The organism is Pseudomonas flavescens (genome assembly GCF_013408425.1).
Lineage (GTDB): Bacteria > Pseudomonadota > Gammaproteobacteria > Pseudomonadales > Pseudomonadaceae > Aquipseudomonas > Aquipseudomonas fulva_A.
The window spans coordinates 4,863,166-5,324,538 of the sequence record NZ_JACBYV010000001.1 but is presented as its reverse complement, the minus strand read 5'-3'; the positions used below and the strand labels follow the sequence as shown (position 1 = coordinate 5,324,538).

413 protein-coding genes, 1 pseudogene and 1 riboswitch (2 of these 415 cut by a window edge) are annotated in these 461,373 nt (G+C 63.3%); of the genes and pseudogenes, 220 read left to right on the top strand and 194 right to left on the bottom strand.

The genetic code is table 11. The features are described 5' to 3' along the window. The 9 genes from FHR27_RS23815 to FHR27_RS23770 form a co-directional block, all read left to right on the top strand. Positions 1–1,411, top strand: partial view of a potassium/proton antiporter gene (locus FHR27_RS23815; RefSeq protein WP_042552297.1) — the 3' portion only. 332 nt of this gene lie to the left of the window's left edge; 1,411 of the gene's 1,743 nt are visible here — the last part of the coding sequence; its start codon lies off the left edge, out of view; it ends in the stop codon at positions 1,409–1,411. A 147-nt stretch (positions 1,412–1,558) separates the two neighbouring features. After that, complete coding sequence (gene mscK, locus FHR27_RS23810) at positions 1,559–4,897, top strand: mechanosensitive channel MscK (protein WP_042552337.1); 3,339 nt, start codon at positions 1,559–1,561, stop codon at positions 4,895–4,897. Continuing rightward, complete coding sequence (gene selO, locus FHR27_RS23805) at positions 4,894–6,357, top strand: protein adenylyltransferase SelO (protein ID WP_179539733.1); 1,464 nt, start codon at positions 4,894–4,896, stop codon at positions 6,355–6,357. Before mscK ends, selO begins: the two co-directional genes overlap by 4 nt. 10 nt (positions 6,358–6,367) lie before the next feature. Further along, on the top strand, positions 6,368–6,877 hold the full coding sequence (locus FHR27_RS23800) for a CbrC family protein (RefSeq protein WP_179539732.1): 510 nt from the start codon (positions 6,368–6,370) through the stop codon (positions 6,875–6,877). Between the two features lie 891 nt (positions 6,878–7,768). Then, positions 7,769–8,125, top strand: a complete 357-nt coding sequence (locus FHR27_RS23795; protein WP_179539731.1) for a hypothetical protein — start codon at positions 7,769–7,771, stop codon at positions 8,123–8,125. Between the two features lie 72 nt (positions 8,126–8,197). Further along, positions 8,198–8,587, top strand: a complete 390-nt coding sequence (locus FHR27_RS23790; RefSeq protein ID WP_179539730.1) for a hypothetical protein — start codon at positions 8,198–8,200, stop codon at positions 8,585–8,587. 863 nt (positions 8,588–9,450) lie between these two features. Further along, the gene (locus FHR27_RS23780) at positions 9,451–9,738 is read left to right on the top strand and encodes a barstar family protein (RefSeq protein WP_179539728.1); all 288 of its coding nucleotides are present in this window, start codon (positions 9,451–9,453) and stop codon (positions 9,736–9,738) included. Between the two features lie 76 nt (positions 9,739–9,814). Next, the gene (locus FHR27_RS23775) at positions 9,815–10,279 is read left to right on the top strand and encodes a hypothetical protein (protein WP_179539727.1); all 465 of its coding nucleotides are present in this window, start codon (positions 9,815–9,817) and stop codon (positions 10,277–10,279) included. A 296-nt stretch (positions 10,280–10,575) separates the two neighbouring features. Continuing rightward, a complete protein-coding gene (locus FHR27_RS23770; RefSeq protein ID WP_179539726.1) occupies positions 10,576–11,040 on the top strand; it encodes a hypothetical protein in 465 nt (154 codons plus the stop codon). A gap of 167 nt (positions 11,041–11,207) precedes the next feature. On the opposite strand, the gene FHR27_RS23765 is transcribed toward FHR27_RS23770, so the two are convergent. Continuing rightward, entirely contained in the window at positions 11,208–11,525 is a 318-nt protein-coding gene (locus tag FHR27_RS23765; protein WP_179539725.1) for a CcdB family protein, read from the bottom strand. Beyond that, positions 11,525–11,770 carry a type II toxin-antitoxin system CcdA family antitoxin gene (locus tag FHR27_RS23760; protein WP_042552292.1) on the bottom strand — a complete coding sequence of 82 codons (246 nt, stop codon included), beginning with the start codon at positions 11,768–11,770 and terminating at the stop codon, positions 11,525–11,527. The genes FHR27_RS23765 and FHR27_RS23760 overlap by 1 nt, the downstream gene beginning before the upstream one ends. 179 nt (positions 11,771–11,949) lie before the next feature. Here FHR27_RS23760 and FHR27_RS23755 point away from each other — a divergent pair, with 179 nt between their 5' ends. Next, entirely contained in the window at positions 11,950–14,139 is a 2,190-nt protein-coding gene (locus tag FHR27_RS23755) for an OsmC domain/YcaO domain-containing protein (protein WP_179539724.1), read from the top strand. A 264-nt stretch (positions 14,140–14,403) separates the two neighbouring features. Here the strand turns inward: FHR27_RS23755 and FHR27_RS23750 are convergent, their stop codons facing one another. Further along, entirely contained in the window at positions 14,404–15,867 is a 1,464-nt protein-coding gene (locus FHR27_RS23750; protein ID WP_179539723.1) for an alpha/beta hydrolase, read from the bottom strand. A 222-nt stretch (positions 15,868–16,089) separates the two neighbouring features. Between FHR27_RS23750 and FHR27_RS23745 the strand changes: the two genes are divergently transcribed. Next, positions 16,090–17,067 (top strand): sulfite exporter TauE/SafE family protein, encoded by a 978-nt coding sequence (locus FHR27_RS23745; protein ID WP_042552289.1) that lies wholly within the window; start codon positions 16,090–16,092, stop codon positions 17,065–17,067. Positions 17,068–17,142: 75 nt separating this feature from the next. Beyond that, positions 17,143–17,577 carry a thioredoxin TrxC gene (gene trxC, locus FHR27_RS23740; protein ID WP_179539722.1) on the top strand — a complete coding sequence of 145 codons (435 nt, stop codon included), beginning with the start codon at positions 17,143–17,145 and terminating at the stop codon, positions 17,575–17,577. Between the two features lie 110 nt (positions 17,578–17,687). Here the strand turns inward: trxC and FHR27_RS23735 are convergent, their stop codons facing one another. Next, positions 17,688–18,458 (bottom strand): ParA family protein, encoded by a 771-nt coding sequence (locus tag FHR27_RS23735; RefSeq protein WP_179539721.1) that lies wholly within the window; start codon positions 18,456–18,458, stop codon positions 17,688–17,690. Between the two features lie 291 nt (positions 18,459–18,749). Between FHR27_RS23735 and FHR27_RS23730 the strand changes: the two genes are divergently transcribed. The 23 genes from FHR27_RS23730 to FHR27_RS23620 all read left to right on the top strand — a co-directional run bounded on the left by FHR27_RS23730 (position 18,750) and on the right by FHR27_RS23620 (position 38,457). Further along, positions 18,750–19,463 carry a beta-ketoacyl synthase chain length factor gene (locus tag FHR27_RS23730; protein WP_042552286.1) on the top strand — a complete coding sequence of 238 codons (714 nt, stop codon included), beginning with the start codon at positions 18,750–18,752 and terminating at the stop codon, positions 19,461–19,463. Then, positions 19,436–20,245 (top strand): lysophospholipid acyltransferase family protein, encoded by an 810-nt coding sequence (locus FHR27_RS23725; RefSeq protein WP_179539720.1) that lies wholly within the window; start codon positions 19,436–19,438, stop codon positions 20,243–20,245. Before FHR27_RS23730 ends, FHR27_RS23725 begins: the two co-directional genes overlap by 28 nt. After that, positions 20,226–20,486: a phosphopantetheine-binding protein gene (locus FHR27_RS23720; RefSeq protein WP_042552285.1), complete on the top strand. Its 261-nt coding sequence runs from the start codon at positions 20,226–20,228 to the stop codon at positions 20,484–20,486. Before FHR27_RS23725 ends, FHR27_RS23720 begins: the two co-directional genes overlap by 20 nt. A gap of 11 nt (positions 20,487–20,497) precedes the next feature. Beyond that, the gene (locus FHR27_RS23715) at positions 20,498–20,755 is read left to right on the top strand and encodes an acyl carrier protein (protein WP_042552284.1); all 258 of its coding nucleotides are present in this window, start codon (positions 20,498–20,500) and stop codon (positions 20,753–20,755) included. Next, a complete protein-coding gene (locus tag FHR27_RS23710) occupies positions 20,752–21,297 on the top strand; it encodes a hypothetical protein (protein ID WP_179539719.1) in 546 nt (181 codons plus the stop codon). Before FHR27_RS23715 ends, FHR27_RS23710 begins: the two co-directional genes overlap by 4 nt. Beyond that, positions 21,294–22,952, top strand: coding sequence for an acyl-CoA synthetase family protein (locus FHR27_RS23705; protein ID WP_179539718.1), 1,659 nt, complete (start codon positions 21,294–21,296; stop codon positions 22,950–22,952). Before FHR27_RS23710 ends, FHR27_RS23705 begins: the two co-directional genes overlap by 4 nt. Further along, complete coding sequence (locus tag FHR27_RS23700) at positions 22,949–23,698, top strand: glycosyltransferase family 2 protein (protein ID WP_179539717.1); 750 nt, start codon at positions 22,949–22,951, stop codon at positions 23,696–23,698. Before FHR27_RS23705 ends, FHR27_RS23700 begins: the two co-directional genes overlap by 4 nt. Next, the gene (locus tag FHR27_RS23695; RefSeq protein ID WP_042552280.1) at positions 23,698–24,633 is read left to right on the top strand and encodes an LpxL/LpxP family acyltransferase; all 936 of its coding nucleotides are present in this window, start codon (positions 23,698–23,700) and stop codon (positions 24,631–24,633) included. Before FHR27_RS23700 ends, FHR27_RS23695 begins: the two co-directional genes overlap by 1 nt. After that, the gene (locus FHR27_RS23690; protein WP_042552279.1) at positions 24,614–26,155 is read left to right on the top strand and encodes an HAL/PAL/TAL family ammonia-lyase; all 1,542 of its coding nucleotides are present in this window, start codon (positions 24,614–24,616) and stop codon (positions 26,153–26,155) included. The genes FHR27_RS23695 and FHR27_RS23690 overlap by 20 nt, the downstream gene beginning before the upstream one ends. Positions 26,156–26,244: 89 nt before the next feature. After that, complete coding sequence (locus FHR27_RS23685) at positions 26,245–26,670, top strand: acyl-CoA thioesterase (RefSeq protein WP_179539716.1); 426 nt, start codon at positions 26,245–26,247, stop codon at positions 26,668–26,670. Further along, positions 26,667–27,275: an outer membrane lipoprotein carrier protein LolA gene (locus FHR27_RS23680; protein ID WP_042552277.1), complete on the top strand. Its 609-nt coding sequence runs from the start codon at positions 26,667–26,669 to the stop codon at positions 27,273–27,275. The genes FHR27_RS23685 and FHR27_RS23680 overlap by 4 nt, the downstream gene beginning before the upstream one ends. Beyond that, a complete protein-coding gene (locus tag FHR27_RS23675; RefSeq protein WP_218878526.1) occupies positions 27,265–29,607 on the top strand; it encodes an MMPL family transporter in 2,343 nt (780 codons plus the stop codon). The genes FHR27_RS23680 and FHR27_RS23675 overlap by 11 nt, the downstream gene beginning before the upstream one ends. Further along, positions 29,604–30,752 carry a sodium:proton antiporter gene (locus tag FHR27_RS23670; protein WP_042552275.1) on the top strand — a complete coding sequence of 383 codons (1,149 nt, stop codon included), beginning with the start codon at positions 29,604–29,606 and terminating at the stop codon, positions 30,750–30,752. Before FHR27_RS23675 ends, FHR27_RS23670 begins: the two co-directional genes overlap by 4 nt. Then, a complete protein-coding gene (locus tag FHR27_RS23665) occupies positions 30,739–31,983 on the top strand; it encodes an NAD(P)/FAD-dependent oxidoreductase (protein ID WP_042552274.1) in 1,245 nt (414 codons plus the stop codon). Before FHR27_RS23670 ends, FHR27_RS23665 begins: the two co-directional genes overlap by 14 nt. 10 nt (positions 31,984–31,993) lie before the next feature. Next, positions 31,994–32,722, top strand: a complete 729-nt coding sequence (locus FHR27_RS23660; protein WP_179539715.1) for a class I SAM-dependent methyltransferase — start codon at positions 31,994–31,996, stop codon at positions 32,720–32,722. Continuing rightward, positions 32,719–33,201, top strand: coding sequence for a DUF3261 domain-containing protein (locus FHR27_RS23655; RefSeq protein ID WP_042552272.1), 483 nt, complete (start codon positions 32,719–32,721; stop codon positions 33,199–33,201). The genes FHR27_RS23660 and FHR27_RS23655 overlap by 4 nt, the downstream gene beginning before the upstream one ends. Beyond that, positions 33,198–34,457 (top strand): beta-ketoacyl-[acyl-carrier-protein] synthase family protein, encoded by a 1,260-nt coding sequence (locus FHR27_RS23650; protein ID WP_179539714.1) that lies wholly within the window; start codon positions 33,198–33,200, stop codon positions 34,455–34,457. The genes FHR27_RS23655 and FHR27_RS23650 overlap by 4 nt, the downstream gene beginning before the upstream one ends. Next, the gene (locus FHR27_RS23645) at positions 34,454–34,924 is read left to right on the top strand and encodes an ApeP family dehydratase (RefSeq protein WP_156152650.1); all 471 of its coding nucleotides are present in this window, start codon (positions 34,454–34,456) and stop codon (positions 34,922–34,924) included. The genes FHR27_RS23650 and FHR27_RS23645 overlap by 4 nt, the downstream gene beginning before the upstream one ends. Continuing rightward, positions 34,921–35,649: a 3-oxoacyl-ACP reductase FabG gene (gene fabG, locus FHR27_RS23640; RefSeq protein ID WP_042552270.1), complete on the top strand. Its 729-nt coding sequence runs from the start codon at positions 34,921–34,923 to the stop codon at positions 35,647–35,649. The genes FHR27_RS23645 and fabG overlap by 4 nt, the downstream gene beginning before the upstream one ends. 19 nt (positions 35,650–35,668) lie before the next feature. Beyond that, complete coding sequence (locus FHR27_RS23635; RefSeq protein ID WP_179539713.1) at positions 35,669–36,895, top strand: beta-ketoacyl-ACP synthase; 1,227 nt, start codon at positions 35,669–35,671, stop codon at positions 36,893–36,895. A 37-nt stretch (positions 36,896–36,932) separates the two neighbouring features. After that, positions 36,933–37,334: a hypothetical protein gene (locus tag FHR27_RS23630; RefSeq protein ID WP_179539712.1), complete on the top strand. Its 402-nt coding sequence runs from the start codon at positions 36,933–36,935 to the stop codon at positions 37,332–37,334. 18 nt (positions 37,335–37,352) lie between these two features. Beyond that, positions 37,353–37,793, top strand: coding sequence for a hypothetical protein (locus tag FHR27_RS23625; protein WP_042552267.1), 441 nt, complete (start codon positions 37,353–37,355; stop codon positions 37,791–37,793). A gap of 67 nt (positions 37,794–37,860) precedes the next feature. Continuing rightward, positions 37,861–38,457 (top strand): Sbal_3080 family lipoprotein, encoded by a 597-nt coding sequence (locus FHR27_RS23620; protein WP_179540151.1) that lies wholly within the window; start codon positions 37,861–37,863, stop codon positions 38,455–38,457. Between the two features lie 9 nt (positions 38,458–38,466). Here FHR27_RS23620 and FHR27_RS23615 read toward each other — a convergent pair whose 3' ends face one another. Continuing rightward, entirely contained in the window at positions 38,467–39,021 is a 555-nt protein-coding gene (locus FHR27_RS23615) for a methyltransferase family protein (RefSeq protein ID WP_179539711.1), read from the bottom strand. Between the two features lie 60 nt (positions 39,022–39,081). On the opposite strand from FHR27_RS23615, the gene FHR27_RS23610 reads away from it, so the two are divergent. The 6 genes from FHR27_RS23610 to FHR27_RS23585 are packed head-to-tail and all read left to right on the top strand — an operon-like array spanning position 39,082 to position 43,449. Further along, on the top strand, positions 39,082–39,489 hold the full coding sequence (locus FHR27_RS23610) for a beta-hydroxyacyl-ACP dehydratase (protein WP_179539710.1): 408 nt from the start codon (positions 39,082–39,084) through the stop codon (positions 39,487–39,489). Beyond that, positions 39,482–40,366, top strand: a complete 885-nt coding sequence (locus tag FHR27_RS23605) for an ABC transporter ATP-binding protein (RefSeq protein ID WP_179539709.1) — start codon at positions 39,482–39,484, stop codon at positions 40,364–40,366. The genes FHR27_RS23610 and FHR27_RS23605 overlap by 8 nt, the downstream gene beginning before the upstream one ends. Further along, complete coding sequence (locus tag FHR27_RS23600) at positions 40,363–41,550, top strand: ABC transporter permease (protein WP_179539708.1); 1,188 nt, start codon at positions 40,363–40,365, stop codon at positions 41,548–41,550. The genes FHR27_RS23605 and FHR27_RS23600 overlap by 4 nt, the downstream gene beginning before the upstream one ends. After that, positions 41,532–41,798, top strand: coding sequence for an acyl carrier protein (locus FHR27_RS23595; RefSeq protein WP_042552262.1), 267 nt, complete (start codon positions 41,532–41,534; stop codon positions 41,796–41,798). The genes FHR27_RS23600 and FHR27_RS23595 overlap by 19 nt, the downstream gene beginning before the upstream one ends. After that, positions 41,795–42,901, top strand: a complete 1,107-nt coding sequence (locus tag FHR27_RS23590) for a beta-ketoacyl synthase N-terminal-like domain-containing protein (RefSeq protein ID WP_179539707.1) — start codon at positions 41,795–41,797, stop codon at positions 42,899–42,901. The genes FHR27_RS23595 and FHR27_RS23590 overlap by 4 nt, the downstream gene beginning before the upstream one ends. Further along, positions 42,898–43,449, top strand: coding sequence for a hypothetical protein (locus tag FHR27_RS23585; RefSeq protein WP_179539706.1), 552 nt, complete (start codon positions 42,898–42,900; stop codon positions 43,447–43,449). The genes FHR27_RS23590 and FHR27_RS23585 overlap by 4 nt, the downstream gene beginning before the upstream one ends. 110 nt (positions 43,450–43,559) lie before the next feature. On the opposite strand, the gene FHR27_RS23580 is transcribed toward FHR27_RS23585, so the two are convergent. Genes FHR27_RS23580 through FHR27_RS23565 form a run of 4 tightly spaced genes read right to left on the bottom strand, consistent with a single transcriptional unit; the run spans position 43,560 to position 47,049 of the window. Further along, positions 43,560–44,561 carry a BtrH N-terminal domain-containing protein gene (locus FHR27_RS23580; protein ID WP_179539705.1) on the bottom strand — a complete coding sequence of 334 codons (1,002 nt, stop codon included), beginning with the start codon at positions 44,559–44,561 and terminating at the stop codon, positions 43,560–43,562. Beyond that, positions 44,558–44,965 (bottom strand): hypothetical protein, encoded by a 408-nt coding sequence (locus FHR27_RS23575; RefSeq protein WP_042552258.1) that lies wholly within the window; start codon positions 44,963–44,965, stop codon positions 44,558–44,560. The genes FHR27_RS23580 and FHR27_RS23575 overlap by 4 nt, the downstream gene beginning before the upstream one ends. Next, entirely contained in the window at positions 44,955–46,112 is a 1,158-nt protein-coding gene (locus FHR27_RS23570; RefSeq protein WP_179539704.1) for a beta-ketoacyl-ACP synthase III, read from the bottom strand. Before FHR27_RS23570 ends, FHR27_RS23575 begins: the two co-directional genes overlap by 11 nt. Positions 46,113–46,131: 19 nt before the next feature. After that, positions 46,132–47,049 carry a dialkylrecorsinol condensing enzyme gene (locus tag FHR27_RS23565; RefSeq protein ID WP_179539703.1) on the bottom strand — a complete coding sequence of 306 codons (918 nt, stop codon included), beginning with the start codon at positions 47,047–47,049 and terminating at the stop codon, positions 46,132–46,134. 82 nt (positions 47,050–47,131) lie between these two features. Here FHR27_RS23565 and FHR27_RS23560 point away from each other — a divergent pair, with 82 nt between their 5' ends. Then, complete coding sequence (locus tag FHR27_RS23560) at positions 47,132–47,533, top strand: DUF2141 domain-containing protein (protein WP_264650096.1); 402 nt, start codon at positions 47,132–47,134, stop codon at positions 47,531–47,533. A 6-nt stretch (positions 47,534–47,539) separates the two neighbouring features. On the opposite strand, the gene hemE is transcribed toward FHR27_RS23560, so the two are convergent. Next, on the bottom strand, positions 47,540–48,607 hold the full coding sequence (hemE, locus tag FHR27_RS23555) for a uroporphyrinogen decarboxylase (protein ID WP_179539701.1): 1,068 nt from the start codon (positions 48,605–48,607) through the stop codon (positions 47,540–47,542). A 232-nt stretch (positions 48,608–48,839) separates the two neighbouring features. Between hemE and FHR27_RS23550 the strand changes: the two genes are divergently transcribed. Continuing rightward, positions 48,840–49,820, top strand: a complete 981-nt coding sequence (locus FHR27_RS23550) for an aliphatic sulfonate ABC transporter substrate-binding protein (protein ID WP_179539700.1) — start codon at positions 48,840–48,842, stop codon at positions 49,818–49,820. A gap of 102 nt (positions 49,821–49,922) precedes the next feature. Further along, positions 49,923–51,290, top strand: coding sequence for an LLM class flavin-dependent oxidoreductase (locus tag FHR27_RS23545; RefSeq protein ID WP_179539699.1), 1,368 nt, complete (start codon positions 49,923–49,925; stop codon positions 51,288–51,290). Here the strand turns inward: FHR27_RS23545 and FHR27_RS23540 are convergent. From FHR27_RS23540 to FHR27_RS23490, 11 genes are all read right to left on the bottom strand, one after another. Beyond that, positions 51,283–52,383 (bottom strand): glycerol dehydrogenase, encoded by a 1,101-nt coding sequence (locus FHR27_RS23540; protein ID WP_179539698.1) that lies wholly within the window; start codon positions 52,381–52,383, stop codon positions 51,283–51,285. The genes FHR27_RS23545 and FHR27_RS23540 overlap by 8 nt on opposite strands. A 183-nt stretch (positions 52,384–52,566) precedes the next feature. Continuing rightward, a complete protein-coding gene (locus FHR27_RS23535) occupies positions 52,567–53,985 on the bottom strand; it encodes an FAD-dependent oxidoreductase (RefSeq protein WP_042552251.1) in 1,419 nt (472 codons plus the stop codon). A gap of 103 nt (positions 53,986–54,088) precedes the next feature. After that, positions 54,089–58,537: a glutamate synthase large subunit gene (gene gltB, locus FHR27_RS23530; protein WP_042552250.1), complete on the bottom strand. Its 4,449-nt coding sequence runs from the start codon at positions 58,535–58,537 to the stop codon at positions 54,089–54,091. Between the two features lie 221 nt (positions 58,538–58,758). Next, entirely contained in the window at positions 58,759–60,363 is a 1,605-nt protein-coding gene (locus FHR27_RS23525; protein WP_179539697.1) for an SPOR domain-containing protein, read from the bottom strand. 7 nt (positions 60,364–60,370) lie between these two features. Beyond that, positions 60,371–61,477, bottom strand: a complete 1,107-nt coding sequence (gene aroB / locus FHR27_RS23520; RefSeq protein ID WP_179539696.1) for a 3-dehydroquinate synthase — start codon at positions 61,475–61,477, stop codon at positions 60,371–60,373. Between the two features lie 50 nt (positions 61,478–61,527). Continuing rightward, positions 61,528–62,046, bottom strand: a complete 519-nt coding sequence (aroK, locus tag FHR27_RS23515; protein ID WP_042552343.1) for a shikimate kinase AroK — start codon at positions 62,044–62,046, stop codon at positions 61,528–61,530. Between the two features lie 3 nt (positions 62,047–62,049). Beyond that, complete coding sequence (gene pilQ, locus FHR27_RS23510) at positions 62,050–64,215, bottom strand: type IV pilus secretin PilQ (protein ID WP_042552344.1); 2,166 nt, start codon at positions 64,213–64,215, stop codon at positions 62,050–62,052. A 54-nt stretch (positions 64,216–64,269) separates the two neighbouring features. After that, on the bottom strand, positions 64,270–64,788 hold the full coding sequence (gene pilP, locus FHR27_RS23505; RefSeq protein ID WP_179539695.1) for a type 4a pilus biogenesis lipoprotein PilP: 519 nt from the start codon (positions 64,786–64,788) through the stop codon (positions 64,270–64,272). Continuing rightward, positions 64,785–65,408, bottom strand: a complete 624-nt coding sequence (gene pilO, locus FHR27_RS23500; RefSeq protein ID WP_042552346.1) for a type 4a pilus biogenesis protein PilO — start codon at positions 65,406–65,408, stop codon at positions 64,785–64,787. Before pilO ends, pilP begins: the two co-directional genes overlap by 4 nt. Further along, positions 65,405–65,977: a PilN domain-containing protein gene (locus FHR27_RS23495; RefSeq protein WP_042552347.1), complete on the bottom strand. Its 573-nt coding sequence runs from the start codon at positions 65,975–65,977 to the stop codon at positions 65,405–65,407. The genes pilO and FHR27_RS23495 overlap by 4 nt, the downstream gene beginning before the upstream one ends. Beyond that, positions 65,977–67,041, bottom strand: a complete 1,065-nt coding sequence (locus FHR27_RS23490) for a pilus assembly protein PilM (protein ID WP_042552348.1) — start codon at positions 67,039–67,041, stop codon at positions 65,977–65,979. Before FHR27_RS23490 ends, FHR27_RS23495 begins: the two co-directional genes overlap by 1 nt. A 184-nt stretch (positions 67,042–67,225) precedes the next feature. Here FHR27_RS23490 and FHR27_RS23485 point away from each other — a divergent pair, with 184 nt between their 5' ends. Continuing rightward, positions 67,226–69,661: a penicillin-binding protein 1A gene (locus FHR27_RS23485; RefSeq protein ID WP_373565130.1), complete on the top strand. Its 2,436-nt coding sequence runs from the start codon at positions 67,226–67,228 to the stop codon at positions 69,659–69,661. A gap of 193 nt (positions 69,662–69,854) precedes the next feature. Here FHR27_RS23485 and FHR27_RS23480 read toward each other — a convergent pair whose 3' ends face one another. The 4 genes from FHR27_RS23480 to rpmE all read right to left on the bottom strand — a co-directional run bounded on the left by FHR27_RS23480 (position 69,855) and on the right by rpmE (position 73,698). After that, positions 69,855–71,123, bottom strand: a complete 1,269-nt coding sequence (locus FHR27_RS23480) for a malic enzyme-like NAD(P)-binding protein (RefSeq protein ID WP_042552350.1) — start codon at positions 71,121–71,123, stop codon at positions 69,855–69,857. A gap of 102 nt (positions 71,124–71,225) precedes the next feature. Next, positions 71,226–72,662 (bottom strand): M48 family metalloprotease, encoded by a 1,437-nt coding sequence (locus FHR27_RS23475; protein WP_179540150.1) that lies wholly within the window; start codon positions 72,660–72,662, stop codon positions 71,226–71,228. Then, positions 72,662–73,459 carry a thermonuclease family protein gene (locus FHR27_RS23470; RefSeq protein WP_042552352.1) on the bottom strand — a complete coding sequence of 266 codons (798 nt, stop codon included), beginning with the start codon at positions 73,457–73,459 and terminating at the stop codon, positions 72,662–72,664. Before FHR27_RS23470 ends, FHR27_RS23475 begins: the two co-directional genes overlap by 1 nt. A gap of 26 nt (positions 73,460–73,485) precedes the next feature. Next, positions 73,486–73,698 (bottom strand): 50S ribosomal protein L31, encoded by a 213-nt coding sequence (rpmE, locus tag FHR27_RS23465; protein WP_042552353.1) that lies wholly within the window; start codon positions 73,696–73,698, stop codon positions 73,486–73,488. A 317-nt stretch (positions 73,699–74,015) separates the two neighbouring features. Between rpmE and FHR27_RS23460 the strand changes: the two genes are divergently transcribed. The 6 genes from FHR27_RS23460 to FHR27_RS23435 all read left to right on the top strand — a co-directional run bounded on the left by FHR27_RS23460 (position 74,016) and on the right by FHR27_RS23435 (position 81,387). Beyond that, complete coding sequence (locus FHR27_RS23460) at positions 74,016–76,235, top strand: primosomal protein N' (RefSeq protein WP_179539694.1); 2,220 nt, start codon at positions 74,016–74,018, stop codon at positions 76,233–76,235. Between the two features lie 226 nt (positions 76,236–76,461). Then, entirely contained in the window at positions 76,462–78,225 is a 1,764-nt protein-coding gene (argS, locus tag FHR27_RS23455; RefSeq protein WP_042552355.1) for an arginine--tRNA ligase, read from the top strand. After that, positions 78,226–78,927: an SPOR domain-containing protein gene (locus FHR27_RS23450; RefSeq protein ID WP_042552356.1), complete on the top strand. Its 702-nt coding sequence runs from the start codon at positions 78,226–78,228 to the stop codon at positions 78,925–78,927. A gap of 97 nt (positions 78,928–79,024) precedes the next feature. Further along, positions 79,025–79,561 carry an ATP-dependent protease subunit HslV gene (gene hslV, locus FHR27_RS23445; RefSeq protein ID WP_042552357.1) on the top strand — a complete coding sequence of 179 codons (537 nt, stop codon included), beginning with the start codon at positions 79,025–79,027 and terminating at the stop codon, positions 79,559–79,561. A gap of 24 nt (positions 79,562–79,585) precedes the next feature. Beyond that, positions 79,586–80,926 carry an HslU--HslV peptidase ATPase subunit gene (hslU, locus tag FHR27_RS23440; RefSeq protein WP_042552358.1) on the top strand — a complete coding sequence of 447 codons (1,341 nt, stop codon included), beginning with the start codon at positions 79,586–79,588 and terminating at the stop codon, positions 80,924–80,926. An 89-nt stretch (positions 80,927–81,015) separates the two neighbouring features. Continuing rightward, complete coding sequence (locus FHR27_RS23435; protein ID WP_042552359.1) at positions 81,016–81,387, top strand: gamma-butyrobetaine hydroxylase-like domain-containing protein; 372 nt, start codon at positions 81,016–81,018, stop codon at positions 81,385–81,387. Positions 81,388–81,482: 95 nt separating this feature from the next. Here FHR27_RS23435 and FHR27_RS23430 read toward each other — a convergent pair whose 3' ends face one another. The 9 genes from FHR27_RS23430 to FHR27_RS23390 all read right to left on the bottom strand — a co-directional run bounded on the left by FHR27_RS23430 (position 81,483) and on the right by FHR27_RS23390 (position 90,943). Further along, complete coding sequence (locus FHR27_RS23430) at positions 81,483–82,238, bottom strand: phasin family protein (RefSeq protein ID WP_179539693.1); 756 nt, start codon at positions 82,236–82,238, stop codon at positions 81,483–81,485. A 479-nt stretch (positions 82,239–82,717) separates the two neighbouring features. After that, the gene (locus FHR27_RS26745; RefSeq protein WP_218878523.1) at positions 82,718–83,941 is read right to left on the bottom strand and encodes an AlgP family protein; all 1,224 of its coding nucleotides are present in this window, start codon (positions 83,939–83,941) and stop codon (positions 82,718–82,720) included. A 158-nt stretch (positions 83,942–84,099) separates the two neighbouring features. Continuing rightward, the gene (locus FHR27_RS23420; protein WP_042552363.1) at positions 84,100–84,561 is read right to left on the bottom strand and encodes an Rsd/AlgQ family anti-sigma factor; all 462 of its coding nucleotides are present in this window, start codon (positions 84,559–84,561) and stop codon (positions 84,100–84,102) included. A 326-nt stretch (positions 84,562–84,887) separates the two neighbouring features. Further along, positions 84,888–86,162: a heme biosynthesis HemY N-terminal domain-containing protein gene (locus FHR27_RS23415; protein WP_179539691.1), complete on the bottom strand. Its 1,275-nt coding sequence runs from the start codon at positions 86,160–86,162 to the stop codon at positions 84,888–84,890. Then, on the bottom strand, positions 86,159–87,304 hold the full coding sequence (locus FHR27_RS23410) for a uroporphyrinogen-III C-methyltransferase (protein ID WP_042552365.1): 1,146 nt from the start codon (positions 87,302–87,304) through the stop codon (positions 86,159–86,161). Before FHR27_RS23410 ends, FHR27_RS23415 begins: the two co-directional genes overlap by 4 nt. Before the next feature lie 16 nt (positions 87,305–87,320). Continuing rightward, positions 87,321–88,094, bottom strand: coding sequence for a uroporphyrinogen-III synthase (locus FHR27_RS23405; protein ID WP_179539690.1), 774 nt, complete (start codon positions 88,092–88,094; stop codon positions 87,321–87,323). Next, the gene (gene hemC, locus FHR27_RS23400; protein WP_179539689.1) at positions 88,091–89,029 is read right to left on the bottom strand and encodes a hydroxymethylbilane synthase; all 939 of its coding nucleotides are present in this window, start codon (positions 89,027–89,029) and stop codon (positions 88,091–88,093) included. Before hemC ends, FHR27_RS23405 begins: the two co-directional genes overlap by 4 nt. Before the next feature lie 94 nt (positions 89,030–89,123). Next, complete coding sequence (locus tag FHR27_RS23395; RefSeq protein ID WP_042552368.1) at positions 89,124–89,870, bottom strand: LytR/AlgR family response regulator transcription factor; 747 nt, start codon at positions 89,868–89,870, stop codon at positions 89,124–89,126. After that, a complete protein-coding gene (locus tag FHR27_RS23390) occupies positions 89,867–90,943 on the bottom strand; it encodes a sensor histidine kinase (protein WP_042552369.1) in 1,077 nt (358 codons plus the stop codon). The genes FHR27_RS23395 and FHR27_RS23390 overlap by 4 nt, the downstream gene beginning before the upstream one ends. Positions 90,944–91,160: 217 nt before the next feature. Between FHR27_RS23390 and argH the strand changes: the two genes are divergently transcribed. Genes argH through FHR27_RS23375 form a run of 3 tightly spaced genes read left to right on the top strand, consistent with a single transcriptional unit; the run spans position 91,161 to position 93,625 of the window. Beyond that, positions 91,161–92,555: an argininosuccinate lyase gene (gene argH, locus FHR27_RS23385; protein WP_179539688.1), complete on the top strand. Its 1,395-nt coding sequence runs from the start codon at positions 91,161–91,163 to the stop codon at positions 92,553–92,555. Continuing rightward, positions 92,555–93,118: an AAA family ATPase gene (locus FHR27_RS23380; protein ID WP_179539687.1), complete on the top strand. Its 564-nt coding sequence runs from the start codon at positions 92,555–92,557 to the stop codon at positions 93,116–93,118. Before argH ends, FHR27_RS23380 begins: the two co-directional genes overlap by 1 nt. A 27-nt stretch (positions 93,119–93,145) precedes the next feature. After that, a complete protein-coding gene (locus tag FHR27_RS23375) occupies positions 93,146–93,625 on the top strand; it encodes a GNAT family N-acetyltransferase (RefSeq protein WP_179539686.1) in 480 nt (159 codons plus the stop codon). Here FHR27_RS23375 and FHR27_RS23370 read toward each other — a convergent pair whose 3' ends face one another. Then, on the bottom strand, positions 93,626–94,291 hold the full coding sequence (locus tag FHR27_RS23370; protein ID WP_179539685.1) for a glutathione S-transferase family protein: 666 nt from the start codon (positions 94,289–94,291) through the stop codon (positions 93,626–93,628). It abuts the gene before it with no gap. Positions 94,292–94,439: 148 nt separating this feature from the next. On the opposite strand from FHR27_RS23370, the gene FHR27_RS23365 reads away from it, so the two are divergent. Beyond that, on the top strand, positions 94,440–94,700 hold the full coding sequence (locus FHR27_RS23365) for a DUF4282 domain-containing protein (protein WP_231570111.1): 261 nt from the start codon (positions 94,440–94,442) through the stop codon (positions 94,698–94,700). Positions 94,701–94,741: 41 nt separating this feature from the next. On the opposite strand, the gene FHR27_RS23360 is transcribed toward FHR27_RS23365, so the two are convergent. The 8 genes from FHR27_RS23360 to FHR27_RS23325 all read right to left on the bottom strand — a co-directional run bounded on the left by FHR27_RS23360 (position 94,742) and on the right by FHR27_RS23325 (position 101,519). After that, positions 94,742–95,182, bottom strand: coding sequence for a GlcG/HbpS family heme-binding protein (locus FHR27_RS23360; RefSeq protein WP_179539684.1), 441 nt, complete (start codon positions 95,180–95,182; stop codon positions 94,742–94,744). After that, on the bottom strand, positions 95,179–95,958 hold the full coding sequence (locus tag FHR27_RS23355; RefSeq protein WP_179539683.1) for an SDR family NAD(P)-dependent oxidoreductase: 780 nt from the start codon (positions 95,956–95,958) through the stop codon (positions 95,179–95,181). The genes FHR27_RS23360 and FHR27_RS23355 overlap by 4 nt, the downstream gene beginning before the upstream one ends. Beyond that, entirely contained in the window at positions 95,955–97,493 is a 1,539-nt protein-coding gene (locus tag FHR27_RS23350; RefSeq protein ID WP_218878521.1) for a tripartite tricarboxylate transporter permease, read from the bottom strand. The genes FHR27_RS23355 and FHR27_RS23350 overlap by 4 nt, the downstream gene beginning before the upstream one ends. A gap of 2 nt (positions 97,494–97,495) precedes the next feature. Then, positions 97,496–97,987: a tripartite tricarboxylate transporter TctB family protein gene (locus FHR27_RS23345; RefSeq protein WP_179539682.1), complete on the bottom strand. Its 492-nt coding sequence runs from the start codon at positions 97,985–97,987 to the stop codon at positions 97,496–97,498. A gap of 66 nt (positions 97,988–98,053) precedes the next feature. Continuing rightward, positions 98,054–99,046 (bottom strand): Bug family tripartite tricarboxylate transporter substrate binding protein, encoded by a 993-nt coding sequence (locus FHR27_RS23340; protein WP_179539681.1) that lies wholly within the window; start codon positions 99,044–99,046, stop codon positions 98,054–98,056. A gap of 85 nt (positions 99,047–99,131) precedes the next feature. After that, the gene (locus FHR27_RS23335) at positions 99,132–99,755 is read right to left on the bottom strand and encodes a 2-dehydro-3-deoxy-6-phosphogalactonate aldolase (RefSeq protein ID WP_179539680.1); all 624 of its coding nucleotides are present in this window, start codon (positions 99,753–99,755) and stop codon (positions 99,132–99,134) included. Further along, positions 99,748–100,725, bottom strand: a complete 978-nt coding sequence (locus FHR27_RS23330; RefSeq protein ID WP_179539679.1) for a 2-dehydro-3-deoxygalactonokinase — start codon at positions 100,723–100,725, stop codon at positions 99,748–99,750. The genes FHR27_RS23335 and FHR27_RS23330 overlap by 8 nt, the downstream gene beginning before the upstream one ends. Further along, on the bottom strand, positions 100,722–101,519 hold the full coding sequence (locus FHR27_RS23325; RefSeq protein WP_042552382.1) for an IclR family transcriptional regulator: 798 nt from the start codon (positions 101,517–101,519) through the stop codon (positions 100,722–100,724). Before FHR27_RS23325 ends, FHR27_RS23330 begins: the two co-directional genes overlap by 4 nt. A gap of 166 nt (positions 101,520–101,685) precedes the next feature. On the opposite strand from FHR27_RS23325, the gene FHR27_RS23320 reads away from it, so the two are divergent. The 9 genes from FHR27_RS23320 (at position 101,686) to FHR27_RS23280 (ending at position 115,335) form a co-directional block, all read left to right on the top strand. Beyond that, positions 101,686–101,961 carry a hypothetical protein gene (locus FHR27_RS23320; protein WP_042552518.1) on the top strand — a complete coding sequence of 92 codons (276 nt, stop codon included), beginning with the start codon at positions 101,686–101,688 and terminating at the stop codon, positions 101,959–101,961. 118 nt (positions 101,962–102,079) lie between these two features. Next, on the top strand, positions 102,080–102,838 hold the full coding sequence (locus FHR27_RS23315; RefSeq protein WP_179539678.1) for a substrate-binding periplasmic protein: 759 nt from the start codon (positions 102,080–102,082) through the stop codon (positions 102,836–102,838). Positions 102,839–102,931: 93 nt separating this feature from the next. Further along, positions 102,932–103,180, top strand: a complete 249-nt coding sequence (locus tag FHR27_RS23310; protein WP_042552384.1) for a TIGR02647 family protein — start codon at positions 102,932–102,934, stop codon at positions 103,178–103,180. A 121-nt stretch (positions 103,181–103,301) separates the two neighbouring features. Continuing rightward, on the top strand, positions 103,302–106,142 hold the full coding sequence (locus FHR27_RS23305) for a class I adenylate cyclase (RefSeq protein ID WP_179539677.1): 2,841 nt from the start codon (positions 103,302–103,304) through the stop codon (positions 106,140–106,142). Positions 106,143–106,230: 88 nt separating this feature from the next. After that, complete coding sequence (locus FHR27_RS23300) at positions 106,231–106,743, top strand: sigma-70 family RNA polymerase sigma factor (RefSeq protein WP_179539676.1); 513 nt, start codon at positions 106,231–106,233, stop codon at positions 106,741–106,743. A 90-nt stretch (positions 106,744–106,833) separates the two neighbouring features. Beyond that, positions 106,834–107,817, top strand: coding sequence for a FecR family protein (locus tag FHR27_RS23295; RefSeq protein ID WP_179539675.1), 984 nt, complete (start codon positions 106,834–106,836; stop codon positions 107,815–107,817). Between the two features lie 153 nt (positions 107,818–107,970). Then, positions 107,971–110,847 (top strand): TonB-dependent receptor, encoded by a 2,877-nt coding sequence (locus tag FHR27_RS23290; RefSeq protein WP_257026971.1) that lies wholly within the window; start codon positions 107,971–107,973, stop codon positions 110,845–110,847. A 13-nt stretch (positions 110,848–110,860) separates the two neighbouring features. Continuing rightward, positions 110,861–113,647 (top strand): M16 family metallopeptidase, encoded by a 2,787-nt coding sequence (locus tag FHR27_RS23285; RefSeq protein WP_179539674.1) that lies wholly within the window; start codon positions 110,861–110,863, stop codon positions 113,645–113,647. Next, positions 113,644–115,335: an ABC transporter ATP-binding protein/permease gene (locus FHR27_RS23280; RefSeq protein ID WP_179539673.1), complete on the top strand. Its 1,692-nt coding sequence runs from the start codon at positions 113,644–113,646 to the stop codon at positions 115,333–115,335. Before FHR27_RS23285 ends, FHR27_RS23280 begins: the two co-directional genes overlap by 4 nt. Before the next feature lie 81 nt (positions 115,336–115,416). On the opposite strand, the gene rnk is transcribed toward FHR27_RS23280, so the two are convergent. From rnk to cyaY, 3 genes are all read right to left on the bottom strand, one after another. Further along, complete coding sequence (gene rnk, locus FHR27_RS23275) at positions 115,417–115,824, bottom strand: nucleoside diphosphate kinase regulator (RefSeq protein WP_042552390.1); 408 nt, start codon at positions 115,822–115,824, stop codon at positions 115,417–115,419. 116 nt (positions 115,825–115,940) lie between these two features. Continuing rightward, positions 115,941–116,147 carry a DUF1289 domain-containing protein gene (locus tag FHR27_RS23270; RefSeq protein ID WP_042552391.1) on the bottom strand — a complete coding sequence of 69 codons (207 nt, stop codon included), beginning with the start codon at positions 116,145–116,147 and terminating at the stop codon, positions 115,941–115,943. Beyond that, complete coding sequence (gene cyaY / locus FHR27_RS23265; protein ID WP_042552392.1) at positions 116,137–116,469, bottom strand: iron donor protein CyaY; 333 nt, start codon at positions 116,467–116,469, stop codon at positions 116,137–116,139. The genes FHR27_RS23270 and cyaY overlap by 11 nt, the downstream gene beginning before the upstream one ends. A gap of 182 nt (positions 116,470–116,651) precedes the next feature. Between cyaY and lptM the strand changes: the two genes are divergently transcribed. The 6 genes from lptM (at position 116,652) to FHR27_RS23235 (ending at position 121,222) form a co-directional block, all read left to right on the top strand. Next, complete coding sequence (gene lptM / locus FHR27_RS23260) at positions 116,652–116,777, top strand: LPS translocon maturation chaperone LptM (protein ID WP_082045717.1); 126 nt, start codon at positions 116,652–116,654, stop codon at positions 116,775–116,777. Positions 116,778–116,786: 9 nt separating this feature from the next. After that, positions 116,787–118,034 carry a diaminopimelate decarboxylase gene (gene lysA, locus FHR27_RS23255; protein WP_179539672.1) on the top strand — a complete coding sequence of 416 codons (1,248 nt, stop codon included), beginning with the start codon at positions 116,787–116,789 and terminating at the stop codon, positions 118,032–118,034. A gap of 5 nt (positions 118,035–118,039) precedes the next feature. Further along, complete coding sequence (gene dapF / locus FHR27_RS23250) at positions 118,040–118,870, top strand: diaminopimelate epimerase (protein ID WP_042552394.1); 831 nt, start codon at positions 118,040–118,042, stop codon at positions 118,868–118,870. Further along, positions 118,867–119,562: a DUF484 family protein gene (locus FHR27_RS23245; RefSeq protein ID WP_042552395.1), complete on the top strand. Its 696-nt coding sequence runs from the start codon at positions 118,867–118,869 to the stop codon at positions 119,560–119,562. The genes dapF and FHR27_RS23245 overlap by 4 nt, the downstream gene beginning before the upstream one ends. 62 nt (positions 119,563–119,624) lie before the next feature. Further along, complete coding sequence (gene xerC / locus FHR27_RS23240; protein WP_042552396.1) at positions 119,625–120,530, top strand: tyrosine recombinase XerC; 906 nt, start codon at positions 119,625–119,627, stop codon at positions 120,528–120,530. Continuing rightward, positions 120,527–121,222 (top strand): HAD family hydrolase, encoded by a 696-nt coding sequence (locus tag FHR27_RS23235; RefSeq protein WP_042552397.1) that lies wholly within the window; start codon positions 120,527–120,529, stop codon positions 121,220–121,222. The genes xerC and FHR27_RS23235 overlap by 4 nt, the downstream gene beginning before the upstream one ends. A 150-nt stretch (positions 121,223–121,372) precedes the next feature. Here the strand turns inward: FHR27_RS23235 and sutA are convergent, their stop codons facing one another. The 5 genes from sutA to glnK all read right to left on the bottom strand — a co-directional run bounded on the left by sutA (position 121,373) and on the right by glnK (position 125,390). Further along, positions 121,373–121,693, bottom strand: coding sequence for a transcriptional regulator SutA (gene sutA, locus FHR27_RS23230; RefSeq protein WP_042552398.1), 321 nt, complete (start codon positions 121,691–121,693; stop codon positions 121,373–121,375). A gap of 76 nt (positions 121,694–121,769) precedes the next feature. After that, positions 121,770–122,195: a secondary thiamine-phosphate synthase enzyme YjbQ gene (locus FHR27_RS23225; protein WP_042552399.1), complete on the bottom strand. Its 426-nt coding sequence runs from the start codon at positions 122,193–122,195 to the stop codon at positions 121,770–121,772. 124 nt (positions 122,196–122,319) lie between these two features. Next, on the bottom strand, positions 122,320–123,573 hold the full coding sequence (locus FHR27_RS23220; protein ID WP_042552400.1) for an ammonium transporter: 1,254 nt from the start codon (positions 123,571–123,573) through the stop codon (positions 122,320–122,322). A gap of 119 nt (positions 123,574–123,692) precedes the next feature. After that, entirely contained in the window at positions 123,693–125,009 is a 1,317-nt protein-coding gene (locus FHR27_RS23215) for an ammonium transporter (protein WP_042552401.1), read from the bottom strand. A gap of 42 nt (positions 125,010–125,051) precedes the next feature. Further along, a complete protein-coding gene (gene glnK / locus FHR27_RS23210; protein ID WP_003096476.1) occupies positions 125,052–125,390 on the bottom strand; it encodes a P-II family nitrogen regulator in 339 nt (112 codons plus the stop codon). Between the two features lie 401 nt (positions 125,391–125,791). Between glnK and FHR27_RS23205 the strand changes: the two genes are divergently transcribed. The 3 genes from FHR27_RS23205 (at position 125,792) to FHR27_RS23195 (ending at position 129,782) form a co-directional block, all read left to right on the top strand. Next, on the top strand, positions 125,792–126,067 hold the full coding sequence (locus FHR27_RS23205; RefSeq protein ID WP_042552402.1) for an accessory factor UbiK family protein: 276 nt from the start codon (positions 125,792–125,794) through the stop codon (positions 126,065–126,067). 34 nt (positions 126,068–126,101) lie between these two features. After that, positions 126,102–127,592, top strand: coding sequence for a YifB family Mg chelatase-like AAA ATPase (locus tag FHR27_RS23200; RefSeq protein WP_179539671.1), 1,491 nt, complete (start codon positions 126,102–126,104; stop codon positions 127,590–127,592). Between the two features lie 216 nt (positions 127,593–127,808). Further along, positions 127,809–129,782 (top strand): BCCT family transporter, encoded by a 1,974-nt coding sequence (locus tag FHR27_RS23195; RefSeq protein ID WP_042552404.1) that lies wholly within the window; start codon positions 127,809–127,811, stop codon positions 129,780–129,782. Positions 129,783–130,038: 256 nt separating this feature from the next. Here the strand turns inward: FHR27_RS23195 and FHR27_RS23190 are convergent, their stop codons facing one another. The 7 genes from FHR27_RS23190 to FHR27_RS23160 form a co-directional block, all read right to left on the bottom strand. Beyond that, complete coding sequence (locus FHR27_RS23190; RefSeq protein WP_179539670.1) at positions 130,039–130,914, bottom strand: ABC transporter permease subunit; 876 nt, start codon at positions 130,912–130,914, stop codon at positions 130,039–130,041. Then, a complete protein-coding gene (locus FHR27_RS23185) occupies positions 130,911–131,819 on the bottom strand; it encodes an ABC transporter permease subunit (RefSeq protein WP_444964381.1) in 909 nt (302 codons plus the stop codon). The genes FHR27_RS23190 and FHR27_RS23185 overlap by 4 nt, the downstream gene beginning before the upstream one ends. Next, positions 131,816–132,970, bottom strand: a complete 1,155-nt coding sequence (potA, locus tag FHR27_RS23180; RefSeq protein ID WP_042552407.1) for a polyamine ABC transporter ATP-binding protein — start codon at positions 132,968–132,970, stop codon at positions 131,816–131,818. The genes FHR27_RS23185 and potA overlap by 4 nt, the downstream gene beginning before the upstream one ends. A gap of 54 nt (positions 132,971–133,024) precedes the next feature. After that, the gene (locus FHR27_RS23175) at positions 133,025–134,107 is read right to left on the bottom strand and encodes a polyamine ABC transporter substrate-binding protein (protein WP_156152657.1); all 1,083 of its coding nucleotides are present in this window, start codon (positions 134,105–134,107) and stop codon (positions 133,025–133,027) included. A gap of 172 nt (positions 134,108–134,279) precedes the next feature. Then, positions 134,280–135,380, bottom strand: coding sequence for a polyamine ABC transporter substrate-binding protein (locus FHR27_RS23170; protein WP_179539668.1), 1,101 nt, complete (start codon positions 135,378–135,380; stop codon positions 134,280–134,282). Positions 135,381–135,489: 109 nt separating this feature from the next. Continuing rightward, the gene (locus FHR27_RS23165) at positions 135,490–136,857 is read right to left on the bottom strand and encodes an aspartate aminotransferase family protein (protein ID WP_042552408.1); all 1,368 of its coding nucleotides are present in this window, start codon (positions 136,855–136,857) and stop codon (positions 135,490–135,492) included. A gap of 55 nt (positions 136,858–136,912) precedes the next feature. Then, positions 136,913–138,271 (bottom strand): glutamine synthetase family protein, encoded by a 1,359-nt coding sequence (locus FHR27_RS23160; protein WP_042552409.1) that lies wholly within the window; start codon positions 138,269–138,271, stop codon positions 136,913–136,915. Positions 138,272–139,103: 832 nt separating this feature from the next. Between FHR27_RS23160 and FHR27_RS23155 the strand changes: the two genes are divergently transcribed. From FHR27_RS23155 to aguA, 5 genes are all read left to right on the top strand, one after another. Further along, positions 139,104–140,483, top strand: a complete 1,380-nt coding sequence (locus FHR27_RS23155; protein WP_042552410.1) for a glutamine synthetase family protein — start codon at positions 139,104–139,106, stop codon at positions 140,481–140,483. A 132-nt stretch (positions 140,484–140,615) separates the two neighbouring features. Next, a complete protein-coding gene (locus FHR27_RS23150; RefSeq protein WP_042552411.1) occupies positions 140,616–141,680 on the top strand; it encodes a polyamine ABC transporter substrate-binding protein in 1,065 nt (354 codons plus the stop codon). Next, a complete protein-coding gene (locus tag FHR27_RS23145; protein WP_042552412.1) occupies positions 141,681–142,304 on the top strand; it encodes a TetR/AcrR family transcriptional regulator in 624 nt (207 codons plus the stop codon). It begins immediately after the preceding gene. Positions 142,305–142,598: 294 nt separating this feature from the next. Continuing rightward, positions 142,599–143,477: an N-carbamoylputrescine amidase gene (gene aguB, locus FHR27_RS23140; RefSeq protein ID WP_042552413.1), complete on the top strand. Its 879-nt coding sequence runs from the start codon at positions 142,599–142,601 to the stop codon at positions 143,475–143,477. Positions 143,478–143,521: 44 nt separating this feature from the next. After that, entirely contained in the window at positions 143,522–144,631 is a 1,110-nt protein-coding gene (gene aguA, locus FHR27_RS23135; RefSeq protein WP_179539666.1) for an agmatine deiminase, read from the top strand. 96 nt (positions 144,632–144,727) lie between these two features. Here aguA and FHR27_RS23130 read toward each other — a convergent pair whose 3' ends face one another. The 3 genes from FHR27_RS23130 to desA all read right to left on the bottom strand — a co-directional run bounded on the left by FHR27_RS23130 (position 144,728) and on the right by desA (position 148,839). Next, a complete protein-coding gene (locus FHR27_RS23130; RefSeq protein WP_042552415.1) occupies positions 144,728–146,101 on the bottom strand; it encodes an OprD family porin in 1,374 nt (457 codons plus the stop codon). 431 nt (positions 146,102–146,532) lie between these two features. Beyond that, positions 146,533–147,498 (bottom strand): GGDEF domain-containing protein, encoded by a 966-nt coding sequence (locus FHR27_RS23125; protein WP_042552416.1) that lies wholly within the window; start codon positions 147,496–147,498, stop codon positions 146,533–146,535. 156 nt (positions 147,499–147,654) lie between these two features. Next, positions 147,655–148,839: a delta-9 fatty acid desaturase DesA gene (gene desA / locus FHR27_RS23120; protein ID WP_179540146.1), complete on the bottom strand. Its 1,185-nt coding sequence runs from the start codon at positions 148,837–148,839 to the stop codon at positions 147,655–147,657. Positions 148,840–149,002: 163 nt separating this feature from the next. Here desA and dibA point away from each other — a divergent pair, with 163 nt between their 5' ends. Further along, a complete protein-coding gene (gene dibA, locus FHR27_RS23115; RefSeq protein WP_042552418.1) occupies positions 149,003–151,264 on the top strand; it encodes a phosphodiesterase DibA in 2,262 nt (753 codons plus the stop codon). Between the two features lie 79 nt (positions 151,265–151,343). Here the strand turns inward: dibA and FHR27_RS23110 are convergent, their stop codons facing one another. Continuing rightward, positions 151,344–152,021, bottom strand: a complete 678-nt coding sequence (locus FHR27_RS23110) for a glutathione S-transferase N-terminal domain-containing protein (RefSeq protein WP_179539665.1) — start codon at positions 152,019–152,021, stop codon at positions 151,344–151,346. A gap of 278 nt (positions 152,022–152,299) precedes the next feature. Here FHR27_RS23110 and yccS point away from each other — a divergent pair, with 278 nt between their 5' ends. Together yccS and FHR27_RS23100 are read left to right on the top strand one after the other, a co-directional pair. Further along, positions 152,300–154,483, top strand: a complete 2,184-nt coding sequence (yccS, locus tag FHR27_RS23105) for a YccS family putative transporter (RefSeq protein WP_042552420.1) — start codon at positions 152,300–152,302, stop codon at positions 154,481–154,483. Beyond that, complete coding sequence (locus FHR27_RS23100; RefSeq protein WP_179539664.1) at positions 154,483–154,965, top strand: GreA/GreB family elongation factor; 483 nt, start codon at positions 154,483–154,485, stop codon at positions 154,963–154,965. Before yccS ends, FHR27_RS23100 begins: the two co-directional genes overlap by 1 nt. Positions 154,966–154,980: 15 nt before the next feature. On the opposite strand, the gene FHR27_RS23095 is transcribed toward FHR27_RS23100, so the two are convergent. The 9 genes from FHR27_RS23095 to tkt form a co-directional block, all read right to left on the bottom strand. Further along, positions 154,981–155,487 (bottom strand): M48 metallopeptidase family protein, encoded by a 507-nt coding sequence (locus FHR27_RS23095; RefSeq protein ID WP_042552422.1) that lies wholly within the window; start codon positions 155,485–155,487, stop codon positions 154,981–154,983. A gap of 42 nt (positions 155,488–155,529) precedes the next feature. Next, a complete protein-coding gene (locus FHR27_RS23090; protein ID WP_179540145.1) occupies positions 155,530–156,597 on the bottom strand; it encodes a PQQ-dependent sugar dehydrogenase in 1,068 nt (355 codons plus the stop codon). A 44-nt stretch (positions 156,598–156,641) separates the two neighbouring features. Further along, on the bottom strand, positions 156,642–157,088 hold the full coding sequence (locus FHR27_RS23085) for a hypothetical protein (protein ID WP_042552424.1): 447 nt from the start codon (positions 157,086–157,088) through the stop codon (positions 156,642–156,644). A gap of 333 nt (positions 157,089–157,421) precedes the next feature. Beyond that, on the bottom strand, positions 157,422–158,486 hold the full coding sequence (gene fba / locus FHR27_RS23080) for a class II fructose-bisphosphate aldolase (protein ID WP_042552425.1): 1,065 nt from the start codon (positions 158,484–158,486) through the stop codon (positions 157,422–157,424). A 75-nt stretch (positions 158,487–158,561) separates the two neighbouring features. Continuing rightward, positions 158,562–158,891 (bottom strand): MliC family protein, encoded by a 330-nt coding sequence (locus FHR27_RS23075; RefSeq protein ID WP_042552426.1) that lies wholly within the window; start codon positions 158,889–158,891, stop codon positions 158,562–158,564. 17 nt (positions 158,892–158,908) lie between these two features. Further along, positions 158,909–159,103 carry a hypothetical protein gene (locus FHR27_RS23070; protein ID WP_042552427.1) on the bottom strand — a complete coding sequence of 65 codons (195 nt, stop codon included), beginning with the start codon at positions 159,101–159,103 and terminating at the stop codon, positions 158,909–158,911. A gap of 76 nt (positions 159,104–159,179) precedes the next feature. Then, positions 159,180–160,358 (bottom strand): phosphoglycerate kinase, encoded by a 1,179-nt coding sequence (locus FHR27_RS23065; RefSeq protein WP_042552428.1) that lies wholly within the window; start codon positions 160,356–160,358, stop codon positions 159,180–159,182. Positions 160,359–160,362: 4 nt separating this feature from the next. Then, positions 160,363–161,427 (bottom strand): erythrose-4-phosphate dehydrogenase, encoded by a 1,065-nt coding sequence (epd, locus tag FHR27_RS23060; RefSeq protein WP_179539663.1) that lies wholly within the window; start codon positions 161,425–161,427, stop codon positions 160,363–160,365. Between the two features lie 119 nt (positions 161,428–161,546). Continuing rightward, the gene (gene tkt, locus FHR27_RS23055) at positions 161,547–163,544 is read right to left on the bottom strand and encodes a transketolase (RefSeq protein ID WP_042552430.1); all 1,998 of its coding nucleotides are present in this window, start codon (positions 163,542–163,544) and stop codon (positions 161,547–161,549) included. 256 nt (positions 163,545–163,800) lie between these two features. On the opposite strand from tkt, the gene FHR27_RS23050 reads away from it, so the two are divergent. Then, positions 163,801–164,829, top strand: coding sequence for an ArsR/SmtB family transcription factor (locus FHR27_RS23050; protein ID WP_042552431.1), 1,029 nt, complete (start codon positions 163,801–163,803; stop codon positions 164,827–164,829). Beyond that, positions 164,826–166,016, top strand: a complete 1,191-nt coding sequence (metK, locus tag FHR27_RS23045) for a methionine adenosyltransferase (RefSeq protein ID WP_042552432.1) — start codon at positions 164,826–164,828, stop codon at positions 166,014–166,016. Before FHR27_RS23050 ends, metK begins: the two co-directional genes overlap by 4 nt. Positions 166,017–166,617: 601 nt before the next feature. Here metK and FHR27_RS23040 read toward each other — a convergent pair. Next, the gene (locus FHR27_RS23040) at positions 166,618–166,944 is read right to left on the bottom strand and encodes a hypothetical protein (RefSeq protein ID WP_042552434.1); all 327 of its coding nucleotides are present in this window, start codon (positions 166,942–166,944) and stop codon (positions 166,618–166,620) included. Positions 166,945–167,174: 230 nt separating this feature from the next. Here FHR27_RS23040 and ligB point away from each other — a divergent pair, with 230 nt between their 5' ends. Further along, positions 167,175–168,842 (top strand): NAD-dependent DNA ligase LigB, encoded by a 1,668-nt coding sequence (ligB, locus tag FHR27_RS23035; RefSeq protein ID WP_042552435.1) that lies wholly within the window; start codon positions 167,175–167,177, stop codon positions 168,840–168,842. 46 nt (positions 168,843–168,888) lie between these two features. On the opposite strand, the gene FHR27_RS23030 is transcribed toward ligB, so the two are convergent. After that, positions 168,889–169,278 carry an acyl-CoA thioesterase gene (locus FHR27_RS23030; protein WP_042552436.1) on the bottom strand — a complete coding sequence of 130 codons (390 nt, stop codon included), beginning with the start codon at positions 169,276–169,278 and terminating at the stop codon, positions 168,889–168,891. A 214-nt stretch (positions 169,279–169,492) separates the two neighbouring features. Beyond that, positions 169,493–169,576: riboswitch (S-adenosyl-L-homocysteine riboswitch) on the top strand. Between the two features lie 91 nt (positions 169,577–169,667). Here FHR27_RS23030 and ahcY point away from each other — a divergent pair. From ahcY to FHR27_RS23005, 5 genes are all read left to right on the top strand, one after another. Next, a complete protein-coding gene (gene ahcY / locus FHR27_RS23025) occupies positions 169,668–171,062 on the top strand; it encodes an adenosylhomocysteinase (protein ID WP_179539662.1) in 1,395 nt (464 codons plus the stop codon). A 97-nt stretch (positions 171,063–171,159) separates the two neighbouring features. Beyond that, a complete protein-coding gene (gene metF, locus FHR27_RS23020) occupies positions 171,160–172,002 on the top strand; it encodes a methylenetetrahydrofolate reductase [NAD(P)H] (protein WP_156152655.1) in 843 nt (280 codons plus the stop codon). 314 nt (positions 172,003–172,316) lie between these two features. Then, positions 172,317–173,690: a nucleotide 5'-monophosphate nucleosidase PpnN gene (ppnN, locus tag FHR27_RS23015; protein WP_179539661.1), complete on the top strand. Its 1,374-nt coding sequence runs from the start codon at positions 172,317–172,319 to the stop codon at positions 173,688–173,690. A gap of 177 nt (positions 173,691–173,867) precedes the next feature. Continuing rightward, on the top strand, positions 173,868–174,614 hold the full coding sequence (locus FHR27_RS23010; RefSeq protein ID WP_179539660.1) for a siderophore-interacting protein: 747 nt from the start codon (positions 173,868–173,870) through the stop codon (positions 174,612–174,614). 232 nt (positions 174,615–174,846) lie between these two features. Then, on the top strand, positions 174,847–176,691 hold the full coding sequence (locus FHR27_RS23005) for a DEAD/DEAH box helicase (protein ID WP_042552440.1): 1,845 nt from the start codon (positions 174,847–174,849) through the stop codon (positions 176,689–176,691). Positions 176,692–176,851: 160 nt separating this feature from the next. On the opposite strand, the gene FHR27_RS23000 is transcribed toward FHR27_RS23005, so the two are convergent. After that, a complete protein-coding gene (locus FHR27_RS23000; protein ID WP_042552441.1) occupies positions 176,852–177,430 on the bottom strand; it encodes a YceI family protein in 579 nt (192 codons plus the stop codon). 61 nt (positions 177,431–177,491) lie between these two features. Continuing rightward, positions 177,492–178,037 (bottom strand): cytochrome b, encoded by a 546-nt coding sequence (locus FHR27_RS22995; RefSeq protein WP_042552442.1) that lies wholly within the window; start codon positions 178,035–178,037, stop codon positions 177,492–177,494. 263 nt (positions 178,038–178,300) lie between these two features. On the opposite strand from FHR27_RS22995, the gene FHR27_RS22990 reads away from it, so the two are divergent. Continuing rightward, entirely contained in the window at positions 178,301–179,704 is a 1,404-nt protein-coding gene (locus FHR27_RS22990; protein ID WP_179539659.1) for an adenosylmethionine--8-amino-7-oxononanoate transaminase, read from the top strand. A 44-nt stretch (positions 179,705–179,748) separates the two neighbouring features. Here FHR27_RS22990 and FHR27_RS22985 read toward each other — a convergent pair whose 3' ends face one another. After that, positions 179,749–181,059 (bottom strand): OprD family porin, encoded by a 1,311-nt coding sequence (locus FHR27_RS22985; protein WP_179539658.1) that lies wholly within the window; start codon positions 181,057–181,059, stop codon positions 179,749–179,751. Positions 181,060–181,417: 358 nt separating this feature from the next. Between FHR27_RS22985 and FHR27_RS22980 the strand changes: the two genes are divergently transcribed. After that, positions 181,418–182,137, top strand: coding sequence for a 16S rRNA (uracil(1498)-N(3))-methyltransferase (locus FHR27_RS22980; RefSeq protein ID WP_179539657.1), 720 nt, complete (start codon positions 181,418–181,420; stop codon positions 182,135–182,137). Between the two features lie 180 nt (positions 182,138–182,317). Continuing rightward, positions 182,318–182,842 carry a cytochrome b gene (locus FHR27_RS22975; protein WP_179539656.1) on the top strand — a complete coding sequence of 175 codons (525 nt, stop codon included), beginning with the start codon at positions 182,318–182,320 and terminating at the stop codon, positions 182,840–182,842. Between the two features lie 86 nt (positions 182,843–182,928). On the opposite strand, the gene FHR27_RS22970 is transcribed toward FHR27_RS22975, so the two are convergent. The 8 genes from FHR27_RS22970 to pilG all read right to left on the bottom strand — a co-directional run bounded on the left by FHR27_RS22970 (position 182,929) and on the right by pilG (position 196,494). Beyond that, on the bottom strand, positions 182,929–183,399 hold the full coding sequence (locus tag FHR27_RS22970; RefSeq protein WP_042552447.1) for a chemotaxis protein CheW: 471 nt from the start codon (positions 183,397–183,399) through the stop codon (positions 182,929–182,931). Positions 183,400–183,448: 49 nt separating this feature from the next. Continuing rightward, positions 183,449–184,468: a chemotaxis protein CheB gene (locus tag FHR27_RS22965; RefSeq protein WP_179539655.1), complete on the bottom strand. Its 1,020-nt coding sequence runs from the start codon at positions 184,466–184,468 to the stop codon at positions 183,449–183,451. Further along, positions 184,465–192,027 (bottom strand): Hpt domain-containing protein, encoded by a 7,563-nt coding sequence (locus FHR27_RS22960; protein ID WP_179539654.1) that lies wholly within the window; start codon positions 192,025–192,027, stop codon positions 184,465–184,467. The genes FHR27_RS22965 and FHR27_RS22960 overlap by 4 nt, the downstream gene beginning before the upstream one ends. A 14-nt stretch (positions 192,028–192,041) precedes the next feature. Next, positions 192,042–192,890 carry a CheR family methyltransferase gene (locus FHR27_RS22955; RefSeq protein WP_042552524.1) on the bottom strand — a complete coding sequence of 283 codons (849 nt, stop codon included), beginning with the start codon at positions 192,888–192,890 and terminating at the stop codon, positions 192,042–192,044. A 68-nt stretch (positions 192,891–192,958) separates the two neighbouring features. Next, on the bottom strand, positions 192,959–195,007 hold the full coding sequence (locus FHR27_RS22950) for a methyl-accepting chemotaxis protein (RefSeq protein ID WP_042552449.1): 2,049 nt from the start codon (positions 195,005–195,007) through the stop codon (positions 192,959–192,961). A gap of 85 nt (positions 195,008–195,092) precedes the next feature. Next, positions 195,093–195,629 (bottom strand): chemotaxis protein CheW, encoded by a 537-nt coding sequence (locus FHR27_RS22945; protein WP_042552450.1) that lies wholly within the window; start codon positions 195,627–195,629, stop codon positions 195,093–195,095. A gap of 42 nt (positions 195,630–195,671) precedes the next feature. Then, positions 195,672–196,037, bottom strand: coding sequence for a twitching motility response regulator PilH (pilH, locus tag FHR27_RS22940; RefSeq protein WP_042552451.1), 366 nt, complete (start codon positions 196,035–196,037; stop codon positions 195,672–195,674). Between the two features lie 49 nt (positions 196,038–196,086). Next, positions 196,087–196,494 carry a twitching motility response regulator PilG gene (pilG, locus tag FHR27_RS22935; protein ID WP_042552452.1) on the bottom strand — a complete coding sequence of 136 codons (408 nt, stop codon included), beginning with the start codon at positions 196,492–196,494 and terminating at the stop codon, positions 196,087–196,089. Positions 196,495–196,724: 230 nt separating this feature from the next. Here pilG and gshB point away from each other — a divergent pair, with 230 nt between their 5' ends. The 7 genes from gshB to FHR27_RS22900 all read left to right on the top strand — a co-directional run bounded on the left by gshB (position 196,725) and on the right by FHR27_RS22900 (position 202,691). Then, positions 196,725–197,687: a glutathione synthase gene (gene gshB / locus FHR27_RS22930; protein ID WP_042552453.1), complete on the top strand. Its 963-nt coding sequence runs from the start codon at positions 196,725–196,727 to the stop codon at positions 197,685–197,687. 160 nt (positions 197,688–197,847) lie between these two features. After that, positions 197,848–198,744, top strand: a complete 897-nt coding sequence (locus FHR27_RS22925; RefSeq protein WP_042552454.1) for an energy transducer TonB — start codon at positions 197,848–197,850, stop codon at positions 198,742–198,744. Between the two features lie 112 nt (positions 198,745–198,856). Continuing rightward, positions 198,857–199,426: a YqgE/AlgH family protein gene (locus FHR27_RS22920; RefSeq protein ID WP_042552455.1), complete on the top strand. Its 570-nt coding sequence runs from the start codon at positions 198,857–198,859 to the stop codon at positions 199,424–199,426. Next, a complete protein-coding gene (ruvX, locus tag FHR27_RS22915) occupies positions 199,426–199,869 on the top strand; it encodes a Holliday junction resolvase RuvX (RefSeq protein WP_042552456.1) in 444 nt (147 codons plus the stop codon). The genes FHR27_RS22920 and ruvX overlap by 1 nt, the downstream gene beginning before the upstream one ends. A 28-nt stretch (positions 199,870–199,897) precedes the next feature. Then, positions 199,898–200,419, top strand: a complete 522-nt coding sequence (gene pyrR / locus FHR27_RS22910; protein WP_042552457.1) for a bifunctional pyr operon transcriptional regulator/uracil phosphoribosyltransferase PyrR — start codon at positions 199,898–199,900, stop codon at positions 200,417–200,419. Beyond that, complete coding sequence (locus tag FHR27_RS22905) at positions 200,416–201,420, top strand: aspartate carbamoyltransferase catalytic subunit (RefSeq protein ID WP_042552458.1); 1,005 nt, start codon at positions 200,416–200,418, stop codon at positions 201,418–201,420. Before pyrR ends, FHR27_RS22905 begins: the two co-directional genes overlap by 4 nt. Beyond that, a complete protein-coding gene (locus FHR27_RS22900; protein WP_042552459.1) occupies positions 201,420–202,691 on the top strand; it encodes a dihydroorotase in 1,272 nt (423 codons plus the stop codon). The genes FHR27_RS22905 and FHR27_RS22900 overlap by 1 nt, the downstream gene beginning before the upstream one ends. 60 nt (positions 202,692–202,751) lie before the next feature. On the opposite strand, the gene FHR27_RS22895 is transcribed toward FHR27_RS22900, so the two are convergent. Further along, entirely contained in the window at positions 202,752–203,153 is a 402-nt protein-coding gene (locus FHR27_RS22895) for an NINE protein (protein WP_042552460.1), read from the bottom strand. A 138-nt stretch (positions 203,154–203,291) separates the two neighbouring features. Between FHR27_RS22895 and FHR27_RS22890 the strand changes: the two genes are divergently transcribed. After that, positions 203,292–204,503, top strand: a complete 1,212-nt coding sequence (locus FHR27_RS22890; protein ID WP_042552461.1) for a putative DNA modification/repair radical SAM protein — start codon at positions 203,292–203,294, stop codon at positions 204,501–204,503. Continuing rightward, complete coding sequence (locus FHR27_RS22885; protein ID WP_179539653.1) at positions 204,503–205,447, top strand: TIGR03915 family putative DNA repair protein; 945 nt, start codon at positions 204,503–204,505, stop codon at positions 205,445–205,447. Before FHR27_RS22890 ends, FHR27_RS22885 begins: the two co-directional genes overlap by 1 nt. Here FHR27_RS22885 and FHR27_RS22880 read toward each other — a convergent pair. Together FHR27_RS22880 and FHR27_RS22875 are read right to left on the bottom strand one after the other, a co-directional pair. Further along, entirely contained in the window at positions 205,413–206,558 is a 1,146-nt protein-coding gene (locus FHR27_RS22880) for a PilT/PilU family type 4a pilus ATPase (RefSeq protein ID WP_042552462.1), read from the bottom strand. The genes FHR27_RS22885 and FHR27_RS22880 overlap by 35 nt on opposite strands. 65 nt (positions 206,559–206,623) lie before the next feature. Next, on the bottom strand, positions 206,624–207,658 hold the full coding sequence (locus tag FHR27_RS22875; protein ID WP_042552463.1) for a type IV pilus twitching motility protein PilT: 1,035 nt from the start codon (positions 207,656–207,658) through the stop codon (positions 206,624–206,626). 136 nt (positions 207,659–207,794) lie between these two features. Between FHR27_RS22875 and FHR27_RS22870 the strand changes: the two genes are divergently transcribed. The 11 genes from FHR27_RS22870 to FHR27_RS22820 all read left to right on the top strand — a co-directional run bounded on the left by FHR27_RS22870 (position 207,795) and on the right by FHR27_RS22820 (position 216,861). After that, positions 207,795–208,481, top strand: a complete 687-nt coding sequence (locus FHR27_RS22870) for a YggS family pyridoxal phosphate-dependent enzyme (RefSeq protein ID WP_042552464.1) — start codon at positions 207,795–207,797, stop codon at positions 208,479–208,481. Positions 208,482–208,518: 37 nt separating this feature from the next. Next, positions 208,519–209,337, top strand: coding sequence for a pyrroline-5-carboxylate reductase (proC, locus tag FHR27_RS22865; protein ID WP_042552465.1), 819 nt, complete (start codon positions 208,519–208,521; stop codon positions 209,335–209,337). A gap of 11 nt (positions 209,338–209,348) precedes the next feature. Beyond that, positions 209,349–209,939, top strand: a complete 591-nt coding sequence (locus FHR27_RS22860; protein ID WP_042552466.1) for a YggT family protein — start codon at positions 209,349–209,351, stop codon at positions 209,937–209,939. Positions 209,940–209,945: 6 nt separating this feature from the next. Further along, positions 209,946–210,242, top strand: coding sequence for a DUF167 domain-containing protein (locus FHR27_RS22855; RefSeq protein ID WP_179539652.1), 297 nt, complete (start codon positions 209,946–209,948; stop codon positions 210,240–210,242). Positions 210,243–210,350: 108 nt separating this feature from the next. Further along, on the top strand, positions 210,351–212,333 hold the full coding sequence (locus tag FHR27_RS22850; protein WP_179539651.1) for a dynamin-like GTPase family protein: 1,983 nt from the start codon (positions 210,351–210,353) through the stop codon (positions 212,331–212,333). A gap of 151 nt (positions 212,334–212,484) precedes the next feature. Beyond that, positions 212,485–213,624: a homoserine O-succinyltransferase MetX gene (gene metX, locus FHR27_RS22845; RefSeq protein WP_042552469.1), complete on the top strand. Its 1,140-nt coding sequence runs from the start codon at positions 212,485–212,487 to the stop codon at positions 213,622–213,624. 2 nt (positions 213,625–213,626) lie between these two features. After that, on the top strand, positions 213,627–214,247 hold the full coding sequence (gene metW / locus FHR27_RS22840; RefSeq protein ID WP_042552470.1) for a methionine biosynthesis protein MetW: 621 nt from the start codon (positions 213,627–213,629) through the stop codon (positions 214,245–214,247). A gap of 12 nt (positions 214,248–214,259) precedes the next feature. Beyond that, positions 214,260–214,658, top strand: a complete 399-nt coding sequence (locus FHR27_RS22835) for a DUF4426 domain-containing protein (RefSeq protein ID WP_179539650.1) — start codon at positions 214,260–214,262, stop codon at positions 214,656–214,658. After that, entirely contained in the window at positions 214,655–215,248 is a 594-nt protein-coding gene (gene rdgB / locus FHR27_RS22830) for an RdgB/HAM1 family non-canonical purine NTP pyrophosphatase (protein WP_042552472.1), read from the top strand. The genes FHR27_RS22835 and rdgB overlap by 4 nt, the downstream gene beginning before the upstream one ends. A gap of 59 nt (positions 215,249–215,307) precedes the next feature. After that, positions 215,308–216,456, top strand: coding sequence for a radical SAM family heme chaperone HemW (gene hemW / locus FHR27_RS22825; protein ID WP_264650097.1), 1,149 nt, complete (start codon positions 215,308–215,310; stop codon positions 216,454–216,456). Between the two features lie 81 nt (positions 216,457–216,537). Beyond that, positions 216,538–216,861 carry a DUF3392 domain-containing protein gene (locus FHR27_RS22820; RefSeq protein WP_042552473.1) on the top strand — a complete coding sequence of 108 codons (324 nt, stop codon included), beginning with the start codon at positions 216,538–216,540 and terminating at the stop codon, positions 216,859–216,861. A gap of 7 nt (positions 216,862–216,868) precedes the next feature. Here the strand turns inward: FHR27_RS22820 and FHR27_RS22815 are convergent, their stop codons facing one another. The 3 genes from FHR27_RS22815 to rph form a co-directional block, all read right to left on the bottom strand. Next, positions 216,869–217,873 carry a hypothetical protein gene (locus FHR27_RS22815; protein WP_179539648.1) on the bottom strand — a complete coding sequence of 335 codons (1,005 nt, stop codon included), beginning with the start codon at positions 217,871–217,873 and terminating at the stop codon, positions 216,869–216,871. A 135-nt stretch (positions 217,874–218,008) separates the two neighbouring features. Further along, on the bottom strand, positions 218,009–218,383 hold the full coding sequence (locus FHR27_RS22810; protein WP_042552475.1) for a DUF4870 domain-containing protein: 375 nt from the start codon (positions 218,381–218,383) through the stop codon (positions 218,009–218,011). Positions 218,384–218,409: 26 nt separating this feature from the next. Next, complete coding sequence (gene rph / locus FHR27_RS22805; RefSeq protein WP_042552476.1) at positions 218,410–219,132, bottom strand: ribonuclease PH; 723 nt, start codon at positions 219,130–219,132, stop codon at positions 218,410–218,412. Positions 219,133–219,319: 187 nt separating this feature from the next. On the opposite strand from rph, the gene FHR27_RS22800 reads away from it, so the two are divergent. The 5 genes from FHR27_RS22800 (at position 219,320) to FHR27_RS22780 (ending at position 224,027) form a co-directional block, all read left to right on the top strand. Then, positions 219,320–220,183, top strand: a complete 864-nt coding sequence (locus tag FHR27_RS22800; protein WP_042552477.1) for a YicC/YloC family endoribonuclease — start codon at positions 219,320–219,322, stop codon at positions 220,181–220,183. A 56-nt stretch (positions 220,184–220,239) separates the two neighbouring features. Beyond that, positions 220,240–220,857: a guanylate kinase gene (gmk, locus tag FHR27_RS22795; protein ID WP_042552478.1), complete on the top strand. Its 618-nt coding sequence runs from the start codon at positions 220,240–220,242 to the stop codon at positions 220,855–220,857. Positions 220,858–221,049: 192 nt separating this feature from the next. Next, a complete protein-coding gene (rpoZ, locus tag FHR27_RS22790) occupies positions 221,050–221,313 on the top strand; it encodes a DNA-directed RNA polymerase subunit omega (protein ID WP_042552479.1) in 264 nt (87 codons plus the stop codon). A 60-nt stretch (positions 221,314–221,373) separates the two neighbouring features. After that, a complete protein-coding gene (gene spoT, locus FHR27_RS22785) occupies positions 221,374–223,482 on the top strand; it encodes a bifunctional GTP diphosphokinase/guanosine-3',5'-bis pyrophosphate 3'-pyrophosphohydrolase (RefSeq protein WP_042552480.1) in 2,109 nt (702 codons plus the stop codon). A 164-nt stretch (positions 223,483–223,646) separates the two neighbouring features. Further along, positions 223,647–224,027, top strand: a complete 381-nt coding sequence (locus FHR27_RS22780) for a RidA family protein (RefSeq protein ID WP_042552481.1) — start codon at positions 223,647–223,649, stop codon at positions 224,025–224,027. Between the two features lie 41 nt (positions 224,028–224,068). On the opposite strand, the gene FHR27_RS22775 is transcribed toward FHR27_RS22780, so the two are convergent. Further along, complete coding sequence (locus tag FHR27_RS22775) at positions 224,069–224,926, bottom strand: SDR family oxidoreductase (RefSeq protein WP_179539647.1); 858 nt, start codon at positions 224,924–224,926, stop codon at positions 224,069–224,071. Positions 224,927–225,094: 168 nt separating this feature from the next. Between FHR27_RS22775 and exbB the strand changes: the two genes are divergently transcribed. The 6 genes from exbB (at position 225,095) to FHR27_RS22745 (ending at position 232,055) form a co-directional block, all read left to right on the top strand. Then, entirely contained in the window at positions 225,095–226,234 is a 1,140-nt protein-coding gene (gene exbB / locus FHR27_RS22770; protein WP_042552483.1) for a tonB-system energizer ExbB, read from the top strand. A gap of 4 nt (positions 226,235–226,238) precedes the next feature. After that, entirely contained in the window at positions 226,239–226,667 is a 429-nt protein-coding gene (exbD, locus tag FHR27_RS22765; protein ID WP_042552484.1) for a TonB system transport protein ExbD, read from the top strand. Continuing rightward, positions 226,664–227,410, top strand: a complete 747-nt coding sequence (locus FHR27_RS22760; protein ID WP_179539646.1) for an energy transducer TonB — start codon at positions 226,664–226,666, stop codon at positions 227,408–227,410. Before exbD ends, FHR27_RS22760 begins: the two co-directional genes overlap by 4 nt. Positions 227,411–227,548: 138 nt before the next feature. After that, positions 227,549–228,472, top strand: a complete 924-nt coding sequence (locus tag FHR27_RS22755; protein ID WP_179539645.1) for a hydrogen peroxide-inducible genes activator — start codon at positions 227,549–227,551, stop codon at positions 228,470–228,472. Positions 228,473–228,480: 8 nt separating this feature from the next. Beyond that, a complete protein-coding gene (gene recG / locus FHR27_RS22750) occupies positions 228,481–230,556 on the top strand; it encodes an ATP-dependent DNA helicase RecG (RefSeq protein ID WP_179539644.1) in 2,076 nt (691 codons plus the stop codon). 95 nt (positions 230,557–230,651) lie between these two features. Continuing rightward, the gene (locus FHR27_RS22745) at positions 230,652–232,055 is read left to right on the top strand and encodes an aminoacyl-tRNA deacylase and HDOD domain-containing protein (protein ID WP_042552488.1); all 1,404 of its coding nucleotides are present in this window, start codon (positions 230,652–230,654) and stop codon (positions 232,053–232,055) included. Between the two features lie 52 nt (positions 232,056–232,107). On the opposite strand, the gene FHR27_RS22740 is transcribed toward FHR27_RS22745, so the two are convergent. The 4 genes from FHR27_RS22740 to FHR27_RS22725 all read right to left on the bottom strand — a co-directional run bounded on the left by FHR27_RS22740 (position 232,108) and on the right by FHR27_RS22725 (position 234,510). Next, positions 232,108–232,497 (bottom strand): hypothetical protein, encoded by a 390-nt coding sequence (locus FHR27_RS22740; protein WP_042552489.1) that lies wholly within the window; start codon positions 232,495–232,497, stop codon positions 232,108–232,110. Positions 232,498–232,717: 220 nt separating this feature from the next. Then, positions 232,718–232,990: an HU family DNA-binding protein gene (locus FHR27_RS22735; protein ID WP_042552490.1), complete on the bottom strand. Its 273-nt coding sequence runs from the start codon at positions 232,988–232,990 to the stop codon at positions 232,718–232,720. Between the two features lie 170 nt (positions 232,991–233,160). Then, a complete protein-coding gene (locus FHR27_RS22730; RefSeq protein ID WP_179539643.1) occupies positions 233,161–234,309 on the bottom strand; it encodes an FAD-dependent oxidoreductase in 1,149 nt (382 codons plus the stop codon). A gap of 33 nt (positions 234,310–234,342) precedes the next feature. Continuing rightward, on the bottom strand, positions 234,343–234,510 hold the full coding sequence (locus FHR27_RS22725; RefSeq protein ID WP_042552492.1) for a rubredoxin: 168 nt from the start codon (positions 234,508–234,510) through the stop codon (positions 234,343–234,345). Positions 234,511–234,663: 153 nt separating this feature from the next. Here FHR27_RS22725 and FHR27_RS22720 point away from each other — a divergent pair, with 153 nt between their 5' ends. From FHR27_RS22720 to FHR27_RS22695, 6 genes are all read left to right on the top strand, one after another. Beyond that, positions 234,664–235,203: a chorismate--pyruvate lyase family protein gene (locus FHR27_RS22720; protein ID WP_179539642.1), complete on the top strand. Its 540-nt coding sequence runs from the start codon at positions 234,664–234,666 to the stop codon at positions 235,201–235,203. Between the two features lie 68 nt (positions 235,204–235,271). Then, positions 235,272–236,162, top strand: a complete 891-nt coding sequence (gene ubiA / locus FHR27_RS22715; RefSeq protein WP_042552494.1) for a 4-hydroxybenzoate octaprenyltransferase — start codon at positions 235,272–235,274, stop codon at positions 236,160–236,162. 112 nt (positions 236,163–236,274) lie between these two features. Beyond that, positions 236,275–236,964, top strand: a complete 690-nt coding sequence (phoB, locus tag FHR27_RS22710; protein WP_042552495.1) for a phosphate regulon transcriptional regulator PhoB — start codon at positions 236,275–236,277, stop codon at positions 236,962–236,964. Between the two features lie 52 nt (positions 236,965–237,016). Beyond that, a complete protein-coding gene (gene phoR / locus FHR27_RS22705) occupies positions 237,017–238,324 on the top strand; it encodes a phosphate regulon sensor histidine kinase PhoR (RefSeq protein WP_179539641.1) in 1,308 nt (435 codons plus the stop codon). Between the two features lie 87 nt (positions 238,325–238,411). Continuing rightward, positions 238,412–239,752, top strand: a complete 1,341-nt coding sequence (locus FHR27_RS22700) for a hemolysin family protein (RefSeq protein WP_042552497.1) — start codon at positions 238,412–238,414, stop codon at positions 239,750–239,752. Between the two features lie 236 nt (positions 239,753–239,988). After that, positions 239,989–240,747 (top strand): hypothetical protein, encoded by a 759-nt coding sequence (locus FHR27_RS22695; protein WP_179539640.1) that lies wholly within the window; start codon positions 239,989–239,991, stop codon positions 240,745–240,747. On the opposite strand, the gene FHR27_RS22690 is transcribed toward FHR27_RS22695, so the two are convergent. The 6 genes from FHR27_RS22690 to FHR27_RS22665 form a co-directional block, all read right to left on the bottom strand. After that, positions 240,744–242,375 carry a GMC family oxidoreductase gene (locus FHR27_RS22690; RefSeq protein WP_179539639.1) on the bottom strand — a complete coding sequence of 544 codons (1,632 nt, stop codon included), beginning with the start codon at positions 242,373–242,375 and terminating at the stop codon, positions 240,744–240,746. The genes FHR27_RS22695 and FHR27_RS22690 overlap by 4 nt on opposite strands. Before the next feature lies 1 nt (position 242,376). Then, entirely contained in the window at positions 242,377–243,180 is an 804-nt protein-coding gene (locus tag FHR27_RS22685) for an ABC transporter ATP-binding protein (RefSeq protein WP_373565166.1), read from the bottom strand. A 17-nt stretch (positions 243,181–243,197) separates the two neighbouring features. Beyond that, complete coding sequence (locus FHR27_RS22680) at positions 243,198–244,001, bottom strand: ABC transporter permease (protein ID WP_179539637.1); 804 nt, start codon at positions 243,999–244,001, stop codon at positions 243,198–243,200. A gap of 112 nt (positions 244,002–244,113) precedes the next feature. Next, the gene (locus FHR27_RS22675; RefSeq protein ID WP_179539636.1) at positions 244,114–245,100 is read right to left on the bottom strand and encodes an ABC transporter substrate-binding protein; all 987 of its coding nucleotides are present in this window, start codon (positions 245,098–245,100) and stop codon (positions 244,114–244,116) included. A 136-nt stretch (positions 245,101–245,236) separates the two neighbouring features. Further along, positions 245,237–246,610 carry an aspartate aminotransferase family protein gene (locus tag FHR27_RS22670; RefSeq protein WP_179539635.1) on the bottom strand — a complete coding sequence of 458 codons (1,374 nt, stop codon included), beginning with the start codon at positions 246,608–246,610 and terminating at the stop codon, positions 245,237–245,239. A 41-nt stretch (positions 246,611–246,651) separates the two neighbouring features. After that, positions 246,652–248,142, bottom strand: coding sequence for an aldehyde dehydrogenase (locus tag FHR27_RS22665; RefSeq protein WP_179539634.1), 1,491 nt, complete (start codon positions 248,140–248,142; stop codon positions 246,652–246,654). 502 nt (positions 248,143–248,644) lie between these two features. Between FHR27_RS22665 and FHR27_RS22660 the strand changes: the two genes are divergently transcribed. Further along, a complete protein-coding gene (locus tag FHR27_RS22660; protein ID WP_179539633.1) occupies positions 248,645–249,388 on the top strand; it encodes an endonuclease/exonuclease/phosphatase family protein in 744 nt (247 codons plus the stop codon). 57 nt (positions 249,389–249,445) lie between these two features. Here FHR27_RS22660 and FHR27_RS22655 read toward each other — a convergent pair whose 3' ends face one another. The 17 genes from FHR27_RS22655 to tagH form a co-directional block, all read right to left on the bottom strand. Further along, complete coding sequence (locus FHR27_RS22655) at positions 249,446–250,342, bottom strand: peptidoglycan DD-metalloendopeptidase family protein (protein WP_179539632.1); 897 nt, start codon at positions 250,340–250,342, stop codon at positions 249,446–249,448. A 199-nt stretch (positions 250,343–250,541) separates the two neighbouring features. After that, on the bottom strand, positions 250,542–252,521 hold the full coding sequence (locus FHR27_RS22650) for a GGDEF domain-containing protein (protein ID WP_179539631.1): 1,980 nt from the start codon (positions 252,519–252,521) through the stop codon (positions 250,542–250,544). Between the two features lie 2 nt (positions 252,522–252,523). Then, positions 252,524–253,387: an endonuclease/exonuclease/phosphatase family protein gene (locus FHR27_RS22645; protein ID WP_179539630.1), complete on the bottom strand. Its 864-nt coding sequence runs from the start codon at positions 253,385–253,387 to the stop codon at positions 252,524–252,526. Positions 253,388–253,411: 24 nt separating this feature from the next. Next, the gene (locus FHR27_RS22640; protein WP_179539629.1) at positions 253,412–254,041 is read right to left on the bottom strand and encodes a thiol:disulfide interchange protein DsbA/DsbL; all 630 of its coding nucleotides are present in this window, start codon (positions 254,039–254,041) and stop codon (positions 253,412–253,414) included. A gap of 153 nt (positions 254,042–254,194) precedes the next feature. Next, positions 254,195–254,800: a c-type cytochrome gene (locus FHR27_RS22635; protein ID WP_179539628.1), complete on the bottom strand. Its 606-nt coding sequence runs from the start codon at positions 254,798–254,800 to the stop codon at positions 254,195–254,197. A 488-nt stretch (positions 254,801–255,288) separates the two neighbouring features. Next, the gene (tagQ, locus tag FHR27_RS22630) at positions 255,289–256,167 is read right to left on the bottom strand and encodes a type VI secretion system-associated lipoprotein TagQ (protein ID WP_179539627.1); all 879 of its coding nucleotides are present in this window, start codon (positions 256,165–256,167) and stop codon (positions 255,289–255,291) included. Between the two features lie 160 nt (positions 256,168–256,327). Beyond that, positions 256,328–258,028, bottom strand: a complete 1,701-nt coding sequence (locus tag FHR27_RS22625) for a formylglycine-generating enzyme family protein (RefSeq protein ID WP_179539626.1) — start codon at positions 258,026–258,028, stop codon at positions 256,328–256,330. Next, entirely contained in the window at positions 258,021–259,217 is a 1,197-nt protein-coding gene (locus tag FHR27_RS22620; protein WP_179539625.1) for an FtsX-like permease family protein, read from the bottom strand. Before FHR27_RS22620 ends, FHR27_RS22625 begins: the two co-directional genes overlap by 8 nt. Further along, positions 259,217–259,933 (bottom strand): ABC transporter ATP-binding protein, encoded by a 717-nt coding sequence (locus FHR27_RS22615; RefSeq protein ID WP_179539624.1) that lies wholly within the window; start codon positions 259,931–259,933, stop codon positions 259,217–259,219. The genes FHR27_RS22620 and FHR27_RS22615 overlap by 1 nt, the downstream gene beginning before the upstream one ends. Beyond that, positions 259,933–262,962 carry a serine/threonine-protein kinase gene (locus FHR27_RS22610; protein ID WP_179539623.1) on the bottom strand — a complete coding sequence of 1,010 codons (3,030 nt, stop codon included), beginning with the start codon at positions 262,960–262,962 and terminating at the stop codon, positions 259,933–259,935. Before FHR27_RS22610 ends, FHR27_RS22615 begins: the two co-directional genes overlap by 1 nt. 157 nt (positions 262,963–263,119) lie before the next feature. Beyond that, the gene (locus FHR27_RS22605; RefSeq protein ID WP_179539622.1) at positions 263,120–263,848 is read right to left on the bottom strand and encodes a PP2C family protein-serine/threonine phosphatase; all 729 of its coding nucleotides are present in this window, start codon (positions 263,846–263,848) and stop codon (positions 263,120–263,122) included. After that, on the bottom strand, positions 263,845–264,504 hold the full coding sequence (gene tagF, locus FHR27_RS22600) for a type VI secretion system-associated protein TagF (RefSeq protein ID WP_042552516.1): 660 nt from the start codon (positions 264,502–264,504) through the stop codon (positions 263,845–263,847). Before tagF ends, FHR27_RS22605 begins: the two co-directional genes overlap by 4 nt. After that, entirely contained in the window at positions 264,501–268,019 is a 3,519-nt protein-coding gene (tssM, locus tag FHR27_RS22595) for a type VI secretion system membrane subunit TssM (protein ID WP_179539621.1), read from the bottom strand. Before tssM ends, tagF begins: the two co-directional genes overlap by 4 nt. Next, complete coding sequence (locus tag FHR27_RS22590; RefSeq protein WP_042553507.1) at positions 268,016–269,365, bottom strand: DotU family type VI secretion system protein; 1,350 nt, start codon at positions 269,363–269,365, stop codon at positions 268,016–268,018. Before FHR27_RS22590 ends, tssM begins: the two co-directional genes overlap by 4 nt. Positions 269,366–269,371: 6 nt before the next feature. Next, positions 269,372–270,706, bottom strand: a complete 1,335-nt coding sequence (tssK, locus tag FHR27_RS22585; protein WP_179539620.1) for a type VI secretion system baseplate subunit TssK — start codon at positions 270,704–270,706, stop codon at positions 269,372–269,374. 14 nt (positions 270,707–270,720) lie between these two features. Then, a complete protein-coding gene (tssJ, locus tag FHR27_RS22580) occupies positions 270,721–271,188 on the bottom strand; it encodes a type VI secretion system lipoprotein TssJ (protein ID WP_179539619.1) in 468 nt (155 codons plus the stop codon). 53 nt (positions 271,189–271,241) lie between these two features. Beyond that, entirely contained in the window at positions 271,242–272,792 is a 1,551-nt protein-coding gene (gene tagH / locus FHR27_RS22575) for a type VI secretion system-associated FHA domain protein TagH (RefSeq protein WP_179539618.1), read from the bottom strand. Between the two features lie 352 nt (positions 272,793–273,144). Between tagH and tssA the strand changes: the two genes are divergently transcribed. From tssA to FHR27_RS22470, 21 genes and pseudogenes are all read left to right on the top strand, one after another. Next, on the top strand, positions 273,145–274,182 hold the full coding sequence (tssA, locus tag FHR27_RS22570) for a type VI secretion system protein TssA (RefSeq protein ID WP_179539617.1): 1,038 nt from the start codon (positions 273,145–273,147) through the stop codon (positions 274,180–274,182). Between the two features lie 87 nt (positions 274,183–274,269). Continuing rightward, entirely contained in the window at positions 274,270–274,788 is a 519-nt protein-coding gene (gene tssB, locus FHR27_RS22565; protein WP_042553512.1) for a type VI secretion system contractile sheath small subunit, read from the top strand. Between the two features lie 12 nt (positions 274,789–274,800). After that, positions 274,801–276,294 carry a type VI secretion system contractile sheath large subunit gene (gene tssC / locus FHR27_RS22560; protein ID WP_131179928.1) on the top strand — a complete coding sequence of 498 codons (1,494 nt, stop codon included), beginning with the start codon at positions 274,801–274,803 and terminating at the stop codon, positions 276,292–276,294. Between the two features lie 73 nt (positions 276,295–276,367). After that, positions 276,368–276,856 (top strand): Hcp family type VI secretion system effector, encoded by a 489-nt coding sequence (locus FHR27_RS22555; RefSeq protein ID WP_042553514.1) that lies wholly within the window; start codon positions 276,368–276,370, stop codon positions 276,854–276,856. Positions 276,857–277,026: 170 nt separating this feature from the next. Continuing rightward, positions 277,027–277,827 (top strand): type VI secretion system accessory protein TagJ, encoded by an 801-nt coding sequence (locus FHR27_RS22550; RefSeq protein WP_042553515.1) that lies wholly within the window; start codon positions 277,027–277,029, stop codon positions 277,825–277,827. Continuing rightward, complete coding sequence (tssE, locus tag FHR27_RS22545; protein WP_042553516.1) at positions 277,815–278,330, top strand: type VI secretion system baseplate subunit TssE; 516 nt, start codon at positions 277,815–277,817, stop codon at positions 278,328–278,330. The genes FHR27_RS22550 and tssE overlap by 13 nt, the downstream gene beginning before the upstream one ends. After that, on the top strand, positions 278,327–280,186 hold the full coding sequence (gene tssF / locus FHR27_RS22540) for a type VI secretion system baseplate subunit TssF (protein WP_042553517.1): 1,860 nt from the start codon (positions 278,327–278,329) through the stop codon (positions 280,184–280,186). Before tssE ends, tssF begins: the two co-directional genes overlap by 4 nt. Then, positions 280,150–281,181, top strand: a complete 1,032-nt coding sequence (gene tssG / locus FHR27_RS22535) for a type VI secretion system baseplate subunit TssG (protein WP_042553518.1) — start codon at positions 280,150–280,152, stop codon at positions 281,179–281,181. Before tssF ends, tssG begins: the two co-directional genes overlap by 37 nt. Positions 281,182–281,192: 11 nt before the next feature. Continuing rightward, complete coding sequence (tssH, locus tag FHR27_RS22530) at positions 281,193–283,901, top strand: type VI secretion system ATPase TssH (protein WP_179539616.1); 2,709 nt, start codon at positions 281,193–281,195, stop codon at positions 283,899–283,901. 35 nt (positions 283,902–283,936) lie between these two features. Beyond that, a pseudogene (locus tag FHR27_RS27040) lies at positions 283,937–285,784 on the top strand (type VI secretion system Vgr family protein); the annotation flags it as partial. Positions 285,785–286,751: 967 nt separating this feature from the next. Next, positions 286,752–287,213 carry a hypothetical protein gene (locus FHR27_RS22520; RefSeq protein WP_179539614.1) on the top strand — a complete coding sequence of 154 codons (462 nt, stop codon included), beginning with the start codon at positions 286,752–286,754 and terminating at the stop codon, positions 287,211–287,213. A 21-nt stretch (positions 287,214–287,234) separates the two neighbouring features. After that, positions 287,235–288,341, top strand: a complete 1,107-nt coding sequence (locus FHR27_RS22515) for a DUF2169 family type VI secretion system accessory protein (RefSeq protein ID WP_179539613.1) — start codon at positions 287,235–287,237, stop codon at positions 288,339–288,341. Further along, the gene (locus FHR27_RS22510) at positions 288,338–290,059 is read left to right on the top strand and encodes an HNH endonuclease (protein WP_179539612.1); all 1,722 of its coding nucleotides are present in this window, start codon (positions 288,338–288,340) and stop codon (positions 290,057–290,059) included. The genes FHR27_RS22515 and FHR27_RS22510 overlap by 4 nt, the downstream gene beginning before the upstream one ends. Before the next feature lie 14 nt (positions 290,060–290,073). Beyond that, complete coding sequence (locus FHR27_RS22505; protein WP_179539611.1) at positions 290,074–290,544, top strand: SMI1/KNR4 family protein; 471 nt, start codon at positions 290,074–290,076, stop codon at positions 290,542–290,544. Positions 290,545–290,813: 269 nt separating this feature from the next. Next, positions 290,814–291,569, top strand: a complete 756-nt coding sequence (locus tag FHR27_RS22500) for a PoNi-like cognate immunity protein (protein ID WP_179539610.1) — start codon at positions 290,814–290,816, stop codon at positions 291,567–291,569. Positions 291,570–291,841: 272 nt separating this feature from the next. After that, positions 291,842–292,951: a hypothetical protein gene (locus FHR27_RS22495; RefSeq protein ID WP_179539609.1), complete on the top strand. Its 1,110-nt coding sequence runs from the start codon at positions 291,842–291,844 to the stop codon at positions 292,949–292,951. 9 nt (positions 292,952–292,960) lie between these two features. Then, entirely contained in the window at positions 292,961–293,356 is a 396-nt protein-coding gene (locus tag FHR27_RS22490; RefSeq protein WP_179539608.1) for an SMI1/KNR4 family protein, read from the top strand. 436 nt (positions 293,357–293,792) lie between these two features. After that, positions 293,793–294,128: a DNA/RNA non-specific endonuclease gene (locus tag FHR27_RS22485; protein ID WP_306456127.1), complete on the top strand. Its 336-nt coding sequence runs from the start codon at positions 293,793–293,795 to the stop codon at positions 294,126–294,128. 1 nt (position 294,129) lies between these two features. Continuing rightward, positions 294,130–294,546, top strand: coding sequence for an immunity protein YezG family protein (locus FHR27_RS22480; protein WP_179539606.1), 417 nt, complete (start codon positions 294,130–294,132; stop codon positions 294,544–294,546). Positions 294,547–294,593: 47 nt separating this feature from the next. Further along, on the top strand, positions 294,594–295,202 hold the full coding sequence (locus FHR27_RS22475) for a hypothetical protein (protein WP_179539605.1): 609 nt from the start codon (positions 294,594–294,596) through the stop codon (positions 295,200–295,202). Further along, positions 295,190–295,468, top strand: coding sequence for a DUF7660 family protein (locus tag FHR27_RS22470; protein ID WP_257026970.1), 279 nt, complete (start codon positions 295,190–295,192; stop codon positions 295,466–295,468). The genes FHR27_RS22475 and FHR27_RS22470 overlap by 13 nt, the downstream gene beginning before the upstream one ends. 175 nt (positions 295,469–295,643) lie before the next feature. Here the strand turns inward: FHR27_RS22470 and FHR27_RS22465 are convergent, their stop codons facing one another. The 3 genes from FHR27_RS22465 to FHR27_RS22455 are packed head-to-tail and all read right to left on the bottom strand — an operon-like array spanning position 295,644 to position 300,177. Beyond that, on the bottom strand, positions 295,644–297,059 hold the full coding sequence (locus tag FHR27_RS22465) for an efflux transporter outer membrane subunit (RefSeq protein ID WP_179539604.1): 1,416 nt from the start codon (positions 297,057–297,059) through the stop codon (positions 295,644–295,646). 11 nt (positions 297,060–297,070) lie between these two features. After that, positions 297,071–299,017: a MacB family efflux pump subunit gene (locus tag FHR27_RS22460; RefSeq protein WP_179539603.1), complete on the bottom strand. Its 1,947-nt coding sequence runs from the start codon at positions 299,015–299,017 to the stop codon at positions 297,071–297,073. Next, the gene (locus FHR27_RS22455) at positions 299,011–300,177 is read right to left on the bottom strand and encodes an efflux RND transporter periplasmic adaptor subunit (RefSeq protein ID WP_042553527.1); all 1,167 of its coding nucleotides are present in this window, start codon (positions 300,175–300,177) and stop codon (positions 299,011–299,013) included. The genes FHR27_RS22460 and FHR27_RS22455 overlap by 7 nt, the downstream gene beginning before the upstream one ends. Positions 300,178–300,597: 420 nt before the next feature. Here FHR27_RS22455 and FHR27_RS22450 point away from each other — a divergent pair, with 420 nt between their 5' ends. Then, positions 300,598–301,563, top strand: coding sequence for a hypothetical protein (locus FHR27_RS22450; protein ID WP_179539602.1), 966 nt, complete (start codon positions 300,598–300,600; stop codon positions 301,561–301,563). Positions 301,564–301,627: 64 nt separating this feature from the next. After that, a complete protein-coding gene (locus FHR27_RS22445; protein WP_179539601.1) occupies positions 301,628–302,275 on the top strand; it encodes an HAD family hydrolase in 648 nt (215 codons plus the stop codon). A gap of 3 nt (positions 302,276–302,278) precedes the next feature. Here FHR27_RS22445 and FHR27_RS22440 read toward each other — a convergent pair whose 3' ends face one another. Next, positions 302,279–302,533, bottom strand: coding sequence for a DUF1161 domain-containing protein (locus FHR27_RS22440; RefSeq protein WP_042553530.1), 255 nt, complete (start codon positions 302,531–302,533; stop codon positions 302,279–302,281). A 135-nt stretch (positions 302,534–302,668) separates the two neighbouring features. Next, complete coding sequence (locus FHR27_RS22435; RefSeq protein WP_042553531.1) at positions 302,669–303,745, bottom strand: aminopeptidase; 1,077 nt, start codon at positions 303,743–303,745, stop codon at positions 302,669–302,671. 105 nt (positions 303,746–303,850) lie between these two features. On the opposite strand from FHR27_RS22435, the gene FHR27_RS22430 reads away from it, so the two are divergent. Continuing rightward, complete coding sequence (locus FHR27_RS22430; RefSeq protein WP_042553532.1) at positions 303,851–304,270, top strand: PA0061/PA0062 family lipoprotein; 420 nt, start codon at positions 303,851–303,853, stop codon at positions 304,268–304,270. Positions 304,271–304,332: 62 nt separating this feature from the next. On the opposite strand, the gene FHR27_RS22425 is transcribed toward FHR27_RS22430, so the two are convergent. The 4 genes from FHR27_RS22425 to FHR27_RS22410 form a co-directional block, all read right to left on the bottom strand. Beyond that, a complete protein-coding gene (locus FHR27_RS22425) occupies positions 304,333–304,758 on the bottom strand; it encodes an OsmC family protein (RefSeq protein ID WP_042553533.1) in 426 nt (141 codons plus the stop codon). Between the two features lie 90 nt (positions 304,759–304,848). Next, on the bottom strand, positions 304,849–305,844 hold the full coding sequence (locus FHR27_RS22420; RefSeq protein ID WP_042553534.1) for an LLM class flavin-dependent oxidoreductase: 996 nt from the start codon (positions 305,842–305,844) through the stop codon (positions 304,849–304,851). Positions 305,845–306,004: 160 nt separating this feature from the next. After that, entirely contained in the window at positions 306,005–306,226 is a 222-nt protein-coding gene (locus FHR27_RS22415) for a DUF1161 domain-containing protein (RefSeq protein WP_042553535.1), read from the bottom strand. A gap of 114 nt (positions 306,227–306,340) precedes the next feature. After that, positions 306,341–306,556: a dodecin gene (locus tag FHR27_RS22410; protein ID WP_042553536.1), complete on the bottom strand. Its 216-nt coding sequence runs from the start codon at positions 306,554–306,556 to the stop codon at positions 306,341–306,343. A 276-nt stretch (positions 306,557–306,832) separates the two neighbouring features. On the opposite strand from FHR27_RS22410, the gene FHR27_RS22405 reads away from it, so the two are divergent. From FHR27_RS22405 to FHR27_RS22395, 3 genes are all read left to right on the top strand, one after another. After that, the gene (locus FHR27_RS22405) at positions 306,833–307,348 is read left to right on the top strand and encodes a sigma-70 family RNA polymerase sigma factor (protein ID WP_042553647.1); all 516 of its coding nucleotides are present in this window, start codon (positions 306,833–306,835) and stop codon (positions 307,346–307,348) included. Next, a complete protein-coding gene (locus FHR27_RS22400; protein WP_179539600.1) occupies positions 307,345–308,304 on the top strand; it encodes a FecR domain-containing protein in 960 nt (319 codons plus the stop codon). Before FHR27_RS22405 ends, FHR27_RS22400 begins: the two co-directional genes overlap by 4 nt. Positions 308,305–308,562: 258 nt before the next feature. Continuing rightward, on the top strand, positions 308,563–311,046 hold the full coding sequence (locus FHR27_RS22395) for a TonB-dependent siderophore receptor (RefSeq protein ID WP_179539599.1): 2,484 nt from the start codon (positions 308,563–308,565) through the stop codon (positions 311,044–311,046). 951 nt (positions 311,047–311,997) lie between these two features. Here the strand turns inward: FHR27_RS22395 and tauD are convergent. From tauD to FHR27_RS22360, 7 genes are all read right to left on the bottom strand, one after another. Further along, positions 311,998–312,837, bottom strand: a complete 840-nt coding sequence (gene tauD, locus FHR27_RS22390) for a taurine dioxygenase (RefSeq protein ID WP_179539598.1) — start codon at positions 312,835–312,837, stop codon at positions 311,998–312,000. Positions 312,838–312,868: 31 nt separating this feature from the next. Beyond that, a complete protein-coding gene (gene tauC / locus FHR27_RS22385) occupies positions 312,869–313,684 on the bottom strand; it encodes a taurine ABC transporter permease TauC (protein ID WP_179539597.1) in 816 nt (271 codons plus the stop codon). Continuing rightward, positions 313,674–314,462, bottom strand: a complete 789-nt coding sequence (locus tag FHR27_RS22380) for a taurine ABC transporter ATP-binding protein (RefSeq protein WP_179539596.1) — start codon at positions 314,460–314,462, stop codon at positions 313,674–313,676. The genes tauC and FHR27_RS22380 overlap by 11 nt, the downstream gene beginning before the upstream one ends. A 71-nt stretch (positions 314,463–314,533) precedes the next feature. Continuing rightward, a complete protein-coding gene (tauA, locus tag FHR27_RS22375; protein ID WP_042553542.1) occupies positions 314,534–315,517 on the bottom strand; it encodes a taurine ABC transporter substrate-binding protein in 984 nt (327 codons plus the stop codon). 300 nt (positions 315,518–315,817) lie between these two features. After that, a complete protein-coding gene (locus tag FHR27_RS22370; RefSeq protein WP_179539595.1) occupies positions 315,818–318,277 on the bottom strand; it encodes a TonB-dependent siderophore receptor in 2,460 nt (819 codons plus the stop codon). 115 nt (positions 318,278–318,392) lie between these two features. Continuing rightward, the gene (locus FHR27_RS22365; RefSeq protein ID WP_179539594.1) at positions 318,393–319,331 is read right to left on the bottom strand and encodes a FecR family protein; all 939 of its coding nucleotides are present in this window, start codon (positions 319,329–319,331) and stop codon (positions 318,393–318,395) included. Then, positions 319,328–319,867, bottom strand: a complete 540-nt coding sequence (locus FHR27_RS22360) for an RNA polymerase sigma factor (protein WP_179539593.1) — start codon at positions 319,865–319,867, stop codon at positions 319,328–319,330. Before FHR27_RS22360 ends, FHR27_RS22365 begins: the two co-directional genes overlap by 4 nt. Positions 319,868–320,001: 134 nt before the next feature. On the opposite strand from FHR27_RS22360, the gene FHR27_RS22355 reads away from it, so the two are divergent. After that, positions 320,002–321,378 (top strand): uracil-xanthine permease family protein, encoded by a 1,377-nt coding sequence (locus FHR27_RS22355; RefSeq protein ID WP_179539592.1) that lies wholly within the window; start codon positions 320,002–320,004, stop codon positions 321,376–321,378. Positions 321,379–322,440: 1,062 nt separating this feature from the next. Here the strand turns inward: FHR27_RS22355 and FHR27_RS22350 are convergent. The 3 genes from FHR27_RS22350 to FHR27_RS22340 all read right to left on the bottom strand — a co-directional run bounded on the left by FHR27_RS22350 (position 322,441) and on the right by FHR27_RS22340 (position 326,152). Beyond that, positions 322,441–324,552 (bottom strand): TonB-dependent siderophore receptor, encoded by a 2,112-nt coding sequence (locus FHR27_RS22350; RefSeq protein ID WP_373565165.1) that lies wholly within the window; start codon positions 324,550–324,552, stop codon positions 322,441–322,443. A 353-nt stretch (positions 324,553–324,905) separates the two neighbouring features. Then, positions 324,906–325,550 (bottom strand): YitT family protein, encoded by a 645-nt coding sequence (locus tag FHR27_RS22345; protein ID WP_179539591.1) that lies wholly within the window; start codon positions 325,548–325,550, stop codon positions 324,906–324,908. Between the two features lie 77 nt (positions 325,551–325,627). Then, complete coding sequence (locus tag FHR27_RS22340; RefSeq protein ID WP_042553549.1) at positions 325,628–326,152, bottom strand: dihydrofolate reductase; 525 nt, start codon at positions 326,150–326,152, stop codon at positions 325,628–325,630. Positions 326,153–326,264: 112 nt separating this feature from the next. On the opposite strand from FHR27_RS22340, the gene FHR27_RS22335 reads away from it, so the two are divergent. From FHR27_RS22335 to FHR27_RS22320, 4 genes are all read left to right on the top strand, one after another. After that, positions 326,265–327,371 carry a glycerophosphodiester phosphodiesterase gene (locus FHR27_RS22335; RefSeq protein WP_179539590.1) on the top strand — a complete coding sequence of 369 codons (1,107 nt, stop codon included), beginning with the start codon at positions 326,265–326,267 and terminating at the stop codon, positions 327,369–327,371. 68 nt (positions 327,372–327,439) lie between these two features. Beyond that, positions 327,440–328,816 carry a DUF2868 domain-containing protein gene (locus FHR27_RS22330; protein ID WP_179539589.1) on the top strand — a complete coding sequence of 459 codons (1,377 nt, stop codon included), beginning with the start codon at positions 327,440–327,442 and terminating at the stop codon, positions 328,814–328,816. A 216-nt stretch (positions 328,817–329,032) separates the two neighbouring features. Beyond that, complete coding sequence (locus tag FHR27_RS22325; protein WP_179539588.1) at positions 329,033–330,406, top strand: GTPase/DUF3482 domain-containing protein; 1,374 nt, start codon at positions 329,033–329,035, stop codon at positions 330,404–330,406. A 23-nt stretch (positions 330,407–330,429) separates the two neighbouring features. Continuing rightward, positions 330,430–330,756, top strand: a complete 327-nt coding sequence (locus FHR27_RS22320; RefSeq protein WP_179539587.1) for a cupin domain-containing protein — start codon at positions 330,430–330,432, stop codon at positions 330,754–330,756. A gap of 213 nt (positions 330,757–330,969) precedes the next feature. Here the strand turns inward: FHR27_RS22320 and FHR27_RS22315 are convergent, their stop codons facing one another. After that, entirely contained in the window at positions 330,970–331,851 is an 882-nt protein-coding gene (locus tag FHR27_RS22315) for a DMT family transporter (protein ID WP_042553554.1), read from the bottom strand. A gap of 91 nt (positions 331,852–331,942) precedes the next feature. Here FHR27_RS22315 and FHR27_RS22310 point away from each other — a divergent pair, with 91 nt between their 5' ends. Together FHR27_RS22310 and FHR27_RS22305 are read left to right on the top strand one after the other, a co-directional pair. Then, positions 331,943–332,866 (top strand): LysR family transcriptional regulator, encoded by a 924-nt coding sequence (locus FHR27_RS22310; RefSeq protein WP_179539586.1) that lies wholly within the window; start codon positions 331,943–331,945, stop codon positions 332,864–332,866. Next, positions 332,863–333,192: a hypothetical protein gene (locus FHR27_RS22305; RefSeq protein ID WP_257026968.1), complete on the top strand. Its 330-nt coding sequence runs from the start codon at positions 332,863–332,865 to the stop codon at positions 333,190–333,192. The genes FHR27_RS22310 and FHR27_RS22305 overlap by 4 nt, the downstream gene beginning before the upstream one ends. Positions 333,193–333,408: 216 nt before the next feature. Here FHR27_RS22305 and FHR27_RS22300 read toward each other — a convergent pair whose 3' ends face one another. From FHR27_RS22300 to FHR27_RS22290, 3 genes are read right to left on the bottom strand one after another with little or no spacing between them, the layout of a single operon-like run. Continuing rightward, the gene (locus FHR27_RS22300) at positions 333,409–334,203 is read right to left on the bottom strand and encodes a thymidylate synthase (RefSeq protein ID WP_042553556.1); all 795 of its coding nucleotides are present in this window, start codon (positions 334,201–334,203) and stop codon (positions 333,409–333,411) included. Further along, positions 334,200–335,000 (bottom strand): prolipoprotein diacylglyceryl transferase, encoded by an 801-nt coding sequence (lgt, locus tag FHR27_RS22295; protein ID WP_042553557.1) that lies wholly within the window; start codon positions 334,998–335,000, stop codon positions 334,200–334,202. The genes FHR27_RS22300 and lgt overlap by 4 nt, the downstream gene beginning before the upstream one ends. Positions 335,001–335,009: 9 nt before the next feature. Continuing rightward, entirely contained in the window at positions 335,010–335,792 is a 783-nt protein-coding gene (locus FHR27_RS22290; RefSeq protein ID WP_042553558.1) for a sulfite exporter TauE/SafE family protein, read from the bottom strand. A 120-nt stretch (positions 335,793–335,912) separates the two neighbouring features. On the opposite strand from FHR27_RS22290, the gene FHR27_RS22285 reads away from it, so the two are divergent. Beyond that, positions 335,913–336,290: a hypothetical protein gene (locus FHR27_RS22285; RefSeq protein WP_052493785.1), complete on the top strand. Its 378-nt coding sequence runs from the start codon at positions 335,913–335,915 to the stop codon at positions 336,288–336,290. Further along, positions 336,281–337,036, top strand: a complete 756-nt coding sequence (locus tag FHR27_RS22280) for an NRDE family protein (protein WP_179539585.1) — start codon at positions 336,281–336,283, stop codon at positions 337,034–337,036. The genes FHR27_RS22285 and FHR27_RS22280 overlap by 10 nt, the downstream gene beginning before the upstream one ends. 150 nt (positions 337,037–337,186) lie before the next feature. On the opposite strand, the gene ptsP is transcribed toward FHR27_RS22280, so the two are convergent. Then, positions 337,187–339,466, bottom strand: coding sequence for a phosphoenolpyruvate--protein phosphotransferase (gene ptsP, locus FHR27_RS22275; protein ID WP_179539584.1), 2,280 nt, complete (start codon positions 339,464–339,466; stop codon positions 337,187–337,189). 12 nt (positions 339,467–339,478) lie between these two features. Then, positions 339,479–339,958: an RNA pyrophosphohydrolase gene (locus FHR27_RS22270; protein WP_042553561.1), complete on the bottom strand. Its 480-nt coding sequence runs from the start codon at positions 339,956–339,958 to the stop codon at positions 339,479–339,481. Between the two features lie 176 nt (positions 339,959–340,134). Here FHR27_RS22270 and FHR27_RS22265 point away from each other — a divergent pair, with 176 nt between their 5' ends. Beyond that, positions 340,135–340,788: an HAD family hydrolase gene (locus tag FHR27_RS22265; protein WP_042553562.1), complete on the top strand. Its 654-nt coding sequence runs from the start codon at positions 340,135–340,137 to the stop codon at positions 340,786–340,788. Positions 340,789–340,857: 69 nt separating this feature from the next. Here the strand turns inward: FHR27_RS22265 and FHR27_RS22260 are convergent, their stop codons facing one another. Next, positions 340,858–341,382 carry an SgcJ/EcaC family oxidoreductase gene (locus FHR27_RS22260; RefSeq protein WP_042553563.1) on the bottom strand — a complete coding sequence of 175 codons (525 nt, stop codon included), beginning with the start codon at positions 341,380–341,382 and terminating at the stop codon, positions 340,858–340,860. Between the two features lie 175 nt (positions 341,383–341,557). Between FHR27_RS22260 and FHR27_RS22255 the strand changes: the two genes are divergently transcribed. Genes FHR27_RS22255 through FHR27_RS22240 form a run of 4 tightly spaced genes read left to right on the top strand, consistent with a single transcriptional unit; the run spans position 341,558 to position 346,201 of the window. Then, positions 341,558–342,733 (top strand): sensor histidine kinase, encoded by a 1,176-nt coding sequence (locus FHR27_RS22255; protein WP_042553564.1) that lies wholly within the window; start codon positions 341,558–341,560, stop codon positions 342,731–342,733. Next, positions 342,730–343,410: a response regulator gene (locus FHR27_RS22250; RefSeq protein WP_042553565.1), complete on the top strand. Its 681-nt coding sequence runs from the start codon at positions 342,730–342,732 to the stop codon at positions 343,408–343,410. Before FHR27_RS22255 ends, FHR27_RS22250 begins: the two co-directional genes overlap by 4 nt. Then, positions 343,407–345,731 (top strand): ATP-binding protein, encoded by a 2,325-nt coding sequence (locus FHR27_RS22245; RefSeq protein WP_042553566.1) that lies wholly within the window; start codon positions 343,407–343,409, stop codon positions 345,729–345,731. The genes FHR27_RS22250 and FHR27_RS22245 overlap by 4 nt, the downstream gene beginning before the upstream one ends. Continuing rightward, positions 345,728–346,201, top strand: coding sequence for a response regulator (locus tag FHR27_RS22240; protein ID WP_042553567.1), 474 nt, complete (start codon positions 345,728–345,730; stop codon positions 346,199–346,201). The genes FHR27_RS22245 and FHR27_RS22240 overlap by 4 nt, the downstream gene beginning before the upstream one ends. On the opposite strand, the gene FHR27_RS22235 is transcribed toward FHR27_RS22240, so the two are convergent. Next, positions 346,198–346,638, bottom strand: a complete 441-nt coding sequence (locus FHR27_RS22235) for a DUF2269 family protein (protein WP_042553568.1) — start codon at positions 346,636–346,638, stop codon at positions 346,198–346,200. The genes FHR27_RS22240 and FHR27_RS22235 overlap by 4 nt on opposite strands. A gap of 127 nt (positions 346,639–346,765) precedes the next feature. Continuing rightward, complete coding sequence (ilvA, locus tag FHR27_RS22230; protein ID WP_179540141.1) at positions 346,766–348,280, bottom strand: threonine ammonia-lyase, biosynthetic; 1,515 nt, start codon at positions 348,278–348,280, stop codon at positions 346,766–346,768. Positions 348,281–348,411: 131 nt separating this feature from the next. On the opposite strand from ilvA, the gene rpiA reads away from it, so the two are divergent. Further along, the gene (gene rpiA / locus FHR27_RS22225; protein ID WP_042553569.1) at positions 348,412–349,083 is read left to right on the top strand and encodes a ribose-5-phosphate isomerase RpiA; all 672 of its coding nucleotides are present in this window, start codon (positions 348,412–348,414) and stop codon (positions 349,081–349,083) included. A gap of 35 nt (positions 349,084–349,118) precedes the next feature. Here the strand turns inward: rpiA and FHR27_RS22220 are convergent, their stop codons facing one another. From FHR27_RS22220 to FHR27_RS22200, 5 genes are all read right to left on the bottom strand, one after another. Continuing rightward, positions 349,119–350,033, bottom strand: coding sequence for an SdiA-regulated domain-containing protein (locus FHR27_RS22220; protein ID WP_179539583.1), 915 nt, complete (start codon positions 350,031–350,033; stop codon positions 349,119–349,121). 154 nt (positions 350,034–350,187) lie between these two features. Next, positions 350,188–351,108, bottom strand: coding sequence for an SdiA-regulated domain-containing protein (locus tag FHR27_RS22215; RefSeq protein ID WP_179539582.1), 921 nt, complete (start codon positions 351,106–351,108; stop codon positions 350,188–350,190). A 100-nt stretch (positions 351,109–351,208) separates the two neighbouring features. Further along, a complete protein-coding gene (locus FHR27_RS22210; RefSeq protein ID WP_042553572.1) occupies positions 351,209–351,556 on the bottom strand; it encodes a NirD/YgiW/YdeI family stress tolerance protein in 348 nt (115 codons plus the stop codon). Positions 351,557–351,798: 242 nt separating this feature from the next. Beyond that, positions 351,799–352,464 (bottom strand): fumarylacetoacetate hydrolase family protein, encoded by a 666-nt coding sequence (locus tag FHR27_RS22205; RefSeq protein WP_042553573.1) that lies wholly within the window; start codon positions 352,462–352,464, stop codon positions 351,799–351,801. Between the two features lie 21 nt (positions 352,465–352,485). Continuing rightward, positions 352,486–353,877: an FAD-binding oxidoreductase gene (locus FHR27_RS22200; RefSeq protein ID WP_042553574.1), complete on the bottom strand. Its 1,392-nt coding sequence runs from the start codon at positions 353,875–353,877 to the stop codon at positions 352,486–352,488. 183 nt (positions 353,878–354,060) lie between these two features. Here FHR27_RS22200 and serA point away from each other — a divergent pair, with 183 nt between their 5' ends. Next, complete coding sequence (gene serA, locus FHR27_RS22195) at positions 354,061–355,290, top strand: phosphoglycerate dehydrogenase (RefSeq protein WP_042553575.1); 1,230 nt, start codon at positions 354,061–354,063, stop codon at positions 355,288–355,290. A gap of 58 nt (positions 355,291–355,348) precedes the next feature. Here serA and FHR27_RS22190 read toward each other — a convergent pair whose 3' ends face one another. Continuing rightward, entirely contained in the window at positions 355,349–355,972 is a 624-nt protein-coding gene (locus tag FHR27_RS22190) for a 2OG-Fe(II) oxygenase (protein WP_042553576.1), read from the bottom strand. Positions 355,973–356,054: 82 nt separating this feature from the next. Between FHR27_RS22190 and FHR27_RS22185 the strand changes: the two genes are divergently transcribed. After that, positions 356,055–356,786, top strand: coding sequence for a DUF2059 domain-containing protein (locus FHR27_RS22185; RefSeq protein ID WP_179539581.1), 732 nt, complete (start codon positions 356,055–356,057; stop codon positions 356,784–356,786). A gap of 2 nt (positions 356,787–356,788) precedes the next feature. On the opposite strand, the gene FHR27_RS22180 is transcribed toward FHR27_RS22185, so the two are convergent. Beyond that, on the bottom strand, positions 356,789–357,721 hold the full coding sequence (locus FHR27_RS22180) for an alpha/beta hydrolase (RefSeq protein ID WP_042553652.1): 933 nt from the start codon (positions 357,719–357,721) through the stop codon (positions 356,789–356,791). Between the two features lie 160 nt (positions 357,722–357,881). On the opposite strand from FHR27_RS22180, the gene FHR27_RS22175 reads away from it, so the two are divergent. The 3 genes from FHR27_RS22175 to FHR27_RS22165 all read left to right on the top strand — a co-directional run bounded on the left by FHR27_RS22175 (position 357,882) and on the right by FHR27_RS22165 (position 362,744). Beyond that, positions 357,882–358,457 carry a DUF6436 domain-containing protein gene (locus FHR27_RS22175; protein WP_042553578.1) on the top strand — a complete coding sequence of 192 codons (576 nt, stop codon included), beginning with the start codon at positions 357,882–357,884 and terminating at the stop codon, positions 358,455–358,457. Between the two features lie 84 nt (positions 358,458–358,541). Then, on the top strand, positions 358,542–360,029 hold the full coding sequence (locus FHR27_RS27110) for a methyl-accepting chemotaxis protein (RefSeq protein ID WP_042553579.1): 1,488 nt from the start codon (positions 358,542–358,544) through the stop codon (positions 360,027–360,029). A gap of 336 nt (positions 360,030–360,365) precedes the next feature. After that, the gene (locus tag FHR27_RS22165) at positions 360,366–362,744 is read left to right on the top strand and encodes a penicillin acylase family protein (protein ID WP_179539580.1); all 2,379 of its coding nucleotides are present in this window, start codon (positions 360,366–360,368) and stop codon (positions 362,742–362,744) included. A gap of 77 nt (positions 362,745–362,821) precedes the next feature. Here the strand turns inward: FHR27_RS22165 and rpmG are convergent, their stop codons facing one another. After that, entirely contained in the window at positions 362,822–362,977 is a 156-nt protein-coding gene (gene rpmG, locus FHR27_RS22160; RefSeq protein ID WP_042553581.1) for a 50S ribosomal protein L33, read from the bottom strand. Between the two features lie 9 nt (positions 362,978–362,986). Continuing rightward, positions 362,987–363,223 (bottom strand): 50S ribosomal protein L28, encoded by a 237-nt coding sequence (gene rpmB, locus FHR27_RS22155; protein WP_042553582.1) that lies wholly within the window; start codon positions 363,221–363,223, stop codon positions 362,987–362,989. Between the two features lie 381 nt (positions 363,224–363,604). Between rpmB and FHR27_RS22150 the strand changes: the two genes are divergently transcribed. Together FHR27_RS22150 and FHR27_RS22145 are read left to right on the top strand one after the other, a co-directional pair. Continuing rightward, positions 363,605–365,182: an ABC transporter substrate-binding protein gene (locus tag FHR27_RS22150; protein ID WP_179539579.1), complete on the top strand. Its 1,578-nt coding sequence runs from the start codon at positions 363,605–363,607 to the stop codon at positions 365,180–365,182. A gap of 122 nt (positions 365,183–365,304) precedes the next feature. Then, positions 365,305–366,660: an esterase-like activity of phytase family protein gene (locus FHR27_RS22145; RefSeq protein ID WP_179539578.1), complete on the top strand. Its 1,356-nt coding sequence runs from the start codon at positions 365,305–365,307 to the stop codon at positions 366,658–366,660. A 19-nt stretch (positions 366,661–366,679) separates the two neighbouring features. Here the strand turns inward: FHR27_RS22145 and radC are convergent, their stop codons facing one another. Beyond that, positions 366,680–367,354, bottom strand: a complete 675-nt coding sequence (gene radC, locus FHR27_RS22140; RefSeq protein WP_042553584.1) for a RadC family protein — start codon at positions 367,352–367,354, stop codon at positions 366,680–366,682. 177 nt (positions 367,355–367,531) lie between these two features. On the opposite strand from radC, the gene coaBC reads away from it, so the two are divergent. The 4 genes from coaBC (at position 367,532) to argB (ending at position 372,759) form a co-directional block, all read left to right on the top strand. Then, positions 367,532–368,740 carry a bifunctional phosphopantothenoylcysteine decarboxylase/phosphopantothenate--cysteine ligase CoaBC gene (gene coaBC, locus FHR27_RS22135; RefSeq protein ID WP_042553585.1) on the top strand — a complete coding sequence of 403 codons (1,209 nt, stop codon included), beginning with the start codon at positions 367,532–367,534 and terminating at the stop codon, positions 368,738–368,740. A 31-nt stretch (positions 368,741–368,771) separates the two neighbouring features. Then, on the top strand, positions 368,772–369,227 hold the full coding sequence (gene dut, locus FHR27_RS22130; protein WP_042553586.1) for a dUTP diphosphatase: 456 nt from the start codon (positions 368,772–368,774) through the stop codon (positions 369,225–369,227). Positions 369,228–370,437: 1,210 nt separating this feature from the next. Beyond that, positions 370,438–371,829: a phosphomannomutase/phosphoglucomutase gene (gene algC / locus FHR27_RS26740; RefSeq protein WP_197077010.1), complete on the top strand. Its 1,392-nt coding sequence runs from the start codon at positions 370,438–370,440 to the stop codon at positions 371,827–371,829. A gap of 24 nt (positions 371,830–371,853) precedes the next feature. Beyond that, positions 371,854–372,759, top strand: coding sequence for an acetylglutamate kinase (gene argB, locus FHR27_RS22120; protein ID WP_042553588.1), 906 nt, complete (start codon positions 371,854–371,856; stop codon positions 372,757–372,759). A 65-nt stretch (positions 372,760–372,824) separates the two neighbouring features. Here the strand turns inward: argB and FHR27_RS22115 are convergent, their stop codons facing one another. Continuing rightward, positions 372,825–373,922, bottom strand: a complete 1,098-nt coding sequence (locus FHR27_RS22115; protein WP_042553589.1) for a TRAP transporter substrate-binding protein — start codon at positions 373,920–373,922, stop codon at positions 372,825–372,827. Positions 373,923–374,232: 310 nt separating this feature from the next. On the opposite strand from FHR27_RS22115, the gene FHR27_RS22110 reads away from it, so the two are divergent. The 4 genes from FHR27_RS22110 to yihA all read left to right on the top strand — a co-directional run bounded on the left by FHR27_RS22110 (position 374,233) and on the right by yihA (position 377,908). Then, positions 374,233–374,778: a TRAP transporter small permease subunit gene (locus FHR27_RS22110; RefSeq protein ID WP_042553590.1), complete on the top strand. Its 546-nt coding sequence runs from the start codon at positions 374,233–374,235 to the stop codon at positions 374,776–374,778. Further along, positions 374,771–376,147 carry a TRAP transporter large permease gene (locus FHR27_RS22105; protein WP_042553591.1) on the top strand — a complete coding sequence of 459 codons (1,377 nt, stop codon included), beginning with the start codon at positions 374,771–374,773 and terminating at the stop codon, positions 376,145–376,147. Before FHR27_RS22110 ends, FHR27_RS22105 begins: the two co-directional genes overlap by 8 nt. A gap of 137 nt (positions 376,148–376,284) precedes the next feature. Then, positions 376,285–377,181, top strand: a complete 897-nt coding sequence (locus tag FHR27_RS22100; protein ID WP_179539577.1) for a D-hexose-6-phosphate mutarotase — start codon at positions 376,285–376,287, stop codon at positions 377,179–377,181. Positions 377,182–377,266: 85 nt separating this feature from the next. Further along, positions 377,267–377,908, top strand: a complete 642-nt coding sequence (gene yihA, locus FHR27_RS22095; RefSeq protein ID WP_042553592.1) for a ribosome biogenesis GTP-binding protein YihA/YsxC — start codon at positions 377,267–377,269, stop codon at positions 377,906–377,908. A gap of 569 nt (positions 377,909–378,477) precedes the next feature. Here the strand turns inward: yihA and polA are convergent. After that, positions 378,478–381,306, bottom strand: coding sequence for a DNA polymerase I (polA, locus tag FHR27_RS22090; protein WP_179539576.1), 2,829 nt, complete (start codon positions 381,304–381,306; stop codon positions 378,478–378,480). 75 nt (positions 381,307–381,381) lie between these two features. Here polA and FHR27_RS22085 point away from each other — a divergent pair, with 75 nt between their 5' ends. The 3 genes from FHR27_RS22085 (at position 381,382) to FHR27_RS22075 (ending at position 383,496) form a co-directional block, all read left to right on the top strand. Further along, positions 381,382–381,666 carry a DUF2782 domain-containing protein gene (locus tag FHR27_RS22085; RefSeq protein WP_042553594.1) on the top strand — a complete coding sequence of 95 codons (285 nt, stop codon included), beginning with the start codon at positions 381,382–381,384 and terminating at the stop codon, positions 381,664–381,666. 12 nt (positions 381,667–381,678) lie between these two features. Then, the gene (locus tag FHR27_RS22080; RefSeq protein WP_179539575.1) at positions 381,679–382,629 is read left to right on the top strand and encodes a homoserine kinase; all 951 of its coding nucleotides are present in this window, start codon (positions 381,679–381,681) and stop codon (positions 382,627–382,629) included. 174 nt (positions 382,630–382,803) lie between these two features. After that, positions 382,804–383,496, top strand: coding sequence for a TVP38/TMEM64 family protein (locus tag FHR27_RS22075; RefSeq protein ID WP_179539574.1), 693 nt, complete (start codon positions 382,804–382,806; stop codon positions 383,494–383,496). A 42-nt stretch (positions 383,497–383,538) separates the two neighbouring features. Here FHR27_RS22075 and znuA read toward each other — a convergent pair whose 3' ends face one another. Next, the gene (znuA, locus tag FHR27_RS22070; protein WP_179539573.1) at positions 383,539–384,504 is read right to left on the bottom strand and encodes a zinc ABC transporter substrate-binding protein ZnuA; all 966 of its coding nucleotides are present in this window, start codon (positions 384,502–384,504) and stop codon (positions 383,539–383,541) included. 190 nt (positions 384,505–384,694) lie between these two features. Here znuA and FHR27_RS22065 point away from each other — a divergent pair, with 190 nt between their 5' ends. The 16 genes from FHR27_RS22065 (at position 384,695) to FHR27_RS21990 (ending at position 400,416) form a co-directional block, all read left to right on the top strand. Then, positions 384,695–385,195: a sigma-70 family RNA polymerase sigma factor gene (locus FHR27_RS22065; RefSeq protein ID WP_042553598.1), complete on the top strand. Its 501-nt coding sequence runs from the start codon at positions 384,695–384,697 to the stop codon at positions 385,193–385,195. Next, positions 385,192–386,133 (top strand): FecR family protein, encoded by a 942-nt coding sequence (locus tag FHR27_RS22060; RefSeq protein WP_179539572.1) that lies wholly within the window; start codon positions 385,192–385,194, stop codon positions 386,131–386,133. The genes FHR27_RS22065 and FHR27_RS22060 overlap by 4 nt, the downstream gene beginning before the upstream one ends. Positions 386,134–386,152: 19 nt before the next feature. Then, positions 386,153–388,924, top strand: coding sequence for a TonB-dependent receptor (locus tag FHR27_RS22055; protein ID WP_306456101.1), 2,772 nt, complete (start codon positions 386,153–386,155; stop codon positions 388,922–388,924). Between the two features lie 47 nt (positions 388,925–388,971). After that, on the top strand, positions 388,972–389,616 hold the full coding sequence (locus FHR27_RS22050; protein WP_179539571.1) for a gamma-glutamylcyclotransferase: 645 nt from the start codon (positions 388,972–388,974) through the stop codon (positions 389,614–389,616). Between the two features lie 11 nt (positions 389,617–389,627). Beyond that, positions 389,628–391,211 carry an ABC transporter substrate-binding protein gene (locus FHR27_RS22045; protein ID WP_218878516.1) on the top strand — a complete coding sequence of 528 codons (1,584 nt, stop codon included), beginning with the start codon at positions 389,628–389,630 and terminating at the stop codon, positions 391,209–391,211. Then, positions 391,208–392,215 carry an ABC transporter permease gene (locus FHR27_RS22040; protein WP_197077009.1) on the top strand — a complete coding sequence of 336 codons (1,008 nt, stop codon included), beginning with the start codon at positions 391,208–391,210 and terminating at the stop codon, positions 392,213–392,215. The genes FHR27_RS22045 and FHR27_RS22040 overlap by 4 nt, the downstream gene beginning before the upstream one ends. Then, complete coding sequence (locus FHR27_RS22035) at positions 392,215–393,096, top strand: ABC transporter permease (RefSeq protein WP_179539569.1); 882 nt, start codon at positions 392,215–392,217, stop codon at positions 393,094–393,096. The genes FHR27_RS22040 and FHR27_RS22035 overlap by 1 nt, the downstream gene beginning before the upstream one ends. After that, the gene (locus tag FHR27_RS22030) at positions 393,089–393,946 is read left to right on the top strand and encodes an ABC transporter ATP-binding protein (protein WP_042553604.1); all 858 of its coding nucleotides are present in this window, start codon (positions 393,089–393,091) and stop codon (positions 393,944–393,946) included. Before FHR27_RS22035 ends, FHR27_RS22030 begins: the two co-directional genes overlap by 8 nt. Then, complete coding sequence (locus FHR27_RS22025; protein WP_179539568.1) at positions 393,943–394,677, top strand: ABC transporter ATP-binding protein; 735 nt, start codon at positions 393,943–393,945, stop codon at positions 394,675–394,677. Before FHR27_RS22030 ends, FHR27_RS22025 begins: the two co-directional genes overlap by 4 nt. Positions 394,678–394,766: 89 nt before the next feature. Continuing rightward, entirely contained in the window at positions 394,767–395,267 is a 501-nt protein-coding gene (locus FHR27_RS22020; RefSeq protein ID WP_042553606.1) for a Fur family transcriptional regulator, read from the top strand. Continuing rightward, positions 395,264–396,067 carry a zinc ABC transporter ATP-binding protein ZnuC gene (znuC, locus tag FHR27_RS22015; RefSeq protein ID WP_042553607.1) on the top strand — a complete coding sequence of 268 codons (804 nt, stop codon included), beginning with the start codon at positions 395,264–395,266 and terminating at the stop codon, positions 396,065–396,067. Before FHR27_RS22020 ends, znuC begins: the two co-directional genes overlap by 4 nt. Next, positions 396,060–396,848: a zinc ABC transporter permease subunit ZnuB gene (gene znuB, locus FHR27_RS22010; protein ID WP_179539567.1), complete on the top strand. Its 789-nt coding sequence runs from the start codon at positions 396,060–396,062 to the stop codon at positions 396,846–396,848. Before znuC ends, znuB begins: the two co-directional genes overlap by 8 nt. Positions 396,849–396,922: 74 nt before the next feature. Further along, positions 396,923–397,747 (top strand): hypothetical protein, encoded by an 825-nt coding sequence (locus FHR27_RS22005; protein ID WP_042553609.1) that lies wholly within the window; start codon positions 396,923–396,925, stop codon positions 397,745–397,747. A 161-nt stretch (positions 397,748–397,908) separates the two neighbouring features. Beyond that, on the top strand, positions 397,909–398,913 hold the full coding sequence (locus tag FHR27_RS22000; RefSeq protein WP_042553610.1) for a methionine ABC transporter ATP-binding protein: 1,005 nt from the start codon (positions 397,909–397,911) through the stop codon (positions 398,911–398,913). Continuing rightward, positions 398,913–399,578, top strand: coding sequence for a methionine ABC transporter permease (locus FHR27_RS21995; protein WP_090423656.1), 666 nt, complete (start codon positions 398,913–398,915; stop codon positions 399,576–399,578). The genes FHR27_RS22000 and FHR27_RS21995 overlap by 1 nt, the downstream gene beginning before the upstream one ends. A 61-nt stretch (positions 399,579–399,639) precedes the next feature. Next, complete coding sequence (locus FHR27_RS21990) at positions 399,640–400,416, top strand: MetQ/NlpA family ABC transporter substrate-binding protein (RefSeq protein ID WP_042553612.1); 777 nt, start codon at positions 399,640–399,642, stop codon at positions 400,414–400,416. An 86-nt stretch (positions 400,417–400,502) separates the two neighbouring features. On the opposite strand, the gene FHR27_RS21985 is transcribed toward FHR27_RS21990, so the two are convergent. The 25 genes from FHR27_RS21985 to FHR27_RS21865 all read right to left on the bottom strand — a co-directional run bounded on the left by FHR27_RS21985 (position 400,503) and on the right by FHR27_RS21865 (position 431,224). Beyond that, on the bottom strand, positions 400,503–400,931 hold the full coding sequence (locus FHR27_RS21985; RefSeq protein WP_042553613.1) for a GFA family protein: 429 nt from the start codon (positions 400,929–400,931) through the stop codon (positions 400,503–400,505). 150 nt (positions 400,932–401,081) lie between these two features. Beyond that, entirely contained in the window at positions 401,082–401,495 is a 414-nt protein-coding gene (locus FHR27_RS21980; protein WP_042553614.1) for a YbaN family protein, read from the bottom strand. Beyond that, positions 401,488–402,081, bottom strand: a complete 594-nt coding sequence (locus tag FHR27_RS21975) for a biliverdin-producing heme oxygenase (protein ID WP_042553615.1) — start codon at positions 402,079–402,081, stop codon at positions 401,488–401,490. Before FHR27_RS21975 ends, FHR27_RS21980 begins: the two co-directional genes overlap by 8 nt. Before the next feature lie 111 nt (positions 402,082–402,192). Then, positions 402,193–403,446 carry a TolC family outer membrane protein gene (locus tag FHR27_RS21970; protein ID WP_257027155.1) on the bottom strand — a complete coding sequence of 418 codons (1,254 nt, stop codon included), beginning with the start codon at positions 403,444–403,446 and terminating at the stop codon, positions 402,193–402,195. Between the two features lie 101 nt (positions 403,447–403,547). After that, entirely contained in the window at positions 403,548–404,873 is a 1,326-nt protein-coding gene (locus FHR27_RS21965) for an HlyD family type I secretion periplasmic adaptor subunit (RefSeq protein ID WP_179539564.1), read from the bottom strand. After that, on the bottom strand, positions 404,873–406,633 hold the full coding sequence (locus tag FHR27_RS21960; RefSeq protein ID WP_042553617.1) for a type I secretion system permease/ATPase: 1,761 nt from the start codon (positions 406,631–406,633) through the stop codon (positions 404,873–404,875). Before FHR27_RS21960 ends, FHR27_RS21965 begins: the two co-directional genes overlap by 1 nt. 187 nt (positions 406,634–406,820) lie before the next feature. Further along, a complete protein-coding gene (locus FHR27_RS21955; RefSeq protein ID WP_042553618.1) occupies positions 406,821–407,384 on the bottom strand; it encodes a heme acquisition protein HasA in 564 nt (187 codons plus the stop codon). Positions 407,385–407,498: 114 nt separating this feature from the next. Further along, positions 407,499–410,561: a TonB-dependent receptor gene (locus FHR27_RS21950; RefSeq protein WP_179539563.1), complete on the bottom strand. Its 3,063-nt coding sequence runs from the start codon at positions 410,559–410,561 to the stop codon at positions 407,499–407,501. A gap of 131 nt (positions 410,562–410,692) precedes the next feature. Beyond that, positions 410,693–411,673 carry a FecR family protein gene (locus FHR27_RS21945; protein ID WP_179539562.1) on the bottom strand — a complete coding sequence of 327 codons (981 nt, stop codon included), beginning with the start codon at positions 411,671–411,673 and terminating at the stop codon, positions 410,693–410,695. A 90-nt stretch (positions 411,674–411,763) separates the two neighbouring features. Then, positions 411,764–412,267 carry an RNA polymerase sigma factor gene (locus tag FHR27_RS21940; RefSeq protein WP_042553620.1) on the bottom strand — a complete coding sequence of 168 codons (504 nt, stop codon included), beginning with the start codon at positions 412,265–412,267 and terminating at the stop codon, positions 411,764–411,766. A 377-nt stretch (positions 412,268–412,644) separates the two neighbouring features. Beyond that, positions 412,645–413,277 (bottom strand): SCO family protein, encoded by a 633-nt coding sequence (locus FHR27_RS21935; protein WP_179539561.1) that lies wholly within the window; start codon positions 413,275–413,277, stop codon positions 412,645–412,647. Between the two features lie 275 nt (positions 413,278–413,552). After that, entirely contained in the window at positions 413,553–415,082 is a 1,530-nt protein-coding gene (locus tag FHR27_RS21930) for a SulP family inorganic anion transporter (RefSeq protein ID WP_042553623.1), read from the bottom strand. A 200-nt stretch (positions 415,083–415,282) separates the two neighbouring features. After that, the gene (locus tag FHR27_RS21925) at positions 415,283–416,014 is read right to left on the bottom strand and encodes a carbonic anhydrase (protein WP_042553624.1); all 732 of its coding nucleotides are present in this window, start codon (positions 416,012–416,014) and stop codon (positions 415,283–415,285) included. Positions 416,015–416,405: 391 nt separating this feature from the next. Then, positions 416,406–418,070, bottom strand: coding sequence for a glucose-6-phosphate isomerase (pgi, locus tag FHR27_RS21920; RefSeq protein WP_179539560.1), 1,665 nt, complete (start codon positions 418,068–418,070; stop codon positions 416,406–416,408). Between the two features lie 93 nt (positions 418,071–418,163). After that, positions 418,164–419,129, bottom strand: a complete 966-nt coding sequence (locus FHR27_RS21915; protein WP_179539559.1) for a carbohydrate kinase family protein — start codon at positions 419,127–419,129, stop codon at positions 418,164–418,166. Positions 419,130–419,198: 69 nt separating this feature from the next. Beyond that, positions 419,199–420,683, bottom strand: coding sequence for a xylulokinase (gene xylB / locus FHR27_RS21910; RefSeq protein ID WP_179539558.1), 1,485 nt, complete (start codon positions 420,681–420,683; stop codon positions 419,199–419,201). Between the two features lie 3 nt (positions 420,684–420,686). Next, entirely contained in the window at positions 420,687–422,162 is a 1,476-nt protein-coding gene (locus tag FHR27_RS21905; RefSeq protein WP_042553628.1) for a mannitol dehydrogenase family protein, read from the bottom strand. Positions 422,163–422,179: 17 nt separating this feature from the next. Beyond that, positions 422,180–423,286 (bottom strand): ABC transporter ATP-binding protein, encoded by a 1,107-nt coding sequence (locus tag FHR27_RS21900; RefSeq protein ID WP_179539557.1) that lies wholly within the window; start codon positions 423,284–423,286, stop codon positions 422,180–422,182. A 29-nt stretch (positions 423,287–423,315) separates the two neighbouring features. Further along, positions 423,316–423,489, bottom strand: a complete 174-nt coding sequence (locus FHR27_RS21895; RefSeq protein WP_156152695.1) for a hypothetical protein — start codon at positions 423,487–423,489, stop codon at positions 423,316–423,318. A 10-nt stretch (positions 423,490–423,499) separates the two neighbouring features. Further along, positions 423,500–424,333 (bottom strand): carbohydrate ABC transporter permease, encoded by an 834-nt coding sequence (locus FHR27_RS21890; RefSeq protein WP_042553630.1) that lies wholly within the window; start codon positions 424,331–424,333, stop codon positions 423,500–423,502. Between the two features lie 9 nt (positions 424,334–424,342). After that, positions 424,343–425,269 (bottom strand): carbohydrate ABC transporter permease, encoded by a 927-nt coding sequence (locus FHR27_RS21885; protein WP_042553631.1) that lies wholly within the window; start codon positions 425,267–425,269, stop codon positions 424,343–424,345. Between the two features lie 141 nt (positions 425,270–425,410). After that, positions 425,411–426,721: an ABC transporter substrate-binding protein gene (locus FHR27_RS21880; protein WP_042553632.1), complete on the bottom strand. Its 1,311-nt coding sequence runs from the start codon at positions 426,719–426,721 to the stop codon at positions 425,411–425,413. A 224-nt stretch (positions 426,722–426,945) separates the two neighbouring features. Next, positions 426,946–427,851, bottom strand: a complete 906-nt coding sequence (locus tag FHR27_RS21875; protein WP_042553633.1) for a helix-turn-helix domain-containing protein — start codon at positions 427,849–427,851, stop codon at positions 426,946–426,948. 1,311 nt (positions 427,852–429,162) lie between these two features. Beyond that, positions 429,163–429,888 (bottom strand): carbonic anhydrase, encoded by a 726-nt coding sequence (locus tag FHR27_RS21870; protein WP_042553634.1) that lies wholly within the window; start codon positions 429,886–429,888, stop codon positions 429,163–429,165. 274 nt (positions 429,889–430,162) lie between these two features. After that, positions 430,163–431,224: a PA0069 family radical SAM protein gene (locus tag FHR27_RS21865; protein ID WP_042553635.1), complete on the bottom strand. Its 1,062-nt coding sequence runs from the start codon at positions 431,222–431,224 to the stop codon at positions 430,163–430,165. A 179-nt stretch (positions 431,225–431,403) separates the two neighbouring features. Here FHR27_RS21865 and FHR27_RS21860 point away from each other — a divergent pair, with 179 nt between their 5' ends. The 3 genes from FHR27_RS21860 to FHR27_RS21850 are packed head-to-tail and all read left to right on the top strand — an operon-like array spanning position 431,404 to position 436,648. Beyond that, positions 431,404–432,501, top strand: coding sequence for an efflux RND transporter periplasmic adaptor subunit (locus FHR27_RS21860; protein ID WP_179539556.1), 1,098 nt, complete (start codon positions 431,404–431,406; stop codon positions 432,499–432,501). Then, positions 432,498–433,565: an efflux RND transporter periplasmic adaptor subunit gene (locus FHR27_RS21855; protein ID WP_179539555.1), complete on the top strand. Its 1,068-nt coding sequence runs from the start codon at positions 432,498–432,500 to the stop codon at positions 433,563–433,565. The genes FHR27_RS21860 and FHR27_RS21855 overlap by 4 nt, the downstream gene beginning before the upstream one ends. Then, positions 433,562–436,648, top strand: coding sequence for an efflux RND transporter permease subunit (locus FHR27_RS21850; protein WP_179539554.1), 3,087 nt, complete (start codon positions 433,562–433,564; stop codon positions 436,646–436,648). Before FHR27_RS21855 ends, FHR27_RS21850 begins: the two co-directional genes overlap by 4 nt. Before the next feature lie 190 nt (positions 436,649–436,838). Here FHR27_RS21850 and FHR27_RS21845 read toward each other — a convergent pair whose 3' ends face one another. Both FHR27_RS21845 and FHR27_RS21840 read right to left on the bottom strand, forming a co-directional pair. Beyond that, on the bottom strand, positions 436,839–437,300 hold the full coding sequence (locus FHR27_RS21845) for an REP-associated tyrosine transposase (RefSeq protein ID WP_179540139.1): 462 nt from the start codon (positions 437,298–437,300) through the stop codon (positions 436,839–436,841). A 140-nt stretch (positions 437,301–437,440) separates the two neighbouring features. After that, entirely contained in the window at positions 437,441–439,204 is a 1,764-nt protein-coding gene (locus FHR27_RS21840; protein ID WP_179539553.1) for a sigma-54-dependent Fis family transcriptional regulator, read from the bottom strand. A 267-nt stretch (positions 439,205–439,471) separates the two neighbouring features. On the opposite strand from FHR27_RS21840, the gene FHR27_RS21835 reads away from it, so the two are divergent. From FHR27_RS21835 to FHR27_RS21810, 6 genes are all read left to right on the top strand, one after another. Further along, positions 439,472–440,953 (top strand): benzaldehyde dehydrogenase, encoded by a 1,482-nt coding sequence (locus FHR27_RS21835; RefSeq protein WP_269432929.1) that lies wholly within the window; start codon positions 439,472–439,474, stop codon positions 440,951–440,953. Positions 440,954–440,999: 46 nt separating this feature from the next. Then, complete coding sequence (locus FHR27_RS21830; protein ID WP_179539552.1) at positions 441,000–441,767, top strand: coniferyl-alcohol dehydrogenase; 768 nt, start codon at positions 441,000–441,002, stop codon at positions 441,765–441,767. Between the two features lie 85 nt (positions 441,768–441,852). Beyond that, complete coding sequence (locus tag FHR27_RS21825) at positions 441,853–443,490, top strand: DUF1302 domain-containing protein (RefSeq protein WP_306456099.1); 1,638 nt, start codon at positions 441,853–441,855, stop codon at positions 443,488–443,490. A 24-nt stretch (positions 443,491–443,514) separates the two neighbouring features. Continuing rightward, positions 443,515–444,873, top strand: coding sequence for a DUF1329 domain-containing protein (locus FHR27_RS21820; RefSeq protein WP_042553642.1), 1,359 nt, complete (start codon positions 443,515–443,517; stop codon positions 444,871–444,873). Positions 444,874–444,922: 49 nt separating this feature from the next. Continuing rightward, the gene (locus FHR27_RS21815) at positions 444,923–445,960 is read left to right on the top strand and encodes a WD40/YVTN/BNR-like repeat-containing protein (RefSeq protein WP_179539550.1); all 1,038 of its coding nucleotides are present in this window, start codon (positions 444,923–444,925) and stop codon (positions 445,958–445,960) included. A gap of 35 nt (positions 445,961–445,995) precedes the next feature. After that, positions 445,996–448,398, top strand: a complete 2,403-nt coding sequence (locus FHR27_RS21810) for an efflux RND transporter permease subunit (RefSeq protein WP_179539549.1) — start codon at positions 445,996–445,998, stop codon at positions 448,396–448,398. 174 nt (positions 448,399–448,572) lie between these two features. On the opposite strand, the gene FHR27_RS21805 is transcribed toward FHR27_RS21810, so the two are convergent. Beyond that, positions 448,573–448,980, bottom strand: coding sequence for a DUF2388 domain-containing protein (locus FHR27_RS21805; protein ID WP_179539548.1), 408 nt, complete (start codon positions 448,978–448,980; stop codon positions 448,573–448,575). Next, positions 448,977–449,978: a bile acid:sodium symporter family protein gene (locus tag FHR27_RS21800; protein WP_042553355.1), complete on the bottom strand. Its 1,002-nt coding sequence runs from the start codon at positions 449,976–449,978 to the stop codon at positions 448,977–448,979. The genes FHR27_RS21805 and FHR27_RS21800 overlap by 4 nt, the downstream gene beginning before the upstream one ends. A 98-nt stretch (positions 449,979–450,076) precedes the next feature. Between FHR27_RS21800 and FHR27_RS21795 the strand changes: the two genes are divergently transcribed. Both FHR27_RS21795 and dinD read left to right on the top strand, forming a co-directional pair. Beyond that, positions 450,077–450,868 (top strand): AraC family transcriptional regulator, encoded by a 792-nt coding sequence (locus FHR27_RS21795; protein ID WP_179539547.1) that lies wholly within the window; start codon positions 450,077–450,079, stop codon positions 450,866–450,868. A 70-nt stretch (positions 450,869–450,938) separates the two neighbouring features. After that, on the top strand, positions 450,939–451,781 hold the full coding sequence (gene dinD, locus FHR27_RS21790; RefSeq protein ID WP_179539546.1) for a DNA damage-inducible protein D: 843 nt from the start codon (positions 450,939–450,941) through the stop codon (positions 451,779–451,781). A gap of 27 nt (positions 451,782–451,808) precedes the next feature. Here the strand turns inward: dinD and FHR27_RS21785 are convergent, their stop codons facing one another. From FHR27_RS21785 to FHR27_RS21770, 4 genes are all read right to left on the bottom strand, one after another. Further along, the gene (locus FHR27_RS21785) at positions 451,809–452,588 is read right to left on the bottom strand and encodes a DUF1835 domain-containing protein (RefSeq protein WP_179539545.1); all 780 of its coding nucleotides are present in this window, start codon (positions 452,586–452,588) and stop codon (positions 451,809–451,811) included. Positions 452,589–452,605: 17 nt separating this feature from the next. After that, on the bottom strand, positions 452,606–454,000 hold the full coding sequence (locus FHR27_RS21780; RefSeq protein WP_179539544.1) for a hypothetical protein: 1,395 nt from the start codon (positions 453,998–454,000) through the stop codon (positions 452,606–452,608). Further along, entirely contained in the window at positions 453,997–455,070 is a 1,074-nt protein-coding gene (locus FHR27_RS21775) for a hypothetical protein (protein ID WP_179539543.1), read from the bottom strand. Before FHR27_RS21775 ends, FHR27_RS21780 begins: the two co-directional genes overlap by 4 nt. A gap of 74 nt (positions 455,071–455,144) precedes the next feature. After that, entirely contained in the window at positions 455,145–456,563 is a 1,419-nt protein-coding gene (locus FHR27_RS21770; protein ID WP_179539542.1) for an FAD-binding oxidoreductase, read from the bottom strand. Positions 456,564–457,225: 662 nt separating this feature from the next. Between FHR27_RS21770 and FHR27_RS21765 the strand changes: the two genes are divergently transcribed. The 3 genes from FHR27_RS21765 to FHR27_RS21755 all read left to right on the top strand — a co-directional run bounded on the left by FHR27_RS21765 (position 457,226) and on the right by FHR27_RS21755 (position 460,278). Beyond that, positions 457,226–458,194 carry a tripartite tricarboxylate transporter substrate binding protein gene (locus tag FHR27_RS21765; protein ID WP_042553360.1) on the top strand — a complete coding sequence of 323 codons (969 nt, stop codon included), beginning with the start codon at positions 457,226–457,228 and terminating at the stop codon, positions 458,192–458,194. A gap of 61 nt (positions 458,195–458,255) precedes the next feature. After that, complete coding sequence (locus tag FHR27_RS21760) at positions 458,256–458,741, top strand: tripartite tricarboxylate transporter TctB family protein (RefSeq protein WP_042553361.1); 486 nt, start codon at positions 458,256–458,258, stop codon at positions 458,739–458,741. Positions 458,742–458,751: 10 nt separating this feature from the next. Then, positions 458,752–460,278, top strand: a complete 1,527-nt coding sequence (locus tag FHR27_RS21755) for a tripartite tricarboxylate transporter permease (RefSeq protein ID WP_179539541.1) — start codon at positions 458,752–458,754, stop codon at positions 460,276–460,278. Between the two features lie 65 nt (positions 460,279–460,343). Here FHR27_RS21755 and FHR27_RS21750 read toward each other — a convergent pair whose 3' ends face one another. Continuing rightward, complete coding sequence (locus tag FHR27_RS21750) at positions 460,344–460,628, bottom strand: YheV family putative zinc ribbon protein (protein WP_042553363.1); 285 nt, start codon at positions 460,626–460,628, stop codon at positions 460,344–460,346. Continuing rightward, positions 460,625–461,373, bottom strand: the 3' portion of a protein-coding gene (prlC, locus tag FHR27_RS21745; RefSeq protein ID WP_042553495.1) for an oligopeptidase A. It continues 1,300 nt past the right edge of the window; the window shows 749 of its 2,049 coding nt (coding positions 1,301–2,049); its start codon lies off the right edge, out of view — the gene reads right to left on this strand; the stop codon is at positions 460,625–460,627. Before prlC ends, FHR27_RS21750 begins: the two co-directional genes overlap by 4 nt.

Genomic DNA, 461,373 nt, shown 5'->3' with positions numbered 1-461,373 from the left:
CTGGCTGTTCGACCTGAGCCTGATGCAGGGCCTGCTGATCGGCGCCATCGTCGGCTCCACGGACGCCGCGGCGGTGTTCTCGCTGCTCGGTGGCAAGGGCCTCAACGAGCGGGTCAGCGCGACCCTGGAAATCGAATCCGGCAGCAACGATCCGATGGCGGTGTTCCTCACCGTGACGTTGATCGACATGCTCGCCAAGGGCCAGGGCGAATTCCACCTGAGTTTCCTCGGCCATCTGCTGCAGGAGTTCGGCATCGGTGCGGTGCTCGGCCTGGGCGGCGGCTGGCTGCTGCTGAAAATAATCAATCGCCTGGAGTTGGCCCACGGCCTGTATCCGCTGCTGGTGGTCAGCGGCGGTCTGCTGGTCTTCGCACTGACCAACACCCTGCATGGCAGCGGTTTTCTGGCCGTGTACCTGTGCGGCCTAGTACTGGGCAACCGACCGATTCGTTCTCGCCACGGCATCCTGCACATGCTCGATGGCATGGCCTGGCTGGCACAGATCGGCATGTTCCTGGTGCTCGGGCTGCTGGTCACCCCGCACGATCTGCTGCCCATCGCCCTGCCCGCTCTGGGCCTGGCGCTGTGGATGATTCTCTTCGCGCGGCCACTGTCGGTAATGGTCGGCCTGATTCCGTTCCGTGCCTTCCATAGCAAGGAGAAGGTGTTCATCGCCTGGGTCGGCCTGCGCGGTGCGGTGCCGATCATTCTCGCCGTATTCCCGATGATGGCCGGTTTGCCCAACGCGCAGCTGTATTTCAACCTGGCGTTCTTCATCGTGCTGGTCTCGCTGCTGCTGCAGGGCGCCAGCCTGCCGTGGGTGGCCAAGCTGTTGAAGGTCACGGTGCCGCCGGACCCGGCACCGATTTCCCGTGCGGGCCTGGAAGTGCACCCGACCAGCCAGTGGGAGCTGTTCGTCTACCGCCTGGGCGCCGAGAAGTGGTGCATCGGTGCGCACCTGCGCGACCTTAAGATGCCAGAAGAAACCCGCGTCGCCGCTCTGTTCCGCAACCACCAGTTGCTGCATCCCTCCGGCAGTACCGTGCTGGAAGCCGGCGACATGCTCTGCGTGATCGGCCATGAACACGACCTGCCGGCCCTCGGCAAACTGTTCAGCCAGGCGCCGCAGCGCGGCCTGGACCTGCGCTTCTTCGGTGATTTCGTCCTCGAAGGCGATGCCCAGCTAGGCGCGATCGCGGCACTCTACGGCTTGTCTACCGAGGGCCTGGACAACTCGCTGCAGCTGGGCCGCTTCATCGCCCAGCAAGTCGGTGGCGGCTCGGTGGTCGGCGATCAGGTCGAATGGCAGGGCCTGACCTGGACGGTCGCGGAGATGGACGGGAACAAGATCCGCAAGGTCGGCGTCAGATTCCCCGAAGGCGCCCGCCCGGGACCCGGTCTGTCGTTCTGAAACCGCCAGGATCTCGCCCGCCACAGCCCCGCCAGAACACGACAGGGCCGGCGCGCAGCAGATCGTGAACCGGTTCTGACAGATCGCCGCGCGGGACTCTCCACCAGTCTGTAGACTCAGCAGGACTCCACCCCCGCGATCATGGCCATGCTCTCATTCCGTCGTTTCCTTGCCGTTTCCCTGCTGGGCCTGTGCCTGGCCCAATCGCCCGTCTGGGCCGATGCCAACCCCACCAGCGCCGACGTGCAGCGCAGTCTGGATACCCTCGCCGACCGCAAATTGGTGGAGCCGGAACAGTCGCTGGTGCGCCAGACGCTGGAAAAGACCCTGGCGTCGCTCAATGCCCAGACGGAAAGCCAGCAGAAGCTGGTCGCCCTGGACAAGCAACTGGCGCAAGCGCCCCGCCAGACCCAGGACGCTCACCGTGAACTGGAAAAGCTCAAGGCAACCAAAGTGGTGCCCGTGGCCCAGCGCTACGCTGCCAGCAGCGTAGCCCAGCTGGAGCAGATCCTCAGCCAGCGCAGCGCACAGTTGAGTGACTGGCAGAAGCAGATCAACGATGCCAATACCCTGATCATCACCGCCCAGACACGCCCGGAGCGGGCTCAGGCGGAGATCAGCAGCAACCAGACGCGTACCCAGCAGATCAACACCCTGCTGAAGAATGGTCGCGAGGACGGCAAGCCGCTGACCAGCGAGCGCAGCAATCAGCTCAAGGCCGAACTGGCTCAGCTTGCCGCACAGACCCAATTGCGTCGTCAGGAAATGGCCGGCAACAGTGTGCTGCAGGATCTGGGCAGCGCTCAACGCGACCTCCTCGACGAGCAGATCAAGCGCCTCGACGTCGAACTGCAGGATCTGCAGACGCTGATCAACGAAAAGCGTCGCGACCAGTCCGAACGCACCGTTGCCGAGCAGTCCATGGAGGCCCAGAAGGTGGGCGGCTCCGACACCCTGCTGTCGCGGGAAAGCGCGCTCAACGTGAAACTCTCCGACTACCTGCTGCGTGGCACCGACCGGCTCAACGAGCTGACCCAGCTCAACCTGCGCACCCAGCAACAGCTCGACACCCTGAACCAGACCGATCAGGCCCTCGACGAGCAGATCAGCGTGCTGCAGGGCAGCCTGCTGCTGTCGAAGATTCTCTACAAACAGAAACAGGCGCTGCCCAAACTCAAGCTCGACTCCGGATTGGCCGACGAAATCGCCGATATCCGTCTCTATCAGTTCGAACTCAACCAGCAACGCGAGCAGATTTCCAATCCCGGTGCTTATGTAGACAAACAGCTGGCGACCCAGCCGCCGGAAAGCGTGACACCGGAGCTGCGCGCCTCCCTGCTGGATCTGATCGATACCCGCCGCGTACTGCATGACCGCCTGAACCGCGAACTCAATGCACTGCTCAACGAGTCGATCACCCTGCAGCTCAACCAGAAACAACTGCAGGATACCGCTACGTCGCTGCGCGCCACCCTCGACGAGCAGATGTTCTGGATCCCCAGCAACAACCCGCTCAACCTCGACTGGTTCAAGAACGTCCCCACCCAATTGCAACGGCAGATCGCCGACCTGCCCTGGCTCGACAACCTGAGCCAGCTCGGTGCCGGCCTGATCGAACGGCCGCTGCTGTTCCTGCCGCTGCTGCTGGTGATGGGCCTGCTGCTGTACAAGCGCCGCTACCTGAGCCAGAAACTCACCGATCTGCACAAGGACATCGGTCACTTCAGGCGTGACAGCCAGTTGCATACGCCAGTGGCGATTTTCCTCAACGTGCTACTGGCGTTGCCCGGCACACTGTTCCTGGCGCTGTGCGGCTTCGCCCTGCAGATGGATGCCCGCGGGCTCAACGTCAACCTCGGTTCGGCGTTCCTGGGCATGGCCCAGGCGTGGCTGGTGTTCTACACCGTGTACCGCATTTTCACCCCGGGTGGCGTAGCCGAGCTGCACTTCCACTGGGCGCGCTCCCACGTCGCCTACCTGCACCGGCAGATCCGCTGGCTGGGCGTGGTGGTCATGGCGCTGGTGGCGGTGGTCACCGTGGCCGAACACCAGCCCTCGAGCCTGTCCGATGACGTCATCGGCATCGCCGTGGTGCTGACCTGCTATGGCCTGATGATCTGGCTGCTGCAAAAACTGCTGTTGCGCGGCCCGGCCCGGGAGAACGCCTCGTCCTTCCGCATGTTCATCGGCGTGCTGTTCAGCATGCTGCCGCTGGGCCTGTTCCTGGCGGTGTGCTTCGGCTACTACTACACCGCCCTGAAGCTCAGCGACCGGCTGATCGACACGCTGTACCTGCTGCTCATCTGGCTGATCGTTGAGGCGGTATTCGTTCGCGGCCTGTCCGTCGCCGCCAGACGCCTGGCCTACCAGCGCGCCACGGCCAAGCGTGAAGCACAGACCACCGAGGACAGCGAAGGCACGGAAATCCAGCTGGAGGCACCGACTCTGGACATCGAGCAGGTCAACCAGCAGTCCATGCGACTGATCCGCCTGACCCTGCTCGGCACCTTCATCGCGGCGATGTACTGGGTCTGGGCCGATCTGATCTCGGTGTTCGCCTACCTCGACAACATCACCCTCTACGAATACAACAGCAGCACCGTGGTTGGCAGCGCCGCCTCGTTGATCCCGATCAGTCTGCTCGACGTCCTGTATGCACTGATCATCGCCGCCATCACCATGGCCCTGGGGCGCAACCTGCCTGGCTTGCTGGAAGTGCTGGTGCTGTCGCGTCTGCGCCTCGCCCAGGGCAGCGCCTATGCCACCACCACGCTGCTGTCCTACGTGATTTTCGGTACAGGCATCGTGGTCACCCTGTCGACGCTGGGGGTGAGCTGGAACAAGCTGCAATGGCTGGTCGCTGCGCTGTCGGTGGGGATCGGTTTCGGCATGCAGGAGATCTTCGCCAACTTCATTTCCGGCCTGATCATCCTGTTCGAGCGCCCGGTGCGTATCGGCGACCTGGTGACCATCGGCGGTGTGACCGGCACGGTGAAACGTATCCATATCCGCGCCACGCACATCATCGACAGCGATCGCAAGGAAGTGATCGTGCCGAACAAGACCTTCGTCACCAGCCAGTTGATCAACTGGACGCTGACCGACACGGTGACGCGCATCGTGCTGACCTTCGTGGTCAACCGCGGCGACGATCTGGAAAAGGTGCGCACCCTGCTGCTGCAGGCTGCCCAGGAAAACTCGCGGGTTATGCGCGATCCGGCGCCGACCGCTCAGTTGAGCGTCTATGCACCGGGCGGCCTGACCCACGAGCTGAAGTTCTACGTCAAGGAACTGGGCGACCGTGGCGCCGCCACCGACGAGCTCAACCGGCGCATCGACCAACTCTTCGCCAGCAACAACATCAACCTCTCCGGCACACCGAAGATGGATATCGTGCTCAGCCGCGCCGCTGCGCCCCATGACACCCTCAAGCTCGACGACGAACAGTTGGCGAGCGTCGAGAAGAATGGCGAGGCCAAACCGTGAAAACCCTCGACACCCTGACCTTCGAAAACCGTTTCGCCGGGCTGGGTGACGCCTTTTCCACCCATGTGCTGCCCGAGCCCATCGCCGAGCCACGCCTGGTGGTGGTCAGCGAAAGCGCCATGGCGCTGCTCGACCTCGACCCGCAGGAAGCGCAGCGCGAGGTGTTCGCCGAACTGTTCTCCGGCAACCAGCTGTGGAGCGACGCCGAGCCGCGGGCCATGGTCTACTCCGGCCACCAGTTCGGCGGCTACAGCCCGCGCCTCGGCGATGGCCGCGGCCTGCTGCTGGGCGAAGTACTCAACCACGCGGGCGAGCACTGGGATCTGCACCTCAAGGGTGCCGGCCTGACGCCCTACTCGCGCATGGGCGACGGCCGCGCCGTGCTGCGCAGCTCGATCCGCGAATTCCTCGCCAGCGAAGCCCTGCATGCACTCGGCATCCCCAGCTCGCGTGCGCTGTGCGTCACCGGTTCGAGCACGCCGGTGTGGCGCGAGAAGCAGGAAACCGCGGCCATGCTGGTGCGCCTGGCGCAGAGCCATATTCGCTTTGGCAGCTTCGAGTATTTCTATTACACCCGCCAGCACGACCAGCTCAGGCAACTCGCCGACCACGTGCTGGCCTGCCATTACCCGCAGTGCCTGGAGCAACCGCAGCCCTACGAAGCGCTGCTGCGTACCGTGCTGGAGCGCAACGCCGAGCTGATCGCCCGCTGGCAGGCTTATGGTTTCTGCCATGGCGTGATGAACACCGACAACATGTCGATTCTCGGCATCACCTTCGACTTCGGCCCCTACGCCTTCCTCGACGATTTCGATGCCCAGCACATCTGCAACCACTCCGACGACACTGGCCGCTACAGCTTCAGCAATCAGGTGCCCACCGCCCACTGGAACCTCTCGGCGCTGGCCCAGGCACTGACGCCGTTGGTGGAAGTCGATGCGTTGCGATCGATCCTCGACCTGTTCCTGCCGCTGTACCAGGCCCACTACAACGACCTGATGCGCAAGCGCCTGGGCTTCACCACGGCCGAGGACGGCGACGAAGAACTGATCCAGCGTCTGCTGACACTCATGCAAGCGGGCAAATCCACGGACTATCACCTGTTCTTCCGCCACCTCGGCGAGCAGGCGCCAGCCGATGCACTGCAAGTGGTGCGCAACGACTTCGTCGACCTCCAGGGCTTCGACGCCTGGGGCGCCGACTACCTGGCCCGCAGCAAACGCGAAGGCAGCGATCAGGCCGCTCGCCAGGCGCGCATGCACGCCGTCAACCCGCTCTACGTGCTACGCAACTACCTCGCCCAGGAAGCCATCGCCGCCGCCGAAGCGGGCGACTACGCACCTGTGCGAGAACTGCACGAAGTACTAAGCCGCCCCTTCGAGGAGCAAGCTGGCAAAGAACGCTACGCACAGCGCCCGCCGGATTGGGGCAAGCATCTGGAAATCAGCTGTTCGTCGTGAGGCCGCGCCAATGCTCTTTCCCTACTTTAGAGACCCCGACAACTTCGCCTATCGCCTCGCCGAGGCTGCGCCCTGCTCGCTGTGCAGTACGCCTGGGCTGTGGTTCTCGGCCGGAGGCTTCTACGGCCGCGAGACGATCGACTGCATCTGCGACACCTGCCTGGCTTCCGGCAAACTCAAGGCACTGGGGATCGAAACCAATGACGCCATGGAAGGTTCGCAGGAAGAGATAGACATCATCGTCTACGCCACACCGGCACTACCGACCTGGCAAGACCGTGTCTGGCTACGGATCGAAGGCCGTTTCTGCGTCTTCGAGCGCTTCGCTTCCCGGGAAGACTTCATCGACAAGGCCGAATTCATCGCATCCTTCGGCGACCGCTACCCAGGCTCCGACCTGGACTGGCTCTGGGAAATTCTCCCGGCGAAGCGCCTGACACATCACCGCCAGGGCGGCGACGTGACTGTCTACCTGTTCACCAGCAACGGCACCAAGCACTGCACTTGGGACGCCAACTGACAACTACGTAGGGCGTATTAGTCGAAGTCGTAATCCGCCAGCATGCCTGCACCGTCCCGCAACGCAACGTGCAGCATATCGCTCGGCAAGCACTTGCCGTTTGTCGGGCAACCTCTTATCGTCAAAACCCTCTGCTGGCGGATGCCTGCACGCGTAAATCATTGCCAAAAGGAACTTGCAGTGCACTTCGCCCCACCGCACCAATTTCGCAGCCTGCACAACCGGGCAGAAATACTGCACAGAACACAAGTCGCGCGAATACGCGGGGCACTGCATATCCACGTGTCACGTTATTGTTTTTTATGGAAATTCAGCCTGCATCGCTAATGAAGCAGGGACGTTATGTGGAATTCCGCCATAACGCATTAATGAAGAACTCCATCTAATCACTGTTAGCCGCCAAAGACCTTAAGATCCACAGCCAGAGAGCAATCATGTTTGCGGAGTTAAAAAGCAAGGAACTGCACCTTTACGGCAAGACAGCTGAGCTCAATACAGTCGCTAGATCAATTCATAAAGGCAGGCACGGCGCGTCAGCATCCTTTGATCTTTGCAGCTCAACCTGCTTGTTTTCCACGCTGCACACCAAGTGTCATGGCAAGCTCGCCACCATAGAAATTAAAGAATCGGAGATTTACATAACTTACTCAGAGTCCGTAAAAAACCACCTATACACCTACTTCTCAATGCCATCTGACACACAACCGGGCGCTCTGTTTTCCCTTACTCACTCAAGCCGAGACGATCCACCATTACTGGCAGACAACTCGCTTGAATTAATCATCCATGTTATTTCTAGCGAAACATGAGAGCTCGGCTAACAAATTGTTCAAGTCGCTCGCTCGGGACGGCGTTCCGCCGCCCCTTAACCAAACGTTAGAAGGCGTCAGCATGAAACTCAGGGCAGCAATCAGTGCATCGCCATATGACGCTGATTACGACATGGCATTAATGTACTGTTTTGATAGCGTGCAAAATTATTGTTTTTCCCTTACGCGCGCACCAAATTCAGATGAGATAGAAGTAATGGTTGTCGACCAAGTAAATCACAAAACTGATGACCTTACTCTTCAACTCCATCGCAATCATTTAAAGGCAATTATTAATTTCGCTCTTGCCAAGCTGCTTGATGGGCATGAAGAATACGTTATTGAATTCACTGCGAATGAGCAAGAGCATGAGAACCTTCAGCGTTCGCTCGAAAAAATATTTGAGGGCAAAAAAGGGCTTTCCATATGTACCTTCTAACAACTGGTTCAAGTCGTTCGCTTCGCTCACTGGGACGGGCTAAAGCCCGCTCCTTAACCAAACGTTAGGCTCATGGAAAAAGACTTGCTTCACCTCATAACCAAACGCGATGAAACTCAAATAAGCGATGAACAATGGGCTAGATCAGCAGAGCTTGCCCTAGCTAAGTCCGGGCTTCCCGAAGCTGAGTTCTGCCACGCCTATTCGCATCTCGTTGCCAGAGAGTTTGTTATGGGGGAGCTTTCATATGCCGAGGGTGATTTAGCTATGAACCGGCTATCTACACTATCTCGCGAACCTCTTTCTGGATTTTCATTAAAAATTTACTTGGCTTTTGATGCTGGTGAATACCAGCGCCCAAAAGACGCCACGACTATTATCCCGTGGTTGAATTACACAATACCTCTTATTATCGAGGCTCTAAAGTATCTAGAAAATCCGGCGAGCCATGAGCCTAACTAGTGGTTCAAATCGTTCGCTTCGCTCGCTGGGGCGGGCTAAAGCCCGCCCCTTAACCAAACGTTAGGTCATAATGCAGCCTGTGTTCTTCGCTGATATATATTTACTTCCCGCCGACGTTGGCGGCAGACAGTGGCCGTTAGTCTCGGGCGAGTGGCGCACGGTACTTAGCATCAATAAGGAGCACTGGTCTGCTCGCCTCACCTTTGAGGGGCAGCCTGCACCAGGCGAAACCTTCTATGCGGTTGTGCAACTCTTGCTTCCTGAACAGGCCTTGTCATACTTTGCCGTAGGTGCCGAGTTCACTGTCTGGGAGGGCGGCACCAAGGGTACTGGGCGGGTTGTGTCGCGAGCAACCTAACTAGTGGTTCAAACCGCTCGCTACGCTCACTGGGACGGGCTAAAGCCCGCCCCTTAACCAAACGTTATGCATATGAATGAATACACCACCACAATGACGATGCTTGCACCTGAGCTGTTAATCCTTGCAGCTGGATTCTCTTTGTTTAGCATTGCATCGTTAATATTTTCAATAAGGCAGCGCTCAGCCATTGCCTTGTTATCATTCGTCTTTCTCACGCTCTGCGCCATTGCAAAACTCACAAAATTCTCAATAATTGCGTTCATCCCAATGCAATGCCCTAATGGTCGGTGTAACCCAACAGAATTCAACCAGCAAGTCCTAAATCTCTCGTCATTAATAGAGCCTTATTTGTTCCTAGCAGCAGCTATTTGCACAATCATTTACATCACAAAAACAAAGGCATAAACCGTGTGCAAATGCATAACAATTGGTTCAAACCGTTCGCTTCGCTCACTGGGACGGGCTAAAGCTCGCCCCTTAGCCAAACGTTAGGCAAAAACATATGTCCCGCGTACAGCTAGTAGAGATTGATCTCCGAGCTATCACTAGCGCAGAAGAACTGCACTCGTTGCTGATGGAGTCGCTGAATTTTCCGGGCTGGTATGGTGCTAACTGGGACGCTTTCTGGGACGCCATAACTGGCTTGGTTGAAATGCCCTACACAGTTAGGTTCTTTGGCTGGTCGCAGTTCTCTCAACGCCTACCTCGTGAGGCTGTGCTACTAAAAGAATGCCTTACTGAAATGCAGGGTGAATATCCGCAGCTCGCAAGCGAAGTGGTTTATGCCTAACAAGGCGCTCAAATCGCTCATTTCGTTCGCTGGGACGGCCTGCCGCCGCCCCTTAGCTTAATCGTTAGGCTCTGGAATGGATCACATCAGCGCATTAAAACATCAGGCGGGCTTTGCTAATTCCCCTTGCGCGTGGATAGCAATAAACGGAACCCCCATCGAGAAGTGGTGTGCCGAGACTTTCAATTATCCAGATGCCAATTCTTTGGGGCTGGCTCAAATCTGGCTACTAGACGAAGAAGAAGACAAGCTAGCTTGGTCACGTATAACACCAAGTGAGGATGAGTCCTCGACCGTTGTTCCAATATTAGTGTGTAGTGATGACATGGACTTTGACTGCATCGTCCTAGTGGTTGAACAGCTAATAATTAAAGACACCGTTCAATGGCTTCGCTGGGGTTTTAGCGCATCCAGTGGTCTGGAAGTAGGTATTTCGACAAAATGGCAAAGATCCACCAAGCCTCCTTTATCGACCTTTGACCGTAACGAATTTGAAGACTGCCTGAGTAAATTTAAGCAGATAATGGCTGGCTCGCTGTGAACCGCCTAACAACTGGTTCAAGTCGCTCGCTCCGCTCACTTTGGAGGACGTGGCAAGTCAAATTACAAAACAGCCCGGCTATCTAAAGTTCGGCTATGGTTCATGGGCGCTACCACAAAGCGGACTGGCATGGTTAATCAATAAAGTATAAAAACTGGCTAAAATCGTTCGCTTCGCTCACTGGGACTGACTGAAGCCAATTGATAGGATCATAGCCTTTGATTGCGTATCCAAGAATCAATCACTCTGGCCCTACTGATTATTAACCGCCCAATAAAGCCCCATCAGGAGCCCTTATGCCCTCACACGCCCTCAAACTCTTCGCCGACTACCACCAGTTCTATCTGCAGGATGAAGTGGCCGAGGGTGATCTCTCCCAGTCTTGGGGCACTGAAGCCGTCGAACGGATGCTCGCGGTAGCCGATGGTGTGGTGGGCGTCGGCACGCTGCGCAATATGGAGGTTTCGGTGACGCTCGAATTCCTCGACGCGGAACCAACCGTCGAACCGGCGAGTTTCGATCATATTGCCGAGGCCTCGCTCGTGGTTCGCAGTGGCACGCTGGTGATCGCCGGTTGCACGGACTATTTCCCGGATGCAGCGCGCTTCGCTCTGGCGGCAGGGAACTATAGGGTGCGGCTGTCAATTTCCGGTTTCGACACGCTCTCCGAAGATGGCCTCGATGGAGAGGATCACTACCTTGTGCAGCTGTGGCAGGCGCCGTTGATCGAGCCGGTGGTACTCAAGCAGGGTGAGTTCTAGCTCCATCGTCCAGCAGGTACGAGTGTCCGAACGTGGTAAGACGGAAAATAACTCGTAGATGGATCGGGGCGCGTAGCCTAGCCAAAGGCGTAATCCGTCGTTTACCGCGAACCGTTTTGTCGAATTACGCCTGCGGCTAATACGCCCTACACCTCGGACAAGGTTGCTCAAATACCGGTAATGAGCAGATCAAGCGCCGCGATGATTTCATCACGCTGCGCCGCTAAATCCGCAATCTTGGCACCCAGCTGTTTTTTGGCAATACCGGCCATTTGCGGCGTCATCATCACGTAGTGCTCACCCTCGATTTCAAACCGCGGGGTGAGGGTTCTCAGCATTTTTCCCTGCATGGCGCGGGCTGTATACAGCGGCACGACAACCCGCGTACCGAGCTCCGCGAGCAGGTCGCTCTGTACATTGAGCAGCAAGGGCACGGCGGCCTTGGTGGCAGGATTGGTGTTTTCGTAAACGGCAAACTGCGGCATCAGAAGCTCCGCAATTCGTCACTGAACACGCCATTGGACTCGACATGCTCATTGTATGCAGTGATGGCCTGTCGGTTGTCTGCCAACCATTGCTCACGCTGCTTTTCCTTTAGCGCCTGGGCCAATGCCTTCTCCAGGGTGGCAGAGAGGTTGATGTCGAGAGCCTTGGCCTTGTTGAGCAGATCCTCGTTGACACGAAGGTTGGCGGCTCGTTTCGGAGCGTTCAGATCGTACGAAGACAGCATGAGAATTTCCTCGCCAAGTAATGCGCACAATTTATGCGCATAAAAGATCTTGGTAAAGCGGCTTTCCGACGCATTCAGCCAACAAGCCACCACTCAGCCGCCAACCCGGCCACGCACAAGACTTCCTGGCGAAAACCCGGATAATGCCGGCCATTCGTTTTGCTTGCCGGTGCCGCTCCATGGAAATCAAGGTCAACTTTCTCGACAACCTTCGCCTCGAAGCCAAATTCGATGACTTCACGGTGATCGCCGATCAGCCCATCCGCTACAAGGGCGATGGCTCGGCACCGGGGCCGTTCGACTATTTCCTGGCTTCGTCGGCCTTGTGCGCGGCCTACTTCGTCAAGCTGTACTGCCAGACGCGGGACATTCCCACCGAGAACATTCGCCTGTCGCAGAACAACATCGTCGACCCGGAAAACCGCTACGCGCAGATTTTCAAGATTCAGGTCGAGTTGCCCGCCGATATCTCGGAGAAGGATCGCTTGGGCATCCTGCGTTCCATCGATCGCTGTACGGTGAAGAAGGTGGTGCAGCAGGGCCCCGAATTCATCATCGAGGAAGTCGACAACCTCGACGCCGATGCCCAGGCGCTGTTGATGCCGGTGTCAGATACCACCACCTACATTGCGGGCAAGGATCTGCCGCTCGAGCAGACCATTGCCAACATGTCGGGCATCCTCGCCGACCTGGGGATGAAGATCGAGATCGCCTCCTGGCGCAACATCGTGCCCAACGTCTGGTCGCTGCATATTCGCGACGCGCAGTCGCCGATGTGCTTCACCAACGGCAAGGGCTCGACCAAGGAAAGCGCCCTGGCCTCGGCGCTGGGCGAGTTCATCGAGCGGCTGAACTGCAACTTCTTCTATAACGACCAGTTCTGGGGCGAGGACATCGCCAATGCAGAGTTCGTCCATTACCCCAACGAGCGCTGGTTCAAGCCGGGCCCGAAAGATGCGTTGCCCGAAGATATCCTCGACGCGCATTGCCTGGCGATCTACAACCCGGATGGCGAGCTGCGCGGCTCGCACCTGTACGACACCAACTCGGGCAACACGCTGCGCGGCATCTGCTCGCTGCCCTTCGTGCGCCAGAGCGATGGCGAGACGGTGTATTTCCCGTCCAACCTGATCGAGAACCTGTACCTCTCCAACGGCATGAGCGCCGGCAACACGCTGGCCGAAGCGCAGGTGCAGTGCTTGTCGGAGATTTTCGAGCGGGCGGTGAAACGCGAGATTCTCGAAGGTGAGCTGTGCCTGCCGGACGTGCCGCAGGACGTACTGGCCAAATACCCGGGCATCGTCGCCGGCATCCAGGGCCTGGAAGAGCAAGGCTTCCCGGTGCTGGTCAAGGATGCGTCCCTGGGCGGTGAATTTCCGGTGATGTGCGTCACCCTGATGAACCCGCGTACCGGCGGCGTGTTCGCCTCCTTCGGCGCGCACCCCAGCCTTGAGGTGGCGGTGGAACGCAGCCTCACCGAACTGCTGCAAGGCCGCAGTTTCGAGGGCCTCAACGACCTGCCGCAGCCAACGTTCGACAGCCTGGCGCTGACCGAGCCGAACAACTTCGTCGAACACTTCATCGACTCCAGCGGCGTGGTGTCCTGGCGCTTCTTCGGCGCCAAGGCCGACTTCGAATTCGTCGAATGGGATTTCTCCGGGCAAGGCGCCGACTCCAACGAGCAGGAGGCCGCCACCCTGTTCGGCATCCTCGAAGACCTCGGCAAGGAGGTATACGTAGCGACCTACGATGACCTCGGCGCCAACGCCTGCCGCATCCTGGTGCCGGGTTACTCGGAGATCTATCCGGTCGAAGACCTGATCTGGGACAACACCAACAAGGCGCTGCTGTTCCGCAAGGACATCCTCAACCTGCATGCCCTGAGCGACCGCGAACTCAAGTCGCTGCTGCGCAACCTGAACAACACCGAGGTCGACGACTACACCGATATCAGCACATTGATCGGCATCGAATTCGACGACAACACGGTGTGGGGCCAGCTGACCATTCTCGAGCTGAAGCTGATGATCCACCTGGCGCTGAAGAAATACGACGATGCCAAGGAGCTGGTCGAGGCCTTCCTGCAGTACAACGACAACACGGTCGAGCGCGGGCTGTTCTATCAGGCGGTAAACGCGGTGCTGGAGATCCAGTTGGAGGACGACCTCGAGCTGAGCAACTTCGAACGAAACCTGCGGCGCATGTTCGGTGGCGAGCGCATGGACGCGGCAATCGGCTCGGTGGCCGGCAGCGTGCGCTTCCATGGCCTGACGCCGACCAGCATGACGCTCGAAGGCCTCGACCGGCATCTGCGCCTGATCGACAGCTACAAGAAGCTGCATGCGGCACGCGCCAACGCAGTGGCTTGAGCCAGCTGACAGCGGCCAAAAAACGGTAAAACGCCATCGCTGCAGGAGCGTGGATTTAGGCGCGATGCGATGATGGTCATTTCGCAAGCACGCGCCGTGGCCGCCATTCGCCGGCAAGCCGGCTCCTACATGGTCGGGTGCGTCACCAACTCCGTAGGAGCCCGCTTGCGGGCGATGCGATGATGGTTATTGCGTAACCTTCGCCGAAGGGTCGTCGCCTACAGAGCGCGCCTAGCTCGCGCGCCCCCGCCTGGGCGATGCGAACTACTGCCTGGCCGCCTCGAACCCGGCATGCTCAGCCAGTCGCTGAACCATATAGGAATAGAACGGATTGGACGTCACCCGCTGCAGGGCTTCCATGCTGACCAGCAGCACCCCTCGCTCACCACGCACGGACAACGCGCCGAGGTGCACGCCGTAATCCTCCGGCTCGTCAGGCTGCAAGCCGTACAACGAGTCGCTCGGCGGAAATGGCAGGGCGACGTGGGACAGCGAGAACACTTCACGGGGGAATGCCAGGCCGAGCGGTATCACCTGTTCCTCAGTGGCACCGGCTTCGGTGATACGGGCGGCAGCATCCAGCGTCTGCGACGAGGTATTGCCGATCAGCGTGGTGCGGTAATGACGCGGCGTGGCTGGCAGCAAGTCGGTAGGTGATTTGGCATGAGCACCGAGCAACGGCCCGAAGTCGACGAATCGATTGAGGTCGAACAGCACCAGTTCGCTGCCATTGGCGGGCAGATGAGCGTACAGGGCGTCGACCACCGCGGGCGTGCTGACCGTGTAATCGACCAGCGACTGGAACGTCAGCAGCGGCGGCAGCCCCTGCAAAGCACCGCGCTGGCTCAACGTGGCGATCTGCTCTTGCAGGGCCGAGGTGAACAGGTAGGACTGCCGCGCCGCGTTGAGGGCGAAGGAGTTGTACTTGAACGGGTTGTACTCGGGCAGTACATCCAGCCAGGCGGCCTTGGCGAAAGCCGGGAATATGGCAGGCAGCCCCGCCAGCCCGGCGAAGCGGGCATAACCGGCCACGCCGATCATCGGCGAGATCAGGGTCAATCGATCCGGCCGCGCCAGTTCATCGTTACCGAGGGCATCGAGAGCGTACTTGAGCGCCAGACCACCGCCTGCCGAATAGCCGACCAGATGCAGCGGGTCACCGGCACCGGTCAGCCGCCTGGCCTCGCGAACGGCCAGGCGCGTGGCGGCCAGCCAGTCCTGCCAGGTCACGTCGGTAAGCGCGCCGGGCGTGGTGCCGTGCCCCGGCAGACGCAGGCCGACGACGATGAAACCGGCGTCGCGATACAGCTTGGCGATGTGGCGCAGGCTGTAGGGTGAGTCGGTCAGCCCGTGAAGCATCACGGCGGCGCCTTTCGGCTCGCCATCGGGCTCCAGCACGTAGGATCGGTTCCAGTCCCATTCGAAGCGCGAGGCATTCAGCGGGCTGTCCGCGAAGTAGCGGTTGTCCGGCACGCGCTCGGCATCGTCGAGGCGCTCGTAGACCTTGTCCGGCAGCGAGGCGAACAGTGCCTGTTCGGCCAGCAGGTAATCCTGCCAACTGGCGGAGTCCAGTTCATCGGCATTCAGCTCGTGGGGCACGAAGGTATGCCAGGGGCTCAGATCAGGCTTGCTCTGGGCGTCGTAAATCCGCAGGGCGAAGAAGGTCATGGCAGTCACGGCAACTACCAGCCCGGTCAGGCGCACCCACTTTTTCACCGCTGCCTTCATGCCTCAACCTCTCCCCCGCAAACGATCCATGATAACCCTCGCCGCACGCGAACGCTGGCACGCAGTCTTGGTATAGCCGACTGGCGAGCATTTGCTTATCTATTAAACCGAATAGGCATATAGACCTTTCCAAAGGTTCTTAGACCTGCAGGCAAAAGCCGTTTATCGTCGCGCCGCTTCAACTCGCCTGTTCTACCACCCGCTGTCAGGCCTTTGCACTGCATGAAAATTCGCAATCTCGATCTCAGCAACAGCCCGGTCAACGACGAACACCAGGCACTGGGATTACCCCCCCTGGAAGACCACGTCTCCCACCCGGACAACCACCCGATCCTGCGCGCCGCCATGTGGTTCGCCATCCTCACCCTGGCTGGCCTGCTGCTGTTCCTCGCCTGGCGCCTGTTCTTCGGCAACCACGAAAGCACCGGCCTGGAGATCATCGAAGATGCGCTGACCAGTCGCGCCTTCTGGAGCGCCGTGGCAGTCGGCTTCTTCGCACAGGTCATCGACGGTGCGCTGGGCATGGCCTACGGCATCACTGCCACGACCTTCCTGCTCAGTACCGGCGCCACACCCGCTGCCGCCAGCGCCAGCGTGCACATCGCCGAAGTGTTCACCACCGGGCTGTCGGGGATTTCCCACGCCAAACTGGGCAACGTCAACAAGGCGCTGTTTCTACGCCTGCTGCTGCCGGGCATCATCGGTGCGATTCTCGGTGCGGTGCTGATCACCACCTTCGATGGCGACGTGATGAAGCCCTTCATCTCCGCCTACCTGCTGCTGATGGGCCTGTACATCCTGCACAAGGCCTATCGTCACGTGAGGCTGGTCAGGAAGGAGCCAAAACACGTCGGCAAGCTGGCGCTGTTCGGCGGTTTCGTCGACGCCGCTGGCGGTGGTGGCTGGGGCCCGGTGGTCACCAGCAGCCTGCTCGGCTCGGGCAGCGACCCGCGCACGACCATCGGCTCGGTCAACTTCGCCGAATTCTTCCTGACCATCACCAGTGCAACATCCTTCATCCTCCTGGCGGGTCAGCCGGATACCTGGTTGATGGTCGCCGGCCTGGTGTTCGGCGGCATGTTCGCCGCGCCGCTGGCGGCCCTGCTGTGCAAGACGCTGTCGGCACGTACCCTGCTGACCATCGTCGGCTGTCTGATCACCTGCATCAGTGCCTACAACATCTACGCCAGCCTGACCTGAGCATGAGGTGCGCCTTGCGATGGCAGGGCGCAGTCCATAGTCTGCGGAGACTTGAATGACTTTCCGGAGCCTGTCATGAGCGATTCGCCGATCATCCCCTGCCCCCGTTGCAGTAGCCTGAACCGCATTCCTGCGGCCCGCCTGAGCGAGGCGCCGCGTTGTGGCCACTGCAAGGCCGAGGTGCTTCCGGGTGCGCCGTTCGACCTCAGCCAGGGCAACTTCGCCGCACAACTCAAGGGCGACCTGCCGTTGCTGGTCGACGTATGGGCCTCGTGGTGCGGCCCCTGCCGCAGTTTCGCACCGACTTTCGCGCAGGCGGCCAGCGAACTGCGTACCCGCTGCCGACTGGGAAAGCTGGACAGCGAGGCCAACCCACAGCTCTCCACCCAGCTGGGTATCCGCTCGATTCCCAGTCTGATTCTGTTTCGTGACGGCAAGGAAGTGGCCAGGCAGAGCGGCGCCCTGCCCCTGCCGCAACTGCTCGCCTGGTTGAACACTCAGGGCGTTTGACCATGAGCAGTGCGTACCCTGCCTCAGCCGGGTCTCCCTGCGTGACCTAGAGCAGCATCACCGTCGCCTGTGGTTGAGGGCAGTGATAGCAAAGCCTTGGCCTGACGCGATCAGCGCTGCTGCAACAGGTCGTGCAGCTCGACGTACTGCTGAGTGAGTTTGTGCCGGGGGTCGAGATAGATCAACGGCGTGCAGGCCTGGTGTGATTCACGCATCTTCACCGAGCTCATCAGGTTCACCGGCAGCACCGGCAGCCCTTCGGCGATCAGCTCGTCGAGCAGTTGCTGCGGCAGCGAAGCACGCGGCTGAAACTGGTTGACCACGATGCCCTCCACTTCCAGCGTTTCGTTGTGATCCTCCTTCAGCTCTTCGATCTCGCGCAGCAAGCCAAACAGGGCGTTGCGCGAGAAGGTGTCGCAATCGAAGGGAATCAACACGCGATCGGCGGCAATCAATGCGGAAACCGTATAGAAATTCAGCGCTGGCGGCGTATCCAGATAGATCTGCTCGTAGTCCTCGGAAAGCTCTTCGAGCAATTTGCGCAGCTTGTTGATCTTGTGCTTCTGCTCCAGCTTGGGCTGCAGTTCCGCCAGCTCGGCCGTGGCGGTGATCACATGCAGGTTCTCGAACGGCGTTTCGTAGATATCGACCTTGCTCTTCCTGGAAATCGGCCCGCTGGACAGGGTCTGCTTGAAGAAGTCGGCGATGCCCATGGGGATATCGTCACCGGTCAGCCCGGTCAGGTAGTGGGACGAATTGGCCTGAGCATCCAGATCGACCAGCAACGTCCGATAACCCTGGGAGGCACTCACCGCCGCCAGGTTGCAGGCAATGCTGGATTTGCCCACTCCACCCTTCTGATTGAAAACCACGCGCCGCATCTGCACCTCCATATTGAGCCGGGTCCGCCGGACTTTCAGCGCAAACCGCGTGGTAGCACCGAAACCTCCAAAGCCCCTAGTACATTGATACTAGGCATATGTTCTTGACAGTAGCGAGAAACGCGGTGAAACGCGTCATACATCAGAAAATCGCTACTTAATGTTTGCGGGGCCAAGTTATCACCCGGATAATGGCAGTGCAGCATCGCTCCCATCGACAAGGCTCTTGTCGCACAGGGCAGTCGTACAGACAAGGAATGCCCGGCGGGCCAAGCAGAGTTCCATCTAGAAATGCATTTCAGGATCGATCAATGGCGTGCCTGGGCCCCCGGCCTGGACAGTACGGATGACTGGCTCGCCTGGAGCAAGGCGCCCGAGCACCTGCACGATTCTGGCGAGAGCCCGGATGTCAGCTTTCTGCCGGCCCTGCAACGCCGTCGCTTGAGCCGTTTGGCTCGCATGGTTTTCCAGGTCGCCTGGCCGCTTGCCGAAGGTCACTCGGCCTTGCCACTGGTGTTCGCGTCACGTCATGGCGAAACCCCGCGCAACCTGGCCATTCTCCAGGACCTTGCAGTAGCAGAACCGCTGTCGCCGACACAGTTCAGTCTTTCTGTGCACAACGCGATCATCGGTCAATGGTCGATCCTGCGCGGCGATACCAGCGAGATGACCGCGCTGGCCGGAGAAGGCGATGGCCTGGAAATGGCCATGCTCGAAGCCGCAACGCTGCTCGCCGATGGCGCACCGGCAGTGCTGCTGGTGATCGGAGAAGAGGCCCAGCCGGAACTTTACGCCTCGTTTATTGACGATGTTCCATTCCCCTATGCACTGGCTCTGCTGCTGGTGCCAGGCGAAGACTGGAGTTTGCAACTGCGCACGGGCACCGGCCCACGCGCGCCGTGGCCGCATCCACTGAGCCTGATACAAGGCCTGTGCAACGGCTGCACAACCCTCGAACACACCTGGAAAGAGCGCCAATGGACCTGGTCACACAAAAGCCCGTGAGGCGCTACAGCGCGCCCTACTGGTGGCGACTGATCGCGACGGCGGCGAGCTTTACCCTGTTCGGCATCGGCGGCGTGGTGCTGCGTGTGCTGGTGTTTCCCGTGCTGTCATTGCTGCCGGGCGGTGCCGCGGCTCAGCAGCGTCGCGCCCGCCAGGTGGTGAGCTGGAATTTCCGCACCTTCGTCAAGTTCATGCACCGCAGTGGCGTGCTCACCTATGAAGTCGAGCATGCCGAACGCCTGGGCCGCCCAGGACAGATGATCATCGCCAATCACCCCTCGCTGATCGATGTGGTGGTGACCATCGCCTTCACTCGCAATGCCAACTGCGTGGTGAAGCAAAGCCTGTGGAACAACCCCTGCATGCGTGGGCCGATCCGCTCCGCGGGTTACATCAGCAACAGCGGCAGCATGGACATGCTCGATGAAGCGGCCGGTGTACTGCAGCAAGGCCAGACGCTGGTCATCTTTCCTGAAGGCACGCGCACCACGCCAGGCTGTGCACCGGAGTTCCACCGGGGTGCCGCGGCCATCGCCTTGCGTGGCGCCCGTGTGATTACCCCGGTGGTCATCAGCGTCACACCTACCACCCTGACCAAGGCAGAGCCCTGGTACCGAATTCCAGCGCGGCGCTTCCACATTCACCTGCGCGTGGGTGAGGACATCGATCCGGCCCAGTTCAGCGCGATGGGTGCTGCACCGGTAGCGTCTCGCAAACTCAACGACCATTTGCATCAGCATTTCATAAAGGAGCTCGCAAGAGATGAGCGCTCTACAGCTTGAAATCAAACACCTGATCATCGACTCCCTGGGACTCGAAGACATCACCCCCCAGGACATCGACGACGACCTCACCCTGTTCGGTGAAGGCCTTGGCCTAGACTCGGTCGACGCCCTGGAGCTGGGTCTGGCGATCCAGAAGCGTTTCGGCATCAAGATCGATGCCGAAGCCAAGGACACCCGCACCCACTTCGCCAACGTGGCCAGCCTGGCAGCCTTCGTTGCCAGCCGCCAGGCAGCCTGAGGAAGGACACCATGCAAACCCGTGACGAAATCTTCGCCACCTTGCGCGACGCCCTGGTAGAGCTGTTCGAGCTGAGCCCCGAGCGAATCAGCCTGGATGCCAACCTGTACGAAGACCTGGAAATCGACAGCATCGATGCCGTCGATCTGATCGACCATATCAAGCGCCAGACCGGCAAGAAGATTGCCGCCGAAGCGTTCAAGTCGGTACGTACCGTCGGTGACGTGGTCGAAGCGGTCTACCAGTTGGTCAATGCGGAACCGGCATGAGCCGTCTGCTCGGCCTGCTGGTAGCGTTGGCCAGCGTGGCCTATCCGTTCGCCGTGTATTTCGGCGCGGGCCATCTTTCGCCCGCGGTGTTCGCCGGGCTGCTCGGCGGCCTCTGGCTGGCCCGCCTGCTCGCCAACCCGAATGATCGCAACAGCCGCAGGATGACCGGTGCGGTGCTGGTGTTCTGCCTGTTGCTGGCCTTGGCCGATGAGCCGGCGCTGCTGCGCTGGTACCCGGTACTGGTCAGCGCCCTGTTGCTGGCGCTGTTCGCCGGCAGCCTGAAGATCGGCATGCCGATAGCTGAACGCCTGGCACGCCTGCGCGAGCCCGATTTGCCAGAGGTCGCGGTGCAGTACACCCGCCGGGTGACCGAAGTCTGGGCAGTGTTCCTGCTCGCCAACGGCCTGGTGGTGGTGGCCCTGAACCTGTGGGCACCGCTGTCCTGGTGGACACTCTACACCGGGCTGATTTCTTACCTGCTGATGGGCCTGCTATTCGCCGGCGAATGGCTGGTGCGTCAACGTGTAAGGAGATTCGCATGAACTGGCTGAGCCTTGAAAACCTGCTGCTGGAGGCGGACGCCAGCCGCCAGGTAACCCCGACGCTCGATCACGCGCAGCTGTGCGGGCGAGCTCTGAGCCTGGCGGCACACTGGCAGGCAGCGGGTGTGAAGCGCATCGCCCTGCACCTGGAAGACGCCTCCGAGCTGGCCATTGCCCTGCTCGCCGCCTGGCAGGCCGACATTCACGTCCTGCTGCCTGCCGATGCGCAGCAGCAGACGCGCCAGCGCCTTGGTGCCCAGGCCGACCTTTGGCTGGAGCACCTCGATGACTCGATGGCTGCTGCCCCCCTGGCCGCCCGCCCGCTGGATCGTGAGCGCTGCCACCTGACCCTGTGCACCTCGGGCTCCAGCGGCGAACCCAAACTGATCGACAAGAGCCTTGGCCAGTTGGCCAACGAAGTGCAGGCACTGGAAACACTGTGGGGCGAACGCCTCGGCGATGCCCTGATCATCGGCAGCGTGGCCGCTCAGCACATCTACGGGCTGCTGTTCCGCGTGCTCTGGCCGCTGTGCGCCGGACGGGTATTTCTGCCCAGGGCGCTGCCCTTTCCTGAAGACCTGCAACTGGCCAGCCTGCCTCATCCGGCTTTCGCCTGGATCACCAGCCCAGCGCTGCTCAAGCGCATGGGCGACAACCTGGACTGGCCGGCACTGAGCCGCGTGCGTCAGGTATTTTCTTCCGGCGGCGCATTGCCAGCCGAAGCGGCCGCCTCCGTGCAGCAGCGCCTGGGCCAGTGGCCGACGGAAATCTACGGCAGTTCGGAAACCGGTGGCATCGCCTGGCGTCAGGGCGGAGAGCACTGGCTGCCGTTCGCTGACGTGAAGCTCGAGCTGAACGACGAAGGCGCACTGCGCCTGAGCTCGCCTTATCTGCCTGCCGGGCATTGGGAACAGATGGCCGATGCCGCACAAATCGAGGCTGATGGCCGCTTCATGCTCGGCGCACGTCTGGACCGCATCGTCAAACTGGAAGAAAAACGCATTTCCCTGCCCCTGCTGGAGCAGGCCCTGGCGCTGCATGACTGGGTCAGTGAAGCGCGCCTTGGCGTCTTGCAGCAGGGCCGTGCCTTTCTCGGCGCACTGGTGGCGCTGTCTCCGGAAGGCCTGCACGTGCTGCGTAATCAGGGCCGTCGCCATCTGACCGAGGGCCTGCGCCAGCACCTGGCCGGCCATTGCGAACCCATCGCCCTGCCACGCCGCTGGCGGCTGCTGCCCCATCTGCCGTACAGCAGCCAGGGCAAGCTGGGTCAGGCGCAGGTCAACGACCTGCTGGCCGCCGACCGCCCCACGCGGGTCGCGCCGATCAGCGCACGGGAAGAGCAAGGCGAGTGGCATCTGGAGCTGGACGTGCCCCTGGATCTGGCGCACTTCAGCGGCCACTTTCCGGGCACGCCGGTGCTGCCAGGTGTGGTGCAGATCGACTGGGCGCAACAGTTGGCGCGTACCCTGATCAGCGATCTGCCGCCATTGTTCGGCGGCATGGAAGTGCTCAAGTTCCAGCAACTGGTGCGCCCTGGCGACCGCCTGCAGCTGACCCTGCGTTTCGACGCCGAGCGCAACAAGCTGTACTTCACCTTCCGCAACGGCGAGGCCAACTGCTCCTCCGGCCGCATCCTGCTCAAGGCCGCGCCATGACACCGATTGCTGCCGCTCACCGCCCTTGCGCGCTGATCCCGGTGTACAACCATGAGCATGCGTTGCCCGCAGTGGTCGCAGCCCTGCTCGAAGCCGGGCTGCCTTGCGTGCTGGTCGACGATGCATCCAGCGCCGCTTGCGCGGCAGTAATCGACAAGCTCGCGACTGAAGCCGATACCTACCTGCTGCGTTTGCCCGAGAATCAGGGCAAGGGCGGCGCGGTAATGGCCGGCCTGCGCGAAGCGCAGCGCCTGGGGTTCAGCCATGCCCTGCAAGTGGACGCCGATGGCCAGCACGACCTGCTGGCGGTACAGGCCTTTCTCGACGAATCCCGTGCCCATCCCGAGGCGATCGTCTGTGGCTACCCGCAGTACGACGCCAGCGTGCCCAAGGGCCGCCTCTACGCCCGCTACCTGACCCACGTCTGGGTGTGGATCAACAGCCTGTCGCTGCAGATCCGCGATTCCATGTGCGGCTTTCGCGTCTACCCGCTGGCCGCCAGCGTGGCGCTGATCGACTCGGCGAAACTCGGCAAGCGCATGGATTTCGACTCGGAAATTCTCGTGCGCCTGTCCTGGCGTGGGCAGCCGATGCGCTGGCTGCCGACCCGCGTGCACTATCCCGCGGATGGCATCTCGCATTTCCGCCTGTGGCAGGACAACGTACTGATCTCGAAAATGCACGCGCGGCTGTTCTTCGGCATGCTCTGCCGGGCGCCCATGCTGCTCTACCGGCGGTGGCGCTGATGGACCGCAGCAGACATTGGGCCGGCCAGCGCGAGCGCGGCAGTTTCGCCCTTATGAAATTCACCGCCCTGGCCTCCCGCTACCTGGGCCGCCGTGCACTGAGCCCGCTGCTGTATCTGATCGTCGCTTACTTCTTCCTGTTCGGTGCCAAGGCGCGGCGCAGCGTTCGCCACTATCAGAACAACCTGGCGAGCTGGAGCGCACGCCCTGAGCTGCGCCCGACCCGTCGCTCGGTATTCGCCCAGTTCATGGCCTTCGCCGACAGCCTGCTGGACAAACTGGACGTATGGAGCGGCCGCCTGAATTTCAGCGACATCGAACTGATCGACCCGCACGGGCTGCACGGCCAGATGAGCGGAACACGCGGCCAGCTGCTGGTCGGCGCCCACCTGGGCAACCTCGAAGTGTGCCGTGCCCTGGCCGAGCTGAGCGCCCAGGTGCGCATGAACGTGCTCGTTCACACCCGGCACGCCGAGCAGTTCAATCGCCTGCTCAAGGAAACCGGTGCCAACAACCTGCGGCTGATTCAGGTCAGCGAACTGGACCCGGCGGTGATGATGCGCCTGGCCGATCACCTGGAGCGCGGCGAATGGCTGGCAATCGCCGGCGATCGCGTGCCACTGCACGGCGAGCGTACGGTGAACGTGGACTTTCTCGGCCAGTCGGCGCCCCTGCCCCAGGGCCCCTGGCTGCTCGCCGGGCTGTTGCAGTGCCCGGTCAACCTGATCGACTGCCTGAAGATCGATGGCCGCTACAAGGTCATGCTGCAGCCGTTCACCGAGGCCGTGCAGTGGAAGCGCAGCGAGCGCGAAGCGGTCATCCAGGCCTGGGCACAACGCTACGCCGACCACCTGGCCCAACGCTGCCTGCAAGCCCCGCGGCAGTGGTTCAATTTCTATCCGTTCTGGAACGACCATGACAACCAATCAGCCTGAAACGGTGACCTTCGGCGCTCAGCCGCTGCGTCTTGAACAGATCGTCGGCCTGGCCCAGCGCACTGCGCGCGGCGAGCTGGACAGCAGTGCCGAATGGCGCGATCGCATTGGCCGCGGCGCGCGATTCGTCGACAGCCTGCTGGACCGCGAAGGCATGATCTACGGCATCACCACCGGCTACGGCGACTCCTGCGTGGTGGCGGTACCGCTGCACCAGGTCGAGGCGCTGCCCCGTCATCTGTACACCTTCCACGGTTGCGGCCTGGGCAAGCTGCTCGACGAGCAGGCCACCCGAGCGGTGCTGGCGGCCCGCTTGCAGTCGCTCTGCCAGGGCATGTCCGGGGTTCGCCTGGAGCTGCTGGAGCGTCTGCAGGCGTTCATCGAACACGACGTGCTGCCGCTGATTCCGGAAGAGGGCTCGGTGGGCGCCAGTGGCGACCTGACGCCGCTGTCCTACATCGCTGCGACCCTGTGTGGCGAGCGCGAGGTGATGTATCGCGGCGAACGCCGCAGCGCCGCTGACGTTCACGCCGAACTGGGCTGGACGCCGCTGGTGCTGCGCCCCAAGGAAGCCCTGGCGCTGATGAACGGCACCGCGGTGATGACCGCCCTGGCCTGCCAGGCCTATTCCCGCGCCGATTACCTGCTCAAGCTGGCGACACGCATCACCGCGCTCAACGTGATCGCCCTGCAGGGCAACCCGGAACACTTCGACGAGCGCCTGTTCGCCGCCAAGCCGCACCCGGGCCAGAACCAGGTGGCCGCCTGGATTCGCCAGGACCTGGCCATCGACGCGCCGACCGCCCCGCTGCACCGCCTGCAGGATCGCTACTCGATCCGCTGCGCGCCACACGTGCTTGGCGTGTTGGCCGACAGCCTGGGGCTGCTGCGCCAGTTCATCGAAACCGAGCTGAACAGCGCCAACGACAACCCGCTGATCGACCCCGACGAGGAACGCGTACTGCACGGCGGGCATTTCTACGGCGGGCATATCGCCTTCGCCATGGACAGCCTGAAGAACCTGATCGGCAACCTCGCCGACCTGCTCGACCGTCAGCTCGCCCTGCTGGTCGACACCCGTTACAACCACGGCCTGCCAAGCAACCTGTCCGGTGCCCCGGCAGAGACCGCGATGATCAATCACGGTTTCAAGGCCGTGCAGATCGGTGCCAGCGCATGGACGGCCGAGGCGTTGAAGAACACCCTGCCGGCAAGCGTGTTCTCGCGCTCCACCGAATGCCACAACCAGGACAAGGTGAGCATGGGCACCATCGCCGCCCGTGACGCCCTGCGCAGCCTGGAGCTGGCCGAGCAGGTCGCCGCGGCCACGCTGCTGGCTGCCAATCAGGGTGTCTGGCTGCGCCAGCGCGCCGAAGCCAGCGTTCTGCCGGCCGCCCTCGCGGACATGCGCGGGCAGCTGGGCGAAGACTTCCCGCCGCTGATCGAAGATCGCGCCCTGGAAGGCGAACTGCGCCTGTGCCTGCAGCGTATCCGTGCCCAGCACTGGAGCCTGTATGCGTAATTCGCCTCATGCCGATGCGGGCCATGCCCGCGAATCGCGCGCATGGCGCGCTCCCACATTCTATGTCATGACAGGGGAGCTCATCGCCCATGCGCGCTAAAGGCGTTCTGCAGGCCGAGGTGGAAATCCTCGTGCCGTTCTTCGACGTGGACATGATGGAAATCGTCTGGCACGGCCACTACGTCAAATACTTCGAGCAGGCCCGCTGTGCGCTGCTCGACCGGCTCGACCACGGCTACCCGCAGATGCGCGACAGTGGCTACGCCTGGCCGGTGATCGATCTGCAACTGCGCTATATCCGCGGTGCCCAGTTCGGCCAGCGCATTACCGTGTGCGCCGATCTGGTGGAGTGGGAAAACCGTCTGAAGATCCACTACCTGATCAGCGACACCGCTACCGGCGAGCGCATGACCCGCGGCAGCAGCGTGCAGGTGGCCGTGGAAATAGCCAGCCGCGAGATGCAGCTGGCCTCCCCTCAGGTGTTCATCGATGCCGTACAGCGGGTGATCGCATGAAGTTACCTACGCGCTTCGTTGTGCTGCTCGGCCTGATGCTGACCACGCTGTGCAGCCAGGCAGAGCCCCTGACCCTCGACGAACTCGGCAAGCAGCTCTCCCAGCATGCCGTGGTGCGCGGGCCGTTCATTCAGGAAAAGCATCTGCGTGCCCTGCCCCAGCCCCTGACCAGCACCGGCGAGTTCGTGCTCACCGCCGATGCCAGCCTGCTCTGGAAGCTGCGCAAGCCGCTGCAGCAGGACTACCGTATCGACTCCAAGGGGATCGCCCGACGCACTCCTGACGGCTGGCAGATGCAGCCGGGGCGCGACGTTGCCGCGCAACAGAGCCGCCTTTTTCTCGACGTGCTCAAGGGCGACCACACCGGCCTGGCACGGGATTTCGACCTGCAACTGAGCGGCGACGCCAAGGCCTGGACGCTGACCCTGCTGCCGACGTCGATGCTGCTCAAGCAGGTATTCAGCCGCATCGATATCAGCGGAGGCGATCTGGTCGAGCGCATCGAACTGCACGAAACCCAGGGCGACCGCACATTGATGCGCATGCCCGCCAGCGTGGTGGACGACAGCCTGAGCGAACAGGAGCGCAGTGATCTTGCCCGCTGAACCTGGAAAAGCACTTATCGAACGCCGCCTGCCGCGGCTGTTCGCCGTGCTGCTGCTGGCGCTGCTCGCGCTGACGGCCTGGCAGTGGCGCAGCGGCCCGCCGGTGGCAGCCAGCATGCTCGCCCTGCTGCCCAGTGGCGCAGGCGATGCCCGCCTGCAACAGGCCGAAGCGCGCATGCAGGAGCCCATTCAGCGCGATGTGCTGGTATTGGTCGGCCACCCCGAGCGCGACCGTGCCGTGGACCTCGCGGCGACCCTCGGTCAGCAATGGCGCGATAGCGGTCACTTCGAAAAGGTGCGCTGGACACTCGACAGCGATCTGGATGCGCTCCGCCAGGATCTGCGTGAAAGCCGCCTCAACCTGCTGCCTGCTGCCGACCGTCAGTTACTGACCGAACACCCGCAAGCCTTCATCGAGCAGCGCACTGGGGAGCTGTTCGACCCCTTCGCGTCCTTCAGCCTGCTTGCCCCGGAACAGGACTGGCTCGGCCTCGGCGGGCGTGCTCAACAGGCATTGAATTTCGGCGGCCGCATACAGCCGGATCTGGCCAGCGGCACCTTGTTGGTCAAGGAATCAGGCATGACCTGGGCGGTGCTGAACCTGCACAGCCGCGGCGACGCCTTCGACATGCAGGCGCCACTGGCCATCGCCCAGAGCATCCAGGCAGCGCGTGCCACCACCGAGGCCGCGGGCGGCCAGTTGCTCGCCACCGGTGGTGCCCTGTATGCCGCGGCAGGCCAGAGCAAGGCCATGGGCGAGATGACCCTGATCGGCGGTGCCGCCAGCCTTGGTACCCTGCTACTTCTGCTGCTGGCATTCAGGCGCCCGCGCGTCCTGCTCAGCCTGCTGCCCATCGGCGTCGCCCTGCTGGCTGGCAGCGCCGCCTGCGTGCTCATCTTCGGGCAGATCAATGCCCTGACTCTGGTACTGGGCGCCAGCCTGATCGGTGTCGCGGCCGACTACCCGCTGCATTACCTGAGCAAGAGCTGGGGCCATGTGGAGTGGCGCAGCTGGAGCGCGCTGCGCAGTACCCTGCCAGGCCTGAGTCTGAGCCTGGGCACCAACCTGATCGGCTACCTGGCACTGGCCTTCACGCCGTTCCCGGCCCTCACCCAGATCGCGGCGTTCTCCGCTGCGGGCCTGATCGGGGCCTACCTCTGTTCGGTCTGCCTGCTTCCCGCCTGGCTGGATGGCATGCGACTGCGCCCGGCACCTCGCTTGCTGGCGATTGCCACACGCCTGCTGAGCTGGCATTCCCGCATACAGAGCGGCAACGGCAATTTCTGGCTGCTCGGCGCGTTCCTGCTGTTCTGCGCTGGCGGTATCTGGCAGCTGCACAGCCAGAACGACCTGCGCCAATGGCTGGGCAAGGACCCGGCGCTGTTCGCCCAGTCGCAACGCATCGTCGAACTCACCGGGCAGCAGCCCACCAGCCAGTTCTTCCTGGTGCGCGCCAGCGACGAGGCGCAACTGCTGCAGCGCCAGCAGGCGCTGGGCGCACGCCTGGATACGCTGGTGCAAAACCAACAGTTGCGCAGCTACCTGTCGCTCAACCAACTGGTAGCACCTGACGCACAATTACAGGCGCTGCGCACTGCCCTGACGGAACTGCCGAAACACTGGCAGGCACTGCTCGATCTGGGCGTGCCGGCAAGCGCCTTGCAAGCTGAGCTGCAGCAGTTGCTGGAACAGCCGCAGAGCAGCCTGGATCAGGCCCTCGCCGGCCCGCTGGGCGAACCGTGGCGAACCCTGTGGCTCGGCCGCGACGACAGCGGCGTGGCGGCCATCGTCAGCCTGCAGGGGCAGACCGACAGCACACTGCTGCAAACCGCCGCAGACGGCCTCGACGGCGTACAACTGGTCGACCGCCTGGGCGAGTTGAACAAGCTGTTCGCCGCCACCCAGATCAGCGCCGCCGAACTCAAGCTGATCTCCTGCCTGGCGATCGTGCTGCTGCTGTGCATCCCGTTCGGCATCGGCGGCGCACTGCGGGTGGTCTGCCTGCCGCTGCTGGCCGCCCTCGCAGCGCTGGCCTGCCTGGGTTGGCTGGGCCAGCCACTGACCCTGTTCAGCCTGTTCGGCCTGCTGCTGATCACTGCCATCGGTGTCGATTACGCCATCCTGATGCGCGAAAATATCGGCGGCCCCGCCGTCAGCCTGCTCGGCACCCTGCTTTCGGCGGTGTCCAGCTGGCTGTCGTTCGGCCTGCTGCTGATCAGCCAGACACCCGCCATCGCCAACTTCGGCCTGGCCATCAGCCTGGGGCTGATGTTCTGCTTCATGCTCTCACCCTGGGCCGCAACACGGTCTGACAAGGAGGTCATCGCGTGACCGTGCTTGGTTTCTGGCTGCTGGCCCTGGCGATCTACGCCTTGGTCAGCATCGTTGGCGGTCGTCGCCTGATCCCCATCGTTGGCCAGTTGCTGGTCGCCAGCCTGGCGGTACCCGCGCTGTTGCTCGGCTGGGTCGAGCCGCACCTGCAACTCAGTGCGGCCGACCTGCTCGCGCCCATCTGGATAAACCTGCTCTACGGCCTGTGCTTCGCTCTGCTGCTGGGCTATATCCTCAGCGATGTGATCGACCTGGAGCTGAGCCCGGCATGCCTGAAGATCGCTCTGCCAAGCTTTCTGATTCCCTTGCTGGCCGGCCTGGCCTGTGCGCTATGGGTACTGCCCGGTGACTATGGCTGGCTGAGCGCGGTGGGTATCGGCCTGTTGTTCTCGATCACCGCGATCCCGGTGCTCTACCTGTTCCTGCAGAGCATCGACTATCCGCCCGCAGCGACCAGACGCCTGCTGCACGCGGCGATCCTGATGGACTTCATGTGCTGGAGCCTGTTCGGCCTGGCCCAGGGCAGCAGCCATCCGATCAGCCTGCTGTGGCCTCTGCTGGCTGCCGCCCTGCCACTGCTGCTGCACCTGTTCAAGCTGCGCCACCCGCTGTTCTATAGCCTGCCGTTCTTCGCCCTGATGGTGCTGCTGCACAACCTCAAGCTCAACGCTCTGGTATTCGGCATCGCCTACATGCTGTGCCTCGCCGCGATCCGCGTGCCGTTCCGCCTGCCGCTGCCGGAGCGGCAATGGAAGCTGCTGATCAATGGCCTGGCCGTTCCGCTGATCCTCACTTGCGGCGTCCTGCGCGTGGACTTCCATGGCATTGGCGCCTCGGACTCCTGGCTCGCCGTCGGCGTACTGCTGGTGGCGCCAGTGGCCAGCAAGCTGCTGGGCAGTTGGCTTGGCCTGCATTGGGCCGAGCCCGCTGCCTCGGCGCGGATCAAGTGGCAGGAAAGCCTGCTGCTGAATATCCGCGGGCTGACCGAAATCGTCTTCCTCAACCTGCTCCTGCAATTGCAGCTGATCGATGCCATGGTCTATTTCGGCCTGCTGCTGATGAGCCTGTTCTCCACCCTGCTGCCGGCCCTGCTGGGTCGGCGTGCATACACACGCGAGGCGAAAAGCCGCTATGAAGTCTCCTGAAGTCCAACAGCATCAGATCGTCGTAGTCGGCGCCGGCCCATCCGGGGCCATCGCTGCCGCCATCCTCAAACGCAAGGGCCACGAGGTGCTGATTCTCGAGCGCCAGCGTTTCCCGCGGTTCTCGATCGGTGAAAGCCTGCTGTCGCATTGCCTGGACTTCGTCGAAGAAGCCGGAATGATCGACGCGGTGCGCGCGGCTGGCTTCCAGACCAAGCACGGCGCGGCTTTCGCCTGGGACGATCGCTACACCGACTTCGACTTCCGCGAGACCTTCACGAAAAGCTTCGGCTCGACCTTCCAGGTGCAGCGCGCCACGTTCGACAAGGTGCTCGCCGACGACGCCGAGCGCCAGGGCGTGACCATCCGCTACGAAGAGGAAATCGTCGCCGTGGACTTCAGCGGCGAGCAGCCGCTGCTGTCGGTGCGTCGCCTGACCGATGGCCACGAGTACCAGGTGCGCTGCACCTTCGTGCTCGACGCCAGTGGCTATGGCCGCCTGCTGCCGCGCCTGCTCGACCTCGAGCTACCGTCCAACCTGCCGATGCGCAAGGCGCTGTTCACCCATATCGAAGACCGTATCGATCACCCGGCCTTCGACCGCGAGAAGATCCTCATCACCACCCACCCGACCCTGCGCGACGTGTGGTTCTGGACCATTCCGTTCAGCAACGGTCGCTGCTCCCTCGGCGTGGTCGGCCTGGCCGAGCGCTTCGACGGCTACCCGGAGGACAAGGACGCGGCGCTCAAGCAGTTCGTCGCCGAAACGCCGAGCCTGACCAAGGTGCTGGGCAACGCCGTCTGGGATACCCCGGTTGGCGAGATCAAGGGCTACTCGGCCAATGTCAAAACCCTGCACGGCCCTGGCTTCGCCCTGCTCGGCAATGCCGCCGAGTTCCTCGACCCGGTGTTCTCCTCCGGCGTGACCATCGCCATGCGCTCGGCGAGCATGGCCGCGAATCTGCTGCATCGCCAGTTGAACGGGGAAAGCGTGGATTGGGAACTGGACTTCGCCGTGCCGCTCAAACGCGGCGTCGACACCTTCCGCGTCTACGTGGAAGGCTGGTACGACGGCAGCTTCCAGGACGTGATCTATTACCCCAATGCCTCGCCCGAAATCCGCGCCATGATCAGTTCCATTCTCGCCGGCTATGCCTGGGACGAGCGCAACCCATACGTTGCCGAACCACGCCGTCGCCTGCGGGTTCTCGCCGAACTGTGCGCCAGTGCCTGAGGAGATTGCGATGGATCGCGCCGCATCCAACTATGTAGAGGAAACCGGTTTCGGTTTCTGGTTTCTGCAAAGCCACGTGTGGCAGCACCATGTGCTGCGCGTGGCCATCGACGATCTGCACAGGCTGATCAGCGGCCCGTTGCCGAACACTCCAGTGCTGCTCGACGCCGGCTGTGGCCAGGGCAAATCGTTCGCCCTGCTGCAGCGGGCCTTTCAGCCAGCCCGCATCCTCGGCCTGGATGCCGACCCGCACAGCCTCGACTGCTCGCGCGCCGAAGCGCAGCGCCTGGGCCTGGACGTACAGCTCATCGTCAGTGACTGCGCGGCGATCCAACTGCCCGATGCCAGTGTCGACATCCTCTTCTGTCACCAGACGTTCCACCATCTGGTCGAGCAGGAACAGGCCCTCGCCGAGTTCTGGCGCGTGCTCAAGCCCGGTGGCCTGCTGCTGTTCGCCGAGTCGACCAAGTACTACATCGATACCTGGGTGATTCGCTGGCTGTTCCGCCACCCGATGGAGGTGCAGAAGAGCGCCGACGAATACCTGGGCATGCTGCGTGACCAAGGCTTCGAGTTCAGCGAGCGGAATGTGTCCTACCCCTACCTGTGGTGGAGCCGTTCGCAGGACTTCGGCCTGCTGGAACGCTGGGGCATTCGCCGACCCAAGCCCTTTGGCCAGCGCAACGAAACCCTGGTCAATGCGGCGGTGCGCAAACCATTCGAGCAGACGCCGACATGAACAAGCTGTTGCTGCTCGCCTGCGCGCTGTTGCTGACGGCCTGTGCCGCCCGCACGCCGCTGCCCGACTCATCACCAGCGCTGGTCGCCCCGCTGCCGATTTCGCTGCAGGTGAGCAGCGCCGAGGGCCAGGACTGGCTGCTGGTGATTCAGGCGGAGGGCAGCAGCCTGCGCTGGTCGCTGTTCGACCCGCTCGGCGTGCCGCTGGCCCGACAGTCACTGATCGCCGGCGCCTGGCACAATGACGGCCTGCTGCCGCCCAACGGCGATGCCCGCGAACTGTTCGCCGCCCTGCTGTTCGCCCTCACCCCGGCCGATCAGCTGGCGCACGCCTACGATCTGGCCGACTGGCAGCAGCAAGGCACCGATAGCCGTCGGCTCGCGCCCAACTGGCGCATCCACTACACGGCGCCGCTGGCCATCCGCCTGGATAACGGCAAGCAGCGCTACCAGGTGAGCCCTTTGGAGACACAACCATGATCGCTCGACTCGACGCCCTTGGCGTGGTCTGCGCCCTTGGCCAGGGCAAGCAGGCAGTGGCCGATGCGCTGTTCGCCGGTGACACCAGCGGCATGCGCCGCCAGGCTGGCTGGATACCGGAGCGCAGCGTGACCGTCGGCGCGGTCGACACGCCGTTGCCGGACATGCCCGCTGGCCAGGAACACGCCGCGAGCCGCAACAACAGACTGCTGCTGGCCGCGGCGCTGGAAATCCACGACGAGATCCAGGCCGCCATCGCTCGGCACGGTGCCGGGCGCATCGCCGTGATGCTCGGCACCAGCACCTCGGGCATCGCCGAAGCGGGCGAGCATATCGCTGCCTACGTGAACGACGGCGTGCTGCCTGCCGAGTACCGCTACAGCCACCAGGAAATCGCCGCACCGGCCACCTTCCTCGCCGACTGGCTGGGGCTGAGTGGGCCGGTTTACTGCCAGTCCACCGCCTGCACCTCCAGCGCTCGCGCCCTGCTCAGTGCCCAGCGCCTGCTGCAACTGGGCGTGTGCGATGCCGTGCTGTGCGGCGGTGTCGACAGCCTCTGCAAGCTGACCCTGAACGGTTTCGCCAGCCTGGAGGCGGTATCCGACGAGCGCTGCAACCCGTTCTCGGCCAACCGCCACGGGATCAATATCGGTGAAGCCGCAGCGCTGTTCCTGATGACCCGCGCGCACGACGGCGATCATGCCCCGGGCATTGCCCTGCTCGGCGGCGGCGCCAGCTCCGACGCCCACCATATCTCTGCGCCGCACCCTCAAGGCATCGGTGCCCAGCAAGCCATGAGCAAGGCGCTGAGCGCTGCGGGCCTGGCGGCCGAGCAGATCAGCTATCTGAACTTGCATGGCACCGCCACCACCCATAACGACGCCATGGAGAGCCTGGCGGTGCAGGCGCTGTTTCCCGCCGGCGTGGCCTGTTCGTCGAGCAAATCACTGACCGGTCATACCCTCGGCGCCGCCGGGGCACTGGAGGCTGCCTTCTGCTGGCTGACCCTGAGTGATTACAACACCGCCAATCGCTTGCCGCCTCATGTCTGGGATGGTCAGGCCGATACGCAACTGCCGCGCCTGAACCTGGTCGAAGCGACCACCCCCGTTCCACTGCCAACGGATGGACGCCGTTACCTGATGAGCAATTCGTTCGCCTTTGGCGGCAACAACATTTCCTTGATTTTAGGCTCCGTTGACCCTTCCGCACGACGTGCGCTGAAGCGCCAACAGCCCCTAGGAGACCTGCCGTGAGTGTATGGCCCGTCGCCGAGCTGGTGCCCCACGCTGGCGACATGATTCTGATCGACGAGGTGCTGACATTCGGCGCCGAGCATATAGAGACTCGCCTGGTAGTAAGCCCGGGCGGGCTGTTCAGCCATTCTGATGGCAGCTTGCCCGCGTCGGTCGGCATCGAGCTGATGGCCCAGAGCGTGGCGGCCTTCGCGGGTTGCCATGCACGCCAGGAAGGCCGCCCGGTGGAGCTCGGTTTCCTGCTCGGCACGCGTAATTTCACCTGCAACGTGGATCGTTTCCCGGCCGGCAGTACACTGCACATCACCGCTACCCGCTCGCTGCAGGACGACAACGGCATGTGCGTATTCGAATGCCGCCTGCAAGGCCCGGACATACTCGTCGAGGCCAGGCTGAACGTGTTTCAGCCCCGCGATGTGGCCACCTACATTCAGGAACCCCCCCTTTCTCAGGAGCCGTCCGCATGAGCGAGACCATTCTGGTCACCGGATCGAGCCGCGGTATCGGCCGCGCCATTGCATTGCGCCTCGCCCGCGCCGGTTATGACCTGGTGCTGCACTGCCGCTCGCGCCGCGACGAGGCCGAAGCGGTGCAGGCGCAGATCGAAGCCCTCGGCCAGAGCGCCCGCATCCTGCAGTTCGACGTGGCCGACCGCCTGGCCTGCCGCAACGCCCTGGAGGCAGACGTGGAAGCCCACGGCGCCTATTACGGCGTCGTGTGCAATGCCGGCCTGACCCGCGACGGCGCCTTCCCGGCGCTCAGCGAAGAGGACTGGGATGTGGTGCTGCGCACAAATCTGGACGGTTTCTACAATGTCCTGCATCCGTTGACGATGCCCATGGTGCGCCGCCGCAAAGCTGGGCGTATCGTCTGCATCACCTCGGTTTCCGGGCTGATCGGCAATCGCGGCCAGGTCAATTACAGTGCGTCCAAAGCCGGTATCATCGGGGCAGCCAAGGCCCTGGCTATCGAGTTGGGCAAACGCAAGATCACCGTCAACTGCGTGGCGCCAGGGCTGATCGACACCGAGATTCTCGACGAGCACGTACCGCTCGAGGAAATTCTCAAGATGATCCCGGCGGCACGCATGGGCACTCCGGAAGAAGTGGCCGGCACGGTGAATTTTCTGATGTCCGAAGAGGCGGCTTACATCACCCGCCAGGTAATCGCCGTGAATGGCGGTCTGTGTTGATCAAGAGCGAAGTGGCACGATGAAGCGCGTAGTCGTTACCGGCATGGCCGGCATTACCTCCCTGGGCGATAGCTGGGACAGCATCTCGGCGAACTTCCGCGCCAATCGCAATGGCATTCGTGTCATGCACGAGTGGGACCGTTTCATCGAGATGAACACCCGCCTGGGCGGCCCGGTGGACGATTTCGTCGTACCCGGCCACTGGACCCGCAAACAACTGCGCAGCATGGGCCGCGTGTCGAAGCTGTCCGTCCATGCCGCCGAGCGCGCGCTGGAACACGCCGGGCTGCTTGGCGATGCGCGTATCAAGGACGGCCGTATGGGCGTGGCCTGCGGCTCGTCCACCGGCAGCACCGATGAGGTCAGGGCCTTCGGTAACATGCTGATCAACTCGGTGGCCGACGGCCTCAACGCCAACTCCTACATCCGCATGATGCCGCACACCACGGCGGCCAATATCAGCATCTTCTTCGGCCTCACTGGCCGGCTGATTCCGACCTCCAGCGCCTGCACCAGCGGCAGCCAGGGCATCGGCTATGCCTACGAGGCAATCAAGTTCGGCCGCCTGCCACTGATGCTCGCTGGCGGTGCCGAGGAGCTGTGCCCGACCGAAGCCATGGTTTTCGATGCGCTGTACGCCACCAGCCTGAAGAACGATGCCCCACACACCAGCCCGCGCCCCTATGACAGCGGCCGCGACGGCCTGGTGATCGGAGAAGGCGCCGGCATGCTGGTGCTCGAAGAGCTCGAGCATGCGCTGGCACGCGGTGCCACCATCCACGCCGAGATCGTCGGCTTCGGCTGCAACGCCGATGGCCAGCACGCCACCAAACCCGTGCAGGCCACCATGCGCCGCGCCATGGAACTGGCCCTGGAAGACGCCGCGCTGGCGCCGGATGCCATTGGCTACATCAACGGCCATGGCACCGCCACCGAGCAAGGCGACGTGGCGGAAACCCAGGCCACCAGCGAATTGTTCGGCGCACGCATGCCGATCAGCTCGCAGAAGAGTTACCTCGGCCACACCCTGGGCGCCTGCGGCGCTCTGGAATCCTGGTTCAGCATCGAAATGCTCAACAGCGACAGCTATGTGCATACGCTCAACCTGGACCAGATCGATCCGGCGTGTGGCGAGCTGGATTATCTGCGCGGCGAATTCCGCGAGATGCACAATGAGTACGTGATGAACAACAATTTCGCCTTTGGCGGTGTCAATACGTCGCTGATCTTCCGCCGCTGGCACTGAAAGACCGTAACTTCTTCACTGACAAGGAACATGGATGATGTCTCGTTTCAACCGCATTGCTCTGCTCGCCCTTCTGCTCCTGGGCATCACCGCCTGCACCTCGAAGCCGGTGGTGAACATCGAAAACAGCGCCCCGCCGGCCGCGGTCAAGGGCCAGGACGACATGCGCAGGGCGGTGCTGACGGCGCTGCAGCGCCGTCAATGGACGGTGGAACGCGCAGACCAGGGGCAGATCCTGGCGTCGATCACCCGCCGCAGCCACCAGGCGCAAATCACCATTCCCTATACCGCGTCGACCTACTCGATCCGCTACCGCGACAGTCACAATCTCGGCTACCGCGACGGCAAGATCCACCGTAACTACAACAAGTGGATCCAGAACCTGGATCGCAGCATTCAGCAGGAATTGAGCAGTCCTTCCCTTTACATGCCCCAGTAAACACTCAAGGAGTTACCCATGAACGCAAAAACCTGGACCGCTGCCGCACTTCTCACCGCCGCCCTGCTGCCTGCCGTCAGCCAGGCCCGTGACACCGCCCACTTCCTGGACTTCCAGTCGGTGGTCAACGAAGCCACCCAGGCTGGCCGCCTCGATGGTTCGGTGAAGTTCTACCTGAACAAGACGCCAGCTGGCGCCAAGATCATCAACGCCAACGTCACCACCAGCCAGAAGACCAACGCCTTCAACAAGACCGACGAAGCCGCCTGCAGCTGGGCGCTGCAATCGGCGCTGATCAAGCTGCAGAACTCGGCCAAGGCGGCAGGCGCCAACGCCGTTGTCGACCTGGCCAGCAACTACAAGAACAAGGAATACCGCGACAACAGCAAATACGAATGCCACGCCGGCGCCATCATGGCTGGCGTCGCACTGAAGGCCAAGTACGCTCGCGTCAAGTAAGGCTGCCCGGTTTCAGAAAACCAAGCCGCCTGCGGGCGGCTTTTTCATATCAAGGAAGAGGTTGATCATGCCCAACGCCTTAGCCGCTCTATCGCTGGCTGCACTGGGAATAGCCCTGAGTGCGTGCACCGCAGTGCGTGTGACACCGCTGCAGAGTGCGCCGAGCACGATGTGTATCGAGGAAAACCTCAAGGTCAAAGTCAGCGACTTCGTACCAGTGCTACAGCAAGGCTTCGCTCGCCACGGTATCTCTACCCAGCTGTATTCGCAGATACCCTGGGCTCAATGCCCTTACGTGGTGACCTACACTGCACGACGCTCTTGGGATATGGCGCCTTACCTGTCGAGTGCAGAGCTGACCATCCTCGGCCCGCGGCGCCAGACACTGGCAAAAGCCAACTATCACCTGCGCGGCAAAGGCGGCCTCTCCTTGATGAAATGGCAAGGCACGCAAAGCAAGATGGACCCGGTTATCGATGAGCTACTGAGTGATGCCAAGTTGATTACCGAGCCTGCGCCGAGCGCGTCGGCGAAAACCCCTGCCGCGAGCACCACCAGTCTGGATGAACGACTGCGCGAACTGCAGCAGCAGAACCTTGACTACGAGGCTTACCAGCGAGCTTATCGCCAACTCATGCTTGAGAGTCAGCCAATAACTCACTGAACGCAGGGCTCAGAAAATGAACGGCACGAACATCCGACTGCGCGCCATGTAGTCGCGATAGGCATCGCCGAAGTAGGCCTGGCACTCACGTTCCTCGCACCTGGCGGCGAGCCACAGCGCCACACTCGACAGCAATGCCAGTATCAGCGTCACCGCCGTCGGCTGCTTCCAGGCGATGCCCCAGGCAAGCAGCAGCAGCGAGCAGTACATCGGATGACGGATGTAGCGGAAGATGCCGCTGGTGACCAGTTTCGAGGTGCGTTCGAAGGCGAACAGCTCGTCATCCTGACGCTGCTCATCGGCACGCCCGAAACGGCGCATCTGGTACACGCCGGCGAACAGCACCAGCAGTGAAGCCGTCAGCAGTACCCAGGAAACCCGCTGATGCGTCGCATCGCGGTCCTCGAACCAGAACGGCGCATTGAGCACCAGTGCCACTGCCATCAGTTCCCAGGCGATGAAACGGTAGAACCCATGGCTACGCGGGTTACCCAGCGACCGCCAGGAAATACCCGTCAGAACGATACTCAGCCCCACGAAAACCAGTAATTGCCAGCCCTCCACCACACTCCTCCCTAATCACCCTCTGTTACACTGCCACGCTCGCACGCCCAGACGCTCGCCATGGATCGCACCCAACTGCATACACTGCTGCCGCACCAGGGCAAGGCGCTCTGGCTGGACGCGCTAGTCGAACATGACGCCCGCACCATCCGCGGTCTGAGCGGCTGGCACCACCTCGACAGCCTGGGCAAGAACGCCTCACCCTGCCTGCTGTTCGAAGCCGCTGCTCAACTGTGTGCAGCGCATGGTGCCTTATACGGCAACGACAGCGCCATAAAAATGGCTCTGGTCGGCAAGCTCTCGCAACTGCAGTTGCACCACCACCCCGTGCAGCGCAGCGGCGACCTGCTGGTCGACGCGGCCCAGGAGACCATCAGCCCGTTGGGCGCGCTGTATGGCTTCAGCGTGCACAGCGAGGGCCGCCTGCTGCTCGATGGCAAACTTCTCCTGGTGCTCGTCCGTGCTTGAGCTGAAGAACCTCGGTTATCGCTACCCCGAAGCTCAACAGCCGGCGCTGCAAGGTATCGACCTGCACCTGCAGGCGGGGCAATGCCTGGGGCTGCTCGGCAGCAACGGCGCAGGCAAGACGACCCTGTTGTCACTGCTCAGCGGCGTGCTGCAGCCGCTCGGCGGAGAGATCGTCTGGCAAGGCGAACGGCGCCTTGGCCTGGTGCCCCAGCAACTGGCGTTCTATGCCGGGCTGAAGGTCAGGGAAAACCTCGCATTGTTCGCCGATCTCTACGAGCTGCGCGGTCCGGAGCGTCATCAGCGCCTCGCTCGCTGCATCGCCAGTACGGCTCTGGAAGACAAGCTCGATCGCCGTGCAGAACGGCTTTCTGGCGGTGAGCAGCGACGCCTGAATTTCGCCATCGGCCTGTTGCAACCGGCGGAGCTGTATCTGTTCGACGAAGCCACCGTCGGCGTCGACGCTGCCAGCCGGCAGATGCTCCTCGAAGCCGTCCAGACACTGACCGCCGAGGGCAAGGCGGTGATTTACACCAGTCATTATCTGGACGAAGTGGAGCGAGTAGCGGATCGCATCCTGCTGCTTCACGAAGGTCGCGTGCAGCTGGACATCGACAAGCAGCAGTTGCTCGGCGATCAGCCAGGCCTGTTTCTGGAGTGGCCCGAGCGCCAACCTGATGCCCTGCTACCACTGCTCGACAGCCTGGGCCTGAGTGTCGAACAACGAACCAATGGCGTGCGCATCGCCTCGCTGGACGTGGAGCAATTGCTGACGATTACCCGCTTCATCAGCGAACAGCAACATGCACCGAGCCTGCTGCGCTTTGGCCGCCCGTCACTGGAGCAGCTCTACCTGCGCCTCAATGGAGGCAGGCTATGAGGCTGCGTGCCCTGGTTCGCAAGGAAATCCTTCTGCTGCTGCGTGACCCTCACGCCCTGGCCGTGCTGTTCATCATGCCGACGCTGTTTCTGGTGATCATGGCCGGAGCCATGTCCAGCTACCTGCAGGATCGCCTACCGCCCCTGCAACTGGTGATCGAAACACCGCAGCAGAGCGATTCCAGCCGTTTTTTCCACAGTGCGCTGCAGGCGCAACTGCCTGACAGCCAGTTGCTGGCCAGTGGGCCGCCCGAAATGACGCGTATCAGCCTGGCCGCCGACTTCGACGACAGGCTGCTGGATACCCCCCACCAGGGCCCTACCCTGAGCTTTCCGGCGCAGTTCGACCGTCTCTCGCGCCAACGCTTGCATGGTGCCGTGACCATCGCCCTGGCCCAGACCCGACTGCTCGCCTATCTGCAGGACAGCGGTGCGCTGGATGAGGGCCTCAGCCCCAGCGAACAACTCGAGCTGATCCAGCAACGTACCGAGAGCCAGATCGACGAGCAGGAGCGCCTGGCCAGCGGCGACCTGAGCAACCAGGCCAACGCCACGCAGATGAGCGTCCCGGCATGGCTGATTTTCGGCATGTTCTTCGTGGTGCTGCCAATGGCCGGCAGCTTTCAGCGCGAACAGCAGAGTGGCGCGCTGCTGCGCTTCCGCTGCCTGGGCCTGGGGCTCGGCACCCTGGCACTGAGCAAGATGCTGCCTTACCTGGCCATCAACCTGTTGCAGTTCGTGCTGCTGCTGAGCATCGGCATGCATGGCCTGCCGCTGGTCGGCCTGCCGGCGCTGGAACTCAATGGCAGCCTGGCCGCTTACGCCCTGCTGGCAGCGAGCATCGCACTGGCCACCAGCAGCCTGGGCCTGCTGCTGGCCGCACTGGCACGAAGTAGTGAACAAGCCCTATTGCTTGGCGGCGGGATCAATATCATCCTCGCAGCCATCGGCGGCATCATGGTACCCAAGAGCGTGATGCCGGAGGCCATGCGCCAACTGGCGGAAGTTTCTCCAATGAGCTGGGCGCTAGACGCTTTCCTCACCCTGCTGGTGGGCCACGGCTCACTGAACGACGTAGCCCCCTGGTGCGTGCGCCTGCTGCTGTTCGCAGCGCTGGCCGGTGCCAGTGGCTTGTTCCTGTTCCACAAACGAGTACAGCAAACGCAATGGACCACACATTACTAGAAGAAAAGCTCAAGCAATTGCTGATTCGCGAGTGCGACAAGGAAGACGACATCGACTGGCAGAGCATTGAGGATGACGAGCCGCTGTTCGGTCAGCAGAGCCGCATTCAGATGGACAGCCTGGACGCGCTGCAGGTCTCGCTGGCCCTTCAGCAGCACTACGGGGTGCGTATCGAAGGCGCCAAGGACGGGCGGCGCATCCTCAATAGCATCTCCAGCATCGCGGCCTTCATCAGGCAGAAGCAGTGACGCCCGTCTACCTCCAACGAGGTGCCCTGCACAGTGCGCTTGGCGCAGATCTGCACGCCGCCGGTGAGGCCTTGCAACGCGGCGTACTGCCCGAAGCGGGCAACTTCGTGCTGCATGAACTGCTGCAGCCGCGCGCCCACCTCGGCCTGCCTGCGGGCGAAAGTCGGCATCAGCACGTCGACCGCCTGATCCGCGAGACACTTGGCACAGATGCCGGCCCGTTGGACGATTGCCTGCTGATCGTCGCCAGCACCAGCCTGGATATCGACGAACTGGAAGAGCGTACGAAGCGGCAGGCTGGCTTTCATCACGATCACTCGACCTCTCTCGACCTGATCGCCGAGCAATTGCGCGAGCGCTGGGGCTTCGCCGATGCCTACACCCTCAATACCGCCTGCACCAGCGCCGCCAACGGGCTGCTGTACGGTGCCCGACTGCTCGGTGCGAAGCTTTATCGCCGCGCCCTGGTGCTGGCTTTCGAAACCCCCAGTGCCATAGCGCAGCAAGGCTTCGGCGCATTGGATCTGGTCTCGCCCAGCGGCCGCTATCGCCCCTTCCACCCTCAGCGCGACGGCTTGATTCTCGGCGAGGCTTACGCGGCAACGCTGCTGGGACTGGAGCCAGGCCCGGCACCGCTGGCCAGACTGCTTGGTGGTTTCAGCGCCTGCGACACCAGCAACCTGACCACCACGCGGGAAGACGGCAGCCACATCGACTGGGTAATGCGCGAAGCCCTGCGTAGCGCGGGCAGCAGCGTCGAGCAAATCGGTCTGGTGAAACTCCACGGTACAGCCACCGGCGCCAATGACCGCGCCGAGAGCAACGGCGTGCGCCTGCTGTTCGGCGACGCGCTGCCGCCGCTGTGCGTGCTCAAACCGTGGCTCGGCCATACCCTGGGCGCCTGTGGCCTGGCTGAAACCCTGCTGCTGGTGCAGAACCTCGCGCACCTGCCAGGCTGCGATTACGCCGACGAAGCGCTGCTGCCCCTGGCGGCAGCCCCCCTGGCGATCGCCGATGACAGCCTGCTGCTGGCCAATTTCTTCGGCTTCGGCGGCAACAACGCCAGCCTGGTGCTGCAGCGTGGCACGGGAGAAACACCATGAGCACGGTCATTGCCGCCTGCAGCGTCCGCGGTGACGCCAGCGCTTCCGACAAGGACCTGAAGGCCACTCTGAGTCAGTGGCTGGCCAGCCCGCCTCGACGAATCGATCGGCTGATCCTCCAGGCACTGCTGTGCAGCGCGCCACTCAAGGCGAAGGTACGCCGTGATTGCGGGCTGTATCTGGCCTCTCGTCATCCGGCCAGAGGAACCATGGGCTCGCTGCTCGACGCGGTATGCGTGAATCAGTTGCAGCCCAAGCCCTTCGAATTCGTCAACAGCGTAAGCAACGCAGCGGGCTTTCACGTCGCCGCGCAGCTGGGGCTGGAGGGGCCGAACCTGTTCATCGGCGCAGGCCCGCGTGCCTGGAAACAGCTGCAGGCCCTGGCCGGGCTGGATCTGGCAGACGGCCTGATCAGCCAGGCGTTGCTGGTGGTGATCGATGAAGACGGTGAGTTCGAAGCCCAGGCGGTACTAATCGCCGGCCCGAGCCAGGCAGCAGATTTTGCCGAGCTGACGGCCGGGATCGACGTGCTGCGGTTGCCGCTATAAAACAGTGGCTGCTCACTGTGGGAGCGCGCCATGCGCGCGAAAAATCGCGGGCATGGCCCGCTCCCACACTACTGCGCCGATGACCGCTATCGCCTTTCTGCAGCGCTCGCTTACCCCTTGCGCTTGGCCCAGGCGCCCAGCTCTTTCATCAGCACGCGTTCCTGACTGGCGATGCCGCGCAGCCTATCGGCGATCGGCCTGAAATCCGGTGTTTCGCCCTTGCTGCGGCTGGCCCGCACGCATGCCGAGGCGAACTGGCGCCAGTCATCGCCTACGGCGGTCATGCGTGTCGAGGCTTCCTGCAACGTGGTATCACCGATCCTCTCACCGGCCTCCTGCAAGAAGCTCGCGTACATGAAGCGGAAGCCCGCACCACCGGTACCGATCTCCTCTTGCATGCGCACGATATGGGTGAGGTACAGGCGGTTGTACTTGGCCTGCCCCGGGTCGAGCACCTCGACGCGCTTGGCCAGGTGCTGAATACCGCGAATGCCGATCCACGGCAGCGGCATGCCATCGAGGATGCGTGAGGTCGACAGCACGCTCTTGCGAATCAGCCGCTCCCAATCCTGATCGGGGGATACGTCGTCCAGGTAATACATCAAGCCCTTCGCCGCCAGGGCACCCTTGGCGAAGCGCGCTTTCTGCAAATCCTCGGCAGCACAGCGCACCGGCGCTTCGAAGACTGGATCGCTGAGCAGGTACTCGTTGCCCTCACGACCATAGGCCAGCAGGTTGTGGGCATTGAAGTGAAAGCGCATCTCCGGCGGAAAGTACGGCAACCAGAACACCGAACTCTGCAGCCCGGCCAGGCGACCACTGTCGAGCGCGGCATCCAGAGCGACGCGGCCCTGCTCGGGATTGGCGAAGGTACGGCTGGTCAGGCGCACGCCCAGACGCTTGCTCAGCGTCTTGATCAGGTGGCGGGGCGGCATCCGATAGGCAATCAGCGGCATGCCGCCCAGCTTGACGATCGGCAGGTAGGCGAATGCCAGGCCCGATGCCAGGCCGAACGCCATCGGCTCGCTCATCGGCAGGCCGGCATGGGTCAGCAGACTGGCCATGACGCCGCTTTCGCAGTGGGCGCTCTGACGGTGCTCGAACGCGCTCATGGCAGTTCCTTCTGGTAGCGACGCAATTCGTCGACGGACAGGCCAAAGGCCTCGGCATAGCGAGCCAACAGCGAATCGTTCAGGCGTCGGTAGATCTCGGGTCGAAAATGCCGGCGCACGCGCCACTGCCAGAGCCCGGCGATCTGCGCCAGCGCCGGCTCGTCCATGCGATAGCGATACATCAGGCACTTCAACGGCGACAGCTCACCGCGCTGCCAGGCAGCATGGGCTTCGGCCTCCTGCGCCTCCAGCTCGGCGACAGCCAGCTGGGTGGAGTAGGACTCTGGCTCCCAACCGGCACTTTGTGCCCCTTGGTAATGTCCTTTTTCATCCACGGCATACAGCAACTTGCTGTGTCCGCCGTATGCAGAATCGGGGTCCTGGGGGACTTCATCAAGCTTCATTGCCGACCACCGTAAGGTGCATGAATGCACTGGAGAAACGCCCGCTTTCCGGCACGTAGCACAGCAGTTTCTGACCGCTGCGCAGCTGTCCGCCATTGAACAGTTCTTCGAGGATGATGAAGATCGACGCCGCCCCGGTATTGCCCTTGCGAGTCAGGTTGGTGAACCAGCGACCCATCGGAATCGGCAGGTCGACATTGGCCAGGCCCTCGGCCAAACGGTCGCGAAAGAATTCCGAGGAATAGTGCGGCAGGAACCAGTCGATATCCGCCACGCGCAGTTCACGGCGCGCCATGATGCGCCGCAATGCCTCTTCCACGGTGTACTTGACGATATTCTCGTTGAGCAGTTTGACGTCCTGCTTGATCGCCATCACCGATTTGCGGGCGCGCTCATCGGCGTCGTAGCGGCTCCAGCCACGCAGGCTGCCGTCCTCCATATCGGCACCGGCGTACATGCAAGCTGGCATCTGATCGGCGAACGAGAGAATATCCAGCCAGTCGACACGCAGACTCAACCCGCTGGCGTTGGGATGATTCTGCAGCAGCACGGCGCCAGCACCGTCGGAAAGCATCCAGCGCAGGAAATCCTTCTCGAAGGCGATCTCCGGATGACTCTCCAGCTCCTCGATGCGGCTCTCGTATTCGGCATTGAAGTTGCGCGCCTGCATCAGCGTCGACGCCACTTCGGAGCCGCAGGCCACGGCGTTGCGGCTTTCACCGCTGGCGACGCTCATCCAGGCGTATTTCAGCGCGGTCATACCGCACAGGCAGATACCCGCCGTGGTGGCGACTTCGCAAGGCGGGTTGCCCAGCTCGCCATGCACCATCACCGCATGGCCTGGCATCACCTGGTCGGGCGAAGAGGTGCTGGCGACCAGACAATCCAGACCCTCCAGCGCGAACCCCTCGCCGACCAGGCCACGGATCGCCGCAGCGCTAAGCTGCGCGTTGCTCATGCCTGGCTCGCCGGTGAGCGGGTCGATGACGTAGTGGCGCTGCTGAATGCCGTTACGGCGCAGGACCAGCTTGCGGGCGCGCGACGGCTTGCCGCCGACCATGCCGAGGCGAGCTTCCATCTGCTCGTTGTCGACCGGATCAAAGGGCAGGCTTGCACTGACGCGATTGATGAATACAGGAGATACCACGGGATTACCTCGGACCAGTTTATTCGCCGGACGGGCCGGCGAAGTAGGCCTTTTCACGCTGGATTCGCGCCTTGGACAGCGGGGCCAACAACTTTTTCAACAGGGCACTGATCGGCACCACGGTCAGAATCAGGCAGATCAGGAAAACGATGTAGACCACCAGCCCGGCACCCCGCCGCCTGCTCTGCTGCGGGCCGAGGGCGGCAAGCAGTCGGCTCCACAGCGTGAAACTGCGATTGCCGACCTTCTCGCTGGCGATCAGCTTTTCATCCACCTTGACGGCACCGAGACCGCCCAGCATCGGCTGCTCGATCGGCTGCTGGTCAGCGAGCAGGCGCCGTGCCATGGCATCACCGAAACGGCTGGCGGCGGCCATCTCATTCTCGTCGATACCGGCGCGCGGCACCCAGCTGTAGGGTTTCTGCCGGCCGGTGAACATCCACAGCGGCGTGGCCAGAAAACTCGCTGCCGTGCCGCAGGCGTCGGTCAGCACGGCGTTGTCGACCAGCTTCGCGCCCAGCGCCTGCAGACGGGCCTTGACCTTTTCCTGGGCCATCAACCACATGTTGCGACAACCGATCAGGGTCATCACCGGCGTATCCTTGAGCAGCCGAGCGGCCTCAGGCGACGCGAGGAAACTGGTGAAGGGCAACGAGGGTGACAGGAACCACACCTGGTAGGCGAGAATGATCAGGTCGTAGCGTTTGTCGGGATCGACCGTCAGCGGCAACAAAGGCTGCGGCTTCATCAACACGGTTTCCGGGAATATCCGGAAAAAACCAAGGAAGGGCCACGGGAAGGGAAACGGCTTGGCCGGTTGCAGCGCCAGGAAATCCACCTGAATGCCTTCACTCACCTGCAACGGCGCACAGACCGATTGCACCAGGCGGTTCAATTGGCCAGTCTGTGAGAAGTGAACGACTAGAACCTGACGCATTTAAAGCGAATCCCTGCAAAATGGGCGGATTATGCCACAGAGAATTCTTCAAATCGTAACCAAACGCTGCACGGTCTGCGCAGTGGTTCTCCTGTTCGTCTGTTCGTCGGCGCAGGCGGGAGATCTGCTGATACGCGTGGAGGGCAACGGGAGTGCCGCCAGCCTGTATCTGGCACTAGTGGCTGCCGAGCAGAAAGACTGGGAGCCGATGCTGCGCGAGCTGCAGGGTGAAGGCGAGCAACTGATCGTCAAAGACGTACCGCCCGGGCAATACGCCCTGCAACTGTTTCAGGACAGCAACGGCAACGGGCGTCTCGACCTCAGCCCGCGAGGCATCCCTCTCGAGCCTGTGGGTTTTTCCGGCAATCCGTCACTCCTGAAGGGCAAGCCCACCCCAGGAGGCGCCAGATTCGAGCATGGCGAAGACGACACCCTGGTCGATGTACGCCTGCGCCAACCGCGCGGTGGGCGCCAGGCGCAGTGATGCCGATCAGCGGTGATAGTCGGCAGACAGCTCATGCACCGCTTCGAGGAAGGCCCCTGCATGAACAGGGTCGACTTCCGGGGTAATCCCATGCCCCAGGTTGAAGACGTGACCGCTGCCGGTGCCATAGCTGGCGAGAATGCGCGCGACCTCGGCGCGAATTGCCGCCGGTTTGGCATACAGCACGGTAGGGTCCATATTGCCCTGCAAGGCCACTTGAGAACCGACTCGGCGGCGCGCCTCGCCAATGTCGCAGCTCCAGTCCAGCCCCAGCGCATCGGCGCCAGTGGCTGCCATCGATTCCAGCCACAGCCCGCCATTCTTGGTGAACAGGATCACCGGGATCCTGCGCCCGTCATGCTCACGGATCAGACCGTCGACGATCTTTTGCATGTAAGCCAGGGAGAACGTCTGGTAGGCCGCTGACGACAGGTTGCCACCCCAGGTGTCGAAGATCTGCACCGCCTGGGCACCGGCGAGGATCTGCCCATTGAGGTAGGCGGTGACCGATTGCGCCAGCTTGTCGAGCAGCGCGTGCATGGCCTCGGGCTGGTCGTAAAGCATCGCCTTGATCTTGCGGAAGTCCTTCGACGAGCCGCCCTCGACCATGTAGGTCGCCAGCGTCCACGGGCTGCCGGAAAAGCCGATCAGCGGAACACGGCCGCCTAGCGCCGACTTGATGGTGCGCACTGCATCCATCACATAGCCCAGATCCTTCTGCGGATCAGGGATCGGCAGCGCGTCGACATCGGCAGCGCTGCTGATGACCTTCTTGAAGCGCGGCCCTTCACCCGTCTCGAAGTACAGCCCCTGGCCCATGGCGTGGGGGATGGTGAGGATGTCGGAGAAGAGGATGGCTGCATCGAGCTGTGGGTAACGATCAAGCGGCTGCAGGGTGACTTCGCAGGCGAACTCGGGGTTCATCATGAGGCTCATGAAATCCCCGGCCTTGGCCCGGCTGGCCCGGTACTCCGGCAGATAGCGGCCCGCCTGACGCATCATCCACACCGGGGTGACATCGACGGGTTGCTTGAGCAGAGCACGCAGGAAACGGTCGTTCTTCAGGGCAGTCATGGCACAGGATTCCAGGGACGGCAGACCCGCCATTGTCGCAAAGCGCGACCTAAAAGACACGGCGCAGGTGCTCAGCTGCGGCTTTTGGCCACGCCAAACCTGCTCTTTATATTCCTTGATGAGGTACTGAAAAGAAAACGTTATACCCAAAACGAAGATTACGCGTGCTCGCTAGTTCCGTCCGGTTCTATATTGAGGGCCATCCACATCAGGTTCGATTTCGGAGCTCAGCATGGCCCGTTCTTTCCGCTTCCCCAGCCGTCGCGCCTTTACACTGGGCCTCCTGGCGGCTGCCAGCGCTGTCTTGCTGCCTTGGCAAGCAGCCCACGCCGAGAGCGCCAAGACGCTGCGAATCGGTTACCAGAAGTTCAACAGCGTGAATATTCTCAAGGGAAGCGGCGCACTGGAGAAGGCGCTCGAAACCCGGGGCGTCAAGGTCAGCTGGCACGAGTTCGCCGCCGGCCCGCAATTGCTGGAAGCGCTGAGTACCGGCGCCATCGATCTGGGGCACGCTGCCGATGCGCCCTCGGTATTCGCCCAGGCTGCCGGTAAACCGGTGGTCTATCTGGCAGCAGAGCAACCCTACCCCAAAGGCATCGGCATTCTGGTGCACAATGAGGGCGGCATACAGAACATTGCCGACCTCAAGGGCAAGCGAGTAGCCACCGGCCGAGGCTGGAATGCCCAGTACCTGCTGGCCCTGGCTCTGCAGGAGGCCGGCCTGAGCTATACCGATATCACGGCGGCATACGTCAACAACGCCGCGGACGCCATCGCCGCGCTGCAATCGGGTTCCGTGCAAGCCGTCACGCTGTGGGATCCATTCCTCGCTGCAGCCGAAAAGAAGCTGCCGGTGCGCAACCTGCGCGATGGCCAGGGGCTGACCAACAACCGCACCTTCTACCTGTCCACAGCCGAATTCACCGACCACAACGGCGATCTGGTGAAGACGTTCTTCCAGCAATTGGCGCACGTCAGTGACTGGGCCAACAAGAATCCTCAGCAGGTCGCCGACCTGCTCGCACCGCAATTGGGAATAGCACCGGACGTACTGCTTCTCGCCACCCAGCGCCGCAACTATGCCGCCGAGGCGATCACTCCCGAGATCGTCGCGGAGCAGCAAAAACTGGCAGATACCTTCCTCGGCCTCGGGCTGATCCCCAATCCCCTGCGCGTCGACGAGGCGGTCTACCCGCAGTCCCTGTTGCCCTGAAAGGAGCATGCGCCTGGCCGAGCCGACTAGCCTCCCGCCCAACCGGGTGGGGCGGCCACTTGCCATTGCCCTGTCCGTGTACCCTACAACGGTGGAGCCGTCATGACCTCCCGCACACCGATCCGCTTCAACGCCTTCAGCATGAATGCCGCCAGCCACCAGTCACCCGGCCTGTGGCGCCATCCACTCAATCGCAGCCAGCACCACAACCGTCTGCCTTATTGGCTTGAACTGGCGCATCTGCTCGAGCGGGGGCTGTTCGATGCGCTGTTCATCGCCGATGTACTGGGTGTCTACGATGTCTATCAGGGCAGCCCGGATGCAGCGGTGCGCGGGGGCGTGCAGGTACCGGTCAACGATCCGCTGCTGATCGTGCCTGCCATGGCCGCCGTGACCCGGCACCTGGGTTTCGGCGTGACGTTCTCACTGACCTACGAGCATCCCTATCCCTTCGCCCGGCGCATGTCGACCCTGGATCACCTTACCGATGGCCGGGTTGGCTGGAACATCGTCACCGGCTATCTGGACAGCGCGGCACGCAACCTGGGCCTTGGCAGGCAACTGGGCCATGACCAGCGCTATGAGCTGGCCGAGGAATACCTGCAGGTGCTCTACAAACTCTGGGAGCGCAGTTGGCAAGATGATGCGGTCAACCGCAGCGGGGCCGGAACCTCCTACATCGACCCAAGCAAGGTGCACCCGATCGGCCATCATGGCGAGCACTACCAGGTGCCCGGCATCCACCTTTGCGAACCGTCCCCGCAACGCACACCGGTGCTGTTCCAGGCGGGCGCCTCGCCCCGGGGCCAGGCCTTCGCGGCTCGCCATGCCGAGTGCGTATTCATCAGCGGCCCCACCCAGACCGTCCTGAAGGGCCTGGTAGCGGGCTTGCGCCAAGCCCTGCGGGACGCAGGCAGGCAGCCGGAGGAGCAATTGATCTACGCCCAGGCGCTGATCATCGTCGCGCCGAGCCGCGCCGCTGCCGAGGCGAAGCTGGCCGACTATCGTCGCTACGTGGACGTCGAGGCCGCGCTGGCGCTTCTATCCGGCTGGACAGGCATCGACCTGTCGAACCTGCGCGGCGACCAGGTCATCGAGTACCTGGAAAACGATGCCGGGCGCACAGCCCTGGCGTCCTTCACGCGCAGCGATCCGAACCGCCAATGGACAGTGGCCGAAGCCGCCGAGTTCGTCTGCCTGGGTGGTCGCGGGCCTGTTCTGCTCGGCTCCCCCGGCGAAGTGGCCGATCAGCTGGAGGAATGGCTGGACGCCACCGGCATCGACGGTTTCAACCTGACCTATGCCGTCGCCCATGAAGACCTCAGCGCGGTGGTCGATCTGCTGGTCCCAGAGCTGCAGCGCCGTGGCCGCTACCGCCAGGCCTACGAGGGCGGCAGCCTCAGGCAGCAACTGTTCGGCCAAGGCGACCGCCTAGCCCCTCGCCACGCCGCCCATCGGGCAGCTATCTAGCCGCCTGAAGTCGACGGCAGCCCTCGGCGTCGGCGGTACGCATGGCGGCAAGCACGCTCTGCGCATCTACCGCAAAGGGCTCGTTGTGGATACTTTCACCCGCGGCGCAGGCAAGCTCGGCGGCGCGCAGCAGATCGACATCGCTGACATCGGGCAGACCGATCTCGGCGAGCGTGACCGGCAAGCCGACGGCGAGACAGAAACCATAGACCTCATCGATCAGTCTCGGCTCGCTGTCACGCAGCATCAGCATGCTCAGCACGCCGAAGGTGACCTTCTCGCCATGCCAGTAGGCATGGGTACCCTCGAGGACCGTGAAGCCATTGTGAATCGCGTGAGCTGCGGCGAGGCCGCCACTTTCGAAGCCCAGACCGGAAAGCAGTGTGTTGGCCTCGATGACATGTTCCAGAGCAGGCGTCACCACCTGCTGGCGGCAGGCCTGCAATGCCAGAGGGCCGTACTCCAGCAACGTGTCGTAGCAGAACCGGGCCAGTGCATGAGCCGTACGCGGGCCCTGCCGACCGGTCATGTTCGCGGCGCCGCTGATGCGGCAATCCTCGGCCTCGAACCAGGTGGCCAGAGCGTCCCCCATACCGGAAACCAGAAAGCGCGCCGGTGCCTGGGCGATCACCTGGCTGTCGACCAGCACCAGATCGGGGTTGCGCGGCAGCACCAGATACCGTTTGAAGGCCCCCTCGGCGGTGTAGATCACCGACAGTGCGCTGCAGGGGGCGTCGCTGGAGGCCAGGGTGGGCACCACAGCAACGGGCAGGCGCAGTTCGTAGGCAAGCGCCTTGGCGGTATCCAGTGCCTTGCCGCCGCCCATGCCGAGAATCACCTCGGGCCCGGCCTGCCGAGCCAATGCCACCAGACGGGCGATTTCTTCGTCGCAGCACTCACCGGCAAAACGCACCCGCTGACAATCGAGATGGCCGGCACAGGTGTTTTCCAGCAGATCGCCCAGGTGATCGTCAGCGAAGGGATCGAGCAGCGCCAGTGCCTTGTTGCCGAAGCGCGACAACTCGAAGCCGAGTTGCTCGAGCGCGCCGCGGCCCTGCACGTAACGGGATGGGAAGATGGCAGTGGTCAGCATGGGAACCTCCTGAGAAAACGATGGAGGTACTGTAAAGGCACGATCAACGCGGCGTATTGCCCCAGGTCAGCCAGGAACCGGTTACATCCGCTGTGCGCCGGCACTGCTACGTCGAAAACAGGCTCTAGAGGGCCTAAAACGACGAGGCCGGCGTACGGCCGGCCTCGTCAGCAAGGGTGAGACTCAGACACCGAGGTAGTCGAGAATCCCTTCAGCCGCATTGCGGCCTTCGTAGATGGCGGTCACCACCAGGTCGGAACCCCGCACCATGTCACCACCGGCGAACACCTTCGGGTTGCTGGTCTGGTGTTTGAAGGTCGCCTTCTCCGGCGCGACGACACGGCCCTGGGTATCGATACGGATATCGAAATCATCGAACCAGGGCGCCGGGCTCGGTCGGAAACCGAAGGCGATCAGCACGGCTTCTGCCGGGATGATCTCCTCGGAGCCCGGGATTGGCTCGGGGCTGCGACGGCCACGGGCATCGGGCTCGCCGAGACGGGTCTCGACCACCTTTACGCCTTCGACCTTGTCCTCGCCGACGATGGCGATGGGCTGGCGGTTGAAGAGGAACTTCACGCCCTCTTCCTTGGCATTCTTCACTTCCTTGCGCGAGCCCGGCATGTTCGCTTCGTCACGGCGATAGGCGCAGGTCACGGCCTTGGCGCCCTGGCGAATCGAGGTGCGGTTGCAGTCCATCGCAGTGTCGCCGCCGCCGAGGACCACGACGCGCTTGCCCTTCATGTCGACGAAGTCTTCCGGCGCCTTCTCGAAACCGAGGTTGCGATTGACGTTGGCGATCAGGAAGTCCAGCGCGTCGTGCACGCCCGGCAGGTCCTCGCCCGGGAAGCCGCCCTTCATGTAGGTGTAGGTGCCCATGCCCATGAACACGGCATCGTACTCATCCAGCAACTGCTGCATGGTGATGTCCTTGCCGATCTCGGTGTTCAAACGGAATTCGATACCCATGCCGGTGAAGACTTCGCGGCGATTGCTCAGTACGCTCTTTTCCAGCTTGAACTCGGGAATGCCGAAGGTCAGCAGGCCGCCGATTTCCGGGTTCTTGTCGAACACCACCGGCGTCACGCCATTGCGCACCAGAATGTCCGCACAGCCCAGGCCGGCCGGACCGGCACCGATCACCGCGACACGTTTGCCGGTCGGTTTGACCTTGGACATGTCCGGGCGCCAGCCCATGGCGAAAGCGGTATCGGTGATGTACTTCTCCACCGAGCCGATGGTCACCGCACCGAAGCCGTCGTTGAGGGTGCAGGCACCTTCGCACAGACGATCCTGCGGGCACACGCGGCCGCAGACTTCCGGCAGGGTGTTGGTCTGGTGGCTGAGTTCGGCGGCAGCCAGAATGTTGCCTTCGGAGACCAGCTTCAACCAGTTGGGGATGAAGTTGTGCACCGGGCACTTCCACTCGCAATACGGGTTGCCGCAACCCAGGCAGCGGTGTGCCTGATCACCGGCCTGAGCCGGCTTGAAGGTGTCGTAGATTTCGACGAATTCTTTCTTGCGCTGACGCAGCAGCTTCTTCTTCGGGTCTTTGCGCCCGACTTCGATGAACTGGAAGTCGTTATTCAGACGTTCAGCCATGTCATAAACCTCTTAGCAGCAGCGCCGAGCGACACGCTCGAAGCTGCAAGACAATCACGTTGAGCGGCGAGCCCCGCTGTCAGGGCTCGCCGCTTGAAGCTGCTTATTGCGGGTTGGCGCGGATGCTGGAGAGCAGCGACTTGAGGTTCGCAGCCTTGGGTTTCACCAGCCAGAACTTGCGCAGGTAGTCGTCCAGGTTTTCCAGCAGATTGCGCCCCCACTCGCTCGACGTCTCTTCGACGTACTCGGCCAACACCCGCTCCAGGTGGCTGCGATAAGCCTCCATGGACTCGTTGTTGATCCGTTGAATCTCTACCAGCTCGTGGTTGACCCGGTCGTAGAAGCTGTTGTCCAGGTCCAGCACGTAGGCGAAACCACCGGTCATGCCTGAGCCGAAGTTGTAGCCGGTCTTGCCCAGCACGCAGACGAAACCACCGGTCATGTACTCGCAGCAATGGTCACCCACGCCTTCCACCACGGAATGGGCGCCGGAGTTGCGCACCGCGAAACGCTCACCTGCGGTACCCGCTGCGAACAGCTTGCCACCGGTGGCGCCGTACAGGCAGGTGTTGCCGATGATCGCGCTGTCCTGGGTTTTGAACGGGCTGCCTTTCGGCGGCACGATCACCAGCTTGCCAGCGGTCATGCCCTTGCCGACGTAATCGTTGGCGTCGCCTTCGAGGTAAAGGTTCAGGCCACCGGCGTTCCACACACCGAAGCTCTGCCCGGCCGTGCCCTTGAAACGGAAGGTGATCGGCGCCTTGACCATGCCCTGATTGCCATGCACCCGGGCGATTTCGCCGGAGACGCGGGCACCGATGGAGCGGTCGCAGTTGCAGATGTCCAGTTGGTAGTCGCCGCCACTGGCGCTGTCGATCGCCGACTTGGCCATGGACAGCATCTCTTCGGCCAGCAGCCCCTGGTCGAACGGCGGGTTGCGATCGACTTCGCAGAACTGCGGTTTGTCGGCGGGAATGTGATCGCTACCCAGCAGCGGCGTCAGATCCAGGTGGTTCTGCTTGGCGGTTTCGCCCGGCAGAATCTCCAGCAGATCGGTACGACCGATCAGCTCGCCCAGGCTGCGCACGCCCAGCTTGGCCAGCCACTCGCGGGTTTCCTCGGCGACGAAGGTGAAGAAATTCACCACCATGTCGACGGTGCCGATGAAGTGATCCTTGCGCAGCTTGTCGTTCTGGGTCGCCACGCCTGTGGCGCAGTTGTTCAGGTGACAGATACGCAGGTACTTGCAGCCCAGAGCGACCATTGGCGCGGTACCGAAGCCGAAGCTCTCGGCACCGAGGATGGCAGCCTTGATCACGTCGAGGCCGGTTTTCAGCCCGCCGTCGGTCTGCACCCGTACCTTGCCGCGCAGGTCGTTGCCGCGCAGGGTCTGGTGAGTTTCCGCCAGGCCCAGCTCCCACGGCGCGCCAGCATACTTGATCGACGTCAGCGGCGAAGCGCCGGTGCCGCCGTCATAACCGGAAATGGTGATCAGGTCGGCGTAAGCCTTGGCGACACCGGCGGCGATGGTGCCGACGCCCGCTTCGGATACCAGCTTGACCGATACCAGGGCACTGGGGTTGACCTGCTTGAGGTCATAGATCAGCTGCGCCAGGTCTTCGATCGAATAGATATCGTGGTGCGGCGGCGGCGAAATCAGGGTGACGCCCGGTACCGCGTAACGCAGCTTGGCGATCAGCCCGTTGACCTTGCCACCCGGCAGCTGACCACCTTCGCCAGGCTTGGCACCCTGAGCCACCTTGATCTGCAGCACTTCGGCATTGACCAGGTATTCCGGGGTGACCCCGAAACGGCCGGTGGCGATCTGCTTGATCTTGGAGCTCTTGATGGTGCCGTAACGCGCCGGGTCTTCACCGCCTTCGCCGGAGTTGGAACGTGCGCCCAGGCGGTTCATCGCCTCGGCCAGGGCTTCGTGAGCCTCTGGCGACAGCGCCCCCAGGGAGATACCGGCTGCGTCGAAGCGCTTGAAGATCGACTCCAGCGGTTCGACGTCATCCAGCGCCAGCGGCGTATCGGCCAGCCTGACCTGCAACAGGTCACGCAGCATCGACACCGGGCGGGTATCAACCAGTTTGGTGTATTCCTTGAAGGTCTCGTAACTGCCCTGCTTCACCGCTGCTTGCAGGGTGTTGACCACATCGGGGTTGTAGGCGTGGTACTCGCCGCCGTAGACGAACTTCAACAGGCCACCCTGCTGGATCGCCTTGCGGTTGTTCCAGGCTTCGCCCGCCAGCGCCTTCTGCTCGGCTTCCAGATCGACGAAACGCGCGCCCTTGAGGCGGCTCGGTACGCCACGGAAGCACAGACCGGTGACCTCGTCGGCCAGACCGACCGCCTCGAACAGCTGAGCACCGCGGTAGGAACCGACGGTGGAGATGCCCATCTTCGAGAGGATCTTCAGCAAGCCCTTGGAAATGCCCTTGCGGTAGTACTTGAAGACTTCGTACAGATCACCCAGCACCTCACCGGTACGGATCAGATCACCCAGCACTTCGTAGGCCAGGAACGGGTACACCGCCGAAGCGCCGAAACCGATCAGCACCGCATAGTGGTGCGGGTCACGGGCGGTGGCGGTTTCGACCAGGATGTTGCAATCGCAACGCAGGCCGGTCTCGGTCAGGCGATGGTGCACCGCACCGGTGACCAACGCGGCATGGGCCGGCAACTTGCCCGGCGCGATGTGACGGTCGGTCAGAACCAACAGTACCTTGCCGGAGCGCACGGCTTCTTCGGCCTGGTCGGCCATGTTGCGCACGGCCGCTTCCAGGCCGATCGACTCGTCGTAGTTGAGGTCGATGATCTGCCGCTCGAATCCCGGGCGCTGCAGATTCATCAGGGTGCGCCACTTGGCCGGGGAGATCACCGGCGAGCTGAGGATCACCCGCGACGCATGTTCCGGGGACTCCTCGAAGATGTTGCGCTCGGCACCGAGGCAGATCTCCAGCGACATGACGATGGCTTCACGCAGCGGGTCGATCGGCGGGTTGGTGACCTGCGCGAACTGCTGGCGGAAATAGTCGTACGGTGAACGCACGCGCTGACTCAACACCGCCATCGGCGTGTCATCGCCCATCGAGCCAACCGCTTCCTGGCCCTGCTCGGCGAGCGGACGCAGCACCTGGTCACGCTCCTCGAAGGTGACCTGGAACATCTTCATGTACTGCTTGAGCTGATCCGCTTCGTAGAAGGCCGAACCATGGTCGTTGTCTTCCATGGTCGCCTGGATACGCAGCGCGCTCTTGCGCAGCCACTGCTTGTAGGGGTGGCGGGACTTGAGGCGATTGTCGATGTCGTCGGTGGTCAGCACCTGACCGGTTTCGGTATCGACGGCAAGGATCTGGCCCGGGCCGACACGGCCTTTGGCGACCACGTCTTCGGGCTGGTAATTCCACACGCCGATTTCCGAGGCCAGGGTGATGTAGCCATTGGTGGTGGTCACCCAACGCGCCGGACGCAGGCCGTTGCGGTCGAGCAGGCACACGGCGTGACGACCATCGGTCAGCACTACGCCAGCGGGGCCATCCCAGGGCTCCATGTGCATGGAATTGTATTCGTAGAACGCCCGCAGGTCGGCGTCCATGGTTTCGACGTTCTGCCAGGCTGGCGGAATGATCATGCGCACGCCGCGGAACAGGTCGATGCCGCCGGTGACCATCAGTTCGAGCATGTTGTCCATGCTCGAGGAGTCGGAGCCCACGCGGTTGACCAGCGGGCCGAGCTCTTCGAGGGCAGGAATCTGGCCGTTCTCGAATTTGGTACGGCGTGCCTGCGCCCAGTTGCGGTTACCGGTGATGGTGTTGATCTCGCCATTGTGGGCGAGGAAACGGAACGGCTGAGCCAGCGGCCACTTCGGCAGGGTGTTGGTGGAAAAGCGCTGGTGGAACACGCAGATCGCAGTCTGCAGGCGCTCGTCACCCAGGTCCGGGTAGAACTGCTGCAGGTCGGCCGGCATCATCAGGCCTTTGTAGATGATGGTCTTGTGCGAAAAGCTGCAGATGTAGTGCTCGCTGTCCGCGGCGTTGGCAACCGAGGAGCGGCGACGGGCACAGAACAGTTTGATGGCGAAGTCCTGATCGCTCAGGCCATCGGCACTGATGAACACCTGTTCGATCTGCGGCAGGCGCTCCAGAGCCAGGCGGCCAAGCACGCTGGTATCGATCGGCACCTTGCGCCAGCCGACCAGAGTCAAACCGGCAGCCTGGATTTCGCGATTCATGTTGTCGCGGGCAGCACTGGCCTTGGTCTCGTCCTGATTGAGGAAGACCATGCCTACGGCATATTGCTTGGGCAGTTCGACGCCGAAGGTGTCCTTGGCGACGGCGCGCAGGAACAGATCGGGCTTTTGAATCAGCAAACCACAGCCATCACCCGTCTTGCCGTCGGCGTTGATGCCGCCACGGTGGGTCATGCAGGTCAGTGCTTCTATCGCGGTCTGCAACAGGTGATGGCTGGCCTCACCCTGCATGTGTGCGATCAGGCCGAAGCCGCAGTTATCCTTGAACTCATCAGGATGGTACAGACCTGCTTTCATAGGGAACTCTCACCAGACTGCCTTACTCGGCATTTTTCTTTCTAATTCAACCAATTACTCTGCGCGCAGGTCGATGCGCCCGGCTTTGCGCAGGCAAACGGAGGTCATTGTACATAGCGAGAGAAGCGTCACAAAGAACAATGTGACGAAAAACAGGAATAAAATGTCGCAAAAATGAAAGAGCCCGTTGCAGCGGTTACGCTGCAACGGGCACGCTTCTGTCAGGGCGCCATTTCCTGAGTGACACTGGCGAAGGTTTTCGGCCACGGCTTGCCGGCCTGAACCTTGGCGGGCAGCGTCTTCACGGCAGCCTGGGCGGCGTCGCGGCTGGCAAAACTACCATAAGTGATGACGAAAAGCGGCTTACCCTGGTGCATCTTCTTGAAGTAGCGGTATTGCGCGCCGTTCTGACTCACGAATGAACGCGCACTGGCTTCCGTGCTGGTACCGAGAATCTGCAGGGTGTAATGGCTCTTGGTCTGCGCCGCATACCAGCCACTGCCCTGTGCGGCACCGGCTGTCGCGGGCGCTTGGGCGGCAGGAGCAGGCTTTGTTGCCGGGGCAGGAGCCGGCTTCGGTTGTTCAGCCGGCTTCGGCTGCTGCGCGACCGGTGGCGCTGCCCGAGGAGCCGGGGCGGGAGCGGGCGTGGCCGGCGGCTCAGTTGCCGGCGCCGACTGGGACGCTACCGGCGGCACGGTCACCGGCGTGCTTGTCACGGGCTCTGGCAACTCCACATTTGCCTCACCGTCCGTCTCGCCTGCAGCCTGCGCAAGCGGCTGACGGATCACCGGCTGGGATTGACCAACCAGAGGCAAGGGCAGGGGCTGATTGCTGCCGGCGAATTCGATGGCAGGCCGACCATCAGCGCCCTGCTCGGCACCAGGCTGAGCCGCTTGAGTTTCGGGTTGCTGCTGCGGCTGCTGCGCAGCATCGACAGGCAGTTGCGCCTGGGTTGCCGGAGCATCCGTGGAACCCGAGCGACCCTGCATCAGCAGGGCCGCGACCACACCGATGGCAACCACACCCAGTGCCAACAGATGCTTCCTGGGCAGGTTGAAGGAGAAACCACCCGTCTTCGCCGCGCCACGGCGTGATGCCATGGCATCGACCAGAACATCGCGGGCAACACGATTGATCTCACCCGGCCAGCCACCAGAGCGGTCATGGATCAGTTCGACCTGCTCGTCGGAGAACAACTCGATCCCCTGAGCGGCCCCCTCGAGGCGCAGAGCCAGATACTCGCGCGTCTCATCCTCGGCGTAGGGCTGCAGCTCGATGACGTGAAAAACCTCTTCGGCGCCAGCCAGCGCTTCGAGGCGCGAGATGAGATCGGTATCGGCGAACAGGAAGACGTGGGGACGCCCTTCCGGGCTGCCCTGAGCCAGGACCAGCAAGGCCTCCAGCGCCGCTTCGCTGAGCTCTTCGGCATCATCGATCAGCAGATAGACTTCCTGCCCGGTCAGCGAAAGCTGACCGACCTGAGCCAGCAACGAGGCCCGATCGGTCTGCTGAGTGTTGAGACCTTGCGCGATATGCCGCATCAGCGTCGCAGGGTCGGCAGCGCCCTGAGCGGATACCACGACATTGTGAACGGCCTGCTTGTTGGTGCTGGCGACCAGCGCCTGGCGCAGCAAGGTCTTGCCACTACCCTCCGGCCCCGTCACCACCAGCAGCAGTTGGCTGTAGCGGGCCAGGTGATGCAATTGCCCAAGCACCGGCTTGCGCTGTGCGGGGAAGAACTTGAAGCCCGGCACCCGCGCCGCGAATGGATCATGGGTGAACTGGTAGTGATCGAGAAACGCTTCGTCGGCGTGCAAACTGGTCATTGAATACTCACTGATTGTTAAGCCGGGCCACCAGTGCCGGATAGTCGGCAGCCAGGGTGGCACTCAAGATGTCTCGCGGGTAATCGCTGGTCACTACCGCTTCGCCCAGCGAGCGCAGCAGCACCAGACGCAACTGGCCATCCAGCACCTTCTTGTCGACAGCCATGTGTTCGAGAAAATCCGCAGGGGTCATTGCCTGCGGCGGCACCACGGGCAGGCCGGCGGCGAGAAACAGACGAATGCCACGGTCGCGCTCATCGGCAGTGAGCCAGCCCAGGCGGTGAGACATCTCCAATGCCATCACCGTTCCGGCGGCTACCGCCTCACCGTGCAACCAGACGCCATACCCCATGTGGGTTTCGACGGCATGTCCAAAGGTATGCCCGAGATTGAGCGTGGCGCGCACGCCGGTTTCCCGTTCGTCGGCGCCCACCACACGCGCCTTGGCCGCACAGGAGCGCTCGATGGCCTGGGTCAGTGCAACCTGATCAAGGCCGCGCAACGCTGCCATATTCTCCTCGAGCCAGCCAAGGAAAGGCTCGTCGCAGATCAATCCATACTTGATCACTTCAGCCAGCCCCGCCGACAGCTCGCGGGGCGGCAGTGTATCCAGACTGCGGGTGTCGATCAGTACCGCCTGTGGCTGGTAGAAGGCACCGACCATGTTCTTGCCCAGAGGATGGTTGATCCCGGTCTTGCCACCTACCGAAGAGTCGACCTGGGAAAGCAGCGTAGTCGGGATCTGGATGAAATTCACGCCACGCTGATAGCAGGCCGCCGCGAACCCCGCCATATCACCGATCACTCCACCACCAAGGGCAATGACCGTGGTCCGCCGGTCATGGCGGGCGCCGAGCAAGCCGTCGAAGATGGTCTGCAGCGTTTCCCAGTTCTTGAACGCTTCGCCATCGGGGAGCACGACCGAGGTGACCCGGTACTCAGCGAGCGTCGCTTCCAGCGCAGCCAGGTACAAGGGTGCGACGGTCTCGTTGGTGACGATCGCCACCTGGCGACCGACGATATGCGGCGTCAGCAGATCGGCACGACCGAGCAGGCCGTCACCAATATGAATGGGGTAGCTGCGCTCAGCGAGATCGACATGGAGTGTTTGCATGGAGCCCCCGATTGAAAAGGGCTCTAGGATAACGCAGTTCGGCCCTGTCATTAACGGGGCGCTAGCGCTTCCAGCCGCTCGAGAATTTCCTGAACCACCATACGCGGTGGGCGCTCATCGGTTTCGATGATCACATCGGCGATTTCCCGATACAGCGGATCACGAATGGCGAGCAGATCAGCCAGCACCTGCCCCGGGTTGGGTGCACGCAGCAATGGGCGATTGCGATCGCGCGCAGTGCGATCGATCTGCTGCTCGACGGACGCATGCAGATAGACCACGCGCCCTCCCGCACGCAATGCCTGGCGATTCAACGGCCGCAAGACCGCACCGCCCCCAGTGGCCAACACCAGACCATCGGACTCGCAAAGCGAGCAGATTACCGCCTGCTCGCGCTCACGGAAGCCCTGTTCACCCTCGACATCGAAAATCCAGGGAATGTCTGCACCGGTACGCTGCTCGATCTCCTTGTCGGAGTCCTTGAATGGCAACCGCAACTCTTTGGCAAGCAAGCGCCCGATGGTGCTCTTTCCAGCACCCATCGGGCCGACAAGGATCAGATTACGCACAAATTACCGACTCACGGCCACCGCGGAAGTGTTCATGATGCGCGGAGTGATGAAAACCAGCAACTCGGTCTTGTTGTCGGTGACCGTATCGCGACGGAACAAACGTCCCAGATAAGGCACGTCGCCAAGGAAAGGGACCTTCTCCGTGGACTTGGTCTGGGTATTTTCAAACACCCCACCGATCACGATGGTTTCACCGTCTGCAACCAGAACTTTTGCATTGACCTCGTTCTTGTTGATCGGCGGCACATTGTTGACGGCATTAGCAAAGTCTGGCGCATCCTTGGTGACCTTGACTTCCATGATGATCCGGTTATCCGGCGTGATCTGTGGAGTCACCTCCAAGGACAATGCCGCTTCCTTGAAGGATGTCGAAGTCGCGCCACTGGAGCTGGCTTCCTGGTAAGGAATCTCCTGCCCCTTGAGAATCTTCGCGGTCTCCTTGTCGGAAGTCACGACCTTGGGCTGGGAAACTATTTCGCCATTACCCGAGCTTTCCATCGCGGAAAGCTGCAGATCCAGGACAACGTTATTGCTCAAGAAGCCAATACCAATACCGGAAGTGCTGTTGGCTACGCCCATATCCACGAAAGGTAAGCGCGCCAATCCATCGTCCAGCGAAGTGCTGCCGATAGTATCAGTACCAACGAAAGGAGCTCTGGCACCAGTATCCTCATCAAAAGCCTGAACACCGTCCTTACCGCTTACATCCCATGCACCCCGCCTTGCGCTGCCCCCCCAGCGCACACCCAGCGCCTTGTCATAGTTGACCCTGGCCTCAACGATACGCGCCTCGATCATCACCTGACGAACCGCCACGTCGAGCTGAGCCACGATTCGGCGCAGCTCGTCCAGACGCTCCTGGGTCTGATAAGCGATGATGCTGTTGGTGCGCTCATCGACGGTAATAGAGCCACGATCGTCAGCCGCGCCACCATCGGCACTGGTCACCGACTGGAACAGCTTGGCCATGTCGGCAGCCTTGGCGTAGTTGACCTGAATCAACTCGCGGCGTAGCGGTGCCAACTCGGCAATCTGCTTCTGCGACTCCAGCTCCTGGCGCTCACGGGCGGCGATCTCTTCAGCGGGCGCAACCAGCAGCACGTTACCGATCTGGCGCTTGTCGAGCCCCTTGGTTTTCAGCACCAGATCCAGCGCCTGATCCCAGGGCACGTTCTGCAGGCGCAGGGTGATGTTGCCGGCCACGGTGTCACTGGCGACCAGGTTGAGGTCGGTGAAATCAGCGATCAGCTGCAGCACGGAACGCACGTCGATATCCTGGAAGTTCAGCGACAGCTTCTCGCCGGTATAGGCGAAACGCTCGGCCTGACGCTTATCGGCGTCTTCCTGGGTCAACGGCTTGACGCTCAGAGTCAGCTTGTTTTCGGTCTGATAGGCCAGGTAGTCGAAAGCACCGACGGGCTCGATGACGATGCTCGCATCGTCACCGGCACCACTGGCGCTGACGAACTGCACCGGCGTAGCGAAGTCCTTCACATCCAGGCGGACACGCAAGGCTTCAGGCAACTGGGTGCGGTTGAAATTCAGGATGATCTTGCCGCCGCGCTCCTGGATATCGGGGCTGACCGAGGCGTCGGAGAGGTTGATGACGACGTTGCCTTCACCCTGCTCGCCGCGCTGGAAATCGATATTGCTGATCGCCTTGTTGACTGCACCGAAGACTTTCGGAGTAGCCGGGGCGGCAACCGGTGTAGCGGCCACGGGGGCAGTGCGTGCAGCCGCCGGCGCGCTCGCCGGGGCGGCTGAGGCGCTGGCTGAGGAAGTGGCGACCCCGGTTCCAACCTGAACGAACAGGTTGTTGCCTTCGGTACGGGTATTGTAAGGCGCCAGACTGGACAGGTTGATGATCAACCGTGTGCGATCCTTGGCCTCGACCACGGTAAGGCTGCGCGCATTGCCCATCCCCAGCTCGCGGTTCTTGACGCCCAGCTTGTTGGAAACGCCTGGCAGATCCAGCGCGATACGGGCTGGCTGCTCGATGGTATAACCACGCGGTGCGGTGACCGGCTCGTCGAATGACAGTTTCAGCTCGACGCGGTCACCCGGCAGAGCTACGACATCCAGCGCTTGCAGATTGGCTGCCAGGGCTGCGGGAGAGAGCAGGATCGCCAGCAGCGAAACGCTGAGACGCGAAAGAGAGCTGTTCATGCTTGGGTTCCGTTTGGCAGACCGGTTATTTCTTTTCATGCTTCACCTCGCTCCTCAGGAGCGCTCCTTCAGAGTGAGGGTACGGGGGCGCTCGAGCCAGCCACCATCACCGTCAGGGACGATTTCGACGACGTCGATCTTGGCACTGTCAATGGCCACGATACGGCCTTCATTGCGCCCCAGGTAATCCCCGACCCTGACGCGATGAACACCACCGGCACCGCTGACCAGCGCGAACGAGCCGTTGCCATTGGCCAAGGTGCCGACCATTTCGAAGAGCTCGATATTGAAGCCCTCGAGGAACTGCTTGACCCGGGTTTCGTCCGGCTTGATTTCCTTGTCCCCCTTAGTCCGATTGACCAGGTCGATCTTCACGGGGGGCTGGAACGGGCTGCGCAACGCTGCTGCGCTATAGGTGAAGCTTTCATAGGGCTCAGGCTGCGGAAGCGGCTCGATCTGGCCTTTCGGCCGCGCGCGCACCTCATCCATGTAGGCCTGAAGGTCACTGAAATCACCTCCACCGCAACCACTCAGGCTGAGCAACAGCAGGCTCGACAGGAAGACACGCTTCATGGCTGTGCTCCCTTGTCGTTATAACGATAGGTCTTGGCAAGAATGCTCATCCGCAGCTTCGAGGTGCTCCCCTCTGCCGCAGGAACCAGTTCGAAATCATGCAACGTGACGATGCGTGGCTGGCTGGCGACACCGCTGACGAAGGTCGCCAGGTCATGATAACCACCGACCACCTTGATCTGAATCGGCAGCTCGATATAGAACGGCTGAGTGACTTCCGGCAGCAACTTGATTTCCTCGAACTCCAGACCACTGTCCAGGCCGATGCGGGTAATGTCCTCGAGCAGCCCCGGGACCTCCGTATCGCTTGGCAATTGCTTGAGCAGGGCACCGAACGAGACCTCCGCTTCCTTCATCTGGTCGCGGTAGGCTTCGAGGTTGGCGGCCTGAAACGCCTTGGTCGAGAACTGCTCCTTGAGCGACTCCTCTTCCATGCGCTGCTGATCAAGGCTTGCCTGCAGATCTTTCAGGTGGAAGTTGTAGCCGAGCGCCAGCACCAGTATCACGGCGATGATGCCAGCGATGACCTTGACCGCAGCGGGCCAGGATCCAATGTTGTTGAGGTCGAGATCGTTGAAGTCGACCTTGCGCAGGCTCGCCAGGGAATCGTTGAGGCTCATGGCTTGACCTCCGCTTCTTGCTTGACCGGCTGCGCTTGCTGCACGGTCAACTGAAAGGTATTGGCCTGGTCCACCGCTCCAGCGGTAACCGCCTTGACCTCGGTCAGGTTGGGCGCTGCCAACCAGTCGGAGGCGTCCATGTCACGCATGAGACTGGAAACCCGACTGTTGGATTCGGCCGCACCGACGATCGCAATGGTCTTGTCGGTCATTTTCACCCCGGTGAAATACACGCCATCAGGCAAGGTCCGCACCAGTTGATCGAACACACGACCAATGATCGGGCGATTGCCCTGCAGGTCCTGAATGATCTTCATCCGCTCGAGCAATTGCTGGCGGCGTGTGCGCAGCTCGCTGATCTCGGCGATTCGCGTATCGAGAACAGCGATTTCCTTGCGCACGAAGTCGTTGCGCGCCTGCTGGTTCTCGATTTCGCCGCTGAGATACTGATCACCCAGAAAGACCACGCCTGCAGCTACGACCAAAAGGCCGCCAAGGCTGACCAGAAAACGCTGCTTGCGCTCTTCGCGCAGCTGTTCACGCCAGGGAAGGAGGTTAATGCGCGCCATCAGTCGAAACTCCTCATCGCCAGGCCGCAGGCAATCATCAGTGCCGGCGCATCACTGGCCAGTGCCCCTGCATTGACTTTGCCGCTCAGGGCCATGTCCGCGAACGGGTTGGCGACCAGCGTCTGGGTACCGATCTTCTGCTGAATGAGACGGTCCAGATCAGGGATCGAGGCCGTGCCACCCGCCAGCAGGATGTAATCCACATCGTTGTACTGGCCAGCAGCGAAGAAGAACTGCAGGGAACGGGACACCTGCTGCACGAGCGCGTCCTTGAAGGGCTGCAATACTTCGCTTTCATAGTCGTCGGGCAAGCCACCCTGCTTCTTGGCAAGGCCGGCCTCATCGACGGACAGGCCATAACGGCGCTGGATTTCCTCGGTCAACTGACGACCACCGAACAGTTGCTCACGGGTGTAGATGGTACGCCCGTTGTGCAGCACGCTGAGGGTGGTCATGGTCGCGCCGATATCGACGACGGCCACGGTCAGATCGTCATGCACGCCACCGAGCTGCTCGGAAAGCAACCCATAGGCACGCTCCAGCGCATAGGCCTCGACATCCACCACCTTGGCAGTCAGCCCAGCCAGCGCAAGAGCCGCCTCGCGAACTTCGACGTTTTCCTTGCGACAGGCTGCCAGCAGCACTTCGACCCGCTCGGAATTGCGCGCAGAGATGCCCTGGACCTCGAAATCGATCGCCACCTCTTCCAGCGGGTACGGAATGTACTGGTCAGCTTCGAGCTTGATCTGGTTTTCCAGCTCATCGTCCGAAAGCCCCGCTTCCATCTCGACGGTCTTGGTGATCACCGCAGAGCCGGCCACGGCGACGGAAACCGAACGCACATTGGTCTTGGCCTTGGCCAGAACCCGCGACAACGCCTGACCGACTCCCTCGAGTTCGGCGATGTTCTTTTCGACGACAGCATTGGCGGGGAGCGGCTCGACAGCGTAAGCCTCTACCTTGTAGCGGCTTCCTGAGCGACTCAATTCGAGGAGCTTGACTGAGGTCGAACTTATATCGATCCCCAAAAGCGTATTCGCTTTCTTACTGAAGAGCCCTAGCACGACCGATTTCCTATTCACATCCATAACTTACGGACGATTTATGTTTTTCCACATTAAATAGCAGACTTGACAGAAGCGCAAATGGCTCCCCAGCAAAAAAAACGCTTATAATGTGATCAGTTTTTGCCTTTTCGCTTTGTCTTCCGCTTAACTCATTCTTTTATCTGGAAATCCAAAAATCTTGATGCGTTTGCTGAAGTTTTTCTGTTGGTCCGTTATCGCTGTTTTTTGTGCGCTACTACTCAGCGTCAGCGGTGCCTTCCTCTACCTGAGCCCGACTCTACCCTCTGTCGATGCCCTTCGCAGCATAGAGCTGCAGATCCCGCTTCGCGTCTACAGCAGCGATGGGAAGCTCATCGCAGAATTCGGAGAAATGCGCCGTTCCCCCATCGCCTTCGCCGACATTCCGCCTGACTTCACCAGCGCACTGCTCGCCGCAGAGGACGACAATTTCGCAAACCATTATGGCGTTGATCTTACGAGCCTGATGCGCGCTGCCACGCAATTATTGAAAACCGGTCAAATTCAATCGGGTGGTAGCACCATCACCATGCAGGTGGCGAAGAACTTCTTCCTCACCAGTGAGCGTAGCTTCTCGCGCAAGATCACCGAAATTCTTCTCGCTCTGCAGATCGAGCGCGAATTGAGCAAGAACGAAATCCTCGAGCTCTACGTCAACAAGATCTACCTCGGCCACCGTGCATACGGAATCGAAGCCGCCGCTCAAGTCTATTACGGCAAATCCATCCGAGACTTGAGCCTTTCCCAGCTTGCGACGATAGCCGGTCTTCCCAAGGCACCTTCGGCCTTCAACCCGCTGACCAACCCGACCCGTGCCAAGGAGCGTCGTGACTGGATCCTCGGCCGCATGCACCGCCTGGGCCGCATCGATCAGGCTCGTTACGAGACAGCGCTCGCCGAGCCGGTGGATGCCAGCTATCACGTGCAAACTCCTGAGGTGCCGGCACCTTACGTGGCCGAAATGGCGCGCGCCGAGATGGTCGGTCGTTATGGCAGCGACGCATACACCCAGGGCTTCAACGTCACCACCACGGTGCCCAGCGATCTTCAGCAGATGGCCAACAAGGCGCTGCGTGACGGTTTGATCGACTACGACCAACGCCACGGCTATCGAGGCCCGGAAAGCCGCTTGCCCGGCATGACCCGGGAAACCTGGCAGGCCGAGTTGAGCAAGCAGGGCCTACGCGGTGGGCTGGAGCCAGCCATCGTTACCCAGGTCGAGAAAAGCGGCATTCTGGTACTCACGCGTCGCGGCAGCGAAGAGGCCGTATCCTGGGACAGCATGAAATGGGCTCGCCCCTTCCTCAACACCAACAGCCTGGGACCCAGGCCACAGCAGCCAGCTGACGTGGTACAGATCGGCGACCTGATTCGCGTGCAGCGCCAGGACGACGAAAGCCTGCGCTTCGTGCAACTGCCAAGCGCACAGAGCGCCCTGGTTTCTCTCGACCCGCAGAACGGCGCGATTCGTGCTCTGGTTGGCGGTTTTTCCTTCGAGCAGAGCAACTATAACCGCGCGATTCAGGCCAAACGTCAGCCCGGCTCGAGCTTCAAGCCGTTCATCTACAGTGCCGCACTGGACAACGGCTACACCGCCTCGAGCCTGGTCAACGATGCCCCGATCGTGTTCGTCGACGACTACATGGACCAGGTGTGGCGTCCGAAGAACGACAACAACACCTTCCTTGGCCCGATCCGCCTGCGGGAAGCCTTGTACAAGTCGCGCAATCTGGTATCGATTCGCCTGCTGCAGGCCATGGGTATCGAGCAGACCCTGCGCTATATCGAGCGCTTCGGCTTCAACCGTCAGGACCTGCCACGAAACCTGTCGCTGGCACTCGGTACCGCCAACCTCACCCCGATGGAAATCGCCACCGGCTGGACGACGTTCGCCAATGGCGGGCACAAGGTTCAACCGTACCTGATTCAGCGCATCGACAATCGCCATGGTGATCCGCTGTTCATCGCCAACCCGCCAAGCGTGCCCAATGCCGCACAGCCTGAAGTGCCGCCACCGGTCAACGAAGAAGGCGTGATGAGCGCCGCGCAAGCAAAACCGGAGCAGTTGCCCGAAGCACCGGAGCCGGCACAAGCCGAACGCATTCTTGACGAGCGCACCGCCTACATCATGACCAGCATGCTGCAGGACGTGATCAAGCGCGGTACCGGGCGCCGCGCCATGGCGCTGGGCAGAACCGACCTGGCGGGCAAGACCGGGACCACCAACGAATCCAAGGACAGCTGGTTTTCCGGCTACAACGCCGATTACGTAACCACCGTGTGGGCAGGTTTCGATCAACCGGAAAGCCTGGGGCGCAACGAGTACGGCGGTACCGTGGCCCTACCGATCTGGATGAGCTACATGGGCGCCGCGCTCAAGGACAAGCCCAACCACAGCCCGGCTGAGCCTGATGGCATCCTGACCCTGCGTGTCGATCCGCACAGTGGCCGCGCAGCGGCACCAGGCACACCAGACGCCTATTTCGAGTTGTTCAAGAGCGAAGACTCGCCTCCCCCCATGAACGAACTCGACCCAGGCATGGGCGCGCCAGGCAGCCCACTGCCTGCCGACGAGGCGGCGCCGATCGACCTGTTCTGACGAAACGTCGGCGACTGCAGGTTCACGCTTGCAGCCGCCGCACCCGAGCCGCAGGGCCTTCACTTGCCCTCCCTCTCCTGCTACCGCGCATCAATGGCCAGGCCATGACTTCCCAGGCATAGGTGCCTCGCCCTTAAAACGCAGCCACAAAAAAACCCGCCGAAGCGGGTTTCTCATGTCACCAATCCATCACTCAGCCGTTGAACACGTCGGCGACCGACTGCAGCGGGTAGTGCTTGGGATACGGCAGGGTCGCCACACCGCTTTCGATGGCAGCCTTGGCCACCGCATCGCAGACCACGGTGATCAGACGGGCATCCATCGGCTTCGGAATGATGTACTCGCGACCGAACTCCAGGGAGATGCCGCCGTAGGCGTCGCAGACTTCCTGCGGTACCGGCAGCTTGGCCAGCTCACGCAGAGCGTTGGCGGCAGCGATCTTCATCTCTTCGTTGATGCGGGTGGCACGAACGTCCAGGGCACCACGGAAGATGAACGGGAAACCCAGCACGTTGTTGACCTGGTTCGGGTAGTCGGAGCGACCGGTGGCCATGATCACGTCGTTACGGGTGGCATGCGCCAGCTCCGGCTTGATCTCCGGATCCGGGTTCGAGCAGGCGAACACGATCGGATTCGGCGCCATCAGCTTGAGGCCTTCGGCACTCAGCAGATCCGGGCCGGACAGACCGACGAACACGTCGGCACCGGTCAGCGCATCTTCCAGAGTGCGCTTGGTGGTTTCGGTGGCGAATACCGCCTTGTACTGGTTCAGATCATCACGACCGGCGTGGATCACACCCTTGCGGTCGATCATGAAGATGTTCTCGACCTTGGCACCCATGCTCACCAGCAGCTTCATGCAGGAGATGGCTGCGGCGCCGGCGCCCAGGCAGACGATCTTGGCCTCCGGCAGGGTCTTGCCGGCAATTTCCAGGGCGTTGAGCATGCCGGCCGCGGTCACGATCGCGGTACCGTGCTGGTCATCGTGGAAGACCGGGATGTCGCACTGCTCGATCAGCGCGCGCTCGATCTCGAAGCACTCGGGAGCCTTGATATCTTCCAGATTGATGCCACCGAAGGTGATGGAGATACGCTTGACGGTGTCGATGAACGCCTGCGGGCTCTCGGCATCGACTTCGATGTCGAACACATCGACACCGGCGAAACGCTTGAACAGTACACCCTTGCCTTCCATGACCGGCTTGGAGGCCAACGGGCCGAGGTCGCCCAGACCGAGGATCGCGGTGCCGTCGGAAATGACTGCTACCAGGTTGCCTTTACCGGTGTAGCGGTAGGCGAGCTCCGGATCGCGAGCGATCTCGCGCACCGGCTCGGCGACGCCCGGGCTGTAGGCCAGAGAGAGATCACGGGCAGTGGCGGTAGGCTTGGTGAGTTCGACGCTCAACTTACCTGGACGGGGCTTCTCATGGTATTCGAGAGCGGCAGTTTTCAGATCAGACATAGTGGCATTTCCGCTTTTTGGGGCTATTGACTGGCAGGCGGCCGAGGATACGCAAGTTGCAGGGGCCTGCACAAGACTATGCAGTCAGCCTGCAAACGTGACTCAGCGAACCGTCTTGAACCATTCACCGGGACGGGGCTCGCCCTGTGGATAAAGATTGTTGAGCAGCCGCAGGCTGCCTTCGGCATCACCGGGAAGGCCGCTCTTCGCCGCCAGGGCCTTGACCGTCTGGCCCGCCTTCACGCGCACCAACTGCAGCCTCAACGGCTCGGCCAACGTGCGCTCGGCAGCCTGCAACGGCCGGAAACTCTTGATCGCGGCGATGAACTGGGCATCGTCCTGCGCCTGCACTGCGCGGCCTTTTACCGCACCGACGAACAGGTACGCTTTGCCGCCCTTGAGAATAGCGGCTACCCGACGCGGCGCACTGCCGTCGATCACCCCCATGTGACCCTGCAGGCCAGCCTGCTGCAACGGCACCTCCTCGCGCAGGCGATTGCCGCCGATACGCTGACGCAGCAACGTCGCGGCATCGAGCTTACGGGGGTTGTCCTCGAGAGTCATGGCGACGAAGACCTGCTCGTCAGCCGAGTGACCGATCAGCGTCTGCGGCTGATTGATGATGCTCCAGCCCTGGGGGAAGGTCAGCGCGAAGTCGAGGTCACGATGATAGAAGCGCTCACCGCGCCGGATACCACTTTCGGCCGAATCACCAAAGGGCAGGTTCTGCAGACGCTGGAGAAAAACGTCGCGATTGACCTCCTGCTGCCCGTTCACCAACGCCCGGGCCGGGCCAAGCACCTGCTGCAGGCGCCGATCGTTGTCAGGGTGAGTATCGAACAGGCCGTGGTAGCCACCAGCAGGTTGCTGCTCACCGCGCCTGGCAGCCTGATCACGAGCGAAATCCTCCTGCAGCTTGAGCACCTTGACCACTTCGATCATCGCCTGCGGGTCGTAGCCGCCGCGCGCCAGGTATTGCGCCCCGAGGCCATCGGCCTCCAGCTCCATGTCACGACCATAACCACGCACGAATGCCGTCCCCAGAGCGCCGGTCACATCCGCTGCCGCACCGACTCCGGTACCCATCGCCACCGCCTGACCGAGAATGCCCCAGGCCGTCGACTGGCTTTGCTGGCGTACGCCATGGCGCGCCGTGACATGGCCGACTTCGTGCCCGAGTACCGCCGCCAGCTCCGCCTCGGAGCCCAGGTAAGCCAACAGACCGCGATGGATATAGATGTAGCCGCCCGGCAGCGCGAAGGCATTGATATCCGGGCTGTCGATCACCGTGAACCGGTAGTCCAACTGACCGCGATGGCTGTGCCGCGCCACGCGTTCACCCACACGCTGCACATAGGCCTGCAGCGCCTCGTCGGCGTAACGCGGGTATTGCTGAAGAATCTGCTGATGAGCGTCACGACCAAGGGCGAGCTCCTGAGCCTCGCTCATCATCACGAAATCGTTGCGCCCGGTTGCCGGGTTGACCGCACAACCGGCCAGCACGGCCAATAGCGAGAGCGCGACCAGCAGGCGAATCATCACGGCAATACCTCCAGCATGGCCCCGTGGGTCAGAGGCAGCATCCAGCGTGCCTGGCCGGTCTTCAGCCCACCCTTGCGGGAGCGGTCGATCATCCAGCCACGCGCTTCGATTCGCTTGCCCTGCAATTCACGCAACAGCTTCGGATCGAAGGTATCCAGTACCTGTGGCGCGATACGCAGCACCACTGAATGGCCAAGCTCGACCCAGACCCCGCCCCGGTTGCGCTCGACCCGTTGTACCTGCCCCTCGAGCAGCGCGAAGCCCCCGCTGCGAACGGCCCGCGCCGGCAAGGGGCGCAACTGCGACCAAAGCCCGACCCGGGCACTGCGAGCCTGGCGCTCGGCCTGACGATGACAGGTTACCAGCGCCGCATTGGGCGCGACCGCAACCAGCTGACCTAGACCCTCGGCCAGCATCCGCGCTTCGAGGTTCTTGCCGCCGCGGTCATACAGATGAGCCAGGGTACGCCCGTAGCGATCCTTTTTCTGCTCACCGGCCTTGACGCCCACACGCCCGCCATTGGCCTCCACCAACTGGCTAAGGCGATCACGCGCGGCCTCGGCATATGGCTCCGCGGGCCGCCCCTTGCGCGCCAGCTCCGGGGCATTGATACCGATCAGGCGGACACTGCGACCATCCACCAGCCGCAGGGTATCGCCATCCACCACGCGCTGTACCTTGACCTGGGCCAGCTTGCCGGGAGCCGGGCAGAAGGCATGGGCCGGAAGGCATGCGACAGAAACGAAAAAGGCGCCCACGAGGGACGCCTTCTTCAATAGTGCGAAAACAGCCATCTGGGCTTTCTTCGCTGCTCGGACGCTTACTTGGCGCCGAACACACCGAAACGCTGCTTGAAGCGGTCGATACGGCCGCCAGCGTCCAGCACTTTCTGCTTGCCGGTGTAGAACGGGTGGCACTCGGAGCACACGTCCAGGCTCAGCGGCTTGGCCAGCGTGGAGCGAGTCTTGATGACGTTGCCGCAGCTGCAGGTGGCGTCGATGGCAACGTATTCCGGATGGATATCGGCTTTCATGATTCTTTCCTCGGGTCTTGTGCCGCCACCAGACTGGATGTCGGGTACCGCACGTAGGTTGGCCGCGGATCATACCAGAGCACAGCCACGATGCAAGCCACGGACTCTGCCGGCCGTCGCCAGGCAAGGCGTACTGGCGGGCCGCTGCAAAAACCCTGCACCGCAAATTAGCATGGGCAGCTCCACCCGCCCTTCGGCAGCGCTGCAATGCGTTAACCGCAAGCGCCTTGTCGAGCGTGCGTGACCACGGCGCTGGCAGCGTAGGTGGTTTTTCAAGGGCCTGTTAATATCGCGCCTCGCCTGCCTGGAGCCTCCGCGTGCCCGACGCCATCCTGCGACTTGCCCTCCCCTCGCCGCTGCGCCGCCTGTTCGACTACCTCGCCCCACCGGGTGTGTCGGCCCGCGACCTGCGTCCAGGAGCGCGGCTGCGCGTGCCGTTCGGCCGCCGCGAGATGATCGGCATACTGGTCGAGATCAGCGACCACAGCGACGTACCGGCCAACAAACTGAAGCCGGCCCTGCAACTGCTCGACCTGCAATCGCCCATGCCGCCGGCACTGCTGCGCCTGTGCCAGTGGACGGCGCAGTACTACCAGCACAGTCTGGGCGACACCCTAAGCTGGGCATTGCCGGTGCTATTGCGCCAAGGGGAGCCGGCAGAAGCACGCCAGGAGCGCTTCTGGCTGATCGCCAAGGACGCCCACCTGGATGACCCGCGGCTGGCGCGCGCGCCCCGCCAGCGCGATGCCCTGAAGACCATCGCCCAGCACCCCCACGGGGTTGCCCATCAACTGCTCAGCCAGCTGCAGATCAACCGCGACAGCTTGCAGCTACTGCAGGAAAAAGGCCTGGTGCGCGTCCAGGTTCGCCGCCTGAGCAGCCCGGAGCGACATGCCAACTGGCTGGCTCAGCCGGAACTGCCGCTCAATGCGGAGCAACGCGCGGCAGCCGAGGCGGTACGTGCCGGCTTCGACAGTTTCAATGCGTTTCTGCTTGCCGGCGTCACCGGCAGCGGCAAGACCGAGGTCTACCTGCAACTGATCCGCGAGACACTGGAAGCTGGCAAGCAGGCACTGGTGCTGATTCCGGAAATCAACCTCGGCCCGCAGACCCTGGCGCGCTTCGAGCGTCGCTTCAACGCGCGCATCGCCCTGCTGCACTCGGCAGTTAATGACCGTGAGCGCCTGGACGCCTGGCTGGCCGCCCGCGATGGCGAGGCCGACATCATCATCGGCACACGCTCGGCACTGTTCACGCCGATGAAGCGGCCCGGCCTGATCATCATCGACGAAGAACACGACGCGTCCTACAAACAGCAGGAAGGCCTGCGCTACCACGCACGCGACCTGGCGGTGGTGCGCGCTCACCAGGAAAACGTACCGATCGTGCTCGGCTCGGCCACTCCCTCGCTGGAAAGCCTGCACAACGCCCACAGCGGCCGTTATGCCATGCTGCGCATGAATCAGCGTGCCGGTGGCGCCCAGTCGCCACGCTTCCTGCGCCTGGATATCAAGAGCCGCCCGCTCGACGCCGGCATGTCCCCGCCGCTGCAACAGGCCATCGCCCAGACCCTGGCTGCCGGTCAGCAGGTGCTGGTTTTTCTCAATCGCCGCGGTTTCGCACCAACGCTGCTGTGTCACGAATGTGGCTGGCTGTCGCAATGCCCACGCTGCGACGCGCGCATGACCGTGCACCAGCGCAGCCGTGAACTGCGCTGCCACCATTGCGGCCATGCCGAACGCCAGCCGAGCAATTGCCCGAGCTGCAACAACGTCGACCTGCGCCCGGTCGGTGCAGGCACCGAACGTGCGGAGGAGCGTCTGGAGATCCTGTTCCCCGACGTGCCGGTGCTGCGGGTCGACCGCGACACCACCTCGCGCAAGGAGGCCATGACCACCCTGTTCAACACCGTACAGCGTGGCGAGCCGTGCATCCTGGTCGGCACCCAGATGCTCGCCAAGGGTCACCATTTCCCGCGGGTGACCCTGGTGGCCATCCTCGACGCCGACGGCGGCCTGTTCTCCGCCGACTTCCGTGCCAGCGAACGCATGGCCCAACTGATCGTCCAGGTTGCTGGTCGTGCCGGGCGTGCGGAGGAGCCGGGCAAGGTGATCATCCAGAGCCACCTGGCCGACCACCCGCTGCTGGTGCAACTGACCGAGCAGGGCTACTTCGCCTTCGCCGACCAGGCACTCAGCGAGCGTCGCGCCGCCGGACTGCCGCCGTTCTGCCACCTGGCTCTGCTGCGCGCTGAAGCGCACAAGCCCGGCCAGGCCGAAGGCTTCCTCGACGAAGCCTGCAACGAGGCCGAACAATTGCTGGGCGAGTTGAACCTGACAGGAATCGAGTTGCTCGGCCCAGTGCCAGCACCCATGGAGCGACGCGCTGGCCGCTACCGCGCCCAGTTGCTGCTGCAAGGCAATGCCCGCGCGCCCCTGCACAAGCTGCTCGCCCACTGGCTGCTGGTACTCGAAGGCCTGCCCAGCGGGCGTGCCGTGCGTTGGTCGCTGGATGTGGATCCGATCGACCTGTTCTGAACGGCTGCGCGTTGAGCAAGGCGCAGAGCGAAGCGATGGAGGCGGTGCAGCACGCGCAATGCGCAGATAATCTGCCGCCGAGCTTCCCGTTGCACGCTTCATGCAACAACTGCGGCGCGCTTTTCCTCGTAGCTTGTGGCTTGCAGCTTGCCGCTGCTTTTATAATGCCCAGTTTTCCACCCACGCTTTCGAGCGGCGCCGCCTCACGCGGCCGAATGAGCAGACCATGAAAGACAGTATTCGCCACCTGATCCAGCAAGCCCTTACCCGCCTGACCGCCGAAGGCGTTCTGCCCGAAGGCCTGAGCCCGACGATCCAGGTGGAGAACACCCGCGACAAGACCCACGGCGACTTCGCCAGCAACATCGCCATGATGCTGGCCAAGCCCGCGGCGATGAAGCCCCGCGACCTGGCCCAGAAACTGATCGACGCGCTGCCTGCCGATTCGCAGGTCAGCAAGGTCGAAATCGCCGGCCCGGGCTTCCTCAATTTCTTCCAGAACAGCGACTCGCTGGCGCAGCGCCTGGAAGACGCGCTGGCTGACGATCGTCTCGGCGTACGCAAGGCCGGCCCCGTCGAGCGCGTGGTCGTCGACCTGTCCTCGCCCAACCTGGCCAAGGAAATGCACGTTGGGCACCTGCGTTCGACCATCATTGGCGACGCCGTGGCACGAGTGCTGGAGTTTCTCGGCGATGACGTGATCCGCCAGAACCATGTGGGCGACTGGGGGACCCAGTTCGGCATGCTGCTGGCCTTCATGGAAGAGAATCCTGCCGCTGCAGAAAGCGAGCTGGCTGATCTTGAAGGCTTCTATCGCGCTGCCAAGAGGCGTTTCGACGAATCCACCGAGTTCGCCGAGCGCGCTCGTGCCCTGGTCGTCCAACTGCAAGCCGGCGAGCCGGAGTGCATGCGCCTGTGGCATCGCTTCAACAGCATCTCCCTGAGCCACTGCCAGAAAGCCTACGACCGCCTCAACGTCAAACTGACGCCGGCCGACGTCATGGGCGAAAGCGCCTACAACACGGAGCTGCCAGGGGTGATCGAAGCCCTGCGCGAGAAAGGCCTGCTGACCGAAGACAACGGCGCCCAGTGCGTTTTCCTCGACGACTACAAGAACGCCGAAGGCAACCCGCTGCCGGTGATCGTGCAGAAGGCCGGTGGCGGCTACCTGTACTCGACCACCGACCTGGCCGCCATGCGCTACCGCAGTCAGCAGCTCAAGGCCGACCGCGCCCTGTACTTCGTCGACCAGCGTCAGGCCCTGCACTTCCAGATGGCTTTCGAAGTCGCGCGCCGTGCCGGCTTCGTGCATGAGGGCATGCAACTCGAACACATGGGCTTCGGCACCATGAACGGCGCCGATGGCCGCCCGTTCAAGACTCGCGATGGCGGCACGGTGAAGCTCATCGACCTGCTCGACGAAGCCGAGGTCCGTGCCTACGAGCTGGTCAAGGAGCGCAACGACCAGCGCGCGGCAAAGGGTGAGACGCCGTTCGACGAAGCCGAACTGCGTGAAATTGGCCGTGTCGTGGGCATTGCATCGGTGAAGTACGCTGACCTGTCCAAGCACCGGACCAGCGACTACAGCTTCAACTTCGAGCTGATGCTCAGCTTCGAGGGCAACACCGCGCCCTACCTGCTTTACGCCTACACCCGTGTGGCAAGCATATTCCGCAAACTGGGCAAAGGCGTCGAAGAGCTCGACGGCCGCATCGAACTTCAGGCGCCACAGGAAATCGAACTGGCCGGCAAACTCGCGCAGTTCGGCGAGGTGCTGGGCAGCGTCGCGGACAAGGGCACGCCGCACGTGCTGTGCACCTACCTGTACGACGTTGCCGGGCTGTTCTCCAGTTTCTACGAGCATTGCCCGGTGCTCAGCGCCGAAGACGAGCCCACCCGCCAGAGCCGCCTGCGCCTTGCCGCGCTGACCGGCCGCACACTCAAACAAGGCCTGCAATTGCTCGGCCTGGAAACTCTGGAGCGCATGTAAGTGGCAGCCCGCAAGAAGCCCGCCCCGAAACGCGGCGCCAGCCGTTACAAGGCCCCGAGCAAACGCCCGGTACCGGGCTGGATCTGGCTGGCCTGCGGCCTGGTGGTTGGCGTGTTCGCCATGCTGCTGTTCAACCTGCAGCCGGGCAGCGATGCGATCAAGCGTGAAAAACCGCAGCCGGAGCGCGCCAGCAACACGCCCAAGGCGACGCCGTCGGCGACCAGCCAGGAACCGGGCAAGCCCAAATACGACTTCTACACCCTGCTGCCGGAATCGGAAGTCATCGTGCCGCCGGACGCCGTACCGCCGCCCACCACCCCGACGCCAGAGCAGAAGCCGGTCACTCCCGAAGAAGCGGCGAAGATCGACGCCGCTCGCGCCCAGGCAGCCCTCAACGGCGAAACGCCACCGCCACCGCCCCCCGTGGTCAAACCGGCGGAATCCGCTCAGGCGCCGCTGACCACGCAGTTCTTCCTGCAGGCCGGCTCGTTCCCGAGCAAGGACAAGGCCGAAAGCATGCGGGCGCAGATCATCCTGCTCGGCCAGAACGTGCGTGTAGAGTCCGGCACGGTGGCAGACAAGACCTGGCACCGCGTGCTGGTCGGGCCCTTCGCCAACCGCGAGCAGTTGGCCGGTGCGCAGAAGTCCCTGGCGGCCGGCGGCTTTGGCAATCTGCTGTTGCAACAACGCCAGTTGCGCTGATCACTCTTTAACCCGCTGCCGGTTGAAAAGCCGCGGCGGGCACCCCATCTGAGAGTTTACCAGGGCCATTTTGCCCCGCAGCGTGGAGACTCTCCCCTTGACCACCATCGTTTCAGTCCGCCGCCACGGCAAAGTCGTCATGGGCGGCGACGGCCAGGTTTCCCTCGGCAATACCGTGATGAAAGGCAACGCGAAGAAAGTCCGCCGCCTGTACCACGGTCAGGTCATCGCCGGTTTCGCCGGTGCCACTGCCGATGCCTTCACACTCTTCGAGCGCTTCGAGTCCCAGCTCGAAAGGCATCAGGGCCATCTCGTCCGCGCCGCCGTGGAGCTGGCCAAGGACTGGCGTACCGACCGCTCTCTGAGCCGCCTGGAAGCCATGCTGGCCGTGGCCAACAAGGACGCTTCGCTGATCATCACCGGCAACGGTGACGTAGTCGAACCCGAGCACGGCCTGATCGCCATGGGCTCCGGTGGAGGCTTCGCCCAGGCTGCGGCGCTCGCACTGCTACAGAAAGGCAGCGAAGACCTCGACGCCCGCGAGATCGCCGAAACCGCGCTGAAGATCGCCGGATCCATCTGCGTCTTCACCAATCAGAATCTGACCATCGAGGAGCTGGACTCGGCCATCTAGGCCAGTCCTGATCGGAGCCCGCTCATGTCCATGACACCCCGCGAGATCGTCCACGAACTCAACCGCCACATCATCGGCCAGGACGACGCCAAGCGCGCCGTGGCCATCGCCCTGCGCAATCGCTGGCGGCGCATGCAGTTGCCGGCCGAGCTGCGTGCCGAAGTGACGCCCAAGAACATCCTGATGATCGGCCCGACCGGCGTCGGCAAGACCGAAATCGCCCGGCGCCTGGCCAAACTGGCCAATGCGCCCTTCCTGAAAGTGGAAGCGACCAAGTTCACCGAAGTCGGCTACGTCGGCCGCGATGTCGAATCGATCATCCGCGACCTGGCCGATGCCGCACTGAAGCTGCTGCGCGAACAGGAAATCGTCCGCGTGCGCCACCGCGCCGAAGACGCTGCCGAAGATCGCATTCTCGACGCCCTCCTGCCACCGGCACGTAGCGGTTTCGCCGAGGAAGCTGCATCGGGCAACGATTCCAACACTCGCCAGCTGTTCCGCAAGCGCCTGCGCGAAGGCCAGTTGGACGACAAGGAAATCGAGATCGAAGTGGCCGACAGCCCTGCCGGTATCGAGATCATGACGCCGCCCGGCATGGAAGAAATGACCAGCCAGCTGCAGAACCTGTTCTCCAACATGGGCAAGGGCAAGAAGAAGAGCCGCAAGCTCAAGGTCAAGGACGCCCTCAAGCTGGTACGCGAAGAGGAAGCCGGGCGCCTGGTCAACGAGGAAGAACTCAAGGCCAAGGCCCTGGAGGCCGTCGAGCAGCACGGCATCGTGTTCATCGACGAGATCGACAAGGTGGCCAAGCGCGCCAATGCCGGTGGTGCCGACGTTTCCCGTGAGGGTGTGCAGCGTGATCTGCTGCCGCTGATCGAGGGCTGCACCGTCAACACCAAGCTGGGCATGGTCAAGACCGACCACATCCTGTTCATCGCATCCGGCGCCTTCCACCTCAGCAAGCCGAGCGATCTGGTGCCGGAGCTGCAGGGGCGCCTGCCGATCCGTGTCGAACTCAAGGCGCTGTCGCCGGAAGACTTCGAACGCATCCTCAGCGAGCCCCATGCATCGCTCACCGAGCAGTATGTGGCGCTGCTGCAGACCGAAGGCCTGGGCGTGGAGTTCGCCGAAGACGGCATCAAGCGCTTGGCCGAGATCGCCTGGCAGGTCAACGAGAAGACCGAAAACATCGGCGCCCGTCGCCTGCATACGCTGCTGGAACGCCTGCTGGAGGAGGTATCCTTCAGTGCCGGTGATCTGGCCGGCCAGCAGAATGGCGAGGTCATCCGTATCGACGCGGCCTACGTCAACAGCCACCTCGGCGAGCTGGCTCAGGACGAAGACCTGTCACGCTACATCCTCTAAGAGCAGCTGCAAGCTGCAAGCTGCAAGTCAGAAGCCCCTTCACTCAGGCTCTTCTTGCAGCTTGGAGCCTGCCGCGTGGAGCTTGCGTAATGCTTATCCCCACCTCGATCAAGCTGCACAAGGCTTCCCGCACGCTGGAACTGCAATACGGCAATGATAGCTACAGGCTGCCGGCCGAGTTCCTGCGCGTGCATTCGCCTTCGGCTGAGGTGCAGGGGCACGGCAAACCGATTCTGCAGACGGGCAAGCTGAATGTCGCGCTGATCGGCATCGAGCCTGCCGGTAATTACGCCCTCAAACTGACCTTCGACGACGGCCACGACAGTGGCCTGTTCAGCTGGGACTACCTCCATCAACTGGCGCTGCGCCACGACGAACTCTGGCGTGACTATCTCGCCGAACTCGCCGCAGCGGGCAAATCCCGCGACCCCGATGAGTCGGTCGTGCGCCTGATGCTCTGAGGCGCAGTCATCCGTAACGATCTGGCGCAGCTATTTTCCTGCTGCAACGAAAACGCCCGGCACAAGGCCGGGCGTTGTCGTGACCGCGTACGACCTCAGGACTGATTGCCTGAGGCTGGCGTTGTAGCGGTTGCCGGCGAGGCAGCAGGCGTCGGTGTGCTGACAGGCGCAGGCTTGGCCGCCGCGGGCTTCTTCGCTGCCGGCTTGCGTACCGGCTTGGCAGCAGGTTCAGGCGCAGCTTTCGCAGCGGGCTTGGCAGCAGGTTTGGCGGAACTCTTGCTGGCAGCCGCTGGCTTGGCGGCTACCGTTTTGCCAGCAGGCGCCTTCTTCACCGCGACAGCTTTGCCCGTTGTCGCTTTGGCGGCTGGCTTCACAGGCGCTTTCGCCGCAGGCTTGCTGGACGGCTTCGCAGCAGCAGACTTGGCAGCCGGTTTGGCCGCTGCCTTCGTGGACGAGCCGGTCAATGCCTCCAGTTGCCTGGTCAACAACTCGACCTTGTCGCTGAGCGACTTGACCTCGCTGCGACTCGGCACGCCCAGGCGCGAGATGGCACTGTTGAGACGTTTGTCGAAAGCCTCCTCGAGTTCGCCCCACTTGCCGATTGCCCTGTCCTTGACCTCATCGACACGGGATCTGGCAGGCTTCGTTGCCTCTGCTTGCTCGCCTGCATCGCTCTTGGCGGCCTTCTCGGCTCTCTCGCCATCCTTGACCAGCGTGTCGAACAGCTTGGTGCCGTCCTTGCTGACCTTGGAGTACGCGCCCAAGCCCGCCAACCAGATCTGCCGCGAGTACTTTTCAACCTCGCCGACCCACGAACCGGTCTGTTTCTCGGATTTCTTTTTGACAGCCATCCTGCTCTCCTTATTGGGTAAGCGCGACGTGCTCGAGCAACGCGCTCAGCTCATCCAGCGTAGCAGACAAGGCTGGGGGGCCTGTCGCGCGGGAATGCCGAGCCGGTTGGGGGCGCCTGCCACGCCAGGGTCCAGGGCCCGCTCGATCTTTCGATACTCACGACGACCCTGTTCTTCACGAAGGACACTCTGTTTCTGACTCCATCGGCTGGCCTGTTGACCAACTCGACTCCTTCATTGACCCGATTCTTGGCGCGCTGTTCCGCGGCATGGCCAATCCAGGCCAGTGGCCTGCCGCTTGCGAAACATGGAAGCGACAACAGGGAAACGTTCGCAACCGGCAGGCGCGGCTGAGAGGTGTCGAAAGCAGGGAGGCAAGACAAGGGGTGCGACAGTGAATCGATGCGAGCCGTGCACTCGCGGGAGACAGCCCGCGAACGCTCAGAGAGGGAGCGCTCGCAGGCTTTCAGGCAGCTGAATCAGCTGGCGCTAGGCGGGGTTACACCATTGGCATTGCTCGCTGCCGGCGCTGGAACCGGGCTCTCGCTGGCAGGCTTGCCTGCAGCAGGGGCTGCAGCAGCCGGTTTGTCAGTGACGGCCGGCTTGGGCGCGGGTTTGGCCACTGCCGGTTTCGCCGGTGCTTTGGCAGCCGGTTTGGCAACAGGTGCAGGCTTGGCTGCTGGTGCAGGTTTTGCAACTGGCTTGGCGGCTGGTTTTGCAGCCGGCTTGGCTACAGCAGGTTTTGCAGCGGCTTTAGCAGCCGGCTTGGCAGCAACAGGTTTCGCAGCGGTGCTAGCAACTGGCTTGGCGGCAGCAGGTTTTGCAGCGGCTTTAGCGGCTGGCTTGGCAGCAGCAGGTTTCGCAGCAGCTTTAGCGGCTGGCTTGGCAGCAGCAGGTTTCGCAGCAGCTTTAGCGGCTGGCTTGGCGGCAGCAGGTTTTGCAGCAGCTTTAGCGGCTGGCTTGGCGGCAGCAGGTTTCGCAGCAGCTTTAGCGACTGGCTTGGCAGCAGCAGGTTTCGCAGTAGCTTTAGCGGCTGGCTTGGCGGCAGCAGGTTTCGCAGCAGCTTTAGCGACTGGCTTGGCAGCAGCAGGTTTCGCAGTAGCTTTAGCGGCTGGCTTGGCGGCAGCAGGTTTCGCGGCGGCTTTGGCAGCAGGCTTGGTGGCAGCGGGTTTAGCGACGGCTTTGGCAGCGGCAGGTTTCGCAGCGGCCTTGGCAGCTGGCTTGGCAACAGTTGGCTTAGCGGCGGCTTTGGAAGCCGGCTTGACAGCGGCAACTTTGGCCGGGGTCTTGCTGCGAGTGGCCAGAACCTTGCTGGCAGCTTCACGGACCTTGCCGACGCCCTGGGCCAGCTTCAGGCTTTCCTGAGCATCACGCTTGAGCTGCACGATGTACTGACGGGTTTCGCTCTGACGGGCCTGCAGGCCGTCCAGTACGCCTTCCAGCTCGCTGACAGCGGACTTGGCCTTGGACTGAGCCTTGGCTTTGCCTGCAGCAACGGAGGCCTGCAGTTTGCCGCGAGCCTTGTGCAGTTTTTCCTGTGCAGCACCGCGTTGCTTCTCCAGCTTGGCGAGCACTTTTTCAGCGTCGACCAAAGCTTGCGAGCAGGCACTTTCGAGATGCTCGAGCAAACTTCCGGAAAGCTGTTGAAGCAGGTGCAGCGGAGTGGTGACCGATTTCTTTTTCACGTTTTTCGTGGCCGACATGACGCGCCTCCTGGCGGATGAGATGAAGCCATACTAGACCTGTGAATTTGCGCCCGCTAGAGGTGCTTTGCAAGCACATGCGTACAGCAACCGGAGCGGGCATCCGCACACGGACTCGGAGGAGGCTGAAACGCCGCGAACTCGCGCGGCGTTGAGCGTCATACAGCGGCGGCGGTGGCCTGCTGCTGGTGAGCGGTGTGCAGCACTTCGATCAGACAGTCTTCGAGTTCGAAGCGCTCATGCAGCATCTGCCCGAGGCGTTTGAGTTCGGCACTGACCGCCTCGACATCGCCACAATCACCTTCATCACAGCGATCATTGAACGCCAGTGCGGCTTCGGTGATCACTTCGAGGCGCGGGTAGATCTGCTTGGCCAGCTCGAGACCGCGCTGGTCACCGAATGCTCGGGCCTCTTCGGTAAGCTGCTGGTAGACCTCGAAATGCCCGGCAGAAACGTAGTCGACGAGGATCTCGCAGAAACGCTGCATCACCACCTTGTCGCTGACATCATCGATGGCCGCATAAGCCTTGATCAGTTCAGCGCGCTCCTGCAACCAGCGATCGATCAACAGGTGTACGCCACCCCACCGCTCCTGTGCATTCTGGCAACTCTCGAGCATGGTGATCTCCCTCCCTTATCGGTATTTCCTGTAGGCATCCGGGCAACGACTATCGTTCAGCAAATCGTCGGAGCCCCGAATCGGAAGTTGGCTGATCGCCCTATCGACAGCATTCACCTGCTGCCGCTCTGGTGTGAGCCATGCTCGTGCACCGACAACGACGAAAGCGTCACGCCTGATCCCTGAACGTGCAGCCGAGTCCGGACACTAGCATGATTCGTATTGCAGTCCGAACACTCATTTCGCTCAGGGTATGCCCCCTCACCCAAGGCTTCAAGACGCTTCGTCATAAACGCCGGAGCGGGGCCGGCGCGCGTCTTCACGGTTCAGCTTGCAGGGCGCACGGCCTGTGGCTCGGCGGCAGCGACGGCGGGAACACCGACAGCCTGCCCACTGAGGCGGTGATCGAGCAGGCCGAGGCCTTCCTGAAACAAGCGGTTACTGCGTTCCACTTCACCCAGTTGCGCGAGCAGTCGTGCGAGCTCGGCACAGGTTTCCGGATGCCGCTCCAGAGTCAGGCTACTCTCGAAGTAGTCGCGGGCCTTGCCCCACAGCTGGTTATGCAGGCTCAGGCGGCCAAGGGTGAGCAGCAATCCGGCATCATTGGGGTGCTGCTTCAGCCAGCCTTCGGCGGCTTGCAGTTGGCGGGCCGGATCGCGCCCATGCAGCAGTCCGTAGAGGCGTGCCAGGCGACTGTCGTATTCGCGATTCAGTGCCTTGTTGAGCAACTCCTCGGCACCGGGCTCTCCCCCCAGCACACGCAGACGATCGGCATACACGGCCAGCAGTTCGGGTTCGCCGCGCAGGTTGGGTGACAGCCGTTCCCAGGCCTGGGCCAGAGAGGGCAGCGCGCCTTCATCGGCAGCGTTCAGGTCTATGCCGGTGAGGTATTCGCGCCAGGCACGACGCTCAAGCATCATCAACTCGGCAGGCGCCAGCGCCTTCTCCTTGCGCAACACCGGCAGCAGTTTGAGCAGTGCCTGCCAGTCGCCGCGCATCACGTACAGATCCTGCAATTGGCGTAGCACCTGCGGGTTTCGCGGATGACGTTCCTGCATCACTTGCAGTGTTTCCTGGGCAGTCTCCACTTGCCCACGCGCCAGCTGCAGCTCGGCATGGGTCAGGGCGATGGCCAGTTCGGCATTCGGCTGACGCTCCAGCGCCTCGGCCAGCAGCGCATCACTTTCCTCGTAGTGCTCGAGATTGTTGGCGGCACGGGCAGCCCCCAGGTAGTGAATCAACGGACGCGGCTCATTGCGGGCAATGCGGCTCAGATGCGTCTGGGCCTTGGCCCAGCGGCCCTCGATCAGTTCCTGAAAGCCATGTTCCGAGGCACTGCGCACACGGCGTTCACGGTGCAGGCGTGACCAGGGATTGACCAGCCCAAGCGAGGTCAACAGCGCCCGCACGACCAGGCGCAGCAGCCACAGCGTCAGCCATACCGCCACGATCAGCAGCACGAACGCCCACAGCGTCGACTCGTAGCGGAAGCCCTGGTAGGCAAAAAGCACATAGCCCTTGTGTTCGGAAATGGCCAGGCCAAGCAGCGCCAGACCACCGATCACCACCAGGGCGAGCAGCAGCAGGTAAACGCGCTTCATGGGCGCCCCTCCTCGTTGCCAGTTGCCTCATCGGTGGGGGCGTCCTTGAGACGCTCACGGGCCGATTGCTTGTGCTCGATGTAGGCCTGCACCGCATTGAGGGATTGAGTCAGCTCGGGCACCTCGACTTCGACGGGTTTGTCGACCAGCTCGCCCACCCGCGTGCGCAAGGCGCGGCTGTCGGGATTGTCACGATTGAAGTTGGCGTCCAGTACCTCGCCAGCCTGCTGCAGCGCCTGACGATAGACCTGGGTCTCGCCATGCAGCGCGGCCCATTGCGCCTGCTCGAGCGCAAGACTCAGCGCCAGGCGTACCTGGGTCAGGCTTTGCCCGGCGAGCAGCGGGCGGATGTTCTGATCGGCATTGAAATCGAGACGGAAGTACTGCGACAACGTCTGCAGACCGTGACTCCACCAAGTGCCTGGCTCGCTGTCTGCAGCCAGCTCGCCGAGCACACCACCATCGGCCACGAATTTCGGATTCAGCGAGTTCAGTTGCGATGCCTGCTCGCGGAGAGCGCCCAGTTGCAGGAACAAGCCGGTGCGATCAGGGTTATCGGTCGAACGCAGGGCTTCGAGGCTCCTGGCCAGTTGCTCTCGGGCTGCGAATGCCGCCGGGTCATCCTGATCGCGAAGGATCTCGTCGGCCGCCTGTACCAGCGCTGTCGCGCTGTTGGTGTCCTGCAAAGCGGACAAGCGCAGACTGGCGAGACGCAGCAGATGTTCGGCCTCGGCCAGGCGCCAATCCTGGCGGCTGGCGCCCAGCACGGTTTCCAGGCGCTGATTGAGCAATTGCTGATCGCCCTGCAACTGGGCCACCAGGCGACGGCGCTCTTCGAGCTCCTCGACGGTCGGCAACTGCCCGAAACGGTTGTCCAGGCTATTGGTACGTTGCGACAGCGCCTGGGTCTGGCTGCGAGCTTCTTCGAGCTGCCCCGACTGTTGCTGGGCGTCGGTCTGCAAGGCGCGCAGTTGCCAGACACTCCAGCCACCGACACCAACGCCTATCGCGCCGACCAGCAGGGCCACCGCGGCCAGCGCAGAGCCCCGCGAGGCGGGCCTGGCTTCGCCGGCAGCCGGAGAAGATTCGAGGGCGGGTTGTGCAGGCTGCTCCTGCTCTTTCGGGGTAGTCGCTTCGCTCACGTATCCATCCTTTGCTTCACAAGTCGGGCGAAGCCTGCGCACGCAAGGCCGCCAACAACGCCGCGGTATCAGCACCACGGCAATCCACAACATTCGACGCACCCAATTCACGGGCCATGACGGCGACTCGCGGACTGGGTACGAACACGGGTAGTTGCGCCAGCTGCGGCCAGTCATCCGCCGCCAGCTGGCGCAGATGCATCAGGCCCTGCCCACTGCTGACCGCCACGCCATTCAAGCGTTCCACCTGAAATAGCCGCTGCAGGGTGCCAACAGGATAACCCGGCAACACTCGCCGATAGACCGGCAGGTAATCGACCTCGACGCCCTGAGCCCGCAATTGCTCGGCTAGCAGGGTGCGCCCATCCTCGCCACGAATGATCAATACCCGAGGAAACAGTGCATACTGCAGCGCGGCCCGCAGCTCGGGCAAGGCCAGCAGGGCCTCGCTGTCATCACCATCACCGGGCCAGGTTACCGGTAGCCCGTAGTCGGCGAGAATCTGTCCGGTTCCCGCTCCCACGCTGAACCAGGGCTGATCGGCCAGCGGTTGCGGCCAGTAGCGATCGAGCAGGTCGAGACCGAAGCGGGCAGCCGGCTTGCTCACCACGATGACCGCAGTGTAGCGGTGCAGGTCACAGATGAGCGCACTCTGCTCCGGGGTCTCCGGCAGCGCCTCGATATTCAGCAGCGGCAGACAGGCGCCATGGACGCCCTCACTGGCGAGCGCCTTAGCGAGCGCCTGACATTCCTGCTCAGGGCGCGTCAGCAGCAGACGCCAGCCGCTCACTCGCCAGCAGCCTCGCCGTAAATGGCCTGCAGAATTTCGCCAGCCCCCAGGGCAAGGAGCGCTTCGGCTACCTCGATGCCCAGGCGCTCGGCATCCTCTGCGCCACCGCGCTGCTCGGCACGCAGCAAACTGCTGCCATCCGGCTCGCCGACCAAACCGCGCAGCCACAGTTGCTCGCCTTCAAGAATCGCGTAGCAGGCGATAGGCACCTGGCAGCCGCCATTGAGGCGCTTGTTCATGGCCCGTTCGGCAGTGACTCGCAGCGCGGTCTCGACGTGATTGAGCGGGGCCAGCAGGGCTTGCAGCTCGGCATCACCAACCCGGCATTCGATACCGACCGCACCTTGACCACCAGCAGGCAGGCTGTGCTCGATGGCGATGGAATCGCGAATACGTGCCTCGAAACCCAAGCGAATCAGGCCGGCAGCGGCGAGGATGATGGCGTCGTACTCACCGGCATCCAGCTTGGCCAGGCGGGTGTTGACGTTGCCACGCAGAAACTGGATTTTCAGATCGGGCCGACGCGCCAGCAACTGCGCCTGACGACGCAGGCTCGACGTGCCGACCACGCTGCCCTGGGGCAATGCGTCGAGGCTGTCGAAGTGGTTGGAGACGAAGGCATCGCGCGGGTCTTCGCGCTCGCAGATGCAATACAGCCCGAGGCCCTCGGGAAAGTCCATCGGCACATCCTTCATCGAATGCACGGCGATATCGGCCTGGTCCTCCAGCAGCGCGGTCTCCAGCTCCTTGACGAACAGCCCCTTGCCACCAATCTTCGCGAGCGGTGCATCGAGCAGTTTGTCACCCCGGCTGACCATCGGCACCAGGCTCACCAGCAACCCTGGGTGGGCCTGTTCGAGACGAGCCTTGACGTATTCAGCCTGCCAAAGGGCCAGGGCACTCTTGCGGGTAGCGATGCGAATCTCGCGGGGCATGGGGCAATTCCAGAAAAACGATTGCCACCGATGATAACAGGCTCGCGGGTCGCCAGCCCGAAGCCAGGTGCGACCCGTCGCCCCGGTGCGCGCCCTAGATGTGATTCATCATCTTGCGCACACCCGCCACGTGACGACGACTGACCACCAGCGCATCACCATTGAGCCCTTTCAGATAGAGCTGAAAATGCCCCAGCGGCGTGCGCTGCAAGCGCTCGATGCGCTCACGCGACACCAGCGCATTGCGGTGAATACGCACGAAACGATCGCCGAATTCGTCTTCCAGCGCCTTCAGCGGCTCGTCCAGCAAGACCTCGCCCCCTTCGTGACGCAAGGTCACGTACTTGTGGTCGGCGATGAAGTAGATGACCTGATCCAAGGGGATCAGCTCGATACCCTTGCGAGTACGCGCACTGATGTGACTGCGCGGACCGACGCCGCTTTCTGCGGCAGGGCGGGTCAACGCAGCGAGTTGGACACGGTTCAGGCGCTCGGCCTTTCTCAACGCGTCCTCGAGAAGTTCGGGGCGCACGGGCTTGACCAGATAGCCCACGGCGCTGACCTGGAACGCCTCCACGGCGAACTCGTCATGAGCCGTACAGAAGATCACCGCAGGTGGCGCCTCGCGCTCACACAGGCGGGCAGCGGCCTGCAGGCCGTCGAGGCCGGGCATGCGGATATCGAGCAACACCACGTCGGGCTTGAGACTCTCGACCAGAGCCAGTGCCTCTTCACCGTTGCTCGCAGAGGGCTCGACAACACGATAACCCTCCAGCGCGGCAACCATACGGCTCAAGCGCTCTCGGGCAAGGGGTTCGTCATCGACGATCAAGACATTCATAATGATCTGGCTTCCTGCATGAGTCTTGCGCATGGGTAGCGAAGACGGGTGTAGTGACGGCCATCACGACGCTCCACGCTGAGACTGGCCTGCGGACCGAAAAGTGCCGCAAGACGCGCGTCGATATTGGCCAGCGCCTGTTGGGTTCCGCGCGAAGCCAGAGGCTTGCCGCCGTCCTCGTATGGATTGCTGACGCTGAGATGGAACACACCATCGATGTAATTGGCTGAGATCTGCACCAGTCCCCCTTCGATACGTGGCTGGATACCGTAGATCAATGCATTCTCCAGCAGCGGCTGCAGGGTCAGCTGAGGAATGGGTAAATCAGCGGGGACATCATCCACCTCCCACTGCAACTGTAGTCGCTCGCCGAGCCGGTAGTGCTCGATCGACAGGTATCTCTGCGCCAGCTCCAGTTCCTCACTCCAGCTTACGAGGGTACCGGGCCTGGCCAGGCTAGCCCGGAACAGGTCGGAAAGATCCAGCACGGCCTGTTCCGCCCTGACAGAGTCTGTGACAACCAGGCTTGCGATGCTGTTCAAACTGTTGAACAGGAAATGCGGACGGATCCTCGCCTGCAACGATTCGATGCGGGCGCGCAGTTCGGCCTGCTCCTGACGTCGCCACTGGCTCTGCAGATAGAAATAACGCAGCAGCAACGCCGACATGATCATGCTGATCAGGGCATGGCGCAGGTACAGGTTCACTTCGCCGTCATGGGGCAACGGACCACCGAGGTCGTAATAATCGGCTACCGCCGTGCAGCCGAGCGTCAGGCCGATGACCAGGGCGCAGCAGGCCGCCCCTGCCCACATGGCCTGCAAGCGCGCGAGCAGCGGCCGCAAGCGGCACAGCAGCGCCGATGACAGCAGCACGATCCACTGCACGAACAGCGAAGTCAGCGCCAGGCGGCCCCAGTCGAAACCGGGCAGCATCGGCTCGGCGAGTACCAGCACCAGCACCAGCAGTTCGGCGAGCAGCACGGTGGTGAGCAGCGCCTCGGGCTGACACAGCTCCGGCACGAAGAAATCGTTGGGCCCCGCGGGTTTCGAGATGTTCAGATTCTTATCCATCGGCGCAGTTTCCGCGCGCGCTTCGAAGCGGGCAAGAGAGCCCATCGCAAGCGGGCGAAATAACCCACCGAAATGCCTGCTGGCGGGAGAAAATGTGATCCAGACGACACTCGAGCAGCCCGCTGCGCAGGCCGACGTGTCTGTTATCATCAGCGGACTTTTCCGTCGTGCCGGAAACTTCCGGCCCGTCCGCACCTGCATACAGCCGAGTCAGACCATGAGCAACGAAAAAACCAATCAGTCCTGGGGCGGCCGCTTCAGCGAGCCCGTCGACGCCTTCGTAGCCCGTTTCACCGCCTCGGTGGAATTCGACAAGCGCCTGTATCGCCACGACATCATGGGCTCCATCGCCCACGCCACCATGCTGGCCAAGGCGGGCGTACTGACCGACGCCGAGCGCGACGCGATCATCGAAGGCCTTACCCAGATCCAGGGCGAAATCGAGGCCGGCCAGTTCGACTGGCGCGTCGACCTGGAAGACGTGCACATGAACATCGAGGCGCGCCTGACCGACCGTATCGGCGTGACCGGCAAGAAGCTGCACACCGGCCGTTCGCGCAACGATCAGGTGGCCACCGATATCCGCCTGTGGCTGCGTGACGAGATCGACCTGATCCTCGCTGAAATCACCCGCCTGCAGCAGGGCCTGCTGGAGCAGGCCGAGCGTGAAGCCGAGACCATCATGCCTGGCTTCACCCATTTGCAGACCGCTCAGCCCGTGACTTTCGGCCACCACCTGCTGGCCTGGTTCGAAATGCTCAGCCGCGATCACGAGCGCCTGGTCGATTGCCGCAAGCGCACCAACCGCATGCCCCTGGGCAGCGCCGCACTGGCGGGCACCACCTACCCGATCCAGCGTGAAGTAACCGCCGAACTGCTCGGCTTCGACGCCGTGGGCGGCAACTCGCTGGACGGCGTGTCGGATCGTGACTTCGCCATCGAATTCTGTGCGGCCGCGTCCGTGGCGATGATGCACCTGTCGCGCTTCTCGGAGGAGCTGGTGCTGTGGACCAGTGCCCAGTTCCAGTTCATCGATCTGCCGGATCGCTTCTGTACCGGCTCCTCGATCATGCCGCAGAAGAAGAATCCGGACGTTCCCGAGCTGGTGCGTGGCAAGACCGGCCGCGTATTCGGCGCCCTGACCGGCCTGTTGACCCTGATGAAAGGCCAGCCGCTGGCCTACAACAAGGACAATCAGGAAGACAAGGAACCGCTGTTCGACGCCGCCGACACCTTGCGCGATTCGCTGCGTGCCTTCGCCGACATGATTCCGGCGATCAAGCCCAAGCACGCCATCATGCGCGAAGCGGCCCTGCGTGGTTTCTCCACCGCCACGGATCTCGCCGACTACCTGGTGCGCAAGGGCCTGCCATTCCGCGATTGCCACGAAATCGTCGGCCATGCCGTGAAGTACGGCGTGGACAGCGGCAAGGATCTGGCCGAGATGAGCCTCGAAGAACTGCGCCGTTTCAGCGATCAGATCGAACAGGATGTGTTCGCCGTGCTGACCCTGGAAGGCTCGGTGAACGCCCGTGACCATATCGGCGGTACCGCACCGCGCCAGGTACGCCTGGCTGTGGAGCGCGGCAGAGCCCTGCTCGCTTCGCGCTGATGGAGGCCTGGGTACCCGGCCGACGTATTTCGGTGGTCGGCTGTTCGGGCGCGGGCAAGACCACGCTATCGCGCCGCCTGGCGCAGCGCCTGGGCTACCGTCATGTCGAGCTGGATGGCCTGTTCCACCAGCCCGGCTGGCAGCCGCTGCCCACCGAACAGTTCCAGCACGCCGTAGCCGACGCCCTGCAAGGTGACGGCTGGGTCGTGGAGGGCAACTACTCGGCCGTGCGCCCACAAATTCTGGCACGAGCGGACACGGTGATCTGGCTGGACCTGCCCCGAGCGGCGGTAATGCGCCAGCTGATTCCGCGTACGCTAAGACGCCTGACCCTGCGTCAGCCCCTGTGGAACGGCAATCGTGAGCGCTGGAGCAACCTGTTCAGCCTCAAGCCCGAGCAGTCGATCCTCGCCTGGGCCTGGACACGCCACGCGACCTATCGCCAGCGTTACGGCGAGGAAATGCGCAACGCCCCGGCTCATCGTCGTTACCTGCGCCTGGATTCACGCCAGGCCATCGAACGCTTTCTGAGCAGCGTGCCGGCTGACGTCCCCATTCGATAACCCCATTCACTCTTGCGGAAGCACCAGATGCCACTCAACATTCGCCCCGCGGTACGCGAAGACGCCGCCCTGATCCTGCGTTTCATCACCGACCTGGCCATCTACGAAAAGGCCGAGCATGAAGTGAAGACCGATGTCGCCGGTATCGAAAACAGCCTGTTCGCCGACGGCGGCACCGCCCATGGTCTGATCTGCGAACTGGACGGCGAGCCTATCGGTTACGCCGTGTACTTCTTCAACTATTCGACCTGGCTGGGCAAGCATGGCCTGTACCTGGAAGACCTCTACGTCACCCCGCAGCAACGTGGTGTCGGCGCCGGCAAGGCCCTGCTGCGCCACCTGGCCAAGCTGGCGGTGGCGCGTGGTTGCGGTCGCTTCGAATGGTCGGTACTGGACTGGAATCAGCCGGCCATCGACTTCTACGAGTCCATCGGCGCCAAACCCCAGAACGAGTGGATCGGCTACCGCCTGACCGGAGACGCGCTGACCCGCTTCGCCGCCAGCTGATCAGCCGGCCAGGCGCGCCTTCATGTGCGCCATGAACGGCCCGAACGCCGCCTCTTTGTCAGCCGCTATGCGCTGGACATGAGGGTTCGTGGCGAAACGTTCGAGCAGTGCGCCAGCCTCGGGAAAATCGCCGAGCAGATCAATCTCGAACAGTTTGTGCGCCACCCCAGCCGCCAGGTCGATGCTGTACAGGAAGTAAAGGTCGGCCAGGCTCAGGTGTTCACCGGCCACATAAGGCGCGAACCTGCCCAGGCGCTTGAGCGAGTCGATACCGGCGAGCAATTCCTCGCGACCCTTCTTGAGAATCGCCGGGTCCAGTTGCATACCGAAAAACGCCTGGGCGTAGCAGTATCGCGCTGGCAACTCGATGTACAGCTCGATGTGCCTGGCCAGCTCGCGCACCCTGGCCTGCTCGAACGCACCCCGCGGTAGCAACGCGGTGCCCTGCCCCAGGGTTTCGAGGTACTCCAGAATCGCGGCGGTCTCGCTGATGAAGCCCTCGTCGCATTCCAACACCGGCACCTTGCCGCGCGGACTGATGCTCAGAAAGGCCTCGTCACGGGATGCGTAGGCACGCACCTCTTCGAAGGGCAGCCCCTTCTCCAGCAGCGCGAACTTGACCATGTTGTAGTAATTGCTGACGGCGAAACCGTGGAGCCTGAGCATGGATAGGTATCCTCTGATAGACAGCCGGGACGAGCACGCTAACCTCATTTCAGGCGCTTTACCACGAGCGCTCCAGGCCAACTGGCTGCGACCGCTCTGGCCTGCTACTCTGCCGCCGCCTTGGGCTCGGCGCCCGGGAACCCCTACCATGGACTGGAGTTACACCATGAAGAACCTGTTCTTCTTCGACGCGATGCTCACCCCGAAAATCATCACCTTCGTCTACTGGCTGTTGCTGCTCAGCGTGGCGATCAGTGGCCTGACGATGATGTTCAGCGGTTATGGCAGCTTCCTCGGCGGCCTCGGCACCCTGATCGGCGGCGCCATCGGCGCGCGTATCTGGTGCGAGCTGATGATCGTGCTGTTCAAGATCCACGAGAACCTGCAGAAGATCGCCAACCGCGCCTGATTCCGCTACGCCCGCGCACCTTGCATGCGCGGGCGCTGCTGCTACTCCAGCGCAGCAGCTGCGGCCTGCGCCACCTGCCCGTCCTGGGTCGGGTGCATGCCCGACACGCCGATGGCACCGATGACCTTGCCGTTCTGCACCAGCGGTACCCCACCCTCCAGCAGAATGGCGTTGTGCATCGACAACAGGCGCAGTGCCGCACCACCGGTCGCCAGGGTCTCTTCGAAGCCCTTGGTGGAGCGCTTGAACAGCGCAGCGGTGGAAGCCTTCTTGATCGCTACCTCGACACTGCCCAGGGCCGCTTCATCGAGCTTGTGCAGCAGCACCAGATGCCCCCCGCTGTCGGCCACGGCAATCACCATCGGCCAGCCGTTGGCGAGCGCCTCCCGCTCCGCAGCCGCGGCAACCTGCCGAGCCTGCGCGAGGCAGATGGGCGCGCCATAGCTCAACACCCCTGGGGCGAATGCGATCGGCACATTCATGGCATCGCCTGCCCGCCGTTGACGTCGAGCACCTGACCGGTGATGTAACCACTGCACGCATGGGACGCGAGAAACAGGTACGAGGGCGCCATTTCCTCCGGAGTGCCGAAACGGCCCATGGGAATGGTGGTGCTCACCGCAGCGCGTGCAGCATCATCCTTGTCGGCATGGAAGGCGGTGTCCACGGTGCCCGGCGAGACGATGTTGAAGCGGATATTGGCCGGGGTGAATTCACGCACCCAGTTGCGCTGAATGTTGTGCAGCCAGGCCTTGGCGGCCGCATACAGGCTCGCGCCCGGGCCGCCGCCGCCATGTGCGGCGATCGAGCCGGTGGTGATCACCGCCGCGCTCTGCCCGCTGGCCCTGGCCGAGGCGCGCAGATGCGGGATGGCTTCACGAGTGACCATCAGTGCCGAACGCAGATTGACGTCGGTCATGGCGTCGAAGAAGACGTCATCGATGTTCTCCAAACCTCGTCGCTCCAGCAGTGCGCCAGCGTTGTTGATCAGCACGTCGATACCGCCGAAGCGCTCGACGAACGCCGCGACGGTGGCCACGCAGGCATCGGTCTTGCCGAGATCACCGGCGAAGAAGGCGGCCTGGCCACCGTCGGCCGACAGCTCGCTGAGCAGCGCGTCGAGGTTGTCCGGCGTATTGCGCGCGGTGATGCCGACATGGGCGCCAAGCTTGGCGAAGGCCCGGACGGTGGCCAGGCCGATGCCCAGGGTGGAGCCGGTGATCAGCACGCGCTTGCCGCGCAGGTCATTGAAGGTCATTGGGTACATTCCTCTTTGCGGTGAGCAGGTGATTGCGGAGGGACGCCGGCACGGCGCTTGAGCACGCGCAGCAGCAGCGGCAGCATCCACAGCGACAGGGTGATGATGGCCAGCGTCAGGGAAACCGGGCGTTCGAAGAACACCATCAGGTCGCCCTGGGCGCGCATCATCGAAGTGATGAAGGTTTCCTCGAGCATCGGCCCGAGAACGATGCCGAGAATCATCGGCGCCAGCGGAAAGCCGTTCTCTTCCATCAGAAAGCCGACGATGCCGAAGGCGAGAATGGTGACGATGGCGAACAGGGTGTTTTCCACGGCGAAGGCGCCAACGATGGAGAACGCCAGGATCACCGGCATGAGGATGCTCTGCGGCACCTGCAGCACGCGCTTGAACAGCTTGATGGCGAGAAAGCCGAAGGGGATCAACAGGATGTTGGCGAGCAGGAAGGCCAGGAACACCGCGTTGATCATGTCGGCGTTCTCGGTGAAGATCGTCGGCCCCGGATTCAGCCCCTTCATGAACAGCACGCCGATGACGATGGCGGTAAGCGAGTCGCCAGGAATGCCGAACACCGTCGCCGGGATGAAGCTGCCACCCACCGCCGCGTTGTTGGCGGCGGTAGCCGGAACGATCTTGGCCATGTTGACCTCGTCCGGCGTGGTGCGTTTGGCCGCAGCACGCTTGGACATGGCGTAAGAGATGTACGCGGCCACGTCGGCCCCCGCCCCCGGCAGGATGCCGACCAGTACGCCCACGAACGACCCCTGAGCGACGCCCGCCTTGTATTTGAAGATGTCGCGCAGCGCCTGCAGCAGCATCGGTTTCTGCGCTACCAGCGCGGCCTGCCGGGAATTGCCAGCGCGGCTGTTGCGGGTGCAGAAACGCAGAATCTCCGCCACCGCGAACAGGCCGATGATCACCGGGATGAAGCCCAGGCCGCCGAGCAGGTCGGCATTGCCAAAGGTGAAACGCGCCTCGCCGGACACCGGGTCCAGCCCCACGCTGGCCACCAGCAAACCCAGCAGCAGCGAGACCGCGCCCTTGACCGGTGAGCTGTCGGACACCGCGATGGCGGCGGTCAGCCCCATGCAAGCCAGCCAGAAGTATTCGAACGAGCTGAAGTTGAGGGCGAACTCGGCCAGGAACGGCGCAAACAGAATCAGCGCCAGTACGCCGATGCTGCCGCCGATTGCCGAACTGACCGCGCTCATGCTCAGGGCATATTCGCCCAGGCCACGTTGCGCCAGGCTGTAGCAGGGTTCGGTATAAGCCGCCGAAGCCGGCGTGCCGGGCATGCGCATGTACACCGCGGGCAGGTCGCCGGCGAAGATCGCCATGGCCGCCATGGTGACGATGGCGGAAATCGCCGGCACCGGATCCATGAAGAAGGTCACCGGCACCATCAGCGCCACCGCCATGGTAGCGGTGAGCCCGGGAATGGCGCCGACGAACAGACCATAGATGGCAGCCACCACCATCACCGCCAGGACCTCGAACGTCATCACCATGCCGAAAGCATTGATTATCGCGTCCACGTTCAGCCCCCCAGGTAATCGGTGAGAAAGCCCATGGGCAGTTGCACGCTCATCACCTGCTGAAAGAACAGGTAGAGGAACAGGGTGACCAGCACCGCCGTCACCCACGACAACAGCGGTCGGCCACTGAAGCGCTGGCACAGCACGCCGACCAGCACCACGCCACAGAGCAGGAAGCCGACACGTTCGATGGCAGCGATGAACGCCATCACCAGCAACGGCACCAGCACGATGTTGATCACCCGCTCGCGATCACGCAGCCAGGGGCCGGCCTGCACCAGCCAGAAGCCACCGCCCTGCTGAACCATCGCCAGGCGCACGCCCTTGATCAGCAGGATTACCCCGCAGACCGCCAGCAAGCTGCCGATGATCGACGGGAAAAAACCGGCACCGTATTGGAAGAACGGTGAAACCTTCATCTGCTGACCGTGCAACAGAACACCCAGCCCAAGCAGGGTGAAGAGCACCCCGAGGGCGATGTCGCTGAATTTCATGCTGTGCGCTCCTGATGATCGCCGCTGCACCGCGCCTGCCAAACCGGCAGGCGGGTAGTACGACGATTACGGATTGAGCTTGCCGATCAGCGCCTGGACGTCACGGGTGTGCTGCTCCAGGTACTCACCGAAGGCTTCGGCATTGCGCCACTGCGGACGGAAGCCGCGGGCCTCCATTTCCTTGCGCCATTCGGGGTCGTTGTAGATCTTCTCCAGGGTCGCTTCGAGCCTGACCTTGATGTCGTCCGGCAGGCCGGCAGGTGCCACCAGCGCGCGGAACGAACCCAGCTCCAGATCCAGGCCGGTTTCTTCTTTCAGGGTCGGCACGTCCGGGTAGGCGGCCTGGCGCTCGGAACCGAACACCGCAAGGCTGCGCACCTTGTTGGAACGCAGCAGCGCATCGGCCTCCGGCAGCGAGCACGGCACGAAGTCGACGCCACCGGCAGCCAGATCCTGCATTGCCGCAGCGGCGCCCTGGCCGGGAATCATGCGGATCTTCTGCAGATCGACCTGCCAGGCATCCAGCAACCCGGCCACGGCCATCGGCCAGGAGCCGCCGCAACCGCCGGCACAGGCGATGGTGTACTTGGCGGGGTCGGCTTTCAGCGCGTCGAGCGCCTGGCGCAGGCTGGTGAAGGGAGAGTCGGTATTGACCTGAAAACCGGCCAGGTCGAAGTTGTACTGGCCGATGGGCGTGAAGTCACTGGCCTTGAAGTCGGCCTGGCCCATTTCCTTGTAGTGGGCATAGTTGAACAGGATGCCCAGGGTGTAGCCGTCGGCCTTGGAGGTGATGATCTTCTGGATGCCGACCACGCCACCGCCCTGCCCCAGGTTGATGACGTTGAACTGCTGCCCCAGTTCCTGTTTGAGGTACTTGGACAGGATTCGCGCGGTGCCGTCGGAGCCTCCGCCCGCACCCGCCGGCACGATGATGCTCACCGGGCGGCTCGGCCATTCGGCGGCCAGCGTCGGCATGGCCAGGCCCAGCGCCAGGGTCAGTGCAGCCAGCTTGCAGCCGGCGCGGCTCAGCAGTTTGCCGAGGGTGGAAGACTGTGACATGCGAGGTGCATGGTTAACGAGCATAACGAGCTCTCCTTTTATTATTGTCGAGTACGGCTGTCATGTTGATCGGGTGCGGCGAATCTCAGTGTTGCGTCGCCCTCCAGGCCGCCACGAAGGCCTTGCCGTTTTCGCCCACTTCGGCAGCGCTCATGCCCGGTTTGTACAGCGCCGAACCGAGACCGAAGCCACTGGCACCGGCATCCACGTACGCCGCCATGCCGGCAGGCGTGATACCGCCGACCGGCAGCAGGGCGATATCGCGCGAGAACACCGCGCGCCAGGCCTTGACGATCGCCGGGTTGAACTGCTCGGCGGGAAACAGCTTGAGCACCTGAGCACCGGCCTCCAGCGCGGCGAAACCTTCACTCGGCGTGGCCACCCCGGGCGAACTGAACAGCCCGGCGCGGCGTGTGGCGCGAATCACCTCAGGGTTGCAGTTGGGCGACACGATCAGCCGGCCACCGGCCTGGGCCACTTCCTCGACCTGCCCGGTACTGAGTACGGTGCCGGCGCCGATCAGCGCGCGTTCGCCCAGCTCGGCCGCCAGCAAGCCAATGCTCTGCAAAGGCTGGGGCGAGTTGAGCGGAATCTCGATCAGCCGGAAGCCGGCGTCATACAGCGCCAGGCCGACCGGCACGATTTCCTCGGGCGTGACGCCACGCAGGATGGCGATCAGTGGCAATTGCTGCAGATAGGATTCAGACATGCATAGCACTCCTCGAAACGGCGGTGGGCGTTGCGGTGACAAGCGCGGCGGCGCAGGCCAGGTGCCAGAGCCCTGTGACCCCGGCGTTTTCCAGGGTGCGTACGGCGGTCACGCCAAAGCGCCCAAGGGCCAGGCGATAGCGTTCGCACAGGTGCGCATCGCCGATCAGTACCAGTGGCGGGCAGGCGTGCTCCTCGAGACTGGCGAGCACGCTGCGCAGCTCCTCGCCGATCAACAGCCCGGAGAGGTAATCCAGGCTTTCGCCTGCCGTCAGGCGCTCGGTCAGCAACAGGCTGCGGGTGCTGAACAGGCGTCCGGAAACACCCTCGGCGGCACTCTGCCGGGCGGCGTCGAGGCCCCGGCAAAAGGCCTCGTCGCTACGTTCGATCCCCTGTTCACGGGCAGGGCGACCAAGAATCGAGTGATCACGCAAGACGGCGAACAGCTCGCCGGTCATATGGGTGGTGAAGTGGCTGATCGCGCCGTCGCGCACCGACACCCATTTACTGTGGGTGCCGGGCAACACCAGCAGAGCATGCTCACGCAGCTCCGGCGCCAGTTGCAGAGCACCGAACACTTGGGTTTCTTCACCGCGAATCACGTTGGGTAGTGCGCTGGCATCGAGCACACCCGGCAGCAGATACAAGGGGCCATAGGCGGTATCCACAGCCAGCAGCCCATCTACCAGATTGCTGGAAGTGGCCGGGCACAATGCGTAAGGCACCTCGCGCCACCCCTGTCGGCTGCCGATCATGCCGCATGCCAGCGCAGGCAGCCCCGGCCATTGGCGGCACCAGTCTCCGACCAGCTCTTCATAGGCCCGGGCGAAGTCGCCATCCGGCGTGTGCTGAATACCCCAGGGACGGCTCTGGGCGGCCAGCACCCGGCCGCCTTCACCCAGCAGATAGGCGCGTAGCGATGAGGTGCCCCAGTCGAGGGCGATCAGCGCAGGCGCGAGGCGTTCGCTCATGAGGCACTCCAGCCCAGTTCTCGGGAAATGGCGATGGCACAGGCGATCACGTCCGGGCGCAGCTCGTGCAGGCGCGCTTCCGGCATGTAAGGGATGGCACTGGCGACACTCAACGCGGCAACGATCTGCCCACTGGCATCACGCACGGGGGCGGCGACGCAACGCACACCCAGTTCGTTCTCCTCCAGATCGAAGCTGAAACCGCCCTCGGCATAGCCGCTCATCAGGCCGCGGAAGTCGTCCCAGGGCGTGAATTCCTCGCGCAGCCCAGACTGCCCGGCGCGACGCTGCAGGCCCTGCTGGTAGAGCTCCTGCCACTGCGCCTCGGGCAGGTCGAGCATCAGCGACTTGCCGATGCCGGTCAGCGCCAGCGGCATGCGCAGGCCGATTCGCGAGCGCATTTCCAGGCCGCGACTGCTCGGTAGCTTCTCGATGTACAGCACATCACCGTCGTCGCGCACGCCCAGGTGCACGGTGTCCTGGGTGAGCCGCGCCAGCGCTTCCAGATGGGGCCGTGCAACGTTGGCCAGGGGCATCTGGGCGCGGGCCTTGTAGCCGAGTTCGATGAGTTTGGGACCGAGCTGGTAGCCACCGGCGCTACCGCCAATGCCACGCAGATAGCCGGCCTGCACCAGCGCGGCGATCAGCCGATGGGTGGTGCTGCGTGTACAGCCAATGGTCGCGCCGATGTCGACCAGGCTGCTGGCACCCTGGGCAACGGCGTCGATCACGGCCAGGCCTCTGAACAGCGCCTGGGCACCCGTGGGTGCTTGATTGTTGTTTTTATCGGGCATGGGACTCTCCTGGCGTTGGACTCTAATCCGCTTTTTCGCAATTCTCAATATGCGAAACAAACTCCCATATTATAGGAATTGAATGGCACACAGCGCATTTCGCGTGGCGAGCGCGAACGGGCACTGTCAAACTGAAGGCTCTTTCCAGCCAATGCGGACCTGCACCATGAGCACTGCCGACGAGCACGACGACGACACCTTCACCGAGCATGCGCTGGTTGAGGCCATCGAGAATCAGCTGGAATCCGGCGAGCCGGCGTTCACCCAATCCGTGCTCAACAAGCTGACGCTGGTGGGCTACGCGCGCGAAGAAATCGTACAGATGATGGCCATGGTGCTCGCCCACGAAGTGGATGCCATGCTGCGCGAGGACCGCCCGTTCGATGCCGAAGGTTACGAGCAGGCGCTACGCGCGCTACCGACGCTGCCTGAGGAAAGCTGAGCCTACCCAAGCTGTCCGCCGTCGCGTTCACGGAAACCGAGCAGTGACCAGCGACCATCTTCTCCGCCGCACGGCACACTGCTAAGGTGGCTCGATAGCCCGTGTGGATCTGCTACGGATGCGCCATTCCACCTTCAACCGCTGCTGCCTTGCGCTGCTGCTGATCGCAGCGAGCGGTGTCGCATCGAGCCGGGAAGCGCTGCGCATCGGTGCAGAAGACGACTGGTACCCGTACACCGCCTACCGCGACGGCAAGATTCAGGGCATGTCGGTGGATATCGTCAAGGCAGCCTTCGCGGCAGCCGATACGCCCATCGAGCTGGTTCCCTACCCCTATTCCCGCTGCATGCAAATGGCTCACGACGGCCAACTGGCGGCATGCTTCAACACCTCACCGGACCAGCGCATCGACAGTGATTTCCTGATCCCGCGGGAGCCGCTGTTCAGTGATGACATCCTGCTCTGGGCGCCACGCGAGAGCGCCCCCGATGAACGCCTGGAGCACCTGCGCGGACGCAAGGTCGCGGTGACCATCGGCTACGAGTACGGGCCACGCCTGGATGACGATCCGCAGGTGATTCGCGTGCCGGTGCGCCGTGACCTCAGCGGCTTTCTGATGCTGCAGCATGGCCGGGTCGATTTCGTCGCCGCCTACCGCGGCACCGCCCAGGCGCTGTTTCGCGAGAACCCCGAGCTGCAGGGGCAGTTCGTGGCAGTAGCGACCCTGCACCGCCCCAAGCTGTACTTGAGCGTCTCGCGCCACCAACCCGATGCGACGCGGTTGGTCGAACGCTTCGAACAGGGCATGCGAACCATCCATCGCAATGGACGCTATCGGCAGATTCTCGATCAATGGCAGCACGCCCCGGCAAATTGATGGAGGCTTGACTACACTCAGGCTGCGGGGCGCCAGACACCCCCGAAGCCCACGGCCTGCGCCGTGCACGACAACAACAGGCAGGAGTCACCAATGGCCTTTACCGCCGAACTGGTCGCCGAACTGGAAATCCTTTTGCTGTTCAATCTGGACAATGGTCAGGAGGGATTGAAGATCCACCACCACGATGCCGCCCCCTCCGCCGTCGCCGCTGCCGGGCGCCTGCATGACAAGGGGCTGATCAGCCTCGCCGATGGCGGCTATCTGACCCGCCTGGGCCACGAAGCGGCCGAGCACGCCCATGGCCTGCGGGCCATCCTCACCGTTCCACAACCTGCCTGAGCCCCAGCAACGCCTGCCGCCCTGATGGTGGCAGGCCCCTCTCCCACAGGCTGTCCAGCCAACGATTGCGACAGGGCACTCCACGACTGTAGTCTTGCTCATCACCCGGCCGAGCCCGAGCATGACGCGCCATCTGCCCCTGCGACCCAATATCGACGATGGCATCGACCGCAAGGTGCTCACTCAGCTGCGCGCACGCTTCATGCGCGTCAATCACGGGCGTCAGCTACGCGCCATGCAGGCGCTGTCGACGCGCCAGCAACGGGTACTCACGCTGCTGCCGCTGCTGTTCCACGTCAATCACCCACTGCTGCCCGGCTATGTATCCGCCCAGACACCCGCAGGCCTGAGTGGCTACGAGCCAAGTGCCGAGCTGCTCGCCGAGGCACAGCGCCTGACTCGCTCGTTCGCCTACAAGCCGGCCCGCGGCCCCGCGCCCACGCCGATCCATGGCCTGTTCCTGATGGGCAGCCTGGGCACGGTGGCGCAGGCCGAGCAAAGCGACATGGACCTGTGGGTCTGCCACGCCAGCGATCTGACTGCCGCAGCCCGCGACGAACTGCGCCGCAAGTGCGAGCTGTTGCAAAGCTGGGCGTCTACACAGGGCACCGAAGCGCACTTCTTCCTCATCGACCCGCAGCGCTTTCGAGCCGGAGAACGCGAGGCGCAGCTCACCTCGGACGACTGCGGCACCACCCAGCACTTCCTGCTGCTCGACGAGTTCTACCGAACCGCGATCTGGCTGGGCGGCCGCACGCCGCTATGGTGGCTGGTGCCCGCTGTCGACGAGCACCGCTACGAACAGTTCACCGCGACACTGCTGAGCAAGCGTTTCGTCCGCGAAGAGGATGTCATCGACTTCGGCCACCTGGCCCACGTGCCTTCAGGAGAGTTCATCGGTGCCGGCATGTGGCAACTGTTCAAGGGCATCGAGTCGCCCTACAAGTCGGCTCTCAAGCTCTCTCTGACCGAGGTTTATGCCAGCGAGCACCCGAGGGTCGAATGCCTGTCGCTGCGCTTCAAGCAGTCGGTGTACGACGGTCAGCTGGATCTCGATGAACTCGACCCCTATGTGCTGATCTATCGGCGCCTGGAGGAATACCTTGTGGCACGCGGCGAGCCCGAGCGCCTGGAGCTGATGCGCCGCTGCCTGTATCTGAAGGTCAACAAGAAGGTCAGCAAACCGCCGCGCAACCGCGCCAAGAGCTGGCAGCGCCTGCTGCTCGAACGCCTGACCGCCGAGTGGGGCTGGGGCGAGCGCCAGTTGGTCATGCTCGACAGCCGCAGCCAGTGGAAGGTCCGCCAGGTAAGCGCTGAGCGCCGGGCGCTGGTCAACGAACTCAACTACAGCTATCGCTTCCTGACCCAGTTCGCGCGCAGCCAGACTGACGACGCAGCCCCCGACAACCGCGAACTGGCGGTACTCGGCCGCCGCCTCTACGCAGCGTTCGAGCGCCGTGCCGGCAAGGTCGAATTCATCAACCCCGGCATCGCCCCCGACCTCGGCGAGGACACCCTGACGCTGGTGCACTGCCCCACGCCGAAGGGTGAGCGCTGGGCATTGTTCAATGGCAGCCTCGGGCCTCAGGAATGGCTGGACTTCGCACCCCTGCGGCAAGCCCGCAGCCTGATCGAACTGCTCGCCTGGGCACACCGCAACGGCGTCATCGACAGCGGTACGCACCTGTCACTGCACCCGGGCGATAGCGACCTCAGCGAATTCGAACTCGGCCACCTGCTCGCCAGCCTGAACCAGGCGCTGCCCATGCCGCTGGACAGCATTGCGGAAAGCGCCCTGCTGCGTGCCCGCCAGCCAGCGCAGGTCATGCTGCTGGTCAACGTCGGCATCGATCCGCTCAAGCAGCACAGCCAGATGAACGTGCACATGACCAGCGAACGTACGGACCCTCTGGGTTACTCCGGTGTTCGCGAAAACCTGGTGCTGACCCTCGACCAGATAACCCTGAACAGCTGGAACGAGCTGCTGGTCGACCGCTACGACGGCGCCAACGCCCTGCTCGACTGCCTGACCGATCTGCTCAACGCATTGCCCACCCATGGTGAGCGGCCCAGCGTGCGGGTGCACTGCTTCTGCCGCAATCGCGCGGCAGCCATCGTCGAGCGCGTCGAAGAGCTGGTGCGCGAGCTGATCGCCGGCCTCGTCAGTGATCAGCGTCAACGCTATCTGCTGCAGATCACCCGTCGTTACCACATGCTCGAGTTGGCGCCTGGCGAGGTTCGCCACACCACGCTGGATGACCTGCCCGCCCTGCTCGAACACCTCGCCCAGGACCGCGCCGAGTACAACCCGCTTCGCCTGGACCGCAATGTGCTGGAGGGCGAAGACCTGGCACTGATCCTCAACGCCAGCCGCCCGGCCTGCATTCAGGTGTTCTATCGACTGCAGGAAGGCGAGCCCCAGGCACAGATCACCGTGCTCGACGAACATGGTGCGGTATGGCGGACCCAGGCGCCGTTCCACGACGAAGCCAGCTTGCTGGCGCCCCTGCAGCGGTTTCTGCAGTCGCTGCTGTACCGGCGCAATGCCGCGCTCACCCTGGAGAGCCCACAGGCGCCACTGGAGATCGTCTATCAGCAGTTGCAACCCGCCGCGCCGCTGCGTGCCCAGCGCCTGGAGCTGCGCCCCGCGCCACTGACGCAGGTCAGCCAACCGTTCTACGATGTCCAGGCGATCGTCGAACCGGGTAGCGGCCAGCGCGCCTACATCAGCCTGTACTGCAACCACCGGGAATTCTCCGAGCTCGAATACGGCGACAGCCTGTTCAGCAACGTGGCCCGGCATATTCTCGCCCTACGCAGCGAGGCAGAGCGCTATCCCTGTTACATAACCGACCTGGATCTTTCCGCCCTGCTGGGAGATCGACAACCGTCGGTGGTGCATTACCTGCGTTACAAGGCCAGCCTGGAAGAAGCCTTGAACAATGCCCTGCGTGCCCTCTAGACGATTATTGATAACAATTCTCAACATGAGCTAACATGCGCTTTCGCTGTGGCACGCCTGCTGTGCACGGCTTCCGGCAGTCATCATCGTGTCTCCACCCAGCCAGAAACTCGACCTCTATCTCGCCCACCGCAACGCGCTGGTGGACTATGCCGCCTCTCTCGTCAGTTGCCGTGCCCAGGCCGAAGACGTGGTGCAGGAGGCCTGGCTGCGTTTCAACAGCCGCGGCAGTGCCGAAGCGGCAATCGACCACCCAGTCGGCTACCTCTATCGCATCGTGCGCAACCTGGCCTTCGACCTGAGTCGACGCAGCGTCACCGAGCGCCGCCAGCCGGGTAGCGCAAGCCTGCTGGAAACGCTCTCCGATGACAGCCCCGGCCCCGAACAGCAGGCCAGCAGCATCACCGAACTGCGCATCGTCAACACGGCCCTGACAGAGCTGCCGGAGCGCGTACGCCGGGCCTTCGAAATGCATCGCCTGGAAGGTCACACCTTGCAGCACATCGCGATCACCTTGGGCATCTCCGTCGGCCTGGCCCATCAACTGGTGCATCAGGCGCTGTGCCACTGCGCGGATCGGCTGGAGCAGGCCAATGGATGAGTTCGCCAAATCGCTGGCTGCTACGTGCTTTGCTCAGGGCATTGGACTGTGCGAACCTCTTGCACCTTTTCACCTGACCCCGTCCCGCCCATGACCGGCAATCTCAGACATACCGCACTGGACTGGCTATTGCGCGTCCAGCAGAGCCCGGAGGATACCGGGCTGCGCAGCGACCTGGCGGCCTGGTTGTCGATCGACGACAGCCACGCCGAGGCCTATCGCAAGGCGGAGCGGGTCTGGAGAATCACCGGCATGGCCCAGGCCGCTGCACTCGCGGATGAGCCACAAGCCCCACCGCAACCGACCCTGGCGGCACACACAACGGCCGCCGTGCCACCAGCGCGCCCGCGTCGACGCCGCTGGCCCGGCCTGCTGGCAGGCGCACTGGCCGCCTGCCTGGCAGTGGTCATCGCCCCCGGCGCCTACATTGCCCTGCAGAGCGACTACCGCACCGGCCTTGGCCAACAGCGCACAGTGGAACTCGAAGACGGCAGCCGCATACACCTGGACAGCGAATCGGCGATCTCCGTGGACTACAGCGATGGTCAGCGCGAAGTCTGCCTGCTGGCCGGTCAGGCGTTCTTCGAAGTGGCTCCGGACCAGGCCCGGCCGTTCAGCGTGGATGCCCGACCGCTGCGAATCACCGTGACCGGCACGGCATTCAACGTCGCGCTGCGACAAACCGGGCTGGCCGTAGCGGTACAACATGGCTCGGTGCGTGTAGAGGAAAATGACACCACGCTGGCAGACGCATTGAGCGCGGGTGATCGCCTGCGCTGGCAGCGTGGTAGCCATGAAGTCACACGCGACACGCTTCCCGTCAGCCAGATCGCAGCCTGGCAGAAAGGCCAGTTGGTGGTGCGCGATGCGCGTATCAGCGATGTACTGGAGGAACTGCGTCCCTACCTGCCCGGCAAGGTATCCCTGCGCGATGCGGCACTGGGCGAGCAGCGCATTACCGGCGTCTACGCCCTGGCCGATCCGGACGCGGCCTTGCGTGCGGTCATTCAGCCCTATCAGGGCACGGTCAGCATCTGGACACCGTGGCTGCGGGTGATCAAGCGCCACCCCTGACAGGGCTCGCAAGCCGGGTTTTTCCGATAAATAAAAAATAATTCACGAATTCCTGAAAATTCGTCGGGCCGCTGCGTCATTGCCTCGAACACGAATCGATACAGATTCGCATTAGCTTTTCAATTAGGCCGCTTGGCCAGTTCGGGGAAGACCATGAAAAAGCAGGTGCACCGGCTCAAACATCCCTCTACAGGCGCCCGGAAACTCGGCGCTTCCATCAGCCTGGGGCTGCTGAGCCTGTGCGCCACGCTGCCCATGCACAACGCCCACGCGCAGGAAAACACCGAGCCTGCCAGCGCCTTGCTGCAACGCCAGCACAGCTTCGCCATCGATGCCCAACCCCTGGCCGACGCACTGATCGCCTTCGCCCAGCAGAGCGGCCTGCAGGTGAGCGTCGACCCAAGCCTGGTCGGCCACCTGCGCGGCAATGCGGTACGCGGGCAGATGAGCAGCGAACTGGCACTGTCACGACTGCTCGATGGCAGCAACGTGGGCTGGGAATACGGGCAGCAGGTGGTGACCTTTCATCAGTTGGCGAGCCAGAACAGGGCGTTTGAATTGGCCAACACAGTGGTGCTGGCAACGCCTGAAAATGCCTTTCAAGGCGAGACCGTAATAGACCGCAGGGCGATCGAGAATTTCGCCGGGGCCAATGGTGACCTGACGACGCTGTTGAAAATGCACCCCAGCGTCCGATTCGACACCACCCAGCAGAGCTCCAATACCCCCGGAGAACTGAACCCAGCCGACATCAGCATCAATGGCGCCAAGTTCTACCAAAACAACTTCATGATCGACGGGGTAAGCATCAACAACGATCTCGACCCTGGCGCCAGCAGCGGCTCACGCAGGGATATCAACGGTCTCTACAACTTACCCAGCAATTCATTCGGCATCGCTCTGGACGCCGACCTGCTCGAGGAAGTGAAGGTCTACGATAGCAACGTGTCCGCAGAATTCGGAGGATTCAACGGTGGTGTGGTCGATGCGATCACGCGTCGCCCAACCGAAGACTTCCACGGCAAGGTATCGGTAGGCATGAGCCGTTCGGAATGGACCAATTACCATATAAGCGGCGATGAGGAAGCCTTCAAGTACTCGAGTAACTATGCCAACCAACCAGAATTCAAGAAAATAACCAAGCGTGTCGTACTCGAGGGGCACGTTACCGAGAACTTCGGCCTCATCGGAAACTTCGTACAGAAGACGTCGGAAATACCTCTTTACGCATACAGCGATGGTTTCACGAGTGAGGGCGACAGACGCAAGAAGACCCAGCATCGAGAAATCGACAACTATATGCTCAAGGGCTTCTGGACGCCCAACGAACGATTGGATCTCACGTTCACATTGGTCGATGCGCCCCAGACTGGAGAATATTTCAAGGAAAACCAAAAGAACTCCAATTTCACCATAGAGCAAGGCGGCTACATCGGCGCGCTACAAGGGATCTGGAAAGGCGATAACGCGACATACACCCATAAACTCTCTTACAACTTCTCCCAGACCTCCAGAAATTCCGACAGCAACGTCAACAAGCTGTGGCGATGGTCCGATCAGAAAAACTGGGGCGCATCCACTACCAGCGTAGAAGGAGGAATGGGAAATCTGGAGCAACAGCAGACCGGAGCTAAATATGCCCTGAAAGCAGAATTGCTCCCCACCATGCTGTTCAACACAGAGCACAAACTGATAACTGGCCTGGAGCTCAACTACCAGAAGGCCAGCTATGAACAGATGCAAGATGCATGGACTGCTACCACGCCCAGAAGGGTGACCTTGTCACCGAACAACACTTCAACGTGCCAAACCGTCAGCGGTAGCCTTGACAGTGAATATTGCTCCATTGGCACGGCTCGTGATGGCACACTGGAGCGCCAGTACTTCGGATTCCTCAATTACTACCGCGCAGGGAAGATCGAACTGGAACAAACCAGCCTCGGACTATTCCTTGAAGATGAAATTCGCATTGACCGTCTGACGTTGCGCCCCGGGCTGCGCTTTGATGCAGATGATTATATGGACAAGAAAACCTTGGCCCCGCGTTTCGCGGCAAGCTATGACCTGTTCGGAGATCAAAGCACTGTCTTCAGCGCCGGGCTCAACCGTTATTACGGGCGCAATTTATTTAAATACCGCCTGGCCGATGGCCGTGAATCGCTGCGGGCGCGCCAGACCCGAGCCCGGGTGACCAACGATGTGATTCCCGACTTCGACCCTCTGGTCTCCTACGGAGTGGATGAGAGCTCATTCCGCCAGATCGACATCCCCTATGATGACGAGTGGATGGTTGGCCTCAGTCAAGTATTCAAGGATGTGCTCTTCGAGCTGAAATATGTGAACCGGGAAGGCAAGAATCAGGTTGTACGCAGTCGTGCTAATTACCTGGGCCTCGAAGCCGGTGACAACGTTGGGGAAATCAGCAATTACTACGTTTATACCAATGCCGGTGAAAGCCGGAGCAAAACTGTCACCTTGGCCATAACTCCGCTGCAAGAACTGACACTGGCCGGCACTAGCACCCGAATGCAGGCAGCCTTTGACTGGAACCAGACTTATACCAGCTATCCGGATTACGAAACGGTGTTCAGCGAGGATCGGCTCAATGATGTCGATGTGTATTTCGACGGTAAACTGATCCCTTACAGCGACCTGCCGTCAGGGAACTTCAACCGTCCCTGGACGGCTCGTCTCAATACGATTACTGCCATACCAGCACTGAACCTGACCGTTAGTAACTTCTTCCGCTACCGGGGCCCCTACGAGCAGATTTTCAGCGGCTCTCCTTCGAATATCTTGGTCGATGGCAGCAGTTATGCCAATTACGCGGTGGGCAAGGTCGGCGGCGCACCCACCTGGGATATGCGCGTGAAGTGGCAGACGCCAACCTTCAAGGATCAATCCTTGTACGTCGCCGCAGATATCACGAACGTCACTGACAAGGTGAACAAAATCGTCAGTGAGACAGGCGGCAGCATCAGCTACGAAGTTGGCCGCCAATATTGGCTCGAAGTCGGCTACCAATTCTAAGAAAAGGCGCTCCATGCATCCCGTGAAAACCCTGTTCACGGCACTGGCAGCGTTGCTGCTCGGTGCCTGCACCCATTTGCCTGCAGGGGACACGCCCCTGCAATGGCACCCCGTCGTCACCCGTGGCGAACTGCCCAACGGCCTGCGCTACAACCTGATTCCCATCGATACGCAGAAAGGCCGCCTGGACATGCGCCTGACGGTGCATGCCGGCTCGGTGGACGAGGCCGACGATCAGGTCGGCGTCGCCCATATGCTCGAACACCTGGCGTTCTACAGCCGTGGTGGCGACGCCCTGAATGTACGCCAGCGCCTGCAGAAGGCTGGCTGGCAACAGGGCCGCCACTTCAATGCGGTCACCAACTACGAGCGCACGCAATACCTGCTGAGCCCGCCTGACGGGGCGGCGAGTGTCGAGCTGTCGCTGAAAACGCTGGCCACGATGGCCTTCGCCGGCGACTTCACGGCGGACGATCTGCAGCGCGAACGGCCCATCGTCATCGAAGAATGGCGAGGTGGCCTGGGTGTCGCGCAGCGCATGAACGCCAAACGTGCCGCGGCGCAGCGCACCGGCTCCCGTTATCCGGCGCATCGCACCATCGGCAACCGCAAGGCCATCGAGCAGGCGCAACTGCAGGCACTGCAGGCGTTCCAGCAGCGCTGGTACCTGCCGAACAACATGGTGCTGAATGTCGTCGGTGACGTCGATCCCCAGCAGATGATCGCGCATATCGAGCGCCACTTCGGCCATGCGCAACGGGGCGAACGTCCCCCGCGCGAGCACCTCGAACTGCCGCTGGACGACGAGCTGAAAGTGTTCCGCGTGCAGGACAGCCAGAGCGGCAGCAACCAGGTCGCTCTGCTGATGCGCTTCCAGCAGATGGACATTCGCGAGCAGACGCTTGCGGGCGGCCGTGATCGACTGCTGGATCGCCTGGCACTCACCGCATTGTCACGGCAGTTGCGCCGCCAACCCCTGGACGAAGGCGTAGGCAGCCTGACAGCGGTGAAAACCCAGATTGGCCGCCGTACGGGTGTACTGGCGGTGGCCGCCAGCGTCAAAGGTCAGCGCCACGACCAGGCGCTGCAGACCCTGTTGCGCGAACTCGAGCGGCTGCGCCAGCACCCGTTGCACGACGAGGACGTCAAAGCGGTCAAGGACGAGGTGCGGCAGATCGCTGAGCGCATGCTGGCGAAACCGGCAGCGCGAGACTTCGACGCCTGGGTGCGACAACTCAACGACGCCACCCTGGGCGAGCGGGTGCTGCAAGACCCCGAGGCCATCGCCCGCAACGCCCTGACCAATCTGGACAGCATCGGCAAGCGCGAGCTGCAACAGCGCATCGTCAGTTGGCTCGACAGCCCGGACCGGGTGCTGCAACTCAGCGCCCCAGGCGGCACGCCGCTGAAGCTGCCTGATGTCGCACGCGTCGAGCAGCAGGCGCTGCAGTTCGCCGCTACCCGCCTGGAAGCGCCAAAGCCCCCCGTGGCACAACATGCGCTCAGCATTCCCAGCCTGGAAAGCAGCACGCCGCCCGGTAGCATCGAGACACGCCGCAGCTTCGCAGCCGAGAAGGTCGAACACTGGCAACTGAGCAACGGCGACCGCCTGGTGTGGCTACGTGCCGAGGGCGCGGACGGCAAGGCGCAGTTGCGCGTCGATTCCAGCGCTGGTTTTCTGTACCAGGGCGCGCAGTCCTGGCGCGCGCAGATCGCCAATCAACTGGCCCTGCAGCTACCTCCCCAAGGCTGGAGCGATGAGCAGCTCAATGCCTGGAAACGGCGCGAAGCCGTGCAACTGTCGTTCACTCAAGGGCCGCAGCGCCTGGAGGCGCAGGGCAGTGCCACGGTGGACAAGCTGGGCAGCCTGCTGGCGCTCTATCAGGCGCAGCAGACCCGCAGCGCTCTGGATGAAGAAGCCTACCTCGAGAGCCTCGCCGACCTGCGCGAAGGCCTGCTGCGGCGGCGTGATCACGTGCGCAGCGAGCAAGACGCGACCTGGCGCAGAATCAAGCAGGGCGAGGATGACTGGCAGTCGCCAACGACCAAGGACCTCGACGCACTCAGCCGCGCCGCACTGGAAGTGGAATGGCGCCGCCAGGCCGCGGCTCCAGTGACCTATTACCTGATGGCCAACATGCCGGAGCAGGAACTGGAAGCGCTGGTCGACCGTTATCTGGCAGGCATCCCGCGCGGCGAGCCACTGCTCAGCAAGGCCAACCCACGGCAACCCGGTCAGCGCCAGGCCACCCTGGCCATCGCTCGCGAACCGCGCGCCAGCCTCTATGCGGGCAGCTTCCAGCCCCATCCTTGGAGCCCGGCGGATGCCGCCCGGGTAGCGGCGCTGCGCGAGATCGCCAACGGCCTGCTGAAGCGGCGCCTGCGCGGCGAAGCGGCAGGCGTTTACAGCCTGCAATTCGACAGTGAACTGAGCCCCGAACATCAGCGCATCGACAGCGAGCTGAGATTCAGCAGTGACCCGCAACGCGCCGACGAGCTCTGGCAACTGGCGCGACGGACCTTGTCCAGCCTGCCCGACGCCATCGACGAGAAACACGTCGCCGCCCTGCGCCAGGAGCTGACCCGCCAGGAAGCGTTGCGTCGCGAGGATCCCGGCATCCAGTTGCATCGCCTGATTCTCAGCGAGCGCGCATGGCACGACCCGCGTTACCTGAGCGAACAGCATCGACTGCCTGCGGCACTCGAGCCTGCGGCCCTGAAGCGCCTGGCTCGCCAGCTTTTCCCGAAAGGCAATCAAGTGCGCATGCAGGTGCTTCCCGCGCAGGGCATCGAAACATGAGAACCCTGCATCTTTTCCTCAGGCTTTCCCGCCCATTCTGGGCCAGTCGCGCCGGTTGGCCGGGCTGGTTGCTACTGGCTTCGGTGTTCGCCATGGGCATCGGCATCGTGCAGGTCAACGTCTACATCAACGCGTGGAGCAAGACGTTCTACGACACCCTGGCGACCTTCGACGGCAGTGCGCTGCTCGATCTCATGGGCAGTTATGCACTGGCAATCTGTGCGCTGGTGGTGGTGATCGTCTCGAAGAACTGGTTGACCAAAGCGCTGATCCTGCGCTGGCGCCAGCACCTCAACGATCACATGCTCGAGCACTGGCTGAGTGAGCGTCGCTACTACCGACTGGGGCTGAGCGGCGAGCCGGACCACCCCGATCAGCGGATCGCCGAGGATGTGCATCTGCTGGCGGACAAGACCGTCGGCCTGATCGTATCGTTGTTCATCAACACCATGCAGATCGGCGCCTTCGTCAGCGTCCTCTGGCAGCTCTCGGGTACTCAGACCTTCACCCTCGGCGATTACAGCGTAACCCTCGATGGATACCTGGTCTGGGCCGTGCTCATCTATACCCTGATCGGCACGCTGGTCACTCACTGGCTGGGCCAGCCACTGCACGCTCTCAACTATGAGCGCCAACGCAGCGAGGCGGCCTTTCGTGCGGACCTGTTACGCAAACGCGAGCATGCCGAGCAGATCGCGCTGTACGGCGGCGAACAGGCAGAGCGGCAGAGCCTGGGCCTGCGCTTCGCCGCCATAGCCGATAACTGGCGTGGCCTGATGCGCCGTGAGCTGAAGCTGGGGACATTCACCGTCGGTTACGACCGGGTCAGCAATATCGTGCCCGTGTTCATCGCCCTACCCGCGTTCCTGGCCAAGACCATCACCCTGGGCGGGTTGATGCAGATCCGCACGGCCTTCGGCGCCGTACACGGATCATTGAGCTGGTTCATCTACTCTTATCGCACCCTGATGGAGTGGAGCGCCACGGTCCAGCGCCTGGGCCAGTTCCAGCAGGCCATGGAGCGGCTGGAGCCGGTCGAACTGAGCCAGGGCGAGGCGCTCAACACCTGCGGCCTGGATGTGCTGCGCCCAAATGGCGAAGCGCTGCTGTGCGGCCTGACCCTGCAGGCTCGCCCTGGTGAGTGGCTGCGCCTGGCGGGCGCCAGCGGCCTGGGCAAGACCACCTTGCTGCGCACCCTGATGGGCCTCTGGCCCCATCACCGCGGCAGCTGGCAGTTGCCGGGCGGGCGCAGCCTGCTGCTGCCGCAGAAACCTTACCTGGCCAGCGGTCGTCTGGATCAGTTACTGGCCTACCCGGCAACGCAGATACCCCAGGTTCTGGAACTGATTGGCGCGCTGCAGGACGTTGGGCTCGACCATCTCATCCATGAGCTGGACCGCGAAGCCGAATGGGGCAGAGAGCTTTCCGGTGGTGAGCAACAGCGCCTGGCGCTGGCCCGCGCCCTGCTCTATCGCCCAGACACCCTGTACCTCGACGAAGCCACCAATCAGCTCGACGAACATGCGGCCTGCGGGTTGCTCGCGCGCCTGCGAGAGCGCTTGCCCACCTGCACGCTGATCGGCGTCAGCCACCAGCCCGCGGTGCAGCGCCTGTTCGAACGCAGCATCGACCTGCAGGAATGTGGGACGGCTTGCAAACCGGCGACGCCGGAACTGCTGCCGACTTGATCGGCAGCCCGGGTGTAGCCCCGGGCTGCCAGAAGGCAAGACTCGGCACGGCACGAGCCGAGTCAGATGATACGAGGCGCTTTAACGGGCGTATTCGCCCGCCGCTTCCGGCTGATACTCCACCGCCAGCAAGGCAAGTTTGAGCTGTTTGCCGCCGGGTGCCGGCCAGTCGATATGCTGGCCAACGCTCAGCCCCAGCAATGCAGTGCCAACGGGTGCGAGAATCGACACCTTGCCTTCACCGCCAGCGTCCTGGGGATAGACCAGAGTCAGGTGATAGTCCTTGCCACTGCCTTCCTCGCGGCAATGCACGCGGGAATTCATGGTGACCACGCCTGCCGGCACCTGATCGTGGCCGACCACCTCCGCTCGATCCAGTTCGGCCTGCAAGGCTTCGGCAGTCGGGCCGAAATCTTCGAGGCTGTCGAGCAATTGCTCCAGGCGCTGCAGATCGAGGCGGGTAATGGTGATGGACGGTGTGCTGGCCATGGTGCGGGCATATCTCCTTTGCTGGACGCCAAAAAAGCAAAACCCCATCGAGACGACGGGGTTTTGCACAGGTTGAGCCGACCGTAACACAGCCACCCAAATAAACAAGGGCAGCCTCAGGGCGCCGCCATCAGACGCTCTTCGGCCAGCGCCCGAATGGCCCGACGGCGCCCGTCATCGGCATTGCCCCACTCGAGAATTTCCGCCAGCAGACGCCCGCAACCCAGGCACCTGTCGGCCTCGTTCAGGCAGCAGCGCCGACGACAGGGCGACGCGACAGGCGCCTCGCCCAGCGCCGAATCAGCGGCGGCTTCAGATCTCATCGAACTCGAGACTGGCGCCGGACTGCTCGACCACGATGCGATCGAGCATTTCGCTGAGCAACTCGTCGCTGGTGTCGCAGATCCAGCGCTGGTTGTCTTCGTCGTAGTCGAAATGGAACCCACCGGAACGGGCCGCCAGCCAGAGCTGACGCAGCGCTGGCTGGCGACTGAAGATCAGCTGCGAGCCATTTTCGAAGCGCACCGTCAGTACGCCAGCGGAGTTTTCCAGATCGAGATCCAGATCGCTGTCGTCGAAGATGTCTTCCACCGCCTGCTGCACGGCATCGACCAGGTCGTGGAAACGGGCTTCGGTCAAACTCATTGCACTTACCTCATGAAAGATTCAGCAACATCGTACGCAAAAGAAAGAATCGCCGCGCCCCGTTCGGCGCGCGCCAGTATGCCAGGGCAAAGCCCCGCCGGACGGGAACCCCACTGCATAGGCAACATGCCGGGGGGTCGGTATACTCCGGGGCAATTATGCTTTATTACAAGGATTTGACCATGAAGCGGCTGTTCACTGCCCTCATCGCGCTCGTCGCCGTCACCACCCTGCTCAGTGGCTGTGGCCAGAAAGGCCCACTGTACCTGCCGGATGATACCCAGTCCGCACCTGCGCAAGACAGATAAGGACGGCTCATGAACACCTTCGAATACCGCGACGGCTCGCTGTTCGCGGAGGGTGTGGCGTTGTCCGCCGTTGCCCAGCGCTTCGGCACGCCCACCTATGTCTACTCGCGCGCTCATATCGAGGCGCAGTACCGCGCCTACGCCGACGCGCTCGATGGCCTGCCGCATCTGGTGTGCTTCGCCGTCAAGGCCAACTCGAACCTCGGCGTGCTGAACGTCCTGGCGCGCCTGGGCGCGGGCTTCGATATCGTTTCGCGCGGTGAACTGGAGCGTGTGCTGGCCGCTGGCGGCAACGCCGACAAGATCGTCTTCTCCGGTGTCGGCAAGACCCGCGACGACATGCGCCGCGCCCTGGAAGTGGGCGTGCACTGTTTCAACGTCGAGTCCACCGACGAGCTGGAGCGCCTGCAGCAGGTCGCAGCCGAACTCGGCAAGATCGCGGCGATCTCCCTGCGCGTCAACCCGGACGTGGACGCGGGCACTCACCCGTACATCTCCACCGGTCTGAAAGAAAACAAGTTCGGTATCGCCATCGCCGATGCCGAAGCGGTCTATGCCCGCGCCGCGGCGCTGCCCAACCTGGCCGTGGTCGGCGTCGATTGCCACATCGGCTCGCAACTGACCAGCCTGCCGCCGTTCCTCGATGCGCTCGACCGCCTGCTGGTACTGGTCGACCGCCTTGCCGAACAGGGCATCAACCTTCGTCACATCGACCTCGGTGGCGGCCTCGGCGTGCAGTACCGCGATGAGCAACCGCCACTGGCCGGTGACTACATCCAGGCGGTGCGCCAGCGCATCGAAGGTCGTGATCTGGCACTGGTGTTCGAGCCGGGCCGCTTCATCGTCGCCAATGCCGGCGTGCTGCTGACCCGCGTGGAGTACCTCAAGCATACCGAGCACAAGGATTTCGCCATCGTCGACGCGGCCATGAACGACCTGATCCGCCCGGCCCTGTATCAGGCCTGGATGGACGTGGTGCCGGTGCAGCCGCGTGAAGGCGCCAGCCGCCAGTACGACATCGTCGGACCAATCTGCGAAACCGGTGATTTCCTCGCCAAGGAACGCGATCTGAGCCTGGCCGAAGGCGACCTGCTGGCCGTGCGCTCGGCCGGTGCCTATGGCTTCGTGATGAGCTCCAACTACAACACCCGCGGCCGCGCGGCCGAGGTGATGGTGGACGGCGAGCAGGCCTTCGAGGTGCGTCGGCGAGAAACCCTGGACGAACTCTTCGCGGGCGAAAGCCGCCTGCCGGAGTGATGCCGATGTTATTGCGATTTACCAAGATGCATGGCCTGGGCAACGACTTCATGGTCCTCGACCTGGTCAGCCAGCATGCCCATATCCAGCCCAAGCACGCCAAGCAGTGGGGCGACCGCCACACCGGCGTCGGCTTCGATCAGCTGCTGCTGGTCGAACCGCCGCAGAATCCGGACGTGGATTTCCGTTACCGCATCTTCAATTCCGACGGCAGCGAAGTGGAACAGTGCGGCAACGGTGCGCGCTGTTTCGCTCGCTTCGTGCTCGACAAGCGCCTGACGGTGAAGAAAACCATCCGCGTGGAAACCAAGGGCGGCATCATCGAATTGCAGGTCCGTGCTGACGGCCTGATCACCGTGGACATGGGCGCGCCGCGCCTGGCGCCCGAGCAGATTCCCTTCCAGGCCGACGCTGAAGCCCTGAACTACGCCGTCGAAGTCGAAGGCAGGACTCATGCGCTTGCCGCGGTTTCCATGGGCAACCCCCATGCCGTGCTGCGTGTCGATGATGTGGACAGCGCGCCGGTGCACGAACTGGGAGCGAAACTGGAACACCATCCGCGCTTTCCACAACGAGTGAACGTCGGCTTCCTGCAGGTCGTCGATCGCCAACGCGGTCGCCTGCGTGTCTGGGAGCGCGGTGCCGGGGAAACCCAGGCCTGCGGTACCGGCGCCTGCGCCGCCGCCGTCGCAGCGATCCGCCAGGGCTGGATGGACTCACCCGTCCAGTTGGAACTGCCGGGCGGCAAGCTGACCATCGAGTGGGCAGGCCCTGGCCAGCCGGTTATGATGACCGGCCCCGCCGTGCGCGTGTACGAAGGACAGGTTCGCCTATGACTGACCAGCAGGATTCGCCCAAGCCACTGGACTCGGAAACGGTTGCCGCCTACCTGCGCCTGCACCCCGAGTTCTTCATCGACCACGATGAGCTGATTCCCGAGCTGCGTATTCCTCACCAGCGAGGTGATACGGTTTCGCTGGTCGAACGCCAGGTCAAACTGCTGCGTGAACGCAACATCGAGATGCGCCAACGCCTGTCGCACCTGATGGACGTAGCTCGCGACAACGATCGGCTGTTCGACAAGACGCGCCGCCTGATACTCGACCTGATGGACGCCAGCAGCCTCGAAGAAGTGGTCAGTTGCGTGGAAGACAGCCTGCGCCGTGAGTTCCAGGTGCCCTTCGTGGGGTTGATCCTGTTCAGCGACACACCGCTGCCGGTCGGCCGCAGCGTCAGCAGCGCAGAGGCCCATCAGGCCATCGGTGGCCTGCTGGCTGGTGGCAAGACCATCTGCGGCGTGCTGCGCGAGCACGAGCTGAACTTCCTGTTCGGCGACGCGGGCGCGGACGTCGGCTCGGCAGCCGTTGTCGGCCTTTCCCATCAGGGCCTGCATGGCGTGCTGGCGATCGGCAGTGCCGATTCGCAGCACTACAAGAGCTCTCTGGGCACCCTGTTCCTCGGTTATATCGCCGAAGTCCTGTCGCGGGTGCTGCCACGCTTCTCCGCACCGCTGCGCTCGGTCCGCTGAAAATAGCCACAAGCTTCAAGCGGCAAGAAAGCAGAAGCGGCCTTTCACTTGGAGCTTGATGCTTGACGCTTGCAGCTGACCTGGATGCCTATCTCGAACACCTGCGCAGCGAGCGCCAGGTGTCTGCCCATACTCTGGATGGCTACCGCCGCGACCTCAACAAGCTGCTCGCTTACTGCGAGAAGGAACAGCTTGCCGAGTGGGCGGCTCTGGATACCTCGCGCCTGCGCCGCCAGGTGGCTCGCCTGCACATGGAGGGTCAGTCGGCACGCAGCCTCGCGCGCCTGCTTTCCGCCACCCGCGGCCTGTATCGCTACCTGATCCGCGAGGGCCATTGCCGGCATGACCCGGCCAGCGGACTGACGCCCCCCAAGGGCGAGCGCAGGCTGCCGAAGGTGCTGGATGTGGATCGCGCCACCCAACTGCTGGACGGTGCCCAGGAAGACGATTTCATCGCCCGCCGCGATCACGCCATGCTCGAACTGTTCTACTCCTCGGGGCTGCGTCTGTCGGAGCTGGTCGCACTCGACCTCGACGGCCTCGATCTGCCCGCTGGCCTGGTGCGCGTGGTCGGCAAGGGTAGCAAGGTGCGCGAGCTGCCAGTCGGCAGCAAGGCCCGTGAAGCGCTGGAGCAATGGCTGCCACTGCGCGCACTGGCCAACCCGGCGGATGGTGCGGTATTCATCAGCCGTCAGGGGCGACGCATAGGCGCCCGAGCGGTGCAGCTGCGGGTGCGCCAGGCAGGCATCAGCGAACTGGGCCAACACATTCATCCGCACATGCTGCGTCACTCCTTCGCCAGCCATATGCTCGAATCCTCTCAGGACCTGCGCGCAGTGCAGGAACTGCTGGGCCATGCCGATATCGCGACCACGCAGATCTATACCCACCTGGACTTCCAGCACCTGAGCAAGGTCTACGACAGCGCTCATCCACGGGCCAAACGCCGCAAGGAACAGGACTCATGAGTATCCGCCTGGTCACCTTCGACCTCGATGACACCCTGTGGGACAACCGCCCGGTGATACTGGGCGCCGAGAGTGCCATGCGCGACTGGATCAGCAGCCACGCACCGCGCCTGGCGAGCCAGCCGGTGGATTACCTGGGGCAGACCCGTGGCCGCCTGCTGGAGGCCGAACCCAGCCTGAGATATCGCCTCAGCGAGCTGCGCCGACGCACCTTGCGTCATGCCCTGGAGGGCGTTGGTCATGCCCCCGACGAAGCCCAGCGATTGGCCGAAGGTGCGTTCCAGGCGATGCTCGAGGCGCGTCACGCGATCACCTTCTTTGCCGATACCGTCACCACACTGGAGCGACTGGCCAACCAGTACCATCTGGGCGTGATTACCAACGGCAATGCCGACGTACGCCGATTGGGATTGGCCGACTACTTCAGCTTCATCCTCAGCGCCGAAGAGCTGGGTGTCGGCAAACCCGATCCCAAACCGTTCCAGGAGGCGCTCCGCCGCTCCGGCATCGACGCTGAACAAGCCGTGCACATTGGCGATCATCCCGGCGACGATATCGCCGGGGCACGAGCAGCGGGCTGGCGCGCGGTATGGTTCAACCCGCAAGGCAAGGCCTGGACTGGCGAAGACGAGGCCGACGCGCAGGTCCGCAGCCTCGGCGAGCTGCCGGCGCTGCTGCAACGCTGGGCGTAGCGTTGGTGGGCCGAAGCCCACCCGACAGGCACCCCGCAGGCCGGGCTTCAGCCCACAACATCGTATACCCCACCCCGCACTCTCAATACCCTGAAACGCAAAAGCCCGCCTGATAAAGGCGGGCTTTTGCGTGTGCAACCGGCGTTTGCCTCAGATGGGGCGACTGCCGTATTTGCTGTCTGGCTTCTTGGGCGGATCGGAAACCACATTGGGCTCCACTTCCTGCACCTTGCCACCACGGGACAGGAACTCTTCCATGGCGCGAGCCAGCGCATCGCGTTCCTTCTGCTTGGCTTCGACACTCGGCAGCTCGTCGACTTCGACCGCTTTCTTGGCCTTGCCCTTGGCAGGTACCGCGCTATCGGATTCGCTGTCGTCATCACCGCCGTCGCTATCCGCGGCCGCCAGCTCCTCGCCGTCGTCCTCTTCTGCGCCTTCCAGCTCGTCTTGTTCCAGTTCTTCGTCGCTCATGTTCAGCCTCATGACTTGCGAAAAGCAGGTTAGTTATAGCCCAGTCGTACGACGTTGCCGAACGCCTGGAAAAAATTCAATTTGCCGTACCTTGCAAGGTCGCCAACACTCGGCGCGCACCACCCTGCTCACGGTGCTCGCCCAGGTAAATCCCTTGCCAGGTGCCCAGTGCAAGACGCCCATCACTCACGGGTATCTGCAACTGAACGCCCAACACGCTCGACTTGAAGTGCGCCGGCAGATCATCCGGGCCTTCGTCGCAGTGCTCGTAACCCGCTGCGTCCTCAGGGACGAGACGGCGAAAAAAGCGCTCGAAGTCACGGCGTACTGCCGGGTCCGCATTCTCGTTGACGGTCAGTGACGCCGACGTATGCTGCAGCCACAGGTGTAACAGACCCACCCTGTAGCTCGCCAGTTCCGGTAACGCATCCTGCAATTCATCGGTTACGAGATGGAAGCCCCGTGCCCGCGGACGCAGGGTGATCAGCCGTTGCTGCCACATGTTCGTCGTCCTCTTTTCGACGCGCGCATTCTAGCGCGCCGTAGAAAAAAACAAAGGGCGCCTGAGCGCCCTTTGCGATTGTTCGACCATCATTTTTCGTGATGAGCAGCCCGTCAGCTGTGCATCACTTCTTGTTGGTGAATTCGGGATAGGCTTCCATCCCGCACTCGACCAGGTCGACACCTTCGTATTCCTCTTCTTCGGAGACCCGCAAGCCAACCACCGCCTTGATGATGCCCCAGACGATCAGGCTGGCGATGAAGACCCAGGCGAAGATGCTGGCGATACCCAACAGCTGCGCGCCAAGGCTCGCCTCGCCATTGGTCAGGCACACGGCCAGGGTGCCCCAGATGCCGGCCGCGCCGTGTACGGAGATCGCGCCGACCGGATCGTCGATCCTGATCTTGTCGAAGGCGAGGATCGAGAACACCACCAGCACCCCACCGACACCCCCGATCAGGGTGGCCTGCAGCGCGGTCGGGGTCAGCGGTTCGGCGGTGATCGACACCAGGCCGGCCAGCGCACCGTTGATGGCCATGGTCAGGTCGGCCTTGCCGAACAGGATACGCGCCACGATCAGCGCGGCGATCAGGCCACCGGCAGCGGCCATGTTGGTGTTGACGAACACCTGAGCCACGGCGTTGGCGTCTTCGATGGTGCTCATCTTCAGTTGCGAGCCACCATTGAAGCCGAACCAGCCCATCCACAGGATGAACATGCCCAGGGTAGCCAGCGGCAGGTTGGCGCCCGGGATGGCGTTGATCTGGCCATTGGCGCCGTATTTGCCCTTGCGCGCACCGAGCAGAATCACACCCGCCAGAGCAGCTGCGGCACCCGCCATATGCACGACGCTGGAACCCGCGAAATCCAGGAAACCGGCTGCGTCGAGGAAACCGCCGCCCCATTTCCAGAAGCCCTGGACCGGGTAGATGATCGCGGTCATGACGATGGCGAAGGCGATGAATGACCAAAGCTTCATGCGCTCTGCCACGGCACCGGACACGATGGACATGCAGGTGGCAGCGAACACGATCTGGAAGAAGAAGTCCGAGCGTGCGGCGTAATAGGGGGCGTCTTCGCCACCGGCCAGCACGGACTCGACGCTGTTCTCGTCGCCGATCAGAAAGCCGAAGCTCGGCAGGATGCCGCCTTCAGGGCTGGAGTACATGATGTAGTAGCCGATCAGCAGATACATGATGCAGGCGATGGCGAACAGGGCCACGTTCTTGGCGAGAATCTCGGTGGTGTTCTTGGCACGTACCAGGCCAGCTTCGAGCATGGCGAAGCCAGCGGCCATCCACATCACCAGAGCGCCACAAATCAGGAAGTAGAAGGTATCGAAACCGTACTGCAAAGCAGTCAGTGCTGTGTTGTCCATTTTTTATTCACCTCTGGCCGTTGCGCTTGTTTGTGCGCTGTGCGGTCGAGGCGCCCGGGTTGGCTCCGGGCGCACTCCGTGTGCGTTGGGCCCGCCGCACGCAGCGGGCCCTGTGATGCTTACAGGATGTAGCCACGCTCGTTGTGCTGAGCCAGGTCGAGGCCGACCGACTCTTCTTCTTCAGTGACACGCAGGCCCATCACGACATCGATGACCTTGAGGATCACGAAAGTGACGATGCTGGTGTAGATCACGGTGAAGGCGACGCCTTTGAACTGGATCCACAGCTGCAGGCCGATGTTCTCGACTTCGCCGAAACCGCCCAGGGCAGGTGCTGCGAAGATACCGGTCAGCAGTGCGCCGACGATGCCGCCCACGCCGTGTACGCCGAAGACGTCCAGAGAGTCGTCGTAGCCCAGCTTGCGCTTGAGGCTGGTGGCGCAGAAGAAGCAGATCACGCCGGAAGCCAGACCGATGATCATCGCGCCCATCGGGCCGACGGTGCCGGCAGCAGGGGTGATGGCGACCAGGCCTGCGACCACGCCGGAGGCGATGCCCAGAGCGCTTGGTTTACCGTGGGCGACCCACTCGGCGAACATCCAGCCCAGTGCCGCGGCGGCGGTGGCGATCTGGGTGACCAGCATGGCCATGCCAGCGGTCTGGTCAGCGGCGACAGCGGAGCCGGCGTTGAAGCCGAACCAGCCTACCCACAGCATCGCAGCGCCGATCAGGGTGTAGCCGAGGTTGTGCGGCGCCATGGCCACGCTCGGGAAGCCCTTGCGCTTGCCCAGCACGATGCACGCCACCAGACCGGCGATACCGGCGTTGATGTGCACCACGGTGCCGCCAGCGAAGTCCAGTACGCCCCAGTCCCACATCAGGGCACCGTCGCCGCCCCAGACCATGTGCGCGATGGGCGCATAGACAAGGGTGAACCATACGGTCATGAACACCAGCATCGCCGAGAACTTCATGCGCTCGGCGAAAGCACCGACGATCAGTGCAGGGGTGATGATGGCGAAGGTCATCTGGAAGGTGATGAACACGCTTTCCGGGAACGCGGCAGTCAGCGACTCCTTGGTCAGATTGCCGAGGAACATGTTGCCCAAACCGCCCACGAAGGAGCTGAAGTTGGTCACGCCGGCTTCCATCCCGGTGGTGTCGAACGCCAGGCTGTAGCCGTAGGCGAACCACAGGATGCTCATCAAAGCGGTGATGGCGAAGCACTGCATCATGACCGACAGAACGTTCTTGGAACGCACCATGCCTGCATAGAACAGCGCCAGGCCGGGAATGGTCATGAACAGGACAAGGGCGGTAGCGGTCAGCATCCAGGCTGTATCACCGGAATTCAGCGTCGCTTCCTGCGCCATGGCCATGCCGGGGAAAAACAGGGACGAAAGGGCTCCGAGCCCTGCGACTTTTCGCAGAGTCATGATTTAACTCCTGGGACGATTTGGGGGGGTGGGGGGCGGAGCTTAGATCGCGTCGGTATCGGTTTCGCCGGTACGGATGCGGATCGCCTGTTCCAGGTTTACGACGAAAATCTTGCCGTCACCGATCTTGCCGGTGTTGGCAGCCTTGGTGATTGCTTCGATGACACGGTCCAACTGATCGTCGGCGATGGCCACGTCGATCTTCACCTTTGGCAGGAAATCGACGACGTATTCGGCACCGCGGTACAGCTCGGTATGACCCTTCTGACGACCGAAGCCTTTCACTTCGGTCACGGTGATGCCTTGCACCCCGATTTCCGACAGCGACTCGCGGACGTCGTCCAGCTTGAACGGCTTGATGATGGCAGTGACTAGTTTCATGAAACTCTCTCCCGTGTAAGGTGGACTTGCCCCAGGAATTCTTACCCCGTCGCAAGTCTAAGCTCAGTGTCTGGCTTTTGTATGCATCGGTTGCCAAGACAGGGCTGATCCGATACCACCGACTGCTCCCGGCGAAACATTCCCCGCCCGCACGATACAACCGAACCGCATCGGTGCATGGGTCATGAGCGACTAAGCAGAAAGCTTGCCAATACCAGCAAACCGCCTCATTTCAGGACGTTACGAGCGCGCAGGGGCTCGCAGGAAAATATCTCGACGTGCCGGCGCACCAGAACAGCGCCAAAGCGCACCCTGCAATGCTCGATATTGGTGCGATAGCGTCGACTCGGTCACAAAAATCGCCGTGTTACACTGCGTTCAATCGTTTTCGGAAGGTTCCCATGCTGCCACCCAAAGCTTTGCTCGACGCCCTCAGCACGCAGGCCAGCCGCCTGCTCAGTGGCGACACTCCCCTGCCACGCAGTGAAATCGAAAGCCAGCTCAAGGCACTGCTGCAAAGCACCTTCAGCAAGCTCGATCTGGTCAGCCGCGAAGAATTCGACAGCCAGATGGTCGTGCTGGCCCGCACCCGTGCACGCCTCGAGGCCCTGGAAGCCAAGGTTCTGGAAATGGAGTCGCGCAGCGCCCCCGCGCAGCAGCAAACAGCGGTCGAGTAACCTGCTCGGCCGGCAGACGATCAAGGAGTGATCGATGTCATTGGCCATAGTCCACAGCCGCGCCCAGATCGGCGTAGACGCCCCTGCCGTCACCGTAGAGGCCCATCTGGCCAACGGTTTGCCGTCCCTGGCGCTGGTTGGCTTGCCAGAAACGGCGGTCAAGGAAAGCAAGGATCGCGTGCGCAGCGCCATCCTCAATTGCGCACTGGATTTCCCTCCCAGGCGCATTACCCTGAACCTGGCACCAGCCGATCTCCCCAAGGACGGCGGCCGCTTCGACCTGGCCATCGCCCTGGGCATCCTGGCCGCCAGCGGTCAGTTGCCGCCAGACGCGCTGGCTCCTCTCGAATGCCTTGGTGAACTGGCGCTGTCCGGTACGGTACGCGCCGTGCGAGGGGTCCTGCCTGCCGCCCTGGCGGCTCGGGAAGCGGGGCGCACCCTTGTGGTGCCCAGAGAGAATGCCGAAGAGGCCAGCCTGGCGTCCGGGCTGACGGTACTGGCAGTCGATCATCTCCTGGAACTGGTCGCTCACCTGAACGGCCACACGCCGCTGGCGCCGTATCAGGCGCAGGGCCTGCTGCGCCAGGCCCTGCCCTACCCCGACCTGGCCGAGGTGCAGGGCCAGGTCGCCGCCAAGCGAGCGCTGCTGGTTGCCGCCGCTGGCGGCCACAATCTCCTGCTCAGTGGCCCGCCGGGCACTGGCAAGACGCTGCTGGCCAGCCGCCTTCCCGGCCTGTTGCCCCCCCTGACCGAGGAGGAAGCCCTGCAGGTTGCCGCGATTCGCTCCGTCGCCAGCCACACGCCGCTGCAAAGCTGGCCACAAAGACCGTTCAGACATCCCCATCACAGCGCTTCGGGCCCCGCACTGGTGGGCGGTGGCAGCCGGCCACAGCCCGGCGAGATAACCCTTGCCCATTACGGCGTGCTGTTCCTCGACGAGCTTCCCGAGTTCGATCGGCGCGTCCTCGAAGTGCTGAGGGAACCCCTCGAAAGCGGTCATATCGTCATCGCCCGGGCAAGGGACAAAGTCAGTTTCCCCGCCAGGTTCCAGCTCGTTGCCGCCATGAACCCCTGCCCCTGTGGCTTTCTCGGCGATCCCAGCGGTCGCTGCCGCTGCAGCGCCGAGCAGATCCAGCGCTATCGCGGCAAGCTATCCGGCCCGCTGCTCGACCGTATCGACCTGCACATCACCGTCGCCCGCGAGAGCACCGCGCTGGGCCCCACCCGGGAAAGCGGTGAAACCAGCGCCACAGCCGCAGCCCGTGTCGCCGCGGCGCGAGACATCCAGCTGCGCCGCCAGGGCATCGCCAACGCCTTCCTGGACCTGCCGGGGCTGCGCGAACACTGCCCACTGGCCGACGTCGACCGGCAGTGGCTGGAGCACGCTTGCGAACGCCTCACCTTGTCACTGCGCTCTGCGCACCGAGTGCTCAAGGTGGCGCGCACCCTGGCGGATCTGCAGGCGCAGGAGGGGATCAACCGCCAGCATCTGGCCGAAGCCCTGCAGTACCGAACCAACCTCTGAGGAGCAGGGAAATAAGCTGAACGAAACGGCACGCGGACCTATCGATAGCTGGCACTTTCAAGAACCCGACTATCGGTAATGTACAATGGCGGGTCTTCCGCCTTTGGCGGCCGTCCGATAAACCGAGTCGCTTCTCCATCCGCTCGCCACCCGGCCAAGCTCCAACGGGTGTGCGCATACGTCATGGACTGACTCCGACCAAGGAGAGCTAGCTCAATGGAGGCACCTCTGTCTTCCCGCTCCACCCTCAACCCGCCGGTTTTCTTCGGCTCGACCTTTCTGATCGCCTGCCTGGTGATCTACAGCACCGTGTTCAAGGACAACGCCCAGAGCGTGTTCGGTGCCACCCAGGCCTGGATCATCGAGAATGCCAGCTGGGTCTATATCCTGGCCGTGGCCCTGATCCTGATCTTCGTGGTGTTCCTCGCGGTGAGTCGCTATGGCGACATCAAGCTGGGCCCCGATCACAGCGAACCGGAATACAACAACAGCACCTGGTTCTCCATGCTGTTCTGCGCCGGCATGGGTATCGGCCTGATGTTCTTCGGCGTGGCCGAGCCGGTGATGCACTTCATCGCGCCGCCGGTAGGCGACCCGCAGACCGTCACGGCGGCGAAGGAAGCGATGAAGCTGACCTTCTTCCACTGGGGTCTGCATGCCTGGGCGATCTACGCCATCGTCGCGCTGATCCTGGCCTACTTCGCCTATCGACATAACCTGCCGCTGACCCTGCGCTCGGCGCTCTACCCACTGATCGGCGACCGTATCTACGGCCCCATCGGCCATGCCGTGGACATCTTCGCGGTAATCGGCACGGTACTCGGTGTGGCGACCTCCCTGGGCTACGGCGTGCTGCAGATCAACACCGGCCTGAACCACCTGTACGGCCTGCCGACCACCACCGCGGTACAGATCGGCCTGCTGGTCTTCACCATGGCGCTGGCGACCATTTCCGTGGTCAGCGGCCTGGACAAGGGCATTCGCCGCCTTTCCGAGCTGAACATGATTCTCGCCGTGGGCCTGCTGCTGGTCGTGCTGATCCTGGGCCCGACCGTGTTCATCATGCAGACCTTCGTGCAGAACACCGGCGGCTATCTGTCGGAGATCGTCAGCAAGACCTTCAACCTCTACGCCTATGAGCCGACCGACTGGATCGGTGGTTGGACGCTGTTCTACTGGGGCTGGTGGCTGTCGTGGTCGCCGTTCGTGGGGCTGTTCATCGCGCGGATTTCCCGCGGTCGCACCATCCGCCAGTTCATCAGCGGCGTGCTGGTGGTGCCGGCCGGCTTCACCCTGCTGTGGATGACCGTATTTGGTGATACCGCCATCCACATGATTCTCGTCGATGGCGTCACCGATCTCGCCGAGGCCGTGAACAAGGACAGCTCTCTGGCACTGTTCGCCTTCCTCGAACACTTCCCGATGTCGATGATCCTGTCGCAGATCGCGGTGTTGATGATCGTGGTGTTCTTCGTCACCTCGGCGGATTCCGGCGCCATGGTGGTGGATATGCTCGCCTCGGGCGGGCAAGACCAGACGCCGGTGTGGCAGCGCATCTTCTGGGCAGCGCTGATGGCGGTGGTGGCGGCTTCGCTGCTGCTCGCCGACGGCCTCAAGGCCTTGCAGACCGCGACCATCGCCAGTGCCCTGCCCTTCGTGATCGCGCTGATGGCGTCGATGTGGGGCCTGCTGCGCGCGCTGCAGCTGGATGCGGCCAAGCGCAGCTTGCGCGATCAGGTTTCCCTCAGCTCGCGCAGCAGCACGAGCCCGGGCGGCTGGCAGCGTCGTCTGCGCAGCATGGTCATGCTGCCACGTCGTTCTCATGTGAATCGCTTCATCAGCGAGACCGTCCTGCCCGCCTGCGAGCAGGTTGCAGAGGAGCTGCGCAAACAAGGCCGCGAAGCGACCGTGGAGAGCGGTGAAGATGGCCGCGTGACGCTGTCGGTCAGTCACGGCAGCGAGGCTGACTTCCAGTATCAGGTGCGCCCACGCGCGCTGATCCAGCCAAGCTTCGTGATGCGCGACACCCGCGACGACACCAACGAAGAGCGCAAGTATTTCCGCGCCGAAGTCCACCTGGACGAAGGCGGTCAGGATTACGACGTGATGGGCTGGAACCGCGAAGAAGTGATCGGCGATATCCTCGACCAGTATGAGCGCCACATGCACTTCCTGCATCTGACCCGCTGACGTACCACGCAAGATAAAACGCCCGGGCCAATGCCCGGGCGTTTTCGTTATGGCCTGTTATTCGTATCGGCGAGCGACTCCAGCTGGCGCGCTGATGACAACCATGACGAGTAGGAGCCGGCTTGCCGGCGATGCTCTGGATAAGAGTCTCGCCAGCAGACCGGCTCTTACAGCATCGGCAACGCAACGCCCGCCAGAAAGCACAATGCCCGCCCTGCTGACGCAGTGGCGGGCATTGTCTGTCGAGCAAACGGGCTTAGTGAGCGGGTTTGGCCTCTGGGCGTGCATGAATCGCCGCCTGACTTTCTTCCATGATCTGCTGAATCGCCCGACGGCGACGCTCTTCCGCGCGGTGGGCGAAGAACCACACCAGGAAGGTCGCCAGGGACACCGCCAGCAGGATCAGGCTGGCCACGGCGTTGATCGCCGGGGTAACCCCCAGACGTACCTTGGAGAACACCTCCATTGGCAGTGTGGTGGCACCAGGGCCGGACACGAAGCTGGCCAGCACCAGATCATCCAGGGACAGGGCAAAGGACATCATGCCACCGGCCACCAGCGAAGGCGCGATCATCGGGATGGTGATCAGGAAGAACACTTTCCAGGGTCGCGCACCAAGATCCATGGCGGCCTCTTCGATGGACAGGTCCAGCTCACGCAGACGCGCCGAGACCACCACGGCCACGTAGGCCGAGCAGAAGGTGGTGTGGGCGATCCAGATGGTCATCATGCCGCGTTCCGCCGGCCAGCCGACCAGTTGTGCCATGGCCACGAACAGCAGCAGCAACGACAGACCGGTGATCACCTCGGGCATGACCAGCGGCGCGGTGACCAGGCCGCCAAACAGCGTGCGTCCCTTGAAGCGGTGCACCCGGGTCAGCACGAAGGCCGCCATGGTGCCCAGCGCCACTGCGGCGATCGCCGTGTAGCAGGCGATTTCCAGGGAGCGCCATACCGCGCCCATCAACTGGCGGTCATCGAGGAGGCTGACATACCACTTGGTCGACCAGCCACCCCACACCGTCACCAGCCGCGAGGCGTTGAACGAGTAGATGACCAGGATGAACATCGGCAGATAGATGAACGCGAAACCGACCCAGAGCATGAGCGTGGAGAAGCGGAAGTTCTTCATGCCTTGCCCTCCATTTCCTTGGCCTGGTTCTTGTTGAACAGAATGATCGGAATCAACAGCAGCGCCAGCATCACCACCGCCAGGGCGGAAGCTACCGGCCAGTCGCGGTTGTTGAAGAACTCCTGCCACAACACCTTGCCGATCATCAGCGTTTCCGGGCCGCCAAGCAGCTCGGGAATGACGAACTCGCCCACCACCGGAATGAACACCAGCATGCAGCCGGCGATGATGCCGTTCTTCGACAACGGCACGGTGATCTTCCAGAAGCTGTTGAAGTTGCTCGAGCCGAGATCCGAGGCAGCCTCCAGCAGGCTTTGATCGTGCTTCACCAGGTTGGCGAACAGCGGCAGGATCATGAACGGCAGGTACGAATAGACGATGCCGATATACACCGCGGTGTTGGTGTTGAGGATCTGCAGCGGCGTGTCGATCAGCCCGATGCTCTGCAAGAAGCCATTGAGCAGGCCGTTGTTGCTGAGGATGCCCATCCACGCATAGACGCGGATCAGGATCGCGGTCCAGGTCGGCATCATCACCAGCAGCAGGAGAACCATCTGGGTCTCCTTTTTCGCACGGGCAATGGCGTAGGCCATCGGGTAACCGATCAGCAGGCAGGCCAGGGTGCTGAAAAAGGCGATCTTCAGCGAGCCCAGGTAGGCAGCCACGTACAGCTCATCTTCGCTGAGGAAGATGTAGTTACCCAGGTTGAGCACCACCTGCAGGGTGTTGTCCACCCAGGTGTAGATTTCCGTATAAGGCGGAATCGCCACATCGGCTTCGGCGAAGCTGATCTTCAGCACGATGATGAATGGCAGCAGGAAGAACAGAAACAGCCAGATGAACGGAACGCCGATCACCAGGTGTCGGCCGGTAGGCATACGCTTGGTCAGGCTGCTCATTTTCATGACTGCAGCACCACGCCGCTGTCGTCTTCCCAGAACACCACCACCGGGTCATCCCAGGTCGGTCGTTTGCCGCGACGCTCGGCGTTGGCGATGAAGCACTGCACGATCTGCCCGGAGGTGAGCTTGACGTAGTACACCGAGTGACCGCCCAGGTAGGCGATGTCGTGAACGCTGCCGTGGCTCCAGTTGTAATCCGGGTGCTCGTGGTCGCTGGGCAGTTGCGTGGCCATCAGCAGCTTTTCCGGGCGCATCGCATAGGTGACCTGGGTCTCCTGGGCGCGGGTGCTGATGCCATGGCCGATGTAGATCGGCTTGTCCAACTGCGGACAGTTGATCACCGCATGGTCGGTGTCATCGTGAACGATCTCACCTTCGAACAGGTTGACATTGCCGATGAACTCGCAGACCAGGCGACTGGCCGGCGTCTCGTAGATGTCGATCGGGCTGCCGATCTGCGCGATCCAGCCCAGGTGCATGATGGCGATGCGCTGGGCCATGGTCATGGCCTCTTCCTGGTCGTGGGTCACCATCACGCAGGTCACGCCGACGCGCTCGATGATCTCCACCAGCTCCAGTTGCATCTGCGAACGCAGCTTCTTGTCCAGCGCGCCCATGGGCTCGTCGAGCAGCAGCAGCTTGGGTTTCTTCGCCAGGGAACGGGCCAGGGCCACACGCTGACGCTGGCCACCGGAAAGCTGATGGGGCTTGCGCTTGGCGTACTGGCTCATCTGCACCAGCTTGAGCATCTCCGCCACGCGGGCGTCGATCTCGTCCTTGGGCAGTTTGTCCTGCTTGAGGCCGAAGGCGATGTTGTCGGCCACGCTCATGTGCGGGAACAGCGCGTAGGACTGGAACATCATGTTGATCGGCCGCTCATAGGGCGGAATGTCGGTGATGTCCTGGCCATCGAGGAAAATGCGCCCCTCGGTCGGCCGTTCGAACCCGGCGAGCATGCGCAGCAGGGTCGACTTGCCCGAGCCGGAGCCACCGAGCAGGGCGAAGATCTCCCCCTTGTTGATGGTCAGCGACACATCGTCGACGGCAATGGTCTCGTCGAACTTCTTGGTTACACGCTCGATCTTGACCAGCACCTCTTTCGGTTGCTGGCTCCCTTCGATGACCTTCTTGTAGGTACTGGAAGCAACTGCCATTACCAAACTCCCGCAGCAAAAATGGCGCCCGGCAAAGGCCGGGCGCTAATGGGTTCATCTTCCGGACTTGATCTTCGTCCAGCTTCGCGTCATCAGGCGCTGCGCCGTGGGCGGCAGTTCGGCTGAGATGTACAACTTGTCCAGAACGGCCTGCGGTGGGTACACCGACTCGTCCTGGCGAATGTCCTGATCCATCAGTTCCCCAGCCTTGGTGTTGGGGTTGGCGTAACCGACATAGTCACTGACCCCGGCGATCACTTGTGGATCGAGCAGGTAGTTGATGAAGGCATGGGCCTGCGCGACGTTGCCGGCATCCTTGGGGATGGCGAGCATGTCGAACCACAGGTTGGCGCCCTCCTTGGGAATCGCATAGGCGATTTCGACGCCCTTTCCGGCCTCCGCGGCACGGTCTGCGGCCTGTAAAACATCACCGGAGTAACCGAACGCCACGCAAATGTTGCCGTTGGCCAGATCGCTGATGTATTTCGAGGAGTGGAAGTAGCTCACGTAGGGCCGCACTTCCAGCAGCTTGGCTTCGGCCTTGGCGTAATCATCGCCACTCTGGCTGTTCGGATCGAGGCCCAGGTAATTGAGTACCGAGGGAATCATCTCGTCCGCCGAGTCGAGGAAGGAAACGCCGCAGGTGGCCAGCTTCTTCATGTTCTCCGGTTCGAACAGCACGGCCCAGGAGTCGATTTCATCGACACCCAGCACTTCCTTGACCTTGGCGACGTTGTAGCCAATGCCGTTGGTGCCCCACAGATAAGGCACCGCGTATTGATTGCCCGGGTCGTTGGCTTCGAGCTGCTTGAGCAGCGCCGGGTCGAGGTTGTTCCAGTTCGGCAGCAGCGAACGGTCGAGTTTCTGGAACGCGCCCGCCTTGATCTGCTTGCCGAGAAAATGGTTGGACGGCACGACCACGTCGTAGCCGGTACGGCCGGCGAGCAGTTTGCCTTCCAGGGTTTCGTTGGAGTCGAAGACGTCGTAGACCGGCTTGATACCCGTGGCCTTCTGGAACTCGGCCAGCGTTTCCTCGCCGATGTAATCGCTCCAGTTGTAGATATGCACGGTACCGTCCGCATGTGCCAGGGTTGCCAAGCCAACCGAAAGCGCGGTCGTTGTCAGGATCTTGCCCAGGGGAAAATGCACAGGTCGTCCTCTTGTTTTGGCTCGTCACCAGAACCGGTGACGCATCGCGATTCGAGTGAGCGTCACGGCTGGGCCGCAACGCTCGGCGGGCGGCGATCCGCCCGTTATCCCTGCACGAGCACGTACCGCAGCGCACGAAGGCGCTGCGGTCGCGGCTCGATCAACGACCGGACTTGATCTTCGTCCAGCTGCGGGTCATGGCGCGCTGGGCTGCCGGCGGCAGATCCGGGAAGGCGTAGAGCTTGCCCATGGTTTCCTGGGTCGGGTAGATGCCCGGGTCGTTACGAATGGCTTCATCCACCAGTGGCGTCGCCTTGGCGTTGCCGTTGGGGAACTGCACTTCGTTGGTGATCTCGGCCATGATTTCCGGCTTCAGCAGGAAGTTCAGGAAGGCATAGGCCGACTCGATGTTTTCGGCATCGGCAGGGATCGCCAGCATGTCGAAGAAGGTACCGGCACCTTCCTTAGGAATGTTGTAGGACACCTTGACCTTGCCACCGGCTTCTTCGGCACGGGACTTGGCCTGGTACACGTCGCCCGAGTAACCCACGGCTACGCAGAGGTTGCCGTTGGCCAGGTCGGAGATGTACTTGGACGAGTGGAAGTAGGTCACCGAAGGACGGATCTTCAGGAACAGTTCCTCGGCTTCCTTGAGTTGCTTGGGATCGGTGCTGGTCGGCTCGTAGCCCAGGTACTGCAGGGCGATCGGCAGGATCTCGGTTGGCGAATCGAGGAACGACACGCCACAGGACTTCAGCTTCTCGATGTTCTCGGGCTTGAACAGCAGATCCCAGGAATCCACCGGGGCGTTCTCGCCCAGTGCAGCCTTGACCTTCTCCGGGTTGAAGCCGATACCGATCGAGCCCCACATGTAGGGGAAGGCGTACTGGTTGCCCGGGTCGCTGACCTCGACGGTTTTCAGCAGATTCTTGTCCAGGTTTTCCCAGTTCGGCAGCTTGGACTTGTCCAGCGGCTGATAGATCTTGGCCTTGATGTGCTTGGCCAGGAAATTGTTCGACGGCACCACGATGTCGTAACCGGATTTGCCGGCGAACAGCTTGGCTTCCAGCGTCTCGTTGGAATCGAAGACGTCGTAGGTGACCTTGATGCCGGTTTCCTTGGTGAACTTGGCCACGGTGTCCGCAGCGATGTAGTCCGACCAGTTGTAGACGTTCAGTACCTTGCTGTCAGCCTGCGCCACGCCGGCCATGGTGCCGGCCAGCGTCACCGCTAGCAGAGTCTTGCCGAAAGTCTTGATCATGCGGTTCAGCTCCATTGGTAGTGTTGATTATCCGGGTTGCCACGCGTTGCCGCGTGGTCCCCTTTTTTGGCCGGCGCAGTCTGGCGATAACTGCTCCATCGCTCAAGCCTCAGGCCAGTAAAGCACGCGCGGTAAGATCCAGGCATTTACGGGCCTTTTCCACCAGCTCGTCGATTTCCGTCTTGCTGATCACCAGTGGCGGCGAAATGATCATGGTGTCGCCGACGGCGCGCATGATCAATCCGTTCTCGAAGCAGTGACCGCGGCAGATCATACCGACAGCCTTGTCGCTCGGATAACGTTCGCGGGTCTGCTTGTCCTTCACCAGTTCGATGGCGCCAAGCATGCCCACTCCACGTACCTCCCCCACCAGGGGATGATCCGCCAGTTCACGCAGTCGTTTCTGCAAATACGGTGCCGTTTCCTCTCTGACTCGCTCGACGATCTTTTCTTCGCGCAGAATTCGAATGTTTTCCAGCGCCACGGCCGCTGCCACCGGATGCCCGGAGTAGGTGAAACCGTGGTTGAAATCGCCACCTTCGTTGAGCACCTGGACGATTTCGTCACGCACCACCAGGCCGCCCATCGGCACATAGCCGGAGGTCAGGCCCTTGGCGATGGTCATCATGTCCGGTGTATTGCCGTAATAATCGCTACCGAACCACTCACCGGTGCGGCCGAACCCACAGATCACCTCATCGGCGACGAAGAGGATTTCGTACTTGGCGAGGATCTCGCGCACCTTGGGCCAGTAGCTGTCCGGTGGGATGATCACACCGCCTGCCCCCTGGATCGGCTCGGCGATGAATGCCGCGACGTTGTCTTCACCGACTTCGAGAATCTTCTTCTCCAACTCCTCGGCTGCCCAGATGCCGAAAGCCTCCGGGGTCATGTCGCCGCCTTCGCCGAACCAGTAAGGCTGAGCGATGTGCACGATGCCGGGGATCGGCAGATCACCCTGTTCATGCATGCCTTTCATGCCACCCAGGCTGGCACCGGCGACCGTGGAGCCGTGGTAGCCGTTCTCGCGGGCGATCACCACCTTCTTCCCGGGCTTGCCCTTGAGCGCCCAGTAATGGCGCACCATACGCAGCATGGTGTCGTTGCCTTCGGAGCCCGAGCCGGTGAAGAACACATGGTTCATGCCCGCTGGAGTCACCTCGGAAAGTGCCTTGGCCAACTCCAGCACGGGCGGGTGGGCGGTCTGGAAGAAGGTGTTGTAGAAGGGCAATTCGCGCATCTGTTTGCTGGCTGCCTCGACCAGCTCTTCACGGCCATAGCCGATGGCGATGCACCACAGTCCGGCCATGCCATCGAGAATCTTGTTGCCTTCACTGTCCCACAGGTGCACACCTTCGCCGCGGGTAATGATGCGCGGACCCTTATCGGCCAATTGCTTGAAATCACTGAAAGGCGCCAGGTGATGGTCGCGGCTCATGGCCTGCCATTGCTGGGTCTTCGGGTTGTTTACCGTCATGTTCACCTCTTATGAATGCGGGGCCGTGCGGATCGCGCGCCGGCCCCGGGCTGAATCAGACCGAGAGCAGCAGGAACTCGCGTTCCCAGGAGCTGATCACGCGCTTGAAGTTCTCGTGCTCGGCACGCTTGACCGCCACATAGCCACTGACGAACTTGTGGCCCAGGTACTGCTCGACCACCTGGCAGGTCTCCATGCGCTCCAGCGCGGCTTCCAGGGTCAGCGGCAGGCGCAGGTTGCGGCGTTCGTAACCGCGACCGACCACCGGAGCGCTCGGCTCGATGCCTTCGACCATGCCGATGTAACCGCACAGCAGGCTGGCCGCCAGGGCCAGGTAAGGGTTGGCGTCGGCGCCAGCCAGACGGTTCTCGACCCTGCGGTTCTGCGGCGTGGCATCCGGTACGCGCAGGCCAACGGTGCGGTTTTCCTCGCCCCATTCGACGTTCACCGGTGCCGAGGTATCCGGCAGGAAGCGGCGGAACGAGTTGACGTTGGGGGCGAACAGCGGCAGCAGTTCCGGGATGTACTTCTGCAGGCCGCCGATGTGGTGCATGAACAGCTCGCTCATCGAACCGTCTTCGTTGGAGAAGATGTTCTTGCCGGTGTTCTTGTCGATGATGCTCTGGTGCAGGTGCATGGCACTGCCCGGCTCGTCGGTGATCGGCTTGGCCATGAAGGTCGCCGCGACGTCGTGCTTGAGTGCCGCCTCGCGCATGGTGCGCTTGAACACCAGAATCTGGTCGGCCAGGTGCAGCGCTTCGCCGTGACGGAAGTTGATTTCCATCTGCGCCGGGCCCTCCTCGTGGATCAGGGTGTCCAGATCCAGGCCTTGCAGCTCGCACCAGTCGTACATGTCTTCGAACAGCGGATCGAATTCGTTGGCCGCGTCGATCGAGAAGCTCTGCCGGCCGGTTTCCGGACGCCCGGAACGGCCCATCGGCGCCACCAGCGGGAAGTCCGGGTCGCTGTTGCGCTTGGTCAGATAGAACTCCATCTCCGGCGCCACGATCGGCTGCCAGCCCTTGTCGGCGTAGAGGCGCAGCACTTTCTTGAGGATGTTGCGCGGCGACAGCTCGATCGGATTGCCTTGCTTGTCGTAGGTATCGTGGATCACCTGGGCGGTCGGCTCGATGGCCCAGGGCACGATGAACACGGCGTTCTCGTCCGGCCGGCAGATCATGTCGATGTCGGCCGGGTCGAGCAGGTCGTAATAGACGTCGTCTTCGACGTAATCGCCGGTCACGGTCTGCAGCAGCACGCTTTCGGGCAGGCGCATGCCCTTCTCGTCGAGGAATTTGTTGGTCGGCGAGATCTTGCCACGGGCGATACCCGTCAGGTCGCTGACCAGACATTCGACTTCGGTGATCTTGCGTTCTTTCAGCCAGCTGGAGAGCTGGTCCAATTTGGTACTCATAGAGACCTCAGGGTTTTTGAAACCGGCATCCTCGGCCGGCTCGACATGCCCCGCGCACCTGACGCACTTCGCTTCGAAGCCGCCTGGCGCGCAGGATAATCCGGGTTGTCGCGCGGGCTCGGCCAAGGCCCTGCACCCCATCCAGGCATGCGGGCCCGACCTTCGCGCGGCGCTAGCGCTGTTTCGCCACACTGCCGACGACTGTAACCGACCTTTGTTGCACTCGACAGACCCAGCCTCACCTGCAAAGCACGGGCCGCTGCGTCGGGGCACGAATCAGCTCGATGAAAAACGCCAAAGCCTTGGCTGAGCAAAGACCGATGTGAAGCGCCACGCAATTCTGGCTGGCGAGGCACGATGGTCGTGAGCGGAGAGGGAAAGCTGACGGAGTGTGCAGATTTTCGAGCGGGACGAACGAACCGTACTGCGCCGTTCGAGCCACGCAGCGAATGGCGGACGATCGTCGCCCAACAGGCATGGCTGCCAGCGGCCGCCCCCGGGTACGCCCCGGACTGCGCGGCACGAGCAATGACGCTGGAGAGCGACATGCGAATCATGAAACACCCGTATTGTTGGATTATCTGGGCTTTTCCCGAGCTTATCCTTGTTCATTTTTTTATACAACACGACAACATTCACTCAACGCCTGGCATTGCTCACGACCAAAACGGTGCAAAACTTTGGCGTCGAAATGCCCTGAAACGCCCTAAAAATGGCCACAACGCTCTTATTTAGGGCAGCATCGGCTTGCCTTGACAGCATCTGGCGTTTGGGATTGACTCCCGGTGTGTCAGTAATTGATTGATATTTTTAACAACATAGGTGTTGCATCATGTCGGTACCCCCGCGTGCCGTTCAGCTCAATGAAGCGAACGCGTTCCTCAAGGAACATCCTGAGGTTCAGTTCGTCGACCTTCTGATTGCAGATATGAATGGCGTGGTGCGCGGCAAGCGCATCGAACGCGCCAGCCTCCACAAGGTGTATGAAAAGGGCATCAACCTGCCCGCTTCGCTGTTCGCCCTGGACATCAACGGCGCCACCGTGGAAAGCACCGGCCTTGGCCTGGACATCGGCGATGCCGACCGTATCTGCTTCCCCATCCCCGATACCCTGTGCAAGGAACCCTGGCAGAAGCGCCCGACCGCGCAACTGCTGATGACCATGCACGAACTGGACGGCAACCCTTTCTTCGCCGACCCCCGTGAGGTATTGCGCCAGGTGGTACAGAAGTTCGACGAACTCGGCCTGACCATTTGCGCGGCCTTCGAACTGGAGTTCTACCTGATCGACCAGGAGAACGTGAACGGCCGTCCACAACCACCGCGCTCGCCGATCTCCGGCAAGCGCCCGCACTCGACGCAGGTCTACCTGATCGATGACCTCGACGAGTACGTCGACTGCCTGCAGGACATGCTCGAAGCCGCCAAGGAGCAGGATCTGCCGGCCGATGCCATCGTCAAGGAAAGCGCCCCGGCGCAGTTCGAGGTCAACCTGCATCACACCAAGGATGCCCTCAAAGCCTGCGACCACGCGCTGCTGCTCAAGCGCCTGATCAAGAACATCGCCTACGACCACGAGATGGACTCGACCTTCATGGCCAAGCCCTATCCGGGCCAGGCGGGCAACGGTCTGCACGTGCACATCTCGCTGCTCGACAAGAAGACCGGCGAAAACATCTTCGCCACCGAAGACCCGGAACAGCATGCCCCGCTGCGCCATGCCATCGCCGGCATCCTGGAAACCATGCCGGCTTCGATGGCCTTCCTGTGCCCGAACGTCAACTCGTACCGCCGCTTCGGCGCCCAGTTCTACGTGCCGAACGCGCCGAGCTGGGGCCTGGACAACCGCACGGTCGCAGTACGCGTGCCCACGGGCAGCAGCGACGCCATCCGCATCGAGCACCGTGTGGCCGGCGCCGATGCCAACCCGTACCTGATGATGGCGTCGATCCTCGCCGGCATTCACCACGGCCTGACCAACCAGTTGGAGCCGGGCGAGCCGATCGAGGGCAACTCCTACGAGCAGTTGGAGCAGAGCCTGCCGAACAACCTGCGCGACGCCCTGCGTGAGCTGGACGACAGCGAGGTACTGAACAAGTACATCAGTCCGGATTACATCGACATCTTCGTCGCCTGCAAGGAGGCGGAGCTGCAGGAGTTCGAGACGACCATTTCCGACCTCGAGTACAACTGGTACCTGCACACCGTGTAGGGTCTGGAACGCCGGCAACCGCCGGCGTTTCCCTACCAAGCCCCATTCCAGAGCCATCGAATGGCTAAAGGCCATTGACGCCGCCGCACGGCGCCCGCCTAATCGGCGTCATTGCCAACCAGGATGACTGCAATGATCCGTCGTTTCGCCCCCCTGTTACTGGCCCTCAGCCCGCTCTTCGCAACGGCTGCAGATGGCGACAGCATTCGCGTCTACAACTGGAACGATTACATCGCCCCCGAGGTGCTGGAACGTTTTCAGAGAGAAACCGGTATCGCCGTCGACTACCGTACGTTCAGCACCGCCGAAGAACTCGACGCCGTGCTGGCCAGCGGCGAACCTGTCGATATTGCCGTGCCCTCGCACAACAACCTGCCCGCACTGCTCGCAGCTGGCCGCCTGCAACCGCTGGACTTCAGCAAGCTGCCCAATCGCAAGCACCTGGACAGGGAGTTGCTGACCAAGCTGGCAGCGGTCGACGCCGACAACCTTCATGCGGTGCCATACCTGTGGGGCGCCGTAGGCCTGGCGATCAACCAGCCCAAGGCCGAAGCGGCGTATGGCGGGCCGTTGCCACAAAGCTGGAGCCTGCTGTTCGACCCGGCTCAGAGCGCCCGCTTGAAAAGCTGTGGCGTCAGCACCCTGGACGCGCCGGAAGAAGTGATGTCGGTACTGTTCAACTATCAGGGCCGTAGCCTCGCCCGTGCAGCCCCCGCCCGTATCAAGCGTGCAGGCGAACTGCTGCAGCAGGTGCGTGCGAACCTGCGCTACGTGGACAGCGAGCGCTATATCGACGACCTCGACAACGGCAACCTGTGCATGGCGCTGGCCTGGGTCGGTGACGCCCTGGGTGCAGCCAGAAATGGCCAACCGGTCAAATTCGTGATCCCAGAAGAAGGCTCGGTGCTGTTCATCGACAATCTGGTGATTCCGAGCAACGCCCCTCATCCGGACCTGGCCCACAGATTCATCGACTACCTGATGCGCCCGGAAGTCGCCGCGCAGATCACTCGTGAAACCCTCTACCCCAGCGGTAACGCCGATGCCCGCCAGTTTCTCGACAGCAGCCTGAGCAATGAACCGGCGCTCTATCCGGACACCGAGCTGAAACGCCGCCTGCATGTGCTGGAAACACTGCCAGCCAAACAGACCGAAGTGCGTGAAGCGGTGTGGAAGCGCTTTCGTGACGGTGCCTGAATGAGCGCACGCAAACCCCGCGCCAGCAGCCAGGCGCGCATCGAACTGATTCTCGCGGCAGCCCGCACCCTGCTAGCAGAGCAGGGCGTCGCGGCCCTGTCGATCTATACCGTTGCCGAGCGCGCCGCCATCGCGCCCTCCTCGGTCTACCATTTCTTTCCCAGCGTCCCTGCTCTGCTGCAGGCGCTGACTGCCGACGTGCATGGCGCCTTCCGTGCATGCCTGCAGGAGCCCATCGACGCCACGACACTGCAAGGCTGGCGCGACCTCTCGCGCATCGTCGAACAGCGCATGCTGACGATCTACGCCAATGACGCTGCCGCGCGGCAGTTGATCCTCGCCCAGCATGGGCTGAGCGAGGTGACCCAGGCAGATCGTCAGCACGACATCGAACTCGGCAAGCAGATGCAGGCACTGTTCGAACGGCATTTCGAGCTGCCTTCCCTGCCGGAGGATATCGACGTATTCACCCTGGCGATGGAACTGGGCGATCGCGTCTATGCCCGCTCCATACAGCAGCACGGCCACATCACCCCGCGTCTCGGCGAAGAGGGTATGCGCGTGTTCGATGCCTATCTGAGCCTGTACCTGCCGCCCTATCTACGCAAACGAACGACGGTCTGACCCCCATCGCGAAAGGAGGCGACCTAGCGAGCACCTCATCAGGCGCCCGCGCAACGTTCGCCAGCCCTCTCGCCCAGACCGGGGGTGAAGAGATGGACGACCAATAAAAACCAGATACTTATCCGCAAAAAAGTCTATAAAAATATGAGAATTTTACTAAAACCCTATTAATGCGGATTTTTATCGAATATAAACAGCAGGCAGCACTGGAAAGGTTCCAGCGCACTCACCCATCTGTCTCGACACGTCTGCCAAGGTTCCGACCTTGCGAACCGCGTCCTCTGGAGGTCGTTCATGTCCCGTTCCGTTACCGTTGCCGCTACCCAGATGGCCTGCTCCTGGGATACTGCAGCGAACATCGCCAACGCCGAAAAGCAGGTACGTGAGGCAGCGGCCAAGGGCGCCCAGATCATTCTGCTGCAGGAACTGTTCGAAACGCCGTACTTCTGCCAGAAGCCCAACCCCGACTATCTGCAGTTGGCCAGGCGGGTCGAAGACAACCCGGCAATCGCGCACTTTCAGAAGATCGCCAGAGAGTTGCAGGTGGTATTGCCGATCAGCATCTATGAACTGGCCGGGCGAGCACGCTTCAACAGCATCGTGGTGATCGATGCCGACGGCAAGAACCTCGGTATTTATCGGAAAAGCCACATCCCGGACGGCCCCGGCTACCACGAGAAGTACTATTTCAATCCCGGCGACACCGGTTTCAAGGTATGGGACACCCGCTACGCCAGGATCGGCGTGGGCATCTGCTGGGATCAGTGGTTCCCGGAAAGCGCGCGGGCCATGGCCCTGCTGGGCGCGGAGATACTCTTCTACCCGACCGCCATCGGCAGCGAGCCCCACGACGCCAGTATCCTCTCCCGCGATCACTGGCAACGGGTGCAGCAAGGCCACGCCGGCGCCAACCTGATGCCGCTGATCGCCAGCAACCGGATCGGCGTCGAAGAACAGGATGGCTACAGCATCACGTTCTATGGCTCGTCCTTCATCGCCAATCAGTTCGGCGAAAAGGTCGAAGAACTGAACGAGAGCGAAGAAGGTGTACGGGTGCACAGCTTCGATCTCGACCAACTGGAGCAGGTGCGCAGCGCCTGGGGCACTTTCCGTGATCGCCGCGCGGATCTCTACGGCCCGCTGAAAACCCTGGATGGCACCCTGGCCTCCTGATCCTGTCCTCTTTTATCGACCGACTTCCGCTACGGAGCAATGCCATGACCACCCTCACCTCCACACCACGCGCCGATGGCTTTCGCATGCCAGCTGAATGGGAGCCCCACAGCCAGACCTGGATGGTCTGGCCAGAGAGGCCGGACAACTGGCGCCTGGGCGGCAAGCCAGCACAGCATGCGTTCACTGCCGTGGCCAGGGCCATCGCAGAATTCGAGCCAGTGACCGTCTGCGTTTCCGCCGGACAATACGAGAATGCCAGCGCGCACCTGCAGCACGAGCGCATTCGGGTGGTGGAAATGACTACCGATGACGCTTGGGTACGCGACACCGGTCCGACCTTCGTGACCAGCGCGAATGGCGAGTTGCGGGGGGTCGACTGGGGCTTCAACGCCTGGGGCGGCTTCGAGGGCGGCCTGTACTTCCCCTGGCTGCGCGATGACCAGGTGGCCAGCAAGATTCTTGGCCTGGAAGGCCGCGATCGTTATCGTACCGAGGGCTTCGTGCTCGAAGGCGGCTCGATCCATGTCGACGGCGAGGGCACGCTGATCACCACCGAAGAGTGTCTGCTCAACCACAACCGCAACCCGCACCTGAACCGCGAGCAAATCGAAGCCGTGCTGGCCGATCACCTGGCCATCGACACCGTCATCTGGCTGCCGGACGGCCTGTTCAACGACGAGACCGACGGCCACGTCGACAATTTCTGCTGCTACGTACGCCCGGGCGAAGTGCTACTGGCCTGGACCGACGACCAGCAAAACCCCAATTATCCACGCTGCCAGGCGGCCCTGCGCGTGCTGGAGAACACCCGCGACGCCAAGGGCCGCGCCCTGACCGTACACAAGATGCCGATCCCAGGCCCGCTCTATGCGAGCGAAGAAGAATGCGCCGGAGTCGACCGCGTACTGGGTAGCCAGGAACGCAGCCCGGATGTGCGCCTGGCCGGATCCTACGTGAACTTCCTGATCGTCAACGGCGGCATCGTCGCGCCGAGTTTCGATGATCCCAAGGATCAGGAAGCCAAAGCCATCCTCGAGCGCCTGTTCCCCGAGCACCGTGTGGTCATGGTCCCGGGCCGCGAGATCCTGCTGGGCGGCGGCAACATTCACTGCATCACGCAGCAGCAACCGGCAGTCCGGAGCGCGGGCTGACGGCTACTCTCGGCGCCCAGACAAGCAAAAGCCCGGAACCAGTCCGGGCTTTTGCTTCGAGACGAGCCGCCGCGTGGTGCGGCTCGGCATTGCGGCTTAGAGCAGCGGGATGCTGTAGCTGACGATCAGGCGGTTCTGATCGGCATCGGCGTTCGCCACTTCGGAACGCAGCGAAGCGTTACGCCAGGCGAAACCAAGGCCTTTCATGGCGCCGTCCTGCAGCACGTAGCTGACGGTCAGGTCGCGTTCCCACTCTTTCAGGTCGCCAGTGGCCGACTTGATGTTGTCGCCTTTCATGTACAGCACGTTGGCAGTCAGGCCAGGAACGCCGATCTTGCCGAAGTCGTAGCCGTACTGGGTGATCCAGGTGCGCTCGCCAGCACGACCGAAGTTGGTGATCTGACGGTCGGTGATCAGGTAGGTGGTGGAACCGCCCTGGCCTGGGATCGAACCCTGGTTCAACTGGATGAAGTTGCTGTCACCGGAAACCTGCTGGTAACCGGCGCTCAGCGCATGGCCTTCCAGGCTGTAGGTGAAGAACGCGCTCCAGGTGCGGTTGTCCACTTCGCCGAAGCTGGAGTTGGTGTTACCACCATTCCAGAAGCCTGAGCCACGGTAGCCGTCAGCACGACCGGCAGCACTGCCGTTCTTGCCGTCGGAGCCGGTGTCGAAGTAACGCAGGTCGGACTTCAGCGAGCCGGCACCCAGTGCCAGGGTGTGGGTCAGGCCCAGGAAGTGCTGCTTGTAGAAATCGTCCAGATTGCCGTAGTAGTACTGAACCAGCAGATCCTTGTTGATCTTGTAGTCGGCACCAGCGTAATAGAACTTGTTGCTGTCCGCGCCAACGCCTGCACCGGCAATGGCCAGCGAATCGGCATTGCTCGAGGTACGACCTTTGGCGTGCTCCAGCTGACCGGCAACCAGCGTCAGGTTGTCGATTTCATTGGAGGTGATCTGCGCGCCTTCGAAGGTCTGCGGGATCAGACGACCGTCGTTGAAGGTCACGACTGGCAGCTTCGGCTGCAGGGTACCGACATGCGCCACGGTCTTGGAGACGCGAATCTTGCCGGTCAGACCCAGGCTGCTGAACTCGTCACGGGCACTGCCATCGCTTTCCAGCGGGAACAGTGCGCTAGGAGTACGGGACTGGCCAACCTTACCGCCACGACCGCCGCCATCCAGACGTACGCCCAGCAGACCCAGCGCATCCACACCCACGCCGACGGTGCCTTCGGTGAAGCCCGACTGCAGGTTCAGCTGGAACGCCTGGCCCCACTCACGCACCTGACCGCTGTGGGCGTTGGCAACACCGACTTCACCCTGGCTTTCACGGTTGTCGTTGTCGAAATAGAAGTTACGCAGATCCAGTTTGGCGGTGCTGTCTTCGATAAAGGCAGCGTTTGCGACGTTGCCCAGGGTCAGACCCAGAGTGCCGGCGGCTACGGCCAGCGCCAGGGAAGCTTTTTTCATCGTGATCTCTCCAGTGTCTTTTCTTTTATTGGTGCAACACATCGGTCTGATGGGCGATGCCGCCAGGGGCTCAAAATCAGCCGAATTCAGGGCACGACCGTCGGTTACCAGGCAGCCAGACTGACGCCACAGGTAGTTTCAACGGCAGCACGAATGCGCTCAGGAATGAAGATGTATCGGTTGGAACTGAAGACGAAGGCGAAGGAAAAACGGCATCGTTCGATTCTCTGCATTGTTATTGTCGGCCACAGTCGGGCCGTTGCTGATGAATCTAGCACAGCAGGTTGCGTGCCATGGACGACTAAAGTCGCATAACACTCAACATTTCAATATGTTGCCAATATTGGCAAGAGAACCAGCGGTCACTCACGCACCAAAATGAGCGATTAACCGCCGATTGAGAGACAGAATAAGGCGGTTTTCCGCCAAATTCAGCTGGTGACGATCTGATTCTTGCCCTGGCGTTTGGCCTGATACATGGCGGCATCCGCCCGCGCGTAGAGCACATCGAGGCCTGGATCACCACTGCGCAGCGAGGTCAGCCCCTGACTGACGGTGATGCCGAAGGCGTGCCCCTCATGATTGAAGGCCAGACGCTGAATTTCACGCTGCAGGCGCTGGGCGATCTGCGCTGCCAGCTCCGGCTCACAGCCCGGGAACAGTGCGGCGAACTCTTCTCCGCCAATACGCCCGAACAGATCGCCGCGGCGCAGCACCGAACTGGCGCAGTTAGCCAGTTGCTGGAGCACCTGATCCCCGACCTGGTGACCATAATTGTCATTTATGTGCTTGAAGTCGTCGAGGTCCAGCAGCAGGAATGCCAGGGGCTGCCCCTGATCGCGGGCCAGTTCGAATTCGCTCTGCGCACACTCGAAGAAGTGCCGGCGGTTGCTGCTCTGGGTCAGCACGTCGGTGGTGGCCAGGCGATGCAGCTCGCCTTCCAGCTGCTTCTTCTCGGTGATGTCTTCAGCGATACCGAAAATGATCGGCGAAGCCAGGCTGTCACTGTGGCGGCCGATGAAGCACTTGTCACTGAGCCAACGGATTTCGCCATCGGCCCTGATGATCCGGTACTCGCGGGCTTCCACTGCACCGGTTTCCAGCACCTTGGCCATGCTCTCGGCGGCGAACTCCAGGTCATCGGGGTAGATGCTGTTGAGCCATTCGCCGTAGTCGGCAAGCAGCAGCCCAGCCGAACGCCCGAAGATCAGCTCGTAAGCCGGGCTGACGTAGGTGATTTGCTGAGACTCCCAATCGAATGCCCAGAGCACTGCGTTGACGCTGCCCAGCAAGGTACTGAACAACTGCTCGCGCTCACGCAAGCGGGTGCCTTCCGCGCGGCTGTGCAGCAGCGCGAGGGTCAGCTCTTCCAGGTCGATAGTGCCAAGTTCATCCATATACCGATCCAGAGCAGGGCCTTTTGATTGCGGTGGGGCTGCCGAACAGGATCAAAAAAGCCCGCCTAACGGCGGGCTTCCTGTGGCAACCGGGTCAATGCTATGACCCTGGGGGCTCTGAGCGGTTCACAACTGCGTGTGCGAATGCGTGCCAGGTCACACTGTGGCAGGTCGCAACGAGTAGGTTTTGAGCTGCTCGGCGAAATCGCGAAGGGACTGAATGCCACTGGCTTCGGCATCCTGTACCCAATGCTTCATCGCCTCGAGCATGTCGTGACCATTGGCACTGGTCTTGGCCCAGATCTGCTGCAGCGCCAGGCGCTTCTCGTAGATGACCTTGAGCGCCTGACTGTGCGCCAGCATGGCATCGATATGGACCTGCTGCTTGTCCTGCAGCAGGCTCGGCTCCCGCGACAACAGGCGCTTGGCGCGGCGGAACTGGTGTCGGACCGACTCGTCGGCCTTGGCCAGTTCCTGCTTGACCAGCGGGCCGATCACCAACTTGCGGTACTGGGCCATGATCTGGAAGCGGTTGTTGAGAATCGCCATGGCGGTGTCCATATCCAGAATGCCCTTGCCAGGCACCCGATGCGCGATCGGCGCGACACGCTGCACCTTGGCCAGACGCAGGAAGCTGAACAGGCGTATCCACGCCCACCCCATGTCGAACTCCCAGCGCTTGACCGACAGCTTGGCCGAATTGGGATAGGTGTGGTGGTTGTTGTGCAACTCTTCGCCGCCAACGATGATGCCCCAGGGCACCAGATTGGTGGCCGCGTCGCGGCACTCGAAATTGCGGTAGCCGACCGCATGGCCAAGGCCGTTGATGACGCCTGCGGCCCAGAACGGAATCCACATCATCTGGATCGCCCAGACGGTGAGACCCAGTGCGCCGAACAGCGCCACATCGATGATCATCATCAGGGCGATGCCACCCATGGGGAAGCGCGAGTAGACCTTGCGTTCGACCCAGTCATCCGGGCAGTTCTTGCCATAGATACGCAGGGTGTCCTGATTCTTCGCCTCTTCGGCGTACAATTCGGCACCTTTGCGCATGACCGTGCCCAGCCCTTTGACCACCGGGCTGTGGGGGTCTTCAGCGGTTTCGCACTTGGCGTGGTGCTTGCGATGGATGGCCGTCCACTCGCGGGTGTTCATGGCGGTGGTCAGCCACAGCCAGAAACGGAAGAAATGCTTGAGCGCAGGATGCAGCTCCAGGGAGCGGTGCGCCGAGTAACGATGCAGATAGACCGTTACACTGACGATGGTGACGTGGGTCATCAGCAAGGTGACGATGATGAGTTGCCAGACCGACAGGTCGAGTAAACCGTTGTACCACATGGGCAGGGGTACCTCTTGCAGGGAAAGACGCGTGCGGCCGACAGACCGCTTACGCATTATCGCCCTCATCGGGTGGAAAACCACTTGGTCTTTTGGCTGAGGATGTTACAACGGTGGCACCAAGCGTCGCCCCTACCCGCAACAAAGAACCGAATCACCCGTTATGAGTACTCGCCAAGGCGCATTGCGCCTGACTTTGAACTACCTGCTGGCAGCCGGGCTGTGGATCGTCTTCAGCGATCTGCTGCTGGCATCGCTGGGCCTGACTGTCCGACAGACGGAGCAGATTCAGGTCTGGAAAGGCCTGATCTTCGTGCTGCTGACCAGCGTCCTGCTCTACGTGACCATACGCCGTCATCTCGAGCGGCAGGCGCGTATCGGCACGGCCCTGCACGCCAGCGAAGAGCGCCTCAGCCTGGCCCTGTCGGCGACCGAAGATGGTCTCTGGGATTGGGATCTGCGTAACCAGAGCGTCTTCTACTCGGCCGGTTATCACGCACTGCTGGGCATGAAGGATGGCGAACTGAGCGCTGATCGCGACCAGTGGATGCAACTGCTGCATCCTGACGACAGACCGCATTACCAGCGCGTTCTCGCCGATATCATGCAGGCGACCAGCGATACCTCGTACGAGAACACCTACCGCCTGCGCCATCGAGACGGCAGCTATCGCTGGGTGCTGTCCCACGGCCGCCTGCAACTGGACGCCCAGGGTAGACCGGAACGCTTCATCGGCACCGTAAGGGATATCACCCAGCGACGCGCCGACGCCGAGAGCCTGCGCCAGGCCGCTGCGGTTTTCGAAGCCACCCAGGAGGGTGTGCTGGTCACCGATGCACGGCAGAACATCGTGCACATCAACCCGGCGTTCAGCCGGATCACCGGTTACAGCGAAGCGGAAATCCTCGGCAAGCACCCGACACTGCTGAAGTCCGGCCGCCACGACGCCGCCTTCTACCAGCATCTCTGGCATACCCTGCAGACCCAGGGCACCTGGAGTGGTGAAGTCTGGAACCGTCGCAAGAACGGTGAAATCTACCCGCAGTGGCAGTGCATCCGCGCCATCCACGATGACAACGGCCTGCTCGGCCACTATGTCGCGGTATTCTCCGACATCACCGTCCTCAAGCATTCCCAGCACGAACTGGACCACCTCGCCCACCACGATCCACTGAGCAATCTGCCCAATCGCCTGCTCTTCACCGAACGTGTCGAGCATGCGCTGGAGCGAGCACAGAGCGAAGCGGACAGAGGCGCGGTACTGGTGGTCGACCTGGACCACTTCAAGCACATCAACGAGAGCCTGGGCCACAACGTCGGTGACCTGCTGCTCAAGGCCACCGGCGAACGCCTGGCCAGCCAGCTCGGCAAAGGCACCACACTGGCGCGCCTGGGCGGCGACGAGTTCGGCCTGCTCAGTGAAGACTGCACGCAGGCCGAGCAGGCCGCTCACCTGGCGCAACGCCTGATCGACTGTCTCAACGAGCCCTTCATACTCGATGGACAGGAGCTGTTCATCTCCGCCAGCGTTGGTATCTGCCTGTATCCGGATGACGCGCAAACCGTCGAACAGGTGCTGCGCAACGTGGACTCCGCCCTGTTCAAGGCCAAGAGCAGCGGCCGCGAAGGGTTCGCCTTCTATGACCAGGAACAGACCGAATACGCCCGGCACCGTGTGGAACTGGTCGCCGGCATGCGCCATGCGCTCGACAACGAGGAACTGCGCGTGCATTACCAGCCGCTGCGCTGCCTGACCGACGGGCGCATGATCGGGGTCGAGGCGCTGGTGCGCTGGCAGCATCCGCAGCGCGGCCTGGTACCTCCGGGCGAGTTCATTCCGATCGCCGAGGACAGCGGCATGATCAGCGCCATCGATGCCTGGGTACTCGATCATGCCTGCCGGCAAATGGTCAGTTGGCGTGCAGCGGGAAGCACGCTGCAGTTCGTCGCGGTGAACATTTCCAGTCGCCTGTTCAGCCGTGGTGAACTCGATCAGCGGGTCGCGCAGGTGCTTGCGGACACGGGGCTGCCAGCCCAATGCCTGGAGCTGGAAGTGACCGAGAGCGCGGTGATGGACGACCCGGACCAGGCCCAGGCGCTGCTCGAGCGCTTGCGCAGTCTGGGCGTACGCCTGGCCATCGACGACTTCGGTACCGGTTACAGCTCACTGGCACGCCTCAAGCGCCTGCCAGTGCAAAAGCTCAAGCTCGATCAGAGCTTCGTCGCCGGCCTGCCCCATGACAAGGACGACCGAGCGATCACCCGCGCCGTCATCGCCCTCGCTCACAGCATGGAAATGAAAGTGCTCGCCGAAGGCGTTGAGCGCGGTGAACAGCAGGACTACCTGCGCCAGCTCGGCTGCGACTACGCCCAGGGCTACTTCATCGGCCGCCCCGTGCCCGCTGACGTGCTGGAACAGACGTAGCGATGGCTAACCCGAGGAGCCCAGTCGACGGTGCCGGGCTCGCCACGCATGCAGCGCCCGGAGGCGCTGCCAGGCCGGCTCAGAAGAGCGCTTTGCGCGCTTCGCTGCTGAGCACGTCTTCGGGGCGCTGGGAAATTGCCTCGGCAACCTGATAGGCGCGCTGCACCGCAGAGCGGTTGCCCATGCGCGCCAGCCAGGCGGCCATGTTGGGGAAATCTTCGAGGCGCTGGCGCTGCAGCTCCCAGCCTTTGGCCCAGGGATAAATGGCGATGTCCGCTATCGAATAATCGCCCGCCACGTATTCCCGCCCCTCGAGCTGACGATCCAGAACCCCGTACAGGCGGGCGGTCTCCTTGACGTAGCGGTCGATGGCGTAAGGAATCTCCTCAGGCGCGAAACGCACGAAGTGATGATTCTGTCCGGCCATCGGCCCCAGGCCGCCCATCTGCCAGTGCAGCCATTGCTGAACCTCGACGCGCAGCCGCGGCTGCAGCGGCATGAACCGCCCGACCTTGTCGGCCAGATACTCGAGAATCGCACCGGACTCGAATACCGAGATCGGCTCACCGCCATCACTGGGGTTGTTGTCGACGATGGCGGGAATCCGGTTGTTCGGCGACAGTTTCAGGAAGTGCGGCTCGAACTGCTGGCCGGCACCGATATTCACCGGGTGTACGTTGTAGTCCAGGCCGCTTTCCTCGAGAAAGATACTGATCTTGTGGCCGTTGGGGGTCGTCCAGTAGTGAAGGTCGATCATGGGGCGCTCCTGTCGATCGGGCTTGCAGCTGCACGGCAGCTGCCGATTGCAATGGGTAGAGCTTGGAGCCGGACCGCCAGCGCAGAGTTCAGGCCCGGTGACCTGCGCGGCCCACACGCCGTCCAGCATGCCTGTCGATGCCGTGACGAGCAGCGATACTTTTAACTTGATGGCGCGAACCGCCTCTCGCCCTGCACACTCCAAGCGAGGCACAATCGAAGCGCCGCATGCCGATGGCTGCGGTTCAGTCCATTCACCCGCGAAGGTCGCCAACCCGGATGTCGTCCCCCTCCCTGCGCCACTCCCTGCGTCGTCTCTGGGCAATGGACAAGTTCAGCTACAGCCTGCGGGTGTTCATCGCCCTGGGCGGCAGCCTGGCGCTGTGCTGGTATCAGGGCTGGATGCACAGCCTGATACCGCTGTTCCTCGGTGTGATCGCCAGTGCCCTGGCGGAAACCGACGACAGTTGGCAGGGCCGTTTGACCGCGCTGCTGGTGACCCTGGGCTGCTTCAGCGCCGCGGCCTATACGGTGGAGTTCCTGTTCCCCTACCCCTGGTTGTTCGTCAGCGCCCTGGCCCTGTCGGCGTTCTCTCTGACCATGCTGGGTGCCCTGGGAGAACGCTTCGCGACGCTTGGCTCGGCGACGCTGATCCTCGCCGTGTACAGCATGATCGGCGTGGAGCAGCGCGGCGGCATCGCCGGGCTGTGGCTGGAGCCGTTGCTGCTGGTCGCCGGCGCCGCCTGGTACGGCGTACTGTCGGTGCTGTGGCACGCCTTGTTCGCCCATCAGCCGGTGCAGCACAGCCTGGCGCGCCTGTTCCGGGAACTGGGCCTGTACCTCAAGCTCAAGGCGGCGCTGTTCGAACCCTTGCGCCAGCTCGACGTGGAAGCCCGCCGCCTGGCTCTCGCCAAGCAGAACGGGCGCGTGGTGGCGGCGCTCAACGCGACCAAGGAAATCATCCTTCATCGGGTCGGCAACGGCCGCCCGGGGCCTAAAGTCAGCCGCTACCTGAAGCTGTACTTTCTCGCCCAGGACATCCACGAGCGCGCCAGCTCTTCGCACTATCCGTACAACGCCCTGGCCGAAGCGTTCTTCCACAGCGACGTGATGTTCCGCTGTCAGCGCCTGCTGCGCCTGCATGGCAAGGCTTGCCACGCCCTGGCCCAGGCCATCGAACTGCGTCAGCCGTTCGAGTATGGCGAGCAGCACGGTCAGGCCCTGGCCGATCTGCAGGCCTCGCTGGAGCACCTGCGCATCCAGAGCAACCCCGCTTGGCGCCACCTGCTGCGCTCGCTCGGCGCCCTGGCGGGCAACCTCGGTACCCTCGACCGCCTGCTGGGCAGCGCCAGCAACCCCGATGCCCTGGCCGAGGAACAGGACAGCTCTCTGCTCGACCGCGAGCCACAATCACTGCGTGACGTCTGGGAACGCATCCGTCTGCAGCTCACCCCCACGTCACTGCTGTTCCGTCATGCCCTGCGCCTGTCCATCGCCCTGGCTGCCGGCTACGGCGTGCTGCACTGGATTCATCCGACCCAGGGCTACTGGATTCTGCTGACCACCCTGTTCGTCTGTCAGCCCAACTACGGCGCCACGCGGATGAAGCTGGTGCAGCGCATCATCGGCACCGTGCTCGGCCTGCTGCTGGGCTGGGCATTGATCGACCTGTTCCCGGCGCCGCTGATCCAGGCGTTCTTCGCCGTCGCAGCCGGCGTGGTGTTCTTCGCCACCCGTTCGAGCCGCTACACCGTGGCGACGGCGGCCATCACCCTGCTGGTGCTGTTCTGCTTCAATCAGGTGGGCGACGGCTACGGGCTGATCCTGCCGCGTCTGTTCGATACCCTGCTCGGCAGCCTGATCGCCGGCCTCGCGGTATTCCTGATCCTGCCGGACTGGCAGGGCCGTCGCCTGAATCGCGTGGTCGCCAACACCCTGAGCTGCAACAGCACCTACCTGAGGCAGATCATTCGCCAGTACGCCGAGGGCAAGCGCGACGACCTCGCCTACCGCCTGGCCCGCCGCAACGCCCACAACGCCGACGCGGCGCTGTCCACCACCCTTGGCAACATGCTCATGGAGCCCGGGCATTTCCGTAAGGAAGCGGATATCGGCTTCCGCTTTCTGGTGCTCTCGCACACCCTGCTCAGCTACCTCTCGGGCCTCGGCGCACACCGCGGCGAAGCCCTGCTGGCCGACGAGCAGAGCGAGCTGCTGAGTAGCGCCGGGCGCATCGCCGAAAGCCTCGACGAAATCGCTCGCGGCCTCAACGAACAGAGCCCGATAGCCATTCAAAGCGATAGCGAGGAACAGCTGGCCGCCGCCCTGGAGCAGATACCGGAGGAGCTGGAAGACGCGCAGCGGCTGGTACAGACCCAGCTGTCACTGATCGCCCGGCAGCTCGCACCATTGCGCACGCTGGCCGTTCACCTGCTGAAGAATCGTCCCAAGGCGACTACATGATGGACAAGCAACCCATCGTCCAGCAGGTCATCGAGCAGTTGTCTGCCGACCTGCTGGCCGCCGAACAGGCGGCGCGGGTCGCCCACGAAACGGCGACCCACGAAGAGAACATCGCAGAAAACAAGTACGACACCCTGGGCCTGGAGGCTGCCTACCTGGCGGCCGGGCAGGCACGCCGGGTGGAAGAAATCGGCCAGAGCCTGCGGGCCTGGCGGCAGTTGCAACTGCGCCCCTACGACGCGGCACTGGGTATCCGCCTTGCCGCTCTGGTACTGCTCGCCGACGACGATGGCCACGAGCAATGGCTGTTTCTCGGCCCCGACGGTGCAGCCATCAAGGTACGCACGGAGCAGCGGGATATCCTTGTACTCAGCCCCAATGCGCCACTGGGCCAGCGCCTGCTGGGGCGTCACCCCGGCGACGAGATCGAGCTGAGGATCGCTGGGCGGGTTCAGCGTCACGAGATCATCGAAGCGCACTGACCAGCTCACGCGGCCTCAGCCCGGGGTGTTCGTCTGCAGATCGCGCCAGGTCAGGTACAGGCGCAGGTCGAACTCCAGTTGCTGGTAGTCCGGCAGCATGTATTCGCAGAGCTTGTAGAACGCCTTGTTGTGGTCGCTTTCCTTCAGATGCGCCAGTTCGTGCACCACGATCATCTGCAGGAACTGCGGTGCGGCATCGCGAAACAGCGAGGCCACACGAATCTCTTTCTTGGCCTTGAGCTTGCCGCCCTGCACCCGCGAGATGGTGGTATGCAGGCCAAGGGCACGATGGGTCAGGTCGAGGCGATTGTCGAACAGCACCTTGTCGATGGCAGGCGCGTTCTTCAAGTGCTCCTGCTTGAGCGCCATGACGTAGGCGTACAGCGCCTTGTCGCTCTGGATCGCATGGCGCCCCTCGTAACGCTGCGCGAGGTAATCGCCCAGGCGCTCACCGGCGATCATCTGACGCACCTGCTCCTGCAGCGAGACGGGATAACCCTGGAGATACTTCAGTGGTGTCATGACGGTTCACGAATCAGGGCGGGCTTCGAATTATGCCTCAACCTACAGGGGCACGACCCGCAGCAGCCTGCCCTCGGCGCTGTCGGTAAGCAGGTACAGCGCACCATCAGGCCCGTCGTACACGCCCCGAATGCGCTCTTCGAGCTCTTGAAAGAGTACCTCCTCACCGGCCAGCCGACCCTTGTCCAGGCGTACTCGGCGTACGCTCTGCTCGGCCAGGGTGGAAACGAACAGGTCGCCCTTCCAGTGCGGGAAGCGATCACCGGTGTAGAGCGCCAGACCGGAGGGAGCTACCGACGGCGTCCAGTGCAGCTGCGGCGGCAGATAACCCGGCAACTCGGTAAATGGCGTGACCATGGCGCCGGTGTAATCGACGCCAAAGGAGGTCAGCGGCCAACCGTAATTGCCACCGGCTTCGATCAGATTCAGCTCGTCGCCGCCCTTGGGACCGTGCTCGTGGCTGTACAGCCGCTTGCGCCTGCTGTCATAGACGATGCCCTGCACGTTGCGGTGTCCCAGGCTGTAGATCTCTTCGGCGGCGCCGGGCTGACCACGCAGGGGGTTGTTCTCGGGGATGCTGCCGTCACGGTTCAGGCGTACCGTCTTGCCGAGGTGATTGGCCGGGTTCTGCGCCTGCTCGCGCCAGTCGAAGCCGTCGCCAAGGGTCAGTACCAGGGTTCCGTCGGGCAGAAAGGCGATCCGACCGCCGTAGTGCGAGGCACCGGCCTTGGCCGGCTGGGCGGTGAACAGCACTTCCAAGTCGCGCAACTCGCCGTCTACCAGGCGAGCGCGGGCCAGTCGCGTGTTATTGGCACCGACATCGCCATGGGCGTAGCTCAGATAGACCCAGGGGTCCTCGGCGAACGCAGGATCCAGCACTACCTCCATCAAGCCTGCCTGGGTGGCGACGAAGGGCGTCGGCGTTCCCTTGACGGGTTCGGTCTGTAGCTTGCCCTCGGCATCGATCAGGCGCAGTTGTCCGGTGCGCTCGGTAACCAGCATGCGGCCATCGGGCAGGAAGGCCAGCGACCAGGGATGTTCGAGACCACTGGTGACGGTTTCGATACGGTAATCGGCATGGGCCAGGACACCTGCGCAAAGGCCCAGCATGAGCAGGACAGCTTTCAACGTCACACCCTTGATTCGAGGAAAGATCATCGCCGGCCAGCACCACTGAAACGTGCGAAGGCCAGGCTACCCAGGCTGCCGCAGACCATCAGCGCCAAAGTGCCGGCCAGGCTACGGTTTGCGCCGATCAGTGTCGGCATGGGCGCCACGGCATTGGCCACGCTCAAGGCCAGCCAGACCGCCAGCGCGCCGGCAAGCACAAACACCACCCAACGCAGCGCGCCCAAACGCGGCGCCAACCAGGCAGCCAGAGGCAGTGCGACGATGAACGAGGCGATGACCAGCGCGGCGAACGTAGGGCTGAACCCCAGCAGATCGTGCAGGGTGGCCTGCATGCGTACGCCCATGGAGATGCTTGCGCCAAGCTGTTGCAGCGCGGCGAGATTGAACTGGGTCTGGACGATGCTGCCGAGCAGCGTAGCCACCACGACGGCCACACAGAACGACAGCCAGGGACGGGAATTTTGAGGCATGGGAGCCGACATCCTGAAGCGCGTGGCGGCAGTATGGCGTAGAGCAGGCAGCAAAGCGGCGCAGGTGTTTTACATGGTTTTACGCAAACCGTTCACGAGCCGGAAAACATGGCGACACACGGACTGGAAGGGCCGCGTCAAGGCACATGAATGCTGGTCGTCGAGCACCATCGGTGCCGAGGTGCTGGGCTCGAGCCCCCCTACGCGCCGATAGCGGCAGGACCAGGGCTCCTCGCCCTGCGTGGCCCGGCTCATCCTGCGAGCGGAGCACATGAAAAAGCCGCTTGTCCTGGACGGACAAGCGGCTTCTAGGTGCGCGGCGAAACGCTTCGATCAGTTGATCTTGGCGACCAGCTCACCCTTGGCGTAACGCTGGAACATGCCTTCCAGGGAGATCGGTTTGATCTTCGAGGCGTTGCCGGCGGTGCCGAAGGCTTCGTAGCGAGCGATACAGATATCACGCATGGCGGTGATGGTATGGGCGAAATACTTGCGCGGATCGAACTCGCTCGGGTGCTCGGCCAGGAAGCGGCGGATGGCACCGGTGGAAGCCAGACGCAGGTCGGTGTCGATGTTGACCTTGCGCACGCCGTACTTGATGCCTTCGACGATCTCTTCGACCGGCACGCCGTAGGTTTCCTTGATCTCGCCACCATGCTCGTTGATGATCGCCAGCCAATCCTGCGGTACCGAGCTGGAACCGTGCATCACCAGGTGGGTATTGGGGATGCGTTTGTGGATGGCCTTGATGCGTTCGATCGACAGCACGTCACCGGTTGGCGGCTTGGTGAACTTGTAGGCGCCGTGGCTGGTGCCGATAGCGATGGCCAGGGCATCGACCTGGGTCTTCTTGACGAAGTCGGCGGCTTCTTCCGGGTCGGTCAGCAACTGGCTGTGATCGAGCACGCCCTCTGCACCAACGCCGTCCTCTTCACCGGCCATGCCGGTTTCCAGGCTACCCAGGCAGCCCAGCTCACCTTCGACCGACACGCCACAGGCGTGAGCGAAGGCAACGGTCTGCTGCGTGACGCGCACGTTGTAGTCGTAGTCGGCCGGGGTTTTACCGTCTTCTTTCAGCGAGCCGTCCATCATCACCGAGCTGAAGCCCAGCTGGATGGAGCGCTGGCAGATGTCCGGGCTGGTGCCGTGATCCTGGTGCATGCACACCGGGATATGCGGGAATTCTTCGATGGCGGCGAGAATCAGGTGACGCAGGAAAGGCGCACCCGCGTACTTGCGGGCACCAGCGGAGGCCTGGACGATGACCGGCGAATCGGTCTTGTCGGCGGCTTCCATGATGGCGCGCATCTGCTCGAGGTTGTTGACGTTGAAGGCCGGCACGCCGTAGCCGAATTCGGCGGCGTGGTCGAGCATCTGGCGCATGCTGATAAGTGCCATGTTTTGCTATCTCCCGATAGGGCTCGTTAATCGTGCAAGCCTGCCGCAGTGGCAGGCGCTATTCAAGTACCGCTGTCAGGGCGCCTTGCAGCCACGCCCCAGCAAATCGTCATTGGCGGTACGGTAGATCAGACCTTCCTCACCCTTGGTGTGGAAGGACAGCGTACCGTCGCTGTACAACACGCCGGAACCCGCAGGCTCCTGGCTCAAACGGTGAACGACATCACTGCCGCCCATACGCACATCGACTTTCTCGTGGGTGCTGTCTGCATAGCGCCAGAACACCTCGGCCTGGCTGTCGCACACCCAGCGGTTCCACTCCTGGCTGTCGGCATATTCCTTCCCGGCACAGCCGGCGAGCATGACCAGACCGAGCGATACAGCGGCACCTTTATAAAGATTCATCGCATTTTCCTCGTTATCTAGCAGTTCTGTTCGCCGACTGGCGGGGTCGAATCACCGGTGCTCTGCCCTTCGATGCGCGGTTCGTCGCGCGTGGTCGGCAGATCGATTTCTGCCGGGCTGAACACATCGCACGCTCGTTCGCGCGGCGATCCACCACCGGCACACCCGCCAAGAACAGCACACACCATCACTACCACGGCCGTGTTACGCATGAGGTCACTCCTTGCTGGCTGGTTTCCATACAAGGGTAATGACCGCCTGCGACAGCCAAGGTTTAGCCGAATTGCCTCACTTGGCTGCGCGTTGCTGCAGCACGTCCACGGCCGGCAGTACCTTGCCTTCGACGAATTCGAGGAAAGCGCCACCGCCCGTGGAAATGTAGGAAATGCGCGACGCCACATCGTACTTGTCGATGGCCGCGAGCGTATCGCCACCACCGGCGATGGAAAACGCCGGGCTTTCCGCGATGGCCAGGGCCAGCGCCTTGGTGCCTTCACCGAACTGATCGAACTCGAACACGCCGACCGGACCATTCCACAGGATGGTCTTGGAGGCCTTGAGCAGCTCGGCGAACTGCGCTGCAGTTTGCGGACCGATGTCGAGGATCATGTCGTCATCAGCCACGTCGGCCACCGCCTTGACGGTCGCAGTCGCGGCTTCGGAAAACTCCTTGGCGACCACCACGTCCACAGGCAGCGGCACGCTGACCTTGGCAGCGATGGCCTTGGCGGTGTCGACCAGATCGGCTTCGTAAAGCGACTTGCCGACCGGGTAACCGGCAGCGGCGAGGAAAGTGTTGGCGATGCCACCACCGACGATCAGTTGATCGCAGATGCTGCTCAGGCTGTTCAGCACGTCCAGCTTGGTCGACACCTTGGAGCCAGCGACGATCGCTGCCATCGGCTGAGCGGGGGCACCCAGGGCCTTGCCCAGTGCATCCAGCTCGGCAGCCAGCAGCGGGCCGGCAGCGGCGACCTTGGCGAACTTGGCCACGCCATGGGTGGAACCCTCGGCACGGTGGGCGGTGCCGAAGGCGTCCATGACGAACACGTCGCACAGGGCAGCGTACTGCTGGGCCAGTTCGTCGGCGTTCTTCTTCTCGCCCTTGTTGAAACGTACGTTCTCGAACAGCACCAGATCACCGGCTTTCAGCTCGACACCGCCGAGGTAGTCCTTGATCAGCGGAACGTCACGACCCAGGGCCTTGCTCAGGTAATCGGCTACCGGCTTGAGGCTGTTCTCTTCGCTGAATTCGCCTTCGGTAGGGCGCCCCAGGTGCGAGCAGACCATCACTGCGGCGCCCTTTTCCAGCGCCAGCTTGATGGTCGGCAACGCCGCGAGAATGCGCGCATCGCTCTTCACCACGCCGTCCTTGACCGGCACATTGAGGTCTTCGCGGATCAGCACGCGCTTACCTTGCAGGTCGAGGTCGGCCATTTTCGCGATGTTTACGGAAGCTGCAGTCATTGAGTCAGTCCTTAACAGGGGCTGGTGATAGGGGAGCGGCGGCATCGAGAAAATGCACGGCCATGTCGAGCATGCGGTTGGCGAAACCCCATTCATTGTCGAACCAGGCCAGCAGGTTGACCAGGCGTGGCCCGGAAACCCGCGTCTGACTGCCGTCGACGATCGCCGAATGGGGATCATGATTGAAGTCGCAGCTGGCGTGCGGCAACTCGGTGTACGCCAGCAGACCCTGCAGCGGCCCCTGTTCGGAAGCCCGGCGCAAGATCCGGTTGATCTCTTCGGTGCTGGTGTCACGGGCGGTCTGCAAGGTGATATCCAGGCAGGACACGTTGACCGTCGGCACCCGAATGGCTTTGGCCTGAATTCGCCCGGCAAGTTCCGGAAGCAGCCGTTCGATGCCTCGAGCCAGGCCCGTGGAGACCGGAATCACCGACTGAAAGGCCGAGCGCGTACGGCGTAGATCCTCGTCGTGATAGGCATCGATCACCGGTTGGTCGTTCATCGCCGAGTGAATGGTCGTGATCGAGATGTACTCCAGCCCGATCGCCTCATTGAGCAGCTTGAGCAACGGCACGCCGCAGTTGGTCGTGCAGGAGGCGTTCGACACCAGCCGCTCGGTGCCCTCGAGGCACTGCTGATTGACGCCGTACACCACCGTGGCATCCACATCGCTCTCGCTGGCCATCGGCTGGGACAACAGCACCCGTGGCGCACCGGCCTGCAGAAAACGCTCGGCCTGCTCGCGGGTGGTGTACTGCCCCGAGCACTCGAGCAGCAGGTCGATATCCAGCCCAGCCCAGTCGACACCCTCGGGTTCACGCTCGCGCAGCACGCGCACGCGTTCGCCGTTGATGTGCAGGCAATCGCCAACCACCTTCACCTCGCCGGGAAAGCGCCCGTGGGTGGAGTCGAAGCGGGTCAGGTACTCGATACTGGCCTGATCGGCCAGGTCGTTGAGCGCGACGATTTCCAGACGTGCGGCGCCAGCACGCTCGTGCAAGGCACGCAGCACGCAACGACCGATGCGGCCGTAGCCGTTCAGAGCAACGCGGTAGGGACGATAGGACATCGCAGATCTCGGATGAACCCGTAGGGTGGATCGCGTTTTATCGATCCACCAGGCGCCATGGGGCGGATGAGAAGAGCGTCGGCTACGCGCCTCGTTCCACCCTACGGCGTCGTTCTCACTCAGGCGTCGAGCAGTTCTTCGGCAGTGCCGATGATGTTCTCGACGGTGAAGCCGAAATGCTCGAACAGCTCGCCGGCAGGAGCCGACTCACCGTAGGTTTCCATACCGATGACGCGACCTTCGAGGCCAACGTACTTGTACCAGAAGTCGGCGTGGGCAGCTTCGATGGCGATCCGCGCGGTGACCTGCAGCGGCAGTACGGACTGCTTGTAAGCGGCGTCCTGCTGGTCGAACACGTTGGTCGACGGCATCGACACCACGCGCACCTTGCGACCCTGCTCGGCCAGTTTGTCGGCAGCCTGGATGGCCAGACCGACTTCCGAACCGGTGGAGATCAGGATCAGCTCCGGCTCGCCAGCGCAATCCTTCAACACGTAACCACCACGACTGATGGCCGCTTCGGTTTCATGGTCGCGCAGGTTGTGCGGCAGGTTCTGGCGGGAGAAGATCAGCGCGCTAGGGCCGTCCTTGCGCTCGACCGAATGCTTCCAGGCCACTGCGGCTTCGACGGTATCCGCCGGGCGCCAGGTGTCCAGGTTCGGCGTGGTGCGCAGGCTGGTCAGTTGCTCGACCGGCTGGTGCGTCGGGCCGTCTTCACCCAGGCCGATGGAATCGTGGGTGAACACGTAGAGCACGCGCAGTTTCATCAGCGCGGACATGCGTACCGCGTTGCGGGCGTATTCCATGAACATCAGGAAGGTCGCGCCGTAAGGCACCAGGCCGCCATGCAGGGCAACGCCGTTCATGATCGCGCTCATGCCGAATTCACGCACGCCGTAGTACATGTAGTTGCCCGAAGCGTCTTCGGCGACCACAGGCTTGCAGCCCTTCCACAGGGTCAGGTTGGAACCGGCCAGGTCGGCCGAGCCACCCAGCAGTTCCGGCAGCAACGGGCCGAAGGCATTCAGGCAATTCTGGCTGGCCTTGCGGCTGGCGATGGTTTCGCCTTTCTCGGCCACGGCGCGGATGAACTCGCTGGCCTTGGCGGAGAAATCGGCAGGCAGCTCGCCAGCCATACGGCGGATGAACTCGTTGGCCAGTTCCGGGTAAGCAGCGGAATAGGCCGCGAAACGCTGATCCCATTCGGCTTCGGCAGCCAGACCGGCTTCCTTGGCATCCCATTCGGCATAGATGTCGGCCGGGATTTCGAACGGCGCGTGGCTCCAGTTCAGGGCGGCGCGGGTCAAGGCGATTTCGTCATGGCCCAGCGCGGCGCCGTGGGACTCTTCCTTGCCCTGCTTGTTCGGCGAACCGAAACCGATGATGGTCTTGCAGCAGATCAGGGTCGGCTGCTCGCTCTTGCGAGCGGTGTCGATGGCCATCTTGATCTCTTCGGGATCGTGACCGTCGACATTGCGGATCACCTGCCAGCCGTAGGCTTCGAAGCGCGCCGGGGTATCGTCGGTGAACCAGCCATGGACTTCGCCATCGATGGAGATGCCGTTGTCGTCGTAGAACGCGATCAGCTTGCCGAGGCCCAGGGTACCGGCCAGCGAGCAGACTTCATGGCTGATGCCTTCCATCATGCAACCGTCACCCAGGAAGGCGTAGGTGTAGTGGTCGACGATGCTGTGGCCATCGCGGTTGAACTGCGCCGCCATGATCTTCTCCGCCAGGGCGAAGCCCACGGCGTTGGCGATGCCCTGGCCGAGCGGACCGGTGGTGGTTTCCACGCCTGGCGCGTAACCGTATTCCGGGTGGCCCGGGGTGCGGCTGTGCAGTTGGCGGAAGTTCTTCAGGTCGTCGATGGACAGGTCGTAGCCGGTCAGGTGCAGCAACGAATAGATCAGCATCGAACCGTGGCCGTTGGACAGCACGAAACGGTCACGGTCGGCGAACTTCGGATTGGCCGGGTTATGTTTCAGGTAGTCACGCCACAGCACTTCGGCGATATCCGCCATACCCATAGGGGCACCGGGGTGGCCGCTGTTGGCTTTTTGCACGGCATCCATGCTCAGGGCACGAATGGCATTGGCACGCTCACGACGGCTGGGCATCGCTGAATCTCCTGCGGGGTGGCTGCCGAGGCAGCTAGGACGAAAAAGGCGGCCATTTTCGCCCAGCCAACCCCGCGGGGCAATCACAGATGGTCGTTAGGCGAACGATTCCGGCGGATTTCCTGGAGAAAACCACCCTGAGCGCCAGACAGCGCCTGCGTATGACCCTTTAACAGAGCCTGCATCGAATCCAATATCAAAACTTTTTGATATTGGCCTTGCCGCACCAAAAGCCACCGACTAGACTGCGCAGCCTATGACTTCGCGTGCCTCCCAGCTCGATTTCGAGCCTGCCGACACTCTTTCCGCCCTGTGCAAGGCTGCGGGCGACCCGTTGCGCCTGAACGTGCTGCGCGCACTGGCCAACGATTCGTTCGGCGTGCTGGAACTGGCGCAGATTTTCGCCATCGGCCAGTCGGGCATCAGTCATCACCTCAAGGTGCTGGCCCAGGCCGGTCTGGTCGCCACCCGCCGGGAAGGCAACGCGATCTTCTATCGCCGCGCCCTGGCTCACGCGGAAACCATCGGCGGCACGCTGCACGCCGCCTTGCTTCAGGAAGTCGACCGGCTCACTCTGCCCGTTCAGGTGCGCGAGCGCATCGCTCAGGTTCATCAGCGACGCGCCACCGCCAGCCAGGACTTCTTCGCCCGCAGCGCCGAGCGCTTCCAGGCCCAGCAGGACCTCATCGCCGGGCTGCCGCAGTACCGCGACAGCGTGCTGGCACTGCTCGACTCGCTGGATTTCGCTGCCAACGCCCGTGCGCTGGAGATCGGCCCCGGCGATGGCGGTTTTCTGCCGGAGCTGGCGCGCCGCTTCGGCCAGGTCACCGCGCTGGACAACAGCCCGGCCATGCTCGAACTGGCACGCCTGCGCTGCGCACAGGACGGCCTCGACAACGTCCGCCTGCAGTTGGCCGACGCCCTGCTCGACGATTACCCCAGCGCCGACTGCGTGGTCCTGAACATGGTGCTGCACCACTTCGCCGCACCGGCCCAGGCGCTTCGCAAACTCGCCAGCCAGGTCAACAGCGGCGGCAGCCTGCTGATCACCGAGCTGTGCAGCCACAATCAGGGCTGGGCCCGGGACACTTGCGGTGATCTCTGGCTAGGCTTCGAACAGGACGACCTGGCCCACTGGGCCGTCGCCGCCGGCCTGACCCCGGGCGAAAGCCTGTACGTCGGCCTGCGCAATGGATTTCAAATTCAGGTGCGGCATTTCCAGCGCACTCATCCACTCACGCACGTGGCCGATAGGCCCTCACTCGCCAGGACAACCGATAGATGAGCGAATACTCCCTGTTTACCTCCGAGTCCGTGTCCGAAGGTCATCCGGACAAGATCGCCGACCAGATTTCCGATGCCGTCCTCGACGCCATCATCACCCAGGACAAGCACGCCCGCGTGGCCGTCGAAACACTGGTCAAGACTGGCGTGGCGATCATCGCCGGCGAAGTCACCACCAGCGCCTGGGTCGACCTCGAGCAGATCGTTCGCGACGTGATCTGCAACATCGGCTATACCAGCTCCGACGTCGGCTTCGACGGCGCGACCTGCGGCGTGATGAACATCATTGGCAAGCAGTCCCCTGACATCAACCAGGGTGTCGACCGCGCCAAGCCTGAAGATCAGGGTGCCGGCGACCAGGGCCTGATGTTCGGCTATGCCAGCAACGAAACAGACGTGCTGATGCCGGCGCCGATCCGCTTCTCTCACGCGCTGGTAGAACGCCAGGCCGAAGCCCGCAAATCCGGCCTGCTGCCATGGCTGCGCCCAGACGCCAAGAGCCAGGTCACCTGCCGTTACGAGCACGGCAAAGTGGTTGGTATCGACGCCGTGGTGCTGTCGACCCAGCACAACCCGGATGTCAGCCTGAGCGACCTGCGTGAAGCGGTGATGGAGCTGGTGATCAAGCACAGCCTGCCCGCCGAGCTGCTGCACAAGGACACCCAGTACCACATCAACCCGACCGGCAACTTCGTGATTGGCGGCCCGGTGGGCGACTGCGGCCTGACCGGTCGCAAGATCATCGTCGACAGCTACGGCGGCATGGCTCGCCACGGCGGCGGTGCCTTTTCCGGCAAGGATCCATCCAAGGTCGACCGCAGCGCTGCCTATGCCGGCCGTTACGTCGCCAAGAACATCGTTGCCGCCGGCCTGGCCGAGCGCTGCGAAATTCAGGTGTCCTACGCCATCGGCGTCGCCCAGCCGACCTCGATCTCGATCAACACCTTCGGCACCAACAAAGTGGCTGACGAGACCATCATCAAGCTGGTGCGCGAGGTCTTCGACCTGCGCCCGTACGCCATCACCAAGATGCTCGACCTGCTGCACCCGATGTATCAGCCGACCGCCGCTTACGGCCACTTCGGCCGCGAGCCGCAGCAACTGACCGTCGGCGACGACAGCTTCACCAGCTTCACCTGGGAGAAGACCGACAAGGCTGCAGACCTGCGCGCCGCCGCTGGCCTCTGACCAGCCGCGCAAAAAATAGCCCCGCCAGCGTGAGCTGTGCGGGGCTTTTCTTTGCAGATGTACTTGATTGCCGAACAGAGCCCGGGACGAACGGCCCCTTCGCTCAGGACACTTTCAAACCGCCCCCGAGATACATCATCCCCAAGCCAACCGCCATTATCAGCAGCGGAGGACGCATGGACTGCTCGTAGAGGGCAAAGATGCCCTGCGAGATAGGCGGAAACATGAAGTTGAGCACAACACACAGCAAAGAAACCTGGATACCACGTGACACAGACCAGATCCAGGCTACCAACGCTATGAGGAACCCCATAGTTACCATTCACCACTCCTTGGCTAGCGTACGAATTGGAGCGAGAAAATATCAGTTTCTCGAACAACCACAAAGCACGGATCGGCTCACGGTGAGCCATGCGCAACGCTCTTGAATATATCGCTCTGATCGCGCCCAGCCGGTGCTATCTCCACTCATCCAGCAAGTCACGGGCCGATCCTATCGTGACGTGCACCGCCAGCTGACAGCAGGCGGCGGATACGAAAAAGCCTCCGTGGGCTCGACCCTCACGGAGGCTTTTTCATTCCTGCGGTGCAGGCTGACCGATCACTTGCCGAACAGCGAACCCAGACCTTTCAGAGTTTCTGCGGCAGCAGCGATGTTGTCGGCCTTGCTGTCACCCTGGGCTTGCGCGACCGTCTCACCCGAGGTGGCGGCGTTGGCACCGAGCTGGTCACAGCCACCCTCGACCTGGGCGATGGCATCGTTGGCCTGCTGATTGCCGAGCAAACCGGCCAACTGCTTGACCTGGGCGATCTTCTCGGCGTTGGCCGACAGTTTTTGCTGGCACTTGAGCTGAGTGTCTTCGGCAGCGTGAGCGAAGGAGCTGGCCAGAGCCAGTGCAGCGGAGCAGAACAGGATAGAAAGACGCATGAGACCCTAGACCTTCAGATATGAGGCCCGGCAATACCTTTCCCGCCGCCGGGCAAATCCATTTGATGTGCGAGACGCGGAACTTTATCACCGCCTCGTCGCTAGCGACAAACCTCGGCTACCGCAAATGTCGCCCAGTACCCATTCCAGCTCGAGAAAACGGATATTTGCGCCAGGCGGACTCTGTGACTAGCCTGCACAATCATCGCCCGAGCAAGGATGCTCCGCCCATGAAACGCTGGATTGCCGCCACCTTTTCCGTCCTGTTGATCACCGTCGTCCGTGCCGACGACTGCCCTGAACCGACAACCGCGCACAACCGCCAACTCGATGAACTGACCGCCCGGGTGGCCGAGTGGGACGACGCCTATCACCGTCAGGGGCGATCGCTGGTCAGCGATGATCTGTACGATCAGGCCCGCGCCCGCCTCGAGCACTGGCAAGCTTGCCTCAGCGGCAGGCCTGCAACCGATCCGCTTCACGGTGCAGGTGGCCCAGTGCAGCACCCGGTCGCTCAGACCGGCCTGCGCAAGCTGGCGGACGAGCGCGCAGTGAGCCACTGGATGCACTCCCGCCAGGACCTGTGGATTCAACCCAAGGTCGACGGGGTCGCGGTCACCCTGGCCTACAGGGGTGGCCGACTGCAGCAGGTGATCAGCCGCGGGGATGGCAGCACCGGGCAGGACTGGACCGCCCGGGCCAGACGAATCGCCACGATCCCGGAGCACCTCACCGAGTACACCGACGTCATACTGCAGGGGGAGCTGTACCTGCAGCATCCGGGGCACATTCAGGCCAGCCACGGCGGTGCGTCGGCACGCAGTACCGTTGCCGGATTGATGGCACGCCACGATCTGCAGGTTTCCCAGGCGAGGCAGATAGGCCTGTTCGTCTGGGACTGGCCCAATGGCCCAGAGGACATGCAGCGGCGCCTCGACCGCCTGGAACGACTGGGCTTCCCTGATAGCCGCCAGTACAGCCAGCGGATCGGCAGCATCGCCGAAGCCAGCCAATGGCGCGAACACTGGTACCGCAACCCGCTGCCTTTCGCCACCGATGGCGTGGTGCTGCGCCAGGGTCAGCGCCCGAGCGGCGAACGCTGGCGAGCCGAACCGCCGCACTGGGCTGCGGCCTGGAAATACCCGGCCAGCGAAGCGCTGGCACAGGTCAGGGAGGTCGAATTCAGGGTCGGCCGCAGCGGCCGCATCACGCCACTGCTGCACCTGCATCCGGTGAAAATCGACGACCGCAGCATCCGCGTGGTCAGCGTCGGTTCGCTGGAGCGCTGGCAGCGACTGGATATCCGCCCGGGGGATCAGGTCGCCATTCAACTGGCCGGGCAAACCATCCCACAACTGCATAGCGTGGTGATACGGACCGCACCTCGTCCGGCTCTGGACGTGCCGCGTGGCGATGCCTATCACGCACTGAGCTGCCTGCGAGCATCCGCCACGTGCAACAGCCAGCTCCACGCCCGCCTCACCTGGCTCAGCGGCAAGCAGGCACTGAACCTGCCTGGGGTCGGCGCTGGCACCTGGGAGAAGTTGCTGCGAGCAGAACTTATCCACAGCCTGCTCGATTGGCTGCAACTCAGCGAAGATCAGTTACTAGCGGTGCCCGGCATCGCTCAGCAGAGCGCCCGCACCTTGACCCGCCGCTTCAGCGAGGCCAGGCAACGCCCCTTCAAGGACTGGTTACGCGCACTCGGCCCCCCAGCGCATCCCGACAGCCTGGCCGCCGATGACTGGGCGCAGCTACAGCGACGCAGCCTCGCCGACTGGCAGAAACTACCAGGGATCGGCCCGGCCCGAGCTGCGCAGCTGCAGACATTCTTCCAGCATGAGGACATCCGGGCGCTGGCCGACCAGTTGCGCCTGGCAGGGGTCGAGGGATTCTGAGTCGCCAGGATGCATGGGGCCTACGGCCCCCATGCACGGCGTGGGCTCAGTCCTTGAACTGATCCTTGATGTAAGTGATTTCGGTCTTGCCGTGGGGCGCAGGCTGGCCGTTCTCGTCCAGATTGACGAAGACCATCTTGTCGATGGTCAGGATGCTCTTGCGGGTGATCTTGTTGCGCACTTCACAACGCATGGTGATCGAGGTTCGACCGAACTCGCTGGCGGTGATGCCCAGTTCGATGATGTCGCTCTGCCGGGCCGAGGCGACGAAGTTGATCTCCGAGATCAGCTTGGTCACCACGCGCTGAGTGCCGAGCTGGATGATGGCGTAGATCGCGGCCTCTTCGTCGATCCACTTCAGCAGACTGCCGCCGAACAGGGTGCCGTTGGGGTTGAGGTCTTCGGGCTTTACCCACTTGCGTGTGTGGAAGTTCATCTGCACTCCTTATCCATCGCTATCGTTCGCCCTGCATGATCGCAAAGGCAGGCGGCAGTTGTCGCGGGCACGTTTTCAATGGCATCGATAAAGGCTCGGTATCGAATGCCCGCGATGGCCGATTCGGGACGACGGAAAACCTTGGGCTGGCGCGCTGGCAAGGCTATAATCGCCGGGCTTCACACGCTCGGCACTGCCTGAGCGTTCCCGCCACCTGTCCGAGGGGCGCTGCAGCAAGCCAAGGCTTGTCAGGCTCGGATGGGGCGTTACCCAAACGCATCAACGGCGCCCAATCGGACTGCGTGAAAACGTAGCGAGCCATGGCCATCAGGCCCGGCACACCGGTTTTCACCTATCTGATCACAGATCAACGATTGGAGAGCTTTTGCATGAGCGCTGCTTTTACCGACTACAAGGTCGCTGACATTTCCCTGGCCGACTGGGGCCGCAAAGAACTGATCATCGCCGAATCCGAGATGCCGGCACTGATGGGCCTGCGTCGCAAGTACGCTGCCGAACAACCGCTGAAAGGCGCGAAGATCCTCGGCTGCATCCACATGACCATCCAGACCGGCGTGCTGATCGAGACGCTGACCGCGCTGGGCGCCGAAGTGCGCTGGTCGTCGTGCAACATCTTCTCCACTCAGGATCAGGCCGCTGCAGCCATTGCCGCCGCCGGCATTCCGGTATTCGCCTGGAAAGGCGAGACCGAAGCCGAATACGAGTGGTGCATCGAGCAGACCATCCTCAAGGACGGCCAGCCATGGGACGCCAACATGGTGCTCGACGACGGCGGCGACCTGACCCAGATCCTGCATGACAAGTACCCGCAGGTACTGACCAACGTCCACGGCGTCACCGAAGAAACCACCACCGGCGTACACCGCCTGCTCGACATGCTCAAGGCCGGCACCCTGAAGGTCCCGGCGATCAACGTCAACGACGCGGTCACCAAGAGCAAGAACGACAACAAGTACGGCTGCCGTCACAGCCTCAACGACGCCATCAAGCGCGGCACCGACCACCTGCTGTCGGGCAAGCAGGCGCTGGTCATCGGCTACGGCGACGTGGGCAAGGGCTCGGCTGCCTCGCTGCGTCAGGAAGGCATGATCGTCAAGGTTTCCGAGATCGATCCGATCTGCGCCATGCAGGCCTGCATGGACGGCTACGAACTCGTTTCGCCGTACATCGACGGCCGCAATGACGGCACCGACGCCAGCATCGACAAGGCCCTGCTGGGCAAGATCGACCTGATCGTCACCACCACCGGCAACGCCAACGTCTGCGACGCCGGCATGCTCAAGGCGCTGAAAGCCCGCGCTGTGGTCTGCAACATCGGCCACTTCGACAACGAGATCGACACCGCCTTCATGCGCAAGAACTGGGCGTGGGAAGAGGTCAAACCGCAGGTGCACAAGATCCACCGCACCGGCGCTGGCCAGTTCGACCCGCGCAATGACGACTACCTGATCCTGCTGGCCGAAGGCCGTCTGGTGAACCTGGGCAACGCCACGGGCCACCCGAGCCGCATCATGGACGGTTCCTTCGCCAACCAGGTTCTCGCCCAGATCTTCCTGTTCGAGCAGAAGTTCGCCGACCTGTCGGCCGAGAAGAAGGCCGAGCGCCTGACCGTCGAAGTGCTGCCGAAGAAACTGGACGAAGAAGTCGCACTGGAAATGGTGAAAGGCTTCGGCGGCGTGGTCACCCAGCTGACCACCAAGCAGGCCGAGTACATCGGCGTTCCGGTCGAAGGCCCGTTCAAGCCGGACAGCTACCGCTACTAACCCCAGCTACACGCTACGCGCCACACGCTGCACGAGGGAGACGACTCCACTTGCAGCGTGTGGCGCGAGGCTTGTCGCTGAGAAGGGAACCTTCTCCATGATCCAGAAAAAAACCAACGTCAGCTTCGAGTTCTTCCCGACGAAGACCGATGCCGGACATGAAAAGCTGCTCAACACCGCGCGCGAGCTGGCCGGCTACAACCCGGACTTCTTCTCCTGCACCTACGGCGCCGGTGGTTCCACCCGTGACCGTACGCTCAATACCGTGTTGCAACTCGACGGCGAAGTGAAGGTGCCTACCGCACCGCACCTGTCCTGCGTCGGCGACAGCAAGGCCGAGCTGATCGAGCTGCTCAATCTTTACAAGAGCAAGGGCATCAACCGCATCGTCGCCCTGCGTGGCGACCTGCCTTCGGGCATGGGCATGTCCAGCGGTGAACTGCGCCATGCCAATGATCTGGTCGAGCTGATCCGTCAGCAGACCGGTGATCATTTCCATATCGAAGTGGCGGCCTACCCGGAGATGCACCCCCAGGCGCGCAACTTCGAAGACGACATCGCCAACTTCGTGCGCAAGGCCAAGGCCGGTGCGAGCAGCGCGATCACCCAGTACTTCTTCAACGCCGACTGCTACTTCTACTTCGTCGAGCGTGTACGCAAGCTGGGCGTCGACATCCCGGTGATCCCGGGCATCATGCCGATCACCAACTACAGCAAACTGGCGCGCTTCTCCGACGCTTGCGGCGCCGAGCTGCCACGCTGGGTACGCAAGCAACTGGAAGCCTACGGTGACGACACCCAGAGCATCCAGCGCTTCGGTGAAGAGATGATCACCGCCATGTGCGAGCGCCTGCTCCAGGGTGGTGCACCGGGCCTGCACTTCTATACCCTCAACCAGGCCGCCCCCAGCCTGGCGGTGTGGAAGAACCTGCAAGGTTGAAGGCTGATTGCCGGGGCCGCGAATGTTAGAACTTTCGCGGCCCGCGTCTTTCCTAAGAACCTGTTCACGATCTGCTGCGCGTCGGCCCTGCTGCGTATAAAAGAGGCTTCAGCCGCCTGCTCGAAACTGCGGCAACGCCATCGTTTTCAACAGCCCGCACCTCGGTACCCGTTGACCCGGAGTCCCTCGCTGGCCGACAGTACAGCGCCATTACCCGGACGCCCCATCATGGGTCACGACCACCGGGACTGAATTCTTCATCGCGCGATCAGCCAGGATCGGCTCGAGTTGTCGCGTTACCACGGGATGCCTGCATGCTCACTCGCCAGAAAATCAATGCTTCGGTCTCGCCCAAGGGCAGCCTGGAAACCCTTTCCCAGCGTGAAGTCCAGCAATTGCGCGAAACCGGTTCCGGTAGCGTCTACGCGCTGTTCCGCCAATGCGCCCTGGCGATTCTCAACACCGGCTCGCACAGCGACAACGCCAAGACCATTCTCGAGGCCTACCCGGACTTCGAAGTGAAGATCCACCAGCAGGATCGCGGCATCCGCCTGGAGCTGATCAATGCGCCGGCTGACGCATTCGTCGATGGCGAGATGATCGCCAGCACCCGCGAGATGCTGTTCAGCGCCCTGCGCGACATCGTCTACACCCAGAGCGAGCTGGAAAACAAACGCGTCGACGTGGACAGCTCCAGCGGCCTGACCGACTACGTTTTCCACCTGCTGCGCAACGCCCGCACCCTGCGCGCTGGCGCCGAGCCGAAGATGGTGGTGTGCTGGGGCGGCCACTCGATCAGCACCGAGGAGTACAAGTACACCAAGAAAGTCGGCCACGAACTCGGGCTGCGTGCTCTGGACGTGTGCACTGGGTGCGGCCCGGGCGTGATGAAGGGGCCGATGAAAGGCGCCACCATTTCCCACGCCAAGCAACGCATCGTCGGTGCCCGCTACCTGGGGCTGACCGAGCCGGGCATCATCGCCGCCGAGGCGCCGAACCCGATCGTCAACGAGCTGGTGATCCTCCCGGATATCGAAAAGCGCCTGGAAGCCTTCGTGCGCATCGGCCACGGCATCATCATCTTCCCGGGCGGCGCGGGCACGGCAGAAGAATTTCTCTACCTGCTTGGCATCCTCATGCACCCGGACAACGCCGAGCTGCCCTTCCCGCTCTTGCTGACCGGGCCGAAGAGTGCCGAAGCCTACTTGCAGCAGTTGCACGCATTCATCGGTGCAACCCTGGGTGTGGAAGCGCAGAACCGCTACGTGCTGATTCCCAACGACCCGGCCGAAGTGGCTCGCCACATGGCGGCAGGCATCAAGGCGGTGAAGCAGTTCCGCCGCGAACGCAACGACGCATTCCACTTCAACTGGCTGCTGAAGATCGACGAGAGCTTCCAGCATCCCTTCGAGCCGACCCACGAAGCCATGGCCAGCCTCAACCTGACCCGCGAGCAGCCCGTGCACGAGCTGGCCGCCAACCTGCGCCGTGCCTTCTCCGGCATCGTCGCGGGCAACGTCAAGGCCCATGGCATCCAGCTGATCGAAGAGCATGGCCCGTATGAGTTGCGTGGTGACAAGACCATCATGCAACCGCTGGATCGCCTGCTGCAGGCCTTCGTCGAGCAGCACCGCATGAAGCTGCCCGGTGGTACCGCCTACGAGCCGTGCTATCGGGTCGTCAGCTGACGCCGGCATGTGACGGTAAGGGTGGACAACGCAAGCGTGTCCACCTGGTCCGGCGCCCGTGGCGATGCCACGTCTCGGGGACGGCGCCAGCGCCTCGCACTGGAAGCCATCCGTATTAAGTGATAGTAATTCTCACATGAATGACGGCGATCTCTACCGTCGCAACAGGAGAGTTCAATGCCACGCCCTGCTCCCCGTACCCTGCGGGTCATTTCATCCACTTCCGTCACGCCGCACATGCTGCGCATCACCTTGGGCGGCGACGAAATCGACAGCTTTCCAGCCGATCAGGAAAGCGCCTACATCAAGCTGATCTTCCCCGCCCCCGGTAGCGACGGCACGCTGATGCGTACCTACACCGTGCGCCATCAGCGTGCCGAGCAGTTCGACGTCGACTTCGTACTGCACGATGATGCCGGCCCTGCTTCGCAGTGGGCCAAGGACGCCAGCCCGGGCGACAGCATCACCGTAGGCGGCCCCGGCCCGAAGAAACTGGTCGACAACAGCGCGGACTGGTTTCTGATGATTGGCGACATGACCGCACTGCCGGCACTCAGCGTCAACCTCGAGCAACTGCCAACTGACGCCCGCGGCCACGCCATCATCGAAGTGATCGACGAGCGCGATATCCAGCCGCTGCAGCACCCTGCTGGCGTCGAGCTGCACTGGCTGATCAACCCGCATCCCGGTGAAGACAGCCAACTGCTGGTCAATCGCGTGCGCGAGCTGGCATGGCTGCCAGGCCGGCCGAGCATCTGGGCGGCCTGCGAGTTCAGCGGCATGCGGGCCCTGCGCCAGCATTTCAGGGAGGAACGTCAGGTCGACCGCAAGAACCTGTACATTTCCAGCTACTGGAAGCTCGGTAGCAGCGAGGATCAGCACAAGCTCGCCAAGCGCGAAGACGCTGACGCCGCGGGCGACTGATCCCCATCGTTTCGCGCGCCAAAAGCCATCTCAACGGAGGCGCGCGCAACCCGCTCGGCGGCAAGTTGTGCCGATCCTCTGCAATCCTGTTACACTCGGGCCTTCCCGCCAGGCTTGCGCCCGGATGCTGACCCCAGAGGCCAGCAGTACCGGACGGGATTGCGCGCCCCACGTGCGATTCAAGCCAGGCACTACACCTATAGGGCCACGCCCTCACCAGACAGGATTGCACATGTCCTTTGCCTCCCTCGGTCTCTCCGAGGCTTTAGTCCGTGCGGTCGAAGCCGCCGGCTACACCCAGCCCACTCCGGTGCAACAGCGGGCCATCCCCGCCGCGTTGCAAGGTCGCGACCTGATGGTGGCGGCCCAGACGGGTACAGGTAAGACAGGCGGTTTCGCACTGCCGATCCTCGAGCGACTGTTCCCCAACGGTCACCCGGATCGCGAACAGCGCCATGGCCCGAAACAGCCGCGCGTACTGGTGCTCACGCCCACCCGCGAACTGGCCGCTCAGGTGCATGACAGCTTCAAGCTGTATGCTCGCGACCTGAAATTCGTCAGCACCTGCATCTTCGGTGGTGTCGGCATGAACCCGCAGGTACAGGCACTGGCCAAGGGCGTCGACGTCCTGGTCGCCTGCCCGGGTCGCCTGCTCGACCTCGCTGGACAAGGCAGCGTCGACCTGTCCCACGTGGAAATCCTCGTGCTGGACGAAGCCGACCGCATGCTCGACATGGGCTTCATTCACGACGTGAAGAAAGTCCTCGCCCGCCTGCCGGCCAAGCGGCAGAACCTGCTGTTCTCGGCGACCTTCTCGAAAGACATCACCGACCTGGCCGGCAAGCTCCTGCACAATCCGGAGCGTATCGAAGTCACGCCGCCGAACACCACGGTCGAGCGTATCGAGCAGCGCGTATTCCGCCTGCAGGCCAGCCACAAACGTGCCCTGCTCGCTCACCTGATCACCGCTGGTGCCTGGGAACAGGTTCTGGTGTTCACCCGTACCAAGCACGGCGCCAACCGCCTGGCCGAGTACCTGGACAAGCACGGCCTGCCTGCCGTGGCGATTCATGGCAACAAGAGCCAGAACGCCCGCACCAAGGCCCTGGCCGACTTCAAGGCGAACAAGGTTCGCATTCTGGTCGCCACCGACATCGCCGCACGCGGCCTGGACATCGACCAGTTGCCTCACGTAGTCAACTTCGAACTTCCCAACGTCGAAGAAGATTACGTGCACCGCATCGGCCGTACTGGCCGTGCTGGCCGTAGCGGTGAAGCGATCTCCCTGGTTGCCCCGGACGAAGAGAAACTGCTCAAGGGCATCGAAAGGATGACCAAGCAGAAGATCCCGGACGGCGATCTACTGGGTTTCGATGCCAGCAAGGTCGAGGCCGAACGCCCGGAAGTGCGCGAACCTCAGAAGCCACGCCCACCGCGCGGTGCCAAGCCTGAAGGCGGCGGCCGCAAGGACAAGGGCAAGGACGGCGGCAAAGCCAAGACTCAAAGCAAAGCCAGGCCTGCTCGCGACCAACAACCGCGTGGTACGGCCCGCGCCGCAGCGCCAGCAGTACCTGCGTTGCCTCCGGACCGTGCGCCCGACGAGTTCCGCGACGACGAGATCGACAACTTCGGCAACCGTGCCGACTACGTGAGCCCGAACCAGAACAACGGCCAGGGTCGCGGTCGTCGCCCCGGTGCCGCCGGTAGTGGCCCAAGCGCCAGCAACGGCGTTGGCCAGGGCCCTCGTGGCCAGGGCAAAGGTCCGCGCAGCGGTGGCGGCGGTGCTGGTGCAGGCAAGCGCCAGGGTCAAGGCCAGGGCCAAGGCGCCGGCAAGGGTCGCAGTGGCGCGGGCAACCGTGGCCGCGGCCAGCAGCGCGATACCACCACGTCGCTCAACCGCGATGAACTGCCACGTCAGGAGCCTGCCGTGCGCAGCAGCCGCGACAAGCAGCCGGTGATCGTGCACAAGAGCTCGCGTAGCGACCGCCTGCCGACACCCGAGCAGCTCGACCAGCTGCAAAGCACCCGCCCCCGCGGCGAGAAGCCAGCCCTGCTGACCCGCAATCGCGACAGCTGAGCAGTGGCTCATTGAAAACGCCGGCCTCGTGCCGGCGTTTTCATTCGTGCAGCGAGTGCGGCTTTTCGCTGCGCCCATCAGGGTAGCGGTTGGCGTATCAGGAATGCCGGGCAAAAAAACGCCGACCCCAAGGTCGGCGTTTTTCATGCGGCGTTCAGGCTTACTTGCGTACGCCTTCCACGGAGATGATCAGCTCGACTTCCTGCGAAGCCGGACCCAGATCCTTCTCGATGTTGAAGTCTTTCAGCTTCAGTTTGGTGCTGCCCTCGAAGCCTGCACGGTAGCCGCCCCATGGATCGTCGCCCTGGCCGATGAACTTGGCAGCGATCACTACCGGCTTGGTCACGCCGTTGAGGGTCAGGTTGCCGGTGATATCGGCGGTGCCTTTGCCAGTCGACTTGACGGCGGTAGATGCGAAGGTTGCGGTCGGGTTCTTGCTGACATTGAGGAAGTCCGAACCACGGATGTGCTTGTCACGCTCGGCGTGGTTGGTGTCGACGCTTTCGGTCTTCAGGGTGACGTTGACCTTGCTGGCCTCAGGGTTCTTCTCATCGAAGCTGAAGCTGCCGTCGAAATCCTTGAAGGTACCGTACAGCCAGCTGTAGCCCAGGTGGCTGATCTTGAAATTGACGAAGGCGTGCTGGCCTTCCTTGTCGATGGCGTAGTCAGCAGCCATTGCATGGCCAGCGCCCAACAGTGCGGTGCCCAGTGCCAGTGCGGCGAAAGTCTTCTTCAACATGGAAACTCCTTGTGAGATGAAATGAACGACGCCGCGGGGCAACGCCGAAACGGCTTGAAGATCAACGCCCGAAGATACGCAACAGGGTGCGGTCACGGTCGATGAAGTGGTGTTTCAATGCAGCCAGGCCATGCAATGCAGCAAAGATCACGATAGCCCACGCCAGATATTCATGGATCAACCCGGCGATATCGCCCTGATTGGGGATGCTGGTCACGCTTGCCGGCACCTCGAACAGCCCGAACACGCTGATCGGGCGACCGTCGGCGGTGGAAATCAGGTAGCCGGAAATCATCAACACGAACAGGCCGAGGTAAAGGAAGCTGTGGCCCAGCTTGCTGGCCACTCGGGTCAATCGGCCATGCTCGGGCAGCGCAGGTGGTGGCGGGCTTGCCAGGCGCCATGACAAACGGGCGACCATGACCACGAACAGCAGAATGCCGATGCTCTTGTGAATATTCGGGGCTGTCTGGTACCAGGTGCTGTAATAGCTGAGGCCGACCATCCAGAAACCCAGCGCGAATAGACCGAATACCGCAATGGCCACCAGCCAGTGCAGAGACACGCTGACGAGACCGTAACGAAGGGTTGAGTTACGCCACTGCATGGCCTGATTCCAAGGGATGAGAGTCCAGAGATTAGCAACAAACCTATCGACTTAAAGCAGAAATTGTTGCTTTGAAATATCTACTAAACCGATATATACCGCACCTGCTCGCTGGTCAACCAGATTAGTGAAGCCCCCACGGGCGGAGTTCAAAACCCTCTACGCGAGCGGTCGTTTTCCCCGATCAGCGGGCGCTGCGGCAGCAAAACGTCGCCTTGCCGCATCTGATAGGCTTGCCCGCTGTTGATTGAGAGAGCACGTCGATGACTAACCAACACTGGATGCAGCGTGACCTGGAGGTTCTCTGGCACCCCTGTACGCAGATGAAGGATCACGAGCGGTTGCCGCTGATTCCGATCCGCCGCGGTGAAGGCGTATGGCTGGAGGACTTCGAAGGCAAGCGCTACCTCGACGCGGTGAGCTCCTGGTGGGTCAACGTGTTCGGCCATGCCAACCCGCGTATCGGCGAACGCATCAAGGCGCAGATCGACACTCTCGAGCATGTGATGCTCGCGGGCTTCAGCCATCAGCCGGTGGTCGAGCTGTCCGAGCGCCTGGTGCGGATCACCCCGGAGGGCCTGAACCGGGTGTTCTATGCCGACAACGGTTCCTCGGGCATCGAAGTGGCGCTGAAGATGAGCTTCCATTACTGGCTCAACAGCGGCAAGCCGGCGAAGAAACGCTTCATCACCCTGAGCAACAGTTATCACGGCGAAACCGTGGCGGCGATGTCGGTAGGCGATGTGGCGCTGTTCACCGACACTTACAAGGCACTGCTGCTGGACACCCTCAAGGTGCCGAGCCCGGACTGCTACCTGCGCCCGGACGGCGTGAGCTGGGAAGAACACTCGCGGACAATGTTCACGGCAATGGAGCAGACCCTGGCCGACCACCACCACGAAGTCGCGGCGGTGATCGTCGAGCCGCTGATTCAGGGCGCGGGCGGCATGCGCATGTATCACCCCATCTACCTGACCCTGCTGCGCGAAGCCTGCGACCGCTATGGTGTGCACCTGATCCACGACGAAATCGCCGTCGGCTTCGGCCGCACCGGAACCATGTTCGCCTGCGAACAGGCGGGCATCACGCCGGACTTCCTGGTGCTCTCCAAGGCCCTCACGGGTGGCTACCTGCCGATGGCGGCGGTGTTGACCACCGATGATGTCTACAGCGCCTTCTACGACGATTACGCCACCTTGCGTGCGTTCCTCCATTCGCACACCTACACCGGCAACCCACTGGCCTGCGCGGCGGCGCTGGCGACGCTGGATATCTTCGAGGAGGACGGCGTGATCGAGGCCAACAAGGCGCTGGCCGCACGCATGGCCAGCGCCACCGCTCACCTGGTGGACCACCCACACGTCGCCGAAGTACGCCAGACCGGCATGGCCCTGGCCATCGAGATGGTTCAGGACAAGGCCGGCAAGGTCGCCTACCCCTGGCAGGAGCGACGGGGCCTGCAGGTGTACCAGCATGCCCTGACCCGCGGTGCGCTACTGAGGCCGCTGGGCAGCGTGGTGTACTTCCTGCCGCCCTACGTGATCAGCGCAGAGCAGATCGACTTCCTCGCCGACGTTGCCAGCGAAGGCATCGACCTGGCCACTCGCACCTCGGTCAGCGTGGCGACGGGCGATACCCGTTACCCGGGCTTTCGCGACCCGGGCTGAGCGATACGGCAGGCGGGGGTGGCCCGCCTGCCGTCATGTCGCGCTCAGAGCACGCTCAGCGGATACTCGACGATGAAGCGCACCTGGTCGGAGTCCACATCCGAAGTTCCGGAAATGCGGTGCGTCGCCTGACGCAGACGGAACTTGAGATCCTTGGCCGCGCCACTCTGCACCACGTACTGCACGTTCACGTCACGCTCCCAATGCTTCTCGTTGTCGGCGTAATAGCCGTAAGGGCTGGACGCATCCATCTTGCTGCCATCGACATTGTCGCCGCGGATGTACGAGACGTAGAACGACAGCCCCGGCACCCCGTAACTGGCCAGATCCATGGCGTAGGTGGCCCGCCAGGAACGCTCGCCCGGGCCATTGAAGTCGACCAGTTGCGACGAGTTGGCCAGGTAGATGGAATCCTGCGCGCCACCACCGCCAAGCGTCAGGTAGTCGAACGGCTGGTCGCCATGAACCCGCTGGTGGGCGATGGTGAAGGTGTGTGCGCCCACCGAGTAGGCGGTTGCCAGCGACCAGGCGGTGACGTCGATGTCGCCAGCCACGGACTTGCCCTCGTCCAGCGTACGGTAGATGTTGAAATCGACATTCAGTGCCTGCTCGTCACTGAGCGGCAGGTTGTAGATGGCATTGCCGTAGTACTGACGCCACAGGTCTTCATAGCGCGAGGCGTAGGCGCTGAAGCTCAAGGCATCGCTGGCTAGCCAACTGGCGCCCAGATAATCGACATTGCCGCCTTCCACGCCTGGCGCGTAGGTGCTGTAGAAGCCGTCGCGACTACCGGCCTGATTGAAATCCCTGGACGACGTGAAATGACCGGCGTCGATGATCAGCCCGTCGATCTCGGCGCTGGTCAGCTGGAAACCGGTGGCGGTGGCGGGCACCAGGCGGGCGTCGGCTACCGCGATGACCGGATTGTAGGGACGCAACTGCCCGTACTTGAGTTCCGAATTGGAGAGGCGCATCTTCACTGCCCCGCCCAGAGAGCCGAATTCGTCGTCGGCACGACTGGTGGCCGAATCCACCGGCAGCAGCCCGGACCCCGAACGCCCGCGACCGCTGTCGAGCTTGATGCCCATGTAGGCGTTCAGATCGGCGCCAAAGCCGACGGTGCCCTGCGTGTAGCCCGAGCTGTAGTTCAGATGAAACCCCTGGCCCCACTCGCGGTTGTCCTGGGCGCCCGTCGCATGGCGGTCCATGTGCCAGTAGACATTGCGGGTCAGCAGATCCAGCGTGCTGTCTTCGAGAAACCCCTTGGATTCGGCCTGGCTCGCCTGCGCGGTGGAGATGGCCAGAACGCTGGCGCTCAGCGCCATCAACGATAATCCGGTACGTTGCACTTTCATTATTATTCCCTATGCGTGGAATGTGACGGCGGATACTCCGCCCTTGGATCGGGGCAGGCTGCAGCGCCCACGACGATGCACGGCAACAGGTCTCCCCAGCCTGACGTGCGTACGAGTGAGCCACCCGCCCCTTAACCAGCCCTGCCGTGTTGAAGCGCCCCGGGAATGCAGCCCGGGAGCAGAGCCGTTCTTTTTTTACCCTATGGGTTATGGGCGTATCACCGCAACCCTCGATGCCAGACGGAGGCGCACGACCGTCTCAGCATGGCCTGCAGCGATGTGCAAACGCCCTGACGGCCTGCAGAAAAAACGCCACCCGGTTATGCTTGGCCACCCTTAGCCCATACCCGTTACCGCCATGCGCCTTTCCCGTTTCTTCATCGATGCCCCTCTTTCCCTCGGTCAGCACGAGCTGCCGGAGGCCCAGGCCCACTACATCGGCCGCGTGCTGCGCCATGCTGCGGGCGATGCGGTGCAACTGTTCGATGGCAGCGGCCAGGAGTTTCGCGGTGAACTGATCGAGGTCGGCAAGAAGAGCGTACGTGTCGAACTGCGCGAGCAGCTCGCCGGGCAGGCCGAGTCGCCTCTGCACATTCATCTGGGCCAGGGCCTGTCTCGCGGTGAGCGCATGGATTGGGCCATCCAGAAAGCCACCGAGCTGGGCGCCCAGGTGATCAGTCCGATCGTCAGCGCCCGCTGCGAGGTGCGCCTGAAGGATGAACGCGCCGACAAGCGCATGGCGCACTGGCGGCAGGTGGCGATCAGCGCCTGCGAGCAATGCGGACGCTCGGTGATACCGCTGATCAATGCGCCCATCCCTTTGGACGAGTGGCTGCAGCAAAGCCAGGCCGACCTGAAACTGGTGCTGCATCCGGTCGCCGAACCGCTGACCAGCCATGCCCGACCAGGATCCCTGGCATTTCTGATCGGCCCTGAGGGTGGCCTGAGCGACGCAGAGGTGGAACAGGCACAGGGCGCCGGTTTCCATGCCGCGCGCCTGGGTCCGCGCGTGCTGCGCACGGAAACCGCGCCGGTGGCAGCGCTGGCGGTAGCCCAGCACCTCTGGGGCGATTTCTGAGCCCGCAATGGGTGAGGGTTTGCACGTGAACTCGTCGAAAACCGGACTGTTTCTTTGACAAAACGGGCCTACAGCCGCTATCAATCAATGACGACAAAACCACAAAAAACGTCTGGCCAAATGGGTATGATCGCGCGCTGAGAGCTGGCACGCAGCGGGTGCCTGATGAGAGGCGGAACCATGAAGCATCGCTATTCGAGCACCCAGATCGGCCTGCACTGGCTTACCGCCCTGCTGGTGCTCTGCACGCTGTTTCTGCCCTATGGCCAGGATCTGGTCGCGGACTTGCTGGGCGGCACTGGTGGCGTGTTCACGCTGCACAAGTCCCTGGGCCTGACGATTCTCCTGCTCACCGTGGTGCGCTTGCTGGTACGCGCCCGCCACGGTGCCCCGCACCTGCTGCGCGATAGTGCGATCTGGCAGCGCCGCGCCGCCAAGGCCGGCCACATAGCGCTCTACCTGTTGTTGCTGCTGATGCCGTTGAGCGGCCTGCTGTTCGGCAGACGCCCGGTGGAGCTGTTCTGGCTGGTGCAAATCGACCCGTTGCCGCTTTCCGATGGCGCAAGAGCACTTGCCCGCCAGTTTCACCTGACGGCCAAGTACCTGCTGTTCGCACTGATTCTGGGGCACACGTTCATGGCGCTCTGGCACCACTATCGGCTGCGCGACGGGGTGCTCAGAGCGATGCTGCCGCGTCGCGGCTGAAGCCCCGAGAGTTGAACACGCGCCAAGGCAAAGCGGTTCGGGAGCGCACGCTCACGCGAGCGCAGTTCACTCGATGAGCTGACGACTCAGATCAGCTCGGCATCGGCCAGCAATTGCTCCAGCCCTTCCAGATCGGGGATGCGCAGCACCGCATCATCCACCTTCACCGCTGCAAGCTCGAGGGCGGCCAGCGGCACATCCGCACGCGGCAGGTCCTCGGCAACGCGCAGCGAGCGAGGAATGCCCTGCACCAACAAGGCGATGAACTTGACGTTCGGGCGCCCACCGAGGGCATTGAGGATGGCGATACGGGCCCCGTCCCCCACTGCCGCCTGGCCGCCGGAGGCCGCCTCGAAAGACAGCAGTGGCAGGCGCAGGTCACGCCAGGCTACCTGACCGAGAAACCAGTCAGGCAGGCCAGCCATCGCTGGCGGGGCACGGTAGGGAATCAGCTCGGCCACGGCCACGTTGGGCAGCAGCAGCGTGCGATCGGCCAGCGGCACGACCAGACCGGTCAGGCTGCTGACGCTGTTCTGGGTAACGACGGCTTGGCTCATGAAGACATCCTGTTATGCAGCGAATTCATTGGAAGAAAGGCACACGTGGTCAGCGGCACTGCTCGACGAGATGGTCGACCAGCGCAGCGGCCAGCTCGCGTGGATCGGCGCTGAAGCTGCTGTAACCGCCCTCGCGCAGGCTGTCAGGCATGCTCGAACACACGCAGCTATCGGCGCGCTGCGTCCAGATCACCCCGCCCTGACGCTTCACGTAGGCAGCGGCCGCACTGCCGTCGCTGCCCATGCCGCTGAACGCGATGACGCCGCTGCACGCTGCATAGCGCTGCGCCAGGTTGAGCATCATCTGGTCGATCGACGGGCTGTAGGGTTCGGGCCAGGCCCGTGCCGTGACCTGCAGGGCTCCGTCGTCGGCGAAAGCCAGCTCGTTGCTGACCGGCACCACGACCACCTCACCGCAACGTACGCTGTCGCCATCGCGCACGGTGCCGACACGCCACTGGCTGTGCCGACCCACTGCCTGAGGCAGCGTCGTCTCGAAGCTGGGATCGATATGCTGGGCGTACAGAAACCCGACCGGCAAACCGCCAGGCAGGGCATCGAGAAAAGCTTTCACCGCCGCTGGCCCCCCCAGAGATGCCGCCAGCAACCACACCTGCTTGGCGGGCTCGCCGACTTGCAGTGGGGTATTGGCCAGCACCGCCGGTAGCTCGACGCGCCCGGGGCGTTGCGCCTCGGCGAGCACACCCTCCAGGCTTGCGCCTGCCGCCAGAGCCGGATCTCCAACCAGTTTTTTCAGTTTGCCGACCAGACGCCGCTCCCAGCGCGGGTAATGCTCTGAACTGCGCTCGGGCGCATGGCCCTCGCCGAACAGCACTGGCACCCTGGAGTCTTCCATCAAGGCATCGATCAGCGGCAGATCATCGGACTGAGCCAGGTCGACCAGCCACAGCTCGGCCTCGCAGGCCTGCAGCGCAGCGTCATCGAGCCGCGCCGGATCACTGTTGAGTACCACCTGATAACCATTGCTGCTCAACGCCTGCTGCAGCACGTGGCGCTGCAGGGAGGTGTCGGCGATCACGGCAATGCGTGCTGCGCTCTGTTCGCTCATGGGCGTTTCGCCCATTTTTCGATGGCGCTCAGCAACAGCGACTCCTGGTAGGGCTTGCCGAGGTATTCGTTGACGCCGATGCTCACGGCGCGCTCACGGTGCTTCTCACCGGTACGCGAGGTGATCATGATGATCGGCAAATCCTTCAGCCCTTCATCGTGACGGATCAGGTTGGCGACTTCGAAACCGTCCATGCGCGGCATCTCGATGTCCAGCAGCATGATGTCCGGGCGATGTTCCTGAAGCTGGGCGATGGCGTCGACCCCATCCTTGGCGGTCAGCACGTTCATGCCGTTACGCTCCAGCAGTCGGCTGGTGACCTTGCGTACGGTCACCGAGTCATCCACCACCATGACCAGGGTCGGACGCTCCACTTCGGCCTCGAGCGCCGCGCCAGCGTCGGCGGACAGTCGTGGACGTACCTGATACTGCAGATGCGCATGCAGCTCACGGATGGTCGCCAGCAGGTCGAGAATCACCACCACGCGGCCGTCGCCGAGGATGGTCGCGCCGGAGATACCGTGCACCGTAGCGAACTGCGGCCCCAGGCTCTTCACCACGATCTCCCGCGAACCGGCCAGCGAGTCCACCTGCACCGCCACCGTGTGCTCGCTGGAGCGAACCAGGATCACCGGCAACGGCAGGCTCTGGCCAACCAGCTTGGGATGCTGACCGTTGTTCAGCAGGTCACCCAGGTAGCGCAACTCATAGGCCTGGCCGGCATATTCGAAACGCGGCGCGTCCGGACCGTAGTAGGCCTCCAGTTCGTAGGGCGAAACCCGCACGATACCTTCGATGGTGTTCAGCGGGATGGCGTACAGATCTTCGCCGGAGAGCACCATCAGCGCGCGGTTGACCGATACGGTGAACGGCAGACGGATGCGGAACGTGGTGCCCTGACCAGCGACCGAGTCGATGCTCATGGAGCCACCGAGTTGCTTGACCTCGGCGTTGACCACATCCATGCCGACGCCACGCCCGGAAATCTGCGTGACCTTTTCGGCGGTGGAAAAACCGGCCTCGAGGATGAACTGCAGAATCTCGTGTTCGCTGAGATCGGCACCGGCGTCCATCAGGCCGCGTTCGATGGCCTTGCGACGGACGGCGTCGAGGTTGATACCGGCGCCATCGTCGCTGAGGGTCAGCACGATGTCGCCGCCCTCGCGGGACAGGCCAAGGCGGATGCTGCCCTGCTCCGGCTTGCCGGCATCGCGGCGTGCAGCCGTGCTCTCGATGCCATGGTCGACGGCGTTGCGCAGCATGTGTTCGAGCGGTGCGACGATACGTTCCAGCACCGTGCGGTCCATCTCGCCATCGGCGTTGCCGACGATGAACTCGACCTGCTTGCCCAGTTCGCTGGCGACCTGACGAACGATACGCCGCAGGCGTGGCACCAGACGATCGAAAGGCACCATGCGCGTACGCATCAGCCCTTCCTGCAACTCGGTATTGACCCGCGCCTGCTGCAGCAGCAGGGTTTCCGCATCGCGGTTACGCGACGCCAGGGTTTCCTTCAGATCCAGCAAGTCGGAAGCCGACTCGAAGAGGGCTCGCGACAACTGCTGCAGCTGAGAATGGCGGTCCATTTCCAGCGGGTCGAAATCTTCGTAGCCAGCGCGCTCCGCCTCGGCCTGATAACGGCTGAGAATCTGCGCCTGGGTCTCGGTATCGAGACGGCGCAACTGATCACGCACGCGGTCGATGGTGGCTTCCATCTCGCTGAGCGTGAAGCCGAAGTCACTGACCTGCTGTTCGACACGCCCACGGAAGATCGAAGTCTCACCCGCCAGGTTGACCAGGCCTTCGAGCAGATCCGCCGGCACCTTGACCAGCTCCTGCGGCGCACGGCGAGAGGCCGCTTCTTCAGCTGCCGCCTCGGCACGCTGCACGAAAGGCAGCACGCGATGCTGGGCGTGCGCGACAGGCTGCTCACTGGCGGCAACGATGGAGGTCACCGCACGAACGGGGGCTTGCTCCGGCTCCGCGGGGCGCTCATCCACAGGCTGTTGCTGCAAACGCAGGCGCAACTCGTCGAGGCTCTTCTGCAGCCCCTCGAAACCGGATTGCACGTCGAGGTAGAGGCTTTCCGGCCAGGGCGCACCCTGGATCTGGGCTTCGGTGAGGTGCTGTTCCAGGTCGTGGCTCTGGTCACCCAGGTGTTTTTGCCCGGCGAGGCGTGCACCGCCCTTGAGGGTGTGCAGCACACGCAGCAATTCATCGATGGCGCCCGTGTCGTCACGGCGCTCTTCCCAACGACCGATGCCTGCTTCCATCGCTTCGAGCAATTCGTCTGCTTCTTCGAGGAAGATATCGAGAATGTCCTCCTCGTTATCAAACGCCTCGTCGTGAACCGCACGCAACGGTACCGCGGTGGGCATGCTGAGCTGCTCGTCGGGGTTGGCGCGCAAGCGGCGGATGGTTTCGATCAACTCGTCGCCACCGGGTACAGGGCGATGGGCACGCACCGCATCGAGCATCTCCGCCAGGCGGTCATGGCAGGCCTGCAACAGCTCGAAGAGCATGGGGCTGGCGCGCAGACGGCCATTGCCGAGATCCTCGTAGAGGAACTCCAGTTCGTGGGCCAGGTCACCGATCTCGCGGATTTCGGCCATCCGCGCACCACCCTTGAGGGTGTGCAGATCGCGCTGCAGCGATTCCAGGTCGAGGCTGTTGTCGACGTCATCCATCCAGTGCGACAGCGCCGCGCCGGCACTGTCGATGATGTCGAAACCCTCTTCGAGGAAGATTTCCACCAGTTCCGGATCACGATCGTCGCTCACCGCAGCTTGCTGAGGCTGCAGCGGCTCTGCGGGCTGGACGTTGTCAGCCATGTTCAATGGCTCGATGAGCGGCGCGTCGTAGGGCTCGATCGGCGCAGTGTCTTCAGGCTGCGGTTCGAACGCATCGAGCGGCTCTGGCGACGGCGGCACATGCGTCTCCACGGCCAGCTCGTCCTGCCCGCCACGCTGGCGGAACTGACGAATCGCCGTGACCAGCTCATCCGCATGCTGCGCGGGTTGGCGCTGATGCAGGCTGTTGAGCATGCTGACCAGCAGGGCATGGCCCTGCTGCAGGCTGTCGGTGACGAAGGGCGATACGCCATAGCGACGATCTACCAGCCCCTCGTAAAGCGCTTCGAGCTCATGGGCCAACTCGCCGATCGGCACCACCCCGGCCATGTTCGCCCCGCCCTTGAGGGTGTGCAGGTCACGTTGCAGTGAAGACAGCGCGGTACGATTGTCCGGCTCCGCCAACCAGCGTTCCAGGGCCAGACCGGCGCTGTCGAGAATGTCCACGGCTTCTTCGAGGAAGATGGACACCAGTTCGTCGTCGGCTGCATCGACTGGCAGTGTCGAATCGCTGCTCTCGTCATTGGCCGCATCGACGCCCAGAGATTCTTCCAGAGCACGGGTGGCTTCATCGAGCTCGACCACTTGCAAACCGGGCACGTCTCCAGAGAGCAGTGCCAGCTTGGCGGGATCGAGCGCTTCATCGAACAGGGCCCGCAACGCGGCGACGCGTTCGGGGCTGGCACTGACCTCGAGGCCGGCCGCGACCTGATCCATCATGCTGACCAGGGCTTCGTGGGCCTGCTCGGCCTCATCGAAGAAACGCTCGCTGACCGCCAGGCTGCCGTCTTCCACCGCACCGTAAAGATCGAGCAGTGCCTCGCACAGCTCGTCGATCTGCGGAAGTTCGGCCATTTCCGCACCGCGGCCGAGGGTCGTCAGCTCCTCCAGCAGCGCACTGAGCTCCTGACGTTCGGAGGGGTGCTCGCGCCAGCGGCGCAACAAATCTTCGGCATCCAGCAGGATATCCATGCCTTCGGCGAGGAAGATGCTGATCAGCTGCGGATCGCGGCTTTCGCCCGGTACATCCTGGCGCTGGCTCTCGGCATGCTGGATACGCTTGTCATGCAACTGCTGCACGCGCTCCAGGTATGCCTCGGTACCGGGAAGCGGCCGCAACGGATCGCTTTCCAGCTGCGCCAGCCCCTGACGGAACAGCGCCTGGGCTTCGACCAGCACTTCGGCTTCGGCTAGATCCAGCGGCAGCAGGTTGGCCTTGAACTCCTTGACCATCTTCTCCAGCGGCGCAGCGACTTCGGCCATTGGCAGGATGCCGGCCATGTAGGCACTGCCCTTGAGCGTATGCAGGGCACGCTGCAGGTCATCGGTCACCGGCTGCGGCAGCTCCCGTGCGCAGTCATCGAGAAACGCGGACAGGGTTTCGAGGTGGGTTTCCGCCTCGTTGCGGAAAATCTCCAGCAACTGCGGATCCAGCACCTCGCTTTCATCGACAACGGCAGCGGCAGCCTCGATCTCGCCCGCGGGCTCGGCTACCGCGGCAGCCGGGGCGTCATGCTTTGGGAGGCTAAGCCCCTTGGCCAGCGCATGCGCGTCGGCGGCCAGGCGGTCCACGTCATCACGCTGACGCTGGGCTTGAGCGGCGAACTCATCGACCAGCTCAGGCATCAGAGCGACGACCTGACCGATGACCTGCTGGACCTCGGCACCCGGCTGGATGCTGCGGTCGAGCACGCGGTTGAGCAGGTTCTCTATCGACCAGCCCAGCTCGCCGATGACCAGCGCACGTACCATGCGGCCACTGCCCTTGAGGGTGTGGAAGGCACGACGCACTTCGATCAGCGCTTCCCGGTCCTCGGTATCGGCGCACCAGCGCGGCAGGAACTCGGCGATGGTTTCCAGAACTTCGCCCGCTTCTTCGATAAAGACTTCACGCAGCTCTTCATCGATAGGTTCTTCGTCGGCAGGCGGCGGCAGCAGGCTTGGCGGCACGTCCAGCGCTGGCGGATTGATCGCCTGCACCGGAGCGGCCATCACGTCGGCCATGGAAATGGCTTTGTCCGCGGCAGGCGCCTCGAGCACGGCAGGCTCGGGCATACCGGGCAATTCGACTTCCGGCAGTTGCAGATCGGCCAGATCGACGTCGTCCCACTGCACGTCAGTGTCGGTATCGAGATCCAGCGATTCGAGCTCCAGCGGCTGCTCTTCGAAGCCCTCTGAAGGCAGATCCAGGGCGGGCAGCTCATTGGCTGGACGATCGATATCGACCAGATCGAGGCGAGTCTCCAGTTCCTCGAGCGACCACAGCGTATCCTCTGCCGCGCCCTGTGGCTGCTGCAGGTCAGGCGTTTGCGACAGGCCGGACGATTGCTCGTCGAGATCGAAAGACCAACCATCATCGGCCAGCGACGGCTTGCGATCCGTGCCAGACAGGGCGTCGAGTTCACCAAGATCCACAGGCTCGGCTGCGGAAAGCGCCGCGTCATCCAGGGTCAAAGGCGAGCGGTCTGGCTCGTCGACGAGCAGGTCGCTGTCGTCCAGCGACCAACTGTCGTCGGCGATCGAGGCCTTCGCATCGGCGTAAGGATCTTCATCCAGATCGCCAAGATCGATGGTCGGCGGCGCCGTCTCGGGTTCGGCAGAGAGCACGGTCCGAGGCAACTCGTCGTTGTCCTGCGGCCAGCTGTCATCGGCCACCGATGCCCGTGCATCGGCGCGGGGATGATCCTGCTCTTCGGTATCGGCAGTTTGCGCGGCTGAAGACCAAGCCGCCTCGGGCTCGGCGGCAAGCGGCGCCTGGGGCTGGGCGTCATCACTCTGCGGCCAGCTGTCGTCGGCCACCGATGAGCTGTCGTCAGCAGTAAAAGCCGTGTCGGGGTCGCCAAGCTCGAGCGCTGGCTCATCGGCTGGAAGCGCCTCGGCGAGCGGTGCTTCATCGCTACGCGGTGCGGGCTCTTCAACGACGCTGTCGAGAACCGGCGCGGCCAGCACATCGATATCGTGCAGCGGGTCATCCAGCGGCGCGGGCTCTTCGTCGAACGATGCGGCATCGAGAATCGACGGTTTTTCCTGCAGCGGATAGCCGAGTGCCGCGAGACTTTCCTCGGCGACATCGAGAATCAGGTCGCCCTGAGTCGCGTGATCCTCGGAGAGGCGCTCCAGGTAGTACTCGACGCTGGTGATGGCGTCGGCCAGGGTATCGAGGTTCTGCCAGTTCGGCACCGCCTTGCGGGCCAGCAGTTGCTCCTGGATGTAGCGGTTGCAGGCGTTGAGCAGAGCGGCGGCGCGATCCAGAGGGATCATTGCCAACCCGCCACGCACCTGGGTCAGGAGTTCCGGCACGCGGGCCAGGTGCTCGTGGTTCCATTGCGAAGCGATGAATTCGATGATCGCGTCCTTGGCCTGTTCGAGGCCATTGCGCGCTTCCTTGATCACCAGCTGGTGAATCTGCCCCACGTCGGTGGTCGGCAGGTGGCTTTCCTCACGCTTGCCGCTGTCGTTCTGGCCGACCATGCCGGTCAGTGTGGCCTCGACGTAAAGCAGCGCACCGGCCACGTCCATCAGCACCGCATCGCTGGGTTCCTGAGCACCTTGCGCCAGGGCACGCACGACATCGAGCTGGTCGACGATGACCTTGCGCGGCTGGGCGAAGCCGAGCACGGCGAGGGTATCGGCGATCTGCTTGAGAGGCACCAGCAGCGCCTCGAGATCTGCAACCTTGGCACGGTCGCTACGCACGAACAGGTCGAGGCTGTCCTTGACCCTAACCAGTTCTTCGCACAGCGCGCCAACCACCGAGCGCATCGCATCGCGGTCAGGACCAGCCAGGCGGGCGCGTTCCTCGTCGACCACATCATGATCAGGCAGCGCGTCGTCGAGGCTGTAGCGATCTCGCAGCACGCGGTTGCGCGGTGACTGTGGCGACGCCTTGGCGACATAGAACAGAAGGTTCTTGGTGAGTTCGTCAGGCGCCGGCTGGTTGATGCCATCGGCGCCCTGCTCGGTCAGACGCTTGAGTTCCTTGTCGACCTGGCGCAACAGCGTGCGTACGGACGTACCGTTGGCCACGCTGCCATTGGACAGCCCTTCGACCACGCCCGATGCGATCTGCCAGAGCGACTCGAGGGGCGAATCCTTGCACAGGGTTTCCAGGCGCGCGAAAACCCGCGCCATGTAGCCAAGGTTGGTGCCCAGATCCTGCTGGCGGATGACCCCGACCAGCGCGACCTGCAGCATCTGCCGAAGCTTGCGCAGCAAGGCTGGCAGCTCGGCGGTACGCAGTTGGGTCAGCGACTCAGGCGAAAGAGCGGAGGCGCGGGCGGACAGATCGGGAGAGAACAGGCTGGTTTCCGACAGCAGCTTCTCGCCCCGCGCAGCGCGCAGGTCGTTGAGCAACGGCAGCACGACCATCGGCAGATCGCGGCGGGCGGTCTGGATGCGATCCAGATAGATAGGCAGTTGCAGGATCGCCTGCATCAGCACTTCCAGCGCCTCGCCCTGATTGGCCACGCGACCATCGATCAGCGCCTGGGACAGGTGCTCCATTTCCTCGGCGAGCAATGCCGCGCCGAAGAACTCGACCATCTGCAGGGTGCCGTGAACCTGATGCACATAGGTCTGGCAGAAACGCATGCGTGTCGAATCCTGCGGATTCTCGACGAACGCCTCCAGAGCCTGTCGCGCCTGCTTCAGGGTTTCCGCGATTTCGCCCTTGACCCATTCCAGGGCGACATAGTCGTGCCGATCACCCATACACACTCCGTTTCTTAGCCCTTGCGGGTATACGCCAGCACTCGCTCATCGGCGACCGGAAGCATGTCCGGGTGCTGCCAACCGACCACCTCGCCCACTCCGACCACCAGCAAGCCCCCAGGCGCCAGGCACTCGGCCAGGCGGTTGAGGATCTCGCGGCGCCGCCAGCGACGAAAGTAAATCAGCAAGTTCTGGCAAAAAATAACGTCCATGCCGGTCATTGGCGCTTTGTCCAACTCCAGCACATTGAGCTTGGCGCAGCACACTCGCGCAGCCAGCCCTGGTAACACCTTGAAGCGTCCATCGGCCTGCTGCTGGAAGTAGCGTTCGCGCAGGCTTTCATCCATCTGTTGCAAACGGCGCACGTCGTACAGACCATCTCGCGCCTTGCTCAGGGCACTGCGGCTGATATCGGTGCCGGTGACACCGAACAACCCCTCAGCACCCAGTACCTCGCTGGCGCCAATGGCCAGCGAGTAGGGTTCTTCACCACTGGAGCAACCCACGCTCCAGATCGCCAGCGGTGCATCCAGCCCCTGTTCGTCGCGGCGGGCGACGTAGGCTTCGTACACCTCGAACGAGGGCGGATGCCGGTAGAAGCGGGTTTCCTGCACGGTCAGCCGATCCAGCAGATTCGCCCATTCCACCGCCCCGCGCGGGCCATCGGTGACCTGCCGGTAATAGCTGGCGTAATCACTGATGCCCAGTTCGCGCATGCGCGTGCTGAGGTTGGTCTGCAGGAAGATCCGGCGCTGCTCGTTGAGCACCATGCCGAGCCGTGATTCCAGCAACTGTTGCCAGTCACGGAACTCCGTGGCGGACATGTCCGCCAACGGTTGCAGGGCCCAGACGCCTGACTGCATGTCGTGCACCTCGCTCACGCCTGCGTCTGCCGCGCAGCGCATCGTTCAATGCGCCGCCCGGCAGTCGATCAGGCCTGCTCGCCGTCTTGTGGCAGGGTGAAGCCGGATACCGAATGACGCATTTCACTGGCCATCTTGGCCAGGTTACCAATGCTCTTGGCGGTGGCCGTGGTACCGGACGACGTCTGCGAGGTGATCTCCTGAATCACGTTCATGGTGTTGGAGATGTGGCCAGCGGACGAAGCCTGCTGACGTGCAGCGTTGGAAATGTTCTGGATGAGCGCCGCGAGGGTCTTGGATACCTTCTCGATCTCTTCCAGTGCCACACCCGCATCCTGTGCCAGTCGAGCACCACGTACCACTTCGGAGGTGGTCTGCTCCATGGAGATAACGGCTTCGTTGGTGTCGGTCTGAATGGTCTTTACCAGTGCCTCGATCTGCTTGGTCGCGCCCGAGGAACGTTCTGCGAGGCGCTGTACCTCGTCCGCTACCACGGCGAAGCCTCGGCCTGCGTCACCGGCCATGGAGGCCTGGATCGCGGCGTTCAGTGCGAGGATGTTGGTCTGGTCGGCGATGTCGTTGATGAGGCTTACGATGTCACCGATCTCCTGGGACGATTCACCGAGGCGTTTGATCCGCTTCGAGGTGTCCTGGATCTGCTCACGGATGTTATCCATGCCGGTGATGGTGTTGTGTACGACTTCGTTGCCCTTGTTGGCGATGGCTACGGAACGCTCCGCTACCGCGGAGGACTCCGAGGCGTTCGCCGATACCTGGTCAATCGACACGGCCATTTCGTTGATCGCCGCGGAAGCACCGGCGATTTCCTGAGCCTGGTGCTCGGAAGCCTCGGCCAGATGCATGGCCGTGGCCTGGGTTTCCTGGGCAGCGCCAGCTACCTGAACGGCGGTCAGGTTGATCGTGGCTACCAGGTCACGCAGCTGGTCGATGGAGTAGTTGATGGAGTCGGCGATGGCACCGGTGAAGTCCTCGGTTACCGTCGCGGCCACCGTCAGGTCACCGTCGGCGAGGTCGGCGATCTCATCGAGCAGACGCAGAATCGCAGTCTGGTTACGCTCGTTCTTCTCGGCGGTTTCGGCGAGACGGCGGTTTGTCTCACGCACCATCACCAGGCCGATGATCAGAATCGAACCCAGCGCCAGGGCACCCAGCAGGTAACCGGCGACGGTGTTCAGCGAACGACCGGCAGCCAGGCCTTCGAAGCCTTCGGACAGAGTGGAGGCTTTGTCCAGCAGCGTCTGCGACAGGGTGAAGATGGTGTTGGCCGATTCACGAACCTGGAACAGCTCAGGCGAGGTTTCCAGAATCTCGTCCACGGAACCGGAAACGAATTCGAACAGCTCGGAAATTTCCGCCAGGCGCTCGAGAGCTTCCTGGTCGCTCACCTTGGCGATTTCCATCGCCGCGTTGCCTTCCTGCATGGCGCTCAGTACGCGACCGAACAGGCTGGCATCACGACCGAACATGTCGGCGGCCTGAACCGAATCCTGGTCACCGGCGAGGACCTTGTTCACCGAGCCGAGAATCCGTTCGGCGAGCAGCGACTGGCGCTGGGCAACCGAAACCTGGGCAGCCGGCGCGCCGCTTTCCAGCAGGATGTCGACCACTTCTTCGTACTCGACCTGCAGTTGCGGAATGGTTTCCGCCAGCGTGGCGGCAACCTGGTGCAGCGACAGAACGGTCTGCTCGCTGGCCAGGATGGCATCGGCATTCTGCCGCAGGCCGTCCCAGTCCTGTTGCACGGCAGCCATCTGTTCCTGCACGGCGGCAGGCGCAGCGGGCAAGCCGCTCTGCGCGTTACCGTCGGTGAGGTACGCCCAGCGCTCCTGGAAATCGTTACGCGCGTCGCGCAGCAGGGCGAAGGCGGCAGGCGTACCCGCAGCCGCTTCGGTGGCGTCCTTGGAGATACGCTGGGACAGCACGCGCAGCTCGCCAGCGTGACCGATGTACTCGGTGTCGTAGTTACTTTGCGTATTCACATACGCGAAGTTGGCGAACAGCATCACGATCGAAATGATCAGGACGACGAACAGCCCCGCTACGAGGGCACCAACTCGTGTCCCCGCCAGCACATTGTTTGAGGTTTCTCTTTTCATCTTCTGGCCCCCGCCTGGACCCTACAGCACTACGAATTCCATATAACATCAGAAGGCTGGCTACGCCGCCCCCACCGAAAAGCTCTCAAAACGCAACGTCGATAAACTCTGGAGCCTGTGCCAGCGCGTGAGGGCTGAACACCAGCCATGGCTGCTCGCGCTGAAACACACCATGAATGAACGGCTGAATGGCCGACTCGAGCGGTGGCAGCTGCTCGGAGAAGGTATCCACCGCGAAGTGCTGCATGCCGAATACCTCGTCGACCGTGAGGCCAGCGAAGACATCCTGATGATCGACGACCAGCACGCGCCGCTGCTTGCGCAGCGGTGACAGTTCACTGCCGAAAAAACCGCACAGATCCATGACCGGCAGCAATCGCCCGCGCACGTTGGCCACACCCTTGACCCAGCTCTTCACGCCGGGCAGCAGGGTATGCCGTGGTTCGTGCAGGACTTCACCGACCTCTCCCATCGGTGCGACGAACAACCGTTCGCCCATGCGAAAACCAATCCCGCTCCAGGTCTGTACCGCCACTTTCTGCGATGGCAGACCAGCCGCCACCGCACGGCAGCGCTGCTCGATGCCGAGAAGAATCTGAAAAGGGGTGCGTGTCTCTGACATGCCTGCCGTGACCTTCTTCTTGTGCTGCGATGCGGTCCGGCGTCAGCCGGCCAGCACCGCGTTCAGGGTTTTCAGCAGAGTGGCTTCATCCACCGGCTTGGTCAGGTAATCCTTGGCGCCCTGGCGTTTGCCCCAGACCTTGTCGGTTTCCTGATCCTTGGTGGTGACGATGATCACCGGAATATGGTTGGTCTCGGCATCCTTGGTCAGCTGCCGGGTCGCCTGGAAGCCATTGAGGCCAGGCATGACGATGTCCATCAATACAGCGTCGGGCTTTTCCTGGCGCGCCAGAGCGACACCATCAGCACCGTTTTCGGCCTTGAGTACCTGGTGCCCGTGTTTTTCCAACATGGCGGTCAGCTTGTACATTTCGGTCGGCGAGTCATCAACAATCAGAATTCGAGCCATGATGTTTCCCAATACATAAAGAGGAGGCGTCTGTGGCGTCAGCCGGACGTCAGGATGCCTGTTCGACCGGAGAGAACTCCGGGACATGGGTCTTGATCGCGCCGAGCAGCTCTTCCTTGCTGAATGGTTTGGTCAAATATTGATCAGAACCCACGATACGGCCCTTGGCTTTATCGAACAGGCCATCCTTGGACGACAGCATGATAACTGGCGTGGATTTGAAGGCGCTGTTGTTCTTGATCAAGGCGCAGGTCTGATAGCCATCGAGACGCGGCATCATGATGTCGACGAAAATGATGTTCGGATGGGTATCGGCGATCTTTGCCAGAGCATCGAAGCCGTCCACCGCAGTGATCACCTCGCAACCCACCTTTTTCAGCAAGGTTTCCGCTGTACGACGAATCGTTTTCGAATCGTCGATCACCATCACCCTCAAACCTTCGGATTGCTGTTCCATGTCTGCCCTGCCACCACTTCGGTGAGTCGTTGTGTTACGCCATTTCCAGTGTGCCGAAAGCCCTGAAACCATTGGGCCCGGCCCATCGCTGGGCCTTTTTAGCACACTCTCCCCATGCAAGCCATCAGCCCGGTTTCCCTTGACCACCAGCCCTGTCAGCGCCACCCTTGGCGCTGACCCCCGCTACCTTTGCGGCGGTATTTTCAACCGCCCTTCACGGAGATACTTCAATGAGCGTTCGGCTCGGCATCGTCATGGATCCCATCGCGCAGATTTCCTACAAGAAGGACAGCTCGCTGGCCATGTTGCTGGCTGCCCAGGCCCGCGGCTGGAGCCTCTTCTATATGGAACAGAAGGATCTCTACCAGGCCGCTGGTGTCGCCCGGGGCCGCACACGCCCCCTTCACGTATTCGCAGATCCGCAACGCTGGTTCGAGCTCGGCGAAGAGCAGGACCTGCCGCTTGCCGAACTGGATGTGATCCTGATGCGCAAGGATCCGCCCTTTGATAACGAATTCGTCTATTCAACTTACCTGCTCGAGCAGGCCGAAGAAGCCGGCACCCTGGTGGTCAACCGACCGCAAAGCCTGCGCGACTGCAACGAGAAATTCTTCGCCACCCGCTTTCCGACGTTCACGCCGGAGACGATTGTCAGCCGCAGACCCGACATTCTGCGCGATTTTGCGCGACAGCACCGTGACATCATTCTCAAACCCCTCGATGGCATGGGTGGTTCGATGATCTTTCGTCACCGCGAAGGTGACCCGAACCTGTCGGTGATTCTCGAAGCCCTTACCGCTCATGGTAGTCAACAGATCATGGCGCAGCGTTATCTGCCGGCCATTCTCGACGGCGACAAACGTATTCTGATGATAGACGGTGAACCGGTGCCTTACTGCCTGGCACGCATTCCCGCCAGCGGCGAAACCCGTGGCAACCTGGCTGCAGGCGGCCGTGGCGAAGCTCGTCCACTGACCGATCGCGACCGCGAAATCGCTGCGGCAGTCGGCCCGAGCCTGCGTGAGCGAGGCCTGCTGTTCGTCGGCCTGGACGTGATTGGCGACCGCCTCACCGAGATCAACGTCACCAGCCCGACCTGCATTCGCGAGATCGATGCAGCCTTCGATACACGCATTGGCGAACAGTTGATGGACAAGATTGCCGAAAAGCTCAATGCGCGGAGTGCTTCATAGACTTTTCTCGGACGCCTCGGCAGACTGCGCGGCAATCCAGAGGCCGTGCCCACCCGGCATGGCCCTGTGGTTTGCGCTGAAACGAAACCAGCCCTGAGGGGCTGCTGACGCTCCAGCACAGCCGCACCGACCGTTGACAGACTCTGACGACCGAAGACCGATGAACGCAGCAACTACCCCACCCGATGTCACCGCCTCCGGCGTTCGCCCGGCGGATCGCCTGGGGTTCACCCTGTTTCTCGCGGCCGTGCTGCACGCAGCGCTGATCCTCGGCGTGGGCTTCTCTTTCGTCGAGCCAGGGCAGATCAGCAAGACACTGGAAATCACCCTGTCCACCTTCAAGAGCGATGAAAAGCCCAAGGAAGCGGACTTCCTCGCCCAGGACAACCAGCAGGGCAGCGGCACCCTGGATAAGAAAGCAGCGCCGACCACCACGGAACAGGCGCCCTTTCAGGACACCGAAGTCCGCAAGGTTACGCCCGCGGCTGCCCCACCGCCGCCCGCGGTAAAACCGGAGGCGCCCAAAGCGGTCGTCACCACCAGGGCGCCACAGGCTCAGAAAGCGCCCGCCAAGCGCGAAGAGACCAAACCTACGCCCCCAGCCCCTACCGCCCCGGCATTCGATAGCGCACAACTGTCTGCGGAAATCGCCAGCCTGGAAGCGGAGCTGGCCAACGAGGTGCAGCAGTACGCCAAACGACCGAAGATTCATCGCCTCAACGCCGCCTCGACCATGCGCGACAAGGGTGCCTGGTACAAGGACGAGTGGCGCAAGAAGGTCGAACGCGTCGGCAACCTGAACTACCCGGACGACGCCCGACGTCGGCAGATCTACGGCAGCCTGCGGCTCCTGGTATCGATCAACCGAGACGGCAGCCTGTATGAGGTGCTGGTACTCGAATCCTCTGGCGAGCAGGTCCTCGACCAGGCCGCCATGCGTATCGTCCGCCTCGCGGCCCCTTATGCACCGTTCGCTGGCGACCTCGCGGACATCGACCGCCTGGAAATCATCCGTACCTGGCGCTTCGAGCGTGGCGACCGCCTGTCGAGCAACTGAAGAAGCAGGCTCGTGCTGCAACAATTCGACCGCGAGACGAACGGACGATCAATCGCGTTTCGCTCTCACTTGCAGCTTGTAGCTTGAGCCTTGCAGCTTCAAACTAGCGTCCATGAAAGACGCCACCCCGAGCATCCTCAAACATCACTTTCTGATCGCCATGCCGCACATGGCCGATCCGAATTTCGCGCAGACCGTGATCTATCTGATCGAGCACAGCGATCAGGGCGCCATGGGGCTGGTGATCAACCGTCCCAACGGCCTGAACCTGGCCGACGTGCTCGAACAACTGCGCCCTGACAGCGAACCATCGGTGCTCTGTCAAAGCCTGCCGATCTTCAGCGGCGGCCCGGTGCAGACGGATCGTGGTTTCGTGCTGCACCCTAGCGGCCCGCACTTCCAGGCCACTCTCGACCTGGGCGATCTGGGCCTGTCGACCTCCCAGGACGTGCTGTTCGCCATCTCCCAGGGCGAAGGCCCGGCCCGGCATCTGATCGCCCTCGGCTATGCGGGCTGGGGAGCCGGGCAGTTGGAAGAGGAACTGGCCGACAACGCCTGGCTGACCTGTCCGGCGGATCAGACGATCCTGTTCGAGACGCCGTACGACAAGCGCCTGGGCGCTGCCGCCGCGCTGCTCGGCATCGATCTCAACCTGCTCACCGCCCAGGCGGGGCACGCCTGATGGCCGAGGCGAGCAGCAAACCGCTGCGCCTGCTGCTCGGCTTCGATTACGGCACCAAGCAGATCGGTGTCGCCGTGGGCCAGCCGATCACCGGCTCGGCCCGCGAGCTGTGCATCCTCAAGGCTCAGAATGGCGTGCCGGACTGGCAGAAGGTCGAAGCGCTGATACGCGAATGGCAGCCTGACGCCCTGGTCGTCGGCCTGCCGCTGAACATGGACGGTACCCCCAGCGACATGAGCGAGCGCGCGGAGAAGTTCGCCCGCCGCCTCAACGGCCGCTTCAACCTGCCGGTTTTCACCCACGACGAACGCCTGACCACTTACGCCGCCAAGGGCGAACGCCTGCAACAGGGCCAGACTGGCGGTTATCGCCAGCGCCCGGTAGACGCCCTCGCCGCGGCCCTGCTGCTGCAGGGCTGGCTGGAAGAAAACAGCCCGGGCTGAATCAGCCACGGCCACAAGGAGCTTTTCGATGAGTCTACCCAACCCCGCCGAACTGCTGCCGCAGATGGCATCCTCGCTGATCGCTCACCTCAACCGGCGGCAGATTGCCACGCCGCGTTTCATCGGCATCCGCACCGGTGGCGTATGGGTAGCCCAGGCGTTGCTGGAGCAACTGGGCCGCGACGAGCCACTGGGTATCCTCGACGTTTCCTTTTACCGCGACGATTTCACCCAGAATGGCCTGCACCCTCAGGTACAACCCTCCGAACTGCCGTTCGAGATCGAAGGCCAGCATCTGGTGCTGATCGACGACGTACTGATGAGCGGCCGGACCATCCGTGCGGCCCTCAACGAGCTGTTCGACTACGGCCGCCCCGCCAGCGTGACCCTGGTCAGCCTGCTGGACCTGGATGCCCGCGAACTGCCGATTCGTCCGGACGTGGTCGGCGCGACGCTGTCGCTGGCGGCCGATCAGCGGGTAAAATTGTCCGGCCCCGCCCCCTTCACCCTCGAACTCCAGACGCTTTCCGACCAAGGCCGTCCGCAATGACCCCAATCGATGCCAAGCGCCCGCTGCAACTGAACGACCAAGGCCAGTTGCGCCATTTCCTGTCCCTCGACGGCCTGCCGCGCGAGCTGCTGACGGAAATCCTCGATACCGCCGACTCGTTTCTCGAAGTCGGCGCCCGCGCCGTGAAGAAGGTCCCGCTGCTGCGCGGCAAGACGGTGTGCAACGTGTTCTTCGAGAACTCCACGCGCACCCGCACCACCTTCGAACTGGCTGCCCAGCGCCTGTCGGCCGACGTGATCAGCCTCAACGTGTCGACCAGCTCGACCAGCAAGGGCGAAACGCTGTTCGACACCCTGCGCAACCTGGAAGCCATGGCTGCCGACATCTTCGTGGTGCGCCACGCCGATTCCGGCGCTGCGCACTTCATCGCCGAGCACGTATGCCCCAACCTGGCGATCATCAACGGTGGTGACGGGCGCCATGCGCACCCGACCCAGGGCATGCTCGACATGCTGACCATTCGCCGCCACAAGGGCAGCTTCGAGAATCTTTCGGTGGCCATCGTCGGCGACATCCTGCACTCGCGAGTGGCGCGCTCCAACATGCTGGCGCTGAAAACCCTCGGCTGCCCGGACATCCGCGTGATCGCGCCGAAAACCCTGCTGCCCGTGGGTATCGAGCAATACGGCGTGAAGGTCTACAGCGACATGACCGAAGGCCTCAAGGATGTCGACGTGGTGATCATGTTGCGTCTGCAGCGCGAGCGCATGACAGGCGGCCTGCTGCCCAGCGAGGGCGAGTTCTATCGCCTGTTCGGCCTGACCGAGCAACGCCTCAAACTGGCCAAGCCGGATGCGCTGGTCATGCACCCGGGGCCGATCAACCGCGGGGTGGAGATCGAGTCGGCGGTCGCCGATGGCCCGCAGTCGGTCATTCTCAACCAGGTCACCTACGGCATCGCCATCCGCATGGCCGTGCTGTCCATGGCCATGAGCGGCCAGAACGCGCAACGACAACTCAACTCCGAGGAGCACAACTGATGCGTACCCGGATCCTCGGCGCCCGCGTAATCGACCCACTCAGCGGCCTCGACAAGGTCGCGGACATCTATGTGCAAGGCGACAAGCTGAGCGCTATCGGTCAGGCACCCGCCGGCTTCGAAGCCGATCACACGCTCGATGCCCAGGGGCTGATCGCCGCACCCGGCCTGGTCGATCTGTCCGTCGCCCTGCGCGAGCCCGGTTACAGCCGCAAAGGCAGCATCGCCAGCGAAACCCTGGCAGCCGCTGCCGGCGGGGTCACCAGCCTGTGCTGCCCGCCCATCACCAAACCGGTGCTGGACACCTCGGCGGTTGCCGAGCTGATTCTCGACCGTGCTCGCGAAGCCGGTCATACCAAGGTGTTTCCCATCGGCGCCCTGAGCAAGGGTCTCGATGGCGAGCAGCTCGCCGAACTGGTCGCCCTGCGCGATGCAGGCTGCGTGGCGTTCGGCAACGGTCTCAACAACTTCCGCAACGCACGCACCCTGCGCCGCGCCCTCGAATATGCGGCCACCTTCGACCTGACGGTAATCATCCACTCCCAGGATCATGACCTCGCCGAAGGCGGCCTGGCCCACGAAGGTGCCACCGCCAGCTTCCTCGGTCTGTCGGGAATTCCGGAAACCGCCGAAACCGTGGCCCTGGCTCGCGACCTGTTGCTGGTCGAGCAGAGTGGCGTGCGTGCGCACTTCAGCCAGCTGACCAGTGCACGTGGCGCACAACTGATAGCCGACGCTCAGGCACGCGGCCTGCCCGTCACCGCCGACGTGGCGCTTTATCAGTTGATCCTGACCGACGAAGCGCTGATCGATTTTTCCAGCCTCTACCACGTGCAACCACCGCTGCGTACCCGCGCAGACCGTGATGGGCTGCGTGAGGCGGTGAAGAGCGGAGTGATCAGCGCCATCTCCAGCCATCACCAGCCCCATGAACGTGACGCCAAGCTGGCACCTTTCGGCGAGACCGAACCCGGCATGAGCGGCGTTCAGTTGTTGCTGCCACTGGCGATGACGCTGGTCCAGGATGGCCTGCTCGATCTGCCCACCCTGCTCGCCCGCCTGAGCAGTGGTCCGGCCGAGGCCCTGCGCCTGCCGGCTGGCAAACTGCAGGTCGGTGGTGCGGCGGACATTCTGCTGTTCGATCCCCAGGCTTCCACCGTGGCCGGCGAGAGCTGGCACTCCAAGGGTCGCAACAGCCCCTTCCTCGGCCACTGCCTGCCCGGCCAGGTGCGCTATACGCTGGTGGATGGGCATATCAGCTACCAGGCTTGATGCCTGGTAGCTGACGGTGGGCTGAAGCGGATCGCCGCCCGGCCCACGATACGTCCGAGGTTAGCGCTGCGCCTGTGCGTTCTTGATCGACACCTGGTTGTTCAGCGTCCAGAGGTCGTAGAGCACGCCCAGCAGGAACAGGCCACCGGTGAAGAAGTACAGGATGCCGGTGATCCACTTGCCCTGATACATGCGGTGTGCGCCGAAGATGCCGAGGAAGGTCAGCAGGATCCAGGCAACGTTGTAGTCCGTTTCGCCAGCGGTGAAACGCAGGTCGGCTTCACGATCCATGGCCGGAATCAGGAACAGGTCGATGATCCAGCCGATGAAGAACAGCCCCAGGGTGAAGAACCAGATGGTCCCGGTTACCGGCTTGCCGAAATAGAAACGGTGAGCGCCGAGAAAACCGAAGATCCAGAGCAAGTAGCCAATGATCTTGCTGTGAGTGTTTGCACGCTGCATCGAAAAGTACCTCGCTTTCATCTATCCAGATAATGAGACGCTCGCTACCGCCTCAACATCACGCCTCCGACAAGACGCCCTTGAGCGAGCGGCTTCCTTGCCTGATACTGTATATAAATACAGCTATCGGATCACGCCATGCAACTGATCGAAAAGCTTACCGTACTCGCCGACGCCGCCAAATATGATGTGTCCTGCGCCAGCAGTGGCGCACCCAAGCGCAGCTCCAAGGGCCAGAACGGCATGGGCGCCACGGACGGCATGGGCATCTGCCACAGCTTCACTCCCGACGGGCGCTGTGTCGCTCTGCTCAAAGTGCTGCTCACCAACTTCTGCCTGTACGACTGTCAGTACTGCGTCAATCGCCGCTCCAGCGATGTGCCCCGCGCACGCTTCACGCCGGAGGAAGTGGTCACGCTGACCCTGGATTTCTACCGGCGCAACTGCATCAGCGGGCTGTTTCTCAGCTCCGGGATCATCCGCTCGGCCGACTACACCATGGAGCAACTGGTACGGGTCGCCAAACTGCTGCGCGAAGAGCACGAGTTTCGTGGCTACATTCATCTCAAGACCATTCCCGATGCATCGCCGGAGCTGATTGCCGAAGCGGGCCGCTATGCCGACCGTCTCAGCGTCAATATCGAGCTGCCCACCGAAAGCAGCCTGATCCGCCTGGCACCAGAGAAAAGCGTGGCGCCGATCAAGCTGGCCATGGGCACCATTCGCAACGGGGTCGAGGAGGCGGATAGCGAGAAACGCGCGCCGGCCTTTGCGCCAGCCGGGCAAAGCACGCAGATGATCGTGGGCGCCGACGCCACCGATGACAGCACCATCCTGCACACCGCCCAATCGCTGTATGGCGACTTCCGCCTCAAGCGCGTCTACTACTCGGCGTTCAGCCCGATTCCGCAAAGTCCCAAGAGCGTGCCATTCGAAGCACCACCCCTGCTGCGCGAGCACCGCCTCTATCAGGCGGACTTCCTGATGCGCGGCTACGGCTTCAAGGCCGCCGAACTGCTCGACGGCCCCGGCAACCTGGCCCTGGATATCGACCCCAAGCTGGCCTGGGCACTGAACAACCGCCAGCATTTTCCCGTCGACCTGAATCGCGCCGATGTAACCATGATCGCCCGCATCCCCGGCATCGGTGTACTCAGCGCTCAGCGTCTGGTCGCCCTGCGACGGCAGAAGCGCATTCGCTTCGAGGACGTCGGCCGCCTGCGCTGCGCTCTGGAGAAAGCCAAGCCCTTCATCGTCACCCAGGATTACCGCCCGCTTCAGGCCACTCGCGAATCCCTGCTGCTGCGTCAGCAATTAAGCGAGCCTCCCCGGCAAATGGGGCTGTGGTGATGCACCAGGTTCGTTTCGATGGCAGCTTCGCTGGCTGGCGTGAGGCCGCCAGGACGCAACTGCGCCGCGGCCTGGCGCCCCACCAGTTGAGCTGGGTGCAGGACAGCCAGGAGAATCAGGATCTGTTCGGCCAGCTGGACGAGCCGCAACAGGCCGTGGCCTGCGATCGCCCGGTGCGCGTGCCCCGCGCTCTACTCGACCAGCTGGAAAGTGCTGCACGCTTTCGCTGCCCCCAGCGCTGGGCGCTGCTTTACCGCATTCTCTGGCGCGTTGCCGCAGGCGATCAGGCCGCCATGCTGGCCGGAGATATCGACGGCAGCGAACTGCATGGGCGCCTCAAAGCCGTGCGCCGTGAAGCTCACCATCTGCATGCGTTTCTGCGTTTCAAACCGCGGGACGCCACGGCCGGAGGCCCGCAACTGGTGGCCTGGCACGAGCCTGCGCACGACATCCTGGCCAGCGCCAGCATGCATTTCGCCGAACGCCTGGGTCGGCAGACCTGGATGATCGCGACACCCGACGACGGCGTGTACTGGGACGGCGAAAACCTGCACCATGCCAGTCCTTGCCCGCCCGACTGGCAGCAACTGGCGCAGGGCACCGATGATCGCAACGAAGCCATGTGGCTGGCCTATTACGGCAGCACCTTCAACCCGGCTCGGCTCAATCGCAGCGTGCTGGAAACCAACATGCCGGTGCGTTTCTGGCGCAACCTGCCGGAAGGCCCGCTGATTCCAAGGTTGATGAGCCAGGCCCGGGCAGGCGCCCAGGCCAATGGGCAGGCTCAGGCGGTGGCGGTCAGGCCTGGAAAACGCATCCAGGCTGACGCCGAGCAGGTACTGCCTATTCGAGCGACAGCCCGAGAGGTGCCGGGCGGTATACCCAGCAGCCCGACAGACCCGGCGTCGATCAGCGGAAACGCCGCCCCGGATCTTCGTCGGTGACTTCCAGAGACAACCCCTGGGACATGCTGGTCAGATGCTCGCCATCGGTTTCCGAGCCGAGCTTGATCATCAGGCGCAGGTCGTTCGCCGAGTCGGCGTACAACAAGGCATCTTCGTAGGTGATTTCGCCCTGGCTGTAGAGGTTGTACAGCGCCTGGTCGAAGGTCTGCATGCCTTGCTCGGTGGAGCGCTTCATCAAGCCCTTGAGCTCATGCACTTCGCCCTTGCGGATCAGGTCAGCCGCCAGCGGCGTATTGATCAGCACCTCGATGACCGCGCGACGCCCCTTGCCGTCCGGCGTGGGGATCAGTTGCTGGGCGACGATGGCCTTGAGGTTCAGCGACAGATCCATCCACACCTGATTCTGCCGGTCCGCCGGGAAGAAGTTGATGATTCGGTCCAGCGCCTGGTTGGCGTTGTTGGCGTGCAGGGTGGCCAGGCACAGGTGGCCGGTCTCGGCGAAGGCCACGGCGTGGTCCATGGTTTCGCGGGTCCGCACCTCACCGATCAGGATCACGTCCGGGGCCTGCCGCAGGGTGTTCTTCAGCGCTACTTCGAAGGAGTCGGTGTCGATCCCCACTTCACGCTGGGTGACGATGCAGTTCTGGTGCTGGTGGATGTACTCGATCGGGTCTTCGATGGAGATGATATGGCCACTGCTGTTCTTGTTGCGGTAGCCGATCATCGCCGCCAGCGAGGTGGACTTGCCGGTACCGGTAGCCCCCACGAAGAGCACCAGACCGCGCTTGGTCAGCGCCAGCTTCTTGAGGATCTCCGGCAGCTTGAGGTCATCCAGCGTCGGGATGTTGGTCTCGATGCGGCGCAGTACCATGCCGGCCAGGTTGCGCTGATAGAAGGCACTGACGCGGAAGCGGCCGATACCTCGGGCGCTGATGGCGAAGTTGCATTCGTGGTTCTCGGCGAAGTCCCGACGCTGCTGCTCGGTCATCACCGCATGAACGGTTTCGCGGGTCATTTCCGGCGACAAGGGGGTCTTGGTCACAGGCATGATCTTGCCGTTGACCTTCATCGACGGCGGCACGCCAGCGGTGATGAACAGATCGGAGCCGCCTTTTTCGACCATCAGGCGCAACAGTTTTTCGAATTCCATGGGGCCTACCTAAATGCGCTGGCGCGACGATCAACGGCTGGCGGACAACTGTCCACCAGCATGGCTCAGAAGTTTTCCGGGGTCTTGGCTTTCTCGCGCGCGCTTTCGCGGCTGACCAAGCCTTTGGAAACCAGTCTTTTCAGGCACGAGTCCAGGGTTTCCATGCCCAGCGCACCGCCGGTCTGGATGGCCGAGTACATCTGCGCCACCTTGTCCTCGCGGATCAGGTTACGGATCGCCGGGGTGCCGATCATGATTTCATGGGCGGCCACACGACCGCCTCCGATCTTCTTCAGCAGGGTCTGGGAAATCACGGCCTGCAGCGATTCGGACAGCATCGAGCGCACCATGGACTTCTCTTCCGCGGGGAACACGTCGACCACCCGGTCGATGGTCTTGGCGGCGGAGGTGGTGTGCAGGGTGCCGAAGACCAGGTGACCGGTTTCCGCGGCGGTCAGCGCCAGGCGGATGGTTTCCAGGTCGCGCATCTCGCCGACCAGAATGATGTCCGGGTCTTCGCGCAGCGCCGAACGCAGGGCCTCGGAGAAGCCGTGGGTGTCGCGGTGCACCTCACGCTGGTTGATCAGGCACTTCTTCGACTCGTGAACGAATTCGATCGGGTCTTCGACGGTGAGGATGTGGTGGTACTTGTTGCTGTTGATGTAGTCGAGCATCGCCGCCAGGGTGGTGGACTTGCCCGAGCCGGTCGGCCCGGTCACCAGAACCAGCCCGCGAGGCACGTCGGAAACCTTCTTGAAGATCTCGCCCATGCCGAGGTCTTCCATGCTCAGCACCTTGGAAGGAATGGTACGGAACACCGCACCGCTGCCACGGTTCTGGTTGAAGGCGTTGACCCGGAAGCGCGCGACACCCGGCACTTCGAACGAGAAGTCGGTCTCCAGGAACTCCTCGAAGTCCTTGCGCTGCTTGTCGTTCATGATGTCGTAGATCAGCGCGTGCACCTGTTTGTGATCCAGGGCGGGCAAGTTGATCCGGCGCACGTCGCCGTCGACCCGAATCATCGGCGGCAGGCCTGCCGAGAGGTGCAGATCCGACGCGCCTTGCTTGGCGCTGAAGGCAAGCAGCTCGGTGATATCCATGGGACTCCCTAATGACGGTAGAATGCCGCGTAACTCAGGATAGGGGGCCTTGAGGAGTCACCATGCGGCTGCGTGAGCACGCCCTTCGGAGACCACCGTCAAGCCCGCAGAAACGCTCAGGCGGCAGGCGCAGGTAATGTCCACGATAGCAGAGAATATTGCAAAGGTCGGTGTGCGTATCCGTGAGGCGGCGCAAGCCTCGCAGCGAGATTTCGCGAAAATCGGCCTGTTGGCGGTGAGCAAGACCAAACCTGCCGCAGCCATTCGCGAGGCTCATGGGGCCGGTCTGCACGATTTTGGCGAGAACTACCTGCAGGAAGCGCTCGACAAGCAGGTGCAACTGGCCGACCTGGCACTGACCTGGCACTTCATCGGCCCCATCCAGTCGAACAAGACCCGCCCCATCGCCGAACACTTCGCCTGGGTGCATTCGGTGGACCGCTTGAAGATCGCCGAGCGTCTGAGCGAACAGCGCCCGCCCGAGCTGCCGCCACTGAACATCTGCCTGCAGGTCAACGTCAGCGGTGAGCCCAGCAAGTCCGGCTGCCAGCCCGACGAACTCGCGGCGCTGGCACAGGCGGTTACACAACTGCCCAAGCTGCGCCTGCGCGGATTGATGACAATCCCCCAGCCTACCGACGACATCGCCATGCAGCGTGCGGCCTTCGCCCGCCTGCGGACGCTGCGGGACGACCTGAACCTCGATCTCGACACCCTGTCCATGGGCATGAGCCACGACCTCGAGGCGGCCATCGCCGAAGGCGCGACCTGGGTGCGCATCGGCACGGCGCTGTTTGGTGAACGTGACTACAAAAAGACCTGAATCACCCGATCTCGACTCTCTAGATAGGAAACTCACCATGACCACTCCCCGCATCGCCTTCATCGGTGCCGGCAACATGGCTGCCAGCCTGATCGGCGGGATGCTCGCCCAGGGTCTGCCGGCCAGCGCGATCCGCGCCAGCGACCGCGGCGCCGAGCAACGCGAGAAGATCAACCGGGAACACGGCATCGAAGTACTGGCCAGCAATGCCGAGGCCTGCCGCGACGCCGACGTGATCGTACTGGCGGTCAAACCCCAGGTGATGAAGGATGTATGCCTCGACCTGGCGCCACATCTGCAGGCGGGCCAGCTGATCGTGTCCATCGCCGCGGGCATCACCAGCGCCAGCCTGGAAAACTGGCTCGGCCCGCGTGCCGTGGTGCGTTGCATGCCCAATACGCCGTCGCTGCTGCGCCTGGGCGCCAGCGGCCTGTACGCCAACGCGCGGGTCAGCGCCGAACAGCGCCAGCAGGCCGAGCAGCTGCTCAGTGCCGTCGGCCTGGCCGTGTGGCTGGACGAGGAAAAATTGATCGACGCCGTTACGGCCGTCTCCGGCAGCGGCCCGGCCTATTTCTTCCTGCTGATCGAAGCGATGACCGCCAGCGGTGAAAAGCTCGGCCTGCCCCGCGAAGTGGCCGCCAGGCTCACCCTGCAGACCGCGCTGGGTGCCGCGCAGATGGCATTGAACAGTGATGTGGACGCCGCCGAGCTGCGTCGCCGCGTGACCTCGCCGGCCGGCACCACCGAAGCGGCCATCAAGACATTCCAGGCAGGCGGCTTCGAAGCGCTGGTCGAGCAGGCCGTCAAGGCCGCCGATCACCGCTCGGCCGAGCTGGCCGAACAACTGGGTCAATAAGGAGACAATCAATGATCGGTCTGAACACCGCAGCCGTTTACGTTCTGCAGACCATCGGCAGCTTCTACCTGCTGATCGTGCTGCTGCGCTTCATCCTGCAACTGGTACGGGCGGACTTCTACAACCCGCTCAGCCAGTTCATCGTGCGGGCCACCCACCCGTTGCTCAAGCCACTGCGCCGCATCATCCCCAGCATCGGCGGCCTCGACCTGGCATCCCTGGTACTGGCGCTGATCGTGCAGTTCGTGCTGATGGCACTGACCCTGATGCTGATGGGCGTCGGCGTCGGCGATCCGCTGCTGATCCTGGTCTGGTCGATCATTGGCGTCACCGCCCTGCTGCTCAAGGTGTTCTTCTTCGCCCTGATCATCAGCGTGATCCTTTCCTGGGTCGCCCAAGGCACGCACAATCCGGCCGCGCTGTTGGTCAATCAGATCTGCGAGCCGCTGTTGACGCCGATCCGCCGCATCCTGCCGAACCTGGGTGGCCTGGATCTGTCGCCCATCGTGGCGTTCCTGATCCTCAACCTGATCGACATGCTGGTGATCCGCAACCTGGCGGTCAGCACCGGCATGTTCAGCGGCCTGAGCCTGGCGATCTAAGCGTCCGTGAGCTTCCACCGCTGGGACGGCGATGCGCTGATCCTCGACTGTCACCTGCAGCCCAAAGCCAGCAACGATGCGTTTGCCGGGCTGCATGGTGAGCGTCTGAAGATCCGCCTCACCGCACCGCCGGTGGACGGCAAGGCCAACGCGCACCTGCTGGCCTTTCTGGCCGATGCCTTTGGCGTCGCCAAGAGCCAGGTCACGCTGGAAAGCGGCCAGCAGAGCCGCCAGAAACGGGTGCGTATCCAGGCCCCCAGGCTGCTGCCAGCCGGTCTCGGCCTGACCGTTCGCCCTACCTGAACAACCACCAGCGCCATTGCCACCCGCCAGCCATTGACGGCACCGTCTCCCTTCGCATAATGCTCGGCAGCCCGCATCGTCGACCGATGCCCTGTCAGGGAATCCCCCATGAGCATGGAACGCCTCAGTGAACAGGTAGATGCCTACGTAGGCTGGAAGCGCGAGCTGGTCCGCGAGATCACCCGCTACCGCAGTTGGCTGGCGCACAACCGGCTGAGCAGCGAAGGCGTCGAAGCGCGCCTGGAACGCGCTCTGCGCCTGCTGCGTACCGATCACATTACCCTGGCTTTCGTCGGCGAGTTCTCTCGCGGCAAGACCGAACTGATCAACAGCCTGTTCTTCTCCGAATACGGCCAGCGCATGCTGCCCTCCCAGGCCGGGCGCACCACCATGTGCCCCACGGAAATCCTTTTCGATCCAGGCGCCGAGCGCCCGTACATCCGCCTGCTGCCGATCGAAACACGCATCTCCGAGGCCAGCGTGGCGCAGTTCAAGCGCACGCCCCGGCACTGGGTGGACATCCCGCTGGACACCAGCGACCCGAACAACATGGCCAAGGCCTTCGCCCAGGTGGCGGCGAGCAAGAGCATGCCCGTGGAGAAAGCCATCGGCCTGGGCTTTCACCCGGACAACCTGGAAAGCACCGATAGCTGCGGCCAGGTGCTGGTACCGGCCTGGCGCCACGCCATCGTCAACTTCGATCACCCGCTGCTGCGCCAGGGCCTGCGCATCCTCGATACACCGGGCCTGAACGCCCTGGGCTGCGAGCCGGAGCTGACCCTGTCGATGCTGCCCAGCGCCCAGGCGATCATCTTTCTGCTGTCCGCCGACACCGGCGTCACCGCCAGTGACCTGGACATCTGGCAGCAGCACGTCCAGCCCATGGACGAAGAGACCCAGAGCTGCCTGTTCGCCGTGATGAACAAGATCGACGTGCTCTGGGACGACCTTGCCGGCGAGACGTCGGTCGCCAACGCCATCGAGCGGGTGCGCATGCAGGCGGCTCGCCATCTGGGCATCGCCAGCCAGGACATTCTGCCGCTCTCGGCCAAGCAGGCGCTGCTCGCCAAGGTCCGCAAGGATCCGGCACTGCTCGCCCGCAGCCAGATGGCCAGTCTCGAGTCGCTGCTCTGCGAGCGCATCGTGGCCCAGAAGGAGCGCCTGCTCGAAGAGCGCGTGGTGCGCCAGGTGCTGGCCATGCTCAACAACAGCCAGCATGTCCTCGGCCTGCGCCTGGGCAAGGTCGCCGAACAGCTGGAGCTACTCGACGAGCGCCGTCAGGACAACGGACAGATGCTGCTGGAGCTGACCGCCCGCACCAAGGATGACCATACCGTGCATCACAAGCGCCTGGTCGCCCTGAAAACCAACCAGCGCCTGCTGCGCAACCAGGGCGAACGCCTGAAGAGCGCAGCGCGGCCGGAGAAGCTCGACGCCCACCTCAATCTGTTGCGCCGCCAGCTGACGGGCAGTTGGACGACGCTGGGGATCAATCAGGCCATCCTGCAGTTCTTCACCGCCGTGGAAGACGACCTGCACAGCCTGTCCCACGACGCCGAAATGGCCAACCGCATGGTCGATGCCATCTACCGTCGACACAACGCCGAGAATCCCCTGCAGGCCGTCGACGCACCGAGCTTCGAACTGGCCCGCTACGTGCGCGAGTTGCGTCACCTGCAGAAGAAGGCCGACCGCTTCCGCCTGGGCCTCAAGAACCTGCTGACCGAGCAGCGCAGCCTCAGCCGACGCTTCTTCGCCACTCTGGTGCAGGAAGTCATCGGCATGCACCGCCGCCTGCGCCGCGACGCCGAACAGTGGGCCGACGAAGCACTGATGCCACTGATGCAGCACACCCTGGAGCACAAGCAGTTGCTGGAAGGCCACATGCTGCGCCTCAAGGCGCTGGCGCAGGATACCCAGCACGGCCGTCAACGCCGCCAGCAACTGGCGCACTATGGCGAGGAGCTGAAGCAACAGCTGGCACAGGCCGGCGAGATGCTGCGCGTAATGCGTCGCCCCGCACCGATCCAGCGCCAGGGCAAGGTGGTGACGCTGCAAGGCATGCCGCGTCCGCAGGGCAACGCCGACTAGCGGCAGGCCGCCGCCCGGGTTCGACAGCAACCGCCGTACACCGCGATGCCGGGACAGGGGCAACGCGGTGCGCGCTTTCCTTGCCGCTGACAGGCGCGCTCTTTAGACTGCTGCACTTTCCTACGTACCTTTTATTATCCGAGCAGGGTCGATGCCGACTGTTTTTCCTCAAGACTCCGTTGGCCTGGTCACGCCGCAGATCGCCCATTTCGCCGAGCCCCTGGCCCTGGCCTGCGGGCGCAGCCTGGCCGACTACCAACTGACCTACGAAACCTATGGCGAGCTGAACGCCAGCGCCAGCAATGCCGTGCTGATCTGCCACGCGCTGTCCGGCCACCACCACGCCGCCGGCTACCACAGCGTGGATGACCGCAAACCGGGCTGGTGGGATAGCTGCATCGGCCCCGGCAAGCCGCTGGATACCAAGCGTTTCTTCGTCGTCAGCCTCAACAACCTGGGCGGCTGCAACGGCTCGACCGGCCCGTCCGACATCAACCCGGCGACCGGCAAACCGTTTGGCGCCGACTTCCCGGTGATGACCGTGGAAGACTGGGTCAACAGTCAGGCCCGCCTGGCCGACCTGCTGGGCATCCGCCAGTGGGCCGCCGTGGTCGGCGGCAGCCTGGGCGGCATGCAGGCCATGCAGTGGACGATCAGCTACCCGGACCGCGTCCGCCATTGCCTGGCCATCGCCTCGGCACCCAAGCTCTCGGCACAGAACATCGCCTTCAACGAGGTGGCTCGCCAGGCCATCCTCACCGATCCGGAATTCCACGGTGGGCACTTCCAGGATCAGGGGGTGATCCCCAAACGCGGCCTGATGCTGGCACGCATGGTCGGTCACATCACCTATCTGTCCGATGACGCCATGGGCGAGAAATTCGGCCGCGGCCTGAAGAACGAGAAGCTCAACTACGACTTCCACAGCGTGGAATTCCAGGTCGAAAGCTACCTGCGCTACCAGGGCGAGGAGTTCTCCGGGCGTTTCGATGCCAACACCTATCTGCTGATGACCAAGGCACTGGACTACTTCGACCCGGCGGCCGAGCACGATGGCGACCTGGCCAGAACCCTCGGTCAGGCCAAGGCCGACTTCTGCGTGATCTCGTTCACCACCGACTGGCGTTTCTCGCCGGCGCGCTCGCGGGAAATCGTCGACGCCCTGCTGGCCGCCCGCAAGAACGTCTGTTACCTGGAAATCGACGCGCCCCAGGGCCACGATGCCTTCCTCATGCCGATTCCGCGCTACCTGCAGGGCTTCGGCAGCTACATGAAACGGATCGAGGTGTAAGCATGCGAGCCGACCTAGAGATCATCCAGGAATGGATTCCCGCCGGTAGCCGCGTCCTCGACCTCGGCTGCGGCGATGGCGAGCTGCTCGCTTGGCTGAGCGCCAACAAGCAGGTCAGCGGCTATGGCCTGGAAATCGACCCGGAAAAGATCGCCCAGTGCATCGTCAAGGGCGTCAACGTCATCGAGCAGAACCTCGACGAAGGCCTCGGCAACTTCGCCAGCGACAGCTTCGACGTGGTGGTCATGACCCAGTCGCTGCAAGCGCTGCATTTCCCCGACAAGGTATTGGCGGAGATGCTGCGCGTCGGCAAGACCTGCATCATCACCTTTCCCAACTTCGGCCACTGGCGCTGCCGCTGGTACCTGGCCAGCAAGGGCCGCATGCCGGTGTCGGACTTCCTGCCCTACACCTGGTACAACACGCCGAACATCCACTTCTGCACCTTCGAGGACTTCGAGCGCCTGTGTCACCAGCAGAGCGCCCGGGTACTCGATCGCCTGGCGGTCGACCACGAACACCGGCATGGTCTGGCCAGCCGCGTATGGCCCAACCTGCTGGGCGAGATCGGCATCTACCGCATCAGCGGGCACAACGCCCGTGACGTGCGCATCGCCAACTGAGCAATCGAACCCATGCGCCTCCTGCTGATTGCCTTATGCCTGAGCCTGCCGGTAAGTGCCGCCGAACGAATGCAGCGCCTGGGTTATCTGCAGGTGCATTACAGCGCCTTCAACGCCAGCTACCTGCAACCGCAGATCGCCCAGGCCAGCGGCCTGGTGCGCAGCGGCAAGCAGGGCGTGCTGAACATCAGCGTGCTGCGCGCCGGTAAATCCAGCCCGGCCACGGTCAGCGGTGAAGTGAAGAACGTGCTTGGCCACGGCCACACGCTAACCTTCATCGAACAGCGCGAGGGTGAATTCGTCTCGTACCTGGCGCAGTTTCCCATCCCCTCGCGCGAGGTGCTGCTGTTCAACCTGCAGGTGAACGGCCAGCGCCTGGACTTCAACCAGGAACTCTTTCCGGAGCCATGATGCCTTTCCCAGAACTCGTCCTCGCCAGCCACAACGCCGGCAAACTCAAGGAACTGCAAGCCATGCTCGGCGACAGCGTGCGCCTGCGCTCGGTCGGTGAGTTCAGCCAGGTGGAGCCGGAGGAAACCGGCCTGTCGTTCGTCGAGAACGCCATCCTCAAGGCCCGCAATGCCTCGCGCCTGTCCGGCCTGCCCGCTCTGGCCGATGACTCGGGCCTGGCGGTCGATTACCTCGGCGGCGCGCCGGGTATCTACTCCGCCCGCTACGCCGATGGCCAAGGCGATGCCGCCAACAACGCCAAGCTGCTGGCGGCGCTCAAGGACGTGCCGGATGCCGAGCGCGGCGCCCAGTTCGTCTGCTGCCTGGCCCTGGTGCGCCACGCCGACGATCCGCTGCCGATTCTCTGTGAAGGCCTGTGGCACGGCAGCATCCTGCATGAAGCCCGTGGCGAACATGGTTTCGGCTACGACCCGCTGTTCTGGGTCGAAGAGCACCAGTGCTCCAGTGCCGAGCTGTCGCCGGTCGACAAAAACCAGCTCAGCCACCGCGCCATCGCCATGGCTCTGCTCAAGCAGCGCCTGGGCCTATGAACGCCACAAGCCACAAGCCACAAACTGCAAGCGAAACCAGCTCGCAGGCGTCTCAGCTTGTGGCTCGCCGCTTCGAGCTGCCGCCGCTGTCGCTGTATATCCATATCCCGTGGTGCGTGCGCAAATGCCCCTATTGCGACTTCAACTCCCACGCTGCCGGCCCGAATCTGCCGGAAGAGGCTTATGTAGACGCGATGCTCGCCGATCTCGATAGCGACCTGCAGCACGCTCACGGCCGTCCGCTGACGTCGATCTTCTTCGGCGGTGGCACACCCAGCCTGTTTTCCGCCAAGGCTCTTGGTCGCCTGCTGGAAGGCGTGGAACGGCGCATTCCGTTCGCCAGCGACATCGAAATCACCCTGGAAGCCAACCCGGGTACTTTCGAGCAGGAGAAGTTCGCCGCCTACCGGCGCCTGGGTATCAATCGGCTGTCGATCGGCGTGCAGAGCTTCCAGGCAGAAAAGCTCAAGGCCCTGGGGCGAATCCACGATGGCGATGAAGCGATTCGCGCCGCCGACATGGCCCGCGCTGCCGGCTTCGACAACTTCAACCTGGACCTGATGCACGGCCTGCCGGATCAGTCGCTGGACGACGCACTGGGCGACCTGCGCATCGCCATCGCCCAGGCACCGACCCACCTGTCCTGGTATCAATTGACGGTGGAACCGAACACGGTGTTCTGGAACCAGCCGCCGGTCCTCCCGGAAGACGATACCCTGTGGGACATTCAGGAGGCGGGCCAGGCGCTGCTCGCCGAACATGGCTACGGCCAGTACGAAGTCTCGGCCTATGCGCAACCCGGCCGCGCCGCCCGGCATAATCTGAATTACTGGACGTTCGGTGACTTCCTCGGCATTGGTGCTGGTGCCCATGGCAAGCTGAGCACGCCAGACGGCCGCATCAGCAGAACCTGGAAAACTCGCCTGCCCAAGGACTACCTCGACCCCGCCAAGCACTACAGCGCGGGTGAACGCCTCCTCAGCGCCGACGAGCTGCCGTTCGAATTCCTGATGAACGTACTGCGCCTGAGCGATGGCTGCAGCGCCGAGCTGTTCAGCCAGCGAACCGGCCTGCCATTGCAGCAATTGGCCGCTGCACGCGAACAGGCAGAACGCCGCGGCCTACTGCAAGAAGATCCGGCTCGCCTGACTGCGACCCGCGAAGGCCAGCTGTTTCTCAATGACTTGCTGCAATACTTCCTGCCCTGAATCACGGCCGCCATAGAACCAAAGGCGCGCCGGATGATCCCAGGCAGCAGGAATCAATCACGACGTGCCCAAGGAGCAACGATGGATTTTCTGCTGGACTTGATCGCCACCGTGTCACGCTGGAGTCGTGGCCACCTCAGCGAGATTTCCCTGGGGCTCATCGCCACCTTGCTGGTGCTGTTCGGCCCAGCCATCAACGCCTGGGTACAAGGCCGTATCGGCAGCTTCAACTTCGTGCTGCGCACGCTGATCTTCGTCGTGGTCTGCGTCGTCGGTTACGGCCTGGCGATGGTTTACCTGACGCCGCTGCTGACCCAGGTGCTTGGCCATTTCAACAACTACACCCTGGCGCCTGTCCTGCTGGTGGTGATGTTTCTGATCGGCGTGCTGGCGGATCGCAGCTGAATGGGCCTCAGGGCACCAACTTGAACCAGTCGATCACACCCACATCCTTGTTCGGATAGATCCCCAGCACTTCACCCGCGGCGCTTTGCGCCACGGACAGGTCGGGCTCCACGGGCTTGCCGCTGCGGCGATCCTGCGCAGGGACATCGGCAATCGGGCTGAAGAGCAGATTGCCCTGATACTGACGAACGCGGGTTCCAGCCGGGTACTGCATGACCCCCAACTCCAGCGCCGCCGCCAGCTCACCCTGCCAATCCTGGAGGTCGCCTTGCGGGCCATCCAGCCATAGATTCACTGCGCGGATCTCCAACCCCTGAAAACGCGCGGGCGTGCTGCCTGCCTCCACCAGCCAGCGGCCTCTCTCGACGGCGTGCACGCTCACCTGCCCGGGCCAGGCGACCCCAGCCACCTCGCTGCCGGGCACCAGGGTGCAGGCCTCCAGATGCCAGTCGGCAAGCACGAATGGCGCACCGAACGGATAAGTGAAACTGACGGCTGCCTCTGGCGAGCAGTTCCAACCCTGCAGCTTGGCGGCGTCCAGCAACTTCAACTCGGCCAGGCCTCGACCCGCGTCAAGATCGAGGCTCTGCACGCGCATGCCAAGTACCAGGCCAGGCTCGCGATCGAACTCGACGCGCTTGACGCTTTGCAAGCCATAAGCCAGTGGCTTGCCACTCAAGTCCTGCATGGGCTCCAGACGTTCCATCCACACCCGCGTACCCGCGGGTAGCGTCAGATCGCCGAGCACCTGACTGGTCTCCAGGCGAGGGCTGAGGGCACGCCGTTCGAGCCAATGATCGAGCTGCCACCTGATGAATTGCATGGTGGGGAGACTGCCAGCGGCCAGGAATACCGCCAATAAACCGAACCACCAGCGGCGCTTCGCGATGAAGCGTCTGGAGCGGCGCAACAGAAAGGCCACCAGCAATACCAGCAGCCCGCACAGGCACAGAACGGAAACCAGCAGGAACAACGAGCCGAGCATCATGGCCAGCGGATTAATCGGGATCATCGGTGTCCTTGTGAGCGCCAAACGCCAGTATCGCCGCAGAGCTTATAGAGTCGCCCGCGCCTGAATCAATACCTGCAGCGCCATAACGAAAAAGCCAGCAGTTAGCTGGCTTTTTCGTCGATCAGGGGGCGACCTTCACTTCACGAACCGCAAGCAGAACGGGTAGCGATAGGCGCGCCCTTCTCCCGCCTTGATACCGGCAATGATGGTCAGCACGATGGTACCGATGCACAGCAACCCCATCAGCAGGAAGCCGATCAGCACCAGCATCAGCAGCAGGCAGACGATGCCAGCGATGGCCACGGTGATCTGAAAGTTCAGCGCTTCCTTGCCCTGCTCGTCGATGAAGGCATCCTGATCCTTCTTGATCTGCCAGACGATCAGCGGGCCGATCAGGTTGCCGAAGGGAAAGATGAAACCGAGGGCCGCGGCGAAGTGGCAGATCATCGCCCACTGGCGCGCTTCCTTGCTGGGCTCGGGGGCGGGCGTCAACAGGTTGCTGTCATCCATCGTGGTTCTCCTCGGTCAGCGACCGGTCACTCGGCCAGGGCGGCCTGCTGCAGGGCGAACAGGTCGGTCATGCCTTGCTGCGCCAGGGCCAGCATGGCATTCAGCTCGGCAGGCTGGAAAGGCGCACCTTCAGCGGTGCCCTGAACTTCGATGAAGCCGCCGGTACTGGTCATCACGACGTTCAGATCGGTTTCGGCTGCGGAGTCTTCCAGGTAATCCAGATCAAGCACCGGCTCACCCTGATAGATGCCCACGGAAACCGCCGCGATCATCTGCTTGAGCGGGTCGCCGCCTTTCAGGCCGCCACGCTTCTTCATCACCTTGAGCGCATCGACCAGCGCGACCATGGCACCGGTGATCGAGGCGGTACGGGTACCACCATCGGCCTGGATCACGTCGCAATCGACGTACAGGGTGTTTTCACCGAGCTTGCTCATGTCCAGCGCGGCGCGCAGCGAGCGGCCGATCAGGCGCTGGATTTCCAGGGTACGGCCGCCCTGCTTGCCCTTGCTGGCCTCACGCTGATTGCGGTCACCGGTAGCACGCGGCAGCATGCCGTACTCGGCGGTCACCCAGCCCTGGCCCTGGCCCTTGAGGAAGCGCGGTACGCCCTGCTCGACGCTGACGGTGCAAATCACCTTGGTATCGCCGAACTCCACCAGCACCGAACCTTCGGCGTGCTTGGTGTAGTTGCGGGTGATGCGAATCGAGCGCAACTGATCGGCCGCGCGGCCACTGGGACGTTTCATCAAGGAATACCTGCTCGCGTTCTATATGGAATCGGAAATCTGGCGCGCATTATAGGGTCTGTTGCCGCCTGGCCGCGACCGCGCCTGTCCGACAGACGCGGTCACGATTGGGAGCCGTCGCCGCACTGCGCTACAATCGCCGCCTTTGGCCAACGCCAAACCGGCAGAACTTCACGAGGTAAGCAGCATGATCCACAGCATGACGGCCTTCGCCCGCACCGAGCAGGCAGGTGCCAACGGCACCCTGAGCTGGGAGCTGCGCTCGGTCAACCACCGCTACCTCGAGCCCCACCTGCGCCTGCCGGAAGCCTTTCGCGACCTCGAAGGCGCGGTACGCGAAGCGCTGCGCCAGGGCCTGTCGCGCGGCAAGGTGGAGTGCACCCTGCGCTTCACCGAAGACAGCGCCGGCAAACCGCTGCAGGTCGACCGCGACAAGGCCACGCAACTGATCGCCGCCGCAGAAAGCGTGGCAGCACTGATCAAGCAGCCGGCCCCGCTCAACCCACTGGAAGTCCTCAGTTGGCCAGGCGTTCTGGTAGCCGACGGCAGCGACCCTCAGGCCCTCAACAGCGCTGCCCTGAAACTCTTCGCCAGCGCCCTCGATGAACTGAAGAAAGGCCGCAGCCGTGAAGGCGCCGAGCTCGCCAAGCTGCTCAACGAACGCCTCGACAGCATGCTTGGTGAAGTGGCCGCCCTGCGCGAGCTGGTGCCGCAGATGCTCGATGTGCAGCGCCAGAAGATTCTCGAACGCTGCCGCGAGATGCAGGCCGACCTCGACCCGCAGCGCCTCGAACAGGAACTGGTGATGCTCGCGCAGAAGAGCGACGTGGCCGAAGAGCTGGATCGCCTGAGCACCCACGTCAGCGAAGTGCGTCGCGTGCTCAAGGCGGGCGGTGCGGCAGGCCGACGCCTGGACTTCCTGATGCAGGAGCTCAACCGCGAAGCCAACACCCTGGGTTCCAAGGCCTTCGACCCACGCAGTACGCAGGCAGCGGTCAACCTCAAGGTATTGATCGAGCAGATGCGCGAACAGGTTCAGAACATCGAATAATCGACGCCCGGCCTCCGCTGCGCGACCTCCCGACCTCACCGTTTCAGGACAGATCCATGAGCACCACCGGCACGCTCTACATTATTTCCGCCCCCTCGGGCGCTGGCAAAAGCAGCCTCGTCAAGGCGCTGATCGAAAGCGAACCCCATGTTCGCGTGTCGGTATCGCACACCACCCGCGCCATGCGCCCGGGTGAGAGTGACGGCGTGCACTATCACTTCGTGGATCACGCGCGATTCACCGCCATGCTCGAACAGAGCGAGTTCCTCGAGCACGCCCAGGTGTTCGGCAACTACTACGGCACCTCGCAGCGCGCGCTGGAGAAGACCCTGGCCGAGGGCATCGATCTGATTCTGGAGATCGACTGGCAAGGCGCTCAACAGGTACGCCGCCTGATGCCGCAGGCGAAGTCGATCTTCATCCTGCCGCCGACCCTCGAAGCGCTGCGCCACCGCCTGACCAGCCGCGGCCAGGACAGCGGTGAAGTGATCGAACAGCGCATGCGCGAAGCGGTCAGCGAAATGAGTCACTACGTCGAGTACGACTACATCGTGATCAACGATGATTTCTCCCACGCACTGAGCGACCTGAAGGCGATCTTCCGGGCCAATCAGTTGCTGCAACCGGCCCAACAGCAGCGCCACCTGGGATTGCTCAACGAACTGCTGGCGTGAGGTGAAACGGGGCCGACTCACACCTGTGCGGCCCTGCAGAGGTCGCTCGAGCACCGAAAATCGCGCCCTGCGTTGCGAACTTGTGCCTTCCAGCGACTTTCTCTTCCCTTAATGCTGGCGTTTTTCTAGACTATCCAGTCCGCTCGCCCATTTGGGCCCAGCTTATTTTTTGCATTCGCTACGAGGAACACCATGGCCCGCGTTACCGTTGAAGATTGCCTGGACAACGTCGATAACCGCTTCGAGCTGGTCATGCTCGCCACCAAGCGTGCTCGTCAGATCGCTACCGGCGGCAAAGAGCCCAAGGTGGCATGGGAAAACGACAAGCCGACCGTGGTCGCTCTGCGTGAAATCGCCAGTGGCCTGGTAGACGCCGACATCGTCGCGCAGGAAGACATCATCGAAGAAGAGCCGCTGTTCGCTGCCTTCGAGGAAGAGGCGAACGAGCCTCTGTAAGCCTATGCCCGGTCGAAAGCGTACGTCGCAGGTGCACAAGGCCTGGCAAGGGAGCCTCCCATGCCGAGCATAGACGCCCTCGCCGATCGACTTTCGACCTACCTGGGTGACGAACAGGTCAATCTGGTTCGTCGCGCCTACTTCTACGCCGAACAGGCGCACGATGGGCAGCGCCGCCGCAGCGGCGAAGCCTACGTCACCCATCCGCTGGCCGTGGCCAGCATCCTCGCCGACATGCATATGGATCATCAGAGCCTGATGGCCGCCATGCTGCACGACGTGATCGAGGATACCGGGATCGCCAAGGAAGCCCTGCACGCGCAGTTCGGCGAATCGGTGGCAGAGCTGGTGGACGGCGTCAGCAAGCTGACCCAGATGAATTTCGAGACCAAGGCCGAGGCCCAGGCCGAAAACTTCCAGAAGATGGCCATGGCCATGGCGCGCGACATCCGCGTGATCCTGGTCAAGCTGGCCGACCGCCTGCATAACATGCGCACCCTGGAAGTGCTGTCCGGCGAAAAACGCCGACGCATCGCCAAGGAAACCCTGGAAATCTACGCCCCCATCGCCAATCGACTGGGCATGCACAGCATGCGCGTGGAATTCGAGGATCTTGGCTTCAAGGCCATGCACCCGATGCGCTCCGAGCGCATTCGTGCGGCCGTGCGCCGGGCCCGTGGCAATCGCAAGGAAATCGTCACCCGTATCGAGGAATCGCTGCTGCACTGCCTTGAACGCGAGGGCATGACGGGCGAGGTGATGGGCCGCGAGAAGCACCTGTACAGCATCTACCAGAAGATGCGTGGCAAACGCCGCGCCTTCAACGAGATCATGGACGTCTACGCCTTCCGCATCGTGGTCGACAAGGTCGACACCTGCTATCGCGTACTGGGCGCCGTGCACAATCTCTACAAGCCGCTGCCGGGCCGCTTCAAGGACTACATCGCGATCCCCAAGGCCAACGGCTACCAGTCGCTGCACACCACCCTGTTCGGCATGCACGGCGTGCCCATCGAGATCCAGATTCGCACCCGCGAAATGGAAGAGATGGCCAACAACGGCATCGCCGCGCACTGGCTGTACAAATCCAACGAAGATGAAACGCCGAAGGGCAACCACGCCCGCGCGCGCCAGTGGGTCAAGGGCGTGCTGGAGATGCAGCAACGCGCCGGCAACTCGCTGGAATTCATCGAGAGCGTGAAGATCGACCTGTTCCCGGACGAGGTCTACGTGTTCACGCCCAAGGGCCGCATCATGGAGCTACCCAAAGGCTCCACGGCGGTGGACTTCGCCTATGCGGTGCACACCGATGTCGGCAACACCTGCATCGCCTGCCGCATCAACCGCCGCCTGGCACCGCTTTCCCAGGCTCTGGAAAGCGGCTCCACGGTGGAAATCGTCAGCGCGCCGGGCGCACGCCCCAACCCGGCCTGGCTGAACTTCGTGGTCACCGGCAAGGCGCGCACTCACATTCGCCACGCCCTCAAGCAACAGCGCCGCTCCGAGTCGATCAACCTCGGCGAGCGCCTGCTCAACAAGGTGCTGGCCAGCTTCGAAAGCCATCTGGACAAGCTGCAGCCCGAGCGCCAGCAGGCGGTTCTCAACGAATACCGCCTGGAGACCTTCGAAGACCTGCTCGAGGATATCGGCCTGGGCAACCGCATGGCCTACGTGGTCGCTCGTCGACTGCTGGCCAGCGAAGGCGAGGAACTGCCCAACGCCGAGAGCCCACTGGCCATTCGCGGCACCGAGGGCCTGGTGCTCAGCTATGCCAAGTGCTGCACGCCGATTCCGGGCGACCCGATCGTCGGGCACCTCTCGGCCGGCAAGGGCATGGTGGTGCACATGGACACCTGCCGGAACATCAGCGAAGTGCGCCACAACCCGGAAAAATGCATCCAGTTGTCCTGGGCCAAGGACGTCACGGGCGAGTTCAACGTCGAGCTGCGTGTCGAACTGGAGCACCAGCGCGGCCTCATCGCGCTGCTGGCCGGCAGCGTCAACGCGGCTGACGGCAACATCGAAAAGATCAGCATGGACGAACGCGACGGCCGCGTCAGCGTGGTCCAACTGGTGGTCAGCGTGCACGACCGCGTCCACCTGGCGCGGGTGATCAAGAAGCTGCGCACCCTGCCCGGCGTCATGCGCATCACGCGCATGAAGGCATGACCCTCTCCCCAGCCGCCGGCACGCAGCGATCCCCGGCAACATCCAACGAAAGCCTCATCACCTTGACTCGGCTTGAGGTGGGCAACGCCAGCCTGTAGCCTGCCTGGGTTCTTCCTGCAGCTTGAGCCCTGTCGCTTGAAGCTGCCCTTACCCAGGAGTTTTCCATGAGCAAGAGCGTCATCAGCAGCGACAAGGCTCCGGCCGCCATCGGCACCTACTCCCAGGCTATCAAGGCCGGCAATACCGTTTACCTGTCCGGGCAAATTCCTCTGGACCCGAAGACGATGGAACTGGTGGAAGGCTTCGAGGCACAGACCGTGCAGGTATTCGAGAACCTCAAGTCGGTCATCGAAGCCGCCGGTGGCTCGTTCAAGGATGTGGTCAAGCTGAACATATTCCTCACCGACCTTTCCCACTTCGCCACCGTCAACGAAGTGATGGGCCGCTACTTCCAGCAGCCCTACCCGGCCCGCGCCGCCATTGGCGTGGCCGCCCTGCCGAAGGGCGCGCAGGTCGAGATGGACGGCATTCTGGTCATCGACTGACCAGCGCCAACGCCCGGAGCCCAGGCTCCGGGCGACACGCCTTATCGTTCACGCAACACCGCGCCATACCCCTCTCGATAGCTGGGATATTGTGGCGACCAGCCCAGCGCCCGAGCCCGGGCATTGCTGCAGCGTTTGCTGCCGGAGCGGCGCACGGTCGACTCTTGCGCCCAATGCTCGACACCGAGTTGCTGCCGTAGCCAGCCCACCACCTCGTGCAACGGCGCAGGCTCGTCATCCACACCGATATAACAGTCATCCAGTGGCTTGCCTGCCCAGTCCGCCTGAAGCAGAAAGGCCAGCAACCCGGCTGCGTCATCGGCATGGATGCGGTTGCCATAGAGCGGCGGCTCCACCGACACCCGATACCCCATGCGCACCTGCTTGAGCAGCCACTCACGGCCCGGACCGTATATGCCGGTCAGACGCACCACGGTGGCTGGCACCTCAGCCCCCCACGCCACCTGCTCCGCCTCGCGGATCACCCGGCCCGAGTAGCTCTGCGCCTGGGCGGGCGAGGTCTCGTCTATCCATTCGCCATCCGCCTGGGCGTACACGCCGCTGCTGGATACGAACAACAGGCGCTTCGGACGCTGTCCTCGCGACTGCAGCCAACTCAGTACGTGACGCAGGCCATCGACGTAGGCCCGACGGTAGCCGGGCTCGTCGTGCTCGGTGGCCGCCGCGCTGTATACCAGATAATCCAGTTCACCCTGCGGCCATTGCTCGGGGCAACCAGGCCCGTGCAGATCACCTGCGACCGGCAGAATGCCTTCGGGCAACTCGGACACCGTTCGGCGCATGCCGAAAACCTGCCAGCCAGCGCCATGCAGACGCACTGCAAGACGCCCCCCCACATCCCCGCACCCGGCGATCATCACGCTTGCAACTCTGCTCATCATTGCCCTCTCTCAGCCCGGCGAACGCTCTATCACGACGACCTGAATGTAATATAGTTACATTAACGCTTTCATAAACAAGAATTACTTGCAATAATGTTCAGCCTTTTTTGCCGCGCAGGGTTTCGCCCGCGCAGGTCACCGTCATCACACTTAGGTCCGGCAAGCATGAACTCTACCGCCCATAGCGCTAAGCCAACCACTGTCGCCGCTCGGCCGCAACGCCTCGGCGCGCTCCTCGCCCTGCTGCTCAGCCTGACGCTGGCTCCGACCGCAAGCTTCGCCGATCAGTCGGTGACTGCGCCTGCCGAGCCCGCTGCCGGTGCGCAGCAGGCACCTGACGCGAATGCTCAGATACCAGCACAAACGGACGCGGCACCAGCAGCACCTGCTCTGGATCCCCGCCTGGCCTCCGAAGAGCTGGAGAAGCGGATCGACGCCCTCGGCCCCGATGCCACTCCACAACAGATCAGGGAAGTGCGCGAACAGTTCATGATCGAGAATGGCGTGCCACCAGAAATCCTGCAGAACATGCTGGATCTGGCTGCAGCGGCCGATAATCTGGACATCGAAAATGGCTCCGCCGCCGAAGCAGAAGCGGTCTTCCACGATCTGTCCCCATGGGGCATGTATCAGGGCGCCGACGTCGTGGTCAAAAGCGTGATGATCGGCCTGGTGCTGGCATCCATCCTGACCTGGACCATCTGGATCGCCAAGACCATCGAACTGGTGACCGCACGTCGCCGTCTGCGTCGTGAAATCATCGAACTGAAAGGCGCCCGCAACCTGGCTCAGGCCAGCGACCAGGCTCGCGCCAAGCACAGTTTCAGCGAAATCCTCATCGAAGACGCCCGCGAAGAGCTGAAACTCTCGGCTACCAGCCGCGAGAAGGAAGGCATCAAGGAACGCGTCAGTTTCCGCCTCGAGCGCCTGGTCGGCGCCTGCGGTCGCGACATGAGCAAAGGCACCGGGGTACTCGCCACCATCGGTTCCACCGCCCCCTTCGTCGGCCTGTTCGGTACCGTCTGGGGCATCATGAACAGCTTCATCGGCATCGCCAAAACCCAGACCACCAACCTGGCCGTCGTCGCTCCAGGCATCGCCGAAGCACTGCTGGCCACCGCACTGGGCCTGGTTGCCGCGATTCCTGCGGTGATCATCTACAACGCCTTCTCGCGCTCGATCAGTGCCTACAAGGCGCAGGTCGCCGATGCATCCGCTCAGGTGCTGCTGCTGGTCAGCCGTGACCTGGACATGCTGCCGAACAGCGATCGCGCCCAACAGCCTCACATGGTCAAGGCGGGTTAAGGCCATGGGTCTTCATCTCAACGAAAACGGCGGCGACGATCTTCAGGAAAACCACGAGATCAACGTCACGCCCTTCATCGACGTGATGCTGGTGCTGCTGATCATCTTCATGGTCGCCGCGCCACTGGCTACCGTCGACGTGAAGATCGATCTGCCTGCATCCAGCGCCAAGCCGGCACCGCGCCCGGACAAGCCGATCTACCTGAGCATCAAGGACGACAAGAAGCTGTTCCTCGACAACGACGAGGTACAGCCGGCCATGCTCGGCGCGGCGCTGGACAAGCTGACGCAGAATGACAAGGACAAGACCATCTTCGTACGCGGTGACAAGGGCGTCGAATACGGCGACCTGATGGAAGTCATGGACACCCTGCGTGGCACCGGTTATCTGAAGATCGGCCTGGTAGGCCTGGAGACGGTCGGCTCGCAATGAAGAAATCCAGCCGCACGTTCTCCTGGTTCGCTAGCCTGGTCATCGTGGTTGGGCTGCACATCGGCCTGTTCCTCTGGGCCATGTACTGGCAACCCCAGGCGACGCCCATCGAACTGCCCCCCGCAGCCATGATCGTCGAACTGGAGCCACTGCCCCCGGCCGCGCCCAAGCCTGCACCGCCACCGCCACCGGAAGTCGTTCCGGAGGAGCCCGAGCCTCAGCCGAAACTGGTCGAAGCGCCGAAGCCGACGCTGGCGGTGACGCCACCCAAGCCCAAGCCGAAGCCCAAACCCAAGCCGCCGAAGCCCAAGCCACCCGAGCCGAAGCCGCCGGAGCCTCAGGACGAACCGCCAGAAGACGCCCCACCTGCGCCTCCTGCACCGGCGCAAGCCAAGCCGGCCGCCCCCCAGCAGGCGCCGATCAGTTCGCCGAGCAAGGCTGAAGTCAGCTGGCAGAGTGAGCTGCTGGGCCACCTGGCCAAGCACAAGCGCTACCCGGAAGACGCGCGCCGTCGCGGTCTCGAGGGCGTCAACCGCTTGCGTTTCGTGGTCGATGCCAATGGCATGGTGCTGTCGTACACGCTGGTCGGCAAATCCAGCAGTGCGGCCCTGGACCGGGCCACGCTGCAGATGATCCGCCGTGCACAACCGCTGCCGAAACCGCCAGCCGAACTGCTCAAGGATGGCAGCGTGGAAATCGTCGCACCATTCATCTACTCCCTGGAGCGCGGCCGCGGCCGCTGATGCCGTTATCCGCCCCTGGCCGAAAAGCCGGGGCGGATACCCTCCCCAGCTGCAATATCCGCCCCGCAGACACACCTCAGTGGTTGGTTACATGGAAGACAGCGGCTATGCTTGGCTGCATCTCAATGGACTAAGACTATGACCCTCACTGAACTGCGCTACATCGTGACGCTCGCTCAGGAACAACATTTCGGTCGAGCCGCGGAGCGCTGTCACGTCAGCCAGCCCACCCTGTCGGTCGGCGTCAAGAAACTCGAAGACGAACTGGGCGTGCTGATCTTCGAACGCAGCAAGAGCGCCGTGCGCCTGACGCCAGTCGGCGAAGGCATCGTCACCCAGGCTCAGAAGGTACTGGAGCAGGCTCAGGGCATCCGCGAGTTGGCCCAGGCTGGCAAGAACCAGTTGGCGGCACCGCTGAAGATCGGCGCCATCTATACGGTCGGCCCCTATCTGTTCCCTCATCTGATCCCACAGCTGCATCGCGTGGCCACCCAGATGCCGCTGTACATCGAAGAAAACTTCACCCACGTGCTGCGCGACAAACTGCGCACCGGCGAGCTGGACGCGATCATCGTCGCGCTGCCGTTCCAGGAAGCCGACGTGCTGACCCTGCCGCTGTACGACGAGCCCTTCTACGCCCTGCTGCCTGCCGATCACCCGTGGACGGCAATGAAGACCATCGACACCAAGCTGCTCAATGACAAGAGTCTGCTGCTGCTTGGCGAGGGCCATTGTTTCCGCGACCAGGTGCTGGAGGCCTGCCCGACCTTGCGCAAAGGCGAGGAACAAGCCCGGCACACCACGGTGGAATCCAGCTCGCTGGAAACCATCCGTCATATGGTCGCCTCGGGCCTCGGCGTTTCCATCCTGCCGTTCTCGGCAGTGGACAGCCACCACTATGCCCCGGGCGTGATCGAAGTACGCCCCCTCAGCCCGCCGGCGCCGTTCCGCACCGTAGCCATCGCCTGGCGCGCCAGCTTCCCACGGCCAAAGGCCATCGAAGTGCTGGCCGACTCCATCCGCCTGTGCTCGGTTGCCAAGCCCCTGCCGATTAACGTCTGAGGGCAACGATGAGTGAGCTGTCGACGGTTTCCGTCACCGACCTCAAAGGCGTTGGTGCGGCCCTGGCGGAAAAACTCGCCAAGGTTGGCCTGGAAACCCTGCAGGACATCCTTTTCCACCTGCCTCTGCGCTATCAGGATCGCACCCGGATCGTCCCTATCGGTGCCCTGCGACCTGGCCAGGATGCCGTGGTCGAGGGCACCGTTTCCGGGGCCGATGTGGTCATGGGCAGGCGTCGCAGCCTGCTGGTGCGCCTGAGTGACGGCAGTGGCACGCTCAGTCTGCGCTTCTACCATTTCAGCAATGCGCAGAAGGAAGGCCTCAAGCGTGGTACCCAGGTGCGCTGCTACGGTGAAATCCGCCCGGGTTCGTCCGGGCTGGAGATTTACCATCCCGAGTACCGCGCGCTCTCCGGGGACGAACCGCCGGCCGTGGAACAAACCCTGACGCCGATCTATCCGACCACCGAAGGGCTGACCCAACAGCGCCTGCGCCAGCTCAGCGAACAGGCTCTGGTTCGCCTTGGCCCGCACAGCCTGCCGGACTGGCTGCCCCGCGAGCTGGCCGACGACTATCAGCTGGCGCCGCTGGACCAGGCGATCCGCTACCTGCATCGCCCGCCACCGGATGCAGACCTCGAGGAGCTCGCCGAAGGCCGGCACTGGGCCCAGCATCGGCTGGCCTTCGAAGAACTGTTGACCCACCAGTTGTCGATGCAGCGCCTGCGAGAAAGCGCTCGTGCGCAGCGCGCGCCTGCATTGCCGGTCGCGCAGAAGCTGCCAAGTAAATTCCTCGCCAACCTCGGCTTCACCCCCACCGGTGCGCAGCAGCGGGTCGGCGCAGAAATCGCCTATGACCTGAGCCAGGGCGAACCGATGCTGCGCCTGGTGCAGGGCGATGTGGGTGCCGGCAAGACCGTGGTCGCGGCCTTCGCCGCACTACAGGCAATCGAAGCCGGCTATCAGGTCGCGCTGATGGCGCCCACGGAAATCCTCGCCGAGCAGCATTACCTCAATTTCAGCCGTTGGCTGCAGCCGCTGGGCCTGGAAACCGCCTGGCTGGCCGGCAAGCTCAAGGGCAAGGCGCGCGCCACCGCCCTGGAACAGATCGCAGCCGGTGCCCCCATGGTGGTCGGCACCCACGCGCTGTTCCAGGAAGAGGTGCGCTTTCGCAACCTGGCCCTGGCGATCATCGACGAACAGCACCGTTTCGGCGTACAGCAGCGTCTGGCACTGCGCCAGAAAGGCGTTGGCGGTCGGCTCAGCCCGCATCAGCTGATCATGACCGCGACGCCCATCCCACGCACGCTGGCGATGAGCGCCTATGCGGACCTGGACACCTCGATTCTCGACGAACTGCCGCCGGGCCGTACACCGGTGAACACCGTACTGGTGGCGGACAGCCGTCGCTTCGAGGTGGTCGAGCGGGTGCGCTCGGCCTGCAACGAAGGCCGTCAGGCGTACTGGGTCTGCACGCTGATCGAAGAGTCCGAGGAGTTGACCTGCCAGGCGGCGGAAACCACCTACGAAGACCTGGCTGCAGCGCTGGTCGGTCAGCAGGTCGGCTTGATCCACGGGCGCATGAAGCCCGCCGAAAAAGCCGCGGTGATGGATCAGTTCAAACAGGGTCAACTACAGTTGCTGGTAGCCACCACGGTGATCGAGGTGGGCGTCGACGTGCCCAATGCCAGCCTGATGATCATCGAGAATCCCGAGCGCCTTGGCCTGGCACAACTGCATCAGTTAAGGGGAAGGGTCGGCCGGGGCAGCGCGGCCAGCCATTGCGTGCTGCTCTACCATCCGCCGCTGTCACAGATCGGTCGCGAGCGGCTGGGCATCATGCGCGAAACCTGTGATGGCTTCATCATTGCGGAGAAGGATCTCGAGCTGCGCGGCCCCGGAGAAATGCTCGGCACTCGACAAACCGGCCTGCTGCAGTTCAAGGTAGCTGATCTGATGCGTGATGCCGACCTGCTGCCGGCGGTTCGCGATGCGGCTCAGGCCCTGCTGGAGCACTGGCCACAGCATGTCAGCCCGCTGCTGGAACGCTGGCTGCGGCATGGTCAACAATATGGGCAAGTTTGAACATTACACAGGACGATCGTCGACTCGCGAGGTCGCATTGTCAGCTTGCTGGTTATACTTGGGGAGCTGCATCCCCCTTTACGACGGAACACGTCATGACTGAAGTAGCCATCGCCGACCTCTCCCCCCAACCGCCTCTGGTGATTCGCCAGTTGCTGGAAAAGCTTGGTCTGAGCTATCAGGTGCGCAATGAGCAGCCTGGGCTGCCAGCCGCACAGCGCGTACAGACCGTGCTGCTCGAGGATGCGGTGGGCGCCCTGCTGGTGCTGTTCCCTCAGAACCAGTTGCTGGACCTCAATCGCCTGGCCGAACTGACCGGTCGCAAGCTCACGGCGGTCAAACCCGAGCGCCTGGATCGCATGCTCGGCAAGCATGACCTGGTGATACTGCCCGGCATCCCCGCACTGACCAGCTCGCCCTGCCTGTACGACGAGCGCTTGCTCGAGGCGCCGAGCCTGTACATCCAGTCGGGCGAGCCCGGCGTGCTGCTGGAACTCCATACCGAATCCTTCAAGGGCCTGCTGGGCAAGGCCAGTGCCGCGCGCTTCGGCGAGCCGGTGAGCAAGGTGCGGCTCAATCTGACCCGCCCCGACGATGATCGCAACGAGATCAGCCACGCCGTACAGGCCTTCACCGCGCGGCGCATCCAGCAACGTCTGGAAGAGACCATCGAGATTCCACCGCTGGCGGAAACCGCGCAGAAGATCATCAAGCTGCGGGTCGACCCCAACGCCACTGTCGACGATATCACCGGCGTGGTCGAGACCGACCCGGCCCTGGCGGCGCAGGTGGTGAGCTGGGCGGCATCGCCCTACTACGCCGCCCCCGGCAAGATCCGCTCGGTGGAAGACGCCATCGTTCGCGTACTGGGCTTCGACCTGGTGATCAACCTGGCCCTGGGCCTGGCCCTGGGCAAGACCCTCAGCCTGCCCAAGGACCAACCGCAGCAGACCACGCCCTACTGGCAACAGGCGATCTACACCGCCGCCGTGATCGAAGGCCTGACGCGCGCCATGCCGCGTGCCCAACGCCCGGAAGCGGGTCTGACCTATCTGGCGGGGCTGCTGCACAACTTCGGCAATCTGGTGCTGGCTCACGTGTTCCCGCCGCACTTCTCGCTGATCTGCCGCCACCTGGAGGTCAACCAGCACCTGCCACACAGCTATATCGAGCAGCACCTGCTGGGCATCAGCCGCGAACAGATCGGCTCCTGGCTGATGCGTTACTGGGACATGCCCGAAGAGCTGGCGGTGGCACTGCGCTTTCAGCACGACTCGAGCTACAGCGGCAACCACTCCACCTACCCGAACCTGGTCTATCTGGCGGTCAGCCTGTTGCGCAACCACGGTATCGGTACCGGGCCGGAGCGTGAAATCCCGCAGAGCCTGCTCGACAACCTGGGCATTACCCGGGACAAGGCGGAAGAAGCGCTGAGCAAGGTGCTGGCCGCAGAGGTCGCGCTACGCGATCTCGCGTCGCAGTTCGGGTCACCGAACTGATAGCGGCTGCGGCCACTCGCGCTGCGCGTGGCCGCGAAGGTTTTCCGCTGGATCAGGCCGCTTTCTTGTCGGCCGGGCGCTTGGGACGCAGGTATTTGGTCAGACCCTGAAACCAGATCACCAGAGCGGGATTGCCCTGAATCTGGATGTCCTTGTTCTGGATACCCTGCATGAAGGCCAGTTGCTTGTTCTTCGCCGTCAGGGTGGCGAAGCCGAAAGGTGAATCCTTGAAGCCGATGGCGAAGGCCGGCTCGCTGGCCATGCCGCGCTTGCTGCTGACGCGCTGTTCACGGACGACGAAGTGACGAGCGACTTTGCCATCGAGCGTATGCAACTGAAACACCAGATCGCGACCCTCCAGTTGCTGACGGAATGCCGGATTGTCACGGCTTGCCTTGGCCATGAGACGGCCCAGCATCCAGAGAAGAAAACGGAATTTCATGGCATGGCCTGCTTGGGCGGAGAAAACGGAGGCCGCCGATTGTAGCGACTTACCGCAAGCCTGACAGCTAGCCTGGGGACATTGCTAGCGCCAGCTCCAGACGAGGGTCTGCTGACATTTCGGAACAGCCGGCTTTCAACACCCGCATGACTGAGCGCAGTAGTTTTCACACATTCCGTGATTGCCAGCATTGCGCTGAAACGTCAGCAGACCCCAGGGCTCAGTTGACCGAGTCCTTGAGAGCTTTGCCGGGTTTGAAGGCGACGGTGTTGCTGGCCTTGATCTTCACCGGCTCCCCGGTCTGCGGGTTCTTGCCGGTACGAGCACCGCGATGGCGCTGTACGAACGTACCGAAGCCGACCAGCGTCACACTGTCCTTGCGGTTCAGTGCACCGGTGATTTCTTCGAGAACGGCGTTGAGTACACGATTGGCCTGATCCTTGGTCAGATCGGCTTTTTCCGCGATAGCGGCGGCGAGTTCGGGTTTGCGCATAAATGCCTCATTTACGGTTTGTTGTTGTTGTGTTCCGTGCCATGCGGCGCCAAGGCGCCGCGACAGCTCTACACTGCGGCAGGCATGGGGAGAATGGCACGCTCCAGAGGGCTTCGCCAGCCCCGTTTCAGGCTAAATCAGGCAATTTTGTCGAGCAGGCGACAGAACGCTCAGGGCAGCAGGGCCGGCAGTTGACGATTGAGTGCCAGTTTTTCCTGAACCGCTGCGCCGGTCAGCGCATACCCCAGCAGGGCGCCAGAGGCGTCGTGGCATAGCGCCCGTATATCCGCACCGCTGCCCTCGACCGTCCAGTTGCCATGGCTTCCACGCGGTGGTGGCGACACGACCAATGGGCAGGCAGGGGTTTTCACGGTCACCGGCATGGCCCCGTAGGTCACCTCTCCCGGCGTACCGCTGAGGGTTTTCGCCAGTGCACGGGCGCAGGCCATCAGCGGCATCACATAGAGCAGATTGAGACCGTCGACCTCCGCACAATCGCCGAGTGCGTAGATATTGGCGTGGGAGGTGCGCAGTTGGCGGTCGACCATGACGCCGCGGTTGATGGCCAGGCCGGCAGCGGCAGCCAGATCGGTGCGCGGGCGCAGACCAACCGCAGAGATCACCAGATCACAGGCGATCGACCGGCCATCGGACAGATGCGCCTCGAGCCCGTCACCCGCATGTTGCAGCCGGCTGACCACCGGCCCCAGGTGCAAGCGCACGCCCAATGCCTCCAGCCCCGCCTGCACGGCAGCCGCCGCTTCGGCCGGCAGCAGGGCCGGCATCAGTTGTTCGCAGGGTGCAACCAGATCGACCTCGTAGCCACCGAGCGACAGGTCGTTGGCGAACTCGCAGCCGATCAGGCCGGCGCCCAGAATCAGCACGCGGCGCTTGCCCTGTGCCGCCTGGCGAAAATGCCCGTAACCGTGCAGGTCGTTGACCGTGAACAACTCCTCGCTGGCGTCGCCCTCGATGGGCACGCGCAGCACCTCGGCGCCCCAGGCGAGCACCAGATCACGGTATGGCACCGCCTCCTCGCCGATCCACAGGCGTTGGTGCCCCGGGTCGATACCGGTAACCCGCGTGTGGGTCCACACCTGGGCAGCCAGCTGTTCGGCCATCGCCCCGGGCTCGGCCATGCACAGGCCATCGGCATCCTTGCTCTTGGCGAAGCCGGTGGACAGCATCGGCTTGGAGTAAGAACGACCATCATCGGCAGTGATCAGCAACAGCGGCGTTTCGCTGTCCAGCTTGCGAAATTCACGTGCCAGGTTGTAGCCGGCCAGGCCGGTGCCGACGATTACCACGGGGTCGCTCATTGCTCGTTCCTGTTGGGTTGGTCTCGCGAGGGCTCAGTTGATCTCGATCATCTCGAAGTCGATCTTGCCCACGCCACAGTCGGGGCACAGCCAGTCTTCCGGCACATCTTCCCAGCGGGTGCCGGGCTCGATGCCGTCATCGGGCCAGCCATCACGCTCGTCGTAGATCAGTCCGCAGACCACACATTGCCACTTTTTCATAAACGCTCTCCGGCGTAGTCACGGTCATTGCGCGGGCACGCTACCGCAAATGCCAGGACGCGCCAAGCACACGCGACGAACGCCGGGGCAGGCCGAAACCCGCGGCAATGCCCATGCTAGACTTCGCGCATCTCCATATCGCGAATCCGCACCGTGCCCCGTTCCGCCTCCCAGACGCCAGACTGGCTGTCCCGCGATCAACTGCAGCCCGCGCCATCAGCCACCATCTGCGCCTGGCTGTTCGACGAGCGCTCGCTGACCCGTCGGCTGAGCGAACTGTCCGACGGCGGTTTCAGCGTCATCCCGCTGCGTGAAGGCTGGCTGGAACTGCGTGACGACGAGTGCGCCGCGCTCGATGTGCCGTCTGGCAGCCTTGGCTGGGTGCGCGAGGTGCATCTGCGCGGCAATGCCGAGCCCTGGGTGTTCGCTCGCAGCGTAGCGGCCCGTGAGGCGCTGACCGACTCCGGCCTCGACTTGCAGCAGCTGGGTAGCCGCTCCCTTGGCGAGTTGCTGTTCAGCGACCAGGCCTTCGAACGAGGCGCATTGCAGGTGTGTCATTACCCGGCCGCCTGGCTGCCTGCAGACAACCCGCATCAGGGACTGTGGGCGCGGCGCTCATGTTTTCGCCGTGACCGTCTGGCGGTGCTGGTCGCCGAAGTGTTCCTGCCCGCGTTCTGGCTCGCCGCCCACTAGCGCCGACACACCTGGCGCGCGGTGCCTGCGCCCGTATAATCCGCGCACCCCGCCAGGAGAAACCGACGATGTACACCCGCCTGCTGCAATCGCTCAACCGCCTGCACCCACGGGCATGGGACTTCGTGCAGTTGATGCGCCTGGAAAAGCCGATTGGCATCTACCTACTGCTCTGGCCGACCCTGTGGGCACTGTGGATCGCTGCCGAGGGTGTACCGAGTACCAGAAACCTGGTGATCTTCGTGGTCGGGGTGATTCTGATGCGCGCGGCGGGCTGCGTGATCAACGATTACGCCGACCGCAACTTCGACGGCCATGTCAGTCGCACCAAGGCCCGCCCGCTGGCCAGCGGGCGGGTCAGCGCCCGCGAAGCGCTGATCCTGTTCGCGGTGCTGATCGCCCTCAGCTTCGGCCTGGTGTTGCTGACCAATGCCACCACCGTCTGGCTGTCGTTCGGTGCACTGGGCGTGGCCGCGCTCTACCCCTTCATGAAACGCTACACCTATTACCCCCAGGTGGTGCTGGGCACCGCGTTCTCCTGGGGCATGCCGATGGCGTTCACCGCAGAAACCGGCAGCCTGCCGGTGGCCGCCTGGCTGCTGCTGCTCGCCAACGTGATCTGGACCGTCGCCTACGATACCTACTACGCCATGGCCGACCGTGAGGACGATCTGAAAATCGGCGTGAAATCCACGGCGATCCTGTTCGGCGACGCCGACCGGGTGATCATCCTCGGCCTGCAGGGCCTGACACTGCTATGCCTGTGCCTGGCCGGTGCGCGCTTCGAGCTGGGCCTGTATTTCTACCTTGGCCTGCTGGCCGCTGCTGCCTGTTTCGCCTGGGAATTTCACATGACTCGCGAACGCGAGCCGATGGTCTGCTTCCAGGCATTCCTGCACAACCACTGGGCTGGCCTGGCGATCTTCATCGGCATCGTGCTGGATTACGCCCTGCGCTAGGACCTTGCGCAGCGCCCGCCGCGCCTCGCCTTGCCGCACGGCTGTCATATCGCTGCAATAATTCCGTTATCTAATGCGCCGCATGACAGTTGAATGAATTGAGGCTCGACCCATGGTTGGCAAGAACATCCTGATCGTCGATGACGAAGCGCCGATCCGCGAAATGATCGTGGTAGCGCTGGAAATGGCCGGATACGAGTGCCTGGAAGCGGAAAATACCCAGCAGGCCCACGCCATCATCGTCGATCGCAAACCCGATCTGATCCTGCTCGACTGGATGCTGCCCGGCACCTCCGGCATCGAGCTGGCCCGACGCCTCAAGCGCGACGAGCTGACCGGCGACATCCCGATCATCATGCTCACCGCCAAGGGCGAAGAGGACAACAAGATCCAGGGCCTGGAGGTCGGTGCCGACGATTACATCACCAAGCCCTTCTCGCCCCGCGAGCTGGTCGCCCGCCTGAAAGCGGTACTGCGCCGCGCCGGCCCCAGCGACAGCGAGGGCCCGATCGAAGTGGGCGGGCTGTTGCTCGACCCGATCAGCCACCGCGTGACCATCGACGGCAAGCCGGCGGAAATGGGGCCCACCGAATATCGCCTGCTGCAATTCTTCATGACGCATCAGGAACGCGCGTACACTCGCGGCCAACTGCTCGACCAGGTATGGGGCGGCAACGTCTACGTCGAAGAACGTACCGTCGACGTGCATATCCGCCGCCTGCGCAAAGCGCTCGGCGAAGCCTACGAAAATCTGGTGCAGACGGTGCGCGGCACCGGTTATCGTTTCTCCACCAAGGGCTGACCGGCAGCCTGGAGCGCAACATGACAGGGACACGCGGACGGATGAGCGCAACGTGACGAGCAACTGGCGCGGCGCCATAACCCGCCGCCTGCTGCTACTGGTCGCCGCCTGTCTGGTGCTGGGCGTGATCACCGGCCAGTATGCCTGGGCACTGGCCCTGGGTCTGGCCATTCACCTGGCATGGACGCTCAGCCAATTGTTGCGCCTGCATGCCTGGCTCAAGGATCACCAGCCCGACGAACCACCGCCAGACGGCTACGGCCTGTGGGGCGAGGTGTTCGACAGCATCTATCACCTGCAACGTCGCAACCAGCGTGCCCGCGGCCGCCTGCAAGCGGTGATCGACCGTGTCCAGGAGTCCACCGCGGCCCTGCGCGATGCCGTGATCATGCTCGACAGCCACGGCAATCTGGAATGGTGGAACAAGGCCTCGGAAACCCTGCTGGGCCTGAAAACCCCTCAGGACAGCGGTCAGTCGATCACCAACCTGGTACGTGATCCACGCTTCAAGGAATACTTCGAGCGCGGCAAATACCTCGAGCCGCTGGAGCTGCCCTCGCCGGTCAACCCGCGCAAGCAGCTGCAACTGAACATCACCCGCTATGGCAATCAGGAACACCTGATGCTGGTCCGTGACGTGACGCGGCTGCATCAGCTCGAACAGATGCGCAAGGATTTCGTCGCCAACGTTTCCCACGAGTTGCGTACGCCGCTCACGGTGATTTCCGGCTACGTGGAAACCCTGCAGGACAACGTCGACGAGATCAATCCGCGCTGGCGCCGTGCCCTGCAACAGATGCAGCAACAGGGCTCGCGCATGCAGTGCCTGCTCAACGATCTGCTCCTGCTGGCCAAACTGGAAGCCACCGACTACCCGTCCGACAACCAGCCCGTGCCGGTCGAGCAACTCCTGCTGGCAATCAAGACCGATGCCCAGGCACTGTCCGCGGAGCATAACCACCGCATCAGCCTGGACGCCGACGCCGGAGTCAGGCTCAAGGGCAGCGAGTCGGAACTGCGTAGCGCCTTTTCGAATCTGGTGTTCAATGCGGTCAAGTACACCCAGGCCGAAGGCGAAATCCGCATTCGCTGGTGGCAGGACGAACAGGGCGCGCACCTGTCCGTGCAGGACACCGGGCCGGGCATCGAGGCCAAGCACCTGCCGCGGCTGACCGAGCGCTTCTATCGGGTGGACTCCAGCCGTGCCAGCAACACCGGCGGTACCGGTCTGGGCCTGGCGATCGTCAAGCACGTGCTGCTGCGCCACCGCGGCCAACTGGACATCACCAGCGTCGTCGGCAAGGGCAGCCTGTTCACCTGTCACTTCCCGGCGGCCCAGATAGCGCAGCGCGAGCGCTGACTACTTTAGGGCCTGTGACCCAGGCCCTATTGCAAAGCACAGTCCCAAGCCCCACCCTTTAGCAATATCTGGTCACACGAACTCCCCATGGATCCCTCTACGAGCGTCTCCTTCTCCACCTATTTCGCCGATTTCGGCCTCGTGCTGTTCGCCCTGTTTCTGGTGCTGCTCAACGGCTTCTTCGTTGCCGCCGAGTTCGCCATGGTCAAGCTGCGGGCCACCAAGGTCGAAGCCCTGGCCCAGGAGAATGGCTGGCGCGGACACATCCTGCGTACCGTGCACAACCAGCTCGACGCCTATCTGTCGGCCTGCCAGTTGGGTATCACCCTGGCGTCCCTCGGCCTTGGCTGGGTCGGTGAACCGGCTTTCGCCCACCTGCTCGAACCCCTGCTGACCTCCATCGGCATCGAGTCGCAGAAGCTGATTCACGGCATCGCCTTCTTCACCGCCTTCTTCATCATTTCCTACTTGCACATCGTCGTCGGCGAGCTGGCGCCCAAGTCCTGGGCGATTCGCAAGCCCGAGCTGCTGTCGCTGTGGACGGCGGTGCCGCTGTACCTGTTCTACTGGGCCATGTACCCGGCGATTTTCCTGCTCAATGCCAGCGCCAACGCCATTCTGCGTATCGCCGGCCAGGGCGAGCCGGGGGCGCACCACGACCATCACTACAGCCGCGATGAGCTCAAGCTGATCCTGCACTCCAGCCGTGCCAGCGACCCGACCGACCAGGACATGCGCGTGCTCGCCTCGGCGGTCGAATTGGGCGAGCTGGACGTGGTGGACTGGGCCAACTCCCGCGAAGACCTGATCTACCTCGAGCTCAACGCCTCGCTGGATGAAGTGTTCAGCGTGTTCCGTCGCCACAAGTACAGCCGCTACCCGATCTACGACGAGGCCGCTGGCGAGTTCGTCGGCGTGCTGCATATCAAGGACCTGCTGCTGCACCTGTCGCTGCTGGAAATGCTGCCCTCGACCCTGCGCCTCAGCGAGCTGATGCACCCCCTGGAGAAGGTCAACCGCAACCTGCCACTCTCCGAGTTGCTGGAGCAGTTCCGCAAAGGCGGCGCCCACTTCGCGCTGGTCGAGGAAGCCGATGGCAAGGTCATCGGCTACCTGACCATGGAAGACGTGCTCGAAGCCCTGGTCGGCGATATTCAGGACGAACACCGCAAGGCCGAGCGCGGCATCCTCGCCTATCAACCCGGCAAGCTGCTGGTGCGCGGTGATACGCCGCTGTTCAAGCTGGAGCGGCTGCTCGGCGTCGACCTCGACCATATCGAGGCGGAAACCCTCGCGGGGCTGATCTACGAAACCCTCAAGCGGGTGCCCGAGGAAGAGGAATCACTCGAGGTCGCCGGCCTTCGCCTGATCGTCAAGAAGATGAAGGGCCCGAAGATCCTGCTGGCCAAGGTCATCAAACTCGACTGATCGACGCGCATCCCAGGCGTATCAACGCCTGGAGGCGGGTCGAATGAAGCGCTCGAAAAAGCTGACCAATCGGTCATCTACGCCTCTATCCAGCACACTCATATCTGATCCGAAACAACCACTTACGACCGTTCGTCGGGCTACTCGAATAACTTGTGCAAGTGGGCAGTCCATCGGCGTGCACCGCATCGAATGGGTGCACGCCATCACATGAACAGACTGCCAAGGATTCAGCCATGCAACTCAATGGAATCACGTCGAAAACCGCACTCGCCCTCTGCCTCGCTGGTGCTTCGCACGCCTACGCCGACTCTATCACTGACCCGATCTCCACCATCGGCGTCATCGGCTCGCACAATCAGTACAAGCTGAGCACCTTTGGCGAAAGCGACAAGGAGCGTCTGAATCAGGGCGGTCTGTTCTATAACTTCGGCAACAAGCTGACGGGCCATGAAGGCTTCATCTATCAAGCGGGCATCGAAGCCCAGTACCGCAAGAAAGACGACGACAAGTACCAGGCAGCCCGTGCCGACCTCGACCTGGGCTTGCGTGCCGCGCTGAGCACCAACAACTACATCGACTTCATCGTTGGCGGCGGCTATGACTGGGGTCGCATCGAGCAGGACGATGCCGGCCCGCTTGATACCAACGTCAAACTGACCAGCAAAGCCCCCTTTGCCAAGGCCGGCATCGGCTACAACTACCTGACGTCCGATTACACCGTCCGCCTCGAGGCCGGCGCACGTTATTCGCTCGATGCAGAAGCCGAACTGAAAGTCAGAGGCGAAGGCAGCGACACCGTTGACCTGAAGGACAAGGCCAACCCGTACGCCGAGCTGACCGTGCTGTGGAACAAGGGCATCAACAACCTGCCAGTCAGCACCAGCCTGTACTACACCCGCACGAACTACAAAGTCGACAGCGACAGCGTGCTGGCTGAAAACAGCAAGCTCAAACAGGAACAGGTTGGCCTGAAAGTCGGCCTGGCGTTCTAAGCTTCCTGCACAAGCGAGTGCCTGGCCGTCGGGCTGGGTACTTCGCTGCTCAGGATAAAATCCGCCGCTCGCTCGCCGATCATGATGCACGCCGCGTTGGTGTTGCCGCTGATCAACGTCGGCATGATCGAGGCATCGGCAACCCGCAGGTTCTCCATGCCGCGCACCTTCAGCGCCGGCGTCACCACCGCCATTTCGTCAGTGCCCATCTTGCAGGTACCAACCGGGTGAAACACGGTAGCCGCGCACTCGCGCAAATGCGCCAGCAACTGCTCATCCGTCTGCACTTCCGACCCTGGCAGCATCTCGACGCCACGCGAATTATCGAAGGCTGGCTGGGCAAGAATCCTGCGCGCCAGTTTCACACCCTCGATCAATACGCGCGCGTCCGCTTCATCACTGAAGAAGTTGAAGTCGACAAGCAGGCTGCGTCCCGCCCCCAGACGCACCTCACCGATGCTTTTCGGGCGCAGCACACAGGTATGGATGGCGTAGCCATGGCCCCACTCGAACAGCCGTCCACGGTGGCTGCGATAACCGGGCACGAAATGCATCTGCACGTCGGGCAACGCTTCGGCCAGGGGCGTACGGGCAAAGCCGCCGGCCTCGACGTAGTTGGTGGTCAGCCAGCCCATCTTCTGTGCCAGGTACTTGAACGGCGACACCAGCACCTTGGGTAACGAACCGAGGGAGAAGCCCAGCGATAGCGGGCTCTTCGAGCGCACGGTAACCAGGCCATCGACATGGTCCTGGAGGTTCTTGCCTACGCCGGCCAGATTAACCCGGCAAGCCACACCGGCGGCCTCCAGCTCGGCCTTGGGGCCGATGCCGGACTTCAGCAGCAGATGCGCTGAACCGAGGGAGCCGGCACACAGAATGGTCTCACGACGACACCGCAAGGTACGCCACTGTTCGCCCTGCTGTAGCTCTACGCCGGTGACGCGGTCACCCTCGAGGATCAGCCGTTCCACCTGGCAGCCCGTGAGCACGGTGAGGTTACTGCGTTCACGCACCGGATGGACGAAGGCCCGATAGCTGGACAGGCGCTTGGCGTTCTTCTGGGTCACGTTGTAGATACCGACGCCTTCCAGGGTACCGCCATTGAAATCGTCGTTTTGGCGCAACCCCAACTGCTCGGCCGCGCGGATATAAACCCTGGACAGCGGGTTGGGATCGCGCGGTTTGTCCACCAGCAATTCGCCCTGAGTGCCGTGGTACAGCAGCGACTGGCCGAGGCGGTTACCTTCCGACCGTTTGAAGTACGGCAGCACGTCCTGCCAGCTCCAGCCGGGGCAGCCCGCCGCCTGCCAACGCTGGTAATCGCTGGCATCACCGCGGATGTAGATCATGCTGTTCATCGAGCTGGAGCCGCCGAGCACCTTGCCGCGCGGCGTGTGCAGGCTGCGCCCGGCCAGATGCTGCTGGGGTGTGGAAAAGTAGTTCCAGCTGAATACGCGGCTCTTGTACAGGGTGATGGTGCCGGCCGGTACCTGCACGCGCGGGCTGGCGTCGCTGCCGCCCGCTTCGATCAGGCACACACGCACGCTAGGGTCGGCGCTGAGGCGGTTGGCCAATACACAGCCGGCGGAACCGGCACCAACGATCAGGTAGTCGAAGCTGTCATCCATTTCAGTGCACCGCTTCCATGTCATCGTGCAGCAGGCCGAGGATATGCCGCTTCATGCGGATGAACTCCGGCTCCATGACCACGTCCAGATTGCGTGGCCGCTCGATGGGCACGTCGAGAATTTCCTTGATCCGCCCGGGGCGCGCGCCCATCACGTAGATTCGGTCGGCGAGCAGGATGGCTTCGTCGATGTCGTGGGTGACGAACACCACGGTCTTCTTGCTGTTGCCCCACACTTGCAGCAGCAATTGCTGCATCTGCAGACGCGTCTGGCTGTCGAGGGCGCCGAAGGGTTCGTCCATCAGCAGGATCTGCGGGTCGTTGGCCAATGCGCGGGCAATCGCTACGCGCTGCATCATGCCGCCGGACAATTGCTTGGGGTAATGCCCGGCGAACTTGGCCAGCCCCACCTCGCCCAGATAGTAATTGACGATGGTATTGATCTCGCCACTGGCGAGCCCACGGCGTTTGAGGCCGAACTCGATGTTCTGGCGTACCGTCAGCCAGGGGAACAACGTATAGCCCTGGAACACCATGCCGCGGTCGGCGCCGGGGCCCTCGACCTTCTTGCCACCGACGTAGATGTCGCCATCACTGGGCTCGTTGAGACCAGCGGTGAGGTAGAGCAGGCTCGACTTGCCACAGCCGGACGGACCGACGATCACCGCGAACTGTTGATCCGGAACCTCGAAGGAAACCCGATCCAGGGCGGTGAAGGTGTCGCCGTTGGGCGACTGATAGCGCAGGCTGACGTTGTCCACACGCAGGCGTGCGGTGACCTCGGCGTACTCGCTGAGCGCGGGCATCACGTAGGGTTTCTTGGCTACTGCGCCCATGCGGTAATCCTCAGTCGAAGCAAGCGGAACAGTTGATCGGTGAGCAGCCCGAGCAGGCCGATGATGGCAATGGCCAGGAAAATCACGTCCACCTGGAAGCCGCGCATGGCCTTGAGGCTGATGTAGCCGAGGCCACTCGAGGCCGCGACCAGCTCGGCCACTACCAGGTAGGTCCAGGCCCAGCCCATGGTGACTCGCAGGGTATCGAGAATGCCCGGCAGTGAGGCCGGGCCGAGAACGTGCAGCACGACGTCACGGCGACTTGCACCGAGGGTGTAGCTGGCGTTGATCAGATCCCGCGGCACGCCCTTGGACACGTCGGCAATCATCACCAGCTGCTGGAAGAACACCCCAAAGATGATGACCGCCACGCGCTGCTCCAGACCGATGCCGATCCACAGGATGAACAGCGGCACGAAAGAGGTCACCGGCAGGTAGCGGATGAAGTTGACCAGAGGCTCGAGGAACGCCTGGACGATGCGAAAGCTGCCCATCAACAGGCCCAATGGCACCGAGACCAGAGACGAAACCGCAAAGCCGATCAGCACCACTTCCAGGCTGGCCAGCACATGCTTGCTCAGGGTGCCGTCACCGGCCAGGCGCACGCCGGCTTCGACGACCTGACCAGGGTTTGGCAGAAACATCGACGGCACCACGCCCCCGTAGGACAGAACGGCCCATAGGCCGAGCACCAGCAGCCAGCACAGGGCGCCCGTGCCAAGCACCAGCTTGCGTGGCAGCTCTACTTTCGGCGTCAGACAGCGCTGCGCCCAGTTTTTTTGCGTGGCCATGACCACCTCGTGTTGCAGGTATTTGAGAAGCCCGTGGCTGCCACATCTCACACCGCGCGCGAATGCCGGGAGGCATCGCGACAGTGGCGTGAACAGCCCGCGGGCGGAACGCTTACGGGGTAACGAACGAGGTATCCACCAAGTCCTCGTAGCTCACTGCGTAAGGCTTGCCCTGCAGGCTGGTCCAGGTTTCGTTGGCCAGGCTGATAACGCCGGCGATGTCGCCCGGTTTTCCCGGAGTGCCGAGCAGTTTTTCGCTCATGGCCTGGTCATAGAACTTCACGCCCTTGGCTGCCTCGGCCAGATCCTTCGGATCGGACAGATAGCCGCCGACGCCCTTGGCCATGATTTCGTAGGCTTCCTGCGGATGGGTCTTGGTGTACTCGACTGCCTTGTACAGGCCAGCGACCAGTGCCTTCACATCTTCAGGTTGCTTCTCGATCACGTCGCAGGACAACGCCACCACGTCGACGATCACCCCGGGCGTCTCGCTGCTGTCGACCAGCACCTTGCCCTGCCCTTTCGCCTTGACCAGCGACAGGTGCGGTTCCCAGGTAACCGCCGCCGGTATGCGGCCGGCGATGAATGCGGTGGCCGCATCGTCAGCCGTCATGTTCTGGATTTCCAGATCGCTCATGCTCATGCCCTTCTGTTTGAGCAGGTAGGACAGCCAGAACTGCGATACCGAACCTTCGTTGACCGCCACCGCCTTGCCTTTCAGCTGCTCCAGACTGGTCACTTCGTTACCCACCAGTACACCGTCGCCACCGTGACTTTCGTCCAGCGCGGCAACCGCCTTGAAGCAGAAGTTCTTCGAGCGATACTTGAGGATTTCATCGATGGTCGACGCTGAGCCCGACAACTTGCCAGAGGCCTGAGCCGCCATGTACATGGCCGACTCCTCGATCACGGTGAACTCGACATCCAGCCCTTGCTCCTTGAAATAACCGAGGTCACGGGCCAGATAAAGCGTGCCGTAACCGACCCAGGTGGTGTGCCCGAGGGTCAGGGTTCCGGCCTGGGCGCTGGCGGCCATGCCGGCGGCTACGGCGGTGCATGCAAAAGAGCGGACGATACGGTGGCGCGAGGACTTGTTCATGAAGCACTCCCACAGCCTGTTGGCTTGTTTTTGGTTTTCATGGGGCAGGGACAGGCCAAGGGCCAAGGGCGTATCGCAGGCCGGCCTCGTGGGGCCGGCACAGTAGTCTTCAGCGCTCTCTACGGAACGCTTCGGTTTACAGCAGATTCAGTTCACGACCGGTTCGATCCACCGCACGGCGGGTCTTCTCCACCAGCTCATCCAGTTCTGCATGAGTGGCGACCAGCGCTGGCGCCATGATAATCCGGCCGAGGGTCGAGCGAATGATCAGGCCCTCATCGAAACCCACGGTGCGGCAGTGCCAGGCGATATCGTTCTCGTTGGCGAAACGTTTGCGCGTGCCTTTGTCTTCGGCGAACTGCAACGCGGCAACCAGGCCGACACCCTGGATATCGCCGATCAGCGGATGCCCGCCAAAGGTCTCTCGCAGCAGTTTGTGCAGGTAGGGGCCGGTGTCGGTTTTCACCGTTTCGACGATCTTCTCGTCACGCAGCGCAGTGAGGTTGGCGATGGCCACTGCCGCCGCCACCGGGTGCCCGGCATAGGTCAGGCCATGAGCGAACAGGCCACCCTGCTGCACCAGCACCTCAGCCATCCGCGCACTGAACACCAGACCACCCATGGGGATGTAACCACTGGTCAGCCCCTTGGCGATGGTCAGCGTGTCCGGCTCAAAACCGAAATGCTGATGGGAGAACCACTCGCCCGTGCGGCCGAAGCCACCGATCACTTCATCGGCACACAGCAATACGTCGTACTGACGGCAGATGCGCTGTACCTCGGCCCAGTAACTGGCCGGTGGGAAGATCATGCCGCCGGCACCCTGAAAGGGCTCGGCCACGAAGGCGGCGACGTTTTCCGCGCCCAGCTCGAGGATCTTCGCCTCGAGCTCGCGGGCGGCCTTGAGGCCAAACGCCTCCTCGCTCAGCTCGCCGCCTTCGACGAAATAGTGCGGCTCACCGATATGGGCGAAGTCCGGCAGCATGCCGCCCATCTCGTGCATGAAGCCCATGCCGCCGAGCGCGGTGCTGCCCAGGGTCGAACCGTGGTAACCGTTCCAGCGGCCGATCATCACCTTCTTCTGCGGCTTGCCGAGAATCTGCCAGTAACGCCGCACACTGCGAATCAGTACCTCGTTGGCCTCGGAACCGGAGTTGGTATAGATGGCATGGCTGTAGTGCTCTGGGAGCAGGCTGAAGAGCAGCTCGGAGAGTTCCACGACCCGCGGGTGCGTGGTGTGAAAGAACAGGTTGTAGTAAGGCAGCTCTTCGAGCTGCCGACTGGCAGCGGCATTCAGGTCGGCACGCCCATAGCCGAGCGCAGTGCACCACAGCCCGGACATGCCATCCAGATAGCGTTTGCCATCGGTATCCCACAGGTTCAGGCCGTGCCCCTTGGCGATCACCAGAGCACCCTTCTCGTTCAGCGTTTTCTGGTCGAGAAAAGCATGGATGTGGTGGGCCGCATCCAGCGCCTGGTATTGCTGCGTGCTGTGTTTCGGGGCGGTCATGGCAAGGCTCCTGTGATCGGGTTCGGCGCGACGGGCATGGCTCAACGCAGCTGGAACCACGTGGTCTTCAAATGGGTGTATTTGTCGAACGAGTGCAGTGACAGGTCGCGACCGAAACCGGATTGCTTGCCGCCGCCAAACGGTACGCTCACGTCCAGGGCATCGACCGTGTTGACCGACACGGTGCCCGCCTTGAGGCGATGCGCCACGCGATGGGCACGATTGAGGTCGTCGCTCCACAGCGAGGCGGCAAGGCCATAGATGCTGTCGTTGGCCAGTTGCACGGCTTCGTCTTCGCTGTCGAAGGGCATTACCGCCAGTACCGGGCCGAACACTTCTTCGCGGGCCAGCCGGCTGGTGGGAGAAACCTTGGTGAACACCGTCGGCTCGATGAAGTTGTCCGAGCCATTGAAGCTGAGCTGGCGCCCGCCACAGACCAGGTGCGCACCCTCACGCTGGGCGTCGTCGATAAAGGCCATGATCCGAGCGGTCTGCCGTGTCTCGACAATGGCGCCGGCGCGGCTGCTCGGACTCAGAGGATCACCCGGCTGCCAGTCGCGGGCCTTGCTCAGCAGGCGCTCGACGAATTGGTCATGGATAGAGCGTTCGACCAGCAAGCGCGAGTTGGCCGAGCAGACTTCGCCCTGATTGAAGAAGATGCCGAAGGCAGCTTTCTCTACAGCCAGATCCAGATCCTGGCAGTCGGCGAACACCAGATTGGCGCTCTTGCCACCGCACTCCAGCCAGACTTGCTTGAGGTTGGACTGCGCCGAGTAAGCCATGAAGAACTTGCCGACCTCGGTGGAGCCGGTAAAGGCCAGGCAGTCGACATCCATGTGCAGGCCGAGGGCCTTGCCGGCGCTTTCGCCGAAGCCGGGCACCACGTTGAACACCCCTGGAGGAATACCCGCTTCCAGCGCCAGCTCGGCCAGGCGCAAGGCGGAAAACGGCGATTGCTCGGCGGGCTTGAGGATCACCGAGTTACCGGCGGCAAGGGCTGGCGCAAGTTTCCAGGCGGCCATGTCCAGCGGGAAATTCCACGGCACCACCGCGGCAACCACTCCCAACGCCTCACGCGTCACGGTGGCGAGCACGTTGCGGGCCGTCGGCGCGACTTCGTCGTACAGCTTGTCGAGGCTCTCCGCGTACCAGCGGAACACACCGGCGGCGCCGGGCACGTCGATGTTCCAGGCATCCATCACCGGCTTGCCCATGTTCAGCGAGTCGAGCAGCGCCAGTTCATCTCGATTCGCCAGGATCAACTCAGCGAGCTTGAGCAGCACCTGCTTGCGCTCGACCGGCGCACGTTGCGACCAGTCCCCCGCCTCGAAGGATTGCCGTGCGGCGCGCACCGCCAGGTCGACATCCGCCGCATCACAGGCCGCGACGTTGGCAAGCAACTGGCCGGTGGCCGGGTTGATCGAAGCGAAGGTGGCACCGGATTGCGCTGCAACTCGGCGGCCTCCGATGATCGCCTGGCTGATGAAAGGTTGCTGCCGAGCACGTTGCTGCCAATCGCCGAGTCCGTACACCACCATCCCCTTTTTTCGCCACTTGATTGCTGCTGCGGCCCGATAGTGGCGTAAAGGATGGTCAATAGAAAAATATTAAAAATATCATCGGGACATACAAAAAAGCTGGCTTGCAGAGCACTGAAAAAGAGCGGACAGCACCACTTTCGAGCATTTTTAACGAGCCTCTGCTGCGCCGATCAACACTCTCAATTACAGCCACTGATTCAGTGAAGAAAAACAGAGGATTAACGGGGTTTGCCAATCTGTTTGGCAATGCAAGGTGCGCAGAATGCCCCAATAAAGTGCGCCGAATATCCTGCCGAGCGCGTTTTATTCCACTGGAGAGCAGACAGATATATGGACTATGACGGTGAGCCGAACGATAGCCCGGCCGCTAGCAAGCAGAAGCGTGGAGTCCTATTGGCGGTGAGGGCCTCTGATATACTTGCGCCTCCTTCGCACAGACACGCTCCCTGCGTGCTCCACGCCGCCTTTCATGCCGTCATCGCCTACTGATCCCATGTCACTCAACATCGCTTCCATCAATATCGAACGCTCCAGACACCTGCCGCGCGTCGAGGCCTTCGTCAATCGTGAACGCCCGGAGTTGCTCTGTCTGCAGGAGCTCTGCGAGCGCGACATTCCATTCTTCGAAGACCTGATGGGTGGCCGCATGTCTTTCGCGCCCATGGTGCGCTACCCGGGGGAAGGTCCTTCGGATGTAGTCGGCGTCGGCATGATCGCTCGTGAAGTGGTACCCACGGATGTGGTCGCCGAATACTACTCGGGCAGCGCAGAAAGCATTCGCGAAATGACCTTTTCCATCATGCAAGGCCAGCGCACTGCTGACCCACTGAGCATCGCCGAAGTCATGCTGACGGCCACCGTGCGCGGCATGCGCATCGCCGTGACCCATCTCAACGTGACCCCGCTCGGCAGCTCCACGGCGTACCAGCGCGAAAGCGCCGGCAAGCTGATCCAGCTGGCCCAGGCGCAAGCTCGGCAGGCTGGCGATCTGCTGCTGGTAGGCGACTTCAACGCCCCGCGCGGCCGCGCTACCTTCGACCTGATCGCCGAGCATTTCATCGATGGGGTACCGGCGCACTACACGAGCAGCATCGACGGTTCGCTGCACCGCGCCGGAGACATTCCGTTCATGGTCGATGGGCTGTTCCACACGGCCGGCTATCGGCTGAAAAACGCCAGCATGAGTAGCGGCGTCTCCGACCACTGCGCACTCAGTTGCCGCCTCATAAAAGCCTGAGCCGGCGCGTACCCGCAGGACACTCGAAAACGGCTTGAAAATTGGGTGCCGCGTGTCTCAATCGCCGCCCACGGCGAAGTTGGGCAGGCTGTCCACCGGCTGGCTGAACTCGAAGGGAATCGATTCCAGCGCCATGCCGACGTTGCGCTGCACCACGAAGTGCAGATGCGGGCCCGTGCTGTTGCCGGTATTGCCGGAGCGGGCGATGGGCGTTCCGGTGGCGAGGCGCTGGCCTTCACGAACGCTCACCGAGCCCTGCATCAGGTGCAGGTAGACGCCCATGGTGCCGTCGTCGTGGAGAATGCGCACGAAGTTGCCGGACGGGTTGTTGCCACGCCCGCTCTGGGCGTTCTCGGTCTTCACCACGATGCCACTGCGCGCCGCGACGATCGGCGTGCCTTCGGGCATGGCGATATCCATGGCGTAGCGACCTTTCGGGGTGAAGTGGCTGTATTGGCCATTGGCGCCCTGGGTCAGCCGAAAAGGCCCGCCCTGCCACGGCAATGGGTAACTCTTCTTGACCGGCAGCAGCCGCGGATCGCCCAGCGCGTAACTAAGCTTCGGCGTATAGCGCAGCGGCTTGGAAGGATCGAGGGGTGCCAGCGTGGCCAGGCGAATCTCGCTACGCGGCGGCAGCACCCAACTGATCGGTTTTGCCGGTACGCCACTGGCGTTAGCGACGTTCTCGAGCTTGAGCTCCACCTGAACCGGCGCATACAGATCGTTACGCACCAGCAGGGTCTCGCCAGCAGCGTGCTTGCGGGTTTCCAGCTTCACCTGGTTATCGAGTTTCTCGACCATGCGGTCGCTGAACACGAACACCTTCGCACCGGGCGCGGCCTGGTCACTGTAGGTGACCACGCCATTGGCATCGGTGTACTTGTAGACGGTCAGTGCACTTGCCTGAAAGGCAAACGCACAGAGTCCTAGGAAAAGTGAGAAGCGCCCTAGCATATCGAGTCGATCTAGTTATCAAGTGTTGGCGAGCAGAGACTAGCAGCGTCTCGCTGGCCGGGCGACTGCCGCCTGTGAGCTTTGCGACAATCGGCACAGGCCGGGCGTGCCTGATGCACAGAATGCACTGATGCACTTACTGAAAGATGCAACGGGATACGTACGCAGCACTGCAGCAGCCGGCGGCGATACGGCCCTATCAGCCCTGTTCGATGCGGTTGCGGCCACTGCGCTTGGCGCGATAGAGCGCCTGGTCGGCGCGCTCGAACACTTGCTCGCTACGCTCCGCGGCACTGAACGAGCTGATGCCGCCAGACAGGGTGATGGTCACCCGTTCGCCCTTGAAGTGGAACGGGCAGCTCTCGATCGCCGTGCGCAGGGTGTCGAGCAGTTTCAGGCCACCGTCCATGGGCGTGGACGGGATAAGCAGCACGAACTCCTCGCCGCCGAAACGGGCGATGAAGTCGGTCTTGCGCAGCCGTTTGAACAACTCGCCGGCGATGATCTTCAACACCTTGTCACCGGCCAGGTGACCGAAATCATCGTTGATGCGCTTGAAGTGGTCGATATCCAGAACCGCCAGCAGCAGATCGCCGCCATAACGCTGCCAGCGCGCCAGCTCGAGGTCGAGGCGCTCGGTCCACGCGGCCCGATTGGGAAGCCCGGTGAGCGGGTCGAGCAGAGCTTTCTGGCGCTGCTCCTCGAGGTGGTCGCGGAAGCCTTTGGCCTCAAGCTCCATGCTCGCAACACGCTCGACCAGAATCTGCAGACGCTCTCCCACCTGTTGCTCGCGCTCGTCACGCTGGTGCTGATATTGCTCCATGGTGCCGAGCAGGCCACTGAGGCGGTTTTCCACCAGGCTCTTGAGGCTGTCCAGATCGGTGGCTTCGAGCACACTGCTGTGCAAGCCATCGACCTGCTGGCGCAGCTCGCTGTCCAGGCTGCGGGCCGCCTGGGTCGAGTCGGCATAATCGGCGTGCACGTCACGCAGGCTGCCCTGAAAAGCCGCCAAGCGCTGATTGAGCTGCTTGAGATAGCCTTCGAACTCGCGCTGACCGACGTCGGCGATCGCCAACATCAGCACACCCAGGTCGTCCAGCACCGGTACCAGCTCGTACATATTGAGACCGGCGGTGATGCGCTGGCGCAACACGTCGGCCTGTGCCTGGTGACGTTCGGGTAGCGGCAGCTCTTCGAGCAAGCCCAGCAGGCTGCTTTCAACATGGCTGGCGATGGCGCTGTAGCCAGGCTCGGGCGCAGGCGGCAGCGCATAGGCAGGATCGACCTGCAGCGGTGCATCAGCGGCTGGCGCGGTCTCTTCCAGCGCAACCTCTACAGGCGTGGCGGTTTCCACAACCTCGGCAGCAGGCTCTTGCGCGCGCGGGGCGACAGGCGTCGGCATCAGCAAGGCAGATGGCAGTGGCAAACTGTCCAGAAGCACGGTGCCGTTAGCCGCTGCCGGAACGGCTGCCAGCACAGCAGGCTCGAGCATCGTGGGTTGCGGCAACGGTTCGGAAACAACGGGTGCCAGCTCGACTGCAGCAGGCTGCTCGGCCAGCGCAACGGCAGCGGGCGCGGGCGCGGCTTGCAGCGGCACCAACTGGGCAACGGGTCCCGACTCAGCCAGCGCCTCGTCTGGTGCGCTCGGGCTGGCCGCATCACGGCTGCCGAACAGCCGCTCGATGAGCCCCGGCCGCTCGACCTGCTCCGCTCCCAGAACAGTCAGCGCCTGTTGCTGCAGTTGGCTCAGTTCGGCCAGCAGCGCGGGCAGCTCGCGAGATTGCCGGGCTCGCTCCTCAACCTGCTTGGCGTAGCGCTTGAGCGGTTTGCGCACGTCACTCGGCAAATCCATCTTCAACAGCTGCGCCACCAGGTTGGACAGGCCGCTGGCAACCTGTTCGATGCGCTGCTGACGGCGCTGCTCGGAGTCCAGCACGGTCTTTTCCAGGCGCGGGATCAGTGCGCTGAGCCCAGCGTCCATATCGTCGCGGCGGAGGATCTCACGCAGGTCCTGCATGCACTGGTCGACCGACTTGTCGGAGCCCTCTGCCGCCAGGCTGCTGCGCACCAGGCCACGGCGCAGCAAGTCGATACGCGCATCCCAGCGACGCTCGAGCTTCTCTTGCTGCTCGAGGTTGGACAGGTACTTCTCGCGCCAGCGCTGGGCGTCGTCGGCCATGCTCAGGGCTCCTGGATACAGGGCGGCAACGGTGGTGCGAAGGAGTTGGGCAGACGGATTTCCACAGCCACCGGCAGGTGGTCGGAGATCGGCTGGGCCAGCACCTGAAAGCGCTCGAGCTCCAGACCGGGGCTGAGCAGAATATGGTCGAGGCAGCGCTGCGGGCGCCAGCTCGGAAAGGTCGCTTCGATCTGCGGCGCGATCAGGCCGAGGTCGCGCAGAGGCGAGTGCTCGAGCAGGTCGGCAGCGTGGGTGTTCATGTCGCCCATCAGGATCTGATGGCGGTACCCGCTGATCAGCTCGCGGATATAGGCCAGTTGCCGGGTACGGGTACGCGGCCCCAGCGCCAGGTGCATCATGACCACGGCGATGGCGTCGTCACCCTCGCCGATGCGCAGCAGGATCGCGCCACGGCCGGCCGGGCCGGGTAGCGGATGATCCTCGAGTATCGACGGGCGCAAGCGGCTGAGCAGCCCATTGCTGTGCTGGCCGAAGCGGCCAAGATTGCGATTGAGCTGCTGATACCAGTAGGGGAAGGCGCCCAGGCGGGCCAGGTGTTCGATCTGGTTGACGAAGCCGGAGCGCACGCTGCCACCGTCGGCCTCCTGCAGCGCCACGATATCGTAATCACCGAGCAGATCGCCGATACGCTGCAGATTGCCGGCGCGCCCCCGATGCGGCAGCAGATGCTGCCAGCCGCGGGTCAGGTAATGGTGATAACGCTCGGTGCTGATACCGACCTGGATGTTGAAGCTGAGCAGACGCAGGCGCCCGTTCTGCGGCCAATCGCCATCGGGGGTGCAGTCAGGGTTGACCTGTGGGTCACACAGGCCAGCCTGACGGGGCATCGAACGGTGGCGCAGCATGGCAGGGCGCTCCGTATGGATCAGTTACTTGGCTGCGCGCTCTTTGGCGATCAGGTGGTCAGCGACCTGCAGAGTCTGCTCCGGGCCGCCCGAGCTGGAGATATCGAAACGGTACTTGCCGTTGACGATCATCACCGGAACACCATTGATCTGGTAGGCCATGGCCAGTTTCTTGGCCTTTTCCATCTGGCTCTTCACGCCAAAGGAGTTGAAGGCCTTGAGGAAGGCGTCACGGTCGATGCCCTGGGTAACCAGGAAATCAGCCATTTCGTCCGGGGTGGCCAGCTTGCGACCTTCCTGGTGGATGGCACGGAACACTTCGTTGTGCACCTTGTGCTCGACTTTCATGCTTTCCAGGGTCAGGAACATCTGACCGTGGGCGTTCCATACGCCGCCGAACAGGGCGGGAATACGGATGAAGTTGACGTCTTGCGGGAGCTTTTCGACCCAAGGATTGAGGGTCGGCTCGAACTGGTAGCAGTGCGGGCAGCCATACCAGAACAGTTCCACGACTTCGATCTTGCCGGGTTTGGAAATCGGTACCGGGTTGCTCAGTTCGACGTACTGCTTGCCGGCTTCGATCTCGGCGGCATGAGCAGCAACACCGAACAGGCTGGCACCAGCCAGAACCGCGGAAAGGATCAGATTACGCATGCATGACTCCTTGCTGTGAGGGTACTGCGGATAGCTTCGCTTCGACTGGATAGCCACCCGGCAGGTTCCGTGCATTGTAGCCGCCTCGCCAGCGGAAAAGGGTGGTCAACGCCAGCCTTTTTCGTCACCGGTAGATAAACGCCGATCAATGCCTCAGTGCAGGCCCTGGACGTAGCTGGAGATCGCCTGGATATCCTTGTTGCTGAGCTTGGCGGCGATATCGCGCATGATCATGCTGTCACCATCGTTGCTGCGCTCGCCCTCACGAAAGGCGGTCAACTGTTTGACGATGTAGTCGGCGTGCTGACCACCCAGGTGAGGATAGCCGGCGGCGGCGATGCCGCTACCGTCCGGCGAGTGGCAACCGATGCAGGCCGGCATGCCCTCCGCCAGCTTGCCGCCACGGAACAGCGCCTGCCCGCGGTCCACCAACGCAGGGTCTGCGGCGCCGACGGAGATTTTCTGGCTGGCGTAATAGGCCGCCACATCCACCATGTCCTGGTCACTGAGCGGCTCGAGCATGCCGGTCATCTCGACCACCGGCCGGGCGCCTGATTTGATGTCCTGCATCTGCTTGAGCAGATAGCGCTCGCCCTGGCCGGCCAGTTTCGGGAAGTTCGCCAGAGGGCTGTTGCCATCCTGCCCATGGCAGGCACCGCAGACGATGGTCTTCGCCTGCCCCGCAACCGGATCGCCTGCAGCCTGAACAGCCCCGACCAGGCCCAGAGCCACCAGCAGACTCACTATCATCTTGTTCATCAGCTAATCCAAAACGGCTAAGAGAGAAGTGTTGTGAACCGGGGCGCTTCGCCCGCCGTGTGATGCACGGCAGTGCGCGGAGACTCGAACCGTACGTTTCTGCACGAACGCTGGGGTGGCGTGCATTCACCGGGAAACGCCTCATTCAGCACGTCGCCCCTGCCCCCGACAGCCTGGTCACCCACCCGGCACCCGCCATGATTGCCCAGGGCCGCACTGCCGATAGTGACCGGCATCAATCCCCCGTGCACATTCATGACGTGGGGGCCGTCGACGCTGAGCGACGGAGCTGTCGGAGCAGTCTATACGAACGCCGCTGCGGGCCAGGGCCTTGGGTCGCCAGGTGCGCTAGCTAGAGACACCCAACATGTTCTGCCTGCCGAGATTTCTCGCCGCAACGCGGCGCGCGCTGAAACGTCCACAGCCCCTGGCCTGGACGGCAGGCATAAAAAAACCGCGCCAGGCGCGGTTTTCCATACAGCCAGGTGTCAGGCCTTGCAGCTGGCCGGTGCCCAGTCACCCATATCCGGGTTGTTGCACACATCGCTCACCAGCGTGCGGCCTCGGCTGGCAACCTGCTGGCTTTCCTTCTGCTTGGCCTGGGCCTTCTGCAGCGATTGCTCGGTGTTGATGACTTCCTTGGTCACCTTGGTGGTCGCCTTAGGCTGCTTGGCGGTGGCCACCTTGGTCACTTCCTTGCGCTCGACGCCAACGGTCTGCAGGTCCTTCTCGTATGCCTGTGTGTAGGTGCTGACGTTCTCGCCGGTACGGCCGTCCACCTTGGCCAGCAGCGCATTGGTTTCGTTCAGGCCACTGACGATTTCCGCCAGGCGCGTACGACCATCGGCGTCGCTGATCTTGTTCGCCTTGCGATCGGCACGCAATTGAGTGAACGCCTGCTGGTAGCAGCTCTGGGCAGCGCTGGCGTAACGGATGTTGCGGTCGATGTTCTGGTTGTTGGTGTCGATGTCGGCGGCATAGGAAGCCAGACGCGCGTTGTCGTCGGTGATCTGCTGCTGACGCTGGTTGTAGTAGGCCACCGCACCGCCCGCCAGGGCACCACCTGCGGCGCCGATGGCGGCATTGCGACCACGTTTCTCATCGTCGACCAGAGCACCACCAAGGGCGCCCATCAGGCCGCCGGTCACGGCACCGATAGCGACACTGCGACTCATCGCGTCTTCCGAGCTGCGCAATTGCTTCACAGGCTCGTAGCATTGCGGAAAGAACTCCGCTTTGGTGGTCGCGGCAACCTGGGAGCTCGGCGAGCCGGCGCAACCGACCAGCAGTACGCTGGTGCAGGTGACGGCGGAAAGCAGCGCAGTGCGTATCGAGGAAAAAGCGGGGGCCTTGTTGGGATTTTGCATCGTCGTCGATCTCGTACTTGAGTGAGTGTTTATTCCATTCAGGCTGCGTCGCATGACAACCGCCTGCTTGATCACGGCCAAGGCCGCCAGAGTTCCTTTCAAAGCCGGCTCGGTCAACCGCCGATGCCCGGCATCCATCGTTGCAGTGCTGCTGCCGCTATCAGGGCGCCAGCAGCTGTTTCAGAATCACTTCGGCGTCGGCCTTGCGGTTCTTGCGGTATTCACCGACATGTCGCACGAACAGCGTAGCCCGATTCACCAGACTTTTACCCAGTACCGGCTTGCGCGCCAGCTCCTCCTTGGTGCGCTGGAACTGCGCCTGGATGACCGCATTGCTGTAACGCGTGCCGTTGTCCAGGTTGTCGATGTAGATCGCCAGCGCACCGTCCAGCGCACTGCGACCATTGGCCATCGCCGCCTCGAACAGTTTCGCCGAGGCTTCATCCTTGGCACTGCGAGCTTCGTCACGGCTCTTGCGTAAATTGGTCAGGCGAATGTTGTAGTTGTTGATCGTCTCGGCCACCAGCGCCGCCGACTGGATCAGGTTGCCTGCCGCATCCTCGCGCTGCTTGGCGATCAGCGACACGCTGCGCTTGAGCTCCTCGTTGACGATCGCCAGGCGATCACGCAGTTGCGGATCGTCGCTGTTGGCGATCAGGCCATCGAGTAGTTTGGTGGCGTCCTGTTCTTCGTCGATCTCGTCGGTGAGCGTACTCACTCGTCCTTCGTCCTTCCATTGCGCAAACAGTTCCTTGTAACGCGAACGCGGTGCCGACAAGGCACCGATGGAAACACGGAAGCCGGTGGTTTCGTTGCGCTGCTCGGTACCGTCGGCAGCGAATAGCGGGTACTCGCGGCGCATGCCGGTGAACAGGGTCATTTCCCCTTCCAGGTAGTTGCCGCCCTTGACCACGAAGCCGCCGTAGGTGCCCTGGCGGCGCCCTGCGTGCACCAGCTGGAACGACTCCTGGACCATCTCCGCAGCGTTGCCGACCACGTCGAACAGGCCGACCGGGTTGGGCTTCTTCAGGCCAATGGGCAATAGCCGCGCGTTCTGCCCGGTACCGCCGGATACCTGATTGAACACCGCCCAGTCGCCAAGCGGCCCGTCGCTGTCGCTGCCCTCCACCGGGCGTGGAAACAGACGCGCCTCGAGTTGCTGGCGGCTGACCGCATGACCGCCTCGGGCCGCGTATTCCCACTCCACTTCGGTCGGCAGACGCACGAAGCCCTGGCCACCGTCTTCGCGATTACCGCTACGACCACTGACCGGTAGCAGGTCACGATGATGCTTGAGCAACCAGGCGCTGTAGACCGCCGCGAAACGCTCGGCGTCGAATCGCGACAGATTGACCTTGGGCAGCCGACCCGCCATTCCGGACGGCGCCTCGCAGGCCGGCGCCTCGCCCTCTCCGGCCAGCGCCGGGGCCTGGGCCGTGACCAGATCGTACTGACGCTGGGTCACTTCGTACTTGCCGATGAAGTACAGCATCGGCTTGAGCGGCGTCACCCCGTCGGCCTTGGGCAGCTCACCGCGGACGTGGGCCTGCCAGTCCTTGGAGAGGTCGCCGAGGGTGAACTGACCATTGATGTAGTCGCGTCGGTAGCCCGAGATGAACGACTGCTGATAGCCCGGTTCACCTTCGCTGAAGGGGTAGCCGAGGGTTACCTCACGGTCGTCCAGCGAGCCCTTGGCAAGCACGTAGACATGCCGGAAGACCATCTGCCCCTCGCAGGGCAGCGGCAGACTGACGTCACCCTTCAACGGCTTGGGATTGTAGAGCGGGTCGGCATCCGCCTCGGCCCGGGCGACACCGGTGAAACAGCATAGAACCAGCGCGGCACTCAGCACCTTATACATGACGCAATCCTTCCGAGGCTTCCAGGTAGGCCGCCCGCCAGCCACCAGCGGCCGCCGCGAGCATGCAGCACAGCAGCGTTGCCAGTGCCGCCAGCAGGTAATGAGAGAACAACAGTCGGCAAGCATATTCGCCGGACGCCGACTGGAACAGCAGATTCAGGCCGCTCGCCGCGATGCCGTACAACAGCGCCGACAGCAGCAGGCTGGCAATCCCGGTGTACAGCGCCTGCAGGACCACGAAGGCGACCAGCGCTGCCGCCGGAAAACCCAGCAGACGCAGTACCGCCAATTCATGACGCTTGCGCTCCACTGCGCCCAGGGTACTGGCGGTGAGTGCGGCGAAGGCTCCGGCCAGGGACAGACAGGCCACCGACCAGAAAATCCACGCCAGGTTGCGGCTCAGGGTACGGACCTGAGCCACCGCTTCGGCCTGGGTCACCACGGCCTGCCGCGCCTGCTGGAAATGCAGGCGCAGGCTTTCCACACCATCGAGATCACGGGCATACAGGCGAAAGCCGGGGTAAACCCGCTCCGACCGCGCCGTGGCCTGCGCTCCCGGCCAGCCGAAATCGGCGACCGCCAGGCCATCACGATAATCCTCCACCGCCTCCAGCAGCGGCAATGCGGCGAACAGGGCGTCGCGCGAGAATGCTGCCAGCGGCAGTACCGCCTGCACCTGCAGGCGGGCACGCGCGTATTGCGGCGCGCCCTGCACGGTACGCCCGAAGCCTGCCTCGAGGGTGTCCCCCGCCGTGACGCCGAGTTTCTCCGCCGCGCTCTGGCTGAGCAGCACGGCATCCCTGCCAGCTGGCGCAGGCAAGGTGCCGAGCAACGGATCGCCGACTGCAGTCGGCAGCATTTCCACGGTGATGGCCTGCCCCGCGCCCTGCAGTTCGGCGGTAGCGGCGATCTGCCGGGTTCGCGGAATCACGAAGGCCACGTCGTCACGTCGGGCCAGCGCCTCGATGGCCTGCAGGCTGTAGCGGGCACCGCCGAGCGGAATGACCTCGCGCACGCCGGGGTCGCGCTCCAGGCGCTCGGTGAGCGTCGTCACCAGGCCGAACTTGAGGCCGAACAGCACCAGCAAGGGTGCGATGACGGCCGCCAGGGCGAGGATCGCGCACCAGGACAGGCGCGCATCGCAGCGATAATCCTGCCAGGCCAGACGCGCGAACAGGGCCAGGCGCATCAGCCCGCCTCCCCCAGCCGTGCAGCCACCAGGCCGTCACTGCGCTGCTCCACCGTCAGGCGCATGGGTGTCAGCCCGTAGCGCACGGCCAGCGCTTCGTCGTGGGTGGAGATCACCAGACACAGGTCACGCACCGCCGCCTGCTCAACCAGCAGGTGCATCACCCGCTCGGCGTTCAGTGGGTCGAGCGATGCGGTCGGTTCGTCGGCCAATACGATGGCGGGACGATGAGCCAGGGCGCGGGCGATACTGACGCGCTGCCGTTGACCGACGGAAAGCCGTCCCGGCTGCCGGTCGAGCAGATCGGCAATGCCCAGTTGCTCGGCCAGTTGCTCGACCGCACCGTCCATTGGCAGCCCCAGCAGTTCGCGGGGTAGCTGAATATTGCCGCGTACATTCAGAAAGCCGAGCAGCCCGCCGGTCTGCAGCACGTAGCCGAAGGCGCGAGCGCGCAGCTTTGCCAGCTCGTCATGCCGGCCAAGACGCCACAGCTCGGCGAGGTCGAGAGACTGCACGCTGTCGTCCCAGCGCAGACTGCCGCCCGAGTCAGGCGACAAGGCCAGCGCCAGCAGATCGAGCACCGTGCTCTTGCCACTGCCGCTGGGGCCGATCAGGGCGATCCGCTGTCCGGCGCGCAACCCCAGAGCGGGAATTTCCAGGCAATAGCGCTGCCCTTCGCTCCCACGGGTCTTGCTGATCGCGCCAAGGGTGAGCATCAGGGCAGGGTCGACAGGGGCACGCGATACAGCGCGTCTCCCGGAGCCGCATCGCCGAAACGCACCCAGTTGGCGGTGTCGTTGTGGAAGGTCTCGTAGAGCTGGATCTTCGAATCCAGCTCGTCGATGAAATCCTCCTGCTCGGCCACGCTGAGCGACAACCACAGATCCTGGCTCATGTTCAGCACCTTGCTGCGATAGGGCAAACCATCCAGGTACTCACCCAGCACGCCGCTCTGGGCCAGGTTGCCGCCCTTGACCATGGCCGACGGATCGCGACTCATATGGGCACTGGCGCTGGCGATCTCCTGGAAGAAGTCCTTCGGCGAGCTCTGCGTGCGCCGCGCCGCATCGACCACCATGCGCAGCGACTGCTGCAGGTCGTTGAGATGCAGCTTGGTCAGCAGCACGCAGACCTGGAAGGCCGGCAAGGCAGGATCGGTGATGTCACGATCGCTGGTCCACGCAGTGACCACCTGGGGCGCCCGTGCCTCGGCCTGGTGACCGAGGAAGTCCATGTGCATGGCGTAGCCGACCGCCGCGGACTTGTCGGCGATGCTGGCACCGCCCTTGGGTTCGGGCAGGCTGTTGTCGGTGCGCACCTGATGCACCAGATCGGCGAAGGCGCTGCCGATTTCCGTCACGCTGTTGCCGAAGGCGTTCACGTCACCGCCGGCCACCGGAACGTACAGGTCGCCGATGCGCGGGTTGGGGTCGGCGGTGAGGCTGCGGTACTGCTGCTCGGCAAAGCCATGATTGCGCTTGCCGGTGGCGGTCTTCAGGTGCAGGGCATAGATTTTGATCTGCTTGCGCAGTGCCGCCTCGCGCACTTCCGCCTCGTTCATCTTGGTCAGCCCCAGCGGATCGCTCTTGCGCAACGCCCCGGCATCGCTGACCAGCAGGATCAGGCGGCCGCCATAGCCATTCCAGTCCATGCCATCGACGGCCTGCATGACGCCGGCGAAGGCGTCCTCGTTGAAGTCATGACTGGACACGTCGGTGGCCTTGATCTGCTGCGCCAACTGCAGAAAACGCTCGGGATCACGCCCCTGCTCCAGGGATACCAGGGTCTTGGCGGTGTACTCCAGGCCCGGCGTCTTGGCGGTATTGCTGCGGAAACCGACCATGCCGAAGCTGACGCTGTCCAGATCGCCACGGCTGGCGATCTGGCCCTGTAGTTCGTGGACGACGTCGCGTACCCGGTCGATATAGGGCTGCATCGACACCGAGGTGTCGACCACCAGCACGATGGCCGTTCTGAACCCCTCCGGGCCTGCCACTGGCGCGCTTTCACCCTGGTTCTGCGGGGCGTTGCCGGGGTCGATGGAGGCGACGTTGAGCAGTTGCATCGGCTGGCCGTTGGCGTCGAAGGTTTCTTCCGAGTCGAAGATCGGCAGCAGGTAGAACTGGTCCTGCGGTACCGCACTGCCACCCGGCTCCACCGCCACCACATTGTGGCCGGTACCCTTCAGCGCTTCACGCAATGCCTCGCGAGCGCGGGCCGGCTCGGCCAGCAGTTGCTCCAGAGCCGAGGCGTCGCGCACGAACATCACCGGGGCACGACCGGAGCGCTCGGTGAACTTGAGCACCAGGCTCTGCTTCCAGTCGCTCACCGCCGTGGCGGGCAGCCAGCCATCGCGGCGGCCGTCGCTGGAGGCACCGATCTGCAGCCACGGCTGGCCGTCGATGTCCTGCCGGGCATACACATAGAACACCGAAAACGCCGGCATGTCCTTGCCGCTGCTGGCACCCGCCGTCTCGACCAGCTTGGCGCCGGGTTTGCTCAGCACGCGCTGGAACAGGGTTTTCTTGCCTGGCATGAGCAGCGGGCGATCACCACCATCGCTGTCCGCCACCGCCGAGATCGGGCCAGCCTCGCCACTTGGCGGGGCCAGAGGCTGAGCGGGCTCGCCGGCTACCGGCGGCGAGGCTGGCGGCGCGCTGTCGGAGCCGAACAGCCAGTAACCACAACCGGCCAGCAACAGCACGCCAGCCAGGGAAGCGCCGAGAATCAGCGGCTTCCTGCTGGAGCCCGCGTTGCCTTCACGTACCGATGATGCCAACGGCGAGGGCTGCGGGCGCGGTGGCGGCACGGCGGTATCCGCCGCCGGTGCATGGGTCGGTATGTCCACGGAAACCGCTGCCAGCGGCGGCACGCTGGTATCGCCCTTGACCTCGGCGACGGGTGGCAACACCAGCGGCTGGAACAGGGTGGCATCGTCGATGGCAGCGGCTGGCACCTGCAGGCGATCGAGCGCGGCAATCAACTGCGCCGCATCGGCGAATCGCTCGTTGGGATCCTTGGCCAGCAGGCGTTCGAGAATCGGCTGGTAGCGGCCATGCACCATGGGCAGCGCGGGCAACGGCTCGGTCAGATGCGCCAGGGCCGTGGACAGCGAATCGCTGCCGATGTAAGGCAGCTTGCCGGTGAGTATCTCGTACAGCACCACGCCGAGGGCGTAGAGATCGGCACGGCCATCGATATCCAGACCACGGGCCTGTTCCGGGCTCATGTAGCTGGGCGTACCGACGGCGAAACCGGCCTGGGTGAACTGGGTACGGTCGTCCAGCGCCTTGGCGATCCCGAAGTCGCTGAGCACCGCCGTACCGTCAGCGCGAAACAGGATGTTGGCCGGTTTGACGTCACGGTGAACCATGCCCTGGGCATGAGCGTAACCAAGGGCCGAGGCGATCTGGCGAATCCACACCAGCCCCTGATCGATGCTCAGGCCCGCGCTGATGCGCTCCTTGAGGGTACCGTTGGGCAGGTATTCCATGGCCATGTAGTAGAGGCTACCGACATTGCCGATGTCGTGGATGGTCACGGTATTCGGATGCGACAGCCGCGCCAGGGTCTTGCCCTCGCGCAGGAAGCGCTCGCAGAAGGTCGGGTCCGCGGCCAGCGAGGCCGCCATGATCTTCAGCGCGACCTTGCGGTCGAGGGAACGCTGTGTAGCCAGGTAGACCACGGCCATCGCACCATCGCCCAGCTCGCGTTCGATGTCGTAACCCGGTATTTGCATGTCCATGCTATCGGTCTTCCGAGGCCACCCCGAGAGACTCGGGCGCGGCAGCTATTTGAATGTTTGGCAGATCAGTGTGCAGCGGGCGCCCATCGAGCATTTCGACGGGCTGCCTGGCCAGCCGGTGAAAACCACCTGCTTCGCCAAGGTCTTCACCAGCCCGTCAGGCGGCCTTGATCACCACGGCGGTAATATTATCCGGAGCGCCTCGGGTCAAGCCAAGGTGTACCAGGCTGCGCACCATCTGGTACGGATCCTCGTGCCCCAGCACCTCGCGCAATTCGTAATCCTCGACCGTCTTGTTCAGGCCATCGCTGCAGAGCAGAAAGGTGTCGCCCGGTCGCACGTCCAGGCGTGCGCTTTCCAACTGCAGGTCATCCTGCACGCCCAGGGCACGGGTGACGATATTGCCCATGGGGTGGCTGCGCGCCGCCTCTTCGTCGAGCAGGCCGCTGTCGACCAGTTCCTGAACGTAGCTGTGATCCCGGCTGATCGGTTGCAGGTCACCGTTGCGCAGCCGATACAGGCGGCTGTCCCCGGCCCACAGGCACAGCGCTTCGGCACCCCGCGCGGCAAGCACCACCACGGTGCTGCCCATGGTCGCCCCACCACGCTTCTCGGCCTCGATGCGCACCTGCTGATTGACGTGATCGAGGGTGTCGATCAGCGCCCCTTCATAGGTGCTCAGGACGGCGCTGGGCGGCAACGCACGCAGACTGTCGATGATCAGGCTGCTGACGTAATCACCGCTGGCGTGCCCGCCCATGCCGTCGGCGACAGCCCACAGGCCGTTGTCCGGGGCATCCAGGCAGGCATCTTCGTTGATCGTGCGCACCATGCCGACGTGGGTATGGCTGGACGAGTGGTATTGGGTAACGCTTGACGGACTCATGCCTCGCCTCCTGCGGACTCGCTGAGCAGGCGACAGAACGCCTCGGCCGGGGGCAAGCCGGCGAACCGCACCAGGCCGGGCGCGACACGCTCGGAACCGCGCCCCCACCACAGGCTGGCGCCGCTGCAGGCGTGCTGCATCAGGGCCAGGCCTCGCGCTCGCGGATTATCCACGGCCCAGATCGCCGCCCCGCTGGCATCCTGGCGCTGGGCGCTGCCGATCGCCAGCAGCGGACTGCCAAGGGTGCCTACGCCGCGCTCGAAGGCATCGGCATCGGCATCGGCTTCCAGGGTCGAGAGCAACAGCGCCTCGGCACGCTCGAACCAGTCGTCGCTGTCGCTGAGCAGGTGACCGATATCGGTCTGTGCCGGCAGCGGCAGGGCGATGGTCAGGGGAAAGTAACGACCGACGCGGTCGACGCTGGGCATCATCACCCCGCAAACGGCTTCCTGGCCAAGCAGGCCCGGCGCGATCGCGAAGCGCCAGAGCGGGCTGACCAGATAGGCATCCAGCCAGGCTTCGCCCAGGGTTTGCCGACTGGCGGTGAGGCCAGCCGTCAACCAGTTGTCCCAGGCTTCGATGAAGCCCGGCGCAAGACCGCGATGAATGAAATCGCCACGTACGGCCAGCTTGCCGTAGAAACCCGGGTTACTCACAGACGCTCCGGCAGGGTGAAACCGCTGACGACCTGGCGGCGGAATGGATTGAACGCACTGCTGGCCCGCAGCTCGCTGGAAATGCTGGCGTTGTCGACGCGCATGCGCAGGGTGAATCGATCGGGTGAATTCCCCTGGGCGAGATCCGACTGATCGAGCAGTCGGAACCAGGCCCAGGGCCCCTCCAGGGTGATCCCCGAACGCCCGGTGACCGAGGCCGGCGAAATGTTCAGACGTACCACCCCGGTGCCGTTGCTGCTCGGCCACTGCATGGCGACCGGCCTGGCCGGGCCGTGGTCGTAGCTGAACTGCTGGCCATCGAGGTCAAGCTGGAACTGCTCGATGCTGGAGTCCATCGCCACCGGCCTCAGCTCGAAGCGCACCATCGGCTGGGTACCACCGGAACGGAAGAACGCCTCGCGAATGCTCGCAGCACGCTGGAAGGTCTGCAGCACGCCGCTGCCGATGCCGAGCTTCTGCGCAGCGCCGGGCTGCCAGCGCCAGGTGCTTGCCGAGGTATCCACATAAGGCTGCAGGTACTTGCGGAAGTAGCTGTCGAGCACCCCGCCCTGGCCGAAGAAATGACCGAAATCGTCCAGGGTCGCATCACGGCTGCTGCCACGGTCCAGCGGGTAACGCCCGGCCAGGGACTGGCGGTACACCGACACCACCTCGCTCATCCAGGCGGCATTCAACTGGTTGCGGATGCCGCCCATCATGGTGCCGGTGGTCGAGCCGACCACCGACTTGAGGAACCCCTGTACCAGCGGTGGCTGACGCTCGGCACTCAGGCGCACCTGATCGGCAGCGGCCGTGGTCTGGTTGCGCGACTCGCCCAGCAGTGCCTCGCCACTGGCGCCACTCATGGCGCTGACCTGCACATAGAGTGCGTTGAGGTCCTGCAGCAGGGCATCGATGGCTGGCGTCTGGCCGTCCGTGTCTTCGACCAGACCGTTGAGTTCGGCGAAGTGCGCGGTGATCGGGTCCATTTCGCTGGCCAGGGCATTGACCACACCCTCCTCCGACTGGCCTACCAGGGAACCGAGCTGCTGCTTGAGGCGGTCGACGGTATCGTCACCACGCGCCTTGAGCTTCTCGGCGACCAGACGTTCCTCCTTCTGCAGATCGGTTTCCTTGGCGACCGCCTGAAGCAGCTTCTTCAGCGGCGACGCCGGCCCCGACAGCACGCGCAGCACGTCCGCCGCCTGGGCCACGCTGGTCACCGGCACGAAGTCGATATCGGCGAGCAGCGCATCCCATTGAGCCATGTAGTCCTGCACGTAAAGACGCCGGACCTCCAACGCCAGGGCGGCGGCATCCTGTCCATCGTCCAGGCTGCGACCGAGGACCCACTGCTCCTCGGCCAGGGTACCGGCCTGGCTGACGCTGCCGACCAGAAAGGCCTCACGGTAGCCACGCTGGGTATAGAAGCCGCTGAGCGGCTCGTTGAGCGGCTTGCCACTCTTGCGGGTGAACACCAGCGCGGCATCACGGCCGGCGGCATCGCTGAGACGGAAGTCCGCGATGCCCTCGGGCAGCTTCTGGCGCTTGACCCGGTCATAGGCGCGCTGCGCCACGGACAGCCGCTGCAGACGCCGACGCACGTCCTCGACCAGATTCTCGTCGAGGCGCACCACCGGTGGCTGACGGTCATACAATGCGGCCAGATGCTGATTCAGTGCCTCGCGCTGCTCCGGCAGCAGATCCCGCGGCAGGCTGCGATCCCAGTCGAGGGCGATCCAGGCCTTGATGAAGTCGGCATCGTAATGCTCGGACTCGCCGAGCATCAGGTAAGCCTTGAGGCCTTCGTAAAGGAAGTCCGAGTTGCCCCCGGTGCGCAATTGCTCTTCCAGCCGCGCCAGCACCCGCGGCGCCATGACCGCGATCAGCAGCTTGCGGTAGACGCTGGACGCTTCGCTGTCGAGCATGTCGCCCTGGTAGAGGCCAAAGCCCTCGGCCCAGCCCGGCGCATCGCCACTGACATTGCGGATGGCATTGAGCAGCGGTTGCACCGCCAGAACGTCGCGCTGTGCCGGGCTGAGCGCCTGCAGCTCGCCACGCAGCGGCTGCACGCGGGCATCCACGGCGGCGATGTAGGCCTGGTTGGCACGGAAGCTGGCGAACCATACCGCCGCAGTGCCGAGCACCAGAATCACGCTCGCTGCAATGACGCCTCGCGCCAGCCAGCGCTTCTGCCGCTCCACCTTGGGGTTGGCACCGACCAGGCCGCGTTCGCCGAACACCACGTCACGCAGCAGGCGTTCGATGAAGTAGCTGCGCCCGGTACCGGTCTGACGGGCCAGGTGCTGACGGTCGAGGCTCATGCTCTGCGCCATGGCACCGATCAGACGGTCGATCGGGCTGCCTTCCTGGGTACCGCTGGTCAGATAGACGCCGCGCAGCAGCACGCGCTCTTCATAAGGGTTGGGCTTGAACACGCCGTCGAGGAAGCCGGCCAGCGCTTCACGCAGCGCGGCGAACTGCTGCGGGAAACCATAGATCAGGTCGCGCCGCGCAGGGTCGCGCTCCTGTTGCAGGCGCTCGACCAGGCGCTCGTTGAGGCGCAGTTCCAGCGCATCGAACTCGCTGCGAAATACCTGCAGCGGGCCCTCGGCACTCTTGCCATCGTCGAGGTTGAAGGTCATGCCCCAGACCTGAGCACGCTCTTCCTTGCTCAGGCCGTCGAAGAACTCCATGAAGCCGGGCACCAGGTCCAGCTTGGTCAGCATCACGTACACCGGAAAGCGCACGCCGAGCTGGGTATACAACTCCTGCACACGGGCGCGGATGGCCACGGCGTGCGCCGCCCGCTCGCTTTCGCTGCCGAGCAGCAGATCGGACAGGCTGATGGCGACGAAGGCACCATCGATGGGCCGACGCGAACGCTGCTTTTTCAGCAGGTCGAGGAAGCCCAGCCAGGCGGCCTTGTCGACTGCGGCATGGCTGTCCTGAGTGGTGTAACGCCCGGCGGTGTCGAGCAGCACGGCCTCGTCGGCGAACCACCAGTCGCAGTTGCGCGTGCCGCCGACGCCGCGTACCGCGCCGCCGCCCATCTGCTCGGCCAGCGGGAATCGCAGCCCGGAGTTGGCCAGCGCGGTGGTCTTGCCGGAACCGGGCGGGCCGATGATCACGTACCACGGCAACTCGTACAGGTTGCGCCGCTCACCGCCGCCCAGCTTGGCGCGCTTGAGCAGGCCCAGGGCTTCGTCCATGCGCTGACGCAGGGTGGCCAGCTCTTCCGCGGTGGCCACGCTGGTCGGGTCCGGTGCAACGTCCACCAGGCCCTGCATGACCCTGGCCGCATTGCGACGCGCCTGGATAATGCGCAGCACCCGCCAGGCCGCCCACAGGGCGAACAGCAAAATGATCAGGGTCCAGCGCGCGGTGCTGCTGGCCAGCGGTTCGAAACCGCCGATGGCGATCAGCGGACCGACGAACCAGATCACCAGGCTCAACGCCAGCAAACCCAAAACCGGCATGACCCAGCGGGCCATGAAACCGAAAAACGCCTTCACTCGACGCCCTCCGCAAAGACTGTGATTTCGACCCGGCGGTTACGCGCGCGGCCCTCCGCCGTAGCGTTCGAAGCTTTGGCTTCGGTGTCGCTGCGTCCCTCGGCACGGAAGCGCTCAGGCTGGCCGGTCTTGGCCGCCAGCACGTCCATCACCTGCTGAGCGCGATCCTGAGAGAGTTTCCAGTTGGACGGATAACGCAGCGTCGCGATGGGCTGGTTGTCGCTGTGCCCGGTCACCAGCACCTGGCCGTTGACCTTGCGAACGGCTTCGGCGATGCGCAGCAGCAGCGGCTGGAAGTCATCGGCGATCGAGGCACTCCCGGAGGCGAACAGCTGATCTCCGCGGATGGTCACCACGGAACGGTCGACGGCATCTTCCACCGCGACCTTCTGCGCGCGAATCTCTTCGGCCAGGAAGCCAGCCAGGCGTGGACGCTCGACGACGCGCGGCTGCTGGGCCGGACGGTCGATGGTCTGCACCGGCACGTCGCCAAGGGCGTGCAGATTGCGAAACACCGGCTCGGCTTCGGCAGCCAGTTTCATGCGCAAGCCGAACAGCAGCAACAGCAGGATCGCCAGGCCAATGGCGACCGCCACCCACGGCGGCAGGAACTGGCGCAGGCGGTCACGGGCGACCACCAGACCGCGCCAGTGCGGCGACAACTCGCGTTCGATCTCGCCCCGCGTGCTGCGAATGGTCGCGCTGACCCGCTCGCGCAGCGCGTCGAGCTGGCTGCGGCCATCCTGCATGACCCGGTAACGACCTTCCATGCCGAGGCTGATGCACAGGTACAGCAGCTCCATCAGGTTCAGGCGCTGGCGGGGGTTCTGCAGGCAATGGTCGAGCAGTTGGAAAACCTTCTCGCCCCCCCAGGCCTCGTTATGCAGGGTGATCAGCAGGCTCTGCTTGCTCCAGTCACTGGCGCTGCCCCAAGGCGTGCTGAGCACCGCCTCGTCCAGCGCGGTGCAGAGCACGTAGCGCGCCAGCATCACCTCATCCTGAGCGACTCCGGCGGCTCGCGCCTTGTCTTCGAACTGGCGCAGGTAGCCGAGCAGTTGCGCTCGCAGGCTGGCCGGCGCGGGATGGGAGATGGTGCTGCGCAAGCGGGTAAGCAGCGCCAGCATTGGCCCGGCGGCGGCCTCGATGGGATTCAGGCCAAGCCCCCGTGCGGCCAGTGGCGGCGCACTGGGCATGGCGGGCGGCGGCGAACCGGCGGAGGTCGGCCGCGAGGGCTCGGCGCCGCGGCCACCTGGCCGCGGCATGATCATGGTGCGGTCGTTGCCCGCCTGGTCGTGTCCTTTGCCGGGCTGGCCGGGCAAGGCGCCAAATGGATCGTCGATGGTCATCGCGCGTCAGCCTCGGATGGCCCAGAAGGCCAGGTTCAGGCCAGGGAACTGGCCAGCGATATGGAAAGCGAAACCGCCGGAATGGATCAGTTGCTTCCAGTGGTCGCTGCCCCGATCCAGTTCGAAATAATTGGAGCCGGCGTGATACGGCAACTGCCGTGGTGCGACCGGCAGGGGCAACAGGCCGATGCCCGGCAACTGCAGGTTGACCAGGTCGCGGATGTGCTCCACGGAGCCGATCTTCGCCTGCTGCGGGAAGTGCCCACGCAGACTCTCGCCCGGAACGTCCGCACGGACCACCAGGATGAAGCTGGCGGAATCGAGCAACGACTTGTCCGCCAGCATCGCCACGTGTACGCCGTAGGATTTCTCGATGATGGGGATGGGGATCGCGCGGCTGTCGATGACCATCGACAGCGCCTGACGCAAAGCCAGCATCACCGGCGCGAACGTGGTGGTCAGGTCGTCGTGCTCATAGACCGGGTATTCGCCCGGTCGCCGTTCGCTGGCCGTGAAAGTGGCGAACTCACCGGCCAGCGCCACCAGCTCGCGGTACAGCACTTCCGGATGCAGCGGCGTGATGCGTGCCAGGTGCGCCACCAGCGGCTGTGCGCGGTTGACCAGTTGCAACAGCAGGAAATCGGCGATTTCCGACGCACCACCGGCACCAGAGGCGACCACCCGACCAGCCAGGGCCTCGCCACGCTGATGCAGCAGGCCGAGCAGTTCGTTGCGAAACGCCGAGAGTGCCCGCGAGGCGCTGACGTCGAGCAGCGGCGGGATGTAACCATCGTCCAGCAGCAGGCTGCGGTCTTCGCGCTTTTCCACCACGCGCACGACACCGATGGCCGCGTGCTCGTCGAGGCCGTCACGCTCGGTGATCAGGCGCAGGGCCAGGGAGCCGATGGCCACCGGCGCACGGCTCTCGAGGGAGGCGTTGTCGTCACGGACCTCGTGCACGCTGCTCTGATAGCGGGCCGAGCCCAGGCTCTCGCCGCTTTCCACGGTGTCGCGCACGCCGGCACGGCGCAGCGGCAGGGCCAGGTAGATCACCCCGTCACGCAGGCTGTCATCGATATTGAGCGGAGCCGGCGCCGCATCGTTCTCGGGAATGTTGAACGGCGTGCCATCGGGCAGCAGGCCCCGCGCGGACAGAATCGCCAGCTTGCCCTGGGTCAGCAGCGCGCTGTCGATGAGCAATTGCGAAAAGCCCCAGGCACCGGGTTGCGAGGCATGGTTGCGGCCCTCGACCAGGGTTTCGATATAGCGATCCTGCTGCTGGAAGTGCTGCGGACGCAGGAACATCCCCTCCGACCAAACCACACGATTGTTCCAGGACATGAACGGGTCTCCAGTCACTCAAGAGGGGTCAGCGGCGTGGCGCTGATGGCATAGGCGTCCAGCTGCAGGCGCAGGGCGCTTGCCTGATGGGCCGGAATTTCGATGACCTGGCGCCAGATCGAACGGTCGAGGGCGCGATAGGCCACGACCACGCCAAGATGGCGAGTGGCTTCGTCCAGGGTCAGCGACTTGCGCTGGTTTTCGCCGGGACGCACCACGAAACGATCATGCTCGATCAGCTCGCCGACCAGGGTGGCGTCGGCACGATCGACCAGCGAGAAGAAGTCGGCACGGGAAAAGGTCGAGGCGTTGCGCAACTGGTAGACGTGCACCCATACCGGCGCGGCGGCGCCTTCGAGCGCCGGGTTGAGATCGCGGCTGGCCTGCAGCTGCAGCTCGACGGTGGAGGGTACCGGCTTTTCCGGCCCGGACGCGCAGGCGCCGAGCAACAGGAAAACCAGCAGTGTCAGACTCCTTGGCATAACGCTTCCTCAATGATTGCAGCAGGCCCGCGAGTGCGCGGGCCCGAATGATCTCAACGGCCCCGCAAGCGTGCGATGTGCTCCTCGTAGGCGCGGCTGAACTCACGACCGAACAACTCCTGAAAACCATCTTCGGCCTCCTGGGAAATGGTCGCGTAGAGCTCGGTGAACAGTTCCCAGTAATGGGCACGACGGCCATTGGGCAACAGTGCCGAGAGCCCGCTCGGCTTGTTCAGACGCCCTTCCAGCTCGCGCGGTTCAAACCGTGCCAGCAAATATTTGATGGCAGCCTGAACGCCAGCCATCAGCGCCAACTGGTGGGCGCGCAGATCGTCGAAACTCTCGCCGACCGCCTGATCGGGCGCCATGAAAGCCTGATTGTCGTGACGCAGCAACATCAACAGCGCTTCATCGACGTTGGGCGCGAACTTCAGCGGGTTGTTCTGTACGGGCTGGATCATGGTCTGCGCCATGCGGAACTCGCCCTTGAGGCTGGCCCGCGCACGCAGCACGTCGATCAGCCCTTCGACCATCAACCGGTAACTGCGCCCGATGGCCTCCATCTGCGCGGCAGCCGCGGCACGATCCAGGCGCAGATGCTGCAGGCCGGCACCACGCAGGAACGCCTCCATCAACTCGCCATCATCAATGGCAGCCGGCGTGGCGGGTGCAGGTGCAGGTGCAGGTGCAGGTGCAGGTGCAGGTGCAGGTGCAGGTGCAGGCTGGGGCACCGCGACCGGCTCGCCAAGCGGTAACGGCTGGACCTGCTGCACCGGCGACTCATCCACGACGAAGGGAGGGATTTCCACTGCCGGCATCGGTGGCAATTCGGCGAACGGGTCCGGCACCTCCATGGCGTCGACACTGGGCGGTTCGGCGAAAGGATCGGGCATCGGCTGCGCTGCCGATGCGGCGCGAAGGTCGGCAAAAGGGTCCCAATCGTCCGGAATCACCGAAGCCGGTGCGGTGACGGGCGCAGCAGGAGCCGCGACCACGGCAGGTGGCGGCTGTGACGGTCGCGGCGGGCGAAAATCGTGCTGCTGGGCCGGCACATGGTCGGATACCGATGGCGCCACGGCTGCCGGAGGGCTGAGGAAGTCGAACAGATCCGGCTTGGTATCGAATGGCGAATCACGCCGTGGTGTCGGGCTCACGGGCGCTGCCGGGGCGTTCACCGGTGGCATCTCGAGAGGCTGAGCACTGCGGCTCAGCAACGCCTCGAAGCTGTTGAACGGATCGTCCGGGGCGTTACCGCTCGCTACCGGCGCCGCGGCCAGGGCAATGCCGCTGATCTGCACACGGATCTCGTATTCGCCGATCTTCAGCACTTCGCCATCTTCCAGAGGCTCACTGCTGCCGCGACGCAAACGCGTACCAGCGGTCTGCAGGATCACCCCGTTGGTACTGGTATCGGTGATGTAGTAGATGCCGTCGCGGTACTGGATCACGCAGTGCTGGCTGGACACCAACCGCTCGGGATCGGGCAGCACCCAATCGTTACCGGCGCTGCGCCCTATTTTCAGCTCACCCCGATCGAGCTCGACCTCGGCCCGCTGTCCGGGCGTCAGTTTGTGATAGGTGGTGATGACCAGACGCAGCGGCATTGCGGCTCCTTGCAGTGCGGTAAAAAAACCATGTTCTTCGAGGGGTGTCGATATGCCAAACGCACTATTTTTTGCCCTTGGCCAATACTGTTCAATGCCCAGGCGGGCATATATTTCGAAGCGGTTGTGAGTCACTGCACAGAAGAAGGAAATACTGTGCCTCATGACAGTTTCTACCGCCTTGCCCTCGCTTGACAATGATCTGAGAGCACTCGGAGAATGATCCGGATTAGCATCGAACCCTGCCTGAATAGTGGCATTTTGCCGCTTTATGTGATGAATCCAGTCTGACGGGCAGCTCGCCGTCACTGCTTCATTTCGACTTCCAGGCCTGACATGGAGAGCACCTGACGTGGTGGATGTGTCGCACTTGCTCAACGCAGTATCCGACGAAAACCCATGCGGGGAAGACCTCGAATACGATGCCGATTTCCTCGAGCTGGAGCGCCTGGCGCTGGGCCAGCCGGAACGCCAGATGGGCCAGTCGGTCATCGCCGCCGAACCGCCGGACTGGCGCCAGGTACGCGAACGCGCCAGCGAACTGTTCGCCCGCAGCAAGGATCTGCGCCTCGCCAACCTGTACCTGCAGAGCGCCATCGCCCTCGAGGGCCTGAGCGGCCTGGCACAGAGCCTGACGCTGGTTCGTGAGCTGCTGACCCAGTATTGGGACGGTGTCTATCCGCATCTGGATGCCGACGACGACAACGACCCGACCATCCGTATCAACGCCCTCAACGCCCTGAGCGCCGAGCCGGTGATCGTCCTGCTGCGTGAAGCCAGCATCACCCGCTCGCGCGCCTTCGGCTCGGTGAGCATCCGTGCTGCCCTGAACGCCGCGGACCTGCAGCGTTTCTCCAGCGAGACGCTCTCCGCCGACCAGTTGCGCGGCGCCTTCCTCGACACCGATGCCGAGCTGCTCGACAGCACCCGCACCGCCCTCGACGAAGCCAGCGCGGCGCTGGCCGATATCGAGGGCCTGCTCAGCGAGCGGGTCGGCTCGGCACAAAGTGCCAACCTCGAAGTGCTCAAGCAGGTACTGCGCCACACTCGGCAGATCTTCAACGACCAGGCACCCGCCGCAGGCAACGACTCATCATTTGCCGATGACGCTTACCAGCAGGCCGACGAACAGCCTTCGCAGGGTGCAGCAGAACACACAGCGCGCCAGGCGCCGGCAGCACCGGGACGCATAGCCAGCCGCGACGACGTGCTGCGCACGCTCGATCGTCTGCTGGAATATTACGCCCAGCACGAACCTTCCAGCCCGGTGCCGGTCTTACTGACGCGCGCGCAGAAGCTGGTCACCGCAGACTTCGCGGAAATCGTGCGCAATCTGATTCCCGACGGTATGTCGCAGTTCGAAAACCTGCGTGGCCCCGAATACGACTAACGTGCGGCGGATCTTCAGGGAAGCCCCACGCACATCGCTACCGGCCTATGGCCGACGAAGCCAGTGCACATGCACAGGAGGAGCAACATGAGCAGCAATACCAGCAGCCAGAAATTCATCGCGCGCAACCGCGCCCCGCGGGTACAGATCGAATATGACGTAGAGCTGTACGGTGCCGAGAAAAAGGTGCAGCTGCCCTTCGTCATGGGCGTGATGGCCGATCTGGCCGGCAAACCCGCCGAGCCCCAGGCCGCCGTGGCCGACCGCAAGTTCCTGGAAATCGACGCCGACAACTTCGACTCGCGCCTCAAGGCCATGAAGCCGCGCGCGGCCTTCCACGTGCCCAACGCACTGACCGGTGAAGGCAACCTGAGCCTCGACATCACGTTCGAGAGCATGGACGACTTCAGCCCGGCCGCCATTGCCCGCAAGGTCGACTCGCTGAACCAGTTGCTCGAAGCCCGCACTCAACTGGCCAACCTGCTGACCTACATGGACGGCAAGACTGGCGCAGAAGAGCTGATCATCAAGGCGATCAAGGATCCGGCGCTGCTGCAGGCACTGGCTAGCGCGCCCAAGCCCCAAGACAACGAGCCGCAAGCTTAAGAGGACGTCCCGATGGCCCAGTTGATTCAGGATTCCGCGCAAGCGGCCGCCACCACCGAGCAGACCAGCGAGTTCGCTTCGCTGCTGCTGCAAGAATTCAAACCCAAGACCGAGCGCGCCCGCGAAGCGGTGGAAACCGCCGTACGCACCCTGGCCGAACACGCACTGGGCAAGACCGACCTGATCTCCGATGACGCGATCAAGTCCATCGAGTCGATCATCGCGGCGATCGATGCCAAGCTGACCGCTCAGGTCAACCTGATCATGCACCACCCGGACTTCCAGCAGCTGGAAAGCGCCTGGCGTGGCCTGCACTACCTGGTCAACAACACCGAGACCGATGAGCAGCTGAAGATTCGCGTGCTCAACATCTCCAAGCCCGAACTGCACAAGACCCTGAAGAAATTCAAGGGCACCGCCTGGGATCAGAGCCCGATCTTCAAGAAGCTCTACGAAGAGGAATACGGTCAGTTCGGCGGCGAGCCTTACGGCTGCCTGGTGGGCGACTACTATTTCGACCAGTCGCCACCCGACGTCGAACTGCTCGGCGAAATCGCCAAGATCTCCGCGGCCATGCACTCGCCGTTCATCTCCGCCGCCTCGCCGACGGTCATGGGCATGGGTTCCTGGCAGGAGCTGTCCAACCCGCGCGACCTGACCAAGATCTTCACCACCCCCGAGTACGCCGGCTGGCGCTCGCTGCGTGACTCCGAGGACTCGCGCTACATCGGCCTGACCATGCCGCGTTTCCTGGCTCGCCAGCCGTACGGTGCGAAGACCGATCCCGTCGAAGAGTTCGCCTTCGAGGAAGAAACCGACGGCGCCGACAGCAGCAAGTACACCTGGGCCAACTCGGCGTACGCCATGGCGGTCAACATCAACCGTTCGTTCAAGCTGTACGGCTGGTGCTCGCGCATCCGTGGCGTGGAGTCGGGCGGTGAAGTGCCGAACCTGCCGGCGCACACCTTCCCCACCGACGACGGTGGCGTGGACATGAAGTGCCCGACCGAAATCGCCATCTCCGACCGCCGCGAAGCGGAACTGGCGAAGAACGGTTTCATGCCGCTGCTGCACAAGAAGAACACCGACCTGGCGGCCTTCATCGGCGCCCAGTCGCTGCACAAGCCGGCCGAGTACGACGATCCGGACGCCACCGCCAACGCCAACCTGGCCGCGCGCCTGCCGTACCTGTTCGCCACCTGCCGCTTCGCTCATTACCTCAAGTGCATCGTGCGCGACAAGATCGGCTCGTTCAAGGAACGCGACGAGATGCAGCGCTGGCTGCAGGACTGGATTCTCAACTACGTCGACGGTGATCCGGCGCACTCCACCGAAACCACCAAGGCCCAGCACCCGCTGGCCGAAGCCGAGGTGGTGGTCGAGGAAATCGAGGGCAACCCCGGTTACTACAGCTCCAAGTTCTATCTGCGCCCGCACTACCAGCTCGAAGGGCTGACCGTGTCGCTGCGCCTGGTATCCAAACTGCCTTCGGCCAAGGGGGCCTGAGGTTCGTCACTGTGGCGTCCGCTCTCGCGGACGCAGTTGAAACAGAGTGGCAAAAGCCACGAAAGGAGGAATGATGGCTGTTGATATGTTCATCAAGATTGGCGACGTCAAGGGCGAGTCCAAGGACAAGACCCATGCCGACGAAGTCGATGTACTGGCCTGGAGCTGGGGCATGAGCCAATCCGGCTCGATGCATGTTGGTGGTGGCGGCGGTGCCGGCAAGGTCAACATTCAGGATCTGTCGCTGACCAAGTACGTCGACAAGTCCAGCCCCAACCTGATGATGGCCTGCTCCAGCGGCAAGCATTATCCGGAAGCCAAGCTGACCATCCGCAAGGCCGGTGGCGATTCTCAGGTCGAGTACCTGATCATCACCCTGAAGGAAGTCCTGGTGTCTTCCATCAGCACTGGCGGTAGCGGTGGCGAAGACCGCCTCACCGAAAACGTCACCCTGAACTTCGCCCAGGTTCTGGTCGACTATCAGCCGCAGAAAGCCGACGGCGCCAAAGACGGCGGCCCGGTCAAGTACGGCTGGAACATCCGCCAGAACGTCAAGGTGTAACACCCGCCCGAGCTTCGGGCGTACATCGATGCCCGGCACCACGCCGGGCATCGATGGTTTTGACCATAGCGAATTTCAATGGTCCGTAGCTCGCCTGCCCACAGGGCGAGGGCCGCGGGCCTCATGGCCATCGCCCTGCAGCGATGGCCGCGCCAGTACAGGGAACGACGATGACTGCCGAAGAACACCTGCGTAACGCAAGGCTCGACGAGGCACTGAAGGCGCTGCAGGATCAGGTGCGGGCGCAACCCGCCAAGGCGGAGCTGCGGGTCTTCCTGTTCCAGCTGCTGGCCGTGATGGGCCAGTGGAGTCGCGCCCAGAACCAGCTTAAGGTTGCCGGCGACCTCGATGCCGCCTGCCTGCCCATGGTGCAGACCTACAGCACCGCGCTGAACTGCGAAGCACTGCGTGAGAACGTGTTCGCCGGGCGTACCTCGCCGGTAGTCCTCGGCCAACCCGCCGAGTGGGTGGCACCGCTGATCCTGGCACTGGAGCAGGATGCCCAGGGCAACGCCGATGCCGCCCAGAGCCTGCGCGACCAGGCCTTCGAAGCCGCGTCAGCGGTACCGGGCCAGCTCGATGATGCCCCCTTCGCCTGGCTGGCCGATGCCGACCCGCGCCTGGGCCCGGTACTCGAGCTGATCGTCAATGGCCGCTACGTCTGGCTGCCCATGGAAAACATCGCCAGCCTGAGCCTGGAAGCGCCCAGCGACCTGCGTGACCTGGTCTGGTTGCCGGCTCAGGTGACCCTGACCAATGGCGGCAGCACCGTGGCGCTGATTCCCAGCCGTTATCCCGGTAGCCACACCAGTACCGACGGCGCGGTGCGTATGGCGCGCAAGACCGAATGGCAGGACAACGGCCTGCCACTGGGCCAGCGGCTGTTCGCCTTCGATCAGGGTGAACAGGCGCTGTTCGATGTCCGCACACTGAGTTTCGAGCACGGGAATGCAGCGGCATGGCCGACCTGAAACGTCAGGAGCGCCTGCAACCTGCGCTGCTCGATCGCCTGCTCGACGACGATCCGGGCAACCCGGTGGAAAGCGTCGACAAGCGCGTGCTGACGCTCAACCAGTTGCGCGCTTCGGTGCTGCGCGACCTTGCCTGGTTGTTCAACACCGTCGCACCGCTGACCAGCGATGACGAGGCGCTGACCCGGGCTGGCAGCTCGGTGGTCAATTTCGGCCTGCCGCCGCTGGCGGGGCACAGCGCCTCGAGTATCGATATCCAGGCGGTGGAACGCCTGCTGACCAAGGCCATCGCCGACTTCGAACCACGCATCGTGCGCGCCTCGCTGCGCGTGCGCGCCCGCCAGGAGGCCGAGGAGATGAGCCACAACTCCCTGAGTTTCGAGATCGAAGGCGACCTCTGGGCACATCCCATGCCGCTACGCCTGCTGCTGACCACCGAGCTGGACCTGGAAACCGGCCACGTTCAGGTATTACCCGCCGACGCATCACGGAGACGACGATGAACCCGCGCCTGCTCGGCTACTACAACCAGGAACTGCAACATATCCGCGAGAGCGCCGAAGAGTTCGCCGGCGAATTCCCGAAGATCGCCAGCCGCCTGACGCTGTCCGGCGTGGAGTGCGCCGATCCTTACGTGGAGCGACTGCTCGAGGGCTTCGCCTACCTGACCGCACGAGTCCAGCTCAAGCTCGATGCCGAGTACCCGACCTTCACCCACAACCTGCTGGAGATCGCCTACCCGCACTACCTGGCGCCGACCCCGTCGATGACCGTGGTGCAACTGTGCGCCGATCCCAACGAAGGCTCTCTGAGTAGCGGCTTCACCCTCGAACGCGGCGCATCGCTACGTGGCCTGCTCGGCAGCGAAGCCCAGACCGCCTGCGAATACCGCACCTGCCAGCCAGTCACGCTATGGCCGCTGGAAGTGACCCAGGCCAGCTATTTCGGCAACCCGACGACGCAGCTCGGCCGCCTCGCCGCCAGCGAGCCCGGTGCCAAGGCCGGTTTGAAACTGCGCCTGCGCACTGGCGCCGGCCTGCCCTTCAATGCCCTGGATCTGGATACCCTGACGTTCTTCCTGCACGGCGCCGACGAGCAACCCTTCCGTCTTTACGAACAATTGCTCGGCAATGCCTGTGCCCTGTTCGTACGGGCGGTGGATGGTTCGTGGGTCGAGCGTCTGCCCCCCGACAGCCTGCGTCCACGGGGTTTCGACGACCAGGACGCGGCACTGCCGGTGGTGCCCCGAGCGTTCCAGGGCTATCGCCTGCTGCAGGAATACTTCGCCCTGCCGAACCGTTTCCTGTTCGTCGAACTGACCGGGCTCAAACGCGCCGTGCAGCGCAACGCCAGCCAGGAGCTGGAGATCGTGGTGCTGTTCAATCGCCTCGACAACAGCCTGGAAAACAGCATCGGCGCCGAGCAGTTCCGCCTGTTCTGCACTCCGGCGATCAACCTGTTCGCCCGGCGCGCCGACCGCATTCACCTCAGCGACCGTGTCCACGAACATCAGATCATCGCCGACCGCACGCGCCCGCAAGACTTCGAGATCCATTCGATCACCGAAGTCAGCGGCCATGGCAGCGGCCCGGAGCAACCGTTCCAGCCGTTCTATGCCGTGCGCGACCCTTCGCGCTATGGTCGCGAACAGGCCTGGTACAGCCTGCGCCGCGAGCCTCGCGTGCTGTCGAGCAAACAGCGTCGCAACGGCCCGCGCTCCACCTACATCGGCAGTGAGACCTTCATCTCCCTGGTCGACGCCAACCAGGCACCCTATCGTCACGATCTGCGCCAACTGGGCATCGCCGCACTGTGCACCAATCGCGATCTGCCGCTGTCGATGCCGATCGGCGGGACGCGCAGCGATTTCACCCTGGAGGACAGTGCGCCGGTGGTCGCGGTGCGCTGCCTGGCCGGCCCCAGCCGACCGCGCGCCAGTCGCGCCCATGATGCCAGCGCCTGGCGCCTGATCAGCCAGCTGTCGCTCAACTACCTGTCGCTCAGCGAACAGGGCCAGGGCGCCGCCGCCCTGCGCGAGCTGATGCGCCTGTACGGCGACGCTGGCGACAACGCCCTGCAGTTGCAGATCGACGGCCTGCGTCAGGTCAGCAGCAAGGCCTGCACGCGACGCCTGCCGATGCCCGGGCCGATCGTCTTCGGCCGCGGCCTGGAGATCGGCCTGGAGTTCGACGAGAACGCCTTCCGCGGTACCGGGGTGTTCCTGCTCGGCTCGGTGCTGGAGCGCTTCCTGACACGTTACGTATCGATCAACAGCTTCACCGAAACGGTGCTGCGCACCACCGAGCGGGGCGAAGTGATGCGATGGAGGGCCAAGCCCGGATGTCGGCCGACCCTGTAAACACGCTGGCGGCGATGGCCGATGCGCCCTGGAACTATGACTTCTTCCAGGCCATGCGGCGCATCGAGTGCGAATACCCCGAACGCCCGCGCCTCGGCCATTCCGTGCGCCTGGTCGACGACCCGCTGCGTCTCGGCCAGAAGCCGGACTGCGGTTTCGCGCCCTCGACCCTGGCCAGCGTCATCCACGACAGCACCGGCACACCGCGCATCGAGCAGTTCTTCTTCGGTCTCACCGGGCCCAACGGCCCGCTGCCGCTGCACCTGACCGAACACGCCCGCGAGCGCCAGCGGCACCACGGCGACGCCACGTTCAAGCGCTTTCTCGACGTGTTCAATCATCGCCTGCTGACCCTGTTCTACCGCGCCTGGGCCGAGGCACGGCCCACCGTCAGTCAGGATCGTGCAGGCGATGACTACTGGTCACCACGTCTCGGCGCGCTGTCGGGCCGAGGCATGCACAGCCTCATGGGCCAAGGCCCGATCAACGACGCCGCACGCTATTACTTCACCGGCCACTTGGCCGCGCAGACCCGCTATCCGGACGGCCTGCAGGCGATCCTCAGCGAGTACTTCGGCGTGCCGGTGGCTCTCGAGGAATATGTCGGCCAATGGTTGCAACTCCCCGAATACAGCCGCCTGGGCGCCTCGACCTGCACCCTCGGCGTGGACCTGTGCCTGGGTACCCACGTGTGGGATCGGCAACACAAGTTTCGCTTGCGCATGGGCCCGTTGAGCCTGGCGCAGTACCGACGTTTGCTGCCGGATCAGCCCCTGCTCGCCGAGCTGGCGGCCTGGGTGGCCGAATACGTCGGTGAAGAACTGGACTGGGACACCAACCTGGTGCTCAAACAGGAGGAAGTACCGCAGGCCAACCTGGCCGGCGATTACCGACTCGGCTTCGATACCTGGCTCGGCACGCCCGACCAGGATGCAAAGGATCTGCTGCTGGCACGACAGCATGTCGTCAGCCAGCCGCTCCATACCCCGAATTAGAGGACAGAAAAATGGGTGAAATCAGTCGCGCCGCGCTATTCGGCAAGTTGAACAGCGTCGCCTACAAGGCCATCGAAGCCGCCACCGTATTTTGCAAGCTGCGTGGCAATCCCTACGTCGAGCTGACCCACTGGCTGCATCAGATCCTGCAGTTGCAGGACTCCGACCTGCACCAGATCGTGCGTCAGTTCAGCATCGAGCCGGGCCGCCTGGCCAAGGACATCACCGAAGCCCTGGATCGCTTGCCGCGCGGCTCCACATCGATCACCGACCTGTCCTCCCACGTCGAGGAAGCGGTCGAGCGCGGCTGGGTCTACGGCAGCCTGATGTTCGGTGAAAACCAGGTACGCACCGGCTATCTGGTGGTCGGCATTCTCAAGACACCGAGCCTGCGCAATGCCTTGCTGGCCATCTCTCGCGAGTTCGACAAGGTCAAGATCGAGACCCTCACCGAACGCTTCGACGAGATCGTCGGTGCCTCGCCGGAGAATGCCCTGAGCGCCACCGACGGTTTCGATGCCGGTGCGGTGCCGGGTGAAGCCAGTGGTGCCATCGCGCCAAGCGCAATGGGCAAGCAGGAGGCGCTCAAGCGCTTCACCGTCGACCTCACCGAACAGGCGCGCAGCGGCAAGCTCGACCCCATCGTCGGGCGCGACGACGAGATTCGCCAGCTGGTCGACATCCTCATGCGTCGCCGTCAGAACAACCCGATCCTCACTGGCGAGGCCGGGGTCGGCAAGACCGCGGTGGTCGAAGGTTTCGCCTTGCGTATCGTCGCCGGCGACGTACCGCCAAGCCTCAAGGACGTCGAGCTGCGTAGCCTGGACGTCGGCCTGCTGCAGGCGGGCGCAAGCATGAAGGGCGAGTTCGAACAGCGCCTGCGGCAGGTCATCGAGGACGTTCAGAGCTCACCCAAGCCGATCATCCTGTTCATCGACGAAGCCCACACCCTGGTCGGCGCCGGTGGCGCCGCCGGTACCGGCGATGCCGCCAACCTGCTCAAGCCTGCGCTGGCCCGCGGCACCCTGCGTACCGTGGCCGCCACCACCTGGGCGGAATACAAGAAACACATCGAGAAGGACCCTGCGCTGACCCGCCGCTTCCAGGTCGTGCAGGTGGACGAACCTTCCGAGCACCGTGCGATCCTGATGATGCGCGGCGTTGCCTCGACCATGGAAAAACACCATCAGGTGCAGATCCTCGACGAAGCCCTGGAGGCTGCCGTCAAGCTGTCGCACCGCTACATTCCGGCCCGTCAGTTGCCGGACAAGTCGGTCAGCCTGCTCGACACCGCCTGCGCCCGCGTAGCCATCAGCCTGCACGCCGTGCCCGCCGAAGTGGACGACAGCCGTCGGCGCATCGAGTCCCTGGAGACCGAGCGCGCGATCATCGGCCGTGAACAGGCCATTGGCGTCACCATCGGCAGCCGCCTGCTGGACGTCGACACGGCGCTGGCCGAAGAACGCCTGCGCCTGGTCACCCTGGAAACCCGCTGGGCCGACGAGAAGGCCCTGGTGGACCAACTGCTGGCCACCCGTGCCCGCTTGCGCACCGCCGCCGAGCCGGTGGACGACACCAGCCGTGAAGCAGGCGCCGAACAACCGGCTCTGAGCGACGAGGAACGCAGCGCGCTGCGCGACACTCTCACTGATCTGCAGCAACGTCTCAGTGCCCTTCAGGGTGAAACGCCGCTGATTCTGCCGACCGTGGATTACCAGGCGGTCGCCTCGGTGGTCGCCGACTGGACGGGCATCCCGGTCGGGCGCATGGCACGCAACGAGCTGGAAACCATCCTCAAGCTCGACCAGCACCTGAAGAAGCGCATCATCGGCCAGGACCACGCCCTGGAGATGATCGCCAAGCGTATCCAGACCTCCCGTGCCGGCCTGGACAACCCCAACAAGCCGATCGGCGTGTTCATGCTCGCGGGCACCTCCGGCGTGGGCAAGACCGAAACCGCCCTGGCCCTGGCCGAAGCCCTCTACGGCGGCGAGCAGAACGTCATCACCATCAACATGAGCGAGTTCCAGGAAGCGCACACGGTTTCCACCCTCAAGGGGGCGCCACCGGGCTACATCGGCTACGGCGAGGGCGGCGTGCTGACCGAAGCGGTGCGTCGCAAGCCCTATAGCGTGGTGCTGCTCGACGAGGTGGAGAAAGCTCACCCGGACGTGCACGAGATCTTCTTCCAGGTGTTCGACAAGGGCGTGATGGAAGATGGCGAAGGCCGTCAGATCGACTTCAAGAACACCCTGATCCTGCTCACCACCAACGCCGGTACCGAGATGATCGCCGGGCTGTGCAGCGACCCGGAGCTGATGCCCGACCCCGAAGGCATCGCCAAGGCACTGCGCGCCCCCCTGTTGCAGATCTTCCCGCCAGCCCTGCTCGGCCGCCTGGTGACCATCCCCTACTACCCGCTCTCCGATGACATGCTCAAGGCGATCACTCGCCTGCAACTCGAGCGCATCAAGAAGCGCATCGAAAGCACCCACAAGGTGCCGTTCGATTACGACGACAGCGTGATCGATCTGGTGGTCTCGCGCTGCACCGAGAACGAGAGTGGCGGCCGGCAGATCGACGCCATCCTGACCAACAGCATGCTGCCGGACATGAGCCGCGAGTTCCTGACCCGCCTGCTCGAGGGCAAACCGCTGAGTGGGGTGCAGGTAACGCAGCAGAACAACGAGCTGCATTACAACTTCGAACGAACGCAGTGAGCATCAGCGGCGCTCGCCGCGCTAGAGGACGCTAGATGGCAATCACTCAGGATGCACGCATGGCAATCGTCACCACCCCGCTGGGTGGTGACGTGCTGGTGCTGCGACGAATGGAGGGCCGGGACGAACTCAGCCGCCCCTTCGCCTATGAGCTGGCGCTGATCTCCGAAGATCATGCGCTGCCACTCGATGCCCTGCTGGGCAAGCCGATGGGGCTGACCCTGCAACTGGCCGACGGTAGCGACCGCTACTTCCACGGCATCGCTGCACGCTGCAGCCAGGCGGCTGGCAGCGGTCAGTTCGCCAGCTACCGGGTCAGCCTCAAGCCCTGGTTATGGCTGCTGTCGCGAACCTCCGACTGCCGGATATTCCAGAACAAGACGGTGCCCGATATCGTCAAGCAGGTATTTCGCGACCTGGGTTTCTCCGATTTCGAAGACGCCCTCACCCGCTCCTACCGGGAGTGGGAATACTGCGTGCAATACCGCGAAACCAGCCTCGACTTCGTCAGCCGGCTGCTCGAGCAGGAAGGCATCTACTACTACTTCCGCCACGAGCAGGCCCGCCACGTGCTGGTGCTGTGCGACGCCTATGGCGCACACCGAGCCGCTCCCGGCTACGCCAGCGTGCCCTACTTCCCGCTGGAAGATCAGATGCGCGAGCGCGACCACATCTACGACTGGCACCTCAACCATGAAGTGCAGCCAGGTTCGCTGGAACTCAACGACTACGACTTTCAACGCCCCAGCGCGCGTCTGGAAGTGCGCTCGATCGTCTCGCGCCCGCACAGCAACGCCGGGCACCCGCTGTTCGACTATCCCGGTGAATACGTACAGAGCAAGGACGGCGAGCAATACGCGCGCAATCGTATCGAGGCCCTCCATACCCAGTACGAGCGCGTGCAGTTGCGCAGCAACGCGCGCGGGATCGGAGCCGGTCATCTGTTCAGCATGACCGGCTACCCACGCGCCGATCAGAACCGCGAATACCTGACGGTCAGTGCCGACTACCAGATCGTTCAGGAAGCCTTCGAGAACAATACCAGCGACGAACCGCTGCAGTTCGACAGCCGCCTCGACTGCATCGATGCCAGCCAGGTTTTTCGCCCGCTGCCACTGACCGTCCAGCCGATCGTGCAGGGGCCGCAGACGGCCATGGTGGTAGGCCCACAAGGGGAGGAAATCTGGACCGATCAGTTCGGCCGGGTGAAGGTGCACTTCTACTGGGATCGTCACGACCAGTCCAACGAGAACAGCTCCTGCTGGATCCGCGTATCGCAGAACTGGGCCGGCAAGAACTGGGGTTCGATCCAGATTCCGCGTATCGGTCAGGAAGTCATCGTCAGCTTCCTCGAGGGCGACCCCGATCGGCCCATCATCACCGGCCGCGTCTACAACGCCGAACAGACCGTGCCTTACGACCTGCCAGCCAACGCCACGCAGAGCGGTGTCAAGAGCCGCTCCAGCAAGGGAGGTACGCCTGCTCAGTTCAATGAAATCCGCATGGAGGACAAGAAGGGCGAAGAGCAGCTGTACATCCATGCCGAACGCAATCAGGACATCGTCGTCGAGCTGGATGAGACCCACGCCATCGGCCGCGACCGCAGCAAGTCCATCGGCCGCAACGAGACCGTCGATGTCGGCGCCAACCGCACCAAGAAGATCGCCCGCAACGAGCGCTACAGCATTGGCCACAACAAGACAGTCAACATCGGCCGCTTCAAGGTCGAGAGCATCGGCATGGCCAAGATGACCAACGTCGGTCTGGGCTACAACCGCAACATCGGCATGGCGATGTTCTCGGCAGTGGGCATGAACCGCACCGATTTCGTCGGCAAGACCTGGGCCGTCTCGGCCGGCGACAAGATCGAGTTCAAGGTCGGCAGCTCGCAACTGACCCTGACGCCGGATGCCATCTACCTCAGTGCCAAGGACATCCACTTCAAGGCGCAGGAGTATCTGCACGCCGATGCCCCCTCCGATATCCTGCTCAACTCGGGTACCGCACAGCCAGCGCCAGAACACAGCGGCAAGGCGGAGCCCGGCTCGCAGGTCGGTGCACTCGCAGCGGTCACTGGCGTTCTGCGCGACCTCGGTTCGCAGGCCGCATCGAGCGCCCAGGGTAATGACAAGCGCCCGGGCGCCGACGCACAGGGCAGCCTCTCTTTGAGGAGCAATGCACCCGCGGCGGCCGATACGCCTGCCGCCGTTACCACCGGCCTCGGCAGCGCAGTGGATCGCATTGCCGCCCAGTCACCCGCGCTGCAGGAGGATCTGCGCTCGCTGCAGGAGCAAGGCTGGGATATCGAATACGGCCCTGCAGGCGCAGGGACATACGTGAGTCAGGAAGGTGACGTGAGCCGGATCGTCATCGACGGCGACATGCGTGGCTCGCCCGCCACGGTGACCCAACTGTTGGCTCACGAGGTGGGCCATGCCACCCACCCCTACGAGGAAAACCTTTCTTCCAAGGCTGCCTACGTCAGCGGTGCCCTGCAAGACGAGGGCGCTGCGGTGCTGAACAACATCAAGGTACAGCGAGAGATCATCGCCAACGGCGGCCCGGACATCAGCATCAATGGTTCGGCAGCCAACCATGCGGCCTACAACGCAGCCTACGACCAGCTCGTCAGCAGCGGCGATAACGCTGCAGCCCGCAAGGCCGTCGGGCAGGTGTGGGGCAGCGAAACCTCATCGGTCAAGGTCGACGGCAAGTTCGTCACGTACAACGATTACTACGGCAGCTGGTATGACGATAACGTCGACGATTAAGCGGCCCTTTTTCAGGCTCTTTGCCTACCTGCTCGTGGCGAGCACGGCAGCCTGTTCAACAGCGAACGAGAACCAACGGATGAACCAAGCCTCTTTCACGCTCTGGCAAACCATCGAGCAACTGGCGCAGCAAGGGCCGCTGACCAAGGCCAAGATCGAGCAGACGCTGGGCAGCACCTTGCAGCTGGACAAGCAGGATGAGCACCGCACCCGCTGGATTGGCGGAGAGGTTGTCCTGCAAGGCAACGTGCGCATCGCGCAGACGGGGTTCACGGTGCTCAACAAGGAGCATGCGGCGCGCCAGAGCACCATCGGCCTGTTTCTGGCCGGTGCCTGCATAGGCCGCCATGACATAGAAGCGCAGTACGGTGAACTGCTTCTGGTCTCGGCTCCGCGTGGCCGCTCACCGCACGAAACGAGTGTCTGGGAAAGCGCACGCCCCTGGGGCCAACTGCGCTTCGCATTCAAGCAGAACAACCCCGAGTGCCTGCACAGCGTATCGATCATTCCATCCGTGCAATCGACACCCGGCGAATCTTGATTCATAGCGAACGGAAACAGCGTGCAGATCGATAATCGCAGTGGCTTCCCCCATGCCTGGTTCGAGAAGACCGGCCCTGGCGGCGTCGTTTACGACGTACTGGTGCTGCGCGGCACCTTCGCGCTGACCGGTAGCTATCTTCCACTGCCGCGGGCCGATGTGCAGGCACCCATCGTCTATGCCGATGAGTACGATGGTCATCCCGAAGCCAACCCTCTGCAAAGCGTGCTGCGCCGCGAAGGCGACCTGACGCTGCTCAAACCGGCCAGTGATGTCTACGTCACGGGTACCGCGTGTAGCGAGGGCGGCGTCGCCCAACCGGGCTGGCTCGCCGGTATTCGCGTCGGCACCCGGCGCAAGCTGCTGCAACTGCACGGCCCGCGGCGCTTCGAACGCCACGGGCAGGAGTGGCGTCTGAGCAGCGCTGAACCCGTCAACCAGGTGCCCCTCGACTACCGCTATGCCTTCGGCGGGTGCTACAGCGTGATGGCTGGCGAAGAGAACCAGGTGGAGCGGGTGTACAACCCGGATAATCCGGCAGGCTGCGGCTGGCTTCCCGGCGAGGCTGACCTGAGGACCGTGTCGCCCGAGGCACAGGCGCAGATACGCCAATGGCTGGAGGGCGTAAGCGAGCTGCCGGCGCCACAGATCGAGGATGTCGATGCGCCCATCACCAGCCCCCATGACACGCTGCCGCCACAAGGCTTCGCCCCCCTCGCCCGCTGGAGCCAGGCACGCCTGCAATACGCCGGCACCTACGACGAGCACTGGCAGCGCGATCGCTATCCCCTGCTGCCCGACGACTTCGACGAACGCTTCTACCAGGCTGCGCCGCCGGGGCTGATCCAGCCCGGCTACCTGACCGGCGACGAATTCATCTCCCTGCTCGGCATGCTGCCTGAGGGCCTGACGCATTTCCGTCTGCCCGGAATCCTGGCGCTGGTGTCGCTGACCCCGTTCCACGGCCGTACCCGACAAGGGCCGCTGGTGCTCGACACCGTGGCCATCGACCTGGATGCCCGGCACGTCTCGCTGATCTGGCGCGGCACCTTCGAGCGCGGCGAGCCCTGGCGGCGGCTGGCGATCGGCACGCTGGACGTCTCATCAGGACGAGATGACCGGACATGAGCGACTTTACCGTCCTGGATCCGATAGTCGTCAACTCCACCGACCTGTTCCGGTCGGACTATGGCATCGACAGCCTGGCTCAAGCGAACCAGGTAATAGACAACGCGGACGCGTTGTTCGCCCGGGACAGCCACGAGTGGGACGGTAACCGCCAGGCCTTCGACGAGACCGCGCAACGCGTCAAGCAGCGTTTCGAGGATGGTACCTACAAGGAAGGGGAACTGGCGCAGTCGCGAGCGGCCGAGGAAGGCGATGACCTGTGGGGCAACGCCCGCCACGCCGCCAACGACAGCCATGAATGGAAAGCCGTCTGCTCGGTACCGGACTTCTGCAAGGTCGGCAATGCCGTGGTGCCCTTCGACAGCTTCGCCACCATCGGCAACCAGACCCAGTCCTCACCGGACGTGAAAGCCCAGGGCGTGCCGGTGTATCGCGTCGGCGACCTGCACAAGGGTGTTCAGGGCGATGCCGGTTCCCACGTGGTCGCCGGTACTTCGCTCGGCGGCGGCTACGTCAAGTTTCTCAGCGGCCAGAACGACGTCAAGGTCAACGGTATCCCGCTGGTGCGCCAGGACAGCACCTGCCTGGTCAATTGCAATGGCGCAGGTATCGGCGGTGCGCTGGGCAAGGTCGTCACTACACAGCGCGGCGCAGATACCCAGGCCGAAAAAACCGCTGAGGAGGCCAATCCGGAACTGCAAGCACTGCTCAAAGCAGAAGCCGACGAGCGCTCGCTGTGGGAGAAAACCAAAGACTTCGGTTCCGGCGCCTGGAGCAGCACCAAACGTATCGCCGGGGCGAGCGTTGATGACCCGCTGGATACCGGCGTTGGTGTACTCAAGGGCATTGGTAACCTGCCTACCGATCTCTGGAACCTCGGCGTTATGGCCAGCAAATACAGCTCGGCGGCGGGCATCCCCCCTATCGCACTGCGCGCACATGCTATGGAAAAAGCCGCCCTTGCCGCCCACCAGGCCGGCGACCTGACCAAGGCCAACGAACTGGCCAGCCAGGCCAGCAAGATGATGAACGCGGGCTACGCCGGGGATTTGTTCGAGCTGACCAGCGATGCACAGACCGGTGGCTCTGTACTGTCGATGTTCATACCCGGCAGCGTGGTGGTGAAGGGGGCGAGTAGAGCGGGCAAGGCAGCACGTGTACTGGATACTGCAGCGGATGCAACAAGGGGGGCCGACGTAGCATCGGATGCGGGTGGTTTGGGGCGGCGCCTGCCGGAGTCCGCCAAGGAAGCAGAAAAAGCCGCGGATGCAGCCGTGACCGGTGTGCATGTAGCCAAATTGTCAAACGCTCAACAATACGCAAAGCTAGTGAACTCAAACAAACGCTGGTCATGGGAAAAAGATTTCCCTGGTGGTGAGAACCTCACCCGAGGACAAAAGGAAGCGATAAAGCGGCAAGCAATAGCGGAGGGTTTGATACCAGATGTGCCTTTCAAACCTGGCACCAAGTTTCCAGATTTCGAGAAAGCAGGATTGGTCAGCCGGGTCGAACACCTCCCTGAGCATTTGTGGAAAACGGGCGACAAAGCGCAGTTCAAATGGCTGGATAGCCAGATACCCGGAGGTCGCCCTAGCGGGTTCACATGGCACCACTCAGAGCTGCCGGGTAGAATGGAACTTGTTCCGTTTGGGCCGCATAACATCATTACTCACTCTGGCGGTCGGTCTACAGGCATGTGGGCGGCAGGCAAGAGATGAACCAGGAGTTTGTTATGGAATTAAAAATAGTAGGCCAGATTTCAGCGCCCCCTATTGAAGCGACCACTTCACTCGAGCGTTACTGCAGAGTAAAACTGCCTCAGGATTTTATTGAGTTCCTCCAATACGGCAATGGTGGAATCCCCGAAAAAAATCTATTTATGCATGAGGGTACGGACAGACTGATTGAACGCTTTCTACCCGTTATGCTAGACCCTAACTCAGAGGATATAGGTGAGTACGACATATCGGTAGTGATGACAGCGTTGGACTCCCGACTCGGCGATGATCCTGACGAGATCGGCTGCAAGCTCATTCCTTTCGCAGCGCTTTTTTCTGGTGACTTTCTCTGCTTAGATTTTCGGAAAAACGCTGAATGCCCTGAGGTAGTACTTTGGGATCACAACCAATCCGATGATTTCGCTCCGCATACGGAGCCAGTTGCACCCTCCTTCGCCGACTTTAAGACCCAGCTATTCACTTGAAAACCGAAAAAGACTCGGGCATATACAACTACTATCAGTAGACTAAATAGCGTCTACAAGAACTCAAACCCGCCCCCCGAATACCTCATCACTGAGGCGAAGTACAACTCATCGCAGCTCAGCAAGAGATTGGCCGATGGCACCAATCAGATGGATGATGCCTGGGTCATGAAGCGCCTCGATAGGCCAAGACTTATCGACAGTTCTGGCAATGTGGTCAGGGGTAACGCCGAAAAGGTTCCGGGATTTTGAGACAGAGGGGCAGATCAATGCCGCGCGATACGCTAAAGAGCAAAGAGTTCTTCGACAAATGGATTTCGTATGACCTGGAGAGAATGCAACAGAAGCAGAACCGTCTCGACTCTGGAGGCATACCGCTGCCCTACGGCAAGGTGACCGCCGCTGCGGATCTCTGCAATAAGGCGCTTGAAGTCATCGTCATGAGCTATTCGCGTGGCGACCGGGTTGCCGATTTTAGCGGCCATGTAGTCAGACTGCTCGCTGAGCGTGAGCAACTCAAAGCGCTGTGCGACGCCCTGCCTAAGGACGAGCAAAAAAAACGCATCCAATATGAGCGACTGAGTTTCGACAACTACCTGGATTTCTTCTGGTGGCTCTCTCTGGCCGTCTGTCTCGGTATGGACGAAGCACACCTTGAGCGCGTAATCGCGCTGATCAACAACGCAGGCCAGGACGCGCTACTGGATCGTATCGCCGTGAAACTCGGCGCTCATCAGCGTGCCGTATCCAACGAATTGGTGTTCCCCAAGCAATATGCGCTGTTGCTGCAAGCACTGGATGCGCCTTCGCAAGAGCAATCCAATCTGGTCAAGAAATTCCTCGACGGCTGGTACAAAGGCAACAAGAACCTTGCCGCGTGGTACGACAACCATAAGGGTGAAGACACCGGCTACGTTGGTTATTGGTGCTTTGAAGCCGCACTGGTAGTGAAGCTATTTGGAATAGACGATTCGTCTTTCAGAACGCATGCGCACTATCCGGCTGACTTAGTTCACAACACCTGATTTCTATAGCATCGCTTCACCCGCAATCGCCTGCACCGATATGGGATGTGAATCAGTGATTCGTATCGGTCAGGCTCCTAATCAGGCACAGGTCTGCTTCGCCACCATCGGCAATCAGACCTAGTCTTCGCTCGACGTCAAACGTCGGCTACCTGCACAAGGGCGTCTAGGGCGATGCCGGTTCCCACGGGGTCGCCGGTACTTCGCTCGGCGGCGGTTACGTCAAGCACCACAGCGGCCAGAACGACGTCAAGGTCAACGGTATCCCGCTGGTGCGCCAGGACAGCACCTGCCTGGTCAACTGCAATGGCGCAGGTGTCGGTGGTGCGCTGGGCAAGGTCGTCACCACCCAGCGCGGCGCAGATACCCAGGCCGAAAAAACCGCCGAGGAGACCAACCCGGAACTGCAGGCGCTGCTCGACGCAGAAGCCGACGAACGCTCGCTATGGGAGAAGACCAAAGACTTCGGTTCCGGCGCCTGGAGCAGCACCAAGCGAATCGCAGGAGCGAGTGCAGACGACCCGCTGGATACTGGCGTCGGCGTGCTTAAGGGCATCGGCAACCTGCCCACCGACCTGTGGAACCTGGGCGTGATGGCCAGCAAGTACACAGCGGTGGCTGGTATCCCCCCCGTAGCCGTACGCGCCAACGCCATGGAAAAGGCAGCCGTTGCCGCCCATCAGGCCGGCGATCTGGCCAAGGCCAATGAGCTCGCCCGTCAGGCAAGCCAGCTAATGAGCGCAGGTACCACAGGTGATCTGTTCGAGCTGACCAGCGATGCCCAAAAAGGCGGCTCTGTACTGTCGATGTTCATACCCGGCAGCGTGGTGGTGAAGGGGGCGAGTAGAGCCGGCAAGGCGGTGCGTGGGGTACATGCGCTGGATTCAGCGGTCGATGCGGGAGCCGCAGGAAAAAAAGCCCAACAAGGTGTGCATATTGCGCCTCGAAGCACAGCCTGGACGGAGCTTGCGAAAAAAATCAGAGCCTACATCAAAGATGTCGAAGCTCGCACCGGTCGGAAGATCCCTGAAAACCAAAGAAAATTGCTTGAGCAAGACCTACGAGCCAATAAGTACCAGCGCTTAGATGCGGAGGCCGCAGCGGCGCACCGGACTGACTTCAATCGAGTGAAAAACGATTTGATTTCAGAGTGGGAAAAAAATACAAATCAGAAATGGCCAAGGTATAGCGAGAATGTACTCTCGAAAAACGGTTCCGTTATTCGACGTGTCGGACAACCCTACGATGCACATCACTTGATTGAATCCAGCTACGGCGGACCCAATAAATGGTGGAATATGCATCCAGCCAGATTTCCAGATCAACATCAGGGCGGAATACATAGATCGGGCAGCCCGGCCCGAGACCTATTCGAAAAGTGAGAGCAGATCATGAGCATGTACCTGGATTATCAAAATGCGAAGGGCAAAGGTTCCTTAATCGACAGGATGATTCCAATTTCGCCAAATGATGAGGCCGCTATCCGTGCCATTTACCCAGCCATTCCCAATGACTACATTGACTTCCTGCTGGCTGTTGGAGCAGGAGAGATTGGTGATGCCGCATTCGAGCTCTACAGCGGGCCAGTTGAACCTGAAGAAATCTATGGGGATAGCGATGGCGTCGAAAACGTTCTGCTCATAGGCGATGACCTTCAGGGCTACAACGTGGGTTACGACATAGATACATGGAATGTGGTCGAGATCGACCCGACGAATCGCAGCACTCGGAAAGTGGCATCAAATTTTGAGAGTTTCATACGAACACTTGTCATTACTTACTCCTAATCTTGATAATTTGTATCGAGAAAAAACAATAGATATAAAGTCTGCTTAGACTAGAAACAGGCAGTGTCATCTTGGTTAAGTAGCCCGGTGATTACCACTGCGGAATGGATTGATTTCGTCATATACCGGCACTAAGACAGGACGAGCTACAACGATGATCACTTGAAAGCTGTTCAGCAATACGCACTCTCATTAGCATGTAAGAGCTCCCGACATGTCGTCATGCGTTTGATTCGGCTCACCGCACCTATGTCGCAACGTTAATCACAGTACGGGGCTGTTCTAGAATCGCCGCCATGAACAAACCACGCTCCAGCCTCCTGACTGTTCTCTCCATCTTCGCCATCACGGCCTATGTCGGCATGTTCCTCGATGCCCGTGGTAACCCGGCCTAGAACAAACCGCTGGAGTAGCTGCTCGCCCCGACGAGCGCTCGCTGTGGGAGAAGACCAAGGACTTCGGTTCCGGCGCCTGGAGCAGCACCAAGCGTATCGCCGGGGCCAGCGTTGACGACCCGCTGGATAGCGGCGGCGTACTCAAAGGCATCGGCAACCTGCCCCCCATGCACAAGGACATCAACAACTATCACGCAGGTGAGTGGGGGCAGATGGAGAAGCGCTGGGCCAGCGATCTGGCGGCAGGCAAAGATGTGCATGTTAAAATCAAGCCCATATATACCGACGGAAGTTTGCGGGCCAGTGAATTCAGAATTACCGAGACCATCGGCGGCACTACGTCCAAGCACACGATCATAAACCCTACAGGTCAATGAAATGACACCCGAAATTCAACAGCTGCAGCAAACCATCGCACAAGGTGTGTACGAAGTGCTGCCAGAGGACGGTTGGACAAATGCTACCTATTCGTTCCAGGCCATTACCCGTTTTTTTTCGGAGACCGGGCACTATCTGCTCAATGGCGTAAAAACAGTGTCGTTCGTTGCGGAAGATGAAGTAAGCGATGCGTTTCGCGAGCTACGTACCAAAATGGCAGCCCTCCATGAAAACGGGCATGCCTGGTACACCGCTACGTTCACACTTACCCCTGACGGCAACTTCAAATTCGATTTCGTCTACGATGAACTACCTGCGTTCGAGATAATTCCATCTCCGGACAAATGGGCTGACGAATTCCGCACCTACCCACGGGCGGAGCTGCAGGATCTTGTTCCACAGCAGCCGAAGCTCTAGGGTTGCAACGACCGAAAATGGTCACAAACCAAAACGGACTTCATGACGTGACTCGCTTCCAGCGTATCCAGGCCAGCGTTCCCGCAGGCGTCGTGCTCCCCGATGCGCTGCGCCGGCTCTGCGACTATCTGGATGAAACCGATTACCCCATCAGCGGCTGCATGCGCCTCAGGCCCGACGACTACGGTGGCCTGCTCGCCTGGTTCGATGGCGACGCCGCCATGGCGGCCCAGTTCGCCTGCTTCGGCGCCGGCCCGGACGGTTCACTGATCGCCTTCTGGCTGCTCGGCGACACCGACGCGCGGCAGGCACCGGTGGTTCATCTGGATTCGGAAGCGAGTAACAACCGGGTGCTGGCGAAGAACTTCGAGGACTTTCTGCTCCTGTTCGGCATCGGCTACGACGAGCTGGGCTTCGCCGACCTGAACCAGCCACCCGATGATCCAGGCTCGGCAGAAAATCTGCGCGCCTGGCTGCACGTCGAATTCGGCCTGACCTGTCCGGCAACGGGTGCCAGCATCGTCGAAGAGGCCAACCGGGCATGCCCCGACATTCAGCATGCCATCGATGCGTGGCTCAGGAATCGCTACGGCGAAGAGACTCGAGCGTTCATCGGCCAATACCGCTTGGGAAACGAGGGTCCATGCCGTCTATGAATCTGTACGCCCATTTACAAGCGGTCCATGACCAGGCCAGTTTTCTGGTGTTTGTCAGGGCTCTGCTGGCAGACCGACGCGCCGCCATTGAACTGGAGCAAGCAGGCCGAGAAAGTGACTGGGCCAACAGCAGTCTTGCAGACTTTCTAGAGAGCGCACTGGCATGGGCCGAAGATAGCGAGTTCGGTGAGCGCCAGGACTTGGCTGGAGCGAACCCGTGGCAGCGTTTTGCCGTCTTTCTGTATTGCGGCAAGATTTACGAATGATGGACCGGGCGTAGCCGTGCTCTTGCTGCAGCCACCAGAAGCTTCGCGCTCGCAATCATCGAACACGGCGACCAGCTCGGCGAACGAGGCCTGCTCCAGCAACTGGGCGAAATCCTTCGGCAGTGTCTTGCCTTTACGCTTACCCAAGGTGGCGATCACCAGATCGAAACGGCCCTCATTGCCCACCATCGTGACTTGGCGCAGCCCCTGACGATTCGGCTGTTTCCTCACGCCAGCCGCCGCCCAGCGCCCGTGCCAGATTGACGCTCGCCTGCAGCTGCAGCATGCGCAGTCGCGCCGCTTCGTCTTGCGCGCTGTAGAGGCTGCGTTGCGTATCGAGCAGTGTAAGCAGGGTTTCAGCGCCTGCACGGTAGCGGGACTCGGCGAGGCGGAAGGCACGCTCGGCCTGCCGCAGCACTTCATCCTGAGCCTGCTGCTGCGCAGCGCTGCCGCTCAGGCCATTGAGGGCCACCTCGACCTCGGCGAAGGCGTTGATCAGCGCACCGCGATAGGCGGCCAGCAGCTCCTCACGTTGCGCCATGGCCAGATCACGGTCGGCGCGCAGGCTGCCCGCGTCGAAGATCGGTGCGCTCAGTGCTGCGCCGAGGGAGTACAGCGGATTGGCGAACAGCCTCGATGCGCTGTCGGCACTGCCACCAAGCGTGGCCCTCAGGCTGAGGCGCGGCAGGAGTGCGGCACGCGCGGCCTGCAGATTGGCATCGGCAGCCGCCAGGTTGGCTTCGGCACGAGCCAGATCCGGACGGGCCAGCAGCAGTTCGCTGGGAATGCCGGCGCCGATATCGGGCGCGGGCAGTTCGAACAGGCGTGCCTGGCTGGCCGGAAGCTGATCCACTCGCCCGCCAAGCAGGACGGCCAAGGTTGCCAGGCCGTCTTCACGTTGCTGGGTGACGGCTGCCAGCTCGCGCCGCTGCAGCGCCACCACGCCACGCTGCTGAGCCAGCTCCAGCGACGTCGCCGCACCGGCGCTCTGCCGCGCCTCGACGGTACCCAGCACGCGCTCGGCGTTCTCCAGGTTGAGGCGAGCGATACGCTGGCGCTCCTGCAGGCCAACCGTGTCCAGCCAGGCCGAGGCCACTGCGGCGCTCAGGGAGACCTGCAGGGCATCGCGGTCGAACTGGCTGGCATCGCGCGCAAAAGCGGCACGGTCGCGGCTGGCGCGCAGGCGTCCCCACAGATCGACTTCATAACTGGCGGCAAGATTGCCGCTGTAGGCATTGCCATCGACATGCGCATTGCCGCCGAGCCGCGCCTGGCGGTCGGCGGCAAGATTGCCGTCGAGGCGCGGCGACAGTTCGGCACCTGCACGCCGCGCGCTTGCAGCGGCCTGGCGCAGACGCGCCATGGCGGCGGCCAGATTCTGGTTGTCGCGCAGGGCCCGCACCATCAAGTCGTCGAGCTCGCTGCTGGCGAAAGCTCGCCACCATTGGTTACTGGGCGCCGGCGTACTTCCGGCAGCGGCGTTGCGCCAATGTTCGGGGGCTGCGGGCAGGTCTGCCGGCGCATCGGCTGTCTGGGTGCAACCGCCCAGCAGCAGCGCGGCCAGCAGGCCGGAGATCAGATAAGGCGTCATCGATAATCCTGTCATTGCACGGCCAACGCGACGACCGGGTCGAGCTGCGCCGCGGTCTTCGCCGGCAGGTAGCCGAACACCAGGCCGGTGCCTACCGAGCAGGCGAATGCCAGCAGCATGGCCGACAGCGAGAACACCAGCGGCACGTTCCAGGCGATCAGCAGCGCACCGAACAGCAACCCGGTGACCACACCGACGCTGCCACCGACCAGCGTCACCAGCACCGATTCGGTGAGAAACTGGCGCAGGATGTCGCGCTGCCGGGCGCCGGTGGCCATGCGAATGCCGATCTCGCGGGTGCGCTCGCGTACCGTCATGAGCATCACGTTCATCACGCCGATACCGCCGACCAGCAGCGACACCGCGGCGATCAGGCCGAGCATCAGAGTCATGCTCTGCCGCGTCTTGGCCTCGGCCTGCAACTTGGCGGCCGAGTTGTAGATGCGAAAATCCTGACGACCATGGCGCTGCAGCATCAGTGCTTCGAGCGCGGCCTGAGCCTGGGCAACCAGGTCGCTGCGCTTCACTTCGATGGCCGCGTAGCTCTCGTCACGCAGTTTGGGGAACACCCGCACCACACCGGTGCTGTGCGGCACCAGCACCTGCTCGTCGGGGTAGTTGCCACCCGCTTCGCTGCCCTTCTCGCTCATCACCCCGATGACCTCGAAGGGTGAGCTGTTGATCAGGATGATCGTGCCGAGCGGATCGCTGCCATCCGCAAACACGCTGGTGTAGACCTCGTGCCCGAGCACGGCCACGGGGGCGATCTCGCGGTTCTCCGCGGCGCTGAAGAAGCGCCCGCGCGCCACCGGCCAGCGGTGAATGTGCGGCAGGTTCTCGCCAACGCCGAGCACTTCGGTCTGCAGCGCCTGCTGGCTGTGACGGATCAGAGCCGGATCACGCAGCACCGGCATTACCCGGGCGACCTCGCGCAGTTTGCCAATGGCCTCGAAATCACCCTCGGTGAGCACTCCGATGGGGCCGCCGGTACGTGGCACGTCACTGGACACGTACATCATGTTGGCGCCCATCACGCCCATTTCGGCGACCACTTTCTGCCGGGCCCCTTCACCGACGGCGAGCATGACGATCACCGAGGCCACGCCAATGACGATGCCCAGCAGGGTCAGCGCGGTACGGAACCGGTGGATCAGCAGCACGCGCCAGGCACCGCGCATCATCTCCCCCAGTTCGCTGAAGAAGGAGGCGCCGCTGTCACGCCCGGCCTGACGCATGTCCGGTGCCGGCAGCGCGTTGCTCGGTAGGGTGGCACCGCTATCGCTGATGATTGCGCCATCACGGATCTCGATCACCCGCCGCGCCTGAGCAGCGACGTCGCGGTCGTGGGTGATCAGGATGATGGTGTGCCCGGCGTCTGCCAGCTCGTGCAGCAGCGCCATCACCTCCTCGCCGCTGCGGCTGTCCAGCGCGCCAGTGGGTTCGTCGGCGAGGATGATGCGTCCACCATTCATCAGTGCCCGGGCAATCGATACGCGTTGCTGCTGGCCACCGGACAACTGCCCCGGTCGATGCTCCAGGCGCTCGTCCAGCCCCAGCCTGCGCAATAACGCAGACGCCCGCTCGCGGCGCTGCTCGGCCGGCATGCCGGCGTAGATGGCCGGCACCTCGACGTTCTCCCGCGCGGACTCGGTGGCGATCAGGTGATAGCCCTGGAACACGAAACCGAACGCCTCGCGCCGCAGCCAGGCCAGCTGATCGCCATCGAACGCCGCCACATCCTCACCGGCGAAGCGGTAACTACCGGCACTGGGGCGGTCCAGGCAGCCGAGCATGTTCATCAGCGTCGACTTGCCGGAGCCGGACGTGCCGACGATGGCGACGAACTCACCCGCCTGGATCGACAGGCTGATACCACGCAGCACATCGACGGCTGGCGCACCGTTCTCCCCGCCGTAGGTGCGTCTGATACCTCGCAGCTCGATCAGTGGAACTACCACTGGAACCTCGACATACCCGACTCGGCCGGGGCATCGCCCGTGACCAGGCGCTCGCCCTCCTGCAGACCCTCGAGGATTTCCGCCACCTGGCGATCCCGTGCGCCGACCTTCACCGTGCGCAGCTCGGCCTGGCCCTTGGCAAGAATGCGCACCTGATAATGACCCGGCTTGCCCTGCAAGGCGTCCAGCGGAGCGGTGAGCACCCCCTTGGCCGAGGCCGTGACGAATACCACCTGCGCGGTCATCTGTGGCATCAGCTCGCCGTCGTTGTTATCGATCTCGAACAGCACGGTGTACTGCACCACCTTTTCCGGTTCGGCGGCGGCACTGCTCGCCTCGCCCTGCCCGGTAGGGGTGACCGGGGGCGCGGGCAGTACCTGGCGCACCGTGCTGTGCCAGCGCCGCTCGTCACCGCCGAGGGTGGTGAAGTACAGCGGCAGGCCTGCCTTGACCCGACGGATATCGGCCTCGGAGACACGTGTCCAGCCGGTCATGCTGCGCAGGTCGGCGATGCGCATCACCGTCGGCGTCTGGTAGGTGGCGTTGAGGGTCTGCCCCGCCTTCACATCGACGCCCAGCACCGAGCCGGCAATGGGCGCGTAGATGCGTGTGTAGCTCAGTTGCGCCTCGTTGCGCTTGAGCAGTGCCTGGCTTTCGGCGATCTTCGCACGCAGGTTGTCGAGGCGCGCCCTGGCCGATTTGTAGCCTGCAGCGGCGGCCTGCACATCCTCTTCGCGGGTGGCGTCGAGCCTGGCCAGCTGGGTTTGCCGCTCGTGCTGCTGACGAGCCAGCAGCAACTGCGCCTGCTGTTCCTCCAGCTGCGCGCGCAATCCCTGCAGAGCCGCGCGGTCGGCTTCGACCGTGGCCTCGTGCAGGCTGGCATCGATCTCGGCGAGCAACTGGCCCTTTTCCACCTGATCACCCGGTTCCACATGCAAACGCATGATCTGCCCGGACACCTGGGCGCCGACATCCACCGAGTGGCGCGGCTGCAGGGTGCCGATGGCGACCACCGTGGCTTCCACGTCGCCTCGGCCAACCACAGCGGTTTCATAGGCAGGCGTCGGCTCGCCGTTGAACCAGGCCACAGCGATGACCGGCACGAGCGCGACCGCGCCGAGCAGCCAACGCCGGCGAATGGAAAAAGGGAAAAACGTCATGACGGGCCCGACCTCTGCCTGAGCATCCAATAACCATCCCCGCCGTCGACCGAACCTGCGCTCGCACTCAGGCGAACGAAGGCAGCGCGACGCGCCACGGTGAGGTGCAAGGTGAAGACGCAATGCGCCCGTGCAGGCGCCGTGCAACTCGTGGAGAGCGAGAAATATCCGGCTCTTACCACCCAAGACGGATGAGCCCGGGAAAACCCGGCGCCCCCAAGGGGAACAAATGAAACAAAATGTTTCAGAACTGAAGCCCAGCTGCAGTAACAGGTTTCGCATCGGGAAAATGCAGCCCACGCCCCGTGCGACTACCTCACGGCCGCTCTTGTCTGGCGAACGGTAGAACCATCACAGCAACGCACGCTGCGCCGGTATATCCTGCCCGCATTGAAAGACCTGCCCGGAAAGGAATCGCCCATGCACAGCAACCCTTACGCCATCGCTCAGGTCGACCCCAGCCCCGCGAGCGAGGCTCGACAGCCATCCGGGCTGCCCATACGCCTATTGATCACGGCGATGCTCTGCTGTGCAGCGGGCCAGGTGATTTCCTGGGTCATCATGTGGCTGACTCTGGAGCCCGAATACCTGCAAGCCTATCTGGACGATCTGTGGCAGCTGGCGACCTACTGGCTCGGCGCGCTGGCAATCGACGGCTGCAGTGCGCTGCTGCTGACCCGCTATTACCTGCAGCGCCACGACCTGGTCAACGTCACTCGCCCGGGTCGTCTCATCGCGCTCTTCGCTGGCTTCTACTTCGCGGCATTCGTCCTGGTCGGCCTGTGCTTCAGGCTGCTGGTGACTCCGTGGATTGCATGGATCTACGAAGGCGACCACGGGGTATCCCCCACTCTGCTGCTGCAACCGTTGAACCTGGTTTCCTTCGTACTGGCGACGTTGTTGCCACTCTGGCTGAGCCTGCACCTGATGCGCCGTACGGGCCAGGTCGAAAGCGGGCTCGGCCTGGTCAGCCGCGGCGAGACTGCGCTGGCCTTCGGCCTGCTGTTCTGCGTGATCTACATGAAACTGCTCACGCTGCTGCCGATCGGCGTCATCAACCCCTACGGCATGGAGTGGCTGCAGGCGGTCAGCAGTGCTTCCGGACTCTTGTACGGGCTGATCGCCCTGCTCGCCGCCCGCGGCGCGCTACCGCCACAGTTGCCGCGCCTGGCCGTCGGTCGTCTGCTGGCAAGCGTGCTGCTGTGCATGGGGATCTGGTTGGTCGTGGCGACCGTGCTGTGCGTCGTGCTGCTGGTGGCTCTGTATGCCGGCTCGGAGTTCGTGGCCGTGGCGCTGGTGCTGCTGTTCGGGCTTGTGCTGCTGGCGCTGCTCTGGCCACTGACGCGCCTGAGCCTGCGCTGGGTCTATCGGCCGACGTCGGCCTGAGTTGCTTGAGCGGCTTGCGGTGCGGGACAATCCGCGCCGATTCAGGCCAGCGGATATCCATACCATGCAGCAGCGCACCGTTCTCTTCGACCTCGACGGCACCCTCACCGACCCGCGTGAAGGCATCACCCGCTCGGTACAATATGCGCTGTCGAAACTGGACATCCATGAGCCCGATCTGGTCGCGCTGGAACACTTCATCGGCCCACCGCTGCTGCAATGTTTCATGCACACCTACAGCCTCAGCGAGGCCCGCGCCAGGGAGGCGGTGAACCATTACCGGGTGCGCTTTCGCGAAGTCGGGCTCTACGAGAACGAGCTGTTCGAGGGTGTCATCGAGCTACTGCAGCTGCTGCGCGAGCAGGGGCGCACGCTGTACATCGCCACCAGCAAACCCACGGTGTTCGCCACGGAGATCGCCCGCCACTTCGATTTCGCCCGCTACTTCAAGACCATCTATGGCAGCGAGCTGGATGGCACGCGCACCCACAAGGTGGAACTGATCGCCTACCTGCTCGAGCAGGAAGGCCTCGACCCAGCCGATACGCTGATGATTGGCGACCGCAAGCATGACCTGATCGGTGCCCACAGCAACGGCTTGAACGCCGTGGCGGTCGGTTACGGCTTCGGCAGCCTGGAAGAGTTGAGCGGCGAACGGCCTGCCCATCACTTCCAGACGCTGGCGCAGTTGCACCAGGCCTTCGCCGACTGAGCGCTACATCATTCTCGAACCGCTCAGGTCATTGCGCTGGTAGATCACCTTGCGAGTACCGTTGTCGCACGTGCCGATCACCATGCTGTCGTCCTCGACTTCCTCGTTCGAGACGATCTCCAGCGTGTAGCTGGCCACGCCCGCAGCCTGGATCTTCACTTCGATCTCCTGCCTGAGCTCCTCGCACGACTTGGGCGCGGCCCAGGCATTGCTGCCCACCAGGCCAAGCACCAGCATCACTGCCGTCCATCCTTTCATCACGACCTTCCTCTGCGTGTAATCGATTAGGGGGTGTCTATCCGTGGCGTAGAGGGCACGGGAATGCCGCGAACCCTCCGGCGAGCGCAGCCATGCCTCGTGACGAAGCAGGCTGCGCTGAAACGTCAACAGACCCTAGTCTCGGACAGCGTCCAGCGCTTGCAGTTGTATAAGCCGTTGCGCATCGGGCAAAGCACCCAGTTCGGCCACCCGACGATAGAAAGTTGGCCAGTCGCCCTGCGCCTCGCGGAACAGTCTGTCGAAGGCCGTCACCCAGCGGTCGTAGAGCCCGAAGGGCAGCAGCTTGGCATTGTTCAGCGGCCCGTTGATCCAGCCATCGTAATAGCCGACCCCCTTCCATTGCGTGGCCCGCAACTGCCGATACTCGCCGCGCAGACGGTCGAACTCGGCCTGCTTGCCGGCACGCATCGCCTCGCTATCGAGGTCGCTGGCGTAGAGGGTTTCCAGGCGCGCGCGGCTGGCCAGTACCAGCTCGCTGAACTGCTCGCGCGGCCGGATCGGCAACGCCTTCAGCGCCGGCAGGCCCCTTGCGGCACGCCATTGGCGCAAGCCTTCCTGCTCGACGAAGGTGGCGTAGGACTCATTGAAGGCGGTGTCGCCAGCCAGGTAGTACTGCTGGTGCGCCAGCTCGTGGAAGATCACCGCGACCAGACGCTCATCGCTCCAGCGCAACATGGTGTTGAGGATCGGATCGTCGAACCAGCCCAGGGTCGAGTAGGCCTCCACCCCGCCCAGGTAGGTGTCCAATCCCTGCCCATCGAGCAGCGCAGCCGCACCGCGAGCACGGCTTTGCTCATAAAAGCCGCGGTAGGCCACGCAGCCCGCGATCGGAAAACAGTGCAGTTGCGGCTGCAGGGAAAACTCTGGGGTGGCGAACAGGTTCCACACCACGAACGGTCGCTGCAGGTCGGCATACAGGCGATAGCTGCGATTGTCCGGCAGCCCCAGGTGCCCGCTGGCGAAGCTGCGCGCCTCCTGGGACAAGGCCAGGCGCTGGCGCAGTTGCGGCTCGGTCGAGGGATCGTCGATCAGCGCCTGCACCGGTTGCCGTGCATGCAGCAACTGCAGTTGCCCACGGGCCAGCTGGCCGTAGTAGTCGACCGTACTGCAGCCCGTGAGCAGCAGCGCGAACAGGGGAACCGCCATACGGCGCGGCAGGTCGACAAGGAAGGAGGTGCAGTGCTCGAGCATGGCCGTCGTCATGTGAAGGTAAGCGCTTCATCCTACCGCGAAGTCGCGGCGGCTTTTGCGCGATACTGCAGCATACTCAGTCCGCGCCCCATCGGAGACACCACCATGCGCCAGCCTCTCTTGCTCGCCAGCCTGCTGTTGCTGGGTGCCTGCGCCTCGCCGTTGCCTGCCGCCGATCCGAACATGGCCTGGGTCGATCTGGAGGGTGAAGGTATCGACCTGCTGATGGCCGAGCGCCTGGATCGCCAACGCGTCGATGACGGACGCTATTTTCAGGTCACGCCGGGCGCTCACGAGCTGGAGATGCGCTTTCGCTTCGAAGTCAGTGGTGGGGGCGGCACGAACATGATGTCTGAGCCCCAGCAACTGACCTGCGATATCCGCATTCGCTATGACGACTTCAAAGCCGGTCAGCGCTACCGTGTCGAAGCGCGCTCGATAGTCATGCGTGGCCAGGCGATTCTCTATGATGCCGAGCGCAACGTGCTGGCACGCGGCAAGAATCTGCGTTGCGGGAGTTTCTGATCGCAAGCGGCTTCAGCCGCGACGGGCGTCGCGGCTGAAGTGCAGAGGAGCGTGGAAGCCGATCAGGCCTCCAGCACCACTTCCAGGGTGATTTCCGCGTTGAGCACCTTGGAGACCGGGCAGCCGGTCTTGGCGGTTTCGACCGCTTTCTCGAATGCCGCACGGTCGGCACCCGGCACCTTGGCCTTCAGCGACAGGTGCACGGCGGTGATGGCGAAGCCGCCATCCTGCTTGTCGAGGGTCACTTCGGCCTTGGTATCGATGCTCTCGGCAGTCATGCCCGCTTCACCCAGCTCCTTGGACAGCGCCATGGAGAAGCAGCCGGCATGTGCAGCGCCGATCAGCTCTTCCGGGTTGGTGCCGGGCTTGTCTTCGAAACGGGTATTGAAACCGTAGGGCTGCTCGGAAAGCACACCGCTCTGGGTGGAAATGGTGCCCTTGCCGTCTTTGATGCCGCCCTGCCAATGGGCCGATGCTGTCTTCTTCATCTCTATGCTCCTGTTGATGAGGGGTACAGAGTTCAGAGAGGCGGCAGCCTGGCAAGTTCGAGTTTTTTGCCCCCGCGATCGATCAAGCGATCAGCGCAGCCCGGCGAGAATATCGAAGGCGTGCAGACGATCGGCGAAGTCGTAGTGGTCGCAGGTGAAGATCAGCTCGTCGGCCTGGGTCTGCTCCAGCAACACCTCCAGCCGCGCACGGATCTTCTGCGGGCCGCCAATTACCGCCATGCCCAGGAAGCTGCCGACCGCATCGCGCTCGTGGGGCAGCCACAGACCCTCCATCGATTCCACCGGCGGCCGCTGCACCAGGCTCTGCCCGCGAATCAACGAGAGAATGCGCTGATAGGCGGACGTGGCCAGGTGCTGAGCCTGTTCGTCGGTATCGGCCGCCATCAACGGCACGCCGAGCATCACGTAGGGTTTATCGAGGGTTTCGGATGGTTTGAAGGCATTGCGGTAAACGCGAATGGCCTCGTGCACGTAACGGGGCGCGAAGTGCGAGGCGAAGGCGTAAGGCAAACCGCGCTCACCGGCCAGCTGCGCACTGAACAGGCTGGAGCCGAGCAGCCAGATCGGTACGTTGGTGCCGGTACCCGGTACGGCGAGGACGCGTTGATCCGGCGTACGTGGGCCCAGGTAACGCTGCAGCTCGGCAACGTCCTGAGGAAAATCGTCGGCACTTCCGGAGCGCTCGCGGCGCAGGGCCTGAGCGGTGAACTGGTCGGCGCCCGGCGCACGCCCAAGGCCCAGTTCGATGCGCCCCGGATACAGGGTCGCCAGAGTACCGAACTGTTCGGCGATCACCAGCGGCGCGTGGTTGGGCAGCATCACCCCACCGGAGCCCAGGCGGATACGCGAGGTTCCGGCAGCCAGATAGCCGAGCAGTACAGCAGTCGCGGAGCTGGCGATACCGTCCATGTTGTGGTGTTCAGCGACCCAGAAACGCTTGAAATCCAGCGATTCGACGTGCCTGGCCAGCCCCAGAGAGTTGTGCAGCGCCTGCTCTGGGCTGCCGGTATCGCGGATCGGCGCCAGGTCGAGAACGGAGAAGGGAAGTTTCGCGAGTGCAGTCATGAGAAAAAACCTTGGCTGTGGATAAAGCCAGGGCTTTATCCGAGTAAAACAGTAGGTCTTATCCTACGCCTACAGCTGGGCGGAGACCACCTCATGGCAAATTGCAGGCAGTAAAAAGCCGGCGTCGCAGAGGCTGCGAGCCGGCTTTCGACCATCGCCATCAGTTGCGCTGGTAGACGATATCCTTGGTGCCGCCACCGCAGCTGCCGACCACTTGACGGTCAGTCACGCTGCCTTTGTCGACGACTTCCAGCGTGTAGGACGCTACACCGTTGGCCTGGATCTTCGCATCGATCTCGCCCTTCAGCTCTTCGCAATCCTTGGCCGCGAAAGCCGAACCGGCAAGGGCCATCAAACCTGCTGCAAACAACACTTTTCTCATCACAAACGCTCCCTCGTTACCAATGAACTAGTCCGGGCGCCCAAAAGTGGCCCGCTTCAATAAAGCCGCAAATTTACCGTCATGACAAGTAAACGCAGCTACGGATGCCCGTGGTCAGCTGTTGGCGACGCGGAAGCCGACCTTCAGGGTGACCTGATAATGGGCCACCGCGCCATCGGCGATGTGACCACGGGTTTCAGTGATTTCGAACCACTCCAGGTGACGAATGCTCTTGCTGGCTTCGGCCAGTGCATTGCTGATCGCATCTTCGATGCTGGTCGAGGACGAGCCAACCAGCTCGACCTTCTTGTAGGTGTGATGATCCGACATATCCGCCTCCAGGGCTGGTAGATGAAAGTGGGCTGAGTGCCCTTAATCAATCAGTCCTCGGAGTACGCAGCTAAGTTCAGGTTTTCGATTGTCATGCCGCGAGCGATCGGCTTCCTGCTTGGTTTCTGTCAAACACAATGAAAAAGATGGTCGCGCCCAAGCCGCAGTAGAATTCATGGTCAGCCATTTATGTTCAACCCTGTTCCCAAAGACGAGAAGCCCTCCTACAATCGCGATCAATTCTTATCCGCACTGGCGCACGCCAAGGGAGTTTAGGTGTCCAGCGCTCCGCCCCCATCAACGCTGCAAAGCGTCGATACGCTCTACCGCGATCATCACGGCTGGCTGCATGGCTGGCTGCGCAAGCGCCTGGGCGACCGCGAACAGGCGGCGGATATCGCTCAGGACACCTTCCTGCGCCTGCTGCTCAGCGGCCGTTTGCCGAGCATCGACGAAGGCCGCAGCTACCTGACCCAGATCGCACGCAATCTGATCATCGACCAGTGGCGCCGGCAGCGAATCGAGCGGGCCTACCTCGAGAGCATCGCTCACCTTGCAGAACCCGAGTCGCCGTCACTGGAGACCCGCGCCATGGTCATCGAAACCCTGCTGCAGATCGATGCGATGCTCGACGCCATGCCCACCAAGGTACGCGAAGCCTTCCTGCTGTCGCAGTTCGAAGGCCTGACTTATCCACAGATCGCGGAACGCCTGCAGGTCAGCGTCAGCTCGGTGCAGAAGTACATGCTGCGCGCCATCTCGGCCTGCTATCAGGTGCTGTACGCAGAATGAAGCGCGCCAGCGATGAACCCATCCCGCCGGCCATCGTCGAACAGGCCAGCCACTGGCTGATGCTGCACTGGGGCGGCGCACTGGATGCCGAGCAACGCCAGCGTTTCGCAGACTGGCAGGCCCGCGACCCCGAACACCAGCGCGCTTGGCAACGCCTGGAGCGCTTGCAGGGTACCCTGGCTGGCGTCCCCGCCCACACCGCCAACGCCGTGCTGCGCGAGCAGCCTGACGCACGTCGTCGGCAGACCCTCAAGATGCTCGGCCTGGCGCTGCTGGCGGGCGGCAGCGGATACCTGGCCCAGTCGCAGCTACCTTGGCGCGAAGCCATGGCAGACTTGCGCAGCGGCACCGGCGAACGCTTGCAGCGCACCCTCGCCGATGGCAGCCGGCTGGCGCTGAACAGCGACAGCGCGGTGAATGTTCGCTTTAGCGAAACGGAACGACGCATCCGGCTGCTCAAGGGCGAACTGCTGCTGGAGAGTGGCCATGATGCCGCTCGCCGCCCGCTGATCGTCGAGACCGCCGCCGGTGAAATCCAGGCCCTCGGCACGCGCTTCTCGGTGTATGAGATCGACGGCGGCAGCCGCGTCGAACTCTACGAAGGCGAACTGGAGCTGCGGCCGCGCAATGCCCCGCCCTCACGCCTGCGGGCTGGCCAGCAACGCTGGTTCAGCGCCGAGCGGACCACGGCCATCGGCCAGGCAGACCGCAATGCCATCGCCTGGAACGAGGGCCGGCTGATTGCCGAACGCATGCCGCTGGGCCAGTTCCTCAATGAACTGGCACGTCACCGCCCCGGCGTACTGCGCTGCGACCCGGCCATCGCCGAGTTGCCGCTGACCGGCGTATTTCCGCTGGCCGACACTGACCGCGTACTCGCCGCCTTGCAGCAATCGTTGCCTGTGGATGTGCAACGCGTCACCCGCTATTGGGTCACCGTGCGGCCGAGAGGCTGACCGCTGATCGTTCCTCACGCTCCGTGTGGGAATGCCACGTGTGGCGCTCCGCGCCTCGAACTATTGGCGACTGCTGAACCTGACGGACGCGGAGCGTCCTGACATGCGCTCCCACGCAGAGCGTGGGAACGATCAAACTGACTGACGGGCATGTCAGAGCAATCAGCAAATAATTTGCAAAACCCATTGTCGGTTTCACACGCTCGCTCGGGATACCTCTTGAACCCAATGAAGACGCATTCTCAGAGGATATCCAGAATGCCGTACCTGCCTGCATCCCACCGCTCGACACTGAGCCTGTCGATCACCCGAGTCCTGTTCACCGGCCTGCTGGCCACCAGCCCCTTGCTGATCGCGACCAGCGCACAGGCGCAATCGGCCGCCACCGAACAGACCCGCGCCTATGCCATCCCCGCGGGGGATCTAGACCAGGCGCTGAATCGCTTCGCCAGCGAAGCCGACATTCTGCTTTCGGTGGATTCGCGGCTTACCACGGGCAAACGCAGTCCCGGGCTCGACGGCAGCTATTCGGTGGACGCAGGCCTGGCCCGCTTGCTGGCCGGTACCGGTTTGCGGCCGCTCAAGGCCGGAGACGACTATGCACTGGAAGCGTCGCAGGAAGGCGATGGTTCACTGCAGTTGGGCGCAACCAGCATCAACGCCAGCGGTCTGGGCGAAACAACCGAGGGCAGCGGCTCCTACACCACGGGTGCGGTAACCATCGGCAAGGGACAGCACTCGCTGCGGGAAACGCCGCAATCGGTCACGGTGATAACCCGCAAGATGCTCGACGACCAGAACCTCAACACCATCGAACAGGTCATGGAAAAGACTCCGGGCATCACCGTGTACGACTCGCCCATGGGCGGCAAGTACTTCTACTCCCGCGGCTTCCGCATGACCGGACAGTACCAGTACGACGGCGTGCCGCTGGATATTGGCAGCAGCTACGCACAGGCCGACAGTTTTGCCAGCGACATGGCCATTTATGACCGGGTCGAAGTACTTCGCGGTGCGGCAGGCATGATGAAAGGCGCTGGCGGTACAGCGGGAGGCGTCAATTTCGTGCGCAAGCGCGGCCAGTACACGCCACATACCCAACTGTCTCTCGCTGCGGGCACCTGGGACAACTACCGCGCCCAGGTCGACACCGGAGGCCCGCTCAATGAAACCGGCACCATCCGCGGGCGGGCCGTGGCAACCCAGCAAAGCCGCCATTACTTCTATGACGTTGCCGAGCGCCGGGATCAGATCTACTACGGTGCCGTGGATTTCGACCTGAGTGCCGATACCACGTTCGGCCTGGGCCTCGCCTATGAAGACCTCGATGCGACACCCTGCTGGGCCGGCGTGCCGCGCTACGCCGATGGCAAAGACCTGAAGCTAAGCCGCTCCACCTGCCAGAATCCTTCCTGGAACAACCAGCGCAGCAAACGCACCACGCTGTTCGGTGATCTGAAGCACCCGCTCAATGACAACTGGGCGCTGAAGGTGGCGGGCGTCTGGTCGCGAAACACCCAGGAGATGGAGTACGCCTTTCCTAGCGGCTCGGTTCCGGTTGGCGCCAGCAGTTCCAGCACCTTGGTACTTGGCAGCATCTATGACTACGACCAGGTGGACTACGGCCTCGACGCCTACGTGGATGGCAAGTTCGACGCCTTTGGCCAGCAGCACGAGCTGATCGTTGGCGCCAACACCAGTCGCTCCCACAAGGACGACTTCTTCGCAGTGGCGGCACTGCCGCAGCGTCAGAACGTGCTCGATCCTGACCATCATCTAACGCAACCGGACGAGAGCTACTACCTGGCCAATGCCTCGCGCGGCGGCCCGCTGGACATCCGCATCAAGCAGTACGGCGTCTACTCCACCGCGCGCCTGAAACTGGCCGAGCCGCTGACATTCGTAGTCGGCAGCCGCGTCAGCTGGTACAAATCCGAAACCGACTCCGTCGCCTACTTTCGCGGCGTCGGCACCCCGCGCAATTCCGAGACCACCGAAACCGGACAGGTCACGCCCTTCGCCGGCCTGCTGCTCGACCTCAACGACAACCTGACGGCCTACGCCAGCTATACCGACATCTTCACGCCCCAGGGCAACCTCAGGACCATCGATGGCAGTACCCTGAAACCACTGATCGGCACTAGCTATGAGCTGGGCATCAAGGGCGAGTGGTTCGAGGGCCGTTTGAACAGCTCCTTCAACCTGTTCCGCACCCTTCAGGAGGATGCGGCCCAGACCGATCCGAACTGCGCCGACGGCAGCTGTTCGCAGAACTCCGGCAAGGTGCGCGCCCAGGGCTTCGAGGCGGAGCTGAGCGGTGAAGTCATCGACCGCCTGCAACTGCTGGCCGGTTATACCTACACCCAGACCAAGGTGCTGGAGGATGCCAACCCCAACCAGAACGGTGTGTCGTACAACTCGTACGTGCCGCGGCACCTGCTGCGCGTCTGGGGTGATTACAGCCTCAGCGGCCCTCTGGAGCGCTTCACGGTCGGCGCCGGTTTCAACGCCCAGAGCGACAACTACCGCACCTCGCCGATCAGCGGCAACAACATCTCCCAGGCGGGCTACACCGTGTGGAACGGCCGCATCGGCTACCGCGTCGATGACACCTGGTCACTGGCCCTCAACGGCAACAACCTTTTCGACAAGCGCTACTACGCCACCGTGGGCACCGAAGGTTTCGGCAACTTCTACGGCGAACCGCGCAACTTCATGCTGTCGGTAAAAGCGGACTTCTAGGTCGGTTGATTGATCGTTGCCACGCTCCGCGTGGGGAACGCATCTCCGGGCGCTCTGCGGCCATTCGGCTCGGCCAAGTGCATAACGCAGAGCGTGGGTATCATCAGGTGTCGGCCAAGTACAGCTTCTAAGCAGGGTCGCCCCTGCACCCTTATCTGTGGGAGTGCGCCATGCGCACGAATCGCGGGCATGGCCCGCTCCCACGACGCGAGCTGCCGCTCAGTTTCGGCCACAGTACGACTTATAAACCTGGGTCGCCCCTGCACCGATACCTGTGGGAGTGCGCCATGCGCACGAATCGCGGGCATGGCCCGCTCCTACGGTTCGAGCTGCCGCTCAGTTTCGGCCACAGTACGATTTATAAACCTGGGTCGCCCCTGCACCGATACCTGTGAGAGTGCGCCGTGCGCACGAATCGCGGGCATGGCCCGCTCCCACGCTTCGAGGTGCCGCTCAGGTTTCGGACACAGTACGATTTATAAACCTGGGCCGCCCCTGCACCGTTACCTGTGGGAGTGCGCCATGCGCACGAATCGCGGGCATGGCCCGCTCCCACGGTTCGAGGTGCCGCTCAGGTTTCGGGCACAGTACGACTTACAAGCCTGGGCCGCCCCTGCACCGATACCTGTGGGAGTGCGCCGTGCGCACGAATCGCGGGCATGGCCCGCTCCCACGACTCGAGCTGCCGCTCAGGTTTCGGACACAGTATGACTTACAAGCCTGGGCCGCCCCTGCACCGATACCTGTGGGAGTGCGCCGTGCGCACGAATCGCGGGCATGGCCCGCTCCCACGACTCGAGCTGCCGCTCAGGTTTCGGGCACAGTACGACTTACAAAGCCTGGGCCGCCCCTGCACCCTTACCTGTGGGAGTGCGCCATGCGCACGAATCGCGGGCATGGCCCGCTCCTACGGTTCGAGCTGCCGCTTGGAGCTTATGGCTTGCAGCGGCTTCAAGGCCCGAAAGGCCGATCGCCGAGAATCGTCGCACGGTGCATGATGCGCCGCTGCGGGCGGTAGTCGTCGCAGGCGTAGTGCTGGGTCAGGCGGTTGTCCCAGAACGCCAGGTCGCCCTGGCGCCATTGCCAGCGCACGCTGAATTCCGGTTTGGCAATCTGTGCAAAGAGCATCTTCAGCAGTGCATCGCTTTCGCCAGGCTCCAGCTCGACGATCCGGGTGGTGAACGACTCGCTGACGAAGATCCCCTTGCGGCCCGTCTCCGGGTGTACGCGTATCACCGGGTGAGTGACCGGTGGGTTCGCTGCCCGAGCGGCATTCCATTTTTCCAGTGCCTCGGGCGTAGTGCCGAAGCGCTCCAAAGGAAACGACAGGGTCAGGTCATGCACCGCCGTCAGGCCGTCGAGCAGGTTGCGGATCGGTGCAGAAAGCCCTTCATAGGCGGCAGAGCAACTGGCCCACAGCGTGTCGCCACCATGCGGCGGAACGTGCCGCGCACTGAGCAGCGAGCCCAGCGGCGGCGACTGGATGAACGATACGTCCGAGTGCCACAGGGCGTTGTCGCGCAGGTCATTGAGCTCGGTATCCAGAACGAGGACTTCCGGCTGCTCTTCGATCTTCGGATAGATCGGGTGGATATGCAGACCACCGAACATGGCTGCCGCATCGCGCTGTTGGCGAGGCGTCAGCAATTGATCACGCAGAAACAGCACCTGATGTTCAAGTAGCCCCTGGCGCAAGCTGGCGTAGCTTTCGGCATCCAGCGGGCGGCTCAGGTCGACACCGGTAACGCGCGCGCCCAGGGCTTGGCCGATACGTTCGAATACGAGGGTCATGGGTCTTTCTCTATTCAGTCCCGTTAAGCAGTCAGTTCCAGGAAGCGAAGCGCTTTTGCAGCGCGCGCAAACCGAGTTCGATGGTCAAGGCGATGCTGGCGATCAACAGGATGCCGACCACCACCACGTCGGTGGCAAGGAACTGCGCGGCAGACTGCACCATGAAACCGAGCCCCTGGTTGGCGGCGATCAGCTCCGCAGCGACCAGCGTCGACCAACCGACACCCAGGGCGATACGCAGGCCGGTGAGGATGTCCGGCAGCGCGCTGGGCAGAATCACGTGACGCACCACCTGCAAGCGGCTGGCACCCAGGCAGCGCACCGCCTGGATACGTGCCTTGTCGACCCTGCGCACGCCGCCCACGGTGGCGATCAGCAGCGGCGCGAACAGCGCCATGTAGATGAGCAGCACCTTGGACAGCTCGCCGATGCCGAACCAGATCACCATCAACGGCAGATAGGCCAGCGGCGGGATCGGCCGATAGAACTCCACCAGCGGGTCGAGCGCGGCGTTGAGCGTGGGGTTCAAGCCCATGGCGATTCCCAGCGGGATGGCCGTGACGACCGCAGCCAACAGCGCCACCAGCACGCGCCACAGGCTGGTACTCAGGTGCTGCCATAGCGTGGCATCCAGATAACCGTCCTGCAGCAGCCCGTTGAGGGCCACCAGCAGTTGTTCGGGGGCAGGCAGGAAGATGGTGTCGACCCAGCCGAGGTGCGTTGCCAGCCACCACAGGCTCGCCAACGCCGCCAAGGTACCGAAGGCTGCCGCCCGGCGACGGTCGAAGCGGATCACGAAACGGCGGCTGCGGTCGCTTACGGTGTTTTTCAGTGCATCAGAAGGCATGGTCGGCGGACTCCTGAAGGAAGAGATCGAGCAGCTCCTGACGCAGCTCGGCGAAGGCCGGATCGCTCTTGATCGAGCGCACCGGTTCACCGCCGATGTAACGGCGAGCGAACGGCAGTTGCCGGTGAATCACCGCACGGGCAGGCGGGCCGTCCAGCACGATCAGGTCGGTGGCGAGAAACAGTGCCTCGTCGACACTGTGGGTGATCAGGAACAGGCCCTTGCCGGTGCGCTTCCAGACGTCGAGCAGCAGCAACTGCATGCGCTCGCGGGTCAGGGCATCGAGGGCACCGAAGGGTTCGTCGAGCAGCAGAAAGTCCGGATCGACCGCCAGCGCCCTCGCCAGCCCAAGGCGCTGACGCTGACCGCCCGACAGTTCGGAAATCTGATGATGAGCATGACTGGCCAGGCCAACCAGTTCGAGCACCTCACGCGCCCGGGCATGGCGTTGCTGCTTGCTCAGGCCGCGCAGGCGCAGCCCCAGGGCAACGTTGTCGAGGGCATCGAGCCATGGCATCAGCGCGTCATCCTGAAACACCACGCCGCGATCGCCGCCCGGGCCTTCGAGGGTGCGGCCATCGATATGCACACGGCCGCTGCCAGGTGGCTGAAAGCCGGCCAGCACGTTGAGCAGGCTGGACTTGCCGCAGCCCGACGGGCCGAGCACGACCACGGACTCGCCCTTTTCGATCTGCAGATCGAAATTATCCAAGATGACCCGCGAATGACCGCGACGCTTGAAACTCAAGCTGACCCGCTCGGCGCTCAGTCGGCTCATGGTCGACTCCTCAAAGTAAAAAAGCCCCTCCGGAGAGGGGCGAAACGTGGCATGAACGTAACTCTGGGGGTTCACTGCGCCTGGCGGACGTACTCGGCACTGACGTAGGGCGAGTAGTCGGGCAGTACGGCGGGAATACGCTTCTGTTCCTTGAGGAACTCGGCGGTGCGGGCAATCGCCTTGGCAGTACCGCCACCCAGCAGGTCGGCACTGACTTGCTGCTGCGCATTCGGATAGGCGGAGCCGGCGAGCAATTCCGGGATGTCAGCAGCGTTGGCACCGATCAGCTTGGCGATCTTGCCGGCCTGTTCGGAGTCAGCCGTCCATGTGGCGACGTTGGCCTGGTAGTCGGCGAAGGCATCGAGGGTCACGCCAGCGAACTTGGCCAGCACTTCAGGGTGCTTCTCGGCGAAATCCTTGCGGGCCACCCAGACCTCGAACGTCGGCGCGCCCCATTTGCCGACCTCGGCCGCATCGGTCAGCACCTTGCCGCTGCGTTTGATTTCACCCAGTGCCGGCGACCAGACGAAGGCACCGTCGATGTCACCGCGCTTCCACGCCGCATTGATCTCGGCCGGGTTGAGGTTGACGATCTTCACCTGGGTGGGGTCGATCTTCCAGTGCTTCAGGGCGCCGAGCAGGCTGTAGTGGGAGGTGGACACGAACGGCGTGGCGATGGTCTTGCCGACCAGTTGCTCGGGGCTGTCGATGCCGCTGCCGTTGCGTACGACCAGCGCCTCGGCAGCATTGATTTCGGCAGCGACCAGGAAGGTCACCAGCGGCAATTTGCGCGACGTGGCGGCGGCCAGTGGGCTGGAACCGAGGTTGCCGATCTGTACGTCACCGGAAGCCAGTGCCGTCACCACGTCGGCACCGGAGTTGAAACGACGCCAGTCGAGCTTCTCGCCGATGGCTTTTTCGTATGCACCGTCAGCCTGGGCGACCTTGGACGGATCCACACCGGTCTGGTAACCGATCACGATGTCGGCGGCATGGGCCTGAACAGCGGTTGCCGCAGCGACAGCGAGCAGCAGGGCTTTGATGGTCTGTTTCACGTTCGACTCCTCGCAAGTGGCACCGCTGCGGTTGATCCCAGCTGCCGAAGCGCCACCACGGCGCTGATGGAGTGAAATTTATGGTTATAAGAAATAGAAAACCAATAACATTTAACACTTAGCTTAGAGCTGTCGGTAACAGCCGCGAGCCAGAGCGGCGGCGGTACTGAAGTGGGTCGATGTGAATGCGCGTTTTCCCGCAACGCCAGCGCTTCAGGTGCCTTGCTGCCTGACAACGGCCCCCCTCAGAAACGCAAAAGGGCAACCTTTCGGCTGCCCTTTTGCCTGGTCCGGCGGGTATCAGAAGCTGTATTTCACCGTTGCCATCAGATTGCGCGGCGCGCCCCAATAGACCGTGTCATAGTTACCCAGGCCGCTGTAGTAGTGCTTGTCGAACAGGTTGTTGATGTTCAGAGTGCCCTTCAACTGAGTGCTGAAATCATACCCAGCCACCAGGCCGACCAGGGTGTAGGCCTTTTGCTCGAACTTGGGGTCGCCCACCACCGAGTACCAATCGCCCGGCACGAAGTAGGTGGAGCTCTGCCATTGCAGGTTGCCGCCGACCGTCAGGCGCTGCCAGTCGCCCGGCAAGCGATAGTTACCCGCCAGTTTGAGCATGTGCTGCGGTTGATCGGTGCTTTCGCGCTTGCCGTCCGCATCGTGAGATTCCTGGTAGACGTAACCGGCCTGCACCTGCAGCCGCTCGACAGGTTCGCCAGACATTTCCAGCTCGACGCCACGGGTCTTAACACCCTGGATCGGTACGTTGTAGCTATCGCCATTACCATCCGAGCGCTCGTCAGCGACGTTGTCCTGATGCAGCTCGAACAGGGCCAGGCTGGCATTCAGACGGCTGTCAAAGTACTCACCCTTGATACCCACTTCATAGCTCTCGCCGGTTAGCGGATCGATCGGCTTGCCATCGATCCCGCGGCTGTACGCCTGCGGCTTGAAGATGTCGGTGTAGCTGGCGTAAACCGAATGGTGGTCATCCAGTACAAAGGTCGCCCCAACATAGGGAGTCACTTCGCCGGAGACGGTGCTCTGGAATTTTCCACGGCTGCCCAAGGCGTTGAGCGTTTCAATCTGCCATTGGTAGTCGGTCACGCGCGCACCCAGAACCAGCGACAGGCGATCGGTCGGTTTCAGCACCGTCGCCATGTAGGCGATCTTCTGCCGCGCATCGATGTTGAAGCGGTTCCACCAATCGAATCGGGCAGGCTTGGTGGCGTTGTTATCCCAATTGAAGACGTCATCGATAAGCTCGTCCGTCAGGCCGTCATAACGCCTGGTCACGGTATCGGTACGGTTGTAGCCGTAGCCCAACACCAGATCGTGGCTGCGGCCGAACAACTGATAAGGGCCTTTGGCCTGGGCATCGAAACTCTTCTCGCTGCTGTCGACATTGAACTTGGAGGACTCTCCCCAGAGAAACCCATGCACAGCGCTGTTATCGGTGTTGATTGCCTGGCTATTGATGCCGGAGATCAACTCACGGGACTTGTACTGCCGCGTACTGACCACTGCCTTGATCGACCAGTCATTGGCCAGCGTCTGCTCCACCTCGGCAAATGCCCGCTGGGTATCCTGATTGCGATAAGCCCACTTGTCCGCTGCGTTGCTCGAACGGGAGAAGCGCGCTTCGCGACCGTCCGCAAAGAAGGCAGGCAGAGATCCGGTGGTGCTGCCATCGTTGTAGTTCTTTTGCAGGTCATAGCCCACCGCAACGGTGGTGTCATCGCTCAGGTCGGCTTCGAGAATGCCGTAGAAGACGTTCTGCTCGCCCTTGAGGTGGTCGATGTAGCTCTGGTGCTCTTCGGTTCCGGCAACCATGCGGCCGCGCACTGCTCCGCCCTCGGTCAGCGGCCCGGAAATATCCACCTCACTGCGGTATTTGTCCCAGGAGCCCGCGCCGATTGCCGCATGGCCCTTGAACTCGGAGGTGGGCCGCTTGCGCACCATATTGATCACCGCGGACGGATAGCCGGCACCGTTGACGAGGCCCGTAGCGCCTTTGAGCACCTCCACACGGTCGTAGATCAGCGAGTTGCCGATGCTGTAGTTGTCACGCAGAGTGCCGCCGTCGCTGGACAGGCTGGAGATGCCATCGACCTGAAAGTTCTGCACCTCGAAACCGCGAGCATAGAAGGTATAACCCTCGGAGTTTTCCTGATTGACCTTGATGCCCGGCGTTTGCTGCAGCACGTCGGAGATGTTTTGCAGGCCCTGGTCGTCCATCTGCTGGCGGGTGATTACGCTCACCGATTGCGGCGTTTCCCGCAGCGTGAGCGGCAGGCGGGTGGCAGCAGCGGTCTGTCCGGTGGTGTAGGAGCCCGAACCTTCAGTGGTAATGCCCAGGCTCTGTCCGCTCACAGTGGTGGCGCCCAGTTGCACGGCGTCGTTCTGATCACCTGCGGGGCGTTCCAGGGTCACGGTATCGCCATCGACGAACCGGGCCGCGAGGCCAGTACCGGCCAGCAAGCGAGACAACGCTTCGGTCTGTGCATAGCTGCCCGAAACACCGAGCGAACGCTGGTTACGGGTCAGTTCGGCGGGCACCAGCACTTGGGTGCGGGTTACCGCCGAAAAAGCGGCCAACGCGGCATCCAGCGACTGCGCCGCAATGTCGAAGCGCAGCACCTGCTGCTGGGTCGCGGTGGCCTCTGCGGCGAGCGCGGCAGGCGGCGCAACGGCCAATGCGATAGCGAGAGACAATAGAGTTGGCAGGCCGCAATGGCGAGCGGCAGTAACGTGGTGCATGAAAAACTCCCCGGTGATCGAAATCCAGATCGGCGGCACTACTTGCGAGTGCTTGTAATTCGCGCCTCAAGATCAAGGACGACAACCGCGGAGAAATCCCTGAAAAAACTTTCGATCAGTTTGGCGTGGCCGCCATGCCAGGCTGCAGCACAGTCACGTACGGGGTGTACTGCCGGGCTTGCAAACCAAGGGTGAGTTGCAGCGCGCGCAGCACCGCTTCGGGCTTGTCGATCTCGAACACCCCGGACACCGCGCGCCGTTCGAGCGCCTGATCGAAGACCAGAATGCGCCCTGGCCAGTAACGATTAAGCTCGCGGATCACCTCACCGAGCGGTTGTTGGCGAAACACCAGTTGCCGCTGCCGCCAGGCAAACGCCTGGTCGACGTCGAAGGTTTTCACCGCAGCGAGCTGGCGACGCGTCGCATCCACCGCCTGCCCCGGTGCCAACACGACCTTGGCGTCGCCCGCTACACTGGCCTCGACCCGCCCTTGCACCAATTGCACCCGGGTATGACCATCCTGCCGGGCCACGCCGAATTGGGTGCCGAGCACGCGCACCTGCACGCCGTCGCTTTCCACCACGAACGGCCGGCTGGCATCGTGCCTGACGTCAAACCAGGCCTCGCCGCGCAGCAGGCGAATGCGCCGCTCACCGTGGGCGAATTCGACGTTTAACGCTGCATCGGTATTGAGCTCGATGCGCGAGCCGTCGGCCAGATCGATGGACTGGCTTTCCCCGACGACCGTGTAGTGATCGGCACGCAGGCGATCCGCCCATGGCGTCTGCCAGGCAAGACCCAAGGCCAGCAACAGCGCCGCGGCGGTGGCCCACGGCCAGGCGGTGCGGGGCGTTTTCGCAAGCGACCGATGCGCCTGGCGCGCGGCAGGCTGCAAGGCCGCAAGGAGCACCTGCGCCTCGTCCCACGCCTGGCCATGCCTGTCGCTTTGCGCCAGCCAGTCAGTGAATGCCTGACGCTCATGCGCACTGACGTCCTCGGCCTGCAAACGAAAATGCCAGGCACTGGCCTGGGCAAATAATTCGTCGTCGGTCATGGCGGGGAAGTTCCTGATGGCGGTTTCGGCTGCAAGCGCTTCTTGATGAAAGACCGGCAATCGATCAACGCTTGGCGCAGATGATATTCCACGCTGCGCACCGTGGTCGCCTCGCACGTGGCGATCTCGCGGTAAGCCATGCCCTCGACATGGTAAAGTAGGAAAATCCGCCGCCGCTGCTCAGGCAGCGCTGCGATGGCATCGCTCAGCAGCGTCTGCTCCTGTTCGGCCGCCAGGCAGTCGGCAATGCCTGGCGCCGGACAGACAGCCTCGTCGGCCGGCAACTCGCCCTCTACCAGCCCTCGGCGCAACGCCTGGCGCTGATGGTCGAGTACCAGGTTGCCGGCTACGGTGAAAAGAAACGCGCGCAGATTATCGATACGCGCATCGCCCGGCATGCGCGCCAGCCGCAGGAAGGTCTCCTGAGTCAGGTCGGCGGCCACCTGGCGGCTGCCGATTCGCCGCGCAACGAATGCCTCCAGAGCCTGCTTGTGCTCCAGAAACAGTCGGGTGAGTTGGGCATTCCAGGACGACAAGGCGGCATCTCGGTGTCTGAACGCCGCGCACGCTATCAGATAATAAGATTCATTCATATCTAGCCCGTCGTCTGCTACTTGGGATTAGCCTGGCGTGTTAGTAGAATCCGCCGTTTTTCCAGGCAGCGACCACCATGCAACCAGTCGACCCCAAGCGTGACGAACTGATCTATGGCCTCGAAGACCGCCCGCGTCCGCTGGTGGCGATCCTCGCCGCCCTGCAGCATCTGCTGGCGATCATCGTGCCGATCGTCACCCCCGGCCTGCTGATCTGCCAGGCTCTGGGCGTGTCGGCCCGCGACACCAACCTGATCGTTTCCATGAGCCTGGTGATCTCCGGTATCGCCACCTACGTGCAGTGCCGTCGCTTCGGCCCGCTGGGCGCCGGGCTGCTGGTCGTGCAAGGCACCAGCTTCAACTTCGTCGGCCCACTGATTGCCGGCGGCGCGCTGATGGTCAAGCAGGGCACACCGGTCGAAGCCGTGATGGCGGCGATCTTCGGCGTGGTGATCGCAGGCTCGTTCGTCGAGATCGGCATCTCGCGCATCCTGCCGTTCGTGAAAAAACTGATTACCCCGCTGGTCACCGGCATCGTGGTGCTGATGATCGGCCTGACGCTGATCAAGGTCGGCCTGATCAGCATGGGTGGCGGCTACGGCGCCATGGCCAACGGCACCTTCGCCAATGGCGAGAACCTGCTGCTGTCCGGCGTGGTGCTGGCCGTGATCGTGGCGCTCAACCGCATTCCCGTGGTGTGGATGCGCAGCTGCGCGATCGTCATTGCCCTGCTGGTCGGCTATGCGCTGGCCGGTTACCTGGGCCGCCTGGACTTCACCGGCATGCACCAGGCCGAGCTGTTCCAGGTGCCAACGCCCCTGCACTTCGGCCTCGGCTTCTCCTGGAGCCTGTTCATCCCGATGCTGGTGATCTATCTGGTGACCTCCCTGGAGGCCATCGGTGACGTGACCGCCACCAGCAAGGTGTCCAAGCAGCCCGTCGAAGGCCCGCTGTGGATGCAGCGAATCAAGGGCGGCGTGCTGGTCAACGGCGTCAATTCGCTGCTGGCGGGCGTGTTCAATACCTTCCCCAGCTCGATCTTCGCCCAGAACAACGGCGTGATTCAGCTGACCGGCATCGCCAGCCGCCACATCGGCGTGTGGATCGCGCTGATGCTGGTGATCCTCGGCCTGTTCCCGGCAGTGGCCGGGGTCATCCAGGCGGTACCGGAGCCGGTACTCGGCGGTGCGGCCATGGTGATGTTCGGCGCCGTGGCGGCCTCGGGCATCAACATCCTGGCGGGCATCGATCTGGATCGCCGCGCGCTGCTGATCATCGCCGTGTCCCTGGCCCTCGGCCTTGGCGTGTCGCAGGTGCCGGAGTTCCTCGCCCACATGCCTGCAGCACTGCGCAACGTACTGGAGTCCGGCGTGGCCACCGGCGGCATCTGCGCCCTGCTGCTCAACTGGTTCCTACCGGAAAGCCCGGCGAAGGGCGAGCAGAGCGATCACTGATCCAGGCACCGGGCACGTGGAGCCCGCTTGCGGGCGATGCGAGCTCGGGCCGCCCCACACTGCGTGCCATGGCCACTAATCGCCGGCAAGCCGGCTCCTACGTGATTGCATGATGATCCACGGCCTGCTGCTACCGCCAGACCACCCGCACTCACCATGTCCGTAGGAGCCCGCTTGCGGGCGATGCGAGCTCGGGCCATCCCACACTCCGTGCCATGGCCACTGATCGCCGGCAAGCCGGCTCCTACGTGACCGCGTGATGATCCACGGCCTGCCTGCGGCTACCGCCACACCCGCACTCTCCACATCCGTAGGAGCCCGCTTGCGGGCGATACGATGCTGGCCGTCACGCAAGGCGCGCAATGGCCATTAATCGCCGGCAAGCCGGCTCCTACGTGACCGCGTGATGATCCACGGCCTGCCTGCGGCTACCGCCACACCCGCACTCGCCATATCCGTAGGAGCCCGCTTGCGGGCGATCCGATGCTCGGGCCATCCCACACTCCGTGCCATGGACACTGATCGCCGGCAAGCCGGCTCCTACGTGACCGCGTGATGATCCACGGCCTGCCTACGGCTACCGCCACACCCGCACTCGCCACATCCGTAGGAGCCCGCTTGCGGGCGATGCGAGCTCGGGCCGCCCCACACTCCGTGCCATGGTCGTTAATCGCCGGCAAGCCGGCTCCTACATGACCGCGTGATGATCCACAGCCAGCCTGCGGCTACCGCCACACCCGCACTCGCCACATCCGTAGGAGCCCGCTTGCGGGCGATGCGATGCTGGCCGTCACGCAGGCGCGCAATGGCCACTGATCGCCGGCAAGCCGGCTCCTACGTGACCGCGTGATGATCCACGGCCTGTCTGGCGGCTACCGCCAGACCACCCGCACTCGCCATGCCCGTAGGAGCCCGCTTGCGGGCGATGCGATGCCAGCCGTCACGCAAGGCGCGCAATGGCCACTGATCGCCGGCGAGCCGGCTCCTATGGAACAGCGTGAATGCCGATTCCGGTCATGAGGGAGACAGGGTAAGCGGCCCTCTTCGCATCTGGCAGGTGACTCAGAAGTCGTAGCGCGTGGTCAGCATGACGTTACGCGGCTCGCCCCAGGAGTAAACGCTGTAGAAGTCCATGATGGTCAGGTACTTCTTGTCCAGCAGGTTGTTGACGTTCAGGGTCGCGGACAGGTTATCGGTTACCTGATACTTGGCCATCACGTCCAGCAGCCAGTAGGCACTCTGGCCGAAGTCCTCATTGCGAGCACGCGGTGCATTCCACACCGAGCCCCAGCTTCTGCTCTGCCAGCGCGCACCGCCGCCAACGGTCAATGGCTCGAGTTGCCCCTTGAGGTTGTAGGTGGTGTAAACGCTGAACTGGTCTTCTGGCTCTACCGTGGAGAGCTTCCTGCCGTCGACGCGAGCGATCTTGTGCGAGTACCCGGCCTGCAGCTGCCAACCCGGTGTCAGTTCACCCGAGACTTCGGCCTCGTAGCCCTTGGTCTTCACCCCCTGCACGGCGCGGAAAGCCTGCTCTGCCGTGCCGTTGATGAACCCATCGGCCTGAGGACGGTTGTCCTGGTGGATTTCGAAGTAGGCCAGGCTGGCATTCAGACGGCCGTCGTAGAACTCGCCCTTCAGGCCGATCTCGTAGTTGTCACCTTCTTGCGGCTCGAGGGTTCTGCCCTGCCGGTCGCGGCTGCTCTGCGGTTTGAAGATGGTGGTGTAGCTGGTGTAGGCCGAGATAGTGTCCGTGAGGTCATAGATCAGCCCTGCGTACGGCACGACGACACCGCTCTTCTTGGTGTCTTCCCCCCGGTAATTGGCCAGGCGCGCACCGAGGATAAGCTTCAGGTCATCCTGCAGATTGAAACGCGAGGTGGTGTAGAGGCCGTTCTCACGAATCGTCTCCTTGTCGTTGGTCGGCGCTCCCCAATCCGGCTCGGGGACATTGCCATTCCAGCTGTAGAAGTCATCGACGTCCGGGCCGAAGAAGGCATAGCCATCACGATCCGTCTTGCGGCGCGCAATGCTGCCTCCCACGACCAGCTCATGCTCGCGGCCGAACAACTGGTACGAGCCGCTCACGTAGCCATCGGCCGCATCCGCTTTCGTCTCGCCGACGTACTTGCCCTGCCACTGACGAGCACCAGAACCGTCCGCCGGGTTGGGATTACCCGCACTGGCAGACCCCAGGGTCGCGTCATAGCCATTGATCTGGTGGTTGAGCTGCATCTTGGCCAGCCAGCCATTGGCAAAGTTGTGCTCCAGCGTGGCGAATACGGTGCGGGTGTATTGTTCCCAGCCACTCCAGTTGGTGCCTGGGTTGAAAGAACGAGAAACCTTGTTGAAGTTGCCATTGCTGTCGAAGATCGGCATCGATCCCCAGCTCGATCCTTCCGGCTTGTTGTCCTGATAGTCGGCCCCAACGCTGAGCAGCGTGTCTTCGCTCAGGTCGAACTCGAGAATGCCGTAATAGACGTTGGTCTTGCGCTCATAGTTGTCCTGGAACGAATGCTTGTCCTGATAGGCTGCGACTGCACGACCGCGTACGTTGCCAGTAGGGGTCAGCGGGCCACCGACATCGATCTCGGTGCGGTAGTCGTCCCACGATCCGATGCCAGCGGAAAGATGCCCTGAGAATTCGTGAGTTGGTTTCTTGCGGATCAGGTTGATGGTCGCACCCGGGTCACCGCTACCCGTCAGCAGGCCGGTAGCCCCCTTGAGCACTTCGATACGGTCATAGATCGCCATATCGCTCAAGGTATTGCCTGCCGAGTAAGCAGAGTCGCGCGACATTGGAATGCCGTCGTACTGGAAGTTGTTGATGGCAAAACCACGAGCGTAGTACTCGGTACGCTCGGTGTCATAGGTGACGATGCTGACTCCCGGGGTGTGACGCATTACGTCGTCGATGCTGGTGAGCCCGAAATCATCCATGCGCTTGCGCGTGACCACGCTGATCGACTGCGGCGTTTCGCGCGGCGTCAGTACCAGACGGGTCGCAGTGGCGATGGAGCCCGGCGTGTAGGATTGGGATTCCTCGGTGATGGTACCGAGCTGGTTGCTGGTGACCGAGGTGGCCTCCAGTTCGAGTGTTCCGTCCTGAGGCTCGAGGACCACGGTACTGCCACTATCGCCCTGTGCGGCCTGTTGCGCGTGGGCCATCAGCGGCATCGCGATGCCAGCCAGGGTGATCGCGACAGCCAACAGGCTGGGGGCGCAGGGAAGCGGCCGTCGAGCACAGCCAGCGCCCGCCATGGCATGGGGATTCATAGGAGTCTCCTGTTGTTTTGAGTAGAGTGATACGCAGACGCACAAACGATATCACTTCTCATTAACTCCTTAAATCTTATTACCAAATATGGCGAAGCCGCCGCCCTCCTTCCCACGGCAAACCCAGCGGCAGGGGCCTGAACCCGGAAAAATAGGGTGAAGGGCATCGCGCTGCGCGACAGGTGCCCGCTCGACGAGAGGGGAATGGCGCAGGGGCGATGCTCAGGGAGCGACGGAGTGCAGCGAGTCGCCTGTCAGCTCACGCCCATGTAACGGCCGGCGCGGTGATTGATGGCCAGCACCATGTTCAATGCCACGGCACCGAGAACCGACAGCGCGACCTTCTCAGGGGCCACGACGAAGATCGACGCCAGCACGATGGCGGCGTCCACCCCCATCTGCACGGCACCGGCGCGCAACCCGAAGCGCTCCTGCAGATACAGCGCGAGGATGTTCACACCGCCCAGGCTGGCACGGTGACGGAACAGCATCAGCAAACCCAGACCCATGGCGAAACCACCGAACAGCGCAGCGTACAGCTCGTTGAGCGCAGCGAAAGTGATCCAGTGCGGCGTCAGCTCGGCCAGCAGCGACACAAGGCCGACCGCGCAGACCGTACGCAGAGTGAATGCCCAGCCCATGCGCCAGATCGCCAGTACGTAAAATGGCACGTTGAGCAGAAAGAACACCACGCCGAACGGCCAACCAGCCAGGTACTTGATTAGAAAGGCCAGCCCCACCGTGCCGCCGGTCAACAGGCCTGCGTGACTGTAGAGGGTGATGCCCAGAGCGACCATGGCGGTGCCGAGGATCAGCGCCAGCGCATCTTCCCAGAGTGGATGACGGACGAAGAAGTCGGCAATCGTCTCTCGCTCGCCAGCGTCCGGGGTGTCGTTCATGGTGTATCTCTCACTGGGCGCACAAGGTAAAACGCCACCGGGTCAGGGTGGCGAATCAGAATATATAAGGGGGCGGACTACCGGCGAGTCCAGGTCTCGTAACTGTGCGCGGGCGCGGTATCGGTAGCCGGCTGATCGTCCTGCTCGGTGCGCTGCCACTGCGCCTCGTCGAACGCCGGGAACCAGGCGTCGCCCTCGGGCTGCAACGCCACGCGGGTCAGGTACAGGCGGTCGGCAATGGTCAGCGCCTGCTCGTACAGCTGAGCGCCGCCGATCAGCATCACTTCGTCGACGCCCTGCTCGCGAGCCCAGGCCTCGGCCCGCAGATGAGCGGCCGCGACGGTCGCGAACACCTCGGCACCTTCCAGCTCGAGGCCGGACTGGCGGCTGACCACCAGATTGAGCCGCCCAGGTAGCGGACGGCCGAGAGAATCCCAGGTCTTGCGACCCATGATGATCGGCTTGCCGAGGGTCTTGGCCTTGAAGTGCTTGAGATCCGCCGGCAGGTGCCAGGGCAATTGGTTGTCGCGGCCGATCACGCGGTTTTCCGCAAGGGCGGCGATCAGGCAGAGGGGGAGTCGAGTCGTCATGGCGGCGAGCATAGCAGAGGGCCGCATCGCGCTGCATGACTTGCCGCACTGTCATCGCCACGCCATCTTTTTCAGTGCAGGCTGTTGGATAACCACCGCCAATGCCGCCCAGGAGAGATGCCCGATGCCCCTACGCCAGCCCCGTCTGCTACTGCTCAGCGCCCTGCTCACCCTGCCCTTCACGGCGCACGCAGAAACCCCGGCAGCGCCCGCCGCCAAGCGTGCCGACGACGGCAAACCGCTGATCATCGCGCACCGCGGCGCCAGCGGTTACCTGCCCGAACATACCCTCGCTGCCTATGCGGTCGCCGTGCTGCAAGGTGCTGACTACGTCGAACCGGATCTGGTGATGAGCAAGGACGGCCAACTGTTCGCCCGCCACGACAACGAGCTGGGCCTGACTACCGACGTCGCCAGGCACCCCGAGTTCGCCGACCGCAAACGCAAGGCCAACATCGATGGCGTCGAGCTCGACGGTTGGTTCAGCGAAGACTTCACCGCGGCCGAACTCAAGCGCCTGCGTGCCATCGAGCGGATCCCCGATATCCGCCCGGGCAATACCCGCCTCGATGGCCAGTTCGAGATCCCCACCCTGCAGGAAGTCATCGACCTGGTAAAAGCGCTGCAGGTCAGCCAGGGCCGTGAGATCGGCCTGTACATCGAGACCAAGCATCCCGCGCATTTCCAACAGCTGGGCCTGGGCATGGACAAGCCGCTGATCGAGACCCTCGCTCGCAATGGCTATCGCGACGCCGCAGCGCCGGTGTACGTCCAGTCCTTCGAGGTGAGCAACCTGAAAGCACTGCGTCAGTTGAGCTCGCTGCGCCTGGTGCAGCTGTACGGCAAGGGCCAGCCCCATGATCAGGTCGTGCAGGGCAATCCGCTGACCTACGCGCAGATGGCCACGCCAGCCGGGCTGCGGGCAGTCGCCGAATACGCCAATGGCGTGGGCCCGGACAAGAGCTACGTCATCCCGCGCAAGCCGGACGGCAGCCTGGGCGAACCGACGCGATTCGTCGCCGATGCCCATGCTGCGGGGCTGTTGGTCCACCCCTATACCTTCCGCGCCGAGAACCAGTTTCTGCCCGCGGAGCTGCAACGGGGTAGCAGCCCCGCAGACCGCGGCGATATCGACGCGGAGGTCCGTGCCTTCCTGGCCACCGGCATAGACGGCCTGTTCATCGACCAGCCCGATATCGCCGTGCGACTGCGCCAGCAACAGGTCCGTTAAACGCGAGTTTTTGCCAATCGCCTCACAGCGGTTATGCTCCCCATGGATTCCAACTGCCGGGAGATCGCGTGGCCTTACCCAAGCTGCAACGCCTATGGCTCTGCGAGGCCGTACGCCTGCGAGAAGAACATGCCGGGCTGCTCGAGGACAGCGAAGCCAACCGCCGTGCTCAGGTGGCAGGCGGTGACCTGGCCACCCGCATCGAAAACCGCGCCCTGCTGCTCGCCGAGCGCGATGGCCAGCAGCAGGCGCAGCGCCATTGGCTGCAAGGCGCACGCCTGGCGTTGCTGCTGCTCGGCCTGCTGGCCCTGGCCAGTGGCACGGGCCTGGCGGTAGCCGCACTGGGCGACGGACAAACGCCGGTCAACGTGTTCTGGGCCCTGGGTAGCCTGCTCGGCCTGCACCTGCTGATGTTGCTTGGCTGGCTGATCGGCCTGCTGTTTGGCGGCGGCCATGGCGCGGTGCTCGGGCGCCTCTGGCTGTGGCTCAGCGAGAAGCTGGCCCGCGATGCCAGCGCGCTGCACACCGGCCCCGCCCTGGTCCTGCTACTGCGTCGCCAGCGCCTCAATCGCTGGTTGGTCGGCATGGCCGTACACGGGCTCTGGCTGGTGGCACTGACCACCGCCCTGCTGATGCTCCTCGCACTGCTGTCTACCCGCCGTTATGGCTTCGTATGGGAAACCACCTTGCTGGGCGGCGATACCTTCGTCGCCCTCACCCAGGCCCTCGGCGCCCTGCCCGGCCTGCTGGGTTTTCCGGTTCCCGATGCCGCCACCGTACGCGCCAGTGGCGACAGCCCGCTGCCGCTGGAGTCGGCCCGGCATGCCTGGGCCGGCTGGCTGATCGGCGTGGTCGTGCTCTACGGCTTGCTGCCACGCTTGCTGCTGGGGCTGGTATGCCTGTGGCGCTGGCGTAGCGGCGTGGCCCACCTGCAACTGGACGTCGACCTGCCCGGTTACGGCCTGCTGCGCGACCGCCTGCAACCCAACAGCGAACGCCTGGGCGTGTGCGATGCAGAGCCGGCGCAGCTTTATCAAGTGCAGTCCGGCGCCGGCGTCGACGCCAGCCAGGGCGCGCTGCTGGTGGCCATCGAGCTGGACGACCGGCGCCCCTGGCCACCGCAGTTGCCCAAGTCGGTGGCCGACGCCGGGATCATCGACAGCCGCGAGCAGCGCCGCCAACTCCTCGACCAGCTCACCCGCTTTCCGCCCGCTCGCCTGGCCATCGCTTGCGATCCACGGCGCTCGCCGGACCGCGGCAGCCTGGCGTTGCTCGCCGAGCTGGCACGCTGCGCCGGCGAAACACGCATCTGGCTGCTACCGCCGCCGTCCGGGGAAAGCCTCGACGGCGAACGTCTGGGTGACTGGCATAGTGCGCTGGATCGATTGCAGCTTGAGCATCGCAACAGTTCGCCATTGACCTGGCTGGAGACGGGCCATGACTAGCCGCATTTCCGTAGGAGCCGGCTTGCCGGCGATCGCTCTTGCAGCCTGCCGACCATCGCGATCGCCCGCAAGCGGACTCCTGCAAAAGCCCTCTGCCCGCAATCAATCCTGTAGGAGCCGGCTAGCCGGCGATGCGATTGCAGGCGCGATAGAGCAGCCAGCGGCGCGACGCCTCTCGCTCCTAGGCGGCGACAATCGCTTGCGGGAGCGCCGCCCATGAGCCAGGCACTGAAGCTCGCCGTGGTCGGCCACACCAACGTCGGCAAGACCTCGCTGCTGCGTACCCTGACCCGCGATATCGGTTTCGGCGAAGTGTCGCATCGCCCCAGCACCACCCGCCACGTCGAGGGCGCACGCCTGTCGGTGGACGGCGAAGCACTGCTGGAGCTGTACGACACGCCCGGCCTGGAAGATGCCATCGCCCTGCTCGACTACCTCGACAGGCTGGATCGTCCCGGCGAGCGCCTCGACGGCCCGGCCCGCCTGGCGCGCTTCATGGAAGGCAGTGAGGCGCGCCAGCGTTTCGAACAGGAAGCCAAGGTGCTGCGCCAGCTACAGGCATCCGACGCCGGTCTTTACGTGATCGATGCACGCGAGCCGGTACTGGCCAAGTACCGGGACGAGCTGAACGTGCTGGCCATGTGCGGGCGGCCGCTGCTACCCGTGCTGAATTTCGTGGCCAGTGCCAATCATCGCGAAGACGACTGGCGCGAAGCACTGGCACGCCTGGGACTGCATGCTCTGGTTCGTTTCGACAGCGTGGCACCGCCACTCGATGGCGAGCGGCGGCTCTATGAAAGCCTGGCGCTGATGCACGAGAAGTCGCGCCCGCAGCTGCAACGCCTGATCGACGACCACGAGGCTCAACGAGTGGCCCGCCACCGTAGCGCCAAGCGCCTGATCGCCGAACTGCTGATCGACTGCGCCGCCTGCCGACGCAGCGTGGCCAACCAAAGCGAACTGGAAAAGAGCGCCATCGGCGAACTGCGCAAAGAGGTTCGCCAGCGCGAACAACGCTGCGTGGAAGCCCTGCTGCGTCTGTATGCCTTCCGCCGCGAAGATGCCCGCGCCGACGACCTGCCGTTGCTGGACGGCCGCTGGGGCGATGATCTGTTCAACCCGGAAACCATCAAGCAACTGGGCATTCGCCTGGGCGGCGGCGCTGCCGCGGGTGCCGCGGCCGGTGCCGGCGTGGACCTGCTGGTCGGCGGCCTGACCCTGGGAACCGCTGCCTTGGCCGGCGCATTGCTCGGCGGTGGCGCGCAGACCCTGCGTAATTATGGTTCGCGTCTCAAGGGCAAGCTCCAGGGCCAGCGAGAGCTGACCGTCGACGACGCCGTGCTGCGCCTGCTCGCGCTGCGCCAGCAGCACCTGCTGCAGGCCCTCGATCACCGTGGCCATGCAGCGGTGGAAGCGGTACGCCTCGACGCCCTGCAGGACAGCCAGTGGCGCGAGGGCAAGCTGCCGACCGCGCTGCGCATAGCCCGGGCACGACCGGAGTGGTCGTCCCTGAACCCCGGTGCCCGCCTCGATCAGGTCGAACGCCTGGAACAGGTCGAGCGCCTGGCCAAGGAAATCGACGCGGGCTGAACGCCGCGCGTCTCGGAGCCGCCATGACCACCACCTCACTCGCCAACCTGTTCACCGACAGCGAGCCGCCCGCTCAGGGCGAACGCTTCGAAACCCTGCTGAGCCAGCGCAATCTGGTGATCGAGCGCATCGTCAGCTCGTCACGTATCGAGTCGATGGACTATGTGCAGGAGCAGGATGAATGGGTGCTGCTGGCCCGCGGCGAAGCGCGCATGACGGTTGCCGGAGAAACTATCGAGCTGACTGCCGGCGATCACCTGTTCCTGGCAGCTGGCACGCCCCACCGCGTAGAGCGCACCAGCGAAGGTGCGCTATGGCTGGCGATTCATTTGCACCCCAGCAACCCGTAGCCCGGGCTGAGCACAGCGATACCCGGGATTTGTGAAAACCCCTGCCACCGTCCCGGGTTACGCCTTCGGCTAACCCAGGCTACGAAACTGGCAATTGTAGTTAACCGTGGGAGCGCGCCATGCGCGCGAAAATTCGCGGGCATGGCCCGCTCCCACATACACGCACGACTTTAGCCGTAGGGTGGAAGGCGCTTCACCCTTCCACCACGACTGTCAGCGCCTGAGCAGGCTCGTCCACAAGGTCGCGGCCACGATCAACAACCCACCGACCCAGGCCTGCACACTCAGGTCCTCACTGAGCCACAGCACGGCGAACAGCGCCCCGAACAGCGGCTCGCTGCCCATCAACAGGGACACTCGTGTGGGGCTGCTGCGGCGCAGGGCGTAGTTCTGCACGAAGAACGCGAACAGCGTGGCGAACAGCACCAGATACAAGGTGCCGATCCAGAACGCCGGCTCCACCGGCAGCGCGGGCAACCCGCCTGGCAGGAAGATCGCCCCCAGTAACAAACAGCCGAGACCGATCACCCCGGTCTGCACCGCCGTCAGCGCCAGTGCGGGAACCTGAGTGTGGGCTGTGAGCTTGCCGGTCAGGCAGACCAGAACGGCGCGCAGCAGAGCCGCCACCAGCATCAGGCCATCACCCAGGTTGAATTGCAGGTCGACCCCGCCGCTGAGCAGCCAGGTGCCGAACAGCGACAGTGCAACCGCGGGCAGCAGGCGCGAATCAGGCCTGCGGTCGAACATCAGCCATTCGACGAAAGGGGTGATGACCACGCACAGGCTGATCAGGAACGCCGCGTTGCTGGCCGAGGTATGCAGCACGCCATAGGTTTCGCACAGGAAGATGGCCAGCATCACACCGCCGAGCGGAATGCCCGGCGCCCAGGCCTGGCGGCCCTCTCCACGCAACTGCGGTAGCAGGATCAGAAAGGTCAGGCAGAAACGCACGGCGAGAAAACCGAGCACGGGATAGAACACCAGCGCCTGTTTGGCCACGCCGTAGCTGGTCCCCCAGACGAGCGCGACCAGCAGGAGCAGCAGATCGCTGGCCTGCAACAGGCGGGAAGGGGAACGACTGATCAGCGTGGACATGGGAGTGTTTCCTGGACATCGGCGAGAAGCGCATTGTCCATTGCGTCCTTCAGCGTGATAATCCATCAACTCTGAACAAGACCTGTTCCCCATGCGCACGAATCTCACGCCGCAGTTGCTTCCCTATCTGGCCATCTTCGTACGCGTGGTCGAGGCAGGGAGCTTCTCTGCCGCCGCCCGCCAGCAAGGCAGTACGGCGTCGGCGGTGAGCCGACAGATCGCCCATCTCGAGCAGACCCTCGGCGTACGCCTGCTCGAGCGCACCACCCGCCGCTTGCGCCTGAGCGAGGCCGGCAGCGAAGTGTTCGAACGCTGCAAGGACATGCTCGACGCTGCCCAGGCAGCCCTGGATGTGGGCGAGCGACTGATGAGCCAACCCCGCGGCCGGGTCCGCCTGAGCGTGCCCAAGGCCTTTGGGCGCTTTCTGGTCATGCCGCTGATCAACGACTTCCTGCAGCGCTACTCGGAAGTGGATATCAGCCTCAACCTCAGCGACCGCAGCCCGGACTTGATCAGCGATCAATTCGACCTGCTGGTGAGCATCACCGACCAGCCGCCACCCACCCTGGCCGGTCGGCCGCTGTGCAATGTGCAACAGTTGCTGTGTGCGAGCCCCACCTATCTGCAGCGCCACGGGATGCCCCAGCACCCCAGCGAACTGGTGCGCCACGCCTGCCTGTATCTGGACGAAACGGCGGACGACCACCGCTGGCATTTCAGCAATGGGCCGGAGCAATGCGTGGTGGCGGTGAACGGCCGCTTCGCCAGCAACCATAGCGAAGTACGCCTGAACGCTGTGCTCGAGCATCTGGGCATCACCTGCCTGCCACACTTCACTGCCGCGGCGTCACTGACCAGCGGCGCGCTGGTGCGCGTGCTGCCACAGTGGCGCTACACCGGTTCCTACCAGGGCACCGCGTGGATTCTCTACCACCCGACCCGCCACCTGCCGCCCAAGCTGCGGGTGCTCATCGACCACCTCGCGGAGGGGCTGGGCAAGGGCCCCGCGTTATGACCGGGTTGATGGGGCGGTTTCGCCAGTGGCTGGAGCGGCGGCGTCTGGAGCGTCAACCGGTGTGCACGGCCGATCACGTCACCCTCGAAGATATCGAAACCGACGTCGGCAACCGCATTCTGGAAAGTCTCAAGGCCGAGGGCTGGAGGCAGGTCGCGCAGTACAGCCCAATGGCGTTCGACAAGGGTATCGATTACGACAGCTACACGCTGCGCCGTGGGCTGGATGAGCTGAGGCTGGAGTGGGACAACTGGTTCGAGTGGAAGCTCAGCGGCCCGAGCGAGCTCATCGAAGAAATCGCCGAGCGTTTTTCGTTACGCAAGTGAGCGAGCCATCTGCCGGGCATCGCTTCGCTCAGCGCCGCGCTACTTAGCCGTAGGGTGGGCTTCAGCCCGCCGCAGACCAGCCAAGCCACCCTATCCCGAGCTGCTCCGGAAGCGATCGTTCTAGACCGGCGCTCCTTGAATGCATCGTCGGATGGGCGGGCATTGGTGGGCTGAAGCGGATCGCCGCCCGGCCCACCCTACTTGTGGCAGCCTGGGTCAGACCGCGACCGGCGCCTTGATGTGCGGGTGCGCTTCGTAACCGACCAGTTCGAAATCCTCGAAGCGGAAGGCGAACAGGTCCTTCACCTCAGGGTTGAGTTTCATGGTCGGCAGCGGCAGCGGCTCGCGGGTCAGTTGCAGGTCGGTCTGCTCCAGGTGGTTGGCGTACAGGTGGCAGTCGCCACCCGTCCAGATGAACTCGCCTGGCTGCAGGCCGCACACCTGGGCCACCATCAGCGTCAGCAGTGCGTAGCTGGCGATGTTGAAGGGCACGCCGAGGAAGATGTCGGCCGAGCGCTGATAAAGCTGGCAGCTGAGCTTGCCGTCGGCGACGTAGAACTGGAACAGCGCATGGCACGGCGGCAGGGCCATCTGCTCGACCAGCGCAGGGTTCCAGGCGGAGACGATCAGGCGGCGCGAATCCGGGTTCTTCCTGATCATCTCGATCAGCTTGCTGATCTGGTCGACCGACTCGCCGTTCGGCGCCGGCCAGTTGCGCCACTGGTAGCCGTAGACCGGTCCGAGGTCGCCGTTCTCGTCGGCCCACTCGTCCCAGATACGTACGCCGTTGTCCTTCAGGTACTTGATATTGGTGTCGCCCTGCAGGAACCACAGCAGCTCGTGAATGATCGACTTGAGGTGGCATTTCTTGGTGGTCACCAGAGGAAAGCCATCGGCCAGGTCGAAACGCATCTGGTGGGCGAACACGCTGTAGGTGCCGGTGCCCGTGCGGTCTTCCTTGAAGGTGCCGTTCTCGCGCACATGGCGCATCAGGTCGAGGTACTGTTTCATCGTGCGACCTCCTGGGCAGCCTGTCGTTTGTAGGCATAGGCCATCACGCCCAGGCCGGCGAGGATCATCGGAATGCACAGCACCTGGCCCATGGTCAGCCAGCCCCATGCCAGATAACCGAGCTGAGCGTCCGGCACACGGACGAGTTCGACGATGAAACGGAAGATGCCGTAGCACACCGCGAACAAGCCGGAGACCGCCATGGTCGGCCGTGGTTTGCGCGAGTAGAACCAGAGGATCACGAACAGCGCCACGCCTTCCAGCGCGAACTGGTACAGCTGCGACGGATGACGCGGCTCGGGCCCGCCAGTGGGGAAGACCATGGCCCAGGGCACGTCGGTGACCTTGCCCCACAGCTCGCCGTTGATGAAGTTACCGATACGCCCGGCACCCAGGCCGATCGGCACCAGCGGCGCGATGAAGTCCATCAGCTCGAAGAAGCTCTTGCCGTTGCGCCTGGCGAACCACAGGGTGGCCAGCATCACGCCGATCAGGCCGCCGTGGAACGACATACCGCCCTTCCACACTTCGAGGATCAGCAGCGGGTTGGCGATATAGGCCGACAGATCGTAGAACAGCACGTAGCCAAGGCGACCACCGAGGATCACGCCCATTGCCACCCAGAACACCAGGTCGGAAAGTTTCTCCTTGCTCCAGGTCGGGTCGAAAGCGTTCAGGCGCCGCGAGGCGAGGAACCAGGCACCGCCGATGCCGACCAGGTACATCAGGCCGTACCAGTGAATCTGCAGGAAACCCAGGTCGAGAGCGACCGGATCAATATTCGGGTAGGGCAGCATCAGGATTCCTCACAACAGAAAATTCAGGCCGACGATGAACAGCAGCAAAGCGAACAGGCGCTTGAGCACCCGCGGCGACAAGCGATGGGCCAGGCGCGCGCCGGTCCTCGCGAAGAACACACTGGTCAGGGCGATGCCCAGCAGCGCCGGCAGGTAAACGTAGCCCAGGCTCCAGTGAGGCAGACGCGCATCGCCCCACCCCAGCCACAGATAACTCAGGGCACCGGCAGCCGCGATGGGCCAGCCGCATGCCGAAGACGTCGCCACCGCCTGCTGCACGGAGACGCCGCGCCAGGTCAGGAACGGCACGGTCAGCGAACCACCACCGATGCCGATGATCGCCGAAGCCCAGCCAATCACGCCACCGGCAACGCCAAGCCCGGTCTTGCCCGGCACGTCACGGCTGGCCTTGGGTTTGAGATCCAGCGCCAGTTGCAGAGCCACGCACAGGGCGAACACGCCGATGATCTTCTGCAAGACCTGACCGTCGATGGAGTCGGCGGTCAACGCGCCGAGCGCAGAGCCCAAGACGATACCGACGGTCAACCAGACGAACAGTCCCCAGCGCACCGCACCACGGCTGTGGTGCTCACGCACGGCATTGATCGAGGTGAACAGGATGGTGGCCAGCGAGGTGCCTACTGCCATATGGGTCAGCACGGATGCGTCGAAGCCCTGGGCGGTGAAGGTGAAGATCAGCACGGGCACGATGACCATGCCGCCACCGACACCGAACAGCCCGGCAAGCAGGCCTGCCGCGGCGCCGAGCAGTATGTACAGTAAGAAGATCATGGTGTGCTCTGTAAAGCGATGCGGCATGGTAACGGAAGCTGGTCACGCACTCTACTTTAGGCGATGGAAGCGACTACGCGTGTTGCGTACAGTGAGCCTTTCAATGGACGAGAAGCCGCTGTGTTCAACACTCTGTATCTGCGTATCGCCTGTAACCACCTGCGGATCACGCATCTGGAAAGCGGCACCGAACGGGAGCTGCATGCCGATCCACCGTTCAGCAGCGTACGTTTGCTGGTTGCCGAATTCAGCATCGCTGACAGACTGATCAGTGAGGCAGCTCAGTCAGTGATCCGTAAGCGCTTCATGCGCCTGAGCCTGCCGCCGCGCATGGTCATTCATCCCCTTGAGCGGCTGGAAGGTGGCCTTTCTCAGGTAGAAGAACGCCTACTGCTCGAACTGGGCAAAGGCTGTGGCGCCAAAAAGGTCGTGGTGCATATCGGCGAAGTCCTTGACGCGGCAGGTGTGCGCGCCAAGCTGGAACGACCATGTGCCTGATCGTTCTCGCCTGGCGCCCCGGTCATCGCCTGCCCCTGCTGGTCGCCGCCAATCGCGATGAGTTCTACGCCCGCCCTACCGCTGCACTGGCCGAGTGGCCGCAGATGCCGGGGCTGATAGCCGGGCGTGATCTGCAAGCCGGCGGTACCTGGCTGGGTATCGGCCCTGGCGGGCGCTTCGCGGCCCTCACCAACATTCGTGACCCGCGCGCGCCTCAGGGCTCACGCTCGCGAGGCGAGCTGCCGCTGCGTTTTCTGCAGGGAGACCTGGAGCCAGAAGCCTTTCTAGACAGACTGCACAGCGGGGCGGCTGACTACAGCGGCTTCAACCTGCTGGTCGGCGACCGTCAGCAGCTCTGCCACTACAACTCCCAGAGCGGGCGGATCGAGGTGCTGCAGCCAGGCATTCACGGCATTTCCAATGCCGACCTGGATACACCATGGCCAAAGCTGCAACGCGCCAAGGCTGCACTTACCAGTGCCCTCGAGAGAGCCGATGAGGAAACGCTGTTCGCTCTTTTGGCCAATACCGCGAAGCCTGCAGACGCGGCACTGCCGGACACCGGCGTGGGCCTCGATACGGAACGGCTGCTCGCCAGCATATTCATCGCCAGCGCCAACTATGGCACCCGTGCCAGCACCCTGCTGTTCAGCCATGCAGACGGAACACGGCAACTGATCGAACGCAGTTTCGGGGCTGGAGGGGTAGCGATCGGTGAAGTGAGGGTCGAGACAGGAAACCAATAGGTGGGCTGAGGCGCAGCGCCGCCCAACCTACCCTATCGCTGGATGTTGGCATTCAACACCGGACGCGCAGCGTCCCAGCGGCATTCCCAAGCGGAGCCTGAGGAACGATCTTGGGGGAACTCGAAGGTCCGCTATGTCCTGCCAGGAGCGTTAAGCCTGGATATCCGACGCCGGGTTGATCATCCGGCCCAGGCCGAGGTTGCGCAGGGCCAGCTGCAGAGTGCTGTGGATGACCTGCGGATTGTCGATGCGCATCACCTGGCCGAGCAGATCCTTGGCCTTGGCCATGCTGATCTGGCGCAACAGCCATTTCACCTTGGGCAGGTTGGTGGCGTTCATCGACAGGCTGTCGAAGCCCATGGCCATCAGCAATACGGCAGCGGTCGGGTCACCGGCCATTTCACCGCAGATGCTCACCGGCTTGCCTTCGGCATGGGCGTCTTCGACCACCTTGGTCAGCGCCTGCAGAACCGCCGGATGAAGGAAATCGTAGAGGTCAGCGACGCGCGGGTTGTTGCGGTCCACGGCCAGCAGGTACTGAGTGAGGTCGTTGGAGCCGACCGACAGGAAGTCCACCTGGCGGGCCAGGTCGCGGGTCTGGTAGACGGCAGCGGGAATCTCGATCATCACGCCGATCGGTGGCAGCGGCACATCGGTGCCTTCGTCACGTACCTCGCCCCAGGCGCGGTGAATCAAATGCAGCGATTCTTCCAGCTCCTGGATGCCGGAAATCATCGGCAGCAGGATGCGCAGGTTGTCCAGGCCTTCACTGGCCTTGAGCATGGCGCGCACCTGCACCAGGAAGATTTCCGGGTGGTCGAGGGTCACGCGGATACCGCGCCAGCCGAGGAAGGGGTTGTCTTCCTTGATAGGGAAATAGCTCAGCGCCTTGTCGCCGCCGACATCCAGGGTGCGCATGGTCACGGGCAGCGGATGGAAGGCGGCCAGTTGCTCACGGTAGATCGCCAGCTGTTCCTTCTCGCTGGGGAAGCGATCCTTGATCATGAACGGCACTTCGGTGCGGTACAGGCCAACGCCTTCGGCGCCACGCTCCTGAGCCCGCACCACATCGGCGAGCAGGCCGGTGTTGACCCACAGCGGCATGTGATGACCGTCCAGGGTCTCGCAGGGCAGCGCACGCAGGGCGTCGAGGCCCTTGGTGAGCTGGCGATCCTCCTCGACCACATCGGCATACTGCTTGCGCAGGATCTCGCTGGGGTTGGTGAACACCTCGCCGTGGTAACCATCGACGATCAACTGAATGCCGTCGATCTTCGAGTACGGCAGCTCGACCGCGCCCATGACCGTGGGAATGCCCATGGCGCGGGCGAAGATCGCCACATGGGAGTTGCCCGACCCCTGTACCGACACCAGGCCGACCAGCTTGCCTTCCGGCACTTCGCCGAGCATCGCGGGCGACAGCTCCTCGGCAACCAGGATGCAGTTGTCCGGGTAGACCAGGGTCTGCTGCCGCGCCTGTTGCAGATAGGCGAGCAGACGGCGGCCAAGGTCTCGCACGTCCGATGCACGCTCGCGCAGATAGGCGTCGTCCATCAATTCGAAGCGGTTGATGTGCTCGCTGACCACATGACGCAGGGCGCCCTGGGCCCACTGGCCGGTCTTGATGATCTTGACCACTTCGTTACCGAGCGCGGCGTCCTCGAGCATCATCAGGTAGACGTCGAACAGCGCACGCTCTTCCGGGCGCAACTGGGTGGCCATGCGCTCCGAGAGGCTGCGCATGTCGCCGCGTACGCCCTCCAGCGCATCGTTGAAGAGTTTCAGCTCGGCATCGATATCGGTGACGGCCCTGTCGGGTACCACTTCCAGATCGGCCGGCGGCAGGACCACCACGGCGGTACCCACGGCAGCCCCGGGCGAGCCCGGTACGCCGATGAACTTGGCTTCCTGAATGCCCTTGCCCTGCTTGCCAAGGCCGCGGATCGAGCCGGTCGCCTCGGCGTGGGCGATGACCCCGGCGAGCTGCGCGCTCATGGTCACCAGGAAGGCTTCTTCACCCTCGTCGAACTGGCGGCGCTCCTTCTGCTGCACGACCAGCACGCCCATCACGCGACGGTGGTGGATGATCGGTGAGCCGAGGAAAGAGGCATAGCGCTCTTCACCGGTCTCGGCGAAGTAGCGGTAGCGAGGGTGTTCGGACGCGTTTTCGAGGTTCAGCGGCTCTTCACGGGTACCGACCAGGCCGACCAGGCCTTCGTTGGGCGCCATGCTGACCTTGCCGATCGAGCGTTTGTTGAGGCCATCGGTGGCCATCAGCACGAAACGGTTGCTCTCCGGGTCGAGCAGGTAAACCGAGCACACCTGGGTGCCCATGGTTTCCTTGACGCGCTGCACGATGATGCCCAGCGCCGCTTTGAGATCCTTGGCGGCGTTGACTTCCTGGACGATCTTGCGCAGCGTGTTGAGCATGCCTGACCCTGCCTAGTCCCGTGCCAGCAGGCGCGGTGCGAGTTCCTTGAGCGCGCGACGGTAAACTTCGCGCTTGAATGTAACCACCTGCCCCAACGGATACCAGTAACTGACCCAGCGCCAGCCATCGAACTCAGGCTTGCCGGTCAGATCCATACGCACCCGCTGCTCATCGGCGGTCAGGCGCAACAGGAACCACTTCTGCTTCTGGCCAATACACAGCGGCTGGCTGTGGGTGCGCACCAGGCGCTGCGGCAGACGATACCTCAACCAGCCCCGGGTACAGGCGAGAATTTTCACATCCTGCTGTTCGAGACCGACTTCTTCGTTCAATTCGCGGTACAACGCCTCTTCCGGCGACTCGCGGTCATTGATGCCGCCTTGCGGGAACTGCCAGGCATCCTGGTTAATTCGACGCGCCCAGAGCACCTGGCCAACATCATTGGTGAGAATGATGCCGACGTTGGGGCGAAAACCATCAGGATCGATCACGGCGCACAACCTCGTAAACGCATGTCCCGGCATTGTTCCACAAAGCTCGGGACAGCGGCAACGCGCCCGCGCGGGACTTCGCCATAGGCCGGCCGCAACACCCGATCAGGTTTTCCCCAGCCAGGCAAAGCCGCTATTCTGGCGCCTTCCATGGCTCCGTATAAAGAGGTGGCTCCGTGCGTTTGGCTTTATTCGATCTCGACAACACGCTGCTCGGCGGCGACAGCGACCACGCCTGGGGCGACTGGTTGTGCGAGCGCGGCATTCTCGACGGCGCGACCTACAAGGCCCGCAACGATGCCTTCTACCAGGATTACCTGGCCGGGCGCCTGAACATCACCGATTACCTGAACTTCACCCTGGATATCTTCGGCCGTACCGACATGGCCCAGTTGCAGGCGTGGCATGAGCAGTTCATGGCCGAATGCATCGAGCCGATCATTCTGCCCAAGGGCCTGGCGCTGCTCGACGAGCACCGTGCGGCCGGCGACAAGCTGGTGATCATCACCGCCACCAACCGCTTCGTCACCGCGCCGATCGCCGCCCGCCTGGGCGTCGACACGCTGCTGGCGACCGAGTGCGAAATGGTCGACGGCCGCTACACCGGGCGCACCACCGATGTGCCGTGCTTCAAGGAGGGCAAGGTCACCCGCCTCAATCGCTGGATGCAGGAAAACGGCTTCAGCCTGGAGGGCGCCAGCTTCTACAGCGACTCGATGAACGACCTGCCATTGCTGGAGTGCGTCAGCCGCCCGGTGGCCGTCGACCCGGATCCGAAGCTGCTGGCCGAAGCGCAGAAGCGTGGCTGGCCGGTGCTGTCGCTGCGCTAGAAAGCATTTGGCATGCAATGAAAAAACCGGCGCTCCAGGCGCCGGTTTTTTGTGAGTCGGCAACCACCTTCAAAGCTGCTTGGCGACTTCGCTCGGCACTTTTTCCGGCATCGCCGAAGAGTGGTGGTTGAGGATCTTCCACTGCCCGTCGACGAGGGTATAGAGGAAGGTATAACGCGCCTGCACATCCTGCTTCTTGCCTTTGGCATCGGTCAGGCGGAAGGTATATACACCGCTGTCCAGGGCAGTGGTCGGGCCCAGGCGGCGGATTTCCCGGTAATTGATCTGGCCGACCGGCTTGAGCGCCAGGAAGTGGTCGAAGTAGTCGGTGATTTCCGCAGACGTTGCCCGCACGTGGTTGGAAACGGTTGGCTGCAGCACGGCGTCCTTGCTGTACAGCGCGACCACCTTGGACGAATCACCGGTCTGCAGCGCGTTGTTCCACTGGTCGAAAAGAGCAGCCACTTCACGGTCGGCGGCGTTGGCAGGCGCCTCGGCAATACTGCTGTAGGTGTATGGCTTCTGCTCGGCAGCGGCGAACAGCGAGGAGCTGGCGGTAAGCAACAGAGCGGCGGCGATTGCATGCACTTTCATGGTCTTTCCTGTCTCGTTGGTTGATGCCTGTACTTTGCCCGGCCCGCGCGACGCCGCCATCGGCCGGTTGGCGCCGACGGCCTATGCCGTTCGGCGGATGGGCGACCACCGCCTGAAGTCGATTTAATGGGATGATTGCGCCACCGATCGGCGCTGCCCCGCTGGAGAGACACCCATGCACAATGACAATGGCAGTGCCCTGGCCCTACGCAGCCAGTACCGGCAATGGGAAAGCCGCGCCGCGCGCCTGAGCCTGCTGGTCGATACCGGACGTGAGCTCGGTGCACTGGCACCGGGCGAAATGGGCGAGCGCGTGCTGCAACGCGCCTGCGCCTTCTGCGCCATGGACAGCGGTCTGGTGGTCCGCGAGCTGAATGGTGAAAACCAGGTGCTCGCCAGCCATGGCGCCCACTCCAGCGAACAACGCGTGGCACTGCTGGCACTGGCCGAAAACGACTCACCACTGGCGCAATGCCTGGCCATCGACAAGAGCGGGCTGCAACTGGTCATCCGACTGCCCTTGTCGACCGCTCAGGGCAGCCCGTTCGGCTGCGTCCTGCTGGCCAGCGCGGTGAAGATCAACCCGCCGGATGACGAAGACCTCGAGTCACTGCAACTGCTCGCCACGCTGCTCGCCGCGCACCTGGACAACCAGCGCCTGCACGGCGACCTGCTGGCTCGCGAGCGCACCATGTCGGAGCTGGTCCATCGGCTGCTCAGCGCACAGGAAGACGAGCGCAGACGCGTCGCCTATGACCTGCACGACGGCCTGGCCCAGACCCTCGCCGGCCTGCATCAGCGCTTGCAGGGCTTCGCCAGCCAATGCCCGACGCTGCCCGACGCCCAGCAGCAGGAACTGAGCACCATCCTCGACCTGGCCCAGCGCTGCGTGCGCGAGGGCCGCCAGGCCATCGCCGGGCTGCGCCCGCAACTGCTCGATGACTTCGGCCTGCTGCAGGCACTCGACAAGGAGGCCGATCGTCTGCGCGAAGCCGGTTACCGGGTGCAATGGCTGCAACGCAGTGACGCGCGGCTGCCCGCCAACGTGGAAATCACCCTGTTTCGTATCGCCCAGGAAGGTATCAACAACATCCTCAAGCATGCCGGCCCCTGCAGCGTGCGCATCGGCCTGAGCAGCGCCGAACAAAGCGCCGAGCTGCGGGTCGAGGACGATGGCCGCGGCTTCGACACGGCACCTGACAGATCGGTATCAGGCAGCGGCGGCCTCGGCCTGGCCGCCATGCACGAACGGGCCAGCCTACTGAGTGGCCATCTGCATTGCAGCAGCGAGCCGGGACGCGGTACCCGGTTGCTGGCTCGGGTCCCCAGCCTTGGAGGGAGCCCGCAATGACCACGCCCTTGCGTCTGGTGCTGGCCGATGACCATGAAGTGACCCGTGCGGGCTTCGTCGCCATGCTGGCGAGCTGCGACGAATTCGAGGTGGTCGGTCAGGCGGCCGACGGTGATAGCGCGCTGCAACTGTGCGAGCGCCTGCAGCCGGACATCGCCATTCTCGACATCCGTATGCCCGGGCTCAACGGGCTGGGTGCCGCACGCCTGCTGCAGCAACGCCTGCCACGCCTGAAAGTGGTGATGTTCACCATGTACGACAGCCCCGATCACCTCGAGGCAGCCATCGCCGCGGGCGCCGTCGGCTACCTGCTCAAGGACGCCACGCGCGACGAGGTGATCGCCAGCCTGCGCCGGGTTGCGGCGGGTGAGGAAGCGCTCAACAGCGCGGTCAGCGCGCGCCTGCTGCGGCGCATCGCCGACCGCAGTAATGCTGGCACCCCGCCTTCCGACGCCTTGACCAGCCGCGAGCGGCAGGTGCTCGGCCTGGTCGCCGGTGGCTTCAGCAATCGCGAGATCGGCGAGAAACTGGGGATTGCCGCCGGCACCGTGAAAACCCACGTCGAGCGGGTGATCGCCAAGCTCGGCGTGGCCGACCGCACCCAGGCGGCCGTGCGTGGCATCGCCCTGGGTCTGGTGGCCCAGCCAGCGGCGGACTGGTTCGGTTCGTCGCCATGATGCGCCGCATCGATCGTTCCTGGGCTGACCTGCCCCTGCGCGGCAAGGCGCTGGTCGGCATCTCCCTGCCGCTGGTGATCCTGCTGCTGTCGCTGGTGCTGATCTACATCACCGAGCGGCAGACCGCCGAGGCCGAGGAGGACGTGCGCCGAGTACTGCAGGTGCAGGGCGATATCCAGGCCGTGCAGACCCTGCTGGCCGAGGGTGCCGCCAGCGTGCGGGGCTACCTGCTGACCCGCCGCGAGAACTTTCTGCCCACCTACCTGCAGACCGAACCACGCATCGAAGCAGCCCTGGCCCGCCTCGACGCCACTATCCGCGACACCGAGGTACGCCAGCGCCTGGAGCGCATCAGGCCGCTGATCAGCACCAAGCTGCAGGGCCTGGATGTGCTGCGCAACGTCGACATGCGCCAGGACAGTGAGCAGATCATCGCCATCCTGGTCGAGAACAAACGCATGCTCGACACCCTGCGCCAGGAGATCGACGCAATGCGCGTGCGTGAGGACGCCCTGCTCGCCGACCGCACAGCGAATGCCGCGGACAATCGCCAGCGCATGCTCCTGGCCACGCTGCTGGCGGCAGGCTGCGGCCTGTTCGGTGCGATCATCGCGGTGCTGTTGCTGTCCAGCGGCATCGTCACCCGCGTTCAGCGTGTGCAGCGCAGTGCTCGCCACCTGGCACTTGGCATGCCGTTGAAAACCCGTCACCACGAACGTGACGAGATCGGCCGCCTCGGCGCCAGCCTCGAGGAGGCCAGCCAGTTGCTGGCCCAGCGCGAGCGCGCCTTGCGTGAGAACGAGGAGCGCATGCGCCTGATCATCGAAGGCGTACGCGACTACGGCATCTTCGCCCTCGACCCGCAGGGGCACGTCACCACCTGGAACGCGGGCGCCGAACGAATCAAGGGCTACAGCGAAACGGAAATCATCGGCCGCCATTTCTCGCTGTTCTATCCGAACGAGCAGCGCCCCCACCATCCGTTGCGGGCACTGCAGGTGGCCGCCGAAAAAGGCCGCTACGAGGAAGAGGCCTGGCGTCAGCGGCGTGACGGCTCGCGCTTCTGGGCCAGCGTGGTGATCACCGCCCAGCACGACGCCAGCGGCACCCTGCGCGGTTTCTCCAAGGTCACCCGCGACATCACCGACCGTCGCGCCGCCGATATCGCCCTGCGCGACGCCCGTGAGGAAGCCGAGAACGCCAGCCAGGCGAAGAGCGAATTTCTCTCGCGCATGAGCCATGAGCTGCGCACGCCGCTCAACTCCATTCTGGGCTTCGCTCAACTGCTCGATCTGGAATCGCCGAGGCCACAGGTCACGCACATCCTGCGGGCGGGCCAGCACCTGCTCACGCTGATCAACGAAGTGCTCGACATCGCCCGTATCGAAGCCGGCCGGCTGCCCATGAGCCCGGAAGCCATCGACCTGCATGGCGTTGTGCAGGAAGCGATGACGCTGATCTCGCCGCTGGCCGACGAGGCCGGCATCCGTCTGCGGCCATTGCCGCCGAGCACCTCGCCGGCAGGCGTGATGGCCGACCGGCAGCGGCTGATTCAGGTGCTGCTCAACCTGCTGTCCAACGCTGTGAAGTACAACCGCCCGGGTGGCGAAGTGCATCTGGATATCGAATTGCAGGGCGAGCGCCTGGCCCTGGCCGTCAATGACAGCGGAGCGGGCATCGCAGCGGACGATCTGGAGCGACTGTTCCGTCCCTTCGAACGCCTGGGCGCCGACCAACACAGCGAAGGCACCGGCCTGGGCCTGGCCCTGAGTCGCAACCTGCTGCAGGCAATGGATGGCACGCTGGAGGTGATCAGCGTGGTGGGCACCGGCAGCCGCTTCGTGCTGACACTGCCCACGGCGCAAGTCGAAACCCTGGCTGGCGCTGACGACCCCTGGCGCCACCCACCCTCCCCGGCCCCTGCCGGTACGCTGGAAAGCGGCAACCTGACCCGCGTGCTGTGCATCGAGGACAACCTGTCCAGCCAGGCCCTGATCGAAACCCTGCTGCAGCGTCGCCAAGGCGTACAACTGTTGTCGAGCATGCAGGGCCAGCTTGGTCTGGATCTGGCGCGCCAGCATTTGCCCCGGGTGATCCTGCTGGATATCAACCTGCCGGACATGACCGGCATCGATGTACTGAAGCGCCTGCGTGCCGACCCGGCCACGGCGGGTATCGCCGTACTGATGATCACCGCCGACGCCAGCACTGCTTCGCGGCGCGCCATGCAGCAGGCGGGAGCAACGGCGATCCTCACCAAACCCATCCACGTACCGACCTTTCTGGCCTTTCTCGACCAGCACCTGCCGGAGCCCGCATGAGCGACGACTACCGCATCCTGATCATCGACGATCAGCGTCCCAACCTGGATCTGATGGAGCAGCTGCTGGCCCGCGAAGGTCTGCACAACGTGCTCAGCAGCACCCAGCCGATGCGGGCACTGGAGCTGTACAACAGCTTCGAGCCGGATCTGGTGATCCTCGATCTGCACATGCCGGATTTCGACGGTTTCGCCCTGATGGAGCAGCTCAACCGGCGCATCCCGCAGAACGATTACGTGCCCTTGCTGGTACTGACCGCCGACGTGACCCGCGCCACGCGCCTGCGCGCCCTGGCGCTGGGTGCACGGGACTTCATCAGCAAGCCGCTCGACGCCCTGGAAACCATGCTGCGGGTCTGGAACCTGCTGGAAACCCGGGCCCTCTACAAAGCACTGCGTGCGACCCTGAGCGAGCCGCAACTGGCCGCACTGCTGCAACCGCTGGTGGCGCAGCGACAGGGCAGACGTTAGACGGGTTTGGCGCCCATCACCGCCATTATCACCACCAGCAGCACGACGATCAGCGCGGCATAGGCCATCACGAAACGCAGCGACCTGGCCGGCACCGTGCCGCCGGCCTGAGCCTGCCAGGCACCGAGACGACCGAGCAACAGCAGGCCGACGATCATCAGCGCCGCGAAGAGAATGCTACCCAGCAGCAGCCAGGTCTGGCTCAGCGGCCAACCGGCCAGGTTGACCATCCACCATCCGGTCACCGGCAGGCTCAACGCCAGCAGGGCGAACACCGGCAGGCTGATGGTACGGGTGCGCTGCAGCTTGCGTTGCAGCACGGCACTGTCGCCATTGCGCCACGCCTTCCAGAGCATGAAGGCATGGGCCAGCACGCCGAGCAGCAGCAAGATGCCAGGCACGCTGTGGAGGATGCGCAGCAGCAGGTAATGTTCCATCACGGTTTCCTTTGATTTTCTAATAGGTACCCTGGTAACGCAGCGCTCAGCGCCAGGCTAAGGGTAGAAACGTCCGTAGCCTGGGCGGAGCAGCGCGATGCCCGGGAAAATCGTCTGCGCGAATCGACTAACCGAGAAACAGCTTGTAAGCCGGATTGTCGGTCTCGTCCCAGTACGGATAACCGATCTCATCCAGCGCCGGCGCGAGCAGATGGCGCTCGTCTTCCGGCACTTGCAGGGCAGCCAGCACACGGCCATCGGCGGCGCCGTGGTTGCGGTAGTGGAACAGCGTGATGTTCCAGCGCCCGCCCAGCTTGTTGAGGAAGTTGAACAGCGCCCCCGGCCGCTCCGGGAACTCGAAACGAAACACGCACTCGTCCGGCACGGCAGCGGCATGCCCGCCGACGGTATGGCGGATATGCAGTTTGGCCAGCTCGTTGTCGGTCAGGTCGAGTACCGGGAAGCCCTGGCCACGCAGGTTCTCGACCAGCGCCGCACGGGGGTCGTTCTCCGGGTGGGTCTGCACGCCGACGAAGATGTGCGCCTCGCCATCCTGGTGGTAGCGGTAGTTGAATTCGGTGATCTGCCGTTTGCCGATCGCTTCGCAGAAGGCCTTGAAGCTGCCCGGCTTCTCGGGAATGGTCACGGCGATGATCGCTTCGCGTTTTTCACCCAGTTCGGCACGTTCCGCCACATGGCGCAGGCGGTCGAAGTTGACGTTGGCGCCGGAATCGATGCCCACCAGCACCTGGCCGCTGACGTTTTCGCGCTCGACGTACTTCTTGATTCCGGCCACGGCCAGCGCGCCCGCGGGCTCGGTGATCGAGCGGGTGTCGTCGTAGATGTCCTTGATCGCTGCGCAGATCTCGTCGGTACTGACGGTGATCACTTCATCGACGCACAGCTTGCAGATATCGAAGGTGTGCTGACCGATCTGCGCCACCGCCACGCCGTCGGCGAACAGCCCGACTTGCGGCAGCACCACGCGCTCGCCTGCAGCCAAGGCCTGCTGCAGACAGTTGGAGTCGTCCGGCTCGACGCCGATCACCTTGGTCTCCGGACGCAGGTATTTGACGTAGGCGGCGATGCCGGCGATCAGACCACCACCGCCGACCGGAACGAAGATCGCATGCAGCGGGCCCTGATGCTGACGGAGGATCTCCATCGCCACGGTGCCCTGGCCAGCGATCACATGGGGATCGTCGTAGGGGTGCACGTACACCAGGCCCTTTTCCTCGACCAGCTTCAGCGAATGCGCCAGGGCTTCGGGAAAGGCGTCGCCGTGCAGCACCACCTTGCCGCCACGGGAGCGAACGCCCTGCACCTTGAGCTCGGGCGTGGTACGCGGCATGACAATGGTCGCCTTCACGCCCATGTGCTTGGCGGCCAGTGCCAGGCCCTGGGCGTGGTTGCCGGCCGAGGCGGTAACCACGCCACGAGCCAGCTCTTGCGGGGTGAGTTGCGCCAGCTTGTTGTAGGCGCCACGAATCTTGAACGAGTAAACCGGCTGCAGATCCTCGCGCTTGAGCAGAATCTGATTGCCCAGGCGTTCGGAGAGTTGGCGAGCGGGTTGCAGCGGGGTTTCCACGGCAACGTCATAGACACGGGAGGTCAGGGTCTTCTTGACGTACTGTTCGAGCATGGCAGGCATCGCAGGCGGTTTCATGAGGAACCCCGGAGTCTAACCCAGCCATCTGCCGAGCGACCATACGAATTCCGGGGTTTTGCCGGCTATAATCAGCGCCTCGTTTCCTTCTCTCTCGTGGAACCCGCATGACCCAGGATCAGCTCAAACAAGCCGTGGCTCAGGCCGCCGTCGACTTCATCCTTCCCAAGCTCGACGCCAAGAGCGTCGTTGGGGTCGGCACCGGCTCCACGGCCAACTGTTTCATCGACGCCCTGGCCAAGCACAAACTGGACTTCGACGGTGCCGTAGCCAGCTCCGAAGCCACTGCCGCACGCCTCAAGGGCCACGGCATCCCGGTGTACGAACTGAACAGCGTCAGCGATCTGGAGTTCTACGTCGACGGCGCCGACGAGAGTGACGAGCGCCTGAACCTGATCAAGGGCGGCGGCGCGGCCCTGACCCGCGAGAAGATCGTCGCCGCCGTGGCCCGCACCTTCATCTGCATCGCCGACGGCAGCAAGCTGGTGCCGGTGCTCGGCGCCTTCCCGCTGCCGGTGGAGGTGATTCCCATGGCCCGCAGCCACGTGGCCCGTGAGCTGGTCAAGCTGGGCGGCGACCCGGTCTACCGCGAAGGCGTGCTGACCGACAACGGCAATGTGATCCTCGATGTGCACAACATGAGCATCACCGACCCGGTGAAACTGGAAGCGGACATCAACGCCATCGTCGGCGTGGTCACCAACGGCCTGTTCGCCGCGCGCCCGGCCGACCTGCTGCTGCTCGGCACCGCCGAAGGCGTGAAGTCGCTGCAGCGCTGAGTAACGCGGGCAACACCGAAAGGCCGGGTGAGCAGTCACTCGGCCTTTTTGCTGAAGGTGTAGAAGAGATTGGGCTCGCTGATCATGTAGATCACGCCCTGCTCGTCCATGGCGATGCCTTCGGCCTGAGGAACAGACGCCCTCAGCCCCTGCTGACCGCCGATCAGCGACAGGCTGCTGACCGCTTCGCCCTTGGTATCGAGCTCCACCAGCAAGCGCGAGTCATCGGAGAGCGCCAGCAGGTGCCCGCTACCGGCGACGTATTGCAGGCTGGACAGATCGCGCACGAAAAGCCCCTCGTCACGCTCACGGTCATCGATGACACGGATCGCCGATGGCGTGCTCGGGTCGAGGTGAGGGAAGCCGTGCACCTCGTAGATGCGCAGCGGGTCGCGCTCCTTGGCGACGAACAGGCGCTTGCCGACCAGATCGTAGGCCAGGCCTTCGAAGCCTTTGTTCTTGGCCTCCATCTCCAGGCCCAGGGAAAGCTGCTGGCCACTGGCAGCGTCGACACGGGTGGTGGTGTCATCGATGCGCACCTCCACCAGACGCTGGGGGCGTTCGTCGGCGACCACGAAGACTCCCGGCGCGACATACTCCACGGCCTCCGGATCGCCGAAACCGACCAGTTCGATCTCGCGCAGCACCTTGCCTTCCAGGGAAAGCTCGATCAGCCGGGAGTTCTGGTTGGTGACGGTGAACAGGCTCTTGCGCAGTGGATCGTAGGTCAATGCCGAAACGTCATCGTCCAGGCCCTCGATCACCTGCGCTTCACGGGTTACCCGATAACCATCGAGCCATAGCGCATCCGCTGGAGCCTCATCCGGCTGCTGCACGTTGAACCAGGCCCGTTCGAAGACCCGGAACTCCTGCCCCCAGACAGCCAGCAGCGAGGCCACGATGAGTACGAACAGCACCAGCAATGCCTTGAGGGAAAACAGACGACGCATATCGGTTCACTTGTCCATCGGCGAGGAAAACGGTGCTGCCTCCGAGAGAATCCCGGGGGCGGCCATAGTGACGGGCGAAACTACCAGCCCTCGCCTCACTTCACCAGCGTGGTGAGGCAGGCAGGGCTGTCGCCACCTGGGCGGTGCCGCAGGCTCAGTCGGTCTTGCCGCCCTTGCTGAAGACATAGAAGAGATTGGGCTCGCTGGTCAGGTAGAGCACGCCATGATCATCCATGGTGATGCCCTCCGCCTGCGGCACCGACTTCTTGAGGCCCTGCTGGCCCTGCAGCAATGACAGGCTGCTGATCGGCTTGCCGGCCTCGTCCAGCTCGACGACCAGTCGTGACTCATCCGACAGCGCCAGCAGATGGCCGGTGAGGCTGTCGTAATGCAGGCTGGAGAGGTCTCGCACGAAGATGCCCGCATCGCGCTTGCGGTCATCGCGAATCTGCACAGGAGCGGGCGTGTCCGGGTCGAGGTTGGGGAAGCCATGCACCTCGTAGATGCGCATCGGGTCGCGCTCCTTGGCCACGAACAGGCGTTTGCCAGCCAGGTCGTAGGCCAGGCCCTCGAAGCCCTTGTTCTTGCTGCCCATCTCCAGGCCCAGGGACATCTGCTGACCATCGGCGGCATCGATGGAGGTGGTGTCGTCGTCGACGCGGATCTTGACCAACCGCTGGGTGCGCTCGTCGGCGATCACGAAACGCCCGGGCGCCACGTACTCCACCGCTTCGGGATCACCGAAACCGACCAGTTCGATCTGCCGCAGTACCTTGCCGTCCAGGGACAGCTCGATCAGTTTGGGATGCTGGTTGGTCACCGTGAACAGGCTCTGGCGATCCGGATCGTAGGTCAACGCCGAGACGTCGTCCTCCAGTCCTTCGATACGCTGCGCCTCTATCACCACCTTGTAGTCGCTCAACCACAGCGAATGCGAGGGCGCCTCGGCTGGCTGACTGACATTGAACCAGGCCCGCTCGAACAGGCGAAATTGCTGGCTCGCGATACCCAGCGCAACCAGCAGAACGAGCATCAACAGCAGGGATAAACCTTTGATCGAAATCAGACGGCGCATGGCGATTCACATATCCATCAGCAAAAACGACAACGCCGCCCCCCGGATGCTCCGAGAGGCGGCCATTCAGTGCAGTGGTGGGACGCTAACAGCGCGCGCCTTATTTCACCAGTTCGACGATATCGACGTCGATTTCGCGGCTGGTCAGATCCTTGTCGACTTCACCGGTCAGTTTGACGGTGGCCTTCTCGGAAATGGCTTGCGGCGGCCAGTCTTCGTCGTCGATTTCAACGTGGATGGTGCCGGTGGCGTCCTTGAACTCATAGAGTTCGTCCTGCAGACGCTTGACGATCTGGCCCTGCAGTACCACCGGGGTGTCGTCGCCAGCTTTCAGCGCCTGCTCGACAGTCGTGACCTGAGCGACCTGGCCTGGGCCTGTGTAGCCGGCAGCCATGGCAGCGGTGGAGAACAGCGGAGCGAGCAGCAGTGCGAGTACGGGAGCTTTCATGGGGATGACCCTCTATCTGTAGATGACGGGGTCAGGTTAAGTCGCCCAGCTGAAGCCAGGCTTAAAGCCGGCTTAAGCGAAACTTAATTGGAATAGACGTGGATTCGGGATGGTTGCGAGGCGAGAGTGGTCATCGGTGCAGTATCTGTGGGAGCGGGCCAAGCCCGCGATTTTTCGCGCGCATGGCGCGCTCCCACAGTGGAGCGGCGAACGGCCGCTACCGCCTTGCAGCGATCGCCGTGTCAGATGACCCGGCTGGCGAAGCTGGAGTGGCCGACCAGGTCGAGCACCAGCTCATCACCCTTGTGCAGCGGGCCCACGCCTGCGGGGGTACCGGTGAGGATCACGTCGCCGGGCTGCAGGTTGAAGTGGCCGGCCATTTCCTGAATCACCGGAACGATCGCGAAGATCATGTCGCCGCTGATGCCGTCCTGACGCACTTCGCCGTTGATGGTCAGACGGATGCCGATGGCAGCCAGGTCCTCGACCGCGTCACCCGGCACGAACGGCGCCAGTACACAGGCACCGTCGAATGCCTTGGCCGGCTCCCAGGGATGCCCCTTGTCCTTGAGCTTGTTCTGCACGTCGCGCAGGGTCAGGTCCAGAGCAGGAGCGAAACCGGAGATGGCGTCGAGCACTTCCTCTTCGCTCGGCTTGCGCGACAGCGGCTTGCCGATCAGTACGGCGATTTCCACTTCGTAGTGCACCGAGCCGCGGTCTTCCGGAATGCTGAAGCCACCTTCGAGCGGCACCACGCAGCTGCCGGGCTTGATGAACAGCATCGGCTCGGTCGGCAAGGGGTTGTTGAGTTCCTTGGCATGCTCGGCGTAATTGCGGCCTACGCACACCACCTTGCCCAGCGGGAAGTGGATACGGGTGCCATCGATATACTGGTGCTGGTAGCTCATGGTCGCTCCTTGGTCCGGGGATCAGTTGAAGATCTTGCCTGGGTTCATGATGCCGTTGGGGTCGAAGACCGCCTTGACCGCTCGCATGTAAGCGATTTCTGCCGGCGAGCGGCTGTATTCCAGGTAATCACGCTTGGTCATGCCCACGCCGTGCTCGGCGGAGATCGAGCCGTTGTACTTCTCGACGGTCTCGAACACCCACTTGTTGACGGTCGCGCACTTGGCGAAGAAGTCTTCCTTGCTCAGCGCGTCGGGCTTGAGGATGTTCAGGTGCAGGTTGCCGTCGCCGATGTGGCCGTACCAGAGCACTTCGAAATCGGGGTAGCTGCCGGAAACGATGGTGTCGATATCGGCGAGAAACGCCGGCACCTGGCTGACCGTCACCGAGATGTCGTTCTTGTAAGGCGTCCAGTGGCTGATGGTCTCGGAGATGTACTCGCGCAGCTTCCACAGGTTCTGCAGTTGCTGCTCGCTCTGGCTCATCACGCCATCGAGCACCCAGCCCTGTTCGACACAATGCTCGAAGGTCGCCAGAGCGGCATTGGCCACGTCTTCGTTGACGGCTTCGAATTCCAGCAGGGCGTAGAACGGCGTGCGGCTCTCGAACGGTGCCGGAATGTCGCCACGGCCGAGGATCTTGTCCAGGCACTTGTCGGAGAAGAACTCGAAGGCGGTGAGGTCGAGCTTGCCGTGAAAGGCGTGCAGCACCGGCATGATCGAGTCGAAATCAGGCGTGCCGAGCACCATGGCGGTAAGGTTGCGCGGCGCACGATCCAGACGCATGGTCGCCTCGACCACGAAGCCCAGGGTGCCTTCGGCGCCGATGAACAGCTGACGCAGGTCATAGCCGGTGGCGTTCTTGATCAGGTCCTTGTTCAGCTCGAGCAGCTCACCGGTACCGGTGACCACTTTCAGGCCAGCCACCCAGTTGCGGGTCAGCCCGTAGCGAATCACCTTGATGCCACCGGCATTGGTGCCGATGTTGCCGCCAATCTGGCTGGAGCCGGCAGAGGCGAAATCCACCGGGTAATAAAGGCCCTTGTCCTCGGCGAACTGCTGCAGCGCGCCGGTGACCACACCCGGCTGGCAGACCACGGTGCGGTTGGACTCGTTGAAGTCGAGGATCTGATTCATGTAGTCGAACGAAACCACCACTTCGCCATTGGCCGCGACCGCCGCTGCCGACAGGCCAGTACGGCCACCCGAAGGCACCAGGGCGATCTTGTGGGCATTGGCCCAACGCACGATGGCCTGCACCTGCTCGATGGTCTTGGGGAAGACGATGGCACTGGGGGCTGGCGCGTAGTGCTTGGTCCAGTCCTTGCCATAGGTTTCCAGGGAGGCGGCGTCGGTCAGCACCTTACCGGGCTCGACCAGGGTTTTGAGTTCTTCAATCGGCAGGTGATCGGTCATTTCAACTCTCGAAACATTCATGGTCGCCCTGAGAACCGTTCAGGTCGCAACCGAGCAAGGAAAAGGGAAGCCATGCTAGCATATGCCCCCCGCAAATCATGCTTTGCCGCGATCTGCAGGCCCATTGGCGCCAGCGCCGATACTTCTCCTGACACTTAATTTAGTGGGACAACAGGTACTCCGATGAGCACGACCTCTCTCGACAAGAGCAAGATCAAGTTCCTTCTTCTCGAAGGCGTCCACCAGAATGCAGTGGATACCCTGAAGGCGTCCGGTTACACCAACATCGAGTACCTCAAGACCGCGCTGTCCGGCGAGGAACTGAAGGCCAAGATCGCCGACGCGCACTTCATCGGCATCCGCTCGCGCACCCAGCTGACCGAAGAGATCTTCGATTGCGCGAAGAAACTGGTCGCCGTTGGCTGCTTCTGCATCGGCACCAACCAGGTCGACCTGAACGCCGCCCGCGAGCGCGGTATCGCCGTGTTCAACGCGCCGTACTCCAACACCCGCTCGGTCGCCGAGCTGGTGCTGGCCCAGGCCATCCTGCTGCTGCGCGGCATTCCCGAGAAGAACGCCTCCTGCCACCGTGGCGGCTGGATCAAGTCGGCAGCCAACTCCTTCGAAATCCGTGGCAAGAAGCTTGGCATCGTCGGTTACGGCTCCATCGGCACCCAGCTGTCGGTGCTCGCCGAAGCCCTGGGTATGCAGGTGTTCTTCTACGACGTGGTGACCAAACTGCCGCTGGGCAATGCGCAGCAGATCGGCAAGCTGCACGACCTGCTGGGTCAGTGCGACATCGTTTCCCTGCACGTGCCCGAGCTGGCATCCACCCAGTGGATGATCGGCGAGAAGGAAATTCGTGCCATGAAGAAGGGCGGCATCCTGATCAACGCCGCCCGCGGTACCGTGGTCGAGCTCGATCACCTGGCTGCCGCGATCAAGGACGAGCACCTGATCGGCGCCGCCATCGACGTGTTCCCGGTCGAGCCGAAGTCCAACGACGACGTGTTCGAAAGCCCGCTGCGAGGCCTGGATCGCGTGATCCTCACGCCGCACATCGGTGGCTCCACCGCCGAAGCCCAGGCGAACATCGGCCTGGAAGTGGCCGAGAAGCTGGTCAAGTACAGCGACAACGGCACCTCGGTATCCTCGGTCAACTTCCCGGAAGTGGCCCTGCCGGCACACGCGGGCAAGCACCGTCTGCTGCACATCCACGCCAACGTTCCGGGCGTGATGAGCGAGATCAACAAGGTGTTCGCCGACAACGGTATCAACATCTCCGGTCAGTACCTGCAGACCAACGAGAAGGTCGGTTACGTGGTCATCGACGTCGACGCCGAGTACTCGGATCTGGCGCTGGAAAAGCTGCAGCACGTCAACGGCACCATCCGTAGCCGCGTTCTGTTCTAAGAACCTAGCCGCATCAAGAAGGGAGGCCTCGGCCTCCCTTCTTCGTTTCTGGCACCCGTCAGAGCGGGCTATCACCGCGACGGCGGAACCAGCCGGTCAACGACAGTCGATCACGGCTGGCGGGCAGCACTTCGTGGGGCACATCGGCAGACAGGAAGACGACCAGGGTGCCGGCCTGAGGCCAGACATCACGCACTTCGCCATCGGCCAAGTACAGCCGCAACGCGCCGCCCTCCTCCGGTAACCAGTCTTCATTGAGATAAAGCACTGCGGAAACGGCTCGCCGATCCTCGTCGAGAAAGCGATCCAGGTGCTTGAGGTAGAAAGCCCCAGGCGGGTAGAAGGCGAAGTGGCTCTCGTAGTCGACCAATCCGAGGTAGAGGCTCTGATTGAGTGCAACACGCAGTTCGTCGAGCAGCTGCAAATAACCATCACAGGCCGGAGACTGCCCGGCCTCGAGCCACTGGATATGATCGCCACGGGTGCCCTCACGCACCGCCACGGCGTTACCGCGGCCCGTGCCGGCAGGCGCCAGGGTGCCCTGGGAAATACGCTGGCGGCACTCTTCGGCCAATTGCCGCGTCAGAGACTGAGGGGCGAACTGGGTTTGCAACGACCACCCGAATTCGGCAAGGTCATCGATGATGCGGCTCAGCAGCGAATCGGAAATGTCGGTCGTCATGACAAGATTCTACCCTGTGTCGACTACACCTCGACAAGCGTCACCTGGCTGCCGAAAATAGCTGCCCCAGACAGGAGTCCTTATGCGCGCGTTGTGTTGTCTATTGTTGGTGCTCCTGAGCCTTCCCGCTCTGGCCGAGCCTCATGCCGAGCTGTACGAGAAAGCCGGCTGGCCGCAGCAACGTGCGCATTTCAGCGATGCCCTCAGCGCCGCTCAGGCACGCTACAGCAAGAGCCTGCCACCGGCGGTGTACCAGGCACTGGTGAGCAACAGCAACCAGCGCTTCGCTGCAAAGGCCATGGATGAACGGGCAGAGCGCAGCTTGCGCGAGAACCTGGCCGATCCGACCCCGGCCCTGCGCTTCTTCGAATCGCCGTTGGGCCGCAAGATCGTCGAAGCGGAGCTGCTCGCCACGCGTCCGGACCAATTGGCCAAGTACGCCGATGGCCTGCCGCTCAGCGAAGCGGATGCCACCCGCCGCCTGCTGATTCGCCACCTGGCGCAGGCCCTGCCGGCCAGCGAGGCGGGGGCGGAAATCAGCCTGGCTCTGGCAGGTGTCGCTGCCGACAGCCTGAGCCAGATGATTCCCGGCCTGCTCGGCGGTGGCACGGCTCAAGGCCTGCTCGACGGCCAGCGCCAGCGTCTGATGACGCAGATCGACAAAGACCTCGACAACACCCTGCTGCATGTCTACCGCACGTTATCCGACCCGGAACTGGAGGAGTTCGTCACGTTCGCCCAATCCAATGACGGCGCGGCTTACTACAAGGCTGCATTGGCCGCCGTACGCGCTGGCCTGGCGGTAGGTCAGTGAGCTCAGCTCAGTTGCTCGCCCAGATAATCGAAATAGCGCTGCCGTAACGGTGCAGCCTCGTTGGCCAGGTGATGGCGGGCTTCGGGCAGGCGAAAGATCCGCGGCGAACTGAACTTGCTCTCCAGCACGCCGAGATTGTGCCGCCAGTCCACCGTCATATCCGCCTCGCCCTGAATGATCAGCGGGCTGCGCGCACTGCGCTGGGCCTGCTCGATGCGCGGCACCCACTGGCTCAGCGCCCCGACCCAGACAGTTGGCACTACCTTGGGCTGCAAGGGATCGCGATTGCGCAGGAAATCGAGGAACTCCAGGTCACTGGAATTTTCGCTGAAGCGCCGTGGAATCTCCTGAACGAAACGGCGCAGCAGGCGATAGCTGAGTTGTGACCAGTTCCAGCGCCGCGGCCGTACCAGCGGCGCCAGCAGGATGGTTTCACCCACGGCACCCAGCGGCTTGTCGTTGAGCAGGTAGTCGATCAGAATCGCACCACCGGTGCTCTGCCCACACAGGTGCCAGGGCTCCGGCAGCCCCAGCGCACCAGCCTGCTGCAGGGCAGCACGCAGCACGGCCTGATACTCGGCGAAATCATTGATGCTGGCGCGCAGCCCACTGGACAACCCATGCCCGGGCAAGTCGACGGCGAGCACGGCGAACCCCATCTCCAGGCCCCACTGAATCACATGGCGATACAGGCCGCTGTGATCGTAATAGCCATGCAGGAGCAACAGGGTCGCGCGCGGCGCAACGGGCTGCCACAGCTGGGCGGCGATGCGATAATCGTCCACCGCGAACCAGCCCAGCCGCGTTTGCACCGCATCCTGCGGCACGAAGCCGTAGAACTGCCGGTAGACGAGCTCCGCCGGCGAAAGCGGCGCGGCGCTGGCCAGAGGACGCAGGCTGGCGACCAGGGATTGGGGCTCAAAGGTATCGGACATCAGGCTCATGACTCTTTTGACTCACAGCAGCGTCGCCCCAACGGGGCAACGGGTAGAGTAGCGATCTTCTGCCGCCGAGCGCCCCGTGGCAAGCCGGCATCGGCAGTTGCAGGCTCGGTGTACCTGGAAGCCGTCTCCCTCACCCAACGGAAGCTGTCATATGGCCCGTTCCCGACGCACCACCCTGCTCGCCTGCCTGGTCACCGTGACCTGGCTGGTCGCCATGGTCGTCGCCTTCTGGTGGTTCGAGGCGCGTTATCTGCGCCCGTTCAGTGATCGCACCGCCCTGTTCACGGGCAGCGAGCTGCGCCTGCCGGCAACACTGGCCGGGCCGGGCGAAATCCGCCTGGTGCATTTCTGGGATCCGGCATGCCCCTGCAACGTCGGCAATCAGCAACACCTCAGCGAGCTCACGGAGCGTTACTCGTCGCGCGGCGTGAGCTTCCACGTCGTACAGAAAGCGGGCACGGACGGACAGCTGCCGGCCAGCCTGAGCGCCCTGCAACCGCTCGATGGGTTGACGGGCAGCGACAACCTGCCAGCCAGCCCGGCCGTGGCGATCTGGGATCAGCGCGGCGAACTGGCCTATTTCGGCCCCTACAGCAGCGGTTTTACCTGCACCTCCGGCAACAGCTTCATCGAGCCCGTACTCGACGCGTTGCTCGATGGCCGGAAAGTCGTTGCGAACAACAATCTGGCCAGCGGCTGCTTCTGCGATTGGGTAAAACTGCGCTGAACGGCCATTGAATGGCATCGAACTTGCGATTCCTTCACTGTTCTGCCAAAACTTCTTGGCGCTGCAGCAATTGGAAGGGACACCATGCACAACAATTTCTATCGCCAGGCCGACCGCCTGATGCTTTGCGTAGTCTGGCTGATGACCCTGTACGCGCTCGGGCTGGCGTTCTGGCACGCGACCTGGGCGGCGGCACTGATCATCGGCGGCGGTACGGCCATCGCGCTCAGTGCGCTGTACGCCATGATCGGCGGCACCCGGCCCTATCGCTGCCTGATCGCGGTGGCATTCATGGTGCTGGCCGCGCTGCATATCCAGCAGAGTCATGGCATGGTCGAGATGCATTTCAGCGTATTCGTCCTGCTGGCGTTCCTGGTCTATTACCGCGACTGGCTGCCAATACTGCTGGCTGCCGGCACCATCGCCGTGCATCACCTGAGCTTCTTCGCCCTGCAGCAGAACGGCAGCGGCGTGTTCCTCCTGCAAGCCGGCGCTGGCTGGCCCGTGGTGTTCATCCACGCCGCCTATGTGATCGCCGAGACCATCATCCTGCTCGTGCTGGCTCGCCACAGCGCCCGTGAAGCGGCGGCAGGCGAAGACCTGCAACGCACCTCCGCGCACCTGCTGCGCGATGGCGAACCTGTCGACCTGGCGTACCGCAGCACCTCCAGCGACCGCCTGGCGCAACGCTTCAATCGCTTTCTGGCACTGCTCGACAACCTGGTCAGCCGGGTCGTCGGCGCAGGCGATGAACTGCGCAGTACCAGCCAGCACCTCAGCCAGTCCACCCTCGAGCTGAACAAGTGCGCCGAGGATCTGCTCAACGCCACTGCGCAGATGGGTGGTGCCATCGAGCAGATGACCCTGGCCGTGGGCGAGGTCTCCAACAGCGCTGAACAGGCGGCGCAAACCGCACGCCTGGCCGATCGCGATGCCGCAGCGGGCGCCTCGGCGATCACCGATACGCAGAGCGAGATCCAGAGCCTGGCCCGGCAGATCGACGGCAGCAGCAGCGTGGTGCAGGAACTGGCCGACGAAGCCAGAGCCATCGACAAGGTACTGGAGGTGATTCGCTCGGTGGCCGAGCAGACCAACCTGCTGGCTCTCAACGCCGCCATCGAAGCCGCCCGCGCTGGCGAGCAGGGCCGCGGCTTCGCGGTAGTGGCCGATGAGGTACGACAGCTCGCACAACGTACCCAGCAGGCCACCGGCGAGATTCAGGGCATGATCGCCCGCCTGCAGCAGGGCTCGACCAACGCGGTGAATGCGATGGCCGAAAGTCATGCTGGCGTGGCCCGCTGCGTTGGCCATACCCAGCGCACCGTGGCCCTGCTGGACAACGTGCACCGCTCCATCGAGGCCATTCAGGCTATCGGCGTTTCCACGCGCGAGCAGTTGGCGGCTACCGCCGAAGTGGCACGCCTGATCGAACAGGTTCGTCAGGTCGCCGGAGACACTGCACGTGACGCGGGCGAGGTGGCTGGTGACAGCCAGCGCCTGGCCTCGCTGGCCGAGCATCTCAATGGCCTTTGTGACCAGTTTCACGTCAGCCAGAACCGCGCGACGCCTTAGAGTCTGTTGACGTTCCACGCACAGCCGCGCCGGCGTCGGTTTTGCCGATAGGCAAGGCACGAGCCGCGAAGTTTGGCTGGCCAAATGAGTTGGTGAGAAACGCAGCATCGCGGCAAAGCGGGACCGGTCCTGCGGGTTGCGCGGGGAGTTTCGCCATGCGTCGCTGGAGGACCTGAAAAGGCAAGGCGCGGACGGCTAGTCCATTCCCTGTGTACTCTGCCTCTCCTGGCGAAATTTCTCGCGGCAACGCGCCTCGCGTTGAAACGTCAGTAGACCCTGGTTGCGGCCGGCGCCGATTGCTCGCAGCATGGGCGCCCCCGGAACAAGGATGTGAGCATGAAACGCCTATTTATCACCCTGGCTGCACTCATGCTGGCAGTGACTGGCGCAGGAGCCTGGTACCTGCACGGCAAGCAGCCACTGCGTGAGGGCCAACTGACTCTGCAGGGTTTGAGCGCGCCCGTCGAGGTGCGCTATGACGAGCGCGGCGTGCCGCATATCGAAGCGCAGAACGAGGCCGACCTGTACCGCGCCCTGGGCTTCGTGCAGGCCCAGGATCGCCTGTTCCAGATGGAGATGCTACGCCGCCTGGCGCGCGGTGAACTGGCAGAAATTCTCGGCGCCAAACTGTTGCCCACCGACCGCCTGTTCCGCAGCCTGGAAATCCGTGCGAGGGCCGACCAGCAGGCCGCCCGACTGGATGCCGACAGCCCCCACGCCAAGGCACTCGCCGCCTATCTCGATGGCATCAACCAGTATCAGGACAGCCGCCCGGCGCCCCTGGAGTTCGACCTGCTGGGTATCGAGAAGCGCCCTTTCACGGCCGCCGACACCCTGTCCATCGCCGGTTACCTGACCTACAGCTTCGCCGCAGCGCTGCGCAGCGAACCGCTGCTGACCCACATTCGCGACGAGCTCGGCAGCGACTACCTGAAAATCTTCGATATCGACTGGCACCCCGAAGGCGTGCTCGACGCCTCCCTCGGGAAGAGCGACTGGCAGGCGCTCGACCGCCTTGCCCAGCTCAGCCAGCAGGCCCTGATCGACAACGGCCTGCCACAGTTCGAGGGCAGCAATGCCTGGGCGGTATCGGGTTCGCGCACCGCCAGTGGCAAGCCCCTGCTGGCCGGCGACCCGCATATTCGCTTCTCCGCACCGTCGGTGTGGTACGAGGCGCACCTCAAGTACCCGGGCTTCGAGCTGTACGGCCATCACCAGCCGGCGACCCCGGTGGCGTTTCTCGGCCACAACCGCGACTTCGCCTGGAGCCTGACCATGTTCCAGAACGACGACATGGACCTGATCGCCGAACGGGTCAACCCGGACGATCCCGAGCAGGTCTGGTACCAGGGCCGCTGGGTCGCTCTGCAGCGTCGCCAGGAGACCATTCAGGTCAAGGATGCCGAGCCGGTAACCCTGGCGTTGCGCCGCTCCCCTCACGGCCCGATCATCAACGATGCCCTGGGCGATGCCGATGGCACGACACCGATCGCCATGTGGTGGGCCTTTCTGGAAACCGAGAACCCGCTGCTCGACGCCTTCTACCGCCTGAACCGCGCCGACACCCTCGAAAAGGGCCGCGCCGCTGCAGAGCGCATACACGCTCCAGGCCTCAACCTGGTCTGGGCCAACGCCAGCGGTGACATCGCCTGGTGGGCCGCGGCGAAACTGCCTGAACGACCTGCCGGGGTGAATCCGGCGTTCATTCTCGACGGCGGCAGCGACGCGGCGGACAAACCCGGCTTCCAGCCCTTCAGCGCCAACCCTCAGGAGGAGAACCCGGCGCGCGGGTATATCGTTTCAGCCAATTTCCAGCCGCTTTCGGCCAGTGGCCTGGAGATTCCCGGCTACTACAACCCGCCGGAACGCGGCCAGCGCCTGAATCGGCACCTGGCCGACCCGGCTATACGCTGGGACCTGCACAACAGCCAGGCCCTGCAACTGGAGACCGGCACCGATTACGGCCCGCGGCTGCTGGCGCCGATCCTCGACGACTTGCGCGCAGCGGCAGCGGACGAGCCCGAACGGGAACTGGTCGAAACCCTGGCCACCTGGAAGGGCGATCATCCGCTGGATTCAGTGGCCGCCACCCTGTTCAACCAGTTCATCTTCGAGCTGAGCCGCTTGGCCATGGCCGAGAGGCTGGGCCAGGCCTCCTTCGAGCGATTGCTGTCGACGCGCATGATCGACAGTGCGTTGCCGCGCCTCACCGCCGACCCGCAATCGCCCTGGTGGGCACGTGCCGACGGCCAATCCCGCAGCCGCGCCGACGCAGTGGCCGATGCCTGGCGCGCGACCCTGCAGCACCTGCGAGCGACCCTTGGCGAGAATCCCGGGCAATGGCACTGGGGGCCGGCACACACGCTCACCCATCAGCATCCGCTCGGCGTGCAATGGCCACTGGACGCGCTACTCAACATCGGTCCGTTGGCTGCGCCCGGTGGCCATGAAACGCCGAACAACCTGTCGCACCGCATCGCCAGCGCGCCCTGGCAGGTAGGCCACGGCCCCTCCACGCGGCGCCTGATCGATATGGCCGATGCCAGCCACAGCCTGGGCATCAACCCGCTCGGCCAGAGCGGCGTGCCCTTCGATCGCCACTACAGCGACCAGGCGCAGCGCTTCATCGATGGCGCCTACGTACCACAGCACCTGAGCGACGAGGACGTCGTCGCCAATACCCGCAGCACGCTGACCTTGCAGCCCGCCCCCTGACCGCCTGGCAGGCAAATCACGGGCATGAAAAAGCCCGCCATGAGGCGGGCTTTTTCAACAACAGGGTCGCCGATCAATTACTTGATCTTGGCTTCCTTGTAGTTCACGTGCTTGCGTGCGACAGGGTCGAATTTCTTGATTTCGAGCTTGTCGGGGGTGGTGCGTTTGTTCTTGTCGGTGGTGTAGAAGTGGCCGGTACCGGCACTGGACACCAAACGGATCAGTTCGCGCATGATAGCTCCTTAAACCTTTTCGCCACGAGCACGAAGCTCGGCCAAGACTACGTCAATACCACGTTTGTCGATGATGCGCATACCTTTAGCGGTAAGACGCAGACGAACGAAACGGTTCTCAGACTCGACCCAGAAGCGGTGATGCTGCAGGTTCGGCAGGAAACGACGACGGGTTTTGTTGTTGGCGTGGGAAATGTTATTCCCGGTTACCGGACCCTTACCGGTAACTTGACAGACTCTCGACATACCTCAGCCCTCTAAAACCACATGCCCAACCCGGCATGGGTTGGCCGCTTAATCTCTGTTTTTCGGCGCTGGGCGCCGCGTTTCTTCAGGGTCTTACCGGCGATAGATCGCAATCAAGCAACCGGGCCCCTAGAAAAGAGCGCTGCTTTATACCAGAAAGCCCCCACAGCAACAAGCACGACCACACTTTAAATACGCGGCTCGCCGTGCGCCGGCCCGGCGATGCGGGCTCGCCCGGCAATGACCATTCGTCGCGACGATACGTTGTTCCCCTCCGACTTATCGCTTAGTGTCTGTTCACGCGTCAACGCGACCCACCCCAGTCAGCGTTTTCCATTCGACGGCCCGCCGGATGCGCGCCGCCCCGCTCAGGAGTTCCCCATGCGTCTCGCCCTTTTGCCGCTGCTCATCGCCCCGCTGTTCGCCCAGGCCGCTACGCTCAGCGTCTGTACCGAAGCCAGCCCGGACGGGTTCGACGTGGTGCAGTACAACTCCCTGACCACCACCAACGCGTCGGCCGACGTGCTGATGAACCGCCTGGTCGATTTCGATGCCGCCAGCGGCAAGCTGGTACCGAGCCTGGCCAGCAAATGGGAGGTTTCCCAGGACGGCCTCGTCTACACCTTCACCCTGCGCAACGACGTGCAGTTCCACCGCACCGACTACTTCAAGCCAAGCCGTCCACTGGAAGCCGACGACGTGCTGTTCAGTTTCCAGCGCATGCTCGATCCCACCCAGCCCTGGCACAAGGTAGCCACCAGCGGCTATCCCCACGCCCAATCCATGCAGTGGCCGGAGCTGGTCAAGGCGGTCGAGAAGGTCGACGCCCACCAGGTGCGTATTACCCTCAACAAACCGGACGCGACCTTCCTCGCCACGCTGAGCATGGGCTTCGCCTCCATCTACTCGGCCGAATACGCGGACCAGTTGTTCAAGGCCGAAACCCCCGAGAAGCTCAACAGCCAGCCCATCGGCACCGGGCCTTTCGTGTTCAGGCGCTTCCAGAAGGACGCCGCCGTCCGTTATGTCGCCAACGAGGATTACTTCGCCGGCAAACCGAATGTCGACGCACTGGTCTTTGCCATCACCCCGGATGCCAACGTGCGCCTGCAGAAGCTGCGCCGTGGCGAATGCCATATCGCCCTGTCGCCCAAGCCGCTGGACGTCGAAGCCGCCACCAAGGACGCCAACCTCGGCAGCGTGAAAACCGCGGCCTTCATGACCGCCTTCGTCGGCATCAACAGCCAGCACCCGCCACTGGACAAGCCTGCCGTGCGCCAGGCCATCAACCTGGCCTTCGACAAGACCAGCTACCTGAAGGCGGTATTCGAAAACAGCGCGGAACCCGCCAACGGCCCTTACCCGCCGAACACCTGGGGCTACGCCAGCGATCTGCCGGGCTATGCCCATGATCCGCAGAAAGCCCGCGAACTGCTGAAAGAAGCCGGGCTGGCCGACGGTTTCAGCACCACCATCTGGACGCGGCCATCGGGCAGCGTGCTCAACCCCAACCCCAGCCTGGGCGCGCAACTGCTGCAGGCCGACCTGGCCGAGGTCGGTATCAAGGCGCAAATCCGCGTGATCGAGTGGGGCGAACTGATTCGTCGCGCCAAGGCCGGCGAGCACGACCTGCTGTTCATGGGCTGGGCCGGTGACAACGGTGATCCGGACAACTTCCTGACCCCGCAGTTTTCCTGCGCGTCGGTGGAGTCCGGCCTGAACTTCGCCCGTTACTGCGACGCCAAGCTCGACAAACTGATCGCCGACGGCAAGGCCATCAGCGATCAGGCAAAACGCGCCGCGCTATATAAAGATGCTCAGGCGATCATCCAGCAGCAGGCGCTGTGGCTGCCCCTGGCACATCCGACGGCCTACGCCCTCATCCGCAAGGATGTCGAGGGCTACAGCGTCAGCCCGTTCGGCCGCCAGGATTTCTCCAAGGTCAGCGTGAAGCCCTGACACCCCATGCATTGCCTGCTGCCTGCCCGCTCTGGCGCTGGGCAGGTCGCAGGCAGTTGTCACAGTCATGACACACGCCTGCCCCACCCTGTCCGTTCTCTACAGACGGGGATCGCTCGGCCATGCGCTTCGATTGCAAACTGCTCGCCACCACACTCTGCTGCGTCCCACTCCTCTGCCACGGGCAGGACACGGGCACCGCCTACCCGGCGATACTGGCCGGCCACGCCGTGCTGCCGGCAGCCAGTTTCGTGACCCCGCCGGCTGATGCACCGGCCGATTTCGCGGTCAGCGGCAAATTCTCCAATGGCCAGCGCAGCGAGAAAATCGGCAGCGTGGAGGGGATGTCGGCCAATCGCCCCACGGGCATGTCGCTGCCTTTTCAGGGTCAGCCGCTGCAGGGCCATTCCGGTATCAAGCACATGCCTGACGGCACCTTCTGGGTACTGACCGACAACGGTTTCGGCACCAAGGCCAATTCGGCCGACGCGATGCTCTACCTCAACCACTACGACGTCGACTTCCAGTCAGGCGAATTCAAGCGCCTGGCAACGGTATTTCTCAGCGACCCGGACAAGAAGGTACCGTTTCGCATCGTTCATGAAGGCTCGAAAGCGCGCTACCTGTCGGGCGCCGATTTCGACCCCGAGAGTTTTCAGTTCGTGGGTGATGCAATCTGGATCGGTGACGAGTTCGGCCCCTATGTGATCAAGGCCGATTTGCAGGGCCGGGTGCAGAAGGTCTTCGACGTGGAGGTAGCGGGCAAACCGCTGCGCTCGCCAGACAACCCCGCGGTCAAATTGCCTGGCTGGCCTGCCGAGCCGATGAATGTCGAGGTACGGCGCTCCAAGGGACTGGAGGGCATGGCAGCCTCGAGCGACGGCAGCAAACTCTACGCCCTGCTCGAAGGCCCCCTGTGGGATGCTGCCAGCAACGGCGCCGAGCAGCAGGATGGCAAGAACGTGTTGCGCATGGTCGAGTTCGATGTGCAGCGCGAGGCCTGGACCGGGCGCCACTGGCTGTACGCCCTGGAGCAGCCCGGCCACGCCATCGGCGACTTCAACATGATCGATGCCGCCAGCGGGCTGATCATCGAGCGCGACAATGGCGAAGGTACCGCCGACAAGGCCTGTCCTGCCGGTGAAAAAGGCAGCACCTGCTTCTCCGACATCGCCCGCTTCAAGCGCGTCTACAAGGTGGCGTTCGACGACGGCAACGTCGGCCAGCCCGTGCGCAAGGTCGGCCATATCGACCTGCTCGCGATTCAGGACCCCAAGGGCATCGCCCGCAAGCCCTTGAACGACGGCGTGCTGACCTTCCCGTTCTTCACCATCGAGAACGTCGACATCGTCGATGACACGCACATCGTCGTCGGCAACGACAACAACCTGCCGTTCTCCAGCAGCCGTGAGCCCAACCAGGCCGATGACAACGAACTGGTTCTGCTCGAGGCAGGTGAGCTGTTGCGCGCCCGCTGAGCGGCGACGGCCGTGCCGGCTACATCCAGCCGTGCTCGGCCATCGACAACGGCTCGCCATCGCCCACGATGAAATGGTCGAGGATGCGCACTTCGACCAGGGCGAGCGCCTCCTTCAATCGCTGGGTCAGCACCTTGTCGGCCTGACTCGGCTCCGCGACGCCGGACGGGTGATTGTGCGTGAGGATCAGCGCGGCGGCATTGTGCGCCAGCGCGCGCTTGACCACCTGCCGCGGGTAAACGCTGGCACTGTCGATGGAGCCCTGGAACAGCGCCTCGAACGCCAGCACGCGATGCTTGGCATCGAGAAACAGGCAGCCAAACACCTCGTGGGGCTCGTGGCGCAACAGTGCCTTGAGGTAATCCCGCACCGCCTGGGGGCTTTCCAGCGCCGAATCACGCCGGAGCTGCTCGGCCAGATGCCGGCGGGCCATTTCCAGCACCGCCTGCAGCTGCGCGAACTTGGCAGGCCCGAGCCCGAGGCGTTGACTGAAGGACGCCAGGTCAGCCTGCAACAACGCCCGCAGGCTGCCGAAATCGGCGAGCAGGTGCCGCGCCAGATCCACCGCACTCTGCCCCGCCACGCCGGTGCGCAGGAAGATCGCCAGCAACTCGGCGTCGGTCAGGCTGGCCGCCCCCTGGGCCAGCAACTTCTCCCGCGGGCGCTCTGCCGCGGGCCACTCACGAATACTCATCGAGACACTCCCTGTCCATTCGAATCGGCATCACCTGCCGCTGGCGAAATCCTCGCCCGGCACGCCACTGCTCCCCTGCTGCCGCTGTGCTATCGTAGCCCGGTTTTTCGCGGGGTGCCGGGGCTGGGGAGGCGCCGGCATCCTGCGTCTGTAACTCCATACGACAAAGGCAGAGTTATGCAGCGGCTGTATCGCAAACGCATCATCCTTGGCGTGGGTGGCGGCATCGCGGCGTACAAGAGCGCCGAGCTGGTACGCCGACTCAAGGACCAGGGCGCCGAAGTGCGCGTGGTCATGACCCAGGGTGGTCGCGAGTTCATCACCCCGCTGACCCTGCAGGCGCTATCCGGTCACCCGGTGCATCAGGACCTGCTCGATCCGGCTGCAGAAGCCGCCATGGGCCATATCGAACTGGCGCGCTGGGCCGATCTGGTGCTGATCGCTCCAGCGACCGCCGACCTCATGGCGCGCCTGGCACAGGGCGTGGCCGACGACCTGCTGACGACACTGGTGCTCGCCACCGACGCCCCGGTAGCCTTGGCGCCGGCGATGAATCAGGCCATGTGGCGCGACCCGGCCACCCAGGCCAATAGCGCCTTGCTGCGCGCGCGCGGCCTGCGCCTGTTCGGGCCGGCATCCGGCAGCCAGGCCTGTGGCGACGTGGGCCTGGGGCGCATGCTCGAAGCCGATGACCTGGCGCATCTCGCCGCCGACTGCTTCGAACACCTCGCTCTGACCGGCAAGCACGTGCTGATCACTGCCGGCCCGACCCAGGAAAACATCGACCCGGTGCGCTACATCACCAACCACAGCTCCGGCAAGATGGGCTTCGCCCTCGCCGAGGCCGCCGTGGAGGCCGGTGCCAAGGTCACGCTGATCAGCGGTCCGGTGCACCTCGCGACACCGGATCGGGTCAACCGCATCGACGTGGTCAGCGCCCGTGACATGCTAGCCGCCTGCGAAGCGGCGATGCCCTGCGATATCCTCATCGCAGCGGCCGCGGTCGCCGACTACCGCCCGGAAGTTGTCGCTCAGCACAAATTGAAGAAAGACCCGAACAGCGGTGACGGCCTGCTGTTGCAGATGGTCCGCAACCCGGACATTCTCGCCACTCTGGCACACCGTGACGACCGCCCCTTCAGCGTCGGCTTCGCCGCCGAGACCGAGAATCTGCTGGAGTACGCCTCGCGCAAACTCAAGGACAAGAACCTCGATCTGATCGTCGCCAACGACGTGGCCAACCCCAGCATCGGTTTCAACAGTGAAGACAACGCGATCACCATCATCGATCGCGAGCTCCACCAGAGCAGCTTCGCGCAGACCAGCAAGGGCAAGATCGCCCGGCAACTGGTGAGCTTCATCGCTGCGCACCAGCGCAAACCCTGACATTCATCAGCACGGAAAACCTGAGCGCCCCATGCACGCCTTACAAGCCAAGATTCTCGACCCACGCCTCGGTAACGACTTCCCAATGCCGGCCTATGCCACGCCGGGTTCGGCAGGCCTCGATCTGCGTGCCATGCTCAAGGAAGACCTGACCCTGGAACCGGGGCAGACCGTATTGATCCCCACGGGTCTGGCGATCCACGTTGCCGACCCTGGCCTGGCGGCGCTGATCCTGCCGCGTTCGGGCCTGGGCCACAAACACGGCATCGTGCTCGGCAACCTGGTCGGCCTGATCGACTCCGACTACCAGGGCGAACTGATGGTGTCGTGCTGGAACCGCGGCAACAGCGCCTTCAAGATGGCGATTGGCGAACGCATCGCTCAGTTGGTGCTGGTGCCCGTCGTGCAAGCGCGCTTCGAGGTCGTCGAGGACTTCGACGACAGCGAGCGCGGCACCGGTGGTTTCGGCCACTCCGGCAGCCACTGAAGCAGACCCAATCGCCAGGAGACGTCTGATGAAAGGCTTCAAACGCGCGCCCAAGGAAGAACGCTCCGGCGATTCGCAAGGTAACGCCCAGTCGAAACCCAAGGCCACTGCCGACCTGTTGCCCGGCGCCCTGGCCGCCACCCTCGGCGCAGTATTGGCCGGTGCGCTGCTATGGTTCACCGCGGTCAGCCCGGCCCAGCAGGTGCAGCAGCAACAGCTGACCCGCGCCTGGGGCGAGAGCCAGGCAGCCAGCCTGCAGCAGGCGCTCAAGCAGCTCAGCGCCGATACCATCGCAGCGGCACGCAACCCGGCACTCTCACAAGCGCTGCAGAGCGGCGATGCGCAGCAGCTGAGCAACGCCGAAAACGGCCTGCGCTACTGGAACGGCGTGGTCGACGCCCAGCTCAACCTCACCGGCCAGGCCGTGCCGGACAGCAGCCGCAGCGCGCCGATGAACTTCGCCGCGCTGGACATGCTGCGCCGCCTCGAGGGCGGTCAGGCACCGGCCGTGGAGGCCTATCGGGTAGGCGATCGCTGGCTGGCCTACAGCGTTGCCCCCGTGCGCCAGGACGACGCCCAGCCGATGCTCGGCACCCTGCTGTTGGCGGTGGACATAAATCGCGTGCTTGCCAACCTGCCAGCGCTGCCCGCCGATGTCGGACAGATCCAGTTGGTGCAGCGCTTCGACGGCGGCGCCCCACAGGTCCTCACCCAGCGTGGCCAGGCCGATGGCAGCGCCCAGACATTCGCCACCGGCAACCCACACTGGACGCTGAACTTCACGCCAGCCTCCAGCCTCGGTGCGACCGGCCTGTCGCCGACGCTCCTGGTACTGGCGCTGCTGGTTGCCCTGGCTGGTGCGCTGGCCGGGCTTTATCTGGTCAATCGGCGCTTGCTGCAGCGTCTGGACAGTGACACGTCGCAATTGACCCAACTGGTTAAAGAACTCTCCGCGGGCAAAGCCGTCAAAGCCTTCAGCTTGAGCCTGCCCGCCCTGCATGACCTGGCACAAAGCCTGAGCCGACTCCCCCGTCGCGCCCAGGAGTCCGTGGCCGTACGCCCGGACGTCACAGCCAGTCAGCAACCCAGTAGTAGCGTCGCGGCCAAGCCGGCGGATTTCGTAAATCCGCTGTTTCAAGACACCGATATCCTCGATATCGACATTCTCGACGACGACCAGGATCTCCTGGGACTGGAGCAGACCCCGATCATGACCGCGCCGCAAGCCCCGAAACTCCCAGCAGACATCTTCCGAGCCTATGACATCCGCGGCGTGGTAGGCGCTGGCCTGACCCCGGAAACCGCGTACTGGATCGGCCGCGCCATCGGCTCGCAGAGCATCGCCGAAGGCGAGCCCAACGTCTCCGTTGGCCGTGACGGCCGCCTGTCCGGCCCAACGCTGGTACAGCAGTTGATCCAGGGTCTGGTCGACAGCGGCTGCCAGGTCAGTGACGTCGGCATGGTGCCGACGCCTGTGGTGTATTACGCCGCCCACGTGCTGGCCGGCAAATCCGCGGTGATGCTCACCGGCAGCCACAACCCGCCGGACTACAACGGCTTCAAGATCGTCATCGCTGGCGATACCCTGGCCAACGAGCAGATCCAGGCACTCAAGACGCGCATCGACACCAATGACCTGCTCAGCGGTGAAGGCAGCGTGGAGGCGGTCGATCTGCTGCCACGCTATCTGGAACAGATACGCAGCGACATCGCCATGGCCAAGCCGCTGCGCGTGGTGGTCGACTGTGGCAACGGTGCGGCAGGCGTGATCGCCCCGCAGCTGATCGAAGCCCTGGGCTGCAAGGTGATTCCGCTGTTCTGCGACGTCGACGGCAACTTCCCCAATCACCATCCGGACCCGGGCAAACCCGAGAACCTCGTCGACCTGATCGCCAAGGTCAAGGAAGAGAACGCTGACATCGGCCTGGCCTTCGACGGCGATGGCGACCGTGTCGGTGTGGTCACCAACACGGGCGCCATCGTCTACCCGGACCGTCTGCTGATGCTCTTCGCCAAGGACGTGGTCTCGCGCAACCCTGGCGCCGACATCATCTTCGACGTCAAATGCACCCGCCGCCTGACCCCGCTGATCAGCGGCTACGGTGGTCGTCCGGTGATGTGGAAGACCGGCCATTCGCTGATCAAGAAGAAGATGAAGGAAACCGGTGCCCTGCTGGCCGGCGAAATGAGCGGCCACGTGTTCTTCAAGGAGCGCTGGTTCGGTTTCGACGACGGCATTTACGCCGCGGCCCGTTTGCTGGAGATTCTCAGCCAGGACAAGCGCACTGCCGAACAGGTATTCGCCGCGTTTCCTGACGACGTGTCGACCCCGGAGATCAACATCCAGGTCACTGAGCAGACCAAGTTCCCCATCGTCGAGCGCCTGCAGCGTGAAGGCCAGTGGGGCGAAGGCAGTGTGACCAACCTCGATGGTGTGCGCGTCGACTACCCGAAAGGCTGGGGCCTGGTGCGTGCGTCCAATACCACGCCGGTTCTGGTGCTGCGCTTCGAAGCGGAGAACCAGGCCGAACTGGAGCGGATTCAGGAGCTGTTCCGCACGCAGATGCACCTTGTCGCACCCGATGTAAAATTACCGTTCTGATCCGCCCAGCACTGGAGCCCCTGCATGACCCTAGAGCGTGATGCCGCCACCAACGTCGCCAAGGTTCTGTCCGAAGCACTGCCGTACATTCGCCGCTTCGTTGGCAAGACCCTGGTGATCAAATACGGCGGCAACGCCATGGAAAGCGACGAGCTGAAGACCGGCTTCGCTCGCGACATCGTGCTGATGAAGGCCGTAGGCATCAACCCGGTGGTGGTTCACGGCGGTGGCCCGCAGATCGGTGATCTGCTCAAGCGCCTGTCCATCGAGAGCCACTTCGTCGACGGCATGCGGGTGACCGACGCACAGACCATGGACGTGGTGGAGATGGTGCTCGGCGGCAAGGTCAACAAGGACATCGTCAATCTGATCAACAGCCATGGCGGCAGCGCCATCGGCCTGACCGGCAAGGATGCCGAGCTGATCCGCGCCAAGAAGCTCACCGTCAGCCGCCAGACGCCGGAGATGACCCAGCCGGAAATCATCGATATCGGCCATGTCGGTGAAGTCACCGGGGTCAATGTCGAGCTGCTGAACATGCTGGTCAAGGGCAACTTCATCCCGGTTATCGCGCCAATCGGCGTGGGCCCGGACGGCGAGTCCTACAACATCAACGCCGATCTGGTGGCCGGCAAGGTCGCCGAGGCGCTGAAGGCCGAGAAACTGATGTTGCTGACCAACATCGCTGGCTTGATGGACAAGCAGGGCGAGGTACTCACCGGCCTGACCACCGAGCAGGTGGACGGGCTGATCGCCGACGGCACCATCTACGGCGGCATGCTGCCGAAGATTCGCTGCGCACTGGAAGCGGTGCAAGGCGGCGTGACCACCGCGCACATCGTCGACGGTCGCGTACCCAATGCCGTGCTGCTGGAAATCTTCACCGACACCGGTGTGGGCACCCTGATCAGCAACCGCAAACGTCACTGATCGCTCTGCGCAGCACAACAACGCCGGCTATCAGCCGGCGTTGTTGTTTGCGTAGGGTGCAGCATTCAACGAATCGCGTAGATGTCCTTCTCGTTGGCTTCGGCGTACTCGTACAGGCGCGCCAGGTAGGCCTTCTGCTGCTCCCAGACTTTCTGCGCAGCAGGGTCGGCGGCAGCGGTGGCATCGACCACACCGGCAGAGACCTCCTTGAGCTTGGCGAGCACGTCATCCGGCAGGCGGCGCACGTCTACACCGGCCTGTTTCAGCTGCTCCATGGACTCCATGTTCTTGGCGTTGTAGTCGTCGAGCATGTCGCCGTTGACGTCGCGAGCAGCGGCGCGAACGATGGCCTGCAGATCGGCCGGCAGGGTTTCCCAAGCCTTGATATTGATATCCAGTTCGAAGGTGACGTTCGGCTCCTGCCAACCCGGTGTGTAGTAATACTTGGCCGCCTTGTGCAAGCCCAGCGCCTGGTCGTTGTACGGCCCGATCCATTCGGTGGCGTCGATGGTGCCGGTCTGCAGGGCGGTGAAGATCTCGCCTGCCGGCATGTTGACCACGGTACCGCCGACCTTGGTGAGCACTTCGCCGCCGAGGCCTGGAGTGCGCATCTTCAGACCCTTGAGGTCATCGACCGAATTGATTTCCTTGTTGAACCAGCCGGCGGTCTGCACACCAGTTGCGCCACAGGCCATCGGCAGGACGCCGTGAGGCTTGTAGACCTCTTCCCACAACTGCATGCCACCGCCATAGTGCAGCCAGGCATTCATTTCCTGGGCATTGGGACCGAATGGCAGTGCACAGAAGAATTGGGCAGCGGGTACTTTGCCCTTCCAGTAGTAAGGCGCGCCGTGGCCCATTTCGGCAGTGCCGCGCGAGACCGCGTCGAACACTTCGAGAGCCGGTACCAGCTCACCGGCCGCGTAGACCTTGATCTTCAGGCGGCCATTGCTCATCTGCTCGACCAGCTTGGCGAAGCGCTCGGCGCCCACGCCTACACCCGGAAAGTTCTTCGGCCAGGAGGTGACCATCTTCCAGTTGAAGTTCCTGGTTTCGGCGACCGGCTGGGACGAGTCCGCCGCACCGGCTTCCTCCTTGCACCCGACCAATGCACCTGCGGCAATGCCGACACCAGCAGCAGCCAGTATTTGGCGACGTTTCATAGGTAGCTCCTTGTTGTTGTAATACTTACCTTCGGGCCGTTCCAGCCTCGACAAAACAGTGGCGATCCGCCAACCGCCCCGCGCGCTATCCTATGCCCGCCTAACGGCCACTCGACGCGTACAAATGTTTCAACCCGTGTCCATCGAATGCCCTGAGAGCCGCGCCAGCGGCTCAACACAGCCCCTTCGAGGGCAACCGGCCAGTACCGCGGACTGACGCCAGCCAAGGCGTATCGCCATTGCCGTAGGTGCAGCCTCCTGCCTAAAATCCCCCGCTTTTCGCTCTTTTCGATAACTATAAGGACGCGTCATGTCCAACAAGCCTTCACTTCCGCTGGGGATCGCACGCGTCATCGACGCGGTGAACTTTCGCTTCGGCCAGGCCTGCTCCTGGTTGACCCTGTTTCTGGTCCTCGGCACGGCGCTGGTCGTGGTATTGCGCTATGGCATGAACCTGGGCGCGACCGCGCTGCAGGAAGCCGTGCTCTACGCCCATGCCCTGGTGTTCATGGGCGCTTCGGCCTGGGCACTGCAACGCAATGCGCACGTGCGTGTGGATATCTTCTATCAGCAGTTCAGCGGCCGCCGTCAGGCGCTGGTCGAGGTGCTCGGCACCCTGTTCCTGCTGCTGCCGGTCTGCCTGTTCCTCGGCTGGGCCAGCTGGGATTACGTGGCCAACTCCTGGTCGACCCGCGAGGGCTCCAGCGAATCGGGCGGCCTGAAGTTCGTCTACCTGCAGAAGAGCATCATTCTGGTGCTGGTGGTCAGCCTGACCCTGCAAGGTATCTCCAACCTGATCAAGGCGATCTACCTGCTCCTCGGTGTGCTGCCCGAGCCGGAGGTGAAACATGGCTGAAGTCATGTCGATCCTGCTGTTCGTGAGCATCTGCGTGGTGCTGATGGGCGGTTTTCCGGTGGCCTTCACCCTGGCGGGCGTATCCCTGCTGTTCGCCGGCATCGGCATCGCAACCGGCACCTTCGACGCCGGTTACCTGAGTGCCCTGCCCAACCGCCTGTTCGGCATCATGAACAACCAGACCATGCTGGCCGTGCCGCTGTTCGTGTTCATGGGCGTGATGCTGGAAAAATCCAAGGTTGCCGAAGACCTGCTGGAATCCATGTCGCGCCTGTTCGGCGGCATCCGCGGCGGCCTGGCGATTTCGGTGTGTCTGGTGGGCGCGTTGCTCGCGGCCAGCACCGGCATCGTTGGCGCCACCGTGGTGACCATGGGCCTGCTGGCCCTGCCGACGCTGCTCAAGCGTGGTTTCGACCCGGCGGTCGCTACCGGCACCCTGGCCGCCACCGGCACCCTGGGGCAGATCATCCCGCCATCCATCGTGCTGGTCCTGCTCGGTGACGTGATGTCCAGCGCCTACCAGCAGGCTCAGTTGCGCATGGGCATCTTCTCGCCGAAGACCGTGTCGGTAGGCGACCTGTTCATGGGCGCCCTGGTGCCGGGTCTGCTGCTGGTGGTGCTGTATGTCGTCTACCTGATCATGGTGGCGATCTTCCAGCCGAAGAAGATGCCGGTGGTTCCCAAGGAAGAGCTGGGCGACGTGGAATGGGGCAAGCTGCTCGGCTCGCTGGTACCGCCGCTGGCCCTGATCATCGCAGTGCTCGGTTCGATCCTCGGTGGTTACGCGACGCCTACCGAAGCAGCGGCCATCGGTGCGGTCGGTGCGACCCTGCTGGCGCTGTTCAAGGGCCAGCTGAACCTGACGCAGTTGCGCGCCGTGGCCCAGGGCACCACGGAAATTTCCAGCATGGTGTTCCTGATCCTGATCGGCGCCTCGCTGTTCTCTCTGGTGTTCCGTGGCTTCGGCGGTGAAGCGCTGATCGAGGACGTGTTCCAGCAACTGCCAGGCGGCGTGCTCGGCGCGTTCTTCCTGGTCATGCTGGTGATCTTCCTGCTCGGGTTCATACTCGACTTCATCGAGATCATCTTCGTGGTGGTGCCGATCGTCGGGCCCGTGCTGCTGGCCATGGGGCTGGATCCGGTCTGGCTCGGGGTGATGATCGCCCTGAACCTGCAGACCTCGTTCCTCACTCCACCGCTGGGCTTCTCGCTGTTCTACCTGCGCGGCGTGACCCCACGCTCGGTAAGTACCGCTACCATGTACCGGGGCGTGATTCCGTTCATCATCATCCAGTTGATGATGCTGGTCATCGCCTACCAGTTCCCGGGCCTGATCACCTGGCTACCGAATCAGGTCTACGGTTCGTAAACTGGCAAGCGGTAAAGAACGCCCGTCTCGACGGGCGTTTTTCATGGCAGCGAGCGAACCTCGAGGCCGCGCAGTGGCCCAACAGGCAACGTCTACCAGGCCGTCGAAGAACGGCCTGCTACAGGAGCAGCATGTTCATGAGCACCACCAACGAACGCATCCAGCTCGGCGACCTGGTCTGCTGGCGCATCCACCACGCCGGTGCCGAGCTGCTGGTGAGCGAGCAAGGCGCGCAGATTCTGCGTTATCAGCCGGCCAGCGGGCAGCCACTGATCTGGCTCAGCGACGAAGCCGCCTATGCGGCCGGGCAAAGCGTGCGCGGCGGGATTCCGGTGTGCTGGCCCTGGTTCGGCGACCTGCAGCGCAACCCCGAGGCGATACGCGCTGCCCATGCACGCCCCGAAAACGCGCCCGCCCATGGGTTGGTGCGTACTTGCGACTGGCAGTTGATCGGTCTGAACACCGAGGAGGACGGCGTGACGCTGTCGTTCGCCTACGACACCGCTGCGCAACCCTTCGCAGAGTGGCCGTTTGCCGCCGAACTGCAGCTCGATATCCATCTCGGCGAGCGCCTCAGGCTGACCCTGACCACACGCAACCTCGGCGACACCGAGCTGCCGATCAGCCAGGCGTTGCACAGCTACTTCGCGGTCAGCGACATCCGCCAGGTGAAGGTCGAAGGCCTGGATGCCTGCCGTTACGTCGACACCCTCGACGGCTGGAAGAAGGTCCGCCAGAAAGGCGCGCTGGCATTCACCGGCGAGACCGACCGCATCTACCTCGACACACCAGCGCAACTGAGCCTCGTCGATCCGCTGTGGAAGCGCCGCATTCTCATGCGCAGCGAGGGCTCTGGCTCGGCGGTGGTGTGGAACCCGTGGATCGCCAAGGCCAAGCGCCTGTCGCAGTTCGCCGACGACGCCTGGCAAGGCATGCTCTGCATCGAGCACGCCAACGTGCTGGATGACGCCCTGATTCTCGCGCCGGACGCCGAATACAAGCTGGAAGTGACACTCTGGTCGCAAGCACTCTGAGACATCGCGGCGGTCAGCCCGTACGGGTCAGCGGGCCTCCAGCCTGATAGACTGCCGCGATGCACGCCCTCCACCGGATACCCCGATGCAAGCAAAGAACCCTGCAATCGGCTTGTGTCAGCAAGCCACTTTTCTGATCAGTGCCGCCAAGGTCGACCAATGCCCGGACGACCAGGGCTTTGAGGTCGCCTTCGCCGGGCGTTCCAACGCCGGCAAATCCAGCGCGCTGAACACCCTGACCCACGCCAGCCTGGCACGCACCTCGAAAACCCCGGGGCGCACCCAGTTGCTCAACTTCTTCCGCCTGGACGAAGAACGCCGCCTCGTCGACCTGCCCGGCTACGGCTACGCCAAGGTACCGATCCCGCTCAAGCTGCACTGGCAGAAACACCTCGAGGCCTATCTGGGCAGCCGCGAAAGCCTGCGCGGGTTGATTCTGATGATGGATATCCGTCATCCGCTCACCGAGTTCGACCGCATGATGCTCGACTGGTCCGGCGCCAGTGGCATGCCCATGCACATCCTGCTGACCAAAGCCGACAAGCTGGCTTTCGGCGCGGCGAAGAATGCACTGCTCAAGGTTCAGCAGGAGATTCGCAAGGAATGGGGCGATCACGTCAGCATCCAGCTGTTCTCGGCCCCCAAGCGCATCGGCGTGGAAGACGCACAAACCGTTCTGGGCCACTGGCTGGGCCTGATCGGCGCAGAGGATGAGCCTGAGCAATAACCTTCGCGTCGATCCCTGACGCCCGGCAGATGGAGTGACTACGAACCTCTCGGGTTCGCTTCGCTCGACCCAGGCAACGAAACGCCCCGCAGACGCGGGGCGTTTTGCATTGCGCGAAAGAGATGTACAGGCACGGGGCCACGGTTGGGCTGCCCAGGTCATCGATCGCCGCATCATGCGCACGTGTGCTGCGCCGGGCTGCCAACCTCGGCGCAGAGCGGTTTTGTGCGGGCAGGAGGTTGCGCCTGGGCAATCAGGGTCTACGCTGCAAGAAGGGAATGAGGGGCTGAAGCTGCCTGGCACTTTTCTGCAGGCAAAAAAAACCCCGAACTTCGTATGGGGAGGGAGAAGATCGGGGTTTAAGGGTCTGAACCGCTAGGGCGGGGCTCAGATGTCTGCCAACACTTAACACAACAAAGGAGCATCGAAGGGCTTTATGGGCCATTCACAAACTCTGACCGGGTGGACAGAAGTAAAGTTCAGCGATGCTTAGAATGCTTTGTTTGGTCTCAATACCAGCTAAGAATGCTCAGCTCTAAGTGATAACGTGACGCATCTCCCCAAGGCGCTCAATGAGCCTCGTCCCAGTTATTGCCAACACCCACCTCGACGAGCATCGGCACATCCAGCTCGGCGGCCTCGGCCATCAGCGGGCGAATCCGCGCGCTGACCTGCTCGACCAGATCCTCACGCACCTCCACCACCAGTTCATCGTGCACCTGCAGGATCACCCTGGCATCCAGGCCTGACTCGGTCAGCCAGTTATCCACAGCCACCATGGCCTTCTTGATGATGTCCGCAGCAGTGCCCTGCATCGGCGCGTTGATCGCCGTACGCTCGGCACCGGCACGCTCCTGAGGGCGGCTGGACTTGATCTGCGGCAGGTACAGACGACGCCCGAACAGGGTCTCCACGAAGCCCTGCTCGGCAGCCTGCTGACGTGTGCGGTCCATGTACTCGCGCACACCCGGGTAGCGGGCGAAATAGGTCTCGATGTAAGCCTTGGCGGTTTTGCTGTCCACGCCGATGTCCTTGGCCAGCTTCTGCGCCCCCATGCCGTAGATCAGGCCGAAGTTGATGGCCTTGGCGCTACGCCGCTGATCGGAGGTCACCTGATCCAGTTCGACCTTGAACACTTCGGCAGCCGTCGCGGTGTGCACGTCGAGGTTCTCGCGGAAGGCATTCATCAGGCCTTCATCGCGTGACAGGTGCGCCATGATGCGCAGCTCGATCTGCGAATAGTCCGCCGCCAGCAGCTTGTAGCCCTCGGGCGCGATGAAGGCCTGGCGAATACGCCGGCCCTCGGCGCTGCGCACCGGGATGTTCTGCAGGTTCGGGTCGCTGGACGACAGGCGCCCCGTGGACGCGACCGCCTGTTGATAACTGGTGTGGATACGCCCGGTACGCGGGTTGATCTGCTCCGGCAGGCGGTCGGTGTAGGTGCTCTTGAGCTTGCTCAGGCTGCGGTACTGCATCAGCACCTTGGGCAGTTCGTAGTCCTGCTCGGCCAGCTCGGCGAGTACCGCTTCGGCAGTCGAAGCCTGACCTTTGGCGGTCTTGCTGATGATCGGCAAACCGAGCTTTTCATAAAGGATGGCGCCCAGTTGCTTGGGCGAGCCGAGGTTGAACTCTTCGCCGGCCACCTCGAACGCCTCACGCTCCAGCGCGACCAGCTTCTCGCCCAGTTCCTGGCTGTGACGGCCCAGCAGGTTGGCATCGACCAGCGCACCGTTGCGCTCGATACGCGCCAGCACCGGCACCAGGGGAATTTCGATATCACGCAGCACGCTGGCCAGGCTCGGCTCCTGCTCCAGACGGCTCCACAGGTGCTGGTGCAGACGCAGGGTCACGTCGGCGTCCTCTGCGGCATAAGGGCCGGCCTGTTCCAGGGCGATCTGGTCGAAGGTCAGCTGCTTGGCACCCTTGCCGGCGATGTCCTCGAAACGGATGGTGCTGTGTCCCAGGTACTTGAGCGACAGGCTGTCCATGTCATGGCGCGTGGCGGTGGAGTCCAGCACGTAGGACTCGAGCATGGTGTCGAACGCCACGCCCTGCACGGTGATGGGCGTGGAGGCGTTGGCGAGGACATTGATGTCGTACTTGGCGTGCTGGCCGACCTTGGCCTTGGCCGGGTCTTCGAGAATCGGCTTGAGCGCGCGCAGCACGGCATCACGATCCAGCTGCTGCGGGACGCCCATGTAGCTGTGGGCGACCGGCACGTAGGCAGCTTCACCGGCCTTGACCGCGAACGACAGACCGACCAGCTGCGCCTGCTGAGCATCGACGCTGGTGGTTTCGGTATCGAAGGCGATCAGTTCGGCCTGCTGCAACTGGACGAGCAGCGCATCGAACTCGCCCTGCTCGAGAATCGTGCGGTAATGGCCGGTAACCGCCACCGGCTCGCTTTCGGCACCGGGAGCATCACCTGCAACGGGCGCAGCGGGTTCAGGGCTGCTGAACAGATCGTCGGCAGCCGGTGTGAGCTCTGCCCTGGCCCTGGGCTTGGGTGCGGCGCTCTTGTTCTGGCGCAGCAGTTCATCGAGCCAGCTCTTGAACTCCAGCTCTTCGTAGAGCGGTATCAGTGCTTCGACATCGGGCTCGCCGGGGTACAGCCTGGCGTAATCGAGGTCCAGCGGCACGTCCAGCTTGATGGTCGCCAGCTGATAGGACAGATAGGCCATCTCACGGTGTTCTTCGAGCTTGGCCGGCAATGTCTTGGCGCCGCGAATCGGCAGGCCTGGCACCTTGTCGAGGTTGGCGTAGAGCACGTCGAGGCCGCCGCCGACACCGACCAGCAGACCCAGAGCGGTTTTCTCACCGACACCGGGCACGCCTGGAATGTTGTCGACCTTGTCGCCCATCAGCGCCAGGTAGTCGATGATCAGCTCAGGGCCGACACCGAATTTCCCTTTCACGCCCTCGATGTCGTAAACGCTACCGGTCATGGTGTTGACCAGCGTAACGTGCTGGCACACCAGTTGCGCCATGTCCTTGTCACCCGTGGAGATCACCACGTCACGGCCCTCGGCGGCGCTCTGCCGGGCCAGGGTGCCGATCACGTCATCCGCTTCCACGCCTTCGATGCACAGCAGCGGCAGGCCGAGCGCACGCACGCTGGCATGCAGCGGCTCGACCTGCAGGCGCAGTTCGTCGGGCATCGGTGGACGGTTGGCCTTGTACTCGGCGAACAGTTCATCGCGGAAGGTCCCGCCCTTGGCGTCGAAAACCACCGCGAAGGGGCTGTCCGGGTACTGCCGGCGCAGGCTGCGCAGCATGTTCAACACCCCTTTGACCGCGCCGGTGGGCAGGCCTCGGGAGGTGGTCAGGGGCGGCAGGGCATGGAAGGCGCGGTACAGGTAAGAGGAACCGTCGACCAGGACGAGGGGGGCTTGGCTCATGAGCGTGATCAACCTTTTCGGCGGGCGTGGCGCTAGAATACGCAGCACCGTTGATATCAAAGGGACAAGGTTACCATGGGACCACTGAATCGCTTGATCCTGCTTGCCGTGCTGGCCAGCGTGCCATTCGCCGCTCAGGCCGATGACGCCCCCTCGGCGGATCCTGATGTAACCATCCGCCAGGACGGCGACCGAACCGTGGAGGAGTACCGGGTCAACGGCTTCCTCTACGCCATCAAGGTCACCCCGAAAGGTGGCAAACCCTATTTCCTGGTTCGGGCCGACGGCAGCGACGGCAATTTCGTGCGGTCCGATTCGCCGGACATGCTGATCCCGGCCTGGGAAATCTTCAGCTGGTAAGGCAGTCAATTCATGTCGGTGTTCACCCCGCTGCAACGTCCGCAACTGGATACGTTTCTCGCCCCCTACGGGCTCGGCCGTCTGCTCGACTTCCAGGGCATCGAGGCCGGTAGCGAGAACAGCAACTTCTTCGTCAGCCTGGAGCAGGGCGAGTTCGTGCTGACCCTGATCGAACGCGGACCAAGCGACGATCTGCCGTTCTTCATCGAGCTGCTGGACGTGCTCCACGATGCCGGCCTGCCGGTGCCCTACGCGTTGCGCACCGACAGCGGCGAAGCCTTGCGCAGCCTGGCTGGCAAGCCGGCGCTGCTGCAACCGCGACTGAGCGGCAAGCACATCAGCGCGGTCAACGCCCACCATTGCCAGGAAATCGGCGGCCTGCTGGCGCGCATTCACCTGGCGACCCGCGAAAGCCCGTTGCCACGCAAGAGCGATCGGGGCCTGGAGTGGATGCTGCGTGAAGGTGCAGCACTGGCCCTGCGGCTGCCTGCCGAGCAGGCCAGCCTGCTGAACGACGCCCTGGAAGAGATCGCCACATTGCAGGAACGCGTGCGCAAACTGCCGGGTGCCAATCTGCATGCCGACCTGTTCCGCGACAACTGCCTGTTCGAAGGCACGCACCTGAGCGGAGTGATCGACTTCTACAACGCCTGTTCGGGGCCGATGCTCTATGACCTGGCCATCGCCGTGAACGATTGGTGCTCGGATGAGCAAGGGCGACTGAATGCCGAACGTACCCGTGCACTGCTCGGTGCCTACGCCGCACTGCGCCCGTTCAGCGCCGCCGAAGCCGAGCTGTGGCCTGCCCTGCTGCGCATCGGCTGCGTGCGTTTCTGGCTGTCGCGGCTGATCGCCGCAGAAGCCTTCGCCGGCCAGGACGTGCTGATTCACGATCCGGCCGAGTTCCAGCGTCGTCTGGCCGAACGTCAGCATGTCGAGCTGGCGCTGCCGTTCGCGCTGTAGATCTCCGGCAGAGCCAGGGGGCTTGTAGCATCCAGTCGCGTATTCCCTGGCTCAGCGCCTGTACCGTTCGAGCGCTTGCACCTATGCTGCGGCTCTCATCCGCTGCTACCGGTGAAACGCGGCTGGCAGCTCGATCGCCACTGACTCGCGCGAAATCGAGTCAGGTTCACGACCTTGCAGCGGGCCCCTATGCAATCACCGACGCCCAATCACAAAGGGCGCCCGGCGCCCGCTACACCCGCCACCTGGGCACTGCGTATTCTCGGCGCGATCGTCTTGCTGGTGCTCGCCGTGGCGATCTGGAACGCCTGGGATCACCAGGCCTTCATCGCCTGGCGCGAAGAAGCCGGGGTGCTGCCGTTTTTCCTCGCCATGGCGATAGTGCCTGCGCTGGGTGTGCCCATCACGCCCTTCTTCATCGTCGCCGGCGCGACCTTCGGTGTACCTATCGGGCTCGCCGGCAGCGCGGTCGCCCTGTCGGCCAATCTGCTGCTGTGCTACTGGATAGCCCGCAGCGGCCTGCGGCCCTGGCTAGGTCGCTTGCTCGCACGTACTCGCTACAGCATTCCCGACTTCGAGAAGGGTGATGGTGCGCTGCGTTTCGCGCTGCTGGTGAAGCTGGCCCCGGGCGTACCGATCTTCATCAAGCACTACCTGCTCGGTATGGCCGGCGTCCCCTTCTGGATCTACTTCGGGGTTTCCGGGCTGATCACCGGCATCTACGCGGTGGCCTTCGTGGTACTGGGTGAGTCGCTGCTCGAGCATGATCTGGGCAACAGCGCAGGGGCCCTAGCCGTGCTGGGCCTGGTCGCGCTGGCGATCTACCTGATACGCCGACGCTTCACCGCCAGGCAAGACACCGAATGAGCGGGTCGCGGGCTTGTCGCGCCGAAGCCTGAACGCCCGGGTTCAGAGCTTGCCCAGGCAACCATCCAGACCATCGGCCAGGCCCTGCAGCAGGCTTTCGTAACCGGCTGCACTGACCGGGGCCGCCGCGCCCATGGCGTCGAGCTCGGCCAGGGTAGCCGGCAGCCCGGCGGTCAGGGTCTCGGCCAGACGCGGACGCAGCGGAGGCTCGCTGAATACGCAGCTCGGCCCTACGCGCTGCAGTTGCTCGCGCATCGCCGCCACATGACGGGCACCCGGCTGCACTTCGCTGGCCACGCTGAACACGCCGATATGCTTGAGGCCATAGGCGGCCTCGAAGTAGTCGAAGGCCTCATGGAAAACGAAGAAGGGCTTGCTCGCCAGCGGCTTGAGCTGAGCCTGCAGGCGCGGCTCCAGTGCATCGAGACGCTCGTCGAACGCGTGCAGATTGGCCTGATAACGCGGCGCGTTGGCGGGATCGGCCTCGCTCAGATCGGCGGCCATGCGTGCGGCAATCACCCGAGCGTTGGCCGGCAACAGCCACAGGTGGGCGTCCAGACTGCCAGGGCGGTGGTCGTGGTCATGCTCGCCGAGTGCTTCATGGGCAACCTCGTCACCGTGGTCGTGGTCGTGGTCGTGGTCGTGGTCGTGACCATCATCCTCACCGAAATGCCGCAGCGTCATGTCTGGCAGGCTCTGCACGGCGACGCTGGGCTTCTCGCGGGTAGCCAGAACGCGGGGCATGAAGCTCTCCATGTCCGGTCCGATCCAATACAGCAGATCCACCTCCTGCACCCGGCGCATGTCCGAGGGGCGCAGCGCGTAGTGGTGCGGTGACGCACCCGGCGGCAGCAAAACCTCGGGTTCGCCCACTCCCTCCTGCACCGCAGCGGCGATCAGTTGCAACGGTTTGATGCTGGTGAGTACCCGAACATCGGCCTGGGCAACCGGTACGAGGCAGAACAGGCTTAGAGACAGGACGAGCAGGCGAGAAAAAAACAACGGCATGGCGACGGGTCATTCAGAGAGCAAAGGAGCTATACAATAACATTTCCTCGAAAAGACGTCGCAGGTTCCTCGTCAGGTCTATCTGTGAGCCACAGTAAAATTAAAAATTGATATATTCATGGTGTTTTTTATTCTTTTTAGCTGATTTCCATTTGCGGCACAGTAGCTCCAGACCTTTTGAGGAAAGGACATGGAAAATCCAGCTCGGCGACTGGTCGCCCAATGGTTCGTGCAGAACCAGCGCTGGCTGCACGCCCGCCTGTATCGCCGCCTGGGCTGCACCCACAATGCCGAAGACCTGGTTGCGGAAACGTTCCTGCGCGTACTCAGCCTGCCGGACCCCGCTCAAATTCGCGAACCACGGGCTTTGCTGACCACCATCGCGCAACGCCTGATGCAGGAAAGCTGGCGGCGCCGGGACCTGGAGCGCGCGTACCTGCAGATGCTCGAGGAGCTTCCCGAACAGGTTCACCCCTCGCCGGAAGAGCGCCTTTTGCTGATCGAAACACTGGTAAGGCTCGACCAACTCCTCGATGGCTTGCCCGGCCAGGGCAAGGCTGCATTTATCCACAGCCAGATAGGCGGGCTGACCTATATGCAGATCGCTGAACGACTGAGCATTTCGCCCAGCCGCGTGCAGCAATACATGACCGAAGCCTTCAAGCTCTGCTACGGAGCACTGCAGCAATGAGCGAGCAACCGCTGAAAAGCGTGGTCGACGAGGCCGCGCACTGGATGATGCGCCTGCAATCCGGTGATATCAGCGAGGACGAGCGCCAGGCGTTCATCGCTTGGCAAAACAGCCATCCCACACACGTTCAGGTATTCCAGCGCCTTGCCGACAACCTTGGCCTGCTGCGCCGCGAGCCTCTGCTTCGGCTCTCGGACGAGCAGGTGCTGCGCACCATCAACACGCCCTCGAGCCGACGCGATTTCCTGCGCGGCAGTCTCGCCGTGGTCGGCGCCGTCGCTCTTGGCACGCTAGGGCTGCACCTCAATCGCACCGGCCTGGTGCTACCCGGCGACCTCTACACCGCAACAGGCGAGCGCACCACCCACGACCTGGCGGACGGTAGCCGGCTGAGCCTGGATGCACGAACCCGAGTGACGCCGGACTTCGGCTCCCAGCGTCGAGGCCTGCACTTCCATCATGGCGGCGCGCTGCTGGATGCCCCTATCACGGCGACACCACTCATTCTCGACAGTCCGGCAGGTCGCCTGAGCAGTCTGGGTGGCCGCCTCATCCTGCGCAGTCGCGCTGTCGGGCAGTTGCAGCTCACGGTGTTCGATGCCGAGGTTCGCCTGGCCAACGGTCAACAGCTGCAACCTGGTAGCAACGTGAACCTGGACAGCACCGGCGTCATCGGACAAAGCCCGTTACGCGGCAACGAAAGCGCCTGGCTCGACGGCCTGCTGGAGGTGGATGACCGCCCGCTTGGCGAGGTTGTCGATGCCCTGCGAGCCTATCGCAACGGCGTCTTGCGGTTGTCCGCGACCGCCGCGAGCCTGCGCACCAGCGGCCTGTATCCCCTCGATGACAGTGACCGAGCCCTGCAACTGCTGGCACAGACGCTGCCGATCCGCATCAGCCGCTTTGGCGACCTGTGGGTCAGTATCGAACGAGCGTGAGGCAGAAATGCATAAGCTCATGACCAATCGTTCCAAGGATTTTCTGCAGCTTTCTCCGCGTCATCGCTCATTGCAGAAAACCAAGGATGAGACGTCTGCCATGCACACTCCGATCAGTACGCTGTTCAAACCTTCCTCCCTGGCCCTGGCGCTGGTGCTCGGCGCCAGCTGGGCACAAACCAGCCTGGCGCAGAGCGCGGCGACCCAGCAGGCACGCAGCTTCCAGGTTCCGGCTGGCCCGCTTGGCCAGGTGTTGCTAGGGATCTCCCGGCAGAGCGGCCAGTTGATTTCCTTCGATCCGGCACTGGTTCAGGGCCGACAGGCAGATGCCGTCAGTGGCCAGCTCAGCGTCGACCAGGCCATTTCGCAAGCGTTGCAGGGCAGTGGCCTGGGCTTTTCCAGGGATGCCGATGCGGTAATCGTCAGTCCTGGCGCCGCTGCCAACCGACCTGTGACGCCCTCTGCCGCGGCAGCCGCAACAGTCCAGCCGGCACTGGCGCCGCGCCTGGACAGCGTGATCGTCACGGGCACTCGCTCACAGGAGCGCACCGCCAGCGCGTCGCTGTCGCCTATCGATGTCATCAGCGGCGACAGCCTGCGCAACACCGGCTCGGAAGAGCTTGGCGCAGTACTGGCGCGTCTGGTGCCGTCGATCAACTTCCCGCGGCCCAGCCTGGTGGACGGTGCCGAGCTGGCCCGCCCGGCGCAATTGCGTGGCCTGTCACCGGATCAGGTTCTGGTGCTGGTCAACGGCAAACGCCGCCATACCGGCGCCTTCGTCAACCTTGGTGGGGCCATCGGTCGCGGTTCGGCTCCGGTCGACCTGAACGCCATTCCAGTCGCGGCGGTGGAACGTATCGAAGTGCTGCGTGACGGCGCCTCGGCGCGCTACGGCTCGGACGCCATTGCCGGGGTGATCAACGTGATCCTCAAGCAGGATGCCGAAGGCGGCTCGGTGAGCAGCAAGTTCGGCCAATACAAGGATGGCGACGGTATCCAGCGCCAGCTCAGCGCCAACAGCGGCTTCGCGCTTGGCGACAATGGCTGGCTGAACCTGACTATTGAAGGCGGCAACAACGATTACACCAACCGCGCGGGCGAGGATCTGCGGCCTGGCAGCATCGGCTCTACCACTTATGGCCAGCAGGTGTTCCGCCAGGGTGAACCTGCGACCGAGGAAGGCAAGCTGTTCCTCAATGGCGAGTACGCATTGCAGAACGGCGCGGAACTCTATGCCTTTGGCGGCTACAGCCGCCGCAAGGGTGAGACCGCTGCGTTCTACCGCGCCAGCAACGCCGGCAACAATATCCCGGCGCTGTATCCGGACGGTTACCTGCCGCTGATTCGCGGTGAGCTGCAGGACAGCTCGCTGACCACCGGCCTGCGCGGCGAGCTGGCGGATGACTGGCGCTACGACCTGTCGCTCAACTACGGACGCAACGAATACGAAATCAGCACCCGAACCATCAACCCGGACCTGTACCGCGACACAGGCAGCACACCGTTCTCGTTCGACAATGGCACCTTGAGCAACGAACAGAAGCAGATCAACCTGGACCTGGCTCGGGATTTCGAGCTGTCCTGGCTGCCGTACCCGCTGAGCGTGGCATTCGGTGCCGAATACCTGCACCAGAACTACGAGCTGGAAGCCGGTGAGGCCGGCTCCTACTACCGGGGTGGCAGTTCCGGCCTGGCGGGCTTCCGTGCCGCCGACGCCGGCGAATGGAGCCGCCACAACCTGGCGCAGTACCTCGACCTGGAGACCAACCTGACCGAGCAGTTCGGTATCTCTGCCGCGGTGCGTCACGAGGACTACAGCGACTTCGGCTCGAACATCAGCGGCTCGCTGGCCGGGCGCTACGACTTCACCCCGCAAGTGGCCCTGCGCGGCAGTGTATCCACCGGTTTTCGTGCGCCATCACTTGCCCAGCAACATTTTGCCCAGACCTCCTCGCAGTTGATTGGCAGCACCATTCAGGAGGCCGGCACCTTCCCCGCCGACTCGCAGGTCGCCCGCCTGCTCGGCGCCGAGGATCTGAAGGCGGAGAAATCGCGCAACTACAGCCTGGGTCTGGTACTCAACCCATTGGACAACCTGCAGCTCACCGCCGACGTCTACCGTATCGACATCCGAGATCGCATCACCCTGTCGTCCAACCTCGACCTGAGCAACAACCCGGCGGCGCTGGCTTACCTGCAGGCCAACGGTGTCGGCGACATCAGCTATACCACGGCCCGCTACTTCAACAACGCCGTGGATACCCGCACCACCGGCGTCGATCTGGTCGCCAACTACCGCCACAGCTTCGCCAATGACCTGCGCTGGAACAGCACGCTGGGCTACAACTACAACCGGACCAAGGTCACCGACGTCAAGGACAACCCGGCAGTTCTCGACAGCCTGGGGCTGAACCTGTTGCGCGTGGACCGTCGCGAGCGACTGGGCCTGCTTGGCGATACCACTCCCAAGCACAAACTCACCTTCAGCAACGACCTGAGCGTCGGCAACTGGACACTGCGCAGCAACCTGGTGCGTTACGGCAAGTTCACCAGCTATCAGAACAATGCGGCCAACGACCAGACCTTCGACGCCGCCTGGATTCTCGACCTGGCAGCGGATTACGCACTCGACAACTGGCTGTTCACCGTGGGCGGCGACAACATCACCGATGAACGACCGGAGCGCCTGCTCGCAGCCAACTCCTCGGGCGGCAATCTGAAATACAGCACTTTCTCGCCCTATGGCTACAGCGGCGCCTTCTACTACGGCAAGGTCAGCTACAGCTGGTAACCCCAAGCCCCGGCCTCGCCCGGGGCCACAACTTTCAGGCAGCGATCATGAACCCGGCCAACTCCCCATTCGACTCGCCGCTTGCGCTCACCAGCGCGCTGCTCAGCGCCGAACAGATGCGCCAGTCGATGGAGACCGTGCACCGCCAGCGTGGCGACCAGCCATTCTGGCTGTTCGCTTACGGCTCGCTGATCTGGCGTCCGGAATGCCCGTCGCTGGAGGTACGCCGTGCACGCCTGCACGGCTACCATCGAGGCCTCTATCTGTGGTCGCACAACCACCGTGGAACCCCGGAACAGCCAGGCCTGGTATTTGGTCTGGACCGAGGTGGCTCCTGCAACGGCTTCGCCTACCGCCTGGCCGAAGAAGAACTGGACTGCCACCTGCTGGCCCTCTGGCGGCGCGAGATGATCGACGCCGCCTACCAGCCGAAATGGCTGACTTGCCGGCTCGAGGACGGCACGCGCATCGACGCCCTGACCTTCGTGCTCAACCGTCAGGGGCCGCACTTCGCCGGCAGCCTGCCGGATCCGGTACTGCGCCAGGTACTGAGCCATGCTCGCGGCCATTTCGGCAGCACCCGTGAGTATGCCGAGCAGACCGCGCGGGCGTTGCGCCAGCACGCCATGCCGGATCGACGCCTGGAAGCAACGCTTGCCCGCTGCGGTTGCAGCGTGGACGTTCCGAAATGATGGCGAAGCGCATGCGCCATGCACTGCTGGCCAGCCTGGCCCTCGCGCTGGGCGCCTGCAGCGACTCGCTCGGCACACCGGACAACGTACTGGTGATCGCCTGGAACATCGATTCGATCAACACCTTCGACCCGGCGCGCAGTAGCGATATCGTCACCAATGAGGTCATCGCCAACCTCTGCGATACGCTGGTAACACCAGATCCAGAGGATGCCACACGGCTTTTGCCAGGGCTGGCCGAACGCTGGGAGCAATCTGCCGATCGTCGAACCCTGACCTTCCATCTGCGTGGTGATCTGCGCTTCGCCGATGGCCGCAGCGCGACGGCCGAGGATCTGGCCTGGTCGATTCGCCGCAACCTGCAGCTCGGCATGGCCGGTGCCAATGCCCTGCGCGAGTATGGCTTTCGCCTGGAGGACGCCGAGCAGCGCATCCGCGCGCTGGATGACCTGACCCTGCAGCTGCGACTGGATCGCGCCTATCCACAATCGGTGATCATGCAGGCAATTGGCACCCACCGGGTGTCCAGCCTGCTGGATCGCCAGACATTGCTGAGCGAAGCGGTCGATGGTGACCTCGGCAACCGCTGGCTGGGCCGGCACAGTGCTTGCGTCGGTCCCTATCGGCTACGCCAGTGGAGTGCCGGCGAAGTGGCGGTACTGGAGCGCAATCCCGGCCACTGGCAGACGGCGAAACTGGAGCGGGTGATCCTGCGCCATGTCGCCGAGTCGGCCACCCAGCGCCTGCTCCTCGAACGCGACGACGTGGACGTCGCACGCAACCTCAATGCAGAGGACCTGGGGGCGCTCGAGGGCAAGGAGCAGGTGCGCATCGTCGCGGTGGAAAAACCGCAGATGTACTTTCTCGACATCAACAACAACGACCCGATTCTCGGCAACCCCAAGGTACGCCTGGCGCTGCGCTACCTGATCGACTACCAGGCCCTGGCCAGCACGGTGATGCGCTACAACGGCGTACCCCGCGCCAGCTTCGTGCCGCTGGGCTCGTTCGGCGCCCTCGACGCGGAAAGTGGCCAGCCTTTCAGGCTCGACGTCGACAAGGCCCGGCAACTGCTGAGCGAAGCCGGCTACCCGGATGGCTTCGAACGCCGCCTGTTGTACGGCACGCCGCTGTACTCGGCGCCGGTCGCTCAGCACTTGCAGCACAACGCGGCCCAGGTGGGTATCCGCCTGAACCTGGAGCGCATGACCAATGGCCAGCTGTTCACCCGCATCTTCGCCAACCAGTTCGACATCAGCCTGCACAGCCTCGACAGTAACATTCCGGATGCCCATGGCATGGCATCGCGCCTGGTCTTCAATCCCGAGCCCACGCCACGCAAGGCCACCGGAGCGATGCCGACCGTGTTCGCCAGCTATTACTCCGAGGCAGCCAACCGTGCCGTTGAAAGCGCGCTGCTCGAGCCAGACGAGGCCCGCCGACAGGCGCTCTATCACGACCTGCAACGCCAGCAGATGCAGGACGGCCCGTTTGCCTTCCTGTTTCAGCTCAATCAGGTGGCCGCGCTGCGCACAAGCCTGCAGGGCTGGCAATGGAACGGTTCGCGCAGCTACTACGCCAAGGCCTACAAATGAAGCTGCTCTGCGGCCTGTTATCGGTACTCATCACGCTGCTCGGGCTCGCCGCGCTCACCTTCTGTATTGGTCGCCTGCTGCCCGTCGATCCGGTCCTGGCAATTCTCGGCGAAGGCGCCTCCACGGAGGCCTATGCCGCATTGCATCGCCAGCTCGGGCTGGATCGCAGCCTGGCTGAACAGTTCGGTCGTTACCTGCTGGATGTGCTGCAACTGGACCTGGGCATGTCGCTGGTATCCGGGCAGCCAGTGCTCGCCGATATCGCCCGGGTGTTTCCGGCCACTCTGGAGCTGGCCAGTGTGGCCATGCTGATCGGCACGCTACTGGGCATTCCGCTCGGCGTGCTGGCCGCGATGCGCCGCAACGGCCCGCTCGATCATGGCGTAAGAATAATCGGCCTGCTGTGCTATTCGACGCCGAGCTTCTGGCTCGGCCTGATGGCTCTTGCGCTGTTCTACGCCGTTCTTGGCTGGGTCGGCGGGCCAGGCCGACTGGATTTCGCCTACCAGTGGAATTACCAGAACGTCACTGGTTTCGTCCTGCTCGATGCCCTCTGGCAGGGCGAATGGGCAGTGTTGCGCAATGCCTGGGCACACCTGGTGCTGCCGGCATCGATCCTCGGCCTGAGCGCCTTCGCCTATATCAGCCGCATGACACGCAGCTTCATGCTCGAACAGTTGCAGCAGGAGTACATCGTCACTGCCCGGGTCAAGGGCCTGTCCTGGACACGCACGGTATGGCTGCATGCCTTCCCCAACATCGCCGTGCAGCTGGTGACGGTAGTGGCGCTGGCCTATGCCTTTCTGCTGGAAGGCGCGGTGCTGATCGAAACGGTATTCGCCTGGCCCGGATTCGGTCGCTACATGACCAATGCCCTGATGGCCGGTGACATGAACGCAGTGGTCGGCTGCACCTTGTTGGTGGGGCTGATCTTCGTGCTGCTCAACCTGTTCAGCGACCTGCTCTACCGCCTGCTCGACCCACGCGCCCGGGAGGCCCTGTGATGCAAAGCGCTCCAACTCCGGCCGAGACGATCTGGCAGGCACGCAGCCGCCAGAGCGCCCTGGCCGTGCGCCGTTTCTGCAGCAATCACTCGGCACTGGCCGGGCTGGTGATTCTCCTGCTGCTCGTTACCCTGGCGGTGATTGCACCCTGGCTGGCTCCGGGCGACTTCAATGCACAGGATCTTGCCGCAACGCTGCAAGCGCCCTCGGCGCGGCACTGGCTGGGTACCGATGAGCTGGGCCGCGACATTCTCGGCAGGCTGCTGCACGGCACCCGGCTGACGCTGTACATCGCCCTGCTCTGCGCCATCATCGTCACGCCCCTTGGCCTGCTGATCGGCGTTTGCGCCGGCTACTTCGGCGGCTGGACCGACCGTGTGCTGATGCGTGTCGTCGACCTGTTCCTGGCCTTTCCCGGGCTGATTCTGGCCCTGGCCTTCGTCGCGGCCCTCGGCCCAGGCATCGACAATACGATCATGGCCATCGCCCTTTCCGCCTGGCCCCCGATAGCGCGACTGGCGCGGGCCGAAACGCTCGCCATCCGCCAGGCGGATTACCTTGCCGCGGCACGCCTGCTCGGCGCCTCGCACCTGCGCCTGATCGTGCTGCATATCGTGCCTCTGTGCCTGCCCTCGGTGGTGGTACGAGTGACTCTGAACATGGCGGCGATCATCCTTGCCGCTGCCGGTCTCGGCTTTCTCGGCCTCGGCGCCCAGCCTCCCAGCCCGGAATGGGGCGCGATGCTCGCCAGCGGACGGGAGTATGGCCTAACCGCATGGTGGGTCGCCGCCGGACCAGGTTGCGCGATCCTGATCGCCAGCCTGGCTTTCAACCTGTTCGGCGACGGTTTGCGCGACGCCCTGGATCCCCGCCATGACTGACCTGCTCAAAGTAGAAAATCTGCGCGTGGGCTTCAACGGGCCACGCGGCCAGCATGAAGCGGTGCGCGGCATCAGCTTCTCGCTGCGCGCGGGCGAAAAGCTGGGCATCGTCGGCGAGTCGGGCAGTGGCAAGTCGCAGACTGCCCGTGCGTTGCTGCAGATTACCGCCCGCGGCGGCCATGTCAGCGCCAGCCGCATGAGCTTCGACGGCATCGACCTGATCCGGGCAGATGAACGGCAGATGCAGACGATACGTGGTCGACGCATCTCGATGATCCTTCAGGATCCGAAGTTCTCGCTCAACCCGCTCAAACGGGTCGGTGAGCAGATCGCCGAGACCTGGCGGCTGCACCACCCCAACGCCCGCGAGCAAGCGCGTCAACGCAGCCTGGCGATGCTCGAGGCAGTGCAGATCCGCGAACCACAGCGGGTCTACGAGCTGTACCCCCATCAGGTATCGGGCGGCATGGGTCAGCGCATCATGATCGCCATGATGCTGATCACCGAACCGCAGTTGATCATCGCCGATGAACCGACCTCGGCACTGGACGTGACCGTACGCCGCCAGTTCCTGAGCGTTCTCGATGAGCTGCTGGCGCGCCAGGGCTCCAGCCTGTTGCTGATCAGCCATGATCTGGATCTGGTCGCCGGGTTCTGCGACCGCATCCTGGTCATGTATGCCGGGCGCATCGTCGAACGGCTGGCCGCCCGTGATCTGCATCTGGCTCGCCACCCTTACACCCGCGCACTGCTGGCCAGCCGCCCCGACCTGCATAGCCCGCAGGACTGGCTGACGGTCCCGCAACGTACCCCGGACTGGTCACGGCCACTCGAGGAGTTCGACGCATGAGCCTGCTGCTGGAGGTAAGCGATCTGGTCGTCGATTACGCGGGGCGCCAGGTCGTCGAGGGTGTATCCCTGCACATCGAGCGTGGCGGTGCCTACGGCCTGATCGGCGAATCGGGCTGCGGCAAGTCCAGCGTATTGCGCGCCCCGGCGGGGCTGGTGCGCTACCGGGGCCAGGCACGTCTGGAGGGTAGTGATCTGCGAGGTACGCCACGGGGCGTCCTCGCCAGACGCCTGCAGATGGTGTTTCAGGATCCCTATGCGTCGCTGCATCCGCGCAAGACGGTAGAACAGGTGTTGCGCGAACCGCTGCGCATTCACCGCCTCGATGGCAGCGAACGCCGACTGCTGAACATGCTCGACGAGGTTGGGCTGTCCCGCGAGCTGCGCTTTCGCTACCCCCATGAGCTCTCCGGTGGCCAGCGCCAGCGCGTGGCGATTGCCCGCGCACTGATTCTCGAGCCGGACCTGCTGCTGCTCGACGAACCGACTTCCGCGCTGGACGTTTCGGTGCAGGCGGAAATCCTCAACCTGCTCAAACGATTGCAGCGTGATCGCAATCTCGCCTACCTGCTCGTCAGTCATGACCTGGCAGTGGTGGCCCATCTCTGCCCCAACCTCGGGCTGATGCAGGAGGGTCGTATCATCGAATCACTGAGCGCCGACCAGATCCGTCATAACCAGGCCGAAGCACCCTACAGCCGTACTTTCCTGGCAGCCAGCCAGGCCTTTTGATCGCCGTCAGGCGACCGTCAGCCGCATTCATTTGGCGCGCGATGGCCGATGCGTAATAGAATAACGTCCTACGCTTCGAGGCCCTCGCCATGTACAAACCCGTCAGCGTCGTGCCGCCTTTGGCATCGCGCCCCCATGACCACTCCCACTGCGTCAGCCACGCGCTGGCCGAAGCCGAGGCCATCTGCGCTCGCCAGGGCCTGCGCCTGACCACTCTGCGCAAGCGGGTGCTGGAGCTGGTATGGGCCAGCCACAAGCCGCTGGGCGCCTACGACATTCTTGGCGTGCTCAGCGAGGAAGATGGCCGCCGCGCTGCACCGCCGACCGTTTATCGCGCCCTGGATTTCCTCCTCGAAAATGGCCTGGTGCACCGCATCGCCTCGCTCAACGCCTTCGTTGGCTGCAGCCATCCGGCACACGCTCACCAGAGCCAGTTCCTGATCTGCCGCAGTTGCAATGCCGCCGTGGAGCTGGAGCAGACAGCGATCAGCGACGCCATCGTCACCGGCGCCAAGGGTGTCGGCTTCAACGTCGAAAGCCAGACCGTGGAAGTCGTCGGCCTGTGCGCAGGCTGCCAAGGCAGCAAATGAGCGACGCACTGATTCGCCTCGAAGGCGTGACTGTCGGTTTCTCCGGGCAGACGGTGCTCGATAACGTCGAGCTGACCATCAAACCCGGCGAGATCGTCACCCTGATCGGCCCCAACGGCGCCGGCAAGACCACCCTGGTACGCGCGGTGCTCGGCCTGCTCAAGCAGGACAGCGGCAGCGTCTGGCGCAAGCCCAAGCTGCGCATCGGCTACATGCCGCAGAAACTGCACGTCGACCCGACCTTGCCGCTCAGCGTGCTGCGCTTTCTGCGCCTGGTACCCGGCGTCGACCGTGCCCGGGCCCAGGCGGCGCTGGCGGAGGTGGGTGCCAGCCAGGTGCTCGACAGCCCGCTGCAGGGTATCTCCGGTGGCGAACTGCAGCGCGTGCTGCTGGCCCGTGCCCTGCTGCGCGAACCGCAGTTGCTGGTGCTCGACGAGCCGGTCCAGGGCGTCGACGTCGCCGGCCAGGCCGAGCTGTATCGGCTGATCACCCGTTTGCGCGATCGCCATGGCTGCGGCGTGCTGATGGTCTCCCACGATCTCCATCTGGTGATGAGCACCACCGATCAGGTGGTGTGCCTGAACCGTCACGTGTGCTGTTCGGGGCATCCCGAGCAGGTCAGTTTCGATCCGGCCTTCGTCGAGCTGTTCGGCCGCGACGCCCAGAGCCTGGCCGTCTATCACCACCACCACGACCATGAACACGACCTGCATGGCGGCGTGGTCAGCGACAAACCGGGCCTGACCATCAACGGCCCGGTTCGCCCCCATGTACACGGAGATGGCTGCACGCATGGCTGATTTTCTGCTCAACGCCCTGCTCGCTGGCCTCGCTCTGGCGCTGGTCGCCGGCCCGCTGGGCTCCTTCGTGGTGTGGCGACGCATGGCCTACTTCGGCGACACCCTGTCCCATGCCGCGCTGCTCGGTGTGGCCCTGGGGCTGATGCTGGACGTCAGCCCGACCTTCGCGGTGACCGTCGGCTGCGTGCTGCTGGCGATCCTGCTGGTCACCCTGCAGACCCGCCAGCCACTGGCCAGCGATACGCTGCTCGGCATCCTCGCCCACAGTACGCTGTCGCTGGGCCTGGTGGTGCTGAGTTTCATGCGCGACGTACGCATCGACCTGATGGGCTACCTGTTCGGCGACCTGCTCGCCGTCAGCACCACCGATCTGGCCTGGATTCTTGCTGGCAGTGCTCTGGTACTGATCCTGCTGGTGCTGATGTGGCGCCCGTTGCTGGCGATTACCGTGCACGAGGAACTGGCCAGGGTGGAAGGTCTGCCGGTGGCAGCGATCCGCCTCGGTCTGATGCTGCTCATCGCCATCGTCATCGCAGTGGCCATGAAGATCGTAGGCGTGCTGCTGATCACCTCGTTGCTGATCATCCCCGCCGCTGCCGCGCAGCGACATGCGCGCACCCCGGAACAAATGGCCTTTGGCGCGAGCCTGCTGGGCATCGCCGCGGTGTGCAGCGGCCTCAGCCTGTCCTGGCTGCAGGACACCCCGGCCGGCCCGTCCATCGTGGTTTCCGCAGCCAGCCTGTTCCTGCTCAGTTTCGCACTGCCGCGCCGCCGAGCGTGAATCGCGGAATTTGGTCAGCACACCAGCCAGCGTGTAGAATTGCGTGTTTTTTGCACAAATCGAGACTCGCAGCCATGACATCGTTCCCCCTATGCCGTGCCGCTCTGGCCGCACTGGTTCTGCTGATGGTCGGCTGTCAAAGCCGCCAGGAAGCCGAACCTGCTGCGGCTCCGGCTGCCGTGGCGGTTGCTCCCAGTGCACAGGAGCAGTTCGACGCCAACCTGGCCGCTGGCCAGTTGGCCGAGGCCGAGGCGCAATTCGAAGCGCTGCAGCAGAGCGGTGACCCCGCAGCGGTGCTGCACGCCCAGCGACGCCTGTCCGAAGCCTATCTGCAGGAAGGTCAGAAAGCCCTGGAAAGCGGCGATCTCGACAAGGCCGCCCAATCCCTGGGACATGCGCGCAACCTGATGCCCAAGGCCCCGGCGCTGACCACCGGCCTGGATGGCGCCATCGGCAAGGCCCGTGAAGCCGAGCTGAGCGCAGTCGAGCAGGCCCGCCAGGCCGGTGAGCAGGCCCAGGCCGCGCGTCAGGAACAACTGCGCCTGTTGCGCCAGGCTGCCGAGGCCCAGGCAGCGGCGACCCGTGCCGCCGATGCGCAGCCGGAAGTGCCGGCGAAACTGATCGATCCTGCCGCCAAACGCAGCGAAGTCAGCCTGCCGATGCTGGATAGCCGTGATGAGGCCGCCTTGTTCGAACGCCTCGATGCCGTGGCTGCGGATGTGGTGACCTTCGATCGCACCGTGCATATCCAGGTGCGCAGCGCCGAGGATCTGCGCCGCGTCACCGGCCTGCTCGAAGCACGGGTGATGAAACGCGACCCGACCTTCAAGTTGACCCTCAGCCATGCCGTGAAACCCGTTCAGGTGCCCCACCTGATACTGAGTGCGCGCAATCGGTAGCTGAAGGGGATGTGCAGCCTGGAGCGGCGCACATCAACCAGCTTTTTAGCTATAAACATAGGCCTACAAATATCTTTGAGGCCTAACAAGCGCCGGATAAACTAGCGCATCTAATCTATATGCCTATCCGGCAAAAACGACGAACCCAAAAGGTTTAACGCGTGATCGACTTCCACCAGGTTCACAAGGCGTACCGCGTCAGTGGCCGCGATATCCCCGCCCTGCAACCCTGCGATTTGCACATCGACCGTGGCGAAGTATTCGGCATCATCGGTCACTCCGGTGCCGGCAAGAGTACCCTGCTGCGTCTGATCAACCGCCTCGAAGAGCCTTCCGGCGGACGCATCGATATCGACGGCGTGGATGTGACCGCACTCGGTGCCGATGGCCTGCGCACGTTCCGCCAGCAGGTCGGGATGATCTTCCAGCATTTCAACCTGCTGTCATCCAAGACCGTCGCCGCCAACGTCGCGATGCCCTTGAAGCTGGCTGGCGTGGCCAACGCGGAGATCGAGCAGCGCGTCGCCGCCCTGCTCGAGCGCGTCGGCCTGCAGGACCACGCCAACAAGTACCCGGCACAACTGTCCGGCGGGCAAAAGCAGCGTGTGGGCATCGCCCGGGCGCTGGCGACCCGGCCGAAGATTCTGCTCTGCGACGAGGCCACCAGTGCCCTCGACCCGCAAACTACCGCGTCGGTGCTGCAACTGCTGGCCGAGATCAACCGCGAACTGGGCCTGACCATCGTCCTGATCACCCATGAAATGGACGTGATTCGTCGCGTCTGCGACCGCGTGGCGGTCATGGATGCTGGCGTGATCGTCGAACTGGGCGCCGTCGCCGACGTCTTCCTGCACCCGCAGCATGCCACCACCAGGCGCTTCGTTCAGGAGGCCGAGCAGGTCGACGAAAACGAGCAGCGCGACGATTTCGCCCATGTTCAGGGTCGCATCCTGCGCCTGACCTTTCAGGGGGACTCGACCTATTCGCCGATCCTCGGCCAGGTCGCCCGGGAAACCGGTATCGACTATAGCATCCTCGCCGGGCGTATCGACCGCATCAAGGATACGCCCTACGGCCAACTGACCCTGGCCCTGAGTGGCGGCGATATCGACGCGGCCCTGGCCCGCTTCGAAGCGGCCGATGTGCACCTGGAGGTCTTGCGCTGATGGAAACCCTACTGCCCAACGTCGACTGGCTGGAAATCTGGCAGGCCAGCCTCGATACCCTGAACATGCTGGGCGGCTCCATGCTATTCACCGTGCTGTTCGGCCTGCCCCTAGGCGTGCTGCTGTTCCTCACCGGACCACGGCAGATGTTCGAACAGAAGGCGCTCTACGCGGTGGTCTCGCTGCTGGTGAACATCCTGCGTTCGGTGCCTTTCGTGATCCTGCTGATCCTGCTGATCCCGGTCACGGTGCTGATCACCGGCACATCGCTGGGGGTTGCGGGCGCCATACCGCCGCTGGTGGTCGGCGCCACGCCGTTCTTCGCGCGCCTGGTGGAAACCGCCCTGCGCGAGGTCGACCGCGGCATCATCGAAGCGACCCAGGCGATGGGTGCCAGCACCCGCCAGATCATCTTCAACGCCCTGTTGCCCGAGGCCCTGCCGGGCATTCTGGCGGCGGTCACCGTCACCGCCATCACCCTGGTGTCCTACACCGCGATGAGTGGCCTGATCGGCGGCGGCGGCCTGGGTGACCTGGCGGTGCGTTACGGCTATCAGCGTTATCAGCCGGACGTGATGTTCGTGACCGTGGCGCTGCTGGTGGTGCTCGTACAAATCCTGCAAACCATCGGCGATCGGCTGGTGGTGCACTTCTCCCGTAAATAAACAGCTGGAACGGACGACCGGCACTTTGCCGACACGCCGCCTCATCTCAAGGAGTCAAACGATGAAAAAACTGCTTACTGCCCTGGCTGTCGTCGCAGCCTTTTCCAGCGCTGCCCAGGCTGAAACCCTGAGCGTCGCGGCGTCGGCCGTGCCGCACGCGGAGATCCTCAACTTCGTCAAACCGGCACTGGCCAAAGAAGGCGTGGAGCTGGACGTCAAGGTGTTCACCGACTACGTACAGCCCAACGTACAGGTTGCCGAGAAGCGTCTGGACGCCAACTTCTTCCAGCACCAGCCCTACCTGGACGAGTTCAACAAGAGCCGTGGCACCACTCTGGTCAGCGTAGGCGGTGTGCACGTCGAACCATTCGGCGCCTACTCCAGCAAGATCAAGGATCTGAAAGACCTGCCGCAAGGCGCCAACGTGGTGATCCCCAACGACGCCACCAATGGCGGCCGTGCCCTGCTGCTGCTGCAGAAAGCCGGCGTGATCACGCTCAAGGATGCCAACAACATCCTCTCCACGCCGAAAGACATCGCCGAGAACCCGAAGGGCATCAAGGTGCGTGAACTGGAAGCCGCGACCCTGCCGCGCGTTCTGACCCAGGTCGACCTGGCGCTGATCAACACCAACTACGCGCTGGAAGCCAAGCTGAACCCGACCCAGGATGCCCTGGCCATCGAAGGCAGCGATTCGCCGTACGTCAACATCCTGGTGACCCGTGAAGACAACAAGGACAACGCCGCCGTACAGAAGCTGGTCAAGGCCCTGCACAGCGACGAAGTGAAAGCCTTCATCCTGGAAAAATACAAAGGTGCGGTGGTTCCGGCGTTCTGATGCCGTAATACCACGCCTGCAGTACCCGATGCCGCGTGGCCCCCAAGCTACGCGGCATTTTCATTTCTGCGCGGCGGGCTGCACGCTCACGACGGGATGAAGCGCAGCACGCCAGCCTGTCGCGGTCCGGCGCCAGAGGGGTCGTCCTTCGGGTGGGCGATGCCATCGCTGACAGGCACCTCGGCGAAGTCGAACGGGCTGACACCCTCCAGGCACGCCACGTTGACGCCGTACTGATGAGGATTGGAACGGCGTTGATGGTGGGTGTAGATACCGCAGCGCGAGCAGAAGTGATGCTCCGCGCTCTTGGTGTTGAATCGATAGACCGTCAGTAAGTCTGCGCCCTGCAGCACGCGGAAATCCGCCAGTTCGGCAGATACCGCCACCGCGCCGCGCATCCGGCAATAGGAGCAGTTGCAGCGCCGCGCGGTATGCAGGCCGTCGCTCAGCGTCACCTGAAAGCGCACCCCGCCACAATGGCAGGCACCGCTGATCTCGCCGATATCCTTGTTCATCGCCAGGCCCTCGTTCGATCGAAGGCATAGCATAAGCCAAACGCAGCATGCGCAGCCTGGCGTCGAGCGAAGCGATACCCGAGCACAATCGACCGAAAACTCCAGGTCTAATATCGACGCATCCCAGCTATCGCTGCCCTCAACCGCGGGCTATGGGGCGCAATTGTCTTTGCGTGGTCGCTCCGGCCGAGACCAGATCCACAGCGCGCCGCCGCTCATGCCCAGGCCGGCGAAAATCAGCGACGGCGTGTGCGCTACTGTCAGCAGCATGATGGCGAAGGCCATCAGCATGCTCAGGCTTGCTACCAGCTTGGTACGCCGGGTGACCACACCACCGTCCCGCCAGTTGCGCAGCAGCGGGCCGAACAGACGATGGCTCTCCAGCCAGGCGCTAAGCCGTGGTGAACTGCGCGACGCGGCCCAGGCGGCAAGCAGTACGAACTCGGTGGTCGGCAAGCCAGGTACCAGCACGCCCAGCGCCGCCATGCAGATGCTCAGGTAGGCGAGCGCCAGCCATAGCCAGCGTGCCCAGCCACTCGCCACCGTCTGTGGCGTATCAGGCAAAGCTGCGCTCCAGGTGCACGGCGAAACGCTCGAAGGCCGCGATGGCGGCAGCCTCGGCCTCGCGCTCCTGCTGCTCATCCAGTTCGACACCGTCGAGCGCCGCGACGAAGGTTTTCCAGCCTTGCGCCCGGCCACCCTCGGGCTCGCCCAGATGCCGCGCCCCGAAGGTCTCGCTCAAACCCAGAGCGGGCATGCGCTTGAGTAGGAAGGCCGCCCCCAGCTTGGAGCCCTCGGACACGAACAGCCAGGCAAGGGCGGCGCCGAGCCCCAGGGACTGGCCACGAATAGACTCATCGCCCAGTGGCACCGGCAGGCCAAGGTCAGCCAGATCGAGACGGGCCTGCTGCAACCGGCAGCGTGCCGGCAGATCCGGTAGCAACGCGAGCAGCGCGGGGTCGTGATAGAGCGTTTCCAGGTCGTACTGGAACAGATACTGGGCGGCGACGAAGCGTGCGAAACGCTCTGGACTGCCGAACGGATCATGGCCTTTGACCAGCGCATCGAGCTTGCCATGAGGCTCGTGGGTCAGTTGGTTGAGACGCTGCGAACGCAGTGGATGGGACAGCTGTGCCTGTTGGGCGGTCATGGGGTCTCTCCTTGTACGAGCCTCCCGAGCGGTGCTCGGCATCATCTGGATAACTGACGAATCAGCAGGAGAAAGTCGGTAAACACCGCCACTCGCTCCGTGAGCCAACTGTCATGCGCTAGCCGGGAAGTAACGGCTCAAGTGGCGCAGATCCGCCTCACCGAGCACCCCGGCCAGGTAGCGCAGTTGCAACCAGGCGCGCAGGTAGCCATAACGGGCCTCGGCCAGATCCCGCCGGGCGCTGTAGAGCTGCTGCTCGGCATCGAGCACATCGCGGTTGACCCGTTCGCCACCGGTCACGCTCTTTCGGGTGGCGTCGATCAAACCGCTGGCCGACTCGACCGCCAGCTCATAGGCGCGCACCTTGGCGGTGCTGCTCGCACACAGGTTGAACTGCCGCCGCAGCTCGTTGAGCACCCCGTCGCGCTGGGCGTCCAGCTCGTAGCGGGCCTGCTCGTAGGATGCCGCTGCCTGACGCCGCGCCGCCGATACACCGCCACCGGCGAACAACGGCATACTGAGCTGGATGCCGATGCTGTCGGTGTCGTACTTCTGGTTGTAGGTGCTTTCCGAGTCGGAGCTGGTCTTGCGCGAACTGGCGTACAGCCCCAGCGTTGGCAGGTGCCCGGCGCGCTGACGCTCGACTTCCTGCTCGGCCACGCTCAGCCCATGGCGCTGGCTGGCGAGTTCGGCGTTGTGCGCCATGGCCATGTCGCGCCAGCCTTCGAACCGTGCCGGAGCCAGCGGTTCGGCGCTGAACGGGCCGCTCAGTGGGGCCAGTTGGCGAAGCTCGACCGGCTCGCCGATGATTGCCTGCAAATCGCGCAGCGCGGCATCCAGGGCATCCTGCGCCTCGATCTCCTGCGCCCGCGACAGATCATGGCGAGCGCGGGTTTCCAGCAGGTCGGTACGGGTGCCTTCGCCAGCCTCGAAGGTGCGCTGGTTGAGCTGCAACTGCTCGGCATAGGCACGCCGCTGGGCACCCGCCAGCTCGATCTGCTCACCAGCCAGCAATGCCTGGCTGTATGCCTCGAACACCCGCACCACCAGTTCCTGGCCACGCCCACGCAGACGTTCGTCGGCCAGCGCTGCCTTGGCCACGCCCTGGCGGTACTCGGCCCAGGCGGCGTAATCGAACAGCGGTTGCTGCAGGGTCAGCGCCGAGGAGTAGCTGTCGTAATCACGGTCGTTGGTCACCCCGCCCGCCGTGACATCGGACTCGTTGCGGGCCTTGCGATAACTGTACGAGAGGTTCGGCAGCAAGCCGGCACGGCCGATGGCCAGGTTCTCCACGCCAGCATCCCGCTCGCGGGTGGCGGCGCGAAAAGTCGGATCATTGCGCAGGGCCAGGGCGTAAGCGTCCATCACGCCGAACGCGAGGCTCGGCCCGGCGAGCAGCGCACCGAGCAGCAGGATCCCGCACCTGAGGGCTGGTGAGACCCTACGCCGGGTTCGATTCGATGCTTTCATTCTTCCACCAGCGCCATATGGGTGCGATCGGTCAGCGGCTTGAACAGATAGTTGAGCAACGAACGCTCACCGGTGCGCACGAAGGCTTCCACCGGCATGCCGGGCCGAATCTGTTGGCCCTGCAACTGCCGCAACCCGTCTTCATCCACCTGCACACGCAGCCGGTAATAGGGCTGATCGGTCTTTCCATCCAGCAGGCGGTCAGCGGAGACCAGCGTCACCTTGCCATTGACCCGCGGCGTACGGCTCTGGTTGAAGGCGACGAACAGCAGTTCCACGTCCAGGCCGGGCTGCAGCTTGTCGACCAGCTCCACGGGAGCTCGTGCGTCGACCAGCAACGGAGCGTCCTGCGGGACGATCTCCATCAGCATCTGCCCCGGCGAAATCACCCCACCTTCGGTGAATACGTCGAGCCCGACCACGGTGCCCGCGGCTGGGGCACGGACTTCACTGTGGGCCAGTTCGAAGTCGGCAGCGCTCAGTCGGCTGCCCAGTTCCTCCACCTTGAGGCGTGAATCGGCAAGCTGCTGACGGACGTCCTGCTGGTACTCCTCGCCACGCTGCGCGGCACGCAGACGCAGCTCGAGTATCTGCCGCTGAGTGCGGCCGATATTGCCGAGGTCTTCGGAGATGTCACCATTGAGCTGGGCATACAGCCGCTCGTTTTCCAACAGCCGATTGCGGGCCACGTAGCCTTCGCGGGCCAGCTCGCGCAGCCCCTTCAATTGCGCCTGCATGCTGCTGCGCTGCTCGTCCTTGTGAGCCTTGGCGGCGCGCAGCCCTTCGAGCACGGCCTGGCTGCCGGCAATGCTCTCCTGCAGGCCATCGAGCTCCAGACGCAACGCGGCTCGTCGACTGGCGAGCAACTGCCGCTGCAAGGCCAGGGTCGAGTCGACCCGTGGATCGTCAGCTGAAGCGATGGCCGGCGGAAATGCGATGGCCGCCAGCCCGTCAAGCTCGGCCTCCAGGCGAGCGCTGCTGGCCACTGCTCCAAGGTGCTGAACGAACAGCGATTCGCGCTGGGCACGGATCTGCGTGGCGTCCATGCGAATCAGCACCTGACCGGCTTCGACCTGATCACCGTCACGTACCAGCAGGCTCTGAACCACCCCACCAGAGGGATGCTGCACGGCTTGACGATTGCCGGCGACCACTACGTTGCCGCTGACCGCCACGCCCTTGTCGAGGGGGGCCAGCCCAGCCCAAAGCAGAAAACCACCGAAACCGACTGCCAGCAGCCAGCCACCCATGCGTGAATAACGCCGCTCGTCGAGGGGTAGCACATCGGCCAGTGGCCCCTCCTTGCGCAAGGACTGGGCCATCAGGATGCCACTCCGTGGCTGCTGTAACTCATGCTCAGCGATGGGGCCCCACGCAAGGCTGCCGCTAAGGGTGCCGCTTTGGGTTGCAACTCCTGCAGGACCCGCTCGGCGGCCCCGAACGCCTGCATCTGCCCGTCACGCAGTACCAGCAACTTGTCGGTACTGGCCAGCAATGACGGCTTGTGGGCGATCAGCACCAGGGTGCGACCTTGCCGCTTCGCCTCGGCGATGGCTGCCAGCAGGGCCTGCTCACCCACTTCGTCGAGATTGGAGTTCGGCTCATCGAGCACGATCAGCGCTGGCAGGCCATACAGTGCACGGGCCAGGCCGATACGCTGCCGCTGTCCCCCGGACAGGCCGGTGCCGCCTTCACCGAGACGGGTATCGTAGCCGTCGGCCAGTTGCAGGATCAGGTCATGCACACCGGCCATACGCGCGGCGGCCACCACCTTCTGCGCATCCACCTCGGTGAAACGGGCAATGTTCTCGGCCACGCTGCCGGCGAACAGCTGCACGTCCTGCGGCAGGTAACCGATATGAGCCCCGAGCGCAGTGCGGTCCCATTGCTGGAGATCGGCGCCATCCAGGCGCACCTTGCCGGTCTGCGCCTTGGCCACGCCCACCAGCAGGCGTGCCAGGGACGACTTGCCCGAGCCCGAGGGGCCGATCACACCCAGCACCTCGCCCGCCCCCAGGGCGAAACCAAGGTTCACCAGGCACGGCGTGCGGGTGCCCGGGGCGAAAGCGCTGAGCTGCTCGACGCGTAGCGCACCGAGCGGCGCGGGCAGCGGCATGCCTGCCTGGCGCGGCGGGTGCGCCTGGAGCAGCGCCGACAGCCGCTCATAGGCCAGCCGCGCATTGCTCCACTGCCGCCAGACGCCGAGGACCTGATCGATGGGCGCCAGCACCCGGCCCATGAGTATGGAACCGGCGATCATCATACCCGGCGTGATCAGCCCATCCAGGGCCAGCCAGGCACCCAGGCCCAGCACCAGTGACTGCAGCGCCAGACGCACGTACTTGGACCAGGCGCTGAACACGGCGGTCTTTTCACTGGCCAGGTTCTGCTGGCCCAGGAAGCCGGCATGCAGGGCGAACCAGCGCTGGCGTATCGCGCCAAGCATGCCCATCGACTCGATGGCTTCGGCCTGACGCAAATGGCCGGCGGCTTGCTGATTCGCCGCGATGGACAGCCGTGCAGCCTCGCCAAGCGGCTCTCGGGTCAGGCGCTGATTGAGCCAGGCCAGCATCACCAGCGCCAGGGCACCTACCAGGGCAAGCAGACCAAGCCACGGGCTGAACAGGAAGATCACCCCCAGATACACCGGGAACCAGGGGGCGTCGAAGAAGGCGAACAGCGCATTGCCGGTGGCGAACTGACGCAGGCTGGTGAGATCGCTCAGCGCCTGGGTCGAGGTCTGTCGCGCGTTGCTCAGGTTGGCTTCGAAGGTCGCCTCGAATACCCGTGCATTGAGGCGCATGTCCATCTGCGTACCGAGCCGGATCACCAGCAGGCTGCGGATCCATTCCAGCGCTCCGGCGAACACGAACAGCCCGACCACGATAAGGGTCAGCATCAACAGGGTCATGGCATTGCCGGAGGCGAGCACCCGGTCATAGACCTGCAGCATGTAGAGCGCAGGTGCCAGCATCAGCAGGTTGATCACCGCAGAGAACAGGCCGACATGCAGCAGCCCTGATCGGCAGGCACGCAGGGCCTGAAGTATCTCGTTGGCAGCCGCGGGAACGGGCGCACGCATGCAGGGGCTCCTTGGCGCAATGCCAGGCGCGACACGCCCGGCGGCATCCCCCGGCGCCATTGACGGGCGCCCGGGCGACACCCAGAATTCGTGACCGTCACAGCCTGGGCCTTGGAAAACACGGGCCGTGACGGCGTTACCAGAGCGGACGGGATGACTTATCCGTTCGCTTTTTATTGCCTGATGATCAGGCAGCCAGCAGCAACTCGGACTCGCTCAACGACGAACCCGCTGCGGTGATGATGTCGTCGGCCAGCCCGGCAGCTTCCAGCACGGCCAGCAGGCCACCGTCGTTCGGCGTACCGGCGCTGTCGGTAGCCCCTTCGACCGAACCGTTCATCAAGCCCCAGATCACATCGTGCACGGCATTGTCGCGACCTTCCGCCGCCGTGGCGGTCAGCGGCGTGTTGCCGAAGTCGAAGCTGATCAGCGGGCTGGAAACGGTACCGTTGGCATTCAGGCCACCCCCCAGGGTCACCTGCTGCAGGGTGCCGTACAGCGAGTGGCTGCTGAAGTTGTAGGACAGGTTGCCGACCGCCGAGAACGAGAAGGCGCCGTTGTTGAGCGACAGCGCGTAGGTATCGCCGGACAGCCCTGACGCGACGCCATTGGTGTAGAAACCGCCAGTGTTGGCCGGGTGCTGACCGGCAACGCCATTGGCTTCATAAGCGCCCAACAATTCTGCAAGCGAGCCACCCGAGGTGAAGTTGATCGGGAAGTGGTCGGCATCGTAGCTATAGGAAATTGCCATCGTTGTTTCTCCTTGCTTGGCGATCGTTCGCCGGTTGATTGGCACCTCGCGGTACCGATACGCACACCGTCACCGGAGTGCATCGAACAGGACCCTCACAGGCGACGACCCTATTCAGAACTGCAGTTCGAAGCCGCCCATCACGGTACGACCGGGCCCATAGGATTTGACGAAGATGTCCGAGTAGCCCATGACGTAGCTGCGGTCGCGGATGTTTTCCACTGTGGCGCGCAGCTGCAGGTTGCGGCTGATGCGATAGCTGGCGAACAGGTCCCAGGTGGTGTAGCTCGGCCACAGGTCGGTGCTCCAGCCTCTGGGCCGGCCGGCGGCGCTGTAGTTGAGGCGAGTGCCCAGTTCCAGGCTTTCGTTCAGCCAGCGGGTGCCGAACACCCAACTGCCGCGGTCCATCGGAGAGTTGCGGGCGCTGTTCATGCCGAACACGTCTCCCCCGCAATAGGTCTGGGCATCCAGGTAGGCCTGGTAGGAGGGGTATCCAGCGGCTACGGCCTGGTTGCGAAGGTCCGAATAGCTGCCGTCCTCACGGGGCATGTCTTCGCGGATGTTGTCGCTGCCGAGCGGGAAAGTCTTCTGGCAGATATCGTTGTCGCCACCGATCACATGGGTGTAGTTCAGGCCGCTGTACCAGCGGCGGGCGTCGTAGTCCAGTTCCAGCTCGACCCCGCGAAACTGCATGCGGGCCTGATTATTGACGAACATGGTGTTACCCAGTCCGCCGGTCATGCCCGGCAGGGCATTGTCCATCGAGGTGATCAGGTAATTGTCGACGCGCGTGTCGTAGTACGTGACCTTGGCGTTGAACTGGTCGCCCACCGTGACCAGGTCCAGCTTGTTGACGTTGAAGCCCAGGTCCCAACTGCGCGACGTCTCTGGTTCGGCGTAGGGATTGGGGTACATGGTGGCGAAAGGGTCACCGGGATGGGAGCCCTCCATCAGCGACTCTGTCAGCGCCGGCGGCCGCCAGGACTTGCCCCAACTGGCGAAGACTTCCAGCCAGTCGGTAGGGCGGTACGCGGCAGCGAATGTAGGCAGGAATTTGTCCAGGCTCTCATCGACCTCGTACGCGCGCATGCCGGTGTTGGACGACCAGATGCCATCATAGAAACTCGTGTAGTAGCGCGGATCCGAGGTCGGGTCGGCCGCCAGTCTGGCCTGCAGTCCCGGGATGTTGGCGCAGGCACTCGCTCTGGTACGCGCCTGACGGGCCAGGCGCGCCGCTTCGCTCTGGCCGCGTATCACAGGCGCCACGTAGCTGGTGCAGCGTAGCTGAGTGTCAGCGATGGATTGCGTGAGCAGACGGTTGTAAACCTGGGCACGGCCCTCGTAGGTCCAGTCCGTAACGGGTACGCGGGTCTTGCCCTTGAGCCTGTAGTAGTCATAACGCAGCCCACCCGACAGCGTGATCTGCTCGGTCTCGAAGGTAAGGCTGCCAAAAGCGCTGGTGATGCTGCGCTTGCCGTTGGGGTTGAGGGTATTGGTGTCGCTACCCACTTCACGGCCCTGGCGGTTGTAGACGGTGTCCGAGGCGCCACGATCCTGGAAGTACTCCAGGCCATGGTTGAAGCGAAACCCTTCGACGCCAACCAAGACGAAGCGCGCGGTGTTGTCCAGGGTGAAGCCGATGGTGTCGATCTTGGTACGCGCATCGTTACCCAGCCCGGCCTCGCAGGCACTGGTCCAGGAGCCGGGCACCGGGCTCTGGTCGCAGTAACCCAGTCGCCAGGCGGTATCGGTCATGTTCACGCCGCCCGTGACGACCGGTCGCCCGGCGGCGGTGTCGCGCTGGTTGCGGGTGGTGACGTAGTAGAGCTTGGCCTTGAGATCCAGCAGCGGCGAGTCGGAATCGACGCTGTAGTCCAGCCCGAAGGACTGCGAACGGGCACTGGCATCGCCGTATTTCTGCCAGGCCTCTTCACCGTCCCGTGCTGCGCCGTCGACCGGGTTGATCACCCGGCGGTCGGACACGTTGGCATAGCCGAGGTCGGTATTGATGTAGGTGAACTGCAGGGCCTGCTCCGGATTGATGACGAAGCGCGCCTTGAACAGCTCCGAATCCTGCTCCTGATCGGAGAACTTGATGCGATCGACGACCTGCGTGATCGGGCGGTCGGAATCCTGAACGCCACCGAGCAGGAAATCGAAGTTCTCCCGACGCGAGCCCGGCGCGTAATCGCCGAAGCTGCGTCGGCTACGGGCGGCGAGCAGCTCCCAGCGGTCATCGAAGCGCCCGGCCACAGCGGCACTGCCGATGAAGTTGACGCCATTGCCGTGGCCGCCCAGGCCGGTCATGCCGCGCAGGCGCACGCCCTGATCCTGGCCCGGCAGAATGATGTCGTCGACATTCAGCGTGCCGAAGTTGGCGCTGCCGGCAATCGACGCGGCACCGGTGACGTCGGAGCGCGGGCCCTTCTCGATCACCACGCTGCTGATCAGCTCGGAATCCACGTAGAGCTGGCCATTGCGCTGCTGATGGCCGTTCTCGTTGAAGTTCTGGCGCATGCCATCGATCATCGTGTTGACCCGACCGAAGTCCTGCATGCCGCGGATGTTTACCGACAGCCCTGGATCCTGGGCGCTCACCGCGCTGTACACGCCTGGCGTTTCGACCAGCATGTCAGCCGCATGCCGTGGCGGGTTGCGGTCGAGCTGGTCACGGGTGATAACGCTGACCGAGCGCGGCGCCTGGTAGATCCATTCATTGCTGACGTCGCGGGTCGATTCGATGGTCGTCGCATCGATCTGCAGCGTGCCGGCGACTTCGGCCAGCCGCTCCACGTTGACCCGCCGCTCACCCGTGAAGCTGTAGCTGACCGGCAGACCACTGAGCAGCAGACGCAAGCCCTGCTCCGGCCCGTGCGGCCCCTTCAGCTCAAGACTCTGCAGCCCTGCCAGCTTGCTGCTGTCGAAGAACACCTGAATCCCGGCCTGCTCGGCAAAGGCGATCACCGCGCTCCCCAGCGGCTGTGCGGGAATATCGAACTGGACCTGAGCTGCCCTCACAGCGCCGCCCGTATCCGCCGCCAAAGGCGCCGACTGCTGGGCCCAGGCGCGACTGCCAGCGACCAGCGCCACACCCACCAGCAAACCACCCGCCAGCCCCAGAGCGCGATGCCCTTTCTGGTTTCCGGCGATTGAATGACGCATTCCCTTGTTGCCCATCGACCCTGCTCTTTGTTGATATTGGTGTGTAATGAAAATCACTATCAACAAGCAAGACGTTGCAGCCGGGAAAACTCAGTAAGCGTTTTTGGAAATTATTCGTTCGACTGAAAAGCCGAGGCGAACGCGGCTCAGTAAATGATGCTGAGGCCGGGCAGATCGCTATGCCGGGCCTGCAGCTCGCCCGTGAGGGTAGCGACCGCACCGTCCAGCGAATCCACGCGGAACACACCGCTGACTCGGCGCTGCGCCAGTTGGCCGCCAGCAATGAGAATGTGCCCGTCGCGGTAACGATTGAGCTGGGTCACCACCTGCTGCAACGGTACCTGATCGAAAATCAGCAGACCGCGCTGCCAACTGCTGGCGCGCGACAGATCCAGGCTCAGCCGCTCGATCCGCCCATCGGCGTCGAAACGCGCACTCTGCCCCTCGTCGAGAATCAGGCTCTGACCATGTTTGCTGACGGCCACACGGTGCTGCATGACACCGACGAGCGCCTGCTCGGCGTCACCCCGGCTGACCAGAAAACGCGTGCCCAGCGCCTGGGCCTTGCCACCACCGCTGTCGACGATGAATGGCCGTGACTCGTGCTTGCCCACCGGAGCCGTCTGAAAAATGGCCGAGCCGGCCAGCAATTCGATACGCCGCGCCTGGGAGGTGTAATCGAGGCGTATGGCACTGCGCGCATCGAGCGTCGCCTGGCTACCGTCGGGCAGCTCGAAGGTGCGCACTTCCCCGCTGGCGGTCAGGTGGTCGGCGATCAGTGGCAGGTACAGCGCGTTACCCTGCGTCCAGCCGATAGCGGTAACGATCACCGCCAGCGAGGCGCTGCTCAGCCAACGCAGTGCACGCCTGCTACGGCGCCTTGGCGGCGCGGCAAGCGGCCGAGCGGGTGCACGCCGCGGAGCATCGAGAAGCGGCTCCGTCAGACTGGCGAGGTCACCCCAGGTATGCCGAGCGAACTGCAGGGCAGCGGCGTGACGCGAATCGAGGGCGAGCCAGGCCTGCAGCGCCTGCTGCTCATCCTCGGCGAGTGGCGAATCGCTCAGGCGCACCGCCCATTCGGCAGCGGCCTGGCGAATCCCGCGATCCTGCAGGTCTGGGCTATTCACGTCGTGCTCTCGGTTCGTCTTATAAGGGTAATGACGCTCGGGCGGCTCTTTTACCGTAAAAGCGCCCGGCGATACCGGCATTTTTCCCGCTCATGGGCCTGCACCCAGGCGTTCCATGACATGCGACAGCGCCTTGGACAAGTGCTTTTGCACCGAGCTGTCACTGATTGCCAGACGCCTGGCGACCTCGGCATGGGTCAGCCCTTCGATTCGGTTGAGGTGAAAGATTTCGCGGGTACGCGGTGGCAGTTCGGCCACAGCACGCTGCAACAGCTCCATACGTTGCTGCCTCTCGGTCGTGTCTTCCAGGCTGTCGACCTCATCTTCGACAGCGTTGAGCACCTCGTCGCCCACCAGGTCGGTCTTGCGTCGATCCTGCTGGCGACGGTGGTCGATCAGCAGGTTGCGCGCGGTACGGTAGAGATAGGCCGGGGTATTCTCGATGTGGTCGTGCCGCGCCTGCTCGGTCAGGCGCAGGAAACTTTCCTGGACCAGATCGGCAGCCAGGTGGGGGTCACGGCTCTTGCGCAGCAGGAAGCTCTGTAGCGCCCTGGCGTGCTGCTGGAAAAGGCCTTTGAGATCCAGATCCGACAATCGTCATACCTGACCTGAGCGGGAAGGAGCAGCATCTTACCGACCGATGAGAATAGTTTTCAATTAACATTTTTGACCAGGTACCGCGTCAGTCAGGCTGGCGCCATGCACAGGCAGGAAAGCCAGGGTGAGCGAGCCTGCTTCCAGATCGTCGACGGCCTCATGCACCCGATGGACGGGCTCGCCGTGCCGCCGCACTTGGCCGTGATTCGTCTGCAAAACCTGCAGAGCCGCGAGCCCCTGAGGAGCCCGCTCGCGGACGATGCGATGGTGATCAGCGCACCATGCGTGTCATGCCCATCATTCGCCGCGGCGTCGCGGCTCCTGGAGAGCCGGCGAAGACGCCACCGACAGGCATCAGGCGTTCGCCCAACGTTTCAATCCTTGCGGACCAATCCCGGCAATTGTGCGGCCAGTTTGTCGACATTGATCGGCGCACGAATGAAGCCGCGCTGAGTGCCGTCAGGGCCGATGACGGCGAGGTTGCCGCTGTGGTCGACGAGGTAATTTTCCTTGCTGGTATCGGCCGGGATGTAGGGAATGCTCACCGCGTTGGCCAGCGTCTGGATGGTGTCCGGCTCACCGGTCAGGCCCATGTAACCGGCATCGAAATAGCCCAGGTACTTTTTCATCTGCTCGGGCGTGTCGCGATTGGGGTCGACGGTCACCAGTACGATGCGCAGGTTGTTCCAGGCCTCCTCCGGGATTTCCGAACGCAGTTGGCGCAACTGAGCCAGGGTCGCCGGGCAGATGTCCGGGCAGAAGGTGTAACCGAAGAACAGCAGACTCCACTGATCCTTGAGCTGACCGGTGGAAAAGGTCTGGCCATCCTGATCGACGAAGTCCAGCGCCGGTACCTGGCGTTGTTGCGGCAGCATGACGATGCCAGCGTCGAGCAACGCGGCAGGGTCGTTCTTCGATTTATTGCTGAGCACCTGATTGACGGCAAGACCGAGCACCAGTGCGACGACGGCGATCAGGACGAATACGGTGATTTGCTTTCGGGTCATGGCGGCCACGATGGTCTGAGTGAAAGGTGATCGCCGGGACTGGCCAGAGAACCCCGATCGACACGCGAATGGCACGGCGGCCAGGCAGATGGGATCAGCCGGTAGGCGATGAACAGCGGGAAAAGGTACCAGATACTGAGCGCCAAGGTCGCATTGGCGCATGCGGCCAGCTGTCACGGTGAAGAAAGTCGCGCCTGCCATTGCAGCAGGCGCGGATGAAACGGACGGGCTCCACGCTGCACATGGCAGCTGAAGCCCTGTAAGGCTGAGGGCTGTCAGGCCACCGCGCGACGCATGCTCAGTGTGCGACCTTCCAGGCGCCGGTTGAGGCCGTGGCGTTCGATCAGCAGCGCACCGCCCTGCTGTTCTGCCGCGCGGCCCCAGTCGTCGAGCAACTCCATGCAGGCATGATCGACGTAGCTGAGCTTGTCCAGCGGCACATACAGGCGAGTGGTCGGCGCGATACCCTCCAGCACGCTGGCCAGGTGCGGCACCTTGAGGAAAGTCGCCGAGCCGATAAGGCGTAGTTCCGCCTGGTCGGGGCCGACCTGATTGAGGTTGACCTTCAGACGCGAAGCCTTGCTGGCCAGTTTGACCAGTGTCAGGGCGAAGCCGATCAGTACACCGGTGAGCAGGTCGACCGAGACGATGCCGATGGCAGTGGCCGCGTAGATGAATACCGGCGCCCGGCCATAGCGCCCGAGGCTGCGAATGGCCTTGATGTCGACCAGTTTGAAACCGGTGTACACCAGGACACCGCCGAGCGAAGCGATGGGGATGCTCTGCAGCACACCGGGCAGCAGCATGACGAACGCCAGCAACCAGGCACCGTGGAGGATGGCCGACATGCGGGTGCGCGCGCCGGCCTGCACGTTGGCCGAGCTGCGCACGATCACCCCGGTCATCGGCAAGGCACCGAGCGCACCGCAGAGCATGTTGCCGATGCCCTGAGCGGACAACTCACGATCCATATTGGAACGCGCGCCACTGTGCATGCGATCCACCGCCGCCGCAGACAGCAAGGTTTCCGCACTGGCGATGAAAGCCACCACGACGGCGGCCAGCAGGATGTGCGGATCGGCCAGGTTGAGCAGATCGGCGGGCTTTACCCAGTCGATGGCATCGCTCAGCGTGGCCGGTACTTCGACCCGCGCCACGCCCAGATTCATCCACAGGCTGATCAACGTCATCGACGCCACCCCCAGCAACGCGCCCGGCAGAAAGCGCAGGCTGTTGGGGCGCAACTTGTCCCACAGGAACATGCAGGCGATGGTGCCGAAACCCAGCAGGGCCGCCGCCATGGCACTGCCGCCGCCAAGGCCGGGAATCGCCTGGCGCACCGTGTCGGGAAACGCCAGCAGGTTATCCAGGCCGGACGCCTGGGGCTTCACATCGAACATCACGTGCAACTGCGAAAGCACGATAAGGATGCCGATACCGGCAAGCATGCCGTACACCACTGCCGGTGCCGTGACGCGAAACCAGCAGCCGAGACGCAGGCGCCCGGCGATCAGTTGCAGCAGTCCAGCCAGGAGCAGAATCGGCCCGAGCATGGCCAGGCCATGGGTGCGCACCAGTTCGAACACCAGTACGGCGAGGCCGGCAGCCGGGCCGCTGACCTGCAGCGGCGAGCCGGCCAGCCAACCGACCACCAGACCACCGATGATGCCGGTGATCAGGCCTTTGGCCGGCGGCATGCCGGACGCGATGGCGATACCCATGCACAGCGGCAGGGCGACGAGAAATACCACGATGGATGCCAGGGCATCACGGGGTAGAGCGGATTTGAAAGAAGCGAGGGTCATGGTGCGGTCTCCTGCGGGTACGGCGCACGAAAGGTCACGACGACAAGCAACGCTCGCCGTCTGGCAGGTAGGCAGTCAAAACCCAAGGGTCTGTCACCGTCATGAAATGACGGAGCAGACCCGAACACGGCTGTCGATTGTTGGCGGGGTTAACCCACGGGTCGATTCATGGCCACCGGGTGACGTCCTGTCGGGGTCGGCTAGGAAGCCAGGTAACGCGCTCGAGGGCTGGCGTTGGGAGCGGTTTCGCCATCGAGCGGCAGGAACTCGCCACGCTCGGCGTCATAGGCCTTGATGGTGCAGTTCTCGATGTCATAGACCCAGCCATGGATGAACAGCTGACCGCTGGCCAGGCGCGCAGCAACCGACGGATGCGTGCGCAGGTGGTCGAGCTGGGCCACCACGTTCTCTTCGGTGAGCACACCGAGCGTGGAGTGATCGGCGCAGCCGCAGTTGTCGGCGACCACGGTCTTGGCGACTTCGGCATGACGCAACCAGGCCTTGACCGTCGGCATGCGCTCGATGGTGTCAGGCGCCAGCACCGCTTTCATGGCGCCGCAGTCGGAATGTCCGCAGATGATGATGTGCTGCACGCCCAGGCCCATCACCGCGTACTCGATGGCCGTGGATACGCCACCGTTCATCTGTCCGTAAGGGGGCACCACGTTGCCGACGTTGCGGGTCACGAACAGCGAGCCAGGGTCGCTCTGGGTAATCAGTTCGGGAACGATGCGCGAGTCCGCGCAGGTGATGAACATGGCCTGCGGGCTCTGCTGGCGGGCCAGTTTGCTGAACAGCTCGCGCTGCTCGGGGAAGACTTCGGTGCGAAAACGCTGAAAGCCATCAAGCAGGGTCTGCAGGGCATCTTCCGCGGTCTGCTTGCCGGCTGCCGAGGGTGTAGCGGATCGGATGGAACGAATGCGCTCGCTCATGGTGCCTCCTGGTTTCAGTCGTGATATTGACTTGCCATCTAGTGGCAGTGTGCTTCGTGACCAATTGGTCACATCGCATACGAATTTACCCATGAAGGCTTAAACCAACCTTAATCGCAAGAAAAGCGACCCAAATTGGCCAGCGATATGTAACTGCATGCCACTGAGCCAGGCTCGCCTGGCTCCGCAAGCAACCGCTCTAGCATGGGCTCGATACCTGTCCCATGTAAGAACGTACAGATGTCCAGAGTGTGACAGCGAGCGGCCTTTGATCAGAAAGGCCGCATGACCGGGCGTGATTCTGGCCATGCCCGGCCACGCGAAACCGTACGCCTGCGGAGAGATGCCGGGCGGCTTTTGCGCTCATCCAGATAATGGCACTGCGGATCGATCAGCCGCGGTGACGACCGCGGAAGAAGTCGATCAGGCCCTGAGTGGAGCCATCTTCCGCCCGCGCGCTCTCGCTACCGACCATGCGCGAATAAACGCCCTTGCCAAGGTCCTTGCCAAGCTCCACGCCCCACTGGTCGAACGCGTTGTTGCCCCAGATGACGCTTTGCACGAACACCTTGTGCTCGTACATGGCGATCAGCGCACCCAGGCGCCGCGGGCTGACGCGTTCCATGACCAGGGTATTGCTCGGACGGTTGCCGGGAATCACCTTGTGCGGCGCCAGGCGCTGCACCTCTTCCTCGCTCACGCCCTTGGCACGCAGCTCATCCTCGGCCTCCTCGCGGGACTTGCCGAGCATCAGTGCCTGGCTCTGCGACAGGCAGTTGGCGTACAGCCACTGCTGGTGGTCGGCGACCGGGTTGTAGCTGCTCACCGGCACGATGAAATCCGCCGGAATCAGCTGGGTGCCCTGGTGCAGCAACTGGTGATAGGCGTGTTGGCCGTTGCAGCCCACGCCCCCCCAGATCACCGGACCGGTGGCGGTGTTGACCGGCTGACCATCGCCACGCACGCTCTTGCCGTTGGACTCCATGTCCAGCTGCTGCAGGTGCTTGGTGATGTTTCGCAGGTAGTGGTCGTACGGCAGGATGGCATGGCTCTGGGCATTCCAGAAGTTGCCGTACCAGACACCGAGCAGTGCCAGCAGCACCGGCATGTTCTCTTCGAACGGTGCGGTCTGGAAGTGCTCGTCCATGCGGTAGGCACCGGACAACAGCTCCTTGAAATTGGACATGCCGATGGACAGGGCGATCGGCAGACCGATGGCAGACCACAGCGAGTAGCGCCCACCGACCCAGTCCCACATCGGGAAGATGTTCTCTTCCCGGATGCCGAAGCCCACCGCCGCCTCGCGGTTGCTCGACACGGCGATGAAGTGACGATAGAGCTCGGCCTCGGAGCCACCCTGAGCCAGGTACCAGCCACGAGCGGCCTGGGCGTTCTTGAGAGTTTCCAAAGTGCCGAAGGACTTCGACGAGACGATGAACAGCGTGGTCTCGGCGCGCAGCTTGGCCGACAGCTCGTGGAATTCGCTACCGTCGATATTGGCCAGGTAGTGGCAGCGCACACCGCGCTGGGCGAAGGGCAGCAGCGCTTCGGAGACCAGTTGCGGGCCGAGGAAGGAGCCACCGATGCCGATGTTCACCACGTCGGTGATGGGCTTCTCGGTGTAACCGCGCCACAGGCCATCGTGGATGCGCCCGACCAGCTCGGTCATCTGCTGCAGCACGCGCTGCACCTCGGGAATGATGTCGACGCCATCGACCTGCACCTTGTCACCCAACGGACGACGCAGCGCAGTGTGCAGCGCCGGGCGCTTCTCGGTGTTGTTCAGCAGCTCGCCGTCGAACAGCGCCCGAATGCCCCGCTCCAGCCCCACTTCCCGGGCCAGATTGACCAGCAGCTCGCGGGTCTCGGTATTGATCAGGTTCTTCGAGTAATCCAGAAACAGCCCGCAGCCGCTCAGGCTGAAGGTCTCGAAGCGCTGCGCATCCGCGGCGAAGGCCTGGCGCATGCTGAAACCGGCAAGACGCTCGCGGTGGGCGACCAGGGCCTGCCAGCTCGGCAATTGCGTGACATCCAGCGATGATGAAAGGTACGGCATGAAGACTCCTTGGTTCGGGCCAGCCAGGCTGACCTCGCGAATTCGATTGCATGCCGCTGGGCGTGGCGTTGGCAATACTGCGTTGAAAATTGCCTACTGCGCCTCACTTCCCTCAACGGCCTGATAACGCTCCAGTTCATGGCGATACGGCAACTGCGGACCAACCCGCGAACAGGTCAGCGCCGCGGCCTGCACCGCAAAATCGAGCATCGCATCGAGCCTCTCACGAGACAACGCAGCGAGGGCAGTGGGGCTGTCCAGCCCATGCTGCACCAGGTAGGCGATGATCGCCGCCTGGAAGGTATCCCCCGCTCCCACCGTGTCACGCGTGACCACCTGGCGCGCCGGCACTGACCAGTGCCCATGCTGCCGGCTGAACACGCTCGCCCCTTCGCTGCCACGGGTCAGAAACACCACCTGACAACGCCGGGCCAACCAGCGCTCGATGCTCGTCAGCGGCTCGATACCGGGATAGAGCAGCTCCAGGTCTTCCTCGCTGACCTTGATCAGATGCGCATGGGCGGCAAAAGATTCAATTCGCTGGCGCCAGCGCTCGATATTCGGTGCAGGATTGAGACGTACGTTGGGATCCAGGGTGATCAGGCGGCGGTCGCTCTCGCGCTCGACCAGCGCCAGCAGAGTGTCGCCAATCGGTGGTACCACCAGCGAATAGGAGCCCACGTGCAGGCCTTTGACCTCATCGCCCAGAGCGGGCAAATGCTCGGGTAGCAGTTGACGATCCGCACAACCCTCGCCGCGAAACATGTACTGCGGCGAGCCCTTGGCATCCAGCGCGACCATGGCCATGGTGGTTGGCGCCTCGCTGGCGATCAGGTAACGATCGCTCACCCCCTCCTCCTCCAGCACCTGGCGCAGGCGCTGGCCGAGGTAGTCACTGGAAATACCGCCGAACAGGCCCGACTCCACGCCAAGCCGACGCAGGCCGACCGCCACGTTGAACGGCGAACCGCCGGCCAGGGCCTGGAAATTCAGCTCGCTGCTGCGCTCGCCAGGGTTGCAGAAGAAATCGAACAGGGCTTCGCCGCATACCAGGTACATGGAATCTCCGCATCTCAGAAGGCGCGCTCGCGCAGGGAAGAGCCGACGGCAAAATGCCGTCGGTGTGGGTCATTGCAGTTGTCGCACCAGCTCACGGTAGCGTTGGTAGACACCCTCGTAGGCCCGGCTGCGCAACGCGTCGGGTTGTGCGCCGCGGGTTTCATCCAGGGTCACGCAGCGCTCGCACAGGCTGTCCAGGCTCAGCGCCTCGCCCTGCTCGTGACTCACGCACCAGGCGGCCTGGATCGCCGCACCGAGCGCTGCCGCTTCGGTGTGCTGCGGGCAGGCCACCGGCGCACCCATGATGTCGGCGACGATCTGCCGCCATGGGGCGCTCTTCGCACCGCCACCGATCAGGCGGATCGCATCGCTGCGAATACCGCTGTCACGCAACAGGTCGAGCCCGTAGCGCAAGCCGAAGGTGGTGCCCTCCACCACCGCCCGACAGAGATTGGCGCGAGTCAGGTTATCGGTCGTAAGGCCATGCAGGCTGGCGGTGGCCTGCGGCAACGCCGGCACCCGCTCACCATTGAGGAATGGCAGCATCAGCACGCCCTGCGCACCGATGGGCGCCTGGCCGACCAGCGCACCGAAGGCCTCGACATCCAGCCCCAGCAATTCACGAATCGCACCGCTGGCGTTGGTCAGGTTCATGGTGCAGATCAACGGCAGCCAGCCAGCGGATGACGAACAGAAGGTCGCCACCTGCGGGTGTGGGCTGACCCGTGGCTGATCGGCGTAGGCGTATACCGTGCCGGATGTGCCGAGACTCATGGTGATGGCGCCGGGGGCGATATTGCCCGTACCGATGGCGCCCATCATATTGTCGCCACCGCCGCTGGCCACCAGAGCACGGGGGTTCAGACCCAGCAGCTCGGCGATCTGCGGACGAATCGGACCGACGCAGCGATGCGACTCGATCAGCTCCGGCAAGGCACGCGACAGGGCGCCGCTCGGGTCGATCGACTCGAGTAGTTGGCTGTCCCAGGCGCGGGTGCGCACGTTGAAATAACCGCTACCCGAGGCATCCCCGTATTCAGCGCAGAAACGCCCGGTCAGCCAGTAATTCAGGTAGTCGTGGGGCAACAGGATGTAGGCGATGCGGGCGAACACCTCAGGGTGATGATCACGGGTCCAGAGCAGTTTGGACACCGTGTAGCCCGGCGCGATGGCCACACCCAGGCGCTCCAGCGAACCGCTTTCGCCGCCGAGCAAATCCAGCAGCTGGGCGTTCTCGGCGGCCGACTCGGTGTCGCACCACAGCTTGGCAGGGCGCAGCACTTCGCCTTTGGCATCGAGCAGCACCAGGCCGTGCTGCTGACCGGACACGCCAATGCCGAGAACCTCGCGACCCGACACGCCGGCCTGCTGCAGCGCTCGCGCGGTGGCCAATTCGAAGGCCTGCAGCCAGTCGGCCGGTTCCTGCTCGCGACGCCCGTTGGCACCGCTGATCAGCTGGTGCCCTGCGCTGCCTTCGCCAAGCACCCGCCCACTGTGGATATCCAGCACCAGCGCCTTGGTACCCTGGGTACCGCAATCGATGCCGAGGTACATGGCTCAATCACCCAGCAGGGTCTGCAGGGTGCGCGTCACACCGAGCTTGCGCAGGCTGTCGTAGCAGAGTTCGAAGGCCGTGACGAAAGCCGCCGACTGCGGGATGCCATTGCCGAAGATCACTTCGACGCCCAACACATGCTCGCTCACCCGGTCGTCATCCTGTACCAGTTTCTGGCAGAACTCGGCACGTGGATCAGGAATGCGATAGCGGCTGCCTTTCTCGTCGACACCCTTGAGGTACAGCGCCCACGCGGCGACCACCAGCGCCGCGCGTTCCAGCGGCCGACCGTCCTCGATCAGCCGGTTGATGGTCGGCACGATGAACTTGGGAAACTTCGACGAACCGTCCGAGCAGACGCGTTCGAGCTGATCGGCGATGGCCTGGTTGGAAAAGCGCTCGATCAGGGTGTCCTTGTAAGCCTCCAGATCGATACCCGGCACCGCTGCCAGTTGCGGGGTCACGTCGAGGTCCATGAAGGTGCGCACATAGCGCTGGAACAGTGGATCGTTCATGGCCTCGTGAACGAAGCGATAGCCCTTGAGAAAGCCCAGGTAGGTCAACGCCAGGTGGCTGCCGTTGAGCAATTTTATCTTCATCTCCTCGTAGGGCGTGACGTCATCGGTGAACTGCACACCGACCTTTTCCCAGGCCGGCCGGCCGCTGACGAACTTGTCTTCGAGCACCCACTGCAGGAACGGCTCGCAGACCACCGGCCAGGCGTCCTCGACGCCATGACGCTCGGCCAGTTGCTGGCGGTGAGCGTCGCTGGTCATCGGTGTGATGCGGTCGACCATGGCATTGGGGAAGCTGACATGGCTGTCGATCCAGGTCGCCAGCTCGTGATCGGCCAGGTGAGCGAACGCCAGCAGCGCCTTGCGGGTCACCGCGCCGTTGTGGGGCAGGTTATCGCAGGACATCAACGTGAACGCCGGCGTGCCGGCAGCACGGCGCCTGGCCAGGGCGGCGCAGAGAAAGCCAAAGACGCTGCGCGGTGCATCCGGGTGCGCCAGATCATGCTGAATGTCCGGCAGATGGGCCATGAACTCGCCGCTGCTGTCGTCGATGCAGTAGCCACCTTCGGTGATGGTCAGCGAAACGATACGGATCGCCGGATCGGCCAGCTTGTCGATCAGCGCGGCGGGTGAGTCCTCGGCCAGCAGCATGCCATTGATGGCACCGACCACACGGACTTCCAGACCGGGCTCATCGCCCAGCACGAACATCGTGTAGAGGTGATCCTGCTCGGCCAGCGCCTGTTGCATGGCGCGGTCCTCGCGGCGCAGGCCAACGCCACAGATGCCCCAGTTCAGGGCTTCGCCACGGTTGAGCAGCGCTTCGGTGTAGATCGCCTGGTGAGCACGGTGGAAACCGCCGACGCCGATATGGGCGATTCCCTGGCGTACGTCCGCCGGATCGTAGGCCGGTACATCGACCTCGGCGGCCAGTGATGCGAGATTCTTGCGGGTCAGTTTCATGGGGTCATTCCTGCGCTTCAGGCGGCCTGGCCAGCCTGGATGCGTTTGTCGATGGCCAGGCCATCGGCGTTGAAGAGGTGGCAGTGGGCCGGATCGAAATCCAGCGCCAGCGGCTCGCCATAGGCCGGGGAGAAATCACCGCGCACACGCACGGTGAGCACCTCGTCGCCCACCCGGACATGGCAGAAGGTGTCGCTGCCCAGACGCTCGCTGACGTCCGCCGTCGCCTGCAGTCGGCCCTGGCCGGCAGGCACCACGTTGAGGTGCTCGGGGCGGATGCCCAGGGTGACCTGGCTGCCGCTCGCCAGGCCGGTACCTGCCAGCGGCAGATCCAGCGTGGCAGCGCCTTCCAGGCGGATCTGGCACAGCCCGGCATCGACGCGCTCGACCTGGCCACGCAGGAAGCCCATCTTCGGCGTGCCGAGAAAGCCGGCGACGAACAGGTTGACCGGGTGGTTGTAGAGTTCCAGCGGTGAACCGACCTGCTCCACGCGGCCGCCGTTGAGCACCACCACCTTGTCGGCCAGGGTCATGGCCTCGACCTGATCGTGAGTCACGTAGATCATCGTCGCCTTCAGCTCCTTGTGCAGCCGCGCCAGCTCCAGGCGGGTCTGCACGCGCAAGGCGGCATCGAGGTTGGACAGTGGTTCGTCGAACAGGAAGATCTTCGGATTGCGCACGATGGCGCGGCCGATGGCCACGCGCTGGCGCTGACCTCCGGAGAGCTGCTTGGGCTTGCGCTCGAGCAGGGCGTCCAGCTCGAGGATGCGCGCCGCATTGGCGACCTTCTCCTGCACTTCCTGCTTGCCTACCCGAGCGAGATCGAGGGCGAAGGACAGGTTCTTGCGCACGGTCATGTGCGGGTACAGGGCGTAGGTCTGGAAGACCATCGCCAGATCCCGCCTGGCTGGCGCGGTGTCGGTGATATCGGTGCCGTCGAGGGTGATCGTCCCGCTGGACACCTCCTCCAGGCCGGCGATCAGCCGCAGCAGCGTGGACTTGCCGCAGCCGGACGGGCCGACGAAGACCACGAACTCGCGGTTCTCGATATCCAGGTCGATGCCCTTGATGATCGCCGTGCCGTCGAAGCCTTTCTTCAGGTTGCGGATTTTCAAATCAGCCATAGCGGGCTCCAGTCTTATTCTTCGATTGTTTACAGACGCTGCAGTTGTGCTTCTGCCCAACGGGCGTAGGAGCCCGGCTTGCCGGCGATCTGCAGGGAACCGGCAGCGAAAACGCCCTCGACCGTGGCAGCAGAGCCACTGCCGGTTGCCGGCAGATCGCGAGCAAGCTCGCTCCTACGGCGGGCGACGAGGATCAAACACATATCGGCGTCCTCATTTCACGGCCCCGAACGACAGGCCACGCACCAGCTGCTTCTGGCTGATCCAGCCGAAGATCAGGATGGGCGCGCAGGCAAGCGTCGAAACGGCGGAAAGCTTGGCCCAGAACAGGCCTTCGGGACTGGAGTAGGACGCCACCAGCGCGGTCAGTGGCGCCGCCGCGGAACTGGTCAGGTTGAGCGACCAGAAAGCCTCGTTCCAGCACAGGATCAACGACAGCAGCATGGTCGAGGCCAGGCCGCCACGGGCGATGGGCAGCAGCACGCGAACGATTTCCTGCCAGGTGGTGGCCCCATCCAGGCGCGCCGCTTCGAGGATCTCTCCGGGGATATCCTTGAAGTAGGTGTACACCATCCACACCACGATCGGCAGGTTGATCAGGGTGTAGATGACGATCAGCGCGATACGCGAATCGAGCAGGCCGAATTGCTTGGCCAGCAGATAGATCGGCACCAGCACACCGACCGGCGGCAGCATCTTGGTCGACAGCATCCATAGCAGCGTGCCTTTGGTGCGCTTGGTCTCGAAGAACGCCATCGAGTAAGCCGCCGGCACCGCGATCAGCATGCACAGCAGGGTCGCCGAGAAGGAGATCAGCACCGAGTTCCAGGCGAAACTGAAGTAATTGCTGCGCTCGTTGATGTGCAGGTAGTTCTCCAGCGTCGGCGTGAAGATGAACTGCGGCGGCGTGGCGAAGGCGTCGAGCTCGGTCTTCAGGCTGGTCAGCACCATCCAGAAGATCGGAAAGAAGATCAACGCGGCGATGGCCCAGGCCAGGGTGCCGATGATCAGGCTCTGCAGCCGACGGGATTGCTTGAGGGTCAGCATGCTTCGCTCCTACTGCCGGTCGGTCAGGTTCTTGCCGATCATGCGAATCAGCACGATGGCGGCGATGTTGGCGATGACCACGGCGATCAGCCCGCCGGCGGAGGCCATGCCCACGTCGAACTGCAGCAGCGCCTGGGTGTAGATCAGGTAAGCGAGGTTGGTGGACTCATAGCCCGGGCCGCCGCCGGTGGTGGTGTAGATTTCGGCGAATACCGAGAGCAGGAAGATGGTTTCGATCATCACCACCACGGCAATCGGTCGCGCCAGATGCGGCAGGGTCAGGTGCCAGAAGATGGCCAGCGGTCCGGCACCGTCGAGGCGCGCGGCTTCCTTCTGCTCCTGATCCAGAGACTGCATGGCGGTCATCAGGATGAGGATGGCGAATGGCAGCCACTGCCAGGACACGATGAGGATGATCGAGAACAAGGGGTGGTGCGCCAGCCAGTCCACCGGCTGAGCGCCGAAGAACTGCCAGACGGCTGCCAGAATCCCCGAAACCGGATGGAAGATCAGGTTCTTCCACAGCAGCGCGCTGACCGTCGGCATGATGAAGAACGGCGAGATCAGCAGCACCCGCACGATGCCCCGGCCAAAGAACTCACTGGCCTCCAGCAGTGCGGAAATCAGCACGCCGAACACCACGCTGATCAGCAGCACGCTGCCCACCAGCAACAGGGTGTTGCCCGCGCCAGACAGAAACGCGGCGTCGGTGACGAAGTACTCGAAGTTCTCCAGCCCGACGAAATCGTTCTCGCCGGGGTACAGCAGGTTGTAGCGGATCAGCGAGAAATAGATGGTCATGCCCAGAGGCACGATCATCCAGATCAGCAGCAGGACGACCGAAGGGCTGACCAGAAACCAGCCGGGCGCCAGGCGTCGCGATTTACGCGGCGCCGGCTCGCGGGCCAGCTCCGCAGGATTGTCGATGGTATTCATCGTGTCTCCGAAAGACGGTTCTACAGCGGATGACGCTTTGGGAACGCCGCCTGTGGCGCTCCGCGCCGCGTAACACCGGGGCGGACGCGGAGCGTCCCGACATACGTTCCCACGCAGAGCGTGGGAACGATCGCGGTTCCGCTACTTCGGATACCCGGCGCGCTTCATTTCCCGCTCGGTGCTCTGCTGTGCTGCCTGGAGAGCCTGATCAGGCTTCATCTGCCCGGTGAGCGCGGCGGCGAACAGCTTGCCGACACTGGTGCCGATGGCCTGGAACTCGGGAATGGTCACCAGTTGAATGCCCACGTACGGGACAGGCTTGGCGCTGGGGTTGGCCGGGTCGGCCTTCTTCAACGAGTCGAGGGTGACCTTGGCGAACGGCGCCGCCTTCATGTAGGCGTCGCTGTAGGTCGAGGCGCGGGTGCCTGGCGGCACGTTGGCGACGCCATCCTTCTCGGCGACCAGCGCTCCGTAGGCCTTGGACGTGGCCCAGGCGCTGAAGGTCTTGGCAGCGTCCTTGGACTTGGAACTGGTAGGGATCGCCAGCGCCCAGGAGTACAGCCAGGAGGCGCCCTTGTCGGTGACCTGGGTCGGCGCGAAGGTGAAGCCTACCGAGTCGGCGACCTTGCTCTGCGATTTGTCGGTGACGAACGAGCCGGCCACGCTGGCATCGACCCACATCGCGCACTTGCCGCTGTTGAACAACGCCAGGTTCTCGTTGAAACCATTGCTAGACGCGCCCGGCGGGCCGTACTTGTTCATGGTGTCGACGTAGAAGTTCAGCGCGTTCTTCCACTCGCTGCCGGTGAATTCAGGCTTCCACTGCTCATCGAACCAGCGCGCGCCGTAGGCATTGGCCACGGTGGTGATCAGCGCCATGTTCTCGCCCCAGCCGGCCTTGCCACGCAGGCAGATACCGTACTGGCCCTTGTCGGGCTGGTGCAGCTTGCTGGCGAATTCGGCCATCTGATCCCAGGTCGGCTGCTCGGGCATCTTCAGCCCGGCCTGCTCGAAAAGATCGGTGCGGTAGTAGGTGATCGACGCTTCGGCGTAGAACGGCAGGGCATAGAGCTGGCCCTTGGCCGAGAGGCCCTCACGCACGGAGGGGAAGACGTCATCGAGGGCATAGTCGGCGGGCAGATCGGTCATCGGCTCCAGCCAGCCCTTCTCGCCCCACAGCGCCGCTTCGTACATGCCGATGGTCAGCACGTCGAACTGGCCGCCCTGAGTGGCGATGTCGGTGGTCAGGCGCTGACGCAGCACGTTCTCTTCGAGTACCACCCACTTGAGCTTGATGTCAGGGTTCTGTTCTTCGAAGGTTTTCGCCAGGCGCTGCATGCGGATCATGTCGCTGTTGTTGACCGTGGCGATGGTCAGGGTCTCGGCGGCCTGCGCGCCAACGGTGAGCGACAGGCATGAAGCGGCTACCAGTACTTTGATCGTGTGGTTCATGGTCTTGAACTCCTCTCCCTGACCGGAGAGGTCGCAGGAGACGTTATTGTTTTTGTGGGCCGACCCGGATTACACCCCTACGACCGAGCGCAGACAACGCCTCGACTGCACTGCAACCGATACTTTTTTGCACTCGCCAGGTGACGGACAACGGTCATGAAATGCAGCAGAAAGGCTCAAGCACGAGCCTTTCTGCATCTTCCCGGTGGATGAGAGCGACGGAATCAGTACAGGTTTTGCTCGGTAACCCGTTGCGTGACCAGCCTGCGATAGCCGCTGGGCGTCATGCCCTTGAGCTGCTGGAAACGCCGGTTGAAGTTGGAAATGTTGTTGAAGCCCGACTCGAAACACACCTGAGTCACCGGCTTGTCGCTCTGGGTCAGCAGCTCGCAGGACTTGCTCACCCGCATGCGATTGACGAACTCGACGAAACCCCGCCCGGTGGCCTGCTTGAAGAAACGCGAGAAATAGGTGGGCGTCATGCCCAGATACTCGGCCACTTCTTCCTGGGTCAGCTCCTGGGCGTAGTGCTGGAAGATGTAATCCACCGCGCGGTTGATGCGTTCGACATGGTGCTCGTCAGCCAGCTGCGCAGCGGTTCTGTCCGACAGCAACTGGTAGTCGTCGCAAGCGGCGAGCAGCTCCATGAGGATGAAGAAATTGCCCAACCGGGTCATGCCCTGGGAGTCGGCGATGCGCTGCAGCAGCTGACGCGCCTCGGCGATGGTGCGCTCGCAGCGGAACTCGATGCCGTAATGGGCCCGGCTGAGCAGCGGCTGCAGATCCTTGAGCTCGGCGAATACCGCGGTGCCGCTCTCCAGCACCTCGTCGGTGAAGTTGACCAGCATGTCGCGCTCGGCCACCGCCTCGCCCGCACTCATCTGGCTGATCCAGTTGTGCGGCAGGTTGGGGCCGGTGAGAAACAGGGTGTCGGGGGAGAAATTGCCGATGTAGTCGCCGATGAACACCTTGCCGGAACTGGCAACGATCAGGTGCAGCTCGTATTCCTTGTGGAAATGCCAACGCACCAGCGGGCTGGGAAAGCCGTGCTGGCGATAGATCAGCGAATGACCCTCGTGGTCATCCATCAACTCGTAGGAGGGGTCGAGCGTTCTTTGCGTTCGGGACATGGCTCGGCAGCCTGCTCTTGTTCTTGTCGAAACAGCTATCGACTAGAGACCCTAGCACAGTCCGAGGGGTTCGCTGACTGACCTCGCCGCGAGAACCCGGTCACACCCACGCCCTGCTCATCCACGCTGAGATCGCAAAGCGGTGAGCTGGCATCGTGCGATCCACTGCAGGAGCGGGCCGCGCCCGCGAATCGCGCGCATGGCGCGCTCCCACACAGATGCAGGGTGGATCGGGGCGCGTAGCTGACGCTCTTTCATCCACCATCGCGGTCAGGAAGCGGTGAGCTGACCTCGTGCGATCCACCGTGGGAGCGGGCCACGCCCGCGATTCGCGCGCATGGCGCGCTCCCACACAGATGCAGGGTGGATCGGGGCGCGTAGCTGACGCTCTTTCATCCACCATCGCGGTCAGGAAGCGGCGAGCCGGTATCGTGCCATCCATTGTGGGAGCGGGCCACGCCCGCGAATCGCGCGCATGGCGCGCTCCCACACAGATGCAGGGTGGATCGGGGCGCGTAGCTGACGCTCTTTCATCCACCATCGCGGTCATGAAGCGGTGAGCCGGCATCGTGCCATCCATTGTGGGAGCGGGCCACGCCCGCGAATCGCGCGCATGGCGCGCTCCCACACAGATGCAGGGTGGATCAAGGCGCGTAGCTGACGCTCTTTCATCCACCATCGCGGTCAGGAAACGGTGAGCCGGCATCGTGCCATCCATTGTGGGAGCGGGCCACGCCCGCGATTCGCGCGCATGGCGCGCTCCCACACAGATGCAGGGTGGATCGGGGCGTGTAGCTGACGCTCTTTCATCCACCATCGCGGTCAGGAAGCGGTGAGCTGGCCTCGTGCGATCCATTGTGGGAGCGGGCCGCGCCCGCGAATCGCGCGCATGGCGCGCTCCCACACAGATGCAGGGTGGATCGGGGCGCGTAGCTGACGCTCTTTTCATCCACCATCGCGGTCATGAAGCGGTGAGCCGGCATCGTGCCATCCATTGTGGGAGCGGGCCACGCCCGCGAATCGCGCGCATGGCGCGCTCCCACACAGATGCAGGGTGGATCAAGGCGCGTAGCTGACGCTCTTTCATCCACCATCGCGGTCAGGAAACGGTGAGCCGGCATCGTGCCATCCATTGTGGGAGCGGGCCGCACCCGCGATTCGCGCGCATGGCGCGCTCCCACACAGATGCAGGGTGGATCGAGGCGCGTGGCTGACGCTCTTTTCATCCACCATCGCGGTCACGAAGCGGTGGGCTGACGTTACGCGATCCATTGCAGGAGCGGGCCACGCGCCCAACCAGAGCGAGCAGACTCAGCTCTGAGGATAACGAGCGCGCGGGGTCGCCATCGGCAGCGGGCCGTCACCGATCAGGCGGAACTCGCCGGTTTCCGAGTCGTACGCCTTGATCTGGCAGCTTTCGATGTCGTACACCCAGCCGTGGATGAACAGCTGCCCGGCGGCGAGGCGCGAGGCTACCGATGGATGGGTGCGCAGGTGGTCGAGCTGGGCCACCACGTTCTCTTCGGTGAGCACGCCCAGGGTGGTGTGATCGGCACAACCGCAGTTGTCGGCGACGACCGTCTTGGCGACTTCGGCATGGCGCAGCCAGGCTTTTACCGTGGGCATGCGCTCCAGCGTGGCGGGGTCGAGTACCGCTTTCATCGCGCCGCAATCGGAGTGACCGCAGACGATGATGTGCTGGACGCCCAATGCCGCCACGGCATATTCGATGGCGGTGGAAACGCCGCCGTTCATCTGCCCATAGGGCGGCACGACGTTACCGACGTTACGGGTCACGAACAGATCGCCCGGCTCGCTCTGGGTGATCAGCTCGGGAACGATGCGCGAATCGGCGCAGGTGATGAACATGGCGCGCGGCGACTGAGCGTGGGCCAGCTTCTTGAACAGCGCCTGCTGCTGCGGGAAGACATCCTGGCGAAAGCGCAGAAAGCCATCGACCAGATGATCCAGCGCCTCGGCGGCGGAAGCGGCGTTTTTCTCGGATTTGCCATCGGCAGAACGACGATTACCAGGCATAGCGTTACCTCGTTTACGGATGGGGGGCGAAGCCTATGACAGTACACAAGCTTCCCAGTCGGCAGGGTTGCCGACAAGTGGTCGAAGGCTTGGACTGTGCCAGGATGATTCAAGGCACGTCTGGGTGACAAATCTCCGCTCGGCGGGTGAGCGCGAGCATCCCCTCAGCCAGTTTTTGTCCGCGAAGGTTGCCCCGGGTATCGCTTCGCCCAACGCCAGGCTACGCAGTGGCGAGCGCTGCGACACCCAGGAATGCCGGCAACGAGAATCGCCCTCAGAACAGCCCCATCTGCTGCCCGGGTGGCGCGAACAGCGAGCAGTCGAGAACGGCTCGCTTGCTGCCGTCGTAACCATAACGGCGGCGGGCCAGGCGAAAGCGCTGGGCCAGCAGTTCGGCGAAGTGGCCTTCACCCTTCATCCGCGCGCCGAAACGGCTGTCGTAGTTCTGGCCACCGCGGGACTGACGAATGAGGCTCATCACGTGCTCGGCACGCTCGGGAAAATGGCGCTGCAGCCACTCCTCGAACAGCCCGGCGATCTCCAGGGGCAAACGTAGCAGCACGTAGCCGGCCGAGCTCGCCCCAGCCTCACGACCGGCCTCGAGCAGGCGCTCCAGCTCCATGTCGTTGATCATCGGAATCATCGGCGCTGCCATCAGGCCCACCGGAACGCCATGCTCATGCAGGGTACGCATGGCGCGCAGCCGTGCCTTCGGCGTCGCGGTGCGCGGCTCCATGATGCGTTTGAGTTCATCGTCCAGGGTGGTGACGCTGAAGGCCACGCTGACCAGATTGAGGCTGGCCAGCTCTTCGAACAGATCGAGGTCGCGCAGAATCAGTGCGCTCTTGGTGATGATGCTGACCGGATGGCGATAGCGCAGCAGAATCTCCAGCGCCTGGCGCGTCAACTGGTGCTCACGTTCGATCGGCTGATAGCCGTCCGTGTTGATGCCCAGTGCAATGGGCTTCGGCACGTAACCCGGCTTGCTCAGTTGTTCCTCGAGACGCTCGGCCAGGTTGGTCTTGGCGATCAGCCTGGTCTCGAAATCGATGCCCGGTGACAGGTCCCAGTAAGCGTGGCTGGGCCTTGCGAAACAATAGATGCAACCATGTTCGCAGCCCCGGTAGGGATTCACCGAACGGTCGAAGCCCACATCCGGCGAGTTGTTGCGGCTGATCACCGTCTTCGCCAACTCCTGGCGAACTTCAGTGACGAAGGTCTGCGGCGTCTGCTCCTGGTACCAACCATCGTCCTCGGCCTCGCTGCTGGTGGGTGCGAAGCGGTTGTTGGGCTTGCTGGCGGTGCCGCGTCCGCGGGGGGCTGTGATTGGATTCATGATGCAGACTCGATGACTGTATATAAATACAGTATTCGTTTTATCCACATCGACACAAGTCACCTTCGTCGCCGCTCCATGCCGATGCGGCGGCGGAGCGCTGAGGTTGCCTGAACCGTTCGTCGCCTTCCGCGGTCGCATTTGCACACACCTTCGCTTCCTGCCGTGCCGGAGCCCCCATGCCGCCCGTATCGATCTTCGCCTCGCCTCGCCTTGTCGCGGCCTCGCTGGCTGTCGCGCTGCTGGCCGGCTGTGCCGATGAGGCACCACCCGAGCCGCAGCACCCACGGGTCAAGGTGGCGACCGTGAGCCAGATCGACTACGCGGCCGATGCCACGCTGACCGGCGATATCCAGGCACGGGTGCAGACCGACCTGTCGTTCCGTATCGGCGGCAAGATCACCGAGCGCCTGGTCGATGTCGGCGACAGCGTGCAGGCTGGCCAGGTGCTGGCGCGCCTCGACCCGCAGGATCAACGCAACGCGGTGCGTTCCGCCGAGGCCGCCGCCGAAGCCGCGCGGGCCCAGGTAAAACTGAGTGCCGCCAACCTCTGGCGCCAGCAGCAATTGCTGCCCAAGGGCTACACCAGCCGCAGCGAATACGACAGCGCCCTGGCCAGTGACCGCAGTGCACGCAACAGCCTGGCCGCAGCCGAAGCACAGCTGGCCGACGCCCGTGAACAAAGCGGTTACACCGAACTGCGCACCGAGAGCGATGGGGTAATCACCGCCCGCCAGGCCGAGGTCGGCCAGGTCGTGCAGGCGGCCACGCCGATCTTCGGCCTGGCCCGTGAAGGTGAGCGCGACGCGGTATTCAACGTTTTCGAAGCGCTGCTGGTCGAGCCTGGCCAGGCGCTGCGCGTCAGCCTGCTGGACAACCCGGATGTCAGCGCCGAAGGCAAGGTTCGCGAGGTCAACCCTCAGGTCTCGGCGCAGAGCGGCACGGTGCAGGTCAAAGTCGGCCTGGAGCAGGTACCGCCGGCGATGACCCTGGGCGCGACGGTCAGTGCGCATGTGCGCAACCCGGCCAGCCGCAGCGTCGAGCTGCCCTGGTCGGCACTCACCAAGGCCGAGCACGAGCCGGCGGTCTGGCGACTGGGCGATGGCGACATCGCGCAGTTGCATCCCGTGCAGGTTGGCCGCTACCTGACCGACAAGGTGATCATCCGCGCTGGTCTGCAAGATGGCGATCGCGTGGTGGTGGCCGGTGGGCAGCTGCTGCATCCGGGCCAGAAAGTGGAAATCGCCGAAGCGCGCGAGCAGGAAAATCAACCATGAAGCGCTCCATAGGTATCGCCCTGCTCGCCGCACTGCTCCTGGCAGGCTGCGCCGAGGAAGAAAAGCCCGAGCCGATTCGCCCGGTGCTGTACACCGAGGTGCAGCAGCAGAACCAGCAGATTCTTGGCCGTTTCGCCGGCACCATCGAGGCCCGGGTGCAGAGCACCCTGGGCTTCCGGGTTGGCGGTCGCGTGGCCCAGCGCCTGGTGGATGCCGGTGCCGAGGTGAAGGCCGGAACCACCCTGGCCACCCTCGACCCCACCGATCAGCAGAACGCCCTGCGCGCCAGCGAAGGTGATCAGGCGCGCAGCGAGGCGCAGTGGATCAACGCCCAGGCCAATGCCCGGCGCCAGCAGGAACTGTTCGACCGAGGCGTTGGCGCCAAGGCCGTGCTGGAGCAGGCGCAGACTGAACTGAGCAGCGCCCGCAGCAGCCGCGACCAGGCCGCAGCCGCCACCCGGCAGGCCCGCGACCGACTCGCCTACGGCAACCTGAGCAGCGAATTCGACGCGGTGGTGACCGCCTGGCACGTGGAGGCTGGCCAGGTGGTCGGCGCCGGGCAGGAAGTGGTGACGCTGGCTCGGCCCGACGTCAAGGAAGCGGTTTTCGACCTGCCCGTGGAACTGGCCGATGCCCTGGACGACCAGGTGCAGTTCAATATCGCCTCCCAGCTCGACCCGAGCATCGCCACCCGCGGCCAACTGCGCGAGCTGGGCCCCCGTGCGGACGCCGCGACCCGTACCCGACGCGCGCGCCTGAGCCTGGAAGACACCCCTCCCGGCTTGCGCCTGGGCACCGCGGTGGCCGTCAGCCTGACCCGTGAACAGAAGCCGCGCAGCCTGCTGCCGGCCAGCACCCTGCAGGAAGTCGACGGCCAGACCCGCGTGTGGGTCATCGACACGGCAACGAAAACCGTGCACCCGCGCGCCGTGCAGGTAGTCGGCCGCGAGGGCGAACAGATCAGCGTCGAGGGCCTGGCGGCTGGCGACAAGGTAGTCAGTGCCGGCTTGAGCGAGCTCAAGGACGGCCAGGCAGTACGCATCAATGAGGGCGTGGCACCATGAACCAGCAGGCGCCGCGCAAGAACGGCTTCAACCTCTCCGACTGGGCGCTGCGGCATCAGTCGTTCGTCTGGTACCTGATGTTCGTGTCCCTGCTCATGGGGGTGATCTCCTACATGAACCTGGGTCGCGAGGAAGACCCCTCCTTCACCATCAAGACCATGGTCATCCAGACCCGCTGGCCGGGCGCCACGGTGGACGAGACCCTTAGCCAGGTCACCGACCGCATCGAGAAGAAGCTCGAGGAACTGGACTCCCTGGACTACGTGAAGAGCTACACGCGGCCCGGTGAATCGACCGTCATGGTGTTCCTGCGCGACACCACCAAGGCCGGCGATATCGACGGCATCTGGTACCAGGTGCGCAAGAAGATCGACGACATTCGCGGCGAGTTCCCCCAGGGCCTGCAGGGCCCGTCGTTCAACGACGAATTCGGCGACGTGTTCGGCTCCATCTACGCCTTCACCGGTGATGGCCTGAGCATGCGTGCCCTGCGCGATTACGTCGAACAGGTACGCGCCGAGATCCGCAGCGTGCCCGACCTCGGCAAGGTGCAGATGGTCGGCCAGCAGAACGAAGTGTTCTACCTCAATTTCTCGACCCGCAAACTGGCTGCCCTGGGCATCGATCAGAGCCAGGTGATCCAGAGCCTGCAGGCACAGAACGCAGTAACGCCTTCCGGGGTGATCGAGGCCGGCCCGGAGCGCATTTCCGTACGCACCAGCGGCCAGTTCGCCTCGGAAGCCGACCTGCGCAACGTCAACCTGCGCCTGGACGACCGTTTCTATCGGCTCACCGATATCGCCGAGATCAGCCGTGGCTACGTCGACCCGCCGCAGTCGTTGTTCCGCTTCGACGGCAAGCCGGCCATCGGCCTGGCCATCGCCATGCGCGACGGCGGCAATATCCAGACCTTCGGCAAGGCCCTGCACACGAAAATGGATGAGCTGACCGCCGACCTGCCGGTGGGCGTCGGCGTGCATGTGGTGTCCGACCAGGCCGAAGTGGTGGAGGAAGCGGTCAGCGGCTTCACCCGCGCCCTGTTCGAAGCCGTGCTGATCGTCATGCTGGTGAGCTTCGTCAGCCTCGGCATTCGTGCCGGCCTGGTGGTCGCCTGCTCGATCCCATTGGTGCTGGCCATGGTCTTCATGTTCATGGAGTACAGCGGTATCACCATGCAGCGGATTTCCCTGGGCGCGCTGATCATCGCCCTCGGGTTGATGGTCGATGACGCCATGATCACCGTGGAAGTGATGGTCACCCGCCTGGAAAAGGGCGACTCGCTGCATGACGCCGGCACCTTCGCCTACACCTCCACGGCATTCCCGATGCTCACCGGTACCCTGGTGACGGTGGCCGGCTTCGTGCCCATCGGCCTCAACGCCAGCTCGGCTGGCGAATACACCTTCACCCTGTTCGCGGTGATCGCCGTGGCGCTGTCGCTGTCCTGGCTGGTGGCGGTGGTGTTCGCCCCGGTGATCGCCGTGCACATCCTGCCCAAACGCATGAAGGCCAAGGAAAGCGGCCCGGGACGCATCGCCCGCGCCTTCGACAAGGGCCTGCTGCTGGCCATGCGGCACCGCTGGTGGACCATCCGCTTGACGATAGCGATGTTCGCCGCCTCCCTGGCAGGCATGACCCTGGTGCAGAGCCAGTTCTTCCCCGCTTCGGATCGCCCGGAGATTCTCGTCGACCTGAACCTGCCGCAGAACGCCTCGATCAACGAAACCCGCGCCCAGGTCGACCGCCTCGAAGCCAGCCTCAAGGACGATCCCGATATCGCTCGCTGGAGCACCTACATCGGCCAGGGCGCGCTGCGCTTCTACCTGCCGCTGGATCAGCAACTGCAGAACCCGTTCTACGCCCAGCTGGTGATCGTCAGCCAGGACATCGACGCCCGTGATCGGCTGGTCGGCAAACTGAAGAAGCGCCTGCGCGAGGACTTCGTCGGCATCGGCAGCTTCGTCCAGCCGCTGGAGATGGGCCCGCCGGTGGGTCGGCCGATCCAGTACCGGATCAGCGGCGCGGATGTCGACGAGGTACGCAAGCACGCTCTGGAACTGGCGGCGCTGCTGGACAAGAACCCGGACATCGGCGAGATGGTTTACGACTGGAACGAGCCGGGCAAGGTGCTGCGCATCGACATCGCCCAGGACAAGGCGCGCCAGTTCGGGTTGTCGTCGGAAGACGTCGCCAACCTGCTGAACAGCATCGTCAGCGGCACCACGGTCACCCAGGTCAAGGACGATATCTACCTGATCGACGTGATCGGCCGGGCCGAAGACAGCGAACGCAGTTCACCGCAGACCCTGGAGAACCTGCAGATCGTCACCCCGAGCGGCGTGGCCGTCCCGCTGCGTGCGTTCGCCACCGTCGGTTACGAGCTGGAACAGCCGCTGGTGTGGCGCCGCGACCGCAAACCGACCATCACCCTCAAGGCGGCCGTGGTCAGCGAGATCCAGCCGACCGATCTGGTCGCCGACCTGGCGCCGGATATCCAGAAATTCTCCGACGAGCTACCCACTGGCTACAGCGTGGCCACCGGCGGCACGGTGGAGGAAAGCGGCAAGGCCCAGGGCCCGATCGCCAGCGTGCTGCCCCTGATGCTGTTCCTGATGGCCACCTTCCTGATGATCCAGCTGCACAGCGTGGCGAAGACCTTCCTGGTATTCAGCGTGGCGCCATTGGGGCTGATCGGCGTGGTGCTGGCGCTGGTGCCCACCGGCACGCCCATGGGCTTCGTGGCCATCCTCGGCATCCTGGCGCTGATCGGCATCATCATCCGCAACTCGGTGATTCTGGTGACCCAGATCGACGAGTTCGAGCGTGGCGGCGACTCGCCGTGGCAGGCCGTCATCGACGCCACCCAGCACCGCCGCAGGCCAATCCTGCTGACCGCCGCTGCCGCCAGCCTGGGCATGATCCCCATCGCCCGCGAGGTGTTCTGGGGGCCGATGGCCTACGCGATGATCGGCGGCATCTTCAGCGCCACGCTGCTGACCCTGCTGTTCCTGCCAGCCCTGTACGTGGCCTGGTACCGCATCGAGGAGCCGAACGATGAGCAGCGGGAGGATGCACAGGTGTGAGTGATAACTGACCCGTCGCGCGCATGGCGCGCGCCACCAATAAGCCTGTGTTCATTCAGCAAGATCAGCGGTGCTCGGTAGGCCCTTCGTGCGCATGGCGCACTCCCACAGGGGATTTGTGGACGGCACACAATGTGCTGTCGAACGCGAACTCTGTGGGAGCGGGCCATGCCCGCGAAAAACCACAAGCCTAGAGCCAGACCGCATTCCAAAACGGGTAGTCACCCACCCGCCTGACCAGACCGGCACGCAGCGGATTGCTCACGATATAACGCGCGACATCAAGCAGATCCTCCTCTGCCCGGAGGCCATGATCGTGGAAGCCCGCCTGCCAGATTCCCTTTGCCCTGCCGACGTTCTTCCCAGCCAACCGACTGCTGGATGACTTCAACCGATTGATCAGCGCAGCAAGACTGTCCGCCTCCCCGAGCTGAACCAGCCAGTGCACATGATCCGGCATCAGCACCCAGGCGAGCATGCGGCTATCGCGCAGAAGCATTGGCGTCTCAAAGCAGCGCGCTGCGGCACAGCCAGCGGCGAAATGGCTGAACACCGGCTGGCGGTCACGGGTGATGGTGGTGATCAGATAGGCCATTGCGGGGCAGGAAGCTCGGCCTCTGCGCAAGGCGCGATAACCCGGTTTCGATGACATCAGCATGAATCGACCTCCGTGTTGATTCAGATGCCAGTGTAGTGCTCGCTACCTATTCGCGCGCATGGCGCGCTCCCACAGGTAAGTTGTGAGCCCCGCGAGACCTGTGGGAGCGGGCCATGCCCGCGAACGATCTTCAGCTACCCCCGTGCCCGCTTGAGCCGGTAGGCGAACTGGGCGCGGCTGAGCCCCAGCAGGCGGGCGGCAGCCGCCAGGTTGCCGGCATTGCGCTGCAGCGCCTGCTCCAGCAGCTGATTTTCCAATGCCTCCAGCGACAGGCTGGCCTCCGGTAGATCCGGGCAGCCAAGGCGGGTCAGCAGGTCCGTTTGCCGGTCGAGCTCATGATTCTGCACCAGGCGCCCCTGCTGCAGCACCGAGTAGAACTCGGCAGGCAACTCCTCATCGCGAAACAGGTGGTTGAGGTCGATGGCCGCCCCCTCGTTGCTGGCGATCACCCCCCGCTCGATGAGGTTCTGCAGCTCGCGGATGTTGCCAGGAAAATCGTAGTTGAGCAGCGCCTTGATGCCGCGCATGGTCAAGCCGACCGGTGTGCGTCCATAGCGCTCGCAATAACGGCGCATGAAGAAGTCCACCAACAGGGGGATGTCGTCGCGGCGCTCACGCAGCGGCGGAATGTGGATCGGGTAGACGTTGAGCCGGTAGTAGAGATCCTCGCGAAACTCGCCCCGGCGCACGGCGGCGCGCAGATCCACATTGGTCGCCGCGATCACCCGCACGTCGACGTTGATGACCGAGGTACCACCGACCCGCTCGATCTCGCGTTCCTGCAGAGCCCGTAGCAGCTTGCCCTGCCCCGGCAGGCTGAGGCAGGCGACCTCGTCGAGAAACAGCGTGCCGCCCTGGGCGCGCTCGAAGCGACCGGCACGCGAGTGGCTGGCGCCGGTGTAGGCGCCGCGCTCGACACCGAACAATTCCGCCTCGATGAGGCTCTCGGCGATGGCCGCGCAGTTGAGGGCGACGAAAGGCCCGTCGCGCCGCTCGCTCATGCGGTGCAGGTTGCTGGCGAACAACTCCTTGCCCACCCCCGACTCGCCACCGAACAACACCGTGGCCGGGGTACGCGCTACCCGCTGCAATGACTGGTAGGCAGCATTGAAGGCCGCCGAGGCACCGATCATGCGGCCCTCATCGCTTTCCGCCGTGCCGGCTGACAACGGCTGATAGGGCGCGCGATCCAGCCGGCAGTGCTCGCCCTCGTCAGCGGACGCGTTCAGGTAACGCAGATCCTCCTCCACATCGCCCCACAGCTCGGCGGTCTTGCCCAGCACCCGGCATACCTGATGGCCCATGGCCCGGCACTCCACCTCGCGAAAGACCACCAGACGGCCGAACAGGCCGCTTACATAACCGGTGGCATAACCGATTTCCATCCAGCAGGCAGGATCGTTGCCGATGCCGTAGGCGGCGATGTGTTCGTCGTCCTCGTGGGCGTGATGCCAGAGAAACTCGCCGTCGTAGTGGCCACGGTCGACGTCGAACTCGAAGTGCACCGGCTCCACCTTGACCATGCCCTCGAGCCCGTGAAGGCGAATGCCGGCAGCGAAGATCGACGCCGGTTCGGCGCCGCCCCAACGTTGCTGCACCAGGCGAGCGTCCCTGGCACCGGACAGGTAACCCGCACGCGTCAGCAGGCCACGCGCGCGCTCCAGGCCGAGGCTGTCGATCAGCTCGCGCCGCAATGCGCCCAGCGCCTCGCAGTGCAGCAACACCATGCGCTGGTCGTTGAGCCAGATGCGCCCGTCCCCCGGCGAGAAGAACAGGCACTCGGTCAGGTCGCGCAGGGTCGGTGCGTTCTGCCAGTCGAGCGCATCGCTGGCGCCACGGTAATGGGGCGTCTCGATATTGCTCAGAGCGTTCAGGGAAATGCGATGAGGATCGGGCATGACTACGGCTCCGCACGTGCGCAATTCATCAATTCGGAACCGACGAGACCACTTCGCAGCTGCTCATTTGCGAATTTTCACAGACCTTGAAGCGCCTTGAAAAACACGTCCCGAAACCGATGAATGCATCCAATTTATTGAAATTATTGTGGATTTCTACGCTGCCCAGACGCTTACGGATATCTGGGCACGCTCTTTGCGATAGGCCTCAGGCCCACTGGCAAATCACTTAAAACAACAATACTCCAAGGAGACACCATGTCTCGACTGCCGCAATCGCAATCGACGCACGCCTTGCTGGATGAAGGGCTCTGGGAAGGCAAGCTGTTCTCTGGTGCCTGGCAAGCACCGCTGGCCGGTGGCCGCACCGCCGTCATCGAGCCGGCCACGGGTCATTGCCTGACCATTACCGGGGAAGCCCGGGCCGAAGACATCACCCAGTCTGCCGCCAGCGCAGCCCGCCACCAGGCGGCCTGGGAGGCGGTCGCCCCACGCCAGCGAGCGGATATCTTCCTGCGCGCTGCACAGGTGCTGCAGGCGCATGCCGACGAGTGCGCGCTGTTCATCGCCCGCGAAACCGGCGGCATTCTGCTCAAGGCTCACCATGAAGTTCGCGAAGCGGTGTTGTTTCTGCAACTGGCCGCCGGGCAAGTGATGCAACCGCACGGCCTGGTGCTGCCGAGCAACTCTGGCACGCTGTCCTACGCACGGCGCTTGCCCCACGGCGTGGTCGGGGTGATTTCACCGTTCAACTTCCCGCTGATCCTGTCCATTCGCTCTGTCGCAGCAGCTCTCGCCGCCGGCAATGCGGTGGTGCTCAAGCCTGATCCACAGACGCCGATCAGTGGTGGTTTCCTGATCGCCCGCCTGTTCGAAGAGGCCGGCCTGCCCGCGGGTGTGCTGCATGTGCTGCCCGGCGGCGCCCATACCGGGGCTGCGCTGTGTGCCGATCCCCACGTGCGGATGATCGCCTTCACCGGCTCCACGGCAGCAGGGCGCAAGGTGGCGGAAACCGCCGGGCGAAACCTGAAGAAGGTCGCTCTGGAGCTGGGCGGCAAGAACCCGTTGATCGTTCTCGAAGACGCCGATCTGGAGCGCGCCCTGAGCTGCGCCAGCTGGGGCGCCTTCCTGCATCAGGGGCAGATCTGCATGGCCAGCGGGCTGATTCTGGTGCATGAATCGCTGGTCGAGCGCTTCGTCGAGGGGCTGGTCGAGCGTACACGGCGGCTGCGCGTCGGTGACCCCGCCAGCGGCGAGGTGGAGCTCGGCCCGATGATCAACGAGAACCAGCTCGTGCGTGCCCACCAGATGGTGCTCGACAGCGTAGGCGCCGGTGCCAGGCTGCAGATCGGCGGTCGTTACGAGGGCCTGTTCTACCAGCCCACCGTGCTCAGTCATCTCAAACCGGGCATGCCGGCCTTCGACCGCGAACTCTTCGGCCCGGTGGCTTGCGTGGCCAGCTTCGCCAGCGACGAAGAAGCCATCGAACTGGCCAACCGCAGCGAATACGGGCTCGCCGCCGCCGTGATCTCCCGTTCCGTTGGCCGCGCCATGAGCCTGGGGGCAAGGCTCGACTGCGGCATGCTGCATATCAACGACCAGACCGTGAATGACGACTGCGTCAACCCGTTCGGTGGGCGTGGCAACTCGGGCAACGGCAGCAGCATGAACGGCCCGGCCAACTGGGACGAGTTCACCCAATGGCAATGGGTGACGGTCAAGGAAACCCCGCCGCAGTACCCCTTCTGAGTCGCATCGCTCCAGACACCAGACAAGAACAAAAAAAGGAAATGACATGAACCTGAGCGGCAAGACCTTCGCGGTGACGGGCGTATCGTCCGGCATCGGCGCGGAAACCGCGCGACTGCTGCGCTTCCACGGCGCCCGCGTCATCGGCCTGGATCGCAACCCGCCACACCTGACCCTGGACGGTTTCATCGAGGTCGATCTCGCAGCGGTGGCGAGCATCGACCGCGCGGTGGCGCAATTGCCCGGGCAACTCGATGGCCTGTGCAACGTCGCCGGCGTGCCCGGCACCGCCGATCCGGCCCTGCTGGCGCGGGTCAATTACCTCGGCCTGCGCCACCTGAGCGTGGCCCTGCTGCCGCGCCTCGTCGTCGGCGGCAGCATCGTCAACGTGGCGTCGATTCTCGGCGCGCAGTGGCCCGAGCGGCTGGCGGCGCACAAGGCCCTGGCTGCCACCGAGAGCTTTGCCGCTGGCGAGGCCTGGCTGGCCGAACATCCACTGCCGGCGAACGGCAGTTACCAATACTTCAAGGAGGCGCTGATCGTCTGGAGCCTGGTACAGGCTCAACCCTGGTTCCTCGCCCATTCGGTACGCATGAACTGCGTGGCGCCGGGCCCGGTGTTCACCCCGATCCTTGGCGATTTCGTCGAGATGCTCGGCCAGACCCGCGTCGAAGCCGATGCCCATCGCATCAAGCGGCCGGCCTACCCGGACGAAGTCGCTGCGGCGATCGCCTTCCTCTGCGCCGACGAGGCGCGCTGGATCAACGGCGTCAACCTGCCCGTCGATGGCGGGCTGGCATCCACCTATGTCTGAGCGGCGGAGGCGCTCGGCATTGTTCTAGCCCTGGTCGCCCGCTGGGCGGTCATCAAGTCCGACAACAAGAATAATGAGGATCGACATGAACCAAACACAGCATTGCGTCAAAGCATCCCTGCTGGCGTTCGCCGTCAGCATGAACATCGCTGCGCCGGCTCAGGCTGCGCAAATCGACCTGGGCTCCAGTGACTGGCAACTGCGCTGGGACAACACGCTGAAATACAGCCAGGCCTGGCGCTTGCACGGCGCTGACGATCGCCTGACCGACGCCTCGACGGCCGGCGGGTTGTATCCATCGATCCAGGGGCAGGGTGACAAGAACTTCAGTCGAGGGCTGGTCTCCAATCGCCTCGACATCCTATCCGAGGTGGATCTCAGCCATCAGAACTACGGCATGCGGGTGAGCGGCGCGGCCTGGTATGACCATATCTACAACCAGGACACCGACAGCAGCGAACAGCCGCGTTTTCTCTCCGACACCCGTGAGCTGCACGGCCGTGATGCCGAACTGCTCGACGCCTTCGTTTATCTGCGCGGCGATTTGGGCGAGGTGTCCCAAGGCGTGCTGCGTCTTGGCCGGCACAGCCTGGTGTATGGCGAAAGCCTGTTCTACGGCGGCAATGGCATCGGCGCGGCGCAGGGGCCGACCGACGTGGTCAAGCTGCTCAGTGTGCCGGGCACGCAGTTCAAGGAAATCCTGCGCCCGGTCAACCAGATATCCGGCCAGTTGCAGATCAATCCGCAGCTGTCGATTGGTGCCTACTACCAGTTCGACTGGGAGCGCTCCAGCCTGCCGGGTGCCGGTAGCTACCTGAGTGACAGCGATGCCATCGGCGAGGGCTCGGGTGACCTGCAGCAGGTGTTCGGCAACCGCACCGTGCACGGCAAGGACATCGAGGCGCGCAACGGCGGCCAGGGTGGCATGCAAATCCGTTTCAAACCCGAGGGTACCGAGCTGGAGCTGGGGCTGTACGCGGCCAAGTACCACGACAAGGCGCCAAGTGGCCTGTACGCCTACATCGACGGTCCGGCTGCAGCCGCCACCGGCCTGCCGATTCTCGGCGAGTACCGGCAGGTGTTCGCCGAGGACATCAAGACCGTTGGCGCCAGTTTCTCCACCGCCTATGGCGACTTCAACTTCGCGGGCGAGACCTCGATACGCTGGGACGCGCCATTGGTCAGCAACCTGCAGGTGGTCGCGCCGGGACAACTGGCCGACAACGCCGACGATGCGCTCTACGCCAAGGGCCGCACGGCACACGTCAACCTCTCGACCATCTACCTGCTGCCGCCTTCGGCACTCTGGGACGGCGGCTCGGTGCTGGCCGAGCTGGCCTGGAACCGCACCCTGAGCGTCACCGACAACCGCGCCGCCCTGGATGGCAACACCACCCGCGACGCCACGGCGCTGCGCGTGCTCGCCGAGCCGGCGTACTTCCAGGTGGCAGACGGCGTCGACCTGAGCGTGCCGATCGGCATCGGGATGGTGCTCGATGGGCGCTCGTCGGCGGTCAGCAAGTCCGGCTTCGGCAACAGCCATGCGGGCGACTGGAGCGTCGGGCTCAAGGCCACCTATCTGCAGCGCTGGGAGGCGGGCCTCAACTACGTGAATTTCTTCGGCGCCACGGGTGCCGGCCTGAACGAGGCAGGGGATTTCAGTTACCAGCAGTCGCTGGCCGACCGCGACTTCGTCTCCCTGTACGTGAAAACGACTTTTTAAGAACAAGAAAAAAGGTGCGATTCCATGCAAAAGACTCTCTGTATCTCGTCGCTGCTCAGCCTCGCTCTGCTGGGCAGCGGGCTTTCCCAGGCTGCCGTATCCCCCGAGCAGGCTGCCCGCCTGAAAAGTGAACTCACGCCGATGGGCGCCGAGCGCAGCGCCAACGCCGATGGCAGCATCCCCGCGTGGAGCGGTGGCGTCACTCAGGTAGCCGCCGGCTTCAAGAGCGGTGACAAGCGCCCGGACCCCTTCGCCGGGGAAAAGCCGCTCTATAGCATCACCGCTGCCAATCTCGAGCAGTACGCCACGCAACTGGCCGAGGGTACGCAGGCATTGCTGCGCAAATACCCGGACTATCGCCTGGATGTCTACCCGACCCATCGCAGCGCTGCGGCGCCGCAATGGGTGTATGACAACACCTTCGCCAATGCCTCCCGCGCTAACCTCGATGTGGCCAGCGAACAGGTCAGTGGCGCCTACGGCGGAATCCCCTTCCCGATCCCACAGAACGGCGCCGAGGTGCTGTGGAACTACCGCCTGTCCTGGCAGGGCGGCGACACCATCAGCTCGCCTTTCGATACCTGGCTGATGACCGCTGGTGGCCGCAAGGTGCAAGCCACACGCGCCCAGTACACCTACCAGTTCCCCTACTACTTCGAGGAGGGCAACCTGGAAAGCTTCAAGGGCAAGTACATGTGGGGCAAGCTCTACACCGAGTTGCCGTCGTCCAAGGCTGGCGAGGGGCTGATGACGCACTGGGACACCGACCCGTCGGCTCGCGCCGCCTGGCAGTACCTGGTTGGCCAGCGGCGCGTGCGGCGTGCGCCGAACATCGCGTACGACACGCCGGACTTCGTGACCTCAGGCGTGGGCCTGTTCGACGAGGCGTTCATGATTTTCGGGCCAACCGACCGGCATGACCTCAAGCTGGTGGGCAAGAAAGAACTGCTGGTGCCCTACAACAACAACCGCGCCGGGCTCGCCACGAGCGACGAACTGGTACAGCCCAAATTCCTCAATCCGGATCTGGTGCGCTGGGAGAAGCATCGCGTCTGGGTCGTCGAGGCCACGCTCAAGGATGGCAAGCGCCACGTGGTGCCACGGCGAACCTACTACATCGATGAAGACTCCTGGCAGGTGCTGCTCGTGGACGGCTACGACGCTCAGAGCCGCCTGGTTCGCCAGCTCTACAGCCTGACCCTGCTGGCGCCCGACCTGCCGGCACTGACCGCTCAGGTCATGTGGGGCAGCTACAACCTCGACACCGGCGCCTACTTCCTCAACTCCTCCAGCAACGATCTTGGCGTGCAGTACCAGAAGGTCGCGCGACCGGCAGCCTCGTTCTTCACCCCCGACGCGATGGCCAACTCCAGCATCCGTTGACCCGCTGGCGAGTGCGGCGCTCAGGGCGTCGCACTCAGGAGATTCGCCTATGAAACGCCTATGCAACTGGTCGGTCGGGCTGTGCCTGGCTGGCTGCTTAACAGCGCCATTACTGGCAGCCCCCGTGGTTCTGGACACACCTGCACTGCAGAACGTGCGCGCCGAGCGCTCGGCGATCCTCGGCCTGGCCCGCGCCGGTGAGCGTCTGGTAGCGGTCGGTGAGCGCGGCACGGTACTGCTCTCCGATGACGCCGGGCGAAGCTGGCGCCAGGCCAAGGTGCCAGTGAGCGTCAGCCTGACCGCCGTGCAGTTCGTCGATGCACAACGTGGCTGGGCCACCGGTCATCTTGGCGTGGTGCTGCACAGCGAGGACGGCGGCGAGACCTGGCACAAGCAGCTCGATGGCATCCAGGCCGCGCGCCTGGCGCTGGCCGCTGCCGAGTCCAGCGGCGATCAGCGCCTGCTCGACGAGGCCCGCAGGCTGGTGCAAGACGGCCCGGACAAACCTTTCCTCGACCTGTACTTCAGCGATGCACGGCGCGGCTTCGTGGTCGGTGCCTACAACCTGATCCTGCATACACAGGACGGCGGACTGAGCTGGCAACCCTGGATGAGCCGCCTGGACAACCCCAGCGGTCTGCACCTTTACGCCATTCGAGCGCAGGGCGAAAACCTGTTCATCGCAGGCGAGCGAGGCCTGCTGTTGCGCTCGACCGATGCCGGGAACTCCTTCCAGGCCCTTGCATCGCCCTACGAGGGCAGCTTCTTCGGTCTGCTCGCGGGGCGCGGCGGCGAGCTGTTGGCCTTTGGCCTGCGGGGTAACGCCTGGCTGTCGCAGGACAGCGGTGAGCACTGGCGAGCCTTGCCGAGCCCGATCCAGTCCAGTTTCGTGGCGGGTCTGGCGCTGGATGACGGCCGCCTGCTGCTCGCCAGCCAGGACGGCGAGCTGGTGCGCGTCGCCCAACAGAGCATCGAACCCCTCGGCCGGCTATCTGGCAGTGCCATCGCCAGCCTTGCCGAGAGCGCGGAGGGCCAGTTGCTGGGCGCCGGCCTTGGCGGCGTGCGTGCACCGCTGACCATTCCCTGAACCGCGTGCCACAGATCAAGCAGTAGGAGCACGACATGCAATACGAGAATCTGCCGAGCACGGAACAGACCGTGACGGCCCGCCTGGAAGACTTCGACCCGCACAGCGGCAACCGGGTGGAACGAGGCATCTTCAACAACCGGCCGTGGATCATTCTGGTCTGCCTGGTAGTGACCCTGTTGCTGGGATGGCAAGCCACGCGCATCGAGATCAACGCCAGCTTCGAGAAGACCATCCCCACCGGCCACCCCTACATCGCCAACTTCCTGGCGGCGCGCAGCGAACTGAGCGGCCTGGGCAACTCGCTGAGGATCGCCGTGGAGGTCAAGGATGGCGACATATTCGAGCGCGGCTACCTGGATACGCTGGCCAAGCTCAACGACGAGTTGTACCTGCTGCCTGGCGTCGACCGGCCCTACATGAAGTCGCTGTGGACGCCGACCACGCGCTGGACGGCGGTGACCGAGGAAGGCCTCGATGGCGGCACGGTGATTCCCGACGACTATGACGGCTCGCCGGCGAGCATCGAGCAGATCCGCGCCAATGTCGCCCGCTCCGGCGAGATCGGCCAGTTGGTGGCGGCCAATTTCAAGTCCAGCGTGATCCTCCTGCCGCTGCTCGACATCAACCCGCAGACCGGCGCGGCACTCGATTACGGCGAGCTGTCCCGGCAGCTGGAGGCGCTGCGCGACAAGTACCAGAGCGACACGCTGCAGATCCACATCACCGGCTTCGCCAAGATCATCGGCGACCTGATCGAAGGCCTGGGGCAGATGGCGCTGTTCTTCCTCGCCGCGGTGCTGGTGACCGTGGCGGTACTCTACGGCTACACCCGCTGCCTGCGTAGCACGCTGATCGTGGTGACCTGCTCGCTGGTGGCGGCGCTCTGGCAGGTGGGCCTGCTGGCCAGCCTGGGCTATCCGCTCGATCCCTATTCGGCGCTGGTCCCCTTTCTGATCTTTGCCATTGGCATGAGCCACGGCGCGCAGAAGATGAACGGCATCATGCAGGACATCGGCCGCGGCACCCACCGCGTGATCGCGGCGCGCTACACCTTCCGACGCCTGTTCGCGGCGGGGGTCACTGCACTGCTCTGCGACTTGGTGGGCTTTGCCGTGCTGCTGGTGATCGACATCCAGGCCATCCGCGACCTGGCCATCGCCGCCAGCCTGGGGGTGGCGGTGCTGGTCTTCACCAACCTGATCCTGCTACCGGTTCTGCTCAGCTATCTCGGCGTAAGCCCGAAAGCCGCCCAGCGCAGCCTGAAAACCGAGCAGGCCGAGCGAGCCGGCAACGGTGGCAACCCGCTCTGGCCGCTGCTGGTGCGCTTCACCGATCGCCCCTGGGCGTTGGTCGCCATCGCCGCAGGCCTCGCGCTGGCGGTGCTCGGTTTCGCGGTCAGCCTGCACCTGAAAATTGGCGACCTCGACCCGGGCGCACCGGAGCTGCGGGCCGACTCGCGCTACAACCGTGATGCGCTGTTCATGACGCAGAACTACGGCGCCAGCTCGGACATCTTCGTGGTCATGGTGCGCACCGGAGAAGACCAGTGCACCCGTTACCCGACCCTGGCCGCCGTGGACGAACTGGCCACCCGCCTGGAGCAACTGCCCGGCGTGGAGGCGACCAACTCCATGGCCGAGTTGAGCAAGATCGCCGGAGTCGGCTACAACGAGGGCAACCTCAAATGGTACGAGCTGGTACCCAACGACGGCGCCCTCGGCGCCGTGCAGACCCGCGCTCCCCGTGAGCTGTTCAATCAGGGTTGCTCGCTGCTGTCTCTGTACGTCTACCTTGCCGATCACAAGGCCGAAACCCTCGAACGGGTGGTCGCCACCAGCGAAGCCTTCATTGCCGAACGGCAGGTGGAAGGCACGCAGTTCATGCTCGCTGCGGGTAGTGCTGGGATCGAAGCAGCGACCAACATCGTGGTCGGTCAGGCCATGCGCGAGATGCTGTTCTGGGTCTACGGCGCGGTGGCGCTGCTCTGCCTGGTGACCTTCCGCAGCTGGCGCGCGACGCTCTGCGCGGTGCTGCCGCTGATGCTCACCTCGGTACTCTGCGAGGCGCTGATGGTGGCCCTGGGCATGGGTGTGAAAGTCGCCACGCTGCCGGTCATCGCTCTCGGTGTGGGCATCGGCATCGACTACGCCCTGTACGTGCTCAGCGTTCTGCTGGCGCGCCTACGCGCGGGTGACTCGCTGGCCAGCGCCTACCAACAGGCGCTGCTGTTCACGGGCAAAGTGGTGCTGCTGACTGGCGTCACCCTGTCGATTGCCGTCGCCACATGGGCGTTCTCGCCGATCAAGTTCCAGGCTGACATGGGCATCCTGCTGGCCTTCATGTTCCTGGTGAACATGCTGGGCGCGCTGATCCTGATGCCAGCGCTGGGCTGGCTCTTGCTGCCAAGAGGAAGCCGGCAAAAAGCGCCTGGCTGAGGCGTGATCTGCTGGCCAGGCGCGACAATTTCGCCACCCAGTACACATTGGCCGGGCGCCTGCTATCGGCCTCAGCGGTCGATCAGCGATACCAGCGCGGATGGCCGCCTGGTCAGCGCTCGCACGCAGACGCCTGGGCCATTGTCCCGGATTCGCCTTTTCCAGAGATCGCGCTCAACGGGTGGAGCGCGGCTCGTAGGCCAACACGGCTTCTGCCAACTGCATGTCGCTGTAGGAGGCCAGCTCGGTGCGTTGCTGCAGTGCGACCAGCGCCGCCTCCAGCATCACGCCACGGATCTGCCCGTGACTACCGACGAAGGCGGCTGCACCGTCTCGAGCCAGCTTCAGCTTCTGGTCGATGCTGCTGCTCTCTTTGGATATTTCCTCGGCCAACTCGGTGCCTTCTCCCGGCTTGGTCGTGGTGAGGATCGGCACCAGAGTCGACAGCACGCCGTAGTAAGTCGTGCCTATCAACGGATTTTCGTCCAGCTCCGGCGCGACCCGAACCCAGGCCTGAGCCGGCAGCGTCGGCAACAAGGCGATCAGCAGCAGCGAAGCCTTGAGAGGCGTGCCGCGGCTCAATTCACCGCCACCTTGCTTTCGCTCGGCGCAGCCGGTTCGGCTCGCTTGGCGTACCGCTGAGCCAGCACCGCGCAAACCATCAGCTGGATCTGATGGAACAGCATCATCGGCAGAATCATCAGGCCGATGCTGCTACCAGCGAACAGCACCTGAGCCATGGGAACACCGGTGGCCAGGCTCTTCTTCGAGCCGCAGAACAGGATGGTGATGCGATCCTCCATGTTGAAACCGCACCATTTGCCGAGCAGCGCGGTGATGCACAGCGCCAGCGCGAGCAGCAGGCAGCAGGCGAACACCAGCGCCGCCAGGGTCGGCCAGGAGACCTGATTCCACAGGCCTTCGACTACCGCCGCGCTGAACGCCGTGTAGACCACCAGCAGGATCGAACTCTGATCGACGTACTTGAGCCAATTCTTGTTGCGGCCCACCCAGGCACCGATCCAGCGTCGGGCGATCTGACCGAGGATGAAGGGCACCAGCAGTTGCAGGGTGATCTTGCCAATGGCGTCCAGGGTCGAACCGCCGCTGCCGTGTACGTCCATCAGCAAGGCCACCAGCAGCGGCGTGAGGAAAATGCCGAACAGGCTGGAGGCCGCCGCACTGCAGATCGCCGCAGGAATGTTGCCGCGCGCCAGGGACGTGAAGGCGATGGCCGACTGCACGGTGGCCGGCAGGGCGCACAGGTAAAGCATGCCCAGGTACAGCTCGGTGCCGATCATCGGCGACAGCAGCGGCTTGAGCGCCAGCCCCAGCAACGGGAACAGGATGAAAGTGCAGCTGAACACCAGCAGGTGCAGGCGCCAGTGGCCGGCACCGGCGACGATGGCCTCACGCGACAGCTTGGCACCATGCAGGAAGAACAGCAGGGCGATGGCCAGGTTGGTGATCCAGCCGAACGCCACCGCGACCTCGCCCCTGACCGGCAGGAAGGTGGCGGTGAGGACGACGGCGATCAGGGTCAGGGTGAAGTTATCGGGCAGCAGACGGGAGCGGGCCATGGGCAGAATTCCAAGCGGATGAAGGCAAGCAGTTGCCATACATAGGCCTCCACTCTACCCTGAGCGTTGATTGCCGACTAACGCCATAAAGGCAGATCATGTCGCCAAACGGACAAAACACGATAGCCGAGCGTAGCGTTCCCCAGCTGGAGCGCCTGCCGCGGCCCCTCTATGCGCGCAATGAATCGCTGCGTCGTCAGACCGGAACCCCACGCCACAGCCACGCCTGGGTACAACTGACCTATGCCATCCAGGGCGTACTGCACGTGCGCACGGCCGTCGGCAGCTTCGTGGCGCCCCCGCAACGGGCCATCTGGATTCCTGCAGGGCTGGAACATGAAGTGCTGAGCTCGCCGAACACCGAAATGCGCAGCCTCTATGTGGACGATGGCCATGTCGATCCGCTGCCCGGCAGTTGTCGCGTGCTTGGCGTGGATGCCCTGACCCGCGAGCTGATCCGCAGCTTCTGTGAATTGCCGGTCGAATACGACGAAGCGGGGCCCGACGGTCGCCTTGCCCAGGTGCTGCTCGACCGCCTGCGCTTGGCGCCCGAAGTGCACCTGTCATTGCCGCTGCCGAGCGACCCGCGCCTGCGTACCCTGTGCGGCCGCCTGCAGAAAAAACCCGATGACGACCGCGCACTGGCGGCATGGGGCGAAAGCCTGGGGGTCTCGGAAAAGACCCTGAGCCGCCTGTTCCTGCGCGACACCGGGCTGACCTTCCGCGCCTGGCGCCAACGCCTGCGCCTGCTCGGCGCACTGACACCGCTGGAACAGGGCCAGCGCGTCACCGACGTGGCCCTGCTCTGCGGCTACGACTCCACCTCGGCTTTCATCGCCGCATTCCGCCAGCAATTCGGCGCCACGCCGGGGGAGTTTTTTCGACCATGATCGCGCTTTCATGGGCTACAGTAAGTCGATGGATAAACGCAGTAGCATGATTACCAAGGAAGGACAAATCATGAAGATCGAGCATATTCAGCGTCTCACGGACACCTTCGAAGCTCATGCTCAAAGGAGCGATGCCGGAGTCGAGTTCTGGTTGGCGCGCGATCTGCAACAGTTGCTGGGCTATGCAGAGTGGAGAAACTTCTCGACCGTCATATCCAGAGCCAAGGTGGCATGCGAGATTTCCGGCCACACCACCACGGACCATTTTGTTGCTGTCAACAAAATGGTCGACCTCGGATCAGGCAGCCAGCGGCAAGTCGACGATGTCATGCTGACCCGCTACGCCTGTTATCTGATCGCTCAGAATGGCGACTCACGCAAAGCAGAGATTGCCTTTGCGCAAACCTACTTTGCCATGCAGACCCGCAAGGCTGAACTGATCGAGCAGCACTTGCTCGATAGCGAGCGCGTTTCTGCCAGACACAAACTGACCAGCACGGAAAAAGAACTGTCTCAACTGATCTATGAGCAGACTGGCGGCAATCAGAACTTTGGCATCATTCGCAGCAAGGGTGATCAGGCCTTGTTCAGCAAGTCGACCCAGGCGATGAAAGAGCTGTGGCAGGTACCGGAAAGCCGACCACTGGCGGACTTTGCGCCAACCATCATTCTGAAAGCGAAGGATTTTGCCGCAGAAATCACCATCTTCAATTCCCGGGAAAATCATCTGGACAGCGAGTCGAAGATATCGCACGAGCACATCACGAATAACGAAGCCGTGCGTAATACCTTACTGGAACGGGGTATTCGACCAGAACGGCTGGCGCCAGCTGAAGATGTGAAAAAGATCGAACGACGCCTGAGATCGGAACGGAAGAAAGGGCTGAAGAATCCTGACGCTCTGGATAATTGAAACCGCGCGGCTACCGAGGCCGAAACCTCAGCAGTTCTTGCTCACTTGCAACGACGAGTAGCCGTGCTCGCCCGGCTCGCCACTGAGCACCAGCTGGCCTGCTGCAGCCAGTTCGCGGGCGCGCCAGAACAGGAAGTAATCGGTGGCGAAGAAGCCGTCGGTACGCGCCATCACGTCAGCCATGACGCGGGCCAGTGGCTTGGGCTCGGTGCCGGCGTGACGCAGCAGAGCAGCGTCGATGAGCTGATAGTCCTCTGCGGCGAAAACCCCTGTCTGCCAGCGATGGATGTGACCGCCATCGGCCAGCACGGCGCGCCACTGCGCGGCCAGCGCTGCACGACGCGCTGGCTCGACCGGGCGAGGTTTGGCCAGGGCGAACAACGCCTGGGGTGCGTGCATGGCCACCGCCTTGCGGCTCTGCACCCAGCTGTTACCGGTGCCGCAGACCACCTCGAGCAACAACACCTCACTGCCCTCCAGCGCATGTGCCACCCGCGCCAGCAGCAATTGCTCGCTGGCACTGTCGCCATGCCAGACGGTGACGGGGCGCGCCTGCCGGGAGAGGCCGGTGATCCACTGCGCATCGGCGGGCAGCCCAGCCGCGAAGTCTGGAACCGGCGTTACGTCCTCGGGCCACACCGCGCGCCAGAACGCCACACGTGCGGTACAGGGCGGCGCGTCGACATCGCCCAGCGGGCCAACCGCCAGGTCGTCACGCATGACCCGCAGCCCATCATCGGCAGCCTGCTGCCCGATCACATGGCTTACGCCTTCTACGGCGTTATCGCCGCATACCAGATGCCACATAGGTGCTCCTTGCAAATCTATCGCTGCAAATCACGCAGCACTTCGGCCTCGAACGCTTTGCCGCTTTCCATCGCCTGTTGCGCTTGGCCTGGGACAATCCAACGCTGATCGAAGGCAAACTGCAACGCACTGCGGGGGGCTACTGCTACCGACGCAATCTGATCAGTACTGTGCAGGACGACGAAACGCTGTGTCAGACCTCGGTCTTCAACAAGGCGGTTCAACAGAGAAAGTACCGCCTCTACGTCATACCAATCCCCATAATTGGCGGCTTCACATTGGTACAGAAAGCCGTCGGCATAGGCTAGCAAGCGATACTGCCCATTATCTTGTGGCGGATAAGTCTCTTCGAAGAACACATCGTCGAGATCAGGAGAGAGTCGTGTAGCCAGGTCACGCAGAAGACTGTCGTGTTGATTGGGGAACATGCCAGTTTCCACGTCGAAGCTGTGGATGTAACCGGCTTCTGTGAGCAGCCATTCGGCGTCCGCGCTCGACTGCTGCGCAGGATTAAGTTGCCCTACTCTGTCGAAGCCTGCGGCAGCAAGAGCAGTGATACGCTCTTTGACAAACTGAGTATCTACCGGTGGTGGTTGCTCAGGCTGGCCGTCATAGTATTGCTTCTGCTCACTGTCGCAGATCGGATCCCTAGTCCGTCGCTGGCACGCTTCATTAGCCAGCGCCAAGGCCTCAGCGTCATCAGTACGCATAAGGGCCATGGCCACTTCGTCTGCAAGCCGTTGGTCTGCGATCTGTTTATGTATTCGTAACAACGCTTGAGTCGCAGCCGACTGCTGCAGGTTTGCCAGCGTGAATGCGGCATAGCGTTGTTCGTAGCCTTTAGAGCCGTTAATTACTGAACGTACAGCCTGCTCGAGACGTGGCATAAAGACCGGTGGTAAGCCAGCTTCCGTCTGGGAAGCATAGAAATCGACCAAGGCGATGGGCGGTACGCCCTCAGCCTCCAGCAACTTTGCATCCACAGCCGTAGCACAATCGCTGGCGAAGGATCGTGATACTGCCAACTTTAACGCTAGGTCAGCACGCTCCATGGATGCTCGGGCAAAGGAACAGAACTCAGGAGTTTTAGTCGTGAAGAGCAAGTCGCGTTGCCATTGCTGCACCCAGTTGTTCACATCGCGCGAGGGCACGCGTGCTGCTGCCTCACGCCAACGCTTGAGCCACAGCACATCACCCCGCGTGATTTTGTCCAGCACATGGCCGACGGGCGGAAAGGTTGGGTCACCGTCGCTCCACGCGCGCATTTGCGCTGCGGAGCTCGGCAAAGGCGCGTTGTAGTACTGCAGAACCTCCGCAGGTTGGCGGGAAATCTGGCTGGCTACAACGCTGCCAGTCATAAGCAGCGAAACGGCCGTGATGCACAGGCGGCTGAAACTAGGCAAGTCGATCATGGCTGCAGTTTCACCGCCAGCGTCGGCTTGTCACCCTGCTGCCAGGTGCCTTTCAGGCTGCCATCGGCCTGGAGCTCGAGTTCGAAACGGGCCGGCGGCTCGCTGCTTTCGTGGAGGGTGACGAAATCCTGCTGATGCTCGCCACCGAGATTGATGTACTTGGCGTGCTTATCGTAGAAGTAGCTCGCGGACAGGCTGTGGTCGGCATACAGCTGCTCGATCACCAGGGTGATCGGATAGGGCCCGACGGTACCGCGGTAAACGCCTTGCGCCGTGCTGTTGACCGGCAGCGCACAATCACCGCGTTTTTCCAGCAACAGGCAGCGCCCGTAAGAACTGAGATCGCCGCTCAGGGCTTGGTAATTGAAACTGTTGGAAAACTCGCCGAGATCGTCGAGGGCACGGCTGGCGTGATTGGCGCAGCCCTCGCCAATCAGAGCCAGGCTATCGGTGCCCAGCTGCACACGGTCATAGTCGAGGCTGATGTCGCGGCGCGTATCCAGGCAGTAGGCATACATGTTGCGCTGCCCTTCGAGCCACTGCTCGTCGTCACTCAAGTTATCGGGATCGGCGGGTTTGCTCGGCGGCAGCGCCTTGAGGAAGTCCTCCAGTCGCTTGACCCTCAAGCTCTGCACTTCGCCTTGCAGACGCAACAGCCCCTCGGGGGTCAGCAGTTGCGGCAAACCGATAGGGCGGCCGCTGGCCAGATCGAAGTTGTAGCTGCGCGAACTCTGACTGGTATAGGCGCCCGTGGACTCACCCTCGATGTTCAGGGACAGATAACCCGGCCCCTCACCAAGAACCTGATAATCGAGGCTGTTCACGCCCCACATCTCACCGTCTTTAGGCTGCACGTTCTCGAACGGCGACTTGGCGAAGCGCCCGGGAAGCGCCTGCAATTCGAGGGTATGCAGAAAGGTGTTGATACGCCCGATGGCGGGGCTATCGCCAACCAGCAGCGGGAAGCGATAGGTTTCCCAGTCACTGCGCTTGGCGGTGAGGTCATCGATACGCACATCGGCCAGCGCAGGTGCGGCGATGGCAAGCAGAGGCAGTAGCAGCAAGCGCACGAGAAACGTCCTTATTCATGTCCCGGAAGGCTGGCCAGTATCCGCCTGAGAAAACCCGAATTCCACATGAAGATTCAGAGCAGCTTGCCCGGGTTCATCAAACCGGCAGGATCCATGCTCTGCTTGATGCTGCGCATCAGCTCCAGCTCCAACGGCTGTTTGTAGTGGCGCGCAGCCTCGCGTTTGGCCTGGCCCAGGCCATGCTCGGCACTGATGCTGCCGGCGAAGTCGCAGGTGACCCGGTAGATGACGTGCATGATCGCCTCCGCCTGCGCCTTGAAGGGGGCGTCCTCGCTGCTCGGCGGCTTGCTGATGTTGTAGTGCAGGTTGCCGTCACCCACATGACCGTAGGCAACGATACGCACCCCCGCGAACGCCTCCTGCAGTTGGCGGTCGGCGGCTTCGATAAAGGCGGGGATGCTGCTGACCGGCACGCTGATGTCGTGCTTGAGGCTCGGCCCTTCATGGTTCTGCGCTTCCGAGATGCCTTCGCGCATCTTCCACAGCGCCGCGACCTGAGCTTCGCTGCCAGCCACCACGGCGTCCAGCACTTCGCCCCGTTCGAGCGCCTCGCCCAGACCTGTCTCCAGCATCGCGTTGAGCGGCGCTTCGGGCAGCGTGTCGCTGAGCTCGATCAGCACGTACCAGGGATGAACCTCGCCGAACGGGTCGTTGCAGCCAGCCACATGCCGCAGTACGAACTCCACGCTCTGCCGCGACATCAGCTCGAAACCGGTCAGGCGATCGCCGCACAGGGCGCGCATGCGCCCGATCAGATCGACCGCCGCCTGCGGGCTGGGCAGCGCGACCCAGGCGGTGGTACGGCTGCGCACGGCGGGATACAGCTTGAGCACGGCCGCGGTGATGATCCCCAGCGTGCCTTCGGAGCCGATGAACAGGTGCTTGAGGTCGTAGCCGGTGTTGTCCTTGCGCAGGCCGCGCAAGCCATCCCAGATGCGCCCATCGGGCAGCACCACTTCGAGGCCCAGGGTCAGGTCACGCATGTTGCCGTAGCGCAGCACGGCGGTGCCACCGGCGTTGGTGGCCAGATTGCCGCCGATGGTGCAGCTGCCCTCGGCACCCAGCGACAGCGGGAACAACCGCCCGACGTCGGCAGCGGCTTCCTGCAGACGCTGCAGAATCACACCGGCCTCGACGGTGATGGTCTCGTTGGCCGGGTCGACCTGGCGGATCCGCGTCATGCGCGTCAGCGACAGCACCACCTGGCGCCCCGATTCGTCGGGGATCGACCCGCCGCAGAGGCCGGTGTTGCCGCCTTGCGGCACCAGCGCCACGCCGGCCTGGTGGCAGGCGCGAACCACTGCGGCCACCTCCTCCCTGGAGGCCGGGCGCACCACCAGCGCGGCGCGCCCGCGGTAGGCGTTGCGCCAGTCGCTGAGGTAGGCCTGCATGGCGGCCTCGTCTTCGATCAAGCCGGCCGGGCCGACGATCTCGCCCAAGGCGTGCAGCAGTTCGGGTGGCAGGTGGCTCATGGAGTGGCGCTCCGCAGTGAATCGTCAGAATGGCCACCAGAGTCGATGTGCGCGAACTCGGCAGGCCAGCGTGATGGTCGGCTGCACGCAGGCCTTTGAGAATGGCGACAGCGCAGGCAGAAATACATGGCAAGGCTCACTCTTCTGAATATGAAATGTCTGCGGCAAGTTCAACGAGCACGTTGACGCCACTCGGGCAAATCATAAGTCATCGTATAACGAAATTTAAATCGGCAATAATCCGCTCATTTATATAAGGCAAATCGGCAATAATCCGCCGACACAATAACGACCATCAGAAACAGGATATAAGAAAAATAATGAAACATTTGATAAAAACCATATAAATCATAAAGTTATAAAACTGAAACATTATGAATCGGCTTGTCGAAAGATGCTTTGTTGACAGCCAGAACAGTGCGGACAATCATCCTCTTGCCGTCATACGACAACGTACGACACCAACTAATAATAATCATAGGATCCGCTCTCGCCATGAGTCCCCGCAGCTGCACAGACCGGCACTGACGCCGCCTCGCCGTCCCCAATCGCCTTATGACTTACCTGCTGATTAATTATCGGGCGGGTCTGGCTTCCTATTAAGTGCGCGCTGGAAACAAGCCATCGAGTTGTTCAGGCGTGGCGTTATCGGAGAACTTGCAATGAATAAAATTCTGTCCGCGACCTTACTGTCCACAGCGCTGCTGACCACCTCGGCAACCTCCCTGGCCCAGGAGCCGAACTGGCCAACCCGCGCCGTCCAGGTGGTGGTACCCGCCAACGCCGGGGGCGATACCGACTTCAATGCCCGGATGATGGCCAAGTACTTCACGCAGATCACCGGCAAGCCCATGGTCATCACCAACATGGGCGGTGGCGGTGGCACCGTGGCGGCCTCCCACGTGAAGGAGTCGGCAGCCGATGGCCACACGATTCTGTTCACCCACACCGGTCAGTTGATCGTCAACGAAGTCGCTGGCCTCAGCGAGGACAGCTACGACGCCTTCGAGGTCTCGTGCATCGCCGGCGTCGACAAGGCATCGATCTTCGTCGCCTCGAAGCAGTCGGGCATCGACAGCGTGGAAAAGCTCATCGAGCGCGCCAAGGAGAAGCCACGCAGCATCACCTATGGCACCGAGATGGGTAACTTCTCCCACCTGCAGGGCCTGATGTTCGAGAAGCGCACTGGCACCGAGCTGCGCTACATCGACACCGGCACCGTCGCCGAGCGCATCGTCGCGCTGCTGGGGGGGCGCATCGACATGGGCGCCATCAGCTACGGCGCACTGCAGGACTACATTCAGGGCGGCGCCATGAATGCCCTGGCCCAGCCTAACGAAGAGCGCAACCCGCTGGTTGGCGACATCCCGACTTTCCGCGAGAAGGACGTCGACCTGATCGTCGAGAAGCCCTATGTCGTGGCCTTTCCCAAAGGCACCGACGCCGCCATCGTCGCCAAGATGGCCGGCGTGATGAAAGAGATCACCGAGATCCCGAGCTACGGCGAAGAGCTGGCGAAAACCTACAAGCAGCCGGTGACCTACTACGGCACCGATGACGCTATCGCCATGCTCAAGGAGCACCGCGAAGAGTTCATGCAGTTCAAGGATGCGTTACGCCAATCGAAGTGATCCACGCAGCCGGAAGCCCACGCTTCCGGCTTTTTCATTCCCTGATCCATAGGAGTTCGCTGTGGATGCTTACAAGCGAAAAGAGCTGATCACCGGCGGCTTCATGCTGGCCGCCGGCATCGCCTACCTGCTGGCCACCATGGCCCTGCCACGCAAGTCGTTCATCGACGCTGCATTCGTGCCTTACGTGCTGGCGATCTTCATGTGTGTACTGGGCGTGCTGCAACTGGTGTTCAGCGCCCGCAAGACGCCTGCAGGTGAAGCCGCGGCCACCGTCGACGACAAAAAGAATGAGGTCTCCGAATATGGCACGGTGATCAAGACCCTCGCCCTGATCGCCGTCTACATCGCCACTCTGGAGCCCATCGGCTTTCCCATCGTGACCGCGGTTTATCTGTACCTGCAGTTCATCGTCCTGACGCCCCACGGACAGAAGATCGGCCACCTGATGTACGCGGTGATCTCGATCATCTCGGCCATCGTCATCTACCTCATCTTCCGCCAGGGCTTCGATCTGATGCTGCCCGCCGGCATCCTGAACATCTAGGAGGCGAACCATGCTCGACTTGATGCAACACGGTTTCGCCGCAGTCTTCTCGCTGCAGATCTTCATCCTCATCACCATCGGCGTGGTGGTGGGCATCATCTTCGGCGCGGTCCCCGGCCTGTCGGCCACCATGGCCGTGGCGCTGTGCCTGCCGCTGACCTTCACCATGGGCCCGGCCGCGGGCCTTTCGTTGCTGGTGGCGCTCTACGTGGGGGCGATTTCCGGCAGCCTGATCCCCTCGATTCTGCTCAAGATACCCGGCACGCCCTCATCGATCGCCACGGTGTTCGATGGCGGGCCGATGATGGAAAAAGGCGAAGGCTTCAAGGCCCTCGGCATCGGTATCGTGTTCTCGTTCCTGGGCACCTTCTTCGGTATCGGCGCGCTGATGTTCATCGCACCGATCCTGGCCAAGGTGGCGCTGAGTTTCGGGCCCCATGAATACTTCGCCATCGCCATCTTCTCGCTGACCCTGATCGCCACGCTGTCCACCGGCTCGCTGACCAAGGGCGTGTTTTCCGGCGCCCTGGGCTTCGCCTTCTCCACCGTCGGCATTGCCCCGGTGGATGCGATCCGCCGCTTCACCTTCGAGCAGTCCAACCTCAACGGTGGCTTCGCCATGCTGGCGGTGATGATCGGCATGTTCGCCGTGGCCGAGGTGATCCGCCTGGCCGAAACCGGACGGCATGCCGGCAAGACCAAGGTCGCCCCGCTGGACATGTCCAAGGTCAGAGGCTTCGGCTTCTCGCTGAAGGAATTCGTCGGCCAACTGCGCAATGCCTTCCGCTCGGCGATGATCGGCCTGGGCATCGGCGTGCTGCCGGGCGTCGGCTCGGGCACCTCGAACATCGTCTCCTACATCGTCGCCAAGAAACGCGACAAGGACCCGGACTCCTACGGCAAGGGCAACCCGGGCGGCGTGGTCGCCAGCGAAACCGCCAACAGTGCCGGCATCGGCGGCGCCATGGTGCCGCTGCTGACCCTCGGCATTCCCGGCGACACGGTCACCGCGATGCTGCTCGGCGGCTTCCTGATCCACGGCATCCAGCCCGGCCCGCTGCTGTTCATCACCCAGGGCCCGCTGGTCTACACCATCTTCGCCGCGCTGATTCTGGCCACGGTGATCATGCTGGTGCTGGAGTTCTACGGCCTGCGCATCTTCATCAAGCTGCTGTCGGTGCCCAAGCACATCCTGCTGCCGATCATCCTGGTGCTCTGCGTGGTGGGGGCGTTCGGCCTCAACAGCCGCCTGTTCGACGCCTGGAGCATCCTGCTGTTCGGGATCATCGGTTACGGCTTCATCAAGGCCGGCATGCCGGCACCGCCGTTCATCATCGGCTTCATCCTCGGGCCGATGGCGGAGACCAACCTGCGCCGTGGCCTGATGTTGTCCGATGGCAACTTCGGGGCCTTCCTGACCAGCCCGATCTCGGCCACCTTCCTGGGCCTGGCTGCGCTGTCCGTACTCTGGCACGCCTACAGCTTGCTGCGCGCCAAGAAGGACAAGAAGCCCGCCGAGGCGTTATCCACAAGCTAGAAATGCTGAGTACCAAAACAAGACAAGCGCCACCGGGCGCTTGTCTTGTTTCTGCGAGGTGACGCCTATTCGGGCTTCTTCAACTTCGGATTGGGGAAGAACTGCACGGCCTTGACCTTGGGGTCGGCCGGTTTCTTCGGTGTCAGGGCGCTAACGTTGACGCGGGTCGGCAGCTCCTTGGCCACCGAGTTGCCACGCTCGTCCAGGGTGTCGGCATATCCGCACTGCACGCACTCGCGATGCGGCACGCCATCGACGTTCCACATCTTGATGCTGTCCATTTCGCTGCACGCCGGGCACACGGCACCGGCGATGAAGCGCTTGGGCGTTATCACCGGGTCGTCGCTCATGCCGCCTCCGCACTCAGGCCCAGGTGGCGCAGCAGCGCGTCGATGCTCGGCTCACGACCGCGGAAATCGACGAACAGCACCATCGGCGCCTGGGAACCACCGCGCGCCAGGATCGCCTCGCGGAAGGCACGACCGGTCTGCGGGTTGAGCACGCCCTCCTCTTCGAACTTCGAGAAGGCATCGGCGGACAGCACTTCAGCCCACTTGTAGCTGTAGTAACCGGCGGCATACCCCCCGGCGAAGATGTGCGCGAAGCTGTTGGGGAAACGGTTGTAGGCTGGCGGGCGCATCACCGAAACCTCGTCACGAATGCCTTCGAGCACCTCCAGCACGCTGCGGCCGTCACCATGAATGGCATGCAGCTCGAAGTCGAACAGCGAGAACTCCAGCTGACGCACCATCATCAGGCCGGACTGGAAGTTCTTGGCAGCGAGCATCTTGTCGAGCAGGTCCTGAGGCAGCGGCTCGCCGGTTTCGTAGTGCCCGGAAATCAGCGCCAGGCCCTCGGGCTCCCAGCACCAGTTTTCCATGAACTGGCTGGGCAGCTCGACGGCATCCCAGGCCACGCCGTTGATGCCGGAAACCCCGACATGCTCGACGCGGGTCAGCAGATGATGCAGGCCGTGGCCGAATTCGTGGAACAGGGTGGTGACTTCATCGTGGGTCAGCAGGGCCGGCTTGCCGGTCGACGCAGGCGTGAAGTTGCACACCAGGTTGGCCACCGGGCTGACCAGTTCGCCGCCAG

What these genes read in the sequence shown, in the direction of transcription:
- metF (WP_156152655.1), top strand. Translation starts at nt 171,160, where the DNA reads ATGATCCAGAAAAAAACCAACGTCAGCTTCGAGTTCTTCCCGACGAAG.
- FHR27_RS23480 (WP_042552350.1), bottom strand. Translation starts at nt 71,123, where the DNA reads ATGTCTGATCTGAAAACTGCCGCTCTCGAATACCATGAGAAGCCCCGT.
- FHR27_RS21925 (WP_042553624.1), bottom strand. Translation starts at nt 416,014, where the DNA reads ATGAGCGAGCGCATTCGTTCCATCCGATCCGCTACACCCTCGGCAGCC.
- rpoZ (WP_042552479.1), top strand. Translation starts at nt 221,050, where the DNA reads ATGGCCCGCGTTACCGTTGAAGATTGCCTGGACAACGTCGATAACCGC.
- FHR27_RS22035 (WP_179539569.1), top strand. Translation starts at nt 392,215, where the DNA reads ATGCAAAGCGCTCCAACTCCGGCCGAGACGATCTGGCAGGCACGCAGC.
- FHR27_RS22590 (WP_042553507.1), bottom strand. Translation starts at nt 269,365, where the DNA reads ATGACCATCGACGATCCATTTGGCGCCTTGCCCGGCCAGCCCGGCAAA.
- FHR27_RS23280 (WP_179539673.1), top strand. Translation starts at nt 113,644, where the DNA reads ATGAGAACCCTGCATCTTTTCCTCAGGCTTTCCCGCCCATTCTGGGCC.
- FHR27_RS22060 (WP_179539572.1), top strand. Translation starts at nt 385,192, where the DNA reads ATGAGCGAGCAACCGCTGAAAAGCGTGGTCGACGAGGCCGCGCACTGG.
- fba (WP_042552425.1), bottom strand. Translation starts at nt 158,486, where the DNA reads ATGGCACTTATCAGCATGCGCCAGATGCTCGACCACGCCGCCGAATTC.
- sutA (WP_042552398.1), bottom strand. Translation starts at nt 121,693, where the DNA reads ATGAGCGACGAAGAACTGGAACAAGACGAGCTGGAAGGCGCAGAAGAG.
- FHR27_RS23310 (WP_042552384.1), top strand. Translation starts at nt 102,932, where the DNA reads ATGGCCTTTACCGCCGAACTGGTCGCCGAACTGGAAATCCTTTTGCTG.
- FHR27_RS22740 (WP_042552489.1), bottom strand. Translation starts at nt 232,497, where the DNA reads ATGAAATTCCGTTTTCTTCTCTGGATGCTGGGCCGTCTCATGGCCAAG.
- FHR27_RS23485 (WP_373565130.1), top strand. Translation starts at nt 67,226, where the DNA reads ATGCGTTTGCTGAAGTTTTTCTGTTGGTCCGTTATCGCTGTTTTTTGT.
- yccS (WP_042552420.1), top strand. Translation starts at nt 152,300, where the DNA reads ATGTCGTCCCCCTCCCTGCGCCACTCCCTGCGTCGTCTCTGGGCAATG.
- FHR27_RS23685 (WP_179539716.1), top strand. Translation starts at nt 26,245, where the DNA reads ATGCGCGCTAAAGGCGTTCTGCAGGCCGAGGTGGAAATCCTCGTGCCG.
- tagH (WP_179539618.1), bottom strand. Translation starts at nt 272,792, where the DNA reads ATGCCGCTGCGTCTGGTCATCACCACCTATCACAAACTGACGCCCGGA.
- FHR27_RS21880 (WP_042553632.1), bottom strand. Translation starts at nt 426,721, where the DNA reads ATGAACCACACGATCAAAGTACTGGTAGCCGCTTCATGCCTGTCGCTC.
- FHR27_RS23765 (WP_179539725.1), bottom strand. Translation starts at nt 11,525, where the DNA reads ATGCCGCAGTTTGCCGTTTACGAAAACACCAATCCTGCCACCAAGGCC.
- potA (WP_042552407.1), bottom strand. Translation starts at nt 132,970, where the DNA reads ATGGCAGTTGCTTCCAGTACCTACAAGAAGGTCATCGAAGGGAGCCAG.
- FHR27_RS21825 (WP_306456099.1), top strand. Translation starts at nt 441,853, where the DNA reads ATGAACCAAACACAGCATTGCGTCAAAGCATCCCTGCTGGCGTTCGCC.
- FHR27_RS21750 (WP_042553363.1), bottom strand. Translation starts at nt 460,628, where the DNA reads ATGAGCGACGACCCGGTGATAACGCCCAAGCGCTTCATCGCCGGTGCC.
- znuB (WP_179539567.1), top strand. Translation starts at nt 396,060, where the DNA reads ATGGCTGATTTTCTGCTCAACGCCCTGCTCGCTGGCCTCGCTCTGGCG.
- FHR27_RS22680 (WP_179539637.1), bottom strand. Translation starts at nt 244,001, where the DNA reads ATGGCCACGCAAAAAAACTGGGCGCAGCGCTGTCTGACGCCGAAAGTA.
- hemE (WP_179539701.1), bottom strand. Translation starts at nt 48,607, where the DNA reads ATGACTGCCCTGAAGAACGACCGTTTCCTGCGTGCTCTGCTCAAGCAA.
- FHR27_RS21890 (WP_042553630.1), bottom strand. Translation starts at nt 424,333, where the DNA reads ATGCTGACCCTCAAGCAATCCCGTCGGCTGCAGAGCCTGATCATCGGC.
- FHR27_RS23200 (WP_179539671.1), top strand. Translation starts at nt 126,102, where the DNA reads ATGTCATTGGCCATAGTCCACAGCCGCGCCCAGATCGGCGTAGACGCC.
- FHR27_RS22655 (WP_179539632.1), bottom strand. Translation starts at nt 250,342, where the DNA reads ATGCTAGGGCGCTTCTCACTTTTCCTAGGACTCTGTGCGTTTGCCTTT.
- FHR27_RS22465 (WP_179539604.1), bottom strand. Translation starts at nt 297,059, where the DNA reads ATGACGCCTTATCTGATCTCCGGCCTGCTGGCCGCGCTGCTGCTGGGC.
- FHR27_RS22290 (WP_042553558.1), bottom strand. Translation starts at nt 335,792, where the DNA reads ATGATCTTCTTACTGTACATACTGCTCGGCGCCGCGGCAGGCCTGCTT.
- ilvA (WP_179540141.1), bottom strand. Translation starts at nt 348,280, where the DNA reads ATGCTCGAACAGTACGTCAAGAAGACCCTGACCTCCCGTGTCTATGAC.
- FHR27_RS23290 (WP_257026971.1), top strand. Translation starts at nt 107,971, where the DNA reads ATGAAAAAGCAGGTGCACCGGCTCAAACATCCCTCTACAGGCGCCCGG.
- dibA (WP_042552418.1), top strand. Translation starts at nt 149,003, where the DNA reads ATGAGTACTCGCCAAGGCGCATTGCGCCTGACTTTGAACTACCTGCTG.
- FHR27_RS21845 (WP_179540139.1), bottom strand. Translation starts at nt 437,300, where the DNA reads ATGTCATCGAAACCGGGTTATCGCGCCTTGCGCAGAGGCCGAGCTTCC.
- hemC (WP_179539689.1), bottom strand. Translation starts at nt 89,029, where the DNA reads ATGCCCCGCGAGATTCGCATCGCTACCCGCAAGAGTGCCCTGGCCCTT.
- FHR27_RS23000 (WP_042552441.1), bottom strand. Translation starts at nt 177,430, where the DNA reads ATGTTGAAGAAGACTTTCGCCGCACTGGCACTGGGCACCGCACTGTTG.
- FHR27_RS22675 (WP_179539636.1), bottom strand. Translation starts at nt 245,100, where the DNA reads ATGAACAAGTCCTCGCGCCACCGTATCGTCCGCTCTTTTGCATGCACC.
- ptsP (WP_179539584.1), bottom strand. Translation starts at nt 339,466, where the DNA reads ATGCTCAACACGCTGCGCAAGATCGTCCAGGAAGTCAACGCCGCCAAG.
- FHR27_RS22100 (WP_179539577.1), top strand. Translation starts at nt 376,285, where the DNA reads ATGAGCACCACCAACGAACGCATCCAGCTCGGCGACCTGGTCTGCTGG.
- FHR27_RS22045 (WP_218878516.1), top strand. Translation starts at nt 389,628, where the DNA reads ATGCGCCATGCACTGCTGGCCAGCCTGGCCCTCGCGCTGGGCGCCTGC.
- FHR27_RS22605 (WP_179539622.1), bottom strand. Translation starts at nt 263,848, where the DNA reads ATGAGTCCGTCAAGCGTTACCCAATACCACTCGTCCAGCCATACCCAC.
- FHR27_RS22625 (WP_179539626.1), bottom strand. Translation starts at nt 258,028, where the DNA reads ATGTATAAGGTGCTGAGTGCCGCGCTGGTTCTATGCTGTTTCACCGGT.
- tssK (WP_179539620.1), bottom strand. Translation starts at nt 270,706, where the DNA reads ATGTCCTGGAACAATCGTGTGGTTTGGTCGGAGGGGATGTTCCTGCGT.
- FHR27_RS22395 (WP_179539599.1), top strand. Translation starts at nt 308,563, where the DNA reads ATGCCGTACCTGCCTGCATCCCACCGCTCGACACTGAGCCTGTCGATC.
- FHR27_RS23010 (WP_179539660.1), top strand. Translation starts at nt 173,868, where the DNA reads ATGCCACGCCCTGCTCCCCGTACCCTGCGGGTCATTTCATCCACTTCC.
- FHR27_RS22435 (WP_042553531.1), bottom strand. Translation starts at nt 303,745, where the DNA reads ATGCTCGAGCACTGCACCTCCTTCCTTGTCGACCTGCCGCGCCGTATG.
- FHR27_RS22185 (WP_179539581.1), top strand. Translation starts at nt 356,055, where the DNA reads ATGCGCGCGTTGTGTTGTCTATTGTTGGTGCTCCTGAGCCTTCCCGCT.
- dinD (WP_179539546.1), top strand. Translation starts at nt 450,939, where the DNA reads ATGAAGATCGAGCATATTCAGCGTCTCACGGACACCTTCGAAGCTCAT.
- FHR27_RS22005 (WP_042553609.1), top strand. Translation starts at nt 396,923, where the DNA reads ATGACATCGTTCCCCCTATGCCGTGCCGCTCTGGCCGCACTGGTTCTG.
- FHR27_RS23650 (WP_179539714.1), top strand. Translation starts at nt 33,198, where the DNA reads ATGATCGCTCGACTCGACGCCCTTGGCGTGGTCTGCGCCCTTGGCCAG.
- FHR27_RS22510 (WP_179539612.1), top strand. Translation starts at nt 288,338, where the DNA reads ATGAGCGACTTTACCGTCCTGGATCCGATAGTCGTCAACTCCACCGAC.
- FHR27_RS23550 (WP_179539700.1), top strand. Translation starts at nt 48,840, where the DNA reads ATGGCCCGTTCTTTCCGCTTCCCCAGCCGTCGCGCCTTTACACTGGGC.
- FHR27_RS22315 (WP_042553554.1), bottom strand. Translation starts at nt 331,851, where the DNA reads ATGTCCACGCTGATCAGTCGTTCCCCTTCCCGCCTGTTGCAGGCCAGC.
- FHR27_RS21875 (WP_042553633.1), bottom strand. Translation starts at nt 427,851, where the DNA reads ATGTCCCGAACGCAAAGAACGCTCGACCCCTCCTACGAGTTGATGGAT.
- argB (WP_042553588.1), top strand. Translation starts at nt 371,854, where the DNA reads ATGACCCTAGAGCGTGATGCCGCCACCAACGTCGCCAAGGTTCTGTCC.
- FHR27_RS23145 (WP_042552412.1), top strand. Translation starts at nt 141,681, where the DNA reads ATGAGCGCACGCAAACCCCGCGCCAGCAGCCAGGCGCGCATCGAACTG.
- FHR27_RS22760 (WP_179539646.1), top strand. Translation starts at nt 226,664, where the DNA reads ATGAAGAAATCCAGCCGCACGTTCTCCTGGTTCGCTAGCCTGGTCATC.
- FHR27_RS21820 (WP_042553642.1), top strand. Translation starts at nt 443,515, where the DNA reads ATGCAAAAGACTCTCTGTATCTCGTCGCTGCTCAGCCTCGCTCTGCTG.
- tssH (WP_179539616.1), top strand. Translation starts at nt 281,193, where the DNA reads ATGGGTGAAATCAGTCGCGCCGCGCTATTCGGCAAGTTGAACAGCGTC.
- FHR27_RS21930 (WP_042553623.1), bottom strand. Translation starts at nt 415,082, where the DNA reads ATGACCCTCGCTTCTTTCAAATCCGCTCTACCCCGTGATGCCCTGGCA.
- FHR27_RS21780 (WP_179539544.1), bottom strand. Translation starts at nt 454,000, where the DNA reads ATGATCGACTTGCCTAGTTTCAGCCGCCTGTGCATCACGGCCGTTTCG.
- FHR27_RS23800 (WP_179539732.1), top strand. Translation starts at nt 6,368, where the DNA reads ATGCTCTTTCCCTACTTTAGAGACCCCGACAACTTCGCCTATCGCCTC.
- phoB (WP_042552495.1), top strand. Translation starts at nt 236,275, where the DNA reads ATGGTTGGCAAGAACATCCTGATCGTCGATGACGAAGCGCCGATCCGC.
- spoT (WP_042552480.1), top strand. Translation starts at nt 221,374, where the DNA reads ATGCCGAGCATAGACGCCCTCGCCGATCGACTTTCGACCTACCTGGGT.
- FHR27_RS23610 (WP_179539710.1), top strand. Translation starts at nt 39,082, where the DNA reads ATGGATCGCACCCAACTGCATACACTGCTGCCGCACCAGGGCAAGGCG.
- FHR27_RS23235 (WP_042552397.1), top strand. Translation starts at nt 120,527, where the DNA reads ATGAGTATCCGCCTGGTCACCTTCGACCTCGATGACACCCTGTGGGAC.
- FHR27_RS23795 (WP_179539731.1), top strand. Translation starts at nt 7,769, where the DNA reads ATGAAACTCAGGGCAGCAATCAGTGCATCGCCATATGACGCTGATTAC.
- FHR27_RS22925 (WP_042552454.1), top strand. Translation starts at nt 197,848, where the DNA reads ATGAACGCAGCAACTACCCCACCCGATGTCACCGCCTCCGGCGTTCGC.
- xylB (WP_179539558.1), bottom strand. Translation starts at nt 420,683, where the DNA reads ATGTACCTCGGCATCGATTGCGGTACCCAGGGTACCAAGGCGCTGGTG.
- FHR27_RS23040 (WP_042552434.1), bottom strand. Translation starts at nt 166,944, where the DNA reads ATGCGTCTTTCTATCCTGTTCTGCTCCGCTGCACTGGCTCTGGCCAGC.
- FHR27_RS22815 (WP_179539648.1), bottom strand. Translation starts at nt 217,873, where the DNA reads ATGATCCCGATTAATCCGCTGGCCATGATGCTCGGCTCGTTGTTCCTG.
- FHR27_RS22365 (WP_179539594.1), bottom strand. Translation starts at nt 319,331, where the DNA reads ATGACCGACGACGAATTATTTGCCCAGGCCAGTGCCTGGCATTTTCGT.
- tauC (WP_179539597.1), bottom strand. Translation starts at nt 313,684, where the DNA reads ATGCCTTCTGATGCACTGAAAAACACCGTAAGCGACCGCAGCCGCCGT.
- FHR27_RS23130 (WP_042552415.1), bottom strand. Translation starts at nt 146,101, where the DNA reads ATGAAAAAAGCTTCCCTGGCGCTGGCCGTAGCCGCCGGCACTCTGGGT.
- FHR27_RS22325 (WP_179539588.1), top strand. Translation starts at nt 329,033, where the DNA reads ATGAGCCAGGCACTGAAGCTCGCCGTGGTCGGCCACACCAACGTCGGC.
- pilH (WP_042552451.1), bottom strand. Translation starts at nt 196,037, where the DNA reads ATGGCTCGAATTCTGATTGTTGATGACTCGCCGACCGAAATGTACAAG.
- FHR27_RS22860 (WP_042552466.1), top strand. Translation starts at nt 209,349, where the DNA reads ATGATCGGTCTGAACACCGCAGCCGTTTACGTTCTGCAGACCATCGGC.
- FHR27_RS22245 (WP_042553566.1), top strand. Translation starts at nt 343,407, where the DNA reads ATGATGCGCCGCATCGATCGTTCCTGGGCTGACCTGCCCCTGCGCGGC.
- FHR27_RS22380 (WP_179539596.1), bottom strand. Translation starts at nt 314,462, where the DNA reads ATGAGCCGACTGAGCGCCGAGCGGGTCAGCTTGAGTTTCAAGCGTCGC.
- dapF (WP_042552394.1), top strand. Translation starts at nt 118,040, where the DNA reads ATGTTATTGCGATTTACCAAGATGCATGGCCTGGGCAACGACTTCATG.
- FHR27_RS22215 (WP_179539582.1), bottom strand. Translation starts at nt 351,108, where the DNA reads ATGCGCCGTCTGATTTCGATCAAAGGTTTATCCCTGCTGTTGATGCTC.
- desA (WP_179540146.1), bottom strand. Translation starts at nt 148,839, where the DNA reads ATGTGGTACAACGGTTTACTCGACCTGTCGGTCTGGCAACTCATCATC.
- FHR27_RS22895 (WP_042552460.1), bottom strand. Translation starts at nt 203,153, where the DNA reads ATGCAGCGTGCAAACACTCACAGCAAGATCATTGGCTACTTGCTCTGG.
- FHR27_RS22250 (WP_042553565.1), top strand. Translation starts at nt 342,730, where the DNA reads ATGACCACGCCCTTGCGTCTGGTGCTGGCCGATGACCATGAAGTGACC.
- FHR27_RS23565 (WP_179539703.1), bottom strand. Translation starts at nt 47,049, where the DNA reads ATGCGTCAGGTTCTAGTCGTTCACTTCTCACAGACTGGCCAATTGAAC.
- FHR27_RS23125 (WP_042552416.1), bottom strand. Translation starts at nt 147,498, where the DNA reads ATGGATGAACTTGGCACTATCGACCTGGAAGAGCTGACCCTCGCGCTG.
- FHR27_RS23420 (WP_042552363.1), bottom strand. Translation starts at nt 84,561, where the DNA reads ATGCTCGAGAGTTGCCAGAATGCACAGGAGCGGTGGGGTGGCGTACAC.
- FHR27_RS23790 (WP_179539730.1), top strand. Translation starts at nt 8,198, where the DNA reads ATGGAAAAAGACTTGCTTCACCTCATAACCAAACGCGATGAAACTCAA.
- serA (WP_042553575.1), top strand. Translation starts at nt 354,061, where the DNA reads ATGAGCACGACCTCTCTCGACAAGAGCAAGATCAAGTTCCTTCTTCTC.
- ruvX (WP_042552456.1), top strand. Translation starts at nt 199,426, where the DNA reads ATGGCCGAGGCGAGCAGCAAACCGCTGCGCCTGCTGCTCGGCTTCGAT.
- FHR27_RS21990 (WP_042553612.1), top strand. Translation starts at nt 399,640, where the DNA reads ATGAAAAAACTGCTTACTGCCCTGGCTGTCGTCGCAGCCTTTTCCAGC.
- FHR27_RS22650 (WP_179539631.1), bottom strand. Translation starts at nt 252,521, where the DNA reads ATGGCCGACGACGCCCAGCGCTGGCGCGAGAAGTACCTGTCCAACCTC.
- FHR27_RS22480 (WP_179539606.1), top strand. Translation starts at nt 294,130, where the DNA reads ATGACACCCGAAATTCAACAGCTGCAGCAAACCATCGCACAAGGTGTG.
- FHR27_RS23680 (WP_042552277.1), top strand. Translation starts at nt 26,667, where the DNA reads ATGAAGTTACCTACGCGCTTCGTTGTGCTGCTCGGCCTGATGCTGACC.
- cyaY (WP_042552392.1), bottom strand. Translation starts at nt 116,469, where the DNA reads ATGAGTTTGACCGAAGCCCGTTTCCACGACCTGGTCGATGCCGTGCAG.
- FHR27_RS23345 (WP_179539682.1), bottom strand. Translation starts at nt 97,987, where the DNA reads ATGAAATTCAGCGACATCGCCCTCGGGGTGCTCTTCACCCTGCTTGGG.
- FHR27_RS23660 (WP_179539715.1), top strand. Translation starts at nt 31,994, where the DNA reads ATGGATCGCGCCGCATCCAACTATGTAGAGGAAACCGGTTTCGGTTTC.
- FHR27_RS22635 (WP_179539628.1), bottom strand. Translation starts at nt 254,800, where the DNA reads ATGAACAAGATGATAGTGAGTCTGCTGGTGGCTCTGGGCCTGGTCGGG.
- FHR27_RS21895 (WP_156152695.1), bottom strand. Translation starts at nt 423,489, where the DNA reads ATGTGTTTGATCCTCGTCGCCCGCCGTAGGAGCGAGCTTGCTCGCGAT.
- FHR27_RS21755 (WP_179539541.1), top strand. Translation starts at nt 458,752, where the DNA reads ATGCTCGACTTGATGCAACACGGTTTCGCCGCAGTCTTCTCGCTGCAG.
- aguB (WP_042552413.1), top strand. Translation starts at nt 142,599, where the DNA reads ATGTCCCGTTCCGTTACCGTTGCCGCTACCCAGATGGCCTGCTCCTGG.
- FHR27_RS22145 (WP_179539578.1), top strand. Translation starts at nt 365,305, where the DNA reads ATGCGCTTCGATTGCAAACTGCTCGCCACCACACTCTGCTGCGTCCCA.
- FHR27_RS22470 (WP_257026970.1), top strand. Translation starts at nt 295,190, where the DNA reads ATGCCGTCTATGAATCTGTACGCCCATTTACAAGCGGTCCATGACCAG.
- FHR27_RS22960 (WP_179539654.1), bottom strand. Translation starts at nt 192,027, where the DNA reads ATGGGTGATCGGCACGACTATGTCGCCCTGGAATGGGTCAAGGGCGAA.
- metK (WP_042552432.1), top strand. Translation starts at nt 164,826, where the DNA reads ATGAGCGAATACTCCCTGTTTACCTCCGAGTCCGTGTCCGAAGGTCAT.
- FHR27_RS23315 (WP_179539678.1), top strand. Translation starts at nt 102,080, where the DNA reads ATGCGCCATTCCACCTTCAACCGCTGCTGCCTTGCGCTGCTGCTGATC.
- metX (WP_042552469.1), top strand. Translation starts at nt 212,485, where the DNA reads ATGCCGACTGTTTTTCCTCAAGACTCCGTTGGCCTGGTCACGCCGCAG.
- FHR27_RS22200 (WP_042553574.1), bottom strand. Translation starts at nt 353,877, where the DNA reads ATGACCGATCACCTGCCGATTGAAGAACTCAAAACCCTGGTCGAGCCC.
- FHR27_RS23470 (WP_042552352.1), bottom strand. Translation starts at nt 73,459, where the DNA reads ATGGCTGTTTTCGCACTATTGAAGAAGGCGTCCCTCGTGGGCGCCTTT.
- lysA (WP_179539672.1), top strand. Translation starts at nt 116,787, where the DNA reads ATGAACACCTTCGAATACCGCGACGGCTCGCTGTTCGCGGAGGGTGTG.
- FHR27_RS22055 (WP_306456101.1), top strand. Translation starts at nt 386,153, where the DNA reads ATGACCAATCGTTCCAAGGATTTTCTGCAGCTTTCTCCGCGTCATCGC.
- FHR27_RS23720 (WP_042552285.1), top strand. Translation starts at nt 20,226, where the DNA reads ATGAGCGCTCTACAGCTTGAAATCAAACACCTGATCATCGACTCCCTG.
- FHR27_RS22995 (WP_042552442.1), bottom strand. Translation starts at nt 178,037, where the DNA reads ATGCAGTGGCGTAACTCAACCCTTCGTTACGGTCTCGTCAGCGTGTCT.
- FHR27_RS22175 (WP_042553578.1), top strand. Translation starts at nt 357,882, where the DNA reads ATGGCCCGTTCCCGACGCACCACCCTGCTCGCCTGCCTGGTCACCGTG.
- FHR27_RS23770 (WP_179539726.1), top strand. Translation starts at nt 10,576, where the DNA reads ATGCCCTCACACGCCCTCAAACTCTTCGCCGACTACCACCAGTTCTAT.
- FHR27_RS22615 (WP_179539624.1), bottom strand. Translation starts at nt 259,933, where the DNA reads ATGCTCACCCTTGGCGCGATCAGCAAGACCCGTGGGAGCGAAGGGCAG.
- FHR27_RS21975 (WP_042553615.1), bottom strand. Translation starts at nt 402,081, where the DNA reads ATGACCGCCCAACAGGCACAGCTGTCCCATCCACTGCGTTCGCAGCGT.
- FHR27_RS21905 (WP_042553628.1), bottom strand. Translation starts at nt 422,162, where the DNA reads ATGAAACTGACCCGCAAGAATCTCGCATCACTGGCCGCCGAGGTCGAT.
- recG (WP_179539644.1), top strand. Translation starts at nt 228,481, where the DNA reads ATGAGTGAGCTGTCGACGGTTTCCGTCACCGACCTCAAAGGCGTTGGT.
- FHR27_RS23750 (WP_179539723.1), bottom strand. Translation starts at nt 15,867, where the DNA reads ATGAAGGCAGCGGTGAAAAAGTGGGTGCGCCTGACCGGGCTGGTAGTT.
- FHR27_RS22300 (WP_042553556.1), bottom strand. Translation starts at nt 334,203, where the DNA reads ATGAAACAGTACCTCGACCTGATGCGCCATGTGCGCGAGAACGGCACC.
- FHR27_RS23700 (WP_179539717.1), top strand. Translation starts at nt 22,949, where the DNA reads ATGACACCGATTGCTGCCGCTCACCGCCCTTGCGCGCTGATCCCGGTG.
- FHR27_RS23030 (WP_042552436.1), bottom strand. Translation starts at nt 169,278, where the DNA reads ATGAACTTCCACACACGCAAGTGGGTAAAGCCCGAAGACCTCAACCCC.
- FHR27_RS22450 (WP_179539602.1), top strand. Translation starts at nt 300,598, where the DNA reads ATGCACAGCAACCCTTACGCCATCGCTCAGGTCGACCCCAGCCCCGCG.
- FHR27_RS22355 (WP_179539592.1), top strand. Translation starts at nt 320,002, where the DNA reads ATGCAACCAGTCGACCCCAAGCGTGACGAACTGATCTATGGCCTCGAA.
- FHR27_RS22965 (WP_179539655.1), bottom strand. Translation starts at nt 184,468, where the DNA reads ATGAGCGAACAGAGCGCAGCACGCATTGCCGTGATCGCCGACACCTCC.
- rpiA (WP_042553569.1), top strand. Translation starts at nt 348,412, where the DNA reads ATGACCCAGGATCAGCTCAAACAAGCCGTGGCTCAGGCCGCCGTCGAC.
- FHR27_RS23390 (WP_042552369.1), bottom strand. Translation starts at nt 90,943, where the DNA reads ATGGATAAGAATCTGAACATCTCGAAACCCGCGGGGCCCAACGATTTC.
- FHR27_RS23495 (WP_042552347.1), bottom strand. Translation starts at nt 65,977, where the DNA reads ATGGCGCGCATTAACCTCCTTCCCTGGCGTGAACAGCTGCGCGAAGAG.
- FHR27_RS22835 (WP_179539650.1), top strand. Translation starts at nt 214,260, where the DNA reads ATGCGCCTCCTGCTGATTGCCTTATGCCTGAGCCTGCCGGTAAGTGCC.
- FHR27_RS22550 (WP_042553515.1), top strand. Translation starts at nt 277,027, where the DNA reads ATGACTGCCGAAGAACACCTGCGTAACGCAAGGCTCGACGAGGCACTG.
- FHR27_RS22050 (WP_179539571.1), top strand. Translation starts at nt 388,972, where the DNA reads ATGAACCCGGCCAACTCCCCATTCGACTCGCCGCTTGCGCTCACCAGC.
- FHR27_RS23430 (WP_179539693.1), bottom strand. Translation starts at nt 82,238, where the DNA reads ATGGCTGTCAAAAAGAAATCCGAGAAACAGACCGGTTCGTGGGTCGGC.
- FHR27_RS22180 (WP_042553652.1), bottom strand. Translation starts at nt 357,721, where the DNA reads ATGTCCGATACCTTTGAGCCCCAATCCCTGGTCGCCAGCCTGCGTCCT.
- FHR27_RS23205 (WP_042552402.1), top strand. Translation starts at nt 125,792, where the DNA reads ATGCTGCCACCCAAAGCTTTGCTCGACGCCCTCAGCACGCAGGCCAGC.
- FHR27_RS22310 (WP_179539586.1), top strand. Translation starts at nt 331,943, where the DNA reads ATGCGCACGAATCTCACGCCGCAGTTGCTTCCCTATCTGGCCATCTTC.
- FHR27_RS21935 (WP_179539561.1), bottom strand. Translation starts at nt 413,277, where the DNA reads ATGACCCGAAAGCAAATCACCGTATTCGTCCTGATCGCCGTCGTCGCA.
- FHR27_RS21950 (WP_179539563.1), bottom strand. Translation starts at nt 410,561, where the DNA reads ATGGGCAACAAGGGAATGCGTCATTCAATCGCCGGAAACCAGAAAGGG.
- rpmE (WP_042552353.1), bottom strand. Translation starts at nt 73,698, where the DNA reads ATGAAAGCCGATATCCATCCGGAATACGTTGCCATCGACGCCACCTGC.
- FHR27_RS22755 (WP_179539645.1), top strand. Translation starts at nt 227,549, where the DNA reads ATGACCCTCACTGAACTGCGCTACATCGTGACGCTCGCTCAGGAACAA.
- FHR27_RS23270 (WP_042552391.1), bottom strand. Translation starts at nt 116,147, where the DNA reads ATGAGATCTGAAGCCGCCGCTGATTCGGCGCTGGGCGAGGCGCCTGTC.
- tssG (WP_042553518.1), top strand. Translation starts at nt 280,150, where the DNA reads ATGGAGGGCCAAGCCCGGATGTCGGCCGACCCTGTAAACACGCTGGCG.
- dut (WP_042553586.1), top strand. Translation starts at nt 368,772, where the DNA reads ATGCACGCCTTACAAGCCAAGATTCTCGACCCACGCCTCGGTAACGAC.
- FHR27_RS22085 (WP_042553594.1), top strand. Translation starts at nt 381,382, where the DNA reads ATGGGACCACTGAATCGCTTGATCCTGCTTGCCGTGCTGGCCAGCGTG.
- FHR27_RS22810 (WP_042552475.1), bottom strand. Translation starts at nt 218,383, where the DNA reads ATGGATGACAGCAACCTGTTGACGCCCGCCCCCGAGCCCAGCAAGGAA.
- FHR27_RS22970 (WP_042552447.1), bottom strand. Translation starts at nt 183,399, where the DNA reads ATGAGCCAAGCCGTCGTTACCCAGAACAGCGTCAGCAGCCTGACCGGT.
- FHR27_RS23690 (WP_042552279.1), top strand. Translation starts at nt 24,614, where the DNA reads ATGACAACCAATCAGCCTGAAACGGTGACCTTCGGCGCTCAGCCGCTG.
- FHR27_RS21855 (WP_179539555.1), top strand. Translation starts at nt 432,498, where the DNA reads ATGAAGCGCTCCATAGGTATCGCCCTGCTCGCCGCACTGCTCCTGGCA.
- FHR27_RS23540 (WP_179539698.1), bottom strand. Translation starts at nt 52,383, where the DNA reads ATGCTGACCACTGCCATCTTCCCATCCCGTTACGTGCAGGGCCGCGGC.
- FHR27_RS22210 (WP_042553572.1), bottom strand. Translation starts at nt 351,556, where the DNA reads ATGAAAGCTCCCGTACTCGCACTGCTGCTCGCTCCGCTGTTCTCCACC.
- proC (WP_042552465.1), top strand. Translation starts at nt 208,519, where the DNA reads ATGACCACTCCCCGCATCGCCTTCATCGGTGCCGGCAACATGGCTGCC.
- FHR27_RS22350 (WP_373565165.1), bottom strand. Translation starts at nt 324,552, where the DNA reads ATGCCGCTGATGGCCCACGCGCAACAGGCCGCACAGGGCGATAGTGGC.
- FHR27_RS21915 (WP_179539559.1), bottom strand. Translation starts at nt 419,129, where the DNA reads ATGTACCTGGTATGCGGCGAAGCCCTGTTCGATTTCTTCTGCAACCCT.
- FHR27_RS22445 (WP_179539601.1), top strand. Translation starts at nt 301,628, where the DNA reads ATGCAGCAGCGCACCGTTCTCTTCGACCTCGACGGCACCCTCACCGAC.
- FHR27_RS22610 (WP_179539623.1), bottom strand. Translation starts at nt 262,962, where the DNA reads ATGGACATGCAAATACCGGGTTACGACATCGAACGCGAGCTGGGCGAT.
- FHR27_RS21800 (WP_042553355.1), bottom strand. Translation starts at nt 449,978, where the DNA reads ATGGCCCGCTCCCGTCTGCTGCCCGATAACTTCACCCTGACCCTGATC.
- FHR27_RS21870 (WP_042553634.1), bottom strand. Translation starts at nt 429,888, where the DNA reads ATGCCTGGTAATCGTCGTTCTGCCGATGGCAAATCCGAGAAAAACGCC.
- FHR27_RS23355 (WP_179539683.1), bottom strand. Translation starts at nt 95,958, where the DNA reads ATGACCTTCAATGACCTGCGCGGCAAGCGCGTGCTGATCACCGGCTCC.
- FHR27_RS21840 (WP_179539553.1), bottom strand. Translation starts at nt 439,204, where the DNA reads ATGCCCGATCCTCATCGCATTTCCCTGAACGCTCTGAGCAATATCGAG.
- FHR27_RS22030 (WP_042553604.1), top strand. Translation starts at nt 393,089, where the DNA reads ATGACTGACCTGCTCAAAGTAGAAAATCTGCGCGTGGGCTTCAACGGG.
- FHR27_RS22905 (WP_042552458.1), top strand. Translation starts at nt 200,416, where the DNA reads ATGACCCCAATCGATGCCAAGCGCCCGCTGCAACTGAACGACCAAGGC.
- FHR27_RS23185 (WP_444964381.1), bottom strand. Translation starts at nt 131,819, where the DNA reads ATGAAAATGAGCAGCCTGACCAAGCGTATGCCTACCGGCCGACACCTG.
- FHR27_RS23085 (WP_042552424.1), bottom strand. Translation starts at nt 157,088, where the DNA reads ATGCCTCAAAATTCCCGTCCCTGGCTGTCGTTCTGTGTGGCCGTCGTG.
- FHR27_RS22975 (WP_179539656.1), top strand. Translation starts at nt 182,318, where the DNA reads ATGAAGCATCGCTATTCGAGCACCCAGATCGGCCTGCACTGGCTTACC.
- tssF (WP_042553517.1), top strand. Translation starts at nt 278,327, where the DNA reads ATGAACCCGCGCCTGCTCGGCTACTACAACCAGGAACTGCAACATATC.
- FHR27_RS23630 (WP_179539712.1), top strand. Translation starts at nt 36,933, where the DNA reads ATGTCTCGTTTCAACCGCATTGCTCTGCTCGCCCTTCTGCTCCTGGGC.
- FHR27_RS22850 (WP_179539651.1), top strand. Translation starts at nt 210,351, where the DNA reads ATGAGCATGGAACGCCTCAGTGAACAGGTAGATGCCTACGTAGGCTGG.
- FHR27_RS23110 (WP_179539665.1), bottom strand. Translation starts at nt 152,021, where the DNA reads ATGATCGACCTTCACTACTGGACGACCCCCAACGGCCACAAGATCAGT.
- FHR27_RS22260 (WP_042553563.1), bottom strand. Translation starts at nt 341,382, where the DNA reads ATGAAAGTGCATGCAATCGCCGCCGCTCTGTTGCTTACCGCCAGCTCC.
- gshB (WP_042552453.1), top strand. Translation starts at nt 196,725, where the DNA reads ATGAGCGTTCGGCTCGGCATCGTCATGGATCCCATCGCGCAGATTTCC.
- FHR27_RS23305 (WP_179539677.1), top strand. Translation starts at nt 103,302, where the DNA reads ATGACGCGCCATCTGCCCCTGCGACCCAATATCGACGATGGCATCGAC.
- FHR27_RS22775 (WP_179539647.1), bottom strand. Translation starts at nt 224,926, where the DNA reads ATGAGCAGAGTTGCAAGCGTGATGATCGCCGGGTGCGGGGATGTGGGG.
- ppnN (WP_179539661.1), top strand. Translation starts at nt 172,317, where the DNA reads ATGCTCACTCGCCAGAAAATCAATGCTTCGGTCTCGCCCAAGGGCAGC.
- trxC (WP_179539722.1), top strand. Translation starts at nt 17,143, where the DNA reads ATGAGCGATTCGCCGATCATCCCCTGCCCCCGTTGCAGTAGCCTGAAC.
- FHR27_RS22695 (WP_179539640.1), top strand. Translation starts at nt 239,989, where the DNA reads ATGCAACTCAATGGAATCACGTCGAAAACCGCACTCGCCCTCTGCCTC.
- FHR27_RS22425 (WP_042553533.1), bottom strand. Translation starts at nt 304,758, where the DNA reads ATGAAGAAGACAGCATCGGCCCATTGGCAGGGCGGCATCAAAGACGGC.
- pilQ (WP_042552344.1), bottom strand. Translation starts at nt 64,215, where the DNA reads ATGAACAGCTCTCTTTCGCGTCTCAGCGTTTCGCTGCTGGCGATCCTG.
- pilP (WP_179539695.1), bottom strand. Translation starts at nt 64,788, where the DNA reads ATGAAGCGTGTCTTCCTGTCGAGCCTGCTGTTGCTCAGCCTGAGTGGT.
- FHR27_RS22985 (WP_179539658.1), bottom strand. Translation starts at nt 181,059, where the DNA reads ATGAAAGTGCAACGTACCGGATTATCGTTGATGGCGCTGAGCGCCAGC.
- FHR27_RS23100 (WP_179539664.1), top strand. Translation starts at nt 154,483, where the DNA reads ATGGACAAGCAACCCATCGTCCAGCAGGTCATCGAGCAGTTGTCTGCC.
- radC (WP_042553584.1), bottom strand. Translation starts at nt 367,354, where the DNA reads ATGAGTATTCGTGAGTGGCCCGCGGCAGAGCGCCCGCGGGAGAAGTTG.
- tssJ (WP_179539619.1), bottom strand. Translation starts at nt 271,188, where the DNA reads ATGCCAAGGAGTCTGACACTGCTGGTTTTCCTGTTGCTCGGCGCCTGC.
- FHR27_RS22555 (WP_042553514.1), top strand. Translation starts at nt 276,368, where the DNA reads ATGGCTGTTGATATGTTCATCAAGATTGGCGACGTCAAGGGCGAGTCC.
- FHR27_RS23695 (WP_042552280.1), top strand. Translation starts at nt 23,698, where the DNA reads ATGGACCGCAGCAGACATTGGGCCGGCCAGCGCGAGCGCGGCAGTTTC.
- FHR27_RS23755 (WP_179539724.1), top strand. Translation starts at nt 11,950, where the DNA reads ATGGAAATCAAGGTCAACTTTCTCGACAACCTTCGCCTCGAAGCCAAA.
- hslU (WP_042552358.1), top strand. Translation starts at nt 79,586, where the DNA reads ATGTCCATGACACCCCGCGAGATCGTCCACGAACTCAACCGCCACATC.
- rph (WP_042552476.1), bottom strand. Translation starts at nt 219,132, where the DNA reads ATGAAACGTCCCAGTGGCCGCGCGGCCGATCAGTTGCGCTCGATTCGC.
- FHR27_RS21765 (WP_042553360.1), top strand. Translation starts at nt 457,226, where the DNA reads ATGAATAAAATTCTGTCCGCGACCTTACTGTCCACAGCGCTGCTGACC.
- FHR27_RS23165 (WP_042552408.1), bottom strand. Translation starts at nt 136,857, where the DNA reads ATGACGGTAAACAACCCGAAGACCCAGCAATGGCAGGCCATGAGCCGC.
- FHR27_RS22725 (WP_042552492.1), bottom strand. Translation starts at nt 234,510, where the DNA reads ATGAAAAAGTGGCAATGTGTGGTCTGCGGACTGATCTACGACGAGCGT.
- FHR27_RS22205 (WP_042553573.1), bottom strand. Translation starts at nt 352,464, where the DNA reads ATGAGCTACCAGCACCAGTATATCGATGGCACCCGTATCCACTTCCCG.
- FHR27_RS23065 (WP_042552428.1), bottom strand. Translation starts at nt 160,358, where the DNA reads ATGACTGCAGCTTCCGTAAACATCGCGAAAATGGCCGACCTCGACCTG.
- FHR27_RS21795 (WP_179539547.1), top strand. Translation starts at nt 450,077, where the DNA reads ATGTCGCCAAACGGACAAAACACGATAGCCGAGCGTAGCGTTCCCCAG.
- FHR27_RS23320 (WP_042552518.1), top strand. Translation starts at nt 101,686, where the DNA reads ATGAGCACTGCCGACGAGCACGACGACGACACCTTCACCGAGCATGCG.
- tagQ (WP_179539627.1), bottom strand. Translation starts at nt 256,167, where the DNA reads ATGCAAAATCCCAACAAGGCCCCCGCTTTTTCCTCGATACGCACTGCG.
- FHR27_RS23600 (WP_179539708.1), top strand. Translation starts at nt 40,363, where the DNA reads ATGAGGCTGCGTGCCCTGGTTCGCAAGGAAATCCTTCTGCTGCTGCGT.
- glnK (WP_003096476.1), bottom strand. Translation starts at nt 125,390, where the DNA reads ATGAAACTAGTCACTGCCATCATCAAGCCGTTCAAGCTGGACGACGTC.
- lptM (WP_082045717.1), top strand. Translation starts at nt 116,652, where the DNA reads ATGAAGCGGCTGTTCACTGCCCTCATCGCGCTCGTCGCCGTCACCACC.
- FHR27_RS21995 (WP_090423656.1), top strand. Translation starts at nt 398,913, where the DNA reads ATGGAAACCCTACTGCCCAACGTCGACTGGCTGGAAATCTGGCAGGCC.
- FHR27_RS22620 (WP_179539625.1), bottom strand. Translation starts at nt 259,217, where the DNA reads ATGCGCCTGGCCCTGTTCGCGCGTCTGGCCTGGCAGGATTATCGCTGC.
- FHR27_RS23360 (WP_179539684.1), bottom strand. Translation starts at nt 95,182, where the DNA reads ATGAATGTGCCGATCGCATTCGCCCCAGGGGTGTTGAGCTATGGCGCG.
- FHR27_RS22025 (WP_179539568.1), top strand. Translation starts at nt 393,943, where the DNA reads ATGAGCCTGCTGCTGGAGGTAAGCGATCTGGTCGTCGATTACGCGGGG.
- FHR27_RS22880 (WP_042552462.1), bottom strand. Translation starts at nt 206,558, where the DNA reads ATGGAATTCGAAAAACTGTTGCGCCTGATGGTCGAAAAAGGCGGCTCC.
- FHR27_RS22820 (WP_042552473.1), top strand. Translation starts at nt 216,538, where the DNA reads ATGGATTTTCTGCTGGACTTGATCGCCACCGTGTCACGCTGGAGTCGT.
- FHR27_RS22370 (WP_179539595.1), bottom strand. Translation starts at nt 318,277, where the DNA reads ATGCACCACGTTACTGCCGCTCGCCATTGCGGCCTGCCAACTCTATTG.
- FHR27_RS23580 (WP_179539705.1), bottom strand. Translation starts at nt 44,561, where the DNA reads ATGAGCGCGTTCGAGCACCGTCAGAGCGCCCACTGCGAAAGCGGCGTC.
- FHR27_RS22645 (WP_179539630.1), bottom strand. Translation starts at nt 253,387, where the DNA reads ATGCTGCGCCACCGTTCGATGCCCCGTCAGGCTGGCCTGTGTGACCCA.
- FHR27_RS22430 (WP_042553532.1), top strand. Translation starts at nt 303,851, where the DNA reads ATGCGCCAGCCTCTCTTGCTCGCCAGCCTGCTGTTGCTGGGTGCCTGC.
- FHR27_RS22660 (WP_179539633.1), top strand. Translation starts at nt 248,645, where the DNA reads ATGTCACTCAACATCGCTTCCATCAATATCGAACGCTCCAGACACCTG.
- FHR27_RS21865 (WP_042553635.1), bottom strand. Translation starts at nt 431,224, where the DNA reads ATGAATCCAATCACAGCCCCCCGCGGACGCGGCACCGCCAGCAAGCCC.
- FHR27_RS23285 (WP_179539674.1), top strand. Translation starts at nt 110,861, where the DNA reads ATGCATCCCGTGAAAACCCTGTTCACGGCACTGGCAGCGTTGCTGCTC.
- rpmG (WP_042553581.1), bottom strand. Translation starts at nt 362,977, where the DNA reads ATGCGCGAACTGATCCGTTTGGTGTCCAGTGCCGGTACCGGCCACTTC.
- pilO (WP_042552346.1), bottom strand. Translation starts at nt 65,408, where the DNA reads ATGAGCCTCAACGATTCCCTGGCGAGCCTGCGCAAGGTCGACTTCAAC.
- FHR27_RS23340 (WP_179539681.1), bottom strand. Translation starts at nt 99,046, where the DNA reads ATGTCACAGTCTTCCACCCTCGGCAAACTGCTGAGCCGCGCCGGCTGC.
- FHR27_RS22165 (WP_179539580.1), top strand. Translation starts at nt 360,366, where the DNA reads ATGAAACGCCTATTTATCACCCTGGCTGCACTCATGCTGGCAGTGACT.
- FHR27_RS23625 (WP_042552267.1), top strand. Translation starts at nt 37,353, where the DNA reads ATGAACGCAAAAACCTGGACCGCTGCCGCACTTCTCACCGCCGCCCTG.
- coaBC (WP_042553585.1), top strand. Translation starts at nt 367,532, where the DNA reads ATGCAGCGGCTGTATCGCAAACGCATCATCCTTGGCGTGGGTGGCGGC.
- FHR27_RS23415 (WP_179539691.1), bottom strand. Translation starts at nt 86,162, where the DNA reads ATGAAGCGCGTTTACCTGCTGCTGCTCGCCCTGGTGGTGATCGGTGGT.
- FHR27_RS22920 (WP_042552455.1), top strand. Translation starts at nt 198,857, where the DNA reads ATGAAAGACGCCACCCCGAGCATCCTCAAACATCACTTTCTGATCGCC.
- lgt (WP_042553557.1), bottom strand. Translation starts at nt 335,000, where the DNA reads ATGCTGCCCTACCCGAATATTGATCCGGTCGCTCTCGACCTGGGTTTC.
- FHR27_RS23005 (WP_042552440.1), top strand. Translation starts at nt 174,847, where the DNA reads ATGTCCTTTGCCTCCCTCGGTCTCTCCGAGGCTTTAGTCCGTGCGGTC.
- ubiA (WP_042552494.1), top strand. Translation starts at nt 235,272, where the DNA reads ATGTACACCCGCCTGCTGCAATCGCTCAACCGCCTGCACCCACGGGCA.
- FHR27_RS23775 (WP_179539727.1), top strand. Translation starts at nt 9,815, where the DNA reads ATGGATCACATCAGCGCATTAAAACATCAGGCGGGCTTTGCTAATTCC.
- FHR27_RS23735 (WP_179539721.1), bottom strand. Translation starts at nt 18,458, where the DNA reads ATGCGGCGCGTGGTTTTCAATCAGAAGGGTGGAGTGGGCAAATCCAGC.
- FHR27_RS22730 (WP_179539643.1), bottom strand. Translation starts at nt 234,309, where the DNA reads ATGAGCGACCCCGTGGTAATCGTCGGCACCGGCCTGGCCGGCTACAAC.
- FHR27_RS22685 (WP_373565166.1), bottom strand. Translation starts at nt 243,180, where the DNA reads ATGCCCGCGCTCAGCGAGTACGCCGAGGTCACCGCACGCCTGCGTGTG.
- FHR27_RS23585 (WP_179539706.1), top strand. Translation starts at nt 42,898, where the DNA reads ATGAGCACGGTCATTGCCGCCTGCAGCGTCCGCGGTGACGCCAGCGCT.
- FHR27_RS23190 (WP_179539670.1), bottom strand. Translation starts at nt 130,914, where the DNA reads ATGAAGAACTTCCGCTTCTCCACGCTCATGCTCTGGGTCGGTTTCGCG.
- FHR27_RS22945 (WP_042552450.1), bottom strand. Translation starts at nt 195,629, where the DNA reads ATGTCAGAGACACGCACCCCTTTTCAGATTCTTCTCGGCATCGAGCAG.
- FHR27_RS23730 (WP_042552286.1), top strand. Translation starts at nt 18,750, where the DNA reads ATGCATTTCAGGATCGATCAATGGCGTGCCTGGGCCCCCGGCCTGGAC.
- FHR27_RS23665 (WP_042552274.1), top strand. Translation starts at nt 30,739, where the DNA reads ATGAAGTCTCCTGAAGTCCAACAGCATCAGATCGTCGTAGTCGGCGCC.
- FHR27_RS22115 (WP_042553589.1), bottom strand. Translation starts at nt 373,922, where the DNA reads ATGAAACGTCGCCAAATACTGGCTGCTGCTGGTGTCGGCATTGCCGCA.
- FHR27_RS22150 (WP_179539579.1), top strand. Translation starts at nt 363,605, where the DNA reads ATGCGTCTCGCCCTTTTGCCGCTGCTCATCGCCCCGCTGTTCGCCCAG.
- FHR27_RS22190 (WP_042553576.1), bottom strand. Translation starts at nt 355,972, where the DNA reads ATGACGACCGACATTTCCGATTCGCTGCTGAGCCGCATCATCGATGAC.
- pyrR (WP_042552457.1), top strand. Translation starts at nt 199,898, where the DNA reads ATGAGTCTACCCAACCCCGCCGAACTGCTGCCGCAGATGGCATCCTCG.
- pgi (WP_179539560.1), bottom strand. Translation starts at nt 418,070, where the DNA reads ATGCCGTACCTTTCATCATCGCTGGATGTCACGCAATTGCCGAGCTGG.
- FHR27_RS21985 (WP_042553613.1), bottom strand. Translation starts at nt 400,931, where the DNA reads ATGAACAAGGATATCGGCGAGATCAGCGGTGCCTGCCATTGTGGCGGG.
- FHR27_RS22320 (WP_179539587.1), top strand. Translation starts at nt 330,430, where the DNA reads ATGACCACCACCTCACTCGCCAACCTGTTCACCGACAGCGAGCCGCCC.
- argS (WP_042552355.1), top strand. Translation starts at nt 76,462, where the DNA reads ATGAAAGACAGTATTCGCCACCTGATCCAGCAAGCCCTTACCCGCCTG.
- FHR27_RS23525 (WP_179539697.1), bottom strand. Translation starts at nt 60,363, where the DNA reads ATGACCAGTTTGCACGCCGACGAAGCGTTTCTCGATCACTACCAGTTC.
- fabG (WP_042552270.1), top strand. Translation starts at nt 34,921, where the DNA reads ATGAGCGAGACCATTCTGGTCACCGGATCGAGCCGCGGTATCGGCCGC.
- znuA (WP_179539573.1), bottom strand. Translation starts at nt 384,504, where the DNA reads ATGCCGTTGTTTTTTTCTCGCCTGCTCGTCCTGTCTCTAAGCCTGTTC.
- FHR27_RS22885 (WP_179539653.1), top strand. Translation starts at nt 204,503, where the DNA reads ATGCACCAGGTTCGTTTCGATGGCAGCTTCGCTGGCTGGCGTGAGGCC.
- FHR27_RS23620 (WP_179540151.1), top strand. Translation starts at nt 37,861, where the DNA reads ATGCCCAACGCCTTAGCCGCTCTATCGCTGGCTGCACTGGGAATAGCC.
- FHR27_RS22440 (WP_042553530.1), bottom strand. Translation starts at nt 302,533, where the DNA reads ATGAAAGGATGGACGGCAGTGATGCTGGTGCTTGGCCTGGTGGGCAGC.
- FHR27_RS22900 (WP_042552459.1), top strand. Translation starts at nt 201,420, where the DNA reads ATGCGTACCCGGATCCTCGGCGCCCGCGTAATCGACCCACTCAGCGGC.
- FHR27_RS23075 (WP_042552426.1), bottom strand. Translation starts at nt 158,891, where the DNA reads ATGAATCTTTATAAAGGTGCCGCTGTATCGCTCGGTCTGGTCATGCTC.
- gmk (WP_042552478.1), top strand. Translation starts at nt 220,240, where the DNA reads ATGAGCACCACCGGCACGCTCTACATTATTTCCGCCCCCTCGGGCGCT.
- FHR27_RS23575 (WP_042552258.1), bottom strand. Translation starts at nt 44,965, where the DNA reads ATGAAGCTTGATGAAGTCCCCCAGGACCCCGATTCTGCATACGGCGGA.
- FHR27_RS22500 (WP_179539610.1), top strand. Translation starts at nt 290,814, where the DNA reads ATGCCGCGCGATACGCTAAAGAGCAAAGAGTTCTTCGACAAATGGATT.
- FHR27_RS22690 (WP_179539639.1), bottom strand. Translation starts at nt 242,375, where the DNA reads ATGGATGACAGCTTCGACTACCTGATCGTTGGTGCCGGTTCCGCCGGC.
- FHR27_RS21965 (WP_179539564.1), bottom strand. Translation starts at nt 404,873, where the DNA reads ATGGCCCAGTCCTTGCGCAAGGAGGGGCCACTGGCCGATGTGCTACCC.
- FHR27_RS23475 (WP_179540150.1), bottom strand. Translation starts at nt 72,662, where the DNA reads ATGATTCGCCTGCTGGTCGCGCTCTCGCTATTGGCCGTGCTGGCCGGT.
- tssC (WP_131179928.1), top strand. Translation starts at nt 274,801, where the DNA reads ATGGCCCAGTTGATTCAGGATTCCGCGCAAGCGGCCGCCACCACCGAG.
- FHR27_RS22745 (WP_042552488.1), top strand. Translation starts at nt 230,652, where the DNA reads ATGACTGAAGTAGCCATCGCCGACCTCTCCCCCCAACCGCCTCTGGTG.
- FHR27_RS23050 (WP_042552431.1), top strand. Translation starts at nt 163,801, where the DNA reads ATGACTTCGCGTGCCTCCCAGCTCGATTTCGAGCCTGCCGACACTCTT.
- FHR27_RS23335 (WP_179539680.1), bottom strand. Translation starts at nt 99,755, where the DNA reads ATGTCTGAATCCTATCTGCAGCAATTGCCACTGATCGCCATCCTGCGT.
- rnk (WP_042552390.1), bottom strand. Translation starts at nt 115,824, where the DNA reads ATGGCCAGCACACCGTCCATCACCATTACCCGCCTCGATCTGCAGCGC.
- FHR27_RS23155 (WP_042552410.1), top strand. Translation starts at nt 139,104, where the DNA reads ATGTCGGTACCCCCGCGTGCCGTTCAGCTCAATGAAGCGAACGCGTTC.
- FHR27_RS22040 (WP_197077009.1), top strand. Translation starts at nt 391,208, where the DNA reads ATGAAGCTGCTCTGCGGCCTGTTATCGGTACTCATCACGCTGCTCGGG.
- FHR27_RS21830 (WP_179539552.1), top strand. Translation starts at nt 441,000, where the DNA reads ATGAACCTGAGCGGCAAGACCTTCGCGGTGACGGGCGTATCGTCCGGC.
- yihA (WP_042553592.1), top strand. Translation starts at nt 377,267, where the DNA reads ATGCAAGCAAAGAACCCTGCAATCGGCTTGTGTCAGCAAGCCACTTTT.
- FHR27_RS22335 (WP_179539590.1), top strand. Translation starts at nt 326,265, where the DNA reads ATGCCCCTACGCCAGCCCCGTCTGCTACTGCTCAGCGCCCTGCTCACC.
- ahcY (WP_179539662.1), top strand. Translation starts at nt 169,668, where the DNA reads ATGAGCGCTGCTTTTACCGACTACAAGGTCGCTGACATTTCCCTGGCC.
- FHR27_RS22415 (WP_042553535.1), bottom strand. Translation starts at nt 306,226, where the DNA reads ATGAGAAAAGTGTTGTTTGCAGCAGGTTTGATGGCCCTTGCCGGTTCG.
- FHR27_RS23725 (WP_179539720.1), top strand. Translation starts at nt 19,436, where the DNA reads ATGGACCTGGTCACACAAAAGCCCGTGAGGCGCTACAGCGCGCCCTAC.
- FHR27_RS22890 (WP_042552461.1), top strand. Translation starts at nt 203,292, where the DNA reads ATGCAACTGATCGAAAAGCTTACCGTACTCGCCGACGCCGCCAAATAT.
- FHR27_RS22490 (WP_179539608.1), top strand. Translation starts at nt 292,961, where the DNA reads ATGAGCATGTACCTGGATTATCAAAATGCGAAGGGCAAAGGTTCCTTA.
- FHR27_RS23220 (WP_042552400.1), bottom strand. Translation starts at nt 123,573, where the DNA reads ATGGACAACACAGCACTGACTGCTTTGCAGTACGGTTTCGATACCTTC.
- FHR27_RS21970 (WP_257027155.1), bottom strand. Translation starts at nt 403,446, where the DNA reads ATGGACGCTTACGCCCTGGCCCTGCGCAATGATCCGACTTTTCGCGCC.
- FHR27_RS22105 (WP_042553591.1), top strand. Translation starts at nt 374,771, where the DNA reads ATGGCTGAAGTCATGTCGATCCTGCTGTTCGTGAGCATCTGCGTGGTG.
- FHR27_RS22875 (WP_042552463.1), bottom strand. Translation starts at nt 207,658, where the DNA reads ATGGATATCACCGAGCTGCTTGCCTTCAGCGCCAAGCAAGGCGCGTCG.
- FHR27_RS21785 (WP_179539545.1), bottom strand. Translation starts at nt 452,588, where the DNA reads ATGTGGCATCTGGTATGCGGCGATAACGCCGTAGAAGGCGTAAGCCAT.
- FHR27_RS22340 (WP_042553549.1), bottom strand. Translation starts at nt 326,152, where the DNA reads ATGCTCGCCGCCATGACGACTCGACTCCCCCTCTGCCTGATCGCCGCC.
- FHR27_RS23710 (WP_179539719.1), top strand. Translation starts at nt 20,752, where the DNA reads ATGAGCCGTCTGCTCGGCCTGCTGGTAGCGTTGGCCAGCGTGGCCTAT.
- FHR27_RS23225 (WP_042552399.1), bottom strand. Translation starts at nt 122,195, where the DNA reads ATGTGGCAGCAACGGCTGATCACCCTGCGTCCGCGGGCACGGGGCTTC.
- FHR27_RS23090 (WP_179540145.1), bottom strand. Translation starts at nt 156,597, where the DNA reads ATGCTGGGCCTTTGCGCAGGTGTCCTGGCCCATGCCGATTACCGTATC.
- tssE (WP_042553516.1), top strand. Translation starts at nt 277,815, where the DNA reads ATGGCCGACCTGAAACGTCAGGAGCGCCTGCAACCTGCGCTGCTCGAT.
- FHR27_RS23705 (WP_179539718.1), top strand. Translation starts at nt 21,294, where the DNA reads ATGAACTGGCTGAGCCTTGAAAACCTGCTGCTGGAGGCGGACGCCAGC.
- znuC (WP_042553607.1), top strand. Translation starts at nt 395,264, where the DNA reads ATGAGCGACGCACTGATTCGCCTCGAAGGCGTGACTGTCGGTTTCTCC.
- FHR27_RS21960 (WP_042553617.1), bottom strand. Translation starts at nt 406,633, where the DNA reads ATGCGTGCGCCCGTTCCCGCGGCTGCCAACGAGATACTTCAGGCCCTG.
- aroB (WP_179539696.1), bottom strand. Translation starts at nt 61,477, where the DNA reads ATGCAAACACTCCATGTCGATCTCGCTGAGCGCAGCTACCCCATTCAT.
- FHR27_RS22955 (WP_042552524.1), bottom strand. Translation starts at nt 192,890, where the DNA reads ATGCAGTCAGGCGTCTGGGCCCTGCAACCGTTGGCGGACATGTCCGCC.
- FHR27_RS22870 (WP_042552464.1), top strand. Translation starts at nt 207,795, where the DNA reads ATGTCCACGATAGCAGAGAATATTGCAAAGGTCGGTGTGCGTATCCGT.
- FHR27_RS23655 (WP_042552272.1), top strand. Translation starts at nt 32,719, where the DNA reads ATGAACAAGCTGTTGCTGCTCGCCTGCGCGCTGTTGCTGACGGCCTGT.
- FHR27_RS22520 (WP_179539614.1), top strand. Translation starts at nt 286,752, where the DNA reads ATGAACCAAGCCTCTTTCACGCTCTGGCAAACCATCGAGCAACTGGCG.
- aguA (WP_179539666.1), top strand. Translation starts at nt 143,522, where the DNA reads ATGACCACCCTCACCTCCACACCACGCGCCGATGGCTTTCGCATGCCA.
- FHR27_RS22455 (WP_042553527.1), bottom strand. Translation starts at nt 300,177, where the DNA reads ATGACGTTTTTCCCTTTTTCCATTCGCCGGCGTTGGCTGCTCGGCGCG.
- FHR27_RS22065 (WP_042553598.1), top strand. Translation starts at nt 384,695, where the DNA reads ATGGAAAATCCAGCTCGGCGACTGGTCGCCCAATGGTTCGTGCAGAAC.
- FHR27_RS21885 (WP_042553631.1), bottom strand. Translation starts at nt 425,269, where the DNA reads ATGAATACCATCGACAATCCTGCGGAGCTGGCCCGCGAGCCGGCGCCG.
- exbD (WP_042552484.1), top strand. Translation starts at nt 226,239, where the DNA reads ATGGGTCTTCATCTCAACGAAAACGGCGGCGACGATCTTCAGGAAAAC.
- FHR27_RS23535 (WP_042552251.1), bottom strand. Translation starts at nt 53,985, where the DNA reads ATGGCTGAACGTCTGAATAACGACTTCCAGTTCATCGAAGTCGGGCGC.
- FHR27_RS21900 (WP_179539557.1), bottom strand. Translation starts at nt 423,286, where the DNA reads ATGGCTGATTTGAAAATCCGCAACCTGAAGAAAGGCTTCGACGGCACG.
- FHR27_RS23330 (WP_179539679.1), bottom strand. Translation starts at nt 100,725, where the DNA reads ATGAGCGAACGCCTCGCGCCTGCGCTGATCGCCCTCGACTGGGGCACC.
- FHR27_RS23245 (WP_042552395.1), top strand. Translation starts at nt 118,867, where the DNA reads ATGACTGACCAGCAGGATTCGCCCAAGCCACTGGACTCGGAAACGGTT.
- FHR27_RS23160 (WP_042552409.1), bottom strand. Translation starts at nt 138,271, where the DNA reads ATGAGTACCAAATTGGACCAGCTCTCCAGCTGGCTGAAAGAACGCAAG.
- FHR27_RS22800 (WP_042552477.1), top strand. Translation starts at nt 219,320, where the DNA reads ATGATCCACAGCATGACGGCCTTCGCCCGCACCGAGCAGGCAGGTGCC.
- rdgB (WP_042552472.1), top strand. Translation starts at nt 214,655, where the DNA reads ATGATGCCTTTCCCAGAACTCGTCCTCGCCAGCCACAACGCCGGCAAA.
- gltB (WP_042552250.1), bottom strand. Translation starts at nt 58,537, where the DNA reads ATGAAAGCAGGTCTGTACCATCCTGATGAGTTCAAGGATAACTGCGGC.
- mscK (WP_042552337.1), top strand. Translation starts at nt 1,559, where the DNA reads ATGCTCTCATTCCGTCGTTTCCTTGCCGTTTCCCTGCTGGGCCTGTGC.
- FHR27_RS23095 (WP_042552422.1), bottom strand. Translation starts at nt 155,487, where the DNA reads ATGACACCACTGAAGTATCTCCAGGGTTATCCCGTCTCGCTGCAGGAG.
- FHR27_RS23760 (WP_042552292.1), bottom strand. Translation starts at nt 11,770, where the DNA reads ATGCTGTCTTCGTACGATCTGAACGCTCCGAAACGAGCCGCCAACCTT.
- FHR27_RS23780 (WP_179539728.1), top strand. Translation starts at nt 9,451, where the DNA reads ATGTCCCGCGTACAGCTAGTAGAGATTGATCTCCGAGCTATCACTAGC.
- FHR27_RS23745 (WP_042552289.1), top strand. Translation starts at nt 16,090, where the DNA reads ATGAAAATTCGCAATCTCGATCTCAGCAACAGCCCGGTCAACGACGAA.
- FHR27_RS22080 (WP_179539575.1), top strand. Translation starts at nt 381,679, where the DNA reads ATGTCGGTGTTCACCCCGCTGCAACGTCCGCAACTGGATACGTTTCTC.
- FHR27_RS22345 (WP_179539591.1), bottom strand. Translation starts at nt 325,550, where the DNA reads ATGAACGACACCCCGGACGCTGGCGAGCGAGAGACGATTGCCGACTTC.
- metW (WP_042552470.1), top strand. Translation starts at nt 213,627, where the DNA reads ATGCGAGCCGACCTAGAGATCATCCAGGAATGGATTCCCGCCGGTAGC.
- FHR27_RS21815 (WP_179539550.1), top strand. Translation starts at nt 444,923, where the DNA reads ATGAAACGCCTATGCAACTGGTCGGTCGGGCTGTGCCTGGCTGGCTGC.
- FHR27_RS22410 (WP_042553536.1), bottom strand. Translation starts at nt 306,556, where the DNA reads ATGTCGGATCATCACACCTACAAGAAGGTCGAGCTGGTTGGCTCGTCC.
- FHR27_RS23375 (WP_179539686.1), top strand. Translation starts at nt 93,146, where the DNA reads ATGCCACTCAACATTCGCCCCGCGGTACGCGAAGACGCCGCCCTGATC.
- FHR27_RS23635 (WP_179539713.1), top strand. Translation starts at nt 35,669, where the DNA reads ATGAAGCGCGTAGTCGTTACCGGCATGGCCGGCATTACCTCCCTGGGC.
- FHR27_RS23325 (WP_042552382.1), bottom strand. Translation starts at nt 101,519, where the DNA reads ATGCCCGATAAAAACAACAATCAAGCACCCACGGGTGCCCAGGCGCTG.
- FHR27_RS22950 (WP_042552449.1), bottom strand. Translation starts at nt 195,007, where the DNA reads ATGAAAAGAGAAACCTCAAACAATGTGCTGGCGGGGACACGAGTTGGT.
- FHR27_RS22735 (WP_042552490.1), bottom strand. Translation starts at nt 232,990, where the DNA reads ATGCGCAAACCCGAACTCGCCGCCGCTATCGCGGAAAAAGCCGATCTG.
- algC (WP_197077010.1), top strand. Translation starts at nt 370,438, where the DNA reads ATGACCGCGCCGCAAGCCCCGAAACTCCCAGCAGACATCTTCCGAGCC.
- FHR27_RS22780 (WP_042552481.1), top strand. Translation starts at nt 223,647, where the DNA reads ATGAGCAAGAGCGTCATCAGCAGCGACAAGGCTCCGGCCGCCATCGGC.
- FHR27_RS22110 (WP_042553590.1), top strand. Translation starts at nt 374,233, where the DNA reads ATGTCCAACAAGCCTTCACTTCCGCTGGGGATCGCACGCGTCATCGAC.
- FHR27_RS22420 (WP_042553534.1), bottom strand. Translation starts at nt 305,844, where the DNA reads ATGACTGCACTCGCGAAACTTCCCTTCTCCGTTCTCGACCTGGCGCCG.
- FHR27_RS23395 (WP_042552368.1), bottom strand. Translation starts at nt 89,870, where the DNA reads ATGAATGTCTTGATCGTCGATGACGAACCCCTTGCCCGAGAGCGCTTG.
- FHR27_RS22305 (WP_257026968.1), top strand. Translation starts at nt 332,863, where the DNA reads ATGACCGGGTTGATGGGGCGGTTTCGCCAGTGGCTGGAGCGGCGGCGT.
- epd (WP_179539663.1), bottom strand. Translation starts at nt 161,427, where the DNA reads ATGTCCTATCGTCCCTACCGCGTTGCTCTGAACGGCTACGGCCGCATC.
- pilG (WP_042552452.1), bottom strand. Translation starts at nt 196,494, where the DNA reads ATGGAACAGCAATCCGAAGGTTTGAGGGTGATGGTGATCGACGATTCG.
- FHR27_RS23195 (WP_042552404.1), top strand. Translation starts at nt 127,809, where the DNA reads ATGGAGGCACCTCTGTCTTCCCGCTCCACCCTCAACCCGCCGGTTTTC.
- ligB (WP_042552435.1), top strand. Translation starts at nt 167,175, where the DNA reads ATGAAACGCTGGATTGCCGCCACCTTTTCCGTCCTGTTGATCACCGTC.
- FHR27_RS21850 (WP_179539554.1), top strand. Translation starts at nt 433,562, where the DNA reads ATGAACCAGCAGGCGCCGCGCAAGAACGGCTTCAACCTCTCCGACTGG.
- tssB (WP_042553512.1), top strand. Translation starts at nt 274,270, where the DNA reads ATGAGCAGCAATACCAGCAGCCAGAAATTCATCGCGCGCAACCGCGCC.
- FHR27_RS23370 (WP_179539685.1), bottom strand. Translation starts at nt 94,291, where the DNA reads ATGCTCAGGCTCCACGGTTTCGCCGTCAGCAATTACTACAACATGGTC.
- FHR27_RS23295 (WP_179539675.1), top strand. Translation starts at nt 106,834, where the DNA reads ATGACCGGCAATCTCAGACATACCGCACTGGACTGGCTATTGCGCGTC.
- FHR27_RS22980 (WP_179539657.1), top strand. Translation starts at nt 181,418, where the DNA reads ATGCGCCTTTCCCGTTTCTTCATCGATGCCCCTCTTTCCCTCGGTCAG.
- exbB (WP_042552483.1), top strand. Translation starts at nt 225,095, where the DNA reads ATGAACTCTACCGCCCATAGCGCTAAGCCAACCACTGTCGCCGCTCGG.
- FHR27_RS27110 (WP_042553579.1), top strand. Translation starts at nt 358,542, where the DNA reads ATGCACAACAATTTCTATCGCCAGGCCGACCGCCTGATGCTTTGCGTA.
- FHR27_RS23150 (WP_042552411.1), top strand. Translation starts at nt 140,616, where the DNA reads ATGATCCGTCGTTTCGCCCCCCTGTTACTGGCCCTCAGCCCGCTCTTC.
- rpmB (WP_042553582.1), bottom strand. Translation starts at nt 363,223, where the DNA reads ATGTCGAGAGTCTGTCAAGTTACCGGTAAGGGTCCGGTAACCGGGAAT.
- FHR27_RS22990 (WP_179539659.1), top strand. Translation starts at nt 178,301, where the DNA reads ATGACTAACCAACACTGGATGCAGCGTGACCTGGAGGTTCTCTGGCAC.
- FHR27_RS23070 (WP_042552427.1), bottom strand. Translation starts at nt 159,103, where the DNA reads ATGCGTAACACGGCCGTGGTAGTGATGGTGTGTGCTGTTCTTGGCGGG.
- FHR27_RS22255 (WP_042553564.1), top strand. Translation starts at nt 341,558, where the DNA reads ATGCACAATGACAATGGCAGTGCCCTGGCCCTACGCAGCCAGTACCGG.
- FHR27_RS22505 (WP_179539611.1), top strand. Translation starts at nt 290,074, where the DNA reads ATGGAATTAAAAATAGTAGGCCAGATTTCAGCGCCCCCTATTGAAGCG.
- FHR27_RS23435 (WP_042552359.1), top strand. Translation starts at nt 81,016, where the DNA reads ATGCTTATCCCCACCTCGATCAAGCTGCACAAGGCTTCCCGCACGCTG.
- FHR27_RS26745 (WP_218878523.1), bottom strand. Translation starts at nt 83,941, where the DNA reads ATGTCGGCCACGAAAAACGTGAAAAAGAAATCGGTCACCACTCCGCTG.
- FHR27_RS22670 (WP_179539635.1), bottom strand. Translation starts at nt 246,610, where the DNA reads ATGACCGCCCCGAAACACAGCACGCAGCAATACCAGGCGCTGGATGCG.
- FHR27_RS23715 (WP_042552284.1), top strand. Translation starts at nt 20,498, where the DNA reads ATGCAAACCCGTGACGAAATCTTCGCCACCTTGCGCGACGCCCTGGTA.
- tauD (WP_179539598.1), bottom strand. Translation starts at nt 312,837, where the DNA reads ATGACCCTCGTATTCGAACGTATCGGCCAAGCCCTGGGCGCGCGCGTT.
- FHR27_RS22640 (WP_179539629.1), bottom strand. Translation starts at nt 254,041, where the DNA reads ATGCGTAATCTGATCCTTTCCGCGGTTCTGGCTGGTGCCAGCCTGTTC.
- FHR27_RS22235 (WP_042553568.1), bottom strand. Translation starts at nt 346,638, where the DNA reads ATGGAACATTACCTGCTGCTGCGCATCCTCCACAGCGTGCCTGGCATC.
- FHR27_RS23595 (WP_042552262.1), top strand. Translation starts at nt 41,532, where the DNA reads ATGGACCACACATTACTAGAAGAAAAGCTCAAGCAATTGCTGATTCGC.
- tkt (WP_042552430.1), bottom strand. Translation starts at nt 163,544, where the DNA reads ATGCCCAGCCGTCGTGAGCGTGCCAATGCCATTCGTGCCCTGAGCATG.
- FHR27_RS23545 (WP_179539699.1), top strand. Translation starts at nt 49,923, where the DNA reads ATGACCTCCCGCACACCGATCCGCTTCAACGCCTTCAGCATGAATGCC.
- FHR27_RS21810 (WP_179539549.1), top strand. Translation starts at nt 445,996, where the DNA reads ATGCAATACGAGAATCTGCCGAGCACGGAACAGACCGTGACGGCCCGC.
- FHR27_RS21955 (WP_042553618.1), bottom strand. Translation starts at nt 407,384, where the DNA reads ATGGCAATTTCCTATAGCTACGATGCCGACCACTTCCCGATCAACTTC.
- FHR27_RS23215 (WP_042552401.1), bottom strand. Translation starts at nt 125,009, where the DNA reads ATGACTCTGCGAAAAGTCGCAGGGCTCGGAGCCCTTTCGTCCCTGTTT.
- FHR27_RS21770 (WP_179539542.1), bottom strand. Translation starts at nt 456,563, where the DNA reads ATGAGCCACCTGCCACCCGAACTGCTGCACGCCTTGGGCGAGATCGTC.
- argH (WP_179539688.1), top strand. Translation starts at nt 91,161, where the DNA reads ATGAGCAACGAAAAAACCAATCAGTCCTGGGGCGGCCGCTTCAGCGAG.
- FHR27_RS21860 (WP_179539556.1), top strand. Translation starts at nt 431,404, where the DNA reads ATGCCGCCCGTATCGATCTTCGCCTCGCCTCGCCTTGTCGCGGCCTCG.
- FHR27_RS22280 (WP_179539585.1), top strand. Translation starts at nt 336,281, where the DNA reads ATGTGCCTGATCGTTCTCGCCTGGCGCCCCGGTCATCGCCTGCCCCTG.
- FHR27_RS22220 (WP_179539583.1), bottom strand. Translation starts at nt 350,033, where the DNA reads ATGCGTCGTCTGTTTTCCCTCAAGGCATTGCTGGTGCTGTTCGTACTC.
- FHR27_RS22020 (WP_042553606.1), top strand. Translation starts at nt 394,767, where the DNA reads ATGTACAAACCCGTCAGCGTCGTGCCGCCTTTGGCATCGCGCCCCCAT.
- FHR27_RS22700 (WP_042552497.1), top strand. Translation starts at nt 238,412, where the DNA reads ATGGATCCCTCTACGAGCGTCTCCTTCTCCACCTATTTCGCCGATTTC.
- FHR27_RS22240 (WP_042553567.1), top strand. Translation starts at nt 345,728, where the DNA reads ATGAGCGACGACTACCGCATCCTGATCATCGACGATCAGCGTCCCAAC.
- FHR27_RS22400 (WP_179539600.1), top strand. Translation starts at nt 307,345, where the DNA reads ATGAAGCGCGCCAGCGATGAACCCATCCCGCCGGCCATCGTCGAACAG.
- FHR27_RS23365 (WP_231570111.1), top strand. Translation starts at nt 94,440, where the DNA reads ATGGACTGGAGTTACACCATGAAGAACCTGTTCTTCTTCGACGCGATG.
- FHR27_RS23170 (WP_179539668.1), bottom strand. Translation starts at nt 135,380, where the DNA reads ATGATCAAGACTTTCGGCAAGACTCTGCTAGCGGTGACGCTGGCCGGC.
- polA (WP_179539576.1), bottom strand. Translation starts at nt 381,306, where the DNA reads ATGAGCCAAGCCCCCCTCGTCCTGGTCGACGGTTCCTCTTACCTGTAC.
- FHR27_RS23380 (WP_179539687.1), top strand. Translation starts at nt 92,555, where the DNA reads ATGGAGGCCTGGGTACCCGGCCGACGTATTTCGGTGGTCGGCTGTTCG.